This is a genomic window from Myroides gitamensis, from assembly GCF_029894455.1.
Lineage (GTDB): Bacteria > Bacteroidota > Bacteroidia > Flavobacteriales > Flavobacteriaceae > Flavobacterium > Flavobacterium odoratum.
The window spans coordinates 3,228,290-3,689,662 of sequence record NZ_JARYHN010000001.1; the positions used below are offsets into that span (position 1 = coordinate 3,228,290).

373 protein-coding genes, 15 tRNA genes, 6 rRNA genes, 18 pseudogenes and 1 riboswitch (2 of these 413 only partly in view) are annotated in these 461,373 nt (G+C 36.5%); of the genes and pseudogenes, 263 read left to right on the plus strand and 149 right to left on the minus strand.

Annotation, left to right across the window (positions count from 1 at the left end):
- Positions 1 to 810 carry the 3' portion of a recombinase RecA gene (gene recA / locus M2306_RS14330; RefSeq protein ID WP_002988814.1) on the plus strand. The gene continues 195 nt to the left of window position 1, outside the view, so only the last 810 of its 1,005 coding nucleotides appear in the window; the start codon falls outside the window, past its left edge; the stop codon is at positions 808 to 810.
- Between the two features lie 74 nt (positions 811 to 884).
- On the opposite strand, the gene M2306_RS14335 is transcribed toward recA, so the two are convergent.
- A complete protein-coding gene (locus M2306_RS14335) occupies positions 885 to 1,646 on the minus strand; it encodes a lysophospholipid acyltransferase family protein (protein WP_259187404.1) in 762 nt (253 codons plus the stop codon).
- A gap of 139 nt (positions 1,647 to 1,785) precedes the next feature.
- Between M2306_RS14335 and trpS the strand changes: the two genes are divergently transcribed.
- Entirely contained in the window at positions 1,786 to 2,763 is a 978-nt protein-coding gene (trpS, locus tag M2306_RS14340) for a tryptophan--tRNA ligase (protein ID WP_115092127.1), read from the plus strand.
- A 43-nt stretch (positions 2,764 to 2,806) separates the two neighbouring features.
- On the opposite strand, the gene dprA is transcribed toward trpS, so the two are convergent.
- Positions 2,807 to 3,916 (minus strand): DNA-processing protein DprA, encoded by a 1,110-nt coding sequence (gene dprA / locus M2306_RS14345; protein WP_259187399.1) that lies wholly within the window; start codon positions 3,914 to 3,916, stop codon positions 2,807 to 2,809.
- Positions 3,917 to 4,089: 173 nt separating this feature from the next.
- Between dprA and M2306_RS14350 the strand changes: the two genes are divergently transcribed.
- From M2306_RS14350 to M2306_RS14360, 3 genes are all read left to right on the plus strand, one after another.
- The gene (locus M2306_RS14350) at positions 4,090 to 5,016 is read left to right on the plus strand and encodes an HU domain-containing protein (RefSeq protein WP_115092796.1); all 927 of its coding nucleotides are present in this window, start codon (positions 4,090 to 4,092) and stop codon (positions 5,014 to 5,016) included.
- Between the two features lie 79 nt (positions 5,017 to 5,095).
- On the plus strand, positions 5,096 to 5,605 hold the full coding sequence (locus M2306_RS14355) for an acyl-CoA thioesterase (protein WP_002988806.1): 510 nt from the start codon (positions 5,096 to 5,098) through the stop codon (positions 5,603 to 5,605).
- Positions 5,606 to 5,616: 11 nt separating this feature from the next.
- A complete protein-coding gene (locus M2306_RS14360) occupies positions 5,617 to 6,405 on the plus strand; it encodes a S1/P1 nuclease (protein ID WP_002988805.1) in 789 nt (262 codons plus the stop codon).
- A 55-nt stretch (positions 6,406 to 6,460) separates the two neighbouring features.
- Here the strand turns inward: M2306_RS14360 and M2306_RS14365 are convergent, their stop codons facing one another.
- The 7 genes from M2306_RS14365 to M2306_RS14395 all read right to left on the minus strand — a co-directional run bounded on the left by M2306_RS14365 (position 6,461) and on the right by M2306_RS14395 (position 25,653).
- Positions 6,461 to 7,834, minus strand: a complete 1,374-nt coding sequence (locus M2306_RS14365) for a hypothetical protein (RefSeq protein ID WP_259187388.1) — start codon at positions 7,832 to 7,834, stop codon at positions 6,461 to 6,463.
- 133 nt (positions 7,835 to 7,967) lie between these two features.
- A complete protein-coding gene (locus M2306_RS14370; protein WP_498882892.1) occupies positions 7,968 to 9,881 on the minus strand; it encodes an OmpA family protein in 1,914 nt (637 codons plus the stop codon).
- Positions 9,882 to 9,899: 18 nt separating this feature from the next.
- On the minus strand, positions 9,900 to 10,826 hold the full coding sequence (locus M2306_RS14375; protein WP_498882893.1) for a PorP/SprF family type IX secretion system membrane protein: 927 nt from the start codon (positions 10,824 to 10,826) through the stop codon (positions 9,900 to 9,902).
- Between the two features lie 69 nt (positions 10,827 to 10,895).
- Positions 10,896 to 17,021 carry a fibronectin type III domain-containing protein gene (locus M2306_RS14380; RefSeq protein WP_259190946.1) on the minus strand — a complete coding sequence of 2,042 codons (6,126 nt, stop codon included), beginning with the start codon at positions 17,019 to 17,021 and terminating at the stop codon, positions 10,896 to 10,898.
- 362 nt (positions 17,022 to 17,383) lie between these two features.
- Positions 17,384 to 19,297, minus strand: a complete 1,914-nt coding sequence (locus M2306_RS14385; RefSeq protein ID WP_115092122.1) for an OmpA family protein — start codon at positions 19,295 to 19,297, stop codon at positions 17,384 to 17,386.
- A gap of 18 nt (positions 19,298 to 19,315) precedes the next feature.
- Complete coding sequence (locus tag M2306_RS14390) at positions 19,316 to 20,215, minus strand: PorP/SprF family type IX secretion system membrane protein (RefSeq protein ID WP_498882894.1); 900 nt, start codon at positions 20,213 to 20,215, stop codon at positions 19,316 to 19,318.
- 86 nt (positions 20,216 to 20,301) lie between these two features.
- Positions 20,302 to 25,653, minus strand: coding sequence for a T9SS type B sorting domain-containing protein (locus M2306_RS14395; protein WP_259190899.1), 5,352 nt, complete (start codon positions 25,651 to 25,653; stop codon positions 20,302 to 20,304).
- A 356-nt stretch (positions 25,654 to 26,009) separates the two neighbouring features.
- Here M2306_RS14395 and hflX point away from each other — a divergent pair, with 356 nt between their 5' ends.
- Together hflX and asnA are read left to right on the plus strand one after the other, a co-directional pair.
- Positions 26,010 to 27,245 (plus strand): GTPase HflX, encoded by a 1,236-nt coding sequence (gene hflX / locus M2306_RS14400; RefSeq protein ID WP_259190898.1) that lies wholly within the window; start codon positions 26,010 to 26,012, stop codon positions 27,243 to 27,245.
- 250 nt (positions 27,246 to 27,495) lie between these two features.
- Positions 27,496 to 28,497, plus strand: a complete 1,002-nt coding sequence (asnA, locus tag M2306_RS14405) for an aspartate--ammonia ligase (protein ID WP_259190897.1) — start codon at positions 27,496 to 27,498, stop codon at positions 28,495 to 28,497.
- Positions 28,498 to 28,554: 57 nt separating this feature from the next.
- Here asnA and M2306_RS14410 read toward each other — a convergent pair whose 3' ends face one another.
- The 6 genes from M2306_RS14410 to M2306_RS14435 form a co-directional block, all read right to left on the minus strand.
- Positions 28,555 to 29,400 carry a DUF3078 domain-containing protein gene (locus tag M2306_RS14410; RefSeq protein WP_259190896.1) on the minus strand — a complete coding sequence of 282 codons (846 nt, stop codon included), beginning with the start codon at positions 29,398 to 29,400 and terminating at the stop codon, positions 28,555 to 28,557.
- A 56-nt stretch (positions 29,401 to 29,456) separates the two neighbouring features.
- Positions 29,457 to 29,972, minus strand: coding sequence for a DUF2480 family protein (locus M2306_RS14415; protein ID WP_002988783.1), 516 nt, complete (start codon positions 29,970 to 29,972; stop codon positions 29,457 to 29,459).
- A 1-nt stretch (position 29,973) separates the two neighbouring features.
- On the minus strand, positions 29,974 to 30,294 hold the full coding sequence (locus M2306_RS14420) for an iron-sulfur cluster assembly protein (RefSeq protein WP_002988779.1): 321 nt from the start codon (positions 30,292 to 30,294) through the stop codon (positions 29,974 to 29,976).
- Positions 30,295 to 30,320: 26 nt separating this feature from the next.
- Entirely contained in the window at positions 30,321 to 30,737 is a 417-nt protein-coding gene (locus M2306_RS14425; protein WP_259190895.1) for a SufE family protein, read from the minus strand.
- A 23-nt stretch (positions 30,738 to 30,760) separates the two neighbouring features.
- Positions 30,761 to 31,975: an aminotransferase class V-fold PLP-dependent enzyme gene (locus tag M2306_RS14430; RefSeq protein ID WP_259190894.1), complete on the minus strand. Its 1,215-nt coding sequence runs from the start codon at positions 31,973 to 31,975 to the stop codon at positions 30,761 to 30,763.
- Positions 31,976 to 32,304: 329 nt separating this feature from the next.
- Entirely contained in the window at positions 32,305 to 33,102 is a 798-nt protein-coding gene (locus M2306_RS14435; RefSeq protein ID WP_115092114.1) for a M48 family metallopeptidase, read from the minus strand.
- A gap of 278 nt (positions 33,103 to 33,380) precedes the next feature.
- On the opposite strand from M2306_RS14435, the gene M2306_RS14440 reads away from it, so the two are divergent.
- From M2306_RS14440 to M2306_RS14475, 8 genes are all read left to right on the plus strand, one after another.
- On the plus strand, positions 33,381 to 34,247 hold the full coding sequence (locus tag M2306_RS14440; protein WP_259190893.1) for a heme/hemin ABC transporter substrate-binding protein: 867 nt from the start codon (positions 33,381 to 33,383) through the stop codon (positions 34,245 to 34,247).
- Positions 34,248 to 34,257: 10 nt separating this feature from the next.
- Entirely contained in the window at positions 34,258 to 35,289 is a 1,032-nt protein-coding gene (locus M2306_RS14445) for a FecCD family ABC transporter permease (protein WP_259190892.1), read from the plus strand.
- 2 nt (positions 35,290 to 35,291) lie between these two features.
- Positions 35,292 to 36,068 carry a heme ABC transporter ATP-binding protein gene (locus M2306_RS14450; protein ID WP_002988764.1) on the plus strand — a complete coding sequence of 259 codons (777 nt, stop codon included), beginning with the start codon at positions 35,292 to 35,294 and terminating at the stop codon, positions 36,066 to 36,068.
- 12 nt (positions 36,069 to 36,080) lie between these two features.
- The gene (locus M2306_RS14455; RefSeq protein WP_259190887.1) at positions 36,081 to 37,121 is read left to right on the plus strand and encodes a hemin-degrading factor; all 1,041 of its coding nucleotides are present in this window, start codon (positions 36,081 to 36,083) and stop codon (positions 37,119 to 37,121) included.
- A gap of 417 nt (positions 37,122 to 37,538) precedes the next feature.
- Positions 37,539 to 38,516, plus strand: coding sequence for a ribonucleotide-diphosphate reductase subunit beta (locus M2306_RS14460; RefSeq protein ID WP_002988760.1), 978 nt, complete (start codon positions 37,539 to 37,541; stop codon positions 38,514 to 38,516).
- Between the two features lie 29 nt (positions 38,517 to 38,545).
- Positions 38,546 to 40,240, plus strand: a complete 1,695-nt coding sequence (locus M2306_RS14465) for a ribonucleoside-diphosphate reductase subunit alpha (RefSeq protein WP_002988759.1) — start codon at positions 38,546 to 38,548, stop codon at positions 40,238 to 40,240.
- Positions 40,241 to 40,439: 199 nt separating this feature from the next.
- Entirely contained in the window at positions 40,440 to 40,664 is a 225-nt protein-coding gene (locus tag M2306_RS14470) for a response regulator (RefSeq protein ID WP_259190901.1), read from the plus strand.
- Between the two features lie 5 nt (positions 40,665 to 40,669).
- Entirely contained in the window at positions 40,670 to 40,975 is a 306-nt protein-coding gene (locus M2306_RS14475) for a response regulator transcription factor (RefSeq protein WP_259190883.1), read from the plus strand.
- A 214-nt stretch (positions 40,976 to 41,189) separates the two neighbouring features.
- Here M2306_RS14475 and sufD read toward each other — a convergent pair.
- The 4 genes and pseudogenes from sufD to M2306_RS14495 all read right to left on the minus strand — a co-directional run bounded on the left by sufD (position 41,190) and on the right by M2306_RS14495 (position 45,241).
- A pseudogene (gene sufD / locus M2306_RS14480) lies at positions 41,190 to 42,510 on the minus strand (Fe-S cluster assembly protein SufD).
- Positions 42,511 to 42,569: 59 nt separating this feature from the next.
- On the minus strand, positions 42,570 to 43,316 hold the full coding sequence (gene sufC / locus M2306_RS14485; protein ID WP_002988689.1) for a Fe-S cluster assembly ATPase SufC: 747 nt from the start codon (positions 43,314 to 43,316) through the stop codon (positions 42,570 to 42,572).
- A gap of 59 nt (positions 43,317 to 43,375) precedes the next feature.
- Positions 43,376 to 44,824: a Fe-S cluster assembly protein SufB gene (sufB, locus tag M2306_RS14490; RefSeq protein ID WP_259190881.1), complete on the minus strand. Its 1,449-nt coding sequence runs from the start codon at positions 44,822 to 44,824 to the stop codon at positions 43,376 to 43,378.
- An 87-nt stretch (positions 44,825 to 44,911) separates the two neighbouring features.
- Positions 44,912 to 45,241, minus strand: a complete 330-nt coding sequence (locus M2306_RS14495; protein WP_002988683.1) for a HesB/IscA family protein — start codon at positions 45,239 to 45,241, stop codon at positions 44,912 to 44,914.
- Positions 45,242 to 45,760: 519 nt separating this feature from the next.
- Between M2306_RS14495 and M2306_RS14500 the strand changes: the two are divergent.
- The 4 genes and pseudogenes from M2306_RS14500 (at position 45,761) to rnpA (ending at position 50,795) form a co-directional block, all read left to right on the plus strand.
- Positions 45,761 to 46,622 (plus strand): annotated as a pseudogene (locus M2306_RS14500) (MBL fold metallo-hydrolase).
- A 73-nt stretch (positions 46,623 to 46,695) separates the two neighbouring features.
- On the plus strand, positions 46,696 to 48,309 hold the full coding sequence (locus tag M2306_RS14505; protein WP_259190877.1) for a S8 family peptidase: 1,614 nt from the start codon (positions 46,696 to 46,698) through the stop codon (positions 48,307 to 48,309).
- 83 nt (positions 48,310 to 48,392) lie between these two features.
- Positions 48,393 to 50,288: a M1 family metallopeptidase gene (locus tag M2306_RS14510; RefSeq protein WP_259190876.1), complete on the plus strand. Its 1,896-nt coding sequence runs from the start codon at positions 48,393 to 48,395 to the stop codon at positions 50,286 to 50,288.
- A gap of 93 nt (positions 50,289 to 50,381) precedes the next feature.
- The gene (gene rnpA, locus M2306_RS14515; protein WP_259190875.1) at positions 50,382 to 50,795 is read left to right on the plus strand and encodes a ribonuclease P protein component; all 414 of its coding nucleotides are present in this window, start codon (positions 50,382 to 50,384) and stop codon (positions 50,793 to 50,795) included.
- A gap of 112 nt (positions 50,796 to 50,907) precedes the next feature.
- On the opposite strand, the gene M2306_RS14520 is transcribed toward rnpA, so the two are convergent.
- From M2306_RS14520 to M2306_RS14530, 3 genes are all read right to left on the minus strand, one after another.
- On the minus strand, positions 50,908 to 51,834 hold the full coding sequence (locus tag M2306_RS14520; RefSeq protein ID WP_259190874.1) for a DUF4837 family protein: 927 nt from the start codon (positions 51,832 to 51,834) through the stop codon (positions 50,908 to 50,910).
- A 68-nt stretch (positions 51,835 to 51,902) separates the two neighbouring features.
- Positions 51,903 to 53,396: a lytic transglycosylase domain-containing protein gene (locus M2306_RS14525; protein WP_259190873.1), complete on the minus strand. Its 1,494-nt coding sequence runs from the start codon at positions 53,394 to 53,396 to the stop codon at positions 51,903 to 51,905.
- Between the two features lie 56 nt (positions 53,397 to 53,452).
- Entirely contained in the window at positions 53,453 to 54,643 is a 1,191-nt protein-coding gene (locus tag M2306_RS14530; protein ID WP_115092102.1) for a phosphoglycerate kinase, read from the minus strand.
- A 325-nt stretch (positions 54,644 to 54,968) separates the two neighbouring features.
- Between M2306_RS14530 and M2306_RS14535 the strand changes: the two genes are divergently transcribed.
- A complete protein-coding gene (locus tag M2306_RS14535; RefSeq protein ID WP_259190872.1) occupies positions 54,969 to 56,117 on the plus strand; it encodes a DNA polymerase III subunit in 1,149 nt (382 codons plus the stop codon).
- Between the two features lie 5 nt (positions 56,118 to 56,122).
- Here M2306_RS14535 and M2306_RS14540 read toward each other — a convergent pair whose 3' ends face one another.
- From M2306_RS14540 to M2306_RS14565, 6 genes are all read right to left on the minus strand, one after another.
- Positions 56,123 to 58,408, minus strand: coding sequence for a helix-turn-helix domain-containing protein (locus M2306_RS14540; RefSeq protein WP_259190870.1), 2,286 nt, complete (start codon positions 58,406 to 58,408; stop codon positions 56,123 to 56,125).
- Between the two features lie 95 nt (positions 58,409 to 58,503).
- Positions 58,504 to 59,103 (minus strand): OmpH/Skp family outer membrane protein, encoded by a 600-nt coding sequence (locus M2306_RS14545; RefSeq protein ID WP_002988652.1) that lies wholly within the window; start codon positions 59,101 to 59,103, stop codon positions 58,504 to 58,506.
- 268 nt (positions 59,104 to 59,371) lie between these two features.
- Entirely contained in the window at positions 59,372 to 60,223 is an 852-nt protein-coding gene (locus M2306_RS14550; RefSeq protein ID WP_115092794.1) for a class I SAM-dependent methyltransferase, read from the minus strand.
- 958 nt (positions 60,224 to 61,181) lie between these two features.
- A complete protein-coding gene (gene mnmG / locus M2306_RS14555) occupies positions 61,182 to 63,059 on the minus strand; it encodes a tRNA uridine-5-carboxymethylaminomethyl(34) synthesis enzyme MnmG (protein WP_181816746.1) in 1,878 nt (625 codons plus the stop codon).
- Between the two features lie 19 nt (positions 63,060 to 63,078).
- Positions 63,079 to 63,498, minus strand: a complete 420-nt coding sequence (ybeY, locus tag M2306_RS14560; protein WP_259190869.1) for an rRNA maturation RNase YbeY — start codon at positions 63,496 to 63,498, stop codon at positions 63,079 to 63,081.
- A gap of 2,672 nt (positions 63,499 to 66,170) precedes the next feature.
- The gene (locus tag M2306_RS14565; protein ID WP_115092097.1) at positions 66,171 to 67,406 is read right to left on the minus strand and encodes an NAD(P)/FAD-dependent oxidoreductase; all 1,236 of its coding nucleotides are present in this window, start codon (positions 67,404 to 67,406) and stop codon (positions 66,171 to 66,173) included.
- Between the two features lie 104 nt (positions 67,407 to 67,510).
- Here M2306_RS14565 and flxA point away from each other — a divergent pair, with 104 nt between their 5' ends.
- The 36 genes and pseudogenes from flxA to M2306_RS14745 all read left to right on the plus strand — a co-directional run bounded on the left by flxA (position 67,511) and on the right by M2306_RS14745 (position 102,178).
- Positions 67,511 to 69,028: a flexirubin biosynthesis tyrosine ammonia-lyase FlxA gene (gene flxA / locus M2306_RS14570; RefSeq protein WP_259189274.1), complete on the plus strand. Its 1,518-nt coding sequence runs from the start codon at positions 67,511 to 67,513 to the stop codon at positions 69,026 to 69,028.
- A 4-nt stretch (positions 69,029 to 69,032) separates the two neighbouring features.
- On the plus strand, positions 69,033 to 70,148 hold the full coding sequence (locus M2306_RS14575) for a WG repeat-containing protein (RefSeq protein ID WP_259189273.1): 1,116 nt from the start codon (positions 69,033 to 69,035) through the stop codon (positions 70,146 to 70,148).
- A gap of 10 nt (positions 70,149 to 70,158) precedes the next feature.
- The gene (gene flxB / locus M2306_RS14580; protein ID WP_002988630.1) at positions 70,159 to 70,890 is read left to right on the plus strand and encodes a flexirubin biosynthesis SDR family reductase FlxB; all 732 of its coding nucleotides are present in this window, start codon (positions 70,159 to 70,161) and stop codon (positions 70,888 to 70,890) included.
- Between the two features lie 9 nt (positions 70,891 to 70,899).
- Entirely contained in the window at positions 70,900 to 72,120 is a 1,221-nt protein-coding gene (locus tag M2306_RS14585) for a beta-ketoacyl-[acyl-carrier-protein] synthase family protein (protein WP_259189272.1), read from the plus strand.
- Positions 72,121 to 72,127: 7 nt separating this feature from the next.
- A complete protein-coding gene (locus M2306_RS14590) occupies positions 72,128 to 72,376 on the plus strand; it encodes an acyl carrier protein (protein WP_002988622.1) in 249 nt (82 codons plus the stop codon).
- Positions 72,377 to 72,384: 8 nt separating this feature from the next.
- Positions 72,385 to 73,273, plus strand: a pseudogene (locus M2306_RS14595) (lysophospholipid acyltransferase family protein).
- Positions 73,274 to 73,279: 6 nt separating this feature from the next.
- Positions 73,280 to 74,188: a flavodoxin gene (locus M2306_RS14600; protein WP_115092092.1), complete on the plus strand. Its 909-nt coding sequence runs from the start codon at positions 73,280 to 73,282 to the stop codon at positions 74,186 to 74,188.
- Positions 74,189 to 74,193: 5 nt separating this feature from the next.
- A pseudogene (gene darB, locus M2306_RS14605) lies at positions 74,194 to 75,328 on the plus strand (dialkylresorcinol biosynthesis protein DarB).
- Positions 75,329 to 75,330: 2 nt separating this feature from the next.
- Positions 75,331 to 75,765: a hotdog family protein gene (locus M2306_RS14610; RefSeq protein ID WP_115092090.1), complete on the plus strand. Its 435-nt coding sequence runs from the start codon at positions 75,331 to 75,333 to the stop codon at positions 75,763 to 75,765.
- 6 nt (positions 75,766 to 75,771) lie between these two features.
- A complete protein-coding gene (locus M2306_RS14615) occupies positions 75,772 to 76,227 on the plus strand; it encodes a hotdog family protein (protein WP_002988606.1) in 456 nt (151 codons plus the stop codon).
- Between the two features lie 3 nt (positions 76,228 to 76,230).
- Entirely contained in the window at positions 76,231 to 76,635 is a 405-nt protein-coding gene (gene DarG, locus M2306_RS14620; RefSeq protein ID WP_115092089.1) for a flexirubin biosynthesis protein DarG, read from the plus strand.
- 1 nt (position 76,636) lies between these two features.
- Entirely contained in the window at positions 76,637 to 77,632 is a 996-nt protein-coding gene (gene darH, locus M2306_RS14625) for a BtrH-related acyltransferase DarH (protein WP_115092088.1), read from the plus strand.
- On the plus strand, positions 77,632 to 78,384 hold the full coding sequence (locus tag M2306_RS14630) for an ABC transporter ATP-binding protein (protein WP_115092087.1): 753 nt from the start codon (positions 77,632 to 77,634) through the stop codon (positions 78,382 to 78,384). Before darH ends, M2306_RS14630 begins: the two co-directional genes overlap by 1 nt.
- On the plus strand, positions 78,377 to 79,654 hold the full coding sequence (locus M2306_RS14635) for an ABC transporter permease (protein WP_115092086.1): 1,278 nt from the start codon (positions 78,377 to 78,379) through the stop codon (positions 79,652 to 79,654). Before M2306_RS14630 ends, M2306_RS14635 begins: the two co-directional genes overlap by 8 nt.
- A complete protein-coding gene (locus M2306_RS14640; RefSeq protein WP_002988595.1) occupies positions 79,629 to 80,081 on the plus strand; it encodes an acyl-CoA thioesterase in 453 nt (150 codons plus the stop codon). The genes M2306_RS14635 and M2306_RS14640 overlap by 26 nt, the downstream gene beginning before the upstream one ends.
- Positions 80,078 to 81,199 carry a beta-ketoacyl-[acyl-carrier-protein] synthase family protein gene (locus M2306_RS14645; RefSeq protein ID WP_259189266.1) on the plus strand — a complete coding sequence of 374 codons (1,122 nt, stop codon included), beginning with the start codon at positions 80,078 to 80,080 and terminating at the stop codon, positions 81,197 to 81,199. The genes M2306_RS14640 and M2306_RS14645 overlap by 4 nt, the downstream gene beginning before the upstream one ends.
- A 7-nt stretch (positions 81,200 to 81,206) precedes the next feature.
- The gene (locus tag M2306_RS14650) at positions 81,207 to 81,827 is read left to right on the plus strand and encodes a 3-oxoacyl-ACP synthase (RefSeq protein WP_259189265.1); all 621 of its coding nucleotides are present in this window, start codon (positions 81,207 to 81,209) and stop codon (positions 81,825 to 81,827) included.
- A gap of 5 nt (positions 81,828 to 81,832) precedes the next feature.
- Positions 81,833 to 82,090, plus strand: coding sequence for a phosphopantetheine-binding protein (locus tag M2306_RS14655; protein WP_002988585.1), 258 nt, complete (start codon positions 81,833 to 81,835; stop codon positions 82,088 to 82,090).
- Positions 82,091 to 82,092: 2 nt separating this feature from the next.
- On the plus strand, positions 82,093 to 83,289 hold the full coding sequence (locus tag M2306_RS14660) for a beta-ketoacyl-[acyl-carrier-protein] synthase family protein (RefSeq protein ID WP_259189264.1): 1,197 nt from the start codon (positions 82,093 to 82,095) through the stop codon (positions 83,287 to 83,289).
- A gap of 3 nt (positions 83,290 to 83,292) precedes the next feature.
- Positions 83,293 to 84,279, plus strand: coding sequence for a beta-ketoacyl synthase N-terminal-like domain-containing protein (locus M2306_RS14665; protein WP_115092082.1), 987 nt, complete (start codon positions 83,293 to 83,295; stop codon positions 84,277 to 84,279).
- The gene (locus tag M2306_RS14670) at positions 84,273 to 85,040 is read left to right on the plus strand and encodes a polysaccharide deacetylase family protein (protein WP_259189262.1); all 768 of its coding nucleotides are present in this window, start codon (positions 84,273 to 84,275) and stop codon (positions 85,038 to 85,040) included. The genes M2306_RS14665 and M2306_RS14670 overlap by 7 nt, the downstream gene beginning before the upstream one ends.
- Entirely contained in the window at positions 85,037 to 85,666 is a 630-nt protein-coding gene (lolA2, locus tag M2306_RS14675; RefSeq protein ID WP_115092080.1) for a flexirubin biosynthesis/transport protein LolA2, read from the plus strand. Before M2306_RS14670 ends, lolA2 begins: the two co-directional genes overlap by 4 nt.
- A complete protein-coding gene (lolB2, locus tag M2306_RS14680; protein WP_259189260.1) occupies positions 85,644 to 86,261 on the plus strand; it encodes a flexirubin biosynthesis protein LolB2 in 618 nt (205 codons plus the stop codon). The genes lolA2 and lolB2 overlap by 23 nt, the downstream gene beginning before the upstream one ends.
- A gap of 10 nt (positions 86,262 to 86,271) precedes the next feature.
- Positions 86,272 to 86,892, plus strand: a complete 621-nt coding sequence (locus M2306_RS14685; protein WP_259189257.1) for a porin family protein — start codon at positions 86,272 to 86,274, stop codon at positions 86,890 to 86,892.
- A gap of 54 nt (positions 86,893 to 86,946) precedes the next feature.
- Complete coding sequence (locus M2306_RS14690; RefSeq protein WP_115092077.1) at positions 86,947 to 87,561, plus strand: outer membrane beta-barrel protein; 615 nt, start codon at positions 86,947 to 86,949, stop codon at positions 87,559 to 87,561.
- A 160-nt stretch (positions 87,562 to 87,721) separates the two neighbouring features.
- The gene (locus M2306_RS14695) at positions 87,722 to 88,087 is read left to right on the plus strand and encodes an ApeI family dehydratase (RefSeq protein ID WP_002988575.1); all 366 of its coding nucleotides are present in this window, start codon (positions 87,722 to 87,724) and stop codon (positions 88,085 to 88,087) included.
- 7 nt (positions 88,088 to 88,094) lie between these two features.
- Entirely contained in the window at positions 88,095 to 88,577 is a 483-nt protein-coding gene (locus tag M2306_RS14700; RefSeq protein WP_115092076.1) for a hypothetical protein, read from the plus strand.
- Positions 88,578 to 88,588: 11 nt separating this feature from the next.
- The gene (locus M2306_RS14705; protein WP_259189255.1) at positions 88,589 to 89,779 is read left to right on the plus strand and encodes a DUF2062 domain-containing protein; all 1,191 of its coding nucleotides are present in this window, start codon (positions 88,589 to 88,591) and stop codon (positions 89,777 to 89,779) included.
- 2 nt (positions 89,780 to 89,781) lie between these two features.
- Positions 89,782 to 93,459, plus strand: coding sequence for a 1-acyl-sn-glycerol-3-phosphate acyltransferase (locus M2306_RS14710; protein WP_259189254.1), 3,678 nt, complete (start codon positions 89,782 to 89,784; stop codon positions 93,457 to 93,459).
- Positions 93,449 to 94,987 carry a phytoene desaturase family protein gene (locus M2306_RS14715; protein ID WP_259189252.1) on the plus strand — a complete coding sequence of 513 codons (1,539 nt, stop codon included), beginning with the start codon at positions 93,449 to 93,451 and terminating at the stop codon, positions 94,985 to 94,987. Before M2306_RS14710 ends, M2306_RS14715 begins: the two co-directional genes overlap by 11 nt.
- The gene (locus M2306_RS14720; protein ID WP_259189277.1) at positions 94,971 to 96,635 is read left to right on the plus strand and encodes a C45 family autoproteolytic acyltransferase/hydrolase; all 1,665 of its coding nucleotides are present in this window, start codon (positions 94,971 to 94,973) and stop codon (positions 96,633 to 96,635) included. Before M2306_RS14715 ends, M2306_RS14720 begins: the two co-directional genes overlap by 17 nt.
- Positions 96,626 to 97,925: pseudogene (gene flxY, locus M2306_RS14725) on the plus strand (flexirubin biosynthesis putative acyl-CoA ligase FlxY). Before M2306_RS14720 ends, flxY begins: the two are co-directional and overlap by 10 nt.
- A 103-nt stretch (positions 97,926 to 98,028) precedes the next feature.
- The gene (gltX, locus tag M2306_RS14730; RefSeq protein ID WP_115092070.1) at positions 98,029 to 99,540 is read left to right on the plus strand and encodes a glutamate--tRNA ligase; all 1,512 of its coding nucleotides are present in this window, start codon (positions 98,029 to 98,031) and stop codon (positions 99,538 to 99,540) included.
- Between the two features lie 46 nt (positions 99,541 to 99,586).
- Positions 99,587 to 100,135, plus strand: a complete 549-nt coding sequence (locus tag M2306_RS14735; RefSeq protein WP_259189249.1) for a hypothetical protein — start codon at positions 99,587 to 99,589, stop codon at positions 100,133 to 100,135.
- A gap of 79 nt (positions 100,136 to 100,214) precedes the next feature.
- Complete coding sequence (locus tag M2306_RS14740) at positions 100,215 to 101,180, plus strand: lipocalin family protein (RefSeq protein WP_259189248.1); 966 nt, start codon at positions 100,215 to 100,217, stop codon at positions 101,178 to 101,180.
- 65 nt (positions 101,181 to 101,245) lie between these two features.
- The gene (locus tag M2306_RS14745) at positions 101,246 to 102,178 is read left to right on the plus strand and encodes an SPFH domain-containing protein (RefSeq protein WP_115092068.1); all 933 of its coding nucleotides are present in this window, start codon (positions 101,246 to 101,248) and stop codon (positions 102,176 to 102,178) included.
- 143 nt (positions 102,179 to 102,321) lie between these two features.
- Here M2306_RS14745 and M2306_RS14750 read toward each other — a convergent pair whose 3' ends face one another.
- Positions 102,322 to 103,413, minus strand: a complete 1,092-nt coding sequence (locus tag M2306_RS14750) for a LytR/AlgR family response regulator transcription factor (protein WP_259189247.1) — start codon at positions 103,411 to 103,413, stop codon at positions 102,322 to 102,324.
- A 176-nt stretch (positions 103,414 to 103,589) separates the two neighbouring features.
- Between M2306_RS14750 and M2306_RS14755 the strand changes: the two genes are divergently transcribed.
- Positions 103,590 to 104,528, plus strand: coding sequence for a cytochrome P460 family protein (locus M2306_RS14755; protein ID WP_259189245.1), 939 nt, complete (start codon positions 103,590 to 103,592; stop codon positions 104,526 to 104,528).
- A gap of 7 nt (positions 104,529 to 104,535) precedes the next feature.
- Complete coding sequence (locus M2306_RS14760; RefSeq protein WP_259189244.1) at positions 104,536 to 105,024, plus strand: cytochrome P460 family protein; 489 nt, start codon at positions 104,536 to 104,538, stop codon at positions 105,022 to 105,024.
- A gap of 106 nt (positions 105,025 to 105,130) precedes the next feature.
- Here the strand turns inward: M2306_RS14760 and M2306_RS14765 are convergent, their stop codons facing one another.
- From M2306_RS14765 to M2306_RS14780, 4 genes are all read right to left on the minus strand, one after another.
- A complete protein-coding gene (locus tag M2306_RS14765; protein ID WP_002988515.1) occupies positions 105,131 to 105,376 on the minus strand; it encodes a DUF6327 family protein in 246 nt (81 codons plus the stop codon).
- Positions 105,377 to 105,397: 21 nt separating this feature from the next.
- Positions 105,398 to 105,748, minus strand: coding sequence for a hypothetical protein (locus M2306_RS14770; protein ID WP_002988511.1), 351 nt, complete (start codon positions 105,746 to 105,748; stop codon positions 105,398 to 105,400).
- A gap of 21 nt (positions 105,749 to 105,769) precedes the next feature.
- Positions 105,770 to 106,111, minus strand: a complete 342-nt coding sequence (locus M2306_RS14775; RefSeq protein WP_002988509.1) for a YtxH domain-containing protein — start codon at positions 106,109 to 106,111, stop codon at positions 105,770 to 105,772.
- Positions 106,112 to 106,217: 106 nt separating this feature from the next.
- On the minus strand, positions 106,218 to 107,900 hold the full coding sequence (locus M2306_RS14780) for a glutamine--tRNA ligase/YqeY domain fusion protein (RefSeq protein WP_259189242.1): 1,683 nt from the start codon (positions 107,898 to 107,900) through the stop codon (positions 106,218 to 106,220).
- Positions 107,901 to 108,029: 129 nt separating this feature from the next.
- Between M2306_RS14780 and folB the strand changes: the two genes are divergently transcribed.
- From folB to M2306_RS14795, 3 genes are all read left to right on the plus strand, one after another.
- A complete protein-coding gene (folB, locus tag M2306_RS14785) occupies positions 108,030 to 108,386 on the plus strand; it encodes a dihydroneopterin aldolase (protein ID WP_115092063.1) in 357 nt (118 codons plus the stop codon).
- 87 nt (positions 108,387 to 108,473) lie between these two features.
- Positions 108,474 to 108,544, plus strand: a tRNA-Cys gene (locus M2306_RS14790).
- A gap of 241 nt (positions 108,545 to 108,785) precedes the next feature.
- Positions 108,786 to 108,860, plus strand: a tRNA-Pro gene (locus tag M2306_RS14795).
- A gap of 145 nt (positions 108,861 to 109,005) precedes the next feature.
- Here the strand turns inward: M2306_RS14795 and M2306_RS14800 are convergent.
- The 3 genes from M2306_RS14800 to rnr all read right to left on the minus strand — a co-directional run bounded on the left by M2306_RS14800 (position 109,006) and on the right by rnr (position 112,640).
- Positions 109,006 to 109,683 (minus strand): LysE family translocator, encoded by a 678-nt coding sequence (locus M2306_RS14800; protein WP_115092062.1) that lies wholly within the window; start codon positions 109,681 to 109,683, stop codon positions 109,006 to 109,008.
- Between the two features lie 109 nt (positions 109,684 to 109,792).
- Positions 109,793 to 110,461 (minus strand): head GIN domain-containing protein, encoded by a 669-nt coding sequence (locus M2306_RS14805; protein WP_115092061.1) that lies wholly within the window; start codon positions 110,459 to 110,461, stop codon positions 109,793 to 109,795.
- A 1-nt stretch (position 110,462) separates the two neighbouring features.
- Positions 110,463 to 112,640 (minus strand): ribonuclease R, encoded by a 2,178-nt coding sequence (gene rnr / locus M2306_RS14810; protein ID WP_115092060.1) that lies wholly within the window; start codon positions 112,638 to 112,640, stop codon positions 110,463 to 110,465.
- A gap of 692 nt (positions 112,641 to 113,332) precedes the next feature.
- Here rnr and M2306_RS14815 point away from each other — a divergent pair.
- The 4 genes from M2306_RS14815 (at position 113,333) to M2306_RS14830 (ending at position 117,282) form a co-directional block, all read left to right on the plus strand.
- A complete protein-coding gene (locus tag M2306_RS14815; RefSeq protein WP_259189240.1) occupies positions 113,333 to 114,946 on the plus strand; it encodes an AMP-binding protein in 1,614 nt (537 codons plus the stop codon).
- Positions 114,947 to 114,993: 47 nt separating this feature from the next.
- On the plus strand, positions 114,994 to 115,425 hold the full coding sequence (gene rpiB / locus M2306_RS14820) for a ribose 5-phosphate isomerase B (protein WP_002988491.1): 432 nt from the start codon (positions 114,994 to 114,996) through the stop codon (positions 115,423 to 115,425).
- Between the two features lie 155 nt (positions 115,426 to 115,580).
- Positions 115,581 to 116,885, plus strand: a complete 1,305-nt coding sequence (locus tag M2306_RS14825; RefSeq protein ID WP_259189239.1) for an AAA family ATPase — start codon at positions 115,581 to 115,583, stop codon at positions 116,883 to 116,885.
- Complete coding sequence (locus M2306_RS14830; protein WP_115092057.1) at positions 116,869 to 117,282, plus strand: hypothetical protein; 414 nt, start codon at positions 116,869 to 116,871, stop codon at positions 117,280 to 117,282. The genes M2306_RS14825 and M2306_RS14830 overlap by 17 nt, the downstream gene beginning before the upstream one ends.
- Before the next feature lie 26 nt (positions 117,283 to 117,308).
- On the opposite strand, the gene M2306_RS14835 is transcribed toward M2306_RS14830, so the two are convergent.
- On the minus strand, positions 117,309 to 117,572 hold the full coding sequence (locus M2306_RS14835; protein ID WP_002988488.1) for a DUF1294 domain-containing protein: 264 nt from the start codon (positions 117,570 to 117,572) through the stop codon (positions 117,309 to 117,311).
- Between the two features lie 56 nt (positions 117,573 to 117,628).
- Between M2306_RS14835 and M2306_RS14840 the strand changes: the two genes are divergently transcribed.
- Positions 117,629 to 119,752, plus strand: a complete 2,124-nt coding sequence (locus tag M2306_RS14840; RefSeq protein WP_259189238.1) for a Tex family protein — start codon at positions 117,629 to 117,631, stop codon at positions 119,750 to 119,752.
- 236 nt (positions 119,753 to 119,988) lie between these two features.
- Here the strand turns inward: M2306_RS14840 and M2306_RS14845 are convergent, their stop codons facing one another.
- A complete protein-coding gene (locus M2306_RS14845) occupies positions 119,989 to 120,207 on the minus strand; it encodes a Sec-independent protein translocase subunit TatA/TatB (protein WP_259189237.1) in 219 nt (72 codons plus the stop codon).
- A 193-nt stretch (positions 120,208 to 120,400) separates the two neighbouring features.
- Between M2306_RS14845 and M2306_RS14850 the strand changes: the two genes are divergently transcribed.
- The 11 genes from M2306_RS14850 to M2306_RS14900 all read left to right on the plus strand — a co-directional run bounded on the left by M2306_RS14850 (position 120,401) and on the right by M2306_RS14900 (position 132,617).
- Complete coding sequence (locus M2306_RS14850; protein WP_259189236.1) at positions 120,401 to 121,276, plus strand: murein hydrolase activator EnvC family protein; 876 nt, start codon at positions 120,401 to 120,403, stop codon at positions 121,274 to 121,276.
- 5 nt (positions 121,277 to 121,281) lie between these two features.
- A complete protein-coding gene (locus M2306_RS14855; RefSeq protein WP_259189235.1) occupies positions 121,282 to 122,769 on the plus strand; it encodes a GH3 auxin-responsive promoter family protein in 1,488 nt (495 codons plus the stop codon).
- A 23-nt stretch (positions 122,770 to 122,792) separates the two neighbouring features.
- A complete protein-coding gene (locus tag M2306_RS14860; RefSeq protein ID WP_259189234.1) occupies positions 122,793 to 124,472 on the plus strand; it encodes a DUF6909 family protein in 1,680 nt (559 codons plus the stop codon).
- Positions 124,473 to 124,590: 118 nt separating this feature from the next.
- Complete coding sequence (locus M2306_RS14865) at positions 124,591 to 125,520, plus strand: hypothetical protein (RefSeq protein ID WP_259189233.1); 930 nt, start codon at positions 124,591 to 124,593, stop codon at positions 125,518 to 125,520.
- A gap of 1 nt (position 125,521) precedes the next feature.
- A complete protein-coding gene (gene rfbC / locus M2306_RS14870) occupies positions 125,522 to 126,070 on the plus strand; it encodes a dTDP-4-dehydrorhamnose 3,5-epimerase (protein WP_259189232.1) in 549 nt (182 codons plus the stop codon).
- On the plus strand, positions 126,067 to 126,837 hold the full coding sequence (rfbD, locus tag M2306_RS14875; protein WP_115092048.1) for a dTDP-4-dehydrorhamnose reductase: 771 nt from the start codon (positions 126,067 to 126,069) through the stop codon (positions 126,835 to 126,837). The genes rfbC and rfbD overlap by 4 nt, the downstream gene beginning before the upstream one ends.
- Before the next feature lie 13 nt (positions 126,838 to 126,850).
- The gene (locus tag M2306_RS14880; RefSeq protein ID WP_259189231.1) at positions 126,851 to 128,119 is read left to right on the plus strand and encodes a flippase; all 1,269 of its coding nucleotides are present in this window, start codon (positions 126,851 to 126,853) and stop codon (positions 128,117 to 128,119) included.
- Positions 128,116 to 129,171 carry a glycosyltransferase family 2 protein gene (locus tag M2306_RS14885; RefSeq protein ID WP_259189229.1) on the plus strand — a complete coding sequence of 352 codons (1,056 nt, stop codon included), beginning with the start codon at positions 128,116 to 128,118 and terminating at the stop codon, positions 129,169 to 129,171. Before M2306_RS14880 ends, M2306_RS14885 begins: the two co-directional genes overlap by 4 nt.
- A gap of 90 nt (positions 129,172 to 129,261) precedes the next feature.
- A complete protein-coding gene (locus tag M2306_RS14890; protein ID WP_259189227.1) occupies positions 129,262 to 130,554 on the plus strand; it encodes an O-antigen ligase family protein in 1,293 nt (430 codons plus the stop codon).
- Entirely contained in the window at positions 130,547 to 131,350 is an 804-nt protein-coding gene (locus M2306_RS14895) for a glycosyltransferase family 2 protein (protein ID WP_115092044.1), read from the plus strand. Before M2306_RS14890 ends, M2306_RS14895 begins: the two co-directional genes overlap by 8 nt.
- 40 nt (positions 131,351 to 131,390) lie before the next feature.
- The gene (locus tag M2306_RS14900; RefSeq protein WP_259189226.1) at positions 131,391 to 132,617 is read left to right on the plus strand and encodes an O-antigen ligase family protein; all 1,227 of its coding nucleotides are present in this window, start codon (positions 131,391 to 131,393) and stop codon (positions 132,615 to 132,617) included.
- Here M2306_RS14900 and M2306_RS14905 read toward each other — a convergent pair.
- Complete coding sequence (locus tag M2306_RS14905; protein ID WP_115092042.1) at positions 132,614 to 133,687, minus strand: glycosyltransferase; 1,074 nt, start codon at positions 133,685 to 133,687, stop codon at positions 132,614 to 132,616. The genes M2306_RS14900 and M2306_RS14905 overlap by 4 nt on opposite strands.
- Before the next feature lie 118 nt (positions 133,688 to 133,805).
- On the opposite strand from M2306_RS14905, the gene M2306_RS14910 reads away from it, so the two are divergent.
- From M2306_RS14910 to purD, 3 genes are all read left to right on the plus strand, one after another.
- Positions 133,806 to 134,789 carry a UDP-glucuronic acid decarboxylase family protein gene (locus M2306_RS14910; RefSeq protein WP_115092041.1) on the plus strand — a complete coding sequence of 328 codons (984 nt, stop codon included), beginning with the start codon at positions 133,806 to 133,808 and terminating at the stop codon, positions 134,787 to 134,789.
- Complete coding sequence (locus M2306_RS14915; RefSeq protein ID WP_115092040.1) at positions 134,789 to 136,138, plus strand: exopolysaccharide biosynthesis polyprenyl glycosylphosphotransferase; 1,350 nt, start codon at positions 134,789 to 134,791, stop codon at positions 136,136 to 136,138. Before M2306_RS14910 ends, M2306_RS14915 begins: the two co-directional genes overlap by 1 nt.
- Positions 136,139 to 136,236: 98 nt before the next feature.
- Positions 136,237 to 137,508 carry a phosphoribosylamine--glycine ligase gene (gene purD / locus M2306_RS14920; protein ID WP_115092039.1) on the plus strand — a complete coding sequence of 424 codons (1,272 nt, stop codon included), beginning with the start codon at positions 136,237 to 136,239 and terminating at the stop codon, positions 137,506 to 137,508.
- Between the two features lie 9 nt (positions 137,509 to 137,517).
- On the opposite strand, the gene M2306_RS14925 is transcribed toward purD, so the two are convergent.
- The gene (locus tag M2306_RS14925; protein WP_060874404.1) at positions 137,518 to 137,748 is read right to left on the minus strand and encodes a DUF6341 family protein; all 231 of its coding nucleotides are present in this window, start codon (positions 137,746 to 137,748) and stop codon (positions 137,518 to 137,520) included.
- Between the two features lie 108 nt (positions 137,749 to 137,856).
- Here M2306_RS14925 and M2306_RS14930 point away from each other — a divergent pair, with 108 nt between their 5' ends.
- Positions 137,857 to 138,795, plus strand: coding sequence for a DUF6427 family protein (locus tag M2306_RS14930; RefSeq protein ID WP_115092038.1), 939 nt, complete (start codon positions 137,857 to 137,859; stop codon positions 138,793 to 138,795).
- On the opposite strand, the gene upp is transcribed toward M2306_RS14930, so the two are convergent.
- Entirely contained in the window at positions 138,790 to 139,443 is a 654-nt protein-coding gene (upp, locus tag M2306_RS14935; protein WP_002988433.1) for a uracil phosphoribosyltransferase, read from the minus strand. The genes M2306_RS14930 and upp overlap by 6 nt on opposite strands.
- A 59-nt stretch (positions 139,444 to 139,502) precedes the next feature.
- Between upp and M2306_RS14940 the strand changes: the two genes are divergently transcribed.
- The 15 genes and pseudogenes from M2306_RS14940 (at position 139,503) to M2306_RS15010 (ending at position 153,763) form a co-directional block, all read left to right on the plus strand.
- The gene (locus M2306_RS14940) at positions 139,503 to 140,108 is read left to right on the plus strand and encodes a DUF4254 domain-containing protein (RefSeq protein WP_259189217.1); all 606 of its coding nucleotides are present in this window, start codon (positions 139,503 to 139,505) and stop codon (positions 140,106 to 140,108) included.
- 178 nt (positions 140,109 to 140,286) lie between these two features.
- Positions 140,287 to 141,330, plus strand: coding sequence for a glycosyltransferase family 9 protein (locus M2306_RS14945; RefSeq protein ID WP_181816743.1), 1,044 nt, complete (start codon positions 140,287 to 140,289; stop codon positions 141,328 to 141,330).
- A gap of 15 nt (positions 141,331 to 141,345) precedes the next feature.
- Complete coding sequence (locus M2306_RS14950) at positions 141,346 to 141,858, plus strand: adenine phosphoribosyltransferase (RefSeq protein WP_259189275.1); 513 nt, start codon at positions 141,346 to 141,348, stop codon at positions 141,856 to 141,858.
- Between the two features lie 446 nt (positions 141,859 to 142,304).
- Complete coding sequence (locus M2306_RS14955) at positions 142,305 to 143,138, plus strand: hypothetical protein (RefSeq protein ID WP_259189214.1); 834 nt, start codon at positions 142,305 to 142,307, stop codon at positions 143,136 to 143,138.
- Positions 143,139 to 143,569: 431 nt separating this feature from the next.
- A complete protein-coding gene (locus M2306_RS14960; protein WP_259189213.1) occupies positions 143,570 to 144,250 on the plus strand; it encodes a GNAT family N-acetyltransferase in 681 nt (226 codons plus the stop codon).
- A gap of 19 nt (positions 144,251 to 144,269) precedes the next feature.
- Entirely contained in the window at positions 144,270 to 145,466 is a 1,197-nt protein-coding gene (gene argG / locus M2306_RS14965) for an argininosuccinate synthase (RefSeq protein WP_259189212.1), read from the plus strand.
- Positions 145,459 to 146,436, plus strand: coding sequence for an N-acetyl-gamma-glutamyl-phosphate reductase (argC, locus tag M2306_RS14970; RefSeq protein WP_115092031.1), 978 nt, complete (start codon positions 145,459 to 145,461; stop codon positions 146,434 to 146,436). Before argG ends, argC begins: the two co-directional genes overlap by 8 nt.
- A gap of 12 nt (positions 146,437 to 146,448) precedes the next feature.
- Complete coding sequence (locus tag M2306_RS14975) at positions 146,449 to 147,588, plus strand: aspartate aminotransferase family protein (protein ID WP_115092030.1); 1,140 nt, start codon at positions 146,449 to 146,451, stop codon at positions 147,586 to 147,588.
- A gap of 12 nt (positions 147,589 to 147,600) precedes the next feature.
- A complete protein-coding gene (locus M2306_RS14980) occupies positions 147,601 to 148,599 on the plus strand; it encodes a Rossmann-fold NAD(P)-binding domain-containing protein (RefSeq protein WP_259189211.1) in 999 nt (332 codons plus the stop codon).
- Positions 148,600 to 148,601: 2 nt separating this feature from the next.
- On the plus strand, positions 148,602 to 149,381 hold the full coding sequence (gene argB / locus M2306_RS14985; protein WP_115092028.1) for an acetylglutamate kinase: 780 nt from the start codon (positions 148,602 to 148,604) through the stop codon (positions 149,379 to 149,381).
- Positions 149,382 to 149,395: 14 nt separating this feature from the next.
- Positions 149,396 to 150,458: pseudogene (locus M2306_RS14990) on the plus strand (M20 family metallo-hydrolase).
- A complete protein-coding gene (gene argH / locus M2306_RS14995; RefSeq protein ID WP_259189208.1) occupies positions 150,459 to 151,790 on the plus strand; it encodes an argininosuccinate lyase in 1,332 nt (443 codons plus the stop codon).
- A gap of 74 nt (positions 151,791 to 151,864) precedes the next feature.
- Positions 151,865 to 152,392 carry a hypothetical protein gene (locus M2306_RS15000; RefSeq protein ID WP_115092025.1) on the plus strand — a complete coding sequence of 176 codons (528 nt, stop codon included), beginning with the start codon at positions 151,865 to 151,867 and terminating at the stop codon, positions 152,390 to 152,392.
- A gap of 113 nt (positions 152,393 to 152,505) precedes the next feature.
- Positions 152,506 to 153,066, plus strand: coding sequence for a hypothetical protein (locus M2306_RS15005; RefSeq protein ID WP_115092024.1), 561 nt, complete (start codon positions 152,506 to 152,508; stop codon positions 153,064 to 153,066).
- Positions 153,067 to 153,214: 148 nt separating this feature from the next.
- On the plus strand, positions 153,215 to 153,763 hold the full coding sequence (locus M2306_RS15010) for a hypothetical protein (protein ID WP_115092023.1): 549 nt from the start codon (positions 153,215 to 153,217) through the stop codon (positions 153,761 to 153,763).
- A 28-nt stretch (positions 153,764 to 153,791) separates the two neighbouring features.
- Here the strand turns inward: M2306_RS15010 and M2306_RS15015 are convergent, their stop codons facing one another.
- Positions 153,792 to 154,844: a ferredoxin--NADP reductase gene (locus M2306_RS15015; RefSeq protein ID WP_259189206.1), complete on the minus strand. Its 1,053-nt coding sequence runs from the start codon at positions 154,842 to 154,844 to the stop codon at positions 153,792 to 153,794.
- 143 nt (positions 154,845 to 154,987) lie between these two features.
- Here M2306_RS15015 and M2306_RS15020 point away from each other — a divergent pair, with 143 nt between their 5' ends.
- From M2306_RS15020 to M2306_RS15040, 5 genes are all read left to right on the plus strand, one after another.
- Positions 154,988 to 155,323: a PadR family transcriptional regulator gene (locus M2306_RS15020; RefSeq protein ID WP_259189205.1), complete on the plus strand. Its 336-nt coding sequence runs from the start codon at positions 154,988 to 154,990 to the stop codon at positions 155,321 to 155,323.
- Positions 155,324 to 155,350: 27 nt separating this feature from the next.
- The gene (locus M2306_RS15025; RefSeq protein WP_259189204.1) at positions 155,351 to 155,998 is read left to right on the plus strand and encodes a hypothetical protein; all 648 of its coding nucleotides are present in this window, start codon (positions 155,351 to 155,353) and stop codon (positions 155,996 to 155,998) included.
- An 85-nt stretch (positions 155,999 to 156,083) separates the two neighbouring features.
- Positions 156,084 to 156,752 carry a hypothetical protein gene (locus M2306_RS15030; RefSeq protein ID WP_259189203.1) on the plus strand — a complete coding sequence of 223 codons (669 nt, stop codon included), beginning with the start codon at positions 156,084 to 156,086 and terminating at the stop codon, positions 156,750 to 156,752.
- Between the two features lie 10 nt (positions 156,753 to 156,762).
- Positions 156,763 to 157,473, plus strand: coding sequence for a hypothetical protein (locus M2306_RS15035; RefSeq protein ID WP_259189200.1), 711 nt, complete (start codon positions 156,763 to 156,765; stop codon positions 157,471 to 157,473).
- Positions 157,474 to 157,659: 186 nt separating this feature from the next.
- Complete coding sequence (locus M2306_RS15040) at positions 157,660 to 160,146, plus strand: DUF5686 and carboxypeptidase regulatory-like domain-containing protein (RefSeq protein ID WP_259189199.1); 2,487 nt, start codon at positions 157,660 to 157,662, stop codon at positions 160,144 to 160,146.
- Positions 160,147 to 160,241: 95 nt separating this feature from the next.
- Here the strand turns inward: M2306_RS15040 and pheS are convergent, their stop codons facing one another.
- Both pheS and M2306_RS15050 read right to left on the minus strand, forming a co-directional pair.
- A complete protein-coding gene (gene pheS / locus M2306_RS15045; RefSeq protein WP_259189197.1) occupies positions 160,242 to 161,258 on the minus strand; it encodes a phenylalanine--tRNA ligase subunit alpha in 1,017 nt (338 codons plus the stop codon).
- A gap of 82 nt (positions 161,259 to 161,340) precedes the next feature.
- Positions 161,341 to 161,697, minus strand: coding sequence for a hypothetical protein (locus tag M2306_RS15050; protein ID WP_002988365.1), 357 nt, complete (start codon positions 161,695 to 161,697; stop codon positions 161,341 to 161,343).
- Between the two features lie 96 nt (positions 161,698 to 161,793).
- Here M2306_RS15050 and M2306_RS15055 point away from each other — a divergent pair, with 96 nt between their 5' ends.
- Entirely contained in the window at positions 161,794 to 162,333 is a 540-nt protein-coding gene (locus M2306_RS15055; RefSeq protein WP_115092790.1) for a CvpA family protein, read from the plus strand.
- On the opposite strand, the gene M2306_RS15060 is transcribed toward M2306_RS15055, so the two are convergent.
- From M2306_RS15060 to M2306_RS15095, 8 genes are all read right to left on the minus strand, one after another.
- The gene (locus M2306_RS15060; RefSeq protein WP_115092015.1) at positions 162,330 to 163,091 is read right to left on the minus strand and encodes a tetratricopeptide repeat protein; all 762 of its coding nucleotides are present in this window, start codon (positions 163,089 to 163,091) and stop codon (positions 162,330 to 162,332) included. The two genes, M2306_RS15055 and M2306_RS15060, sit on opposite strands and share 4 nt — an antisense overlap.
- Entirely contained in the window at positions 163,091 to 164,854 is a 1,764-nt protein-coding gene (locus tag M2306_RS15065; protein WP_115092014.1) for a BatD family protein, read from the minus strand. Before M2306_RS15065 ends, M2306_RS15060 begins: the two co-directional genes overlap by 1 nt.
- A 10-nt stretch (positions 164,855 to 164,864) precedes the next feature.
- A complete protein-coding gene (locus M2306_RS15070; RefSeq protein WP_259189194.1) occupies positions 164,865 to 165,695 on the minus strand; it encodes a tetratricopeptide repeat protein in 831 nt (276 codons plus the stop codon).
- Between the two features lie 20 nt (positions 165,696 to 165,715).
- The gene (locus M2306_RS15075; RefSeq protein WP_002988353.1) at positions 165,716 to 166,747 is read right to left on the minus strand and encodes a vWA domain-containing protein; all 1,032 of its coding nucleotides are present in this window, start codon (positions 166,745 to 166,747) and stop codon (positions 165,716 to 165,718) included.
- Positions 166,748 to 166,754: 7 nt separating this feature from the next.
- Positions 166,755 to 167,756 (minus strand): vWA domain-containing protein, encoded by a 1,002-nt coding sequence (locus tag M2306_RS15080; protein WP_115092011.1) that lies wholly within the window; start codon positions 167,754 to 167,756, stop codon positions 166,755 to 166,757.
- A 2-nt stretch (positions 167,757 to 167,758) separates the two neighbouring features.
- Positions 167,759 to 169,390: a BatD family protein gene (locus M2306_RS15085; protein ID WP_259189192.1), complete on the minus strand. Its 1,632-nt coding sequence runs from the start codon at positions 169,388 to 169,390 to the stop codon at positions 167,759 to 167,761.
- Position 169,391: 1 nt separating this feature from the next.
- Complete coding sequence (locus M2306_RS15090; RefSeq protein ID WP_259189190.1) at positions 169,392 to 170,255, minus strand: DUF58 domain-containing protein; 864 nt, start codon at positions 170,253 to 170,255, stop codon at positions 169,392 to 169,394.
- Positions 170,256 to 170,340: 85 nt separating this feature from the next.
- Positions 170,341 to 171,345: an AAA family ATPase gene (locus tag M2306_RS15095; protein WP_002988342.1), complete on the minus strand. Its 1,005-nt coding sequence runs from the start codon at positions 171,343 to 171,345 to the stop codon at positions 170,341 to 170,343.
- A 167-nt stretch (positions 171,346 to 171,512) separates the two neighbouring features.
- Between M2306_RS15095 and M2306_RS15100 the strand changes: the two genes are divergently transcribed.
- From M2306_RS15100 to M2306_RS15110, 3 genes are read left to right on the plus strand one after another with little or no spacing between them, the layout of a single operon-like run.
- Positions 171,513 to 172,661 (plus strand): DUF5929 domain-containing protein, encoded by a 1,149-nt coding sequence (locus M2306_RS15100; RefSeq protein ID WP_115092008.1) that lies wholly within the window; start codon positions 171,513 to 171,515, stop codon positions 172,659 to 172,661.
- On the plus strand, positions 172,654 to 173,385 hold the full coding sequence (locus M2306_RS15105) for a metallophosphoesterase family protein (protein ID WP_115092007.1): 732 nt from the start codon (positions 172,654 to 172,656) through the stop codon (positions 173,383 to 173,385). The genes M2306_RS15100 and M2306_RS15105 overlap by 8 nt, the downstream gene beginning before the upstream one ends.
- Positions 173,386 to 173,428: 43 nt before the next feature.
- Complete coding sequence (locus M2306_RS15110; RefSeq protein ID WP_115092006.1) at positions 173,429 to 173,986, plus strand: DUF3575 domain-containing protein; 558 nt, start codon at positions 173,429 to 173,431, stop codon at positions 173,984 to 173,986.
- A 62-nt stretch (positions 173,987 to 174,048) separates the two neighbouring features.
- On the opposite strand, the gene amaB is transcribed toward M2306_RS15110, so the two are convergent.
- From amaB to dut, 6 genes are all read right to left on the minus strand, one after another.
- Complete coding sequence (amaB, locus tag M2306_RS15115; RefSeq protein ID WP_115092005.1) at positions 174,049 to 175,596, minus strand: L-piperidine-6-carboxylate dehydrogenase; 1,548 nt, start codon at positions 175,594 to 175,596, stop codon at positions 174,049 to 174,051.
- Between the two features lie 237 nt (positions 175,597 to 175,833).
- Complete coding sequence (locus M2306_RS15120) at positions 175,834 to 176,355, minus strand: 3-hydroxyanthranilate 3,4-dioxygenase (protein WP_002988328.1); 522 nt, start codon at positions 176,353 to 176,355, stop codon at positions 175,834 to 175,836.
- A gap of 15 nt (positions 176,356 to 176,370) precedes the next feature.
- Positions 176,371 to 177,630 carry a murein hydrolase activator EnvC family protein gene (locus M2306_RS15125; protein ID WP_115092004.1) on the minus strand — a complete coding sequence of 420 codons (1,260 nt, stop codon included), beginning with the start codon at positions 177,628 to 177,630 and terminating at the stop codon, positions 176,371 to 176,373.
- Between the two features lie 39 nt (positions 177,631 to 177,669).
- On the minus strand, positions 177,670 to 178,443 hold the full coding sequence (gene lolB1, locus M2306_RS15130) for a lipoprotein insertase outer membrane protein LolB1 (RefSeq protein ID WP_259189184.1): 774 nt from the start codon (positions 178,441 to 178,443) through the stop codon (positions 177,670 to 177,672).
- A gap of 86 nt (positions 178,444 to 178,529) precedes the next feature.
- Positions 178,530 to 179,540 carry a sugar phosphate nucleotidyltransferase gene (locus tag M2306_RS15135; RefSeq protein WP_259189182.1) on the minus strand — a complete coding sequence of 337 codons (1,011 nt, stop codon included), beginning with the start codon at positions 179,538 to 179,540 and terminating at the stop codon, positions 178,530 to 178,532.
- A gap of 25 nt (positions 179,541 to 179,565) precedes the next feature.
- Positions 179,566 to 180,003 (minus strand): dUTP diphosphatase, encoded by a 438-nt coding sequence (dut, locus tag M2306_RS15140; RefSeq protein ID WP_115092002.1) that lies wholly within the window; start codon positions 180,001 to 180,003, stop codon positions 179,566 to 179,568.
- A gap of 176 nt (positions 180,004 to 180,179) precedes the next feature.
- Between dut and xseA the strand changes: the two genes are divergently transcribed.
- Both xseA and xseB read left to right on the plus strand, forming a co-directional pair.
- Complete coding sequence (gene xseA, locus M2306_RS15145; protein WP_115092789.1) at positions 180,180 to 181,667, plus strand: exodeoxyribonuclease VII large subunit; 1,488 nt, start codon at positions 180,180 to 180,182, stop codon at positions 181,665 to 181,667.
- Complete coding sequence (xseB, locus tag M2306_RS15150) at positions 181,628 to 181,822, plus strand: exodeoxyribonuclease VII small subunit (RefSeq protein WP_002988310.1); 195 nt, start codon at positions 181,628 to 181,630, stop codon at positions 181,820 to 181,822. The genes xseA and xseB overlap by 40 nt, the downstream gene beginning before the upstream one ends.
- 38 nt (positions 181,823 to 181,860) lie before the next feature.
- Here xseB and M2306_RS15155 read toward each other — a convergent pair whose 3' ends face one another.
- The 3 genes and pseudogenes from M2306_RS15155 to M2306_RS15165 form a co-directional block, all read right to left on the minus strand.
- Positions 181,861 to 183,207 (minus strand): mechanosensitive ion channel family protein, encoded by a 1,347-nt coding sequence (locus M2306_RS15155; protein ID WP_181816742.1) that lies wholly within the window; start codon positions 183,205 to 183,207, stop codon positions 181,861 to 181,863.
- 147 nt (positions 183,208 to 183,354) lie between these two features.
- A pseudogene (locus M2306_RS15160) lies at positions 183,355 to 184,258 on the minus strand (OmpA/MotB family protein).
- A 23-nt stretch (positions 184,259 to 184,281) separates the two neighbouring features.
- Positions 184,282 to 185,049: an exodeoxyribonuclease III gene (locus M2306_RS15165; protein WP_002988301.1), complete on the minus strand. Its 768-nt coding sequence runs from the start codon at positions 185,047 to 185,049 to the stop codon at positions 184,282 to 184,284.
- Between the two features lie 368 nt (positions 185,050 to 185,417).
- Between M2306_RS15165 and M2306_RS15170 the strand changes: the two genes are divergently transcribed.
- From M2306_RS15170 to M2306_RS15190, 5 genes are all read left to right on the plus strand, one after another.
- Entirely contained in the window at positions 185,418 to 187,241 is a 1,824-nt protein-coding gene (locus M2306_RS15170; RefSeq protein WP_002988300.1) for a GNAT family N-acyltransferase, read from the plus strand.
- A 255-nt stretch (positions 187,242 to 187,496) separates the two neighbouring features.
- On the plus strand, positions 187,497 to 187,874 hold the full coding sequence (locus M2306_RS15175; protein WP_147279646.1) for a hypothetical protein: 378 nt from the start codon (positions 187,497 to 187,499) through the stop codon (positions 187,872 to 187,874).
- Between the two features lie 214 nt (positions 187,875 to 188,088).
- Entirely contained in the window at positions 188,089 to 188,472 is a 384-nt protein-coding gene (locus M2306_RS15180; RefSeq protein WP_498882895.1) for a hypothetical protein, read from the plus strand.
- A 188-nt stretch (positions 188,473 to 188,660) separates the two neighbouring features.
- Entirely contained in the window at positions 188,661 to 189,104 is a 444-nt protein-coding gene (locus M2306_RS15185; protein WP_115091996.1) for a hypothetical protein, read from the plus strand.
- A gap of 32 nt (positions 189,105 to 189,136) precedes the next feature.
- The gene (locus M2306_RS15190; protein ID WP_259189173.1) at positions 189,137 to 189,544 is read left to right on the plus strand and encodes a hypothetical protein; all 408 of its coding nucleotides are present in this window, start codon (positions 189,137 to 189,139) and stop codon (positions 189,542 to 189,544) included.
- 51 nt (positions 189,545 to 189,595) lie between these two features.
- Here the strand turns inward: M2306_RS15190 and M2306_RS15195 are convergent.
- The 5 genes and pseudogenes from M2306_RS15195 to serS all read right to left on the minus strand — a co-directional run bounded on the left by M2306_RS15195 (position 189,596) and on the right by serS (position 194,366).
- Positions 189,596 to 190,544, minus strand: a pseudogene (locus M2306_RS15195) (2-hydroxyacid dehydrogenase).
- Between the two features lie 10 nt (positions 190,545 to 190,554).
- A complete protein-coding gene (mgtE, locus tag M2306_RS15200; protein WP_002988286.1) occupies positions 190,555 to 191,907 on the minus strand; it encodes a magnesium transporter in 1,353 nt (450 codons plus the stop codon).
- Positions 191,888 to 192,676: a 16S rRNA (adenine(1518)-N(6)/adenine(1519)-N(6))-dimethyltransferase RsmA gene (rsmA, locus tag M2306_RS15205; protein ID WP_002988283.1), complete on the minus strand. Its 789-nt coding sequence runs from the start codon at positions 192,674 to 192,676 to the stop codon at positions 191,888 to 191,890. The genes mgtE and rsmA overlap by 20 nt, the downstream gene beginning before the upstream one ends.
- An 11-nt stretch (positions 192,677 to 192,687) precedes the next feature.
- A pseudogene (locus M2306_RS15210) lies at positions 192,688 to 193,000 on the minus strand (DUF4286 family protein).
- A gap of 94 nt (positions 193,001 to 193,094) precedes the next feature.
- Positions 193,095 to 194,366 (minus strand): serine--tRNA ligase, encoded by a 1,272-nt coding sequence (gene serS, locus M2306_RS15215; RefSeq protein WP_259189166.1) that lies wholly within the window; start codon positions 194,364 to 194,366, stop codon positions 193,095 to 193,097.
- Between the two features lie 338 nt (positions 194,367 to 194,704).
- Between serS and rseP the strand changes: the two genes are divergently transcribed.
- Both rseP and M2306_RS15225 read left to right on the plus strand, forming a co-directional pair.
- A complete protein-coding gene (gene rseP, locus M2306_RS15220) occupies positions 194,705 to 196,057 on the plus strand; it encodes an RIP metalloprotease RseP (RefSeq protein ID WP_259189165.1) in 1,353 nt (450 codons plus the stop codon).
- A 76-nt stretch (positions 196,058 to 196,133) separates the two neighbouring features.
- Positions 196,134 to 196,207 (plus strand) — tRNA-Asn (locus tag M2306_RS15225).
- 103 nt (positions 196,208 to 196,310) lie between these two features.
- On the opposite strand, the gene M2306_RS15230 is transcribed toward M2306_RS15225, so the two are convergent.
- Positions 196,311 to 197,282 (minus strand): Omp28-related outer membrane protein, encoded by a 972-nt coding sequence (locus M2306_RS15230; RefSeq protein ID WP_115091990.1) that lies wholly within the window; start codon positions 197,280 to 197,282, stop codon positions 196,311 to 196,313.
- Between the two features lie 125 nt (positions 197,283 to 197,407).
- Between M2306_RS15230 and M2306_RS15235 the strand changes: the two genes are divergently transcribed.
- The 7 genes from M2306_RS15235 (at position 197,408) to rrf (M2306_RS15265) (ending at position 205,616) form a co-directional block, all read left to right on the plus strand.
- On the plus strand, positions 197,408 to 197,896 hold the full coding sequence (locus M2306_RS15235) for a TlpA family protein disulfide reductase (RefSeq protein ID WP_060874460.1): 489 nt from the start codon (positions 197,408 to 197,410) through the stop codon (positions 197,894 to 197,896).
- A 3-nt stretch (positions 197,897 to 197,899) separates the two neighbouring features.
- On the plus strand, positions 197,900 to 199,552 hold the full coding sequence (locus M2306_RS15240; RefSeq protein ID WP_115091989.1) for a DUF6029 family protein: 1,653 nt from the start codon (positions 197,900 to 197,902) through the stop codon (positions 199,550 to 199,552).
- 1,012 nt (positions 199,553 to 200,564) lie between these two features.
- Positions 200,565 to 202,082, plus strand: a 16S ribosomal RNA gene (locus M2306_RS15245).
- Between the two features lie 71 nt (positions 202,083 to 202,153).
- Positions 202,154 to 202,228: transfer RNA gene (locus M2306_RS15250), tRNA-Ile, on the plus strand.
- A gap of 87 nt (positions 202,229 to 202,315) precedes the next feature.
- Positions 202,316 to 202,389, plus strand: a tRNA-Ala gene (locus tag M2306_RS15255).
- 122 nt (positions 202,390 to 202,511) lie between these two features.
- Positions 202,512 to 205,390, plus strand: a 23S ribosomal RNA gene (locus M2306_RS15260).
- A gap of 116 nt (positions 205,391 to 205,506) precedes the next feature.
- A 5S ribosomal RNA gene (rrf, locus tag M2306_RS15265) occupies positions 205,507 to 205,616 on the plus strand.
- Together the 16S, 23S and 5S rRNA genes with 2 tRNA genes alongside form the textbook arrangement of a ribosomal RNA operon.
- Positions 205,617 to 205,812: 196 nt before the next feature.
- Here rrf (M2306_RS15265) and M2306_RS15270 read toward each other — a convergent pair.
- Positions 205,813 to 206,292: a regulatory protein RecX gene (locus M2306_RS15270; RefSeq protein ID WP_259189278.1), complete on the minus strand. Its 480-nt coding sequence runs from the start codon at positions 206,290 to 206,292 to the stop codon at positions 205,813 to 205,815.
- Positions 206,293 to 206,444: 152 nt separating this feature from the next.
- Here M2306_RS15270 and M2306_RS15275 point away from each other — a divergent pair, with 152 nt between their 5' ends.
- Complete coding sequence (locus M2306_RS15275) at positions 206,445 to 206,723, plus strand: DinB family protein (RefSeq protein ID WP_259189279.1); 279 nt, start codon at positions 206,445 to 206,447, stop codon at positions 206,721 to 206,723.
- Positions 206,724 to 206,728: 5 nt separating this feature from the next.
- A complete protein-coding gene (locus M2306_RS15280; protein WP_259189445.1) occupies positions 206,729 to 206,938 on the plus strand; it encodes a DinB family protein in 210 nt (69 codons plus the stop codon).
- Positions 206,939 to 207,039: 101 nt separating this feature from the next.
- Here M2306_RS15280 and M2306_RS15285 read toward each other — a convergent pair.
- A tRNA-Leu gene (locus tag M2306_RS15285) sits at positions 207,040 to 207,119 on the minus strand.
- Between the two features lie 159 nt (positions 207,120 to 207,278).
- On the opposite strand from M2306_RS15285, the gene M2306_RS15290 reads away from it, so the two are divergent.
- The 4 genes from M2306_RS15290 (at position 207,279) to M2306_RS15305 (ending at position 210,070) form a co-directional block, all read left to right on the plus strand.
- A complete protein-coding gene (locus M2306_RS15290; RefSeq protein ID WP_002988261.1) occupies positions 207,279 to 208,220 on the plus strand; it encodes a ribose-phosphate pyrophosphokinase in 942 nt (313 codons plus the stop codon).
- 26 nt (positions 208,221 to 208,246) lie between these two features.
- Positions 208,247 to 208,855 (plus strand): 50S ribosomal protein L25/general stress protein Ctc, encoded by a 609-nt coding sequence (locus M2306_RS15295; RefSeq protein ID WP_115091985.1) that lies wholly within the window; start codon positions 208,247 to 208,249, stop codon positions 208,853 to 208,855.
- Positions 208,856 to 208,984: 129 nt separating this feature from the next.
- Positions 208,985 to 209,551 (plus strand): aminoacyl-tRNA hydrolase, encoded by a 567-nt coding sequence (pth, locus tag M2306_RS15300; protein WP_002988257.1) that lies wholly within the window; start codon positions 208,985 to 208,987, stop codon positions 209,549 to 209,551.
- Between the two features lie 18 nt (positions 209,552 to 209,569).
- A complete protein-coding gene (locus M2306_RS15305; RefSeq protein WP_115091984.1) occupies positions 209,570 to 210,070 on the plus strand; it encodes a GNAT family N-acetyltransferase in 501 nt (166 codons plus the stop codon).
- A gap of 35 nt (positions 210,071 to 210,105) precedes the next feature.
- On the opposite strand, the gene aspS is transcribed toward M2306_RS15305, so the two are convergent.
- The 4 genes from aspS to M2306_RS15325 form a co-directional block, all read right to left on the minus strand.
- Positions 210,106 to 211,857 carry an aspartate--tRNA ligase gene (gene aspS / locus M2306_RS15310; protein ID WP_115091983.1) on the minus strand — a complete coding sequence of 584 codons (1,752 nt, stop codon included), beginning with the start codon at positions 211,855 to 211,857 and terminating at the stop codon, positions 210,106 to 210,108.
- 76 nt (positions 211,858 to 211,933) lie between these two features.
- Positions 211,934 to 213,106 (minus strand): MFS transporter, encoded by a 1,173-nt coding sequence (locus M2306_RS15315; protein WP_115091982.1) that lies wholly within the window; start codon positions 213,104 to 213,106, stop codon positions 211,934 to 211,936.
- A 22-nt stretch (positions 213,107 to 213,128) separates the two neighbouring features.
- Positions 213,129 to 214,193, minus strand: a complete 1,065-nt coding sequence (locus M2306_RS15320; RefSeq protein WP_115091981.1) for an NADH:flavin oxidoreductase/NADH oxidase — start codon at positions 214,191 to 214,193, stop codon at positions 213,129 to 213,131.
- Between the two features lie 57 nt (positions 214,194 to 214,250).
- On the minus strand, positions 214,251 to 214,907 hold the full coding sequence (locus M2306_RS15325) for a metal-dependent transcriptional regulator (RefSeq protein ID WP_115091980.1): 657 nt from the start codon (positions 214,905 to 214,907) through the stop codon (positions 214,251 to 214,253).
- Between the two features lie 102 nt (positions 214,908 to 215,009).
- On the opposite strand from M2306_RS15325, the pseudogene M2306_RS15330 reads away from it, so the two are divergent.
- The 4 genes and pseudogenes from M2306_RS15330 to M2306_RS15345 all read left to right on the plus strand — a co-directional run bounded on the left by M2306_RS15330 (position 215,010) and on the right by M2306_RS15345 (position 220,235).
- Positions 215,010 to 217,264 (plus strand): annotated as a pseudogene (locus M2306_RS15330) (TonB-dependent receptor).
- Between the two features lie 42 nt (positions 217,265 to 217,306).
- A complete protein-coding gene (locus M2306_RS15335; protein WP_259189285.1) occupies positions 217,307 to 217,744 on the plus strand; it encodes a thioredoxin family protein in 438 nt (145 codons plus the stop codon).
- A gap of 157 nt (positions 217,745 to 217,901) precedes the next feature.
- Complete coding sequence (locus M2306_RS15340; protein ID WP_050899469.1) at positions 217,902 to 218,267, plus strand: BlaI/MecI/CopY family transcriptional regulator; 366 nt, start codon at positions 217,902 to 217,904, stop codon at positions 218,265 to 218,267.
- Between the two features lie 21 nt (positions 218,268 to 218,288).
- A complete protein-coding gene (locus M2306_RS15345; protein WP_259189289.1) occupies positions 218,289 to 220,235 on the plus strand; it encodes a M56 family metallopeptidase in 1,947 nt (648 codons plus the stop codon).
- 90 nt (positions 220,236 to 220,325) lie between these two features.
- On the opposite strand, the gene M2306_RS15350 is transcribed toward M2306_RS15345, so the two are convergent.
- From M2306_RS15350 to M2306_RS15360, 3 genes are all read right to left on the minus strand, one after another.
- On the minus strand, positions 220,326 to 220,460 hold the full coding sequence (locus tag M2306_RS15350) for a hypothetical protein (RefSeq protein ID WP_259189290.1): 135 nt from the start codon (positions 220,458 to 220,460) through the stop codon (positions 220,326 to 220,328).
- 43 nt (positions 220,461 to 220,503) lie between these two features.
- Entirely contained in the window at positions 220,504 to 221,253 is a 750-nt protein-coding gene (locus tag M2306_RS15355) for a hypothetical protein (protein WP_259189291.1), read from the minus strand.
- A 289-nt stretch (positions 221,254 to 221,542) separates the two neighbouring features.
- The gene (locus tag M2306_RS15360; RefSeq protein WP_259189292.1) at positions 221,543 to 222,133 is read right to left on the minus strand and encodes an ATP-binding cassette domain-containing protein; all 591 of its coding nucleotides are present in this window, start codon (positions 222,131 to 222,133) and stop codon (positions 221,543 to 221,545) included.
- Between the two features lie 516 nt (positions 222,134 to 222,649).
- Between M2306_RS15360 and M2306_RS15365 the strand changes: the two genes are divergently transcribed.
- The 3 genes from M2306_RS15365 (at position 222,650) to M2306_RS15375 (ending at position 232,572) form a co-directional block, all read left to right on the plus strand.
- A complete protein-coding gene (locus M2306_RS15365) occupies positions 222,650 to 223,075 on the plus strand; it encodes a hypothetical protein (protein WP_002988209.1) in 426 nt (141 codons plus the stop codon).
- Positions 223,076 to 223,173: 98 nt separating this feature from the next.
- On the plus strand, positions 223,174 to 223,683 hold the full coding sequence (locus tag M2306_RS15370; RefSeq protein ID WP_259189293.1) for a septal ring lytic transglycosylase RlpA family protein: 510 nt from the start codon (positions 223,174 to 223,176) through the stop codon (positions 223,681 to 223,683).
- Between the two features lie 708 nt (positions 223,684 to 224,391).
- Positions 224,392 to 232,572, plus strand: a complete 8,181-nt coding sequence (locus M2306_RS15375; RefSeq protein WP_259189294.1) for a fibronectin type III domain-containing protein — start codon at positions 224,392 to 224,394, stop codon at positions 232,570 to 232,572.
- A gap of 117 nt (positions 232,573 to 232,689) precedes the next feature.
- Here M2306_RS15375 and M2306_RS15380 read toward each other — a convergent pair whose 3' ends face one another.
- Positions 232,690 to 233,160, minus strand: coding sequence for a CYTH domain-containing protein (locus tag M2306_RS15380; protein WP_002988200.1), 471 nt, complete (start codon positions 233,158 to 233,160; stop codon positions 232,690 to 232,692).
- Positions 233,161 to 233,240: 80 nt separating this feature from the next.
- Between M2306_RS15380 and M2306_RS15385 the strand changes: the two genes are divergently transcribed.
- Entirely contained in the window at positions 233,241 to 235,313 is a 2,073-nt protein-coding gene (locus M2306_RS15385; protein ID WP_259189298.1) for a site-specific recombinase, read from the plus strand.
- A gap of 53 nt (positions 235,314 to 235,366) precedes the next feature.
- Here the strand turns inward: M2306_RS15385 and M2306_RS15390 are convergent, their stop codons facing one another.
- Entirely contained in the window at positions 235,367 to 237,232 is a 1,866-nt protein-coding gene (locus tag M2306_RS15390; RefSeq protein WP_259189299.1) for a monovalent cation:proton antiporter-2 (CPA2) family protein, read from the minus strand.
- Between the two features lie 213 nt (positions 237,233 to 237,445).
- On the opposite strand from M2306_RS15390, the gene dinB reads away from it, so the two are divergent.
- From dinB to M2306_RS15440, 10 genes and pseudogenes are all read left to right on the plus strand, one after another.
- On the plus strand, positions 237,446 to 238,519 hold the full coding sequence (dinB, locus tag M2306_RS15395; RefSeq protein ID WP_259189300.1) for a DNA polymerase IV: 1,074 nt from the start codon (positions 237,446 to 237,448) through the stop codon (positions 238,517 to 238,519).
- A gap of 19 nt (positions 238,520 to 238,538) precedes the next feature.
- Positions 238,539 to 239,442 (plus strand): annotated as a pseudogene (locus M2306_RS15400) (S66 peptidase family protein).
- A gap of 9 nt (positions 239,443 to 239,451) precedes the next feature.
- On the plus strand, positions 239,452 to 239,811 hold the full coding sequence (locus M2306_RS15405; protein ID WP_259189303.1) for a YraN family protein: 360 nt from the start codon (positions 239,452 to 239,454) through the stop codon (positions 239,809 to 239,811).
- A 175-nt stretch (positions 239,812 to 239,986) separates the two neighbouring features.
- The gene (locus tag M2306_RS15410) at positions 239,987 to 242,425 is read left to right on the plus strand and encodes a TonB-dependent receptor (protein WP_259189305.1); all 2,439 of its coding nucleotides are present in this window, start codon (positions 239,987 to 239,989) and stop codon (positions 242,423 to 242,425) included.
- 98 nt (positions 242,426 to 242,523) lie between these two features.
- Positions 242,524 to 243,255: a PepSY-associated TM helix domain-containing protein gene (locus M2306_RS15415; RefSeq protein WP_498882896.1), complete on the plus strand. Its 732-nt coding sequence runs from the start codon at positions 242,524 to 242,526 to the stop codon at positions 243,253 to 243,255.
- Positions 243,227 to 243,676 carry a PepSY-associated TM helix domain-containing protein gene (locus M2306_RS15420; RefSeq protein ID WP_498882897.1) on the plus strand — a complete coding sequence of 150 codons (450 nt, stop codon included), beginning with the start codon at positions 243,227 to 243,229 and terminating at the stop codon, positions 243,674 to 243,676. Before M2306_RS15415 ends, M2306_RS15420 begins: the two co-directional genes overlap by 29 nt.
- Before the next feature lie 91 nt (positions 243,677 to 243,767).
- Positions 243,768 to 244,178 carry a BrxA/BrxB family bacilliredoxin gene (locus M2306_RS15425; RefSeq protein ID WP_115091962.1) on the plus strand — a complete coding sequence of 137 codons (411 nt, stop codon included), beginning with the start codon at positions 243,768 to 243,770 and terminating at the stop codon, positions 244,176 to 244,178.
- 69 nt (positions 244,179 to 244,247) lie between these two features.
- Positions 244,248 to 244,979 (plus strand): lysophospholipid acyltransferase family protein, encoded by a 732-nt coding sequence (locus M2306_RS15430; RefSeq protein WP_115091961.1) that lies wholly within the window; start codon positions 244,248 to 244,250, stop codon positions 244,977 to 244,979.
- A 77-nt stretch (positions 244,980 to 245,056) separates the two neighbouring features.
- Positions 245,057 to 246,055: an acyl-ACP desaturase gene (locus M2306_RS15435; protein WP_002988175.1), complete on the plus strand. Its 999-nt coding sequence runs from the start codon at positions 245,057 to 245,059 to the stop codon at positions 246,053 to 246,055.
- 5 nt (positions 246,056 to 246,060) lie between these two features.
- Positions 246,061 to 246,711, plus strand: coding sequence for an HD domain-containing protein (locus M2306_RS15440; protein WP_115091960.1), 651 nt, complete (start codon positions 246,061 to 246,063; stop codon positions 246,709 to 246,711).
- Between the two features lie 307 nt (positions 246,712 to 247,018).
- Here M2306_RS15440 and pyk read toward each other — a convergent pair whose 3' ends face one another.
- The 5 genes and pseudogenes from pyk to M2306_RS15465 form a co-directional block, all read right to left on the minus strand.
- On the minus strand, positions 247,019 to 248,449 hold the full coding sequence (pyk, locus tag M2306_RS15445; RefSeq protein ID WP_115091959.1) for a pyruvate kinase: 1,431 nt from the start codon (positions 248,447 to 248,449) through the stop codon (positions 247,019 to 247,021).
- A 4-nt stretch (positions 248,450 to 248,453) separates the two neighbouring features.
- Positions 248,454 to 248,942 (minus strand): IPExxxVDY family protein, encoded by a 489-nt coding sequence (locus tag M2306_RS15450; RefSeq protein ID WP_002988166.1) that lies wholly within the window; start codon positions 248,940 to 248,942, stop codon positions 248,454 to 248,456.
- A gap of 98 nt (positions 248,943 to 249,040) precedes the next feature.
- Positions 249,041 to 249,788 (minus strand): annotated as a pseudogene (gene rnc, locus M2306_RS15455) (ribonuclease III).
- A 13-nt stretch (positions 249,789 to 249,801) separates the two neighbouring features.
- On the minus strand, positions 249,802 to 251,055 hold the full coding sequence (gene fabF, locus M2306_RS15460) for a beta-ketoacyl-ACP synthase II (RefSeq protein WP_060874291.1): 1,254 nt from the start codon (positions 251,053 to 251,055) through the stop codon (positions 249,802 to 249,804).
- Between the two features lie 195 nt (positions 251,056 to 251,250).
- Complete coding sequence (locus M2306_RS15465) at positions 251,251 to 251,487, minus strand: acyl carrier protein (protein ID WP_002988156.1); 237 nt, start codon at positions 251,485 to 251,487, stop codon at positions 251,251 to 251,253.
- A gap of 198 nt (positions 251,488 to 251,685) precedes the next feature.
- On the opposite strand from M2306_RS15465, the gene purN reads away from it, so the two are divergent.
- The 6 genes from purN to M2306_RS15495 all read left to right on the plus strand — a co-directional run bounded on the left by purN (position 251,686) and on the right by M2306_RS15495 (position 258,478).
- Positions 251,686 to 252,252 (plus strand): phosphoribosylglycinamide formyltransferase, encoded by a 567-nt coding sequence (gene purN / locus M2306_RS15470; RefSeq protein ID WP_259189330.1) that lies wholly within the window; start codon positions 251,686 to 251,688, stop codon positions 252,250 to 252,252.
- A 3-nt stretch (positions 252,253 to 252,255) separates the two neighbouring features.
- Positions 252,256 to 252,732, plus strand: coding sequence for a ribonuclease HI (gene rnhA, locus M2306_RS15475; protein ID WP_115091957.1), 477 nt, complete (start codon positions 252,256 to 252,258; stop codon positions 252,730 to 252,732).
- A gap of 654 nt (positions 252,733 to 253,386) precedes the next feature.
- Positions 253,387 to 254,313, plus strand: a complete 927-nt coding sequence (locus tag M2306_RS15480) for a PfkB family carbohydrate kinase (protein ID WP_002988137.1) — start codon at positions 253,387 to 253,389, stop codon at positions 254,311 to 254,313.
- A 64-nt stretch (positions 254,314 to 254,377) separates the two neighbouring features.
- Positions 254,378 to 256,276 (plus strand): amidophosphoribosyltransferase, encoded by a 1,899-nt coding sequence (locus tag M2306_RS15485; RefSeq protein ID WP_259189331.1) that lies wholly within the window; start codon positions 254,378 to 254,380, stop codon positions 256,274 to 256,276.
- Positions 256,277 to 256,360: 84 nt separating this feature from the next.
- Positions 256,361 to 257,110 (plus strand): energy transducer TonB, encoded by a 750-nt coding sequence (locus M2306_RS15490; protein WP_259189332.1) that lies wholly within the window; start codon positions 256,361 to 256,363, stop codon positions 257,108 to 257,110.
- Between the two features lie 408 nt (positions 257,111 to 257,518).
- Positions 257,519 to 258,478, plus strand: a complete 960-nt coding sequence (locus M2306_RS15495; RefSeq protein ID WP_115091952.1) for a hypothetical protein — start codon at positions 257,519 to 257,521, stop codon at positions 258,476 to 258,478.
- 89 nt (positions 258,479 to 258,567) lie between these two features.
- Here the strand turns inward: M2306_RS15495 and M2306_RS15500 are convergent.
- Together M2306_RS15500 and M2306_RS15505 are read right to left on the minus strand one after the other, a co-directional pair.
- Positions 258,568 to 259,970, minus strand: a pseudogene (locus M2306_RS15500) (SLC13 family permease).
- Positions 259,971 to 260,146: 176 nt separating this feature from the next.
- Positions 260,147 to 260,752 carry a superoxide dismutase gene (locus M2306_RS15505; RefSeq protein ID WP_002988118.1) on the minus strand — a complete coding sequence of 202 codons (606 nt, stop codon included), beginning with the start codon at positions 260,750 to 260,752 and terminating at the stop codon, positions 260,147 to 260,149.
- A gap of 103 nt (positions 260,753 to 260,855) precedes the next feature.
- Between M2306_RS15505 and M2306_RS15510 the strand changes: the two genes are divergently transcribed.
- The 4 genes from M2306_RS15510 to M2306_RS15525 all read left to right on the plus strand — a co-directional run bounded on the left by M2306_RS15510 (position 260,856) and on the right by M2306_RS15525 (position 269,564).
- Positions 260,856 to 264,008, plus strand: coding sequence for a UvrD-helicase domain-containing protein (locus tag M2306_RS15510; RefSeq protein ID WP_259189336.1), 3,153 nt, complete (start codon positions 260,856 to 260,858; stop codon positions 264,006 to 264,008).
- A 32-nt stretch (positions 264,009 to 264,040) separates the two neighbouring features.
- Positions 264,041 to 265,234, plus strand: a complete 1,194-nt coding sequence (kbl, locus tag M2306_RS15515; RefSeq protein WP_002988113.1) for a glycine C-acetyltransferase — start codon at positions 264,041 to 264,043, stop codon at positions 265,232 to 265,234.
- A 109-nt stretch (positions 265,235 to 265,343) separates the two neighbouring features.
- Entirely contained in the window at positions 265,344 to 266,735 is a 1,392-nt protein-coding gene (locus M2306_RS15520) for an OmpA family protein (RefSeq protein ID WP_115091949.1), read from the plus strand.
- 69 nt (positions 266,736 to 266,804) lie between these two features.
- Positions 266,805 to 269,564: a PD-(D/E)XK nuclease family protein gene (locus tag M2306_RS15525; protein ID WP_259189338.1), complete on the plus strand. Its 2,760-nt coding sequence runs from the start codon at positions 266,805 to 266,807 to the stop codon at positions 269,562 to 269,564.
- 53 nt (positions 269,565 to 269,617) lie between these two features.
- Here the strand turns inward: M2306_RS15525 and M2306_RS15530 are convergent, their stop codons facing one another.
- Positions 269,618 to 270,400 carry an alpha/beta fold hydrolase gene (locus M2306_RS15530; RefSeq protein ID WP_259189339.1) on the minus strand — a complete coding sequence of 261 codons (783 nt, stop codon included), beginning with the start codon at positions 270,398 to 270,400 and terminating at the stop codon, positions 269,618 to 269,620.
- A 156-nt stretch (positions 270,401 to 270,556) separates the two neighbouring features.
- On the opposite strand from M2306_RS15530, the gene M2306_RS15535 reads away from it, so the two are divergent.
- From M2306_RS15535 to M2306_RS15560, 6 genes and pseudogenes are all read left to right on the plus strand, one after another.
- Positions 270,557 to 271,411, plus strand: a complete 855-nt coding sequence (locus M2306_RS15535; RefSeq protein ID WP_259189341.1) for a ChaN family lipoprotein — start codon at positions 270,557 to 270,559, stop codon at positions 271,409 to 271,411.
- Between the two features lie 182 nt (positions 271,412 to 271,593).
- Positions 271,594 to 272,421, plus strand: a complete 828-nt coding sequence (locus tag M2306_RS15540) for a succinate dehydrogenase cytochrome b subunit (RefSeq protein ID WP_002988100.1) — start codon at positions 271,594 to 271,596, stop codon at positions 272,419 to 272,421.
- A gap of 17 nt (positions 272,422 to 272,438) precedes the next feature.
- On the plus strand, positions 272,439 to 274,439 hold the full coding sequence (locus tag M2306_RS15545) for a fumarate reductase/succinate dehydrogenase flavoprotein subunit (RefSeq protein ID WP_115091945.1): 2,001 nt from the start codon (positions 272,439 to 272,441) through the stop codon (positions 274,437 to 274,439).
- A gap of 51 nt (positions 274,440 to 274,490) precedes the next feature.
- A pseudogene (locus tag M2306_RS15550) lies at positions 274,491 to 275,228 on the plus strand (succinate dehydrogenase/fumarate reductase iron-sulfur subunit); the annotation flags it as partial.
- A gap of 131 nt (positions 275,229 to 275,359) precedes the next feature.
- A complete protein-coding gene (locus M2306_RS15555) occupies positions 275,360 to 276,145 on the plus strand; it encodes a hypothetical protein (RefSeq protein ID WP_115091944.1) in 786 nt (261 codons plus the stop codon).
- A gap of 130 nt (positions 276,146 to 276,275) precedes the next feature.
- Positions 276,276 to 277,043, plus strand: a complete 768-nt coding sequence (locus M2306_RS15560; RefSeq protein ID WP_259189352.1) for a nitrilase family protein — start codon at positions 276,276 to 276,278, stop codon at positions 277,041 to 277,043.
- Between the two features lie 92 nt (positions 277,044 to 277,135).
- Here M2306_RS15560 and M2306_RS15565 read toward each other — a convergent pair whose 3' ends face one another.
- The gene (locus M2306_RS15565) at positions 277,136 to 277,552 is read right to left on the minus strand and encodes a lipocalin-like domain-containing protein (RefSeq protein ID WP_259189355.1); all 417 of its coding nucleotides are present in this window, start codon (positions 277,550 to 277,552) and stop codon (positions 277,136 to 277,138) included.
- 20 nt (positions 277,553 to 277,572) lie between these two features.
- On the minus strand, positions 277,573 to 277,995 hold the full coding sequence (locus M2306_RS15570) for a lipocalin-like domain-containing protein (RefSeq protein ID WP_002988083.1): 423 nt from the start codon (positions 277,993 to 277,995) through the stop codon (positions 277,573 to 277,575).
- Between the two features lie 396 nt (positions 277,996 to 278,391).
- Here M2306_RS15570 and M2306_RS15575 point away from each other — a divergent pair, with 396 nt between their 5' ends.
- Together M2306_RS15575 and M2306_RS15580 are read left to right on the plus strand one after the other, a co-directional pair.
- Entirely contained in the window at positions 278,392 to 280,899 is a 2,508-nt protein-coding gene (locus M2306_RS15575) for a DUF2339 domain-containing protein (protein ID WP_498882898.1), read from the plus strand.
- Positions 280,900 to 280,939: 40 nt separating this feature from the next.
- Positions 280,940 to 282,172, plus strand: a complete 1,233-nt coding sequence (locus tag M2306_RS15580) for a hypothetical protein (protein ID WP_259189364.1) — start codon at positions 280,940 to 280,942, stop codon at positions 282,170 to 282,172.
- 61 nt (positions 282,173 to 282,233) lie between these two features.
- Here M2306_RS15580 and M2306_RS15585 read toward each other — a convergent pair whose 3' ends face one another.
- The gene (locus M2306_RS15585; RefSeq protein WP_259189365.1) at positions 282,234 to 283,904 is read right to left on the minus strand and encodes an Ig-like domain-containing domain; all 1,671 of its coding nucleotides are present in this window, start codon (positions 283,902 to 283,904) and stop codon (positions 282,234 to 282,236) included.
- Between the two features lie 68 nt (positions 283,905 to 283,972).
- Positions 283,973 to 284,653 carry a ComF family protein gene (locus M2306_RS15590; RefSeq protein WP_259189367.1) on the minus strand — a complete coding sequence of 227 codons (681 nt, stop codon included), beginning with the start codon at positions 284,651 to 284,653 and terminating at the stop codon, positions 283,973 to 283,975.
- 109 nt (positions 284,654 to 284,762) lie between these two features.
- Between M2306_RS15590 and M2306_RS15595 the strand changes: the two genes are divergently transcribed.
- The 4 genes from M2306_RS15595 to M2306_RS15610 all read left to right on the plus strand — a co-directional run bounded on the left by M2306_RS15595 (position 284,763) and on the right by M2306_RS15610 (position 287,492).
- On the plus strand, positions 284,763 to 284,954 hold the full coding sequence (locus tag M2306_RS15595; protein ID WP_002988067.1) for a hypothetical protein: 192 nt from the start codon (positions 284,763 to 284,765) through the stop codon (positions 284,952 to 284,954).
- Complete coding sequence (locus M2306_RS15600; protein ID WP_259189370.1) at positions 284,947 to 285,333, plus strand: YchJ family protein; 387 nt, start codon at positions 284,947 to 284,949, stop codon at positions 285,331 to 285,333. Before M2306_RS15595 ends, M2306_RS15600 begins: the two co-directional genes overlap by 8 nt.
- A gap of 62 nt (positions 285,334 to 285,395) precedes the next feature.
- The gene (gene aspA, locus M2306_RS15605; protein WP_259189372.1) at positions 285,396 to 286,802 is read left to right on the plus strand and encodes an aspartate ammonia-lyase; all 1,407 of its coding nucleotides are present in this window, start codon (positions 285,396 to 285,398) and stop codon (positions 286,800 to 286,802) included.
- A 57-nt stretch (positions 286,803 to 286,859) separates the two neighbouring features.
- Positions 286,860 to 287,492 (plus strand): NAD(P)H-binding protein, encoded by a 633-nt coding sequence (locus M2306_RS15610; RefSeq protein WP_259189374.1) that lies wholly within the window; start codon positions 286,860 to 286,862, stop codon positions 287,490 to 287,492.
- Between the two features lie 60 nt (positions 287,493 to 287,552).
- On the opposite strand, the gene M2306_RS15615 is transcribed toward M2306_RS15610, so the two are convergent.
- Positions 287,553 to 288,128 carry a YceI family protein gene (locus M2306_RS15615; protein ID WP_259189380.1) on the minus strand — a complete coding sequence of 192 codons (576 nt, stop codon included), beginning with the start codon at positions 288,126 to 288,128 and terminating at the stop codon, positions 287,553 to 287,555.
- A 285-nt stretch (positions 288,129 to 288,413) separates the two neighbouring features.
- Here M2306_RS15615 and M2306_RS15620 point away from each other — a divergent pair, with 285 nt between their 5' ends.
- Complete coding sequence (locus tag M2306_RS15620) at positions 288,414 to 288,848, plus strand: hypothetical protein (protein ID WP_259189384.1); 435 nt, start codon at positions 288,414 to 288,416, stop codon at positions 288,846 to 288,848.
- Between the two features lie 77 nt (positions 288,849 to 288,925).
- On the opposite strand, the gene M2306_RS15625 is transcribed toward M2306_RS15620, so the two are convergent.
- From M2306_RS15625 to M2306_RS15660, 8 genes and pseudogenes are all read right to left on the minus strand, one after another.
- A complete protein-coding gene (locus M2306_RS15625; protein ID WP_115091935.1) occupies positions 288,926 to 290,470 on the minus strand; it encodes a glycine--tRNA ligase in 1,545 nt (514 codons plus the stop codon).
- Positions 290,471 to 290,556: 86 nt separating this feature from the next.
- On the minus strand, positions 290,557 to 291,303 hold the full coding sequence (blaTUS, locus tag M2306_RS15630; protein WP_259189385.1) for a TUS family subclass B1 metallo-beta-lactamase: 747 nt from the start codon (positions 291,301 to 291,303) through the stop codon (positions 290,557 to 290,559).
- Between the two features lie 238 nt (positions 291,304 to 291,541).
- On the minus strand, positions 291,542 to 292,705 hold the full coding sequence (locus M2306_RS15635; protein ID WP_259189387.1) for an efflux RND transporter periplasmic adaptor subunit: 1,164 nt from the start codon (positions 292,703 to 292,705) through the stop codon (positions 291,542 to 291,544).
- A 4-nt stretch (positions 292,706 to 292,709) separates the two neighbouring features.
- A complete protein-coding gene (locus M2306_RS15640; RefSeq protein WP_259189393.1) occupies positions 292,710 to 297,068 on the minus strand; it encodes a CusA/CzcA family heavy metal efflux RND transporter in 4,359 nt (1,452 codons plus the stop codon).
- 224 nt (positions 297,069 to 297,292) lie between these two features.
- Positions 297,293 to 297,670 carry a hypothetical protein gene (locus M2306_RS15645; protein WP_259189395.1) on the minus strand — a complete coding sequence of 126 codons (378 nt, stop codon included), beginning with the start codon at positions 297,668 to 297,670 and terminating at the stop codon, positions 297,293 to 297,295.
- A gap of 179 nt (positions 297,671 to 297,849) precedes the next feature.
- Positions 297,850 to 298,218, minus strand: a complete 369-nt coding sequence (locus tag M2306_RS15650; protein ID WP_259189397.1) for a DUF3040 domain-containing protein — start codon at positions 298,216 to 298,218, stop codon at positions 297,850 to 297,852.
- Between the two features lie 143 nt (positions 298,219 to 298,361).
- A pseudogene (thiL, locus tag M2306_RS15655) lies at positions 298,362 to 299,406 on the minus strand (thiamine-phosphate kinase).
- A gap of 142 nt (positions 299,407 to 299,548) precedes the next feature.
- Positions 299,549 to 302,788, minus strand: coding sequence for a glycosyltransferase family 117 protein (locus tag M2306_RS15660; RefSeq protein WP_259189399.1), 3,240 nt, complete (start codon positions 302,786 to 302,788; stop codon positions 299,549 to 299,551).
- Positions 302,789 to 302,965: 177 nt separating this feature from the next.
- Between M2306_RS15660 and M2306_RS15665 the strand changes: the two genes are divergently transcribed.
- Together M2306_RS15665 and M2306_RS15670 are read left to right on the plus strand one after the other, a co-directional pair.
- Positions 302,966 to 303,036 (plus strand) — tRNA-Gln (locus M2306_RS15665).
- Between the two features lie 386 nt (positions 303,037 to 303,422).
- Positions 303,423 to 303,493 (plus strand) — tRNA-Gln (locus M2306_RS15670).
- Between the two features lie 87 nt (positions 303,494 to 303,580).
- Here the strand turns inward: M2306_RS15670 and M2306_RS15675 are convergent.
- The 5 genes and pseudogenes from M2306_RS15675 to M2306_RS15695 form a co-directional block, all read right to left on the minus strand.
- Positions 303,581 to 304,360, minus strand: a complete 780-nt coding sequence (locus M2306_RS15675; protein WP_002988025.1) for an enoyl-CoA hydratase/isomerase family protein — start codon at positions 304,358 to 304,360, stop codon at positions 303,581 to 303,583.
- A 14-nt stretch (positions 304,361 to 304,374) separates the two neighbouring features.
- Positions 304,375 to 305,844 carry a sensor histidine kinase gene (locus M2306_RS15680; RefSeq protein ID WP_115091927.1) on the minus strand — a complete coding sequence of 490 codons (1,470 nt, stop codon included), beginning with the start codon at positions 305,842 to 305,844 and terminating at the stop codon, positions 304,375 to 304,377.
- Positions 305,841 to 306,386, minus strand: coding sequence for a CopD family protein (locus M2306_RS15685; protein WP_115091926.1), 546 nt, complete (start codon positions 306,384 to 306,386; stop codon positions 305,841 to 305,843). The genes M2306_RS15680 and M2306_RS15685 overlap by 4 nt, the downstream gene beginning before the upstream one ends.
- Before the next feature lie 8 nt (positions 306,387 to 306,394).
- Positions 306,395 to 307,415, minus strand: a pseudogene (hemH, locus tag M2306_RS15690) (ferrochelatase).
- Positions 307,415 to 308,290: an AraC family transcriptional regulator gene (locus M2306_RS15695; protein WP_002988013.1), complete on the minus strand. Its 876-nt coding sequence runs from the start codon at positions 308,288 to 308,290 to the stop codon at positions 307,415 to 307,417. The pseudogene hemH and the gene M2306_RS15695 overlap by 1 nt, the downstream one beginning before the upstream one ends.
- Positions 308,291 to 308,517: 227 nt before the next feature.
- Between M2306_RS15695 and hemA the strand changes: the two genes are divergently transcribed.
- From hemA to M2306_RS15735, 8 genes and pseudogenes are all read left to right on the plus strand, one after another.
- The gene (gene hemA, locus M2306_RS15700; RefSeq protein WP_259189405.1) at positions 308,518 to 309,777 is read left to right on the plus strand and encodes a glutamyl-tRNA reductase; all 1,260 of its coding nucleotides are present in this window, start codon (positions 308,518 to 308,520) and stop codon (positions 309,775 to 309,777) included.
- Positions 309,770 to 310,702 (plus strand): hydroxymethylbilane synthase, encoded by a 933-nt coding sequence (hemC, locus tag M2306_RS15705; protein WP_259189407.1) that lies wholly within the window; start codon positions 309,770 to 309,772, stop codon positions 310,700 to 310,702. The genes hemA and hemC overlap by 8 nt, the downstream gene beginning before the upstream one ends.
- A 3-nt stretch (positions 310,703 to 310,705) precedes the next feature.
- Entirely contained in the window at positions 310,706 to 311,362 is a 657-nt protein-coding gene (locus tag M2306_RS15710) for a uroporphyrinogen-III synthase (protein ID WP_259189409.1), read from the plus strand.
- 36 nt (positions 311,363 to 311,398) lie between these two features.
- Positions 311,399 to 312,427 (plus strand): uroporphyrinogen decarboxylase, encoded by a 1,029-nt coding sequence (gene hemE, locus M2306_RS15715; RefSeq protein ID WP_259189411.1) that lies wholly within the window; start codon positions 311,399 to 311,401, stop codon positions 312,425 to 312,427.
- Positions 312,428 to 312,490: 63 nt separating this feature from the next.
- Positions 312,491 to 312,850 carry a hypothetical protein gene (locus tag M2306_RS15720; protein WP_259189416.1) on the plus strand — a complete coding sequence of 120 codons (360 nt, stop codon included), beginning with the start codon at positions 312,491 to 312,493 and terminating at the stop codon, positions 312,848 to 312,850.
- Positions 312,851 to 312,888: 38 nt separating this feature from the next.
- A pseudogene (gene hemF / locus M2306_RS15725) lies at positions 312,889 to 313,804 on the plus strand (oxygen-dependent coproporphyrinogen oxidase).
- Between the two features lie 163 nt (positions 313,805 to 313,967).
- On the plus strand, positions 313,968 to 314,960 hold the full coding sequence (hemB, locus tag M2306_RS15730) for a porphobilinogen synthase (RefSeq protein WP_259189418.1): 993 nt from the start codon (positions 313,968 to 313,970) through the stop codon (positions 314,958 to 314,960).
- A 201-nt stretch (positions 314,961 to 315,161) separates the two neighbouring features.
- Positions 315,162 to 315,542: a c-type cytochrome gene (locus tag M2306_RS15735; RefSeq protein WP_498882899.1), complete on the plus strand. Its 381-nt coding sequence runs from the start codon at positions 315,162 to 315,164 to the stop codon at positions 315,540 to 315,542.
- A gap of 107 nt (positions 315,543 to 315,649) precedes the next feature.
- On the opposite strand, the gene M2306_RS15740 is transcribed toward M2306_RS15735, so the two are convergent.
- Entirely contained in the window at positions 315,650 to 316,498 is an 849-nt protein-coding gene (locus M2306_RS15740; RefSeq protein WP_259189426.1) for an alpha/beta hydrolase, read from the minus strand.
- Positions 316,499 to 316,768: 270 nt separating this feature from the next.
- On the opposite strand from M2306_RS15740, the gene M2306_RS15745 reads away from it, so the two are divergent.
- The 18 genes and pseudogenes from M2306_RS15745 (at position 316,769) to M2306_RS15830 (ending at position 338,785) form a co-directional block, all read left to right on the plus strand.
- Positions 316,769 to 318,370: a fumarate hydratase gene (locus M2306_RS15745; protein ID WP_259189428.1), complete on the plus strand. Its 1,602-nt coding sequence runs from the start codon at positions 316,769 to 316,771 to the stop codon at positions 318,368 to 318,370.
- A gap of 155 nt (positions 318,371 to 318,525) precedes the next feature.
- A complete protein-coding gene (locus M2306_RS15750) occupies positions 318,526 to 319,266 on the plus strand; it encodes an SDR family NAD(P)-dependent oxidoreductase (protein ID WP_259189430.1) in 741 nt (246 codons plus the stop codon).
- A 97-nt stretch (positions 319,267 to 319,363) separates the two neighbouring features.
- Positions 319,364 to 320,406: pseudogene (rlmN, locus tag M2306_RS15755) on the plus strand (dual-specificity RNA methyltransferase RlmN).
- Positions 320,407 to 320,501: 95 nt separating this feature from the next.
- Complete coding sequence (locus tag M2306_RS15760) at positions 320,502 to 321,479, plus strand: polyprenyl synthetase family protein (protein WP_115091915.1); 978 nt, start codon at positions 320,502 to 320,504, stop codon at positions 321,477 to 321,479.
- A 519-nt stretch (positions 321,480 to 321,998) separates the two neighbouring features.
- On the plus strand, positions 321,999 to 322,571 hold the full coding sequence (locus M2306_RS15765) for an RNA polymerase sigma factor (RefSeq protein WP_259189437.1): 573 nt from the start codon (positions 321,999 to 322,001) through the stop codon (positions 322,569 to 322,571).
- Complete coding sequence (locus tag M2306_RS15770) at positions 322,553 to 323,173, plus strand: hypothetical protein (protein ID WP_259189438.1); 621 nt, start codon at positions 322,553 to 322,555, stop codon at positions 323,171 to 323,173. Before M2306_RS15765 ends, M2306_RS15770 begins: the two co-directional genes overlap by 19 nt.
- Positions 323,163 to 324,308 carry a hypothetical protein gene (locus M2306_RS15775; protein ID WP_259189439.1) on the plus strand — a complete coding sequence of 382 codons (1,146 nt, stop codon included), beginning with the start codon at positions 323,163 to 323,165 and terminating at the stop codon, positions 324,306 to 324,308. Before M2306_RS15770 ends, M2306_RS15775 begins: the two co-directional genes overlap by 11 nt.
- 165 nt (positions 324,309 to 324,473) lie before the next feature.
- Entirely contained in the window at positions 324,474 to 326,450 is a 1,977-nt protein-coding gene (gene dnaG, locus M2306_RS15780) for a DNA primase (RefSeq protein WP_115091911.1), read from the plus strand.
- Between the two features lie 500 nt (positions 326,451 to 326,950).
- The gene (aspA, locus tag M2306_RS15785) at positions 326,951 to 328,360 is read left to right on the plus strand and encodes an aspartate ammonia-lyase (RefSeq protein WP_259189440.1); all 1,410 of its coding nucleotides are present in this window, start codon (positions 326,951 to 326,953) and stop codon (positions 328,358 to 328,360) included.
- 17 nt (positions 328,361 to 328,377) lie between these two features.
- Positions 328,378 to 329,448 carry a type II asparaginase gene (locus M2306_RS15790; protein ID WP_259189441.1) on the plus strand — a complete coding sequence of 357 codons (1,071 nt, stop codon included), beginning with the start codon at positions 328,378 to 328,380 and terminating at the stop codon, positions 329,446 to 329,448.
- A 118-nt stretch (positions 329,449 to 329,566) separates the two neighbouring features.
- Entirely contained in the window at positions 329,567 to 330,919 is a 1,353-nt protein-coding gene (locus M2306_RS15795; RefSeq protein WP_259189442.1) for an anaerobic C4-dicarboxylate transporter family protein, read from the plus strand.
- Between the two features lie 28 nt (positions 330,920 to 330,947).
- On the plus strand, positions 330,948 to 332,120 hold the full coding sequence (locus M2306_RS15800) for a porin (protein WP_259189444.1): 1,173 nt from the start codon (positions 330,948 to 330,950) through the stop codon (positions 332,118 to 332,120).
- Between the two features lie 1,084 nt (positions 332,121 to 333,204).
- A 16S ribosomal RNA gene (locus M2306_RS15805) occupies positions 333,205 to 334,722 on the plus strand.
- A gap of 71 nt (positions 334,723 to 334,793) precedes the next feature.
- Positions 334,794 to 334,867 (plus strand) — tRNA-Ile (locus M2306_RS15810).
- Between the two features lie 87 nt (positions 334,868 to 334,954).
- Positions 334,955 to 335,028 (plus strand) — tRNA-Ala (locus tag M2306_RS15815).
- Positions 335,029 to 335,150: 122 nt separating this feature from the next.
- Positions 335,151 to 338,029: ribosomal RNA gene (locus M2306_RS15820) — 23S ribosomal RNA — on the plus strand.
- Between the two features lie 116 nt (positions 338,030 to 338,145).
- Positions 338,146 to 338,255: ribosomal RNA gene (gene rrf / locus M2306_RS15825) — 5S ribosomal RNA — on the plus strand.
- 203 nt (positions 338,256 to 338,458) lie between these two features.
- A complete protein-coding gene (locus M2306_RS15830) occupies positions 338,459 to 338,785 on the plus strand; it encodes a hypothetical protein (RefSeq protein WP_147279645.1) in 327 nt (108 codons plus the stop codon).
- A 192-nt stretch (positions 338,786 to 338,977) separates the two neighbouring features.
- Here M2306_RS15830 and M2306_RS15835 read toward each other — a convergent pair whose 3' ends face one another.
- Both M2306_RS15835 and nadE read right to left on the minus strand, forming a co-directional pair.
- Positions 338,978 to 339,439 carry a hypothetical protein gene (locus M2306_RS15835; RefSeq protein ID WP_115091904.1) on the minus strand — a complete coding sequence of 154 codons (462 nt, stop codon included), beginning with the start codon at positions 339,437 to 339,439 and terminating at the stop codon, positions 338,978 to 338,980.
- 6 nt (positions 339,440 to 339,445) lie between these two features.
- The gene (nadE, locus tag M2306_RS15840) at positions 339,446 to 340,246 is read right to left on the minus strand and encodes an NAD(+) synthase (RefSeq protein WP_259190338.1); all 801 of its coding nucleotides are present in this window, start codon (positions 340,244 to 340,246) and stop codon (positions 339,446 to 339,448) included.
- A 74-nt stretch (positions 340,247 to 340,320) separates the two neighbouring features.
- On the opposite strand from nadE, the gene gldB reads away from it, so the two are divergent.
- From gldB to M2306_RS15855, 3 genes are all read left to right on the plus strand, one after another.
- Positions 340,321 to 341,301 (plus strand): gliding motility lipoprotein GldB, encoded by a 981-nt coding sequence (gldB, locus tag M2306_RS15845; protein WP_259190336.1) that lies wholly within the window; start codon positions 340,321 to 340,323, stop codon positions 341,299 to 341,301.
- On the plus strand, positions 341,301 to 341,639 hold the full coding sequence (gene gldC, locus M2306_RS15850) for a gliding motility protein GldC (protein ID WP_115091901.1): 339 nt from the start codon (positions 341,301 to 341,303) through the stop codon (positions 341,637 to 341,639). Before gldB ends, gldC begins: the two co-directional genes overlap by 1 nt.
- Positions 341,640 to 341,745: 106 nt before the next feature.
- The gene (locus tag M2306_RS15855; protein WP_259190333.1) at positions 341,746 to 342,234 is read left to right on the plus strand and encodes a hypothetical protein; all 489 of its coding nucleotides are present in this window, start codon (positions 341,746 to 341,748) and stop codon (positions 342,232 to 342,234) included.
- Between the two features lie 112 nt (positions 342,235 to 342,346).
- Here M2306_RS15855 and M2306_RS15860 read toward each other — a convergent pair whose 3' ends face one another.
- The 4 genes from M2306_RS15860 to M2306_RS15875 form a co-directional block, all read right to left on the minus strand.
- Positions 342,347 to 343,330: a LuxE/PaaK family acyltransferase gene (locus tag M2306_RS15860; RefSeq protein ID WP_002987951.1), complete on the minus strand. Its 984-nt coding sequence runs from the start codon at positions 343,328 to 343,330 to the stop codon at positions 342,347 to 342,349.
- Between the two features lie 85 nt (positions 343,331 to 343,415).
- A complete protein-coding gene (locus tag M2306_RS15865; protein ID WP_115091898.1) occupies positions 343,416 to 343,775 on the minus strand; it encodes a T9SS type A sorting domain-containing protein in 360 nt (119 codons plus the stop codon).
- A 137-nt stretch (positions 343,776 to 343,912) separates the two neighbouring features.
- On the minus strand, positions 343,913 to 345,058 hold the full coding sequence (locus M2306_RS15870) for a beta-helix domain-containing protein (RefSeq protein ID WP_115091897.1): 1,146 nt from the start codon (positions 345,056 to 345,058) through the stop codon (positions 343,913 to 343,915).
- Between the two features lie 533 nt (positions 345,059 to 345,591).
- Positions 345,592 to 348,342 (minus strand): TonB-dependent receptor, encoded by a 2,751-nt coding sequence (locus tag M2306_RS15875; protein WP_115091896.1) that lies wholly within the window; start codon positions 348,340 to 348,342, stop codon positions 345,592 to 345,594.
- A gap of 185 nt (positions 348,343 to 348,527) precedes the next feature.
- Here M2306_RS15875 and M2306_RS15880 point away from each other — a divergent pair, with 185 nt between their 5' ends.
- The 5 genes from M2306_RS15880 to M2306_RS15900 all read left to right on the plus strand — a co-directional run bounded on the left by M2306_RS15880 (position 348,528) and on the right by M2306_RS15900 (position 351,992).
- Positions 348,528 to 349,217: a response regulator transcription factor gene (locus M2306_RS15880; RefSeq protein ID WP_002987945.1), complete on the plus strand. Its 690-nt coding sequence runs from the start codon at positions 348,528 to 348,530 to the stop codon at positions 349,215 to 349,217.
- A 4-nt stretch (positions 349,218 to 349,221) separates the two neighbouring features.
- Positions 349,222 to 350,289, plus strand: coding sequence for a sensor histidine kinase (locus M2306_RS15885; protein ID WP_115091895.1), 1,068 nt, complete (start codon positions 349,222 to 349,224; stop codon positions 350,287 to 350,289).
- Positions 350,290 to 350,364: 75 nt separating this feature from the next.
- Positions 350,365 to 351,036 carry a tRNA (guanosine(46)-N7)-methyltransferase TrmB gene (gene trmB / locus M2306_RS15890; RefSeq protein ID WP_115091894.1) on the plus strand — a complete coding sequence of 224 codons (672 nt, stop codon included), beginning with the start codon at positions 350,365 to 350,367 and terminating at the stop codon, positions 351,034 to 351,036.
- A 3-nt stretch (positions 351,037 to 351,039) separates the two neighbouring features.
- Positions 351,040 to 351,663, plus strand: coding sequence for a LysE family transporter (locus tag M2306_RS15895; protein WP_002987939.1), 624 nt, complete (start codon positions 351,040 to 351,042; stop codon positions 351,661 to 351,663).
- The gene (locus M2306_RS15900; RefSeq protein WP_115091893.1) at positions 351,663 to 351,992 is read left to right on the plus strand and encodes an MGMT family protein; all 330 of its coding nucleotides are present in this window, start codon (positions 351,663 to 351,665) and stop codon (positions 351,990 to 351,992) included. The genes M2306_RS15895 and M2306_RS15900 overlap by 1 nt, the downstream gene beginning before the upstream one ends.
- Before the next feature lies 1 nt (position 351,993).
- On the opposite strand, the gene M2306_RS15905 is transcribed toward M2306_RS15900, so the two are convergent.
- Positions 351,994 to 353,319 (minus strand): sensor histidine kinase, encoded by a 1,326-nt coding sequence (locus M2306_RS15905; RefSeq protein WP_115091892.1) that lies wholly within the window; start codon positions 353,317 to 353,319, stop codon positions 351,994 to 351,996.
- 15 nt (positions 353,320 to 353,334) lie between these two features.
- Positions 353,335 to 354,678, minus strand: coding sequence for a sigma-54-dependent transcriptional regulator (locus M2306_RS15910; RefSeq protein ID WP_259190330.1), 1,344 nt, complete (start codon positions 354,676 to 354,678; stop codon positions 353,335 to 353,337).
- Positions 354,679 to 354,831: 153 nt separating this feature from the next.
- Here M2306_RS15910 and M2306_RS15915 point away from each other — a divergent pair, with 153 nt between their 5' ends.
- The 14 genes from M2306_RS15915 to M2306_RS15980 all read left to right on the plus strand — a co-directional run bounded on the left by M2306_RS15915 (position 354,832) and on the right by M2306_RS15980 (position 374,748).
- Positions 354,832 to 356,073, plus strand: coding sequence for an efflux RND transporter periplasmic adaptor subunit (locus tag M2306_RS15915; protein ID WP_259190328.1), 1,242 nt, complete (start codon positions 354,832 to 354,834; stop codon positions 356,071 to 356,073).
- A 2-nt stretch (positions 356,074 to 356,075) separates the two neighbouring features.
- Positions 356,076 to 356,780 carry an ABC transporter ATP-binding protein gene (locus M2306_RS15920; protein WP_115091889.1) on the plus strand — a complete coding sequence of 235 codons (705 nt, stop codon included), beginning with the start codon at positions 356,076 to 356,078 and terminating at the stop codon, positions 356,778 to 356,780.
- Between the two features lie 12 nt (positions 356,781 to 356,792).
- Positions 356,793 to 357,548 (plus strand): GIN domain-containing protein, encoded by a 756-nt coding sequence (locus M2306_RS15925; protein WP_115091888.1) that lies wholly within the window; start codon positions 356,793 to 356,795, stop codon positions 357,546 to 357,548.
- A gap of 9 nt (positions 357,549 to 357,557) precedes the next feature.
- Positions 357,558 to 359,939, plus strand: a complete 2,382-nt coding sequence (locus M2306_RS15930; protein WP_259190326.1) for an ABC transporter permease — start codon at positions 357,558 to 357,560, stop codon at positions 359,937 to 359,939.
- Between the two features lie 2 nt (positions 359,940 to 359,941).
- Positions 359,942 to 362,347, plus strand: coding sequence for an ABC transporter permease (locus tag M2306_RS15935; RefSeq protein WP_259190325.1), 2,406 nt, complete (start codon positions 359,942 to 359,944; stop codon positions 362,345 to 362,347).
- Positions 362,348 to 362,349: 2 nt separating this feature from the next.
- On the plus strand, positions 362,350 to 364,752 hold the full coding sequence (locus M2306_RS15940; protein ID WP_259190324.1) for an ABC transporter permease: 2,403 nt from the start codon (positions 362,350 to 362,352) through the stop codon (positions 364,750 to 364,752).
- A gap of 2 nt (positions 364,753 to 364,754) precedes the next feature.
- Positions 364,755 to 367,169: an ABC transporter permease gene (locus M2306_RS15945; protein WP_259190321.1), complete on the plus strand. Its 2,415-nt coding sequence runs from the start codon at positions 364,755 to 364,757 to the stop codon at positions 367,167 to 367,169.
- Positions 367,170 to 367,196: 27 nt separating this feature from the next.
- Positions 367,197 to 368,006 carry a GIN domain-containing protein gene (locus M2306_RS15950; RefSeq protein ID WP_259190320.1) on the plus strand — a complete coding sequence of 270 codons (810 nt, stop codon included), beginning with the start codon at positions 367,197 to 367,199 and terminating at the stop codon, positions 368,004 to 368,006.
- Positions 368,007 to 368,079: 73 nt separating this feature from the next.
- A complete protein-coding gene (locus M2306_RS15955) occupies positions 368,080 to 370,446 on the plus strand; it encodes an ABC transporter permease (RefSeq protein ID WP_259190318.1) in 2,367 nt (788 codons plus the stop codon).
- A complete protein-coding gene (locus M2306_RS15960; RefSeq protein ID WP_259190317.1) occupies positions 370,439 to 371,734 on the plus strand; it encodes a TolC family protein in 1,296 nt (431 codons plus the stop codon). The genes M2306_RS15955 and M2306_RS15960 overlap by 8 nt, the downstream gene beginning before the upstream one ends.
- Positions 371,735 to 371,851: 117 nt before the next feature.
- Complete coding sequence (locus M2306_RS15965) at positions 371,852 to 372,982, plus strand: Mrp/NBP35 family ATP-binding protein (protein ID WP_002987911.1); 1,131 nt, start codon at positions 371,852 to 371,854, stop codon at positions 372,980 to 372,982.
- A gap of 22 nt (positions 372,983 to 373,004) precedes the next feature.
- Positions 373,005 to 373,244 (plus strand): NifU family protein, encoded by a 240-nt coding sequence (locus tag M2306_RS15970; RefSeq protein WP_002987908.1) that lies wholly within the window; start codon positions 373,005 to 373,007, stop codon positions 373,242 to 373,244.
- Between the two features lie 110 nt (positions 373,245 to 373,354).
- Entirely contained in the window at positions 373,355 to 374,407 is a 1,053-nt protein-coding gene (locus M2306_RS15975; protein WP_060874826.1) for an NAD(P)/FAD-dependent oxidoreductase, read from the plus strand.
- Positions 374,408 to 374,409: 2 nt separating this feature from the next.
- Positions 374,410 to 374,748 carry a 2Fe-2S iron-sulfur cluster-binding family protein gene (locus M2306_RS15980; protein ID WP_002987904.1) on the plus strand — a complete coding sequence of 113 codons (339 nt, stop codon included), beginning with the start codon at positions 374,410 to 374,412 and terminating at the stop codon, positions 374,746 to 374,748.
- A 71-nt stretch (positions 374,749 to 374,819) separates the two neighbouring features.
- On the opposite strand, the gene M2306_RS15985 is transcribed toward M2306_RS15980, so the two are convergent.
- Both M2306_RS15985 and M2306_RS15990 read right to left on the minus strand, forming a co-directional pair.
- The gene (locus M2306_RS15985) at positions 374,820 to 375,512 is read right to left on the minus strand and encodes a DedA family protein (protein WP_115091881.1); all 693 of its coding nucleotides are present in this window, start codon (positions 375,510 to 375,512) and stop codon (positions 374,820 to 374,822) included.
- Positions 375,513 to 375,543: 31 nt separating this feature from the next.
- Entirely contained in the window at positions 375,544 to 376,800 is a 1,257-nt protein-coding gene (locus tag M2306_RS15990) for a dicarboxylate/amino acid:cation symporter (protein WP_259190313.1), read from the minus strand.
- A 286-nt stretch (positions 376,801 to 377,086) separates the two neighbouring features.
- On the opposite strand from M2306_RS15990, the gene M2306_RS15995 reads away from it, so the two are divergent.
- The 4 genes from M2306_RS15995 to M2306_RS16010 all read left to right on the plus strand — a co-directional run bounded on the left by M2306_RS15995 (position 377,087) and on the right by M2306_RS16010 (position 382,392).
- Positions 377,087 to 378,988 (plus strand): S9 family peptidase, encoded by a 1,902-nt coding sequence (locus M2306_RS15995; protein ID WP_115091879.1) that lies wholly within the window; start codon positions 377,087 to 377,089, stop codon positions 378,986 to 378,988.
- 535 nt (positions 378,989 to 379,523) lie between these two features.
- On the plus strand, positions 379,524 to 380,723 hold the full coding sequence (locus tag M2306_RS16000; protein WP_172462200.1) for a C1 family peptidase: 1,200 nt from the start codon (positions 379,524 to 379,526) through the stop codon (positions 380,721 to 380,723).
- 13 nt (positions 380,724 to 380,736) lie between these two features.
- Entirely contained in the window at positions 380,737 to 381,564 is an 828-nt protein-coding gene (locus tag M2306_RS16005) for a mechanosensitive ion channel family protein (protein WP_259190310.1), read from the plus strand.
- 45 nt (positions 381,565 to 381,609) lie between these two features.
- Complete coding sequence (locus tag M2306_RS16010) at positions 381,610 to 382,392, plus strand: isochorismatase family protein (RefSeq protein ID WP_498882900.1); 783 nt, start codon at positions 381,610 to 381,612, stop codon at positions 382,390 to 382,392.
- Positions 382,393 to 382,656: 264 nt separating this feature from the next.
- Here M2306_RS16010 and dusB read toward each other — a convergent pair whose 3' ends face one another.
- On the minus strand, positions 382,657 to 383,649 hold the full coding sequence (gene dusB, locus M2306_RS16015) for a tRNA dihydrouridine synthase DusB (protein WP_259190343.1): 993 nt from the start codon (positions 383,647 to 383,649) through the stop codon (positions 382,657 to 382,659).
- Between the two features lie 140 nt (positions 383,650 to 383,789).
- On the opposite strand from dusB, the gene M2306_RS16020 reads away from it, so the two are divergent.
- Positions 383,790 to 386,156, plus strand: a complete 2,367-nt coding sequence (locus M2306_RS16020; protein WP_259190304.1) for a hypothetical protein — start codon at positions 383,790 to 383,792, stop codon at positions 386,154 to 386,156.
- On the opposite strand, the gene M2306_RS16025 is transcribed toward M2306_RS16020, so the two are convergent.
- Positions 386,137 to 387,294 carry a Pycsar system effector family protein gene (locus tag M2306_RS16025; protein WP_259190303.1) on the minus strand — a complete coding sequence of 386 codons (1,158 nt, stop codon included), beginning with the start codon at positions 387,292 to 387,294 and terminating at the stop codon, positions 386,137 to 386,139. The two genes, M2306_RS16020 and M2306_RS16025, sit on opposite strands and share 20 nt — an antisense overlap.
- Positions 387,295 to 387,321: 27 nt before the next feature.
- Between M2306_RS16025 and M2306_RS16030 the strand changes: the two genes are divergently transcribed.
- On the plus strand, positions 387,322 to 391,029 hold the full coding sequence (locus tag M2306_RS16030; RefSeq protein WP_259190302.1) for a ShlB/FhaC/HecB family hemolysin secretion/activation protein: 3,708 nt from the start codon (positions 387,322 to 387,324) through the stop codon (positions 391,027 to 391,029).
- Here M2306_RS16030 and M2306_RS16035 read toward each other — a convergent pair.
- On the minus strand, positions 391,012 to 391,893 hold the full coding sequence (locus M2306_RS16035) for an SdiA-regulated/phytase-like domain-containing protein (RefSeq protein WP_115091872.1): 882 nt from the start codon (positions 391,891 to 391,893) through the stop codon (positions 391,012 to 391,014). The two genes, M2306_RS16030 and M2306_RS16035, sit on opposite strands and share 18 nt — an antisense overlap.
- Positions 391,894 to 392,232: 339 nt before the next feature.
- Here M2306_RS16035 and lepA point away from each other — a divergent pair, with 339 nt between their 5' ends.
- Positions 392,233 to 394,029 carry a translation elongation factor 4 gene (lepA, locus tag M2306_RS16040; protein WP_115092785.1) on the plus strand — a complete coding sequence of 599 codons (1,797 nt, stop codon included), beginning with the start codon at positions 392,233 to 392,235 and terminating at the stop codon, positions 394,027 to 394,029.
- An 86-nt stretch (positions 394,030 to 394,115) separates the two neighbouring features.
- On the plus strand, positions 394,116 to 394,931 hold the full coding sequence (locus M2306_RS16045; RefSeq protein WP_259190294.1) for a hypothetical protein: 816 nt from the start codon (positions 394,116 to 394,118) through the stop codon (positions 394,929 to 394,931).
- Between the two features lie 60 nt (positions 394,932 to 394,991).
- On the opposite strand, the gene M2306_RS16050 is transcribed toward M2306_RS16045, so the two are convergent.
- The 7 genes from M2306_RS16050 to M2306_RS16080 form a co-directional block, all read right to left on the minus strand.
- Positions 394,992 to 397,727 (minus strand): M16 family metallopeptidase, encoded by a 2,736-nt coding sequence (locus M2306_RS16050; RefSeq protein WP_259190293.1) that lies wholly within the window; start codon positions 397,725 to 397,727, stop codon positions 394,992 to 394,994.
- A gap of 208 nt (positions 397,728 to 397,935) precedes the next feature.
- Positions 397,936 to 398,253: a thioredoxin gene (trxA, locus tag M2306_RS16055; RefSeq protein WP_002987872.1), complete on the minus strand. Its 318-nt coding sequence runs from the start codon at positions 398,251 to 398,253 to the stop codon at positions 397,936 to 397,938.
- Positions 398,254 to 398,258: 5 nt separating this feature from the next.
- Positions 398,259 to 399,686, minus strand: a complete 1,428-nt coding sequence (locus M2306_RS16060; RefSeq protein WP_259190288.1) for an MBL fold metallo-hydrolase — start codon at positions 399,684 to 399,686, stop codon at positions 398,259 to 398,261.
- 75 nt (positions 399,687 to 399,761) lie between these two features.
- Positions 399,762 to 400,547 (minus strand): sulfite exporter TauE/SafE family protein, encoded by a 786-nt coding sequence (locus tag M2306_RS16065; protein ID WP_259190287.1) that lies wholly within the window; start codon positions 400,545 to 400,547, stop codon positions 399,762 to 399,764.
- 3 nt (positions 400,548 to 400,550) lie between these two features.
- The gene (locus tag M2306_RS16070) at positions 400,551 to 401,186 is read right to left on the minus strand and encodes a Crp/Fnr family transcriptional regulator (protein WP_115091867.1); all 636 of its coding nucleotides are present in this window, start codon (positions 401,184 to 401,186) and stop codon (positions 400,551 to 400,553) included.
- A gap of 82 nt (positions 401,187 to 401,268) precedes the next feature.
- The gene (locus M2306_RS16075; protein WP_002987863.1) at positions 401,269 to 401,682 is read right to left on the minus strand and encodes a DUF6691 family protein; all 414 of its coding nucleotides are present in this window, start codon (positions 401,680 to 401,682) and stop codon (positions 401,269 to 401,271) included.
- Between the two features lie 11 nt (positions 401,683 to 401,693).
- Positions 401,694 to 402,254, minus strand: coding sequence for a YeeE/YedE family protein (locus tag M2306_RS16080; RefSeq protein WP_181816765.1), 561 nt, complete (start codon positions 402,252 to 402,254; stop codon positions 401,694 to 401,696).
- A 203-nt stretch (positions 402,255 to 402,457) separates the two neighbouring features.
- Between M2306_RS16080 and M2306_RS16085 the strand changes: the two genes are divergently transcribed.
- The 13 genes from M2306_RS16085 (at position 402,458) to M2306_RS16145 (ending at position 418,789) form a co-directional block, all read left to right on the plus strand.
- Positions 402,458 to 402,820 carry a DsrE family protein gene (locus M2306_RS16085; RefSeq protein WP_259190282.1) on the plus strand — a complete coding sequence of 121 codons (363 nt, stop codon included), beginning with the start codon at positions 402,458 to 402,460 and terminating at the stop codon, positions 402,818 to 402,820.
- Between the two features lie 55 nt (positions 402,821 to 402,875).
- Complete coding sequence (locus M2306_RS16090; protein WP_259190281.1) at positions 402,876 to 405,320, plus strand: bifunctional UDP-N-acetylmuramoyl-tripeptide:D-alanyl-D-alanine ligase/alanine racemase; 2,445 nt, start codon at positions 402,876 to 402,878, stop codon at positions 405,318 to 405,320.
- A 64-nt stretch (positions 405,321 to 405,384) separates the two neighbouring features.
- Positions 405,385 to 405,831, plus strand: a complete 447-nt coding sequence (gene mscL, locus M2306_RS16095; RefSeq protein ID WP_060874807.1) for a large conductance mechanosensitive channel protein MscL — start codon at positions 405,385 to 405,387, stop codon at positions 405,829 to 405,831.
- 442 nt (positions 405,832 to 406,273) lie between these two features.
- Positions 406,274 to 409,648: a SusC/RagA family TonB-linked outer membrane protein gene (locus M2306_RS16100; protein ID WP_115091864.1), complete on the plus strand. Its 3,375-nt coding sequence runs from the start codon at positions 406,274 to 406,276 to the stop codon at positions 409,646 to 409,648.
- Positions 409,649 to 409,659: 11 nt separating this feature from the next.
- Positions 409,660 to 411,141: a RagB/SusD family nutrient uptake outer membrane protein gene (locus tag M2306_RS16105; RefSeq protein WP_115091863.1), complete on the plus strand. Its 1,482-nt coding sequence runs from the start codon at positions 409,660 to 409,662 to the stop codon at positions 411,139 to 411,141.
- A 2-nt stretch (positions 411,142 to 411,143) separates the two neighbouring features.
- Positions 411,144 to 412,235, plus strand: coding sequence for a putative zinc-binding metallopeptidase (locus M2306_RS16110; RefSeq protein WP_115091862.1), 1,092 nt, complete (start codon positions 411,144 to 411,146; stop codon positions 412,233 to 412,235).
- 1 nt (position 412,236) lies between these two features.
- Positions 412,237 to 413,121, plus strand: a complete 885-nt coding sequence (locus M2306_RS16115; protein WP_115091861.1) for a DUF4302 domain-containing protein — start codon at positions 412,237 to 412,239, stop codon at positions 413,119 to 413,121.
- Positions 413,122 to 413,222: 101 nt separating this feature from the next.
- On the plus strand, positions 413,223 to 413,831 hold the full coding sequence (locus M2306_RS16120; protein ID WP_259190278.1) for a 4'-phosphopantetheinyl transferase family protein: 609 nt from the start codon (positions 413,223 to 413,225) through the stop codon (positions 413,829 to 413,831).
- 53 nt (positions 413,832 to 413,884) lie between these two features.
- A complete protein-coding gene (locus M2306_RS16125) occupies positions 413,885 to 414,592 on the plus strand; it encodes a Bax inhibitor-1/YccA family protein (RefSeq protein ID WP_181816738.1) in 708 nt (235 codons plus the stop codon).
- Positions 414,593 to 414,653: 61 nt separating this feature from the next.
- The gene (gene pnuC, locus M2306_RS16130; protein WP_259190266.1) at positions 414,654 to 415,280 is read left to right on the plus strand and encodes a nicotinamide riboside transporter PnuC; all 627 of its coding nucleotides are present in this window, start codon (positions 414,654 to 414,656) and stop codon (positions 415,278 to 415,280) included.
- Positions 415,273 to 415,671, plus strand: a complete 399-nt coding sequence (gene arfB / locus M2306_RS16135; protein WP_115091857.1) for an alternative ribosome rescue aminoacyl-tRNA hydrolase ArfB — start codon at positions 415,273 to 415,275, stop codon at positions 415,669 to 415,671. The genes pnuC and arfB overlap by 8 nt, the downstream gene beginning before the upstream one ends.
- 73 nt (positions 415,672 to 415,744) lie before the next feature.
- The gene (locus tag M2306_RS16140) at positions 415,745 to 416,425 is read left to right on the plus strand and encodes a glycosyltransferase family 32 protein (RefSeq protein ID WP_115091856.1); all 681 of its coding nucleotides are present in this window, start codon (positions 415,745 to 415,747) and stop codon (positions 416,423 to 416,425) included.
- A 183-nt stretch (positions 416,426 to 416,608) separates the two neighbouring features.
- Positions 416,609 to 418,789 (plus strand): TonB-dependent receptor, encoded by a 2,181-nt coding sequence (locus tag M2306_RS16145; RefSeq protein ID WP_259190265.1) that lies wholly within the window; start codon positions 416,609 to 416,611, stop codon positions 418,787 to 418,789.
- A 44-nt stretch (positions 418,790 to 418,833) separates the two neighbouring features.
- Here M2306_RS16145 and M2306_RS16150 read toward each other — a convergent pair whose 3' ends face one another.
- A complete protein-coding gene (locus tag M2306_RS16150; RefSeq protein ID WP_259190264.1) occupies positions 418,834 to 419,280 on the minus strand; it encodes a hypothetical protein in 447 nt (148 codons plus the stop codon).
- A 155-nt stretch (positions 419,281 to 419,435) separates the two neighbouring features.
- On the opposite strand from M2306_RS16150, the gene greA reads away from it, so the two are divergent.
- Entirely contained in the window at positions 419,436 to 419,912 is a 477-nt protein-coding gene (gene greA / locus M2306_RS16155) for a transcription elongation factor GreA (RefSeq protein WP_002987830.1), read from the plus strand.
- 19 nt (positions 419,913 to 419,931) lie between these two features.
- Complete coding sequence (locus M2306_RS16160; RefSeq protein ID WP_002987829.1) at positions 419,932 to 420,321, plus strand: HIT family protein; 390 nt, start codon at positions 419,932 to 419,934, stop codon at positions 420,319 to 420,321.
- A 94-nt stretch (positions 420,322 to 420,415) separates the two neighbouring features.
- On the opposite strand, the gene M2306_RS16165 is transcribed toward M2306_RS16160, so the two are convergent.
- Positions 420,416 to 421,558, minus strand: coding sequence for a sensor histidine kinase (locus M2306_RS16165; RefSeq protein WP_115091853.1), 1,143 nt, complete (start codon positions 421,556 to 421,558; stop codon positions 420,416 to 420,418).
- A gap of 281 nt (positions 421,559 to 421,839) precedes the next feature.
- Here M2306_RS16165 and M2306_RS16170 point away from each other — a divergent pair, with 281 nt between their 5' ends.
- The 3 genes from M2306_RS16170 to aat are packed head-to-tail and all read left to right on the plus strand — an operon-like array spanning position 421,840 to position 423,921.
- The gene (locus tag M2306_RS16170; protein ID WP_115091852.1) at positions 421,840 to 422,712 is read left to right on the plus strand and encodes a flavin reductase family protein; all 873 of its coding nucleotides are present in this window, start codon (positions 421,840 to 421,842) and stop codon (positions 422,710 to 422,712) included.
- Between the two features lie 22 nt (positions 422,713 to 422,734).
- The gene (locus M2306_RS16175; protein ID WP_259190263.1) at positions 422,735 to 423,226 is read left to right on the plus strand and encodes a DUF3127 domain-containing protein; all 492 of its coding nucleotides are present in this window, start codon (positions 422,735 to 422,737) and stop codon (positions 423,224 to 423,226) included.
- Positions 423,227 to 423,270: 44 nt separating this feature from the next.
- On the plus strand, positions 423,271 to 423,921 hold the full coding sequence (gene aat / locus M2306_RS16180) for a leucyl/phenylalanyl-tRNA--protein transferase (RefSeq protein ID WP_259190262.1): 651 nt from the start codon (positions 423,271 to 423,273) through the stop codon (positions 423,919 to 423,921).
- Positions 423,922 to 423,935: 14 nt separating this feature from the next.
- On the opposite strand, the gene M2306_RS16185 is transcribed toward aat, so the two are convergent.
- Genes M2306_RS16185 through thiS form a run of 8 tightly spaced genes read right to left on the minus strand, consistent with a single transcriptional unit; the run spans position 423,936 to position 430,574 of the window.
- Positions 423,936 to 424,703, minus strand: coding sequence for a HesA/MoeB/ThiF family protein (locus M2306_RS16185; RefSeq protein ID WP_259190259.1), 768 nt, complete (start codon positions 424,701 to 424,703; stop codon positions 423,936 to 423,938).
- Positions 424,651 to 425,772 (minus strand): 2-iminoacetate synthase ThiH, encoded by a 1,122-nt coding sequence (gene thiH / locus M2306_RS16190; protein WP_259190258.1) that lies wholly within the window; start codon positions 425,770 to 425,772, stop codon positions 424,651 to 424,653. The genes M2306_RS16185 and thiH overlap by 53 nt, the downstream gene beginning before the upstream one ends.
- Before the next feature lie 2 nt (positions 425,773 to 425,774).
- Positions 425,775 to 426,545, minus strand: a complete 771-nt coding sequence (locus tag M2306_RS16195; protein ID WP_115091847.1) for a thiazole synthase — start codon at positions 426,543 to 426,545, stop codon at positions 425,775 to 425,777.
- A complete protein-coding gene (gene thiE, locus M2306_RS16200; protein ID WP_115091846.1) occupies positions 426,542 to 427,162 on the minus strand; it encodes a thiamine phosphate synthase in 621 nt (206 codons plus the stop codon). The genes M2306_RS16195 and thiE overlap by 4 nt, the downstream gene beginning before the upstream one ends.
- Positions 427,155 to 427,907, minus strand: coding sequence for a hydroxymethylpyrimidine/phosphomethylpyrimidine kinase (locus tag M2306_RS16205; protein ID WP_259190257.1), 753 nt, complete (start codon positions 427,905 to 427,907; stop codon positions 427,155 to 427,157). The genes thiE and M2306_RS16205 overlap by 8 nt, the downstream gene beginning before the upstream one ends.
- Complete coding sequence (locus M2306_RS16210) at positions 427,874 to 428,506, minus strand: thiamine phosphate synthase (protein ID WP_115091844.1); 633 nt, start codon at positions 428,504 to 428,506, stop codon at positions 427,874 to 427,876. The genes M2306_RS16205 and M2306_RS16210 overlap by 34 nt, the downstream gene beginning before the upstream one ends.
- Before the next feature lies 1 nt (position 428,507).
- Positions 428,508 to 430,325 (minus strand): phosphomethylpyrimidine synthase ThiC, encoded by a 1,818-nt coding sequence (gene thiC / locus M2306_RS16215; protein ID WP_115091843.1) that lies wholly within the window; start codon positions 430,323 to 430,325, stop codon positions 428,508 to 428,510.
- 42 nt (positions 430,326 to 430,367) lie between these two features.
- On the minus strand, positions 430,368 to 430,574 hold the full coding sequence (gene thiS, locus M2306_RS16220) for a sulfur carrier protein ThiS (RefSeq protein ID WP_115091842.1): 207 nt from the start codon (positions 430,572 to 430,574) through the stop codon (positions 430,368 to 430,370).
- Between the two features lie 61 nt (positions 430,575 to 430,635).
- Positions 430,636 to 430,732: riboswitch (TPP riboswitch) on the minus strand.
- 83 nt (positions 430,733 to 430,815) lie between these two features.
- Between thiS and M2306_RS16225 the strand changes: the two genes are divergently transcribed.
- Positions 430,816 to 431,103, plus strand: a complete 288-nt coding sequence (locus M2306_RS16225) for a hypothetical protein (protein ID WP_115091841.1) — start codon at positions 430,816 to 430,818, stop codon at positions 431,101 to 431,103.
- Positions 431,104 to 431,194: 91 nt separating this feature from the next.
- Entirely contained in the window at positions 431,195 to 432,010 is an 816-nt protein-coding gene (locus M2306_RS16230; protein WP_259190256.1) for a hypothetical protein, read from the plus strand.
- Positions 432,011 to 432,126: 116 nt separating this feature from the next.
- Here M2306_RS16230 and M2306_RS16235 read toward each other — a convergent pair whose 3' ends face one another.
- From M2306_RS16235 to polA, 7 genes are all read right to left on the minus strand, one after another.
- Entirely contained in the window at positions 432,127 to 433,302 is a 1,176-nt protein-coding gene (locus M2306_RS16235) for a dicarboxylate/amino acid:cation symporter (protein ID WP_115091839.1), read from the minus strand.
- 89 nt (positions 433,303 to 433,391) lie between these two features.
- On the minus strand, positions 433,392 to 434,357 hold the full coding sequence (tsf, locus tag M2306_RS16240) for a translation elongation factor Ts (protein ID WP_060874784.1): 966 nt from the start codon (positions 434,355 to 434,357) through the stop codon (positions 433,392 to 433,394).
- Between the two features lie 106 nt (positions 434,358 to 434,463).
- Entirely contained in the window at positions 434,464 to 435,207 is a 744-nt protein-coding gene (gene rpsB, locus M2306_RS16245) for a 30S ribosomal protein S2 (protein WP_002987799.1), read from the minus strand.
- Between the two features lie 141 nt (positions 435,208 to 435,348).
- Positions 435,349 to 435,735 carry a 30S ribosomal protein S9 gene (gene rpsI / locus M2306_RS16250; protein ID WP_002987796.1) on the minus strand — a complete coding sequence of 129 codons (387 nt, stop codon included), beginning with the start codon at positions 435,733 to 435,735 and terminating at the stop codon, positions 435,349 to 435,351.
- Positions 435,735 to 436,190 (minus strand): 50S ribosomal protein L13, encoded by a 456-nt coding sequence (gene rplM / locus M2306_RS16255; RefSeq protein WP_036462661.1) that lies wholly within the window; start codon positions 436,188 to 436,190, stop codon positions 435,735 to 435,737. The genes rpsI and rplM overlap by 1 nt, the downstream gene beginning before the upstream one ends.
- Positions 436,191 to 436,564: 374 nt before the next feature.
- Positions 436,565 to 437,128 (minus strand): 1-acyl-sn-glycerol-3-phosphate acyltransferase, encoded by a 564-nt coding sequence (locus M2306_RS16260; protein WP_115091838.1) that lies wholly within the window; start codon positions 437,126 to 437,128, stop codon positions 436,565 to 436,567.
- Between the two features lie 264 nt (positions 437,129 to 437,392).
- Positions 437,393 to 440,200: a DNA polymerase I gene (gene polA / locus M2306_RS16265; protein ID WP_259190255.1), complete on the minus strand. Its 2,808-nt coding sequence runs from the start codon at positions 440,198 to 440,200 to the stop codon at positions 437,393 to 437,395.
- Between the two features lie 254 nt (positions 440,201 to 440,454).
- Between polA and M2306_RS16270 the strand changes: the two genes are divergently transcribed.
- From M2306_RS16270 to M2306_RS16280, 3 genes are all read left to right on the plus strand, one after another.
- A complete protein-coding gene (locus M2306_RS16270) occupies positions 440,455 to 441,612 on the plus strand; it encodes a hypothetical protein (RefSeq protein WP_259190251.1) in 1,158 nt (385 codons plus the stop codon).
- 205 nt (positions 441,613 to 441,817) lie between these two features.
- Positions 441,818 to 443,053, plus strand: coding sequence for a metallophosphoesterase (locus M2306_RS16275; protein WP_259190250.1), 1,236 nt, complete (start codon positions 441,818 to 441,820; stop codon positions 443,051 to 443,053).
- 76 nt (positions 443,054 to 443,129) lie between these two features.
- Positions 443,130 to 443,423 carry a thioredoxin family protein gene (locus tag M2306_RS16280; RefSeq protein WP_060874777.1) on the plus strand — a complete coding sequence of 98 codons (294 nt, stop codon included), beginning with the start codon at positions 443,130 to 443,132 and terminating at the stop codon, positions 443,421 to 443,423.
- Here the strand turns inward: M2306_RS16280 and M2306_RS16285 are convergent.
- The 5 genes from M2306_RS16285 to M2306_RS16305 all read right to left on the minus strand — a co-directional run bounded on the left by M2306_RS16285 (position 443,418) and on the right by M2306_RS16305 (position 450,917).
- Positions 443,418 to 444,029 carry a polysaccharide deacetylase family protein gene (locus M2306_RS16285; RefSeq protein WP_259190249.1) on the minus strand — a complete coding sequence of 204 codons (612 nt, stop codon included), beginning with the start codon at positions 444,027 to 444,029 and terminating at the stop codon, positions 443,418 to 443,420. The two genes, M2306_RS16280 and M2306_RS16285, sit on opposite strands and share 6 nt — an antisense overlap.
- A 693-nt stretch (positions 444,030 to 444,722) precedes the next feature.
- The gene (locus tag M2306_RS16290; protein WP_259190247.1) at positions 444,723 to 446,129 is read right to left on the minus strand and encodes an efflux transporter outer membrane subunit; all 1,407 of its coding nucleotides are present in this window, start codon (positions 446,127 to 446,129) and stop codon (positions 444,723 to 444,725) included.
- Position 446,130: 1 nt separating this feature from the next.
- Entirely contained in the window at positions 446,131 to 449,274 is a 3,144-nt protein-coding gene (locus tag M2306_RS16295; protein ID WP_259190245.1) for an efflux RND transporter permease subunit, read from the minus strand.
- 3 nt (positions 449,275 to 449,277) lie between these two features.
- Positions 449,278 to 450,435 carry an efflux RND transporter periplasmic adaptor subunit gene (locus M2306_RS16300; protein ID WP_115091833.1) on the minus strand — a complete coding sequence of 386 codons (1,158 nt, stop codon included), beginning with the start codon at positions 450,433 to 450,435 and terminating at the stop codon, positions 449,278 to 449,280.
- A 5-nt stretch (positions 450,436 to 450,440) separates the two neighbouring features.
- Positions 450,441 to 450,917 (minus strand): GbsR/MarR family transcriptional regulator, encoded by a 477-nt coding sequence (locus M2306_RS16305; protein ID WP_115091832.1) that lies wholly within the window; start codon positions 450,915 to 450,917, stop codon positions 450,441 to 450,443.
- A 561-nt stretch (positions 450,918 to 451,478) separates the two neighbouring features.
- Between M2306_RS16305 and M2306_RS16310 the strand changes: the two genes are divergently transcribed.
- The 5 genes from M2306_RS16310 to M2306_RS16330 all read left to right on the plus strand — a co-directional run bounded on the left by M2306_RS16310 (position 451,479) and on the right by M2306_RS16330 (position 451,988).
- Positions 451,479 to 451,554: transfer RNA gene (locus M2306_RS16310), tRNA-Gly, on the plus strand.
- Positions 451,555 to 451,587: 33 nt separating this feature from the next.
- A tRNA-Gly gene (locus M2306_RS16315) sits at positions 451,588 to 451,663 on the plus strand.
- 33 nt (positions 451,664 to 451,696) lie between these two features.
- Positions 451,697 to 451,772, plus strand: a tRNA-Gly gene (locus M2306_RS16320).
- Between the two features lie 34 nt (positions 451,773 to 451,806).
- Positions 451,807 to 451,882: transfer RNA gene (locus tag M2306_RS16325), tRNA-Gly, on the plus strand.
- Positions 451,883 to 451,915: 33 nt separating this feature from the next.
- A tRNA-Gly gene (locus M2306_RS16330) sits at positions 451,916 to 451,988 on the plus strand.
- A 31-nt stretch (positions 451,989 to 452,019) separates the two neighbouring features.
- On the opposite strand, the gene pepE is transcribed toward M2306_RS16330, so the two are convergent.
- Positions 452,020 to 452,727 carry a dipeptidase PepE gene (gene pepE, locus M2306_RS16335; protein ID WP_259188951.1) on the minus strand — a complete coding sequence of 236 codons (708 nt, stop codon included), beginning with the start codon at positions 452,725 to 452,727 and terminating at the stop codon, positions 452,020 to 452,022.
- A gap of 159 nt (positions 452,728 to 452,886) precedes the next feature.
- Between pepE and M2306_RS16340 the strand changes: the two genes are divergently transcribed.
- The 3 genes from M2306_RS16340 to M2306_RS16350 are packed head-to-tail and all read left to right on the plus strand — an operon-like array spanning position 452,887 to position 454,601.
- Positions 452,887 to 453,687, plus strand: coding sequence for a hypothetical protein (locus M2306_RS16340; protein ID WP_259188950.1), 801 nt, complete (start codon positions 452,887 to 452,889; stop codon positions 453,685 to 453,687).
- A gap of 39 nt (positions 453,688 to 453,726) precedes the next feature.
- Positions 453,727 to 454,032 (plus strand): Sec-independent protein translocase subunit TatA/TatB, encoded by a 306-nt coding sequence (locus M2306_RS16345; protein WP_002987759.1) that lies wholly within the window; start codon positions 453,727 to 453,729, stop codon positions 454,030 to 454,032.
- Positions 454,032 to 454,601, plus strand: a complete 570-nt coding sequence (locus M2306_RS16350) for a phosphatase PAP2 family protein (RefSeq protein ID WP_259188948.1) — start codon at positions 454,032 to 454,034, stop codon at positions 454,599 to 454,601. Before M2306_RS16345 ends, M2306_RS16350 begins: the two co-directional genes overlap by 1 nt.
- A gap of 36 nt (positions 454,602 to 454,637) precedes the next feature.
- On the opposite strand, the gene M2306_RS16355 is transcribed toward M2306_RS16350, so the two are convergent.
- The gene (locus M2306_RS16355; protein WP_115091828.1) at positions 454,638 to 455,279 is read right to left on the minus strand and encodes an O-methyltransferase; all 642 of its coding nucleotides are present in this window, start codon (positions 455,277 to 455,279) and stop codon (positions 454,638 to 454,640) included.
- Between the two features lie 155 nt (positions 455,280 to 455,434).
- Here M2306_RS16355 and M2306_RS16360 point away from each other — a divergent pair, with 155 nt between their 5' ends.
- The 6 genes from M2306_RS16360 to M2306_RS16385 all read left to right on the plus strand — a co-directional run.
- On the plus strand, positions 455,435 to 456,595 hold the full coding sequence (locus M2306_RS16360; protein WP_259188946.1) for a serine hydrolase domain-containing protein: 1,161 nt from the start codon (positions 455,435 to 455,437) through the stop codon (positions 456,593 to 456,595).
- Positions 456,596 to 456,597: 2 nt separating this feature from the next.
- Positions 456,598 to 457,311, plus strand: coding sequence for a 3'-5' exonuclease (locus M2306_RS16365; RefSeq protein WP_259188945.1), 714 nt, complete (start codon positions 456,598 to 456,600; stop codon positions 457,309 to 457,311).
- A 469-nt stretch (positions 457,312 to 457,780) separates the two neighbouring features.
- Positions 457,781 to 458,233: an OsmC family protein gene (locus M2306_RS16370; protein WP_002987750.1), complete on the plus strand. Its 453-nt coding sequence runs from the start codon at positions 457,781 to 457,783 to the stop codon at positions 458,231 to 458,233.
- Positions 458,234 to 458,357: 124 nt separating this feature from the next.
- A complete protein-coding gene (locus M2306_RS16375) occupies positions 458,358 to 460,040 on the plus strand; it encodes an ABC transporter ATP-binding protein (RefSeq protein ID WP_259188943.1) in 1,683 nt (560 codons plus the stop codon).
- A 67-nt stretch (positions 460,041 to 460,107) separates the two neighbouring features.
- The gene (locus M2306_RS16380) at positions 460,108 to 460,995 is read left to right on the plus strand and encodes a hypothetical protein (protein WP_115091825.1); all 888 of its coding nucleotides are present in this window, start codon (positions 460,108 to 460,110) and stop codon (positions 460,993 to 460,995) included.
- A 6-nt stretch (positions 460,996 to 461,001) separates the two neighbouring features.
- Positions 461,002 to 461,373, plus strand: partial view of a zinc-dependent metalloprotease gene (locus tag M2306_RS16385; RefSeq protein ID WP_259188940.1) — the 5' end (the start) only. Its footprint extends 1,512 nt past the window's final position; only the first 372 of its 1,884 coding nucleotides appear in the window; the start codon lies at positions 461,002 to 461,004; the stop codon falls past the right edge of the window.

Consider the following 461,373-nt stretch of genomic DNA (forward strand, 5'->3'; position numbering starts at 1 on the left):
ATATATGGGCCTGAATCATCAGGAAAGACAACCTTAACGCTACATGCTATTGCTGAGGCACAAAAAGCAGGAGGTATTGCGGCATTTATTGATGCGGAGCATGCTTTTGACCGTTTTTATGCACAGAAGTTAGGTGTTGATATTGACAACTTAATCATTTCACAACCAGATAATGGGGAGCAAGCTTTAGAAATTGCAGAAAACTTGATTCGCTCAGGTGCAATTGATATTGTTGTTATTGACTCCGTTGCTGCCTTGACTCCAAAAGGAGAAATTGAGGGAGATATGGGAGATTCTAAAATGGGATTACACGCTCGTTTAATGTCTCAAGCCTTGAGAAAATTAACGTCAACGATTAGTAAAACGAATTGTACGGTTTTCTTCATTAACCAGTTGAGAGATAAAATTGGGGTTATGTTTGGTAGCCCTGAAACAACGACGGGTGGTAATGCATTAAAATTCTATGCTTCAGTTCGTATTGATATTCGTCGTTCGACACAAATTAAAGATGGAGAAAATGTAATTGGTAACCGTACTAAGGTTAAAATTGTAAAGAATAAAGTAGCACCTCCTTTCCGTACAGCAGAATTTGATATTATGTATGGTGAAGGTGTGTCTAAAGTGGGTGAAGTATTAGATTTAGCTGTTGACTATGAAATCGTGAAGAAAAGCGGTTCTTGGTTTAGCTATGGTGATACTAAACTAGGACAAGGTAGAGATGCTGTAAAATCTTTGATTAAAGACAATCCAGAATTAATGGAAGAGTTAGAGCTAAAAATCAAAGAAGAAATTAAAAATAGAGAAGCTTAATCCAAGCTTTTCACCTAAAAAAGAGCCGCAATATCCATGGATGTTGCGGCTCTTTTTTTAGGTTATACTTATTTCTATTGTTTACGACTTCTTTGTTCTTCCCATTGCGTGATTACTTGATGGATGCCTTGATATGCTTGATCCTTAATTTCTTTTTTATGGTCTTGTGCAATTCCTTTAGTCTCAATTGGCGGTAAAATAACAACCGGTACTACCCCTGGTTTACCAATGCCCCACTGAAAGGGAAAGTAATATTTGAGGTATCCCATAGCGATTGGAGCAATTGGTATTTGATGGTCAATGGCCAAACGAAAGGCTCCATCTTTGAAACTATCCAGCGCAATACTTCGATCGTCAGGCACCCCTCCTTCAGGAAAAATACAAATACTCAGCCCCTTATTCAGTTTATTTTGTGCACTTTGGAATACTTGATATCTACTTTTTGAATCTTTACGATCAACTAAAATACACGTCTTTTTATAGAAAAACCCGAAGATAGGCAGCTTTGCTAATTCCTTTTTACCAACAAAAACAAAAGGATTGTCTTTCACTAAAAGCAACATCATCATAATATCCATCATGGAGGTGTGGTTCGCAATGAACATATAGCTCTTTCCTTTTTCTAACGGATAAGCCTGCTCAATCTGATAGGACATTCCCATGCCATAAAAAGTCAATCTCGCCCATAAGCGCGCTACTTTATAAAAAGCGGGATAGGTTTGATCGGACCAAATGGTAACAAGAAGTAAAGGTGACAATAAAAGTATAACTATAAGCATCCAGAGGTAAAACCAAAAACGCCATATAACACTAAAAAACGTGCGGATGTATTTCATTCAACAATGCATTTTAAAATTGCTTGCAACCTCTCAAAAGTAAAAAATAAAGAAATGTTAAACCAAGGAAAATCAAAAAAAGAAAAAACAATCCCGACAAATGCTATATCTTTGCTATTATTATAAATACAAACACGCAATGGCTAAAATTCTAACAGGAGTTCAAAGTACAGGAACTCCACACTTAGGGAATCTCTTAGGCGCAATTCTACCCGCAGTAGAAATGGCAAACAACAAAGAGAATGAGTCTTTTATTTTTATTGCGAATTTACATTCAGCAACACAAATAAAAGATGCGAAAACATTACAGGAAAACACCTATAGTGTTGCGGCTACATGGCTTGCTTGTGGTTTAGATGTTAATCATGTAACTTTTTACCGCCAGTCAGACGTACCGCAAACGACTGAGCTAACTTGGTATTTAAGTTGCTTTTTTCCTTTTCAACGTTTAACCTTAGCGCACTCTTTTAAAGATAAAGCAGAGGTTTTAGCTGATGTTAATACAGGTTTATTTACATACCCTATGTTAATGGCAGCCGATATTTTATTGTACGATGCTAATTTTGTTCCGGTAGGAAAAGATCAATTGCAACACTTAGAAATTACTCGTGATGTTGCTGCAAGATTCAACCACCAAATGGGAGAGACTTTTGTTTTACCTGATGCAAAAATTTCGGAAGATGTTATGATTGTACCAGGACTTGATGGAAATAAAATGAGTAAGTCGAGAAATAATATCATCAATATTTTTGAAAACGACAAAGCGTTGAGAAAACAAGTGATGAGTATTGAAACAGATAGTACTCCATTAGAAGAACCGAAGAATCCAGATACCTGTAATGTATTTACCATTTATAAATTACTAGCTACGCCAGAGCAAATTGCACAAATGCGCGCGAAGTATGAAGGTGGAAACTACGGTTATGGACATGCTAAACAAGAATTATACGAACTTATTGTGGAGAAATTCAAAGATGTTCGTGAAAAATACGAATACTATATCAACAACTTAGAAGAAGTAGATCGCTTATTACTAGCGGGTGCATCAAAAGCATCAACAGTAGCAACAGCAACGCTAAATCGCGTTCGCGAAAAACTAGGCTACGCTGTTAGATAACAACATAAGGGCACTCAATTTTGGGTGCCCTATTTTTTTCTTATCACTTTATACATTCAAAATACTTTCCTGGTAGCGGTCGAACGAGACCTTGTAATTCCAATTGCAATAAAATCGTACTCACTTTGTAAATGGGTAGACTACATTGGAGTGCAATCTCGTCCATCACTGCTCTATCGGTTTGAACCAAATAATCGTATATCATTTGTTCTTCTTCACTAAGATCGACAAACAATCGGGGTTGAATCGCTTGTGTAGGCTTCTTATTCTTATTCCAATTTAGCAACTCAATGAATTCCACCGGATCACTGAGCAATTGTGCGCGATTCGTTCGAATTAATTCATTACAGCCTTGACTCATTGGGTCATCAATACGACCAGGTACAGCAAAAACATCGCGATTATACTCATTCGCAAAGGTAATAGAACTCATAGAGCCTCCTTTCTTTGCACTTTCAATGACAATCGTCGCTTGACTACTCCCCGCAACGAGGCGATTCCGTTGAATAAAATTTTCCCGATCCATTTTACTTTGAATGGGAAACTCTGTCCATAAACCACCCTTTTCCTTCATTTTTTCTGCTATAACCGTGTGTTTTTGAGGATAAATCCGATGTAAGCCATGGCCTAAGACTCCAAAGGTTTCCAAGCCAAAAGCCAAAGCTTGTTGGTGTACACAAACATCAATTCCATAAGCCAATCCACTAATGATAATTGGATTATACTCTTGTATTGCTTCCATAAAACGCTTGCAAAAATCTAATCCTCTAGGTGTTGGATTCCGAGTTCCTACGATACTCACCACATTCCGCGTGGACCAATACTCTGGTGTATTTCCTTTTGAAAACAACAAAAGCGGACTATCATCACATTGACGCAAAAAGTAAGGATACTCTTTCGCTTGATAGAACAAGGGCTGTATGGCTGCTTGCTTCATTAGTTTCATCTCCTTTTCCGCCCAATGAAACCCCTTCTTTTGCCCTATTTCTTGCGCCAGCGATGCGGAGACCCGTTTGGCGATTAAAGCTTGATAAGAGGCCTCAAAAACCGCCTTAGCTGTACCAAAATTTTCAATTAATCGCTTTCCTATAATTGGCCCTACTCCATTCACTTTGGTTAAAGCTAAAGTGAATAACAAGTCTTCTTCTCTCATTAAAAATATGTTAATTAATTAAATTTTCTTACCTTAGTGCAGGTAACATCAAAAATCTAACCATTCAGTACCAATTACTTAAGAAGTTGCTGTTGGTCGATAAAATTGTTAATAAAAAAATGCAGCTTATTATTTGCTAAGCCATTGGTTTAGACTACTTTTGTACTATGAAGATGACTCAATACATATCAGCCTTATTATATCGCTATCCATGCGTTATTGTTCCTGGATTTGGTGCTTTTATCACTGAAATCCAATCGTCTTTTTACGATGTAGAAAAACAATTGTTTTTCCCTCCACAAAAGCGAATTTCTTTTAATAGAAATATTGTGAACAATGATGGATTGTTAGCGAATCACGTTGCTACGCAAGAGCGCCTTTCTTATGAGGAAGCGGTTACGCGTATCCAAGCAATGGTTGCTGATTGGAACAACACCTTGACGTCTTTTGATTCTTTAAACTTAGAATCAATCGGTATCTTCAGCTATAATGAAGAAAAAAGCTTGCAATTTGATCCTATTCAGAATCAAAATTACTTGGCGACTTCTTTCGGTTTATCTGCTGTAGGGGTTCAGTCTATTCAAAGAGAAGAAGCTACTTCTACACCGGTTGTGGCAATTGAAACTGCTACTGGAAAAACAAGACGTACGGCTACCTTCTTCAAATATGCTTCGGTTCTAGTGTTAACGCTGGGAATTGGAAGTGTTTTAGTACAAAACGGCTATACGGCTTATGTGAATGATCAAACGTTATCGATTGAAAACAACGTTCAATCACAGGTTCAAAATAAGCTTCAACAAGCTACTTTTATCATTGAACCTTCGATGGATGCTATCGCCTTACCTGTAAAAGATGAAACGGTCATCATCACCAAACCTTATCACTTAGTTGCTGCTGCTTTCCGCAGTGAAGAAAATGCTGCTATTGAGGTTGAAATCTTAAAAAAGAAAGGGTTTGAAGATGCCTCTTTCTTAGGTCGTACCAAATATGGAATGTATCCTGTGGTATATGGAAGCTTCATCTCACACGAAGAAGCGAAAGATGCCTTAAAGGAAATTCACCGTACAACCAATAAGGAAGCCTGGATTTTTATTAAATAATACGTTAAATATACCAACCGAACGCGAAACGTTCGGTTTTTTTTTGCTTTGTCTTTATCTTTGCTAAAAATATATTTTTATGAAGGCAAAATTAGTATCTGAATCCGCTACTATAATCAGTGATTTAGTTCTTCCTGGAGAGACAAATCCACTAAACAATATGTTTGGAGGTGAACTATTAGCGCGTATGGACCGAGCGGCAGGGATTGCTGCTAGGAGACATTCAAGAAGAATATGTGTTACAGCCTCTGTCAATCACGTTGCTTTTAATAAACCAATTCCTTTGGGAAGTGTTGTTACAATAGAAGCTAAAATTTCAAGAGCCTTCACTTCGTCTATGGAAATCTATTTGGACGTATGGATTGAAGATCGCGAATCTGGAAATAAAACCAAAGCAAATGAGGCTATATATACCTTTGTAGCGGTTGATGATATGGGAAATCCAGTACCTGTACCGGAATTAATCCCTGAGACTCCTTTAGAGCATCAACGTTTTGAAGCCGCTTTGAGAAGAAAACAATTGAGCTTAGTATTGGCTGGAAAAATGAAACCTAGTGATGCTACAGAATTAAAAGCTCTTTTTAATTAATAAAACAAACAATGAGAAAAATTTTATTAGCTTTCGCTTTAACCTTTTGCTTGTTGCAAACTACAGCAATCTTTGCTTGGGGAACAACAGGACATCGCGTTATTGCTGAAATAGCAGAAAGAAACTTAAGTAAAAAAGCGAAAAAAGAACTCAAAAAAATCATCGGTAATCAGCAATTGGCTTATTGGGCAAATTGGCCTGATTTCATCAAATCGGATCCAACTTGGAAATTTGCAGATGGTTGGCATTACGTTAATATGCCTGGTGATTTAAGTCGCCTTGCTTTTGATCAAGAATTGAGCAACTCTACAGATGAAAATCTATACAAAAGAGCGTTGTTGATCATTGATGAATTAAAAAGCAACACCCTTACTTTAGAAGAAAAACAACAGAAACTATACTTCTTGATTCACATCATCGGTGATGCACATCAACCGTTACACATCGGAAGATCGGAAGATTTAGGAGGAAACAGAGTAAAAGTAGAATGGTTTAGAAAACCAATGAATTTACACAGTTTATGGGATTCTGCTTTGGTTGATTTTGACAAATATAGCTATACCGAATATGCAACTGTTTTAGATATTCACGATAAAGCACACAACCAAAATTTGGTACAAGGAAGTTTAGAGGATTGGATTTTTGATTCGTATTCCATTGCCAATGTTCTTTACAACAGTGCGGAAGAAAATGAGAATTTAAGCTACCGCTATCACTTTGATTTCAAAGATACTGTAGAGGCACAACTTTTAAAAGGAGGTCTGCGTTTAGCAAAACTGTTAAACGAAATCTATAACTAACAAAAAAAAGAGCAAGTTTTCACTTGCTCTTTTTTTTATCCTATTTCATGATAATTTATCTACTTCTTGAATAAGAGGAAGAAGATCCACTGCTGCTACTTCTCGAGCCTGAGCTCGAACTTGACGAACTACGTGAGTAGCTTGGACTACTACTTCCTGAACTATAATTTGACGAACTACGAGAATAACTTGGGCTGCTGCTTGAATTATAACTCGATGAACTGCGTGAATAACTTGGACTACTACTTCCTGAATTATAACTTGATGAACTACGAGAATAGCTTGGGCTACTGCTGCTCGAACTAGATCTCGAAGAACTTGAACTGCGGGAATAACTAGGATTACTACTGCTTGAATTATAATTTGATGAGCTTGAATTCCCTCGAGAATAGTTCGTATTACTTGTGGCATTCGAATTGGATGAGCTTCTTGAATAATTCGTATTTGCACTCGAATTCGCACTACTGTTGCTGTAACCACTTCTTGAATAATTCGAATTACTACTATTATCCGTTGTACTACCGATGGCTTCTCCTCTTTTGTATGAATTATCAGCACTCGAAGAAGATCCTCTAGAATAATACGTATTGTCTACTCGATTGATATCACGTGTATTTCCACTTGTACTAGACGAAGTTGTACTTCTCGAGTATGAATTATTATTGTTGCTCGCTTCAGCGTACGCTGATCTAGAATTGGCTAATTCACGGCTATTTGTATATCCGTTATTTCGTTCGTAAAACGATTTATTTGGATTTGATCGTTCATAATAATCGCGTCGTACATCATTGTACATCGTTCTTGTACTTCTACTGTAGTAATTGTTTGTATACACATATCGGTTATTGTAATTGATATGATTATGTACATGGACAATATACGTTGGTGTTGGATAAGGTGAATAGTATGAATAATACGAAGGATAATATCCCCAATACCACGAAGAATAGTATGGACGATATGACACCCCCCAGAATAAGCTAAACATAGGAGGAGTGGCTACATATACTGGTTCATAAATATAATTAGATCCATACAGATAGCTATTTCCTACAATTTGCACAGAAACTTGATTACGCTGCTTATTTTTCTCAATTTCTATTGTAGCTACATCTTGATACATATCACGACCTAAAACGGCTTGAATGACGATTAAATGGGCATTTCCTTCTACTACCTCAATCACGCGAAGGTAATCTACGTATCCATCCTTATTTAAATCTAAGTTATTGATGCGTAAACTAGGGTCATTTAGGCGATATTCAAAATCCTCTAAGTCTTTTGAATCCCCAAAAATAGAAGCAACGGCTTGTAGATCTAAGTTATCACTGATATCATAGTTCTGAGCGGTCACTACTGCATTTTGCGCTTGCACCGAAGTTGCGAACACAAAAAACAAGATGATTATATTATAATATAAAAACTTCATTTTCTTTCACTATTTAAGTTGAACATCTGTTGTATGTCAAATAATGTGCCAACAAATTATAACCAAGGTACAAAAAAAGCCCTTACCGATATGGTAAGGACTTCTTAAAATATACTAAACTTAATTCTTTTAACTATTTCAGGATCACAAACTCACTACGTCTGTTGATTGCGTGTTCCTCTTCTGTGCAGTTCGCTTTACAATCAATCTTCGGTACACTTGGTCCATAACCTTGTGACTCTAATCGGTAAGCTTCAATGCCTTTTGACAACACATATTGAACTGTTGTTTTTGCACGATTCTCTGATAACTTCTGGTTGTACGTCGCACTTCCGCGGTTATCCGTATGTGAACCTACCTTGATGCGCATCTCTGGATTGCGCTTCATTACTTTCACCAACTTATCCAATTCGATTGCCCCTTGTTGGGTAATGTTGAAACGGTCAAACTCGAAGTAAACGTCACCTAAGATAATCTCATCTTTAGTCACAATTACCTCAATCGGACGCAAGCCTACATTAACTAACTGACGACCTCCTTTGCGGTTCAATGGAACTTCGACAGCCTTCCCTTCAAAGTCATCCATGTCCACTTGTAAGTGGTAAAATTTCCCACAATCTACAACATATTCCACAATACCTCGGTGATCTGTAAACTTCGTTTCAATCAAGTTCTTGCGATCGTCATAGATATCCACACGCGCTCCTGTTAAGATCTTACCTGTGTCTTTATGCGTTACCGTAACATACATCTCTGTATTACAAACGGGTTTCGCTTTATAGATATCATCACGCCCAATGCGGTTCGTTGAGAAGAAACCAATGTCTTTTCCTGGGTAAAATGAAAAAGCAAAATCATCTTTCGCCGTATTGATCGGCGCGCCTAAGTTCTTCGGCTCTGCTTGTGGAATAGCTAAGTCAACCACATAGATATCTAAACCTCCAAATCCTTTGCGAGAATCCGAAGCAAAATATAGCTTCCCATCCTCTGAAATAAATGGAAACGATTCGCGGCCTTCGGTATTGATCTGACTACCCATATTCACAGGTGTACCATAATTTCCGTCCTCATCAATATCTACTTTCCAGATATCCGTGCTTCCCATTGTTCCTGGCATATCGGATGAAAAGTACAACGTACGACCATCTTTGCTCACACTTGGGTTACTTACCGAGTAATCGCTACCGTTGAATGGTACGGGTTCGAAATCTGCCCATTTACCCTTCTTCTTCGTCGCTCTAAAAACACTAACCTTACCTAGCTTCACTAATTTGGCCTTGTTCTTAGTAAACTTCCCCGCGCGGAAACTCTCCGTAGCAAAGTACATCGTATGACCATCTCCGGTTACCGTAGCTGGTCCATCGTGATACTTCGTGTTCAACTCGGAAACAGGTTCTACATCATACAAAGGATCTTCTGCATTCTTGTATTTCGCCTGAAAGATATCCAAGTATCCTTGGTTATCCCATCCGTATTTATTCTTAGACTTGTTCCCCTTACGAGTAGACGCAAAATAAAGCGTATCACCGACTGTTAAAAAGGCACCAAAATCATTCCCCTGACGGTCATTGATCCCTGATTCCTCAAAGGTAAACAACTCCTCTTGTGCGCGTAAACGAGGAATGTAATCCGGCTCACGCATAAAAGCAATCGCTCGTTGATCCTCCGGGTTGCGCTCGGCAAACTTGCGCATAGCCGCATTTGATGAATCATAACGACCACTTGCCTTAAGCATCTGAGCATAGCGATAGTAAAATTCCGAATCTAAACTCGGATCCTTCTCCAATGCTTTTCCGTAGTACTTCGCCGCTTCAACGGTATTGAATATGTTGTAATAACAATCAGCCAATTGTAAATAAATATAATTATCTGTCTTCGCGCCGCGAATTAGCTTCTGGTATACTTTTGCCGCATCTACAAACTCATAATGCTTGTAGTGCTCATCGGCAATCTCTAAGGGCGTTTTTATCGGCTCCTGAGCACTCACACTCTGAGTTGCTAAGAGACCACCCAATAACAGCGCTAAATAAACCTTTCTTATTTTCATTGTATTGTTTTTATGCTATTAGAAATAACGAGATGAACTTGACACTTTCTTAGACAAGAAGATATCATAAAGAACCATAAACTCATGAGAGCCTTTGGCCACTTTGTTGATATCGGAAGTGATATAATCATACGCATAACCCACGCGTAATTGTGGCGTAACGCGGTAGTTGATCATACCTCCAACGGCATCTTCTAAACGGTAGCTAACTCCGGCCTCAATCTTGTTCAAATACATCACGTTCATGTTCAAGTCAAACGAGACAGGAGAGTTCATCGCGTATTTAATCATCGTAGATGGTTTCAACTTCCAATCTTGATCTAAATCAAAAACGTAACCTCCATTCAAATACATGTGAATCTCGCGCTGACCAAAATCCTTCCCATCGTAGTTCAAATAGTATTCTTTTATCATATTAGGAACTCCTAAACCGATAAAGTATTTATCCGTATAGTAGTACGCCCCAATACCTGCGTTGAAAAGAGTAGACTTGCTGTCTTCTCCAAAGGCAGGATCATAGGGATCAATGGTATAACCATCGCCAATATCAGAAAACAAATTGGCACTGTGAAACGTAGCTCCTGCTTTGATACCCAAGGCTAATTTATGAACACCACCTAGCTCCAAAGTATAAGAAAAATCCCCGTAAATATTGTTCTCCGTAACTGGTCCGATGCGGTCATTGATAAAAGACAAACCAACACCAACTTTCTTCCCTACTCGACTGTTGATGAAAAAAGTTCCTGTTTCGGGTGCTCCATCAAAACCAGCCCATTGTTTGCGGTACAAAGCTCCCATAGATACAGCATCCTTTGATCCTGCATAAGCCGGGTTCACAACACTCATGTTATACATATACTGTGTGTATTGTGGGTTCTGTTGGGCTTTCACTTCAAGGCAACTAAGCAAACTCAGCACTCCTAATGTTAAATATATTTTCTTCATATACGGTTTAATTTTTTAAATAGTAATAAAACAACTGTGCGTGAAATCACACACAGTTGTTTGTTTGTATTAATAATTAATTTGTACCCAACCTGTTCTCATTTTTCCATTTGAAACAATTACATAATAGTACGTTCCTGATGGTAATTTATTGCCAGATTTATCTTGTCCTTTCCACTCACTCTGATATAAACCTTGAGAATACACTTCTATTCCAGTTCGGTTAAAGATCTGGATTTTTGAAACTCCGTGTTCACTTAAATCAAATGAATCATTCAATCCATCGCCATTTGGTGAAATTCCCTTCGGAATTGGACATTCTTCAAAATCGATAGTGAAACTACTTTGATCCACACAAACAGCTCCTTTTTTACCTTCCAATGTAGCAAAAATGTAAATGGTTGTTGGCTCATAGATGATTGTTCCTACTGGTAATTCTGTACCTTCTCCATTTGGCAACGTATAGTATTTGTTATACTCAGACAAAGCTGGTAATGGATAAACTTCACAAGTAAACACCATATTTTCAAATCGATCTGCTATAGGTTGTTCTACAATTTCTAAAGAGAAATGTGATTCACCATAACATCCTTTTTCATCTACTCTATAAATATAAATATCGTGTGTACCAACTACATCCAATACATCTCCTTCTACATATTTGGTACCTAGACCATTTTTCTGCGTATAATACGCTTCCCCTTCTTTTAATGCTGGGAATGTATAAATACTACAAACACTAACATCTTTCGCAACCGTTACATCTAATGGAGGCTGAACAACAACTCTAAACGTCTTAACTAAACTACAACCTGTATTTTTGTTGGTTAGCTTCGCATAGATTGTTTTACTTCTTTCTGTAAATTCATGGATATTATCCAATGGATTTACATTATTATTCATATCCTCTTCCGTTTCGAAATATTGTAATGTATACTTTGTTGGATCTAACTCACCTAAAATTTTAGCGTTATTATCACTCAAATCTACAAAATTTATTTCTCCTAGTTCACGTGCACAATCCACTAATTCTACTGGTGTACCCATCACGAAATCTTCTTTAACGAAATTGAATTCTTTTGTCAATTCAGTAATTTCTCCACAGATTTCATACGTAGCTTTCGCTGTATATTTTACAGATTCAGTAACACTAATATCAATGGTAGTTTCAGAAGAGAAAAACTCTCCATCTTTTTCCCATAAGAATTCTGCTGTTGAATCACCGTCTGGAGTAAAACGCCATGCTTCATTTTGAGCAGTCCAACGACCTGTATTACGTCCTGGAGGCGCTATTCCTTGTGTACCATCAGCATTTTGGATTCCAATAATGGCATTTCCATTCCAGCTATCACAATCCGCATTTCTATTTTTTACATAAACCTCAATGATATTGGTTCCTTCATACATCACAATCTGAGAAGTTTGAGTACTTCCTTCTATATCGTCTGGATTGTAACCGCAACTGAACATTCCTAATTGATACACATTAAAGACCAATGTTCTACAAGGGGCTTTACCAATAATCTGATAATTGATTGAACGGCTATCAGGAGAACGGGCTGGATCTGTATCTTGAAATACCCCCATAATAGCATTCACGTTAGGTCCTTGTGACATTACCAATCTTCCTGGATCACTCGGAATAGGAGATACTGCATTATATGCTGCTCCATCACCCGCTCCTCCATTTGGTGTATAACGCCCTCCTGGTACAACGTTTTTAATACTGAAACTAATCGTTCCATTTGTATTAATTAATATTTTATCATAACTATTTCCATAAAAACAGAAATCAAAGCCAAGATCTATAATATCGGACCATCTATCATCTGTTGTAAGCTCAATCGCGTCACCTCCTTTGAATGGGAAAGGTGGGCGGTATTCAATTGGATCAACTTTGTACTTATTCGTTTTTAGAATATCATAATACGAAGCTCCTAATGTAAAGTTAAACGCTCCTTTCTCACAAATTACATAATCCCCATTTTCATTTTTCTCAAATCCTTCGATTTCTGAAAATTCGATATCTGCATCTACTTTCGCACACCCTGGAGGTGGAATAAAGGAGATAACACCTGGTTTAGACCATCTTCCTTTATCTGTATCAGAACAAATCGGACGGACATAAAATTTGTAAAAACGATCCTCTGGATTTGCTGGATCTGGATCTGGATACACATATCTTGGTTGATTTACCACAATACCTGCTGTGGCATCACCTGGCACTGTTGTATCATCTAAATCCACGATAAATACTTCCCATTGTGTTTCATCTCCATGCGATTCCCATGTCAATAAAGCACTTGCAGGAATTGATCCTTCGATTGGTTCAGCTTGCAAGTCTGTAACAGCAGGACAAGATAAACGTTTTAGTGTAATGTTGTCAATAGCCGCAGGTGGTTGAGTTCCTCCGCTACCATCTTGTCTCCATTCGAAAACAAGTCGAAGCGTACTTCCAGCATACGCCCTCAAATCAAGGATTTCATCCACTGAAGCAAATGTTTCTTGATTATTGAACTCTGCTCCAATCTGTCTGCGATTTGTTCCTGCTGTAATTTGTTGTCCTGTTGTAGGAACAAAAGAATTAGGTACTAACCACACTCTAAAATAATCAAGTCTTGAAAATGTAAATCCTTCCCCCATACAACGCCAATCAAAAGAGAAATTACTTTCTGAAGTACCTGCAGGAACGGCGATATCGCGATAAGCATGAGTTACCATTGTACCACTACGCTCATATTCATTCGTTGCTCCATTGTCTTTAGAAATATATAGGGATTTTGTTCCACCATTGTGTACCGCAGTTCCAATTACCCATTTATTCGCCGTACCCGTACCCATACTCCAGTTATTATCGCCTTCGAAATCCTCTGTATAAGGCATTTCAGCAGCAATTTGTCCTGTTGTAATCGGTACATGTACCCAGAAACTCTTATCTGTAGCACTACAAACCGTTCTCACCCATACATAGTATTGCGTATTTGCCGTTAATCCTGTAATTGTATAAGGATTATCCGTTGTAACGACTGATCCAGTTACTGTTGCTCCAGGGGATGTAGCAGTAGTGGAATGATATACTTCGTATTGTGTTTGTCCTGTTACAGCTGTCCATGAAACAGTAATTGAAGAATCCGTAACCGTCGATACAGCTAAGTTAGTTGGAGGATAACAAGTCACAACTGCTACTTCAACATTATCAATTGCTGCTGGAGGTTGAGTTCCTACACTACCATCTTGGCGCCATTCAAACACTAAACGCATTGTTTGACCAGCAAATACCGCAGCATTTTGAATCATTTGTGTTCTTCTAAATTCAGCATTTGCATTATATTCTCCACCTAATTTAATTCTATTCGTTTCAGCTGTTATTTGAGTACCTACTGTTGGTACAAATGTAGTAGGCACCAACCAAGCTCTAAAATAATCACTTGAGGTTCCTTCTCCTACACAACGCCAATCAAAAGCTACACTAATATCTGTAGTTCCCGCTGGAACTACAATATCACGATAAGCGTGTGCAACAGTTGCAACACTAATATCATATGTATTTGTTGCCCCATTGTCTTTTGAAATATAAAGTGACTTCGTACCACCATTTTGAGCAGCAGTACCTACCACCCATTTATTCAAAGCATTACTGCTTTTATTCCAATTATCTTGTCCTTCAAAGCCGTCAGTATAAGGCAATTCACCAGGCACTTGTCCGGTTACAATTGTCACTTTTTTCCAAAAACTTTTATCCGTAGCACTACAAACCGTTCTCACCCACACATTGTATTGCGTATTAGGTGTTAAACCTTGAATTGTGTAAGGGTTCTCTGTTGTAACAGTAGATCCCGTAACCGTTGCTCCAGGTTCTGTTGTTTCCGTAGTATGATAAACTTCATACTGTGTTTGTCCTGTAACTGCTGTCCATCCTACAGTTGCTGTAGTTGAAGTGGCTGCAGTCCATTCTAAATTTGTTGGAGCAGAACACGTAATTACAGAAACTGATACATTATCAATTGCTGCAGGGGGCTGTGTACCACCACTACCATCTTGTCTCCATTCAAATACCAAACGCATCGTTTGGCCTGCAAATGCAGTAGCATTTCCTACTAATTGTTCTCTTCTAAATTGATCATTACCATTATATTCTGATTGACCTAATCGAATTCTATCCGCTGCAGCGGCAATCTGTGTACCAGATACAGGATCAAAAGAAACAGAAACTGCCCATACTCTAAAGTAGTCCCATGTTCCACCTTCACCCACACAACGCCAGTCAAAATTAACGGCAATTTCATTTGTTCCAGCAGGAATTACAAGATCACGATACGCGTGAGCAACAGTAGAAACTCCAGTATCATATGTATTTGTAGCCCCATTATCCTTTGAGATATAAAGTGACTTCGTACCACCATTATTTACAGCAGTACCGACTACCCATTTATTTACAGTATTACTCTGTTTATCCCAATTATCGTGCCCCTCAAAATCATCATTGTATGGTAGTGCAGCTGCTATTTGTTTTGTTCGAATTGGCAATTGAACCCAAGAACTTTTGTCTGTTTCACTACAAACTGTTCTCACCCATACAAAATAATTTGTTGAAGGAGTTAATCCTTGAATTGTATAAGGGTTTGTTGCTGTAACAACTGATCCTGTAACCGTTGCCCCAGGTATAGTTGTTTCTGTCGTATGGTAAACTTCATATTGCGTTTGTCCTGTCGCAGCAGTCCATGCTATTGTTGCAGATGAAGTACTTACTGCATTTAATTGTAACGCCGTCGGAGCAGAACAAGTAATCACAGAGACTGATACATTATCAATTGCTGCAGGGGGCTGTGTTCCACCACTACCATCTTGTCTCCATTCAAATACCAAACGCATCGTTTGACCTGCAAATGAAGTAGCATTTCCTACTAATTGTTCTCTTCTAAATTGATCATTACCATTATATTCTGATTGGCCTAATCGAATTCTATCCGTTGCAGCTGCAATCTGTGTACCAGATACAGGATCAAAAGAAACAGGAACGGCCCATACTCTAAAATAATCAAACCTCGTTGTAGTACCTTCACCTACACAACGCCAATCAAAATTAACAGCAATTTCATTTGTTCCAGCAGGTATTGAAATATCACGATACGCGTGAGCAACAGTTGAAACTCCAGTATCATATGTATTTGTAGCCCCATTATCCTTCGAAAGATAAAGCGACTTAGTACCACCATTATTTACAGCAGTACCGACTACCCATTTATTTACAGTATTACTCTGTTTATCCCAATTATCGTGCCCCTCAAAATCATCATTGTATGGTAGTGTAGCTGCTATTTGTTTTGTTCTAAAAGTAGCAGCAACAGAAAACACGGATGTATCATCTGCAGCACAATTCGCTCGCACATATAAGGAATAATTAGTTGAGCCCGTCAATCCACTAACAGTTATTGGTAATGTTGCTAAATCTGTTACAGTACCAGAAGTTACTAGACCTGTAGCGCCAGAACCAGCAGCACCTTCTGTTCTAATTTCATATGAAACTCCTGTCGTTGAATTGCGCTCTGTTACATTAAAACTAACAGACGTAGCGGCAACATTTGTTATTTGAGCGCTAATTGGAGCGCAGGTAATTTCAGTTCCAAACGTCAATTTTATATTTGGTCGACCTGTTGTTGCTGATAAATTTGCTGTAGGTACAGTTGTATCTCTACCTATTTCAAAATGCATATTTGTAGCAGTAGTAGATTTAATTTCTAATCCTGCTGTTCCATCACCATTACCACCTCCTCCAAAATTCGTTTCAACTAGTACCAATAGATTTTTAGTTCCCCCTGTATAATTAAAAGAAGTCACTAAATTAATGTTATTGAATCCAACATTCGTAGGAGTAAATTCTTCATCATAAACTACACTTGCTCCCTGAATGAAAGTATCCCAATTTCCAGCAACTAATGCCGTCGACTCCACCTCTTTTAAGTAAATTTTAACGGGTCTTGCCCCTTTAATTACACCAATATCCCAAGCGAGTTTATTGATAAAACCTACTTGATTTATCTCAGCAGATGTATAAAGTGCTACAGAACGCGAATATCCATGATAGCTGCTCAAGGGCTGCCTCATGGAAGCTGTACCTGTGCCAATCGTGACCTCTTGCCCATAAGTAAAAAATATACTCAGCAAGAAACAGAATAGCACTGTAATTCTTTTCATACGTTTTAAGTTTTAAGTTAGTTATCGTCAAATATAGAATTTTTTTATACAAAGATTAACAAAATTCAGCCTCTCCACGTCGACAAACCCTTAGCTACAGGGCTATTTTATTGGTATTCATTCAAAATAACAAATAATTAACCTTACTTATTCTTTTCATTTAAGTTAAAAAATTAGCATCATAAATCATAAGCCCCTAAAATAATTAAAAAATAGTTTTTTTCACAAATTCGTATAAGTTCTCAGAAATTCAATCATTTAACCTTGTAATTTCTCTTATCTAAATGGATAAAAAAAAGCCCCTACCATATAAAATGGTAAGGACTTCTTAAAATATACTAACTTAATACTTAAAACTCCAATTATTTGATTATTACAAACTCACTACGTCTGTTGATTGCGTGTTCCTCTTCTGTGCAGTTCGCTTTACAATCAATCTTCGGTACACTTGGTCCATAACCTTGTGACTCTAATCGGTAAGCTTCAATGCCTTTTGACAACACATATTGAACTGTTGTTTTTGCACGATTCTCTGATAACTTCTGGTTGTACGTCGCACTTCCGCGGTTATCCGTATGTGAACCTACCTTGATGCGCATCTCTGGATTGCGCTTCATTACTTTCACCAACTTATCCAATTCGATTGCCCCTTGTTGGGTAATGTTGAAACGGTCAAACTCGAAGTAAACGTCACCTAAGATAATCTCATCTTTAGTCACAATTACCTCAATCGGACGCAAGCCTACATTAACTAACTGACGACCTCCTTTGCGGTTCAATGGAACTTCGACAGCCTTCCCTTCAAAGTCATCCATGTCCACTTGTAAGTGGTAAAATTTCCCACAATCTACAACATATTCCACAATACCTCGGTGATCTGTAAACTTCGTTTCAATCAAGTTCTTGCGATCGTCATAGATATCCACACGCGCTCCTGTTAAGATCTTACCTGTGTCTTTATGCGTTACCGTAACATACATCTCTGTATTACAAACGGGTTTCGCTTTATAGATATCATCACGCCCAATGCGGTTCGTTGAGAAGAAACCAATGTCTTTTCCTGGGTAAAATGAAAAAGCAAAATCATCTTTCGCCGTATTGATCGGCGCGCCTAAGTTCTTCGGCTCTGCTTGTGGAATAGCTAAGTCAACCACATAGATATCTAAACCTCCAAATCCTTTGCGAGAATCCGAAGCAAAATATAGCTTCCCATCCTCTGAAATAAATGGAAACGATTCGCGGCCTTCGGTATTGATCTGACTACCCATATTCACAGGTGTACCATAATTTCCGTCCTCATCAATATCTACTTTCCAGATATCCGTGCTTCCCATTGTTCCTGGCATATCGGATGAAAAGTACAACGTACGACCATCTTTGCTCACACTTGGGTTACTTACCGAGTAATCGCTACCGTTGAATGGTACGGGTTCGAAATCTGCCCATTTACCCTTCTTCTTCGTCGCTCTAAAAACACTAACCTTACCTAGCTTCACTAATTTGGCCTTGTTCTTAGTAAACTTCCCCGCGCGGAAACTCTCCGTAGCAAAGTACATCGTATGACCATCTCCGGTTACCGTAGCTGGTCCATCGTGATACTTCGTGTTCAACTCGGAAACAGGTTCTACATCATACAAAGGATCTTCTGCATTCTTGTATTTCGCCTGAAAGATATCCAAGTATCCTTGGTTATCCCATCCGTATTTATTCTTAGACTTGTTCCCCTTACGAGTAGACGCAAAATAAAGCGTATCACCGACTGTTAAAAAGGCACCAAAATCATTCCCCTGACGGTCATTGATCCCTGATTCCTCAAAGGTAAACAACTCCTCTTGTGCGCGTAAACGAGGAATGTAATCCGGCTCACGCATAAAAGCAATCGCTCGTTGATCCTCCGGGTTGCGCTCGGCAAACTTGCGCATAGCCGCATTTGATGAATCATAACGACCACTTGCCTTAAGCATCTGAGCATAGCGATAGTAAAATTCCGAATCTAAACTCGGATCCTTCTCCAATGCTTTTCCGTAGTACTTCGCCGCTTCAACGGTATTGAATATGTTGTAATAACAATCAGCCAATTGTAAATAAATATAATTATCTGTCTTCGCGCCGCGAATTAGCTTCTGGTATACTTTTGCCGCATCTACAAACTCATAATGCTTGTAGTGCTCATCGGCAATCTCTAAGGGCGTTTTTATCGGCTCCTGAGCACTCACACTCTGAGTTGCTAAGAGACCACCCAATAACAGCGCTAAATAAACCTTTCTTATTTTCATTGTATTGTTTTTATGCTATTAGAAATAACGAGATGAACTTGACACTTTCTTAGACAAGAAGATATCATAAAGAACCATAAACTCATGAGAGCCTTTGGCCACTTTGTTGATATCGGAAGTGATATAATCATACGCATAACCCACGCGTAATTGTGGCGTAACGCGGTAGTTGATCATACCTCCAACGGCATCTTCTAAACGGTAGCTAACTCCGGCCTCAATCTTGTTCAAATACATCACGTTCATGTTCAAGTCAAACGAGACAGGAGAGTTCATCGCGTATTTAATCATCGTAGATGGTTTCAACTTCCAATCTTGATCTAAATCAAAAACGTAACCTCCATTCAAATACATGTGAATCTCGCGCTGACCAAAATCCTTCCCATCGTAGTTCAAATAGTATTCTTTTATCATATTAGGAACTCCTAAACCGATAAAGTATTTATCCGTATAGTAGTACGCCCCAATACCTGCGTTGAAAAGAGTAGACTTGCTGTCTTCTCCAAAGGCAGGATCATAGGGATCAATGGTATAACCATCGCCAATATCAGAAAACAAATTGGCACTGTGAAACGTAGCTCCTGCTTTGATACCCAAGGCTAATTTATGAACACCACCTAGCTCCAAAGTATAAGAAAAATCCCCGTAAATATTGTTCTCCGTAACTGGTCCGATGCGGTCATTGATAAAAGACAAACCAACACCAACTTTCTTCCCTACTCGACTGTTGATGAAAAAAGTTCCTGTTTCGGGTGCTCCATCAAAACCAGCCCATTGTTTGCGGTACAAAGCTCCCATAGATACAGCATCCTTCGATCCTGCATAAGCCGGGTTCACAACACTCATGTTATACATATACTGCGTGTATTGTGGATTCTGTTGGGCTTTCACTTCAAGGCAACTAAGTAAACTCAGCACTCCTAATGTTAAAATATATTTTCTTCATATACGATTTATTTTTTTGAAACAACTGTGCGTGAAATCACACACAGTTGTTGTTTATATTAATAACTAAGTTGTATCCAACCTGATTTCATCTCACCATTAGCAACAATGACATAAAAATAAGTTCCTGATGGTAATTTATTACCCGATTTATCTTGTCCTTTCCACTCACTCTGATATAAACCTTGGGAATAAACCTCCATTCCATAGCGGTTAAAAATCTGAATTTTTGAAACTCCATAACCACTTAAATCCAATGAATCATTTATTCCATCGCCATTTGGTGAAATTCCCTTCGGAATTGGACATTCTTCAAAATCGATAGTGAAACTACTTTGATCCACACAAACAGCTCCTTTTTCACCTTCCAATGTAGCAAAAATGTAAATGGTTGTTGGCTCATAGATGATTGTTCCCGCTGGTAATTCTTTACCTTCACCATTTGGCAACGTATAGTATTTGTTATGCTCTGACAAGGCTGGTAATGAATATACCTCACATTTCAACACCATATTTGCTATGCGATCCGCAACGATCTGTTCTACAACCTCTAAGACAAACTGAGATTGACCAAAGCATCCTTTTTCATCTACTTTATAAACATAAATATCATGAATACCAATCTCACTAAATATAGCACCCCCTTCATATTTAATTCCTTCACCATATGGCTTCGTATAATACGCCTCTCCTTCTGCTAATTTTGGAAGTAAATACGACCCGCATACACTTTTATCCTCTAAAATAGTCACTGGCAAAGGTTTATCAACAGTCAACCTAAATGATTTGTATTCTATACATCCTGTTAGTTTATTCGTTAATTTAATAAAGATTGGTTTATTTGATCCTTTGTACTTAACGATATCTGGTAGCGAAGCCCTATCGGCAGCCCTATCTTCTTCTGTTTCATAGAACTTCAAAACATATCGCGTTGGATCAAGATTGCCATAAATATCAGGATATGCATCTCTCAAATCAAAGATATTTTCTTCCCCTGGTTTTTTTGTACATTGTATTAAATCTTTCACTTGACCTATTTCAAAATCTTCTTTCAGGAAGATAAACTCCTTCGTCATTACCGTTTCTTCTTCCCCACAGATTTGATAAATTGCTTTTGCCGTATATTTTACCGTTTTATCTATCTTAACTTGAATCTCAGCATTTGTACTCAAAAACTCATCATCTTTTTCCCATAAGAATTCAGCTGTAGAATCTCCATCTGGAGTAAAACGCCACGCTTCATTTTGAGCAGTCCAACGTCCTGTATTACGTTCTGGAGGAGTAATCCCTTGTGTGGCATCAGCATTTTGAAGCCCTATAATTGCATTTCCATCCCAACTACCACAATTTGCATGTCTATTTTTTACATAGACTTCTATAATATTACTGCCTTCATACATTACAATCTGAGAAGTTTGTGTTGTCCCTTCTACATCAGCTGGGTCATAAGCACAACCATTGCCACCTCCAAACATACCTAAACGATATACATTAAATACCAACGTTCGACAAGGAGCTTTCCCCATAATTTGGTAGTTAATAGAGCGATCTGGGGGAGCTTGGCCTGCCCCTGGATGTGTATCTTGAAATACCCCCATAATAGAATTTAAAGTAGGTCCTGACGTTCCCCCTGGGTTACTCGGAACTAATGTAGTAGGATTATAAGGCGCTCCAGTAGCTCCAGGTGTATAGACTCCTCCTGGCACTACACCTCGGATACTAAAACTAATCGTTCCATTCGTATTAATCAATATATTTCTATATTGATTTCCATAGAAACAAAATTCAAATCCCAAATCAATTACCCCTGACCATATATCATCCTGATTAAGTTGGATTGCACCTCCTCCTTTGAAAGGGAATGGTGGTTTATATTCAATTGGTTCAACTTTGTACTTATCTGTTTTTTTAATATCATAATATGCAGCACCTAATGTAAAATCAAATGCCCCTTTATCACAAATAACATACTCTCCTTTTTCATTCTGCACCAACCCTTCAAGTTCCGTAAATTCAATATCTGCCTTTACTTTCGCACAACCTGGAGGTGGAATAAACGAGATGACAGCAGGTCCTGTCCATTTTTTTTCCGTTCCATCACCACCACAAACTGGGCGAACATAAAATTTATAAAAACGAGGCGCTGGGTTTGTTGGATCTGGATCCCTAAACACATAACTCGTTTGGTTTACAATAATACCCCCTGGTGTTGTATTATTTGGCACCGTAGGATCTTCCAATTCAAAAATGATTACTTCCCATTGTGTTTCATCACCAAAGGAATCCCAAGTTAATAATGCGCTTTGAGGAGAAGCATTCTCAATTGCTTCTGCTTGAAGGTTTCTAACTTTCGGGCAAACTCCTTTTTCAATTCTTATGTTGTCAATAGCGCCAGGAGGTTGATCTCCACCATTTGCATCTTGACGCCATTCAAAAACTAATCGCATGACACGTCCTTGAAATTGGATTAGATCAATATTTTGGATAATATAATTGGTAAACGTTTCTTGTTGATTAAACATTCCACCAACTTGAATACGATCATCCGCAGCCGTAATTTGTTGCCCTACAATTGGCGTAAACGTATTTGGCACCAACCATACTTTAAAATAATCGCGTTTTGTCGTTGTTCCTTCTCCTAAACAACGCCAATCAAAACTTAAATTGGATTCGGCTGTCCCCATTGGAACGGCAATATCGCGATACGCATGCGCAACAGTTGCCACAGTTATATCATATGAATTCGTAGCTCCCTCATCTTTTGTTACATAAAGTGATTTATCTCCTCCGTTATTAACAGCTGTACCAATCACCCATTTATTCAACGCTGAACTTTGGAAATCCCAATCACTTACATCCTCAAAATCTTCATTATAAGGCATATCCGCTGGGATTTGTCCTGTATTGAAAGTCAGACGTACCCAGAAGCTTCTGTTGTTATCACCACAAACGGTTCTTATCCAAACATAATAGGTTGTTCTAGCACTTAGTCCCGTTATTGTATACGGGTTTTGAGTCGTAATAATTGACCCCGTAACAGTTTCACCCGGAGGTGTATTTACTGTCGAATAGTAAATTTCAAATTTATTTTGTCTCGGCACTCTTGTCCAAGCTACTTTAGCCGTAGTTCCACGCGTTTCAATTACTCTAAAATTTGTTGGCGCAACACAGCTTTTTGCTTCAACTTTTAAGTTATCAATAGCCACTGGAGGCTGATTACCACCTGCATTATCTTGTCTCCATTCAAATACTAAACGTACATTTTGACCGGCATAAGCTGTTGCATCGAAAATAATTTCTTCACTTTTAAAAGTATCTCTTCCATTAAACTGTGCACTGCCCAATCTAATTCTATTCGTACCCACTGCAATTTGCGTACCTACAGAAGGAGTATAATTCTGAGGAACTACCCAAACTCTAAAATAATCCGATATTGTACCTTCTCCTACACAACGCCAATCAAAGTTCACTTTCACTTCCTGGGTTCCTGCAGGTATTTTAAAATCTTTATACACATGAGAGACTTGAATTCCTGTAACATTATAGGTATTGGTCAATCCATAATTTTCACTAATATACAACGCTTTTGAACCACCATTATTCACTGCTGATCCAACAAACCATTTATTTTTTGAATCATTTTTCTTATACTCAAAATTAGTTACCCCTTCAAAGTTTTCGCTATAAGGTAACTCTTCCAATGTCATATCTGTTGCTAAAATTTTAGGACCATCCCAAACACTTAGTTTATTTGGTTCACATTTTGCACGTACCCATACTAAATATTGAGTTCCTGGCTTTAAATTAATAAACGTATGTGTTGTCGTATCCGTTGATGCAAGAATTCCATTACTACCAATAGGAGGTATAACACTTGCTGGAGCTTGAGGAGCTTCAGTTAAATACACCTCATACGATTGGGCAGTAGTTGAAGTCCAACTAACTGTTCCTTCAGTTGTCGTTATATTAGAAACTTGAATTGTATTACTCGCAACTTTTTTACAGAAATACGGTTTAATATTTAAATTATCAATCGCAGCAGGTGGATCTTCTCCCCCACTTGAATCCTGTTTCCACTCAAAAACGATGCGCATTTGCTGTCCTGCAAATGGAGCAACATGAATAAAAGCTCTTTCGTTCAAGAAAACTGCATTATCATAATATTGTTCTCTTCCGATTTGAATCCTAGTAGCATTAGCCGTAATTTGTGATCGAACTGTTGGCGTATATGTCATGGGAACTAGCCAAACTCTAAAATAATCCTTTAGTCCCGTTTGCCCTAAACAGCGCCAATCAAAAGTAATTTCTAAATCTTCCGCACCTTCTGGAATTTCAACATTCATATAAGCATGAGACACTTGAACACCTACATTATTATATGTATTAGTCACTCCAGCATCTTTACTAATATAAAGTGCTTTTGTTCCGCCATTATTTACAGCATTCCCAACATACCATTTATTATTTGTATCATTAACGTAATAAAAATGTGTTTCATCTTCAAAATTCTCAGTAAAAGGTAGTTGAACAATGTCTAAAGGCGTAGAAAAATCAAGCCCTTCACTATACAATGAATTTTGACTGTTCGCACAATTAGCACGAACATATAAAGTATAATCTGTTAATTGAGTTAACCCTCTTACAACAAAAGGTTGTACACTCATATTTGTAATCGTTCCAGATGCTGCCAAGCCCGTTGCTCCTGAACCTGGATTACCAGATGTTCTTATTTCATATGAAAAAGATGTTGTCGTTGTTTGAGAAGTAATAGAAAAACTGATACTTTTCGCTTTTACTGTATCGATTACAGCATGAATACCATAACATGTAATTTCTGGGCCAAATATCATTTTAATATTAGGTCTACTCGAAACAAAAGACAAATTACCTGATGCACTGGTATTATCTACTCTAGTGGTCAAATGTCGATTCGTACTTGCAGAAGCTTTAATTAGCAATCCTTCTGCCTCATCGATTCCAGCACCACCAGCATTTGTTTCGACTAAAACCAATACACTTTTAGTCCCTCCAACATAATTAAAACTTCGATCCAAATTAATTGTACGATAGCCTGTCGTATTTTTTGGAATAAAACTTCCGTTGTAGACCAACGTTGCTCCGGTTGTTAAAGTAGACCAATTAGCAGCGACTAAAGTATCTACCTCTACTGCTTTTAAATATATTTTCACAGGTCTACTATCACCCATCTTCCCGATATCCCAAGCTAACTTATTAATAAAGCCGGTTTGATTAATTTCAGCGGCTGTATATAATGCTGCTGAACGTTGATAACCGTAATAATTAGACAAAGGATACTCTTGAGTAATACTACCTGTGCCAATCGTTATTTCTTGTCCGTAGCTGAAATAAACACTCAGCAAGAAAAAGAAAAGCACTGTAATTCTTTTCATGTGTATTCGTTTTAGGTTAGTTACTGTCAAATATATAATTTTTTTTATATTAATATTAACAAAACGTAAATTAATATAAATCATATTATCACCTTATTTTAAATAAAAAAAATAGAATATATCAATTCATTATAAATATAAAATAATTTTCATCATATTCAAAAATGAAATATTTAAGCAAAAGGCACTGTTTTATTAACATTTCTTAATTTTTCCAGTCGTTTTGTTTCACTACAAAATCCTTGTTGCCGTTGTATTTCTAAAAGCTTTCACGCATTCAAATCACAAACTCTTACCTGACAAAAACCATCAACCCATATTTTTTTACTAATTTTGTCTACATAGACAATAGTTATATGATTGAAAGAGAAGAAATAAATTTTGAAAGATCTGTTATTGTAGGTATTATCAATAGAGATCAAGATGAAGCAAAGTTGAATGAGTACTTGGATGAGTTAGAGTTTTTAACTATTACGGCAGGTGGAGAAGTACACAAGCGTTTTAGTCAAAAATTAGATCAACCCAATGCGAAGACTTTCTTGGGAACGGGGAAAATGGAGGAGATCAAATCGTATATTGTCGAACACGATATTCACACGGTCATATTTGATGATGAACTTTCACCTGGTCAACAAAAAAACATTACTAGAATACTCGACTGTAAGGTCTTAGACCGAACCAACTTAATTTTAGACATTTTCGCTCAACGCGCACAGACTTCCTATGCGAGAACACAAGTAGAACTCGCTCAATTTCAATATTTACTTCCTCGTTTATCGGGAATGTGGACCCACTTGGAAAGACAGCGTGGAGGTATTGGAATGCGTGGTCCTGGAGAAACGGAAATTGAGACAGATAGACGTATCGTTCGCGATAGAATTACCTTGTTGCGTGAAAAATTAAAAGTAATTGACAAGCAAATGGCTTCTCAACGTAGTAATCGTGGAGCTATGGTTCGCGTGGCACTTGTTGGGTACACCAACGTGGGTAAATCGACGTTAATGAATGCCATTGGAAAAAGTGAAGTTTTCGTTGAGAATAAACTATTTGCGACTTTAGATACCACCGTTCGAAAAATTGTTATTGGCAATTTGCCTTTCCTTCTTTCTGATACTGTTGGATTTATTCGCAAACTTCCAACGCAATTAGTTGAGTCGTTTAAAAGTACATTAGATGAGGTTAGAGAAGCGGATTTACTCTTGCATGTAGTAGATATTTCTCACCATGATTTTGAAGATCACATTACCTCAGTGAATGATATTCTAAAAGACATCAAAAGTGATGATAAACCAACCATCATGGTATTTAATAAAATTGATGCCTACCATCCAGAAGTGATTGCAGAAGATGATTTAATGACAGAACGCACCTCTCGTCACTATTCAATTGAGGAATGGAAGAAAACATGGATGAACAAAGTGGGTGTAGATAATGCCATTTTCATCTCAGCGACCAACAAAGAAAACTTTGAGGAATTTAGAAAAAAAGTGTATGAGACTGTTCGTCAAATTCACATCACTCGATTCCCTTACAACAATTTCTTGTATCCTGATTTCGATCATTTAATTGAAAATGAAGAAGATAAAATTTAACTTTTATTTTAGAGTACAGCAAAGATAAAATGTAGTACTTTTATTATTCCGTTTAATCAAACGCCAATTCGTTATGCTTATATCAATCTTAACTAATACTAATTTCTCTTCAAATTTGAATTGCATCTGCACTTCGAAGGGGAATTTCTATGGATTGAGAATAGGCTAATATTTATATTATTTATTCAACGTTTAAAGGCTCCTCATTCGAGGGGCCTTTTTTTATTTATAACATTTAACAGGTACCATTATGCGTAAAAAAGAAATTTTACAGACCGAGAAATCCATTGCCTTAATTAAACAAACCTTTGCTGCAAAACTAAGCGAAGCACTAAATTTGTATCCTATTTCATCTCCTATGCTTGTCAATGAGGGGACAGGAATAAATGATGACTTAAATGGTGTTGAAAAAGCAGTTTCTTTTCCTGTAAAATTTTTATCTACTAATGCTGTAATTGTACACTCTTTAGCCAAATGGAAAAGAATTCGCTTGCAAGAGCTTGAATTACCGCTTTATGAGGGGATTCTAACGGATATGCGCGCCATCCGTGCCGATGAAGATTACAGTCCTATTCACTCTATTTATGTAGATCAATGGGATTGGGAATTGAGAATAGCACCACACAACCGTTGTTTAAGCTATTTAAAAGCCATTGTACGCCATATTTACCAAGCGCTAAGGGAAACTGAAGCTATGGTCTGGCAAGAGCTTCAGATTGAGCCTATACTTCCCGAAGCGATTTCCTTTATCCAGGCAGAACAACTCTTGCAACTCTACCCGACATTAAGTCCAAAAGAAAGAGAACAAGCCATCGTCAAAGAACACAAAGCTGTTTTCATTGTGGGTGTAGGGCATCCATTATCCGATGGGGCTCCTCACGATAGTCGAGCTTCCGATTACGATGATTGGAGTACGGCTACAGAAGATGGATACCGAGGATTGAATGGTGATTTACTCGTTTGGCATCCCGTTTTAGAGCAAGCTGTTGAATTGAGCTCGATGGGAATACGCGTCGATCAGGCCACTTTGCTACACCAATTAGCACTCACTCAAACCAGTAGTAGAATGAACTTGTTGTATCATCAATTGGTCATACAGGATCAAGTTCCTTTGAGCATTGGTGGTGGAATTGGTCAATCGCGACTTTGTATGTTTTTATTGCGCAAACAACACATTGGCGAAGTCCAAGTCAGTTTATGGCCTACTGAAGTTCGAGCCCAGGCTACGCAACAACAGATTTACTTATTGTAATAAAAAAAGCTCAAGCCTTCTGGCTTGAGCTTTTTTCTATTCTTGTAAAATCTACAATTAAAACGTATAGTTTACTCCTAAACCAATCATTTCTCTTAACTGGAAACCTTGGTATGCTTTATCATCGTAAACTGCTTGGAAAGTCAAGTTTGTAGATAAATACTTGTTCACTTTCAAAACAACATTCAATTGATAATCTAATACCACGTTTTCTGGTTTTTCTAAGTAGTTAGAATACAGGTTCAAGATGTTCTCAATAGAAACATTTTCCATTGGATTAAATTTGTAGTATCCATTAACTGCCATACCCAGTTGGTACTCCATTGTTTTACCTTTTTCCACCCCAAAAGCATCACCAAATTCAGTAAAATGCTTGTGAACCATGATAAAACGAGAAGTTGCTGGCGCAATGTTTACTTTTAGGTTGTCATCGTGTTTCCACAATAAACCAGGTCCTATTTGTAAATAAGCAGGTGACATAAAGTGTGTATTCTTATTCCCGTCTTTATCCCAACCAGAATCCATCTGTGTTTTAAAGTTCATGAATAATGAATAATACCACTTGTTTGTCATTTGCTTACCAAGTAAAGAGGTAATTTCTAAACGGTCATCCGTTTTCTTTTCTTTTTCCCCTTTTAACTTCGTTAGACCATAACTAACTTGAAATTTGTTGTCCCAGGTCCAATCGTCTTTCTTGTAATTCAAATCGTAATTCAAGTTTACATTTCCAGCAAGGTTATTGTCCCCACCTGCTTGCCAATTTGAAAAACTAGATTGATTTGCAATAAGAGCAAAATTCCCTTTTGAAGTCCAATTTTTTTGCACTTCAGTACCTTCAGCTTCCTGAGCTTGTGCGGAATACAACATAAACACAGCAGCAATGCTAAGCAAAAATTTTTTCATAATACTGTTATTTTAACACGAAAATAACAATAAACTGCGGAAAAGACAAAAAAAAATTACTTTTTTGCTAAACGTTTGTAAACAGGTACGGCTGAACAAGCTTCACCAAACATGACCGATCGCGCTGTATTCATCATCAATTGTGTTGCTAGAACGTATGCTTCCTCTGGAATCTCTTTCTTTGAGCAACCCTTGATAATCACAGGCAGGTCCTGATATTGACTATAATCTATCGCAAATAACAACTCTTGATAAATCGAATTTTCTAAATGGTGTTTATCCCCTAAGAAAACGCGTTTTGCAACTGGTTGTAAATAACTCGTTAAAAGCATATACGCCCAACCTGGTAATATCGCATCTGTTGAGCAATATAAACCAACGTAAGCATCTTGATAGATTGACCAATCAATCTCTTTTAGAGCCGCTCTGAAGTCTTTCTCTCGTAAAACAAAGCCTTCATATAACCACTGAGCAATATCCACTTCCATCCTTGGGTTGGTTGGATACATATCCTCCAAATCAAAGACTTTCAATGCACTATTGGCAACTTTATTTACAATTTCTCCTTCCATATTATAATAATCCCAACTCTAATTGTGCTTCTTCACTCATCAAGTCTTTAGACCAAGCTGGCTCAAAAGTCAACTCAATCTCAACATTGTTCACATTGTCTATAGACTTAACTTTCTCCTCTACTTCCATTGGCAACGTTTCTGCTACTGGACAGTTCGGTGATGTTAAAGTCATCAAGATTTTAACGTCATGGGTTTCATTGACAAATACGTCATAAATCAACCCTAATTCGTAAATATCTACTGGAATTTCTGGATCGTAAATTGTTTTTAATATTCTTACGATATTTTCTCCTAATTGTTGTACGTCTATTTCTTCCATACTAAAACTCTTTCTTTGAATTAAAATTATTGGGCTTGAAAAGCCAAAGCATACATGCGAATTTGTTTAATCATTGAAACTAATCCGTTGGCACGTGTTGGCGATAAATGTTCTTTCAAACCAATTTCATCGATAAAAGACAAATCTGCTTCTACGATATCCACTGGTTTTTGATTGGAAAAAACACGAATTAAAATGGCGATAATTCCCTTGGTTAATATAGCATCGCTATTCGCAGTAAACACAACATTTCCGTTTATGTTTTCGGCGTGTAACCACACTTGAGATTGGCAACCTTTGATTAAATTTTCCTCTACTTGATACTTGGCATCAATAATAGGAAGTGATTTTCCCAATTCGATGATGTACTCATAGCGTTGCATCCAATCCTCAAACATGGAGAATTCGTCCATTATTTCTTTTTGTGCTTCTCTTATAGTCATATTCTACTAATTTCTATGTTGGATTAGGAAAGCATTTGTTGGGCTTTGCGCACTGCTTCCACTAAAATATCAATTTCTTCTTTTGTATTGTAAAAGCTAAATGATGCTCTAATCGTTCCTGGAATACCGAAGAAATCCATGATAGGCTGTGTACAGTGATGCCCAGTACGAACCGCAACTCCAAGCTTATCCACAATTACCCCCACATCATACGGATGTAATCCTTCAATATTAAATGAAATCACCGATGTTTTATTTTCGGCTGTTCCTACAATGTGTAAGCCTTCAATTTCTAACAAACGCTGTGTTCCATACGTTAAAAGCTCATGCTCATAGGCTTGTATGTTATCAAATCCCAGTTGATTCAAATAATCCAATGCATATCCTAAAACAATTCCTCCAGCAATATTGGGAGTTCCAGCTTCAAATTTATGAGGCAAACACGCATAGGTTGTTTTTTCAAATGTCACGGTTTTGATCATCTCCCCTCCTCCTTGGTATGGAGGTAATTTATTCAACCAGGCTTCTTTTCCGTATAGCACTCCTATTCCTGTTGGCCCACATATTTTATGGCCTGAGAATACGTAGAAATCACAATCTAAATCCTGTACATCTGGTTTAATATGCGGTGTTGCTTGTGCTCCATCAATTAAAACAGCAGCTCCCACAGCATGTGCTTTAGCAATCATCTCCTTGATGGGATTAATTGTTCCTAAAGCATTTGAGATATGAGATACAGCAACCACTTTGGTATTCGGTGATAATAACGCATCATAAGCCTCCATAATCAACTCCCCTTTTTGGTTCATTGGGATTACTTTTAATGTCGCTCCAGAGCGTTCACATGCAAATTGCCAAGGCACAATATTCGAATGGTGTTCTAAAGCCGAAATCAATATTTCATCTCCCGCTTTTAATAATGCACCAAAACCATTAGCAACTAAATTAATTCCGAAGGTTGTTCCTGGTGTAAAGATGATCTCATGATCTTCTTTTGCATGGATATGATGTTGTACTTTTTTTCTCGATTTTTCATACGCATCCGTAGCCAATTGACTTAACGTATGCACTCCACGGTGGATATTTGCATTAATGGTTTCGTAATACGTTTTGATCGCTTCTTCTACCACTTTCGGTTTTTGAGCTGTAGCAGCATTATCAAAATATACTAAAGGTTTCCCGTTTACCTGTTGTTTCAGGATCGGAAAATCATCTCTAACTGCTTTTATATCTAACATAACCTGTCTTTTTTAATCAAAAATATAGACAAAGATAGTGAATCCCATCGGTTTGCAGAAAACAATCTATTCGCAATACAATGACTTATTTTTTAAAAATTAGGCGTATTATTTGCCAAAACACCCTATACCCTTTACTTCTAAATCGAGATTAATAAAAACTCTACGGCGAAATACTTTAAATAATAGAAACAAGGAATTTACATTTTAATACTATTTTCACATCTTCATCCTAAGGAATCCTTTTCAAGCAAAATTCAAAACATAAAAAAAGGGGCTTACTCCTTTTTATGAGAGACAGCCCCTTTGCATTTTTATTTCGTCAAAGACTATTTTTTTGCGTCTTTTTTAATTTTTTCTTCTACGCGTTTTACACGTTTTTCACTATCTGGATGGCTAGAAGACATTTTAGATACAATCGATTTATCTGTTCCGTATTCTTTCTCCATATCAGCAAATTTTTGGAATCCATCTGCTAATGCTTGCGGATCTTTTTTATGTGCCACTAAGAATTTGTACGAATAATCATCGGAATCTGATTCTTGTTTTCTAGAGAAACTAGCACCCATAAATTGTTCTGCCATTCCTCCTAAATTAGAATTCATGATATCTGCAGCTGTTCCTTTTGTAGAGCCTACGTATTTAGTTGCTGCTTCTGCGAGTAAAATTTGTTCATACGCTTTTTTCGTGTGCCCTAACTTCACATGCCCAATCTCATGACCGATAATCGCTAACAATTCATCATCTGTCATAATATCCATTAAAGATGAAAATACGCGAACACTCCCATCAGCACATGCAAACGCATTGATATCGGTTACGTAGTACACTTTGTAGTTTAAATCTAAACCATCGTAATTTTTATATGGTTTAAAGATACGATCCAAACGCTCTGCGTACTCACGCATGTCTTTTTGTTTCGAATTTAAATCACAAACCTGATTGTTTTCATCCATCCATTTCACTGCTTCTTTAGCAGATTGTTGAATTTCTTCATCAGACACTGTAAAAGCAGAAACCGCTGTTGTCAGTGCATCAATTTTTTTTCCGCTCAATTTCCCTAATTGAGCTTGTGCAGATGCCATTCCTAAAAATGCCACAGCTAGAGTAAATAAAACCTTTTTCATCGTTATTTTTTTTATACCCCAAAGATACTGCAAAAAAAACATCTTTTTGGCTCCCATTATTATCATATTGACAAAACGCAAGGAAGTCCATCCGCTTCATTTTTAACTTCTGTGGAAGTGCAACTATTTCCTTCTATTTGCGTTTCCATTTTTTTAACATAATTGCCTTGTATCCCTCACACAATCTATTATTTAAAATTAATCTTAATATGTTTTGTTTGATTTGAAAAAGTCCTATTTTTGCCTCTATTCAGATTTAATTAAAATAAGAATCCTGTATGAAAAGAACTGCCCTTTTAGTCCTACTCGCATTATCAGTTGTTGCGTGTAAAAACAGCAAAGAAGAGAAAGCTGTTGAGACAACTACCACAGAAGTAGCTACTTCAAACGAACGTATTGTTTCCTTAAATGGAGCAATTACAGAAACTTTAGTTGATTTAGGTCAAAGAAATAATATCGTAGGAGTCGATGTTACAAGTACCTATCCAGCAGATATGAATACTACAGCTACCCAATTAGAGCACGTAAATAAAATCAATATTGAAGCTTTAATGGCGTTAAAACCAACCCTTGTTTACGTTGCTAAGAAGGATTTAAACGAGAATTTGAAAAAGCAATTAGAAGATGCAAACATCAAATTAGTTATCATTGATCAAGATTTTTCAATTGAAGGAACAAAAACGTTAATTAAAGACATTGCAGCTTCTTTAAACGTGAAAGACTATGAGGGATTATTGGCTAAAATTGACCAAGATCAAGCGCAGTTAAAAACCTTTGAAACTAAACCAAAAGTTCTTTTCATTTATGCAAGAGGTGCTGGTAACTTATTTGTAGCTGGGGATAAAACGCCAATGCAAAACATTATCGAATTAGCAGGAGGACAAAATGCAGTAACAGGATTTGACGATTTCAAACCCCTTACTCCTGAAGCTTTATTAAACAGCAACCCTGACTATATCTTGATGTTTGACACAGGATTACAAAGCATGGGTGGTATAGATGGTGTTTTAAAAATTGAAAGTTTAAACCGCACAAACGCTGGAAAAAACAAAAAAATAATCGCAATGGATGGTTTGTTATTAACGGGATTCACTCCTAGAGTTGGAACTGCAGTTACACAATTAAATCAATTGTTATCAGAATAAGGGAAATAACATGCAAAAAAGACTCTCTTTTTATCTAGGCACCTTGAGTATTGTATTAGTGGGTATGGCAGCCGTGTCTATTTTTTTAGGAGTTTACAACTTTGAGAATAGTAGCCTAAACACCATAATTAATTTGCTTTTTCATCCTGAAAAAGTAAATTCGAGTGATCAATATGTCATTACACATGTGCGATTGCCTCGTATTATTATGGCCGTTTTAGCGGGTGGTGGTTTAGCGTTATCAGGTACTGCGTTACAAGGGATGTTCAAAAATCCCTTGGCATCGCCAGATTTAATAGGAATTACTTCTGGTTCGGTACTTTTTGCTTCCATAACCATCGTTTTAGGCGCCTTTATCAAACCGTTTATCCCTGAATTTCTCCACTATTCGCTTTTGAGTATCATGAGCTTTATTGGGGCTATTCTCACAATGAGTTTTGTCTATAAAATGTCCACAGTAAATGGCAAAACCAACATCAGTATCTTATTATTATCTGGGGTTGCTATTACAGCGCTTTCAGGTTCTATAACTGGATTGCTGACTTTTGTTTCCAATGACGAAGAATTGAGAAACTTAACCTTCTGGACTTTAGGCAGTTTAGCTGGTGCAACGTGGACGAAAATAGCGATTTTAGCAGTTGTTATTGGGGTTTCTTTATTTTATTTACTTAACTTAGGCAAAGCATTAAATGCCATGATGTTAGGTGAACAAGACGCCAATCATCTGGGGATAACAGTAGAGCGCATCAAAAAAAGAATTATTCTGTTTTCAGCCCTAATGGTAGGTACCATTGTTGCTTTTACAGGAACAATTGGTTTTGTTGGCTTAGTAGTACCCTACATCTTGCGGTTAATCTTCAAGTCGAACTATTACTTTATTCTTCCTCTTTCTTTCCTAGCCGGAGGTATTTTACTGCTGCTGGCAGATGGAGTAAGTCGAACATTAGTTCCGCCAACTGAAGTTCCTATTGGAATCTTGACTGCAATTATGGGAGCTCCTGTTTTCATTGCTATTTTAATTAAATTCAAAAAATCAATGTAATTATGATTGAAGCACTTCAAGTTAGTTTTAAAGCAAAAGATACCTTTCTGATCAACAACATCGATTTTAGTTGTCAGAACGGGGAATTTATTGCTGTTTTGGGACCAAATGGTGCAGGTAAATCAACCTTTTTAAGTTTACTTGCTGATGAATTACATCAACCGGGTAATCGCATCCTATTGAAAGAATGTGAGTATCCGAAATGGTGCAAAAAGACATTGCCTAAACACAAAGCTAAATTCTCTCAATCATTTAATACTGATATTCCCCTACAAGTTGAAGATGTAGTGATGATGGGGCGATACCCCTATTTTGAACACACCCCTTCTGAAGAGGACAAAAAAGCAATCCAGCACAGCATGGAGTGTATTGATGTATGTCCGCTTCAACACAGAGAGTACAATCACTTGTCTGGAGGAGAAAAACAACGCGTACATTTAGCACGTGTCTTATCTCAACTCAACAATCCAATAGAAAATAAATTGTTGTTTTTGGATGAACCATTGAACAATTTAGATGTTTTACATCAACATAAAATTCTTGATCTAATCAAAGAATTTACTAGACAAGGGAATACGGCCATTGTTGTTATTCACGATTTAAATATTGCTGCGCAATATGCTGATCGCATCCTTTTACTCAACAAAGGAGAAAAGGTACTTTACGATACTCCTGAAAAGGTATTAACCCAAGAAACGATTTCTCAGGTTTATAAATTTCCATGTATCGTAACAAAAAACCCAGTTAATAACGCTCCATTAATCATCTTTGGAGTATAAAAAACATTAAAAATGAATACTGAAATATTAGCTTTAAAAGAACGTTGGGCCCAATTAAAAGAAGAAAACCCACGTTTGCGTATACGAAATGCCGCTGCGGAATTAAATGCTAGCGAAATGGAATTACTAGCGACTACTTTAGGAGAGACAGCTACTTTACTTCGACCTGAAATGGTAGCTATTTTAAGCGAAATCGAGTCGTTAGGTAAAGTTATGGCTTTAACACGCAATGACGAATGTGTACACGAACGCAAAGGAATTTACAGTAATCCTGATTTTTCTAATCCTCATGCTGGTTTATTCGTAAACCCAGATATCGATTTACGCATCTTCTTATCGCATTGGAAATATGTATTCGCTGTAGTAGAAGAAACAGGAAATATTGTACGTAAAAGCTTACAGTTCTTTGGTAAAGATGGAGAAGCTATCCACAAAATTTACTTGACTTCAATCAGCAATGCCGATGCTTTTGATGCTTTAGTTGCTAAATACAGAGCGGAAGTTCAGGAGTTTAATGATAAAACAGAGCCTTACATCCAAAATTTAGATGAGCGTTTAGACGAAGAGGTAGATGTTGAAGCATTCAGACAAGAATGGGAAAGCTTGAAGGATACACATAACTTCTTCAGCTTACTTAAAAAATACAACGTTACAAGAACTCAAGCGTTGCGTTTAGCGCCAAGTGAATTCTATGCTAAACAAATCTCTAAAGATTCGATTATCACATTATTAGAGCAAGCTTCTGCAGAAAAAACGCCAATTATGGTGTTTGTAGGAAATAGAGGAAACATCCAAATCCACACAGGAGAAGTAAATAAAACGATGTGGCACCAAAACTGGTACAATGTTTTAGATCCAGACTTTAACATGCACTTGGACATGGATAAAGTAGCTCAGACTTGGGTGGTACGCAAACCAACAGAGGATGGTATTGTTACTGCAGTTGAGGTATTCAATGAAATGGGTGAAATCATCGTTCAGTTCTTTGGAAAAAGAAAACCTGGAATTCCAGAATTAGAAACTTGGAGATCTATTGTTGCTCAATTAAACTAAACCAAAATACAAGTATACTCAAGTGCATTTATTCACCAAGAATAGATGCACTTTTTTTTTGCCCTCTACCGTTATTTTTTCCTCTTCTACCGTTAAAAAAACTTGATTTCTATATCAAATAATTTGAATATAAATCCATCCAAAACTTCCAAACACGGGTAGAATCACGCCAAAGCCAAGGCAGAATCAGGGGTATAAAAGTTATTAACAATATTTGATAACTTAATCTAAAATAAAGTTGACATCATAGCATCTAAATAGTAACTTAGCACTGTTCACTTTTGATTTACCTCTTAGTTGTAAGAGTATAAAACCAAGTGAGTTATGCAAAAACCTAGTGACATTTTTGACTGAAGCGTCCGGTGTTTACTGCCTTTGCAAAAACTACGTCTGTTATTAATTTAAAAATATATTGCTATGTCTATTTTTGATAAAAGAGTTAACTATAAACCATTCGAATACCCAGGTATCTACCAATTTACAGAAGCTATCAACAAATCATTTTGGGTGCATAGTGAAGTAGATTTCACAGCAGATACACAAGATTTCCATTCTCACTTGACAAAAGAGGAACAATTGGCAATCAAACATAGTTTATTAGCTATTGCTCAAATTGAAGTAGCAGTAAAAACGTTTTGGGGAAATTTATTTGGTCACTTTCCAAAGCCAGAATTTAATGGTTTAGGGGCTACTTTCGCAGAATGTGAATTTAGACACTCAGAAGCTTATTCTCGTTTATTGGATGTATTGGGTTACAATGACGAATTTGAGGCCTTGTTAACGATTCCAGTAATCAAAGAACGTGTGGAATATCTGTCTTCTGTTTTAGAAAATTCAAATAATAGCACGGATCGCAAAAAATACGTAGTATCGTTAATTTTATTTTCGTTACTAATTGAAAACGTATCATTGTTTAGTCAATTTGCCATTATCCTATCTTTCACAAGATTCAAAGGATTAATGAAAAACGTAAGTAACATTATTGCTTGGACTTCTGTTGACGAGCAAATTCACGCAAATGCAGGAATCTATATCATCAATATTATCCGTGAGGAATATCCAGATTTCTTTGATGAAGAATTGATTAACCATGTGAATGATGTTGTAAAAACATCAATTGATATTGAGGCTAAAATCCTAGATTGGATTTTTGAAACAGGTACGATCGAAACGGTTAATAAACATGACTTACTAAACTTCATGAAATTTAGAGTGGATGAAAGTATGTTGAAAATCGGATTGAAAAAAGTGTACAATATCACGCAAGAACAATATAAACCGATGGCGTGGTTTGAAGAGGAAGTTTTCGCTAACAGTTTAGACGATTTCTTTGCAAAAAGACCAGTAGATTATACGAAACACGATAAGAGTATAACCGCTGAAGATTTATTCTAATTAACCCCTTATAATTGCACAAAATTACTATGAACAATTTCGCATTACCACTAGAAGTAAAAGAGAACGATAACCTACAAGAAAAACTGTGGTGGAAAAACTCAGAGAGTGAGCAGATCCTAAACAGAGGTTATTTGTTGAAAGGAGAAACGGTTGAAGGAGCTATTGACCGTATTACAACGGCAGCTGCAAAGCGCTTGTTTAAACCAGAATTGAAAGAGTCTTTTCAAGAGATGATTGAACGTGGATGGATGAGTTTAAGTTCACCGATTTGGGCAAATATGGGAACAGAACGCGGTTTACCGATTTCTTGTTTCAACGTAAACATTCCGGATAGTATTGAAGGGATTACGCACAAATTAGGGGAAGTTATTATGCAAACCAAAATTGGTGGAGGTACTTCGGGTTATTTCGGAGGCTTACGCGAAAGAGGGAGCGCAGTTACAGATAATGGTAAAAGTAGTGGTGCGGTAAGCTTTATGAAGCTTTTTGACACGGCTATGGATACGATTTCACAAGGGGGAGTAAGACGCGGTGCATTTGCGGCTTATTTAGATATTGATCACCCAGATTGTGATGAGTTCTTAAACATTAAAAACATCGGAAATCCAATTCAAAACTTATTCTATGGCGTAAGTATTCCTGACTATTGGATGAAAGAAATGATTGACGGAGATAAAGAAAAAAGACAATTATGGGCAAAAGTACTGGAAAGCAGACAGCAAAAAGGAATGCCTTACTTGTTCTTCTCTGACAACGTAAATAGCAACAAACCACAAGTATACAAAGATTTAAATATGCGTATCAACGCAAGTAATCTTTGTTCAGAAATTATGTTACCTTCTTCTGATGACGAATCATTCATCTGTTGTTTATCTTCTATGAACTTAGAGTTATACGATGAGTGGAAAGATACAGAAGCTGTAAAATTAGCGATTTTCTTCTTGGATGCAGTATTACAAGAATTCATCGAAAAAACAGAAGGAAACTACTACTTAGCTTCAGCAAACCGCTTTGCAAAAAGACACAGAGCTTTAGGTTTAGGAGTTTTAGGATGGCATTCATACTTACAAAAGAACATGATTCCATTCGAAGGATTAGAAGCTAAAATGTTGACGAACAAAATTTTTGAAGATATCAGTGCAAAAGCAGATAAAGCTTCTCAAGAATTAGCTCGTATTTACGGAGAGCCTGAAATCTTAAAAGGATACGGTAGAAGAAATACAACAACGATGGCTATTGCGCCAACAACGTCATCTTCTGCTATTTTAGGACAAACATCTCCTGGAATTGAGCCTTTCAGTAGTAACTACTACAAAGCAGGTTTATCAAAAGGAAACTTCATGCGTAAAAATAAATACCTAACGACTTTATTAGAGTCTAAAGGGATGGACAATGAAGAGACCTGGAGAAACATCATGCTTTCTGGAGGAAGTGTTCAACAATTGGACGGATTAACAGAAGAAGAAAAAGCTGTTTTCAAAACATTTAAAGAAATCAGTCAATTGGAAATTATTCAACAAGCTGCCATCAGACAAAAATATGTGGATCAAGCACAAAGTTTGAATTTAAACATTCCTTCTTCTCTACCAATTAAAGATGTAAACCGCTTGATGATTGAAGCGTGGGAACTAGGAGTAAAAACGCTATACTACCAAAGAAGTCAAAGTGTTTCGAAAGAAATGGTAACGAACTTGGTGAACTGTAGCAGTTGTGAATCTTAATCAAGAAATAAATATAAAAGCCTCAAAAAGAATATTTTTGAGGCTTTTTGCTTATTCATCTTATTCACATTATTAGATTTACTTGCAAACCTCATCAAAAAACAACGAATCAGACTTACATTTTAAAAATCTCATCGTAGACCATATTGAACGAACCTTAAATCTCGATTTAATAGAGTATTATTGCAATGGTTTTGAGTTGGTTAATAGGCTGCAACACAAACAGAATAATTTTCTACTAATTGATGCTTTTACCCCAATTATGACGGGTATAGAAGCCTTAAAAATATTGCGTGCCAAGCACAATAAAACACCTATTATCGTGTATACTCAGGTATACCAAGAAGACTTACATCACCTATTCAACACCTATGATTGCGTCTATTATTGTCAAAAAACAGCCATATTATATTTAAGCTCCTAACCGCTTTGTTTCATGGCAACAATGCCCCTTATACGCAACATATAGAGCAATGGAAAAACTACAACAGCAAGGCGTTTACGAAGGATACGCTTGTTGCTCAGCCACTGTTTTATACTCCTTCTTCCATCGAATTACAAATCATCAATCACGCTTGTAAGGGATTGACGAACAATGAAATTGGAAAAATGGTGCACTTGAGTGGACGCACTGTAGAAACGTATATCAAGAAGTTGACAGAAAAATTTCACGTGAAGAATAAGATTCAATTAATCACGTATTGTGTAGAACAACATCTGCACAATTACAAGTAAAAATAGGAATCAAGCGATTCCGTTAATGAAGTAAACCCAGACCTAGGTGAAATATCAGCTTGTTTGCTTCTATTATTCGATGTAATAAATCCTTTATATTGAAAAGTACTTCTGTCGCATAATAAAAAAATAAGCGCTTAAAACGCCTAAAAATAAAAAAGGGTACTTAACACCTTGGTTAAGTACCCTTTTTATTTATAACGAATAAAATATATTAAATATCAAATCCCATTGATACCCCTAATTTTGAGGCAATCACTTTAGCAACCTTTCCTTTAAGTTCTGGAATTTTAACTGATTCCATTACTTCATCTGTAAAGGCGTACATCAACAACGCTTTTGCTTCTCTTTGAGGAATACCGCGTTGACGCATATAAAACATGGCATCTTCGTCTAATTGACCAATTGTACATCCATGTGAACAACGTACGTCATCAGCAAAGATCTCCAGCTGTGGTTTCGTATACACTTGCGCTTTATCGCTCAACAAGATGTTGTTACTTTGTTGGAAACCATCTGTTTTTTGTGCGATTTTATCTACGTAAATCTTACCGTTGAATACCCCAACTGAATTGTCATCATACAATCCTTTATAGTTTTGGTGACTTTCACAGTTTGGACTATCGTGAGAAACTAAGGTATAGTGATCCACGTGCTGTTTTCCACCGATTAACGTAATTCCTTTCATTGTACTATCAATACGCTCACCGTCTTGAAAGAAATTCAGGTTATTACGCGTTAATTTTCCACCCAAAAGAAAACGTGTGAACAGATACTCTACTCTCTTGTTTTTGTTTGATAAAAGTATTGTCAATTAGCGTACCTGTATCTAAATCGTTTTGCAACTTATAGAAATCAACGATAGCGCGTTTGTGGCTAAAAATTTCCGTTACTGAGTTTGTGAAGATGCTACACTCATCTAAACTTTGATGACGCTCTAAGATTTGAACGTGCGCATTTTCACCAACGATAATCAAGTTACGTGGTTGAACCAATAAGGCTTGTTCTCCTGCTGTTGACAAGTATACAATCTCAATTGGTTTAGAAACCACTTTGCTTTTTGGAATATTGACAAAAGCTCCTTCCACTGCATACGCAGCATTCAAAGCAGTTAAGCTATCTTCCTTATCTGTTATTGTATTGTAATACGTATCAATTAACATCTTGTACTTTGGTTTAGTCAAAGCAGAAGACATTAAACATACGTCTAATCCATCATGTGTAGTAGATGATAAGTGAGAGCTGAATACTCCATTGATAAATACCAATTTATACGTATCCGAATCACTTAAAAAGTATTGTTTTACATCTTTGTAATCAACCGCTACTTCTTTCTTAGGAACCACACAAAAATCTTGCTTTAAAATTGAATTTAAAGACGTGTATTTCCACGCTTCCTCTTTTTTTGTAGGGAATCCCTTATCTTCAAATGTCTTTAGTCCTTCTAAACGAATATTGTGTAGCGTATCGTGCTCTCCACTCAATTGTTGTTCAAAAGCAACAAAAGACGTTATTAATTTATCTTTAAGTTCCATATTCCTTATTTACCTATTAGATTAAAATGACTGTGTCCTGTTCTATTAAATCGCTTTGATTATAGCGATTCTTTGATCCAGTCGTATCCTTTTTCTTCTAATTCTAAGGCTAATTCTTTTCCTCCTGTTTTTACAATTTTACCATCGTGTAAAACGTGTACAAAATCAGGAACGATATAGTCTAACAAACGTTGGTAGTGCGTAATTAAGATTACAGCATTATCCTCGCTTTTTAATTTATTTACTCCATTAGCAACGATACGCAATGCATCGATATCTAATCCTGAATCCGTTTCATCTAAGATTGCAATTTTTGGCTCTAACATCGCCATTTGGAAAATCTCATTTCTCTTTTTCTCACCACCTGAGAAACCTTCATTTAATGAACGAGATAAGAATTTTCTATCGATTTCAAGTAATTCTGCTTTTTCTTTGATTTGTTTCAGCATTTCATTGGCAGGCATCTCTTCTTGTCCTTTTGCTTTTCTTGCCTCATTAATTGCTGTTTTAATGAAATTAGTCACGGAAACTCCAGGAATTTCCACCGGATATTGAAAAGATAAAAACACCCCTTTGTGTGCTCTTTCTTCAGGAGCTAATTCCCCTAACTCTTCACCATCCAATAACATTTCACCTTCCGTTACTTCAAAAGCCTCATTTCCAGCAATCACAGAAGATAATGTACTTTTACCAGCACCATTAGGTCCCATAATCGCGTGAACTTCACCCGCTTTTACTTCTAAATTAATTCCTTTTAATATTTCTTTATTTTCAACACTTGCGTGTAGGTTTTTTATCTGTAACATAAACTGTTTGTTATTTTAAATTTGTAATGATACGAATGCCTCCATTAAAGCGATGTGGATTAACCCACACTTCCCTCTAATGAAATCTCTAATAATTTTTGTGCTTCAACTGCAAATTCCATTGGTAATTTATTCAACACCTCTTTAGAGAAACCATTAACTATCAAAGCAATAGCTTTTTCCGTTGAAATTCCACGTTGGTTGCAATAGAAAATTTGGTCTTCCCCAATTTTACTTGTTGTCGCCTCATGCTCAATTTGAGCTGTTGAGTTTCTCGCTTCAATGTAAGGGAAGGTATGAGCTCCACATTCGTTACCCATTAACAACGAATCACATTGAGAGAAGTTTCTAGCATTTTCAGCACGTGGGCCTACTTGTACTAAACCTCTATAACTATTTTGAGATTTACCAGCTGAAATACCTTTCGATATAATCGTCGATTTCGTATTCTTACCTAAGTGAATCATTTTTGTACCGGTATCCGCTTGTTGGAAATTATTTGTAACTGCTACAGAGTAAAACTCTCCAACCGAATTATCTCCTTTCAAGATACAAGAAGGATACTTCCAAGTTACTGCTGATCCTGTTTCTACTTGTGTCCAAGAAATCTTAGCATTTGTTTCGCACAATCCTCGTTTAGTTACGAAGTTGAAAACTCCACCTTTTCCTTCTTTATCACCAGGATACCAGTTTTGTACTGTAGAATATTTAATTTCAGCATTATCCAAAGCAATTAACTCTACAACAGCAGCGTGCAATTGATTTTCATCACGAGATGGTGCTGTACATCCTTCTAAATAAGAAACGTAACTTCCTTCATCAGCAATAACTAATGTACGCTCAAACTGACCTGTTCCTGCTTGATTAATACGGAAATACGTTGATAATTCCATCGGACAACGAACGCCTTTTGGAATATAACAGAATGACCCATCAGAGAAAACAGCTGAATTTAGTGCCGCATAGAAATTATCTGTTTGTGGCACAACTGTTCCTAAATATTGTTTTACTAATTCAGGATATTCTCTAATCGCTTCTGAAATAGAACAGAATATAATTCCTTTTTCTGCTAACGTTGATTTAAACGTTGTAGCTACTGAAACGGAATCCATTACAATATCCATAGCAACTCCAGACAAACGTTTTTGCTCATCAATAGAGATACCTAATTTATTGAAGGTCTCCAATAATTCTGGATCCACTTCATCTAAACTTGTGTATTTGTCTTTACTTTTTGGTGCTGAATAGTAAGATATGGCTTGAAAATCTGGTTTTTCATAGTGTACGTTTGCCCATTCCGGCTCCGTCATTTCTTTCCAAATACGGAAAGCTTCTAATCTCCAGTTTGTCATCCATTCAGGTTCTTCTTTCTTTGCAGAAATCGCTCTGATGATGTCTTCATTCAATCCAATCGGGAATGTTTCAGATTCTATATCTGTATAGAATCCATACTCATACTCCTTACCTTCTAATTCTTTTTTTAAATCTTCTTCTGTATACTTGCTCATATATTGGTACTTAAAAGCAATTATTACCTGCTTCTACATTAGACTTTACTTTGTTAAAAGGGAAGAACTTAATCCTCCCTTTCTGTACTATAAAGAAAAACTTTCTCCACATCCGCAAGTTCTACTTGCGTTCGGGTTGTTAAAATAGAAACCTTTTCCGTTTAAGCCTCCTGAATACTCAAGAGTTGTTCCTACTAAATACAAAAAGCTTTTTTTATCAACAGCAATTTTAACCCCATTATCTTCGAAAACTTTGTCGTCTTCTGTGGTTCCGTGGTCAAATTTCAATTGGTACGATAAGCCGGAACATCCTCCGCTTTCTACCCCTACGCGAACGTAATCTTTTGTAGAATCAAAACCTTCATCTTCCATCAAAAGAGCTACGCGTTTACTTGCTATATCTGAAACTTTTATCATACGTTGTTACTTAAAATAGATTAATTCTATACCGATTGACAAAGGTATTATAAAAAAATGGTTTCTAATACTAACTAACATATTTATAACGATTAGAAGTTTTAATACTAAAATCGATAAAATCTATTGTTGTAATCCATTTTTAATTACTTATTAAGCAGTAGATTAGCTAATTTACTAGCAAATCAAAATCCGTTTAATAGTCCAAATAAATTCTTTTTCTATTTAAAAAGCTTTCGTTACAAATTTCGCATCTAATTTTGGATAAACAAGACACAAAAAAAAGAAAGGATTGAACAAATCCAAGAAACGCATTTTCCTTCTCTTTGTATTTCTTTTCTATTGCACATGGCTAGGCCTATTTCAGATAAAAACGCCATTTATTTCACCCACAAAAATACGCTTTTCACATTTTTTAGACCGAATAAAAGAAGACATCGATAGGATGTTCATCAAAAACAGCCCATCTTTTCCATAAATGTAGTACTTTGCACTTATTAGAGTTAAAATGAAAACGACATGAAATTATATCAAATTGAAAGTGGCAATTTTAAACTAGACGGCGGTGCCATGTTTGGCGTAGTACCCAAAGCCCTTTGGAATAAAACCAATCCTGCAGATTCAAATAATCAAATCGATTTAGGTGCCCGTTTATTACTCATTGAAGACGGCCAGCGATTAATTTTAATTGACACAGGAATGGGAACCAAACAATCAGATAAGTTTTTTGGTTATTATTCGCTTTGGGGAGATCACACACTTGAAAAGTCATTGGCGAAACACGGTTTTCATCCTGATGATATTACGGATGTATTTTTAACCCATTTGCATTTTGACCACGTTGGCGGAGCAGTAAATTGGAATGCAGCTCGCACAGGCTATGTCAATGCCTTCAAAAACGCGCGTTATTGGTCTAATGAAGAACATTGGAATTGGGCCACTCAACCCAATGCAAGAGAAAAAGCGTCTTTTTTACCTGAAAATTATTCTGCCCATCAAAGAAAGTGGTGCCCTTCATTTTATTGAAAGAAACGATTCTGATTTAGTGTTAGAGACTGATTTAGGCTTTTCTATCTTTTTTGCAGATGGACATACAGATAAACAAATGATTCCCATCTTAAATTACAAAGGACGTAAGCTAGCTTTTACGGCCGACTTATTACCAACAGCTGGTCATATTCCCTTGCCGTATGTCATGGGTTATGATACGCGTCCCTTGTTAACGCTTAGTGAAAAAGAAAAATTTTTAAAAATGGCAGCAGATGAAAATTGGCTGTTATTCTTAGAACATGATGCACATAACGAGATAATTACAGTACAACATACCGAAATAGGAGTACGATTAAATGAAATACTTCACGCTTCTGATATCTTAATTTAATGTTAAGCTGAACGTTTTCAATCAATTATATACTATTTTTATCGGTCTTAAACGAAATTAAAAAACAAAAACAATGCGTTTGATTAAACCAATTTATCTTTCTGCAGCCTTAGCATTTGCTTTAGCTAGCTGTGGAGGCTCAAAAGCGATCATTCAAAAACCAATTTCAGATGTAGATCAATTACCTACAAGAACGAGTGCATTACCAGAAGAACAATTGAAAAGATGGAGTCATTTAGACATCTTAAGAGATACTGTACCTGGAATGTCAGTTGATCGCGCATATGAAGAACTTTTAAAAGGAAAACCACTTCCTAAAAAAGTAGTTGTGGGAGTTATTGACTCTGGTATTGAAATTGATCACGATGATTTGAAAGATCAAGTTTGGACTAATCCAAAAGAAATCGCTGGAAATAATATTGACGATGACAAGAATGGATACATCGATGATATCCATGGATGGAACTTCTTAGGTAAATCAGTACACGAAAATGTAGAAATGGTACGTGTAGTGAGAAGAGGAGACGATGGATCAGAACAATACAAAAGAGCGGTAAAAGAGCTTGCAAAAGAAATCCAAGAGGCAAAAGAAATCCAAGTTAGAGCTGACATGCTAATGCGCGCAAACGAAAGATTGGCTGCATTCTTAGGGAAGAAAGACTATACGATTGAAGATTTAAATGCAATTGGAGATGATGCTTCAGAAGAAATCACGCACTCTAAAAAAGTAATTTCAAACATTCTAAACAATGGTCGTGAGCTTTCTTGGTTAGAAACATACAAAAACTACGGAGATAGCAAGTTAAAATACCACTTAAACGTAGATTACAATGGTCGTGAACTTGTTGGTGATGACCATAGTAATATCAATGATCGCGTATATGGAGACAATAATGTAATTGGTCCAGATCGCGATGAGGCAAAACACGGAACACACGTTTCTGGAATTATTGCTCAAACGAGAAACAATAATTTAGGTGGAGATGGTGTTGCTTCAGAAGTTGCTGAAATTATGGCTTTACGTGCAGTTCCTGATGGAGATGAATACGATAAAGACATCGCATTAGCGATTCGCTATGCAGTAGATAATGGTGCAAAAGTAATCAATGGTAGTTTCGGAAAATACTTTGAAGAAAACAGCCAATGGGTACGTGATGCAATTCAATATGCAGAATCTAAAGATGTATTAATCGTTGTTGCAGCAGGAAATGATGCAATGGATTTAAACATTGAAGGTGGTGTAGAACGCTATCCAAATGACAACGTAAAAATGGGTCCAGAAGTAGCGAGCAACTTCTTAGTTGTTGGAGCTTTAAATCCAAAATTCGGTGAAAATATGGTGGCTACATTCTCAAACTACGGACACTATGATGTAGACGTTTTTGCTCCTGGAGTAAAAATCTACGCAACAACACCACACAATACATATGAGTATTTACAAGGAACGTCAATGGCATCGCCAAACGTTGCTGGAGTTGCTGCTTTAGTAAGAGCTTACTACCCACAATTTACAGCTGCTGAAGTGAAAAAAATCATCATGGATTCAGGTGTAGCTGTAAATATTAATGTAATTGTTGGAGAGAAAAGAGAAGTGAGAAACTTCAATTCGATTTCTACTTCAGGAAAATTTGTTAATGTATACAATGCCTTACTTTTAGCTGAAAAATTAGCTAAGGCAAAAAAATAATCTTTTCTATTTGTAAAGAAAAATGATCCTATACTCCACAACTTAGCTATTCTTTGTTGTGGAGTTTTAATTTAAATAGCGATATGAAAAAATTAGTTGTAGCTTTCTTTTTTTGTTTGCCTTTTATTCATCAGGCTGACGCACAACAGAACCCTAATCCGGGGTATTGGCAACAACATGCTGATTACAGCATGGATGTTAAAATGGATGTCAAAAAATTCACGTATACAGGAACACAATCGGTAGCGTATACCAATAATTCACCTGATACATTACGCAAAGTTTTTTACCACTTATACTTCAATGCGTTTCAACCTAATAGCGATATGGATGCTTTGTTAATGAGTATTCCAGATCCAGATCCCCGTATGGTGGATACAAAGGAAATTCGCGGTAGAAAAATATCAGAAAGCAAAATCAATAAACTCAAAGAGAATGAAATTGGTTTTGTGAAAGTAAAAAAACTAGCGCAAGATGGTTCCCCTATTGAAAGTAAAGTAGTTGGAACGGTATTAGAAGTGACGTTAAACACGCCTTTACCTCCTCACCAAACGACTATATTAGATTTGACTTTCGATGGTCAAGTTCCACAAATGGTTCGTCGTGCTGGACGCAATAGCAAAGAAGGTGTTGCCTTATCTATGGCACAATGGTTCCCTAAATTAGCGGAATACGACTTCGAAGGTTGGCATACGGAACAGTATTTAGGAAGAGAATTTCACAGTGTTTGGAGCAATTATGATGTTAAAATCACCCTGGATAAAGACTATACCGTTGGCGGAACGGGAATCTTGCAAAATAACAATGAAATCGGACATGGATACCAAGATGCTGGAGTAACTGTACCTTCCACAAAAGGAAAAACATTGACTTGGCATTTTAAAGCCGAAAATGTATTGGATTTTACTTGGGCAGCTGATCCTAATTACATCCACGATATTTACGATGGCCCTAATGGTGTAAAATTGCACTTCTTATATAAAAATAACCCTGCAATTCTTGAGAATTGGAAGAACTTACAACCAGTTACGGCTCAATTGATGGATTTTTTCAACAAGAATGTAGGAGAATATCCATATTCACAATATTCTGTGATTCAAGGGGGTGACGGTGGTATGGAATACTCAATGTGTACGTTAATCACTGGAGAACGTAACTTTCCAAGTTTAGTGGGTGTAACAGCGCACGAACTTGCACATAGCTGGTTTCAACATACCTTGGCTACGAATGAAACGAAACACGAATGGATGGATGAAGGATTTACTACCTTTATCTCAGATTTAGCAATGTTGCAAATCCTTCCAAAAAAGGATTTAGAAGATGATAATCCTTTTGCTTCAACGTATAAAAGCTATTACAGCATGATCGCTCGTAATATCCAAGAGCCTTTAACGACGCATTCTGATCATTACTTAACAAATAGAGCCTATTCAATATCAGCGTATAGTCGTGGTTCTATTTTCTTGACTCAATTGGCTTATATCATTGGTTGGGATAATATGATGAAAACACTTCAGGAGTTTTACCGTGACTATAAATTTACTCATCCAACACCAAATGACTTCAAACGCACAGCAGAGCGTTTAACAGGGGCAAATTTGGATTGGTATATGACGGATTGGACGATGACAACCAATACTGTTGATTATGCAGTGTTGTTTGTAGAAGAAATTCAGAAAAATCAATCCTTAGTTACCTTAAAACGCATTGGACGTGCAGGTATGCCTTTGGATATCTTAGTAACCTACCAAGATGGTTCAATGGAAACATTCTATGTGCCATATACTTCAATGCATTGGAATAAACCCAATCAGTATGTAGAATATGAGCGCACTATTTTAGAAGGTTGGGGTTGGGCACAACCAGAATATAAATTCATCATCAATAAACCTAAAAGCACGATTAAAACTATTTTAATCGATCCTAGCCAGTTTATGGCTGATGTCAACCAAGAAAACAACGTGTACCACAACAATTAAAGCGTTGTTCGATACCAAACAAAAGAAAGTCCTAGAAATATTCTAGGACTTTTTTTATACATATCGTTTTCCTTTTCTACCTTTGCACAACCTATGACAAAACAAAACGAAACTTATCCAAGAGAAGAAAAACTAAAAGCAAAAAGGCTTATAGATGAATTATTTATAACAGGTAAATCTGTTAGTAAATATCCTCTTCGCTTGGTGTATATTGAAGTGGATGAAGAGGGAGTTCCGCAATTTCAAACGGGTGTATCTGTATCCAAACGCTATTTTAAAAAGGCGGTTGACCGCAATTATTACAAGCGTTTACTTCGAGAAACCTACCGCAAAAACAAACACCTTCTCGTTGATCAGATGGATAAGAAATTTGCGATGATGCTTTTTTATCAAACAAAGGATCGTTTAAATTACCAAGAAGTAGAACACAAGATGAAAGGGTTATTTGAAAAGTTTATCAAACAACAACAAGCAACCCCTACAGAAAGCGATAATCAAGCGATTTAATCAAGTTTCTATTTGCAAACAACTCAATGTGATTTGTGATTATTTGAAAGGCTTAAATCGCCTTATTTAATTTATATAACATAAAAAAAGCCGAGAAATATCTCGGCTTTTTTTATTGAACTATTTTTAATGTTCCCATAATGGCTTCCAATTCCAGCATCACATTACGCTTACTCATGGAGGGATTATACGTAAATCCTTCTATGATAAGATAATACCCTTCTTTTTTGATAATATAGGTGAGATAAGGACCACTCATAAAGCTATTCTCCATATCCCACGTTCCTTTTATTTCTGTAACTTCCAGACCTTTAGGTTGAATGATTTTATGAAAAGGCTCAAAATCCACACTCATATTCATAAAGGTATCGGGTTCGGAAGAGTGAATGTACTTTCCTACAATCGAATCCCTCAAATAATCCATATCCAGGACAAACTCTCGTTGGGTTGTATAAGGCTTAACCACTTCAAAGGGTAAACTATACACCAAAATATTGCTATTTCCTGAGGCTATTTCCTTTTTATACCAGACAAAATTATCATCGACTAAAACTCGTTTATACGAAGCGGGTAAGTCCATATCGATATGATATCGATCGTGTAACAGCACCGTTTCATATAATGGACCTTCTTTGATTCGCTGTTGAATATCAACAATTTCTTGTTGGTGAAATCGGTTGATAATTGAATCTTTATATTTCAAAAAAGTTGCAATAATGCTCTTGTTATCCGTTCCCTCGATCAAAAAGTAACTCTGAGGTTGTGCATATTGATCCACAATCAATTCAAAATTAGTTTTCTTTTCGCGCATAGAAACGTACACAATATTCTTTCTGTTTTTTGCTGTATTGCCGAAAATACCTGGCGACTGCTGATCTAAATCAAATCGAGGTTCGGTAGGAATAATACCATCGATCCCTGCGGCTAGATAATTGCGAATTGTATCTCCTACATCACTCAACCACAAATCGTCGTCCATGACCAACAAAACGTGATTAATTTGTCCTTGCGAAGGAGTTCGCACGTCTTCTTTTTGCATGGGATTTTTACAACTCATGCAAAACACAAAACAAATAATATAAAATACAGTCTGCTTCAATACATGACTTAATTAATTCTCAACTTCATACCCGGTTGCAACATCGAATTATCGCTCATATTATTCAGCGCTTTTAATTTCGAGATGGTTACACCTGGCAAATTTTTACTGATTGAATAAAGTGAATCACCTTTTTTAACCACATAATAGCCACTAGTCGACGCTTGCGCAACCGTAGATTTACCTACAACCAACTTTTTACCTGGATAAATAACATTCGTTTTCATGTTATTTAAACGCTTTAATTCAACGATAGATAATCCGTATTTTTTAGCGATAACACCCACACTTTCACCTTTTCTAATGGTGTGATATTTATTGCGAACACCCGAAGTTTGCGCAATGGCAATATCATAATTTGGCTTCTCTTTGCGATCCTCCTCAAAATCTACATAAGCGTAAATTTTTTCTTCATTTGAAACTAGCAATCCAGCTTTATCTAAAGGCAAACGCAAAAAATGCAATTCACTAGAAGAATAGGGAACTACTTTCAATTTATAGGTCGGATTCAAGAACTCTAATTCTTCCTGACTAACATCTAATAACTTAGAAATTTGATCAAAACTCATCATGCGTTTTACTGCTACGGTATCCGTTTGAACTAATTTCATTGGGATATTAGCGTTTGCTTTTATTCCATGTTCTTTGGCATATTCAAAAATATACATGGTTGCATAAAAAGCAGGCAGATAATTTTGTGTTTCACGTGGTAAATTTGGTCGAATATTCCAGTAATTCGTCAAACCATTTGAACGGCGAATTGCTTTAGATACGTTACCTGGTCCGGCATTATAAGAAGCCAATACCAAATCCCAATCGCCAAAAATCTTGTATAAATCGCCTAAGAATTTAGCTGCTGCTTCTGAAGATTTTAAAGGGTCAATACGATCATCTTTAAACGAAGAAACTTCTAAATTATACTGTTTACCAGTCGCATACATAAATTGCCATAAACCCGTAGCTCCCATATGAGAAACTGCTTTTGGATTTAAAGCGGATTCTACAATAGCTAGATACTTAACTTCCAACGGAATATTATTCTTAGCTAATTGTTCCTCAAACATGGGAAAATAGTACTCTGAAAGTCCCAATAGACGTTCAAATGACTTTTTTCTTTTCTTTAAAAACGATTTAATTAAGCGTTCTAAAGATTCATTATACTCCACATTAAAGGGTGTTTTTTCATTCATCAACGCCAATCTTTCTTTTAAGACTGCCGTTGTTAATCCATCCCATTCACCATCTTCATCATTAAAGAATTCATCACTTGTCAAGTCTTCGCTCATCTCATCAAACAAATCTTGATTGATCAATTCATCTAGCCAAAGCTTCTCGATGCGTTCGCTAGTAGAATGATTAACAAAACTTGCTTTAATCGAATCCAAATACGCTTGTGGATCTAATTCTTTACTTCTTAATTCAATTCCTTCTGTTTGTTCTTGTGCACTTAACGTAAAAGATAATAGGCTAAAGAGGGATAACGCTACTCCTTTGTAATTCATAATTTTATATTTTGAAAATAGGGTATAGCCACATCCCGTAGCTATACCCTAAGATATTATTCTTGTATTGCTTTGATACCAGGCAATATTTGTCCTTCTAACATTTCTAACATAGCTCCTCCTCCAGTCGATACATAACTCATTTTTGGAGCTAAACCAAATTGCTTAACCGCTGCAACAGAATCTCCACCTCCAACTAAAGAGAATGTTCCATTTTTAGTAGCTTCAGCAATGAAGTTTCCTAATTCAATGGTTCCATTGGCAAATTTATCCATCTCAAATACCCCTAACGGTCCATTCCAAAGAATGATTTTTGAATCTAAAATCACTTTTTTCAAGCTAGCTAATGTTTCAGGACCTACATCTAGTCCTTGCCATCCAGCTGGAATTGCATTTACATTCACAATTTGTGTATTTGCATCTGCAGCAAATGCATCCGCGGCTACTACGTCAATTGGCAAGTGAATTTGAACATTTTTCGCTTTCGCTTGTTCCATAATGCGCATCGCCAATTCTAATTTATCGTCTTCACAAAGTGAATTTCCAATACTTCCACCTAAGGCTTTAACGAAAGTAAAGGCCATTCCTCCACCAATAATCATATGATCGACTTTATCTAAGATATTTTCGATAATGGTAATTTTAGAAGAAACTTTTGAACCACCTAAAATAGCGGTAACTGGTTTTTCAGAACTATTCAAAACCTTGTCAATACTTTCAATTTCTTTCGCTAATAAATAGCCAAAACACTTATCGTTCGGGAAAAATTTAGCTACAATCGTTGTAGAAGCATGTGCGCGGTGTGCTGTACCGAAAGCATCATTAATATAAAAATCAGCAATTGATGCTAATGCAGCTGCAAATTGCTCCTCTCCTTTTTCTTCTTCCGCATAAAAACGCAAGTTTTCTAATAAAATAATGTCTCCAGGTTGACTATGCTCTACCGCAGTTTTTACTGTTTCACCAATACAATCAGCAACAAATGTAACTTTAGCTCCTAGTACCTCTTCTGTCTTTGCAACAATATGGCGCAGTGAAAAGGCATCATTTTTTTCTCCTTTTGGACGACCTAAATGAGAAACTAATATAGCCACTCCTCCATCGTTTACTACCTTTTCAATTGTCGGTTTTGCAGCTTCGATACGATTGGTATCTGTTACTTCAAAAGCCTCATTTAAAGGTACATTAAAATCAACGCGAATTAATACTTTTTTATTTTTAAAATTCACATTATCAATTGTTTTCATAATTGTATTTTTCTAAAATATGTTCTGATTAACGCAAATATAAATCTTTTTAAAATCCAATGGGCGTTTATTTTTGATTATTCTATACCCTTTCCTTTTTTTATGCATCAATTATGGAATATTTTCTACTGAAGAAAACTACTTTGTTCAAATCAACTCCTACTCTTCTTTGAATCAACCTTGAAAAATGAGCTTTTTCTCGAACTTCATCCCCACTTAATTCAAACTTAATCCAAATCAAGTTAGCATAGTACCCCGTAAATACTCGTAAAGTTTTCTTTTTTTTGACTTCCTCATACCCAAAGAAATCGTTTATATTTGCATTATGTTATTTTCAGAAATCGTTGGTCAAAACCACATCAAGAATCACTTACTTCAAAGTGCTAGCACAGGTCGAATTCCTCATGCTCAATTATTTATTGGGCAAGAAGGAACAGGAACATTAGCTATGGCAATTGCCTATGCACAGTATTTACTTTGCAAAAATACGGGAGGTGAAAACACCGGTGGAAACGAAAGTTGTAATATCAAATTCAATGCCTTAATGCACCCCGATTTACATTTTGTTTATCCTGTAGCTACTACAAGTGAGGTAACCAAACATCCAACAAGTGATAAATTTGCCGAACAGTGGAGAGCGTTTCTAAAAGCAAATCCTTATGGCAGTCTTTTTGATTGGTATAACCACATTGATATTCAAAATAAACAAGGTCAAATTGGCGTGGATGAAGCGGGTGAAATTCTGAAAAAACTAGCTTTAAAATCCTACGAAGGAGGATATAAAATTATGATTATTTGGATGGCCGATAAACTCAATACAGAGGCTTCCAATAAGATTTTAAAGATTCTGGAAGAACCGCCTGCTAAGACTATTTTTATTTTGATTGCCGAAAATGAGCAATCCATTCTTCAAACGATTTTATCGCGTTGTCAATTATTGCGTTTTAACGCCCTAAACAGCGTTGAAATAGAACAAGCACTCGTGGCTAATCAGCATTGTGATGCACAACAAGCCGCATTACTTGCACGTCAAGCACAAGGCAACTACAACAAAGCTTTACAGTTGGTTTCCAATGCTGCTGATTCGGCTGATTTTGAACAAAAATTTGTTACCTGGGTACGTGCTGCTTTTCGAGCAAAAGGCAACGCCGCGGTAATTAAGAACTTGATTGAGTGGAGCGAAGATTTAGCAACCTTAGGAAGAGAGCAACAAAAGCAGTTTTTAGAATTTTGTATTGAACTATTTAGACAAGCGCTTTTATACAATTATCAGTCGCCTAATCTAGTATATTATCAAACGTCTGTAGATAAATTTAAGTTAGAAAATTTTGCTCCTTTTGTCAATGGTGCCAATATGGATGAGATTTTTGAAGAACTATCTCAAGCGATGTACCACATTGAGCGCAACGGAAACAGCAAAATGATTTTCACTGACTTATCGATCAAATTAACGCGTTTGATTCACAAAAAATAGCGAAACTATTCTGTTTCGCTATCTGGTATTGTACGTTGGTATAATTTTAATTCTTCCCAAGTAAATTCGTTATTTGAGGCATTTTTTATTTCCGCAAGAGGTTTGCCTTCGTGTGAAGTAAATACTTGCTGTAATCGCTCTATTTTGTCTTGATCTAGCACTTCATTTAATTGAATCTTACCATCCGAAATCAATTTAGCTAAATGCGAAAAAATAGTTGTTGGTGTTAACTTGCGTTCTTGTGCAATAGCATCTACACGTAGTCCATCCATCCACAGCTCATACGTAATAGCAAAAGTACTTTTCTTTTTTTCTTTTTTTTCCTTGTCTTTGGTCTTAAGATCTTCAATTAAATCATAATCGTCCTGTAAATCCAATCGACTCGTACGCAAAAGAGAAGCAATATGAGTGAGGTGATTAATTCGATACTCCCCTACCTCTAAACTTCTTAAATTCTCTTTGGTTAAACGCTCCTTTTTGATTACCAAATCCACAATTTGTTTGGCCTTTTTTACATCCAAAACAACTTTAATAGTTTGATCTTCTAAAGCTTCTAATTCCGTAAAAAACGTTTTCATTTGTCTTTTACCTCTCACTTGAGCCATGGTAAATAACAATTCAAACACCACGTGGTCTAAAGTTGGGAAAAAATAAGCATAGGCTTTATCTACGCGTTCTTTTACAAAATTAATATCCACTGTGGGTTCCAGAAAAAGACGCTTCAATTGGATGATAAATTTATCCGCTAGCACGACTAATTCTTCAAGCGTTTGAACAATTTTCATCGTCCAACTCTTAAATTCACTCTTCTTGCTTCGCTCGGCTTCGTCATTATATGAATACAAGTGATTGCGCCAATTTTGACTCAATCCTTTCCAAGAAAAAGCTTCTTGCAATCGCTCTTCTAAGAAAAGCAAGGTCTGCTTGTGTATTTCTTCTTCTAAGGTCTCTTTATCGGCCTTGTTTTTGGCGTATTGCATGACATCGTAATCGTTCTTTAATCCATTCATCTGAATAGGCGTCAAAAGAACCAATCCTTGCAGTGATTTCAAACGAGATAGGGCAACATAAGCCTGACCCGGTAAAAACACCTTAGAAACGTCTAAAATCGCTTTCTCGAAGGTTAATCCCTGGCTTTTGTGAACCGTAATGGCCCAAGCTAGTTTTAAAGGGTAATGGGTGAAAGTTCCCAAAAGCTCTTCCTCAATTTCTTTTGTATTCGGATTGACTTTGTAGCGAATGTTTTGCCATTCATAACGTTCCACTTCTATCACTTGATTCTCCTCCGGAAACTTGACATAAATTTCACTTGGACTCAATTTTTGAACAATCCCCATCTTGCCATTGTAATACTTCTTCTCAAAGGACAAATCATTTTTTATAAAAATAACCTGTGCTCCTACTTTCAATTGCAATTGATTTTCGATGGGATAAATATTCGTTGGAAATTCACCTACAACTTCGGCTTGAAAAGTATACGGTTTTGCCTCTAATGCCTCTAGCGAATCTGAATTAATCGTATCGGCTTTGGCATTATGCGTGGTCAATGTAATATACCCAGCTGTTTTTTGCTGATCAAAGGTTGGGTTAACATACTGATTAAGCACTTGTAAATTAGCTGGGGTAATGGTATTATTTCTCAGGTTATTCAAAATTTGAATAAACGCATCATCGGATTGACGATAGACTTTATCCAATTCGATATACAACGGTGGATTACCTTGAATAACATTGGAATGAAAAAAGTAAGATCCTTCGTAATAACGACGTAAAACTTCCCATTCTTCGTTTTTTACCACAGGAGGTAATTGTAGTAAATCTCCAATAAACAACAGCTGAACGCCTCCAAAAGGCTTATTATTTCGTCGAATGGTCTGCAGCATAAAATCCATTGCATCTAATACATCTGCACGCAGCATACTCACTTCATCAACAATAAGCAATTCCAAATTGAGAAAAAGGGATCGACGCATATTGCTCATTCGAAAATGCTTCTTAATCGAAACGCGATTTTCAAACTTGACATATTCACTAAAAATAGGCGGATTAACAGCATCTGGAATAAATGCAGCCAACGGAAAATGGAAAAAAGAATGGATCGTAACACCACCTGCATTCAACGCTGCAATACCAGTTGGTGCAACAATAACGGTATTTTTATGGGTGCTATTGACAATCTCTTTCAACAACGTGGTTTTACCTGTCCCTGCTTTTCCAGTTAAAAAAATGGACTGCTTGGTCTCGTTGATAAACTGTAAAACATACGTGGCTTCTCTAGAAAAATTTTCCATTTTTTGAGGTAAGATAAAACTAAAATTGGTTTATAAATAAAAATAGTCCCAAGAATACTTAGGACTATTTGAATACTATATGTAATTAACTATAATTATTTTTCTTCTTTTACTGCAGGAGTAGCTTCTTTTTTACCATCTACTGTACTAGCTGCTGCAGAACCTTGGTATTTTGCGTTTAATTCTTTGATAATATCTTCAGTGATATTATACTCGTCTTTACCGTAAATCACAGTAGAAGCCTCTTCTGTATTAAATACATAATCTAAGTTCTTCTTCTTTGCATAATCAGCAATGTGAGATTTTACTTTCTTCACGATAGAATCCATCTCTTTCGTACTTTCAGCTTGTAACTCTTGGAAAATAGTTTGTTGCTTAACTTGTAACTGTTGTTCTCTACGTTGTAACTCACCACCTTTTTGTTGAGCCCATGCTTGACCTTTTTCAGCAGCATTAGTTTGGAAGCTTTGAACCTCACGTTGAAATTGTGCAATTTCTCCTTCGAAAGCTTTCCCTTTCTCTTCAGATTTTATTTTGTATTTTGATTCAATATCTTTTACCTCTTGATATTCTGTCATTAATTTAGAAGAATCAATATACGCAGTTTTAAATTCTGTTGTAGCAGCAGTGTTTGCATTGTTGTTACAAGAAACTAACAATCCCGCTAATCCTAATACGAAAATACCTTTTTTCATTTTTGATTTTTTTAAAAACATGTAAAATTAAAAAAACTTTTAATGTTTACTACATTATTTCAATTTATATCTAACAATAAATAATACTTATATATAAAGCAAGTTACATAAATAAAATCTATTAAAATAGGTTTTTTTAGCTTTAAATACATCCATTATCTTTTTTTCTTTATACATACACTTACCTCTTAGGTAAAAAGTGTCTTAAAACGCTTTAAAATAGCTTTTATCACTCCTTTTTACACTTTTACGTCCAAAAGTGAAAGAACTAGGCTGTTTTGGACAAACAATAAATTAAAGAGGAATATTCCATCGAATTTCTTGCTTCTACATTAGAACGCAATCCAACAAAAAAAGCTTTGATCCAATTCTTCTTTCCATTTTTATATTCTTCAGATAAAAGGGAAACATAAAAGCTATCAAAAAGCATAGGCTGTAATTCATCCACTTTAAAATCAAACTGCGCAAAAATTGTAGCAATTGATTTTTGTGAAAAATGCCAAATATGACGAGGTACATCAAAAGCAGCCCAGTACTCTTTATAATGCATCGCATCGTATGATTTGTAATTGGGAACTGCTAAAATCAATTTGCCTTCTGGTTTTAATAAACGACGTAACGCTATAATTTGCTCCTCTAAATTAGGTATATGTTCTAACACATGCCAAAGGGTAATTACATCGAAAGAATGATCAGGCAGGTCACTCAATTGCTTTGCGATTGTTATTCCTTTTTTAGTAGCCAATTCGCTTGCTTTATCATTGGGTTCAAATCCTGTTGTCGTCCACCCTCTTTTTTTTGCTTCGACCAAAAAATCTCCTGTACCACATCCAATATCCAAAAGTGATCCAACTGTATTATTTTGTTTAAATAATAAATCTACTTTTTTGCGCAAAGCAATTTTTTTTACTCCTTGGTATAAACGTTCAAATAAATTTCGCTTTCCATCGGTATGCGAAATATAATTTTCACTTTGATAATAATTGCCTAAAATTTCTTTTGGTGGAATTGGATCTGTTAGCAACAAATCATATGCACGATTATAGTATAAGGAAAATATTTCTTGAGAAACGGTGTAATCTTTTACCGCTAAAAATTTTTCATCTTTTGTAAAATTCATGTCTTTCATTTCATCCAAACTAATTCCAATTTTTCGATTATATGCGTCAATAAAAATTTTAAATCCTCAGCCATCGACTTTTCAAATTTAAAATTTATTACTACAAAAGCACCTTCTTTTTCAAATTAATATTTGATCAAATTTCTTTCAATAAATTTTATTTTTCAACTCAAGGGGCAAATTACAATTTGCCCTTACGGGATCATTTTTCAATTTTAAATCTACAGGTAAATTTCATCAATAAATTTTATTTTTCAGATCATGGGGTAAATTGCAATTTGCTCTTACAAGATCATTTTTCAATTTTAAATCTGTAGCTAAATTTCATCAATAAATTTTATTTTTCAGATCATGGGGTAAATTGCAATTTGCTCTTACAAGATCATTTTTCAATTTTAAATCTGCTGCTAAATTTCATCAATAAATTTTATTTTTCAGATCATGGGGCGAATTGCAATTTGCTCTTACAAGATCATTTTTCAATTTTAAATCTGTAGCTAAATTCCATCAACAAATTTTATTTTTTCAACTCAAGGGGCGAATTACCATTCGCCCTTACGGGATCGTTTTTCAATTTCAAATCTGCAGGTAAATTCTATCCCTAAATTTTATTTTTCAAATCAAGGGGCGAATTGCTATTCGCCCTTACGAGATCATTTTTCAAGTCAAAATCTGTAGCTAAATTCTATCCCTAAATTTTATTTTTTCAAGTCAAGGGACAAATTGCAATTCGCCCTTACAGAATCATTTTTCAATTTCAAATCTCTTAATAGGTCCTAATAACGAATGTGGCTTTTTCTGGTCTAGAAGGCGAATAACAACACTTTCTCACTTGATGCTTTACTTTAACTAACGCTGTAATTGATTGTAAAGATGGGGGTTAATTTGATACTACTAAACAAAAAAATAAGGATTGTTCCACGTGGAACAATCCTTATCTAATCCTTTACTCTATTTCTTATCTCCCCATATGGATCAATAGAATTGATATATCTGTCGGGGTTACTCCACTGATACGTGAGGCTTGAGAGATCGTTACTGGACGAATCTTTTTGAACTTCTCACGGGACTCAAACGACAGCGAAACGATCTTATCATAATCAAAATTCTCTGGTATTTTAACGTCCTCTAAACGGGTTAATTTGTCCGCATTATTCTTTTCCTTTTCAATGTAGCCAGAATATTTAACTTGGATTTCTGCCTGCTCAATTACCTCCTGATCGATGCCTGTTTCAGCAATATACTCCTCCACTTTTTTGAATTTAAGGATGTCCTCTAATTCAATTTGTGGACGCGAAAATACCTTAAACATCTTATCCGGTTGACTCATTAAAGAGGATCCTTTCGCTTCTAAAATCGGATTTGCCTCTTCTTTTTTGACGCTTGTTTCCTTGAAAAACTCAACGAATTTTTCCGACTCCTCACGTTTATATTCCATTCTTCTCATGCGCTCTTCTGAAGCTAAACCGATCGAAAACGACATCGGTGTCAATCGGAAATCGGCATTATCTTGACGCAATAAAGTACGATATTCAGCTCGAGAAGTAAACATACGATAAGGCTCTTCTGTTCCTTTTGTAATCAAATCATCAATCAAAACTCCGATATAAGCTTCATCTCTTCGCAAGATTAAAGGCTCTTTTTCGTGCACTTTTAAGTGTGCATTTATACCTGCCATCAATCCTTGAGAAGCTGCTTCTTCGTATCCAGTTGTACCGTTAATTTGACCTGCAAAATACAGTCCATCGACCAATTTTGTTTCTAACGTATGCTTCAATTGTGTAGGTGGAAAATAGTCATATTCGATAGCATAACCTGGTCTAAATATCTTTGCATTTTCAAAACCTGCTACTGCACGTAACGCTTTAAATTGGATATCCTCAGGCAACGAAGTAGAGAATCCATTCACGTAAATTTCGCATGTATTCCATCCTTCTGGCTCCACAAAAATCTGATGTCTTTCTTTATCAGCAAAGCGATTTATCTTGTCTTCAATAGAAGGACAATAACGTGGACCAAGACTTTTTATACGTCCTGTAAACATCGGAGAACGGTCAAAACCTTCACGAAGTAGATCGTGAACCTCTCCAGAAGTATAGGTCATAAAACAGTCTCTTTGCTGTTTTAAAGGCGACGTAACATCCATATAAGAGAACTTCGATGGGTTAACATCACCGCCTTGCACTTCCATTTTTGAATAATCTAACGAGCGTCCATCCACTCGTGGAGGAGTTCCTGTCTTCATACGTCCTGCAGTAAAACCAAGTTTTACTAAATCTTCTGTAATACCAAAAGCTGCACCTTCTCCTGCTCTACCCCCACCAAACTGTTTTTCACCGATATGAATTAACCCATTTAGGAAAGTTCCATTCGTCAAAATTACAGTCTTCGCTTTGATGGTTAAGCCCAAACTTGTCACTACACCTTCAATTTTATGGTTATTCACCAACAACGATTTTACCATATCTTGGTAAAAATCCAAGTTTGGAGTTCCCTCTAACATCAAGCGCCAAGTCTCAGAAAAGCGCATACGATCCGATTGCACACGTGGTGACCACATCGCTGGACCTTTGGATTTATTCAGCATTTTAAATTGAATCGCCGTCTGATCAGACACGATTCCTGAATATCCACCCAATGCATCGATCTCACGTACGATTTGTCCTTTAGCAATTCCACCCATGGCAGGATTACAAGACATCTGAGCGATATTCTGCAAGCTCATGGTAATCAAAAGGGTTTTTGATCCCATATTCGCTGCTGCTGCTGCTGCCTCGGAACCGGCATGTCCACCACCAACAACAATTACATCATATATATCTTGAAAAATACTCATTCTTAAAAAATCTAGTCAATTATTGTTCCACGTGGAACATTTTCATCTTTTCTTCTTCTTTTTGACGCATTAAAGCTTCGTCTTCTTCCCCCTTATCTTTATACCCGCAATAATGAAGAACTCCATGCGCCATCACACGCAGCAATTCAACATCAAATGCTACCTCAAAATCAGCAGCATTATCTTTTACACGTTCAATACTAATAAAAATATCACCTCCAACTACCTGATTTTCAGTGTAATCGAAACTAATTATATCAGTAAGCGTGTCGTGATCCAAATACTTTACATTGATATCATGCAAGTATTCATCCGTACAAAAAATATAGTTGATTTCCCCCGTTAAAAAACCCTCCGAAGCAATAATGGACTCAATCCACGCTTCATATTGTTCCTCTTTTTGGAGTGAAAAATCTAGTTCGTAATTAAAAGTTATCATATAAAAATCTAAATATCAGGCAAAGGTACGATGAAAATCAAAACAGTAATACACTGAAATCTAAAAACATTCCTAAATAGAAAGAGCGATTTAAAAAAAAATAGCATCCCTTTACCCCTATTTGGTTCTATAAGAACTTAAACACTACTAAACGGCTAAAAAACCGTAAAGATTTCCTGGGTTCTAAAATGCCAAGCCATAAACCAAGAAATTAGAACAAACAACGTCTTGTAGTTTGCGTAAAAAGAAAAAAGTAATTCCAATTTTCATATAAACAAAATACAGGCGCTTCTTTAAAAAAGTATCTCTCAAAGATACAACAATAAACCCCAGTAGGAAGAAAAAGAGTTTTGAAATTACGAACAAATTTTAAAAAGATTTTAGCCAGAATTTTAATATTCTGCGACAAGTCTCAGCAAAAAAAAATACGCCAAATACAAGGGGGTGAAAAAAACCAATCGAACAACGAGAGGAGCAGGATAAAAAAACTGCAAGCTGTACTTTCCACATTTCCATCAACCTTCAAGAAAAAATTTTATACGACAATTACAAAAGATCTATAAAAAACAAAAGACTTAACAAGTATAAATTCTAAAACGGCTCCGCTCCTATTTTCATTATTTGGAATGAAGACCAAGAAAAAAACAAATAAGTAAAATACAAGAACTAGGAAAAATAATCAAAAAGTTATGTAGATCCGAATTAGAAAATGTTCTGTTTCTCTTTCGCGTATTTCAACCGAAGATTAAGAAGAAAATGTATAAGCAAAATACAAGCCATCAAAAAAATAAATCAAAAGGAAAAAATAAGATGGCCAAATAAATTTGACCGCTTCTATTTTTAGTATTTCAACCAAATACTCAGGTGAAAATGTATAAGCAAAATACAAGCCATCAAAAAAATAAATCAAAAGGAAAAAATAAGATGGCCAAATAAATTTGACCGCTTCTATTTTTAGTATTTCAACCAAATACTCAGGTGAAATATATAAGCAAAATACAAGCCATCAAAAAAATAAATCAAAAGGAAAAAATAAGATGGCCAAATAAATTTGACCGCTTCTATTTTTAGTATTTCAACCAAATACTCAGGTGAAAATGTATAAGCAAAATACAAGTCCTCAAAAAAATAAATCCAAAGGAAAAAGAAGATGCACAAAGAAATTTGATCGCTTATACTTTTAGTATTTCAACCAAGTACTCAGGAGGAAATTTTTGAGCAAAATATAAGCCTCAAAAAAATTAATCTAAACAAAAAAGAACCGCTTCTATTTTTACTATATCTATCCAAGTATCGGATGAAAATAGATACACAAAGTACAAGGCGAAATTTTCTATTCCAGCAACTAAAAAATCCCTCTACATTTTCAATATTTCGACCCACCGGACAGACAATTATTTTTAAGCAAACTACAACGTGTCAAAAAAAATAAAAACACAAAAAAAGCTTCTTTCTATTTTCAATATTTCCATCACTTGGACGGGAAAAAATTTATACGCAAAGCTCATGCCGAGCAAAAAAAAATTACTCCTTCAAAAACCACAAAAAAAGCAATTCAACAGTCAAAAATAACAAAGAAGAGAAATTCAGACTTATCAACGTTATCAACACTATAAATAATAGAATTAAAATCTTTTTAAAAATTTAAAAAAAACTTCTCTATTATATTGTTTGTTAATATGTACAATAACTTTTAAGCCAGAATTTGGAGATTTGACTTATAAAAACTTATTAACAGGTTATCATTTCTTAAAACGCTTTAAAATAGCTTAATAGCTATCTTATTAACACGGTTAATAACCGTTATCAACAGCCTGTTTAATATAACTTAGGGTGTGTATTTCTGTTGATAAGTGGTGAATTGAGTATGGATATCTAGCTAATAGAATCTAAAAAATAAATTTGCATAGTTCCTACTTCATGCTGTATTGTAATTTATTTCAACTAAACAAAAAATACTTATTCTATTCTTTCCATACTTATCAACAAAAACTGTTCATTTAGTTTTCCTTCATAATCAGTGAATTAGCCTCTTTTAAAAAAAGTGTTGTTGATAAGTGTTAGTATGTTGTAAATCAGTTAATTATTGATATATTTTTACTTTTAGGATTTTAGCTCCTCTAGACAACAGGATGGTATTTTTTCGCTTGATAACAGTAAAAAACACCCGGAATAAGAGAAGAAAAATAGTAAAATGGAGGCTACTTCGTCGTGTTTTTTGGGGATGAAATATGAAATTTTAAGCACAATTATTTGGATCAATTGGGGTAAAAGTAAGGGGTTAAAATGTGCATTTTTAGGTAAAATAAATAGAAAATAAAAGCTGTTTTTAGTACTTAAAAGGATCGTGTAATCGTCGTATTTTTTTGTACCATGTAGGCTAATTTTGGAAAGAAAAGGGTCTTTTTAAAAGGGGAAAACCAAGATAAATCATATCTATAGTTTGCTCCTATTTTGTGTTTTATTTTTCGTTTTATGCGTTCTTATTTACGAGAAAAGGATAAAAGCAAAAGAAGATATAAGGCTATATTTAGTGTTTATAGATCATAATAATTGGACGGCTCAAGTTGATTGAAAGACATGAATTAGATCTAATTTGACCGAAGACAAAATAAAAAAAAGCCTTATCCATCAGATAAGGCTTTGCTATATAATAGTATTTTAATAGGCAATTAAATGCCTTTTTCCATCTTAATTAAGTGGGCCATATTGCGAATAACACTGTTGTGTTTTAAGACAAATGGATTGGATTTATCCCAAACATAACCAGCCAGAACAGAACAAATTTTGCGTTTTACATCGGCATTTTCAGGTTGGTGAAAGAATAATTCTTGTAAGTTTCCAGTATACCATTCTTGAATATACGTGGTGAAAACGTCAATTCCTTCATTCATATAATCGGCATATTCGGTTTGCCAATCTACCGCTTCTCCCTGTAGTGTTCGAATCGCTAATTTAGCTGCAAGCATGCCTGATTCAGTCGCAAAACAAACGCCAGATGAGAAAACAGGATCTAAAAATTCTGTACTATTTCCAGTTAATACATAACCTTCACCAAACATTTTAGATACACTAGTAGAGTAATTTGATAGTTTTTTAGGCTCGAAATCGAAAGGCAATCCACCAAAGCGATTGATATAAAAATCAGACAGATTAATGGCATTTTGCAAGGCTTCTGTTGATGTATCGCCTAATTTTTCAATATAATCTGTAGGACCTACAATTCCCACACTTGTTTTTCCGTTCGAAAAAGGAATGACCCAAAGCCATACTTTGGTTTCTAATATATCAAAAGAAATTTGCGTTCCTTCTACTCCATCAGGTCTTCGTTCATCTATAATATGACTAAAAATGGCAGAGTGTGGACTTAATTTTGAGGCTGCATCTAAGTGAAGCATACGCGGTAAAACACGTCCATATCCGCTGGCGTCAATTAGAAATTTAGCGCGAATCTGAGATTCTTTTCCGTCCATGTTTTGAATGGTCGTTATTGAATCTGTACCTTCAAATTGCACTTGAGTTACTTCTGTTTCAAATTGAATATCGATGCCTTTGCGCTGCATTTCATCCGTAATAGCTTTGTCAAAATCAGCACGTGGAATTTGCCAAGTCCAGTCCCAACCTGTAGAAAATTTATCGCTAAAGTCAAAAATACAGATTTCTTTTCCTCGAATAAATCGCGCCCCAGGTTTTGGTTGAAAATTGTAGGTATTTAATGCAGGTAGCAAATCTGCAGCTTCAAAATGATCCATAACGCGAGGAATTAAGCTTTCCCCTACAACAATTCTAGGAAACTTTGTTTTTTCTACAATTTTAACATTTACCCCCATTTTGTGTAAGTAACTGCCTGCAACACTTCCAGATGGACCTGCTCCAATTATTAGAACATCGACATTTTCAATTGACATTGTTTGCTATTTATTATGTTAATAGTATTAAATTTGCCTCAGTTTTATGCACAAAATGAATGAGCATAAAATTCTGATACAAATATAACTAATATACCAAGTTAATGAACACGTTGAATGGTTTCTTATCTTTAGAAAATTTCGTAGAATATCTAAAGGCTGAACAAGAATTAGTATTAGCTCCAGCATTAAAAGAGCGAGTAGATGAAAGTTTTAACTTTTTAAAAGATTATGCAAAAAATAAAGTAATCTACGGTGTAAATACAGGATTTGGCCCTATGGCTCAATATCGTATTAAAGATGAGGAATGTGTTGCACTACAATATAATTTAATTCGAAGCCACTCTTCTGGAATTGGAAATCCATTGAGCGTTGAGCAAGTTCGCGCTGCAATTTTAGCGCGTTTAAATTCTCTTTCTTTAGGTTATTCTGGAATTAACTTGGAGGTTATTGAGTTGATGAGAACGTTATTGAATAAAGAAATTACGCCTCTAATTTTCGCCCATGGTGGAGTTGGAGCAAGTGGAGATTTGGTTCAATTGGCTCATTTGGCTTTGGTATTAATAGGAGAAGGAGAAGTTTTTTACAAAGGGGAACGCAGAAGTACAAAGGAAGTATTTGAACTTGAAAAGGTAACTCCGATGCGCATCAGTATCCGCGAGGGAATTTCTCTAATGAATGGTACGTCAGTTATGACGGGTATTGGTATTTTAAATTGGAACAAAGCTCAGATTCTATTGGATTGGTCGGTGAAAATAGCTTGTGCAATCAATGAACTAGTAGCGGCTTATGACGATCACTTATCAGCTGAATTAAACGAGGCTAAATTGCACAAAGGACAACAACATATTGCCCAGCAGATGCGCCAAAATTTACAAGATAGTCAGTTGATTAAAAAAAGAGAGGAACACCTATATAATGGTACGAATCAAGAAGAAATCTTCAAAGATAAAGTACAGGAGTATTACTCCATTCGTTGTATTCCTCAAATTTTAGGACCTATATATGATACCATTCAAGAAGTTGGAAAGGTTCTTGAAAATGAAATGAATTCAGCCAATGATAATCCAGTCATTGACGTTAAGAGTCAACAGGTATATCACGGTGGAAATTTCCATGGCGATTATATTTCGTTGGAAATGGATAAATTAAAATTGGTGGTTACACGTTTGACGATGTTAGCGGAACGCCAATTGAATTATTTGCTAAATGCTAAAATTAATGAATTATTGCCGCCTTTTGTAAATCTTGGAAAATTAGGATTTAACTTTGGTATGCAAGGAGCACAATTTACAGCTACTTCTACTACTGCGGAATGTCAAGCATTAGCTACGTCGATGTACATTCACAGTATTCCAAATAACAATGATAATCAAGACATTGTGAGTATGGGAACGAACGCAGCAGTCTTGTGTGATAAGTTAATTGAGAATAGCTTTGAAGTTATGGCTATTGAAATATTAACTTTAGTACAGGCCATTGATGCTTTAGCTTATAAGGATAAGGTTTCTGAAACAACCAAAAAATGGTATACGGACATTCGTCAGATTATCCCTGAATTTTCAGATGATCAAGCCTTATATCCGTATTTACAGCAGATTAAAGAATATTTAAAAGCTTAATATTATGGTGCGTATTTATCTTGTTTTATTGCTGCTTTTGGGCACTAGTCTAGTACAAGCTCAAGAATTAGCCTTAGTCAGAGAGAACAAGCTCTTTGGTTATTTGAATAAGGAGGGTGAATATGCCATTGCTCCAAAATATGTTGGAGCCAATTCTTTTGCTGATGATTTAGCTTGCGTAAGTGATGGTGTTTTATGGGGATATATTGACCGCCAAGGTAATTGGGTGGTTAAACCGACCTTTGATGATGCAAAGGATTTTAATTCAGGTTTGGCTTTAGTGAAAGTTGATAAAGACTGGTTCTATATTGATAAAAAAGGAAAAAGATTAAACTTAGATCCGACAATTGATGCAAGACAGTATCGTTTTTACAAAGGAGTATCTATCTATAGAGTAGAGAAAAAAGTAGGCTTGATTGATAGTCAAGGAACGATTGTCTTAACTCCAAAATACGATGTGATCAAGCGATTTACTACGGATTATACGTCAGTAGCATTAGATAAACGATGGGGAATCATCGATTATCAAGGAAAAGAAATCATTGCGCCTATCTATCAAAGCGTAGGTAAATATGAAAATGGATTAACGTGGGTAAAACAAGAGGACCAGCTATTTTTATGGAGGGAAGGGACATTAGTAGCCATTCCTTTTGTTGATGATGTCATCAATAGTACAAATCCAGATTTCATTATTGTCAAACAAGGAAAAAAGTTTGGAATCATTAATGATAAAGGAGAAGTTGTTCTTCCCTTGAAGTATGATAATTTAGGTCCGTTGAATGAAGGAATGATAGCTGCACGACAAAATGGATATTGGGGATATATAGATGAAAAAGGTGCACAAAAAATAGCATTTACCTTTGAAAATGCTTTATCTTTTACTGAAGATGGTCTGGCAGGAGTAAAATTACAAGAATGGGGCTTTATTGATAGAACAGGAAAAATTGTAATTCCTGCGCAATATAAAATTAATGCACATTTATTCGCACCTCAAGCAAAGAACAAAGGATTTTACGAGGGATTAATCCGCGTTAAATACAACAAAAAATGGGGCTTTTTGGATGTAAATGGAAATCTATTTACAGGCAAATGGTATAAAAATGTAGAATTATATAATTAAAATAGAACGAATGAAAACCGCGATTGTAACTGGTGGATCTAGAGGAATTGGTAAAGCGATTTGCTTGCGTTTAGCACAAGAAAAGAACTATCACATTTTGATTAATTATCAATCTAACGAAGAGAAAGCGTTGGAAACGTTGCGTGAAGTTGAACAATTAGGAGCAACTGGAGAGATACTTCGATTTGACGTGAGTAAAAATGAAGAGGTAACGGAAGTTTTATCGAAATGGGTAGAAAATAATCCAACAGCTATAGTAGAAGTTGTTATAAATAACGCTGGAGTTACAAGAGATGGATTGTTTATGTGGATGTCTTATGAAGATTGGAATACGGTTATTCAAACGAGCTTAAATGGCTTTTATAATGTGACGCAATTTTTCATTCAAAAGATGTTGAGAAATCGATATGGACGCATAGTCAATATGGTGTCTGTTTCAGGAATGAAGGGAACGCCAGGGCAAACCAATTATTCAGCGGCAAAAGCTGCCATTGTGGGTGCTACAAAAGCACTAGCACAAGAAGTTGCGAAGCGAAATATTACAGTAAATGCAGTTGCACCTGGATTTATTGAGACCGATATGACTGCCAATTTAGACGCAGCAGAATTAGTGAAATTAATTCCTGCGAATCGATTTGGTAAAACAGAAGAAGTAGCAGATTTAGTAGGTTTTTTAACTTCGGATAAAGCAGGCTATATTACAGGTGAAGTGATTAATATCAATGGTGGAATTTATTCATAAGTACGCTTGATGGAAAGAAGAGTTGTTATTACAGGAATGGGCATTTACTCTTGTTTAGGATTGAATCTCGACGAGGTAAAAACATCATTGTATGAAGGGAAATCTGGAATCATATACGATGAACAACGACATGAAATGGGGTTTCGTTCTGCTTTTACAGGTATGGTACCCCGTCCTGATTTAAAAGCTGATTTAAATCGCAGACAAAGGCTTTCTGTAGGAGAAGAAACAGAGTATGCTTATGTGGCTACGATGGAAGCTTTGAAGAATGCACAAATCAGCATGGACTTTTTAGAACAACGCGAAGTCGGAATTTTATATGGTAATGATAGCGTCTCTAAAGCCGTAATTGAAGCAACGGATATCTTTAGAGATAAAAAGGATACCGCTTTAATTGGTTCTGGTGCGATTTTTAAGTCGATGAATTCTACGGTTACGATGAATTTATCGACCATTTTCAAATTAAGAGGAGTTAATATGACAATTAGTGCCGCTTGTGCAAGTGGATCTCATGCCGTTGGTCTAGGATTTGCTATGATTAAAAGCGGAATGCAAGATATTGTTATATGTGGTGGGGCTCAGGAAATCAATCCTTTTGCTATGGCCAGCTTTGATGGATTAGGGGTATTTGCCGAAGAAGGAGTAGATCCTGCTCAAGCTTCTCGCCCTTTTGATGCCAATAGAAATGGACTGGTTCCTAGTGGTGGAGGCGCAACGTTGATTTTAGAGAGTTATGAGTCTGCTATGGAGCGTGGAGCACCTATTATTGCAGAAGTAATAGGATATGGCTTTTCGTCTAATGGAGGGCATATTTCAACACCAAATGTAGTTGGTCCAGCTACCGCAATGCGTAGAGCTATTGAAAATGCTGGTATTGCTGTGGATGAAGTAGGCTATATCAATGCGCATGCAACTTCTACCCCATTAGGGGATGCCAATGAAGCCAAAGCTATTTATGAGGTATTCAAGGATAGTATGCCACAAGTTACCTCAACGAAGTCCCTAACAGGACACGAATGCTGGATGGCGGGAGCAAGTGAAGTGGTTTATTCGACCTTAATGATGAATGCAGATTTTATTAGTCCAAATAAAAACTTTGAAGTCGGAGACGAAGACTCCAATAGACTTAATATTGTTAAAAAAACGTTAGATAAAAAATTTGATATATATTTGTCCAATTCTTTCGGATTTGGGGGTACAAATTCTGCCCTTATAGTTAAAAAAATATAGTTGATACATGGATAATAAAGAGATTTTTGAAAAAATTAATCAAATTTTAGTTGAGGAGTTTGAAGTAGATCAAGAGGTAATTGAAGCTGAAAATAATTTAAGAGAAAGCTTAAATTTAGATAGTTTAGATTATGTTGATTTGGTGGTGTTAATTGAATCAAATTTCGGCGTTAAATTAGTCGAAGCGGATTTTACAGCTATAGTTACTTTTCAAGATTTCTATGATTTAATTGAACGCAAGATTACACAAAAGTAAGATGACCAATGGCTCAATGGCAAGGAAAATCTAAAGGTAATTTACTCGGGTATAAAATTTTCGTTTTATGTATAAAAAAGCTCGGTATTAGAACGGCTTATAGTGTTCTGATATTTGTAGCTTTTTACTATTTTAGTACCGCTTGGAAGTCAAATAAAGCCCTTTATTATTATCTTCATCGTAGACATCGATTCTCAGTATTGAAGTCGATAGTCATGATGTATGCCAGCTATTTTAGATTTGGTCAGGTACTAATTGATAAAACAGCAATTTCTATCGGATTGCGAAATCGATTTACCTATGATTTTGACGGTATTGAAATTCTAAAAGAATTACTAGCAGAAAAAAAAAGGAGCTATTTTAATTAGTGCCCATGTAGGCAATTTCGAAGTTGCCGAATATTTCTTTGCTGATATTGATTTTGATTGTCAAATTAATTTGGTCACAACAGATCGTGAACACACGTTTATCAAAGCGTATTTTGATCAAATTTCGATTAAAACGAATTTGAATTTTATTATTGTGAGAGAGGATATGTCTCATATTTTTGAGATTAATACTTGTTTGTCAAATAATGAAATCATTTGTTTTACTGGGGATCGATTTTTTACTGGTAGTAAAACCTTACAAGAAGAATTTTTAGGCGAATCAGCTGTATTTCCTGCTGGTCCCTTTAGTATAGCATCGCGTATGAAAGTGCCTGTTGCCTATGTATATGTAATGAAAGAGCAAAATTTACACTATCATTTATATACTCGACGGGCAGAAGTCAAACACCGCGATGCGCAACACTTGCTCCAATCGTATTGTTCTAGTGTAGAGCAAATAGTAAAAAAATATCCCTTACAATGGTTCAATTATTACGACTTTTGGGAACAACCATCCCAAACTAAATAAAAGACGATGAAGCGTGTATTAGTTATTTACTATAGTCAATCCGGACAGTTAAAGCGGGTATTAGATCAATTGGTGAGTCCTCTCGTTCAGGATGAAGCCATTGATGTAACGTGGTATGATATTGAAATGGAGAAGCCGTATGCTTTTCCCTGGAAGAAAGCAGCTTTCTTTGATGCTTTTCCAGAATCGTTCAAACAAATAGAACAACCCCTTATAGCGCCGTCTGAGGCTATTTTAGGTGCTACATACGATTTAGTTATACTTGGTTACCAAGTATGGTATTTAACGCCTTCTATCCCTATTAATTCTTTCATGAAAAGCGATTATGCAAAACAACTACTAGCCAATACACCCGTGGTAACAGTTAGTGGAAGTCGAAACATGTGGATCATGGCACAAGAGAAATTGAAAAAGCAAATTCAAGCCGTATCTGGTATATTGGTTGGCAATATTGCACTTGTGGATAGAAATATTAATTTAGTAAGCGTAATTACGATTGTTGACTGGATGTTCTCCGGAAAACAACGCAAGGTTTATGGAATATTACCAAAGCCAGGTATTACACCAGAAGAAATTTTGGCAAGTAAGCGATTTGGCGATACAATAAGAAAATATTTATATAGTACTAATTATCAAGGATTACAAGAAGAGTTAATTCAACAAGATGCAGTAGAAGTACGCCATTTTTTGGTGTCAATGGATCGCAAAGCCAATCGACTATTTGGGATTTGGTCTTCATTGATTTTGAAAAGTAGCCCACAACGAAGACCTTTTTTATTAAAGTGTTTCAATGTGTATCTATTCGTTGCTATTTGGTTGATTTCACCAATTGTACATTTAATTCATATCCTTTTGTATCCTTTGAAATACAAGAAAATCCAACGCGATAAAGTGTATTTTCAAGGAATAAAGTAAACGTTATGGGAAGAGTTTTTATAACCAGAGCCGCAAAAATTTTTACCCAATTCACCTGTTTCTAATGATGAAATGGAAGAGGTATTGGGAAAAATAGATCAACAAGCGTCTAAAGCACGTCGAATTGTGTTGAGAAATAACGGAATTCAGACGCGATATTACGCGCTGACAAAACAAGGAAAAATAACGCATACCAATGCGCAGTTGACGTTTGAAGCTATCCAGACTTTATGTGATTCTCATTTTGCATTATCCCAAATTGAAGTACTGTCCTGTGGAACTTCAACACCCGATAGTTTATTGCCGTCACACGCAGCTATGGTACACGGATTAATGAAAACGAAGTCGTTAGAATTGAATTCTTCTTCTGGCGTGTGTTGTTCAGGAATGAACGCCTTAAAATTTGGATTTTTATCAATCAAAGCGGATACAGCAGCAAATGCAGTTTGTACCGGTTCTGAACGCGTATCAACGTGGATGAAATCTGAGAAGTTTGAAGAGGAAGTAGCGAATTTAAAGTGCTTAGAGGAAACTCCTATTATTGCGTTTAAAAAGGACTTTTTACGTTGGATGCTGTCCGATGGATGTGGAGCTTTCTTATTGGAAAATCAACCAAGAGGAGAAAGATCTGTTGAAATCTTGTGGATGGATTATTATTCGTATGCTTTTGAATTAGAAGCTTGTATGTATGCAGGTGGAGATAAATTAGCCGACGGAAGCATTAAGCCATGGAGCGATTATGCAGCACAAGAATGGCTAACGGAATCTGTATTCTCTTTGAAACAAGACGTAAAAATATTAAACGAAAATATTTTAGATAAAGGGGTTGAAAGTATGAAAGCTACCTTGGAAAAAAACAAGATCACAGTAGATGATATTGATTATTTTTTACCTCACGTATCTTCTCATTACTTTGTGGATGGTTTATATACCAAATTTGCCGAAGCGGGAATTGAAATTGCCAAAGACAAATGGTTTATGAATCTAAAACACGTAGGAAATGTAGGTTCTGCTTCCATCTATTTGATGTTTGAAGAATTGATGAATTCAGGTCAGTTAAAATCAGGAGACCGTATTTTATTATCTGTTCCTGAAAGTGGGCGATTTTCGTATGCGTACGCCTATTTAAAAGTAGTTTAGTTATGCAAAAAAAAGAATTGATAGCAAAAGAATTGGTGGGAACTTTAATTCCTCAACGTGCACCTATTGTTATGGTTGATGCGTTATATCAATTTGGAGATGATTTTATTGAAGCAGGTTTGTCTATTCAAAAGGATAACCTTTGTGTGGCCAATGAATACATGCAAGAACCAGGTATTATTGAGCATATGGCACAGGCGGTAGCACTGCATACAGGTTATGCTTATTATCTAAAAGATAAAGCTGCACCAACAGGTTATATTGGATCTATAAAAAAGATAGAAATTACTCAATTGCCTAAAGTGGGAGATCAACTTATCACAAGAGCTCAAATTTTACACGAGTTTATGGGGGTTACTCTGGTAGAACTGACTACCACTTGTAATGATATCGTAATAGCAACAGGACAAATGAAAACAGTTCTGGCACAATCTTAATTCCTTATGGTCAATACTAAAGTAATTGAAATACAAAATTATTTGCCACATCGCGCTCCAATGCTGATGGTAGATATTATTACAGCAATCAATACCGATAGTGTTGCTACCCGATTTAGAGTGACAGAAGATAATATTTTTGTAGAAAATAAGAGACTTTGTGAAGCTGGATTAATGGAAAATGCAGCTCAAACTTGTTCTGCAATTGTCGGGCAAACGTTCTTTTTTGATGAAAATCACCAAGAACGTTTAAATGTCAACGTACTGGGATTTATTAGTGCCATGAAAAAAGTCGAAATCTTGGGATTACCCCAAGTTGACGATGTTCTTTTTACCGAAGGCAAGCTAATTTCTCGTATGGATGGAGATGATTTTTCAATTTGCTTGATTGAAGTAATTACTCGCATAGAGACCCAAACTTTATTGAGAGCAGAGGTCAACCTTTTCTTACAAAAACAATAAGTTATGAAAGAGTCTGAAGTACCACAAGATAAAAGCAGTTTACTGAATAATGACATTCAAGAATTGTGTTATGCCGTAAACGAAAAAGGGGAATATGTCACGGCGCTTAGCTCAGGTTGGGAAACCAAAACCATCGTGCAAGAAGCAACGTTAGAGGGAATCAATGCCCGCGTACAAGAAGCTAAGTCACAAGTAGCAGATGGTTTAGTTAGTCCTATCGTGTACTTTATGGAAGTAAATCGCATGGATTTACCCACGTTAAGTGCTTATGTTTCGCTTTGGAGATGGCGCGTAAAGCGACACTTCAAACCTCATGTTTTTAAAAAATTAAGTACGAAAGTACTACAAAAATATGCTGATGCCTTTGATATTTCCGTAGCGGAATTAAAAGCATTTAGCGGCAAATAAGATGAAGATAGATTTTGTACACAAACAGTCTGCCCATTGTGAAAATGGTGTAGCTTCAAATTTATTAAGTAACCAAGGTATTCAAATCAGTGAACCCATGGCTTTTGGCATTGGATCAGGTTTGTTTTTTGTTTACTTGCCCTTTATCAAAGTAAATCATGCCCCAGCCATTAGTTACAGACCAATGCCTGGATTAATTTTTAATCGTTTAGCGAAGCGTTTGGGATTAAAAATAAAACGCATAAAATTCAACGATAAACAAAAAGCACAACGCGAATTAGAAGCGAAGATTGCACAGGGAATTCCTTGTGGTCTGCAAGTAGGGGTATATCACCTACCCTATTTCCCAGAAGAATATCGCTTTCATTTTAATGCGCATAATCTGGTTGTTTATGGCAAAAGGGAGGCTAATTTTTTGGTGAGTGACCCTGTTATGGCCACAACCACAGAATTAACGCCTAGTGAACTGGAAAAAGTGCGATTTGCTCAAGGAGCTTTTGCTCCCAAAGGTCAGATTTATTACCCTATTGCCATCCCTCAAAAATTAGATTGGGAAAAAGCCATTGTCAAAGCCATTAAAAAAACGTGTAATGATATGCTTGCTCCTGTGCCTATTGTTGGTGTACGCGGTATGCGCATGGTTGCCAAAGCCATTGTGAAATGGCCCAAAAAACACGGCGTGCCTAAAGCCAATCACTTTTTAGCACAAATGGTGCGTATGCAAGAGGAAATTGGAACAGGTGGCGGTGGATTCCGTTTTATCTATGCTGCTTTTCTTCAAGAAGCGGCTAAAAAGATCAATAAGCCCGTTTTAAACGAGTTTGCAACTGAAATGACATCCATAGGCGATGCATGGAGAGATTTTGCCGTAAATGCGGCCCGTGTGTATAAAAAACGCAAAAACGGGGACGATGTGTACATTAGTTTATCGAAAGAACTTCAAGTGTTAGCAGATAGAGAAGAACAATTCTTTAAAAAGCTCAAAAAAGCCTTGTAATGAAAGACATTGTCATTGACATACAACGATTATACAAACAATATAAAGGAGCAGATTTCTTTTCTATTGAAGATGTTTCCTTGCAAATTTACAAAGGAGACTTTATTGGTGTATTAGGGCCAAATGGAGCGGGTAAAACAACATTATTATCCATGTTGTATGGATTGATAAAGCCTACTTCGGGTTTGTTGCAAATTGAAGGTAAAACCTACCAACAAAACGAAAAAGAAATCAAGCGGATTATTGGGGTTGTTCCACAAGAATATGCCCTCTATCCTACCCTTTCAGCACATGAAAATTTAATGTTTTTAGGGAGTATGTATGGGTTAAAAGGAAAAGAACTCAAACAAAAAGTTCAATACTATTTAGATTATTTAGGGCTAGAAGCCTTTGCACATAAAAAAATTGACACCTTTTCTGGTGGAATGAAAAGACGAGTAAACCTCATTGCAGGTATTTTACATGAACCTGCTATTCTTTTCTTAGACGAACCTACTGTAGGGGTTGATTTACAATCTCGCTTGTTGATTGTTTCCTTTTTGAAAGAACTCAATGCCAAGGGAACAACAATTATTTATACCTCTCATCATTTGCATGAAGTGCAGGAGTTGTGTACGTCTATTGCCATTATCAATACAGGAAAAGTATTTGCTTTGGGAACAAGTGAAGCCTTGATGGCACAAACGCAAACGGCAAATTTAGAAGAAGCATTTTTGCAGTTAACCGGTATAAACTTGAAGGACAATGTATAAATTACTCATGACAATCCGCAAAGAGGTGAAACTGTTGGCTAGAGATCTAGGTGGTTTAGCGGTTCTATTCATTATGCCTGTGTTTTTGGTCATTGTAGTGACTTTAATTCAAAATAATACATATGAAAATATAACCAATCAACGATTGAAATTATTGGTTATTGATCAAGATCAAGATGAAGTTTCTCAAGCAATCTTTGATGAGGTTCACGCATTGGGAAGCTTTGAAATAATCACCAGTTTACAAGGAGAACCCTTGACGGAAGAACGAGCAGCAAATGCTGTTTTAAAAGGCGAGTACCAATTAGCCATTGTGATTCCAAAACAGTTGACACAAGAGATTCAAAGCTATATTACTGCGAATGTAGAAGAAGTACTCCAATTAGGTGATACTGTGGGACAACCGAAAGAAAAACCGTTATTTAAGCAAAAAGAAGTGGTCTTATATTTTGACCCAGCTTTGCAAATTGCGTATAAAGAAGGCATAAAAGCGGCCATTGATCGGATAGTAACACAAACCGAAAATAAGTTTATCTATGGAGCTTTTGCTTCCCAATTAGACTTAGACAGTAACAGTACATTATTGAAACAAGAAGCACTTTTTGCTTTTAAAGAAATATCTCCCCTTGATTTACATAATGAAGTAAAACCGAATGCAGTACAACACAATGTACCCGCTTGGTCTTTATTTGCTATTTTCTTCATTATTGTGCCTTTTGCTATGAACTTAGTCAAAGAAAAAAATCAAGGAACTAAAGTGAGATTGTATACCGTTCCAACTGGTATGGGCATACTTTGGACAGGCAAAATTATAACGTATCTCGTGATTTGCTTGTTGCAATTTTATTTGATTTTAGGGGTGGGAAAATTTGTTTTTCCTTCCTTAGGTTTGTTACCTTTTACAATTGGTAGTCAATTGTTTAATCTAAGTGTATTGACCTTGTGTATTGGTTTATCTGCCATCTCATTGGGGGTTGTTTTCGGGACAATCGCTCGAACACAAGAACAATCCTCTCCTTTTGGGGCAACTTTTGTTGTTATCCTTGCAGCCGTGAGTGGCGTTTGGGTACCAACTTTTGCAATGCCTACCATCATGCAGTATATTGCTAAAATATCACCGATGAATTGGGGATTGGAAGGATACTATACCCTTTTGCTTAGACAAGGTAGTTTATGGGAAATTAGAAATGAGATTATTTTGCTACTTTTGTTTGCTTTAGTAATGATCTCAATAGCGTTGTTTTATGATAAGAAAAAAAGATCTTTATAAAGAAGTTTCCGAACTTACCGTTGAAGTAGAAACTAGAGTTCGATTCAACGAAACAGATGCTCTTGGAATTGTCTGGCATGGTAACTATTTAGTGTATTTTGAAGATGCAAGAGAAGCCTTTGGCAGAAAATATGGCATTTCCTATTTAGATATGTTACAGGCGGGTTATGTAACGCCAATTGTAGCCTCTTCTTGTGCGCATAAACTCACATTGAAGTACGGAGATGTTATTCGTATTCAAGCCACCTATGTAGCAAGTCCTGCTGCAAAAATTATATTTAGATTTAAGATTTTAAACGAACAAGACCAAGTGGTTTGTACAGGGGAAACAACACAAGTTTTCCTGGATCAAGCCAATAACTTGTCGTTAGCAATACCGCCTTTCTATGAAGAATGGAAAGCTAAATTAGGATTGACAGAAGCATGAGAAAGGTTTATATCAATAAAGCAGAGTGTTTCAGTTCAATTGGATTTGGTCAAAGTCAAAACTGGAAGGCAATACAACAACAGCAATCAGGCATTAGAAAAATTGACCAATTAGGGGTTATGACTGATTTTTATGCTGGGCAAATTGCCGATGCATGGATTGCCGAACAAGAAGAAACGTTTGGTGAAGAGATAACGGCATTTACTCGTTTTGAACGCTTGTTAATCAGTACACTAAAACCGATCCTACATCAAGAAGCGATCACAGCTAAAACCGCTTTGATTGTTTCTACAACGAAAGGAAATATTGCTGCTTTAGCAGAAGGAAAATTGGAAGAAGCAGATATCAATTTAGCGGCACAACGTGTGGCTGATTTTTTTGGATTTACTTCCCAGCCGATTGTCGTTTGCAATGCATGTGTTTCGGGTATTTTAGCCATTGCGGTTGCCAAACGACTGATTCAAATGGAACAATTCAATGATGCTTATGTTTTGGCAGGAGATGAATTAACACCTTTTGTTGTTTCAGGTTTTACTAGTTTTCAAGCAATGAGTGAGGAACCTTGTACACCCTTTGATGCAAATCGAAAAGGAGTAACTCTTGGCGAAGCAGCCGTAGCCGTTTACCTCAGCACAACAGCGGTAGCAGGCGAATCATTTGAAATCATAGGTGAAGCGTCTATTGCAGATGCAAATCATATCTCTGGACCATCCCGTACAGGAGAGGGTTTATTTTTAAGCATACAACAAGCCTTAAATGAAGCACAAGTCACTGTCGATCAAATCGACTGTATTTGTGCACATGGTACGGCTACGGCCTATAATGATGAAATGGAAGCCATCGCTTTTGATCGCTTGGGATTGGCGCATAAACCCATCCACAGTCAAAAGGGATATTTTGGTCATACTTTAGGTGCTGCTGGGTTGTTAGAAGTGGTGATGCTCATGCAAAGTATGAGACACAATGAATTAATTGTATCCAAGGGATTTGAGCAATTAGGCGTGTCAAGAACCGTGAATATCACGACTGAAAAAGAAAGTCAACCTTTGCAAATCGCCTTGAAAACGGCATCGGGATTTGGAGGATCAAATACAGCATTAATACTCAGTAAAAAGTAGGGAGAAGATGAAGGAAGAAACTTTTTATATCACAGATTATTGCACAATTAAGGCAGGAAAAGTAGTCGTAAATGGCGAAGTCGTTTTTACGGCAGAAGCAGAGGAGTCTGCGGATTTAGCCCTATTCTTAAAGCGCATATACAAAGAAAAAACGATGGAATATCCCAAGTTTTTTAAAATGGATATGTTGAGTAAATTGACCTTTATCGGTGCAGAAATGGTGTTGAAATCAACAGCTATGGAACAACCTTCCTATGATACTGCACTCTTTTTGAGTAATTCAACTTCGAGCTTGGATACAGATTTAAAACACAGCGCATCCATTGCTGATCCAGAAGCTTGTTACCCTAGTCCAGCTGTATTCGTGTATACCTTAGCAAATATTTGCTTGGCGGAAATAAGCATTAGACACCGCTTACAAGGGGAAAATGCCTTTTTTATGTCACCAACCTACGATACGGCAATGATGCATAACTATGCAACGTATGCCCTGCAAACGAAGCGCGCAGCTAAAGCAGTATGCGGTTGGGTAGATTATTTAAATGGAGAATATCAATTGGTCTTGTATACTGTTGAAAAACAGGGACAAGTACCTCATACAATAGAAAGTATTAAGCATTTATTTTAACTGAAATGGAAAATTTAAAAACAGAATTAAAAACGAAAATTATTGACGTTTTAAATCTTGAAGACATCGAAATCAATGATATTCAAGATACAGATCCGCTATTTGGAGACGGATTAGGATTAGACTCGATTGATGCATTAGAATTAATCGTATTGATGGACAAAGACTACGGAATCAAATTAAGTGATCCGAAAGAAGGAAGAGCTATTTTTCAATCGATTGAAACAATGGCAGCGTATATTTCAGCAAATAGAACAAAATAAATATGCAAAATCGTATAGTCGTTACGGGTATGGGAATCATTTCTGCAATTGGTCAAACCGTTGAAGAAAATTATCGTGCTTTACTCTCGCATCAAGTTGGTGTAGGGACTTTAATGTTGTTTGATTCCATTCACAAAGACAATATCAAAGTAGGTGAAGTCAAAAGCACTACAAAGGAATTGATGAAACGGCTAAATATACCCGAAGACAATAACTATACGAGAACGGCTTTATTAGCTGTTTATGCAGCAAAACAAGCGGTAGAGCAAGCCGATATACAAGATATTAATGCTGTTCGTACAGGATTAATATCTTCTACTTCGGTAGGTGGAATGGATTTTATTGAAAAGTATTATCAATCCTTCCAAACCGATGCTGCAGTTCGAAAATACGTATCCAGTCAAGAAGCTGGAGATTCAACAGAGAAAATAGCCGATTACTTAGGATTACAAGGCTATGTTTCAACAATCAGTACCGCTTGTTCTTCTGCAGCGAATGCCTTGATGATGGGCTGTCGTATGATTAAAGCGGGTAAATTAGATCGCGTAATTGTAGGCGGAACGGATGCTTTATCCAAGTTTACTGTAAATGGTTTTAATACCTTAATGATTCTATCTGATACGGATAATACTCCTTTTGATCAATATCGAAAAGGCTTGAATTTAGGCGAAGCAGCAGCTTATCTCGTTTTAGAACGTGAAGATATTGCCCTTGCGCGTAATCAAGCGATTTTAGGTGTGGTTGCTGGATATGGCAATGCCAATGATGCTTACCATCAAACGGCTTCTTCTGAAGACGGTGAAGGAGCGTTTTTAGCCATGCAAAAAGCACTGACAATGGCAAATCTGGAGAAACAAGATATTGACTATATCAATGCCCATGGAACAGCAACACCAAATAATGATTTATCAGAAGGAAGAGCGATTCAGCGTATTTTTGGATCTCAAGCTCCTGTATTTAGCTCTACTAAACCTTTTACTGGTCATACATTAGCAGCAGCAGGTGCTATTGAAGCAGTTTACAGTATTTTATCGCTACAACACAATGTGGCCTTTGCTAATTTGAACCATTCCACACCCATGGAAGAATTAACAGTTGTTCCACAAAAGGAGACCTTGCATAAACCAATTCAAGCGGTTATGTCTAATTCTTTTGGATTTGGAGGAAATTGTTCAACGATTATTTTTACTAAAGCATAACAGATGAAAAAGGTATATATCAATGGGGTATCCTCTATTTCAATCCAAGAACAAACCCGTAATTTTACTGTTGAATCACTCAAAAAAATTGAGCAAGGGGCAAATGAAGCTCATCAACCTTCGTATAAAGAATTGATTGCTCCTGCTATGGTAAGAAGAATGGCAAAAGGAGTGAAAATGGGAATTTATACGGCTCATTTTGCTTTAGAAGAAGCCCAGGTTGACGTTCCACAAGCCATCATTACCGGAACAGGTTTAGGATGTCTAGTTGATTCAGAGAAATTCTTAGAATTGTTATTAGAAAATAACGAAAGTTATTTGACCCCTACGTCATTCATTCAATCTACACATAATACCGTTGGAGGGCAAATTGCGCTACATTTAGGGTGTAAAGGATATAACTTTACCTATGTACATCAAAACAGTTCATTTGAATCAGCATTACTCGATGGGTTCTTGCAAATTCAAGCAGAAGAAGTAGACAATGCGCTGATAGGTGGTATTGATGAAGTAGGAAAAACAACCGTACTCAATCAGCAAGCGGCTGAATTAGTCAATACGGCTGATACGGTTTTTGAAAAGGGAATTAATACAGGCGAAGGAGCTACTTTTGTTGTATTGGATCAACAACAAACCACAACGAGTTATGCTGAATTAGTTGATATACACATCAGCAATACAAAAACGGAGACTAGTTTAACGGACTTTTTGAAACAAAATAGTCTGACTGCTAAAGATATCGATCTTGTATTTGTTGGTAGTTGTAATTTACCTGTAGATCAACATTACTTCGATGAGGTATATAACACATGGAATCAAGAGGAAATTGTAACGTATAAAGAATATGTAGGGCACCATCATACAGCTTCGTCTTTTGGCTTATTGTTAGCTGCTGAGCGAATGAAAAAAGAAGATGGAATCCATTATATTCTCCTTTACAATCAATTTCAGGACAAAGATTACAGTTTTATATTACTGAAAAGATGTTGAGAAAAATAGTCCTTGGTCTAACTGTTATATACGTAGTTATAGCGCTTTATTTGATAGTAAATAATAGCCTATCTTTTGTGTGGTTACTACCAGGACTGCTATTTTTTATAGGGCTATTTAGTTGGGGTGTTTTTGATATCCGCTTGGGATTCTTTATTCCCGTAGTCTTTAAAAGCCCAAATCCTCAACCCAAAACTATTGCCCTCACCTTTGATGATGGACCTACGCTACATACATTGGAAGTATTGGATTTGTTGCAACAATATCAAGCGAAAGCCACTTTTTTTTGTATTGGTAAACAAATCGAACAACATCCAGCTATTGCACAACGAATCCTTGCCGAAGGACATACAATTGGCAATCACAGCTATTCACATCCCAATACCATGGGATTTCTCTCCACAGCAAAAGTCAAAGAAGAAATAGAAAAATGCGATGCCGTGATGCAGGAGTTTCTCCACATCCAAACGCCTTTTTATCGACCACCTTTTGGAATTACCAATCCACATATTGCAAAAGCACTTCGTCAAACCAAACATCGGGTGATTGGCTGGAGTAATCGTTCACTCGATACCGTGATTGAGGATGAAAAAGCAATCTATAACCGCATTTACAAGCGAATAGACAAACAAACGATTGTACTCCTACACGATACAAGCGAGCGATCAGTAAAGGCCTTAGCAAGACTTTTACAACAATTGCAGCAAGAGAAGTATAAAATAGTTAATTTAGTAGAGTTCTTAAACGAAGGAAAACAATGAGAAAATTAATCTTTACCGCTTTATTACTGGGAACAGCTCTTACGGGGTTTAGTCAAGAAAAAGCCATGACAAGTGATGAAAAAAGCACATTCAAAAAAGAAGTTGTCAGCACCACTAAAGATATAAAAACCCTTTCAACTGATTTTGTACAGTATAAAAACATGAGTTTCATGTCCAAAGAAATTGAATCGAAAGGACAAATGCAATTGAGTATTCCCAATAAATTACTTTGGAAATACACGAGCCCTTTCGCTTATAGCATTGCCTTTGCAGACAATAAAATTACCATTAATGATCAAGGGAAAAAGAATAAAATAGATATTGGGAACAATAAAAAGTTTGCCAAAATCAACACCCTGATTGTTGGAAGCATCAGCGGTAATATGTTTGATGAAAAGGAATTTACCATTACGTATTTTAAGAATAAAAACAGACGTATTGCTAAATTAGTTCCGCTAAGTAAGGAAATTGCCCAGTACATCAGTGAGATTGTCCTGTATTTTGACGAAGGACAGAATACTGTTTCAGAGGTGAAATTGATTGAACCATCAGCAGATTATACCCGTATTGTATTCAGCAATAAAAAAATAAATAGCAAATTAGATGAAAAGGCTTTTACTAACTAGTTTAGTCGCTGTTTTGTTGTTTTCTTGTAAGAGCTACTACGGTCCTGTTACAAACAAAGAAGACTACACAAAAGGCACGTACACAGTAGTCAATAACTATTTTTCTACCATTGGTGAAGAACACATCTTTCGCGCTCATATTCAGATTTTCAAAAAAGAAGTGAGCGGATTATTAGTGGTCAAGCGCATGGATGAACAAGTACACCGTGTTGTATTGACTTCTGATTTCGGAAATACCCTTTTCGATTTCTCGATTTACAAAGACAAGCCGTATGCCATTAATTATGTGATGCCAGATCTGGATAAAAAGATAATTCTCAATTTTTTAGCTAAAGATTTTAGCTATTTAGTGGAAGATACCTATACATTGAAGGCTAAAGCAACACAAGACAATACCACAGTTTATAGCGGAACATACAAAAAGAAAAAAGCCTTTGTGGTAGTCAATCAACAAGAAGATGTGACAACTGTAATTGCAGCAAATGCCAGAAAACCAAAAATTGTATTTAGTTATGCAACAAAAGAAGGAGAAGTATTGGAAATAAAACACGAGAACTTCCCTTTAGAAATTCAGCTAACACCATTAGAAAACTAAGATATAACGTATGATTAAAAAATTACTATTCATTTCTTGTCTAGCTGCAGGGATTACTTTTAGTTCTTATGCACAAAAGAGAAAATGGTTTACACTTGGGGTTAGAGGTGGAATTAGTTTATCCACGTTGACGAGTATTGAATCAGATTATAAAACGGATTTTTATATCGGAGTACAACTTCCGATTCACTTGTCTCGATTTTATTCTCTACAACCCGAATTGAACTACACTCGCCAAGGAGCAAAAAATGCAAATTTCTATGGTGGTGAAACATTTTCTTGGAGTAATTCTCATACGAAGAACGCTGGAACAACTACAGTGGATTTGTCGTATATTGATGTGAATGTTATCAATAAATTTCGATTTAAAAAATTCAATTTACATATTGGTCCTGGTTTAGCCTTTTTATTGGAAGGAAGTAAATATACTGATACAAACGTTGATTTAACGCTCAATTTAGGAGCTGGGTATAAAGTTACGGAGCGATTAGAAATAGAAGCAAGATGGAGAACAGGGTTACTTTCTATTGTAGATGATTATGGATATTGGAACCAAAATAATTATTATAAAAGACAAGGTGATGATGTTTTAAACTCAACTTTTCAAATTGGTGCGACCTTTACCTTTTAAAGGTAGGAATATAATTACCTTCCCTTATTAATAAAACGAAATAACCTATAAATTATGATTAAAAAATTACTATTCATTTCTTGTCTAGCTGTAGGGATTACAGCTAGTTCTTATGCACAAAAAAAATTTACCCCTGGAATTAGAGGTGGATTAAGTTTATCAACTATCTCCAATGCGGATGCTGATTACAAAGCAGGTTTTTATGTGGGTTTACAATTTCCAATCCACATAGCGAAGTTTTATACGCTACAACCGGAGTTGAATTATACCATGCAAGGGGCTAAAAATGCAAATTTAGCTTACATTAGAAATTCTAGCTGGAATAACAGTTGGCATAATGAAAATAACTATGCACAATCAGAAGATGTAAACTTAGCTTACATAGATATTAACGTAATTAATAAATTCCGTTTTAATAAATTCAATGTGCATGTTGGTCCAGGATTGGCGATCATGACACAAGGAAGAAGTAAAACAGACTTTTATGGTGATTTAACGTTGAATTTAGGAGTGGGTTATCAACTTACAGAACAACTGGGTGTAGAAGCAAGATGGAGACAAGGTGTTGTTCGTGTGGTAGATAAAGATGACTACTTCTGGGACAATTATTGGTACGATAACGACAGTTTTAACTCAAGTTTCCAAATTGGATTGACCTTTACCTTCTAAACAAAGGGCTAAAAATAGGACTCTCTTTCTTAATTGAAAGAGAGTTTTTTGTTTGCAATTTGTAATGTTAAAACCATTTACATCAATACGAACGGTTTTTCCATAACTATATGCATTTTTTAATTAGTTTTGTGAAATTAAAAATGCAATCTGATATTTTATGTTGATAAAGGATTTTTATCGTGTACTTTCAATTCAAAATGTAGAAACTGGATATCAAGCCAATATTGAGTTGAATAAAGATCATGCTGTGTTTGAAGGACATTTTCCAGATAACCCAGTGATGCCTGGAGTCTGTATGATACAGATTATCAAAGAATTGGTGGAAGAAATAACGAGCAAAACGCTTTTTATGCAACAAGTATCAAATGTGAAATTCATGACGCTGATTAATCCACAAGTAGATCATACTTTGGTAGTGAATTTTTCAGTAGAAGAAAAAGAAGACCTAATAAAGGTAAAAAGCAGTATTAGCTTTCAAGATACAATAGCGCTCAAAATGAGCAGTGTATACACTCAAAAATAGATAAAATATGAAGGTAGCTTTGATTTGGTTAGTCAGTTTTATTAGCTTTTTTCAAGTTTCAACAACTGATTTAAGTAAGAGTTTTCAGCAAGCGAGTCTGTCTGCTGAACAAGCACAAGCTTTTTATGAAAAAGCATTGACTATTAAGACAACAGACGAATCTGCTACACTTTACAAAGGAGCTGCCTTGGTTACTTTGGCTAAATTTGAAAAGAAAATCAAAGTAAAAAAAGATTTGGTAAAGGAAGGCGCTTTACTGATTGAAGCAGCGATCGAAAAAGAACCTGCAAATGTTGAATTTCGATTGGTTCGTTTAATTATCCAAGAGAATACACCCAAAATTGTAGGCTACTACAAGAATATTGACAGTGATAAAAATATGCTTATCAAGCAGTACAGCCAACAAACAACAGCATTGAAAAAATGGATTAAATCCTATGCTGAACAATCGAAAGCCTTTACTGCTGATGACCGGAATAAATTGCTTTAACAAGCACAACGATGACAACACAGAATCTTGCAACCTATACGACTAAGCTAAAAGAATGGGGTATTTGCATCTTAATCCCCACTTATAATAACCATAAAACGTTACAACGTGTTTTAGATGGCGTGTTAGCGTATACAACAGATGTTATTGTTGTCAATGACGGTTCTACCGCTGAAACAGCCCTTATTTTAGAGGCGTATCAGCACCAAATTACGCTTATTCAACTCCCTATAAACCGAGGAAAAGGAAATGCTTTGCGAACAGGATTTGCACGAGCACAAGCCTTAGGGTACTCTTATGCGATTACTATTGATTCTGACGGACAACACTATCCTTCTGATATTCCTGTTTTTGTTGATGCACTAGAAGAAGCAAAAAATAAAGAATTATTGTTGATTGGTTCAAGAAATATGAATCAAGATGGCGTACCTAAAAAAAGTAGTTTTGGCAATAAATTTTCTAACTTTTGGTTTTGGTTTGAGACGGGAATATCTCTTTCAGATACACAATCAGGATATCGTTTATATCCTTTAAATAAGTTGGCGAAAAAGTATTATACGCGCAAGTTTGAATTTGAAATAGAAGTAATTGTTCGAGCAGCTTGGAATGATGTTGAGGTAAAAAATGTACCCGTACAAGTTTTATACGACAGCAGTGAACGAGTATCTCACTTTAGACCTTTCAAAGATTTTACTCGAATCAGTATCCTAAATACCATATTGGTTTGTATTACGTTGCTGTACATCATCCCTAGAAACTTTCTTCGCAGCTTCAAAAAAAAAAGCTTTAAAGCCTTTATAACCGAAGATATTCTAGGAAGTAATGATACGGCTTCAGTCAAAGCATTGTCGATTGGATTGGGGACCTTTATAGGGTTATCACCACTTTGGGGCTTACACTCTTTCCTTGCAATCTTTTTAGCAATTACGTTTCGATTGAATAAGGTTTTAGCGTTTGCTTTCTCCAATGTGAGTATACCTCCAATGATTCCCCTTATTGTCTATGCCTCGCTGCAATTAGGCTATTACATGGTTCCGCATGGCAGTCAGCATATTTTGATAAGCGTATACAGCTTTGCGGCCATATCAGAGCATTTATGGCAATATATTTTAGGTAGCTTTGCACTCGCTGTGATGGCCAGCTTTTGTTTGGGATCCATCAGTTTCTTTGTAATCTCAATCGCTCAAAAACAGAAAAATTAAAAATGGCAAATTGGTTTTATAAAATATATCAATGGGGGGAGAAAAATAAACTATTATTTTTCATCAGCGTTGTGCTGTTTATCAGCTGTATGGCCTTTGGAGCATGGAATATTAAATTTGAAGAAGATATTACGCGTATATTACCCAAAAGCGAGAAGTCCAATGTAACTGCAAAAGTATTGGAACAATTGCGCTTCTCGGATAAGATTACCGTCATCATTGAAAAACAAAAAGGAGGCACAACCGATGATATGGTTGAATTGGCATCCCATTTGTTTGACACTTTAGCAACAAAAGAAGCCTATATTAAACATATTCAAGGTAAAATAGAGGATGAAAATATCAATGAAACCATTGCTTTTGTCTACCAAAATTTACCTTTATTTCTAGATGAAGCGGATTATCAAGAATTAGAACAAAAAATACAGCTAGATAGCGTCGCTCAAACCGTAGAAGCAAACTATAAAACCTTAGTTTCACCAACGAGTTTAGTAGCCAAGCAATTCATCCAGAAAGATCCTTTTGGCGTTGGTTTTATTGCCTTAAAGAAATTGCAAAAACTAAATATTGGCGATGGGTTTCAATTAATCGATGGTTTTTTATTCAACAAAGAAGAAGATAAATTGCTGTTGTTCATTGATCCCGTTTACAGTGGAAGTGATACGGCACACAATACTGACTTTATTGCCTTTTTAAACGGAATAAAAGAAGAATTTAACCACAAACAAGAGCAAGTTACGATAGATTATTTCGGTGCTTCTTTTGTAGCCGTTGCCAATGCAACGCAAATTAAAAGTGATATTCAGCAAACTGTAGCAATCTCCATCACTGTTTTGATGCTGTTGCTCATTGCCTTTTACAGACGAATAACAATTCCTGTTATACTCTTTATTCCCACTTTTATTAGTGCTCTAGTTGCCTTGTTCTTCTTGTATTTTATGACAGATGCTATCTCGGCTATTTCCTTGAGTATTGGTGCAATATTAATTGGAATTACCATTGACTATGCCCTGCATATCATGACACATTACAAACATTGTAATGATATTAAAGTGCTATATCAAGAAATTACAAATCCTATTATGATGAGCGCCTCTACAACAGCCATCGCTTTTTTATGCTTGGTTTTTGTACACTCTGAAGCATTGAGAGATTTAGGTATTTTTGCCTCTGTTACCGTTATGGGAGCTGGAATCATCTCGCTTTTATTAATTCCTCATTTATATAAACCTTCAGCGAAAGACAGACTCAATCAGTCAAGTTCCCTTTTAGATAAAATTGCTCACTTTCCTTTTGATCAAAGCAAGGTGCTGTTAGGGTTGTGTGGATTAATCATACTTATCAGTCTATTTACGTTTAAAAACGTCAAATTTAATAGCGATTTATCCTCGTTGAATTACTTCCCAGAAGAATTAAAACAAGCGGAACAAAAACTAGAATCGACAGTTGACAGTGGCTCCAAATCACTGTACTTAACGTGTTTTGGAGAGGATATCGAACAAGTTGTGGAGCAAAACGTAGCTTTGGCGAAGCAATTGGAACAAGCCAAAACAAAAGGAGAGATTTTACACTTTAGTTCTTTGGGTGATTTTGTACTATCTACCCAACAACAACGAGCTAAAATTGCTCAATGGGAGAATTTCTGGTCCAAAAAGAATGTCAACCAATTCATTGAACAATTCAAATACGAAGGAGCAAAATACGGTTTTAACGAAACGGCATATCAACCCTTTTTCGCCTTGTTGCACAACAAGTTTGAACCCATTGGAATTAAAGACTATTCAGATTTAAACCCACAGATTATAGATGAGTTTTTAATCGAGAAAAATGGACATTATACCCTCAGCACGGTAGTCAAATTGCCAGAAGAGCACAGACAAGCTTTCATGGAAGAATTTCCTTCTTCTGATCATTTTATTGTGATTGATCGAAAAGAAATGAATGAAACGTTTTTAGGGAATATTGTCAATGATTTTAATGACTTAGTCAACTATTCTTTTTTAGCAGTATTCGCTATCTTATGGCTATTCTTTAGAAGAATTGAATTGGTTATTGTCTCCATGATTCCCATCGTTATTACGGGTTTAATCACGGCGGGCTTGATGGGGTTATTTCATATCGAATTCAATATTTTTAGCACCATTGTGTGTACTATAATTTTTGGACAAGGTGTTGATTTTACTATTTTCATTACCAATGCCCTACAAAAAGAATATACCACAGGAGAAGAAAGTATGCCAACCTATCGCGCTTCTATTATTTTAGCCGTATTGACTACTTTATTAGCTGTTGGAACACTGGTCTTTGCGAAACATCCTGCATTGAAATCAATTTCTTTTGTTTCCATTATCGGAATGAGTGTTGCAGCAATCAATGCCTTTGTCATTTATCCGCGTCTGTTTAAAATATGCTTTGTCAATAGACAACAGAGAGGTAATTCGCCAATTACGTTGCGTTTGTTGTTACACAGCATGGTGTCTTTCCTATACTTTGGAGTATTTGGATTTTTGTATTCCATGGTTTCTAAAGTATTTCTACTAGTAGCCCCTGGTAAAGAACGAACCAAATTGCGTATGTTCAGCAAGGGAATGCATTGGTATATGACCTCTGTTTTGTACTTGAATGCTTTTGTGCGTAAAAAAGTGCGAAACCCACATAAGGAAACCTTTGAAAAACCAGCAATTATAATTGCCAATCACACCTCTTTTTTAGATTCGTTAGTGATGGGGATGGTTTATCCTAATGTAGTATATCTCGTAAACGATTGGGTGTATAAATCCCCTATCTTCGGAAAGGCTATTCAGTCCGCAGGTTTTTATCGCGTTTCTGAAGGTGTAGATAACAGCATTGATCACCTAAAGAAAAGAGTAGAAATGGGCTTTTCCTTAATGATTTTCCCAGAGGGTACCCGTTCACATTCCAATGCGGTGCAACGCTTCCATAAAGGAGCTTTTTTCTTAGCCGAAACTCTGCAATTGGATGTTGTACCAGTTTATATTCACGGTAATTCAGAAACTATACCCAAAGGAGATTATATCATCTACGATGGGCATATTATAGCCACGATTGGCAAGCGAATTTCGCATGATGATGCTTCATTTGGCGCGACTTATGCACAGCGAACAAAAGCCATTAGTAAGCATTTTAAAGCTGAATTTGCCCAAATAAGAACAGAACTAGAAGATGTAGATTACTTTAAGAAAAAAGTATTCTGGGCGTATCTATATAAGTTTCCTTATGTAGTGAAAGCAGTCAAAGCGGATTATAAACTATACCGTAAATTTTACTTTGAAGTAAATCAACACGTACCTTCAGAAGGAGGTATTCATCATATTGCAGATGATTACGGACAATTGAATATGCTATTGACCTTGCAACAAAGCAAGCGAAAAATATACAGCTATATTGCGGATAAAGAACACCGTGATGTAGCCAATACACTTTATATTGTTAAGAAAAGAAAGATCCACTACGGGGATACTTTAGATGTACAAAGCAAATGTGATACACTCTTAGTGAGTAGTGCAAACACCGCATTGACCACTGATTTTATTGCGCATTATCAGACTATCATTGTACTGAAAAAAGCAGGAGTGCTGCTAGAAGCATATGAAGGATTTACAAAAATAACGGAAGACAACTACGTTGTTGTTTGGAATAAGGTACACGATGGAAAATAAATATGATGTAGTCATTATTGGAAGTGGAATTGGCGGATTGGCCTCTGCAGTTATTCTTGCCAAAGAAGGCAAGAAAGTATGTGTATTGGAAAAAAACAACCAATATGGAGGTAATCTACAGACTTTTTCAAGAGAGAAATCCATTTTCGATACGGGCGTACACTATATTGGCGGATTAGAGAAAGGACAGAATTTATACAAGTACTTTTCTTACTTGGGTATCATGGATAAGCTAAAATTGAAGCAAATGGACCTCAACGGGTATGATTTGATTTCTTTTGGCGACGACATGATTCAGTATCCTCACGGACAAGGGTATGAAAACTTTGTACAGCAATTATTGGTTCATTTTCCAGAGGAAGAACCAGCCTTGCGTCAATACATCGAGAAAATCCAAGCAATTTGCAATAGTTTTCCCATGTATAATTTAGAACAAGGAACAGGCTATAACGATCAAATTGTATCCTATAAATTAGATGATTTCCTAAATGAAATTACAACCAATGAACGCTTAAAAGCGGTACTAGTAGGGTCTAATTTTCTCTATGTAGCCAACAAAGAAAAAACACCGCTCTATGTCCATGCGTTGACTGTGAATTCGTATATTCAAAGTGCATGGCGTTGTATCAATGGTGGGAGTCAAATTAGTAAATTACTCATTGCTGAATTAAAGCAATATGGCGGTGAAGTTTATAAAAATACAGAAGTAGTAGATTTTGAATTTGATGGAGAGCGAATTACGAGTTGTAAAACCAAAGAAGGCAAAATTTTTATAGGAGAACAATTCATCTCCAATATCAATTTGAAACAAACCATTCGAATGGTGGGACCCAATCATTTCTCGAAACCTTTTGTCAAGCGAATCATGAGCTTGGAAGAAGTAACCTCTGTTTTTTCCCTGTATATTGTCTTTAAAAAAGAGCAATTTCCTTATTATAACAACAATATTTACCATTATAACAGTACAGCTGATATTTGGGATACCAATGGAAAATGCAAGGCAAATTGGCCTAATTTGGTTGTCGCCTCGATGAATGCAAATAAGACAGAACAAACGTTTGCTGATAGCATGACAGCAATGACTTATATGGATTTTTCCGAAGTAGAACCTTGGGAGCAAACTCATAATGTATCCACCATCAAAGCATTGAAACAACGCGAGGAATCGTATGAGCAATTTAAAGCAGAAAAAGCAGAATTGATCATTCAAAAGCTCGAAAAAATATACCCCGGGATTCGAGAGGCTATCCAAGGAATATATACCTCAACTCCACTAACCTATCGCGATTTTATCGGATCAGAAAAGGGAAATATGTATGGGTTTATTAAGGATGCAAATAGCCCAATGAAAACGTTTATTTCACCGCGTTCCAAAATCGGCAATTTGTTCTTCAGTGGACAAAATGTGCGAATGCACGGAATTATGGGGGTAACAATCGGTGCCTTTGTAACCTGTATGGAAATGATTGACAGGGAGAGTCTAACGCAAAAATTAAATCAATATCGAGATGATGCAATACACATATAGAATCGCTTGGTTAATTCTACTGGCTGTATTGGTTGCAAATTGTGGAATTAAAAAAGGACTCAAAGACTTTCCGCCGATTGAAAAATACGACACAATTGTGCCTCGATTGTCGTATGATACCGATACGTTGAAAATTACAACACAAGCGTATCTTTATCAAAATAAACAAAAACTATGGGAGCTGTATGTACAAGGAGATCCCTATCAAATTGGATTACAGACTGGTGCCCTGACACAAAAACTATATCAAAAGCAAGAAACCGTTTTTTTTGCTAAAGTAGAGGAATTTGTACCCTCCGCTTTCAAACAAAAGATGTTGGTCAAAATGCTTAAATTTTACAACAGACATCTATATCGCTATATTCCAGAAGAGTTTAAAACTGAAATTTACGGCGTATCTCAATATGCTAGTGATCGCTTTGCTTATCTAGGGGATGCCTATCATCGAAACCTGTATTTGCACGGCGCACATGATATTGGACATGCGTTTCAAGATCTAGCTCTTGTGGGCTGTTCTTCTTTGGCTGTTTGGGGAGAGCATTCAGAAGATGGAGGATTGCTTATTGGCCGTAACTTTGATTTTTATGCAGGAGATGAATTTGCAGAAAATAAAATCATCGCTTTTGTCAAACCTAATCAAGGACATGCATTTATGTCTGTGACTTGGGGAGGGATGACAGGGGTTGTCTCAGGTATGAATCAAGAAGGATTAACCGTGACGTTAAATGCTGGGAAATCGGCCATACCGCTAAAAGCAAAAACACCAATTTCTGTTGTGGCACGTGAAATTCTGCAATATGCCTCAACAATTGAAGAAGCAATTGCCATTGCCCAAAAGAAAGAAGTTTTCGTTTCTGAATCGATTTTAGTGGGGAGTGCCCATGATCAAAAGGCCGTTATTATTGAAATAGCACCTAAAAATTTTGGCGTGTATGATATGCCTAATGTATCCTCGGTGATCTGTTCCAATCACTTCCAAAGCGAAGCTTTTGCCAAAGATAAGCGCAACCGCAAACAAATTGAAGAAAGTCATTCGCAATACCGTTGGGAGAAAATAAAGGAAATTGTGGACGAGGAACACCAATTGTCTCCGTTAAAGATGGCACATTTACTGCGTAATACGGAAGGATTAGACAACAAAGCATTAGGATACGGGAACGAGAAAGCCCTAAATCAACTCCTTGCCCATCATGGTATTATTTTTCAACCTGAAAAACGCCTCGTGTGGGTATCTTCTAACCCTTACCAATTAGGGGAGTTCGTAGCTTATGACCTCAATACTGTTTTTTCGAATACCTTTGAAGAAGTGCATTCGTATGCTATTGATAGTCTAACGATTGCTGAGGATCCATTTATACATACCAAGGCGTATGCAGACTATGAAGCATTCAGAAAAGAAAATCGCGTGATAGAACAGCAGATAAAGCATAATGAAAAAATAGAGGCAGTGACGCTTAAAGCCTATCAGCAATTGAATCCTGAGTACTGGTTGGTTTATTATCGCGCAGGTGTATATTACTACAACCAAAGAGAATATCAATTGGCCAAAGAAGCTTTTGAACAAGCCTTGACCAAAGAAGTGACAACGGTGAATGCCGAAAAAGAAATAAAGAAATACCTCAAAAAAATAAATAGAAAATGGAACTAAATTCGTCAGTAATGAATCAATCAGTTGATGAGATAAAACATTTTCAAGAGCAAAAACTCAGAGAAGTGTTGCGTTATGTCAGCCAACATTCGCCTTTTTATAAGCAATTGTACCAAGAGCAACAAGTTAATCTTTCAGCCATTCAAACCTTGGAAGATCTTCCCTTATTGCCGTTAATTACCAAAGACGATTTGCAGAGAAATAACGATGATTTCTTTTGTGTGGACAAAACTCAAATCATAGATTATGCCACTACATCTGGGACATTAGGAGATCCTGTAACCTTTGGATTAACTGATAAAGATTTAGATCGATTGGCCTTTAACGAAGCCACTTCTTTTACCATTGCAGGTGTTCAAAAAGGAGATACAGTGCAACTCATGACGACTATAGATCGCCGATTTATGGCGGGATTGGCTTATTTTTTAGGCTTGCGTAAATTGGGGGCTGGCGTTATTCGTGTTGGGGCTGGAATTCCGCAATTGCAGTGGGATTCTATTCTTAAATACCAACCGAAATACTTGATTGGAGTGCCTTCCTTCTTACTGAAACTCATTGATTATGCAGAAAAAGTAGGCATCGATTATAAATAACAGCAGTGTGCAAGGTGTGATATGCATTGGAGAGGCACTGCGTACAGCAGATTTACAACCCAGTATTCTAGCTAATCGAATTTTAGAGAAATGGCCGTTGGAGCTATTCTCTACCTATGCCTCAACAGAAATGGGTGCCGCTTTTACAGAATGCCATTTGCATCAAGGGGGGCATGTAATCCCAGAATTGATTATTACCGAAATTTTAGATGAGGCTAATATCCCCGTCCAAGAAGGAGAACTTGGTGAGTTAGTTATTACAACACTGGGTGTCGAAGGGATACCTTTGGTGCGATTTAAAACAGGTGATATGGTGCGAAAACACACAACACCTTGTTCATGTGGTCGTAATTCCTATCGCTTAGGACCCGTGGAAGGACGCAAAAAGCACATGATTAAATATAAAGGGACCACGTTTTATCCACCCGCAATTCACGATATGCTCAATGCCTTCAAATCCATTCAAATGCACTTGGTAGAGGTAAAAACCAACGACATCGGAACGGATGAAATTGTCATTCGACTGGTGAGTACCGATACCTCAGACGAATACATGAAGCAAATTAAAGATACATTTCGCGCTAAATTAAGGGTAACGCCACAAGTAGTATTTGAAGAAATGGAGGTTTTACAGCCCATTGTTTTTAATGCATTAAGCAGAAAACCCATCACGTTTATTGATAAGCGTGTACAGTAAAACTCAAAAAGAAAGTTTTAAATTTTATAAATGATTTTAAAGGCATTACAACTTTATAAAAAACGATAGTTGTAGTATCTTTGTAAAAATATAATGAATCAAAATGGCTAATCAAGTTCGCGTGCGTTTTGCACCTAGTCCTACAGGACCTTTACACATTGGTGGTGTTAGAACAGCATTATTTAATTATTTATTTGCTAAACAGAATAACGGTGTTTTCTATGTGAGAATCGAGGATACAGATCAAAATAGATTTGTTCCTGGAGCAGAAGCCTATATTTTAGAAGCATTGGAATGGTTGGGTATTTCTCCTGATGAGACGATGGGAAAAAACGAAAAGTTTGGACCTTACAGACAAAGTGAACGCAAAGCCTTATACCAACAATACGCAGACCAGTTAATTCAAACAGGATGGGCGTATTATGCTTTTGATACAGCAGAAGAATTAGACGAATTGCGCAAGAAAGCTGAAGAAGCTGGGCAAACGTTTATCTATAATCACAGCAACAGAGAACAATTAAAAACGTCTTTAAACTTGTCAAAAGAAGAAGTATACCAGTTAATTGCTTCAGATGTACCTTATGTAATTCGATTCAAGACACCAGTAGGTGAAACCTTGTTGTTGAATGATCTTATTCGCGGTGATATTAAGTTTGAAACAAATTTATTAGACGATAAAGTATTATTTAAGAGTGATGGAATGCCAACGTATCACTTAGCGAATATCGTAGATGACCATTTAATGGAAACTTCACACGTGATTCGCGGAGAAGAATGGTTGCCTTCTCTTCCATTACATGAATTGCTATATAAAGCATTCGGATGGGAAGCTCCTAAATTTGCTCACTTGCCGTTAATCTTAAAGCCAGTAGGAAACGGTAAATTGTCTAAGCGCGATGGAGATAAATTGGGATTCCCTGTATTTCCATTGGATTGGCAAGATCCTATTTCAGGTGAGAAATCATCAGGATATCGCGAAAAGGGATTCTATCCAGAAACGGTGCTTAACTTTTTAGCTTTGTTGGGATGGAATGATGGTACAGATCAGGAAATTTTCTCTTTAGAAGAGCTAGTAGCAAAATTTGACTTAGGACGCGTGCATAAAGCAGGGGCAAAGTTTGATCCAGAAAAGAACAAATGGTTCAACCAGCACTATTTAAAACAGCAAAAAGACGCAGATCTAGCGCAATCGTTCCAAGTAATCTTAAAAGAAAAGGGAATTGAAGCAACGGATGCCTATGTAGAACAAGTGGTAGCTTTAATCAAAGAACGTGCAACGTTTGTGTCTGATTTCTTTGAATTAAGTGATTTCTTTTTCCAGGCACCAGCAGCGTATGATCCAAAAGCCTTAAAGAACTGGAAAGAGGATACAGCTGGATTGATGCAGCAAGTGGCTCAAGTAATTGAGGGAATAACGAGCTTTGAATCAACTGCGATTGAAAAAGAAGTGAAAGATTGGATCAATGAACAAGGTATCGGGATGGGGAAAGTAATGCAACCGCTACGCGTATGTGTGGTTGGAGAATTGAAAGGACCGGATTTATTTCAAATCATTGAATTAATCGGAAAAGAAGAAACGCTAAAGCGAATCAAGCAAGCAATTGCAACAATATAAAAAGAAAGAGAGCTACATCGTTAGCTCTCTTTTTTTGTTAAAAATAATGCGTAATTTTAAGGGCATAAATCAATACGGAATGAAAAAATTGATGGCTATTTTGACTGTGATACTCCTGTTTGGTACAGCGTGTTCCAAGGAAGAGGATAATACAGCAGAGCGTGCAGAAAAAGAGTGGACGAAATTCATTCAAAAACACCTTATTGGTGAATGGAAGCCTGAATCTATTGAGGTTAAACCACTGCTGGGACCTGTACTAATTGAAAAAAAATACGAACTTTTACAACCCCTAGGTACCCAAGATATCCTCACGTTAAATCAGGATTACACAGGGCAGTTCAAAACGTTCCTTTCACAAGGTACAAGCAAGACCATTAACTTCAAATGGTACCATAAATTAGAGGAACTAGGCGTGATACTAGAAGATAAACGCGAATTTAAAAGTATACTTCTAGATAAAGCAGAGGGAAAACTTCAAGTCTCTATTCCACTACAAAGTGTACTGGATGATTTAAAGCCCTACTTACCTGAATTAGAAGATATAGAAGCAAGTGAAAGAGAACTTTTATTTGTTCATTTTAATTTTGTTAAATAAATAATATTGTAACGTTAATTTATTTTTAAATTATAGTGATAATAAGTTGTATATTTGATGGTTAACTAAAAATGATTTTATGAAAAAAATAGTTTTAACCTTTTCATTGTTAGCTCTAGTAATGACAGGGACTGTATCTTGTAGCAGTGATGATAACAGCTCAGAACAACAACAATTTAAAACGTTAGTTTTAGCTTCTGTTAATGGCACGGATGTAACCGTAAATGAAGAAGTAGCTTTCGTTGTAACTGTAGGTACAGAGGTAATAGAAGGTGCTAAAATTGAGGTTGATGGAAAAGCAGCGACGAATCCATATACTTTTGACAAAGCAGGAACGTATAAAGTAGTAGCTAAAAAAGACGGCTATAACAAGAGTAATGAAATTACGATTATCGTTTCTGAAGTAGGTATTGCTAGAGTATTGAAATTAGAAGCAAATAAAACGAGCATTACAGTAGGAGAAGATATCAGTTTTGCTGTAAAAGAGGGAGAGGAAACAATAACAGATGCGGAGCTATTTATAGAGAATACTAAAATTACTTCTCCACATACATTTACCCAAGAAGGGGAATATTACGTGATAGCTAAAAAACAAGGATTTGTAGACAGTAACCGCGTGAAAATTACAGTTGCCGCAGCAGTAGATGAAAGACCTATCGTAGGTACATGGATTCCAGTGCACGTTAAAGTAGATGCTTTGGGTTCAACAGTAGCAGATATGGCCTATCCTAAAAAGGAAAATTGTGCAGATGATACCTTGATCTTTAACAGTAATCAAACGGTTAAATTTGACTATCACGTGGACAACTGTGAATTAAAGACAACGGGAGCGAATTGGTCGATTAGTGGAAATGTCTTGACCATGGCGTTATTCGGTCAGTCTATGATCGTCAATGTAGTAGAAAACACAGCGACAAAATTGGTAATTAAAGCGAAAGGAGATCAATTCGAAGCTCTAATTCCAATTTTAGTACCAGATTTAGCAGGTAGTATTCCTCCAGCATTGTTAGCTTTGGCAGAGGTACAACTTGAATTAAAGAAATAAGTATGAAAATCTCCAGCAATGGAGATTTTTTTTGTATTTTAACGTACGAATAAATAAATTTTGTTATGTATTTTATATTTCTTGTACCCGTATTGATTATCTTGTTTCTGAGTTTCTTTACGGTAAAGCAACAATCTTCTGCGATTGTAGAGCGTTTTGGTAAGTTTAAAAGTATTCGTCATTCGGGGTTACAGTTGAAAATACCAGTGGTTGATCGTATTTCAGGTGTAGTAAATTTGCGTATCCAGCAATTGGATGTGATGATCGAAACAAAAACAAAAGACAACGTTTTCGTTAAACTGAAAGTAGCAGTTCAATTTAAAGTTATTGCGGATCGCGTTTACGATGCGTTCTATAAATTAGAATACCCGCATGATCAAATTACGTCTTATGTATTTGACGTAGTTCGTGCAGAGGTACCGAAGTTAATTTTAGATGATGTTTTTGAAAGAAAAGACAATATTGCGATAGCCGTTAAACGTGAATTAAACGAAGCGATGACGACTTATGGCTACGATATCATCAATACGTTGATTACAGATATTGATCCAGATATTCAAGTGAAAAATGCAATGAACCGAATCAATGCGGCCGATCGTGAAAAAGTAGCAGCAGAATACGAAGCAGAAGCAAGTAGAATTCGAATTGTAGCAAAAGCAAAAGCGGAAGCTGAATCGAAACGTTTACAAGGACAAGGAATTGCAGATCAACGCCGCGAGATTGCTCAAGGATTGGTAGAAAGTGTGGATGTATTGAATAAAGTGGGAATCAACTCTCAAGAGGCTTCTGCCCTGATTGTGGTAACTCAACACTACGATACACTACAAGCAGTTGGAGCAGATTCAAGATCAAACTTAATCTTATTGCCTAATTCTCCTACTGCAGCAAGTGATATGCTAACAAATATGGTTACGTCTTTTGCTGCGAGTGCAAAAGTATCTGAAATGAATGTTGTAGCATCATCTAAGCCTTCTAAGAAAGATAACGCACACGAATAGTCCTAGGGTAGTAAAAGGAAAGAAAAGGCCTATAAAGGCTTTATTTTAGATAATAGATTCAATACATAGAATCAACGACACAAGCTTGAGTAATTTATTTGCTCAAGCTTGTTTTTTTTATGGGCAGCCGTAATAAAGATTAATTATTGATCTAACCATCTTTTAAAATCAGCCGCTTTATTTTTGCTGATGATAATGGGATCAATACTTTTGAATACCGTTTCAATTTTCAATTGATTTCGACCATAAATCCAAATATTCTCAATAGCGGTAATAGGTAAAATATACTGTCGATTAGCTCTGTAAAATCGCTTCGGATCTAAGCCTTGCATCAATTCTTCTAAGGTTTGATTCAAGGTATAGGTTTTATTGTGTGTGGTGCGAACAGAAACAATCCCGTGCTGTAACGTTATAAAAATAATTTCAGACGTATCAATAGTGATTATTTTATCTTTTTGATACGCAATCAGCCGTTTTTTACTTGGTTCATCCTCATTGGGAGTGTCTCCTACTTGATATAGCTTTTGTTGCAAGAGTTGATTCATAACGTTTAAACGAAAAATGGTATCATGCAAATCAGAGAGATGAACGTCAATTGCTGTTTCTCTCTTTTTGTAAATCAAGTGGATGAACCAAAAACAATTTCCTATCAGCATTAATCCTGTAAGAACAGTAGCGAGTAAAAATTTTTGAAATAAATAGTTTAATTCGGTTTGAAATACTTTGATGTTAATGTGGCTAGCTAACAGCCAATTTGTTCCTTTTACAGGGTAAATATGTAAAATTTCAGAATCACGCTGGCTTTGGGGATCAAAGGTGCGAATCTCTTGCGTTAATTTTCCTTCTTCTAAAATAGATAGAAAAGGATGTTGTACGCCGTTTTTAAAAAAAATGGAATTTTCTCTGTTCACTTTTGTACCTACCATGGTAAGGTTGGGATGGCATAGTTCAATGCCCTCTGTATTATACATACAGACAAATTCTCGTTGTGAATCTGTATTGAGAATGCTTTGTTGCAGATGATGCTGTACTGTAGCTGGCGGTAGGCCTAGCTGTAGCTGTTGTTCCAATAAAATTCCGATTTCGCGTATTTCACGCTGCCCCGATTGCATTTTTTGTTCGATAAGCACTTCTTGAGCGTGGGTATAAAAATAATAGAACAACCCAATACTGCTTAGTATAGTTGAGGTAGTAAGTACCAAAAAAATAAGAGTATTTGCTTTATTTTTTGTCATTTTTTTAAAGAGATGAATTTTTTTCGTTGTTTTTAATTTAGAGCTATTTTTTCTGCACTTTGTTTCAAAGCCTACTATTCCATTTTAATTGCTATTAATGCTCATTCACCTATTTTTTGTTTCAGAACGATAGAGTTGATACTAGTTTTGCTTGTATAATGTAAATCGTAAATCAGATGAAAGAGAACTATGTAATCCTTTTCTTCGCTGTATTTCTATTGGTATTATTATATATCATGGGGCCAGATGAACCTCCACATAAACCAATAGATACGTTGAGTGGAGTACCAGAAGAAATTCAGGATATTTTACAAAAATCTTGCTTTGATTGTCATTCATCTCAAACGACCTTGAGATGGTATGACAAAATATTTCCTTTGAAAAATGTCGTTTATGGGCATATTATAAAAGGGAAACAAGCCATGGATTTTTCAAAATGGGAAGAATTGGATACCAATCAACAAAATGCAAAGCTTTTTTATTCCGTAAATAAGATACTAGCAAAAGAGATGCCATTATCTTCTTATCAGTGGATTCATCCAGAAATAAAAGTAACAGAGCAAGAAATTAAGCTTTTAAAAGACTATTTACTTCGTAGAACAACACCTGTACCAACGGACATGATTCAAAAGAATAAAACGCAGGAAGAGGAGCTAAACAAAGAGGAAGAAAACCAAGTGATAGGAGAGATTCAATCTACTGTAAATCGAATTGCGTATCCTGCTGATTATCGAAATTGGACTGTAATCAGTATGTCAGATCGCTTTGATAATGGAACGATGCGGATTATTTACGGCAATGACAAGGCAGTAGAGGCCATCCGCAATCAGAAGACAGATCCTTGGCCAGATGGTACCATTTTGGCGAAAGCTGCTTGGAAACAACAGGTAAATGAGGATGGAAGTATTTCAATGGGAGAATTTGTACAGGTCGAATTTATGTTGAAAGATGCTCACAAATACAAGTATACTGCAGGTTGGGGCTGGGCAAGATGGAAAGGACCTCAGTTAAAGCCGTATGGTGAAACCAAGGCTTTTGTAATGGAATGCATGAATTGCCATAAACCGCAAAAAGAAAGAGATTACGTTTTTACCAAACCTTTTGATTTAAAATAGAAAACGGATGAGACGAATAGACCTAAAAATAATTGTTGGAGGAATTATCGGGATGGTTGCATTGAGTTATACCTCAAAAGCATCCTTAGAGTTGAAAGAATCACTAGTGTTTTATCCATTTGGGGATGTACCAGAAAACCCACAGTCGCTTCAAGTGCTTACTTGTTGTCTATATCCTAAGGACCAAAGTATGTTGGTTGTTTATGGAAATTCGACTGCTTTTAATTTTTCTCAATCACCTGAACATCCTTCGTATCCTGTAGGAACGGTTTTATATGGGGTTCTTTGGGAATCTGAAGCAGATGAAGATTGGTTTGGTGCAGTGGTTCCAAAACAAATAAAACAGATAGAGCGAATTGAAGTGGTTCAAGAAGAAACAATAGCATATAGCTGTTATGATGCACAAGGAAAACTGCAAAAGAAGCCTTTAAACGAGACGGAAAGAATCCAATATATGCTAGAACAGCAGAAGGCAAGTAGCCCTGAAGTGAAATAAAAATGAAAAAGGTAATAAGAGCGAATTTTCTGTATCATACAAAAAATCTACTCCTATTACCTTTTCTATAGGATAACCTGAATGCTATCAGTTGTGATTAGCTGTTTTATTTTCTAAACTTTCGAATGAAATACTTCAAAATAGACGTAACGAGTAAAGTCTGTATACCACCAGAGTTTCTCAATAAAGATCCAGCCGAACCCAATGTGTTTTTAATTAGATTTTGCGGCGCCACATCTTCTTTCAATTCGTCAAAAGCCAAATTAATTTTCTGATAATGGATCTCCCTTTCAATACGTAAAATCTGTAAATCTTGATTAATTTGCTCAAAGGAGGAATAACTCTTTCTCATAGTAGTGTAATATTTACGGTCTTACTCATTAAAAATAGCCTCTGAAAGCTTTTTAATTAGGGGTCTATCGACAATATATTTTCGAAAAGTAAAGACAACAATGCTAATTAATAAATAAAATAATCCAACGTAGAGGAAACCAAGCGATTTACTCTCTACTTGCTCGCCAATGGCGATTGCAGCAAATAAAGAGACAAAGAATAGCGAAAGCAGGAAAAAGACACCTACCGCAAATACAGTCATGAAAATGATTGCAGTTTTTGCCGTAATCTTAAGCCCCCACAAACGGAAATAGTCCATACTCGTATTGAGGTATTGTTCCGAATGCTCCTTTATTTCGTTAATGTTGTTTTTGATTTCTTGGAATGCCATGCTTCTGTTGTTATAAACGGATTATTTTTTTGCGCTTTCTGCCAATTCTTTTCCTTGCTTTTTAAGCTCAGCTAATTTATGCTCTAAAGCAGAAATTACCTCATCTCTTTTTTTACCAGCTGAATTGATGAAATCCTCAATACCATCTTCGATGCTATTTGATTTGCGATCGACAACACTGCGCACTTGTTTTTTTAAATCATCAATTTTGTGGGAAAGCTCATCTTTCGACTCATCAAACGATCTTCTGATTTTTTTTCTCGTTTTCTTTCCCTCATCAGGAGCGAACAGTATTCCAATACCTACTCCTATTGCTGCTCCAGCTACTAAAGCTGCTAATGTACTACCTAAACGATCTGACATAATAATTAAATTTTATGGTTATCTCATAAAGTTAATAAAAAAAGGTGCTTTTACCCGTTAATATAACGTTAAAAACACCTTTTTTGAATTTTATTACTAAAAAATATTAGTTCTGATCTAGTTTAGCCCATGTATCTCTAAGTCCTACAGTCTTGTTAAATACAAGGTGATTTGCTGTACTGTCTTTGTCTACACAGAAGTATCCCATGCGTTGGAATTGGAATTTATCTCCTTCTTTCGCTTCTTGTAAACTAGGCTCTAAATACCCTTTGATTACTGATAGCGAATTCGGATTGATGAATTCTAAGAAGTCTACTTCTTTATTTCCATCTGGATTTTCATTGATAAATAAACGATCGTATATGCGAATCTCTGCTTCTACTGCATGTGGAATAGAAACCCAGTGAATCGTTCCTTTTACTTTTCGTTTACTTGCCTCTGATCCACTTCCACTTTTACTGTCTGGATCATAGGTTACGTGAATTTCCGTGATATTACCCTCTTCATCTTTGATTACGCTTTCTCCTTTGATGATATAAGCATTCTTAAGACGTACTTCTTTTCCTAATGTTAAACGGAAGAATTTGCTATTCGCTTCTTCTTTAAAGTCTTCTCTCTCGATGTATAATTCTCTTGAAAAAGGAACCGTTCTGAATGTCATTACTTCTTCTTCCGGGTTGTTTTCTGCATCTAACCACTCTTCTTGCCCTTCAGGATAGTTCGTAATCACTAATTTCACTGGATCTAAAACCGCCATCACACGTGGAGCGATTTTGTTTAAATCCTCGCGAACACAGAATTCCAACAACGAAACATCAATTAGGTTATCGCGTTTTGCAATTCCAATTGTATCAGCATAGTTGCGGATTGAAGCTGGCGTATACCCTCTTCTTCTTAAACCCGAAATCGTAGACATTCTAGGATCATCCCATCCTGTTACATGACCTTCAGCAACTAGTTTCGCTAATTTGCGTTTACTTACAACCGTATGTGATAAGTTTCTACGTGCAAATTCACGTTGTTTTGGACGGATATTCTCCTCCTCTACCACTTGATCTAAGAACCAATCATATAATTCTCTGTGTGGTAAAAACTCAAGCGTACAGAAGGAATGTGAAATGCTTTCTAAGTAATCACTTTCTCCATGTGCCCAGTCATACATCGGATAAATACACCAATCGTTTTGTGTGCGGTGGTGTGCTTTGTTGATGATGCGGTACATAATAGGATCGCGCATTAACATATTGGTATGTGCCATATCAATCTTAGCACGTAAAATATGAGTTCCTTCTGCAAATTCCCCTTTTTTCATTCGTTTGAATAAATCAAGGTTCTCTTCTACACTTCTATCTCTATAAGGGCTATTTACCCCTGCTACTGTTGGTGTTCCTTTCTGTTGGGCCATCTCCTCTGAAGTCTGACTATCTACATAAGCTTTCCCTTCTTGGATCATGCGTTTTGCCCAATCGTATAATTGCTGGAAATAATCCGAGGCATAAACTTCATTTGCCCATTGATATCCTAGCCACTCTACATCGTATTTGATTGCGTCAACAAATTCCTGTTCTTCTTTTGAGGGATTCGTATCGTCAAAACGCAAGTTTACTGGCGCATTGTACTTTAATCCCAATCCAAAGTTTAAACAAATAGAACTCGCATGACCTACGTGTAAATAACCATTAGGCTCAGGCGGAAAACGGAAATGTAGTTTTTCTGTTGGCAAACCATTTTTTAAATCTTCTTCAATGATTTGCTCAATAAAATTTAATGATTTCTCTTTTGTTGACATGGATATAAATATTATAACTACAAAGGTATCAAAAAACTATAGAAGTTTGACGTATTTTCCCCAGACAAAAGAGGATATCTAACTAAAAATAGTCGTAATTTTAGCTTTTAAACTATAAAGAAGGATATCATGGGGATTATTAGACTCAACAATATCAGAACATTTTCGTTCCACGGCTGTATGCCAGAAGAAGCAAAAATCGGGTCAGAATACCGTGTAGATGTAACAGCAGCAGGGAGTTTTAGAGATGCTGCAGCAACAGATCAGCTAGTATATGCAGTTGACTATGTGCAGTTGAACCAAATTGTCAAAGAAGAAATGGACAAGCGTTCGAATCTATTAGAAACAGTTGTACAACGTATTATTGATCGCATACTGTTAGAAATAAAGCTCGTAGATAAAGTAACGGTGGCTGTTTCAAAAATTAACCCACCAATTGGCGGAGATGTAGAATACGTAACTGTTGAAATGCAGGGAGTTAGATAGTTTTCATTGCATTGGGCGCAAAAAACTCACTAAATAGGTTTTTAAATTTAAAAAATAGTAGTAAGTTTGCATCCAATTAATGGATACGGCATCGTGTCCGAGTGGCTAGGAAGCGGTCTGCAAAACCGTCTACAGCGGTTCGAATCCGCTCGATGCCTCAGAAAAAGGATAGCGAAAGCTATCCTTTTTTCGTTTATGTTTTTTGGTACAATATTCAAGCACACCTTCTCACCTTCACCCCACCTCACCTTCACCCCACCTCACCTTCACCCCACCCTCACCCATTTCTGCCTAATTCTTAACCACTTACAACTAAAAATAAATTTTATGTAAAAAAAGTAGCTGAAACTATTGACAGATTGAATTTTTGCCGTATATTTGCACTCACGATACCGAAAGCGGGGTGTAGCGTAGCCCGGTCATCGCGCCTGGTTTGGGACCAGGAGGTCGCAGGTTCGAATCCTGCCACCCCGACTTACTAAAAGCTCTAACGAAAGTTAGGGCTTTTTTTGTTTATTGATAGGCGAATAGTTTATCGTCTATTGTTTTAAAACAAGTGGACGTTTATACAAGATATTCAACAAAAAAGGAAGCCATTGGCTTCCTTTTTTTATCTCTATTATTTTCGTTCTATTTTTGGGAGAGGTAGGTTTAATTCTTTAGCTGATGTTGGAATAAAGGCTTTAATCATGATAACAAAGCCAAAAATGATCAGTAGAATACTGCTGATTTTCTTCACTTTGAGGATGTTTTCGGCGGTTAGTTTCTTTCTCAATTGCTTTGCCAATAATATTTTGAATATATCCGTAATAAAATAGGCACTAATAGCGAATAAAAAGAAGATAAACATGCGTTCGGTATCCATATCCATCTGAGGGCCTAACGTGATGATAATTGCCAACCAAAAGCCTAAAACCCCTACGTTGATAAAGTTCAACAAGAATCCTTTGACAAATAAGTTGAGGTATTCTCTTTTTAGGTTAGGCGGTGCAATTTGAATGGTGTGTACTTGCACTTTCTTGAGCTTAACAAAGGAAATAATCCCATAGGTCAACATCAATAATCCGCCAAAAATAAATAAAGCAGGATCATCTTTGATGGAGTTGATTAAGCGAAAACTACTAAAAAAAGCGATGGTGAAGAACAAAGCATCGGCGAGAATTACGCCCATGTCAAAAGCAAGAGCTGCTCGAATTCCCCTTGTTATACTTGTTTCAATAAGAATAAAAAAAACAGGCCCAATCATGAAACTTAGGAAGAAACCTAAGGTAACACCTGTAATTAAATCATCGATCATTTACCACAATTAAAAATGCCAATATACTTGATATATTGGCACCTATGTTAATTACCTATTGCAAGGTACGGCTTTTTATGACATTAGCGCAGGAAAAAAATAAATACTTTTAGTTCTCTTTCTTAATGCTACCGCCCATTACAACCTTTTCATTTATTTTTTTAGGCTTGCCGAAGATGATAATTTCTCCTCCTGCTCTAGTCTTAGCATCTACTAAATCTGTTGCATTTACTTTGGCAATACCACCAGCATTTACAGTTACAGTGGTTTGGTTGCTTTTTAATTTTTCATTGTACACCGTAGCTCCAGCATTAGCTAGAATATCTTGTGTATTTGTTTTTCCAGTTAGGCTAATTGTACCCCCCGTATAACTTCTCACGGTTAGTTTTTCAGCCTCTACTTTTAAGGTAACAGAAGCACCTGTTTTGCTGTGAATCGTTAAGTTTGTTGCTTTCACAACCTCTTTACTCTCAATACTAGCGCCTTCTTCTGCAATGATTTCCTCCAGCTCTTTATAATACAATTTCACCTGGGTATTACCCCCTTGGAAACTGCTGGCAAAATTCATTTTAATTTTTAGATTTCCATTTTTGTTTACAAAAGTGACTTCTTCTGTATTACTTCCGGAAACCTCCATCTTTGTTTCTTTCGCAGGAATTAAGGTTAGCTCAATTTTGTCAAAAGCATTTACGCGCTTAAACTCCCCTACTTCTTTTACTTCTTGTGCAAAACCGATAGTTCCACAAAGTGCAACAAATAATAAAGCAATTTTCTTCATCTTAGCTTAGTTTTTGTATGTAATTAAAGTCTAATTGTTTTTTTACTAAATCTGCATTTTTAACCGAAACAACAACAGTATCCCCTAATTGGAGCGTATTGTGTGTCGCTTGACCGATTAGTGCATATTGTTTTTCATCGTATACATAATAATCTTCCTTGATCTCGCGTATACGCACCATTCCTTCACATTTATTCTCAATGATTTCCACATAAATACCCCATTCGGTAACGCCTGAGATAACTCCAGTGAATGCTTTGTCCTTTTGATCTTGCATGTATTTAACCTGCATGTATTTGATGCTATCGCGCTCTGCATTGGCTGCTAGATTCTCCATCGCTGAACAGTGCTTACATTTCGTTTCATACTCTTCCGCATTTACTGAATTCCCACCGTGTAGGTAAAACTCCAATAAACGATGAGCCATCACGTCTGGATAACGACGAATTGGCGATGTAAAGTGTGAATAGTAATCGAATGCTAAACCGTAGTGTCCAATATTTTGAGTCGAATAGCTCGCTTTACTCATGCTTCGAATCGCTAACGTATCAACCAAGTTTTGTTCCTTCTTCCCTTGTACGTTTTTCAATAACTCATTTAACGATTTAGAAATCGTATCTCGAGATTTAAAGTTTAATGAGTGCCCAAATCTTGAAATTATCGCTTGTAAGCCAAATAATTTATCTTGATCGGGTTCATCGTGAATACGATAAACAAACGTTTTCTTCTGTTTACCTATGAATTCAGATACTTTGCGGTTGGCTAATAACATGAACTCCTCAATCAAGTGATTGGCGTCTTTCGCTTCCTTAAAGAAAACACCAACAGGCTCGCTTTCACTGTTTAAGTTGAATTTTACTTCTACCTTATCGAAAGATATAGCCCCTGCTTTCATTCGTTTTTGACGTAAAATATGCGCCAATGTATTCATCGTTAGTACTGCATGTGCCACTTCTTCACTGATTTCCTGCACTTCTCCAGTAATAGAAATTGATTCTGGAATGGTGCGATCTTGTGTTTCGATGATGTATTGTGCCTCTTCATACGCCATACGTTGATCTGAATGCGTTACCGTACGACCAAACCAAGAATTGACAAGCTCACCTTTTGCATTCATCTCAAACACCGCTGAGAAAGTATATTTATCTTCATGTGGTCGAAGTGAACACGCGAAGTTCGATAATACTTCCGGTAACATTGGAACAGTACGATCTACTAAATACACAGAAGTAGCACGATGAAAGGCTTCATCGTCTAAGATTGTACCTTCACGCACATAGTGTGATACGTCTGCAATGTGTACCCCAATTTCATAGTTTCCGTTTTCTAACGTTTGGAAAGATAAGGCATCATCAAAGTCTTTCGCGTCTTTTGGGTCAATGGTAAAGGTTAATACCTCACGCATATCACGGCGTTTCGCTACTTCTTCTTCCTGAATAGAAGTATCTAGTTTGTTGGCAAACTCCTCTACTTCTTTCGGAAATTCATTGGGTAATCCGTATTCTGCTAGAATAGCGTGGATTTCTGTATTGTGTTCCCCTTGCTTTCCTAATACTTTGACTACTTTACCAAACGGACTGTCTGCTTTTTCCGGCCAATCTTCTAAGTCAACCAAAACAACATCTCCTGGTTGTGCTCCTAAAAACTTGTCTTTCGGAATAAAGATATCTGTATACATTTTTGCATCTGCTGTCGTAACAAAAGCAAAGTTTTTCTGGATATCAATAACTCCAACAAATTGTGTGCGGTGGCGTTCTAAAACTTCCACAACTTCTCCTTCTGGTTTTCTTCCTTTTCGCTTGTTGTAGATATAAGCCTTAACTAAATCGCCATCCAACGCTTTATTTAGATTGTTCGTTGGGATGAATACATCCTCTTCTAACTCCTCACTAACTAAATACGCTGTTTTTTTACTTGTCATATCAATATGACCTTCCACGTAATTTGCTTTAGGTACAAAGCGATATTTCCCTAGTTCAACTTCTTCAATTAGGGTTTTGGAAAGTAAGAATTTAAGTTCTTTAATAATTTCATTTCTGCCTTGGGTATCTACTACTTCTAATTGGGCAGCCACTTGTTTATAGTTATAAGATTTTGAAGGATTTTTTCCTAAAAATTTTAAAATCTTATTCGAAAAATCAAATTGTTTTTTCTTTTTATGTTTAATTTTTTTTGCCATTTTTTGAGTTTTTTTCCCAACCTATTGGTTATGGAAAGTTGTTTAAATGTACGAAATACTCTTTATTCTAAGGAACAAAAGTCTTTTTTTTGTGTTATTATTGTGAATTACTTGGGCTAAAAAGTGTGCTAATCTTCACTATATCAAAATATAGTTTTTCATTTTTTGGTAAAGGACACAAGAAAAATCAGTTGAGGTCTAAGTCTTTTCAATGGGTTTTTTCTCGTCAAATTCCTTAAAAAGTGTAATTCACTTGGAAAACTGAGGCCAAAAGTATTTCTTTTTTCTCATTTAGCCCGCATTTATTTCTTTTTTCTCTTAAAACGCATTTGAAATAAGGGAATTAATCACGCCTTTTTACTAAATTAGAAACACACATTATTCTTGTTCGTGTGTCGAACTGTTCTGGATTGGGTTTTGTTCGACATTCCTTGGAGTATGCTTGGAGTTTACTTGGGTAGAACCATGTTTTGTCGAAGCATACTCCAAGAATAGTCGAAGCATACTCCTACTATAGTCCAAGTAATCTCCTAGAATTCTCCTTCTTATTACGAGGCAGTGATTGGCCTTCGTTTAGTGATTTGGCATGAACAAAGTAAGTATTTTAGCGTATAAGCATTAGGACGAAGTAGCAAACCTCTACTTTTTTTTGTACTTTAGAAAAACCAACCAGTAAAAAACTAAAACAAACAATGAAAGCAATATCTTACGTACATGGGGCTTCTAGTATTCCATTATTAGGGGAAACAATTGGCGAGAATTTGAGAAAAATAACGGAATTATATCCCGATAATGAAGCTTTAGTTAGTGCGCATCAAAATTACAGAGCCACCTACCGCGAGTTTCATCAACAAACCGCACAAGTAGCAAAAGCCCTTTTGGCTTTGCAAATTGAGAAAGGCGATCGCGTGGGAATTTGGGCTCCAAATTGCTATGAATGGGTGTTGTTGCAATATGCTACAGCCCGCGTGGGCGTAATATTAGTCAATCTAAATCCTGCATATCGTGCGCATGAGTTAGAATTTGCCGTGAATCAATCTGAAATCAAGGCCATTATCTCTGCAGAATCTTATAGAGCGAGTGATTATCGAAAAATGATTTCGATGGTACGTGAAGATTGCCCCTCTTTGAAAGAAGTGGTCTTCTTAGGGGAAGAATGGGACTTATTTGTATCCAAAGGAAATGAGGTCGATGCAGCCATTTTTAATGAAATTGAAGCTTCTGTACAATTTGGAGAGGCAGTGAATATTCAATATACTTCCGGAACAACTGGGTTTCCAAAAGGAGTAACGTTAACGCATCACAACATCTTAAATAACGGTTATTTCATCGGAATTCGATTGAAGTATACAGCGGCAGACCGCGTGTGTATTCCGGTGCCTTTTTACCACTGTTTTGGGATGGTAATTGGCAACCTCTGTTGTACTTCTCATGGCGCAACCATCATCATTCCCAACGATAGCTTTGATCCGGCTAAAACACTTGAAGTAGTAGAACGCGAAAAATGTACCTCACTGTATGGGGTACCTACCATGTTTATTGCCGAATTACAACTACCCGATTTTAAAAAATACAACCTTTCGACTTTGCGTACGGGAGTTATGGCGGGTTCACTATGTCCAGAGCACGTGATGAAACGCGTAAAAACGGAAATGAATATGGATGAAATCAGTATTTGTTATGGAATGACAGAAACATCACCGGTATCGACGCAAACCCATATTGGCATTGATATCAAAAAACAAGTGAGTACCGTAGGAACGGTTCAAGATCACTTGGAAATCAAAATTGTTGACCCAGAAACTGGTGGTATTGTTCCACGAGGGGAAGCGGGTGAATTGTGTACGCGTGGGTATTCTGTGATGTTGAAATATTGGAATAACCGTACCCTAACTGCGGAAGTACTCGACGAAAATAGATGGATGCATACGGGCGATTTAGCGACGATGGATGACGAAGGATTTATTGCAATTACAGGACGTATCAAAGATTTGATTATTCGCGGTGGAGAGAATATTTCTCCGAAGTGGATTGAAGATTTCTTATACACGCATCCCGATGTAGCTGATGTACAGGTAATCGGTGTACCTAGCGAGAAATATGGGGAGGAAGTAATGGCTTGGGTTATTCTGAAAGAAAATAAAACAGCGACTGCTGAGAGTATGCGTGAATTTTGTGATCAGAAAATCGCCCATTACCGCATTCCGAAATATTGGAAGTTTGTTTCCTCTTTTCCGATGACCATTTCAGGTAAAGTTAGAAAGGTGGAAATGCGTCAAATAGCTGTTGAAGAATTAGGATTATAAAAGGCAAAAGTTTTACCTTTGTCCATGAACACATACACAACGAAAACATGAAAATAGCAATCGGAAATGATCACGCAGGGCCAGCTTATAAAAAGGCCATTGTTGACTTTTTACAAGCCAAAGGATATGAAGTAACAAATTATGGAACAGATAGTTTCGATTCTGTTGACTATCCTGATTTTGGACATCAAGTAGCCACAGCAGTGGAAAATGGAACCGTAGATTTCGGTATTGTTATTTGTGGAAGTGGAAATGGAATTGCGATGTCAGCCAATAAACACCAAGGGGTACGTTGTGCCTTGTGTTGGACAAAAGAAATTGCAGAATTAGCGCGTTTACACAATGATGCCAATGTGATCAGTATTCCTGCTCGTTTTACTTCTATTGAACAAGCTGTAGCAATGGTTGAAACGTTTTTGAATACCGCATTTGAAGGTGGTCGTCATGCTAATCGAGTGAATAAAATTGCTTGTTCTTAAGTACAGAACAAGTATTCAAGATAACGAAAAGGTATTTACGCAAGTAAATGCCTTTTTTTGTTTTTGCCTATTAATATAGCCAAAGGGTTTATTAGAACTCTTATTTATGAAGAATAAATTGTATTTTTATAAGGTCTTTCTTAAAAGTAAGTGCAATGGAAAACATGGAGAAAATAGCAATACGAAATTTTGCAGGAATAGAGAAACTAGATTTAGATATTAAGCCGATTAATATACTAATTGGCCCTCAAGGTGTGGGAAAAAGTGTGGTGGTGAAGTTGCTGTATTTTTTTAAGGAGACCTTGTATAATTTAGGAAGCAGACAAGGAATTGTTGTGATGGAAACACTTGAGAATCACGAAAGGAATATGATTGTTAGTTTTCGTAAAATGTTTGACAGAAGTGCGTGGAAATCAGGGAGCAAATTTGAAATTTCGTATAGTAGTATAAATGGATTGACGTTTGTTGTGAAAGGAGATGAAAAAGGAGAAATAAGAATTGTATTGCCAGAGGAGTATACAGCTATATTGAATGAAATTATTTTGGTAAATAAGCAATATAGTCCTTTAAAAGCTAGAGAATTAGGTATAAGTGAGTTTCTAAAACAGCGAAATGAAATAGAAACTTTTTTGAGATTAAAACTTTCAGAAAAGTTCAATGAAAAATTAGTAGAACAAGTGTTTATTCCTGCGGGGCGTAGTTTTTTTTCAACGATCAATAGAAATATTTATTCCATTGTTGAAGGTAAAGGAGAAATAGATGCTGGATTGGATTCATTTATGTTGAGATTTGGATCAATGTATCAACTCTTAGGAGACTTTGAAGCAATGAATACTTTATTTTGGGAATCATCAGAGCGTAGCAATACGTTTAATGCTTTAGTTGATCAAGTTATGGGAGGTAGGTATGTTAAAGAAAATGATAATCAAGCGTATATACTTCATAAAGACCAGAGAAAAGTAGAGTTAAAAAATGTGTCTTCTGGTCAACAAGAGGCCTTGCCTATGTTATTAATTTTAAAAGCTATTTATGAAAAAACGTGGAAAACAGAAGGGGGTGTTTTGTATATTGAAGAACCCGAAGCTCATTTGTTTCCAACTGCACAAAAATCGATTGTAAATCTTTTGGCTAAAGTCTATACAAGTAACCCTGATAATTTCCAGATTTTTATTACAACTCATAGCCCATATATTTTGACTTCTTTTAATAATTTAATGTATGCAGGAAATCTTATCAAAGAGGATGAATCAAGAAGATCAGCAGTTGAAAAGGTCGTTGATCAAGATACAATATTAGACGCAAGTCTTTTTAGTGCTTATGCAGTTCAAAAAACAGGAGCAACAGATTTAATGGATAAGGAGAATGGAATTATTAATGCAGAATTGTTAGATGAGGTTTCTAATACCATCGGAAGAGAATTTGATCAATTATTAGATATTGAGTATGCTGGACAAAATTGATAACGACTGTAAAGAAACAGATTCGCGTAGCAAATTTGTTTTTCAAGAAAATGGAAGAAAATTAACCTTAATCAATAGTAAGAAAGTAGAATCTACCAAGATTAAGATTGACGGTTGTCATATTCAAAATAGTACTGCTTGTGATTTTATGCTAGTGACGGCTAATGATGACTTTTATATCGAATTAAAAGGACAAGATATAAATAAGGCACTCGGGCAAGTAATCGTAACAATTGAAGAGGTAGGTAAAGCATCTAAAAACAGTCGAAAAGCTTTTGTAATTTGTTCCAAGGTACCAAAAATAGATACCTCTATTCAAATGAAGAAGAAAACGTTACAAAATAGATATGCTTGCGATTTGGAGATTGCTTCTAATCAACGAGAGTACAAGTATTAATTAGATCTTCCCTCCTATTTTTGCTTTTATCTTCTAAACAAGGCAAAAAACAAAACAACTTGTATAATAAATACTGCATAAAACTTCAATTTAAAGCTTTGCTTGGCATTTTTATGGCGCAGGTGGCGCATTGCAAGCCACCCTCCTACACTGCCGCCTAAGAAGCATAGCGTAAGCAGATTTTTTTCTGAAATCCTATTCTTCTGCTTTTGCGCCCGCTCCTTGTCTATCTTGAACATAGAGTACGTAATATAGTTGATCGCAAAAATGTAAAAGAATAAAAACTTCATCTCATTTATTTATTGGCGCAAAGGTAGTATTTTAGCTATTCTTAAAATAATATATTATGACGTTGATTCATTTTATTCAACAAGCCTTGGATGCTTCTACCAAGAGCATTGAAAACACATTAGCCTTGTTAGATGAAGCCTGTACCATTCCTTTTATTGCTCGTTATAGAAAAGATAGAACTGGAAATTTAGATGAAGTTGCCATTGAAAAGATTGCCAAATACCGCGATTTATACGTGGGAATTGTAAAGCGCAAAGAATCTATTTTAGCTTCTATTGAAGAGCAAGGGAAATTGACAGATGAATTGCGCAATAAAATCGAACAAAGCTTTGATTTAGTTGAAATTGAAGATTTGTACTTACCATATAAAAAGACGCGTAAAACCAAGGCAGATACGGCTAGGGCTTTAGGATTAGAACCTTTGGCTAAAGTAATCATGGCACAAAATGCAACGGATATTGAATCTATTGCAAGAAAATATATTACGAAGGAAGTAGAAGATGTAGAAAAAGCCATACAAGGGGCTTGTGATATTATCGCAGAGTGGATCAATGAGCATTTGTTTATTCGCAAAGCATTGAGAAGAAAGTTTCAGCGTGAAGCTGTTGTAACGACCAAGGTAGTAAAAGCAAAAGTGGAAGAAGAAGGCGCTCAAAAATTTGAACAATATTTTGAGTGGTCAGAACCCTTATATAAAATGCCTGCACATCGACTATTAGCGGTATTGCGCGCAGAAAAGGAAGGTTACATTCGCATGAATATTGCCGTAGACAAAGAAGATGCAATACAATTCATCGAACAAACGATTATTAAAGGGAAGAGCGATGCTGCATCACATCTACAAAAGGCTGTTGCAGATAGTTATAAGCGTTTATTAGAACCAGCGTTGTCTAATGAAGTGTTAGGAGAAGCGAAAGCGAAAGCGGATGCCAATTCCATTGCTGTATTCTCGGATAATTTAGCTCAATTGTTGTTAGCTTCACCATTAGGAGAAAAGCGCATTTTAGCGATTGATCCGGGGTATAAAACAGGGTGTAAAATTGTTTGTTTAGATGAAAATGGCAATTTGTTGTACAATGAAACCATTTATCCGCATCCTCCACAAAAAGACAGTGTGATTGCCATGAAAAAGGTGCGATCAATGGTGAATTCGTATCGCATTGAGGCGATTGCTATTGGAAATGGAACAGCTTCAAGAGAAACCGAGTTTTTCATCAAGAAAATAGCTTTTGATAAACCCGTACAAGTATTTGTAGTCAATGAAGCAGGGGCATCGGTGTATTCTGCATCCAAGATAGCGAGAGAAGAATTTCCCAATTATGATGTTACGGTAAGAGGTTCGGTTTCTATTGGACGACGATTAGCGGATCCATTAGCAGAATTAGTAAAGATTGACCCTAAATCCATTGGTGTAGGACAGTATCAACACGACGTAGATCAAACCTTGTTGAAAAGTGAATTGGATGCTGTGGTCATGAAGTGTGTAAATAAGGTGGGAATCAACATCAATACAGCGAGTAAATCCCTGTTGAGTTATGTGTCTGGTATTGGTGAGAAAATGGCAGAAAATATAGTGCAATATCGAGCGGAACATGGAGCATTTACTTCCCGTGCAGCCTTGAAAAAAGTACCGCGTTTAGGCGAAAAAGCGTACCAACAAGCAGCGGCGTTTATCCGCATTAAAAATGCAGAAAACCCTTTGGATGACTCGGCTGTACACCCAGAGGCTTATCCTATTGTACAGAAAATGGCAAAGGATTTGAAAATAACAGTGGATCAATTGATTTCTAATCCAACAACTATTCAACAGATTGATGTTAAACAATACGAAACTGCAGATATTGGTATTTTGACGCTAACAGATATTGTCAAAGAGTTGGAAAAACCAGGATTAGATCCACGTAAAGCCGCTAAAGTATTTGAATTTGATCCTTCCGTAAAGCAAATGTCCGATTTGAAAATAGGGCAGGTGTTACCTGGTATCGTCAACAACATTACCAACTTTGGTTGTTTCGTAGACGTTGGAATCAAAGAAAGTGGGTTGGTTCATATTTCACAACTGAAGGAAGGTTTCGTGTCGGATGTCAATGAAGTAGTAAAACTACACCAACATGTACAAGTGAAGGTGGTAGATGTGGATCAGGCGAAAAAACGCATCCAATTATCCATGATTTTATAAGAATACAACGAAAAACATAACTTGGCATAGTATTTGTAACTCTATTTGATAGGAAAAAGAAAAATCTTTTTAGTCATAACAAAAAGAAGATATAAGTTAAGTAGTGTTTTTATTATGTTTTATAAGTGAGGTGCCCGTTAAATATTGTTTTTAACGGGTGCTTTTTTTGTTCGTACAAATAAAAAATGCGCTAATACCGATGGCATAGCGCATGTGAATATCGAGATTCTAATGAATTATTCTGTTTTAGAAGCGTCTTCTTTTGTCGTTTCTTTCTTAGATGTCTGTTGAGCATTTTCATCCTTAGTAGCATCCTTGAATTCTTTGATTCCTGTTCCTAATCCTTTCATCAATTCAGGAATTTTCTTACCACCAAATAACAATAGGATTAAGGCAACAATAATTACAATTTGCCATGGCCCAACCATTCCTAAAAAAATATGTAATGAGTTCATATTAATTTGTTTGAAGATTTTAATAAAAACAAATATAGGAAGAAAAACCGGTTCTGTTTATTGGTCGATTCGATTATTTAACTTTTTAACCAATAATATTAACATTATGATCTATTTAATATGTGAATAAAAGCAAAAAAGAGAAGAAGTCAACTTTTTTAATGTTTATATTTGTGTAGAAAACAGATGATTTATGTCTAAGAAAGGACTTCAATGGAAAAAGTGGAAGAAAAGACTTCTAGATAAATATAGGGTAGTAGTAGTAAACGATCGAACATTTGAAGATGTGAGTTCGTTCAAGTTAAATCTCTTGAATGTGGTTGGTGCTACGACGACCATGGTTTTTTTATTACTCGTTTCCAATGTCATCTTATTGCTTGCAACGCCCTTAAAAGAATATATCCCAGGATATTCTTCTGCGGAACTCAAGCAAAAGGCTGTGGATTTGGCGTTGAAAGTAGATTCCCTCGAATCGGAGATAAAGAAAAATGAACATTATGTCGCGGCGGTACAACGCGTTTTACTAGGTGATATTGAAATTACATCAACTAGTATTGACTCATTGATGAAAACAGATACCCCCCTTCATGCGATTGAACATACCCAGCCGAGTGAAAAAGACTTGGAATTACGTGAATATGTGCGTTTGGAGGATAAGTACAACATTTTTACCAATGCAGAAGCTAGAGTAAGTACGGTTCTTTTTGCACCAATTGAAGGAACGATTGTCCGTAAATATGATCCAAAATCGACACACTTTGGCCTTGATTTTACTGCAGCTAAGAATGCTATGGTCAAATCTGTAGCCAAGGGAACGGTTATTTTTGTTGACTGGACTATCAAGGATGGGTATACGGTGATTGTGTTGCATGAAGAAGGAGTAAGCTCCGTGTACAAGCATTTGTCCTCCCTGACGAAAAGTGTCTATGAAACGGTACAAGCAGGGGATGTGTTAGGGCTGTACAATCAGGAAGAGGTGAAATCGAAAATGAGTCAACCGTATCTACATTTCGAATTGTGGAAAGACAATTACCCGTTAGATCCTACATTATTTATTGATTTAGAATAAAAATTATGTCTATAAAATCTTTTGGAGCGAAGATATTTGCTTCGATTATTCACAAGAAAACACAAAAATGGCTCAAAAATCCAGTGGAAACCCAAGCAAAGGTTTTAGCGGATTTAGTTGAACAAGCAAAGCATACCGCCTTTGGTCAGGATCACAATTTCACGGCTATTACGGATACTAAAATGTTTGCTCAGCAGGTGCCTATACGCGATTATGAAGGCCTAAAACCGTATGTGGATCGCGTAGTGAAAGGAGAAGAGGATGTATTGTGGAAAGGTAAACCACTGTACTTCGCTAAAACTTCAGGAACCACTTCGGGAGCAAAGTATATTCCCCTGACTAAAGAATCCATGCCTTACCATATTGAAGCAGCGCGAAATGCTATTTTGGCGTATGTCCATGAAACGGGTATTGCTGATTTTGTGGATGGCAAAATGATCTTTTTACAGGGAAGTCCCGTTTTAGAACAAAAGAACGGAATTAACTTAGGGCGTTTATCGGGTATTGTTGCCCATTACGTTCCTGCATACTTACAGAAGAATAGATTGCCTAGTTGGGAAACGAATTGCATCGAGGATTGGGAAACCAAAGTAGATGCCATCGTAGAAGAAACGGTACATGAAAACATGACGGTGATTTCTGGAATTCCAAGCTGGGTACAAATGTACTTTGAGCGTTTGAAAGCAAGAGAAGGCAAAGGAGTAGGTGAAATCTTTAAAAAGTTCAATTTATTTATTTACGGAGGAGTTAATTATGAGCCTTATCGTGCTAAATTTGAACAGCTCATCGGAAGGAAAGTTCCTTCTATTGAGTTATTTCCAGCTTCAGAAGGTTTCTTTGCTTACCAAGATTCTCAACGTGAAAAAGGATTGCTGTTGTTGTTGAATGCAGGAATCTTTTATGAGTTTATCAAAGTGGAAGAATTCTTTGAAGCTAATCCAAGACGCTATACTATTGGAGAAGTTGAACTAGGAGTTAACTATGTATTGATTATCTCAACAAATGCCGGATTATGGGGGTATAACATTGGTGATACGGTTCAATTTGTAAGCGTAAAACCTCACCGTATTGTTGTGTCAGGACGTATCAAACACTTTATTTCTGCTTTTGGTGAACATGTGATTGGAAAAGAAGTAGAAACGGCTTTACAACAAGCGATGGAGGGAACAGGTGTGCAAGTGAATGAATTTACTGTAGCTCCTCAAATTACACCCACAGACGGATTGCCTTATCACGAGTGGTTTATTGAATTCGGTCAAGCACCAGAGAACATGGAAGCATTTGCGTTGCGAATTGATGAAGCATTGCGCAAACAAAATGTATACTATGATGACTTAATTGTAGGAAAGGTATTGCGTACATTGGTCATTCGATCTGTAGAAAAAGACGGCTTTCAAGCGTATATGAAAAGCATTGGCAAGCTGGGAGGGCAAAATAAATTGCCGCGATTGAGCAATGATAGAACCATTGCTGATCAATTAAAAATAGAATAATTAGGAAATAAAAATGGAAGACTATGAGAGAGATTAAAAATATTTCAAGAACAAGAGCACAAGTTTCTTCAGCTGCTATTGAGCGTATTTATATTACAATGCGCCATTTATTTAACCGCGGGTTTTATAAACCAATGGGAGTATCTGGAGATACATTGAGAGAGGCTTTACTTGAATTGCGCCCAGAAATTTATGGTACAATTGCGGAGGAAAAGGTAGAATTAGACGGATTGTTGTATGTAATTGAACGACTACCTATTGGTATTGAAGAATGTAGATACATCAATTTAACGTCGGATGAAGGCTATGCTTTTTCTCATTTTCAAGCGATTGTGCCTCCAAAAAGAAGAAGAAATTGCTACCGCATTGACGAGGAGCAAATGAATATCGAAATCACTAGAGGACGTTCAGATATCTATGATGTTTTAACGCACCTGACATTTATCTTCATTGAATCGCATAAAATTAAAAATAGAGTTTTAATTGATGAAGAAGGAAGAGTAACGCGTGATTGGAAAAAAATAGAATCAGCAGCAAAACAAACAGAACCACTCGAGTTAGAACACAAAGAAGTGACGATTTCTCATTTGGCCAATGTATTAGGACGCTCATTTGCTGAGGTATTGTCGGTATATGAGAAGTTTGCAATTCCAGAAAACCCAGATCGCTTCTTAGATGTGATTTATTGGTTAGGGAAATTGGCTATTGAAGAGGAAGTGGATAACAATAAGCGAACAATTACGTTTAGTCCTTTGTTGCGTGAGCGATTGGGGCACCATATTTACGGTGAAATCTGGTCTAACCGCATCAAGGAGGTATTGGTAGAAAAAGGATTGTTAGAACGTCCGATTCACATTATCAGTGCGAATATGCACAGTGTGATGAATTCTATTTTTGCGCCTTATGTGATGCAAGGAGAAATTGAAGTTTCGGAAGAAGTGGAGATTTATGAAGAATTGAGTAAGCCCGAAAATAAAGCTTTGCGCAATCTAGTGAGAGAGCGTGCAGAGAGAGAAGGAATGGTCTTTTTATCGGATGATTCAGGTACAAATATCGACGTTCAAATTTTTGACACAGCGAAGATTAAGTTTGAACAAACGAATTTCAAAGGAGCTTCTTTTGAGGGCGAATCGCCTGTTATTATTGTGATGGATTATGCTTTTGGAGAACAGGCGTATGAAACGATTGACGAATTGTTGAAACCATATAAAAAACAAATCCGCCTCAATGTAGAATCGGTATCCATTATGGGTAAAGCTGGAATTTTAGAAGGAGGAAAAGGAGATATCATGATTCCATTTGCTCATATCAACGAAGGAACAGGAGATAACTATCCTTTTGATAATGAATTGACTGTGGATATGTTTGAAAATCATGGGATTCCAGTTGTTGGAGGAACCATGGTTACGGTATTGGGAACGTCTTTACAAAATAAAGATCTATTGAAGTTCTTCCATGATTCTACATGGGGAGTAATTGGATTAGAAATGGAAGGCGCTCATTATCAAAAAGCAATTCAATCAGCGTCTAAAATACGCAAAAGCATTAATCCAGAGGTAAAAGTGAGATATGCGTATTATGCTTCGGATAATCCATTAGAAACAGGAAGTACATTGGCCTCAGGAGGACTCGGAACGACAGGAGTAAAACCAACGTATCTAATTACAATAAAAATTTTAGAGCAGATTTTTAAAATAAAATAATTGCAAGCGTAAAGATGAAACACGCTATAACTATAGCGTGTTTTTTTAATTGGGCTATCCCTTGGTATAGATATGGTCCGTTTGATGAGTTTATAATGAAATAAATCAAGCTAGTAGGATGAAAAATAATAATAAACACGATAGTGAATTAGGTCTCATGGATTTGAAATTTTTTGTGGAACACAATATTTTTAAATCAATGAAGTATTTAAAAAAGAATAGTATTTATATTGTATTAATTGTCGCTCTTACAGGAGGTGTTGGCTATTATTTAGACAAAAAGCAAGGAGAAGAGGAACTGTCTATTTCTGCTGTAAAAAGCAATGGAGATAGACCAACAAAAAGACAGATTGCAATATCATTTAATTACAATTCAATGCCGCTAGTAGATGAATGGATTGCTTTTTACCTTCATGATGAAAAGTGGAAAAAGGCGGGATTGATTGATATAGAGATTGCTGACTTTTTACCCACTATTGCTAATAGAAAGGAAGAATCACAACCAGAAACCGGTACTTCTAGTACTACATCCAAAACAGGTGGAGAAAAAGTAGAACAGGATTTTTTGTCGCCCCATTTTCACTACTATCAATTAGTTGTTTTGGCTAAAGAAGGATTTGATTTTAAATCATTTTCAGAAGATTTAACCAAGAGGGTGGAGAAGATTGATCATTTTTCGAAAATGCAAACTTTACATCAAGCGTTTTTAGAGAATCGTATAACTGAAATTAATCAAGATCTTAGTAAGTTAAGTAAACTATTTGACAAAGAGGGAATATCAGCTACCGATTTAATTGAAGTAATCAAAGCTAAAAAAACATTGGAAGAGGAATTAGTAACCATAAAAATGATACAATTGCAAACCTCTTCTGTGCTCTATGAAGCATATGAGATAAACGAAATGGATGTGTTAGAGGAGAATATGCGTTATAATCCTGAGGTGGTACCTCGTAAGAAAATTCAATTTCCCCTCGTTGGATTGGTTTTGTTTTTCTTGGGACAATGGATCGTTACTATCAATAGAAAGTACACTAAAAATAACGAATAAGATGGAGGTAAGATCTACCGAATTACCTGGATGTTTGATTGTAAAACCTCAGGTTTTTACAGATAGTCGGGGGTATTTTTTTGAAAGCTTTAATCAAGAGGTATTTGAGAAGAAAAGTGGATTAAAAATTAACTTTATTCAAGATAATCAATCTTTTTCGACAAAAGGAACTTTGCGCGGGTTACACTTTCAGCGTGGTATTCATCAACAAGCTAAATTAGTTCGCGTTATTCAAGGAGAGATTCTCGATGTTGTTGTAGATTTAAGAGAGAATTCGCCAACTTATGGGCATCATTTTAAGATGATATTAAATGATGTTGAACAAGAACAGTTGTTTGTTCCTAGAGGTTTTGCTCACGGTTTTTTAGTACTTAGTGAAAGGGCAATTTTTGCTTATAAATGTGATAATTATTATAACAGGGAAGCTGAAGGGGGGATTTTGTATAATGATCCTACTTTGGATATCTTATGGACTGATGTAAATCAAGAGTACCTTATTTCAGATAAAGACCTTTTATTACCTTCCTTTTTAGAAACACAACCACTATGATAAAAATTCTTGTTACAGGGGCATCAGGTCAGATGGGGCAAGCGCTTCAATCAATTGCTCATCAGTATACTGATGTTCATTTTATTTTTTTATCAAGTAAGGAACTAGACATCTCTAAAAAGGAAAACATCATTGCTGCATTTGAAATTTATAAGCCAGATTATTGTTGCAATTTAGCTGCTTATACCAATGTGGAACGAGCGGAAGAAGAAGAAGCATTAGCTTTTCTTGTAAATGCAGAGGGGTGTAAAAATTTAGCGGAAGTATGTTTGCAATATGATGGAACATTGATCCATATCTCTTCGGATTTTGTTTTTGATGGAGCGAAAAATACTCCCTATACTCTTGAAGATATCCCGAATCCAATTAACGTATATGGTGCATCGAAATTAAAAGGCGAACAATATATTCAAGCTTTATTAGTTAAACATTATATTGTTCGCACTTCTTGGGTTTATTCAGAATTTGGGCATAATTTTCGGAATACTATGCTGAATTTAGCTAAAACAAAGATAGAAATAAACGTTGTAGATGATCAAATAGGATGTCCTACACATGCAACAGACGTTGTGTGCTTCATTCTAGAACTCATCCTCAAAAAGGAAAAGTTTGGACTGTATCATTATCGCGGAAAGCAATGTGGTTCATGGTATGATTTTGCCGTTGCTATTTTTGAAGAGGAAGGAATTAAAATTAAAGTAAATCGAATCAAGTCAGAAGACTATTTAACTAAGGCTAAAAGACCAAAATATAGTGTGTTAGGGTAAGCAAATTTTTATTATGGAAAGGATTAAATCGTTTTTTAAAGAACAGAATTTTAGAGTATTAGTCGGTAATTTTTTATCCTTAGCCGTATTACAGGTCTTAAATATCGTATTGCCCTTTTTAACAATTCCATATTTGCTTCGAGTTGTAGGGGTTGAAAAATTTGGATTAATTAGTTTTGCTTTAGCTTTTGTCACTTTTTTTCAGCTTGTTGTGGAGTATGGATTTAATACAATTTCAACAAGAGATGTCTCTATTGTCTCTAAGGATTCTAAGACTGTACAATATATTTTTAATCAGGTTTTTACAACCAAATTATTTTTACTTGGCCTTAGTACCCTCGTTTTTGTGGGTGTTGTTATATCGATTCCCAAGTTTAAAGCTGATTTATTGGTTTACTTGTTTACTTATATCATGGTAATCGGACAAGCATTGTTTCCTGTTTGGCTCTTTCAAGGCTTGCAGCAAATGAAATATATTACGTATTTGAATGTTGTATTTAAAACGGCATGTACACTGTTGATTTTTTTGGTCGTCAAGCAGGAAAGTGATTATTTCTATGCGCCATTATTCACTTCGTTAGGTTTTTTATTCAGTGGTTTGGCATCCCTTTGGGTGGTTAAATCAAAGTTCAACATTCGCTTTTCTTTTTGTTCGTTTAAACAAGTAAAAGAACAATTAAGCAAAGCGAAGTATTTATTTTTATCTGAATTTCAGATTGCTTTGATTGCCAATGCCAACGTATTGATTGTTGGATTCTTATTGAATGATACGGCCGTAGGGTATTATGCTACGGCGGAAAAAGTAATTCGAGCAATATCAAACCTACAAGCGCCAATTATCAATGCATTTTATCCTTATGTTTCCAAATTGATGTTAGAAAATAAAAATAAAGCCATTCAACAGATCAAAAAATTGGCGCGCTATGGTGTGGCTATGAACCTGTTGGGGGTGCTTGTTCTCTTTGTTCTTTCTCCGTGGATTTTCCAGATACTATTCGGTACTCAAACGGAGGAAAGTGTACTTGTTTTCCGTATTATGATTGTTTTCCCTCTCTTGTCTTTTTTAGATCAATTGTTTGGAAAACTCATTTTGTTAACCAATAATAAAGAGAACCTTTTTTTTAAAGTCTTTTTTTACACCTCTATTGTAAGTGTGGTGTTATGTGTAGGTTTAACGCATAAATTTGGATTTATTGGTACGGCAATGGCCAGTACAATTGCCCAATCGTTGTTGGCGCTTGGTATGTGGTTCTATGCTAAACCTTTTTTTAAAATATCATGATGACACCTAAAATAAGTATTATTGTACCAGTATACAATGGCGCAGCGACTATTGAACGAACGCTTGCATCCATTTTAAAGCAAAGTTTAACGGATATCGAAGTAATTGTTGTAGATGATGGCTCTACTGATCACACGGTAGCCTTACTAACCGCAATAGAAGACCCAAAGCTGCGCGTAATAGCCAAGCAAAATGGGGGAGTGAGTTCTGCTCGTAATGTAGGAATTAAGGCTGCAAAAGGAATGTTTATAGGCTTTGTAGATGCTGATGATGAGGTAAAAGAGGACTTCTATGAACAATTGTATCGCGTATCGAATGAAGTTGATGTAGTGCTCAGTGGGCTACTTATCGAAAAAGAAGGTAACTTTGTACAGAAGGATTCTCTTTTGGAATTCAATCGAATTTATAGCCAAGATGATTTCAAAAAAGAAGTCTTAGTTCGTTATTTGAGCTTGGAGAATTTAGACTTGCTTGTAGTCATGAATAAGATCTACCGCAGAAGTTTTTTACTGGATCAAGCAATTTTTTTCGATGAAAATTTAGCGTTAGAAGAAGACGGAATGTTCAATCTGAAGGTGTATACAACAATGCAGTCGTTAATTCAGATTGACTATGCGGGTTATTGTTATTTAGACAATGAAATAAGTGTAACAAGAGATTTTATTGGTAGTAATTCTCTGGATAAGCTCATCTACAAATTCAATTTGGAGTATAAAAAAACTTTTAATTTAGAATTTAGTGAAGAACAAATACTTACTTTTAAGTCTTCTCGATTAATTTACAGTATTTGTTTCTTACTTTTTAGGGTATCGAAGGCCAAGATGACTTTGACCGATCGAAATGCGTATATAACACGTGTAATGAACGAACCTGTTGTTTTGTTTGCTGTAAGACATTTGGATGATCATTATGTTCAGCAGCGTTCTAAATTTGAACGAATTATCGCTTGGTGTATTCTCAAAAACAAGATAACACTGGTTAAAGGCATGATAACTCTTTTGGCAATTGCTGACCAAATGAAGCTCCTTCAGCTAATAAAAAAAATAAATTAAGTAGCAATGGATCTGCGTAAAGTATATATAGTATTGTTTTTTTTGGGTTTGTTTTTTCTGCCGTTTAATAGTATTAAAGGGTATGAATTTATGAGCATCTTTAAAACAGCGGCAAGTACATATTTCTGGATACCCACGTTAATTCTTATGGGGGCGGGTTTTTTGTTTAATAAAAAGAAAATAACACTCCCCATCCCAACAAGATCCTATCAGATTTTTCTTGTATTTCTAGCTTTCTGTTTTCTGACGCTACTCTTGAATCTCGAAGATGTTTTACAACAGTTTTACAAGCAGAAGTCCGGATTGTACATGTTTGCTTTTAATATTTTTTTGCTAGTGTTTGCTGGAATGGGACTTGTTGTTTTAGTACTTAATGTTTTTAAAGGAATAGATAGTGAACGGATTTTTATTGTAACGAGAAAAGTAATATTTTGGTCATTTCTCTTTGTATTTGGCTATGGAATTCTTCAAATGTTAATCTTGAGGTTTCACTTATTTCAATTAGAGCCTTTGTTTTATCTATTGGATTATTTGCCTTTTGTCCATGGACATTTGTTTTATAGTTCGATGAGATTGAATTCAGTTTCCTATGAGGTTCCTGCTTTGGGAACCTATCTCATTTTTGTTCATGGATGGATGTTTAGCTATATCTTAACTCATCAAAGTAAATGGCGTTTTCTTCCCTTTGCAATGGTGTTGTTCCTAGTTTATTTTAGTGGAGCACGATCTGCTTTAATCTCTATCTTACCTCAAATAATCGTTATTTTGTTGCTTTTTAAGCCCTGTCGTGTCTTTGTAAAGAAAAATATAGTTTTTGTTATGCAGGTAGTAGGGGTTTTACTCTTGTTGTTTGTGGCGATTAAAGGAAATACATTAATGGATCGTATCAAACAAACAAGTGTTGAACAGTTGGTAGGTACCAGTATTTCCAATAAGAGTAGAATAGGAATGCAAGTGGCTTCGCTAGAAGTCTTTTGTGATTCACCTATTTATGGTGTAGGATTAGGTCAAGAAACCTATAGCAAGATGAAATATTACCCAACATGGGCAATGCAAGACAATTATGAATTTACTTCGATGTACTTGAATGAAGAAGATCGCATGTATCCACCTGCTTTTAATCTATATACAAAGTTATTGGCAGAAACTGGACTAATCGGTTTTTTGTTGTTTATTTGGTTTTTATGGACTTGTGTCAAAGAAAACTATTCCTTAGTGCTAAGTACTGTTGGTACCTATCGTATCTTTGCTCAAACGTTGCTTATAACTTTGGTTGGGTTACTTGTCAATTGGGGGCAAAATGATGACTATATGTTGTACAGCTTCTGGATTAGCTATGCTTTTTTATTAATATTGATAACAAATAAATTGGAACATGAGTAAGATAAGTATATCCGTAGTAATTCCTTGTTATAATTGTAATGATACCATCCAATTGTGTGTTGAAAGTGTTTTTATTCAAAGCTATCCAGCCTATGAGCTAATTTTGATTAATGATGGATCAAGTGATCAAACCTTGAATCGATTATATGAAATAAAAGATTATTATCAGAGTGAACAGACAAAAATAACAGTACTAACACAAACCAATCAAGGGCCCTCCGTTGCGCGAAATGAAGGGATTAATTTTTCAACAGGAAATTGGGTTGCTTTTCTTGATTCAGATGATGTATGGCATAAGGATAAACTATTGAAACAGGTTGAAGTGCTCCATATGTATCCTGATGCCTTAGTTATTGGCGGAGAAAAGGGAAAGTTTGAACCTGTTTTATCACTTGAACATGTTGTGAAGATTAACTTTATTAAACTAGGTTTTAAAAACTATTTTTTGACTTCCTCTTCGATGGTTCAAAAAAAACAGTTAGGAGAGGTTCGTTTTAATGTGCATCAAAAACACTCAGAAGATTACCGTTTCTTTTTTGATGTACTAAGCCTAGGTGGGTATGGCGTTTGTATTTATGAAAATTTATCATGCAGTATTTCCAATAAGAGAGATTTTGGAGATTCGGGTTTATCAGGGAATATCTATAAAATGCAAAAAGGAGAATTGTCTAATTTTAGATATTTGTATGATAAAAAATTGCTCAATTTTTCAGAATATATTTTTTTCTGCACTTTTTCAAATTTAAAATTCTTACGAAGATTTTTGCTCTCTACGTTATATAATTTAAAGAAATAAGGCACGGTTTTTGTAAAGTAATACCTCAAAATAGGTAAGCATGAATGAAAAAATAAGAATGGTTATAGGGAATACATTCCTAGTTGCTTATATCGCTTTTCTAGTGTTTGGTTTTAAAATTGTAAACCTAGCTTTGGTTGGTGTTTTAGTGTTTTTTATGAGTACTTTTAAATACAATAAAGCACAAGTTTGCCATCATCTGAATGGGAATAAAAAAATCTATGTTGTTTTGCTAGCATTAATTAGTTTTCAGCTTATTCACGGGGCATTTTTTCAAGACTTACATGAAAAACGATTTGGTCTTTTACCTCTTTTATTAGGTTCGGCTATTATTTTGCTTTGGGTTGAAGACATGCTAAAAATACTCTATGTTTATTTAATTTGTCTAGTTTTATTGGTATTTAAGGGGGGGTATAATATCTTAACCTATTATTTAACAACGGATTATTTTACGATTAATAGTGGAGGCCATATCGATATTATGTTGGTGGTGGCTCGTCCTTATTTAGGGTTTATGCTGAATATCGGTATACTCATTAGTCTTTATCTTTCTCAAGTACAAAAGAAATATAAGGTATGTTATTTACTTTTAATTGTGTTCTTCTTTACCTATCTAGTGTTTATTGGCAATAGAATACAGGTTGTTTCTTTGTTTCTTTTATCACTCTTGTATTTTGTGTTTTATATGAAAGCAAATGGATGGAAAAAAATGCTCGGTTTACTAGTTGTAGGAGTTTCTGTTTTTGTATTGTTTACTTATACTTCAACATTGAAAGAGCGTTTTGAAATGGACTCATTTACCTCTCTAGACCATTTAGCTTCTCGATTAGAGAAGAATGAACCTCGTGTTTTAATTTGGAAATGTGCCTGGTCTTTTACACAAGAATCGTCATTTCACCCACTTTATGGATTGGGAAAAGTAGAGATAATAGATCGTCAATTAGCAGATTGTTATGAAGATAAAACGAAGGATAATCCCATGCGTGATTATTTTTTAGAGGCATTGTTTAATACACATAATCAATTTCTTGAATATTACGTACTAACAGGTATTGGAGGTATTAGTCTTTTACTTCTTTTATTTGGTGTATTAGCCGTAAAAGTGAAACGCTATTTTATTCCTATGGCGATGTTGTTGTCTTTATTCAATTTTTGCTTTGTAGAGAATTTATTTAATAGACAACTGGGGGTGTATTTATTCGGATTTGTATTAACTCTAATCTTGTTTATTTACAATGAAAATAAGAAAATAAGATCACTTCCTTAGGATTGATAGATTGCAAGTAATTCGTTGAAATTTTTGTCCTTATTGAATTTCTCTTGGCAATTTGAAAATGCTTTTTCGCCTAAAGCAATCCTATATTCAGGATTTTCCAACTGTTTTAGAATTGGACACAAATCAGTAGCTTGAGTAAACAAAAAACCATTGAGATTTGTCTCAACAATATCATTGTTGCCAATAACATCAGTCGCTAAAATAGGTTTTCTAAAAGCCATTGCCTCCAGTACAGCAATAGGAAGACCCTCCCAAAGCGAAGTTTGCATATAAATGTCTAGTTGATTTAGATAAGGAAACACAGCTGTATTATTGGTAAACCATCCTGATATTGTGATATTTGGCGCAGTGAGTTGATCGCGAAGTTCTCCATCGCCAATCCATAGGAATTGGTGTTGTGGAAATAGTAAAGCAACTTCATTAAATAGTTTAGGGTTTTTTTGGTAGGAGATTCGTCCAATTGTTCCAATCGTTAATTGATTAGAAGTATTTTTGTTCGCTATATAATGTTGGTTCAAATGCGTTAAATCAATTCCATTTCGAACTAAAAGAGAAGTACCTATTCGCTGTGCTAGCTTGTATTCTGTATCTCCACAAGCAATGGTTGTTCCGCCAAAGATTAGTTGAGTTAATTTCTCAATGGTGTAAAATATTTTTTGCTTTACAGGTGAGATGTCCTGACGCAAAAAAGAATAACCATGGGGCGTATAAAATACTTTTCTCTTGTAGTTTGGCATGGAACTTGCCCACCTACCTATGACGCCTGCTTTAGATGAATGTAGATGAATAATATCAGGCCTTAGCTGTTTTATTGTTTTTCTTAAGGCAAAAGTAGAACGAAGATCCTGTATTGGTTTTAATTCCCTTTCCATTTCAAGTGGTATCAAGTGGATAGAAGAAGGAAAATCTTGGTCAATTTGATCTTGTGTAATTTCTTTTCTTTTATTACTGTAGATGATATAGGTTTCAATATCAGGATGTTGGCTAAAAAACATAGCCAAATCTTTAAAATATGAATATACTCCTCCGCCAAAAGATTCTACAATATGGATAATTTTCATTCGAAATCTAAATTTATAAAAGCAAATTTAGCTTATTTATTCAAGATTTGTAAAATCAATACCTAACAATTCTGAGAATAGAGAAAGTTCTTTAACTTTGTTAGGAAATAAAAATAGAATGAAACGTATTTTAATAACAGGAGCAGCTGGTTTTTTGGGATCTCATTTATGTGATCGTTTCCTCGCAGAAGGATTTCATGTCATTGGTATGGATAATTTGATTACGGGTGATTTGAGAAATATTGAACACTTATTTGCAGAAGCACATTTTGAGTTCTATCATCATGATATAACTAAGTTTGTTCATGTTCCTGGGCAATTAGACTATATTCTTCATTTCGCTTCGCCAGCAAGCCCGATTGATTACTTAAAGATTCCAATTCAAACGCTAAAAGTAGGTTCTTTAGGAACTCATAATTTATTAGGATTAGCACGTGTAAAAAATGCACGTATTTTAATTGCATCAACATCTGAAGTATATGGGGATCCTTTGGTTCATCCACAAACAGAAGAATATTATGGCAATGTCAATAGTATTGGTCCACGAGGTGTTTATGATGAAGCAAAACGCTTTCAAGAGTCTATAACGATGGCGTATCATACTTTTCATGGATTAGAGACTCGCATTGTGCGTATTTTTAATACGTATGGACCTCGTATGCGACTCAATGATGGAAGGGTAATTCCTGCATTCATAGGACAAGCTTTGAGAGGAGAAGATTTAACCGTTTTTGGAGACGGAAGTCAAACGCGTTCTTTTTGTTATGTTGATGATCAAGTGGAAGGAATTTACCGCCTGTTGTTGTCAGACTATTATTTACCTGTGAATATAGGTAATCCTGATGAAATTAAGATTTTAGATTTTGCCAAAGAGATTATTCGCTTAACCAATAGTGAACAAAAAATAATTTATAAAGAATTGCCAATAAATGACCCTTTACAACGTTGTCCTGATATTACCAAGGCTAAAACACTTTTAGGATGGACGCCTAAGATTAGTAGAGCAGAAGGCATGCAACATACATTAGATTATTTTAAGGCTTTTACAGCCGCTGATTTAGAACGAGAAGAACATAAAGATTTTTCAAACTACATTTATTAATGAGTAAAAAAGCAGGCAGGTATTCTTATTTGATACGCCCATTAACCGCATGTATTGATTTAATTACGATCAATGTTATGGCTCAGGTGTGGTTCTCCACATTTACTGAGCAGCATTATTTGTTTCATATTATACTGTCAATTGGTTGGTTGGTGGCCGCTGGATTAAGTGAATATTACGATGTTTTCCGACATACGAAGACGGTTCGTGTAGCTGAGAAAGTGTTCAAACAATTTTTCTTTCAGTTTATATTAGTTGCCTCGTACAATGGGATTTTTGATCGATTTGCAGAAATAAGAGATCTAATCGGTTATGGAACTTCTATTTTCGTCATTATTTGTACCATCAAGTTTACTATTTTCTTTTTGCTTAAATACATTAGAAAATTCCTAGGGGGTAACTTTAGGAATATTGTGTTATTGGGGAATGGTCGAGAAGTTAGTAACTTAAAATCAGTGCTATTAAAGCGAACAGACTTAGGGTATCGCATTAATAATCACTTTTATAATTTAGAGGATGAAAGCTTAGAAGATTTAAAGGAATATTTATCGAATAATTTAGTTGATGAACTTTTTATACAGTTTTCATTTACGAAAGAGAAGAATTTTTTGGAGATTCTCGAATTTGCAGATAATAGCATGATAACGGTACGTTATGTACCCACACAAAAGGATATCTTAAATAACAATTTAACCATTGAATACTACGATTTAATCCCCGTAGTACCGAGACGAATCATTCCGTTAGATAAACCATATAACAAGTTGATTAAACGCTTATTTGATCTTGTTTTCTCTTTGTTTGTGATTGTATTTGTCTTGTCTTGGTTGGTTCCTTTAGTTGCTATCTTGATTAAAAGAGAATCTAAGGGACCTGTTTTTTTCAAACAAAAGCGAACAGGACTAAACGATGAGGAATTTTGGTGCTATAAGTTTAGATCGATGCGTATTAATGACGATAGCGATAAACAACAAGCAACGCGAAATGATCAACGTATTACTAAAATAGGTTCCTTTTTACGCAAATCGAGCTTGGATGAGTTTCCACAGTTTATCAATGTATTCTTTGGCGATATGTCTATTGTTGGACCTCGTCCACATATGGTTGTACACACCAAAATGTATTCAAAACGCGTCAGCCGATTTATGTTGAGACATTTGGTTAAACCCGGGATTACAGGAATGGCTCAAACTCATGGTTATCGCGGTGAAATAGAAAATGATAGAGATATTATTAATCGTTTTAAATACGACTTGTTTTACTTAGAAAACTGGTCTATTCTCTTGGATTTAAAGATTATTTACTTAACCGTTTACAATGTTTTTGCTGGTGAAGAAAAAGCATACTAATTGCTTTTTATAAAGTTGTCCTTCTTATTCTTAGGAACTTTTTCTTTATTCATTTTTTTATAATTATTTTTGAACCATAATAACAAACAACACAAGTGATGAAAATTTTATTATTAGGTTCAGGTGGGCGTGAACATGCTCTTACATGGAAGATGTTGCAAAGTCCACAGTGTGAAGCTGTATTTGTAGCTCCTGGAAATGCAGGAACAGCTCAAATTGCTCAGAATATTGCTATCAATCCGAATGATTTCGAAGCGGTAAAACAAGTAGTTTTAACGCATCATATCGATATGGTAGTGGTTGGACCAGAAGATCCTTTAGTAAAGGGAATTGTAGATTTCTTTAAAAAGGATGAAGCAATTCAACATATTCCTGTGATTGGCCCTTCAAAAGAGGCTGCACAGTTAGAAGGAAGTAAAGATTTTGCAAAAGAATTTTTAATTCGACACCAAATTCCTACTGCTGCGTATCAAAGTTTTACAAAAGATACAGTAGAAGAAGGAAAACAATTCCTAGAAACCCTTAAAGCCCCTTATGTTTTAAAAGCCGATGGTTTAGCGGCTGGTAAAGGAGTTGTAATCTTAGAAGATTTGAATGAAGCTAAAGCGGAGTTAGAAAATATGTTGGTGGATGCTAAATTCGGTGATGCAAGTTCAAAAGTTGTAATCGAAGAATTTTTATCGGGAATTGAATTAAGTTGTTTTGTTTTAACAGACGGAAAATCATATCAATTACTTCCAACGGCTAAAGATTACAAGCGTATTGGTGAAGGAGATAAAGGATTGAATACTGGAGGTATGGGAGCAGTTTCTCCAGTGCCATTTGCAACAGCTGAATTCTTGAAAAAAATAGAAGATCGCATTGTTATTCCAACCGTAGAAGGAATCAAAAAAGATCAATTAGATTATAAAGGATTTATTTTTATTGGAATCATCAAAGTAGGGGAAGATCCATTTGTTATTGAATATAACGTTCGTATGGGGGATCCTGAAACAGAGGTTGTTATGCCAAGAGTGAAATCAGATTTAGTAGCCTTGTTCCAAGCCATCGCAAAAGAGGAATTGGATACCATGACTATTGAATTAGATGCACGTAGCGCAACGACTGTTATGCTTGTATCAGGAGGATATCCAGAAGATTATGAAAAAGGAAAAGTAATTACAGGTATTGAACAAGTAGAAGATTCTATTGTTTTCCATGCAGGAACAGCCTTAAAAGAGGATGCAATTGTGACCAATGGAGGACGTGTACTTGCTGTTACTTCTTATGGAAATAACTACGATGAGGCATTAAAAAAATCTTATCAAAATATAGATAAACTAAATTTTGATAAGATTTATTATCGTAAAGATATCGGATTCGATCTTTAAGATAGTTGATTACTTTAGAAATGAGTGGGCTGTCGTATCTTGTGTATCTTCGTTGTTTGATTTAAATAATTGTAATTTTTTTAACCAAAATACGAAGAAGTAGCAAGTAATTAGGATGAAAATCCAAGTAATGATGTTTGCAGTCCACCAGTTCTTAAGTTCTAGTTTTGCAAAGATATCCATTGGGATGAAAAGCACTTTTTCAAACAAGAATCCTAAACCATTAAAAAATGAAGTCATTGTCCTTTATTTTTAAATTAGATAATATTATTTGCATTTTATAATATTTAGTAAGAATACAAAATACCCAAAGAAACAAATAGTACTACAAAAATATAAAATATATACATGTTAGCAAGTATTTTTAGCAAAACTAGACCGATTAACTATATCATGCTTACGCTTTTAATCGTGACAGGCTATGGTTTATTTATTGGTTTAGATTTTAGCATTGAATGGACAACATTCGAAATCATCAAAAGAGGGGGTGTTTTAGTGCTGTTATTGCTGATGATGTATATATCTCAATTTATTGTTTCGAGAAATAGATTGGTAGACGATTCTGCTTATGTACCGCTTATTTTTACGAGCTTTTTGTTTATTTTTCCGACCTCTTTTGAAAATGTAAGAGTCATTGTTGCAAGCTATTTTATTCTATTGGCTTTGCGTCGTATTTTTTCATTACACTCTTTAAAGCAGTCTAAGGAAAAGTTATTAGACGCTTCGTTGTGGATTTGTTTTGCTAGTTTATTCCACTTTTGGAGTATTTTATATTTTATCCTTCTATTTTATGCCATCGCTTTTTTTGGAGCAAAGGACTATAGAAACTGGGTTATTCCACTAGTATCTTTCTTAGGGGCTTCTATTTTCTTAAGTCTTTACTTATTAATCCAAGAGGTACATTTCATCGATTGGTGGACAGAACGCGTGCAAATTAGTTTTAACTTTATGTATTTTGATAACGTTTTTCAAAATATTGCTCTAGCTGTATTTGTCTCTATTGCTTTGCTGTATGCGGTTTCTCAAGCATTAGCCATCAAAAGCAAACCGTATAATATGCAAAACACCTACAAGAAAATCATTTTGTCATTTCTTATAGGTGCTGTTATTTATGTTGTTTCGGCAGAAAAATCCAATGGGTTACTGCTATTTACTTTCTTTCCTTTAGCTATTTTAGGTGCTAACTATATTGAAAGTATTCCGCAACGCTGGCGAAAAGAAGCCAATGTTTACAGTATTTTCTTTATTGGGTTATTTTTTTACCTGATGCAATTGTTCATCTTATAGTTTTTGACCATAAGCCAAATCACCAGCATCTCCTAAACCAGGAACGATGTAATTGTGATCATCTAGCTTCTCATCTAATGTTGCTACCCATAAATGCACATTTGCAGGTAATTGCTGTTCTAGGTATTCAATACCCTCTGGTGCTGCAATAACCACAGCAATATGTAATTCCTTAGGTTGTTCTTCTGTCATTAATTTTTGGATAACAGCCACTAACGACTGGCCTGTAGCTAACATCGGGTCAATTAAAATCAGAATCTTGTCCTGAAAAGAAGGTGCTGCTTGGTATTCAACCAAAATTTGACCTGCTTCTCCGTGTTTTCCATGGCGACGGTAAGCAGAAACAAACCCATTTTCAGCATCGTCAAAGAAGTTCATGAAACCTGTGTGTAAGGCTAATCCTGCACGGAGGATTGAACAAAGAACAACATTGTCCTCAATACAAGTTGTGTGTTTTATTCCTAGGGGCGTTTGAACAGCAACAGCTTTATATGGTAGCGTTTTACTCAATTCATACGCCATTATTTCTCCAATGCGTTCAATGTTTTTACGAAAGCGCATGCTGTCTTTCTGAATAGTAACATCGCGAAGTTGAGCCAAGAAATGATTTAAAATGCTATTCTCCTCTGAAATATAGTGAATTTTCATAACGGTATAATTAGTACCATAAAAGTATTAAAACTATATTTGTAAATAAAATTATTCATATGTTTTCAGAATTAGCATTTCCGATATTCGAAGAGAGTATTCGCGATTATCATAAATACGACAATGTAGATCAGCCAATTAGCAATCCTTATCCAAAGGAAGATATTAAACATTTATTGTATTTAAAAAATTGGATTGATACCGTTCAGTGGCATTTTGAAGATATTATTCGTGATCCACAAATTGATCCTGTTGCAGCATTGGCTTTAAAAAGAAGAATTGACGCATCAAATCAAGAGAGAACGGATATGGTAGAGTACATTGATAGTTACTTTTTGAATAAGTATAAAGACGTACAAGTAAAACCAAATGCTAAAATTAATTCAGAAAGTCCAGCTTGGGCAATTGACCGTTATTCTATCTTAGCGTTGAAGATCTACCACATGCGTGAGGAAGCGACAAGACCTGAAGCTACAGCAGAACACAGAGCAAAATGTCAAGAAAAATTAGATGTTTTGTTGGAACAAAAGCAAGATTTATCTACTGCAATTGACGATTTGTTACAAGATATCGCTGCTGGAGATAAATACATGAAAGTATACAAGCAAATGAAAATGTATAACGACGAGGAATTAAACCCAGTGTTATATCAAAATAAAAAATAAAGAACAGCAAAGGCATATGGTGAATACGATATGCCTTTTTTAATGCAAGAAAACCACTACTAGAATAGAAAAAGAGCCAGAAAAAAATATCATTTTTTTGTATCGGTAAAAAAAATTACTTTTGTTTGCTAAAGCGTGGATAATCACGCTTTTCTTGTTTAAGATAAATCATATTTTAGTGAAAGGTTTAAAACACATCGTCATTTTTAGATTATCTGCTATGGGAGACGTAGCGATGACAGTGCCTGTAATTCGAGCGTTAATCGAACAACACCCTGCTTTACGTGTAACGGTAGTTTCACGACCTTTTTTCAAACCTTTTTTTAAGGGCATTGACCGCGTGGATTTCTTTCCTGTGGATGTGAAGAAGAAACACAAAGGATTTTTGGGCTTGATTCGTTTATATCAAGATATTAAACGATTAAAGCCGGATTATTTTGCGGATTTCCACAATGTATTACGCGCACAAATTGTTCGTACATTATTTAAGCTTTCAGGTGTTCCAACAGCAGCATTAGACAAAGGTAGAGCGACTAAGAAAGCATTAACTCGTGCTGAAAATAAGATATTTAAACCCGTACAAACGATGGTTGAAAATCATTGTTCAACTCTTCAGCAATTAGGATTTTCGGTCTCTTTAGAGCATCCGAATTTTCCGCCAAAGACGGCGTTAGCACCCGAATTAGAAGTTTACAGTAAAGAACAACACAAAACGTGGATTGGTATTGCACCTTTTGCACAATATGATAGTAAAGTTTATCCGTTGGATTTGATGCAGAACGTGGTAGATGAATTAGCAGAACAAGAAAATCACTTAATTTTTTTATTTGGTGGAGGAGAAAAGGAAATAGCCTTATTGAACCAAGTAAAACGCGACAATGACAATGTGATTGTAATGGCTGGTAAAGTGAAGTTGGAGGTGGAAATGAACTTGATACAGCACCTAGATGTCATGCTTTCGATGGACTCTGGAAATGCACATATTGCAGCCATGTTAGGCGTAAAAGTCGTAACTTTATGGGGCGCTACACATCCTTACGCGGGCTTTGCACCATTTAATCAACCCATTGATTATTGTATGACAGCAGATCGTACCCAATATCCTTTATTGCCAACGTCAGTATATGGAAATAAAAAGGTGGAAGGATATGAAGATGCTATGCGAACAATTGATCCCGCAGATGTATGTAAGAAAGTGTTGGAAGTAGCACAAAAGAAATAAAAGAATTTAGTCATGATGAAGATTGAAGATTATATTAGAAACATTCAGGATTTTCCAAAAGAAGGAGTAGGTTTTAAGGATATTACGCCCCTTTTAAATAGTCCTGAAGCAATGGAAGAAGCAACTAAGCGATTATTAGCATTAGTAGGAGATAAAAAAGTAGATCGTGTAGTGGGGATGGAGAGCCGCGGATTTTTCTTTGCTACTTTGTTAGCTAAAGAATTAGGTGCTGGTTTTGTACCAGTTAGAAAACCTAAAAAATTACCCTTTGATACCATTGCGCAAGAATATCAGCTAGAATATGGAACAGATATTCTTGAAATGCATGCAGATGCAATAAAACCAGGTGAAAAAGTCTTAATTCATGATGATGTCCTAGCAACAGGAGGAACGGCAGAAGCAGTTTGTAAGTTAGTAGAACGTTTAGGCGGGGAAATTGTACAACTCAATTTCTTGATGGAGTTATCTTTTTTACACGGACGTGATAAATTAAAAGGGTATGAAGTAAAGAGTTTATTATCGTACTAAATACAGCACTTGATATAAAAAAAGTAAATAGGTTGATGTAACATTCAACTTTACATAAAATAAAAAGGACTATAGTAAAACTAGGGTCCTTTTTTTTGTAAAAAAAGAAATACCAAGGCTAAATCATCATCATTTTAATGCTTTTACTCCGTAAATAAGGTTTTTAACACCTACCTATTGATAAGATAGGGGCTATTTTATACATTTATTTTATTGCAGATGGCGTTTCATGCAAAGCAAGAAGTGTTTAGATTAAATACTTGAGGTAAAAAGTCTTCTTAGATTTAAAATAAGTGAATTAATCTTAGTTGTGTTTCCTTATTTTTTTAAAAATACTTCATTGTTATTCTTCTCCTTTTTTTGTTCGAATAAAAATACCTTTTGTTGTAATTTTTATTGGTGATAAACGGTTATTTGCTACATAGTAATTGTAAAAATGTAGAAGTATGGATATTATTTATCGTATAAGTTGCAGTGTGTTAGCAATCTTAGGTATAAGTTGCTCTTCAGCGGAACAAAATGAATCAAAAGAAGAGGAGAGGATTGTAATAGATAAAATAGCCCACTCTTTTGGTATTGTTCCTCGCCTGTATGATGGAAAGATGAGTCTTCAATATCAAACAGAAGATGTATTACATTATAATGATAAAGGGGATGTTGTAGCTGTTGAAAGAAAAAAAACGGAGCAAGATTTAGCTACAGGAAGCCTGTATAAGACCAATATTCATATCCAGTACCAACATGATCATCAGGGCAATATTATTAAAATTGTAGGTCATGAAAAAAACACAAATAAGATGATTATTCATCGTGTATTTGATTATAATTATAGTACGGGCTTAGTGGTTAAATTTCAGGATCTAATAGAAGAAACTACACAAGAGTATGAGTATCATTTTCAGAATAATTTAGTATCGACAATTAAGAACAAAGAAAAAGGCCAGGTTGTTTCTTTCCAATTAGTCTATAATGAGTATGATTATTTAGTTGTAGTGAATACAGATCATTCATTTTTTGAAGATGCATCATTCTCTATAAGTAGAAAGATGGATTTGTTATATGCGAATTTTGAATATGGTGCTGTACTAAGTCCTTGGGTGAATACCAAAAATAAATGGAGCGCATTCAAGTTTAATGATCAAATGTGGGAGATGACTAACTCTTATCCTGGACTATTACTAGATAAAACACATCATGAAGTACGTTATGAAGAAAAAGGTATTACCTATGTGCATCTTTATGTTTTTAGCTATAAAAAAATCCGGATAAAAGGAGAATAAGTTTGTTAAAGGCTGATTATATTACGATATAATACGCCTTTTTTTATTTTGTAATGATTTGGTTTATAGTTGTTTATTTTTTTAAATGTTATTTTTTTACAAAATGCTTGCATATTAAATTAATTATTAGAAAACTTTGTATCAACCCATAAGGGTATACACAAGAAATGAAGAAAACAGTATTACATACTACTTTTAAAATGAACAGCATAGCTTCTGCTACTGCTGCTGTTTTCTTGTTATCTACTTCGCGGTCATCGCGGTCACGGGCTTAATTTTTTAAGCTTTCTTTTTCTTTGGGAATCGCAAGGTCTCCCAAACCAATAAATCTATCAAATTTTAATGTATTTCAACGAGATTGAAAGAGAGGTTCATGCGTTTTAGCAGGTGCTATTTTTGACTTTGTTTAATTCTAACTATCTGTTTTTGAGATGAATTCAAATCAGTTTATCGTTATACCAGCGAACGAAACACACGTTGGTTATGCTGCACAAATATGCGATGAAATGGCTCTTTCTGCCCAAGCACGTGGTACGGGAATTGCTAGGAGAAAACCCGAATATGTAGCAAACAAAATGCTGGAAGGTAAAGCCGTTATTGCTTTACATCAAGACGGAACTTGGGCTGGATTTTGTTATATCGAGACATGGAGTCATGGTGAATATGTTGCCAACTCTGGGTTGATTGTCAATCCCATATTCAGAAAGGAAGGCCTCGCCAAAGCAATTAAAAAGCGAATTTTTGAACTCTCGAGAACCCAATACCCTCAAGCAAAAATCTTCGGATTAACAACTGGGCTAGCTGTAATGAAAATCAATTCTGACCTTGGTTATGAACCCGTTCCTTACTCTGAACTTACACAGGATGAGTCTTTTTGGAAAGGTTGTGAGAGTTGTATCAACTTCTCCATTTTGCAGAGTAAAGAACACAAAAATTGTTTGTGTACCTCTATGCTTTGGGATCCCGTAGAAAAAGAAAAAGAGCTTCGAACTAAGATAGACCAAAAAACAAAAGCCAAAGAACGATTAAAAGAAATGCAGAAGAAGTACTCTTTACTGAAGCGACTGCAAATGAAAATTAAGCAAACAGTAAAGAAAACACATCTATTTTAAATTTTTAAACCGGAACAGGATGAACAAAAAAATAGTTTTAGCTTTTAGTGGTGGATTAGATACGAGTTTCTGCGTCATTTACCTCAAAGAAGAATTGGGATATGAAGTACACTCTGTAGTGGTAAATACAGGTGGTTTTTCTGAAGAGGAGTTAAAAGAGATTGAAGCCAAAGCCTACAATTTGGGTGTGGCTTCTCATACAACAATTGATGAAACGCAAGCGTATTACGAGGCTTGTGTAAAATACTTGATATTTGGAAATGTATTAAAAAATGCAACCTATCCTTTATCTGTTAGTGCAGAGCGTGTTTGTCAAGCTACAGCTATTGCGAATTATGCTAAGAAAATAAAGGCTACTGCCGTAGCACATGGTAGTACGGGTGCAGGAAATGATCAGGTGCGTTTTGATATGATTTTCAATATCTTAATTCCTGCGATAGACATTATCACGCCGATTCGCGATTTAAAATTAAGCAGAGAGGAAGAGATTGACTATTTAGCCAAACATGGTGTCGAAATAAATGCTGAGAAAGCAAAATATTCTATTAACAAAGGATTGTGGGGAACTTCAGTAGGAGGTAAAGAAACCTTAACTTCTAATCTATATTTACCAGAAGAAGCTTGGCCAACTCCAGTGAGCAAAACAACCCCGACGGTTGTTGAAATTGTGTTTGCGCACGGAGAACCGATCGCCTTAAATGGTGTTCAAATGACCCCTACTGAAGTCATCCAACAATTACAAGATCTTGCACAACCTTTCGGTATTGGTAGAGATATTCACGTTGGAGATACTATTATTGGAATTAAAGGGAGAGTGGGCTTTGAGGCTGCAGCACCACTTATTTTAGTGAAAGCACATCACACACTTGAAAAGCACACCCTTACCAAATGGCAATTAAGTTGGAAAGAGCAATTGGGCACGTTTTACGGGAATTACCTTCATGAAGGACAATTTCATGACCCTGTGATGCGCGATTTAGAAGCTTTTCTGTCTAGTACACAACAAACGGTGAATGGAAAAGTGTGGGTAGAATTGCATCCCCATCGTTTTATTATACAGGGAATAGAATCTAAAAATGACCTGATGTCTAATGCTTTTGGTAGTTATGGAGAGATGAATAATGCTTGGACCGGAGAAGACGTTAAGGGATTTTCGAAAATATTTGGCAATCAAGTAATGATCTGGCATAAAGTAAATCAACAGCAAGATGAATAAGGATAAAATTAAAGTAGGTATTGTTGGAGGAGCAGGTTACACAGGAGGAGAGCTTCTTCGTCTGTTACTGAATCACCCTGCTGTTGAACTGGTATTTGTTCATTCTAATAGTCAGGCGAATAAACCAATTTATACCATACATACTGATTTATTTGGCGATACTAATATGGTGTTTACTGCGGATTTAAATCAGGATATTGATCTTGTTTTCTTGTGTTTAGGACATGGAGATTCCAGCGTATTTCTACAAGAGTATGCATTTGGAAAATCAGTTAAAATAATCGACCTAAGTCAAGATTTTAGATTGAAAAAGGACGATAATCCTTTTGTTTACGGATTGCCAGAATTGAATAGAGAACAGCTGAAAAAGGCAAACTATATTGCGAATCCAGGTTGTTTTGCCACAGCAATTCAATTGGCCTTATTGCCTTTAGCCGCTCAACAAGCTTTGCCTAGTACCGTGCATATACAAGCAGTTACTGGATCAACAGGAGCAGGACAAGGCTTAGCTTCTACTTCTCATTTTAGTTGGAGAGCCAATAATCTATCGGTGTATAAGGCATTTACTCATCAGCATTTAGGTGAGATAGGAGAAAGTCTACATCAATTGCAACCTGAGACGAAGACTGCCCTCAAGTTTATACCTGAACGGGGCGATTTTGCGAGAGGAATATTTGTTAGCGCTATCTTGGAATCTACCTTGAGCTTAACAGCATTACAAACGATGTATACCCAATACTATGAATCTCATCCTTTCACTCATTTTAGTGAAGAAGCGATTCATCTTAAACAAGTAATAAACACCAACAAATGCCTAATTTCAGTTGAAAAACACCATAACGATGTGCTAATTACAAGCACACTGGATAACCTATTGAAAGGAGCTTCAGGCCAAGCGGTTCAAAATATGAACCTCCTTTTCGGTTTAGAAGAAAAAACAGGATTAAACCTTAAAGCATCTGCTTTTTAAACAAGATAAATTATGATGAAATTATATGATATATATCCTTTGAATCCGATTGAGATTGTCAAAGGACAGGGAAGTTATGTTTGGGATAAAAACGGACAAGTTTATTTAGATCTATATGGTGGGCATGCTGTTATTTCTATCGGACATACTCATCCTCATTATGTTGAACGTTTAAAGAAGCAGTTGGATCAAATTGGATTTTACTCTAATTCGATTGAAATTCCCTTACAACATCAAGTAGCAACGTTGCTGGGAGAAGTATCAGGATTAGAAGATTATCAATTGTTTTTGTGTAACTCTGGAGCAGAGGCGAATGAAAATGCCTTGAAAATTGCTTCTTTTCATACGGGAAGAAAAAAAGTCATTGCTTTTGAAAAGGCGTTTCACGGGAGAACTTCATTGGCCGTTGCAGCAACAGATAATGCAAAAATTGTAGCCCCAGTGAATGAAACAGAAAATATTATTTTCTTGCCATTTAACGATGAAAATGCGTTAGAAAATGCATTTGCAACCTATGGAAATGAAGTTGCTGCAGTAATTATTGAAGGAATCCAAGGGGTTGGAGGAATTCAAGTAGCCACGGCTTCTTTTTTACAGCAAATAAGAACCTTAACGACACAATATGGTGCTGTTTTTATCGCAGATGAAATTCAGTGTGGCTATGGTAGAACCGGGTCTTTTTATGCAGTTAATGATGAAGGAATACAAGCGGATATCTATACAATGGCTAAAGGAATGGGGAATGGATTTCCGATTGGAGCTATTGCTTTAGCTTCGGTGTTCAAACCTTGGCATGGGCAATTGGGAACAACATTTGGTGGGAATCATTTAGCTTGTGCCGCTGCATTAGCCGTTTTAGAGGTGATGCAACAAGACCAATTGTTACTTCACGCTAAAAAAACAGGAGATTACCTATTGGCAGAATTGAAAAAACTGGATAAAATACAAGAAGTTAGAGGAAAAGGATTGATGATTGGCATTGATTTTGCACCTGAACTAAAAAATTTCCGTCAAGACCTTTTGCTGAAAGACCACATTTTTACCGGAAATGCAAGTCCGAATGTGATTCGCTTGCTACCTGCGTTGACCTTGAGCGAAACAGATGCAGATTTATTTTTAGAGAAGTTCAGTAAAAGATTACAACAGTATTAAAAACACAAACCAATGAAACAATTTTTTTCAGTACACGATATTCCTTCTTTGTCTGAAGCAGTGAAGACCGCTTTAGCTTGTAAGGCTAATCCGTTTCAAAATGAAGCGTTAGGAAAACACAAAGTAATTGGATTGGTGTTTTTAAATCCAAGTCTCAGAACGAGAATGAGCACGCAAAAGGCAGCCATGCAATTGGGCATGCAGGTGATGGTGATGAATATGACGTCTGATGGTTGGGCTTTAGAAACAAAAGACGGAGTTGTCATGGACGGCAATACAGCGGAGCACATCAGGGAAGCAGCTGCTGTGATGGGGGAATACTGTGATATTTTGGGCTTGCGCTCTTTTCCAGGTTTACAAGATGCAACTGAAGATTATAGTGAAGAGCTATTTCAAAAGTTTGCTCAATATTGTGGTAAACCTGTGGTGAGTTTAGAAAGCGCTACAAGACATCCGTTACAGAGCTTTACCGACCTTTTGACTATTATTGAAAAAGGAAATTATCACTATGATGAGGTAAAAAAACAATATATTCCCCAAGAAATGAAACCTAAAGTGGTGTTGACTTGGGCACCGCATGTCAAAGCGCTCCCTCAAGCAGTTCCCAATTCATTTGCAGAATGGATGATTCAGGCAGAAAAAGACGGGTTGCTTGATTTTGTTATTACTCACCCAGAAGGATACGCTTTGAAAGAAGAATTTACACAAGGGGCTACAATAACGACGAATCAAAAGGAAGCTTTACAAGACGCAGATTTTATCTATGTAAAGAATTGGTCGAGCTATGAGAATTATGGACAAATTACTTGTACAGATGCTTCATGGATGCTAACGTTAGATCATTTGAAGGAAACCAATCAAGCCAAAGTGATGCACTGTTTACCCGTAAGACGAGATTTAGTTATTGCTGCTGAAGTATTAGATAGTGAACATGCTATTGTGATAGAAGAAGCAGGAAATAGAGTGTGGGCTGCACAAGCCGTTTTACAAGAAATGTTGAAAAATAAATAAGGATGCAAAAACTAACAGTAATTAAAATTGGCGGAAATATTGTAGATGACGATAAGGCATTGAACGATTTCTTACAAGCTTTTGCGAAAATCAATACACCTAAGATTTTGGTGCATGGTGGAGGAAAACTTGCTACTAAATTAGCTGTAGAATTGGCTATTTCTACTGAAATAGTGGAGGGAAGAAGGATTACTTCTGAAGTGATGTTGCCAGTTACTGTTATGGTTTATGCAGGACTCATAAATAAACAAATTGTTGCTCAGTTGCAGCATTATCAATGTGATGCTTTAGGTGTATCTGGAGCAGATGCACAACTCATACTGAGTCATAAACGCGCCATAGAACCGATTGATTATGGTTTTGTGGGAGATTTTACTCCTCAAGATGTCAATATTGTACGTTTAAAACAATTTTTAGAATTAGGGCTTTGCCCTGTATTCTCGGCTATTACAGCTGACCAAGAAGGACAATTGTTAAATACAAATGCAGATACAATCGCTTCAAACCTAGCCATTTCCTTAGCAACACACTATCAGGTAGAATTGGTTTATTGTTTTGAACATCAAGGTGTATTGCGCGATAGAAAGGATGAGAACTCGGTTATTCCTCAGATTCATCCTGCGAATTTTAATCAATTAAAAAATGACGGTGTTATTTCGGATGGCATGTTACCTAAAATAGCGAATGCTTTAGCAGCAGTTGAGCAAAAGGTACATCAAGTTTGTATCAAGTCGGCTCAAGATCTTTTAAAGCCAACGGCAGGTACCATCATCAGTCAATAAATACAAAATAAGAAATGAAAAAAGAACTAACGATAGAAGCTATAGCTTTATTACAAAAGCTGATTGCAACGCCATCATTTAGTAAAGAAGAGGGGGAGACAGCAGAACTCATTGCACAATTTCTCTTACAGCATCAGGTCGCTATTCATCGTGATTTACATAATGTTTGGGCGTTTAATAAGCACTATGATGCGAGCAAACCTACTATTTTGTTGAATTCGCATCATGATACCGTTCGCCCAAATAAAGATTATACCCGAGATCCTTTTCATCCTGAAATTATAGAGGGGAAACTTTATGGACTTGGAAGCAATGATGCAGGAGGATGTTTAGTTTCGTTGTTAGCTACTTTTTTATATTTCTATGAACAGGAACATTTGAACTATAATTTTTGCATTGCAGCAACAGCAGAAGAGGAAATATCAGGAACCGATGGATTAGAGTACGTGATTCCAAAATTAGGAGCACTTGACTTCGCTATTGTTGGAGAGCCAACGCAAATGCAGTTAGCAGTAGCAGAACGTGGGTTGATGGTAGTAGATTGTGTAGCGCATGGACGTTCAGGACATGCAGCTCGAAATGAGGGAGATAATGCTATCTTGAGAGCAATGCCCGATATTGAATGGTTCACAACATATCAATTTCCAAAAGTATCGGAGGAATTTGGTCCGATTAAGATGAGTGTAACTCTGATTCAGGCAGGAACACAACACAATGTTGTACCAGCAACCTGTGAATTTGTTGTTGATGTTCGCGTTACGGATGCCTATACAAATGAAGAAGTCTTAGCTATTATCAAGGAACACGTGAATTGCGAGGTAAACGCGCGTTCTACTCGTTTTAAAACCTTCTTCAATTGCGAAAGACCATCCGATTGTCCAAGCAGGTATCCAATTGGGGCGTACAACCTATGGATCGCCAACAACAAGTGATCAAGCACTATTAGCGATTCCTTCGTTGAAATGTGGCCCTGGAGATTCTGCTCGATCGCATACCGCAGATGAATTTGTATATATTAGTGAAATCGAAGAAGGAATCTCTCTGTATATCGAAATGTTAAACCAAATCGTGAAGTAAATGAAGTTATGGCAAAAAAATACAACCGTAAATCAAGCAGTAGATGCGTTTACGGTTGGACAAGATAGAATCTTAGATCTAAATCTAGCTCCTTTTGATGTACTAGGTTCTTTAGCGCATACTCAGATGTTACAGCATATTGGGTTGTTAACAGAGGAAGAGTTAGCACTGATTCAGAATGAATTGAAAGTAATTTACCAAGAAATTATTCAAGGTAAATTTCAAATAGAAGAGGAGGTAGAAGATATTCACTCTCAGATCGAGTTATTGCTCACAAGAAGAATTGGTGAAGCAGGAAAAAAAATCCATGCAGGACGTTCGAGAAATGACCAAGTGTTGGTGGATTTAAAGCTGTACTTTCGTCATGAAATTGAAGCGGTTGTGCAGCTTGTAAAAAGTGTATTCGAGACATTTCAACGTTTGAGCAATCAGCACAAAGCAGTATTAATGCCAGGGTATACGCATTTGCAAATCGCCATGCCTTCTTCTTTTGGTCTTTGGTTTGGTGCTTATGCAGAGAGTTTGGTGGATGATTTGGAACTCATGTTAGCTGCTTGGAAAGTGGTGAACAAAAATCCACTAGGTTCGGCAGCAGGGTATGGTTCATCTTTTCCTTTAGATAGACAAATGACCACTGATTTATTGGGATTTCAGTCTATGAATTACAATGTGGTTTATGCTCAAATGGGAAGAGGAAAAAGTGAGCGTATCTTGGCTCAAGGATTGAGTTCTATTGCTGCTACTTTGGCGAAATGGGCGATGGATTGTTGTTTGTACATGGGACAGAATTATAAGTTTATCGGATTTCCAGATCATTTAACGACAGGATCGAGTATTATGCCACATAAAAAAAATCCTGATGTTTTAGAATTAATTCGTTCAAGATGTAATAAGATTCAAGCATTACCTAATGAAATTGCTTTGATGACAACAAATCTACCTGCGGGATATCACAGGGATTTGCAATTGTTGAAAGAGAATCTATTTCCCGCTTTTACTTCATTGAAAGAATGTTTAGAAATGACTCAATTGATGTTAGAAAACATAGCGATTAATTCAGATATTCTATCTGATTCAAAATATGATTACTTGTTTAGTGTTGAGGTTGTTAACCAGTTAGTTTTAAATGGAACACCTTTTAGAGAAGCCTATAAAACAATTGGCTTAGCCATTGAGGATGGACAGTATCAACCTACGAAGGAAGTAGAACATACGCATCAGGGAAGCATTGGTAATTTGATGAATGAAGAAATAAAGGTAGTATTTGATGCCGTATATCAAATCTTTGGGTTTGATCAAGTGAAGAATAAACTAGTACGTTTAGTGTTGTGATAGATTGTAAAAAGACTTAGGATTTGTTTCCTAAGTTTTTTTGTTTAAATTTATGTTAATTAAATAAACGTTGTATGTTAATAAACCAAACTTTACTAATTGCTTTGTGTCTGTTGCTATTTTCTTGTTCAAAAAGCGATGATGATTCAGTGGATGAACTGGATGTTTTTTCACTGGCCTATGTTCCTTTGAATAGTTTTGATGAACTCAATATACAAGGTTATTATTATGCGGGCTTTAAAGCCGAAGGAAGAAAGGCAAGTATGTTAATTAAGAATTCAAAGGCATGTAGATCTCATGATTTTTTGTCTCTTAGTAAAACAAAAGAAGGAATTTTAGATAAATTAGAATATGCATTTTATATAGAGGGAAGTTTTGGATGTTTTCAATACGCTATGCATACGTTTGAAGAAAATAAATTGATAGAAACAGGAAAAATCTTTACAACAATAAGAGATCAATATAGCAATAGATTGTTTAAAGGGATTTTAGAGATTGGTTTTCAAGGTGAATATCTGCGTATTGAGGATCAAATATCGGATTATCAACGAATGGACCCCAATGAAAAAGTCTATTTATATTTTAAAAAAGAAAGAGAATAATGAAAAGTAAATGGTGTAATTTCTATTTTAGAATATTTTGAGTCAAATCATAATTTAGTGTTTGTATTATATAAAGAGGAGTTTTGATTGCTAAGAATAACAATATAACAGATATGAAAAAGAACAGACAATTTTTAGTTTTATTAATTAGTATTTTAATTTTTTCTTGTTCAAAATCGGACGATAATAAAGATGAGTTTGATCCTATTTTTGATTTAACATATACTAAACTAAAGAATTTAGATGACATTAGTAAAAATGTTTTTTATTACGCTGGAGTTAAGGTTGGAAATTCTAAAACGAGTTTGTTAATTCCTGGTTCCATGTCTTGTCGAGCATCAGAATATTTTGGACCATTATTTGATCCTTTGTATCCAAGCGTTGATTTTACTTATATTAAATATCAAGATGGAGAAATTGGGTGTAAAGTAACAAATTCATCTTTTTTTTCTGAAACGAGTTTAGTAGGGGAAGGACAGTTATTTACAACAATTCGAGATGGGTATATCGATGATTCTAATCCGCTTAATATCAAAATTGTTTTACAGGAACGAAGTTTCAAAGGAATTCTAGAAATTGGTTTTCAGGGAGAATATTTGCGTATAGAAGATCGAATGTCAACCTATAAAAGAGAAGATCCTAATGAGAAAGTATATTTGTATTTTAAAAAATAAGAAGAGTAATGAAGAGTAAATAGTGTAATTTTTATTGTAGAATATTTTGAATTAAAGCATAATTTAGTGTTTTTTAATTTCTTCTATTTAGTGTGTGTATAATATATAAGAAGGAGTTTTGATTGCTAAGAACAACAATATAACAGATATGAAGAAGAATAGACAAATTTTAGTTTTAATAATTAGTGTTTTAATTTTTTCTTGTTCAAAATCGGACGATAATAAAGATGAGTTTGATCCTATTTTTGATTTGGCATATACTAAACTAAAGAATTTGGATGACATTAGTAAAAATGTTTTTTATTACGCAGGAATTAAGGTTGGAAATGCCAAAACGAGTCTGTTAATTCCAGGTTCAACATCTTGTCGTGCTTCGGAATATTTTAGTCCCATGGAAGAAAAAACATTAGCTAATTTAAATTTTGGTTATATAAAGTATCAAATTGGACCATTAGGATGTGAGACAACAAATTCTAGTTTTTTTACCGAAACTAGCCTAATTAATGAAGGAGAATTATTTACTACAATTAGAAATGGAATTATTCCAGATAGGGGACCTATAATTTTAGAGAAGCGGATTTTCAAAGGAATTCTAGAAATTGGTTTTCAGGGAGAATATTTGCGTATAGAAGATCGAATGTCAACCTATAAAAGAGAAGATCCTAATGAGAAAGTATATTTATATTTTAAAAAATAAAAAAGGAAGCTCATTGCTTCCTTTTTTATTAAATATCATCGTAATTAATATGAATTTCATCGGATGTAACAATCGCTTGACACGATAAGATTAGACCTTCTTCAACTTCTTCATCAGTAAGAATACTATTGCGTTTCATCGTTGCAGAACCTTTGGTAACTCTACACATACAAGAGCTACAAATACCTCCTTGACAAGAATATGGAGCGTCAATACCTGCTTCTAAAACTCCATTTAATAATGCTTGACTTTTAGGCATTTCAAAAGTAGATTCTTCATCATCAACAATTACCGTTACTTTTGTACTTCCACCTCCTACTTCCACTGGATTGTTTCCATCCGTATTTGGCGTGAAGATCTCAAATAAAATATGATCTTTTGCTATTCCTTTGGATTGTAAGGTTTCACTTACAACATCAATCATCGCTTCAGGTCCACATAAGAAATAGTTCGCAAAGGTTTTATCCTGATGTTTGTTATTGACTACAAAGTTAATAGCAGCTTTGTCAATGCGTCCAAAAAGAGAATCGTTTTCTCTCATTCTCGAATAAACAAAATGCACATACAACTGTTCTGGGTATTTTTCTTGTAGTAGGTGTAATTGCGTATGGAAAATAGTCTCCTCCGCTGTCTTATTACCATAAACTAATACAAATTTACTGTTAGGCTCTTCGGTTAAAACAGTCTGTAAGATTGACATAACAGGTGTAATACCACTACCTGCAGCAAAAGCAGCATAGTTATTTGTCGCTCCAGCATCTGGTGTAAACGTGAAACGCCCTTCAGGGGTATCTACTTCTAACTGATCTCCTTCTTTCAACACATCATTGGCATATACGGAAAATAATCCCTGCTCTACTTTTTTGACTACAATGCGAATTTCTCCGCTCTCAGGCGTAGAACAAATCGAATAAGCACGTCTTATTTCTTTGCCATCATGCTCATATCTGATGTTGAGGTATTGACCAGCAACAAACTTATAATCTGATTGTAATGCTGCAGGAATATCAAATACAATAGATACCGCATTTGGAGTTTCTCTACGAATCTCTTTTACCGTTAATTTGTTGAATCTTGACATCGTTTAGTTCTGTTTAAGTTCGCAAAAATACAAAACCCTTGGAGTAAAAGGAAGTTTTACTTCTCGGTTTAACTAAAAATATTATACCTAAATGTTATAGGTATTGAAAAAACACTATATTTGTATACCTAATAATCTTATGTATGGCAAAGCAGCAACAATTATATAAAGGAAGTTTGAATACCATTATTATGAAGCTATTGGCTGAAAATGGTCGAATGTATGGATATGAAATCACACAGAAGGTAAAAGAAATTACGACTGGCGAAATGAGTTTAACAGAAGGTGCGCTATATCCGGCCTTACATAAGCTAGAAGCAGATGGCTTTTTAGATGTAGATATGGAACGCGTAGATGGAAGAGTAAGAAAGTATTACAAATTGACTGAAAGTGGGGTAACGGAAACAACAAACAAAATGGAGGAGCTAGAAAACTTCATTCGAAATATGCAAAATATTGTCAATCTAAAGTTGACCTAACCTTCTTTTATTTAATACAATTTAAAAATGATGATTAAGTTGACTCCCCTACAGATTCAGACTATTGACGAAAGATTACGCCAAAAGTATGAGTTGAAATACGAGGAATTCAGATCGGAACTTCTCGATCATATTGCTTGTGATATTGAGGAATTAATGGAGCAAGGAGAACCTTATGAGGAAGCAACAATCCTTGTTTTTAGAAAGTGGAATGTAAAGTTACTGTCTAATACAAAGGGGTTTTATAAAGGAATTCCTCACTTTATTTTGGATCAAATAAATGCTACGTATAAAAAAACAGAAATTAAACTATTGGGTTTTGCTTTGTTATTCGGTTTGATTCTCATCGTAAGCGAGAAATATTTAGTTTTTGATTTACAGCTTGTTTTGTATTCATTGTTTGTAATTAATGCTGTTGGAGTGGTTCTAATTTATCAAGAGTTAAAAGGATTACAAGATTATCGCTATGATTTTTTCAAAAGTAAATCTCTAGTTGTGTTGCTTCAAAGTGGAGCAGCTTTAGTTGGAATACAAACGTTTTATTTTGCTTGGGATATAGGGACAAGTAGTTTAGAAATACTGGTAATTTATTATTTCTTACTTAATACGTATTTACTATATCGATTCAGAACCTATAGTAAGTATCAAAAATTAAAAATAGCCAAAATAAAATGAGTTTAACTGATAAACAGGTAGTTGTTTCTTAAGATAGCTACTTAAAAACAGAAAAATAAAAATTATGTAATGCTATAGTTGAAAAATGAAAAACTTAACAACATCTCAAATTCAGCATATTGACCAATTTTTAATGGAACACTATCGCTTGTATTATATTGATATTCGTGCAGAAGTAGTGGATCACATGGCCAATGATATAGAAGAACAAATGCAAGATAAAACTTATGAAGTAGCCTTCGTTCATGTCATTGCTAAATGGGATGCTACATTAAAACCATCGAAATTCTTCTTTAGAGGTATACCTAAGTTTATTGCACAGCAATGGACCAAAGAACGAGTAAAACGAGGAGCTAAAGCTTGTTTATTTGGAGCATTAACTACCTTAGTTATCGCTAGTTTCTTTTTCCGTTTTACTGACTTGGATACTGATATGCTATGGGGATTGGGAGCATTACTTACACTCTATGTAGGGATAGGAATCTTGTATATCATCAATCGTGGTTTAGTAAAGGAGATTCCTTTGTACACCGCAACGGGTACTTTTCTTAGAGTGGAGTTTAAAAGACTTGGATGGGTACAGAGTGTATTTATTATAATGCCGTTGCTTAGTCAAATGAAGTTTATTTCGATGGGAGAGTTGTTTTTATATATCTATCTCTTCATCGGATTTGTAATGCTATTCTACATGGTACATTGGCGTTTGGATTACCAAAAAGAAAAATTGTACCAAATTAAATGGAAGTTCACATAAAATGGTTGGTATGGAAAGAAAGATTACTTTACAAGAAATAGAACAATTACACATTTTTGTACGTCAACATTATGTTGAGTTTTATGATGTGGAATTAGAATTGGTCGATCATTTAGCGAATGACATTGAAGCACAATGGCAAGAGGATACCCAATTATCTTTTGATCTCGCACTAGATAGAGCCTTTAAGAAGTTTGGTGTTTATGGGTTTAGCGATGTTGTGGATCAAAAGATTAATAAATTAAGTAATGTCTACTATAAAGCAAGTTTCAAGTTGCTTAAGGAGTTTTTTACCTTGCCTAAAATAATTGTTTCTCTTGCTTTGTTTTTGTTGATTTATGTAGTAACAAGGAATGTATCAAGCTTAAATTTACAGCTTGTAGAGGATGTTTTACTCGGTTTAGGTTTGTTATTTATGGGTTTCCAATGCGTGAAATTATATCGCGCTAGAAGAGAAAGAGAAAAACGAAAAGAGAAGAAATGGTTGTTGCATTCTGTCTTATTCAATTTAGAAGTTTGGCCTTATTATATCATTACTTTTCTTGAAATTCAATTGATTATGCCCCGGGATTCTAGTACTGGAACTCATACGAGTATGTCGATATTATCCGTTTTGTTAGTTACAATAACCCTATTGTATGTTTATATACTAAAAGCAATTATTGTTCCCAAAATTTGGCATGACTTAAATGAACAGAAAAAGAAACTAGTAAACCTATAAAGTCGATGAGAAGCATTTCTTCAGAAAGAAATCCTCGAATTACCTCAAAAATACCATGCGATTTAATATACTAAACGACTGTTTTACAGTCGTTTTTTTTATACTTTAAATTTGGAAAATGAAGGGAAGATGTAACAGAAAGGGTAGAGTAGCGTCTTATTCTATATCAACCAAAAAAAATAGAGTATGAAACAACGATTCACCTTGTTTTTGTGCTTTTTATCACTAGTTTCTTTTGCACAAATAAAGGGAACGATAGTAGATCAAGAAGGAAAACCAATTAGTTATGCTACAGTAATTCTGGAACAAACCCAGCAAGGAGCGATAAGTAACGACAAAGGAGTGTATGAGATTAAACCCAAAAATCAGGGAGATTTTACACTTGTTTTTCAGTTTTTAGGCTATAAAACGGAGCGTAAAAAAGTAACGTATCAAGGACAGCCCTTGACTGTGGATATTGTTTTACAAGAAGAAGAATTTCAGCTGGATGATATTGTAATCAAAGTGGGTAAAAACCCTGCCGATGATATTATTCGCAGAGCTATTGCTAATAAGGCGCAAAATACAAAAGGAATGGCTACTTTTGCCGCAGACTTTTATTCAAAAGGACTGATTAAGAGTTTGAAAATTCCCAAATTTGCACAAGATAAAGTGTTGATTAACGGAGATAAGGCAGCTGGAATAGATTCTCTTGGACAAGGGATTCTCTATTTGTCGGAAACCGTATCGGAGTTAAAATACCAAAAACCCAACCAGTTAAAAGAGCATATTGTCGCTTCTAAAATTAGCGGAAACAATAATGGATATAGCTTTAATACGGCGGATGAATCGTTCTATGATTTCTATGAAGACCAATTGAAAGTCGCTGATTTCGATGCTCAATTAGTCTCTCCAATCGCGAAGCAAGCCTTTGCTTTTTATAAGTATAGCTTAGAAGCAACCTTTAAAGATAATGGGGTAGTAATCAATAAGATTAAAGTTACGCCTAAAGTGAAAAATCAACCCGTATTTTATGGTGACATCTATATTGTGGATACCTCTGCAGCCCTATATGGAGTTGACTTAACCGTAACAGGTGTTAGCTTGCAACAACCTTTTATAGATGAAATAGCGATTAGTCAGAACTTCTTCTTTAATCAAGCCAACCAAACTTGGGTGAAGCGTTCTCAAACATTGGATATGCTAATTGGATTGTTTGGATTCAAAGGGCAAGGAACGTTTTTGAGTGTATTCAATAACTATAATTTTACACCTAACTTTACGAGAGCTGATTTTGGTAAGGAAGTGCTTTCTTTTGCGAAAGATGCTAATAAAAAAGAAGATGATTTCTGGGTCAATCACCGTTTGTATCCATTAACGACTGAAGAAGTTCAAGATTATCATTTTAAAGATAGCATCCGCGAAATTAAAGACTCTCCTCAATATAAAGACAGTCTACGCATGGCTCACAATCGCTTTGAAGTTTTATCTCCTTTAACGGGTTATAATTACAAAAGTAAAAGCGAGCGTTTTACTTTTAATTATAATGGTTTAATTGAGTTAGATAAAATTGGGTTTAATACGGTTCAAGGATTCTATATGGGAACCAATTTTGGCGCAACTTTCTATGGGAAAGATAAAAAATCATATACACGTGCTGGATTGAATATAAATTATGGTTTTGCTTCTGAACGTTTTAGAGCGTATGGAAGTGTAAGCCACCGATTGAATGATGTACATAAATCCTTGTTCTATGTAAAAGGAGGTACAAAAATAGAGCAGTTCCACAAGGATAATATCAGTGAACAATTTAATAGTTTGTTCTCGTTGTTGTTCAGAAAAAACTTTGCCAAGTATTACAACAATGAAAATGCTTATGTAGGATATCAAGGGAAATTTATGGATGAAGCGTTAGCTTTGACTACAGAAGTAGGGTATGAGCAACGAAAACCGTTGTTTAATAACGCGAATGGTTCTTTCTATACCGGAAGTAGAGCGTATACCTCAAATGATCCTACAAACCCGTTAAATGATTTAAGCGCGCCAATTGAACTACACCATTTGTACAAGTTCCGCCTTGGTGCTACGATTCGATTGGGGATGAAGTATGTTTCTTATCCAGAAGATCGTTGGTATATTCCAAATACAAGTTATCCAAAAATCAACGTGGGGTACGAAAAAGCATTCAATGGGAATCTTAATGGTTATAATTACGATTTGGTTACTGCAGGTATTGCGCAAGATATTTCATTGGGTAATAAAGGAGCGTTTTCGTATAACCTTAAAGGAGGACATTTCTTTAATGCAGATGATATTTCGTATGTAGATCGCAAACATTTTACAGGAAACCAAACCCATTTAAATATAGAGAATGATCGAATGAGTTCGTTTAATCTATTGCCTTACTATAGTTTAAGTACCAATAAATCATATGCGGAAATGCATATGGAATACAACTTCAAAGGATTTATTATGAATCGCTTACCCTTGTTGAAATGGACAGGATGGAATGTTGTTGCAGGGTATCACAATGCTATCGTATCAGATACAAAAGCCTATCAAGAATTTACTGTGGGCTTGTCTAATATTGGTTTTGGAAGCATGAAAGGTTTCCGTGTAGATTATGTACGTGCCTACCAAGGAAGCAATTTCTTTAAGGACGGCTTCATGTTTGGATTTAAGAAAGACTTTTAGCGTTAGTTTGATATTTGGATTGGAAAGGAATTTAGTTTATTACGTGGACAATCCAAAAAAAAGCCCGATACAATTGTATCGGGCTTTTGTCTATATTAGAAGTTTGATTTGAATTGCTCTAAGAAGCGAACATCGTTCTCGTAGAACATACGAATATCGCTGATTTGATATAACAACATAGCAATACGCTCGATTCCCATACCAAAGGCAAATCCACTATATTCATTTGCATCAATGTTACAATTGGTCAATACGTTTGGATCAACCATACCACATCCCATAATCTCTAACCAACCTGTTCCTTTTGTGATTCTGTAATCCACTTCCGTTTTTAATCCCCAGTAAATATCTACTTCAGCACTTGGCTCAGTAAAAGGGAAATACGAAGGACGTAAGCGAATCTTAGACTTACCAAACATTTCTTTGGTAAAGTATAGTAAAGTTTGTTTTAAATCAGCAAAAGACACGTCTTTATCAATGTATAATCCTTCTACTTGATGGAAGATACAATGAGAACGAGACGAAATATCTTCATTTCGGAATACACGTCCTGGAGAAATTGTACGCAAAGGCGGTTTATGATCCTCCATATAGCGCGCTTGTACTGATGAAGTATGCGTGCGTAATAAATGTTGTGGATTCGACTGCACAAAGAATGAATCTTGCATATCACGCGCTGGGTGATAGTCAGGAAAGTTCAAGGCAGAGAAGTTATGCCAATCGTCTTCAATTTCTGGACCTTCAGAAATAGTAAAACCAATACTGTTAAAAATATCAACAATTTGATTTTTTACAAGTGAAATAGGGTGTCTTGATCCGATTGATGTAGGATAACCAGGACGCGTTAAATCGCCATATAATCCTTGTACATTCTTAGACTCTATTTCCTCTTGAATGGTTTTTACTTTAGTTTCAATGGCGCTTTTTAGTGTATTAATCGCCTGACCAAATTCCTTTTTCTGATCGTTAGGAACGGTTTTAAAGTAGGCAAATAATTCATTTAAAATCCCCTTCTTCGAAAGGAACTTAATTCTAAAAGCTTCTAATTGTTCTTTGTTATCGGTTTGGAATTGTTCTGCCTCCCCAATGTATTCTTTTATCTTATCTATCATTTTAAGTAAAGTAAAAGGCAAATTTACTGCTTTTCATTTAGACATAAAATTAAAGCATGCTAAATTTTTATTTATCCGTGTTTTAATCTATATATTTTAGCTCTAAGAAATAATGCACAATTGCTTCTTTCATTAAAACACTTTGTTCTCCTGCTCGCAACGCAGGTAAATGTTCTTTTACATTGTAATGCGGCCATCCGTCATTGTCATAATGATCAAATTCATAATATCCGTAGGGCTCAAGTAGGCGGCATATTGCGATATGCATTAAATTAACTTTATCGTCTTTTTTATATCGTTTTTTAATTTTACCGAGTTCTTGAACGCCAATAAGATAGATGATTGATTCTAGATCGAGGACTTCCCCATCACCAAAGCGGGTAGATATCTTTTGTACCACATCGTCCCACCTTTTTTTTAATTGTTCATCTCTTGCCATCTTGTTGTTTGTTTGAATGAAACAAAGATACAATTTACTTATGATGCAGATTTATAGAAAAAATAATAATTTAGGGGATTATAAATTATGGATAGCATGATACTAGATATTTTGGTTTTATTAGCTTTGGCTTTTGGTGTATTTAAAGGGTTTAAAAACGGTTTTTTTGTATCCGTTGTGGCCTTCTTGTCCCTGTTGATTGGTACGATGGGAGCTTTAAAATTTTCCAATGTAGTCAAAGATTTTCTTCAACATAAATGGGGATGGGAATCGAGCTTTTTACCTGTACTGTCTTTTGTAATTGCATTTGTATTGGCCATATTAGCCGTGCGATTGGCAGCGCAAATCACCACGAAAATCTTTGAAGCGGCTTTTTTAGGCTTTTTTAATCGAATGTTGGGGGCTTTGTTCCAGATCTTAGTTGTTATTCTGATGATGAGCCTAGTGTATGCAGTGATGGATCAAATAAACAACAGCATCCGTATCATCGGCCCAGAAACGTTAGCTTCATCAAAAAGTTATAGCATATACCTGTTTGTATCAGAGCATATCTTTCCGAGTTTATTTGAAATGGTGAAGCACTTATTTGAAAAAAGCGTAGATGTTTTGCAAACACCTACGCCTGAATCTATTTAAATTTCGCGAATAACATCTTTGTTAATCCAACCAATTTCTTGATTTTCTAATCGGACTTTCATCCATAATCCTTTTTCTTCTAGGAGGAATACTTTAGTTCCTTTGTGCAATTCCTTGAGTGTTGCTGAGGTTGTCTTCGCATCTTCTTTGAGGTCTGTTTTGGCTGCAAATATGAGTGCAGCCGTGCTATTACTTTTATAATTGCTTTCAAAAGATGCTGCATATAGACTTCCTAAACCAAGAACAACACTAAGAATCATACCAACAAATAAGAGACGCTTGATTGTGCTATTGTGATTGATAAAATAGACAATAAAACACAAGAGTAATGCAATACTAGACAGTGTGGCTGCAATAGCCCATCCATCAATGGATAATTTACCCAATGATTGATGTACAATATCAGCCTTTTCATATTCCTGAATGATGGTAATATCATCTTCTAAATGTTCTTTGGTAAAATTCAAATTGGTTTTCGCCTCTTGCATAGAGGGATTCAATTTCAAGGTCTTTTCATAGTAGTAAGCCGCATGGACATAATCTCCAGTTTTAAAATAGGCGTTAGCCAAATTAAAATACAATTCTGGTGAATTGTCATGGATGTTTGCCAATGCCAGGTAGCCTTCAATAGCCTCTTTGAAATGTTCCTTCTGAAAAGTTTCATTCACTTTGTCAAAAGACTTCTGCCAATCCGTAGTTTGGGCGTAACTACATACCCCCAACAAGGCAAAAACAAGATAGAAAGTTAGTTTTTTCATTAGGATTTAAATTGTTTTTCCAATTGATCAATTACATCAATGGCTGTTTCGTAATCTTTGACTATATCTACTTGATCCGTTGGCGTATAACGCGCCCACTCACAAGCATTTTTAAGGTTCATAAAAGAATCAATAGCGGCTGGCGTAATGGATTTCTCTTGCAAAATCTCAGTGATATTATCATTGCTCATTTCGCTAGTTTCCATATTCAATTTAGCCTTTAAGAAATTATGTAGACAACGCTCTAAAGCTTCGTAAAATAACGCTTTGTTATTCATATTCTTTTTCGCTTCGCCTAGGTATTTCTTCGCTAATCGATTGTTTCTCTTTAATCTATTTCCTTCAACATCGTTGGCTTTAGCCTCTTTCAATCGAGTTCCAATCACGAATAACGGCATAATGACTAGAGGAGCTAACAATAAGAAATAGAACAAAGACGTATTCCAATACGTTGGTTGTTTCGATTCGATAAAGGTCAATGTCTTTTTGTTCTTTTGGAAAAGTTCCTGATCATCTGTGTGATCTGCACCAGCAACTTCTTTATTTGTTGGCAACATTGGACCATCTAGAACATGAATCTTTAAGGTATCGGTCGTAATCGTTTTATATTGTTTTGACGCCAAATCGAAATACGAAAATTCCATCGGATCAATGTTGTACTCCCCTTTATATTGTGGAATTATCGTGTATTTATTGGTTCTGTTTCCTTGTAAACCAGCAGCTGTAGGGTTTAATTTTTCTGAATATTGAGGGTCATATACCTCTAATGCAGAATGTGCAACGGGTGTAGGAAGCGTAACTAGGTTGAGGTTTCCCTTTCCAGAAACGCTAACAGTTAAATATAAAGGCTCACCCGCTTTTAACTCCGTAGTAGAAGGTTTTACTTTGAAGGAGAAATCACCAACCCCTCCAGAGAAGTTTGCAGGTCTGTCTTTTTGTGGTAGCTCTTGTGCATCAATGGTAATGGCTTGTGTACTGAATTCTTTTTCTACTAAACCATATTCCGGAAAACCAAAGAAATCTCGACGTCCTGTTGGTACTTCAACTTGAACGGTTAAGGAGAGGGGTTTAATAACTTGTTTACCTACTTCTTGAGCCATGATAATATCTTGTTTCAAGACAACGTAATTGTACATTTCCCCTTTGTATTTTCCTTGTTTTAGTTCAGGACGTTGTGGCATTTCAATATTATACGTCCAGAATTTATCGTATGTAGGGATTTGATTGCCACGATAACCACCGACGGTTGTATTAAAATACAATTTGTATACAATGGAAACGGGCTCATTGATGAAAGGCTTAGTCTTTGAAACTTCAGCAACTAAGTGAACTTTATCTAAAGACCCTTGTTGCATTTGATGCATCTGTTGACGAGGATCTTGTCGTTCAACAGCATCTGTAACTGTAATGGTGATGGGATTGGTGGTATACGTTTCCCCATCCATCACAATGCTTGCTTTACCAATGGTTATCTTTCCTTTTCTCTTGGGTTGTAAAAGATAAGAGAACGATTTTTTAAAGGATTTTTTTCCATTCATCCAAGCATAACTAACCGAGCTATTTGGTCCACCAACAACATTAAATCCTTCAAAATTCGGAGAACGAAAATTATCTCCATCACTATTCATGGTAAATTCAATCTGAATAACGTCATTTAAAGGCACTTGATCCTTATTTACACTCGCCTCAAAAGTTGCTTGTGCAGCTAAAGATTGTGTGAAAAGGACACAAACCAATACAATATACAGGTGTAATGTTTTCATAATTTAAAGCTTACCAATCTTTTTTACGTTGTGTTGATACCCCTTGTGCTTCGCCTTTTTTATCTCCTTTTTTATTCTTGTCAATCAAACGTTGTTGTACCGCTTGTTCATCGCGATTCACCGCATCTAATATACGCTCCATTTGCTCTTTGCTTTGTTGCTGTTTCTGCTGCTGTGGATTCGGCTTTTGATCCTTATTTTGATCTTTATTATCCTTGTTGTCTTTATCGTTTTTATCGTCTTTATTGTCTCCTTGATCTTTCTTGTCGTCTTTTTTATCGTCCCCTTTATCATTCTGCTTGTTGTCATCCTGATTTTTGTCCTGGTTCTGATCTTGGTTTTTGTCTTGATTTTGTTGATTATCCTGGTTGTCCTGATCTTGATTGTCCTTATTCTGATCGTCTTGAGGATTTTCTTCGTTTAGTTTTTTCGCAACGGCATAGTTATAACGCGTTTCATCATCTTTTGGATTATTGCGCAAGGCATTTTTATAGGCTTGCTCCGCTGCTTTATAGTTCTTTTCAGCCATATAAGCATTACCTAAGTTGTGATAAGCTTGATGCTTGGCTGTTTTAGTCGTAGCTTCTTTAATCGCTTTATTATAGGCTGAAATCGCCTCTTTATTCTGCTTCTGGCGAATAAGACTATTCCCTAAATTATAGGTTGGTGTTTCCTTTTTGTCGCTCTTGGATGAGGCAATACGATAAGCCGCTTCAGCTTGAGTGAATTGCTTGTGTTCATAGGTTTCATTTCCTACAGTTAAAGCGCGACCTGCTGATTGTGCCCAAGCAGACAGCGAAGCGAAAAGAACCAATCCAAAGGTCAAATATATATGTTTCATTTTTCTACTAACTATAAGCATTATTCTTTTTCATTGAAGAGATTTAATTTCTTCATCCAACTCGTTTTGCGTTCAAGAATGAATAAATCAATACAAATGAGTAAAAAAGCTAATCCTAAAAACCATTGAAATTGGGATTGAAATTCAGCTATTTGTTGGGATTCGAAATCCGTTTTTTCAATTTTGTTGAGCTCATTTGTAATTAGATCTACAATTTCTTGTGTATTTGATCCATAAAAGTATTTTCCTCCAGTTGCATCTGCAATGTGTTTCAACGTGGATGGGTCCAATTTAGTGATAACAATCTCATTGTCCCAATCTCTTTTATATTCAATGCCCTTTGCCGTTTTAATAGGAATAGGGCCTCCTTTTTCTGTTCCAACACCAATAGTAATAATCTTGATGTTTTTTTCTTTTGCTATTTCGATTGATGAATCTACACCTTCTCCGTGATCTTCCCCATCTGAAATAAGGATCATCACCTTACTTGTTCTAGGGTTGTCAAAGTAATTACTTGCCACATGAATGGCATCTTCTAAGGCTGTTCCTTGAGAAGAAACCATATCTGTATTCATGGATTGTAAATACATCTTGGCTGCATAGTGATCAGTTGTAATTGGCAACATAGGAAATGCACTGCCTGCATACCCTACAATTCCAATACGATCAGGCCCGAGGCTATTGATAATTTGTGAAGTTAATTGTTTCATCTTCGCCAAACGATCAGGAGCCATATCTTGTGCAAGCATACTCTTGGAAACGTCAAGTGTGAAAACAATATCAACCCCTTGTCTTTTTACCGTAACAATGCGTGTACCAATTTTTGGATTGACAAGTGCAAATATGATACAAATTAAGGCAGCTACATATAAACCCGCTTTGATAATGGATTTATTTGCAGATTTATTTGGAGCTAACGCTTGCAGTGCCTTCGGTGTTGCAAACGTTTTTTGCACTTTCTTTTTCCATAGTATTTCCCATAGCACGAGCAAAGCAATAACTGCTATTGCAAGTAATAAAAGAAAATATTTTTTGTCATCTAATTCCCACATAATGCTATTAAATAAATCCTCTAAAAAGTGTTTTACTTAGAATAAAATCTAATGCTAATAAGATAAAAGCAAGAAGAGCAAATAATCTGAATTTTTCTTCTGTATTGACATACTTCTGCTCATCTATTTTTGTTTTTTCTAGCTGATTGATTTCGTCGTATATATTTTTAAGGCTTTGCGTATTGGTAGCTCTAAAATATTGCCCTCCTGTTTCTTTGGCAATAGTCTTCATTAATTCTTCATCCAATTCAACAGGAATTTTTTCATAACGTAACTCACCATTAGGACCATATCCTACAGGAGATTCTGCTAATCCGTTCGTTCCTATTCCAATCGTGTAAATTTTAATGTTGAATTCTTTGGCAATTTGAGTTGCCATTAAAGGATCAACAGTTCCTGTATTATTGACCCCATCCGTTAGTAAAATGATAATTTTACTTTTCGCAGGACTCGTTTTTATACGGTTAATAGCGGTGGTTAATCCCACACCAATTGCCGTTCCATCTCGTAAATCATCCGAGTACTTAATATCTCGAAGTGAATTTAAAAGCAAGGTTTTATCACTAGTTACGGGCGTTTTCGTATAGGCCTCTGCAGCGTAAATCACAATTCCGATGCGATCAGCTACACGTTGACCTACGAAGTCCGCAGCTACTTCTTTTAAGGCTTCCAAACGATTGGGTTTCAAATCTCGAGCTAACATACTCCCAGAAATATCCATTGCCATTACAATATCAATTCCATGTGTAGAGTGTATTTGATGGTCTACACTAATCACTTGTGGTCGTGCCAAGGCAACAATAAGTGCACTCAGGGCTACTGTTTTTAGTACAATAGACAGGGGCAATAAGCGAACTAAAAGCGATGAATGCCCCGTAAAAGGTGCTATTGAACTGAATTTAATAGTTGCCTTTTGTCTCTTTCTGTTTCTATACCAAATGAAGATAACAAGAGGTAATAGTAGAAACAACCAAAAGAATTCAGGATGTAAAAAGGTTGCGTTTCTCATAGTTACTGTTCTTGTTTGTATTGCATCGAATCAAAAACTTTTTCAGTAATCTCATCAGCATATTGATCTTCTGCATGGTGGAATACCCATACTTGATTTAAAACGGTTTTACTTTCGTGCGTTAATACACAAGTAAAAGCTATTTTTTGATTTTTTCCTTTGTCTAATTTCAGCGTGAAATCCCCTTTGGCTTTTAATCCTGTTAAGCCCGAAGCATTCTCGAATTTCTCGTGAGATAATTCAATATTATCTACGTCATAATTCTTGATGATTAACTTCAACGAATGATCGATAATTTCTTCTTCCGTGTATTTGAAATCTTTTCCTGTTTGTATTGTACTCAGAGTGATGTAAATAGGATCACCTAATTCACCACTTTTGAATTGTTGTATATTGTCTATCCCATCAATTCCGCTATCGCCAACTGTTGGATCGTTCTTTCTTACCAATACATCTGGCGTACTCACCGTTAGTCCAACACCACTTCCGTATGTACTGTTGATCCATTCTTGTTGAAGGAGGCGTTTAGAAGAGTTAAATGTAAATAGGCTCAGATTCTGTTCTGAAGTAATATTGATGACATAAACAATACCAATACACAAGATTAATGCAGCCGAGATTGCGGTTGGAATTCCAAAACGCACTCTCTTTCTCTTTCTTTTTCGCTCTTCTCTCAATCGAATGCGTTCAGTTTGAGTAGCAGCAGAGATTGGATAAGCTGTGTTAATCTCATTAATGATATTCTGTGTTTTAGACGTATCTGCAACAATTTCATTATCTGCAGGTTGTGATTTAGCGAACTTTACTAAGTCAGCCGTATCCAAAACACGCTTAAATTCTTTGATGATTTTAGGATCGATTTTGACGTCCTTATCGCGTAACGTATTCTTTAAAATAGAGACTGTTTCAAAAGTGGTTAACTCACGAGCAGAAATACCAAAGGTATCTTCAATAAAGGCACGAGCAATATCCGTCATCTCAGAATAATACGGTTTTGCATCTCCACGCGTCCAATTCTGTTTCTCTTCCAATTGCTTAAGTTTGGTTACTGCTTTTTCAAAAGGAGTACTGTACTTATCGTCTTCTGTAAGATTTTTATCTTGTAGTTTTTTAATAATAAAGTAAATAACAACCCCTATTGCGATTGCTAAAAGAAGAAAAGCAAGGTAATACCAGCTCGTAGAAGGAGCCGCACCTGCTTTTGAAATAGACTTAATATCGTATAAAGGTGTTTTTAACGTATCGACAACAACATTTTGAACATTGATGCGAATAGAATCTGTCTTAAATAACTTAGCATCAATGATAACGGGTAATTCCGGAATGGTAAAACTTCCCTCATCAAATTGCGTTAATTCATAGATTTTGATTAACTCAATGAAGTTGTCTTTTTTTATCGTATCAACGGGATAGGAATCTAAGATTTCTAGAGATCCTAATGTTTCCGATTCGGGAAATAATACTTTACTATCCTTAGACGTAATAGCGCGAATGCTATATTTTATAGGTTCCCCAATTTTAATGTTGGTGGTATCTACTTTTGTTTCAAGAGGTAACTGAGCTAACATCAACTGAGATGATAACAAAAGAATAAGTACGCTTAAAAGATTGTATTTTGTTCTATTCAGTGTCATTTTATCTAGCTTTGAAATACCCTAATAATTTTTTTACATAACTCTCATCTACACGCATGTTGATTACACCTGCACCACATTTTTGAAAGGTCTTCTTGAACTGATCTTCTTGTTTTAAAAAATGGGTGGTATATTGATTTCTAACCTCTTTGCTTCCTGTGTTGACTATGATTTCTTGTCCTGTTTCTGCATCATAGGCATTCATCATTCCTACATTAGGAAGTTCTTTTTCGCGCTCATCATAAATGCGTATTCCCGTGATATCATGCTTTTTAGCTGATATCTTTAAGGTACTTTCATAAGGAGGTGTAACAAAGTCAGACAGGATAAAAACAATCGCTTTTTTCTTGATTACTTTCGATAAGTAAGCGAGGGCTAAAGCAACATCGGTTTGTTGACTCTTGGGTTTGAAATCAATCAATTCACGTATAATGCGCAATACATGCATCTTTCCTTTTTTAGGAGGAACGAATAATTCAATTTGGTCCGAAAATAAAATAAGTCCAATCTTATCGTTGTTTTGCGTAGCAGAAAACGCTAAAGTTGCGGCTATTTCTGTGATGATATCTTGTTTGAATGCATCGGTTGACCCGAAGTTTTCAGATGCACTGATATCTACCATTAGCATTAAAGTAAGTTCTCTTTCTTCTTCGAAAACTTTGATATAAGGCTCATTGTAACGCGCAGTAACGTTCCAATCAATGGCGCGAACATCATCGCCAAATTGATACGGACGCACTTCAGAAAAAGTCATACCACGCCCTTTAAAGGAAGTGTGGTATTCCCCAGAAAAAATATGATCACTTAAACGCTTGGTTTTGATCTCAATTTTTTTGACCTTTTTTAAAATCTCTTTGGTTTCCATTGTAAAAGAATTATTCAAAATAACTATTCCTTAAATGAGCGGAATAATCGTGAAATAAATAGTTGTAATCCACAGTGTTTGACTACTATGGCACTTCTATTTCGTTTACAATTTGATTGATGATATCAACAGAAGTGATACTTTCTGCTTCTGCTTCATAAGTAACTCCAATACGGTGGCGTAATACGTCAATGACTACGGCACGTACATCTTCTGGAATTACGTATCCTCTTCGTTTGATAAAAGCATAACATTTAGCAGCAGTTGCTAAGTTGATACTACCACGAGGTGATGCTCCAAAACTAATGAGTGGTTTTAATTTCTCTAATTTGAATTGTTCTGGGTATCTCGTAGCAAAGATGATATCTAAGATATACTTTTCAATTTTCTCATCCATGTAAACCTTTTTAACGGCTTCTTGTGCACGTTTGATTTGATCCAAGGTTACTACTGGATTTATCGTTTGTTTTTCACCAGCTAAATTTTGGCGAATAACTAAGCGTTCTTCTTCTAATTTTGGATAGTCAATGACCGTTTTCAACATGAAACGGTCCATTTGCGCTTCCGGTAATGGGTAAGTCCCTTCTTGTTCTACTGGGTTTTGAGTCGCCATAACTAAGAAAGGCTTGTCTAACGGATAAGTCGTATCACTAATCGTTACTTGCTTTTCTTGCATCGCCTCTAAAAGTGCAGATTGTACTTTTGCAGGAGCACGGTTAATCTCATCCGCTAAGATGAAGTTAGCGAAAACGGGTCCTTTGCGGATAGTAAAATCATTTTCTTTTACGTTGTAAATCATAGTACCGATTACGTCGGCAGGTAATAAATCTGGCGTAAACTGAATTCTATTGAAGCTCCCGTGTACAGCTTTTGATAATGTATTAATCGCGAGTGTTTTTGCTAATCCAGGTACTCCTTCTAGTAAGATGTGCCCTTGTCCTAGTAATCCAATTAACAATCGATCAATCATGTGCTTTTGTCCAACAATAGCCTTGTTCATTTCCATTGTTAAGATATCAATAAAAGCACTTTCTCTTTCTATAAGTTCATTTAATTCTCGAATATCGTAATTTGATCCTGGTGTTTCCATAATAAAAGTTTTGTCTGAAAATAACGCTCATTTAATTATTCATGCAAATTCAAAAAATATTCTCTATTAAGTTGTTAATAGATGGTTAAATCTAAAGTAGCCGTTCAACATTTGGGCATGATTTATGGGTTTCTTTTTATAAATTTAAGAACAAAAAATAATTTGCTATGATTAATAAGCGATTACTTATTAAAAATCTATTGGCCCAATATGATGAGAATAGTTTCTATGATAAGAAACGGCAGCTAAATTTACATACCAAATCGGGGAAAGCAAAATTTTTAAAACATATTTGTGCCTTATCTAATTCAAATCCTCAAAATAACTCATTTATCATTGTAGGAGTGGATGACGATAATAACGAATTAGTTGGTGTAGATTTTTATGATGATAGTAAGATTCAAAATCTAGTAAATGCCTATTTTGCCAATCCACCGAGCATTACGTATGACAATGTTACTTTTACGGATCTTGCTGATGATAAGGTGATTGGATTGGTAACCATTGCGCCAAATTCCGATTTGACCACTTTCAAACGGCCTATCGGTGAGATTCAAGCAGGCTCTTATTTTTCCCGTGTTGGGAGTACATCCGTACCCAATGGAGCACTCGTTTACAACGGAAATCAAAGTCATGTAGAGAGCATTGAAAAAAGTTCTCAAAATAATTTAAATCACGTACTAGAGAGCGTTGTGCGTTATATGACGCAATCTTCTAAGGATATTCACGCCAATTATAGCGTATTTAAAGAGCAATTTGTGATCTGTTGGATCGGAAAGAAGATGAATATTCGCGGTATTCCGTTCTATTCGCGTATGGATATTGAATTTGTCAATGAACAAATTAAGTTATTCTACTCTTCTTTAGATGTGGTGACCTTGTTTTATGATACCGAATCATTTGTGTTGACGGAATATTTGAATCTTGGGTTAAATGACGGAACAAGTTATTATCCCTTTGAAGAAGTACGCTTAAATTTTTACGACAACGGTAGTTATGCCCTAGAGAGTAAGATGCTTTTTGAACCTCCCAAGTACAATGAGAATATTTTGGAGCACATTTATAGAAACAGCCTAAAGGTTATTCAAAAATTAAAAACGGGAGAGCGATTAACGAATAAGGAAGAACGCGTACTGAGTAAATTATGTTACAACATGATGTTGTGTTACCTCAATGGTTTTGAGCAAGCGAAAGAAGAACTGATTGAGGTTAAAGATTATTTAAAATTCGCCAATGACCCCCAGTTGTTTACAGGCTTTAAGCAAGTTATGCGTATCTTGCGAAAACTGAAATACGAAACTGAAAGTTATGAGTAGAACATTGGTTATAGGAGATATACATGGCGGATTTAAAGGTTTGAAACAACTTTTTGAACGAGCTCAAATAACACCAACCGATCAATTGATTTTTTTAGGCGACTATGTAGATGGATGGAGTGAACCCCATTTGGTCGTTGAATTTTTATTAGCCCTAGAACAAACGCATTCTTGTGTGTTTTTAAGAGGAAACCACGAGAGTCTTTTAGTGAAATGGATGCTGACAAAGCAAGAAAACCCACAGTGGTTTAGGAATGGAGGAGATGCTTCTGTGTTGGCTTATCGTCAACTGCCCGAAGAACAATTTGCCCGACATTTAGCTTTTTTTCAGCGTTTGCAAAATTACTATATCGATGCAAAAAATCGATTGTTTGTACATGCTGGATTTACCAATCCAAGAGGAATAGAAGTAGAGTTCTTTGAAGAGTACCTGTATTGGGATCGTACCTTATGGGAGATGGTGATGGCTATGGATCCAAACTTAGATGCATCCAGCCCCTTATATCCTAAACGTCTAAAGTTTCATGAGGAGATTTATATTGGGCATACCCCTGTAACGCATTTTGGCTTTGATGTACCTGTCAACTTTGCGAATGTTTGGAATATAGATACAGGAGCTGCTTTCTTAGGAAAAATAAGCGCCATGGATATTGAGACAAAAGAATACTGGCAAAGTGATGTTGTGGCTGATTTATATCCAACAGAGGAGGGAAGAAATCATTAATAATGGTAAAAAATTATATATTTGTAGGCAAAGTTTAGAACAAATGAAAAAAATAATCGCAACTGCTTTTTTAATCGGTGGAATATTAGGCGCCAAAGCACAAGCTGTGAATGAGGTTAAGGTAAATATTCTTAATGCCATTGTAGTGCCTTCAATTGAATTGGGTTATGAGCATTTTATTGACCATAATCAATCTGTTGGATTAGATGTGCATTTTATGGATCGCTTTTCGTACTATCACGAAAGTAAAAGCAAAGACCAAAAGTTTAATACAACGAGTTTAGCTTTAAACTATAAATTCTATTTTGGAGGTAAAAATGATGCCAACGGAAGTGGGTATTCTGTTTCGCCTTTTATCAAGTACCGTTTTGGTAACTTTAAAGAAGATAGATTTAATGCAGAAATTGATGGATTAGAGCGTGTAAAAACGGATATGAATAGCTTTATTCTAGGTATTGGTTTCGGACACAAGTGGACGATGGGAGATTCTTTTGCAATCGAACCATTTGTTAACGTAGCGCGAAACTTTAGTAGTGAAGTAAATGATCGTTTCTCTGCTATTGAATTCAATGCAGGAGTTATGATTGGTTACCGTTTTTAATCAAAAAGAGATAAAAACAAAAAAGACGTCTATTAGACGTCTTTTTTTATGGTTGTATTCGATTAAAAATCAAATTTAATACCTTGTGCTAATGGAAGTTGACTTCCGTAGTTGATTGTATTTGTTTGTCTTCTCATGTAAGCTTTCCAAGCATCAGATCCAGACTCACGTCCTCCACCTGTTTCTTTTTCACCTCCAAAAGCTCCACCAATTTCAGCACCTGAAGTACCGATATTAACGTTAGCAATTCCACAATCAGAACCTGCATGTGAAAGGAATAATTCCATTTCACGCATATTGTTTGTGAAGATTGATGATGATAATCCTTGAGGAACACCATTTTGCATTGCAATAGCTTCTTCAATGTTGTTGTATTTCATTACGTATAAAATTGGTGCAAACGTTTCTGCTTGAACAATTTCAAATTCGTTTTTAGCTTCAATGATACATGGTTTTACATAACAACCACTTTCATATCCTGCTCCTTCTACAACACCACCTTCAACGATGATTTTTCCACCTTCTTGTTTTGCTTTTTCAATAGCATTCAAGTAATCTTGAACAGCTCCTTTGTCAATTAGTGGTCCAACGTGATTTGCTGCATCTAATGGGTTTCCAATTTTCAATTGCGCATACGCACTTTGTAATACTTGGATTGTTTTATCATAAACGCTTTCGTGGATAATTAAACGACGAGTTGATGTACAACGTTGTCCTGCTGTTCCAACTGCTCCGAATACTGCTCCAACTAATACCATGTTGATATCAGCATGCTCAGAAACGATGATTGCGTTGTTTCCTCCTAATTCTAAAATAGTGTTTCCAAAACGCTCAGCAACTGTTTTTGATACGTGACGACCAATACGAGTTGATCCTGTGAAAGATACTAATGGAATTCTGTGGTCATTGTTCATTAAATCTCCACATTCGTTTCCAACTACTAAGTTACATACTCCTTCTTGGATATCGTTTGCTTTGAATACTTTAGCAATAATATTTTGACAAGCAACTGCACATAAAGGTGTTTTTGAACTTGGTTTCCATACACATACGTCTCCACAAACCCAAGCAATCATTGTATTCCAGCTCCAAACAGCCACTGGGAAGTTGAAAGCAGAAATAACACCTACAATTCCGATTGGATGCCATTGCTCATACATTCTGTGCATTGGTCTTTCTGAGTGCATAGTTAAACCGTATAATTGACGAGATAATCCTACTGCGAAATCACAGATGTCAATCATTTCTTGAACTTCACCTAAACCTTCTTGTAAACTTTTACCCATTTCATAAGAAACAAGTTTTCCAAGGTGTTCTTTATTGGCGCGTAATTCTTCTCCGATTTGACGAACGATATCTCCTCTTTTCGGTGCAGGAACTAATTTCCAAGATTTGTAAGCCTCTTGTGCTGTTTGCATTACTTTTTCGTAATCTTCAGCTGTTGTAGCTTTTACTTTTCCTATTAATTCACCATTTACAGGTGAGTATGATTCGATAATTCTTCCGTTAGAAAATGAGTTCAAACCTGTTGAAGTACCATTGTTTACTTCCTCAAGTCCTAAATGCTTCATCGCATCCAAAATTCCAAATTGGTCATTTGTTGTTGCCATTATTCTTCTTTTATAGTTTATAAGATAGTTCTTTGCTAAGATATAAAAATAATTTTAGCTAAGAGGTGTTAATAAAAACACTTCATTTTGCTATATTATTAAGTTGTTGTCAATTATTTGGAATAAAAGCAACGTTTATTTTGTGCTAATTGTAAAATTCTAATTAGGTTGTTAGTCAGAAGCTTTAGATTGCTTTGAAACAAAATATACGGTGTGTTTTCGTCTGTTCTAAGGAGGTTATGGAACTGCATCCATCACACAATTGCAGTGCGAGCAGGTTCTTAATTCCTCGGATTGGTAAAAATGCTTAAAATGAGGGAGAAAATCCGTTTCGATATCCGTCAATTCAAAATAAACTTCATGCAATTTCTCGTTGCAGTTTTCACAATACCAAATCAAACCATCTTTTGCATGGGCTTCTTTTCGTTTTGTTTCTACAACTAAACCTACAGAATTTGCCGTACGAATAGGGGCATGAGGCATTTTAGCTGGTAGGAGATAGATATCTCCAGGGTTAAGTGTAATGCGTTTACGCTCCCCATCTTCTTGAATATCAATATAGATTGTTCCTTCCAGTTGAAAGAAAAACTCTTCATTCTCGTTGTAGTGAAAGTCTTTGCGATTATTAGGACCTCCAACAACCATAATGATATAATCTTTCGAATCGACAAAAAGATTCTTATTTGATACAGGTGGTTTCAGTAGGTCTTTGTTTTCATTCACCCACTGTAAAAGGTTAAAGGCTACGGCATTACTCATAGGATACAAATGCGTTTAGTTACTTCTACTCAACCAATTTTGAGGGTTGTCAATATTGGAGTTGTGCGAAAGTAAGAATTTTAAAACAGTTTTTCCAGCGCTGTTTGTGTTAATTGTTCCGATGGTTTGCTTTAAACTTACTTTATCGCCTTTTTGAACGGTAACATCACGTAGATTTTGATATACGGTAATATAATCTCCATGCTGAATTAACACGGCTTTATTCCCTCCAGATAAAACTTGTACTTGTAATACTTCTCCTTCAAAAATAGCCCTTGCTTTAGCATTTGATTCTGTGGTAATCTCCACTCCACTGTTGTGGACAGTTAAGTGTGTTTGTACCGGGTGCGGCTGATCTCCATAAGGTAGAGATACATAACCTTTCTCCACGGGCCATGGTAATTTTCCACGGTTGGCTTTGAAATTATCAGCGACTAATTTTCCTTCTGGTGTTAGTTCAAAAGTAGCCGCAGCAGAACTAGTTGCTGTTGATTTAGTTGTGGTTTTACCCGCTTTTGCAGCCGCTTCTCGGGCTTTTCTATTTGCTTCTTCAATGGCCTCGCGAATCAATTGCTGTATTTTGCGATCAATTGCTTTGGTCTCATCTTGTTTTTTCTTGATTTGCTCGTTGAACTTCTTCTGATCTTTCTTCACAATAGACACAAGTTCTTGTTGTGCTGTTAAATCTTGTTTTAAGTTCTTTTCATTCGCTTCTTGTTCTGCTAAAAGCTTGCGTTGTTTTTCTTTTTCAACTTCAAGTTTAGCTAAAGCTTCATTTAGCAATATTGTCTTCTCTTTCAGTTCTTCTCCCTGTTGTTTTCTGAAATCAGCATATTGCTTTAAATATTGTACGCGTTTATACGCCTGAAAGAAGTTTTCAGAAGAGAGAATAAACATCATTTTGCTCTGATTGGATCTACTCTTGTACGCTTTTACAATCGTTTTGGCATAATCTTGCTTAAGCTGATCTAATTCTTTAGCTAAAGTATTTGCCTCTTTTTGATTTTTAGCAATATTGTTGGTGGTGATATTAATCTGCTTGCGCACATTGCTGATTAACTGTCTGTTCAGGGTGACTTTGCGGTTAATTTCGTCAATCTCAGCTAAAATATTGCGTTCTTTGGTTTGCTCCTTGTGAAGTAACTGCTGTACAGACTTGATCTCAATCACAATCTGTTGCTTTCTGCGTTCTAACTGTTCTTGTGTCTCTTTTTGTTGAGCACACAAAGGCAATGCCATTAAAATGAACAATATAGAGCAGTAGGTTTTTTTCATAGCGGTGTACTTCTTAAGCCATACAATATTACGGAATTTTTACAAATTAATGAGTTTGTACCCCTTAGGAACTGCATAATTAATTTGTAAATCTTCGTTAAACGAAACTTTTCTGTAACGAATATCCAAATTTATGGTTTTTTCTTCTTCCGCTAGAATATTTATTTCTGTTGGAACAATAAAGTTTTTTACTTTTTGATAACCTGGATACGAGATAGTTACTTTTCGATTGGAATTGCGTTCTGTAATCGCTTCTTTTTTCAAAAGTGTATTTTCATCTTCAAAAAAGTAAGTAGATTGTAGTTCTTCTTGTTCAGGTGAACTTACTTTGTGTAATCCATCTACAATACTAGCCACATATTCTCCGCTATTTTGACTGTCTAAGACTTGGCCCAATAACAGGTTTTGAAAGCGGTTGAAGTTTACATCAGCACCTATGAATTTGGTCAAAACATCATACCCACCTTGAAAAGCATTTTCATGGAATTTTTCATAGTATTGGATACCATCAGGTGTGATCAATGCTTTACTAACAAGGATATCCGAATAGCGGATGTTGAGTTGGATCTGTTTGTCTTTTTCAATTAAAACCTCAAGCCCAATTTTGTAGTTTTCTTCTTCCGTTTTATACTGTGCTGTTCCTTTTAGGGTAACAGTTTCGAAATTCTGTGCATTTTTAGCGTGATCATTCAAAATGACCAAAGCCGTTTTTGATTTTGTTGCATCTGATTCTCGCAATAAAAACCCTTCTCCTCCTTTTTTACAGCTGATAAATAATAAACTTGTAAGGCATAGGAACGCAATCTTTTTCATAGTTTTTGTAGCTAAATGGTTTAGTACATCGAATATAGATAAAAAAAATCCGTTTTAAAGAAATTTAAAACGGATTTAATAGTATTTTAGTCTAAAACAGAATAATCACCAATACTGATATTGGTATGATTTCCGTTGTATTTGGCGTGATTTCCAATCATAGCATTGTCCAAATTAGCATTTGCAATAAAAGCGTGTGTTTGAATTAAACTATTTTTAATTGTAGCGTTTTCTACTTTAGAATGATCACCTAATGATACATTTGGACCAATTGTTGCATTTTTTAGTACGACGTTATCTCCAATATAACAAGGAGGGATAATGGTACTGTTTTCTAGTTGAACAGATGATGAAACGTAATTGCTGTTTTCCGCTTCTAAGAAGGTTAACATGCGATTGTTGGTATCAACCGTAACATCTTTGTTTCCGCAGTCCATCCATTCATCCACTTGTCCTGGAACAAAACGCATCCCTTTTTGTTTCATATTTTCTAATGCATCTGTCAGTTGGTATTCTCCACCTTTAATGATGTTATTATCCAATAAGAATTCTAATTCTTTGCGCAATGTTTCTCCACTTTTGAAAAAGTAGATTCCAATAATCGCTAAGTCTGAGACAAAAGTGGTTGGTTTTTCCACAAAATCGACAATTTCATTTTTGTCATTAAGTTGAACTACACCAAATGCACTTGGGTCTTCTACTTGTTTCACCCAGATTACGCTATCTGCAGTTTTGTCTAAATTGAAATCTGCACGGAATAAAGTATCAGCATAAGCTACTACGATAGGACCAGACATACTTTCTTTGGCACACAAAATAGCATGTGCCGTTCCTAAAGCTTCATTCTGGTAACAAATTGTTCCTTTTGCTCCTAACTTTTCAGCAATAGCAATCAGGTCTTTTTCTGTTTGTTTACCGAAGCTTTCGTGAATAATAAATGCGATTTCTTCAATTTTGTCATTTAAAACCTTGGCAATATCCTCCACCAATCGATGTACAATTGGCTTTCCTGCAATTGGAATTAAAGGTTTGGGTGTAGTAAGGGTATGCGGGCGTAAACGCGATCCACGTCCAGCCATAGGTACAATGATTTTCATTTTGTAGCTTATTTATTTTTCGTTTTTATTTCGTTCCTGTGCTTCCAAATCCTCCCGCACCACGTGTGGTCTCTGAAAGTGCATCTGCATCTTCCCATTGGATTTGTTCATATTTTGCAATCACCATTTGAGCGATGCGCTCTCCATTTTCAACAACAAAAGGCTCTTTCGATAGATTGACTAAAATAATTCCAATCTCTCCTCTATAATCTGCATCAATAGTACCTGGTGAATTCAATAAGGTAATTCCTTTTTTAGCCGCTAAACCACTTCTCGGTCTGATTTGGGCTTCATATCCTTCAGGTAATTCGATAAATAATCCAGTTGGTACAATAGCTCTTTCTAAACTATTTAATGTAATAGGTTCAGTAAGATTGGCTCTTAAGTCCATTCCAGCAGATTGCGTTGTTTCATAATGAGGCAAAGCATGCTGTGATTTATTTATAATTTTTACAGATGTCATACAGAATAATATTAAAATACAGCGACAAATATAAAGGTTTGTTCCGACAATTAAATAATTGAGGTTTAGTTTTCCTATGTAGTTTTTTGAAAGTGCAAGCGTAAGGAGCATTGTGAATGAAATTCAAAAAAGAAAGATGAACCCGTTTAATTTTGTACTTTCGTATTTCGTATCTTATGTTAGAAAATAGAAAAATATTTACCCTACACGCTATCCTAAATCGCGTTCAGCAAGTTTTTGATGAACTTATGCTGGGGAAATACTTTTGGGTTAAAGTAGAGGTACTCAAAGTGAATAAAGATCGTCGCGGACACTACTATTTAGAATTAGTAGAGCAGGTAGATGATCAGGTTTTGGCGCGATGTCGAGCTACCATTTGGCAACGCAATGTGGAACGATGCGTGATTGATGGAGGGGAGGAATTAGATAAAGTTGTCAAAGAAGGTGCTGAGATCTTATGTTATGGCGAGGCTATATTTCATCCTGTATATGGTTTTTCTTTGCATGTGATTCACGTGGATTATGCTTTTAGTTTAGGAGAGATTGAACGCAAAAAGCAAATGGCCTTGATGCAATTACAGCAAAAAGGATTGCTTCAGCTCAATAAGAATCAATCGCATCCGTTAGTCCTTCAAAATATTGCTGTTGTAGGTTCTATCGGAACATCGGGATATGAGGATTTTGTGCAGCACTTGATACAGAATCCCTATCATTTTGCTTTTAACTTGACGTATTTTGATACACAAGTACAAGGGGAAGAAGCAAGTGCAAATATCATCAAACAGTTGGAGGTTGTTGCACAAGGAGCATTTGATGTTGTGGTTTTGATTCGAGGTGGAGGATCAAAATTTGATTTGGATGTCTTTAATGCCTTAGGCGTAGCAGAGCAAATTGCCCAAATGCCTCAAGCCGTCTTTACGGGAATTGGCCATGAAACGGATAGTACCGTAGCTGATTATGTTGCTCATACCTATTTTAAAACACCAAGTGCCGTGGCCGCCTTTATTATTGAAAGAGCGCTTCAGTTTCAGGTATTCTTAGAGCAGATGGAACAGGGGATAAAAGAAAATGCAAAAAGAGTTGTGACCTACTACCAAACAGCACTTCAGCAAGTAGAGGAAAGAATGACGAATTTAAGCACCTCCCACCTGAAGGAAGAGGAAGCTAAGTTAACGCAACAATCTACAGCCTTGGGATATTTGGTAAAACAGTTGACTCAAGTAGCTAAGAGCGATTTGAAATGGACGGAACAAGCTATAGCCGTTGAAACTACAATCCTATTAAAGAAGAGAAACAATGTTTTATATGATTACGTTGCACGATTGAATTTATGGGGAAAACAAAAAGTAGCCTTGGAACAGCAGCAGCTTCACCTTTTACAGGAGATGATAACGACTCAAGTGCAACATACCTTAACGCGAGTGAATCTTCAATTGACGCAAACTACGGCCTTATTGTCTTTATATGATATGGAGCATCTATTGAAGAGAGGATTTGCTATAATTAGACAACAAGGAAAGGTCGTGACGGAAGAGACCGTCTTACATCCAGGAGATGAATTAGAATTGACCTTATATAACAAACAATATAAAATTACGCTAGCAAGTATAGAAGAAGTATCAGTATGGAAAAACTTACATATGAAAAAGCCGCAGCAGAACTAGATCAGATTCTCACGGCATTAAAAAACGATGAAGTTACAGTAGATGAATTAGCTGAAAAAGTAGAGCGCGCTTCTCAGTTGATTGTTTTTTGTAAGAAAAAACTTACATCAACAGAAGAGAAAATAGAGAAAATTATCAATAAGTTAGACCAATAGTTGCAATCACTTTGCTTGCAACTATTGAATCTACTTTGTTATGGTTGGTGTGGGTTTTTAGATAAGTCATTGCTGTTGGCGATGAATTGTCGAACATCATCTGAAGAAGGTAATTCGAATACCTCTAAATGGAAGTAGTCGATAGCCGCTAAGACGTGGTCAAAGATATCAGCCATGACAGTTTCATAAAAAGCCCAAACGGTACTATTCGTAAACATATATAGTTCAATAGGTAAACCATGTTCTGTTGGTTGCAAGTGACGCACCATTAAATGGTATTCTTTGTGAATATTTTGATTTTGTTGTGCATAGCGTAATACGTATGCTCTAAATAACCCAATATTCGTCATACGACGTCCATTCACAGGCATGGATTGATCAGCATTAGTGCTTATATTATACTCATCAATTTCTTTTTGTCTTTCCTCTATATAAGGTTTAAGCAGTTGAATCTTTTTCAATTCATTGATTTCATGAGGTTCTAAAAAGCGAATCGACGACATTTTGATGTTAATACTTCGTTTGATTCGTCGTCCTCCTGAATTTTGCATGCCGCGGTAGTTCTTAAACGAATCACTAATCAGTAAGTAGGTTGGGATTGTCGTAATAGTCTTATCGAAATTTTGAACTTTTACGGTACTTAGATTGATTTCCAATACCGTTCCATCCGCACCAAACTTGGCCATTTCAATCCAATCTCCTACGCGAACCATATCGTTGGTAGAAACCTGTATACTCGCTACAAACCCCATGATGGTATCTTTAAACACTAACATAAGAATAGCAGATGCTGCTCCTAAGGATACTAGAAAAGTAACAGGGTCCTTTCCTGTAATAATAGAAAAGATAATGATAGCAGAGAAAAAGTACAAAATAATACTAGATACCTGAGAATAACTATCAATAGGCTTATCAGCTAAGCGCGGTTTTGTTCGGGCATAATCTCTACTAGATCGAATCAAAGAACGCAAAAGCAAGGTAACAACCACAACAAATAAGATATTGGTTAGTGATAGTACAAAGCTAATGACATTAGGAAACCCGATGAAAAAGATAGGAAATAGGATACGCGCTAAGGTTACAGGAATCAAATGCGTAATATTGTGCAGAACCTTATTGTTTATTATGATATCATCTAATTGGGTTTTGCTTGTTGCAGCATATTTCCTTGCGATGACAATCACGATATTTTTTAAGATATAATCGAGCACAACCATACAGAGTGAAAAGGCTAAAAGCAGCACACCTGTGGTGACAATATGAGTTTCTTGTTCGTTTAGTTGTAAAAAATGGAGGGAATCAAAAAACCATTTGTAAATGATATTTAAATCACTCAAATTAATAATATCGTTGATGTCCTTTGGATCAAGGGATAGAAAATACATTGTATTTGGATGTGTTTGAATGTGATTATGCAAGATAAACAATAAAAAACGCTTTTTATGTTAAGGCTATGGCAAATAACTAAAAGAAAGTGCTGTTGTTTTAAAAAAAGCTCTATAAATTTAATTATAGAGCTTTTTGAATATCCATTATAATTGGTTTAGCATATCATTAATCTTATCTAGGTTAGGCGTAAGAATGACCTCAATACGTCTATTTTTAGCTTTGCCTTCGGTTGTGCTATTGCTCATAAGAGGTGCATATTCACTTCGTCCAGCTGCGGTAAGATTTTTTTTGTCGATTGACGCATTCTCCGTTAAAATAGAAACAATGGCTAATGCGCGTTTGGTTGATAAATCCCAGTTATTTTGAACCCCATCACCTAAATTACCTAAAACCTTATCATTGTCCGTATGTCCTTCAATCAAGACAGAAATATCCGGATTTGTAGCGAGTACTTTACCTAATTCTATTACTGCATTTCGCCCTTCATCGTTGACAGACCAACTACCCGATTTGAAAAGTAGCTTATTTTCCATGGAAACATATACTTTACCGTTTTTCTGTTCAATGGTTAATCCTCTACCTTCAAAGGCATTTAAGGCTTGTGATAAGTTATCCTTTAGCGCTTTCATTTGTTTGTCATTCGCCGCTAAAATACCTTCAAGCTCTTGTACACGTTTAGATTTTGAATCTAGTTCTGCTTTTGCTTTTGCTAGTCTTGCTGCTTCTGCTTGTAGTGATTCCTCACTGTGCTTTTCTAGATTGGTATAAGAATGCTGCAAGTCTTGTAATCTGTTTTGAGCCGCTGAAATCTCTGCATTTAAATTTTGACGTTCTTGCTGTAAGTCTTTCAGTTGTTGGGCCAATTGCTTTTTAGCTTGCTCTAAATCACTCATGGAACTATTGAGCGTAGCTAACTCGTCTGCTAAGCGCTGGTTATCATCCAAGGTCATTTGATAATCTTGGTCAAGTTCATTATAGAGTCTTCTTGTTACACAAGAGGATAGTAGTGGTTAGCGTTAATAAACCGATGGACAGTCTTTTTATCATAAGGATAAATTTTTAGGTTGAGTTTAAGCTTTAATTTCTACAACAATAGGGCAGTGATCGGAGTGTTTTACCTCTTGCAATATAGAAGCACCTAGAATTCGATCCTTCATCGGTTCTGCAACCATATTGTAGTCAATTCTCCATCCTTTGTTGTTGTTTCTCGCATTTGCACGGTACGTCCACCAGCTATATTGATGAGGTTCTGTATGAAACACACGAAAACTGTCAATAAATCCGTGATCGACAAATTTATCTACCCAAGCTCTTTCTTCTGGTAAGAATCCCGAAACTTTTGCATTGCGAATTGGATCGTGGATATCAATGGCTTTATGACAAATGTTGTAATCGCCACAGATAATTAAGTTGGGAATTTCTTTTTTAAGCTCCGTAATATAGGTAAAGAAATCGTCCATGTACTGATATTTGAAATCTAGTCGATCAATATTAGAGGCAGAAGGCAAGTATAACGACATGACAGAAAATGTATCAAAATCTACACGTAGATTTCTTCCTTCAAAATCCATATAGTCAATACCTGTTCCATACGTAATATGGTTGGGTTTTTCCTTGCAAAAAATAGCTACACCACTATAACCCGCTTTTTGAGCGGAAAAATAGTATTGATAGGGATAACCTGCTAAAGTAATTTCATCTGTTGGAACTTGATCTTCTTTCGCTTTGGTTTCCTGTAAGCAAATGATATCAGCATTCTCTTCTTGCATCCATTCTAAAAGTCCTTTTTTGATTGCTGCACGAATTCCATTTACATTATAGGATATAATTTTTTTCATTATGCCTGGTTTTTGTATGAAAATCAAAAGTAGAAAAAATAAACATTCCGATGCAGGAAAAGAAAAGGAGAGATGCGTTTTTAATTTTTAATTAGCATTCTAGACTTGTTCAACATAGAACCAGTCTTGTTGTTGATTGTCTAGGTTGGGTTTTACTGTATTTATAGTTAAAAAAGATAAAAAATGAAATATTTGTATCGGATGATAGCAAAGAAGAATAAATAATTTTTACAGCATATATCTTTTTTTTAATCAGTTATTTAGGTCAATATCTTTGACAATGCTAGGGATATGCAGTCGAGGATGATAAAATAAAATAGATTACCTAAAGATTTTAGTATATTTGTCTTACTTAAATTTTCAAATTGATGGGGTTAGTAACAGCTAAGGAAGTAGCGAAGGCGATAAACGTGGACAAGTATGGTATCTTGGGTACTTTTACGGGGTGGTTGCTTATGAAGACGCTTAAGGTTACCACATTAAATAAGATTTACGATAGAAATAAACATTTAGAAGAATTAGAGTTTTTAAATTCTATTCTAGAAGAGTTTCAGATTGAATTTCAAATAGATCCAGAGGAATTAAAACGATTGCCTAAAAAAGGACCGTATATTACCATTTCTAATCATCCGTTGGGTGGAATTGATGGAATTTTACTTCTAAAATTAATGTTGGAGCATGATCCTAATTTTAAGATTATTGCCAACTTTTTATTGCATCGTATTGAGCCTTTGAAACCTTATATTATGCCTGTTAATCCATTTGAGAATAACAAGGATGTAAAGTCAAGTGTATTGGGGTTAAAAGATACATTACGGCATTTAAGTGATGGAAAACCACTAGGGATATTCCCTGCGGGTGAGGTATCTACTTATAAGGATGATCGATTGGTGGTTGATAAACCGTGGGAAGAGGGAGCTATTAAGCTGATTAAAAAAGCGAATGTACCTGTAGTACCTATTTATTTTCATGCGAAAAACAGTAAATTATTTTACTTTTTATCGCAGATTAATCCAACTTTGCGCACAGCGAAGTTGCCTTCAGAGCTATTGACACAAAAAGATCGCGTAATCAAGATTCGCATCGGTCGTCCAATATCGGTTGAGGAACAAAATGAACATTATGATTTAAGTGATTATGGTAACTTTTTGCGTTTTAAAACGTATTTGTTATCTAACGCTTATAAAGACGAAGACTCCCAAAAGTGGATTAAAGTTCCGTCTTTTAATTTTAAATTTCCAAAGATGGTAAAGGACATTGTCCCTCCACAACCCCTAGATAGAATCAAACAAGAAATAGAAGTTTTACGTGAAAAAGACTTTCGATTGCTGCAAAGCAAAAATTACGAAGTGTTCTTGTGTAAATCTGATTTGATTCCGACAATATTATTAGAGCTTGGTCGACTTAGAGAGGTTACGTTTCGCGAAGTGGGAGAAGGGACTAATAATGAGCTAGATTTAGATCAATATGATAAGTATTATCATCACATGTTCTTATGGGATAGCGAAGCAGAACAAATATGTGGAGCGTATCGCATGGGATTGGGATCAGAGATTTATAAAAAATATGGGATTAATGGGTTTTATTTGAACGAATTGTTTCGTTTTGAATCAGAACTTTACCCAATGATGGCTCAATCAATTGAAATGGGACGCGCGTTTATTGTCAAAGAATACCAGCAAAAGCCAATGCCTTTGTTTCTCCTTTGGAAGGGAATTGTACATACCACTTTGCGTTTTCCAGAACATCAGTATTTAATAGGAGGGGTGAGTATCAGTAATCAATTTTCTGATTTTTCTAAGTCGTTGATGATTGAATTCATGCGCTCGCATTATTTTGATCCTTTTATTGCACAATATGTTACACCTAAGATGGAATATAAGGTAAACTTAAAAGATGCTGATAAGGATTTGATTTTTAATGAGACGGAATCAGATTTAAATAAATTTGATAAGATTATCGAAGATGTTGAGCCTGCAAAGTTGAGAGTGCCTGTATTGATTAAGAAGTACATCAAGCAAAATGCAAAAGTAATTGCATTCAATGTGGATCCTTTATTCAATAATGCAATAGATGGATTAATGTATATCAAAATTGCCGATTTACCAGAAAGTACGGTAAAGCCAGTGATGGAAGAGTTTGAAGCAGAACTTGAACGAAAAATACAAGAAGAAGCGAATAAATATAATTAAAGATAAAAAAGGGTGTCCCAAAAGGATGCCCTTTTCTTTTGATTGCATATTTTTTGAATTAAATTGAAGGATAGACTGTTTTTAGGTTTAATTTTTTATTTTTTTCATAACAAATAAAGTGTTTGTTGTTAATTTTAGATATCTATAAGTTTCTACTTGTTTTTTTGTATTAATATTTTTTTAATTCGGAAAAATATTTATTTTTACCGTGTTAAATAAATGTGAAAAACAATGTTGAAAAAAATTAAATTTATCATGATTTGTGCAGTTCTTGCAATGGGAACTGTAGCTTGTAGTTCTGATGATAGTTCTACACCAGATAATCCACCAACAGGAGAGAGTGGAGAATATAAAGTTGTAGTTTCTGTTACCCCAGGAGCAACACTTGAACAGGTAATGGTTACCTTGACAAATGGTCAAGAAATGGATACAGACTTGATTCAAGAGTTTAATGGACAAAGAGAATGGTCTAAAACATATAAAAAATCAGCAAAACAAAGTTTAGGGGTTACTGCAGGTGGCTTTGGTAAAGATGAAAACTCTAAACTGACAGTAAAAATTATGAAAGGGTCAACTGTTGTTAAAGAAAGTTCAGGAAAAGGACAGATAATGACAGTAGCAGCAGTATTATAAAAACACAAAAAAAGGTATTCTAATTTAGAATACCTTTTTTTGTGTTTTTATTTGATAATTTAATTAATGATTCTGTTCTTTTGTCGTTTAGAATTGTTTTTGTAAATAAAAAATTCGGTATTTTTTGTATAATTCAAAAAAACGTATACTTTTGAGTTGTTAAATAAAAGTAAAAACAATGTTCGGAAAAGTTAAGTTTTTTTTAGTTTGCGCGATGATAGCAATAAGTGCTTCAGCTTGCAGTTCTGATGATAGTTCCACCTCCACTAAAAAATCTGGATCAGGGTATCGAGTTTCGAATGAGGAGTATGTGGTAGAGGTTGCTGGAACAAGAGATGTAGAATTTCAACGTATTGAAGTGGCTACAATTGAAGGAAAAGAGGTTAATACATTCATTAAAGACAAGTTTGAGGGGAAAAGAGAATGGACAAAGAATTTCAAAAAAACAGTAAAACAAAAAATTACTGTTATGGTATTCGCTTCAAGTGAAAATGAAGAATCTAAACTTCAAATTCGTGTAAAAAAGAGCCAGAATATTATTAAGGAAGCTGAGTTTGTAGTTAAAGGAAAATCACTTTACGGAGAAGTTATCTTTTAAGTAGAAGTTTACTTGGAACCATTTAGTTTCAACTTTTGTTGGAATAGAAATTAAGAATATCCTTATCAAAGGAGCTCGCTGTATTTTATTGGCCCTATACTTTAACGTTCTGGTGCTTAAAATGAGTAGTTAAACTTTTGAATAAGACAAAAAAAATCCTATTTTTGAATTGTTAAATAAAAGTAAAAATGATGTTCAGAAAAGTTAAGTTTATTGTAGTCTGTGCAATTATTGCGTTAGGACTATCTGCATGTAGTTCAGATGATGGCAATCCTGTACTTAAATTAGATAAGAAACAATACAATGTGTTAATAGAAATTACCGAGGATGTTGAAATGGAACAGATTGTGGCATATTACTATGATGGTGTTCAGATAACGGAAGAAAAATTTATTGAACCTGCTCCTGTTGTAGATGAGGATGAAGAGGGAGAACAAGGGCAAGAGCCAAAAATAACACAATGGGAAAGATCGTATACGCTTACGGTTGCTGAACGTGTAAGTATTGAAGCGAATGGTGTGGGTGCAAGTACATCTTCTAAGATGACTATTACAGTAACAGGTAAAGACGGTATTGTCTTGAAAGAAAAAGAAGTAAAAGGGAAAGACTTATATTTAGAAATGAATTTTTAGTTCATTAAAAAATTTAATGAAAAATAAACCATATGTTCAGAAAAATAAAATTTATGCTGTTGGCTGTTGTTCTTGGTGCTGGAATTTCAAGTTGCAGCTCAGATGATAGTGCATCAGTAGTGGTTCCAGAAGGAAAAGAATACCTGGTGACTGTTACGGTAACAGAAGATGCTACCATTAATAAAATAATGGGGGTAGTTTATGATGGAAAAAATGTAAAAAATGATGTTATTGATGATTTAAAAGAGACAGCATGGTCTAAAATATATCATAAAACAGAACAGCAAAAAATAAGTTTTACTGCACAAGGTTTAGGACAAAGTAAAGACTCAAAAATGGAGATTAGAGTTACCTTAGATGGTGAAATAGTTGGAGAGGCATTTGCTTTGGGAGAATCACTAAATGCTACAGTAGTGATTCAAGAGGATAAGAAAAAATAAACATAAAAAAAGGTACCTCATGAGGTACCTTTTTTTATGTTATATTTTAGATTAATTAAAATTTAATCGAATCTTATCGATGATTACTTGAGCTAGTTTCTTTTTACTTTCAAAGGTCCAGCCTGCAATATGAGGGGATAGTAAGACTTTTTCTGATTGAATCAAGTATTGCATCGGTTGAGGTAGTGTTTCGTCAGCAAACATATGTTCAAAGGAGGACTTTTCATACTCTAATACATCTAAGGCAGCTCCTCTTATTTTTCCATTTTCTAATGCAGCAACTAAATCAGCAGTATGTACAGATTTGCCTCGTGCGGTATTAATTAGCCAAAAAGGTTTAGCCATCTGCTCAATAAAAGATTGATCAATGAGGTTAATTGTTTCTGGTGTTTGAGGAATATGTAAGCTGACGATGTCTGCTTTTTGTTGTAAGGTGGCTAAAGAAACTTGCGTGGCATATTGATTGGATAAGTTATCCTGGATATCGTGAAAAATAACTTCGCAATTAAAGCCTTGTAGGCGTTTAGCAAAAGCATTTCCCATATGGCCGTATCCAATAATTCCAACTGTTTTTCCTTCAATTTCATGGCCTCTATTGCCTTCGCGAATCCAAATACCAGCTCTTACTTCTTGATCAACAAGGTTTAATTTGTTGAATAATGTCAATAACATACCCCAAGGCATGTTCTCCAACAGCTGTTTGATTGCCTTCTGGTGCCGCAATTAAGGTAATTCCTTTCGATACTGCGAAGTCGCAGTCAATGTTTTCTAAACCCGCACCAACACGACCAATAAATTTAAGTTGTGTCGCTTTTTCTAAGAAAGCCTGGTCAATTTTAAATCGACTGCGTATAATAATACCTTCGTATTCGTGTATTGTGTTTTCTATGGTTTCTTTACTCGATGTGTAATCTTCTACATTGGTATATCCCATTTGAGTGAGTTGTTCTATCATCAAAGGGTGATTACTATCTAGGTGTAATACTTTTTTTGCTTCCATGTTGTGAAATTTAGAAGCCAAGAATGACTTTGGCAATGGAAAAATAAATTAAGATACCGAAAATATCATTACTTGTGGTAATAAAAGGGCCCGTAGCCAAAGCTGGATCGACGCCATACTTATTTAATAGAATGGGTACAAAAGTACCAATCAAACTAGCAATGATAATTACGCTGATTAAGGCAATGGATACTGTAACTCCAATAATATAATCCACACCTAGTAGTACATGACTCCCAATCATCAATAAAATAGCCAATAAGAAGCCATTTAATAAACTTAAGGATACTTCTTTACCTAAACGCTTCCAAATGGATCCAGAGATAGTGTTATTTGCAAGTCCTTGAACAATAATGGCAGAAGATTGAACACCTACATTTCCAGCCATAGCGGCAATTAATGGAGTGAAAAAGAAAAGTACACCAAACTTCTCCATGGCATCTTCAAAGCTTCGCGATACATTTACTGCTACAAAACCACCGATCATGGCGAGAATTAACCAAGGTAATCTTGCTTTAGTTAAGGTTAAGATACTGTCATTGGTATCAACGTCTTGTGAAATACCCGCAGCCAACTGATAATCTTTGTCTGCTTCATCTTTAATAACATCAACAATATCATCAATTGTAATTCTTCCTACTAATCGCCCCATTTCATCCACTACAGGAATAGCTTCTAAATCGTATTTCTGCATAATACGTGCTACTTCTGTATCTTCCGTATCTACTTTGACATAGTCTACTTTAGGAATATAAACATCACTAATGTGCGTCGTTGTAGAAGACGTTAGTAAGTCTTTTAGTGATAGACGTCCTTTTAGACGGCCTTCATCATCCACAACGTAGATTGAATGGACACGGGAAACGTGCTCCGCTTGTTTGCGCATTTCTTTGACACAAGTTAATATAGACCAATTTTCATTGACCGATACAAACTCTTTTGCCATTAATCCTCCTGCCGTATCTTCGTCATAGCGCAATAATTCGACAATGTCTTTGGCGTGTTCTAAATCTTCTAGCTCTAAGAGAACTTCTTCTTTTCTCTTTTCCGATAATTCTGCGATGATATCAGCGGCATCATCGGTATCTAGTTCATCAAGCTCTTCGGCAATTTCTTTAGGAGAAAGACTTTTTAAAATCTTTTCTCGTAAATCATCATCTAAATTAAGTAATATCTCTGCAGTAACTTCACTATCTAATATATCGAAGATATAAATGGCTTCCTCGGAGTGAAGTTCATTCATGATTTCTGCTATATCCACAGCATGGATATCCTTAAGAAATGCTAATAATTCAGCTTCTCTACCTGTAGCAATAAGGTCTTCGATTTGTAAAATAGTTTCATCACTGATTTTGAACTCCATGTATTTCTATTTTTTTTGTAAGATCAATAAATTCTTCCACACCTAATTGTTCTGGACGCATGTTGAAAATAGCTTCTTCTCTAATTTCATCTGGTAAACCAAAACTTTTTAAGCTATTTCTCAAGGTTTTTCGACGTTGATTGAAAGCTGTCTTTACCACAGTAAAGAATAGTCTTTCATTGCAAGGTAGGGTGTAATTTTCTTTTCTACGCATGCGCATCACTCCTGATTTTACTTTGGGGGGAGGATTGAACACATGTTCAGATACGGTAAATAAATATTCCGTATCATAAAAGGCTTGTGTCAATACAGAGAGGATCCCATAGGTTTTACTCCCTTTCTTTTCACAGATGCGTTCGGCTACTTCTTTTTGGAACATTCCTGAAAATTCTGGAACAAAATCGCGAAGTTCTAAAACGCGAAATACAATTTGACTTGAAATGTTGTACGGAAAATTTCCGATAACAGTAAAAGGCTCTTGATTAAAAGCTTGTACAATGTTGAATTTTAGGAAATCCTGCGCAAAAATATGGCCATGTAGTTTGGGATAATGCTTGTGTAAGTAATCCACAGACTCTGTGTCGATTTCTACGACAAAGGTTTCAATGGGTTTCTCCAAAATATATTTGGTCAATACACCCATTCCAGGACCAATCTCTAACACCTTGTTATACCCTTCTAGGGTAAGCGTATCGGCAATTCGCTTCGCAACATTTTCATCCGTTAAAAAGTGCTGTCCCAAGTGTTTTTTTGCTCTAACTTTGTCCATTAATTCTCGGTTTAGTATTCGCTTATAAGCTCTAATTCTGTTTTAAAAAGTAAGCATCATATCGCCAAACTTCTTGCGCGATTCCATTTCAAATAAATCATGCTCTTCGTTGTAATATTGTTGTAATAGATCAGCACTTGCTGTTTCGAATTGAATGGAATAGGTGATTCCGCCCATATCTTCGTCTACTAAAACCTTAACCATTCGAGCTTTATTAAATTTTTTTGTATTTAAGATACCAGGAATATAAAATTCTTTGGTCCATGCCATCCACTCATCGTGTACACTTTCGTGAATGTTTATCGTGATATTGTAAATAATCATCTAGTTTGAATTTGAGTTATGCAAAGATAAAAAAAGCACCAAATGTCTTTTTAGGATTTGGTGCTTTTCATATACTTATACGCGTCGTGTAAAATTAATCAATAATATCAAATCCTGTGTACGGTCTTAAGACCTCAGGTATCACAATGCCCTCAGGAGTTTGATAATTCTCTAAAATACCAGCTAATACACGCGGTAATGCTAATGAACTACCATTTAATGTATGAGCCAATTGACTTTTTCCGCTCTTATCTTTAAAACGCAATTTCAAACGATTCGCTTGAAACGTTTCAAAGTTAGACACTGAACTAATCTCTAACCATCTATCTTGTGCCGTTGAAAATACCTCAAAGTCATACGTTAATGCAGAAGTGAACCCCATGTCTCCTCCACATAATCTCAAGATTCTGTACGGTAATTTTAATTCGTGTAATAATTCTTGTACATGTTCTACCATGCCATCAAGCGCTTGGTATGAATTGTCTGGATGCTCGATACGTACAATTTCTACTTTGTCAAATTGATGTAAGCGGTTTAATCCTCTTACGTGTGCACCATATGAACCTGCTTCTCTACGGAAACAAGGTGTATAACCTGTACAAAGGATTGGAAAATCGCTCTCTTGTAAAAGCATATCTCTAAACATATTCGTAATAGGTACCTCTGCAGTTGGAATTAAGTATAAATCATCCACACCAATATGATACATCTGTCCTTCTTTGTCTGGTAGTTGTCCTGTTCCAAATCCAGAAGCCTCATTGATTACATGAGGTACTTGGTATTCCTTATAACCTGCTGCTGTATTTTTATCTAAAAAGTAAGAGATTAAAGCACGTTGTAAGCGAGCCCCTTTACCTTTATATACAGGAAAACCTGCGCCAGTGATTTTGTTTCCTAACTCAAAGTCAATTAAATCGTATTTTTTTGCTAATTCCCAATGAGGTAATGCGCCTTCATGTAACGTTGGGATTTCTCCATGTTGGTGAACCGTAATATTGTCATCTGCATCTTTTCCTGCAGGAACAATAGCTGTAGGTACATTTGGAAGTGTATACAATAGATCCGTAAGCGCCGTAGAAACTTGGTTTAACTGTTCCGTTAATTCCTTACTTTGCTCACGTAAATTAGATGTCTTTTCTTTGATGAGTTCTGCTTTAGCTTTTTCTCCACTCTTCATTAACTCGCCAATACTTTTGGATAGCTTGTTGGATTCTGCTAAGACATTGTCTAATTCAACTTGTGTTGCTCTTCTTTTTTCATCCAAAGCAAGCACTTCGTTTAGCACTTCCGTAACATCAAGATTTCTTTTCGCCAAGCCCTTAATCACTTGTTCTTGATTCTCTCTAATAAAAGCTATCTGTAACATATTATAAATAATGGTTTAAGATAACAAAGTTAGAAAATACTTTTTTATTATTTGCCTTTTTGTTGCTTTTCATCCTAATTCTTAGAATGAAAAGATCTAAAAGGAATAGAAAAACAACGTTTAACAAGGGTATGCTGTAAATCTCCTAGTAAACATTTAGAATAAGCAACAGCTGAATGTAAGCTGTATGTAAGATAAACAGTGAGATGAAATCACTAAAAGAAGAATAAAAAGAGAAGCGATGGCTTAAAAAAGAATAGTTTAATAAAAAAATGGCGGTTAGTTAAACTAAAATTTTATTTTTGCTTATTATTCAGATTTGAAACGAAATTAGTACAATGGAAATATTGATTAAACTTTCTCAATTCTTATTGAGCTTATCCTTCTTGATTATTTTACACGAGTTAGGACATTTTATTCCGGCTAAATTATTTAAAACTCGCGTAGAAAAATTCTACCTATTTTTTGATGTGAAATTTTCTTTGTTCAAAAAGAAAATTGGTGATACCGTTTATGGTATTGGATGGTTGCCTTTAGGTGGGTATGTGAAAATATCAGGAATGGTGGATGAGAGTATGGATACGGAGCAATTGAAAAGTGAGCCACAACCTTGGGAGTTTCGTTCAAAACCCGCTTGGCAACGTTTAATCATTATGTTAGGTGGAGTTACAGTGAATTTCATTTTAGCTTTTGTTATCTATATTGGAATGACTTATGCGTATGGTGATCTGTATATTTCAAATAAGGATATGGATCACGGAGTTTGGGTACAATCGCCTATCTTACAAGAAGCAGGATTAAAAACAGGAGATAAAATTGTTGCTGTAGATGGAAAGGAAATTGAGCGATTTAATGATGTTGGATACGCTATTATGATGGGACATCAAGTAGAAGTTGAACGCAATGGAGTAAAAGAAAATATTGATTTACCAGTCAATTTACTTGGACAAATAAGTGAAGGAAATAAGGCTGGAGGATTAATTTCTTTACGTGTTCCTTTTGTAGTGGTGGCCTTTAATGAAGAAGGGGATCAAACAAACGCAAAAGCATTGCAAGTGAAAGATCAAATCAAAAGCATTGCCGGTGTGAATACACCTTTTGTAGATGAAGTACAAACTGTATTAGCAGAAAATAAAGGCAAGATTGTTCCAGCTGTAATCGAAAGAGATGGAAAAGAAATGACGGTTGATATACAAGTTGATCAAGACGGAAAATTAAATCTTTTCTTTGCACCAGTTTTGTCTATTGATACCATTGAAAAAATGGGGTTATATACCATTAGTCAGGTAAAATATTCATTAGGTGAATCTATCACAGTAGGAATAGGAAAAGGGGTTGAAAAAGTAGGAGGTTACTTTGATCAATTAAAGAAAATTGTTAAACCAGAAACAGGTGCTTATAAAGGAGTAGGTGGATTCAAAGCAATCTATGATATCTTTCCTTCTGTTTGGAGTTGGGAGTATTTCTGGAATATTACGGCGCTTTTATCTATCATGTTAGGAGTAATGAACTTATTGCCGATTCCAGCTTTAGATGGAGGACATGTAATGTTCTTGTTATATGAAATGATTACAGGAAGAAAGCCAAGCGATAAGTTCTTGGAAAATGCACAAATGGTTGGTTTCTTTATACTTATAGGGTTGCTGTTGTTTGCAAATGGAAATGATATTTACAAAGCGATATTCAAGTAAATAAAAAATAAAGCGAATGTATTTGCAAAAATAAAAAATGATGTTATATTTGCACTGCATTTAAGGTAAGATACCTTCCTCCTTAGCTCAGTTGGTTAGAGCATCTGACTGTTAATCAGAGGGTCCTTGGTTCGAGCCCAAGAGGGGGAGCAAAAAAAGCCTGACAAGTAATTGTCAGGCTTTTTTGTTTTTACAATAAGACATAAAAAAACCTATACATTGAAGTATAGGTTTTTTTATATAAGTAAGTGATTTATTCCACTATTTGGTAGTCTTGTGTTGTGTTTGCTTTTGCTATTTGTGCATTTTGTACAATACCTTTGTCGTTTAGTACAGCTACAACTACTTTTAAATTAGTCGTGTTTTTAGCTGTATAATTTAACGATACAGTTTTAGAGAATTCATTAGTTTCGGAAAAATCTGAAGCTGTAATTGTAGTTCCCAAAATGTCGTTTGTTGCTCTTAAAACATTGTCATGATTGAAGTTGTTTTCCCATCTTGGATTTCCTGAAGTATTACCATATAATGGCGTACCATTTGCTTGTTTATTAATTAAACCATCTTCAAGTACATAAACAAGGTATTTTAAATTCTTGTCATCGTCTTTTCCTACCTTAATATTTAATGATACTTCTCCAGAACTTTGAGTTAATGTTGAAGCAATCTTAATTCCTATTGTAGAATTGTTTTTTAAATGATTGCTTTGGTTGATGTAATCTTTAAATACATTATGATCAAAAAAGTAAATAACATCATTCCCCTCTCTTCTACCAGCAAGTAAATCTTCAGGATAGTCCCAACGCGTACTTACTCTGTTCCAGTATAAACTTGGTAAATATTGTACACGCATATGTCTAGCATAAGTGTCTACAGCAGAAATTTTAAATGGATCTTGTGTACTTTGAAAATGATCATGTACTGAAACTGGAATAATATGATCTTTATATTCACTTTCATTAATTCCTTCAATAATGAAAGAACCGATAGGACAAGCAACACAACCTATAGAAGTGTAATCTTCTAAAATTACTTTTTTCATATAGTAAGTAGTACCTGTTTCTCCTGGATTCTCTCCCCCTGGGTTTTCTCCCCCTGGGTTTTCTCCCCCTGGGTTTCCACCATCAGGATTTCCGCCACCAGTAGAACTACTGTCATCACTTGAACATCCTACCATGAATGCCATAGTGAGTATTAAAATTGCGGATTGTAAGATTTTTTTTCTCATGTTGATTTGTTGTTAATTAATGGTTAAATTATATACAATATTACAAATAAAAAAAACATAATAAAAAGTTAATAGTTTGTTTTTTTGTATATATTTACTTTTTAATTTAAAGTAAGTATTTTTTTATGAGAGTTTTTTTAGTATTACTGCTGTTAGTTTCCTCTTTGTCTATCAGTGCACAACAAACGACTTTACCTTCAGTTGTATTGAAGGATATGGATGGGAAAGCATTTAATATTAGTGATTTAGCTAAGGAAGAGAAACCTGTGATTTTAAGTTTTTGGGCTACTTGGTGCGGACCTTGTTTAAAGGAATTAGGAGCTATTAATGATGAATATGCGACTTGGCAAAAGGAAACAGGCGTAAAGTTAGTTGCTGTTTCTATTGATGATGCTAAATCAGTAAAGAGAGTAAAGCCATTAGTTAATGGAAAAGGATGGGATTATCAAGTGTTACTAGATCAAAATCACGAATTGAAGCGTGCGATGAATGTGACAAATGTGCCTTTTACTGCTGTTGTATATAAAGGAAAAATTGTATACAAACACACGAGTTATACCCCAGGAATAGAAAAAGAATTATATAAACAGGTAAAAGCAGCGCTAAAAAATTAAAATATGAAAAGAGTATTATTAGCAGTTGGTGTTTTTTTTAGTTTGGTAAATGCACATGCTCAGATTAGAGTCGGTTTAGAAAATAATTCACAATGGTATGTTGATGATAAAAAAATTAAATTAGATCCAGTAGAAGCTGAAAAAGATCGTTTCCGAGCAAATTCTTACTTAAAGGTGGATTATGATTATAAAAATTGGTCGTTTGGAACCCAATTGGAAAGCTATGCACCCAATCCTATTTTAAACTATAATCCAGAGTTCAAAAATTTTGATATTGGAACTATTTATGCGAGATATAATAATGTAGAAAAGGGCTTAGATGTTACTGCAGGACATTTCTATGATCAATTTGGAAGTGGCTTGCTTTTTAGAGCGTGGGAAGATAGACAGCTGGGAATTAATAATGCTATGTTTGGGTTAAATGCTAAGTATTCAATCGGTTCTTGGGGAGAGATTACAGTACTAGGAGGAAAGCAAAGAACAATTATGGGTTTTGATTTGTCTAAATCTATTGTATTTGGAGGGGATTTGAATGTAGATGTTGGACAAGTTGTTAATGCTGAGAATTTAGATTTGAGTTTAGGCCTTAGTTATTTAGGGCGTTCATTAGAATCGGATGATTTAAATAAAGGATTAGATAATTTTACCTCTGGGTATTCTTTTAGATTCGACTACCGTCAAGGAGGATTTTATTTAGGATCTGAATATGTACTTAGGGATAAAGATTATTATGCTACTGCAATAAGTATTAATAAAAACATGAAATTGGATAGTAATGCATGGCTAGTTAATTTAGGTTATGCTCAGAAAGGACTATCTTTTGATTTTAACTTCAGAAGAATGGAGAATATGTCTTTTTATTCTGAAAGACAGTTTACTAAAAATGACTACCACCAAGGAGTGTTAAATTATCTACCTGCTTTAGTAAAACAATACGATTATTCGCTACAGAATATTTATGTTTATCAGGCGCAAACGGCAGTTGATTTATTAGGTCAAAAGGCGGGAGAGATTGGTGGACAGTTTGATTTTTATTATGAATTTCCTAAAGGAAGTACGTTAGGGGGGAAATATGGTACTAATCTTGTAATTAATGGTTCTTATTGGGCAGGGTTGAAAACAGAATATGATATTGTAGACAAGGAATTGTCTTCAGAATTTTTGTCTTTTGGACAAAAAAATTATCGAGACTTAGGATTTGAAGTTAGAAAACGCTGGTCTAGTGATTGGTCTTCGATTTTTATGTATTTAGATCAATATTATAATGCTGTTGCGTTAGAAGGTAAATTTGAGGATGTTAAAGCTCAGATTATAAGTGCAGAAACAACGTATCAATTTTTGGAAAATAAGTCTATACGTTTGGAGGCACAGCATATGTGGGCGGATAAGGATAAAAAGAACTGGTTAGCTGGTACGTTAGAGTTTGCTTATAATGCGAATTGGGCTGTGTTTGTTAATGATATGTATAATTATGGTAATGATGATAAAGAAAAGAAAATTCATTACTATAATGCAGGTATCAGCTATACAAAAGGAACAACGCGTGTTTCAACGAGCTACGGAAGACAACGTGGAGGGTTATTATGTGTAGGTGGTGTTTGCCGTTATGTAACAGAAGCAGCAGGATTAACAGTAGGAATCACAACATCATTTTAAGATTTTAGAATTATTATTTTGTTTTTGTATAAAAAGGAGAGCACAGCTCTCCTTTTTTTGTGCTTTTCTTTTTGAAAGAGGCACATGGCTATATGCCCCCTACCTATATATAAGGAGAGAATAAAAACAAAAATATCTTTTCCCTGTACGGGCACATGGCCATGTGCCCCTATGCTCGAAACACTTTTTTCAAAAGAAAACCTTCTTTTATTAGATGCATCCCTCAAAAAAGCCCCTTGCGAAGAGGCAAAAAAGCGTCTACCTATATATATAAGGAGAGAATAAAAACCAAAAAATATCCTTCTCCCGTACGGGCACATGGCAATGTGCCTCTATGCTCGAAACACTTTTTTCAAAAGAAAACCTTCTTTTGCTTGATGCATTCCCCAAAAACGCCCCTTGCAAAAACGCAAAAAAGCAGCATCATCGCTCCACGCGATCCCAAACCATGAAAAAGTCAAAAAAACTTTTAGATGTAACGTGTATGATAATAGCGAGTTGCGACAATTATCGAAAATACTTTTAAAAAAAGGTTGCGTAAAGTTTGGAAGTGGCGAAAAAGGTGCTACTTTTGCATCCGCATTAAACAAGCAGACGTTCATAGAAAAGCAGTAGAAAAGACTTGAGATTAGCTAAAAAATATTTTTAAAAATAAATTTGGATAATCGAAATAAAGAGTCTTATCTTTGCAGTCCGCTTCAGTAAATACTGGGGTTAGCGAAAAGGGATGAAAAAATATTTTTCAAAAAAGTTTTGCTAATTCAAATAAAGTTTTTACTTTTGCACTCGCTTTGGTAAACAAGGGATGACGAAAAGAAGGAAAGAAAAAAATCTAAATTTTTTTTGTCAAATCAAAAAAGTTGTTTACTTTTGCACTCGCTTCGAAATTTAAGTAGAAGAGAGTTTGAAACACGATCATAGACATATTGGACAACAGCATACAAAATAAAGAGAGTAAGGTGATTTTAGGATCACGAATAAACTAGCTAACTTTTTACAATATTAAAAATATACGATGAAGAGTTTGATCCTGGCTCAGGATGAACGCTAGCGGCAGGCCTAACACATGCAAGTCGAGGGGTATAGAGAGCTTGCTTTCTAGAGACCGGCGGATGGGTGAGTAACGCGTATGCAACCTACCTTTTACAGGGGAATAGCCCGGAGAAATTCGGATTAATGCTCCATGGTTTATATGAGTGGCATCATTTATATAATAAAGATTTATCGGTAAAAGATGGGCATGCGTATCATTAGCTAGTTGGTGTGGTAACGGCATACCAAGGCGACGATGATTAGGGGTCCTGAGAGGGAGATCCCCCACACTGGTACTGAGACACGGACCAGACTCCTACGGGAGGCAGCAGTGAGGAATATTGGTCAATGGAGGCAACTCTGAACCAGCCATGCCGCGTGCAGGATGACGGTCCTATGGATTGTAAACTGCTTTTGTACGGGAAGAAATGTAATTACGTGTAATTATTTGACGGTACCGTAAGAATAAGGATCGGCTAACTCCGTGCCAGCAGCCGCGGTAATACGGAGGATCCGAGCGTTATCCGGAATTATTGGGTTTAAAGGGTTCGTAGGCGGTTTAGTAAGTCAGTGGTGAAATCTTATAGCTTAACTATAAAATTGCCGTTGATACTGCTAAACTTGAATAGTATGGAAGTAATTAGAATATGTAGTGTAGCGGTGAAATGCTTAGATATTACATGGAATACCAATTGCGAAGGCAGATTACTACGTACTTATTGACGCTGATGAACGAAAGCGTGGGTAGCGAACAGGATTAGATACCCTGGTAGTCCACGCCGTAAACGATGGATACTAGCTGTTCGGTTTTCGGACTGAGTGGCTAAGCGAAAGTGATAAGTATCCCACCTGGGGAGTACGTTCGCAAGAATGAAACTCAAAGGAATTGACGGGGGCCCGCACAAGCGGTGGAGCATGTGGTTTAATTCGATGATACGCGAGGAACCTTACCAAGGCTTAAATGTAGATTGACAGGTTTAGAGATAGACTTTTCTTCGGACAATTTACAAGGTGCTGCATGGTTGTCGTCAGCTCGTGCCGTGAGGTGTCAGGTTAAGTCCTATAACGAGCGCAACCCCTATTGTTAGTTGCCAGCGGGTCATGCCGGGAACTCTAACAAGACTGCCGGTGCAAACCGTGAGGAAGGTGGGGATGACGTCAAATCATCACGGCCCTTACGTCTTGGGCTACACACGTGCTACAATGGCCAGTACAGAAAGCAGCTACCAGGCAACTGGATGCGAATCTCAAAAACTGGTCTCAGTTCGGATTGGAGTCTGCAACTCGACTCCATGAAGCTGGAATCGCTAGTAATCGGATATCAGCCATGATCCGGTGAATACGTTCCCGGGCCTTGTACACACCGCCCGTCAAGCCATGGAAGCTGGGGGTACCTGAAGTCGGTCGCCGCAAGGAGCTGCCTAGGGTAAAACTGGTAACTAGGGCTAAGTCGTAACAAGGTAGCCGTACCGGAAGGTGCGGCTGGAACACCTCCTTTCTAGAGAAAAAAAGAGGTTGGTTTATTTACTCTCGCTGTTTGTTCAAATAAAAAAAATAAGTAATATACAGAGTCTCGTAGCTCAGCTGGTTAGAGTACTACACTGATAATGTAGGGGTCGGCAGTTCGAGTCTGCCCGGGGACTACTAAGTATTACAAAGGAAATTCTAGAGGTTAGTTAAACCGTTGAAAGTTACTGTTGACTGTAAACTGTTAACCTGTAACCTTATAATGGGGGATTAGCTCAGCTGGCTAGAGCGCCTGCCTTGCACGCAGGAGGTCATCGGTTCGACTCCGATATTCTCCACAAGAACGCAAGTTCAAAACGATCATTGACATATTGTAACGACAAATACAGTTAGATAGTAATAGTAATATTATTATTTTAATAAAAATTTATAGAAAGTACGATTCGAAAGAATTGTAAGCACATAAGCAAAATAAGGGCGTATGGGGAATGCCTAGGCTCTCAGAGGCGAAGAAGGACGTGATAAGCTGCGAAAAGCTACGGGGATCGGCACACACGACTTGATCCGTAGATATCCGAATGGGGCAACCCACTATGTTGAAGACATAGTATCCGAATAGGAGGCGAACCTGCTGAACTGAAACATCTAAGTAGGCAGAGGAGAAGAAAACAAAAGTGATTCCGCTAGTAGTGGCGAGCGAACGCGGAATAGCCCAAACCAATGTTGTTACGGCAATATTGGGGTTGTAGGACCACGATATTTCTTGCGGATTGAATTAGAATTACCTGGAAAGGTAAACCGAAGAGGGTGATAGTCCCGTATAAGTAAGAGAAGATAAGGATAGTGGTATCCTGAGTAGGTCGGGGCACGTGAAACCCTGATTGAAACTGGCGGGACCATCCGCTAAGGCTAAATACTCCTGAGAGACCGATAGTGAACCAGTACCGTGAGGGAAAGGTGAAAAGAACCGTGAATAACGGAGTGAAATAGATCCTGAAACCATACGCCTACAAGCGGTCGGAGCCCCTTTGTGGGGTGACGGCGTGCCTTTTGCATAATGAGCCTACGAGTTACCGTTGCTGGCAAGGATAAGTGATTAAGTCATGGATCCGTAGCGAAAGCGAGTCTTAATAGGGCGCTTTAGTCAGTAGTGGTAGACGCGAAACCGTGTGATCTACCCATGGGCAGGTTGAAGTTTAGGTAACACTAAATGGAGGACCGAACCGTTTAACGCTGAAAAGTTTTCGGATGACCTGTGGGTAGGGGTGAAAGGCCAATCAAACTCGGAAATAGCTCGTACTCCCCGAAATGCATTTAGGTGCAGCGATGATCATAGTTACTTAGAGGTAGAGCTACTGATTGGATGCGGGGGCTTCACCGCCTACCAATTCCTGACAAACTCCGAATGCTAATTAATGATAATCATCAGTGAGGGCATGGGTGCTAAGGTCCATGTCCGAGAGGGAAAGAACCCAGACCATCAGCTAAGGTCCCCAAATGTATGCTAAGTTGAAAAAACGCGGTTTGATTGCCCAGACAGCTAGGATGTTGGCTTGGAAGCAGCCATTCATTTAAAGAGTGCGTAACAGCTCACTAGTCGAGCGATCGAGCATGGATAATAATCGGGCATAAGTATACTACCGAAGCTATGGATTTACGTTTTAAACGTGAGTGGTAGGGGAGCATTCTATCGACGTAGAAGCCGTATTGTGAGATATGGTGGAGTTTATAGAAAAGAAAATGTAGGCATAAGTAACGATAAGGGGTGCGAGAAACACCCCCGCCGTAAGACTAAGGTTTCCTGAGCTATGCTAATCAGCTTAGGGTTAGTCGGGACCTAAGGCAGACCCGAAGGGGGACGTCGATGGCCAACGGGTTAATATTCCCGTACTACTAATAATTGTGATGGAGTGACACAGTGATGAAAGCACCGCGAACTGACGGAATAGTTCGTTGAAGCACGTACCTATATTCCCTATAGTAAAATGCGTAGGGGATGGAGAAATGCGATAGTACTCAGCGTTTTCGAACAACGAGATAGTGTGCCTAAGGGCTGTCAAGAAAAGCTTCTAAACTTAGATTATTAGTACCCGTACCGTAAACCGACACAGGTAGTCGAGGAGAGTATCCTAAGGCGCTCGAGAGATTCATGGCTAAGGAACTAGGCAAAATAGACCTGTAACTTCGGGAGAAAGGTCGCCAGCGCAAGCTGGCCGCAGTGAAAAGGTCCAGGCGACTGTTTATCAAAAACACAGGGCTCTGCAAAATCGTAAGATGAAGTATAGGGCCTGACACCTGCCCGGTGCTGGAAGGTTAAGAGGAGATGTTATCTTCGGAGAAGCATTGAATTGAAGCCCCAGTAAACGGCGGCCGTAACTATAACGGTCCTAAGGTAGCGAAATTCCTTGTCGGGTAAGTTCCGACCTGCACGAATGGTGTAACGATCTGGACACTGTCTCAGCCATGAGCTCGGTGAAATTGTAGTATCGGTGAAGATGCCGATTACCCGCAGTGGGACGAAAAGACCCTGTGCACCTTTACTATAGCTTAGTATTGTTCTTGGATAAGTGATGTGTAGGATAGGTGGGAGACTTCGATCCTGCGTCGCCAGGCGTAGGTTAGTCATTGTTGAAATACCACCCTTTGCTTATTTGAGATCTAACTCTGCACTGCAGAGGACATTGCTTGGTGGGTAGTTTGACTGGGGTGGTCGCCTCCAAAAGAGTAACGGAGGCTTCTAAAGGTTCCCTCAGCACGCTTGGTAACCGTGCGTAGAGTGCAATGGCATAAGGGAGCTTGACTGGGAGACTAACAAGTCGATCAGGTACGAAAGTAGAGCATAGTGATCCGGTGGTTCCGCATGGAAGGGCCATCGCTCAAAGGATAAAAGGTACGCCGGGGATAACAGGCTGATCTCCCCCAAGAGCTCATATCGACGGGGGGGTTTGGCACCTCGATGTCGGCTCGTCACATCCTGGGGCTGGAGAAGGTCCCAAGGGTTGGGCTGTTCGCCCATTAAAGTGGCACGCGAGCTGGGTTCAGAACGTCGTGAGACAGTTCGGTCTCTATCTACTGTGGGCGTTAGAAATTTGAGTGGATCTGATTCTAGTACGAGAGGACCGAATTGGACCAACCTCTAGTGCATCTGTTGTCTCGCCAGGGGCATCGCAGAGTAGCTACGTTGGGCAGGGATAAGCGCTGAAAGCATATAAGTGCGAAACCCACCACAAGATGAGATTTCTTTAAAGAGCCGTTGAAGATGACAACGTTGATAGGCTATAGATGTAAAGGCAGTAATGTCATAGTCAAGTAGTACTAATAGCTCGTAAGCTTATGTGTACTCCCTCTACTAATAAGTAGAGGGAGGGCAACTTTCTAAAATGAAATAAGTATTTGTTACGTTATAATATACCGAATTAGTTATAGGATCCGAGAGGAATTTATAACAACCGCTTTAGGGTGGTTATTGCGGCGGGGCTCACCTCTTCCCATTTCGAACAGAGAAGTTAAGCCCGCTAGCGCAGATGGTACTGCCACATGGTGGGAGAGTATGTCGTCGCCCTTCTTTTGAAAAGCCTGATTACGTAAGTAGTCAGGCTTTTTTGTTTTATACCGGTTTGGAAAAAGACGTAGGGGCCAATGGCAATTGGCCTTCTTGCATGATGCATATCGTATCGCAGTAAAATATCCTTATAAACGATACAACTACAAAAAAGCAAAGAAGCGAAAAAACAAAAAAGCCCTAAAAAAGGGCTTACATACTATGTTATCTCTAAGTCTTGGGTTTTGTTTATGATATCTGACATCGCGTATCCTTTGCGAAATAAGTAAGCTTGAAACTTTTGTTTTTTCTTTTGTATATCAGTATCAGTTAATTGATTCCATTTGTTTTCGCTAATGCGATCAAAGGTTTGGTAGTATTCTTCATCTTCAATTTCAGCCAGAGCAATCGCAATGATTCGACTATTGATATTTCGGAATTTTAATTCTGTGGTAATTCGATTTCTTCCCCAGGCATTTAAACGGTGTTTCCCTCGTACAAAACTCTTGGCAAATCGCTCTTCGTTTAAGAAACTATGTTCAATGAGGTGTACGATGATTTCATCGTGTATTTGTGGTGTTATTCCCAATAGAAACATCTTATTGACTACTTCAGAGTGACAACGATCTTGATACGCACAATAGTTTTCTAATTTGCGTTTAGCTTCATCAAAGGAAAGGTAGGTAGTATCTGTTTTCAATGGTTTTGTTTTTTACAAAGATAAAAAAGGATTTAGGAAGTTCGAAGGGATGTTTTGAGCTTTTCCTTTGCAATAAATTATAGTTCTCAAAGAAATTGATTATTTGCTTTAAGTTTTGTAGTTTTCCTCTAAGAAAAATAACAACTAACATTATGAGTATTAATAAAAGTTTTTTGCTTGAATTGCAACATGAATTAGGAAGTACAAGAAAGATTATTGCTTGTGTGCCAACAGATAAATGGGGGTGGAAACCACATGAAAAGTCGATGAGTTTAGGAGATTTGTCGAAACATATTGTTGAATTGATCGTTTGGACAGAATTTATTACGAAACAAGGCGAACTAAACTTCCATACGGATTATAAGCCTTTAGAAGCGACTTCTACAGATCAGCACTCCAACTTATCGATGCGTATGAAAAACGCGTTGTAACCGCTATTGAATCGACTACAGAGGAGCAATGGATGGAGAACTGGGCATTAAAAGCAGGTGATCATACGATTATGGAAATGCCAAAGGTTGGTGCGAACCGCTTTATTGTAAATAATCACATCTATCACCACAGAGGACAACTATCAGTTTATTTGCGTTTGCTAGATATTCCAATTCCTGGAATGTATGGTCCTTCTGCAGATGATGCTAAATAGTTCACGATTGACTGTAAACAGTTGATCTAAATTATACTTGTTTTTGGAAACAAAAAGGATAGTAAATAAAAAAGCCTAACTGAAAAGTTAGGCTTTTTTCGTACCCGGAGTGGGAATCGAACCCACACTCCTAGGAACACGAGTTTGAGTCGTGCGCGTCTACCAATTCCGCCATCCGGGCATTTGGTGTTGAATTGTGAGTGCAAATTTACAGAAAAAAATAAGCTATCAAAGAAAAAAAGCAAAAAAATCGTTCTAGTCAATTAATATTTTATAAATTTGCATCGCTGAATTACTATAAGGAGGCACTAACTAACAACATAACAACTAATTAGAAAAAATGTTAAATCCTGAATCAGAAGCAAAAATTTTTGCTTGCTCGCAAAGCGTTGAGTTAGCAGAGAAGATAGCAAAGGAATATGGTGTAGAATTGGGTAAAGCTACGTTATCACATTACAGTGATGGAGAGTTTCAACCCTCTTTTGAAGAATCAATTCGAGGAAGACGAGTTTTCCTTGTTTGTTCTACATTCCCATCATCAGATAACCTAATGGAATTATTGTTAATGTGTGATGCAGCTAAAAGAGCATCAGCAAGACATATTACTGCGGTAATCCCTTATTTTGGATGGGCTAGACAGGATAGAAAAGATAAACCAAGGGTTCCGATTGGGGCTAAATTAGTAGCTAAGTTATTAGAATCAGCTGGAGCAACGAGAATCATGACTATGGATTTACACGCAGATCAAATCCAAGGATTCTTTGAAAAACCAGTAGATCATTTATACGCTTCAACGATATTTTTACCATACGTGAAGAGTTTAAACATTGACAATTTGACTATCGCTTCACCAGATATGGGTGGTTCAAAACGTGCCTATGCCTATTCTAAGTTTTTAGATTCAGATGTGGTAATCTGCTATAAACAAAGAAAACAAGCGAACATCATTGAAAAGATGGAGTTGATTGGAGATGTTACAGGGCGTAACGTAATCTTAGTGGATGATATGATTGATACAGGAGGTACGTTAGCGAAAGCAGCTGATATGATGTTAGAAAGAGGTGCTTTGAGCGTACGTGCAATTTGTACACATGCAATCTTATCAGGAAGCGCTTATGAAAAAATCGAGGAGTCTTCATTAACTGAATTAATCGTTACAGATTCAATTCCATTGAAGAAACCATGTAATAAAATTAAAGTGTTAAGTTGTGCGCCTTTGTTTGCAGAAACAATGCACAATGTGCAGTCGAATTTATCGATTAGCAAAACATTCGTCATGTAAATTATTAATACTAAATATTTAAAGTAATGAAATCAATTACAATTAAAGGATCAGAAAGAGAAAGCGTAGGTAAAGTGTCTACTAAAGCCTTACGTAATGCTGGAATGGTTCCTTGCGTAGTATACGGAGGAGAACAATCAGCAATCCACTTCACAGCAGAAGAGAAAGCATTTAAAAGTTTAGTTTACACTCCTAATGTACACACTGTTGTGATTGAATTAGAAGGTGGTAAAAAAATCAATGCAATTTTACAAGATATTCAGTTCCACCCGGTATCTGACAAAATCTTACACATCGATTTCTACCAATTATTCGACGATAAAGAAATCACTTTAGAAGTGCCTATCAAAATCGCAGGTAACTCAAAAGGAGTTATGGCTGGAGGTGTTTTAAACATCAACAACCGTAAATTAAAAGTAAGAGCTTTACCAGCTAACTTACCTGACTTCGTAGAAGTAAACATTTCTAACTTAGAAATGGGTAATAAATTATACGTTACAGATATTACAACTGATAACTACAAATTATTACACCCAGACAACACTGTAGTTTGTCAAGTGAGAATTTCTCGTGCAGCTATGAAAGCAGCTCAAGAAGCAGCAAAAGCAGCAAAAGCTCCTACAAAGAAAAAATAATTATAGTCAATATATATTGTTTGAAAGCGCCTGTATTTTTACAGGCGCTTTTTTTATTTGGTCAAATAACTTATGGAATGTCTTGGGTTTGCGTTATTTTTGTACCTTGAAAATTAGTAACATCATACCATGAAGAAGTTTTTAATTGTAGGATTGGGAAATATAGGAGCTGAATATATTCATACACGTCATAATATTGGATTTAAGATTGTCGATCAAGTAGCCCGTGATTTAGGTGGAGATTGGCAAACCGTAAAATTGGGAAGTCTTGCGGAAGTTAAGATAAAAGGCCGAACATTGCTTTTGCTTAAACCCAATACGTATATGAATTTAAGCGGTAAAGCTGTTCAATATTGGATGCAAAAAGAAAATATTCCATTGGAGAATATTTTAGTCGTTACGGATGATTTGAATATTCCTTTTGGAGCTCTTCGCATTAAGGCCAAAGGGTCTGATGGAGGTCATAATGGATTGAAGAATATTCAGGCGGTGTTAAACAATACCAACTACCCTCGTTTTCGATTTGGAATTAGCGATGAATTTAAGAAAGGACAGCAAGTGGATTATGTTTTGGGTGAATGGGACGAAGAAGAGAAACAAAAGCTCGTAGAACGTCTAGAAACGTCTTCTAAGGCTATTCAGGAGTTTGCTTTGGGTGGATTGAATAATGCAATGAATACTTATAACGGCAAATAACTTTTTTCAGGGATCCAGATGAAATTAATCGCTGAAACACCGAGATTGTTGCTTCGAGAATTGCAACCAACAGATGCGCAGTCATTCTATGCATTAAATGCAAATCCCAATGTGATTCGTTATACGGGTAATACTGCTTTTGCAACCGTGGAAGAAGCTAAAGAATTTTTAGAAAATTACAGTGATTATCAGCTTAATGGCTATGGACGATGGGCTGTTATCTTAAAAGATTCGGGACAATTTATCGGTTGGTGTGGTTTAAAGTATGATGCTGATACGCAACAAACAGATATCGGTTTTCGCTTTTTTGAAGAAGAATGGGGAAAAGGATATGCAACAGAAAGCGCTGAAGCTTGCTTGCATGTGGGATTAAATCAATTCCGATTAGATTGTATTATTGGTCGAGCGATGAAAGCCAATATCGCTTCTATACGCGTTTTAGAGAAACTAGGACTTACCTATGAGCAAGATATACTATTAGAGGGCGAAGAGGCTGTGCTATATAAAATAAAGCAATAAAAAAACGGGAACTTTAAAGGTTCCCGTTTTTGTTATTATTCCGCTTTGATTGCGATATGTAATTCTTCTAATTGTTCTGGGCGGATAGCACTTGGTGCATCGATCATTACGTCTCTTCCTGAATTGTTTTTAGGGAAAGCAATGAAATCTCGAATCGTTTCTTGTCCTCCTAAAATTGCAACTAAACGATCTAATCCGAAAGCCAATCCTCCATGTGGTGGTGCTCCGTATTGGAATGCATTTAGTAAGAAACCAAATTGTTTTTCTGCTTCTTCTTTAGAGAAACCTAAGTGTTTAAACATCAATTCTTGAGTTGGTTTATCGTGAATACGAATAGAACCTCCACCAATTTCATTTCCATTTAAAACCATATCGTAGGCATTTGCACGTACTTTACCTGGATCAGTATCTAATAAAGCGATATCTTCTTTCTTCGGTGATGTAAATGGGTGGTGCATTGCAAAATAACGCCCTGATTCTTCATCCCACTCAAATAATGGGAAATCAATTACCCATAGTGGAGCAAATTCATCAGATTTTCTCAAACCTAAACGATTTCCTAACTCCATGCGAAGTGCACTTAATTGCGCTCTTGTTTTATTTGCAGGACCCGAAAGAACCAAAATAATATCTCCAGCTTGTGCACCTGTAACAGCTGCCCATTGTTTTAAATCTTCTTGGTCATAGAATTTATCTACAGAAGATTTGAATGAACCATCTGCTTCACATTTACAATATACCATACCTGATGCTCCAACTTGAGGGCGTTTTACCCAATCAATTAAAGCGTCAATTTCTTTTCTTGTATAAGCTGCTCCGCCAGGAACGGCAATACCAACTACTAATTCAGCACTGTTGAAAACACCAAAATCTTTGTGTTGAGCTACTGCGTTTAATTCACCGAATTTCATTCCGAAACGAATATCTGGTTTATCATTACCATACGTACGCATCGCTTCTTCATACGTCATTCTTGGGAATTCTTCAATTTCAACGCCGTGAACAGATTTCAATAAATGTTTAGTTAACCCTTCGAAAGTATCCATAACATCTTCTTGATCTACGAAAGCCATTTCACAGTCGATTTGCGTAAATTCAGGTTGTCTATCTGCACGTAAATCCTCATCGCGGAAACATCTCACGATTTGGAAGTAACGATCCATACCACCTACCATCAACAATTGTTTGAATGTTTGTGGTGATTGTGGTAATGCGTAGAATTGACCTGGATTCATACGTGAAGGCACGATGAAATCACGAGCTCCCTCAGGTGTAGAGCTGATTAAATAAGGCGTTTCTACCTCACAGAAATCTTGAGCAGAAAGGTAATTTCTCACCTCTTGTGCTACTTTATGTCTGAAAAGTAAACTGTTTTTTACTGGATTTCTACGAATGTCCAAGTAGCGATATTTCATGCGAATATCTTCTCCACCATCTGTTTCATCCTCAATAGTGAAAGGAGGAACACTTGATTCGTTTAAAATCGTTAGTGACTCAACTAAAATCTCAATATCCCCAGTTGGCATATTCGGATTTTTTGATGCGCGTTCAATTACAGTTCCCGTTACTTGAATTACATACTCACGACCTAAGTTTTTAGCTGTTTCAAAAACAGTTTTATCTGTTCTCTCTGCATCAAAGATCAATTGTGTAATACCATAACGATCGCGTAAATCAACCCAAATCATAAAACCTTTATCACGGTGTTTGCTCACCCAGCCTGAAAGGGTAACTGTTGTATTTATATCAGAAGCACTTAATGCTCCACAAGTATGAGTTCTATACATGGTAAAAAATTATTTCTGCAAATTTATAAACTTATTGTGAATCGGAGGTCTTTTGCTCTAAGAATGTAGTTGTAAACTACTGAATTTCTTGTGGCAAAGATTCCGCTCTTTTTTTATATTGAATAAATAGATAGGCCAACATCGCACCACACAAGGCCATTCCTGCGCCTACCCATTCTGGTGAATTATAACCAAAGCCCATCGTAATAGGAATACCCCCTAGAAAAGCACCAAGGGCATTACCGATGTTAAAACAAGCTTGTCCAGCAGATGCCGCTAACATTTCGGATCCTTTTGCATTTTTAATCAACAACATTTGTAGAGGTGATCCGATGGTAAAGGCAACTAATCCGGTTACTAATGACATCGCATACGCCATCCATTGAATGTGAACGGTATAATAAACCACAACTAAACATACCGCCATTAAGGAGAATGAAAAAATAACAGCCTTGGCTGGGGAAAAGGTATCTGCAATCTTTCCTCCAACAAAATTACCGAGAAACATTCCCAATCCAACTAATGTCATGATAATAGGGATATTTGCTTCCGGAATCAAGGCGATATTAGTCATCATCGGAGCAATATAGCTGATCCAAGCGAATAAACCACCCGTTCCAATAGAAATTAAGGCAACTAGAATCCACGCGAGAGGCGTTTTGAAAAAGGCCATTTGCTTTTTGGTATTTGTGGTGGTATCAGCTTGTAGTTTTGGAATCCAAAAGTAAATTGCTAATGTAGTTATTACTCCTAGAGAAGCAATTAATGTATAAGCTTCACGCCACGTATAATGTTGGCCAATCCAGGTACTTAAAGGCACTCCCGCAAGGTTAGCTGTTGTTAACCCAGCAAACATTATGGAAACAGCTTGTGCTTCTTTTCCTTTTTGAGCTAATTGAGTAGCTACTACAGATCCTACACCAAAAAAGGCACCATGTGGTAATCCCGACATAAAACGGGTTGCTATAAGGGTAGGGTAGGAAGGAGATAGTACAAAAAGCACGTGGAAAACGGAAAATAATAGCATCAAGGCCATTAATACTTTGTGTGGAGCAAATTTGTTGGATGACATAACCAATAAAGGTGCACCAACGACCACACCAAGGGCATAGGTTGATATAAAGTTTCCTGCTTTTGGAATGGATATTTGTAAGTCCTTAGCGATTTCAGGCAAAAGACCCATCATCGAAAATTCGGTCATACCGATGGCTAATCCACCAACAGCTAGGGCTAATAAGCTTTTATTCATTGAATATAGTTGTAAAATTTAATTATTCTTTTCCTCTCTCATATTGGGGAGCCCACGGAATCTCAACTTGGAGTTGGCGTGATGCTGTCATAACAAAATGAGGATCTCGTAAAAATTCGCGGGCGATAAAAATCAAATCCGCTTCGTTTTGTTGTAAAATAGTTTCGGCTTGTGGCCCTGTTTTGATTTCTCCAACAGCTCCCACAACCAAAGTTGTATTGTTTTTAATTTGTGCAGCAAAAGGCACTTGATAATTTGGTCCTGTTGTGATTTTCTGCTCTCTTACACCACCACCTGTGCTTACATCAATCACTTCAACTCCTTTGTCTTGTAATATTTTAGCGAGCTCAACGCTTTCTTCAATTGTCCAACCGCCGTCGGCCCAATCGGTTGCTGAAATTCTAACCCATAAACTTTGCGTTGTTAACAAGGGTTGAATGGCGTCAACAATTTCAAGTAAAAAGCGAATTCTATGCTCAAAACTTCCACCGTATTCGTCCGTTCTATTGTTGATTAAGGGTGAGAAAAATTGATGAATGAGATAACCATGTGCTCCGTGTAACTCAATAATTTCATAACCAGCTTGTATTGCACGAAGGGTCGCTTGTTTAAAGGCTTCTACCGTTTCTTGAATCTCTGCTTTTGTTAAGGCAACTGGCGGATGATCTTTTGGGTGAAAGGGAATCGTTGATGGTCCAACCGTTTGCCATCCATTTTGATGGTCTGGTGCGATTTGATCTCTACTAATCCACGGTTTTTCGCAACTGGCTTTACGTCCGGCATGTGCTAGCTGAATACCCGGAATACAATTTTGTTCTCGAATGAATTGTGTAATCTGTTGTAATTTAACGATATGTTCATCTGACCAAATACCTAAATCCCCATACGTGATTCGCCCTTCAGGGACAACAGCGGTTGCCTCTTGAATGATGGCAGCAGCTTGTCCAGTGGCAAATTGACCTAAATGAACGAGATGCCAATCTGTGGCAAATCCATCCGTGGCGGTATATTGACACATAGGAGATACAATAATTCTGTTTTTTAAGGTATGATGCTTCAATTGAAGTGGACTAAATAATTGGCTCATAATGCTAGTTTTGATGGAATTAATAAAAAAAAGCTTACTGGTGAGTAAGCCTTGCTATTATTTCAGTTGCACAAAAAGATTGTTAGCAATCTTTTTGGTAATCGTTATTTTAGTACCATTGATTTCAATCAAAAACGATTGATCAAAAGGTTCAATCTCTAAAATGACAATTTCACTGCCTAAAGCGATTTTTTGCTTATCTAAATATTGTAAAAACTCAGCTGAGGAATCCTTAACTCCTACACAAATCACGGCTTGTTGAATTTTTGTTTCAGCTAATAATTTCTTTTTAATCTGTTTTATTTCCCCTTTTGCATTGGGAATAGGATCTCCATGTGGATCTTCTGTTGGGTAGCCTAAATAAGCTTCTAATTTATTTATTAACTTTTCAGATTTAATATGCTCTAGCTCTTCGGCTACATCGTGAACTTCATCCCAACTAAATCCTAACTTATCCACTAAAAAAACTTCCCATAAACGATGTTTACGAACAATCATTTTTGCGGCTAAAAGCCCCTCTGGTGTTAAGCGAACTCCTTGATACTTTTGATACGTAACTAATTTCTTCTCATTTAATTTCTTAATCATATCCGTTACCGAAGAAGCTTTCGTCTCTATTCGTGCTGCAATTGCATTGGTAGAAATTCCGTCCTCTTCACCTTGTGATAAGTGGAAAATAGTTTTCAAATAGTTTTCTTCTGAATAAGTAAGCATGGAGTGATTTTTTATAAAATACAAATTTACATCTTTTTTTATTTAAATAATATTTTTAGCTTTGCCTAAATTTTAATTTAAACAAATAGTAAATAATTTTTTATGCGTGTATTAATAAGTTTTTTGTTTCTCCTAGTTTTTTCTAGTACAATAGAAGCTCAAACTATTCAAGGGAAGATTACTTCAAGAGGGGAAGTTCTATCATATGCTAGTGTTGTCATTGAACAAACAACCAAAGGAACAACGGCTGATGACCGTGGAAATTATAAAATTGAAGGGGTAAAACCTGGAACATATCTTGTTTATGCCGATTTTGTAGGGTTTAAAAAATTGTCAAAACGGGTTACAGTAAAGGAAGGACAAGTTGCAACGTTGAATTTTGACTTAGAAGAAGACGCTAGTTTAGAGGAAATTGTGATTTCAGGTTCCTTAAAACCAGTATTAAAATCGGATGCTGTGACGCCTGTTGAAATTTATACGCCTGCATTTTTTGAAAAGAATCCTACAGCGAATCTATTTGATGCGGTACAAATGATTAATGGGGTACAACCACAATTGAATTGTAACGTTTGTAATACAGGAGATATTCACATTAATGGAATGGAAGGACCGTATACAATGATCTTGATAGACGGAATGCCTATCGTGTCTTCGCTGTCAACGGTGTATGGGTTGTTTGGTATTCCAACCAATATGATTGAACGTGTCGAAGTGGTGAAAGGCCCTGCATCTTCTTTGTATGGAACTGAGGCTATGGGAGGAATTATTAATGTTATTACCAAAGACCCAGAACATGCGGCACGATTAAGTGTTGATGCTTTTACCACAACGTGGTTGGAGAATAATATCGACTTAGGGGCGGGTTATAAATTAGGTAAAAAGGTAAACGGACTTTTTGGGGGTAACTACTTCAAATTTGGAGAACGAAAAGATAAGAATGGCGATGGATTTACAGATGTAACGCAACAAGAACGTGTTTCCTTATTTAATAAATTTAGCTTGAAACGACCTGAAAATAGAGTCGCTAGTTTGGCTTTGCGTTATGTGTACGAAGATCGTTGGGGAGGTGAAACTAATTGGCAACGCAAGAAACATAGAGGAAGTGAAGAAGTATATGCTGAAAGTATTTTTACCAATCGCTTCGAGGCAATAGGAATGTATCAGTTGCCTACAACTGAAAATATCTATACCCAGTTTTCGTATATCTATCACAACCAAAATTCAATGTATGGACCAGAATCCTATGATGCGAAACAACAAGTAGCTTTTGCTCAAGCGTATTGGGACAAAACAGTAGGGGATCATAGTTTGTTAGTGTTGGAGGGTCGTTTAAGTATACGTACTACGATGATAATACAAGAGCAACAGGGATATACGATGAAAATGGGTTGGTTAAAAATCAACCACAAGAAACGCCAATTCCAGGTCTTTTTGTGCAAGATGAATGGTCGCTAAATAAACAGCATAAATTATTGCTAGGTTATCGTTTTGATTACGATAAAACGCATGGAGGAATTCATTCTCCTCGTGTAGGATATAAGTTTGCGCCGAATACGAATCATGCTTTACGTGCGAGTTTCGGTACTGGATTTAGAGTTGTCAACGTGTTTACAGAAGACCATCGTGCTTTGACTGGAGCGAGAGAGGTAGTATTCGCAGAATCGTTAGATCCAGAAAAATCATACAATGCCAATTTGAATTATACGGTTAAAGTACCGACGAATTTCGGAGCATTTAATTTTGATATCAACGGTTTCTATACTTATTTCACCAATAAGATTGATGCAGATACCGACACGGATCAAACGAAAATCATCTATGCAAACTTAGATGGGCATGCTATTTCTAAAGGTATTTCGTTGAATGTTGATGTGGCGTTTGATTTTCCTTTGAAAGTAATGGCGGGTGCAACCTATATGGAAGTATACCGCAAAGAGGATGGGCTACGTGAGCAAATTTATCATTCGCCAAAATGGTCGGGTAATGTTTTAGCAAGCTATAATTTTGGCCATGGATTTACGGCTGATTTAACAGGAGACTGGAAAGGACCTATGCGATTGCCTCGTGTAGAAAATGATTATAGACCTGAGTATTCTCCTTGGACGGTAATTGCGAATATTCAAGTGACGAAGAAATTCGGTAATAATTTTCAAGTATATGGAGGAGTAAAGAATTTATTCAATACCCTTCCAAAGGAAGATACCATTGCTAGATGGTGGGATCCGTATGGAGAACCAGGTAATGGGGTAACACCTCCTCCAGGTAGAACGGATGTGATCTTTGAACCGAATGATTATAGCTACACTGCTTTACAGGGAATTCGAGGTTTTATAGGAGTGCGTTATAGTATTTTTTAGATTAGTTTGTGTATGAGAGGGGGAAGTATAAACTATTTTGCTATGTTAGGGGTTGTGCTGTTTTGTACCATCTGGACGTCTAGTGTCCAAGCGCAAGAAGTAACTTTTTCAACGTTGGAAAAAAAGATGCAGGAGCAAGAAAAACCGATCGTTGTTTTTCTACATACCAATTGGTGTAATTACTGTGCTTTGATGGAGAAGAAAACGTTTTCAAACACTGCTGTACAAGAAGCCTTAAAGGACAAAGCGTATTTTGTTTCTTTTGATGCAGAATCTAAGGAAAAAATACAGTTTAAAGGGAAAGCATTCGAGTATAGAAAAAAAGGGCTTCAGTCCGGTGTACATGAATTAGCTGAGGCACTGACTTCGCAAAATGCTTATCCCGCTCTAGTTATTTTGAATAAAAACTATGAAATTATATACCAACATTATGCCTATGTTGGGCCAAAAGAGATGCTTCAATTATTGAAAGCGTTGTAGGAGACTACGTGTTATTTTTCTTTAAAAGCACTGTAAATCAGAAAGATTTACAGTGCTTTTTTTTTATACTTTTCAATTAATTTTAGTTGAAAACTAAAAAATTAGTTTGATAACTAAAATTTTAGTTATATGTTTGTTTGAGTTAAAAGAAACACTAATGGAAAAATTAACGAACAAAGAAGAAGAAATCATGCACATCCTTTGGAAGCTGCAAAAAGGTTTCATTAATGATATTTTGGCAGAAATGCCAGAACCGAAACCACATTACAATACCTTATCAACTTTAGTGCGAATTTTGGAGGAAAAGGGAGTGGTTGCTTATCATGCTTTTGGTAAATCACATCAATATTATCCTGTGGTGACGATGGAAGCTTATCGTTCGATGTTCATGGAAGAAACCATGCAAAAGTATTTTGATAATTCGTTCAGTAACCTGGTTAACTTTTTTGTTAAGGATAAGCAGGTATCACAAAAAGAATTGAATGAGATTCTTTCTATCATTGAAAAAAACAAACAGGTGTAAACCATTAAAACAGAAAAGCGTATGACTCCTTTTATCTTGTATGTACTCAAAGCAAACGGCTTGTTGTTACTAGTCTTAGGTTTTTATTTTTTGTTTTTGAAAAAGGAAACTTTTTTTGCTGCTATTCGTTATTATTTTCTCATCGGGATTGCATGTAGTTTCTTATTACCGCTGATGAGTTTTACAAAAATGGTATACATTGAACAGCGTTTCGATTGGTCTATGTTGCTTAACCAAACCAATGAGGTACCTAGAATAGAAGAACAACAAAGTTTCTTCGAGCAGTTGAATATAGAAGCGTTGATACCCGTACTATTTGGAGGAATTACTCTGATTATCGGTCTTTTCTTTTGTGGTAAAGTGTTGCGATTGATTCGCCATATTAAACAATTGCAATTGTGGAAATCACAATCGAATATCAAAGTAGATATGACTACACAAGAAGCTTATTCGTTTTGGAATTGGATTGTATTACCTTCCAATTATAAGGATATAGTAGTATTAGAAACAATCATCCAGCATGAACATATCCATGTGCAACAGAAACATACTGTTGATTTGCTACTAGTGCATTTTTTACGTCGAATTTTTTGGTTCAATCCCCTATTAGTGATCTTGGAGCGAGTAGTTCGCCTCAATTTAGAGTATGTCGTAGATCAAAAGGTAACGGCCATACAAAATAGCTATGATTATCAAATGACTTTGGTGCAGTTTGAACAAGCTAAGACACCTTCATTTTCTTTAGTTAACTCTTTTGGATCTTCGGATTTAAAAAAGAGAATCATCATGTTAAACCAACCAAAATCTAAAAATATGAGAAAATCAAAATTTGTTTTATGCCTTCCTTTAGCGGTGGGATTCTTTTTGCTTTTTCAAATCAAGACTCAAGCAGAAGTTCGATTTATTGATCAAGAATCAACCCCTACAGAGCAGAAACCAGAAAAAAAACAAGAACAGCATATAGTACCTTCACTTAATAACGGAGGAGAACTAACACCAGCAGAAAAAGACGAGGTTGCTACAGCAGTAAAGGAGGCAAGACAAGGAACATCAGCTAAAGAAACAGCTGACGATAGTCAAGCAAAAGATGGAACGATTTATATTACAACCAATGATCCTGCAGGGAAAATGAAGATGACACTGAATGGAAAAGAAATGACGGAAGAGGAACATCGTTTGCACACAGTAAAACGAATGGCAGAGGGCAAAACCCAAACTTATAGTTTTAATACCTCTGGGGCTGCTGATTCAAATACGCGTATTATCATCAATGGGAAAGAGTATACCATGGAAGAATTTTCGAAAATAGGGAAGGAGACCAATGAAGATGAAATGGCCTATTCGTATACTATAGCTAAAGAGACCTCCGCGAGAAATGCTCAAAGAATGAAGGAAATTTCGAATAAGAACAAAGAGCAACTTGCAAGAGAAAAAGAGGAAGCGAGTAAGAAAATGGAAGCGTCCCGTAAGGAAATGGAAAAGTCTAGAAAGAACATGGAAGCTTCGAGAAAACAAATGGAGAAATCGAGAAAGCAAGATTTAGAGCGAATAAAGGACAAATTAATTATTTACAACGGTAAAGAAGTTTCCTTAGAAGAATTAGAAAAAATAAATCCCAATGGACTGGGAGGTGGAAATATCAAAATCTACAGCACAGAGGAGAGTATTGAAAAATATGGAGAAAAAGGGAAAAATGGAGTTATCATTGTTAACTCTGGAACAAAACAAGTGAAGACCACAGACGGAAAAGGACAAACGGTTAGTTCATTTTCTTTTACTTCGACGCAAGATGATACGAGCAGTCCTTTTTTGTATGTATTGAACGGAAAAGCAGTAAAAGCTGTCGAAATAAGTGCGATTAAATCGGAAGATATTGAAAGTATGAATGTTTTAAAAGGAGAAATGGCAAAAGAAAAATATGGAAAAAAAGGTGAAAGAGGAGTGATTGAAATTATTACAAAGAAATAGATTATTACTTTTTGAATTAGATATGTTAGTTAGTAAAGACCTTCAACTTAGTTGAAGGTCTTTGCTGTTTACGATACGTTGAAAGCCTTTTTAAGTAGATTGGATGCTACCGTTATGTAGTTGCAATTGTTTGGTGCGAATGGACGATAACAGACCTGGAATAGGATTGACGATGAGTAGTATCCCCTTGGTCGGTTTAATTAATGGAATATATTGGGTATCCATTCAAGACAAAGAAATCAAAAGTTTAGGTATTTTAGGAAAGAGATTATTCTTCAGTTGTGCTCTCAAAGTTATTGAATATATATTCCTCAATTTCACCGTTACGAGAGGAGGTGAAATATTTTTCTAAATCTACATCGTCTTTTCTGAAAAAGATAAAGGGCACGCCTAAACTATCATGATATTTTTCTGTCAAGAAAGGTAAGAGGTTGTTTTTTTGTAAAATAATCCAATTGTCATTAAGAAAACCATCAGTCTTGTAGATTTCACCTTTTTTATAATTTTCTATGTTTTTGACTTTGTCAAAAAGAGCAACAAACTTTATCTTTTTATCCGCGTATTTAGTAGTCAGTTGGTTCATTCTTTGATAGTCTTGCATACATGTTCCGCAATTGGTTGAAGTGATATAGAATAGTGCATCCCAATCTTGAATTTCAGATAAAGGTATTTTGGTGTTATTAATATCCAAAAAACCGGGATATAGAATTCTTTCGCTGTTATCTTTATTCACAATAGTTATTTGCGCAGGATATATGCCTAGTTTGTTGTAGATCCCTAAGACTGCAAACATATAATCATCGTCTGTATGATATGCTTTTTCCAATATTTCTCCATCCCAAGAGGTTAGATTACCCTCTTGATTAATAACCATGCTCTTCTTGAAACGGTCAATGTCTGGGGGTATTAAGTTTAATATCTTGGGCAGATAAGTTTTAATATAAATTTCTTCTGATGATTCTTTTTTGCAAGCTATTAGTAAAAGAGAAAATAATAATAAACATATTTTTTTAATCATACTAGATTATTTGTAAAATTATGATTTGCAACTATTTAGTTTTTATTTAGAAATTGGTTTAATGCAAGATTTTTGGAAGGTTAGATAGAAGTCTTTAGTGCCTAATTCAGTTCTATTTAATTCAGTATTTTCTCCCTGTTCCCGGTTTTTGTTTGATTATAGCGTGAATATAAAACCCAAAAAGGAGAAATCATAAGGTGTATTTGAATGTTTAATGCATTCGGTAGTAGGTATTTGAATGGTTTTGTTTGATATAAAAAAAGGCTTTCAATATACGTTGAAAGCCTTGTTAAGTAGATTGGATGCTACCGTTATGTAGTCGCAATTGTTTGGTGCGAATGGAGGATAATAGACCTGGAATATGGTTGACGATGAGTATCCCCTTGGTTTGTTTCTTTTCTTGAAGAATAACGAGAAGTTGTTCCTGAAGAATTGGTGAAAGACCAGCAAAAGGCTCATCTAAAAGAATAAAGGGTTGAGGTAGTTCAAGTACAAATAAGGTTTGAATCAATTGCTGTATTCCCGTTGAAAAGCTTGAAATAGGGGAATGAAGCTGCTGTTCAAATTCAGACCAATACCAATATCTCTTTGGCAATACCTCTTGGAGTCGAAGTTGTTTTGGAAAAAACGAAAACTGAGGTTTCAACGCAAAATAGCGTTGTAAATCACGGGTTTTTCGGATTAATTTTTGATCAACTCGGAGGTGCAAATGCTGCGCTTTTTTTGTGCCAAATAACACCTCAAGAAAGGTAGATTTTCCTGCTCCATTTGATCCAATTAGTTCAATAAGCTCGCCCGTTTGCAGTTGAAAATAGATATTGTTGAGGATGTTTTTGTGCTGCACTTGATACACAAGGCTATCCAAGTATAAGGTAGACATAATTAGGTTGTTTTAAACTTGGAGAGCATAAAGGAAAGAACCATCATACTACCGAATAAAGTAAATACAAGATGAAGGGGTTGCCATCCTTTGTTCTTGAAAAAATAGCGTTCGTAGGAGCGAAAAGTCCAAAAATAAATCATCGAAAGTATTGTAGCAAGGAGCGGAGGGATGCACCACCAGAGCGCTGTCGTCAGTCCAAGAAGTACCGTTATCCCGCAAGAAAGGAGATAGTAAGGATAAAGAATACGCAGTGTTTTGATCATGTGAAAACAAATTACAAAGACCTAAGGTATTTATTTTTACGGATATAATGACTTGATTTGGTCAAAACTTTGATTACGGGAATCAAAACGAGGGCACCTTTATTTTTGCATATTTTTCTTGAGATTAACGGATTATATTGAGGTATTCGTACGGAATAAAGCAATCGAAATGGTAGAATGTAAATCAAGAAGCAAAGCGTTTAGTTTCAATTGTTTTATTTATATTTGTCAGTAAACTAATAACAACAATATGGATAAAATGTTACAGCCAGCGCATTCAGGCGTTGCATATTTAGCATTGATTTTTTTGGTAATCGTAGTAATTAATGCTTTTGTAGGATTAAGCTCTAAAAAAGAGTTTACAGAAAAAGATCGCAAATTAGGTTTGATAGGGTTAATCTTCTGTCACATTCAATTATTGTTAGGGATTATCTTGTATTTCGTTTCACCTTTAGTACAAGGTTTTGGCGTAGCAATGAAAGACTCTACTTTAAGATTGTATGCTTTAGAGCACCCACTAATTAACATCATTGCAATTGCGTTGATTACAATTGGATGGTCTAAACACAAAAAGACCACAGATAGCAACAAGAAATTTAAAATGTTCGCTATTTTCTATACGATTGGATTAGTTTTAATCTTATCTAGAATTCCTTGGACCGCTTGGTTTGCATAATTGCATATAAAAGATAAAAAAAGAGAGCTTGAAGCTCTCTTTTTTATTTTGGTACACTTCTTGTTTTGAAATAGTATCCATTTTTTGAAACAAGAAATATGAAATATTTTCAATATATAATTTTTGCTTTAATAATCTTCACTTTATCAAGTTTTGAAGAGGCAGGCAAATTAAAAGAAAAAATCAAGCCTGCTGCTGTTAGTATGGAGCAGGTGTTAGATACTGTTGCAACGTTAGATTTACCAATGATAGAAGAAGATTCTATCGTGATGGCAGAAGTAGAGGAAGACTCTTTTGAGGTGGTTAGCGATGAAACAAAAGCTTCGTATTACCACGATAAATTCTCTGGTAAAAAAACAGCAAGCGGTGAAGTTTTTGATAATTCAAAATACACGGCAGCCCATAAAACACTGCCTTTTGGAACGAAAATCAAAGTTACTAACTTGAGAAATAAACGTTCAGTTGTATTAACCGTAACTGATCGTGGGCCTTTTACAAAAGGAAGATCGGTTGATATTTCAAAACGTGCGTTTATGGATTTAACAGATAACCTAGGACGTGGAGTTTTAGACGTTAAGGTAGAACGTATGATTGAAGATATTCAGTAAACATTTCCATACCTAAAAAGGAATTTAGTATCTCTATTTCGCTCCTGTATTGGAAGGAATAAAAAGATAAAATAAATATACAGATTCACTTTTTTTATTGAAGACAAGCTAAGAGGTTGTGGTTCAATAACTAAAAAGTGGGTAATGAAAATGTGGAAAAATTCCACAAGTCGAGGATGTGCACCGCACATCTTTTTTTTTGTGCCAATCCCAAATCTTAGGGAATAAATTTTTTTTAAAAAATAGAATTACTGCTTTCAAAAAAGAGAAATACGGGCAAAAAGAATCGTAATTAACAGGCCCACAAAGTGTCGCTAATTGTTGCGTTTGTTGCATCAATGGCTGGCTTGAGGCTATTTCTCAGCGTGAATCAAGGTGAGTTTATCAAGATAAGGGCGTATAACCTTGTAGTGGGAGATTTTATTTTTTGCTTATTTGAAAGCTTTTTTAAGATAAAAGCTGTTTTTTTAAAGGTAATTTATTGTGTTTACTTGCTTTATAGATAAAAGTAAAACGTTAACAACTTTGCTTTTTATGCTTATAAATGGAGTTTTAAGTTAAAAAGTAAAGGGAAAATACTCCGTTTTTTTGTGCTTTTAATTTTTTTAGTTTAAATCTTACACTACTCTGTTAAAAGAGATCGCTACTTCTCAATTTGTAATGTTTTAATTGCTATTTATATTTGGTCTAAATTAAAACACTGAAAGTATGAACAAGGTAAAGGTAAGAAATACCTTTTTAGTCACGCTACTTTTTTTTGTTTTGTGGGGCTATGTCCTACGGGCCAATATAGAAGTAAGTAAGGATAAAATAACGCTTCAGACAGCGGATGTCGAAGTACTATCCAAACCAAAGGAACACACAGAAGCTCCTACATTTGCTTTTTGTAAACCGCCAGAGCGTATTCAACTGCTGAATGTTTCTGCAGATACCTATACTTTAGGATGGGAAGCGATATCAAATGTTATTTCCTATGACCTATTTGTGAGTCCAACGAGTGTACCTGGAGCAGGACTTATGAATCCAACGCATACCACCACAGAGGCTACGCTAACGTTGGATTTACCGAACAATCAGGTCAACGTGTATGTTTGGATAAGAGTTACTTGTGAAAATAGCTTTAATGATCAAAGCAATTGGGCAGGACCATTCGCTATTCACTTGCCTATGACTCCCGTTTCTTTACCTTATTTTGAAGACTTTCAGCAGCCTCCCTTAGTTGGATTTAGCAATGATAGGACCAATCAATGGTATATTGGAGGTGGGGCAAAAAGTAATGCAGATCACGCGTTATACATCAGCAAAGATGAGGGTAGAACCAATGAATTTGCGTTGTATTCAGATCAAGTTTCCCATGTTTATAAAGATTTTATATTTCCACAAGATGCTGAAAATATTGCCATTTCTTTCAATTGGCGTTCAGTTGGGGAACATGAAGAGGATTATTTGAGTGTTTGGTTGGTTCCTCAAGACTATATACCAGTAGCTCGTACGCCAATTGATCTAAATAGAGCAGGGGTTAGACCAATTGGTCTGCGATACTATCATGAAAATGCGGTGTTTAAGAATGAAACCATTATCGTTCCTGTACAAGGACAGGGAGGACAAGTATATCGCCTCGTTTTTCAATGGAAACAAGAAAGTGGTGGTGGTGCTCAACCAGCCGCTGCTATTGACAATTTGAAATTGGAACAAGTGTCTTGTGCTCCTCCCATGGATTTTAAGCTAAACACGATTGGAGCTGAATCAATGAAGTTAGAATGGATTGCTAGTAGCAATCAACGATATGAAGTTCGCCTGAGTACAGAGGCTTCTCTTTCTAGTGCTAATGCGAGAACCTATACTGCGACAACGAATAATTTAGTCATTGATCAATTACAGCCAGCAACAACTTATTTTATTTGGGCACGTTCTATCTGTGAGGATGAAACCAGTATTTGGATTGGTCCTCTGGAAGTAGAAACGCAGCTAATTGCGAAGACCCTTCCCTATAGTGAAGATTTTGAAGGAGCGCCTTCCTTTGTTTTCGTCAATGGTGCGGTTAACAAATGGGTGGTGGGAACTGCTGTAAATCATGGAGGAAGTAAATCGTTGTATATTTCCAAAGATGGAGGACAATCGAATGAATATAATCCTAATACAGGTAGGAGAGAATTTTCTCACCTATACCAAGACTTTATGGTTCCTTCGGATGCTTTAAAATTAGCCATAGCTTTTGATTGGCGATGTGTGGGCGAAGGTTCTTATGACAATTTTAAAGTTTGGTTGGTGCCAATTACCTTCGTACCTCAGGCAGGCACGCAGATAAATGATAGAGATCGCGCTATGATTCGCGTGGGGCAAAATGCCTATTCTAACGCTGCAAATTTTCAACGAGAACAAGTACTTTTAGACGCTGCTTCTTTTGCAGGGCAAACGATGCGTTTGCTAATCGAATGGTCTCAGGATGAAAGTGCAGGAAATAATCCCGCAGCAGCAATTGACAATTTAAACGTTACGGCGATCAATTGTGTAGCACCAACAGGGGTGCGTACAAGTAATTTAAGAGCGGGTGCCTTTGATCTTACTTGGGCAGCCTCAAATAACACCACAGCGTATGACGTTTTTATTACAACAGATTTAAACTTAATTCCAACGGATACAACAACTCCGTTGGCTTCCACAGGTGAGACTACTTATTCCTTTTCGAATTTAAATGAAGCGACGAAATACCATGCGTGGATTCGTTCGAGTTGTCAACCTGGGGAAAATAGCACTTGGGTGGGGCCTTACTTCATGGAAACACCCTTAATTTCTAGTATTAGCTTGCCTTATACAGAAGATTTCGAGGCGAGTCCAAGTTGGGGATTTACACATGCTCAACCCAATCAATGGTTTGTTGGAAATGCAGTGAATCACGGAGGAGAAAAATCGCTCTATATTACGAAGGATGGTGGCGTGAGCAATACGTATAATTACGAGGGAAGTCAAATCATTCACGCGTATAAAAATATAGATATCCCACAAGACGTAGATATGTTAGCGTTAAGTTTCGATTGGCGTGCCCAAGGTGAAAAAGGATATGATTGGAATATTGGCAATTATAAGCCTACGGATTATTTAAGTGTTTGGCTAGTACCCAATTCGTATTTACCACAGGCAGGGGAAGCCATTAGAAACCAGACGCAGGCGTTGGCAATCAATGCGGAAGAACTATATTTAAACAATACCTTTACTTCCTTTGCGAAGAATGTCGATGTGAGTCAGTTTCAAGGACAAACAGTGCGTGTTGTTTTTGAATGGCAACAAGATGAGCGAGATGGACGTCAAAATCCTGCAGCTATTGACAATGTAGTCATTAGTCCTGTTCACTGTAGCGAGCCTACGGGGTTACAAGTGGATGCTTTTTCAGCACATACAATTACTGCTTCTTGGCAATCGAGAACCAATGTACAAGCGTATGAATTGTATTTGGCTACAGCGAATGAAGCGCCTACTGCATCAACTGTTGCTTCTTTTACCTCAAATAGTTCGACTTATACATTTGAAAATTTAAATCAAGCGACCAATTATTATATTTGGGTTCGCTCAACTTGTGGAACAGAGGCTTCAAGATGGATCGGACCTCTAGTGCTACAAACGACTTTAGTTCCTGCAAACTTGCCTTTTTCAGATGATTTTGAAACAGTACAAGAGTACGGAATAATCAATGATACCATCAATCAATGGTTTATTGGACAAGCCGTGAATCACGGTGGAACAAAGGCCTTGTATGTTTCTAATGATGGGGGACAAACCCATGCTTATACAGGAAATGTTCCTCATCCTGTAACGTCTCATGTGTTTAAGGATTTTGCTATTCCAACAGGAGCGGTTGATTTAAGTTTACAGTTTGATTGGATGTGCAAAGGGGAAGACCGATATGATGTGCTTAAAGTATGGTGGGTTCCTGTGACATTTACTCCACAAGCAGGCGTGCCAATAACAGCAAATGCTAGCGGAGGAATAAGCCTAGGTAGAACGACCTATAGCAACGCAACTGCTTTTGCTACAGAAACGATTAGCATCAATGCACAAACCTATGCAGGACAAACCATGCGTTTGGTTTTTGAGTGGACACAGGATTTATATAGTGGAAACAATCCACCAGCAGCTATTGATAATTTAGCGTTATCGACGACATTCTGCGGAGCTCCTACTGCAATTACAGTACAAAATGTATCGGATCAGGGATTCCAGACGCAATGGGAAACCGTAACAGGGGTACAAGAATATGAGCTGTTTTTAAGTCAAACTGCTACCCCTATACCAACAAGCGAAACGGTACCTACACACCGAACACCAACTGCTTCTCATACTTTTGAAGGATTAACAGCGGGACAATCGTATTGGGTATGGGTGAGATCTGCTTGCTCTAATACGGATCAAAGTGATTGGGTTGGACCACAAGAGGTAACCTTAGCCAATACACCGGTTGATTTACCTTATGTAGAAGATTTTGAATCGAATCCTACGTTTGATTTTACGGCAAATAGAAATAATCGTTGGTATATTGGTACTGCTGCACATGCATCAGGAACAAAAGGATTATACATCAGTGAAGATCAAGGTGCAAATAATACGTATTATACAGCGTATGATCAAGTGGTACACGCTTATAAAGATTTTAGAATTCCTACAGATGCTGCCGAATTGTCTATTGGATTTGATTGGCGTTGTTTAGGAGAAATAGACTATGATTTCTTTCGCGTTTGGTTGGTACCAGCTTCCTATACACCAGTTGGAGGTACATTGATCTCAACAAGTGTGGCTGGAGCTATACCTGTAGGACATGAAATGTTTGGTCAACAAACAGAATTTAAGAGAGAAAACTTTGTCGTTGAGGTAAGTGGCATTCAAGGACAAGTGTATCGTCTTGTTTTTCAATGGCAACAAGATAATAGTGGTGGATATCAACCTGCTGCTGCCATTGATAATCTGAATATAGAAGTAGTGACTTGTAGTCCACCAAGAAATTTTGCTGCAGGTGCGGTAACAAGCCGTACAATTGCGACAACATGGGAAGGAGATGGAGCGCGTTCTTACGATTTATATTTAACTACAACGAATGACATTCCAACAGCAGATACACCAGGAAACTATCGTTCGATGAATACCAACTTTGTGTTTCCAGATTTAGCGGAAGGAACTTATTATACCCTTTGGGTTCGCGCCGTTTGTGGACGTGATAAAAGTTTTTGGGTAGGTCCTCTTGTTGTACAAACAACATTAACCCCTGCGGCATTGCCTTATACGGAAGATTTCGAACAAAACCCAAGTTTTGCATACCAAAATGACACCCATAATAAGTGGATTATTGGAAATGCAGTGAATAATGGAGGAACAAAGGCTTTGTATATCTCGAATGACAACGGATTAAGTAATAATTACTTACAAACAGTGCCAGGAAGAGGACAAACTTCTCATGTATACAAGGATTTTGCTATCCCAGCTACAGGAATCGAATTGTTATTGAATTTTGATTGGCGCAACCTAGGAGAAGGAAGCTATGATAATTTCCGCGTTTGGTTTGTTCCTGCGGATTATACTCCACGTGCGGGTGTTCTTGTACAAAGTGATAACCGTCGTGCTGTGCGATTAGGGCAAGAATACTACGCTGGAAGTAGAACCTTTGCCACCGAACATATTACAATTCCGGCTCAAGAATACTTAGGCCGTACCATGCGTATTATTTTTGAATGGACACAAGACACAAGTACTGGTGAAAATCCAGCTGCTGCGATTGACAATATTGAATTCTTTATCAAGAGTTGTTTACCGCCAACAGCAGTGACGATTGGAGGAATAAGAGACCAAGGATTTGATGTGAGTTGGACGGGACAAAGTGGACAAAATGGATATGATTTATTCTTGACCACCGATCAGAATATAAGAGCGAACGAAACAACAGTTCCAACTCATACAACGACCGAAACGAATTATACGTTTGCGAATTTAGAGGAAGGTACGATGTATTATGTCTGGATACGATCGGCGTGTAGCCAAGGGGAATCAAGTTTATGGACGGGGCCTTTTATTGCTACAACGCCTTTGGTTTCGGTGAATCCTTTACCATACTATGAAGATTTTGAAGACACATTTAAAATTGGTGTTACACATGCATTACCGAATCAATGGGTGGTAGGAAATGCAGTGAATAATGGTGGAAATAAAGCCTTGTACATTTCAAATGACAATGGGGTGAGCAACAAATACACCTTCAATAAAAATCAAATTGTACATGCGTATAAAAACATTCATATTCCTGCGAACCTTGATCAATTGGAAATTAGTTTTGATTGGCGTTCTCAAGGAGAACAGCAATATGATAGCAGGGCAAGAGAAAATGTGGGAGTGGATTTTGTAAAGGCTTGGATTGTTCCATTATCATATATCCCAGAAGCGGGGGTAAGTGTTGCTAGCTCAAATCAAGCAGTGGCTATCGATGAACGAGGCTTCTTTAATAGTCGAGAATTTCAGCGATTCCAAACCCGAATGGATATTAGTGCCTTTGCAGGACAAGATGTTCGTATTGTTTTTGAATGGAAACAAGATAATCGCAGTGGAGAACAACCACCTGCTGCTATTGATAATTTATGGATTAAACCTTTTACTTGTAAAGATGTGATTGACGTTAAAGCGGTCAGAATTTCAAATTCATCCAATATTGAAATTACGTGGACGCCTCTTGGTCAAGAACAACAATGGGAGGTTTATATTGTAGAATCAAATCAGCCTGATCCAACGCCATTAAATGCAGGGATTAGAGTAGAGAATACACCGAGATATGTATTCAGGGATGCCGTTGAAGGCGCTTTCTACCATGTTTATGTACGCGCGATTTGTTCGGATAGTGAACAAGGAACTTGGAGCCCTGCTGTATTATTTAATATTTTTAACCCACCGGGATGTGCTAATATTGAAGTAGAACCGATTGATTTACCACAAGCAGAAGACGGAAGTTATGTTATTTGTGACGATGAAAGCGTAAACCTTGATTTAAAGGCAAGCTACTTTGATATCAAAGATACCTCTGATTATACCGTAGAAGCCATTGAATACAAACCTCCTTTCCCATTTGTTGGAGGAGATTTGATTCCATTAACGGAAGATGATTATTGGTCTAATGTGATTGATTTAGGTTTCGATTTTTGTTTTTATGGCAAGTCTTATGACAAAGTGTTGATTGGAACTAATGGGATGATTACATTTAGTGTAAAAGGACATACCGAAAATGGGTTATATAGCCCGAATTCTTCTTCGGGATATTCGATGAATCCAACGGTACAATTGCCGACGAATAGTTCAAATGCTAGTACCATACCTTATGTCAATACGATTTTTGGTGTGATGCAAGATTTGTACCCTCGCAATTCACCAGCGGATTATTCTATCAATTACCAGGTGTTAGGAACTTTCCCTTGTCGTGCCTTGGTCTTTAATATTTATCATTTAGGATTATTTGATGCTACTAGATGTCCATATGATGCTAATGATGTGGACGGAACTACGCAAACATCTCAAATTGTACTTTACGAAGGCACAAATATTATTGAAGTGTATATTAAAAATAGACCGAGTTGTTCAAATTTCAACGGCGGATTGGGTGTAGTTGGAATTCAAAATGCAACGGGAACTGCAGCTGTTGTTCCACCAAATCGAAATGTGGGAACATGGACTGCAGCGAATGAGGCTTGGCGTTTTGTACCAAGTGGAGAATCAATCGCTACATTTAGCTGGTTAAAAGATGGAGAATTCTTGACGGAACAGCAAGATATTAATGTAAATATTGATCAATCTGTAACCTATACAGGGCGTATTACTTACCTACATTGTAATGGAAATGAGCAAATTATTGATAAAGAATTCCGCTTTATTAAAGAGAAACCTCAGATAACAAAACCAATGAATTTAGATGCTTGTCATAGAGAACCTGGATTTGCCTATACGTATGATCTAGCTCAAAATGATAAACAGGTTGTAGGATCTTTACAAGCGAAAGATTTACTGGTTACTTATTTTGCTTCGGAGGAAGATTTATTAGCCAATATCAATAGTCTACCTACAACGTATACGACAACAGCGGTAGAACCGACGGAAATATACGTGAAACTAGAGGACAAATACACACATTGTTTCACCTACAGTAGTTTTTCTTTAGTTGTCAATAAAATATTGACTGCAACAACCGTTCAGCCTATTCTCGCTTGTCAAAGTTACGTATTGCCTGAATTAGCAGAAGGAGAAGCATACTATACCGAGCCTTATGGAAAAGGAGAACGTTGGGAAGGTGGCGATGTATTTGAGAACGTAGGAAAGCATCAATTGTATGTTTATGGGGTGAAAGAAGGATGTGCGTATCAAAATAAATTGACGATCGAAATTCTGGAGTTTATTCCTGCCTTTGAAATAGAAGATCAAGTGATGTACTGTGAACTTTATAGTTTGCCACTATTACCAAGAGGAAACAAGTACTTTACAGAACCAGACGGACAAGGACGAGAATTACAACCTGGAGAACAGATCTTAGTAGATCAGGTGATCTATATCTATTCCAAATCGAGTAAAGGCAAGGTAGATTGTACGGATCAATCTAGTTTCCGTGTAACGTATGAAGAATGTCCATTGCCGAAAGGATTTTCACCGAATGGGGATGGGATTAATGATCGTTTAGATCTGTCAAACTATGGAGTAACGAATCTGAAAATTTACAATAGAAACGGAATTGAAGTATTTAACTTCAATGGATATTATACCGATGAGTTTTCAGGTAAAGATAAAAGAGGAAATAATTTGCCTTCAGGTACGTATTACTATGTGGTAGTAACCAATGCTAAAATGCGTACAGGATGGATTCAAATAAATAGATAAACTAGATGACTTCGTGTTGTTTCTTTTAAATTGTTGATTTCTTAGTGAAGAAGCCCCTATTGATGCTCAATCAATAGGGGCTTACTTTTTATAGGTAAGACGAAGGTTTATCGTCTTTTATTTCCAAGTAGTAAAAGGATGATTGGATAAATAGGAATTGTAATACTCCAATTGCCCTGTAACCTCTTCGCCTAGCCAATCTGGTTTTTCAAAACTTTCATTTTCATCCTGAAGCTCCACTTCAGCTACAATAAGCCCTTCATTTTTACCGTGAAAGACATCCACCTCAAAGGTGTGACGCCCGACAGGAATAAGGTAGCGCGTTTTCGAAATAACGTGGTCTTCACATAAGGCTAATAAAGCTTCTGCCTCTTTGAAGTCGATTTCTTTTTCCCATTCAAAACGAGAGGTTCCCGCAGCGTTACTTTTTCCCTTGATGGTAATATAACCCTTGTCATTCTTTAAGCGAATGCGAACTGTGCGTTCCGCATCACTATTGAGGTATCCTTGTGCAATCGTGTTTTTCGAATGCGCCAAAGTTTCAAAATTTGTACGTTTGGTAAGAAATTTTCTTTCGATTTCAATCATAGGATATAAAATAAAGGCGTAAATTTATGCCAAGTTTTAGTCATTTCTATTCAACTGTTAAGAAAAAAATATATTTTTAAATGAAATTAAGATACATATTGCAATCACCTCAAGGAATTGAGGAGCTTTTTAATAAATATGTAGTTGATGGTAAAATATATACAAGTGAAGATATTTCATTTTTAGTCGATCTTGTACATATTTTTCGACCGCGAAATATAAAAAAAACAAATCGAGTTTCCATAGATTCTTTTACATCTTATTTAAAAACCCACGAAGTCGAACGATTAGCCTTGATTGAATATTTGAAAGAAATCCTTTCAAATAGACGCTTCAGCCGTATGATTTCAGATGCAGGAATTTTGCAAGATTCTGACTTCTTCTACGAAGTTAAAAAGCGTTTATGGGCTAAAGTTTTACCGTATCAACCCGAAAAAGACACCTATGAGTATGTGTTAAACCAAGTGTTTCACAAGCATACAGATGCCGCATGGGTTGATTTAATACCAGAAGAACAGCTGTTAGAACTATTCGATCAGTTGAACTTCATGGATATCTTTACTAATATTTCCGACGAGTCTGTCATGGGCGAGTTGTTGAACTCTATTGGTCTAATCACACAACGTATGAGTGGTAGAGCGATGGAGAGTTCGATTATTAGCATGGTGCCAGAATACTCTCACTTTGAAAGCCCATTCTTGGCTTTAGAGAAGGAGTTTATGGAAGTGGCTTCTAGTATTCTAAAAGGAAATATCAGCTATTTGACGCCTAATGATATCAACTGCAAGCAAATTAAAATCTTTCATAAACAGTGTTTGGATTTTGTCAACCAGGCCTTCAAGAACAGTTCCAAATATGGAATTTCGATTAAGGTCAACCAAAGTTTATTGCGTTTAAGACAGCAATTGCAACGCGTTGACGTTTTGCTTTCACTCATCATTATTGAAGGAGAAGATACCGCCTTAGAACAGAAGCAAAATACAATTCAATTGGCGCGTAAATTAATCGGATATAACTGTTATAAATACAACGTATCGGGATTAATTAAGGAAAGTACGCAATTGATTTCTTACGAAATTACACAGCACACAGCTAAAACAGGAGAACACTATATTACCAAAACCGCAGGGGAATATTGGCATATGTTTAGAGGATCCATGGGGGCTGGTATTGTTGTTGGTTTTATGTGTATTCTCAAGTTATTAGCACATAAGCTAGATGCCAGTATTTTTGGTCATGCGATGTTGTATAGTTTGAATTATGCTTTAGGATTCTGTTTAATCTATCTATTAGGCTTTACATTAGCAACGAAGCAACCTGCAATGACAGCTGCTGCGATTATTAAAGCAATTGAAGACGGACAAAAACAACACGTAGATAGTGCAAATAAACACATCGGATTTGCTAAATTGTTTGCGCGATTAGTACGCTCTCAGTTTATCGCCTTTATTGGAAACGTTATTTTAGCTTTTCCAATTGCATTATTACTGATGTGGGGATTTGATTCTGTCTTTGATGTAAACCTCGCTCAAAAAGAATGGAGAGGGATGCTTGTTGACGCCGATCCAATCGAATCAAAAGCATTGTTCCATGCTGGTATTGCGGGTATTTTCTTATTCTTGTCTGGTATTATCTCTGGAAATGTATCCAACAGAAATAAACACAACCGCGTTTTTTACCGCATCCAAGAACACCCTTGGTTGAAATATAATTTTGGAATTCAACGTTCAACAAAAATCGCCAACTGGGTAGATACTAAATGGCCAGGTATAGCTTCGAATATTTGTTTCGGTCTATTTATGGGTACTTGTGGGGCTATTGGAACCTTCATCGGTTTAGATATTGATATTCGACACATTACTTTTGTCAGTGGAAATATCGCCATCGGATTCTATGGATCAGGATTTGAAGCACCAACGTCACTTCTAGTATGGGCATTTATCGGAATGTGGTTGATTGGATTCATGAACTTTATTGTGAGCTTCGGTCTATCCATTCTATTGGCTTTCCGCTCTCGAAATATTCCATTTAAGGAGACGAGAGAACTGGCTGTAGCTGTGTTGAAATACTTCAAAAGCTTCCCAATGGAATTCTTTATTCCAACAGGAAATACGGCTGAAGTAGCAACGGAAAAAGCACCAGATAAAAAGTAATTACACCTATAAAATAAAAAAGGGAGAGGTCATTGGCCTCTCCCTTTTTGTATTTATTCGGTAGTATCTGTAGTGTCTGTGTCTTTTGTTTCTCTTTTCTGACGTAAACTTTCTTTTAATAAGTTAGATTGTTGCTCAAACTCCAGTCGAGATACTGTGATATAATCTTCTAAATTGTGAATGTTTTTGGCCAGTTTTCTCAAGGAAGCACGGTCACTTCGGATGAATAGCTCACTTTGTGTTCTCGCATCTTCATGGCTTAATCCCAGTTTCTCGAGCATCACTGATCCAACATAAACGGCCGTAAAGAAGTTCTCTCTATAGACTTCCGTAAAGCCATCTTGTAAATACTCGTACGCGTTCTTTCTGTTTTTAGCGCGGATGATGACTTCAACATCAGGGAAGTTTTTGTGTAGTATCTCAACTAAGTGTTGGTTTACATCTGGTGGATCCATAGCCGCAATAACATAATCGGCCTTTTCTACACCAATAGATTTTAAAATATTGATGGACGTAGCATCTCCATAGTACACATTAAAGCCTAATTTGCGCAAGTGATCAACGCGCTCCGCATCGTTGTCCAATACTAAAGTAGGAATGTCATTCGCTTGTAATAAACGCCCAATTGTATTTCCAAAGTCTCCAAATCCAGCAATGATAATCTTTTTATCCGCACTGATGTGAGATAAATCATCATACGGCTGATCATTCTTAGCTGAAGGGGTTAATCCTAAATAAGGGCTGATCCACTTTTCGTTTAACAACATTAGAATAGGCGTTACCACCATTGATAAGGCGGTTGTTGCCAAGAGGTAATCATACCACGTTTGGTCAATGATATTAATGGTTTTTCCTAAGGCTAAAATTACAAAGGCAAATTCTCCAATTTGAGAAAGTAAAATAGCAAAGAGGAACGATTGATCTTTCGGGAATTTTTTCCACTTACCGATAGCAAATAAAACAATCGCTTTGATTGCCATAGAGCCTACTAATAACGAAAGAATGATAAGTGGCTCCGCAGCGATGATACCAAAGTTAATGGTAGATCCTACTGCAATAAAGAAGATACCGAGCAAGAGAGCCTTGAACGGTTCAATATCACTTTCTAATTGATGCTTATAAGGATTGTTTGCTAAAACTACACCCGCAATAAACGCACCTAATGCTGGACTCAGCCCTACTTGTTGCATCAATAGCGATACACCAATGACGAGAAGTAAAGCAGAAGCGGTATAAATTTCGCGTATCTGTAAACGTCCTACAGATTTAAAAAGTGGATTAACAATATAGTTTCCAACCAAGAAAATAACAGTGATAGCCCCTAAAATAGCCATGGTTTTCATAAGCACAGGTTGGCCATCAAGCATACTGCTATGTGTGGTTGAAATCGGTATTTTTTTAGATACAGCCAATAGCGGAATCAACGCCATAACAGGAATCACCATAATATCTTGGAAGAGTAATACAGCAAAACTCGATTTCCCCACATTAGATTTATTAAGCCCCTTTTCAGAAATGGTCTGTAAAATAATAGCCGTAGAGGACATGGTTACCACAAATCCAATAGTAATTGAGGTTCCCATCCCAAGATTAAGGGCGAAGTAACAAACTGCTGTGGTTATAAGGGTGGTACCTAATGCCTGGGCGGTTCCCAGTCCGATAATTTCTTTCCGAATTTTCCAAAACTCTTTGGGATCGAGTTCGAGCCCTACAAGAAATAACATCATGACAACCCCAAATTCAGTTGCATGCATAATATCCGCTCCATCTTTCCCAACAAACCCTAAAACAAAAGGACCAATTAAAACTCCAGCAAATAAATAGCCTAAGACGGACCCCATTCCTAGTTTCTTAGAAATGAGAACACAAATTACTGCAGCAAATAAAAAAATAAAGGCCTGTGCTAAAAAATCATTCATTTTATGATTGTATTTTTTGAATTAAATAACAGTATGGTAACTATAACGTTTGTTTGTTAGAAATAACGCATACTTACTCAAAAAGTATTTGAGATACTTACAAATTTACGTAATACGACTTTGATTTACATGGAAAAGTTAAAAAAAAACGATAAATTTTTTAGGAATAGAAACTGAATTTTTTCAATTAATTTTGACCCAATTAGCCTTGAGATGAATCGAAAGATCATACATATTGATATGGATGCGTTTTACGCCTCGGTAGAACAATTAGATAATCCCGAATTAAGAGGGAAGGCTATTGTCGTGGGTGGAAGTAGCGACAGAGGAGTAGTGGCTGCAGCGAGCTATGAAGCGCGTCAGTATGGTGTAAGAAGTGCAATGAGTGGAATATTGGCGAAAAAGAAATGCCCCCACCTAATCTTTGTACCCCCTCGTTTTGATCGCTATAAGGAGATTTCGAGGCAAATTCGTCAAGTATTCTATGAATATACGGATCTGGTTGAGCCTCTCGCATTGGATGAAGCTTTTTTAGATGTAACCGAAAATAAAACAGGTTGCCCTAGTGCTACGTTAATTGCACAGGAAATCAGACAAAAGATTTTTGAGCGCACCCAATTAACCGCCTCCGCAGGAATTTCGATTAATAAGTTCTTAGCGAAAGTCGCCAGCGATTACAATAAGCCGAATGGACAAAAGACCATTAACCCTGAAGAAGTAGAAGCATTTCTAGAGGCTCTAGAAATAAAAAAGTTTTTTGGGATTGGTAAGAAGACTGCAGATCGCATGTATCATTTCGGTATTTTTACAGGACGTGATCTCAAGGCGAAACCCATCGATTTTCTAGAAGAGCATTTTGGTAAAGCAGGAAAGGCTTACTATTATATTGTCCGTGGGATTCACAATTCTCCTGTTAGTCCAGATCGATTGACCAAATCTGTGGGAACCGAACGCACCTTTGATGAAAATTTGAGTTCTGAGGTGTACCTGGAAAATAAACTGGAGCATATTGTAGAAGAGTTGAGTCTGCGGTTGAGAAAACAAGGACTAGCAGGTAAAACTGTTACCTTGAAAATAAAGTATGCCGACTTTGTACAGCAAACCCGAAGTACAACGTTTCCCTATTTTATTGCCGATGCAGGAATTATCCTAGATTGTGCAAAAGAATTGCTCTACCAAGAAAAATTGCAAAACTCAGTGCGTCTGATTGGCGTATCTTTGAGTAATTTAAACAATATAAAAGTAGCAAAGAAACCCGTAGCCGTACAGCTGCGATTTGATTTTTAAATCTGAATATATTCCAACCATGAGTTATACTATACCTCCCTATTTGCAAAAAGGCGATAAAGTGGCAATCGTCTGCACCGCTAGAAAATTTTCAATCGAAGAAGCGAAACCTGCCGTGGCTCTTTTAGAGTCTTGGGGATTGCAAGTGGTTTTAGGACAAACGATTGGGTTAGATAATTTTCAGTTAGGAGGTACAGATGCTGAGCGAATTGCAGATTTCAATGCGCAATTAAAAGATCCCGAAATCAAAGCGATTTGGTGTGCCAGAGGAGGTTATGGAACGGTGCGCATCATTGATGCGATTGATTTTTCATCGTTAACTCATCAGCCAAAGTGGATGATTGGATTCAGCGACGTAACGACCCTACACAGCCATGTGCATAACTTGGGGATAGCTACCATTCATGGAATTATGGCGTTCAGTGTTCCCTTAGCAAAAGAAGAGTCTAAAACTTCTTTATATAAGGCGCTATTTGGTTTGCCTTTATCCTATGCCATTTCTGCAGTTCCGGGTAATAAAAACGGAAAAGCTAAGGCGGAAATCGTAGGAGGGAATCTCTCTATTCTCTATAGTTTATTAGGGTCTGTTTCTAGTATAGATACCAAAGGAAAAATTCTATTTATTGAGGACTTAGATGAGTACTTATACCATGTAGATCGCATGATGCATAACCTCAAGCGAAATGGAATGCTGCAAGAGTTGGCGGGGCCTTGTTGTAGGGGGCATGACTGATATGCACGATAATTCGATTCCGTTTGGTTACAATGCACAAGAAATTATTTTGGACGCTGTCAAAGACTACAACTATCCGGTAGTATTTAATTTTCCAGCTGGACATGGCGCTTCCAATTGGGCGTTAAAATTAGGCACTATTGTTGAACTAGAAGCACAAGACAATCAGGTGACTGTCGCTTTTAGTTAAACACAAAATATGAGCAAAACAAATGAATTAGGAAAGTTAGGAGAGGATTTAGCGGTTGATTTTTTACAAGACAAAGGGTATCAAATCATCGCTAGAAATTGGAAGTATAGAAAAGCAGAAGTAGATATCATTGCTGAGGTAGATTCTTTTTTGGTTTTTGTCGAAGTGAAAACCAGAAGTTCGACTGATTTGGGTCTGCCTCAAGAGTTTTTAAAGAACCCGCAAATTAGACGATTAATTACTGCAGCTGACGCTTTTACCACACAATTTAAGCGAAAAGAAGAGGTTCGCTTCGATATAGTAGCTATTAGTATAAAAAAGTCTATTCCTGAAATAGAACATATTGAGCAAGCTTTTTATTGGTTTTGAGTAGAAAAAGACCAGATTTTATTTGATATTTTATCGATTATTGAAAAGGGAAGCCTATTTGATGAGTTTTCCTTAAAATTCTTATGTAAAAAAAGTCTAAATAAAATTTGTGGATTATTTAGAATCACTTTACATTTGTAGCGTTTTTAATAAGTCTAAATAACACAGATTCAGAATGAAGACGTATACTACATTGTTAGTTACCATTTGTGGAGTAATGGTAAGTTTCGCTCAAAACATCACAATCAAAGGAAGAGTTGTAGATGAGGTTAATAAACCATTACCTTTCGCAACAGTTGTATTGGGAGAAGGGCAAACAGCTGTTCAAACCAATGAGAACGGGGAGTTCAAATTGAATAATATTCAAAAAGGAAAGCACACAATGCGAGCTTCTTTTGTGGGATATTCAACTTCTCAACGAGAAATTACCCTAGCTAAAAACGAAGAAATTGTGAATTTCCTTTTAGTGGCTGATAGCCAATTAGAGAATATCACAGTGTACGGTAGAAGCAACAAAAACGTAAAAAACCTTCAGTATATCACGCGTTTGCCACTTGGATTACAAGATCAAGTACAATCAATCAGTATTGTTTCTGAGCACGTAATTAAAGAGCAAGGAGCCTTGACAATTACAGATGCAGCACGTAACGTAGCAGGGGTAACTCAGTTTTCTACGTACGGAGGACCTGCAGAGAGTATGTCAATGCGCGGATTCAGAGGAACACCAGTTTTGAGAAATGGTGTTGGAATGGATTCTGACTTTAGAACAGCTTCAGCGATTGCAGATATGCAAGGAATTGAAAGTGTTGAGGTAATTAAAGGTTCAGCTGCTGTATTACAAGGAATCGGAAACGGTTTAGGTGCTGCAGGTGGAGTGATTAATATGGTGACTAAAACGCCAAACTTCAAGAATCACAGAGAAGTAGGTTTCAGAGCTGGAAGCTACGGGCAAGTGAGACCAACAGTTGACTTTGAACAAGTATTAGATAAAAAAGAAACAGTTTCTTTCCGCTTCAACGGTGCATACGAAAGAAATGACGGATGGAGAACCCATGTAAATAACGAACATTTTTACATCAACCCATCCCTAACATGGAAAATCGATAGCAAAACCAAGTTAACGGTTGAAATGGATTACTTAAATGGAGATTATGTTACAGACAAAGGAACTGTAAACTTAGGTCCAGATTATGCGAATGAGTTATATAAAATGCCACATAATAAGTTTTTAGGTTTCAAAGGAGATTCTAAGAAAATTACAATGCAAAACTATGTTGCTCGTTTCGAAAGACAATTAACAGAGAAATTGAGCTTCAGAACATCTTATACGGCTTCTATTTACAATGAAAATGGTCGTTCAACAAACGTAACAACTGTTTTGCCTAAAAAAGAAATTGGAGACGATTGGAGCAAATATGGCGATATTAAACGCACCGTTTCTCAAGGACAATCTGACGATTATAACTCAGTATTCCAAGCAGATTTGATCGGAAAAGATATCTTCACTGGTATTTTAAAACATACATTCCAAATTGGATTTGACTACAGACAAACGAAAACAATTGCAGGTTCTGCAACAGGTAAAGTTTGGGGGAAAGACAAACAAGGAAACGACGCTTTAGTTGATTTCAAAAGTGATATCAATGTATTAGGCCCAATTGACAATACATTGCCAGATAACATCATCTACGGAGACATTGCTACAACAAGAACAATGTCACCAACAATCGGATTCATGGCACAAGATTATATCGCTATTGGTGATAAATTAAGCGCAATGTTAGGATTGCGTTACAGCCGTTTGAACGGTAATACAACTGAAAATGCTACCGTAGACCGTTGGAACCCAATGTTGGGATTAATCTTCAAACCACAAGAAAATATTAGCACATTTGCTTCTTATACGACAACAAGTAGTTTAAGACAATCAAATAAATTATTACACGGTGGTGGATATGCAGGAGCATCAGATATCAAACAATTTGAGTTTGGTTTCAAATCAAATTGGTATAATGATCACTTAGGAGTGAACTTTACGTACTTCTTCATCAACCAAAGTAATTTAGTTGCGCCTTATATTGATCCAGTAACAAATGAGCAGTCTAAAACAGAAAGCATCTTAGCTGGAGATTTAAAACGCAATGGATTTGAGTTGGAAATCAACGGTAAAATTACCAACAACTTAGAGGTAATGTTAGGATATGCTAACTTATATGCAAGATACCAAGATAGCCCACAATATGTTGATGGTTCTGCGCCAATGAACGCACCAGAGCATACAGCAAACGGATGGGTAAGCTATAAATTTGATCAAGGTACATTAAACGGATTATCATTGAGTGCTGGGGTTTACTTTGTTGGAAAACGTCCAGTTAATGAATACAGCAGAACATTAGATAATAGCCATAATACAAACGTAAACGTAAGACCATTTGATATGCCTAGCTACACAACAGTGAATGCACAAGCAGCTTATACTTACAAAAACGCGACGTTAAGTGTGTTTATGAATAACCTTTTCAACGAAAGAGGATACACGTCTTATTTCAGAGGAGGATACATCAACGAAATTTCACCTCGAAATTTTGCAGCACAATTGACGTATAGATTCTAGAATATCCCTTTAATTAGTGTCATTATAATTGAAATAATAATAAGTACAAACACGGTTTTATCAGATAAAATCGTGTTTGTTCGTTTTTGAATGTCCTTATGAAAACAAAGAAGACCTCTCCTTTTCGCAAATTGATGAATGACCTACACTTGTGGTTGGGTATCGCAAGTTCGCTTGTATTGTTTGTGGTTTGTTTAACCGGAACTATTTATACGTTCAAGACTGAAATCCAGGATTGGATGGAGCCTGCACGTTATCAAGTTACAGATAAAGGAACCGGACAAAGTAAACCCGTGGCGGAATTAGTGCAGCTAGTGGAAACTGCTACCCAAGGGAAAGTACAACGCGTAACTATGGTGAGCAATGAAAGCAAACCGTATGTGTTTTCTGTAAGAAGCGGAGAAGAGGGAAAACGCCCAGATGCGGTTCATGTAAATCCGTATACAGGCGAAGTCTTGGGGAAAGGGAAAGGGCCTGGAGATGAGTTTTTTATGACTGTCTTCAAATTGCACCGTTGGTTACTCCTTGATTCGTCAATTGGTAGACCTATCGTTGGAATTGCAACCATTATCTTTTGTTTTCTTTCAATCTCAGGATTAATCTTGTGGTTTCCAAAGAAAATTAAAGGATGGAAAAGCATTAAACCAGGATTCAAAATTAAATTCAACGCTAATTGGAAGCGTATCAACCACGATTTACATAATACCCTTGGATTTTATACGTTATTAATCGTTTTGATTATGTCGTTAACGGGCTTGTGTTGGTCCTTTGAATGGTACAGAGATGGATTGAGTGCTGTAATTGGGAACAAAGGTTTTTGGTGGACGTGATGAAGTAAAACCAGAATCGGTAGTACAAGACAAGCAAACGATTAGTTTAGAAGAAGCGTTGGCCATTGCAAATAAAGAAATGGAGTATGACTACCGTACGCTTGCGATAAGCTTGCCAAAAGACGAAGTTGGCGCGTATGAGGTAAACAAAAATGAATTGGCCAGATGGAATGAAACGGTGAATGACCGCGTGTTTATCGATCAGTATTCTGGAGCAGTAATCAAAAAAGAAATCTTTGCAGATAAAACGATCGGAGAGAAATTAGCGGGCTCTATTCGAGCGCTACACTTTGGTGATATCTATGGGTTGTTCTCTAAGGTTATCTATTTCATAACCTGTTTAATAGCAACTTCATTGCCGATTACAGGAATTTTTATTTGGTTGAATAAAATGAAAAAGAAACCCAAAAAGGCGGTCTAGTGCATGTTGGGAATACTTTAGCATTGAAATTGGACAAAATAAGAGAAAAAGTGTAACTTTGTTATTACAATTTTTAATTAAAGGTAATAGTATGTATCCAGAAGAAATAGTAAAACCAATGCGTCAAGAGTTAGTTGATGCAGGATTTTCAGCATTATATACAGCAGACGAAGTAGAAGCTGCTTTAGGTAAAGAAGGAACTACATTAGTAGTTGTAAACTCAGTTTGTGGTTGTGCGGCGCGTAATGCACGTCCAGGAGCAATCATGAGCTTAAATGGAGAAAAGAAACCAGCGCAAATCGTAACTGTATTTGCTGGAGTTGATAAAGATGCTGTTGATGCAGCACGTCAACACATGTTCCCTTTCCCTCCATCTTCACCTTCTATGGCTTTGTTTAAAGACGGAGAATTAGTTCACATGTTAGAGAGACATCATATTGAAGGTAATCCTGCAGAGTTGATTGCTGAAAATTTGATCGACGCATACAAAGAATATTGCTAAAAAGACACCACCTTCTATAAGGTGGTTTTTTTTTAAAGTGTATATTTGCTCAAGATATACATTGAGCTAATGCAAAAAATAATTTCATATCCGTTATCTGTACTATTCGTTATCTGTTTACTACTTGTACTCCTTTTTTTTCATGGAATACAATGGCTAGCACTTAACCTTTTTGGTTATAAAGCCCACAAGAAAGTGGTAGATGCTATGGTATGGTGGATTATGCTGTGTACAGGTATCTTAGGTACTACGTATCGCGTTTCAAAAGAAGAGGAACTCCCTACGGATAAACCAATTGTCTTCGTTTCTAATCATCAGAGTATGTTTGATATACCGATGATTATTTGGTTTTTTAAACAAAACCACCCCAAATTCGTCAGTAAAAAAGAATTGGGAAAAGGAATCCCGAGTGTATCGTATAACTTAAAGCACGGAGGATCTGTATTAATTGATCGTAATGATGCAAAACAAGCCTTAACCGTTATTCGCGGATTGGGCCAATATATCTCAAAATACAATCGGGCTGCTGTTATCTTTCCTGAAGGAACAAGAAGCCGTGACGGACACCCTAAACGTTTTTCAGAAAATGGGGTTAAAATGTTATGTAAGTTTTCACCAGATGCTTATCTTGTCCCCTTGACTATTAATAATTCATGGAAATTGTTTCGATTTGGAAAATTTCCTTTAGGATTAGGAGCCAAAATTAGTCTTTATGCACATAAACCAATGAAAATTAGCGATTATTCTTTTGAAGAACTCTTCGCTAAAACTGAGGCAGCCGTAAAGTCTAAAATAGAATAAAATACTAATTCTCGCAGTTACTCCCAAACAAACTAAACCAAACCGAAGAGCTAGTTGCGAAGTAAAAACTAATTGAAATGTCAACACACAATGTTCGTTTAGAAGTAATGCACTTCTTGGAAAAAAATATAGATAGCTTCGTTGATGATTATCTAATACCTGTGGAGAAAATTTGGCAACCTTCTGATTTACTGCCGAATTCGGAAAGTGAAACATTTTTAGAAGATGTCAAAGAATTGAGAGAATACGCCAAAGAATTGCCTTACGATTTTTGGGTAGTTTTAGTTGGTGATACCATTACAGAAGAAGCCTTACCTACGTATGAATCTTGGTTAATGGATGTAGAAGGAGTGAACCAAAAAGAAGGTGAAAGTGGAAATGGATGGGCAAAATGGATTCGCCACTGGACTGGAGAAGAGAATAGACATGGAGATTTATTAAATAAATACCTTTATCTATCTGGACGTGTGAATATGCGTGAAGTTGAAATCACAACACAATATTTATTGAATGATGGGTTTGACCCAGGAACAGATAGAGACCCATACAAAAACTTCGTATTTACAAGTTTCCAAGAGTTAGCTACTTATATCTCACACAATCGTGTGGCGAAATTAGCGAAGCAATACGGAGATCATAAGTTATCGAAAATCTGTCGTTTAATTGCGGGAGATGAGATGCGTCACCACCATGCTTATTCTGAATTCGTAGATCGAATCTTTAAAGTAGATCCAAGTGAAATGCTATTGGCTTTTGTAGACATGATGAAACGAAAAATTACCATGCCTGCAAACCTAATCAGAGAATCAGGAGGAAAAATGGGAGATGCATTTGAGTTATTCTCGGATTCAGCACAACGTATAGGAGTATATACAGCTGTTGATTATGTGGATATCATGCAGAAATTGATTGACCGTTGGCAAATTGCAAATTTAACTGGGTTAACGGACGAAGCAGAAAAATCAAGAGAATACTTGATGAAGCTACCTGCTCGTATGCTACGTGTGGCAGAACGAATGAGTATTGGAAAAGATCCACATATCTTTAAATGGGTACAACCCGCTATAATTAAATAAATCGAATGAGTAAGAAGATTGAAGCAACTATTGCCTATGTTAAAGAGGAGTTGAAGCATGCCGAAGGAGGACATGATTGGTTCCATATCGAACGCGTATACAATAATGCGATCAATATTTTAAAATTCGAACCAGAAGCTCAAATTGAAGTAGTGCAGTTAATTGCGTTGCTTCACGATATTGCGGATAGTAAGTTCCATAAGGGAGATGAAACAATTGGACCTCGTAAAGCAAAAGAATGGCTGGAATCTTTAGACTATGAACCCGAGGTGGTTGATCATGTAGTCAAGGGAATTGAAAATATCTCGTTTAAAGGCGGGAATTTCGACCAAAAGTTCACTTCGAAGGAATTGCAAATCGTACAAGATGCGGATCGATTAGATGCCATTGGTGCGATTGGAATAACGCGAGTTTTTAATTACGGAGGATTTCAAAATAATCCCATTCATGACCCAGAGCAAGCGCCTCGATTTGGCATGACCAAAGAAGAATATAAGGCACATAAAGGAACGTCAATTAATCATTTCTATGAGAAATTGCTGTTGTTGAAAGATCTAATGCACACCGATGCAGGAAAGAAAATGGCCGAAGATAGACACCGTTATATGGAAGACTTCTTGGCGCGTTTTTATGCAGAGTGGCAAGGGGAGAAGTAGGGCAAATGGTTTACGGTGCCGTTAACTAGTAACTAAGCCCTTAGCTTATAAAAAATAAATAAAAAAGCGGAATCCTTTTGGATTCCGCTTTTTTTATAGCTAATCAGCATTATATGCCTTTCGATTTATTCTTTTTATAAGAGAAAAGTGCAATTCGTCTTCAGTTTGTTTGTGAAGTTGTACGATTTAGTGATGAAAGGAAAATCTAGACTATTTAGAAAAATACAACGTTTCGATTTCACCCATAGTAATCTCATAACCCATAACTCAATCATCATAACCCTTCACTCACACCCTTAACCCATCACTACTTAATCTCAGATATTCTCAACGTATTTACCATCCCTTTATCGATGATTGGCATTGCCGCTAAGTTAATCACCATATCTCCTTTTACAGCGTGTTTCTTTTCCACTACCATATTGTTGATATCTTCAATGGTTTCGTCTGTACTTACGTATTTATCGTAGTAGTAAGCCTGTACTCCCCATAATAGGTTTAACTGCGTTAAAATGCGCTTATTTGACGTAAAAACAAGGATGTCACTGTTCGGTCTCCAAGCAGAAATCTGGAATGCAGTGTATCCACTGTTTGTCAACGTACAAATGGCTTTCGCTTCAATGTCATTCGCCATTAAGGCAGCGTGATAACAAATGTTTTTCGTGATATAACGATTTGTCTTAATTGTCGGTGGACTTTGCGGTACATTGATTAATGGAGAATTTTCAACACTTTGAATAATTTGTGTCATTTTCTCAATTACTTGAACCGGGTAACTACCTACAGACGTTTCTCCTGATAACATGACAGCATCTGCACCATCCATTACCGAGTTTGCAACGTCGTTTACCTCCGCTCTTGTCGGTGTTAAACTAGAAATCATCGTTTCCATCATCTGTGTTGCGATGATTACTGGAATTCTAGCATTTTTAGCGATTTGTACTAATTGCTTTTGGATAAGTGGAACCTCTTGAGCTGGAATTTCAACTCCTAAATCCCCACGAGCTACCATCAATCCATCACAGTAAGCAACTAATTTATTGATGTTTTTAACCGCTTCCGGTTTTTCAATTTTCGCAACGATTGGAATTTTGTGCTCTGAATGTTGTTTTACAATTTCTTGTAAATCCAATAAATCCTCCGGTGTTCTAACGAAAGATAACGCCAACCAATCCACTTGTGCTTTAATTGCAAAAATAGCGTCATTGATGTCTTTTTCCGTTAAGGCAGGTAATGAAACCTTTGTCATCGGAAGGTTTACTCCTTTTTTCGATTTCAAAGGACCTCCTTGGATTACTTTCGCAACAACTTCATCTGTATTGTTTGTCGATACTACTTCAAAGATCAATTTACCATCGTCTAATAAAATAGTCTCTCCTTCGTTTACATCATTAGGAAACTGTTTGTAGTTCATGTAAACGCGTTTTGCGTCTCCTTTGAACTCTTCTTTTGTTGAAAATGTAATCATATCACCAGGGTGAACCACTACATCTTCTGCCATAATTCCCACACGCAATTTAGGACCTTGTAAGTCTCCTAAAATTGACGTTGTGTAACCGTATTCTTTATTTAATTCTCGAATGATGTCGATTTTCTCTTGTACATCGGCGTAATCTGCATGGGAGAAATTAATTCTAAATACATTTACACCTGCTTTAATCATGTTGTGCAACACTTCTTTTGTTCCTGATGCAGGACCTAACGTTGCTACAATTTTTGTTCTTTTTTTTGCTACCATATTTTTAAAAAATTAGGTTGTTTTTCGATTTGATCGCTTCTACTCGGATTTCGTATGCTGTAGAAATTACTTTTATTGATTTTAATTTTTCAATGACTGTGCCAATCTCAAATTGCTCATCTGTATTTTCAACTTTTAGAAAGTAATCCACCGTTTTGTGTTCCGGTAAGAGATAACCTTGCTTACTAATGGTTGAAACAACATATTGAAAGAGGGGAGAAGCCATCTGTGACTCTGGAAGTATAAAAGCTTTATTTGATACCAATTTCCACAATACATGGTAATCTGGATCGTCGTATTCAAATAAAGAGAAGGAAGCTAAGCCTTGATCCGTTTCAACTTCAACATCATACGATGTACGTTCTAAATAAAGGCCTAGAATAGTGTTAATAAGATAGGTAACTTTAAAATCTTCTTTGCGCGAAGAGTGAATCGCTATCAGACTATAGTTTTCAGCTTCAAAATCTTCTAATCTTAGAACTACTGGTCCCATTTGTTTATTCGTTAGTTACAAAGATACAACTTTTATAATGCAAACAATATGTAGATAATTAGAAGAAAGATTAAGTAAATGTTAATTGATTACCCAATTTAATGGTTTATTTTTTCTTGCAACGCAAAATACGCACGTTGCGAAGCTTTTTCTTCTGCTTTCTTCTTTGATGTAGCTCGTCCTTTTGATATTAACTTATTGTCAATGAATAATTTAACTCCAAAATACTTGACGTCTTCATTCGTTGTTTCCTCATAAGCGTCAAATTTGAACGTATGTTTCGTCTTTTGACACCATTCGATGAGTAAACTTTTATAGCTGGTTATCTTTGTTTCTAAGACATGGATATCTGTGATGGTAGAAATTAAGCGCTGGTGGATAAATTTCTCACAAGCAGGATAACCCTGATCCAAGTATATCGCCCCAATTAAGGCCTCTAAAATATTACCATGGATGTTTTCTCCGAATTGTTGATTGCCCATTTTGCTTTCAACAATATCAATTAATCCCAAACTCTTGCCAATCGTGTTTAAGTTCTCTCTACTTACAATTTTAGAGCGCATTTTCGTTAAATACCCCTCATCTCCACTAGGAACCTCTAAATATAAATGCGAGGCGATTACAGCGTTGAGCATGGCGTCACCCAAAAACTCTAATCGTTCGTAATTAATTGGATTTCCTTGAGTATCAACGATGTTCATTGAACGATGGGTGAACGCTAATTTATAGTAAGCGACATCCAAAGGCTTGGTCATTGTGATTTGAGATATCTTACGACAAAAAATTCCCGTCCTTTTGACTTGAACGGGAATTTTTAAATATCTTATTTAGTACGTTACTCAACATTACGTTGTCGTGCTTAAATATCTAATTTTTTTACTAGTACACAAGCGTTGTGTCCTCCGAAACCAAATGTATTACTCATACCTACTTTCACATCTCTTTTCTGCGCTTTGTTGAAGGTAAAGTTTAATTTAGCATCCACTTGATCATCATCTGTAAAGTGATTGATTGTTGGAGGGACAATTCCATGCTCGATGGATAAGATTACTGAGATTGCCTCTATCACTCCTGCAGCTCCCAAAAGGTGACCTGTCATAGATTTGGTAGAGTTTAGGTTCATTGAATAAGCGTGATCACCAAAAACGTTTAAAATAGCTTTTGATTCAGCGATATCTCCTAATGGAGTAGACGTTCCGTGTAAGTTTACTACATCAACATCTTTTGGCTCAAGGCCTGCGTCTCTCAAACAGTTTTTCATCACGTTTGTTGCTCCTAATCCTTCTGGATGTGGTGCAGTTAAGTGATGCGCATCTGCTGACATTCCGCCACCGCCGATTTCACAGTATATTTTCGCTCCACGCGCAACTGCGTGTTCGTATTCTTCTAATACTAATGCTCCAGCACCTTCTCCCAATACAAAACCATCACGGTCTTTGTCCATTGGTCTAGAAGCTGTTTCTGGACTGTCATTTCTTGTAGATAAAGCGTGCATTGCGTTGAATCCACCCACTCCTGCAATCGTTACAGCTGCTTCAGAACCTCCTGTTACCATGATGTCTGCCATGCCTAAACGAATGTAGTTGAATGCATCAATAATTGCATTGGTAGACGAAGCACAAGCCGATACCGTAGTAAAGTTTGGTCCGCGTAAGCCATATTTAATTGAAATATGTCCTCCTGCAATATCTGCAATCATTTTTGGAATAAAGAAAGGATTGAATCTCGGTGTTCCATTTCCGTTTACGAAGTCAGTCACCTCGTTTTGGAAGGTTTCTAATCCACCGATTCCAGAACCCCAAATAACTCCAGCTCTATCTTTATCTATGTTCTCTAAGTCTAATTTAGAATCTACAACTGCTTCATCAGCACTAACCATGGCTAATTGAGCGTATCGATCCATTTTACGTGCCTCTTTACGATCAATAAAATCTTCTACATTGAAATTCTTTACTTCGCACGCAAATTGGGTTTTGAAATTGGTAGCATCAAAATGTGTAATCGGAGCGGCTCCACTTACGCCATTAATAAGACTGTTCCAATACTCTTGGATATTATTCCCGATTGGGGTAAGAGCACCTAAACCTGTTACAACAACTCGCCTTAATTTCATAAAGTAAATATTATGGTTTAATAAGTTAAAAAAACCCAATTTTTCACTTTTGTAAAAGGAAACATTGGGTAGCTTTATATTTGTTTATCAGATTACTTACTAGTAAATCTGTCCTTTTTTCTATTCTAAAATAAGCAGGTATGCCCGAAAATAATAACGCCCACGTGTTGTTAACAACACGTGGGTTATTAGTTATTACTTCTTAGCTTCTTCGATGTAAGAGATAGCTTGACCAACTGTAGCGATGTTTTCAGCTTGATCATCTGGAATTTGAATATCGAATTCTTTTTCGAACTCCATGATAAGCTCAACAGTGTCTAGTGAATCAGCTCCTAAATCATTAGTGAAGCTTGCTTCTGCTACAACTTCGTTCTCGTCAACTCCTAATTTGTCAACGATAATCGCTTTTACTCTTGATGCAATGTCTGACATAATCTTTAATTTTAAAATTTAATTTCCTAGGGCAAAAATAAAAAACTTTATTTTATATCCTGATTATACATGTTAATTGTCAGTGCGAAATTATAAAAATAATTAATACTTAATACTATTTTTCTGTTTATTGTCAGTAATTATTCTTTTTTTTGTACTTAAATAAAGTGTTTTAAAAACTTAAATACTCCTTATAACATGAAAAAAATAGCGCTATTCGCTTCTGGTTCAGGGACTAACGTAGAGAATATTATCAATTACTTTGAGAATAATTCAATTGTCAACCAATACCTCGTTTTGGTCAATAACCCTCATGCTAAAGTAATAGAAAAAGCTGAAAAAAGAAATGTTCCGGTTTATATTTTTGATAAAAATAAGCTGAATAACGGCGAGTTAGCAGAAAAACTGGCAACTTTCGAGCCAGATTTAATCGTTTTGGCGGGCTTCTTGTGGAAGTTCCCTGAGGATTTAGTAAAAAAATATCACAATCAAGTTATTAACATTCATCCAGCCTTATTACCTAAATATGGCGGCAAAGGGATGTATGGACACTTTGTTCACGAAGCTGTTTTGGCAAATAAAGAACCGGAAACGGGAATTACGATTCACTTTGTCAATGAAAATTACGACGAAGGAGCAATCATTTTACAAGAAACGACTCCTGTAGAAGCACATTATACAGCAGAAGATATTGCAAAAGCAGTACAAGCCTTAGAATACAAACACTTTCCAATTGTCATTGAACAGTTGTTAGCTAAAAAATAATAAATGAGTCAGTCTTTTCAAGTTATTTTATATACCGATGGATCTGCACAAGGAAATCCCGGACCAGGTGGGTATGGTTTGGTGTTGGAATGGGCCGGACATCAAATATTTAAGGAATTTGCACAAGGGTATCGACTCACCACAAATAACCGCATGGAATTACTCGCGGTAATTGTAGGATTAGAAAAGCTGAAAAACCCACAAACACGCGTGTTGGTGGTGTCAGATTCTAAATATGTAGTGGATGCCGTTACCAAAGGATGGGTATTTGGTTGGGAGAAGAAAAATTTCAAAGACAAGAAAAACCCAGATCTATGGATGCGTTTTTTGCGTATTTATAGACGTCATCAAGTTTCTTTTCAATGGGTCAAAGGACACAATAACCACCCCATGAATGAGCGTTGCGACTTTTTAGCCGTGCAAGCAGGAAAACAAAAAGATCTGCTCGTCGATGAATATTATGAGCAAAATAGAGAGTAGAACATACGATATGAAGATAGAAAAAGGTTTAGCAGAACAGCTGAACCTTTTTTTTATGGGGATAAGGGACGGTTTTTTTCCTTAAAACAAACTTTAGTAAGAGGATTATCCGTAGTTAGAGGTAAGCGAAACAGGTGTTCTGAATGGAATAGTAGTCCCTTTTTGGTATAGTTTGCGTTCTGTTTTCTTCGACATTCCTTCAAGTTTCCTCCGAGTTTCCTTCGAGTTTGCCTCGTGAAAAGGGGTTTTTGTCGAAGGAATGTCGAAGGAAACTTGAAGGAAGGTCAAAGGTAGCTACCCGTATTCTTATACTATACTTAGGCGTATGTTAGGGTATGCTAGGAATAAGTTGGGAATAGGTTGGGCTGAAGATGGGGTGAAAATAGAGTGAAAGCGGTTTAAAAAGGTTGAAATACTTGAGGTAATTGGCGGCGATTTATTGTTAGGTTGGTTGCTTGTCCTTGCCTAGAAAGTAAGGATATGTGCTTCACTATTAGAAAAATAAGGCGGTTTCTGCTTCTTGTATCGGAGGAAAATAAGCTAGGAGTGAATTGTAATGCATTGACTATAAGTTAATTTTAGAATAAAGGAGATTAATTTTTGGTCTAAAATCAGGAAAGATATATATTTGCATCTTATTTCTTTTCCAAAAATATGAACAAGTTATTGATCGTCGGAACGGTGGCGTTTGACAGTATAGAAACACCATTCGGGAAAACGGACAAAGTATTAGGAGGTGCAGCTACATATATAGGACTGTCTGCTTCACATTTCGATGTTGAAACAGCTATCGTTTCTGTTGTAGGGGATGACTTTCCTAAAGAATACATAGCATTACTAGAAAGTAAGAATATCAATACAACAGGTATTGAAGTAGTTCCAGGCGGTAAAACCTTCTTTTGGAGCGGTAGATACCACAACGATTTGAACGCAAGGGATACATTAGACACACAGCTTAATGTGTTGGAGAATTTCAATCCTGTCGTTCCAGCTGATTTTAAAAATGCCGATGTTGTGATGTTGGGGAATTTACATCCCGCTATTCAGCAATCTGTATTGGATCAATTGGAACAAAAACCGAAACTAGTGGTGTTAGATACCATGAATTTTTGGATGAATTGTGCGTTAGACGAACTCAAATCCGTTTTGAAACACGTCGACGTAATTACAATTAACGATGAAGAGGCACGTCAACTTTCTGGAGAATACTCTTTGGTAAAGGCGGCTGAAGTGATTCATGAAATGGGACCTCAATATGTCGTAATTAAAAAAGGAGAACATGGCGCCTTGTTGTTTTCAGGGAAAGATGTTTTCTTTGCTCCAGCATTACCGCTAAAAGAAGTATTCGATCCAACTGGAGCAGGGGATACTTTCGCCGGTGGATTTGCAGGGTACTTAACAGAAAGAGGAAGTATATCCTTTCAATGTATGAAGAACGCAATTATTTTTGGATCTAATTTAGCCTCCTTCTGTGTAGAAGAATTCGGAACACAACGCATGGAGCAGTTAGAAGAAGCCGAAATGAAAAAAAGATTAATGCAATTTAAAATGTTAACACAGTTCGACATTGAACTCAAATAAACATGCAACATACTAAGCCTCGTCGTGGGGCTTTTTTTAATGATAACACACAACACAACTAACTATGAGCGACGCACTACAACACGAATGTGGAATTGCTTTTTTACGATTAAAAAAGCCTCTATCCTATTATAAAGAAAAATATGGGAGTGCATTTTATCCGATTCAAAAAATGTACTTGTTATTAGAAAAACAACATAATAGAGGACAAGATGGAGCTGGTTTAGCGAGTATTAAACTCGATATGGAACCAGGAGAACGCTATATTAGTCGTGTGCGTTCAAATAAAGCACAGCCGATTCAAGATATTTTTGCCCAAATCAATGGACGCATTAATGCAGAAATGGAAGAACACCCAGAATATGCGGATAGCGCTGAATTGCAAAAAAAACACATCCCTTATTTAGGAGAAGTGTTCTTAGGTCACGTGCGTTATGGAACTTTTGGAAAAAATAGCATCGAAAGCGTTCATCCTTTTTTACGTCAAAATAATTGGATGCACAGAAACTTAATCGTTGCCGGAAACTTCAACCTAACCAATGTTAGAGAGTTGTTTGACGATTTAGTGCGCTTAGGTCAACATCCAAAAGAAATGTCAGATACCATTACTGTAATGGAGAAAATCGGCCATTTCTTAGATGATGAAATCGATGATTTATACTACAAAATAAAACAAGAAGGATTCTCGAAAAAAACAGCTTCGCCGATTATTGGAGAGCGTTTGGATATTGCTCGTATCTTGAGAAGAGCTTCTAAAAACTGGGACGGTGGATTTACAATGGCTGGAATGTTAGGTCATGGAGATGCTTTTGTATTCAGAGATCCAGCGGGTATTCGCCCTGCATTCTACTATGAAAATGATGAAATCGTTGTCGTAGCAAGTGAGCGTCCGGTCATCCAAACGGCGTTGAATGTGCCTTTTGAAGACATCAAGGAATTAACACCAGGTCAGGCAATTATCGTTAAGAAAGATGCAAGTGTACACTTTGAGCAAATCTTAGAACCACTTCCATTAAAAGCATGTTCATTCGAACGCGTGTATTTCTCAAGAGGAAATGACGCGGATATTTACCAAGAACGCAAAGACTTAGGAAAGTTTATCTTTCCTCAAGTACTAGATATTATTGAAAACGATACAGATAATTCAGTATTCTCTTATATTCCAAATACATCAGAAACATCGTTCTTCGGAATGATTGAAGGTGCACAAGATTTCTTAAATCAACGCAAGATTTCAGATATCCTAAAGAACAAAGAGGCGTTATCTGAAGCGAAGCTACAAGAGATTTTATCTGTTAAGTTGCGCACAGAGAAGATTGCAATTAAAGATGCAAAATTGCGTACGTTTATTACAGATGATAGTAGTCGTGATGATTTAGTAGCACACGTATACGACGTAACCTATGGGGTGATTAAACCAACGGATAACTTGGTGATTATCGACGATAGTATTGTACGTGGTACGACGTTGAAGAAAAGTATCATCCGCATGTTGGATCGTTTGAATCCGAAGCGTATTGTAGTCGTTTCTGCAGCACCACAAGTGCGTTATCCAGATTGCTACGGAATTGATATGGCAAAATTAGAAGGATTAATCGCATTCCAAGCGGTAATTGAAATGCTAAAAGAACGCAATATGTACCACATCGTAGAAGAAGTATACCAAAAATCAAAAGCACAAGTAGACTTAAAAGATGACGAGGTAATCAACTACGTAAAAGAGATTTACGCGCCATTTACAGATGAGGAAGTTTCGGCTAAGATTGCAGAGATGGTAACAGAAGAAGGTACTAAATCAGAAATCAAAATCGTATTCCAATCGATTGAGAATCTACACAAAGCGTGTCCGAAAAACTTAGGGGATTGGTACTTCACCGGAGACTATCCTACAAAAGGAGGAAACCGCGTAGTAAACCGCGCCTTCATCAACTACTACGAAGGTAGAGATGAGAAACCGTATTAATAGAATAGATACATGATAATAAAAAGCACTGATCGAGAGATTGGTGTTTTTTTTTTTGTTTAAATTTCAGTAAAAGTAGAGCAGATGAAAATAAGTATTGTTTTGATTGTAACTAGTTTACTGTTGCTAGGTGTTCAACAAGGGTTTGCTCAGAAGAACAGAGGAGAGAAGCTTGAATCTGAAATAGCTTGTAATATTTTTGCCGTGCCAGCTGAATATCCAGGTGGGATGGCCAATTTTATTCAGGAATTCAAATCGAGATTCATTTTCCCAGAGGAGGCACTTGAAGAAAACGTTTTTCAATTGATTTTACAGTTTACTGTTGAAGATCAGGGGGGAGTAACAGATATTAAAATTTTAAGGGATCCCGGTTTTGGAATTGGAACTGAAGCTGTACGTGTCTTAGGAAAGATGTCAAAATGGAAACCCGCAATTGAAAATGATAAAAAAATAGAAAGTACATTTACTTTGCCTTTGACGTTAAAAAAGTTTGAAAGTGCTGATTTTCTCGTTGATACTCTTGCTTATAAGGGAGTAAAAGCTTTTTATGCTCAAGCTTATTATGAAGCGGGTGTATTGGTTTTTGAAGAACAGTTTATACAAGCTTATGAAAGAATGAAAAACCCATTAGCTTTGGCAGAAATGAAAAATCTTGATGTTCAATTTATTGTGGAAGTGGATGGTTCTGTGAGTCAGGTAAAAGTGCGTAATACATCGAATGAAGAGGTGAGAAATGTAGTAGAGCGCATCGTAAAAGGACTTGGTAAATGGAGACCTGCTAAAGTAAATAATACTGCGGTGCGTAGTTATTATGAAAGGCAATTGTTTTTGTGATTGAGTTATCTTTACTAATTTAGGAAACCACGTAGTCAACCGCGCCTTCATCAACTACGAAGGTAGAGATGAGAAACCATATTAATAGAACAGATACATGATAATAAAAAGCACTGATCAAGAGATTGGTGCTTTTTTTATGGAAGTATTTCAGATATAGGTCTGAATTGGATAGTCCTGTGATTTTGAGTGTTGTTTAAGATTTGTTAATTTTTTAAATAGTATTTTAAATTTAAGAAGAGGTTAAATGTGTGATTAATATTTATTGTTTTACTTTTTCGGACATAATGTCTTGTTTTTCATGATGTTTGTGGGTTTTTTATTTAAACATGACAAAAAGCGAGTATTGTAAAAAGAGGTATGCTTATTGAAAAATAAAAACCATTAACTTAATTTAATAAAAATAAAATGGATAGAGCGTTTCGAGTAGATACTCAAGAAGTCATTTGGGCGGTAGATCTGCCTACAATTATGAAAGATAAGTCAAAAGATGACGTATTGTTTCAATGCCCTTCTGAAAATTGTAGAGTGGCAGTTGTAGCTAATAGTTATAAATTGACAAACAAAAGAATACCCTACTTTAGTATAAGTCCTAGACAAGAACATGCTGAAGCCTGTGAAGAAGCGCTGTTAAATGGACTTATAGGTAAAGCTAAAAACCATAAGTTAACAGTTAAGGAATTAAAAGTTGTTGGGTATCCTTCTTTATTAGTAATGCCCGAAGTTTTTGATGATATTGAAGAAAGTGTAGTAGAAGTAAAGAAACATAACGAGGATGAAGGGACTACGACTAGCGCGGGAAGAGTTGGATATAATGATGAGGTGTCTTTTGATCCAGAAGATGGGAAACGGAATAGTAAAGTAAGTTCAATTAAAAGAATAGTTGATTTCTATCTCGGTTTTGAACGAAATAGAGATGTAGAAATAGAAGTATTAGGTAATAAGATTGAATATAAATATTTATTTAGACATATAACGTCAGGTAAAAATCATAAGCCTTATATTGATAATAAAATTTTTTATGCTCCTATAAAGTTGATTAAAAGTGGAGCATTATATGAAGATGAGGATAAAATGGAATTTCAATTATATCGTTATAGAACTAATGGAAATGAGGGGTATAAAGTGATCTTACAGAAAAAAGGATTAAGTAAAGCAATGGTGACTAGGATAAGAAATAATTATAATAATGTGTTTAATAGTACTTTGGAACGTTTAAGACTTGATACAAAAGATAGTGAATATGAAGCATATGTTTTCTTCTTGGGGATAGGTCCTACTGAAGATAATCCATTAGAATTTAACGTAATGAATTCATTTATCTATTTTAGGTATACAGATATACGTAAGACAATTAATGAAGAATAATGGTTATTAGAAGTAAATTATACTTTCAAAAGGGAAGTAATCAACACTTCCCTTTTTTATATCTAATAATTTGAGGATTATATCATATTTTACCCCAACCAAAAAAAGTAAGCAACCGTAGCAATAATAATGGCGCAGAAAATATTCAAGATAAACCCTGCTTTCATCATTTCCTTTTGTTGAATATTACCCGTACCGAATACAATCGCATTGGGTGGTGTGGCTACCGGGAGCATGAATGCACAAGATGCACCGAGTCCGATAATCATGGAAAGACCAAGGGGATGCATGCCCAATTCTTGTGAGATCGAAAAGAAGATCGGAACTAAGAGTGCCGCACTAGCCGTATTTGACGTAAATTCCGTTAAGAACACAATAAAGAAAGCGACGATTAAGCTAATCACAAAGAAAGAGCTATCGTGAATCACGGAGACCAATAAATCAGCCATGACTTTGCTTGCTCCTGATTCTTTGAGAACCATACTTAAGGTCAACCCCCCCCACCAAACAATAATAGAACCCCCCAATCCACATTGTGTTGCAATTCCTTCCAACGGGATACTTGACTGACGCAGATTAAAATAAATGCCCCCAAAGCAATGAAGGTATCAAAGTTCTTGAAAGAACCTTCAAATCCAACCAAAGCGGCAAATAACGGATTGATTTGGGTACTAAAGATCCAACAAATGGCTGTTAGTAAGAAAATCCCCAGTGTTATCCAGCGGTCTGTATTCATCGGAATTACATCCATCTGATGCTCGAATTGCAGGTTCAGTTTTGGCTTGAAGACAAAATAGATGATGGCAATCATCAAAGGCAGTAAGATAATAACCATGGGAAGTCCCATTTTTAACCAGGCAGCAAAAGAGAGATTCAATTGAGAAGCAACAATCGCATTGGGCGGACTTCCAACAATAGTTCCCATGCCTCCAATACTCGCACTATAGGCAATTCCCAAGAGTACAAACACGTAAGTATTGTGGTGTTGAGTTCTATCCAATTGGCTCAATATTCCCATAACAAGAGGAAGCATCATGGCTACCGTAGCGGTATTGCTAATCCACATCGAGAGTATGGCAGTGGTAAGAAACAAGTAGAAGATGGCGTGCGATAATCGCCCTTTGGCCAAGTACATGATCTTACTGGCGATAATCAAGTCTAGTTTTTGTACGTGTAAGGCTCCGGCTAATACGAATCCACCTAGGAAAAGGAAGATATTGGGATCTGCAAAAGACACAAGTGCCGGTTGAACATCAGTTAGTCCTAATCCAATGGCGAGAACCGGAACAAAAACAGCTGTCGTTGTCACGTGCAATGCCTCGGTCAGCCATAGTACAGCAACAAAGGCAAGCAAGGCGAGTCCTTTATTTACTTGAGGCTCATAGGGTAAAAAATAAATTAATGCAAATAGCATTAAGATGTTGAAACCAATAATGAGGTAGTTTCGTTTGGATTTGTGTCTGGTGCTTTCTGGTTCGTAATCTAATTGCATAAGCTTGAGGTAAAAGTGATAGATAGGAAAAGTACAAAAAATTAGCGTAGCGTAGTGGGAAAAAAACGTAGAAGATTAGAAGGAAAACGAGTGATTACCTACGTTTTTCAAATAAAAAAAAGGGAAGTATCACCGATACTTCCCTTTTGCTATCTAAAGAGTAATCTCTTTATGTCTTATTTTGCTGCTGCATATCTCTTAGCAACTTCAGCCCAGTTGATTACGCTGAAGAAAGCAGAAATATAGTCAGGGCGTCTGTTTTGGTAGTTTAAGTAGTACGCATGTTCCCAAACATCCATTCCTAAGATTGGAGTTCCACCACAAGCAACACCTGGCATAAGCGGGTTGTCTTGGTTTGGTGTACCACATACTTCTAATTTACCATTTTTAACGCATAACCATGCCCAACCTGAACCAAATTGAGTAGCACCTGCTTTTGCGAAAGCTTCTTTGAAGTTTGCAAATGAACCGAAATCCTTAGCAATTGCATCTGCTAATTCTCCTGTTGGCTCTCCACCACCATTCGGGCTCATTACTGTCCAGAATAAGTTGTGGTTGTAGAAACCTCCACCGTTGTTGCGAACTGCACCATTAGCCATATCAAGGTTCTCTAAAATCTCCTCGATTGTTTTTCCTTCTAATTCAGTACCAGCAATAGCAGCATTTAAATTAGTAGTATAAGCATTGTGGTGTTTCGTATGGTGGATTTCCATTGTACGTGCGTCAATATGTGGTTCTAATGCGTCATACGCATAAGGTAATTGTGGTAATTCGAAAGCCATAATTCGTATTATTTAAAGATTAGTGTTATTTTTATTCAAATTTAGGGATTTTCTATGGAATATAAAAAATCTTAAGGGTTAATAAAAGTTAAGGGATAATTCAATGGTTAGAGCGGAAAAAGCCTCATTTTCAGTATATAATGCCTCTGCAGGTTCAGGAAAAACACATACGTTAGTAAAAGAATATTTAAAAATTGTCTTGGTCGATCGATCAGATGATGCGTATCGAAAAATTCTGGCCATTACCTTTACCAATAAAGCAGTAGCAGAGATGAAAAATCGAATTCTATCCTGCCTATATGCTTTCTCACAAAAGGAAACGGGAAACAAATTTCAGTCGATGCTCGATCAGCTTGTAGAAGAAACCGGACTGAAAGAAGAGGAAATCAAGAAAAAGTCAGAACGCATTATGAAGCATATCATTCACAACTATGCTTCTTTTGATATTTCGACGATTGATAAATTCACCCATAAGGTTATTCGCTCCTTTGCTTTTGATTTAAATCTGCCGATGAGTTTTGAAGTGTCCTTGGATTCGGATGAATTACTACAAGAAGCGGTAGATTCAGTAATTGCCAAAGCGGGAACAGATGAAGAGCTGACGAAAGTATTGATTGATTTCTCCATTGACAAAGCAGACAATGATAAGAGCTGGGATATTACCCGTGAATTGAAAGAAATGGGTGTGCTGTTGTTGAATGAGAACAACCGAGAGGAAATTGCGTTATTTGATGAGAAAACCCTGAAAGACTTCGTTGTAACGCGCGACTATTTGCGTAAAAAAATCGAGGAAATCACCAAAGAAACGAAGCAAAAAGGACAAGCAATTTGGGATTTGTTGATTGACAAAGGGGTAGATATGAAATCCTTTTCTAGAGGAACGTTTCCCAATCACCTGTTGGCCATTATCAACGATACAGACAAAAGTACCCAACGCAAATATGTAGAATTTGAAGAAGTGACGCTATTGAAGGCTGCCAAAGATCGAGATACCATTGAGGCGCTTTTGCCAGAGGTACTTCGACAGCTGGCTGTGATTTATCAATTATTTGCCAAGCGCTTATTCTATCAAGCATTTTTAAAAAATATTACGCCGCTATCGCTCTTGAATATTTTAGGTATTGAAATGCAACATATTCAGGACGAAAAAAATATGCTGTCTATCAGCCAGTTTAATGCGATTATTCACAATGAGATTCAGCACCAACCGGCTCCTTTTATTTATGAAAGACTAGGAGAACGCTACCGCCATTTCTTTATTGATGAGTTTCAAGATACTTCCGTGATGCAATGGGACAACCTTGTTCCTTTGATTGACAATGCCCTCGCAGGGGAAGATTTTGGTGTAAAGGGGACCTTAATGTTAGTAGGGGATCCAAAACAATCGATTTACCGTTGGCGTGGAGGAAAAGCAGAGCAGTTTATCGCATTGAGTAAAGAGGATAATCCCTTTTCGAATCCCGATAAGGAAGTTGTGGTTTTAGGAAAAAATTACCGCAGTTATTCGGAAGTCATTCAGTTTAATAATACCTTTTTTAATGGAGTTTCTTCCTTTTTTACGCAAGAGGATTACAAACATATTTATGAACATCAAAGTTATCAAGAGATCAACAGTAAGGTTGGAGGTTATGTCAACTTGCAATTTCTCGATGAGGGTTTGGTGGATAAGGAAAATGAAATTGACAAAGAACAGCTGTATTTACAAGCGACTTTAGCAACTATTCACCGTTGTAAGGAACAAGGATTTCAATATAGTGATATGGTGGTCTTGACGCGAAAGCGCGCCCATGGTATTGCATTAGCGAATTATTTGACTGAACAAGAGATACCGATTTTATCTTCAGATTCCCTGTTGATTAGTCATGCAACAGAAGTGCGATTAATCATGGATGTGTTGCGTTATATCCGCAATAAAGAAGACAAGGAGTCTAAAACCATGATGTTGTATTATATCGCCAATAAAAGACAGCAAGAAGCGGTTCACGATTTTATTGAAGAAGGGTTGGCCTTTACTGCTGATGCGGAGTTTGAAGCGTGGTTGTTAAGCAAAGAAGTCGTGATTTCCTTTGATCAATGTAGAAAGAAATCGCTCTATGAAGCGGTAGAGATTATTGTACGTGCTTTTTTCCCAACCAAAGCAACAAGTTCGTATGTGTTGTATTTCTTGGATATCGTATTAGAGCGCACCATCAAGAATCAATACGGAATTGGAGATTTCATCCTATATTGGGAGAATAACAACCATAAATTTAGTATCCCTACCCCTGAAGGAAAGGATGCTGTGCAACTGATGACCATCCACAAATCGAAGGGATTGGAATTTCCGATTGTTATTTTTCCGTTTGCGGAAGAGGATTATGATCGATCCAATCGAGATAAGCTTTGGGTGGAATTCGATGAGCTAGATGAAGGAATTGAATTGCCAAAAGCCTTAGTGGATGCAAAAAAAGAGGTGAAGGAGTACGGCGCTTATGCTGAAAAGCTCTATGCAGAGAAAGAACAAGAAGAATTGTTAGATAATATTAATGTGTTGTATGTAGCGCTGACCAGAGCAGAAGAACAACTGCATATTATTACAACACGCGATATGAAGACGGATGGAGAATACAAGAACAATATGTCGCGTTTCTTTATTCACTATTTACGTCAGCAAGGACTGTATCAAGAGGATGTGAATGAGTATGCCTTTGGAAACCCTCAACGGTTGTCGAAGGCAAGTGAAACAGCTTTAGATCAAAACAAATTAATTCAAAGCGTGGAGTCGCTGTTCAATTTTAATGATATCAAAATTGCTGAACGCGAAGCATTGATGTGGGATACCCAAGTTGGAGAAGCGATTGCCTACGGAAATATTACCCATAAGATCATGTCGTTTATTCAGACGGAGCAGGATATTGAACCTGCGATTGAACGCGCACTGGAAGAAGGCTTAATTGTAACAAGTGATCGAGCGAGTTTTACGCAGGCCATTCAGCAAATTATTGCGCATCCTGATTTACAGGTGTTCTTCTCGGAAGGAATGGTGTACAATGAGCGCATGATTATTGGGAAGCAAAAGAACAATCTAATTCCCGACCGCGTATTGATTCGAGAGAATAAAGCGTATTTGTTGGATTATAAAACCGGAAAACCGGAGGAAAAGTATATCAAACAATTGGCTAAATACGAGGAATCACTCCAAGAGATGGGGTATGAAGTGGCTAAAAAAGTTATTTTATATATGGGAGTGGATGATTTAAATATAATACATTTGTAAAAGAGTATAGTTAACGCTTAAAAAGAGTAAGTATGTACGGAAAAATTAAAGACCATTTACAACAAGAGTTGAAGTCGATTGAAGACAATGGTTTATTTAAAAGAGAAAGAATTATTACTTCGCCACAAGGAGCAGAGATTACAGTTTCTACAGGAGAAAAAGTATTGAATTTTTGTGCGAATAACTATTTAGGATTATCCTCACATCCAGAGGTTGTACAAGCAGCGAAAGATGCTTTGGATACCCACGGTTTTGGGATGTCATCTGTGCGTTTCATCTGTGGAACACAGGATATTCACAAACAATTAGAAGCAACAATTGCTGATTTCTACGGAACAGAAGACACGATTTTATATGCAGCAGCTTTTGATGCGAATGGTGGAGTTTTCGAACCTTTATTAGGAGCAGAAGATGCAATTATCTCAGATAGTTTAAACCACGCGTCTATTATTGATGGAGTTCGCTTGTGTAAAGCAGCGCGTTACCGTTATGAAAATAACGATATGGCTGATTTAGAGCAACAGTTGATTAAAGCAAATGAAGCGGGACACCGTTTCAAGATTATCGTAACGGATGGTGTATTCTCTATGGATGGATTAGTAGCGCCATTAGATAAGATCTGTGACTTAGCAGATAAATACGATGCTTTAGTTATGGTAGATGAGTGCCATGCTGCTGGATTTATTGGAGCAACAGGAAAAGGGACAATGGAAGCGAAAAACGTAATGGGACGTGTAGATATCATTACGGGTACTTTAGGAAAAGCATTAGGTGGTGCAATGGGAGGTTATACAACAGGTAAAAAAGAAATTATCGAGTTGTTGAGACAACGTTCTCGTCCTTATTTATTCTCAAATTCATTGGCGCCAATGATTGTAGGAGCATCCTTGAAGGTGTTTGAACTATTGAAAAAAGACACCAAACTACGCGACCAATTAGAGTGGAATACCAATTACTTTAAAGCGGGAATGAAAAAAGCTGGATTTGATTTTATCGATGGAGATTCTGCTATTGTTCCAGTGATGTTATACGATGCAAAATTATCGCAAGAGATGGCAGATCGTCTATTGACAAAAGGAGTTTATGTGATTGGATTCTTCTATCCAGTTGTGCCACAAGGAAAAGCGAGAATTAGAGTTCAATTATCCGCAGCACATACACAAGAACACCTTGATAAAGCTATTCAAGCCTTTATTGAAGTAGGAAAAGAACTAAATGTAATCTAAATATTAAGTTTTTTTAGTAAATCATAATAATTGTTAAGAATAAAATTTGTTAACTACACATATAATTGTATTTTTGTTTTAACATTACAATAAATAGAAAAATAAAGTTATGAAACATCTCAACAAATTAATTGCAGCGGCAATACTATGTGCGGGGCTTTCGACTCAAGCACAGGATGCCGACCATCCGTGGGCTGTAACTATTGGTGCGAATGCTGTAAACACTAAAGTTAGTTCGGCTAAAGGGTTTTCACACAAAATGGGAGGTTATTTCCAAACTTCGGATTGGAATATTTTGCCATCAATCTCTTATTTGAACGTATCTAGATATCTAGGTGATGGATTTTCATTGGGAGTAGTAGGATCTGTGAATAAAATTGAAAAATTTATTTCAGATGAATCTGAAGGATACTTAAAGTACAACCCTGGTGATTTGTCATACTATGGTATTGACGCAGAAGTTAAATATAGCTTCAAAGAATTATTAAACACTAAAGTAGTTGACCCATTCTTATTAGTAGGTGGAGGTTATACTTTTATGGGTGATGCAAGTGCTGGTACTGTGAATGGAGGTTTAGGGTTAAACTTTTGGTTTACTCAAAACATCGCTTTAACAGTTCAATCTACTTACAAACACTCATTTGACGATACAAGAGATCCAAATGTAGATGTAGCATCACACATGCAACACTTCATGGGGATTCGTTTCCAATTTGGAGGAAAAGATACAGATGGAGATGGAATCTTAGACAAATATGACGAGTGTCCAGATGTTCCTGGTTTAGCAGAATTCAACGGATGTCCTGATACAGACGGTGATGGTATTCCAGATCATTTAGATGAGTGTCCAGATGTTCCAGGTTTAGCAGAATTCAACGGATGTCCTGATACAGACGGTGATGGTATTCCAGATCATTTAGATGAGTGTCCAGACGTTCCAGGTTTAGCAGAATTCAACGGATGTCCTGATACAGACGGTGACGGTGTGCCAGATCATAAAGATGAGTGTCCTGAAGTACCTGGTCCAAAAGAAAACAAAGGTTGTCCTTGGCCAGATAGAGACGGAGACGGAGTGCCTGATCATTTAGATGAGTGCCCAGATGTTCCTGGTCCTGCTTCAAATAGAGGATGTCCAGAAATCAAAGAAGAGCAAGTAAAACAACTTAACGACTATGGAAAAACAATCTTATTCCATACAGGTAAGTTTACATTCCAAGATGCTTCTTACGCTGTTTTAGATAACATCGTGAAAATCATGAAAGAATACCCTACTGCTAAATTCCACATCGCTGGATATACTGATAGTACTGGATCTGACAAAATCAACGTTCCGTTATCTGATAACAGAGCTAACGCAGTAAAAGTTTACTTAGTAGAGAAAGGTGTTGATGCTAGCCGTTTAACTTCTAAAGGTTACGGATCTGCTGAACCAATCGCTTCTAACAAAACTGTTAAAGGACGTGAGTTAAACAGACGTGTTGAAATTCAATTACAAAAATAATTAGGATCTATCCTAAGATAGAAAAGGGCTTCGAGTATTCGAAGCCCTTTTTTTATTACCTTTATTCACATGAGTCAACAACGTTTTTTAAATCAATTCTGCGCTGAAATAAAAAAGGATTTCCCTTTGTCTATGGACGACTTAGTGGTCGTATTACCCAATAAACGAGCGAAAGTCTTCTTGTTGGAACAGCTGAAATCATTTTACGATAGCAGTGTTTTTGCTCCAACCATTATCAGTGTTGAAGAATTGGTACAGGATATTGCTCAATTAAGAGGAATTGACTCGATTGAGCTCTTGTTTGAATTTTATCTGGTTTATAAACAGCTATTGCAAGATAAAGCTGAGGATTTCGACTATTTTGTCAACTGGGCGCGAATGTTGCTTCAGGATTTTAATGAAGTTGACCGTTATTTGTTGAACCCTCAACATGTTTTTAGTTACTTAAAAGATATTGAAGATATCAACCATTGGGCTGTGGATGTCAATCAACAGACGGATATCGTAAAGAATTACCTTCAGTTTTGGGAGCAAATTCCGGGGTATTATGCCGCTTTATATCAGCACCTCCAAGCTAAGAAAATCGGCTACCAAGGAATGATTTATCGCGAAGCGGTTGCCGTGCATAAAGATTTTGTAAAAGCGAATGATAAGCAGTATTATTTTGCAGGATTTAACGCATTAAATGCTGCGGAAGAAGTGATTATTCAGCATTTCTTAATTGAAGGGAGAGCCCGTGTTTTTTGGGATATTGATGAGGTATTCCTTCATGATGCCTATCATGATGCGGGGTTATTCTTGAGAAGAATCAAACAAAAATGGACTTATTATCAAAATCACCCTTTTGAATGGATTACGACCTCTTTTAGTGAAGAGAAAAATATCGAAATTATCCAAACACCTAAAAGTGTAGGTCAGGCAAAGATTGTCGGTTCTATTATTGACAAAGAGTTAGCAAAAGGTACGTCGCTGGATGAGATTGCCGTTGTTTTAGGAGATGAAAATTTACTACAACCTGTCTTGTATGGGTTGCCTAGTACTGTGGGTAGTTTAAATATTACGATGGGGTACAGCGGAAATAGTAGCCCCGTACAGCTGTTTTTGAATAAGATATTCAAGATGCATTTGGCAGCAGTTCGCCGAGGTGGAAAACAATATGTATTCTATTACCGCGATGTTTTGGAAGTATTGACCAGTCCTGTGATGGAAGGGTTGTTTGAAGTGGGGGCAGTAGTGTCGGAAATACAGAAGAAAAACTTGACGTTCTTCTCGTTTGATCGCTTTGAATCGTGGATTACAGCTTCAGATGAAGAAACGAAACGACTTGTTTTTGCTCCTTGGAAAGATCAAACGCCAGCGGCTATATTAAAGCGTTTAATTGCCTTGATTATTCAGGTTAAAAATAAATTAGCGACGGATAGTCAACAAAATCGTCTGATGAAGACCTTTTTGTTTACGACCTATAACCTGTTGAACCGCTTGTTGTCCTATTGCGAAAAATACCCGTTTATTCACTCTATTGAATTACTTCAGGTGTTGTATAAGCAAATCATGGATATGAGCGAGGTGTCTTTTGAAGGAGATCCGTTGGAGGGACTCCAAATCATGGGAATCTTAGAAAGCAGGGTATTGGATTTCGAAACGGTGATTCTTACTTCAGTGAATGAAGGGAAGTTTCCATCGGGAAAAAGTCAGAATTCCTTTATTCCGTATGATGTAAAAAGAGAATTGGGGTTACCAACGTATAAAGAAAAGGATGCGATTTATAGCTTTCACTTCTACCATTTGCTGTTGCGTGCCAAACAGGTGTATTTAATTTATAATTCCCAAGCGGAGGGCATGGATGCTGGTGAGAAGAGTCGATTTTTAGCGCAATTGGAGATGGAAACACAGCCGAAACATCACTTGGTTAATGTGACCTATTCAGCCTATTTGCCTGATAAAGCCTATGCGCCTATTGCAATTGAAAAGTCAGCGGAATTGATGGCAAAGCTCAAAGATATCGCGACAATTAAAGGATTTTCACCTTCTGCTTTAACGGCTTATTTGCGCAATCCTTTGCAGTTTTATATTCAACAAGTATTGCGTATTCGCGAAGTGGATGAGGTTGAAGAGAGTGTAGCCTTGAATACCTTGGGTACTATTATTCACAATGCGTTAGAAAACCTCTATCAGCCTTATGTTGGAAAGGTATTAACCGTTTCGATGATTAAAGAGATACAACTCAAAGCAGATGAAGAGGTTCAGAAGCAGTTTGAGGAAATTTACAATAGCGATAAGGAGAAAATGGGAAAAAACCTATTGGCTTTTGAAGTCGCTAAGCGAAATGTGTATCATTTCTTGCGAGAAGAACTGAAGGGATTAGAACAAGGCGATGAAGTGGAACTATTGGCGTTAGAAACGCGTTTGGAACATGTACTAGAAGATCCTCGTTTACCTTATCCCATTAAGCTATTCGGATTTGTGGATCGCATTGAAAACCGAAATGGAAAAATTCGCGTTATTGATTATAAAACAGGAAAAGTAGAGTCGAATCAAGTAAAACTATCCCAATGGGAAGGCTTGACCGAACATTTGAAGAATGATAAGATTATTCAGCTGTTGTGTTATGCGTTAATGTATGCGGAAAAAGGAGTTTTAGCTTCTTTAGAAGCAGGAATTTATTCTTTCAAAAATCGCAGAGAAGGGTTCTTGTTTTTTGGGGTTCGCGAAGGAAGAGCCGTGGATCACGATATTACTCCTGTCGTTTTAGCGGCTTTCAAAGAAGAATTGATTAAGCTTATCTTGGTTATATTAGATGGAGAAACTCCTTTTGTGGAGACCTTATAAAAAAAGCGAGAATATAGTTATTCTCGTTTTTTTGTTGCTTTATCGTTGATGAACTATTTTACGAGTTCATTGAGTTGTTGCTTGAGTGCTTCTTTTTGTTCAATAGGAAGCATATGCCCGCCTTCAAATGTTGTCACAGTGGCTTTGGTTCCTAAGGTTTGATCGAAGGTCTCTTGATAGGGCATAACAGGATCGTCCTTCCCTAGAATAAAAGCAATGGTGTAAGGAGCAAAGTGTAAGAGTACTTCTCTGTCAATTCGCGTTTTCATTCCCTCTAACGCTGCAATAACGCCTTGGGTAGATGTTTTTAGAGCTTCTTCTCGGGTATAGTTGATTTCTGCTTCATGTAACGGTCTAACGGCATCTGTAAATAAGTTGTTGATTGCCATCGTAATAAACATAGGAGCATTTTTCTTGATGAGTTCAATTGCTCGATCTCTGTTTTGTACGCGTTCAGGACTATCCGCACGTGCCGTAGAATTAATTAAGACGATGTTTTTGACATAATCAGGATAGAGTTCTGCAAATGCCAAAGAAACATAACCGCCCATAGAGTGCCCAATTAAAGTGACTCTCTTTAGTTTCAAATGAGTGACTACAGCATGAACCGCATCGGCCATATCTTCCATGCTGTGAATATAACCTAAGCAACCCGTATCACCATGACCCAATAAGTCAATGCTAATCACACGGTGTTTAGTTGAGAAATACGTCATATAATCTTCCCACATTTTGGCGTTTTCTAAAAAACCATGGAGGAAAATTAACGCATTGCCTTTACCACTATCGTAGTAATTGATCTGAATATTCTTATATAGTAACGATTTTGGAATCATTAGATGTGTTTTGTTGAGCAAGCAAAAGTAAAGGTTGCAAAACGAAAAAAAAACTTTCTACCCTAGAATTGCTTTCTCTTAACACGTATTTTTATTTTTATTTATTCTAAATTATTCAAATAGAATTATCTTTGGGACTTATAAAACAGCGTAAACATGAAATATATCTATAGCGTATTATTCGCTCTATTAGTTGGAACCGTTTTTGCAAGTGAAGGGCAACCGTACCAAATTTACAATGCGAAAGGAAAGAAAGTGACCTATAAACAAATGATCAAAACATTGGGGAAATCGGATGTAGTGTTATTTGGAGAATATCACAATAATTCTTTGGGGCATTGGTTACAATTGAAGGTAACAGAAAGTTTAGGTGCAAAACAAGAACTTGTGTTAGGGGCTGAGATGTTTGAAGCAGACAATCAAGAAGGCTTGTCCAACTATGTGGAAGGAAAGATCTCTGAAGAGGATTTCGCAAAAGAGGTGCGTTTATGGAATAACTATAAAGGCGATTATCGACCGTTGGTTGAATATGCGAAGCAACATCAGGCTCCTTTTATCGCGACTAATGTACCACGTCGTTATGCCAGTTTGTTATTTAAAGGTGGAATGGAAGCTTTAGATACTTTAAAAGTAGAAGAAAAAGCATGGATTGCACCCCTTCCTTTTCCTTATGATCCTGAATTACCTGGATATAAAGAGATGTTGACCATGTTTGATGCGGATCATGTGAATGAAAATTTACCTAAAGCTCAGGCAGTTAAAGATGCAACAATGGCACACTTTATTCAGTCTAATATAGCACCAAATAAGTTGTTTGTACACTATAATGGGTCATACCATAGCAACAACTATGAAGGTATTTTCTGGTATTTAAAAAATTATGCTCCACAGCTGAAAGTTGCTACAATTACTATGGTTGAAGCCGATCAGGTAGGGAATTTCGAAAAACTCAATCTAGGTTTAGCCGACTTTATTCTTGTTATAGATGCGAATATTTTAAAGTCGTTTTAGAATCTTTTAGGAAAATATACTATTTGGTCTTAAATCTAGTTTCATTCTGGTTTTTTTTTAAGTAAAATAAGGTAAAAAACTTTGTTTATATTCAATATAAATAAACGCTCATACATTGTGGATAACGTTAATTAGGTGTATTTTTGAGAGATTTTTTCAAGAAAAACAATTAAAATTACATTATGGCAAAATCTGCACTTTTAAAGTCATCCATTGCAAAAAAATATTGGATGTCTCTTACTGGGTTATTTTTATGCTTGTTTCTAGTTGGTCACTTGATAGGGAATCTTCAGTTGATTTTTGGGGATGCGTCAAAATTCAATGAGTATGCCTTATTCATGACAACTAATCCAGCTGTAAAAGTATTATCTTATGTTACGTATATCTCAATCCTTTTCCACGCGATTGATGGTATAGTTCTTACGGTTCAAAACAAAAAAGCTCGTCCTATCGGATACGCGAAGAACAATGCTGGTGCAAACAGTAAATGGGCTTCTCGTAATATGGCGGTTTTAGGAACTTTATTATTAGTTTTTATTGTGACGCACATGGTTAACTTCTGGGCGAAAATGCACTTTACGGCTATGCCTTTGCAAACAATAGAAGTTACAGTTGAAGGTCAAGAGGAACCGATTACAATTTACAAAACTGTTCAAGAGCAGCCAATCGACGTTAGAGCGGTTGAAATGGGACAATTGGAAATTAAAGGAACTGCTTTTTATCAAAAAGGCATGGACTTAAAAATTGCAGATGGTTACAAAGATTTACATAAAATTACAATTGAGTTCTTTAAAGATCCTTCTACAGGATTGATTAGCACAATTTTATATGTAATCGCAATGATTGTTCTTGGATTCCATTTATCTCATGGTTTTGCAAGTGCATTCCAATCTTTAGGGATAAATAATCCAAAGTATAACTGTTTGATTAAAGGTTTAGGTTATGCATTCGCATACTTAGTACCAGCTTTATTTGCGATCATTCCATTATACATTCACTTTATTAAATAGTCCTAAAGAAATTGATTATGAAATTAGATTCAAAGATACCTCAAGGACCAATCGATAAGAAATGGTCTGATTATAAAAACCACATTAAATTAGTTAACCCTGCAAATAAACGTAACATTGATGTTATCGTTGTAGGAACAGGATTAGCTGGTGGATCAGCTGCTGCAACTTTAGCAGAGCTTGGTTATAATGTAAAAGCATTTTGTTATCAAGATTCACCTCGTCGTGCGCACTCAATTGCTGCACAAGGAGGGATTAACGCTGCTAAAAACTACCAAGGGGATGGTGACTCAATCTACAGATTATTCTATGATACTGTAAAAGGAGGAGATTACCGTGCACGTGAAGCAAACGTTCACCGTTTGTCGGAAGTTTCAGCGAATATTATTGACCAATGTGTGGCTCAAGGTGTGCCATTAGCACGTGAGTACGGTGGTTTATTAGACAACCGTTCTTTCGGAGGAACGCAAGTTTCTCGTACTTTCTACGCAAAAGGACAAACAGGTCAACAATTATTGTTAGGAGCATACTCTGCAATGAACCGTCAAATCGGTCGTGGTAAAATCAAAATGTACAACCGTCATGAAATGCTTGACTTAGTACTAGTTGATGGAAAAGCAAGAGGTATTATTGCTCGTAACTTGATTAATGGTGAGATTGAGCGTCATTCTGGACACGCAGTAGTTATTGCTACAGGTGGTTACGGAAACGTATTCTTCTTATCAACAAATGCAATGGGTTCAAACGTTACTGCTGCTTGGAAAGCACACAAACGTGGAGCATACTTCGCTAACCCTTGTTTTACACAAATTCACCCAACTTGTATTCCTGTTACTGGAGACCACCAATCAAAATTAACTTTGATGTCTGAGTCTTTACGTAATGACGGACGTATTTGGGTTCCAAAGAAAATGGAAGATGCTGTTGCAATTAGAGAAGGTAAATTAAAACCAACACAAATTGCAGAAGAAGATAGAGATTACTACTTAGAAAGAAGATACCCATCATTCGGAAACTTAGTACCACGTGACGTTGCTTCTCGTGCTGCTAAAGAAAGATGTGATGCTGGATATGGTGTTAACGCAACAGGTGAGGCAGTTTACTTAGACTTCGCTTCTGCTATTGAGCGTTACGGTAAAGAACAAGCGCGTATTCACCACTTAGATGAAAACGATGCTAAATTGGTTTACAAATTAGGTAGAGACGTTGTAGAGAATAAATACGGAAACTTATTCCAAATGTATGAGAAAATCGTTGATGAGGATCCATACACTACACCAATGATGATTTACCCTGCTGTTCACTATACAATGGGTGGAGTTTGGGTTGATTACAACTTAATGTCAACAATCGAAGGATGTTATGTAATTGGTGAAGCGAACTTCTCTGATCACGGAGCGAACCGTTTAGGGGCTTCTGCGTTGATGCAAGGATTAGCAGACGGATATTTCGTATTACCTTATACAATCGGTGATTACTTAGCTGATGATATTCGTACAGGTGCGATTCCAACAGATTTACCAGAATTTGATGCTGCGGAGAAAAATGTACAAGGTATGATTGATCACTTAATGAACAATAAAGGATCACATTCAGTAGATTACTTCCACAAAAAATTAGGTAAAATCATGTGGGATAAAGTAGGTATGGCTCGTAATGCACAAGGTCTAAATGAAGCAATGGACGAAATTGCTGTGTTAAGAGAGGAATTCTACAAAGACGTGAAAGTATCTGGAACTGCAGATAGCTTTAACCAAGAACTAGAAAAAGCGCTTAGAGTTGCTGACTTCTTAGAGTTAGGAGAATTATTCGCGAAAGATGCTTTACACCGTGAAGAATCTTGTGGAGGTCACTTCCGTGAAGAACACCAAACTGAAGATGGAGAAGCACAACGTGATGATGAGAACTTTGCTTATGCTGCTGCATGGGAGTACAAAGGAAATCCTAGAGACGCTGTTCTACACAAAGAAGACTTGGTGTATGAAAATATTAAGTTGGTAACTCGTAGTTATAAATAATATTGAGGTATTGATTCTTGAATCATATCTTGTTGTAAAAATTCGATGCAGATGAATCTTACATTAAAAATATGGCGTCAAAAAAACGCTAAAGAACAAGGAAAAATAGTTGAATATAAAATCAATGATGTTTCTCCTGATATGTCTTTCTTAGAAATGCTTGATGTTCTAAACAACGAGCTAATTGAGAAAGGGGATGATCCCGTAGCATTTGACCACGACTGTCGTGAAGGTATTTGTGGAATGTGTTCGTTATTTATTAATGGACAAGCACACGGACCAGATAGAGGAGTTACTACTTGTCAGTTACACATGAGAAAGTTCAAAAATGGTGATACTATTTATATTGAACCATTTAGAGCAAAAGCTTTCCCAGTAATCAAAGACTTAGTAGTTGACCGTACCGCTTTTGATAAAATTCAACACGCAGGAGGATTTATTTCGGTAAATACTTCTGGTAATACACAAGACGCAAATGCTATTCCAATTCCAAAGCACGATGCAGATAAGTCATTTGACGCTGCTACTTGTATTGGTTGTGGTGCATGTGTGGCTACGTGTAAAAACTCTTCAGCTATGTTATTCGTATCTGCAAAAGTTTCTCAATTTGCTTTGTTGCCACAAGGTAAAGTAGAAGCTGCAGACCGTGTAATGAACATGGTAGCTGAAATGGACGCTTTAGGCTTCGGTAACTGTACTAATACAGGTGCTTGTGAGGTTGAATGTCCAAAAGGTATTTCTCTAGAGAATATTGCTCGTATGAACAGAGAATACTTAAAAGCACGCCTTATAATTGATTTTAATATTTTTTTGAAAAAGGAAAAAGCAGCACATTTGTGCTGCTTTTTTTATTAGCATAATTTGCATTTTGGATTCGTTAACATACATTTGCTTTTTATTAACACAAATTTCAAAATTTAATGAAAACCTTACTACTTAGCATTTTATTGTTATTCTCTTCTCTTATTTCCTATGGACAGCTCGGTTTCGCAGCTACAGATGTAAATCATGGAAAAACAGTCCTCACATTTAAAAACGGTTCAAAAGAAACAGGGAAAATTAGAGAGAAATTCACTGCTTTTGGATCTCAATATACCGATCCGTACGAATTTAAGTTTAAGAGCGATGGAGCAAAGGACTATCGCCCTGTTTCATCTAGAGATATAATTTCAGTAGAGGTTTACGATAAAAAGGATGAGATACACTCTACTGTATATTATCCTGTTCGCATTCGAAAATTTGATAAAAAATATGAGTTTTCAGATAAGTATGTTGTTGATTTCTTTCCGTTGAATACATATAAAGATGTTCCGTATGCCAAACTGTTATTTTTAGATAATGGGAGATTAATTTTTACCCATTTTTATTTTCCTGTAGCCAATACCGATTACTTTTTCTTTTTCCATGCCGCTTATCGCAGAACAGATCGCGAGACTGCTCAGTTTATGATGCTAATGGATAAAAACTGCAAAGCTTTTCAGACGTATTTGCAAGAAAATTATATTGACTCAAAGAACTATAAAGAAGAGTATAAACAGGCTTTGGCAGATTTTAAAGCAACTAAAAAGGAATTTATTGCAAACAGAATAGCAAATGGATCTTCCAAGAAATTGGCTAAATTGGAATATAAAAGCGAAGTAGATTTCGTCTTTTTTAGACAAATATTAGCTAAATACAGTGAACTTTGTACACATGAAAATCATTAAAAAGATAAAAGGAGAAACAATTGTTTCTCCTTTTATCTTTTTAAGACTAACCTAAAGGGGAGGTTTCTCTTTGATGCGGAAATAACATCCTAAGAATATTTTGTATTTTTGAGTGATTAAAATGAGCAGGATGAAAATAGCTTTAATTCAGGCTCCCTTAGTTTGGGAGGATATAGAACAGAATACAACATACTTTAAAAATCAATTACACCAAATTGAACCAGGAACAGATTTGGTTGTATTGCCAGAGATGTTTACTTCAGGCTTTACAATGAATCCTGAGCGCGTTTTTATGACTATGCAAGACAAGTTTATTGCTGAACTACAATCGTGCTGTAAATCGCTTGATTTTGCGTTAATCGGTAGTATGGTCATCAAAGAAGAAGAGTTGTATTATAATCGGTTGTTTTTTATTTGGCCAACGGGTGAATTTAAAACCTACGATAAACGCCATTTGTTTTCGCTGGCAGGGGAAGAAAAGGTATATGCGCCTGGAACAAGCCGCTTAGTTGTTGAATACAAAGGGTGGAATATCTGTCCTTTAGTATGTTACGATTTGCGTTTCCCAGCCTTTGCCCGCAACGTTGGGGAGGCCTATGATATATTGCTGTACGTAGCCAGCTGGCCTGATCAGCGCATTTATGCTTGGGATTCACTGCTAAAAGCACGCGCCATTGAGAATATGAGTTATGTAGTAGGGGTTAATCGATGTGGTGAAGACCAAAATGACAACCAGTATACAGGGCATTCGCAGGTGATTGACTATATGGGACACTACCTCATTGAACCACAACAAGGCGAAGAGGTGCGTTATTGTACGCTAGATAAAACAATACAAGACAAAGCGAGAAATCGATTTGCTTTTCTGAAAGATGCAGATGAAATTGAACTAAAATAGAAGCGTACAAGAAGAAAGATAAGATGTTCCAATGGAACCAAAAAAAGAGAGCTACCCAATTGGGTAGCTCTTCATATAAAAAGAAATGCCTTTTATTGTTTTGTAAACGTTTCGATCGTTCCATCGACGTCTAGTTTCAGGGTGTTACCCGCTACTAATTCGTATTTAAATGTACTGATTTTTACTGAAGCAGGATCATTGTTGGCAACTTCACTTTCGAAAACTAGTGTGTTATCTACAAGTTTCCATTTCGTAAAAATCATTGCCGTATCATTTACTGCAACCATAGTACCATCCTCTTTTAATTCAAAACCTTGTAGTACACTAGGATTTGCCTGATTGGGTTGTGTCCAAATACCAACTAAGGAAGTTGCAGGAGCTACTTCTGGAGTAGGTTGTTCTGTTACTTCTGGAGTTTCTTCCACTACAGTTGCTTCTTTTTGATCTTTACAAGAAGCGAATGCTAAAGCTACAAAAGCCAAAGCAAGTACAGTTTGTTTTGTTTTCATCTACTAAATCTAAAAACAGATTACTTTCTAGTGAAAGAGTCTTTTGACTCCCCGTTAAGTAGGTTTAATGTGTTACCATCAACTACTTCAAATTGGTAAGATACAGTATCAATACTTGATGTACCATTACCGATGCTTTCTTGTTCCAAGAATAATTTATCTCCTTCTACCCACCACTTTTTAGTTTGAAGTGTAGCCATATTAATTGAAGCTGCTGTTCCGTCTTCTTTTAATTCGAAACCTTGTACTTCTTTGTCATTAATAGGGTTAGGTTGTGTCCAAGAAGCAACTAATACTTTGGTGTCTACAGCAGGTGCCGCAACCTCTTCTACTACTTCAGTAGTTGTTGTTTCTTCAGTCACAGGAGCTTCTTTTTGGTCTTTACAAGAAGCGAAAGCGATAGCTAAAAATGCGATAGCTAAAGTCATTTTTGTTAATCTCATCGTGGATTAAATTTTAATTTTGATAGATCAAATGTATAGCAGGAAAGTGTGAAAAAATCATTTTAATACTAATTTAACTATGTTTATAATTATCACTATTACAGCTTGTTATGTGTGTGTTTTTTCGTTTGTTTCCTTTTTTTAGTTAAATATTTACGAGGTGCTTTTTAAAAGATTCTTACACAAGGATAAAATGGTGAAAAGTTTTAAAAAAACACGTAGAGTAGGTGCGTGAATCCTATTGAATCGTAACTTGTGTAAAAGGATGTTCAGATTCACTATCATTAGGGAGTAAAAGTGTTTGTTTTTTTGGTTAATTTTGGTAATTAACCAAAAAGGTGCTTGCCGAACTTAGATTGTTCAGGGATTGCTATTCTCAACTAAAGCAGAAACGATATGGAGTTTTTAATTTTACTTATACTAGTCATTGCAATGATCTTGCTTATTAGGGTGACTAATAAATTTGATAAAGTCAATACGCAACTGGAACAATCCAATCGAATGGTGGATGGTTTGTCTCACATGCTAAAAAAACTACAAGGGGATATAGATAGCCTCAAAGGCAAGGAAATCAGTTCAACGCCTACAACTGCGGAGCAGGAAGTGGAGCGCGAGGTAGTGTCATCGCCGATTCCTATTGAACATCCTGTAGAAACAATACGCCCTCCAGTTGAAGAAGAGGTGATGATACCCGAACCGATTCAGACGGTAGTTGAGCCAAAAGAAGAAATTCTACCTCCTCCTATACCTACTATGGCAGATCGTGTATATCAAGTTGCGGATGAAGTGCACCCTAAGGTGTATGCTGTAGTACGAGAGCAGGAAGATAGCAAGTTTGTCAAAGCATTGAAAGAGTTAAATTGGTTGAATGCTATTGGTGTTATCACGCTGGTATTGGGAATAGGATTCTTTGTGAAGTATGCGATAGACCAAGATTGGATTAATGAAATTGGACGTGTGGCGTTAGGAGTTGCAGTTGGAGGAATAGTCGCGGGAATAGCCCATAAATTAAGTACGAAGTACCACGTATTCTCCTCTATATTAATGGGAGGAAGTTTGGCAATCTTGTATACAACGATTACTTTGGCTTTTAGAGAATATCAACTATTTAATCAGACTGTCACGTTTATTATATTAAGTGTCATCACGGTACTAGCCGTGTGTTTATCTATTGCCTATAAGAGGCAAGAACTCGCTATTTTTGCCTTTATTGGAGGCATGTTAGCACCGCTCTTAATTAGTACGGGGAACGGAAATCACTTGGTGTTGTTTTCGTATATCTTCCTATTGAATACAGGGGTACTTATTGTGGCTGTTCGTCAAAGATGGTTGTTGGTTGATAAGTTTAGTTATGTATTGACTTATTTATATTTAATTGCTTGGATTGTACTAAAAGTGAATAAAGAATACCAAGCAGATGCCATCTTCTTTACTTCTTTATTTTTCTTGCAGTTTATGGTCTTGTTGGTGTTGCGTTATATCAAGAATTCGAAAGAAAAATCGGATGTGGGTCAGCTGCTATATATCACAGTGGTTAATTTTACTTCTTTGATTTGTTTCTTCATGATACAAGCAAATAGCATGGGGACTAATTATCTAGGGGTAATTATTGTGGGTATGGCTTTAATTAATGCTTTATTTATCGTGCTGACAACAAGAGCTAAAACAGCGCCAATCGATAAAAACTTTACCTATACGTTATTAGCTATTACTATCGGATTGGTATCTTTGGCGATACCTGTACAGTTAAGCAAGGTCTATATCACGATTGTATGGGCTGTAGAAATGAGTGTTTTATTTTGGATTTGGACGCGTTCCAAAGCCAATCTGTTCCGAATAGGTTCAATTGTATTGGGAGTTCTTACATTGGTTTCTTATTTGATCGATATTCGAAGCTTTAATCCAACGCTGATTTACGATATAGAACAAGATAAAAATAGTATCGTTGATATCCTGCCTATTGTCATAAACCAATATACCTTAACGGGAATTGTCATCTTGTTGTCGTTTTTCTTTATTTATTACATCACAGGAAAAAAACCAGTAGTTGAGGAAGATACAATAGGTTTGAAAAGCATGCAACAGCCAACATCTGCTGAGATACACAAGGTTTTAACTAGTTTATTACTGGTATTAGCTTATGGAATCGGGTTCTTGGAAATCTCGTATCAGGTAGGTGCCCGAATAGAATATCCTAATCTGGGTGTCACAGATGGTATCTATAAGTTTCCTTTCAGCTTAGTTACGTATACAGTAGTATATGCAGCGGTATATTTGATATTTTATAAAAAGAAGATGACCAAACTCTTCTATTCCATCAACCTTGCGGTATCAGGTATATTACTTCTGCTTTTCGCAATTGCTGTAAGCTCCTTGAGAAAAGATATCTTTTATTTTGGCGAGTATTCGCCTGCGTATTTTACTTTACATCTCGTAGCAATTGGAGCTTTTGCTTATTTCTACTTTAGGTTATATAACAACATTCAGTTGCTTTCCGTCGAAAGTTATAAATGGGTACACGCCTTGTTATTTGCCTCGTTAGTACTGCTTTCGTCAGTAGAACTTGATAACCTCGTTGTGTGGATGGTTAGTACAGAAGAGATGTATAAAGCTGTTTTATCAGATGTCCATGCCTATGGTTATCCAATCCTTTGGGGCTTGATGGCGATGTTGCTCATGATTATTGGGATGAATAAAGAGAAGGCAGAATTGAGAAAGCTATCATTAATCAGTTTCGGGATTATCATATTGAAATTCTATTTATATGATGTTTGGCGCATGAATCAAGGGGGAAAGATTGCATCTTTTGTCGTGTTGGGGGTAATCCTTTTAGTGGTATCTTTCCTTCTAGAGCGCATTAAATTATTGCTAAAAGATAAAGAAGAGCAACATCGTGAGCAATAGAATAAGTCTCTTGTTTTTATTGCAATTAAAAGAGTTACACATGAAAAAAATACACAATATAGCAGTAGCTTGGATGGTAGGGAGTACTTGTTTGCTGAGTATGTCATCTGGATATGCCCAAACTAAAATGTATAAGGCCAGTCTTCCTCCTGTAACAACGAGTGGATATTATTCGATTGAATTGGATAATCGATTAGTAGGGAATGCTACAACAGATTTGTCCAATCTTCGTATTTTTAAACAAGAACAAGGAGAAGCTATTGAAGTTCCTTACTTTATTCGGGCAGTACAGCCAACGTCTAAAGAAACGAAGATGGTTGAGTACCCTTTGATGGATCGCGTAGAAAGGGATAGCATCAATCGCTTTGTTATTCACAACCCAGAAGAAAAAAAAATCACCGATTTTTATGTTACTATAAATAAAGCAGATGTTGCAATTACGGCTTCAGTAAGGGGAAGTAACAACAAGCAAGATTGGTTTATTGTCAAACAGAAAACACCTATTTATACCTATACCTCGTCCGAAAGAGAAGAGGAAACCTTGTTTGTTTCTATTCCCGAAGGACGTTATCCTTATTATGAGATGGAGCTGATTAACAATCAGTCAACTCCTTTGAAAGTAAATAAAGTAAGTACAGTAGTTGGGACAAAGACGTATGGTCAATTTAGCCCAATGCTGTTGCAATATGATAAGAGTATAACCGATTCGAAAGAGAAAAAAACGATAGTGTCGTTCGTTCCTCAGGAGTTGAACTATAAATTAAATAAAGTAGTACTAGAGGTGGAATCACCGCGAGATTACTACCGCAAGGCTGTTTTAAGAGATTCTGTAACGAAAGTAGCTGTTCCGCTTGTACTCTCTTCTAAACAAAGAAATGAGTGGGTTTTGAATGATGTATTAGTTCAGAATCCCTATATAGAAATTGAGAATGGGAATAATATCTCGCTTACCATCCAATCGGTCCAACTCTATTCCTTAACTCGATTTGCTACAGCCTATCTTGAGGCAAATGAAAGTTATGACATAGAAGTCAATAGTGCAACAAAAGGCTCACCCGAATACGATATCACTTATTTTAAAAATGATATCCCTTCGAATTTACCTCTCGTTCAGACGCAAGAGTTTAAGGTTGTAACAGCGGTAAAAGAAGAAGCGAATGAAGAGCAAAGCAATCGAGATCGCCTAAATAAGATACTATGGGCGGTCTTAATTGTTGTCGGATTATTTATTGTCTATATCTGCTATAAAACCTTTCAGAAATTAGAGAAATAAAAGAAGAAAGATCTAGAAACAAAAAGCAGCAGTCAACTACAAGTGACTGCTGCTTTTTGTTTTATCTCTTAGCTGGTTTTTTATTCGGTTTCGTCGGATTGGTTGACGTTTTCTGTTTAGGAACAGCTAATAAATCTATATCTTGATTGATATCCCAGTTTGCGCGAACATCAATCGGTTCGTCTGTGTAAAAGGTTTCCTCCGGTTGACGTCTATCCCAATAGTATCCCGTATCCCATTTGCCATTTTCATTGTCGTCATAAACGATACGCACATAATATTTACGCGGTGGTAATAAATCAAAGATGACCGTTTGCGGTTCTTTGATGATTTGCGTTGCATATACTTTTTCTTGTTCGTCAATCAGTTCTACAATGATCGGATAGCGTTTAACCGATTTTAAACTGAGATTTAAATTTCCATAATCACTGTGCTTGGTTGTTTTCAACGCGTAGCTTAGCGTATCGTTAGCATAGCCAAAAACATCTGTTAAGGCTTGAGGTAACAATTGAATGGCATATAATTCTTCTTGATTTTTCTCAAATAGTAAGGCTACTTTTTGCTCGTCTAATATTTCTTGAACTTCAAAAGCAACAGGAAGAGAATCCTTGTTGATAATTTGAATCAAATTCTTATTTACGGTCGCAATAGGTGTGGTTGTTTTTAAGGTGAAATCTTCCTTGAAGTCAATGTTATTATTCTTCGCTGTCACACTTAAAGTATCAATTTCCTTCATTTTTGCACGAGGACGTACTGTAAAGGTCTCCAAATAATCTTCTTTGCTAACAGCAATATGAAGTGAATCTGCAATGACCTTAGGGAACCAAACCTGAAGGGAATCTTTTCCTTCTAGTGGTGTATATACGCTTTGGATTAAACTATCATTTTTAGATACTTTAATTTTTACTCCCTCTTTATTACCTTTATAAGGCAAGTACCATTTGTTTTCAGAAATTTGAGCAGGGCGTTTAGCCACAAACTTTTCTTCTGATTTGAATAGTACTAGATTGTATTTTTTATCTGTAGGAATTACAATCGTGTCCAAGATAAAAGCAATCTTATCTTGATCGGAGTTGAACATATACGTATTCGTTTTTTGTTTTAACGCAACAGCATAATATGTTCCTGCTTTGATATTTTCAATAGAAAAAGTCGTTAGAGAATCCAGTGTATTGGTGATATACAAGGGTTTCTCTTTGTAAACGGTTGAATCTTTAAATGTCGCAGCATCATATAACATAACATTGACAAAGTTGTCTGTTTTTAATTTATGAGCAGATTGTATGGTTCCTTCTAATTTTAGTGAATCAATATAAGTTCCGGTTGAGAAAATATATTTAAATTGAGGTAATACATTTCCTTCGTTATTATCTGTTATGGCATCTCCAAAATTGAAACTATAAGTCGTATTGGGATATAGTGTATCCTTAAGCTTAATTGTCATGACCTTTTTCGGACTTCCCATAGGTGAAATATCAGGATTGTTCTTCAACGGTGGAGAAACAATTAAATTCTGATTGGCATTTTTTAATTTGATGAATTCATCAAACTCAATTCTAATTTCATCCTTATCAAAGTTGATCGAATAATTTTCAGGATAACTTTTTAATACGACAGGAGGTAAGGTGTCCATCGGTCCACCAGAAATATAGCCTCTTTTAGCACAATTAGAAAAACAGGTTACGCATAAAATGAGTAAACAAGTAAAAAAATAAAGACGAAACTTCGACATAGTTTTGTTTTGAAAAGACAAAGTAACAATTATATTTTTTACTTAGAAAATATCAGCCCCTAAAAACTTTATTTTGTGTATGCTAAACACAAAATACTCACCTTGCTATCAGGGATTTGTAATAAAAGCCTTGCACAAGTTTCCAAGGTGCTTCCTGTGGTTAGAATGTCATCCAGTAGCAAAAAGTGTTTTCCTGTTAGATCAGCGGTGGATTGCAATTGAAAAACCATAGGCTTCGCTTGTATGCGTTCTTGAAAGCTCTTTGTTGTTTGTGAGGCTGTTTGTTTTGCTTTGATTAAGACGGATGAATGGAGTGGGACTTGAAACCGCTGACTTAAGGCTTTAGCAAATCCATCTACTTGATTGTAACCCCGTTGACGTAGCTTTTTTCGATGCAAGGGCACGGGAACAATAAAATCGACCAAAGGAAACGCCTGGGTTTCCGCGAGAAATTCTGCATATAAACGACCAAGAGTAAAACCAATTGCTGGTTGGTTGTTGTATTTCAATTGATGAAGGAGATTGGAAACAATGCCATTTTTAGCGTAGTATAACAAACAACTTGCTTGCTGAATTTTGACTTTGCCATAAAATTTTCCCATGGCTTCGTTTTCGGTATGCAAATGTTGGTTGGTAAAGGGCAAGGCTGCGCGACAAGCTGTACATAGCAATTCTTCTTGGGTCAAGAGAATGGTAAAACAACCAGAGCAGCATTTCGGAAAAAGGAGATTGACGAGGTCTTTGAACATAAAAAGGGGGTTTGTTGACTTAAAAATAACAGAAATCGGAGGAATAAAAAACCACTTTAAATGAAAGCAACCAATATCTTTGTAATGTATAAGCAAAAAGTAAAACTGTATGGAAAAGTTAATAATCATCTTAAAGCAAATGGTGGATCAAGGAAAACACGTAGAAGCTCGAAGATTAGCAGAAGAGATACAAGTACGATTAAAGATGATGATTGATTGTGCTGAAACAGATGAAGAATTGGTGCGTTTTGCCAAGATGCAAAAGATTGTAGGCGATTTACAACAACAACTAGATGCTTAACGATATGGAATGTCCTTGTGGTAGTGAACACAAATTAGCGGACTGTTGTATGCCTTTTCTTCAAGGAACACAGTATCCAACAACGGCAGAAGCTTTAATGCGTTCCAGATATACAGCGTATGTAGTAGCGAATGCAAAGTATTTGATTGATACGACACATCCGCGAACCCGTCATCTGTATAGTAAAAAATCTATTTTGCAATGGGCCAGTGAAAATCAATGGTTGCGATTAGAAATTGAATCAGCCTCCGCTTTACAAGTTGTATTTCGCGCCTATTTCAAAGACGCAAAGGGACAGGATCACCAACATTATGAAAATTCAACCTTTGAATTTTTAGGTGAAAAACTGTACTATGTGTCGGGTACTTTTGAAGAGTAGTACAATCCTAGATTAGGATGCAAAAGAATAAATCAAAGTAGTGTAAGCAAAGAAAAAAAGTCATGAAACAAACAAGAATTGAAAGTGATTTGCTAGGAGAAATCGAAGTTCCTATTAATGCCTATTACGGTGTGCAAACCCAAAGAGCCATTGCTAATTTTGCAATTTCGAAGCAAAAGTTAGCGGATTATCCGTCTTTTATTAAAGGATTGGCATTGGTAAAATGGGCGGCAGCTAAGACTAATTATGAACTTCAACTCTTAGATTCAACAATATATCAAGCCATTGAAACTGCTTGTAAAGAATTAGTAGACGGTCAATTCCATCAAGATTTTCCTATTGATATGATTCAAGGGGGAGCAGGAACGTCTACGAATATGAATGCCAATGAAGTGATTGCTAATCGCGCTTTGGAAATTTTAGGTCATGCTAAAGGAGAATATCAGTATTGTTCACCGAATGATCACGTGAATTTATCTCAATCTACGAATGATGCTTATCCAACGGCATTTAAAGTGGCGTTATTTGAGATGAATCAACGTGTTGTATTGAGTTTAAAAACGCTCGTTCAAGCCTTAGAAGAAAAAGAGGTCGCGTTTCAAGAGATTCTTAAAATGGGACGTACGCAATTGCAAGATGCTGTTCCGATGACCTTAGGACAAGAGTTCGGCGCTTTTGCATTTACGTTAGCCCGTGAAATCAATAAATTAGAAGAAGCGAGTCTTTCGTTTTTAGAAATTAATATGGGAGCGACGGCTATTGGAACAGGACTAAATGCAGTTCCAGGGTATGCGACTTTATGTGCTCAGAATTTAGGAGAGCTGATGCAGCAACCTGTAGTTTCAGCAGCTAATTTAATTGAAGCAACATCGGATACAAGTGGATTGGTCGCGTATTCTAATGCGTTGAAAAAAGTTGCCATTAAGTTATCAAAAATGTGTAATGATTTGCGTTTACTATCTTCTGGACCGCGCACGGGATTGGCTGAAATTCAATTACCTGCGATGCAACCAGGGTCTTCTATTATGCCAGGAAAAGTAAATCCTGTTATTCCAGAGGTTGTGAATCAGGTGTGTTTTAAAGTAATCGGAAATGATATGACAATTACGATGGCTTCGGAAGCTGCACAGTTGCAATTGAATGTAATGGAACCTGTTTTGGTACATAGTTTGATGGAATCTATGGAATGGATGATTCAAGCCATGGATACTTTACAAGAGAAGTGTATCAAAGGAATTCAAGCAAATGCGGATCATACAAAAGAACAAGTATTACAGAGCATCGGCATTGTGACTGCTTTAAATCCTTACATTGGATATAAAGCGAGTACCAAAATTGCCAAAGAAGCACTGGAAACAGGAAAAGGGGTCTATGATCTAATCCTCGCTCATCAGTTGATGACTAAAGAGCAATTGGATGAACTATTGGATCCGAAACACATGCTTGCACCACATGGAGTAACCAAGTAAGTGTAAGAAAATGTAAAAAGAAATCAATCGTTTTAGTTTTTTTTGTAAATTACTAGTATGAGAGCTGTAATTATTGGCGCTACAGGAGCCGTTGGAAAAGTATTAGTCCGTCAACTATTGTGTGACGAGCGCTATCATTTTGTCGAAATTTTTGTACGTAGCCCTTGGGATATTCAACATCCTAAGCTGATTTGTCACGTCGTAGATTTTGAACAAATGGGACAATGGCATCATCTCATTGAAGGGGATGTTGCTTTTAGTTGTTTAGGAACAACGAAGAAGCAAGCAGGAGGAAAAGCAGCACAATGGCATATCGACTATGATTATGTGGTTCAATTTGCTAAGTATTGCAAGGTTAAGTCAATCGAAACTTTCGTTTTGGTTTCATCCAAAGGAGCAGATTATCGCAGTAAGGTATTTTATCTTTACCTGAAAGGCAGAATCGAACAAGCGATTGCCCAATTGCATTTTAGCCGTACCATTATCATCCGACCAAGTTCGCTAATCCGACCGAATTCTGATCGTGGTGGTGAAAAAATAGGCGTAAAGGTATTGCAGTTTCTCAATCGATTGGGTTTGTTTAAATCATATAGCCCAGTGGCCGTTTCTAAAGTAGCTGATCGCATTCGAAATGAAGCTGTAGAACACGTGACGTATAATTTAGTTGTCATTGAAAATGATGAAATATAACATAGAAAAAGGGTTTGCTATCAATAGCAAACCCTTTTCATTTTAAAGATATATAAAGGATTAGTTAGCCTTACTGAATTCTAAATTCACTGTAATATCAATCTCTTTTCCAATAGCTTGTCCTGTTGGATCATACGCTACATCAAAGTCAAAACGGTTGATTGTTGTTGTCGCTTGAAAACCAAGTTTTGTATTTCCATTTCCATCATCTGCTAATAAACCACCGTATACTAATCGGAAGGTTACAGGTTTTGTGATATTTTTAATTGTTAAGTTTCCTACTAGTTCATATTTATCTTTTCCTGTTTTCTTGATTGATTTCGTGTCAAATTTCATTGAATTGAATTTTGCAGTATCAAAAAAGTCCGCCGATTTTAAGTGGTTATCGCGCATTTCAACACCTGTATCGATGCTGTTTGCATCTACAGTAAAACTGAAAGTCCCTTTTGTCAAATCTTCAGGGTTTCCTATAAACGTTCCTTCATATTTTTCGAATTTTCCGTCAACAAAAGAAATACCTAAGTGTTTTACTGAAAAGTTTAGGAACGAGTGCATCGGGTCAACATTCCATTTCGTTTGTGCAAATGAAGTAACTGAGAATAAGGTAGCTACAACGAGTAAAGCTAATTTTTTCATATCTATTATATTTTGTGATTATCAATAATACAAAGATAGGGATGTTCTGATTAATAGAGACTTAACCTACATTAAGAATGAAAATCCATCCTAAGTATCGGATACAATAAGCTTGTGAAATGAAATATTGGTATTGTTTTTGATTTTTAATTGAGATAATTTTTAAAAACAAATGATTTTTTTGGTTATAAATGACATTAATGATGGAATGGGATTAGGAGGAGGTTATACCCGTTCTAAGGCTGAAGTTTTTAAAGTAAGTGAAGGAATTAAAAATGTAACAAAATGGTTGGAATAAATAGGGTAAAAAAAATAGGGGTTTTCAGTGTATTACTATTGTTCTCGTCTTGTTTGAAAGGAGATTGCGAGATAGATAAGAAATATGCATTAGCTGTTGAGTGCTTGCAAATTATAACGCAGCGTCCTTCGTCTAGTGCATATAATTTAAAATCGGAGGGAATACATTTATTCACCAAGAGAAAATGTATTTGTATAGATGAAACGCGGTGGTTAGGGAATTATTCGGAATTATTAGAAATAGGTGATACTATTATCAAGAGAAAAGGAGAATTGCGTTTTTCATTTCACAAAAAAGATACCATTATTACAGTAGATTGGCGATGTGAAGAACCCGATGTCTCTGAAATACGCATCAGAGGGGAGGTGATAGCTGATTTAACGGTGCAGCAATTAAGGGATTGGAAAATGAATAAGCGATAATCAACGGAGTGTATAAAGAAAAAAAGGTTCCTCAACCAAATGTTGAGGAACCTTTTATATGGAATAACAATGATGGATTACATCATTTTTTTTAACCAATTTCTCATTGATACTTCTTCGTTGATGATATTGCGTAAATCTGCAATTGCAACGCGATCTTGTTTCATTGTATCTCTGTGGCGAATCGTAACCGTTTTATCTTCTAATGTTTGGTGATCCACTGTAATACAGAAAGGAGTTCCCAAAGCATCTGCACGGCGGTAACGACGTCCTACAGCATCTTTTTCATCATAAGCGACATTGAAATCCCATTTCAAGTCTTCGATAATCTCTTGTGCAATTTCTGGTAAACCATCTTTTTTCAGTAGAGGGAAGATTGCTGCTTTTGTTGGTGCTAATACTGCAGGTAATTTCAATACGGTTCTTGTTGTTCCATCTTCTAAAGTCTCTTCTTGAAGTGATTTAGAGAAGATAGATAAGAACATACGATCCAATCCTACTGATGTTTCTACAACATAAGGAACATAAGATGAATTGGTTTCGTTATCAAAGAACTGTAATTTTTTACCTGAGAATTGTTCGTGTGCTTTTAAGTCAAAGTCTGTACGCGAGTGAATTCCTTCTAATTCTTTAAATCCGAATGGGAAGTTGAATTCAATATCGGTTGCAGCATTGGCATAGTGTGCTAACTTTTCGTGATCGTGGTAGCGGTAGTTTTCTGCTCCCATTCCTAAAGATAAATGCCATTTTAAACGCGTATCTTTCCAATACTCGTAATATTTCATTTCCTCTCCTGGTTTCACGAAGAATTGCATTTCCATTTGCTCAAATTCACGCATACGGAAAATGAATTGACGTGCTACGATTTCATTACGGAATGCTTTTCCTGTTTGGGCAATACCAAAAGGAATTTTCATACGTCCCGTTTTTTGAACGTTTAAGAAGTTTACAAAAATACCTTGAGCTGTTTCAGGGCGTAGATATAAATCCATTGCCGTATCTGCAGAAGCCCCTAATTTTGTACCAAACATCAAGTTGAATTGACGTACTTCCGTCCAGTTTTTAGAACCTGTATCAGGATCAGCGATTTCTAACTCTTCGATAAGTGCTTTTACATCAGCCAAATCTCCTGTATCTAAACCGCGAGCCATACGCTCTAAAATTTCTTTTTTCTTTGCGTAGTATTCTACAACGCGTGGATTAGTCGCAACGAATTGCTCTTCATCAAAAGCTTCTCCAAAGCGCTTTTTCGCTTTTTCAATTTCTTTTAATGCTTTTTGGTGTAATTTTTCACAGTAGTCTTCAATTAAAACGTCTGCTCTATATCTTTTTTTACTGTCTTTATTGTCAATTAAAGGATCATTGAATGCATCAACGTGACCTGAAGCCTTCCAAGTGGTTGGATGCATAAAGATTGAGGCATCAATTCCTACAATATTTTCGTGCATTTGTACCATGGATTTCCACCAGTACTCTCTAATATTTCTCTTTAATTCTACACCGTTTTGAGCATAGTCATATACTGCGCTTAAACCATCGTATATTTCGCTAGATGGAAAAATGTATCCATACTCTTTTGCGTGCGAAATAACATTCTTAAAAATATCATCTTGTTTTGCCATAGTGCAAAAGTAATAAAAGACTTTAAGATTAAAAACTTCACCACAAGCTATTTGCTGTTAATAATCTTAAGTTTATTGGGTTACTATTATAATTGCTTGTTGTTCTTTAATTTTTGTGTCTGATAAGCCGATAAGATACGCGCTGTATTTTCAAGATGACCAGATGTATTCCAAGCATCATGCCCTGGAATAATCACTTTGGCCTTTTTGAATTTGCGCTTTACGGCATTGATTGTCGCAGGCCAAGCCTCTACATTGCCATCGACGATGTTGCCGATAGTCGTTGCCTCTGCACTTTTAATCAAACAACCACCGTATAAAATCGCTTCTTCTGGAAACCAAACCACCGTATTATCTTTACTATGACCTTCGCCCAAGAAGTATACCTCTATTTTTTCGTTGCCCAAGTTGAACTGCTTTGTTGAACCAAAAGTAAAAGTCGCTTGCGGCTCATTGCGCTGTTTTAAGATTTCGTTGGTCAAAGCATAAGTATAGGTTTCTGCTCCAGCTTTATTGAAATAATCCAGTCCACCCGAACGATCTTCGTGGAAGTGTGTGGTAATGACCCATTTTATTTCTTTGTTATGTTCACGTCTAATATGTTCTACTAAAGGAACATACTGATCTTTATCCCAAGGGGTATCAATGAGAATTACTCCTTCATCTGTCACTACATACAAGGCATTGGAAGAATATTCGACCCCTTGAAATACTTGGTAGGTCGTATAGACATAGATATGATCGTTTAACGGTTCAATCTTTAATTTATCCGATTGCGGATAGACCAAAGTGGAGAAAATCAGTAAAAACAAACTGCTAAAGTAGTGGTACATAAATGGAACTTAAATTAGAAATAGAAAAATAAAACTGATGCCTTGTTTTGGATAATGGATAAGAGAGTACAAAAAATAACCAACAAGGAGGTGTTTTCTTGCGTAAGTGTCTTATGGGAACAAAAATAAGAAAATCGTTTAAGATTTGAAACTGCAGGAAAAGCATTTTTGAGCGAAATTTAGATGATTTATTGTATTAAATCATAAAAAAAGTCCAGCCTAAGCTGGACTTTTCGTTTTATTCTTCGTCTTCTGTATTTCTTAATTTCATGAGCAAGGTATAAGCTCCTTTCGAAACAATGGTTTTATTGGTTAGTGCATCTGCATGAAGAATAGCCGTGAACCCATCTTCAGTTTCTCCAACTTCAACAGCAGTTAATTGATAGGTTTGTTTACCTGTTACCACAAAAACAAAGTGTTTTCCTTCAAAATAGACTACACTTTCTTCTGGTAAGGCCTTGGTTAAGGAAGAATGCGTGTCAATTTCTGCATTCATATACATTCCTGGTAAAAGGTTTTTTTCAAAATTTTCAAAATGACAGTGTACTTCAGATGTTCCCTCTGTATTGACATCCATGCTAATGAGTACAATTTCTCCTTCGTATTTCTTCGTTGGATTATTGTTCGTAAAACTTACCACGCGTTGTCCTACTTCTAGTTTGTCTAAGTCTTTTTCATAGACTTTTAGATTTAAATGAATATCTGTGGGGTCAATGAGTTCAAACATGACATCCGATGGGGTAACATATTTACCGATGTTCACATAAGTATTACTTACAAAACCATTGATTGGACTGTAAATAGCGATAGATCGACTAATTGAATTGTACGTCAAGGTATTGGGATTGATGTTAATCAAACTCAACTGTTGTCCTAAGGCATTCATCGCAATGCGCTGAGTATTCATTTCTGCCTGGGCTTGTTGCATGACTTTATCACTACTAGCTTGACTTGCATTTAGGTCTTTCTGGCGTTGGTAATCCAATTTTGCAAATTCATACTTGTCTTTAGCGATGAGGTAATTTTGTTGCAATTCAATATAACGCGGATCTTCCATAATGGCAATTTGCTCGCCTTTTTTGATGTGCATACCAGGCATTAATTTGGTTTGCTTGATATAACCGCCTAGTGGATTGGTTACCGAGATTAAATTTTGTGGGGGAACATCAATTTTCCCATTTAATTTCAACACGGTTGCAATGGTGCGTTCTTGAATTTTTGTGGTTTCTAAATCAACGTGCTTGAGTTGAGCATCCGTTAATTGTACGATATCCGTTTCTTCTTGAATTTCTATTTCTGTTGTAGTCGTTTCTTTGTCTTTGCATTGAATGAACACAGTGGATAAGGATAGACCTACCATTACAATAGAAAATCGACGAATAGTTTTATATAAGATAGACATAAGGCTAGTTATTTGAAGTTAGATAATTGATTTGGATGACTGTATCATTGTATGCTTTCAATGAATCAAAGTAGTTGCTTAACAGTTCTAAGGCTTGATTGGTCAGCATTACATATTCAAGATAGTTGATCTCTCCATTGACGAATTGCAATTCTGCCGTTTTCATAATCACATCAGCGCCTTTTGGGGCCTGTTGTTCATAACTTGCTAGTATTTGTTGACTACTGTTGAGGGTTATCAACAATTGTTGATAACGATTGACTATATTTTGTTTGGTCATCGTTAATTCCGCTTCTGCTACTTTTTCTGCTTCTTTGGAAGCGCGTATTCTTCCCTTTTGACCAAAATCAAAGAGCGGTAAGGTTAAACCAACCTGAAAAGCATGAAAACGATCCTTGCGATTGTAATACACATCATTGGCTGCTAATCCCATAAAACTGCTGTTGTTATAGACCAACTGAATCGTAGGTAATAACTTTGATCGCTCTAACTGGGTTTGCGCCTGTGCGATTATGCTATTTTGTTCTGCTATCTTTAGCTGTGGATTATAATCAAGGTCTTGCTCTAATCCTAATAACTCTACTTTGTTTCCGTCCAATACAGGAAGCAAATCCTCTTCCGTGTTGAGTAAATACTTCAATTGCAATTTAGCTAAACTCTTCGCTTGCGCTATTTCACCTAGTTGCATTTGAATTTTAATCAATTGATTTTTAGCTGTGGTTTGTTCTAACACTGTACTTTCTCCTTTTTGAAAGCGCAACGTCGCTTTGTTGTAAAAAGAGGTATACATACTATCTGCTTGATGTAGCAACTGTTCTTTTTCATTCCAATAGAAATAATCGAAAAAACTTTGTGTAACTTCTTTTTTGATTTCAACTGTTTTGAGCTCTAAATCGAAAATACTCTTTTGCCATGTTTTCTGATAGACCTTTTTTTGCTTGTTGTAAATCGTTGGAAAAGCAATATCCTGACTGATGCTAAATTTGTTATCCGTATAAGGACCGTTAATCTGTCCGAATTCACCTGCCACTGTTGTTTGTGGAAGGTCCGTGGCTGTATGGATAAACGCTTTGGCAAAGGCAGTGCGCAATTGTTCTGTGCGAATGGCGTGGTTGTTGACCATCGCGCGTTCAATCGCATCGTCTAAGCCGATTGGAGTTTGAGCAAAGGTTTGGTTTGCTGTTAAGAATAGTAAACCAATCATTACTGCTAGCGTGCTTCCTTTTTTCTTTTTGAAGAATGAAAAGTTCAGCTTTTGTTCAAAAGTGATATATAATAAAGGCAAAATAAATAAAGTTAAGAAAGTGGCGAGGATTAATCCTCCAATTACTACGGTTGCCAAAGGGCGTTGTACTTCCGCTCCAGCGCCATTACTTAGCGCCATAGGTAGAAACCCAAAGGAAGCTACAGAAGCAGTCATCAAAACTGGACGCAAACGACTTTTTGCTCCGCGAACAACGACGTATACAATATTGGTGTTCCCTGATTTTCGCAAGCGGTTGAATTCAGCAATTAATACAATCCCGTTTAATACGGCAACTCCAAATAAGGCAATAAAACCAACCCCCGCACTGATACTAAAAGGCATGCCTCTTAATGCGAGTAGAAATACACCTCCAATAATAGAGAGCGGAATGGCAGTGAAAATCATCAAACATTCTTTGATATCGCGGAAAGCAAAGAACAGCAAGACAAAGATGAGCACTAAGGCCAAAGGAACGGCAATAGCTAAGCGTTCTTTTGCTTCGTTTAGATTTTCAAATTGCCCACCGTAGGTAATGCGATAACCCGTAGGAATTGTAATTTTTGCTTCTACTTTTTGTTGTAATTCTTCAACAATACTCTGAACATCACGGCCTTTTACGTTGAAACCAACAAAAATACGACGTTGTGCATTTTCACGTTGAATTTGATTCGGCCCTTCTTTGATGTCAACTGAAGCCAATTGACTCAACGGAATTTGTGCTCCGGATGGAGTAGGGATTAGGATATTGCGGATTTGTTGAATGTCTTTTTTACTCTTTTCATTCATACGCACCACAATGTCAAATCGCTTCTCGCCTTCATACACCATACCTGTACTTTGTCCCGCTAAGGAAGTATTGACAATGCGATTGACGTCACTAATAGACAAGCGATGGCGAGCAATAGCTGCACGATCATATTCAATTAGTAATTGCGGCATTCCTGTGATTGGCTCTACATATAGGTTTGTTGCACCTGAAATGGTATTGATGATTTGCCCAATTTGATTGGCAGTTGTCGCTAAGGTGTCTAAATTATCTCCAAATACTTTGACTACAACATCTTGTCTAGCTCCTGTCATAAGCTCATTGAAGCGCATTTGCACAGGAAATTGGAAACCAACGGTAATTCCAGGAACTTCTTCTAGTGCATGTGTCATCTTTTCTGCTAATTCAGGAAAAGAAGAAGCTGAAGTCCATTCTTTTTTATCTTTCAGGATAACCATCATATCTCCTGCTTCCATCGGCATGGGATCGGTTGGTACTTCACTGTTTCCAATTTTGGTCACTACTTTTTCTACTTCAGGAAATTGAGTAACTAAGATATGCACGGCTTTTTGTGTGCTTTCTATGGTTGTAGTAAGATTACTTCCATTCAATACTTTGGTATCGACTGCAAAATCTCCTTCTTCTAAGGATGGAATAAATTCACCTCCTAAGGTAGATAGGATATAGATTGCACTTACAAACAATAAACCAACGATAGCATAGATGGTTTTAGGGATTTCCAATACTTTTACTAAAGCACTTTGGTATACTTTTTCCAATTTTGCCATAAAACGATCAGCAAAATTAGGCTTCGTGCTTACTTTTCTACTCAAGACCAAGGAACTCATCATGGGTACATACGTCAAAGAGAGTAAAAATGCACCCAATAAGGCGAAAGCTACGGTTTGTGCCATAGGTTTAAACATTTTTCCTTCGATCCCTTGTAACGTTAAAATTGGAATATAAACAATAAGAATAATGATTTGTCCAAATACCGCGCTATTCATCATCTTCGATGCAGATTGCACGACGGTTTGATTCATTTCTTCTTGTTTTAGCAAGACTTTTTCTTTGAACTTATTGTTGTGACTGAATTGATGGAGGACGGCTTCTACAATGATGACGGCGCCATCGATGATTAAACCAAAATCCAATGCACCCAAACTCATGAGGTTTCCACTTACGCCAAATAAATTCATCATCGAGATGGCAAATAACATGGCTAAGGGAATAATAGAAGCGACTAATAATCCTGCACGGAAATTACCTAAGAATAAAACCAGTACTAAGACTACAATTAAGGCTCCTTCTAATAGGTTGGTTTCGACGGTTCCAATGGCGTTGTTTACCATTTTGGTACGGTCCAAGAAAGGCTCAATAACCACTCCTTTCGGAAGTGATTTTTGGATCTCAGCCACTCGGGCTTTGACATCTTGAATCACGTTGTTGCTGTTTTCACCTTTTAGCATCATGACGATTCCACCTGCCACTTCTCCTTGGTCATTATAGGTCATCGCTCCATAACGGGTAGCATGCCCAATCTGTACTTTGGCAATATCGCGAATGAGAATCGGAAATTCATTGTTTTTTGAGGTAATCGCGATATTCTCGATATCTTCTACTGTTCCGATTAATCCTTCTGAACGAATATACAATACCGTAGGCCCTTTTTCAATATAAGCGCCCCCAGTATTTTCGTTGTTTTGATTGAGGGCTTCAAAAACATCTTTGATGGTCAATCCATTTGCATCAAGCTGATTGGGGTCAATGGCAATTTCATATTGTTTTAATTTTCCTCCAAAGCTGCTCACTTCGGCTACTCCTTTTACAGCAATCAACTGACGACGGACAATCCAATCTTGAATGGATCGCAATTCCGTTAAATCAAATTGTTGTTCATATCCTTTTTCAGGGCGGACAACATATTGGTAGATTTCTCCCAATCCGGTAGAAATTGGTCCTAATTCTGGTTGCCCCACTTCTTTAGGAATGTCGTTTTGTACTTGTTGTAAACGTTCTCCTACTTGTTGTCTAGCCCAGTAGATATCAACATCTTCTTCAAATACAATGGTAATTAAAGACAAGCCGAAACGAGAAAAGCTTCGAATGCTCTTCATTCCAGGGATGTTGCTATTGGCTTGTTCTATCGGGAAGGTAACTAAGCGCTCAATATCTGTTGCTCCATAATTGGGAGCGACAGTAATTACTTGCACTTGGTTGTCTGTAATATCGGGTACAGCATCGATAGGTAATTTGGTCATTTGAAAAATACCAATACCGATTAGGCCAAGTACCATTAAGCCTATGATCAATTTATTCTTTACAGAATATTCAATTATTTTATTTAACATAATACGACTGTTGTACTCAAAAACAAGTCTCAATCCAGTAGTGAAATTCTATACATACTACAGCATCATCGTTCCTTAAACAACATGTTTGAGGAAAGACAGACTAAGGTTCATGTGAAATCACGGCACTATTGGATAAATACTGCTATTGAGTTGATACATAAATACGATACAACCACGTCATCTAACTAAAAAGTGATGGACGGGGTAAGGGTCTAGATGTATTAACAGTGTTTCGGCGGTTGCCAAATAGAGGATAAGAAACTACTTTCAAAAACGGAATCGTGAAAACTTTCCACCGGGGTATTATTCGTTGGAATTTTGATACGATCGATTTTAAGCATAGTAGGTGGGGTTGTTGCCACAAGATGAATAATGGGAGCGTGGGAAACAAAAGGTAGTTTCTCATCCGTAGGATCTCCATCTTCTTTGTGGTTATTGTCATAGTGGATTTGTAAAAATCCCCAAATACTCAAATCAGGATTTAATCCCTTGTGTTCAACATAATGCTCCACAAGCAATGGAAATTTCAACAGCTGACCAAATTCAGTTGTTGAAATCAGAAACATAAGCATAAAAAATACGGCTATTTTTCTTTTCACGACGCTTGTTATGAGTTTATTAGATGGAACAAAATTAAGTAATCTTTTCGATTTGACTGACGCAAGGTAGTAATTTGTTCAAATTCAACATAAGATTTAGCTTAATTCTAATAAAAATCTAATAATTTCTTAACGTAAAAAGCAAGGCATTAAGCCTTGCTTCTACGTGTATTTTAAATCTAGGATAGGGCAGCCGCTGTAAAAGCAAGTCCTAACAGACCTAATAAGATGAACATGATAACGAAACCAATGAGGGAAATGATTAACCCTGCGATAGCAAATCCTTTGGGTCTTCTGAAAAGACCAACAATAGAAAGAACTAATCCAACTAACCAACACAACCATCCAATAATGGGTAGCCAAGATAAAACAATGGCAACAATAGATAAGATAAATCCAGTCAATCCGATAGGGTTTTTCTCAATTGCAGGTTGATAAAGGGGAGGAGGAGGGGTTTGGTATCCACCGTTTGTAGGAGTTGTAACCGTTTCTTCTTGTTGAACTTCTATTTGGTGCTCCTGATTTTCTTCTGGGTAATTTGTGTTCATAATTGTGTGTTTTTACCCAAATTTAAAACATTTTATTAAATAGTTGTGAAAAATAGTTAATATTTTATTTTAGTTGAGGTGTTATGACGAATTAGCGCAACAAATAAGGCATAAAAAAACTGGCATTACGCCAGTTTTATCATTTACTGTAAAGCATTCCAACCTTTTGCTTTGATTGGAATTTTGGTATTGTCTCTTGTGATGAGGTGTACGCCTTCGCTTTCTTGAGTCATATGCCCAATGACTGTTAAGTTTGGATTTCCTTTGATCTTGTCATAATCCTCCATCTTAACCGTAAATAACAATTCGTAATCTTCTCCACCATTAATTGCAATGGTAGTTGAGTCAATATTGAATTCCTCACAAGTATTGATGAATTGTGGATCTAAGGGAAGCTTTTCTTCAAACAAGTTACAACCTACTTTTGATTCAGTACATAAATGCATGATTTCAGAAGATAATCCATCTGATACATCAATCATACTTGTTGGTTTTACATCCAGTTCTGGCCAATAATTGTTTGATATCAGTACGCGCTTCTGGTTTAAGCTGTCTTTCGATGATATAATCATAAGGAGACAAATCAGGTTGGTTATTTGGATTAACTAGGTATACTTGTTTCTCGCGTTCTAAAACTTGTAATCCCATATAAGCACCGCCAATATCCCCTGTAAGGACTAATAAGTCGTTATCTTGTGCGTTAGTACGGTATACTAGATCTTCTTCTTGTGCTTTTCCTAAAGCGGTTACACTGATGATTAATCCTTTTTGAGAAGAAGTAGTATCTCCGCCAATTAAATCTACTTTGTAGTAATTACAAGCTAGTGCAATTCCTTCATAGAGTTCTTCTAAGGCTTCCAACGGAAAACGATTAGAAACGGCAATGGAAACAGTTACTTGAGTAGGAACCGCATTCATCGCGCAGATATCAGATAGATTGACAACAATAGCCTTATAACCTAAGTGTTTCAATGGAGCATAAGCTAAATCGAAATGCACACCTTCAATGAGTAAATCGGTTGAAACAACAACCTTATCTCCTGTAAAGTCAAGGACAGCTCCATCATCTCCAACTCCTTTTAATGTAGAAGATTGTGTTGTAGAGAAGTTTTTGGTTAAATGCTTGATTAAGCCAAATTCACCCAATTGCTCTACTTGTGTTTTACTTTGATTTTTATTTTCAATCATAATTGTGATTCCTTTTGAAGGACAAAGTTAAGAAGAAAACTCAACTAGGCCTATATGATTTAATTTTTGCTGTGGTATAGAAAAGACAAAAGCCTTTATTATCAATGAATAAAGGCTTTTGTTTACATTATTTTTAAGAGAATTAAGCTCCTGGTTGCCCTTCCGCTTCTTCTCCTTGGTATCGTTTGAATAAATAGTTGAAATGCGTAAAATATTCGTTGAAATCGTTTTTGAATTGATTTACAGCATCCGCTTGCTTATCTTCTTCATCCACAATAGCTACTAAATTTCTCCAAATCTCTAATTCAGATAGAATTTCATACGCATAATAGTTTTGATCCTCTAAAGAAAGATTTTTGTAGTAAAACAATTTCTCCTTCGATTTTTGAGCTAACTGTTTAGCGTATCCTTGCGCTACTTTTGTCTCTCCAATTTTGTAATAGCATTCAACGAATGGGATTACTAATTGGTAATAACCGTAATATTCAATTGGCATATTAGTCATCGCCATATCTAGAATATCTTTTGCTTTAGCATTCTTGCCTTCTTCGATTAATTGTTCAGCCAAACGACTTAAATTAATGCGGTAGCTTAAAGAATTTCTACGGGTTTGAGGATCGTGGTAAATCTTATCACTTCCCATATTACCCCAGTACCATTTCTTCACAGTTTCATACATACGATCAGAATCAATGATACCCAAATCCAATGGATGTGCATTTTGCCCTGCTGATTTAATCGGTACGAGTTTGTAAATTAATCCTTGTAACTGTAAGTAGTCTTTCATCCAAACGAAATCATCATTATTAAAGCTACCTCCAGAGAAATAAATAGGTCTTTCCCATTTGTTGTTCGCGATAATATCCAACATGATTAAGCGGTGTTTATAAATCGCTTGATCCGTAATGTCAATATCAAGAGAAGGTACGATTTGATCTCTTAAATAAGGTGATACGATATTGTTTTTCGCAATCACTGCAGAATCTACAGGAAGACTGAATTTATTTGTCGGAATGAAGTGAAGGGTTGTCCCTGCTTCAGTGATTCGTTTTGTTCGTTGATCATCAGAGCGAATAACATCTAACAATAAAGATAAGTCAAAACGTTGCTCTGTTTGAGGGTCAATAAGAATAGCATCTCGTTTATTACCCACATATTGATCATGTGTAAATTTGATAGGTAACGGCTCAGAATCATACGCTTTGGCTTTCATCTGGTCAATATACCAATCTTGTGTTAGTAAACTCGTACATACCACACGAACATCCGTACGATAGCCTTCAATTTCTTGTAAATACCAAAGTGGGAAGGTGTCATTATCTCCAATAGTGAAAATAATAGCATTCGGATCACAAGAATCTAAGTACGCTCTTGCATTAGCTAAAGCAGTATAGCGATTTGAACGATCGTGATCATCCCAGTTTTGTTGTGCTAATAAGACTGGACCAGCTAGTGTACAAACACTTAGTACAACAGCGCTAGCCAGTTTAGGAGAAAGGTATCTTTTTACTCCTTCGTAGATAGAGTAAACACCAAAACCTAACCACATAGCAAAAATATAGAACGAAGGAACAACAGCATAATCGCGTTCTCTAGGTTCAAAAGGGCGTTCATTCAAGAACACTTTTAATGCTAAACTTGTAAATAAAAATAGCACTAATAGTACCCAGAACATCTTTGGATCTTTGCGGTAGTTGAATACGATACCTACAATTCCCAAGATGAAAGGCAAGAAGAAATACGTATTTCTTCCTTTGTTATTTAATACATCTGAAGGGAGATTATCTTGAGATCCTAAGCGGATTTCATCTAAGAATTTTACTCCACTTAACCAGTTTCCGTGTTCTAAATCTCCTTGTCCCTGGATATCATCTTGACGTCCAACAAAGTTCCACATCAAATATCTCCAATACATGTACCCAAATTGATAGGTAAACATATACGACATATTATCAGAGAACGACGGAACTTCGATATCTAAGGCTTGACCATATTGGCTAAAGAAATTATCTAATTCTTCTACACCAAATTCACCACTTGCTAGCTTTTGTTTAACACCTTGATCAAGGTAGATTAATTGTTCATTGTTAGTATACCCTTGCGCGATATTGAAGGTTAACGGTTTAGAATAACGCATATAGTTGACGCGGTGATTCTTATCAGTACTCCACATACGAGGTAAAAAGCCTTTGTGCTTTTCATCGAAGTTTTGTCCCGCATTTTTCCATTCGTTAACTACTACGTATTTACCTGTTTTATAATCTCTTTCGTAGTTGGGTTTATCATCTTTCCAAGGGTTGTTTTTATCTAAACCAACATAGGCTTTGGTGAAATATGAATCGTAGTAAATACTCTCATCTCCATATTGTTCACGTTGGTAATAGGCTAATAACTCTGCCGCATCGGAAGGTGTGTTTTCGTTAATTGTAACGTTGGCATTTGAACGAATAGGCAACATTAACCAAGCGGTTAATCCTACACAAACAAATACTAGCGTTAGAATTAAGGTATTGATCATTGCATATCCTTTCTTACGGGTGTAGTACAAACCAAATACCGTAACTCCAATTAAGAGGAGGAAGGCAATGATGGTTCCGCTGTTGAAAGGAAGCCCAAGCGTATTGATGGCAAAAATCTCCGTTTTTCCAAAGAAAGCTAAAAGCTTAGGGAAGAAAAATGCAAACAAAAAGAATAGGGCAGCAACAGATGCTATATTTCCAATAATAAAGTTCTTAACAGTAACTTTTTCGTATTTTTTGAAGAAGTAGAGTAGTCCAATAGAAGGAATCGTTAACAAAGCCATTAAGTGAACCCCGAATGAACATCCTGCAACAAGTCCGATTAATAATAACCAGCGATTTCCACGAGGTTGATCCATATCATCTACCCATCGTAACCCTAAATACAGAAGAATGGCAGTAAGCACCATTGCAGAAGCATAAACTTCTGATTCTACCGCATTAAACCAAAAACTATCCGTAAAACTGAAGGCTAATGATCCAATAGCCGCACTACCTAAAACCGCAATAGCGTTGGAAGTGTTCCACTCTGATGTTTTGGTTACCATCTTTTTTAAGATATTGGTCATGGACCAGAACATAAAAAGAATAGTAAAAGCACTTGAAAATACGGCTACCATATTCACAGCTAGAGCAATATGCTGCGGTGAGATAGCGAATAAAGAAAACAAGGCACCTAACATCTGATAAAAAGGAGCTCCTGGAGGGTGCCCTACTTGAAGTTTAGCAGAAGTGGCAATGTATTCTCCTGGATCCCAGAAACTAACCGTAGGTTCTACCGTCAAAGTGTAAGTGATTAATGCAACGAGGAAGCACAGCCATCCACCGATTATATTCCACTTTTTGTAGTTGAATGTTAACATATAAGAATATTCTTGGTATTTTTAATCAATATATACAAAGAAAGTCTTTTTTTATTAGATACGTGTCACATTAAAAAAAAATAATTTTGCGTTTTGTTTTTGGATAATATAAAAAAAGTGTTACTTTTGCCTCCGCAATGCAGAAGTAGATGCTACTTTTGAGTCGCAAAGTGGTACTGGCCTATGGTGTAATGGTAACACAGCTGATTTTGGTTCAGTCGTTCTAGGTTCGAGTCCTAGTAGGCCAACAGAAAGCTCCTTGATTTTTCAAGGAGCTTTTTTTTTGGTTATAAGAGATGGTTATGAGTTATGGGTTATGAGGTAAGGGTTATGAAGTTATGAGGTATGAAGTTACGAGGTATGGGTTAAGGGTGTCTTATGAGCCTAATCCTCTCACCATCCCACCACTCAACCTCTCATCGCCCTACCACTCATCGCCTCACTTCTCATCACCTCCCCCTCACAAAATAATATGTTAAAATTTATTTCGCTTTCGATTGATTATTAATGGATTGTAGTGGGAGTCGAACTTGAGCTGATATTATTCTTTCGATAATCTTTGGTAAGTACAGAAATAATGCTACTTTTGCATCCGCAATACAGAAGTAATTTACTTTTGAAAGCAAAGTGGTACTGGCCTATGGTGTAATGGTAACACAGCTGATTTTGGTTCAGTCGTTCTAGGTTCGAGTCCTAGTAGGCCAACAAAAAGCTCCTTGAATTTCAAGGAGCTTTTTTTATGACCTTGTGTGTAAATAAAAAAGGTTGGAATGTCAATTCCAACCTTTTTTTTTATCCTTTAAAATTTGGTTTTCTCTTTTCTAAGAAAGCTGTTGTACCTTCTGTAAAATCTTGTGTATTGAAACACTCCCCAAAATGTTTAATTTCTTCATGGTATCCATTTGTACCGTCTCTAAAGTTTGCATTAATCGATTTGATTGCTTTAGAAATAGCAGAAGATGAATTATTTGAAATCTTTTGCGCAATTGTTTTTGTGAAAGACAATAACTCTGCTTGCTCTACTACGTGGTTTACTAACCCATAATCCAACGCTTTCTCTGCGTTAATCATGTCAGCAGTCATAATTAATTCCATGGCACGTCCTTTACCGATTAATTGCGGTAAACGTTGTGTTCCTCCATACCCTGGAATTAAACCTAAAGTTACTTCTGGTAATCCCATTTTAGCATTTGTAGAAGCTACTCTAAAATGACAAGCCATTGCTAATTCTAATCCACCGCCTAAAGCAAATCCATTTACAGCTGCAATAATTGGTTTGGAATAGTTTTGAGCGTAATCAAATAATAATTCTTGTCCTTTTGCTGCTAACTGAGAGCCTTCGCTCACGTTAAAGCTTGAAAATTCTTTAATATCTGCACCTGCAACAAAAGCTTTTTCCCCACTTCCTGTGATAATCACAACGCGAACAGCTTTGTCTTCCTCTAATTGGATTAGCGCGCGGTGTAATTCTTCAATAGTAGGCTTGTTTAAGGCGTTTAATTTCGTTGGTCTGTTAATCGTGATGACCGATATATGATCATCCGTTTCAATTAAAATATTTTCATATTCCATATTTCTCAAATTTTTTATTTGGTCAGCGGTAAAGTTACGGTAAAAGTCGTTCCCTTACCAGCTTCAGTTTCAAAGGTAATGGTTCCTTCATAATTTTCTACAATATTTTTGATAATCCCCAGGCCAAGTCCCATTCCACTTGTTTTGGTGGTAAATTTCGGTTCGAATATCTTCGTCTTATCCGCAATAGCAACTCCAGCTCCGTTATCCGTAACGGAAATAATGATGTTTGTGTCATCTTGATAGGCTTTTACTACAACAATCGGACTAGGATTGCTGTCTGGAATCGCCTGAATTGCATTTTTTACTAAATTAGTAATAATACGGATAAGTTGTGTCTGATCAATAATGGCGATGATTTCTTTGTCTTCGTGTTCAAAGTAGATGAAATCTTCCGTAAAGATATCCAAAGATAGGCGAATCGTTTTAATGACGTCTAGCGTTTCGTTTTGCTGGGCTGGCATTGAGGCAAAGCTTGAGAATGCGGTGGCAACCGAAGACATCGTATCGATTTGTCCAATTAGGACAGCGGAGTAGTCCTTGAGTTTGCTGATAATATCTGGATCAGTAGGGTCAAATTTGCGCTCAAAACTCTGAACCGTTAAACGCATTGGTGTTAGCGGATTCTTAATCTCATGTGCTACTTGTTTCGCCATTTCTCGCCAAGCTTGTTCTCTTTCATTTTGTGCCAATCGCTGATAGGTTTCATCTAGTTTCTCAACCATATCGTTATAGGCATTAATCAAGTTAGAAATCTCTTTACTTGTAGAGATATCTTCGATCTTCTCATTTTTCTGTCCTAGTTTGGTACTGGTCATTTTGATGCTCAGCTTATTCAAACTCTGCGTAATGTAATTGGATAAAAAGTAAGAAATAGCGATGGACATGATTAACATAATAATGTAAACCTGCCCAAATTTATACATGAAGTTGCGTACTTCACTTTCATAAAATTCAGTTTCCTCTGCGTAAGGAATTTTAATGATTCCCAGAGGTTTGAATTTTTGATCTTTGAGGTAGCGATATGCGGTTCGAATACGCGTATTATCCACCTCTTCTATATCGACAAAGCGCTTGTTTGGCGAAGATTTAATGGTTTTTAAAATGATAATCGGAATATTCGATTGTTCTCCATCGATAGAGAAACTCCCTTTAGAAGAGAGCAGTAATTTACCCTCGAGGTCGTGGATGTGTAATTCCGTATTGTGAATGGAAGCAAGTTCGTGTATCTTGTCTTTAAAAATAAGAGGAAGGTTCTCGGTGTTCAATTCATAAGGAGTCGTGGTCAAGATGTAATTGATGTTTTCCGTAATTGAACCTTCTTTTCGCTCTAATCGGTATTGATGATAAGTACGTGCCTCCTCCTTAAATTGATACACTGAAACAGCGGATATCAATATGGAGGATATGATACTTAAAAAAATTAGAGAAAAAAATATTCTATTTTGAAGGGAGAAACTTTTTAAAAAAAACTTGTCTTTCATTCATTTCCTTTGCGTTGACGAATTTGTTTATAAAGCTTAATACCTATCATTAATAGTATAGCCAAGCCTAATAGTCCGACTACACCAAATATCCAGTTGAAAGCATTCTTTAAAAATACTAAAAAAACAACAGAGAATAAAATAATTGTTGCTCCTTCATTCCAAATGCGAAAGAAAGAAGAGGTTTTGGTTAGGGTATTGTTGTTGATTTGCTTGACGAATTGATGACATTTCAGATGATAAGCAATTAAGAAAACCACAAACAACAACTTGACATGCATCCAAGGTTGTTGTAATAAATAAGGATTGACCACAAAAAGCGAGATACCAAAAATCAACGTCAAAATAGCCGCGGGCCAGGTGATGATATTCCACAAACGATTTGTCATGATGCGATATTGCTTCTTGAGGATATCCTGTTCCGGTTGTGGTTTTGCATTTGCTTCTACATAGTATACAAAGAGGCGAACGATATAAAACAAACCGGCAAACCAACAGACAACAAAAATAACATGGAGTGCTTTTAAATATAAGTAGGCCATATATCTTGTTATTTAGTTTGTTCCCAAGTGGTAATCCAAGTTGCTAAGGCATCAATAAAAGCATCGTTGTCATTTAGACAAGGAATTGTTTTGAAAGAAGTTCCGCCGTGATGTAAGAACTCATCATGTGCTTCCATACCGATTTCTTCCAAGGTCTCCAAACAATCCGCAACAAACGCTGGTGTAACTACCGCTAGGTGTTTAATTCCGTTTTCTGCAAGTTGATTCACTGTTTTATCTGTTGGTGGTTGTAACCATTTATCAGGACCTAGTCTTGATTGAAACGTATTGGTATATTTCCCTTCTGGAATATTGAGTTTTTCAACCACTTGTTTGGTTGGTTTCTAAACATTGGTGTCTGTAGCAATGTTGATGCGCCACAGAAGGAGTATTGCAACAAGAATCGTCAATTTTACAGTGTGATTTTGTTGTATCCGATTTGTAGATGTGACGCTCAGGTACGCCGTGATAAGAGAAAAGGACATGGTCCCATTCGTTTTCATCTAAATGTGCTTGAATAGAAGCTGCTAAAGCATCAATGTATTCCTGTTTGTTGTAAAATGCAGGCATACTAGTGATGGTCATATTAGCAAAGTGTTTTTTGCGCAATTCTTCCGCTAAGACCTCAATGGTTTCAGTCGTAGCCATAGCAAATTGCGGATATAAAGGAATCATAAATACCTCCGTAACTCCTTTGTCTTTTAATTCTTGTAAGCCTGTTTTGATGGAAGGCTCTCCATATCGCATCGCTAAGGCAATAGGTAAGTCAATTTTCTGTTGTAGTTTTTTTTGTTGACGCTGAGAAATAACAATTAATGGAGACCCTTCCGGTAACCATACTTTTTGATACGCTTCTGCTGATTTCTTCGGTCTTGTGTTGAGGATAATTCCTTTTACTAAGAAAGCTCGTAGTAAATAAGGCATATCAATGACTCTTTTGTCCATTAAAAATTCATCCAAATAAGGTTTTACATCCTCGGGTGTTGGAGATTTTGGCGAACCTAAATTTACAAGTAGTATCCCTTTCATTATTGATTGTTTGAATTAATTGACATTAAATATTTTTTTGGCGTGATGCCATATTTCTTTTTAAAAGCAGAGATAAAATGACTGGCAGAACTATAACCAATCTTTAAACCAACTTCGTTTACATTGTAATTACCTTCGTCTAGTAATTTGCGTGCGTATTCCATTTTATAATCAAATAAAAAACTGAATACCGAATCGCCGTAAATCTGTTTGAATCCGATTTTGAGTTTTTTGATATTTAATCCAATTTGATCCGCTAGTTCTTGTAGTGTTGGTGGTTCTGTCATTTGTTGAATGATGATGTCTTTGGCTTGTTTGATTTTAAGCACATCTTCTTCATCCGATAAAAAAGGACAGTTATCTATGTTTTGTTCCTCGTTATAGTTGAAAACAAGGCTGAGTAATTCGTAAGTTTTTCCTTTATAGAATAAATTCTTTACTGAAGGATGCATGGATGCATTGAGCATTTGTGTTAGTACAATGGCAATGGCAGGGGTAATCTTTTCTTCTGTATAGTACTTCTTTTCTTTGTTTTCTTCCGTTAGAAAGCCAATAAATTCTGCTTCAGATGAAAATAAAGAGTGGAATTTTTTAATGGGAATCATCAAACAAATAATCGCCGATTGACTTTTTATTTCTAAGTGAACGGGCAATTGTTTTTGAGGATTATACAAAAGCAATGATTTCTCTTCAGGTAAATCCAGCGTATAGGCTCCGTGGTTGTAAATAAACTGTCCACTGCCTTTTAAACAAAAGTAAAATTGGATAATATCCGTGCCGATTTCCTTGTGGAAACTGTAGGGTTGCGGACTAGTGTTGTCTATTTTATAAACCGAAAATTCGGGATCTATATTAATTTCTTCTATGGGACTCATAGCGTTATTTTTTTGAAAGGCAAGGAAACGTAATCTTGTATTTTTTATTTAGAATGATTCTATATAAAGTCTTTTGTAACCCTTGCTAATACTGCAAATGTACTGTATTATAATGAAATATTGCCAAATGTTTTTCTTTTTCTTTCAGCGTTATTAATAGTCCTTCTAGCGTTACTTTTATCGAATCATTAGCGTTAAATTTGCTTACTTTTGAAATTGAAATAGGTATGGAAAAAATAGATAAGGTCAAATCAGCTACTTTTTATGCAGTTGGGTTAAGCTACAAAAAAGCGGATGCCGAGATGAGAGGAAAGTTTAGTTTGAGTGAGACGGCCAAAGAAAATCTATTATGTCAAGCGAAAGAAGAAGGAATAGAAAGTCTAATCGTAATCTCTACGTGTAACCGAACGGAGATTTATGGTTTTGCTCAACATCCTTTTGAATTGATCAAACTATTGTGTGATAATAGTAATGGTACGGTTGACGATTTCCGACAAGTAGCCTACGTATGTAAGAATAATGAGGCAATTCGCCATTTATTCCGTGTAGGTACTGGTTTGGATAGCCAAATTTTAGGTGACTTCGAGATTATTAGTCAAATCCGCAATGGTTTTGTATTGGCGAAAGAGCAAGGATTGACAACCAACTACTTTGAACGTTTAGTGAATGCGGTAATTCAAGCAAGTAAACGCATTAAGAACGAAACCGAACTAAGTTCAGGAGCTACTTCTGTTTCTTTTGCTGCGGTACAATATATTATGGACCATGTTTCTGCTATTTCCGAAAAGAACATCTTGTTGTTCGGAACAGGTAAAATTGGACGTAATACTTGTGAAAACTTGGTAAAACATACACATAACGACCATATTGTCTTAATTAATAGAACCAAAGAACGCGCATTAGAAGTTGCGGGAAAATTCAATTTGGTGGTGAAAGATTACGATAATTTAGAAGAAGAAATCAGCAAATCAGATGTATTGGTCGTGGCAACTGGTGCACAACAACCAACGATTGATTTAACGAAACTGCAGCTGGATAAACCCTTAACGATATTGGATTTGTCTATTCCTAAAAACGTTGACCCTGCAGTTGTTTCTCATCCTATGGTGGAGTTAATCCACATGGACGATTTGTCAAAAATGACAGATAAAACGATCGAAAGAAGAAAAGAATTTATTCCGCAAGCGGAAGAAATTATTGATGAAGTAATGTCGGAATTTGTCGCTTGGACAAAGATGAGAAAGTTTGCTCCGACGATTCATGCCCTAAAAACACGATTAGAACAAATAAAAGATGGGGAAATTGACTACCATCGAAAAAAATATGAGAACTTTGATAGTGAACAAGCTGAAGTACTAACAATGCGTATTATTCAGAAGATCACAACACACTTTGCTAATCATCTTCGACATGAGGAAACAGTTGTAGATGATAGCATTGAATGGATAGAAAAAGTTTTTCAATTAGATACAAGACAAAATGGATAGAGTTATTCGTATCGGTACACGCGATAGCGAGCTTGCTATGTGGCAAGCAACAACAGTGGAGAAGGCATTAAATGCTTTAGGATATAAAACGGAATTAGTTCCGGTGAAATCCGAAGGGGATTTGGTTTTAGACAAGCCTTTATATGAAATGGGGATTACGGGTATTTTTACCAAAACCTTGGATGTGGCGATGATCAATAAAAAAGTGGACATTGCTGTACATTCAATGAAAGATGTACCAACTGCTTTACCGCAAGGTATTGTACAGGCTGCTGTATTGCAACGCGCAAATACAGTGGATATTTTACTACACAAAGGAGATACTTCCTTTTTAGATCCAGCAGTAGAAGCGATTGTAGCAACGGGAAGTTTAAGAAGAAAAGCACAGTGGCTGAATCGTTTTCCTAAACACACACTCGTGGATTTAAGAGGAAATGTCAATACGAGAATGCAAAAATTGGCGGATAATGAAGCCTGGAAAGGAGCAATTTTTGCTTCTGCAGGTCTTGATCGCATCAAAAAGAAACCCAAAGGATTTATTAACTTAGATTGGATGATTCCAGCACCTGCTCAAGGAGCAATGGTGGTGGTTGCCATGGCAGATGATTCTTTTGCTTTGGATGCTTTACGTCAATTAAATGATTATGAGGCAGAAATGACGACGCATATTGAACGTCAATTCTTGCGCACATTAGAAGGTGGATGTACAGCGCCAATTGGAGCTATTGCTACTTATAACCAAAAGGAAGAAACGATTGATTTTTCAGGAGTTCTTTTGTCTTTAGATGGAAAAGAAAAGTTTGAAATCAATAAGACAGTGCCAATCCAAGAGTGGAAAAAACTAGGATTCTTCGCAGCACAAGAACTTTTGGCTAATGGAGGACAAGCGTTGATGGAAAAATTGCGTCAAGAATTAAAACGATAAGAAATGCCTACGGTTTTATCAACGCGCCTATTGAGTGATGCGCATCGTCAACTCCTACAAACAGCTGATGTGCAGTGGATGGAAGAGGACTTTATTGCCATAATTCCTCAAGAATTTGCCGTTGAAACTGTGCGTGATATTGTAGTGTTTACCAGTCAAAATGCGGTAAAAAGCGTTTTGACTAACACGAAGGCAGCAGTGTTGAAGACCAAACCTGCGATTTGTGTAGGAGTGAAAACCAAAGCTCTTTTAGAACAAGAAGGATGGGAGGTACTCGCTTGGACACATTATGCCAAAGAATTAACAGCAGTAATTGAATGCGATTTTAAAAATAAAAGCTTTTCTTTTTGCTGTGGAAATATTCGACGTGAGGTACTGCCTACGTTTTTTAGACAACACAACCTTGTTTTTGATGAATATGAAGCCTATCAAACGGTTAAACAACCCCATCAAATACAACAAAAAATAGATGGAATCTGTTTTTATAGCCCATCGGGTATTGAGAGTTTTTTACAAAACAATTCCATCACAACGGAAGTTTGCTTTTGTATCGGTGATACAACAGCAGATGCACTGAGAGAGATTACAACACAGGTAGTGGTAGCTAGTCAACCGACAATAGAAGCTACCTTAGCAGCTTGTTTAGCATATTATAAATAGTGTCAGCTAAAATTGACGTAATTAAATGGTTTAGAAATGATTAAAAATGATTTATTCTTAAGAGCTTTAAAAGGAGAAACGGTGGAAAGACCACCCGTTTGGATGATGCGTCAAGCAGGTAGATACCTACCAGAATTCCGTGCTTTACGAGATAAATACGATTTTTTTACCCGTTGTAGAATGCCTGAAATAGCAGCTGAGATTACTGTACAGCCTATTCGTATTGTAAAACCAGATGCGGCCATTCTATTTTCTGATATTTTAGTTGTTCCACAAGCAATGAATATTGATGTGGAAATGAGACCTGGAGTAGGACCATGGGTACCAAATCCTATTCGTTCAGCAAAAGATGTGGAACAAGTTATCATTCCTAACATTGAAGAAACCTTAGGTTATGTGATGGATGCCATCAAAGTAACCAAAGAGATGTTGAACGATGAAGTGCCGTTGATCGGTTTTGCAGGTTCACCTTGGACGATTTTCTGTTATGCAGTTGAAGGAAAAGGTTCAAAAAGCTTTGATTTAGCTAAAGGATTCTGTTTTTCTGATCCAGTAGCAGCTCATACATTATTGCAAAAAATTACAGATACCACGATTTTATACTTAAAAGAAAAAGTAAAAGCTGGGGTAAATGCGGTTCAGATTTTTGATTCTTGGGGAGGAATGCTTTCTCCAGTTGATTATCAAGAATTTTCTTGGAAATACATCAATCAAATTGTAGAGGCACTAGCAGAGATTACACCTGTTATTGTATTTGGTAAAGGATGTTGGTTTGCTTTGCCAGAAATGGCGCAATCTAAAGCATCTGCTCTAGGTGTAGATTGGACTTGTAGCCCAAAAAACGCACGTTTATTTACAGGTGGAGAGATTACACTACAAGGGAACTTTGATCCAAGTCGATTGATGTCACCAATTCCAACCATCAAAAAAATGGTACACGAAATGATCGATGCTTTCGGAAAAGATAAATATATCGTGAACTTAGGACATGGTATCTTGCCTCATATCCCAGTAGATCACGCCAAAGCTTTTATTGAAGCAGTAAAAGAATACGAACGCAAATAAAAAAATAACGCAAAAAGGTTTACGAAAGAGTGTAAACTTTTTTGCTTTTTTATAGGAAGGCTTATGTTAAACAAAGGAGTTAAAAGCGAAGAAGACAGACGTATAGAATCGATTGTCGTAAAACTTTCATCGATTGGATTTGTTCCCGATGATCTAAAGGTAAAGGAAGAAATTGATGCTGAATTAGCTAAAATGGGGTTGACCTATACTATTCTACTTGAAATGGAAGCAACAGCATTAAATGCACATTTACTTCAATTCAATTTCGGATGGGATCGCATGGAGCAGTTTGCAGATGTATTGGTAAACTGGTCAAAACAAGAAGATCAATTCAAAGCCAAAGCTAAAAGTTTATATACATTCATTCAAAATGAAAGCAAAGCCTTCTCATTTGAAAGGATGGCTAAAATAGCTCAACTATAATAGAATAAACGATACAGATACGCTGGTTTAGGTTCAATATGAAAGAAAAATTTTATCAATATATACAACAGCTTCAAGACCAAATCACAACTAGATTAGAAGAAGTGGATGGAGAAGCGAAATTCCAACAAGACTTATGGGAACGTCCCGGAGGTGGAGGTGGAAGAACGCGTGTCATTGAACATGGACGTGTTTTTGAAAAAGGAGGAGTGAATATTTCTGCTGTGCACGGGGAACTACCTGTTGCGATGCAAAAGTATTTCAATGTAGGGGATGTAGATTTTTACGCTTGTGGATTGAGTTTAGTTATCCATCCTAAAAGCCCAATGGTACCAACGGTTCACGCGAACTGGCGCTATTTCGAAATGTATGATAAAGAAGGACAAGTGGTGCGCTCTTGGTTTGGAGGAGGACAAGATTTAACACCTTACTATTTATTTGAAGAAGACGCCATCCATTTTCATCAGGTATGTAAAACCGCTTGTGATCAACACGATGCGGCTTTTTATCCACAGTATAAAAAACAATGCGACGACTATTTCTGGAATGCACATCGGGAAGAAGCTCGTGGAATTGGAGGATTGTTCTTCGATCGATTGGAAGAAACAACCGAAAAAACAACCCAACAGTGGTATGATTTTGTCACTACCGTAGGGAATAGTTTCTTAGAGGCATATGTACCAATTGTTGAAAGAAGAAAAAAACTAGATTATACAGCAGAACAACGCACTTGGCAAGAAATTAGAAGAGGACGTTATGTTGAATTTAATCTCGTTCACGATAAAGGCACGTTATTTGGCTTAAAAACCAATGGACGTATCGAATCCATTTTGATGAGTTTGCCTCCCCATGTACAATGGGTATATGACCATCAAACCGGAAGCAGGAAGCGAGGAAGCAAAGTTACTAGACGTATTGGCTAAACCGAAAGATTGGTTGACGGTTAACGGTTGATAGTTAACGGATCCTGTAGGGGTGTATGGCAATACACTCACGCTTTTATAAAGACGAAAGCAAATGTAGATGCTGATAGGGGTGCGCGATCACGTATTCGCCCCTGTACATATTAGTTAGAAATAAAACGACAAAGAGTCTTATCAATAAAAAACCAAATATTATGTTCCCATTACAAAGAGGTAGAAGATTAAGAACAAGTGAGTCCATTCGTAGTCTAGTAAGAGAAACGATTGTAACGCCGCAAGATTTTATGTTTCCCATGTTTATTGCAGAGGGAACGAATGTAGAAGAACCAATTTTGTCTATGCCCGGAATTTATAGAAGATCTGTAGATTTAACGGTAAAAGAGGTGAGAGAGCTTTATGCATTAGGTATTCGTGCAGTCAATATCTATGTTAAGGTAAGCGATCATTTAAAAGACAATGCAGGGACAGAGGCATGGAATGCTAATGGATTGATGCAAACGGCAATTAAAGCGATTAAAGACGCTTGTCCAGGGATGATTGTGATGCCAGATGTAGCACTGGATCCGTATTCAATCTATGGACATGATGGAATTATTGAAAATGGAAAGGTCGTGAATGATGCAACTGTAGATGCTTTAACGAGAATGAGTGTATCACATGCTCAAGCAGGAGCTGATTTCGTTGCTCCAAGTGATATGATGGATGGACGTGTATTGCGCATGCGTGAAGCACTAGATCAATCTGGATATACCGATGTGGGAATCATGAGTTATTCTGCTAAATATGCCTCCGCTTTTTACGGTCCTTTTAGAGATGCATTAGACAGTGCTCCAAGAGCAGATGTTGAAATTCCAACGGATAAAAAAACCTATCAGATGGATTATGCGAATCGCATAGAAGCCATCAAAGAAGCGTTGTATGATGTTGAAGAAGGAGCGGATATTGTGATGGTAAAACCAGGGATTGCCTATTTGGATATTGTACGTGAAGTAAAAGATGCCGTGAATGTACCTGTATCGGTGTATCACGTATCAGGAGAATATGCCATGGTAAAAGCTGCTGCTGAAAGAGGTTGGTTGGACCATGATTTAATCATGATGGAACAATTAACATGTATCAAACGCGCAGGAGCAAGTATCATCTCTACATATTTTGCAAAAGAAGCAGCTATCTTGCTGAATAAATAAAAAAGGAAGCTCAGATTTTATCTGGGCTTTTTTGTTTCCTTGTTTGGGTATTTCGTTGAGATTATTGAGGGTAGATGTCGTTTTTTTACATGAAAAGGCGTGATTTGTGAAAGAGCGAACCAAAATTGTTTTTGTACATTTGATACAACAAATAAACAAACAACTCTATGCGTAACTATCTCATCAAAGCGATACCTTTTTTTGCTGCCATTCTATTGGTTTCTTGTGGTAAAAAGGAAGAAAAACAACAAATGCCAGAACCCGGTATATGAATCTGAACGTGGTGGAGCAACAGAAATGACTAATGCAGAAAAAATTGCTTTAGGAAAACAAATTTTTGAAGGAAAAGGAACTTGTGCTTCTTGCCACATGGCAGATAAAAAAGTAATTGGACCTAGTATTAGAGAAATTATTGAAATTTACGATAAACACGATGTCAGTCTTATCTCCTTTTTAAAAGGACAAGAAGAAGCTATCGTTGATCCTGCACAATTTATCATCATGCAGGCTAATTTAGAAATCACCAAGAAATTGAGTGATCTTGAATTAGAAGCTTTAGAAGCTTATATGCGCAGCATGTAATACATCCTATTTTTACAGTTATTGTCATCTAAATAAAAAAGCTTGAGTACCTTTTGGGGACTCAAGCTTTTTTTGTTATCAATAAAAGTATGAATGCTTATGCAATTCTATTTTTTGTAAAACTGTTTTTTCAATGCATTATGAGTGGCTTGATGCAAAACCGTAGCGTGTACTTCATCTGGCATATAATCAAAAGTAGAGTGAATCACTGGGTTTTTTTGTAGGTACGAATAAAAACGCTCCGCTACTTCAAACATCATGGCATCTTCTTCTTTGCTAGGCACCCCTACATAAACATTTACGGGATGTTTAATTTTGTTCAACAAACACACCGTTGTTTCATCTAACAATTTTTCTTCACCCCACCAAAAACTTGGACTTACAATAATGTAGTTGGTAAATAGATGAGGATGTTTAATAAGAAGGTAAGAAGACATCAAGCCTGCTAAGGATTCTCCAACAACCGTACGTTCTTCATTAGTATTGTAGTGTTGATCAATATAAGGCATTAATTCACTCTCTAAGAAAGCTGCATAAGGTTCTGCACCCCCATATTGTGGAAAAAATTCTTTGCTATAACCTACCTTATCTAAGAAATCAATGTTGGGCACAGCAAAAGTAAAATCTCTTCTGCGGTTGACGTTTTCGATGCCTACGACAATGGCCTCAGGGAAGCGATTGATCCAAGGCTGAGAATTAACGCGGAAAATACCGGTCAAATGGATAAAGTCCTCTTCTACACCACCATCTAAAATAAACACTACAGGGTATTTAACGGTATCATTAGGTTGATAGTACGGAGGTAAATAGATATTGATGGTTCTCGTTTCATTTAGAATATTGGATTCCAAAGTAATCGATTCACCAATTGTTATTTTTTGTGCTTCTTTTTGTCCAAATGCAACAAAAGCCACGAGACAAAAAATAGTAGCTAGTATTTTGTTTAAAAATGTCATAGTTTATAAATTAATAAATTCAAATGTAAATAAAATGCTGTGGGGAATGGCAATTTGTCCCATAAAAATGAAAAGTTAGAGTAAAGTAATAGTGACGGGAGAGGCTGTGATTCACTCCAATTCGCTGAGTGTCTATTTGTTCAATTGACGTTGAAATAAAAAAGGTCTTTATTGAGAAACCCAGTAAACACGGGTTATTTAGAAACGTTCTACGGTTTTTTCATTGGTATATTTCGTAATTTTATCCAACAAAAATAAACGAGTAATCCAATGGACTTTATATATCAAGATCCGTATCCAATTCAAAAAGACGATACGAAGTATAAAAAAATCTCTTCTGATTTTGTAAAAATCGAAAAATTAGGGGATCGCGAAATCTTAGTTGTGGATCCAAAGGCTTTAGAAGTTTTATCTGAAGCAGCAATGACTGATGTTTCATTTATGTTGAGAACAGCTCACTTAGAAAGCTTAAAAGCAATCTTAGATGATCCAGAAGCAACAGATAATGATCGTTTCGTAGCCTATAACTTATTGCAAAATGCAGTAGTAGCAGTAGAAGGACAATTGCCTTCTTGTCAAGATACGGGAACGGCTATCGTGGTAGGTAAAAAAGGAGAAAACGTTTATACAGGATCAAATGATGCAGAAAGTTTGTCCAAAGGAATTTTCAATACTTACCAAAAGAAGAATTTGAGATATTCTCAAATTGTGCCTATCAGTATGTTTGAAGAAAAAAACTCAGGATCAAATTTACCAGCGCAAATTGATATTTACGCCACTCAAGGTCAGAAATACGAGTTTTTGTTTTTAGCAAAAGGAGGAGGGTCTGCAAATAAGACATTCTTGTACCAAAAAACAAAATCGCTGTTGAATGACAAGAATTTGACCGAGTTTATCAAAGATAAAATCATGGATTTAGGAACTGCCGCTTGTCCTCCTTATCACTTGGCTTTAGTGATTGGTGGTACATCAGCAGAAGCTAATTTAGCTGCAGTGAAAAAAGCATCTGCAGGCTACTATGATAACTTACCTACTTCTGGAAATATGGGAGGCCAAGCGTTCCGCGATTTAGAATGGGAGAAAAAATTACAGTTAATTTGCCAAGAATCTCATATCGGAGCACAATTCGGTGGAAAGTATTTCACGCATGATGTTCGCGTAATTCGATTACCACGTCACGCTGCTTCTTGTCCAGTAGGATTAGGAGTTTCTTGTTCTGCAGACCGCAATATCAAAGCTAAAATTACTGCGGAAGGATTATTCATCGAGCAATTAGAGGAAAATCCAGCACGTTTATTACCTACAGTAGCACCTCATTTAGAAGATCCTGTTGTTATTGATTTAGATAAACCGATGCAAGAGCAATTGGCTGAATTGACAAAACATCCAATCAAAACGCGTTTGATGTTGAACGGAACAGTAATTGTTGCCCGTGATATTGCACACGCGAAGATTCAAGAGATGTTAGACAATGGACAAGAAATGCCAGAATATTTCAAAAACCACCCAATCTATTATGCTGGACCAGCTAAAACACCAGAGGGAATGCCTTCAGGAAGTTTCGGACCTACTACAGCAGGACGTATGGATCCTTATGTAGATCCTTTCCAAGCCGTAGGTGGAAGTATGATTATGTTAGCAAAAGGAAACCGTTCTCAAGCGGTAACGGATGCTTGTAAGAAACACGGAGGATTCTATCTAGGATCAATCGGTGGACCAGCAGCTATCCTAGCGAAAGAAAATATTCTAAGCGTTGAGGTAGTTGATTTCCCTGAATTAGGAATGGAAGCTGTCCGTAAAATTGTAGTAAAAGATTTCCCTGCCTTTATTATTACAGATGATAAAGGAAACGATTTCTTCCAAAATTTGTAAAATAGACAAGAACTCAATACGATGAAAAAGCTGTCTTACTTCGGTAAGGCAGTTTTTTTTATTTTGTGTAAGATTAAAACTCTGTTAATTAATTAGTTGGAAACTCAAATTTTCAAATGTTGTTCGTAATTTAATAGGAACTAAAAATATTAAATATGAAAATGTTAGAAAATAAAGTCGCTATTGTTACAGGAGGAGCTTCAGGAATTGGAAAAGCTGTTGTTGAACTTTTTAGTAAAGAAGGAGCGAAAGTGGTAATTGCTGATTTGAATGAAGAGTTAGGACAAAAATTAGCAGCAAGTATTGGAGCGAATGCACATTTTGTAAAATCAAATGCCGCTTCACCTACAGATAATGAAGCGTTAGTTGCAGAAACCCTGAAAAAATTTGGAAAACTAGATATTGCTGTCAATAATGCAGGGATTGGAGGAGCAACTGCACCAACAGGGGAATACGATATAGAAGAATGGAAAAAAGTAACTTCCATTAACTTAGATGGAGTATTCTATGGAATGCGCTATCAAATTCCAGCCATGTTAAAGAATGGCAGTGGAAGTATTATTAACATTGCTTCGATTTTGGGACAAGTTGGTTTCGCAGGTTCTCCGGCTTATGTAGCAGCAAAGCATGGAGTAGTAGGGTTAACTAAGTCTGCAGGATGGGAATATGGTACCCAAGGTATTCGCGTAAACGCTGTAGGGCCAGGTTTTATTGAAACCCCTTTATTGAGTGCGATGGATCCCAAAGTAAAACACTTCTTGGAGTCTCAACATGCCATGCAACGCTTGGGTACACCAGAAGAAGTAGCCGAAATAATCGCTTGGTTAGCTTCTGATAAAGCCTCTTTTGCAACAGGAGGGTATTACCCAATTGAAGGTGGATACCTCGCTAAATAATAAATTAAAAAAAGGATGTAGTACATGGAACTACATCCTTTTTTTATATCTAAACATCAGATGTCAATTATTCGAGTAAAAAAAGTAAATTTGCAGCATGCAATTAGAGAAAAAAGACATACGTAGTTTATCTAAAGAACAATTGAGAGATTTTTTCGTTTCTCAAGGGGATAAATCATTTAGGGGGAATCAGGTGTATGAGTGGTTATGGAGTAAAGGAGCTCATTCTTTTGAAGATATGAGTAATCTCTCTAAAGCTACTCGTCAAATGTTAGAAGATCATTTTGTGATTAATCACATTCGCGTAGATAATATGCAAATTAGTTCGGATGGAACGATTAAAAACGGAGTAAAATTACACGATGGATTAATCGTGGAATCTGTTTTGATTCCAACAGAAACACGTACTACCGCTTGTGTTTCTTCTCAAGTAGGTTGCAGTTTGGATTGTGAGTTTTGTGTGCTACAGCAAAATTAAAGCGTATGCGAAACCTAAATCCAGATGAAATATACGATCAAGTCTTAACGATTGATCAACAAAGTCGCCAGAATCACGGCCGTCCATTGTCTAATATTGTATTTATGGGAATGGGAGAACCGCTGATGAACTACAACAACGTACAAGCGGCGATTGATAAAATTACGTCTGATGAAGGATTAGGAATGTCACCAAAACGCATTACCGTTTCTACTTCGGGGATTCCTAAAATGATTCGAAAATTAGCAGATGATCAAGTAAAATTCAAATTAGCCGTTTCGCTGCATTCTGCTATTGAAGAAACACGCAATCGAATCATGCCATTTTCTAAAAGTTTTCCTTTGACTGATTTACGTGATGCTTTGCAATACTGGTATAGTAAAACAAAAAGCAGAATTACGTTTGAATATGTAGTGTGGAGAGGAATTAACGATGATAAAGCTTCAATCGATGCTTTGGTGAAATTCTGTAAACAAATGCCAAGTAAAGTCAATTTAATTGAGTACAATCCTATTGACGATGGTGAATTTCAACAAGCAGATAATCAAGCGATCAATAATTATATCAAAGCTCTAGAAAGTAACGATATTACGGTAGTTGTAAGAAGAAGTCGTGGAAAGGATATTGATGCAGCTTGTGGACAATTAGCGAATAAATCTTAATAAAAATACTGAAAGGGAAGGAATAGCTCTTTTTGTATTCCAGATATTTATTTGAATGGTATAGTATGACATAAAAAGTCATAAATTTGTTTATAATGAATATTGTACAGCAAATACAGGAACCGATTAAGGTTGAAATGGAACTCTTTGAAAAGAAGTTCCACAAATCCATGGCAACAAAAGTTGCTTTATTAAATAGAATCACCTACTACATTGTAAACCGAAAAGGAAAACAAATGCGACCGATGTTTGTTTTTCTCGTTGCGAAAATGGTGCAGGGTGAAGTAAATGAACGTACCTATAGAGGAGCGTCTGTGATTGAATTGATCCATACGGCAACGTTGGTGCATGATGATGTGGTCGATGATAGCAACAAACGCCGAGGGTTCTTTTCTTTAAATGCGCTGTGGAAAAATAAAATTGCGGTTTTAGTTGGGGATTATTTACTTTCCAAAGGACTTTTACTGTCCATTGACAATGGTGATTTTGATTTATTGCGCATCATTTCGGTTGCTGTACGCGAAATGAGCGAAGGTGAATTACTCCAAATTGAAAAAGCACGTCGTTTAGATATCACAGAAGATGTTTATTATGAAATTATTCGCCAAAAAACAGCTACGCTAATTGCGGCTTGTTGTGCTTTAGGTGCAGCTTCTGTTGAACCAGATAACGCTGAACTCATTGAGCGAATGCGTAAGTTTGGAGAAGTTATCGGAATGGCATTCCAAATCAAAGATGATTTATTTGATTATACAGATGGACCTATTGGAAAACCAACTGGTATTGACATCAAAGAGCAAAAAATGACGTTGCCTTTAATTTATGCACTGAATACCGCTACCAAAGAAAAGCGCAAATGGCTGATTAATTCAGTAAAAAATCACAACGAAGATAAACGCAGGGTAAAAGAAGTCATTGATTACGTCAAAGAAGCTGGGGGATTAACCTATGCGACGGAGAAAATGATAGCTTATCAACAAGAAGCCTTGCAATTGGTTGAAGGTTTTCCGCATTCACCTTTCAAAGAAGCTTTGATCACTATGGTGAATTACGTAATTGAACGTAAAAAATAAAATAAACCCAAATCGTTGACCAAATAAGCTAAAACGAGAGCGGAAGAATAAAAAATTATGATTTAATTTTATTATTATTAATAAAATTGGCGTATCTTACAAATGGTATAATCAAGTAGCGAATGAATTGTATTACACGCTATGATATGCCAGAAAATGAAAGAATGAACCACATGTTTTGTTTCTTACCCCTTCTAAGTAAGCAAACGTATTTTAAATTGTACAACAAGCCCCAATTTCTGGGGCTTGTTTGTTTTTATACACTTCCGTTAAAAACCAAAATAACACGTGAATTAAAAAAATAAATAAAAAATTCACTTTTCTTCCCAACCTTTTTAGAAGTTGTTGCGTCTATGTAATAGATAAACCAATAAAACAACACACGATGAAAGGATTATTACTACTTATTATGAGCTTAGTCGATGCGATTCTCTCTTTTGTGAATCAATTTATCTCTTAAATGGAACTGAAAAGAGTTTTTTAAATTTTAAATTTTGAAATTAGCGGAGATAAACTAGAATGAAATTGATACGACTATACCCGAAAAAATTAGAAGATTATATAGAGGATTTGCGGCGTGAAAAACGGAGCGCACAGCATGAGGTCTATCAATTGTTGTCTGGAAAAATGTTGAGTGTCTGTAGGCAATACATTGCAGATGTTCAGTATGCAGAGGATGTGATGGTAAGTGCTTTTATGAAAGTCTTTACGAGGATGGATAAGTACGAAGATAAGGGGAGTTTCGAAGGATGGATCAGGCGTATTATGGTCAATGAATCTATCTCTTTTTTACGCGCACAACGACCTTTTGCTTATTTAGAGGAACAGGTTGAGCATCAAGAAGAACATATAGAGGATGATGAAGGAGACCTTTCTTTGGAAGAAATACAACGTTTAATTGATCAATTGCCGGCGGGATGCAAAACGATATTTAATCTCTATGTCGTAGAAGAATATAAGCATCAAGAAATCGCAGCGATGCTTCAAATTAGCGAAGGGACGTCAAAATCACAACTTGCACAAGCACGCAAGTTATTACAACAACAATTAGAGCATTTAAAAAATCGAGGGTTATGGAATGGAGTAAAATAGATAAGGAATGGAAAAAGCAATTGGATGAACGATCCATTGCTCCTTCAGCTACTGCTTGGGATAGATTAGCACAGCAATTGGATGACCGTGATAAGAAGAAGAAAAGAGGAATACGCACAATCTGGATTGGAATTGCTGCTTGTTTGGTTGTAGGAGGAATTATGGGCTTGATTTTCTTGAAAACTGAACCAATGATACAACCTAATCCTACGGATGTTCCAACTACAGAGCACTATCTAGTAACAGAGGATACAGAACAAGAAGAAGCATTGGAACAACGAACTCACGAAGAATCTATTCGACCAAATCCAGTTGTACAACAAAAAGAAGTGGGGAAAAAGATACGCTTAGAGCAAGTGGTTCAAGTTGAAAATAATATTCAAATCCCGCCTGTGGCAAAGAGAGAAAAGATAGATTCCTTAACTATTGATGAAATCTGGGTGAATAAACCCCAACGCAAAGTGATGGTAGATAGTAATCATCTACTGAAACAAGTAGAGGGTGAAATTGAAGTAGAATACAGAGAAACTAAATTGAAAAAAATTATTGACACTACGAAGAAAGCAGTGGTAGATATAACAGATAGTAGATATGAGAAATAGAATTAGCTATAGTATTTTAGGAGGGTTATTGTTGTTTATCACGCAATCTTACGCGCAAATTACAATTACACATGAGGGACATGAATTAGATGAAAAGGAGAAAATATCCAAAAAGACCGATCAATCATTAAAAACCTTTGATTATAAAGTAAGCCAAATTGCGGTGAATATTCAGAATGCAACCGTAAAAGAAAAAGAACATTTGCGTATTCGAGTAGATTCAATCAATAATCTTATCGATACAAATGCGATGACGGAAGAGCGTGGACAGGAATTCAAATCAAAATTTGCAAAAGAAGCTTCTGATCGCATTGAAAAAGAAGTCGTTCGCATGCAAGATAGTCTGACGAATGTAGTACAAGGTCAAGTGAACTACGCCATGAAGAATGGCGAATTTCTGAAAGTAGCGGATACAACAAAGCGAACTGCTACGATTATGATTGGGAAGCCGCAGAAAGAATACAGGGATAGATTAGGAGAGAAACATTGGAGTGAAAAAAGAACAACACTCCGCTTAGCTGCCCTCTACGGAATAAGTAACCTGGCAACGGAAGGCGCATTTGCTAATTCTGATACCCGCTATATACCTTCTAATTTTATTCAGTTTGGATTGCATGCAAAAACAAGAGTATTAAAAAATAGCAACTTGTTATATCTGCGTTATGGAATTGCATGGGAATATAATAACCTTAAACCGAGTGAACATCGTCTTTTTGAAGTGCAGGAGGGGCAGACAGTATTGGCTGAATATGACGAGCGATTTACTAAATCTAGATTAGCTTTGGGTTCTTTTCAAATTCCTATTTATTTAGAGTTTGATTTTACACCTAAAAAAATTGACAGTAAAACAGGGAGAGCTTATTTTATTTCCGAGAGAACATGGCGTTTAGGTATAGGGGGATATGTGAATTTTGGAAATAGTAGTGGTAAACAAATATATCGTTATAAAGATCAAGGAAGTTATCGTGTAAAACAACGTACAGATTTAGGTATAGATAAAACGCGATTTGGAGTTGGGAGTTATGTAGGATATCGCTCTTGGGCTTTACAGTTTCAATATGAATTAACTCCGCTGTTTAAGCATAATGCTTTAGAACAACATGTTTGGTCTTTAGGACTTCGAGTAGATATTTAATTTATAATAGAAGATATTGCTAATTAAGTAGAATGTTTTCTATGAAGGAAGCAAAATGAATAAACATAGTCAACAATCAACCATATTAATCATTTACCAATAGAAAAGAAGTTGTTTTATTATAAAGCAACTTCTTTTTTTATCTTTGTGGGACAAATGTAAACTATGATTTCCAAAAATACCATTGATACCGTTTTTGATACTGCTCGTGTAGAGGAGGTGATTGGCGATTTTGTCAATCTCAAGAAAGCGGGTGCAAACTATAGAGGATTGAGCCCATTCGTCAACGAAAAGACTCCTTCTTTTATGGTATCTCCAGTCAAGCAAATTTGGAAAGATTTTAGTTCCGGAAAAGGAGGTAATGCCATTACGTTTCTGATGGAACATGAGCATTTTTCTTATCCTGAAGCAATTCGCTACTTAGCGAGAAAGTACGGAATTGAAATAGAAGAAACGGAGCAAACAGATGCAGAGAAGGAACAACTGAATGAAAAAGAAAGTATGTTCATCGTTTCTGAATTTGCTAAGAACTACTTTGAAGATATCTTATTAAATTCAGAAGAGGGAAGAGCTATAGGATTATCGTATTTTAAAGAAAGAGGATTTACTTCTGATACAATTAAGGCCTTTGGATTAGGATATTCGCCTGATAAATGGGATGCGTTTACGGAAGAAGCCTTGAAGAAAGGATACTCTTTAGACTATTTAGAGAAAACAGGATTGACGATTGTCAAAGAGGACAAGCGATTTGACCGTTTTAAAGGTCGTGTTATGTTTCCGATTCAAAGTATGTCTGGTCGTGTTTTGGGATTTGGTGGACGTATTTTAACCAATGACAAAAAAGCAGCGAAGTACCTGAACTCTCCCGAAAGTGATATTTACCACAAGAGTAAAGTGCTCTATGGAATATCCCATGCAAAACAGGAGATTGCCAAAAAAGATAACTGTTACTTAGTAGAAGGATATACTGATGTGATTCAGATGCATCAAACAGGAGTGAAAAACGTAGTAGCCTCTTCAGGTACTGCATTAACTCCAGATCAAATTCGTCTGATTAGTCGTTTAACTCAGAATATCACCATGCTTTTTGATGGGGATGCTGCTGGAATACGAGCGTCTTTCCGTGGAGTAGATCTAATTCTCGAAGCGGGAATGAATGTTCGCATTTGTCCTTTGCCAGATGGAGAAGATCCCGATAGTTTTGCTCGTAAACATACATTAGAAGAGTTAGAAGCTTATTTCGAAGCAAATTCAACCGATTTTATTCGTTTTAAAGCGAATGCGTTGATGGAAGATGCAAAGGGAGATCCAATCAAAAAAGCAGAGATTATCCGCGATATGGTAATGAGTATTTCTAAAATACCAGATCCAATCAAGCGCGAAATCTATATTCAAGAATGCTCTCGCATCATGGATATTTCGGAAGAGGTGATTTTTAGTTCGCTAGCTCAGATTAGCAAGAAAGAAATTGCGGATGCGAATAAGAAGTTTGGACAAGAACGCAAGCAAATGGAGGTGGTGCATGCGGAAAAACAACAAGAAACAGTTGCCGTTGATGCCCTTTACTTACTAGAGCAACGCATTATTGAGATTTTACTACTGTATGGAAATGAAGAAGAACAATTCGTGGAATTGGTTTTCGAAACAAATGAGGACGATGAAATTGTTGAGGTAGAACACAAAATAGTACAAAAAGTATACGAGAAAATTTACCTGAGTTTGCAAGAGGATGAGGTACAGTTAACCAATCCAATCTTCAAGCGATTGTATAATGATGTGATGGATTACTATCACAATAATACGTGGAGCTTAGAGGGATATCTCAAGCGATTAGATGGAGAGTTATCGGGACAGGTTACCACAATTCTCATGGAAGAAGAAAAAGAGAACCTGCACAACTGGGAAAGTCAAAATATTTTTGTCAAACAAAAGAAAGACGGGATTGCTCAATATACTACAGAAACAATCTTGACTCTTCGCATGCACTTAGTAAATTCTATCATTGAAAAGTACAAGAGTAAATTAGGAGGCGTAGAGCAAGATCGCGCATTTGAAATACTCGGAATTATCATCGATTATTCTACTTTAATGAATACCTTTTCTAAAAGATTAGGACAAGTAACGACTCGATTTCGATTATAAAATAGAAACCTCATTCTTCAATGAGGTTTTTTTGGCGCTATTTTTTGCTATTTCTGAACCGCTAGGGCTAAAAAAAAGATACAAGGGAGTTGAATCACTGCATTGGTAAATATTAAAATGAATGATTAATTCCATTTTATTTAAAAATTCACGTTTTTTCCTTTTTTAAGATTTTACTGCGCTATTAAGATATGAATACTATTTTTTTATATATTTGTTTAGTTATTTTTATGTTTTTTAAGAGTTTGGATTATATGATGAATGAATTTTGGATTGTTTTTTGAATATTTTTCGATTTGTTATCTGGGACGCTACTCTTTTCTTGTGATTTTATTAATAAATAGTTAGTTGTCTCATTAATATACGTAAAAAAAATAAAATAATCCCTGTGTTTTTGTCATATCCTAATTTTTATTCTAGCATTATTTTTGAGGTATAAAATAAATTGAAACGCATTTGTACAATCAAATGCTATATATAGAACAAAAAAATTTAAGCATATGAAAGATACTAGAAGAGAACACGACTTCTTAGGTGAATTAGATATCCCTAATGACAAATACTACGGTGTTCAAACATTCCGCGCAGTTGAGAATTTTAACATTACGGGTATAACCTTAAATCACGAAAAAGGATTAATCAAAGCTTTAGGTGAAGTTAAAAAAGCAGCAGCATTAGCGAATAAAGATTGTGGTGTGTTAGATCCAAAAATTGCAGATGCGATTTGTTATGCTTGTGATCAAGTAATTGCTGGAAAATACGACGATCAATTTGTAAGTGATTTAATCCAAGGTGGTGCAGGTACTTCGGTAAACATGAATGCCAATGAAGTAATTGCTAATGTCGCATTGGAGCATTTAGGTCATAAAAAAGGAGAGTACCAATATGTACACCCAAATAATCATGTAAACTGTTCACAATCAACCAACGATGCTTATCCAACAGCTTTTCGTTTGGCTTTGTACTATAAATTAGATGGATTCTGCCAAGTAATTGCAAACTTAGAAAAGGCATTTGCTGCCAAAGGAGAGCAATTCAAAAGTGTACTTAAAATGGGACGTACGCAATTGCAAGATGCCGTTCCTATGACATTAGGACAAGAATTTCACGCTTTCGCTACCACTGTTGGAGAAGATTTATTGCGTTTACGCGAAGCTCAACGCCTAATCTTAGAGGTGAACATGGGAGCTACAGCTATTGGAACAAAAGTAAATGCACCAGAAGCTTATCCTGAACTATGTGTAGAGTATTTAGCTAAAGAAACAGGTTTACCTTTAGTATTATCACCAGATTTAATCGAAGCTACGAGTGATACTGGGGCATATGTACAAATCATGGGAACAATCAAACGTGCTGCAATTAAAATATCAAAAATATGTAATGACTTGCGTTTATTGAGCTCAGGACCTCGTACCGGATTAAATGAAATTAATCTTCCTGCTCGTCAACCTGGATCTTCTATTATGCCAGGAAAAGTAAATCCTGTTATTCCAGAAGTTGTAAATCAAACGTGTTTCTACGTAATCGGTCAAGATTTAACGGTTACGATGGCCGCTGAAGCAGGACAATTACAGTTGAACGTAATGGAACCAGTTATCGGATTTGCATTATTTACGTCTCTTGAATACTTAGGAAATAGTTTAACTACTTTAATTGATAAATGTATTATTGGTATTACTGCAAATGAAGCACATTGTGCTGATTTGGTAATGAACAGTATCGGAATTGTAACACAATTGAACCCAATTTTAGGATATGAAATTTGTGCAAGTGTAGCAGGTGAAGCTTTGCTATCAGGAAAAAGCGTACATCAAATCGTCGTAGAAGAAAGAAAATTGATTACGCAAGCCAAATGGGATGAAGTATATTCATTGGAAAATTTAATTCACCCCAAATTAATTGTATCCTAAACTAAACCAAACCTCATATGAAAAAGATCATCAACGTATTATTTGTTGTATTACTTGTTTTTCAAGTACAGGCACAACCGAAGAAACACAATCAAGCGACGAAAGAATTACCGCGTGTAATTATTTTAGCCACGGGTGGAACGATCGCTGGTGCAGGGGAGTCTTCTACGAAGGCTGCTTATACCGCGGGGAAAGTGCCGATCGATGATTTGTTGAATGCAGTGCCAGAAATGCACAATGTTGCTCAAATTAAAGGAGAACAAATTGCTCAAATCGGAAGTCAAGATATGAATGTAGAAACTTGGTTGAAGTTGAGTAACCGTATCAATGAGATTTTTGAGAAAAATGAAGCAGATGGTGTTGTGGTTACGCATGGAACAGATACACAAGAAGAAACAGCTTACTTTTTAGAGCTAACAGTAAAATCAGCAAAACCAGTTGTTTTAGTTGGGGCAATGCGACCTTCAACAGCAATGAGTCAAGATGGAAACCGCAATTTATTAGATGCAGTGATGGTAGCTGCTTCTCCTAATAGTAAAGATGTAGGTGTTGTAACAGCAATGAATGAAGAAGTATATGCCGCTAGAGATGTTACCAAAACAGTAACAACTAACATGGCTACATTCAAATCTAGAAATTTCGGACCTATCGGTTTAATTTATGATGGAAAAGTGAGTTACTATTATAAAACACTTCGTTCACCAGAACAAAAATTCGATGTAAAAGACTTGAAAAAATTACCTCAAGTAGAGATTGTATATGGATACGCAGACGCTAGTCCAAAAGCTGTAAATGCAGCAATCGAAGAAGGAGTAAAAGGAATCGTTTATGCCGGAATGGGAAATGGTAACTTCAATGCTCCTGTTGGAGAGGCTTTAGAAAGAGCAGTAAAAAATGGAATTGCAGTTTGTAGATCGGCTCGTGCAGGGGCTGGAAGAGTAACGCTATTTAATGAAGTAGATGATCAAGCGTTAGGATTTGTAGTTGCGGATGACTTAAATCCACAAAAAGCACGTGTTTTATTGATGTTAGCGTTGACTAAAACCAACAATCAAAAAGAATTACAAGATATTTTCTTTGCATACTAAATCCCGTCGAGTACATCAGAAGGGAATAATGGAAAGGGGGGAGCGTACAGAACACAAGTAGTTGTTCGCTCCCTTTTTTGTACCCATTGATGAGCTTGATCTCTTTAAATTGAATGTTATGTTATTGATTCAGTTTGCAATTTTAATTGCTATGATATTAATCGGTTCCCAAATGAAGGGAATTGGATTAGGTGTGATGGGTATGGTTGGGTTATTGATATTCGTTTTCATCTTTCAGATGAAACCCGGAGACCCACCTATTGATGTAATGTTAGTCATTATGGCTATTGTTTCTACTGCTGCCACTTTACAAGCATGCGGTGGATTGGATTACCTCGTTCGATTAGCTGAACGTGTGATTCGTAGTAACCCATCTAACATTGTGTTTATCGCACCATTTACTGTGTATTTTTTCTGTCTTTTCGCAGGAACAGCACATTTGCTGTATTCTTTATTGCCTATTATTGCTGAGGTAGCTACGAAAAAGAGAATCCGACCAGAACGACCATTGAGTGTTTCTGTTATTGCTTCTCACTTAGCTATTACGGGAAGTCCAATGAGTGCCGCAACAGCAGCATTTGCTGGTGCAAGTATTCTCGCTTATCCTGGAGCTTTAATTGATATTATGAAAGTATGTATTCCCGCTTGTCTAATCGGTATATTGATTACATGCTTAGTGGTCTTGCGCAAAGGAAAAGAATTAAAAGATGATCCTATTTTCATTGAAAAAATGAAAGATCCTGAATTCGCTAAAAGTTTATATGCGGATGAAGATGCCTCAGGAAATAAAAAACCATTAAAAAAAGGAGCCAAAACCTCTGTGGTTATTTTTGCTATTGCAGTTTTATTAATTGTGATTGCAGGAGCGTTTCCACAGCTATTGCCACAATTTGAACCAGGCGCTGCAAGTTTAGTTGTAAAAGCCAATGGAGAATTGCAAATGGTAAGTGTTATTAGTATGATTACACTTTCTGCCTCGGCATTGATGATGTTAATCACAAAAACAAGTGCGATTAGCGTGACCAAAGTAAGTTTGTTCTCTTCTATGGCAACTGCTGTTGTATCTGTTTTTGGTGTGGTTTGGATGAGTGCTACTTTTATGTCGCACAATGAGGTAGCTATTAAAGGCTTTTTAAGTGAGGTGGTTACCCTATATCCTTGGACTTTTGCCATTGCTGTATTTGTGTTAGGAGCCCTGATGTTTAGTCAGGCGGCAACGACAAAAACAATGATGCCACTAGGGATGGCTTTAGGAGTTTCTAATCCAGCTTTAATCGCAATATTCCCTGCTGTAAATGCAGATTTCGTATTGCCAGGTTATCCAACATTACTAGCCGCAATCAACTTTGATCGTACAGGAAGTACAAAAATTGGAAAATTCGTAGTGAACCATAGTTTTATGATCCCCGGATTAGTTGCTATTACTGTTGCTATCGCAGCAGGCTTCTTACTCGGGTCTTTTTTACTCTAAGGGACACTCACTTTAATAAAATGAAGCTATGAAAAAAATCTTATTATTTCTCGTGTTAGTTGTGCAAGTCGGTGTATTTGCACAAGAAACACAAACTAGTATGGATACTATCTCGAAACCCTTACTACCAGTAGAGAAAATCGACCTGTTGAAAAACGTAGATATGATTTTTAATATGCGTTTTGCTAATGATAATATGTTTCGAGATGGTAAATTTGAAGAATCATCCTTTAGTAATAACCAATTTCGATTAGAAATAAAAGGTAAGATTCACGAAAAAGTATATTTCAGATTTAGAGATCGTTATACGAAGAGTACAGATCCTGGAAGTAAAGATAATATTAGTAGAGCTACAGATATGGCGTATATCGGTGTTTTACTGACGCCTAAAACGCAACTGAACCTTGGTAAAATGAGTGCAGATTGGGGAGGATTTGAATTCGATTTAAATCCAATTGATATCTTGGAGTACAATGATATTATTGAAAATGCGGATAATTTCTTAACTGGGGTTGGAATTACACATCAAGTTTCCAATAATCACAGCTTCGGTTTGCAAGTTCTAAATTCTCGCGTATCTGATTTTGAAGATGTATATCGTGGAAAAATGCCAGAGGGAATCGAAAAAGCAAAAGCCCCTATGGCAATTGTAACCAATTGGAGAGGAAGTTTCTTTGATGGAAAATTCGAAACAATCTATAGTTATAGTTATTTCCAAGAAGCAAAAAACCGTGGAATGAACTATTATTCGATAGGTAATAAATACCACGACGGTAAATTTACCTTAATGTATGATTTGAAATACAGTAATGAAGGGATAGATCGAAAAGGAATTATTACAGGTATGATGCCTGGAGATGATGTTACAGCACAACAAGATGTTTCGTATTTAGAAAATTGGATCAAGGCTGAATATTTGATAGCTCCAAAAGTAAATGTAACCTTGACATTGATGAATAGCAATGCGTATGCTAAAAATTTGGTTGCAGAAAATAGTGGAGTAAGTCATATTCGTTCAAGCTATGGTTTTATTCCAACAGTAGAATATTTGCCATTTAAAAATATGAATATTCGTTTCTATGCTTCTTATGTAGGTAGATATTACAATTATTCAAGCTATGCAAAAGAGCATTTAGGACAAGAAAATTATAATACCGGCCGATTAAGCGTTGGTTTTATAGCACCATTATTGATTTTTTAAACATTATTGCACTTCGTTTATAGAGAAAGCTTCCTTCGGGGGGCTTTTTTTTTGTTGCTTTTCGCTTTTTTGTTTTTTTGTAAAATCGCGAAGTTGTTTGATTCTTTTTTTAAAGAAATTTTTATCTTTTTATAAGGGAGCACATGGCCATGTGCCCCTCCTTATATATATGTATATATATAAGGAGGCATCAAAAAACAAAAAATATCTTTCCCCCGTACGGGCAAATGGCCATGTGCCCCTATGCTCGAAACACTTTTTTCAAAAGAAAACCTTCTTTTATTAGATGCATCCCTCAAAAAAGCCCCTTGCGAAGAGGCAAAAAAGCGTCTACCTATATATATAAGGAGAGAATAAAAACCAAAAAATATCCTTCTCCCGTACGGGCACATGGCAATGTGCCTCTATGCTCGAAACACTTTTTTCAAAAGAAAACCTTCTTTTGCTTGATGCATTCCCCAAAAACGCCCCTTGCAAAAACGCAAAAAAGCAGCATCATCGCTCCACGCGATCCCAAACCATGAAAAAGTCAAAAAAACTTTTAGATGTAACGTGTATGATAATAGCGAGTTGCGACAATTATCGAAAATACTTTTAAAAAAAGGTTGCGTAAAGTTTGGAAGTGGCGAAAAAGGTGCTACTTTTGCATCCGCATTAAACAAGCAGACGTTCATAGAAAAGCAGTAGAAAAGACTTGAGATTAGCTAAAAAATATTTTTAAAAATAAATTTGGATAATCGAAATAAAGAGTCTTATCTTTGCAGTCCGCTTCAGTAAATACTGGGGTTAGCGAAAAGGGATGAAAAAATATTTTTCAAAAAAGTTTTGCTAATTCAAATAAAGTTTTTACTTTTGCACTCGCTTTGGTAAACAAGGGATGACGAAAAGAAGGAAAGAAAAAAATCTAAATTTTTTTTGTCAAATCAAAAAAGTTGTTTACTTTTGCACTCGCTTCGAAATTTAAGTAGAAGAGAGTTTGAAACACGATCATAGACATATTGGACAACAGCATACAAAATAAAGAGAGTAAGGTGATTTTAGGATCACGAATAAACTAGCTAACTTTTTACAATATTAAAAATATACGATGAAGAGTTTGATCCTGGCTCAGGATGAACGCTAGCGGCAGGCCTAACACATGCAAGTCGAGGGGTATAGAGAGCTTGCTTTCTAGAGACCGGCGGATGGGTGAGTAACGCGTATGCAACCTACCTTTTACAGGGGAATAGCCCGGAGAAATTCGGATTAATGCTCCATGGTTTATATGAGTGGCATCATTTATATAATAAAGATTTATCGGTAAAAGATGGGCATGCGTATCATTAGCTAGTTGGTGTGGTAACGGCATACCAAGGCGACGATGATTAGGGGTCCTGAGAGGGAGATCCCCCACACTGGTACTGAGACACGGACCAGACTCCTACGGGAGGCAGCAGTGAGGAATATTGGTCAATGGAGGCAACTCTGAACCAGCCATGCCGCGTGCAGGATGACGGTCCTATGGATTGTAAACTGCTTTTGTACGGGAAGAAATGTAATTACGTGTAATTATTTGACGGTACCGTAAGAATAAGGATCGGCTAACTCCGTGCCAGCAGCCGCGGTAATACGGAGGATCCGAGCGTTATCCGGAATTATTGGGTTTAAAGGGTTCGTAGGCGGTTTAGTAAGTCAGTGGTGAAATCTTATAGCTTAACTATAAAATTGCCGTTGATACTGCTAAACTTGAATAGTATGGAAGTAATTAGAATATGTAGTGTAGCGGTGAAATGCTTAGATATTACATGGAATACCAATTGCGAAGGCAGATTACTACGTACTTATTGACGCTGATGAACGAAAGCGTGGGTAGCGAACAGGATTAGATACCCTGGTAGTCCACGCCGTAAACGATGGATACTAGCTGTTCGGTTTTCGGACTGAGTGGCTAAGCGAAAGTGATAAGTATCCCACCTGGGGAGTACGTTCGCAAGAATGAAACTCAAAGGAATTGACGGGGGCCCGCACAAGCGGTGGAGCATGTGGTTTAATTCGATGATACGCGAGGAACCTTACCAAGGCTTAAATGTAGATTGACAGGTTTAGAGATAGACTTTTCTTCGGACAATTTACAAGGTGCTGCATGGTTGTCGTCAGCTCGTGCCGTGAGGTGTCAGGTTAAGTCCTATAACGAGCGCAACCCCTATTGTTAGTTGCCAGCGGGTCATGCCGGGAACTCTAACAAGACTGCCGGTGCAAACCGTGAGGAAGGTGGGGATGACGTCAAATCATCACGGCCCTTACGTCTTGGGCTACACACGTGCTACAATGGCCAGTACAGAAAGCAGCTACCAGGCAACTGGATGCGAATCTCAAAAACTGGTCTCAGTTCGGATTGGAGTCTGCAACTCGACTCCATGAAGCTGGAATCGCTAGTAATCGGATATCAGCCATGATCCGGTGAATACGTTCCCGGGCCTTGTACACACCGCCCGTCAAGCCATGGAAGCTGGGGGTACCTGAAGTCGGTCGCCGCAAGGAGCTGCCTAGGGTAAAACTGGTAACTAGGGCTAAGTCGTAACAAGGTAGCCGTACCGGAAGGTGCGGCTGGAACACCTCCTTTCTAGAGAAAAAAAGAGGTTGGTTTATTTACTCTCGCTGTTTGTTCAAATAAAAAAAATAAGTAATATACAGAGTCTCGTAGCTCAGCTGGTTAGAGTACTACACTGATAATGTAGGGGTCGGCAGTTCGAGTCTGCCCGGGACTACTAAGTATTACAAAGGAAATTCTAGAGGTTAGTTAAACCGTTGAAAGTTACTGTTGACTGTAAACTGTTAACCTGTAACCTTATAATGGGGGATTAGCTCAGCTGGCTAGAGCGCCTGCCTTGCACGCAGGAGGTCATCGGTTCGACTCCGATATTCTCCACAAGAACGCAAGTTCAAAACGATCATTGACATATTGTAACGACAAATACAGTTAGATAGTAATAGTAATATTATTATTTTAATAAAAATTTATAGAAAGTACGATTCGAAAGAATTGTAAGCACATAAGCAAAATAAGGGCGTATGGGGAATGCCTAGGCTCTCAGAGGCGAAGAAGGACGTGATAAGCTGCGAAAAGCTACGGGGATCGGCACACACGACTTGATCCGTAGATATCCGAATGGGGCAACCCACTATGTTGAAGACATAGTATCCGAATAGGAGGCGAACCTGCTGAACTGAAACATCTAAGTAGGCAGAGGAGAAGAAAACAAAAGTGATTCCGCTAGTAGTGGCGAGCGAACGCGGAATAGCCCAAACCAATGTTGTTACGGCAATATTGGGGTTGTAGGACCACGATATTTCTTGCGGATTGAATTAGAATTACCTGGAAAGGTAAACCGAAGAGGGTGATAGTCCCGTATAAGTAAGAGAAGATAAGGATAGTGGTATCCTGAGTAGGTCGGGGCACGTGAAACCCTGATTGAAACTGGCGGGACCATCCGCTAAGGCTAAATACTCCTGAGAGACCGATAGTGAACCAGTACCGTGAGGGAAAGGTGAAAAGAACCGTGAATAACGGAGTGAAATAGATCCTGAAACCATACGCCTACAAGCGGTCGGAGCCCCTTTGTGGGGTGACGGCGTGCCTTTTGCATAATGAGCCTACGAGTTACCGTTGCTGGCAAGGATAAGTGATTAAGTCATGGATCCGTAGCGAAAGCGAGTCTTAATAGGGCGCTTTAGTCAGTAGTGGTAGACGCGAAACCGTGTGATCTACCCATGGGCAGGTTGAAGTTTAGGTAACACTAAATGGAGGACCGAACCGTTTAACGCTGAAAAGTTTTCGGATGACCTGTGGGTAGGGGTGAAAGGCCAATCAAACTCGGAAATAGCTCGTACTCCCCGAAATGCATTTAGGTGCAGCGATGATCATAGTTACTTAGAGGTAGAGCTACTGATTGGATGCGGGGGCTTCACCGCCTACCAATTCCTGACAAACTCCGAATGCTAATTAATGATAATCATCAGTGAGGGCATGGGTGCTAAGGTCCATGTCCGAGAGGGAAAGAACCCAGACCATCAGCTAAGGTCCCCAAATGTATGCTAAGTTGAAAAAACGCGGTTTGATTGCCCAGACAGCTAGGATGTTGGCTTGGAAGCAGCCATTCATTTAAAGAGTGCGTAACAGCTCACTAGTCGAGCGATCGAGCATGGATAATAATCGGGCATAAGTATACTACCGAAGCTATGGATTTACGTTTTAAACGTGAGTGGTAGGGGAGCATTCTATCGACGTAGAAGCCGTATTGTGAGATATGGTGGAGTTTATAGAAAAGAAAATGTAGGCATAAGTAACGATAAGGGGTGCGAGAAACACCCCCGCCGTAAGACTAAGGTTTCCTGAGCTATGCTAATCAGCTTAGGGTTAGTCGGGACCTAAGGCAGACCCGAAGGGGGACGTCGATGGCCAACGGGTTAATATTCCCGTACTACTAATAATTGTGATGGAGTGACACAGTGATGAAAGCACCGCGAACTGACGGAATAGTTCGTTGAAGCACGTACCTATATTCCCTATAGTAAAATGCGTAGGGGATGGAGAAATGCGATAGTACTCAGCGTTTTCGAACAACGAGATAGTGTGCCTAAGGGCTGTCAAGAAAAGCTTCTAAACTTAGATTATTAGTACCCGTACCGTAAACCGACACAGGTAGTCGAGGAGAGTATCCTAAGGCGCTCGAGAGATTCATGGCTAAGGAACTAGGCAAAATAGACCTGTAACTTCGGGAGAAAGGTCGCCAGCGCAAGCTGGCCGCAGTGAAAAGGTCCAGGCGACTGTTTATCAAAAACACAGGGCTCTGCAAAATCGTAAGATGAAGTATAGGGCCTGACACCTGCCCGGTGCTGGAAGGTTAAGAGGAGATGTTATCTTCGGAGAAGCATTGAATTGAAGCCCCAGTAAACGGCGGCCGTAACTATAACGGTCCTAAGGTAGCGAAATTCCTTGTCGGGTAAGTTCCGACCTGCACGAATGGTGTAACGATCTGGACACTGTCTCAGCCATGAGCTCGGTGAAATTGTAGTATCGGTGAAGATGCCGATTACCCGCAGTGGGACGAAAAGACCCTGTGCACCTTTACTATAGCTTAGTATTGTTCTTGGATAAGTGATGTGTAGGATAGGTGGGAGACTTCGATCCTGCGTCGCCAGGCGTAGGTTAGTCATTGTTGAAATACCACCCTTTGCTTATTTGAGATCTAACTCTGCACTGCAGAGGACATTGCTTGGTGGGTAGTTTGACTGGGGTGGTCGCCTCCAAAAGAGTAACGGAGGCTTCTAAAGGTTCCCTCAGCACGCTTGGTAACCGTGCGTAGAGTGCAATGGCATAAGGGAGCTTGACTGGGAGACTAACAAGTCGATCAGGTACGAAAGTAGAGCATAGTGATCCGGTGGTTCCGCATGGAAGGGCCATCGCTCAAAGGATAAAAGGTACGCCGGGGATAACAGGCTGATCTCCCCCAAGAGCTCATATCGACGGGGGGGTTTGGCACCTCGATGTCGGCTCGTCACATCCTGGGGCTGGAGAAGGTCCCAAGGGTTGGGCTGTTCGCCCATTAAAGTGGCACGCGAGCTGGGTTCAGAACGTCGTGAGACAGTTCGGTCTCTATCTACTGTGGGCGTTAGAAATTTGAGTGGATCTGATTCTAGTACGAGAGGACCGAATTGGACCAACCTCTAGTGCATCTGTTGTCTCGCCAGGGGCATCGCAGAGTAGCTACGTTGGGCAGGGATAAGCGCTGAAAGCATATAAGTGCGAAACCCACCACAAGATGAGATTTCTTTAAAGAGCCGTTGAAGATGACAACGTTGATAGGCTATAGATGTAAAGGCAGTAATGTCATAGTCAAGTAGTACTAATAGCTCGTAAGCTTATGTGTACTCCCTCTACTAATAAGTAGAGGGAGGGCAACTTTCTAAAATGAAATAAGTATTTGTTACGTTATAATATACCGAATTAGTTATAGGATCCGAGAGGAATTTATAACAACCGCTTTAGGGTGGTTATTGCGGCGGGGCTCACCTCTTCCCATTTCGAACAGAGAAGTTAAGCCCGCTAGCGCAGATGGTACTGCCACATGGTGGGAGAGTATGTCGTCGCCCTTCTTTTGAAAAGCCTGATTACGTAAGTAGTCAGGCTTTTTTGTTTTATACCGGTTTGGAAAGTGGAGATTGGAAAGTGGAAAAATAAAGGTGTATAAAAATTGTACTTTATGTTAATTAGAAAATAAAAGTAAGATTACTTAATTGTTTTTGTTACTTTAACATAAATCAATTTAAATTATCATATTATGAAAAGATTAATGACTATGAGTTTCCTTTTTATTGGAACTTTTTCGATGTTAGCAAACGGTAACCCTATAGAAACGCCCAAAGAAGAGCAGGTGCAGGGGCTAGTGAATTGTTATAAATTTGAGGTGAGTATAGTTCAGTTAGTTAATTTACGTCCAGTAAGCCCACCAGTGTATTATTCAGAATATGGGATGTATACTGAAGAAGGTGCAATTCGGGCAGCAGAACTCTTACATGAACGTTTTCCGACAACATTAAAAAACAATACAGGGCAAGTAGCCGAGCTTGGATATAGAATAGTTGATTCTTCGTATTGTACTTCTGGAATTTTTTCTAAGAACTAAATATAATATAGAAATAAAAAAAGAGGTTGCCTAAAAAGCCTCAAAAATAAAACCTCGTCTTTTCTTAGACGAGGTTTTTTCATTGTTTGTCTTTAAATATAATTAGCTTAAAGGTGCAACCAAAAAATGAGAAAGATAAATTTAAAAAAAACGTCGTTTAACTAAGTTTAAACGACGTTTTTTATTATGAGGTTACCAAGCAAAGCTTTCTCTTGTTTCTACAAATACAGGATCTAAAGGATGTAATTTAGGTACTAATGCATTATAGGTTACATATTTAGGTCTTCCGCCTCTGTTTTGGAGAAATTCTACAAATAACGTATACTCATTGTATCGATTCTTCTTGTAGACATATTTAATGTCTTCCGTGTTAGATTGTACCCAGTATTGGCCAATAATAAGATCAAAGTATCTAAAATCAACAGCGGCATAACAACCTTGTACTAAATCTCTATAGTCTCGGGTATTCGTAATAATTGTAAATTCATTACCTTTAAGGGTAGGAACAAACAAATTGTCTTTTGTATTATAACAACCATATTGCTCTAGGCCCTCGGTTTTAATAAATACATCTCTATCATAATAGTCGTCTGTAGTTGTACAACCTGCAAATAACAAGGCTGCTCCTAAGTATAAACAGTATTTTTTTATCATAGCTTTTTATTTTAATTCGTTTGGAATGGTACAAACGGGTATTGGGTTTATTTTATGTTGATTGATTCGATTGAGTCGGGTGTAAATAGCGAATACTTCTTTTGCTCTCCCTTGAAAATCCTCTAGTTTTTTTCCTTGTTCTGCCGCTAGCATTGCTTGCTCTAATTCATCGTAATTGGCCCCTAGTTGATCTTCATCTGAGCGATCATCACCAAATAAGCCATCCGTAGGTTTTGCTTGAATTATACTTTGCGGAACTTGAAGGTATTTACCAATTAAGCGTACTTGCGATTTTAATAAATCGGCAATAGGGCTAATATCTACACCGCCATCTCCATATTTAGTAAAAAATCCAACGCCGAAATCTTCAATCTTATTACCTGTACCTACTACCAAATAACCGTGTATACCCGCATAATAGTACAAGGTAGTCATGCGTAATCTCGCTCTCGTATTCGCTAAAGTTAGGTTTAATAAGGATTCATTATCACTAGTTGGTAATTGTTGTTTAAACAATTCAAAGGTTGTTGTTAAATCCGATTCTACAGCACTAACTTGACTGAAATTCTGTTTTAAAAAATCTAGGTGCTCTTTGGCTCTGCTAATTTGTGAAGCTGCTTGGTGTATCGGCATTTCCACACAAAGTAAAGGCAATCCTGTTAAAGCACATAAGGTCGAAGTAACTGCAGAATCAATTCCGCCAGATATTCCAATAGTGAATCCCTTTATGCCGCTTTCTTGTGCATAATTTTTAAGCCATTCGACAATGTACTGTGTTACTGCTTCGGTTTGAAAGTTTTGATTCATCTTAGAAAATTTGTGATTGATATGTAGTTCTTCTTTTTATATTTGTAGGTATTAGAAAATAATTCAAGAATACTATGTTCAAAATTAGTAAAATATCTTTACCCTTATTGGTGGTTTCTAGTTTTTTTGTGTTGAGTTGTGGTGATTCAAAAACGAAAGTAGACAAAGAAGTTGAACAAATCCCCATGGATGTTACGGTCGCTCGTTTTGACCAAGAATTTTATACAGGAAAGGATGAAGAGTTTCAGCGTTTGAAAAAGCAATATCCTTACCTATTTCCTGCAAGTGTAGCTGACGAAGCTTGGTTAGAGAAGAAACAAGATACTATTTTTAAAGAACTTTATCAAGAAGTAACGAAACAATACAGCGATTTAAAATCTTTGCCAGAAGATTTGAAACGCTTGTTTCAGTATATTAAATATTATTATCCAGAAGAATCAGATCACAAGAAAGTAATTACGCTTATTTCAGAAGTTGACGTAGCTGCAAAAGCTATTTATGCAGATACCTTAGCTTTGATTAGTTTGGATACATATTTAGGGAAAGACCATCATTTTTATAAAGGATTTCCTGCGTACACGCTAACAACTTTTAAATCATCTCAAATTTTGCCTGATATGGCTGAAAGTTTTGTCATTCAAAAGTTGCCAAAAACAATGGATCGTACGTTTTTAGGAACGATGATTCACCAAGGGAAGTTGATGTACACAAAAGAATTATTGTTGCCAGGAGTGCCTAAAGAATCACTTATCACGTATACGAAAGAGCAATTGGATTGGTGTAAAGCAAATGAATCTCAGATTTGGCGTTATTTTGTGGATAATCAACTATTTTTTGATACCGATGGTAAGCTCGTGACTCGTTTTATTGAGCCTGCGCCATTTAGCAAGTTTTACTTAGATATTGATAATGATTCACCTGGACGTGTTGGGGTTTGGATTGGTTGGCAAATTGTTCGTTCATTTATGGAAAATAATAACGTAACTTTGCAAGAACTTTTTGCAATGCCTGCAAAAGATATTTTTGAAAAATCAAAGTATAAACCGAAGAAGTAATGAGTAAAAATCACATTTCTGATATCAATATTAGAGTAGAATTAGATGAAAATCGCGTTCCAGATAAATTAACTTGGACGGCTAAAGATGGTGGAGTAGACAGAGCAAAATCCAAAGCAATGTTATTGTCTATTTGGGATCATGCGGCACAAGAAACGTTGCGAATTGATTTGTGGACGAAAGATATGCCAGTAGATGAGATGAAAAAATTCTTTCATCAGACTTTAGTTGCGATGGCAGATACGTATGAGCGTGCAACGGAAGATGAGAAAATGGCGGCAACAATGCGCGATTTCTGCGAGTATTTTGCTGAGAAAACCGATTTGATCGATAAATAATAGAAAAGGGTGATTTTATATTAAAATCACCCTTTTTGTTTTTAGTATCCGTTTTTATATTTTTTTACCTTATGTTTGACAGATACAATGTTATCATTAGATTCATATGATGAGATATTTATTTTTAACCATGTTTCTGTTTTTTACTGTGTTTGTACAAGCGCAACATAAACCAGAAGCGGTATTGGCCAATGAATTATACGATAAAATAGAGCAAAGGAATAGACCTTCTTTTATCGTGTATTGGAATCCCAACTGTGAAACCGGAGAAGAGAGTTTATTAGAATATCAAGAGGTAATTAATACCTATAGCTCGAAAATTGATATCTATGTGATTGGTCTTACTAATATGTTCGATTTAATCGCTGATATGTCAAAAAAAATTGGACTCGATTATCCTTTGTATTATTTAGGAGGAGATAAATCCAGAAGTTTAAGGCTCCGAAAAGAGGAGTTTTCAATTGAATTGCTGCGATTAATGAAGCAAGAGGGAGAGGATTTTGATACGATCTATATGCAAGATTTAGATCATGTAGAACAAGTGAATGATATTTTCGAAGTTGATTATACGAGGTTAAATGCCCTGTTTAAATAGGTTGTGTATAACGAGTAAGCTTAAAATACAACGTGCAAGTTTTTATAGCGCACTTTCATTTTAAGCAATTGTATACATCGACTGGTTATTGAACGATACGTTTTATGATTGACTATAATACCATAAGGTTACAGCCGCGAATATCGGAATGATCAAATCGCCCTAATATTTCAAAACTGCCATCTTCGTATTTCTTACCTAAATCTTGTGTAGCGATAAAAGAACATGAATTGATGTTGGCTAAATCAATGACATTTACGCCTCCCGTTTTTCCGTGTACATCCAATAAAGTAAAAGGATCTTCTGGATCTCGAATGACAATATCCATCCAAGGTGGACATTGAAAGACGCCATCGCCTAAAGAATAGCCTTGTGAAAGGAGTTCAGTCATGCCATATTCAGAATGAATTTTAGTCACGCCAAAGCCTTTACAAAGAATAGCATGCAGTTCTTCGCGAATCATTTCTTTGCGTTTCCCTTTCATACCTCCTGTTTCCATGATAATGGTATTGTTTAGCTCAAATTGATGCTGCTCAATAATGTCTAATAAGGCATAGGTAACACCTAGCAAAAGAACGTTTTTCCCTTCTCGATCTAAAAGTTCTAGGTTAGCGATGAGTTCCTCGTAGTTATGTAAGTAGAAGCCACTCTCTGGATGACTAGATTGTTTGATAAAATCATCAGCCATATAAATCAAAGAAGACCCTTCTCTTTCCAAATAAGAAGGCAATAGGGCTAAAACAACATAATCTTCAATTGGGCCATAAAAATAAGAGAAACCCTTTCTAAAGCTTTCCTCATAGTAGTTTAAGTCCGTCACATGATGTTTACTTGTGATGGTTCCTGTGGTTCCGCTACTTGTAAAAGTGGTTTGTATGGGCGCTGTACTGCTCAAGACATCTTTACTTTTAAAAAACTCAATAGGAAGGTAGGGTACTTGATCTAAGCTTCGAACTTCCGTGGGTGTTTTTCGAATGAGGTTACAAAATTCACGATACACCGGATTGTTCTCATATTGATAGCGATAAACTTTCATGGCTATTTTATGAAACTCTTTTCGGGTCTGTATGCTAATGATATCTTCTGGTGTAAACACAATTCAATTATTTGGTACAAAAATACAATAAAAAAAAGCATCAATGTTGAAATGATGCTTTAGATTTATAGGGTATATGTCTTTGTTACTTTACAATAAGCTTTCGCGTTGCAGTGGCATTATTTTCTTTGATTTTAATAATGTAAATCCCTGCTGTGATTGAACTAGGTAGTACTAGTTCTTTAGTGTTGAGTTGGGTAGCTAAAATTTTCTTGCCCATTACGTTGTAAATCTCAACTTCTTTCGCTTCATTTGTTTTGGTTTCTATGGTAATCTTTCCGTTTGTTTGAACTGGATTAGGGTAAATAGAAAGACCTTCAATTGTTTTCACAACTGCTGCTTTATTAGCAGACGCGGTATATGAACCAACTTGAGCGAAGCTCAGGCTAGTCATAAGTGCAAAGACTGCAATAAAAAGATAGTTATAAAAGTAATTTTTAGTCATCCAAATGAAATTAATACTATAAAAGTAGTGAATATTTCTTATATGATAAAAAAAATATTTGCTTTTTTAGGGCAAATATTTTTTGTTAACATAAATTAATGACTTATTGTAAATTATAAGTATAAAAAATTAGATTCTTATAACCCTAACGTCCAGCCTTTTGTCCATTCTGGAGCGCTTGCACTATTTCCAGCACCTTGGTTTTCTCCTTCAACAAATACTCCATTTACATTTACTGACTCACCTGCTGTATTTTTACCTTTCGCTTTTTCAGTTACATCGATTAGTTTTACATTGCTTACTAATAATGAACCATTAGCAACATTCGCGATTGTTTCATCATGTTCTACATCGAAAGCTGTTTTCCATCCGCTTAATACTACGTTTTTCATTTTTCCTTTTGTACCTTCACGTAGTTTCATTGCTGTTCCTTCTCCTTTTACCGCTGCAATTAATGTAATTCCGTCAATTGTTGGGTTAGAATAAGGCTCTGCTGTTCTTGTTTTAGCGTTGTTATCTGCTTCAAATCCTTTATCAGCTGTTCCGCTTTGTTTAGAATACCAGAATTTATTTTCTTGTCCATTCCATCCCTCTGTCCAGTCAAATTGATCATCATCGTTATGTGTAGATACTAAGTATTGTGCACTTACTGTTCCACCAAACCACTCGAATCCATCATCAGAACCTTCGTGTGCTTGTACATATTCGATTTTTGTTCCGCTTCCAACTCCGAATAAAGATAATCCGTTGAATTCTTTCTCACTGTTAAAGTTCGCTCCAGCGTACTCAATTCTCAAGTAACGGATAGATCCTGAATTGTCATTCGTTACATCTCCACCGTAAGTTAAATCAGAAACCTCTGCAGTAGCTGTTTTAGCTTTGTTGATTGGAGCTTTACCACATACTACTAAACCTCCCCAGCTTCCTCTTTTTTTCTCAAGAGCAGTCATAACAACTGGGTTTGTATTTGTTCCTTTTACGAAGATTTGTCCTCCTTGTGCTACTGCGATATAAGAAGATGTTCCTCCTGTACCAACAATTTCAACTCCTTCTTCAATGTTTAAGATGGCACCATCTTCAACTACTAATTTTGATGATAAGTTATATTTTTTATTTTTCTCTAAAGTAAGAGTTTGTCCTTTTTTCAATGTTTGTCCAATGTTCTCTGCTGGATTTGGACCTGGATTTCCTCCGTTGTCGTTTGAATTGTCGTCTGATCCACAGCTAACGAATAAAGCGGATACTAATGCGATTGATAATGCTGATTTGAATAATCTTTTCATAAAGTAATTGTGTTATTTTATTTTAACTGATACAAAGATGGTCTACTAAGATGAACTGACGGTTAGCACTTTATCATTGAATTGTTATGATATTAAAGCGGAATATTAATGAATTGTTATGAGGGTACGGTGGATGGTTTACGGTGGACGGTTGACAGTTTACAGTTAACTGGTGCATGATTGGAAGATATTTTTTAAAAAGGAGAATTTTTTGCTCATCGTCTCACCATCTCATCGTCTATCTCATGGGTTTATATTTGTTTTCGTATTCGATGAATATAGCTCACCTATTTTATATTGGTTTTGGTGTTCGATGAATCTACACTGCGTTTCGATTTTCACTGCGTTTCGATTTCACCACCTCACCACCTCACCACCTCACCAATCTCACCGCCTCTCGATTTTCAATTCGTTTCGATTTTCAGAGAGGGTGAGATTGGTGAACTGAAGGAAGGGTTGTGCCCTTTTCCTCTTTCCAAAAAAAAAGCCTACGTAAAACGCAGGCTTTTTTGTGAACAGGGATATTCTTTTTTTTAGAACGTATATTTAAATCCTAAGCTAAAGTTTTGCCCTAGCTTGTATGATTGTACCAACACATCTTGTGTTAGGTTTTCTTGTTTTCTTTCAATCGCTGGATCTAATAAGTTTCTCGCGTTAAAAGTCATTCCGAAATTTTTCGTGAAATCATATTTGAAAGTAAAATCTAAGAATCCGAAAGCTTTATCAACTAAGTTTCCGCTTTGTTCCGTTCCTAATGAGTATAGTTTATCAGAGAAGTGTGCGTAAGATAATGTTGCCATTAACTTTTGATCATTCGCCCATTCTTTGATATATGAAATATCTGCATTTAGTAATAAATCTGACGCTCCTGTGAAACTTGCATTGTCATGTGTAAATGATGTACTCAAATACTTATTTTCGCGATTTACTTTTTCGTTGTCTAATTTTTGGTAGGTCTTCATGAAAGAAGCATTCAATCCTCCTGTAATTTTATTCGTCAATACCTCGTCAAAGCTGAATAAGTTTTTGCGAACTTCAATCTCCAATCCTGCTGCGTATCCGTAATCTCCAGTATTAGCATACGTAATATCATTTGATGAAGAAGCAGATACAATTTCGTTTATTGGATTTTTAATGTATTTTCCAAAAACAGTAGCAGAGATTACTTCATCTGTTTGAGGGAAATATTCCCATTTTAAATCCGCATTGTAATCATCTGAAGCATATAAATCAGGGTTACCCACTTTGATTTCCGTTACATCTTCATAGATAAAGCGCGCTCTTTCTTTGAATTGAGGTAAAGTATAGGTTTTAGATAAAGCAAAACGCAAGTTGTTGTTGTCGTTTACTTCATACTTTAAAGACAAACTTGGTAAGAAGGCATTCTTTGTAAATTTGTTACTTGTTTTATCCGCATCTAGCTGTGTTTGCCACGTAACATCTTGAGAAATTGTTTCGAAACGAGCTCCTAATGATCCGGATAATTTATCAGTTAAACGGTATTCTACGTTTACAAAACCAGCATGGATAAATAATTCTCCATCATAGGTTTGTGGTAATAATGCATTAGGTGTTGCTGCCCCACCTCTAAAGGTATAGATATCAAAGTATCCGTTTGCAAAGTTCGATTGGTTGAAGAACTGATCTAAAGCATTTGGATTGATATTGTTGTTGTATTCTCTGTTGATTTGAAATACGAACTGAGTCGCTTTAAATTCTCTATCTTTTTTTCTGAAGTTATATCCTACGGTTAATTTTCCATCGTATAGATTTTCTTCATTTTTTCCAAATTTATAATCTGCAGCAATATTAGCAGCTATTTCATTTTCTTTTAAATCTTCGTAATAACGGTTGTTGTCCGATCTTGAGTTAATTGAAAACTGGTAACTATCGCTGTCTTTTAATTTGTTTAGGGTGTATTGTTGTCTGTCTGGTGTTTGTGCAGAGATGTTGTTGAATGCAGCTCCCCAGTTTAAGTCCAATTGATCGCTTAATTTGTGATTACCTAATAATTGGTTGACCATTAATTGATCTTGACGATACGTTTGTCTGTTGATATAGGTATAATCCGAATTGTCTAATGTAATATCTCTTACATAGCCTTGGTACTCATCATTCTTCTCTTTAGAGTCATTGACAAATAAAAGGTTGTACTTGATTGAGTTAGAATCGTTGATGTCAAATTTAGCATTTAACATTCCCGTTGTGTTGGTGCTGTATTCGAAAGAAGTTAAATTTAAATCTTTCGTGAATGAGTTTTGCGCTTGAGCTGTACGAGTAACGCCTTCTTTTTGTTTGAAGTTATTGCCAAATGATGCTGTTGCGAATAAATGTAAAGCAGATCCGTTAGTAAAGAAAAAGGATTTACCTGTATTGATGTTTAATCCTGCTCCCCAAGGACTGCGGGTATCTGTTTGTGTTGAGTTTTTAAAGTTGTATCCTTTTAAGGCATTACCTGGTATTTTTGTATCCGAAAAACCAAAGAAACTACGATCAGATAATGTTTTGAAATTATCTTGTTTCACTGCATTGGTATTCATATTAGTACCTACACCTACTTCTACAAAACCTTCTCCAGAGTGATTTTTTGACATAATGTCGATATTTCCTCCTGCGAAGTCTCCGTAGTTTCTTGCAAAATACGTTTTGTCGATGGCAATGTATTCTACGATATCTGTAGAGAAGATATTTAAATCAATGTTTTTCTTTTCTGGATCGTTTGAAGCTAAAGGAAGTCCATTTAGTGAAGTACTGTTGTAACGGTCACCTAATCCACGTACGAAAATAGTTCCTGTACCTTCTTGTTTCGCTACTCCTGTCGTTTTCGCTACTGCACTGGCTACATCACTTACCCCTTTTCTTGAAAGTTCTTGTGAACCAATATGCTGTTTCATCTCAACTGAACGTTGTTGTTCAATTAATAATGTCGCTTCTCTAGATTTAGATCGTGTCGCTTGCACAACAACACCTTCTAGTTGTACACTTTCTGAAATTAAGTCAATTGTAATTTCAACTGTTTCGTTTGCTTTTACTTCAATAGCTTTATCAGCGGAAGTATAACCTACATAGTTAAAGGTTAACGTTTGTTTCCCTTCAGGTACTTCAAGAGTAAAAAAACCATCTAAATCCGTGTTGACTCCTTGTGTTGTTCCTTTTATACTTACAGACGCAAAGGCTAGTGGTTCTTTTGTTGCTGAATCTTGTAAAATTCCTTTAATCGTTCCATTAGATGCCCCAATTACTTGGCTAATAAATAATAGGGCGAATAATAACTTTGATTTCATATTTATTATTTTATTTAAGCTAGTGCAAAGAACAAGCGTAAATATGTCTTGTGTGTTATCGCTATTTTAACACATTTTACGGTAAACGTTATTAAATCGTTACCAGATTAAATAATTGTAAACTTTACTTCACATAATGTATTATCTTTATCTTTGAACTGATTTATAACACACACAGATAAAGAATGAAAAATTCAGACATTAAAGTCTTATTAGTTGATGATGAACAAGATATCATTGAAATCATCAGTTATAATTTAGAAAAAGAAGGCTATCAAGTTAGTACAGCAAGGAATGGGAAAGAGGCAATAGAAAAGGCAAAAAAGGAACTTCCTCACCTGATTATCTTGGATGTTATGATGCCGGAGATGGACGGAATGGAAGCTTGTGAAAACATTCGAAAAATTGACAGCTTACAGCATGTAATCATTACATTTTTAACCGCAAGAGGGGAAGATTATTCTCAAGTAGCTGGATTTGATGCAGGTGCAGATGATTATATTACGAAACCAGTAAAACCTAAGGTGTTAATGAGTAAGGTTAAAGCTTTATTGCGTCGATTGAAAAATGTAGAAGAAGCTGAAAATGGAGATATTATTCAAATTGGCAATATTGAAATTAACCGAGATGAATATAAAATCTTAATTGATGGTGTAGAATTGTCTTTACCTAGAAAGGAATTTGAATTGTTGTATTTGCTAGCATCAAAACCAGGAAAAGTATTTACAAGAGAAGAAATTTTAGATCGTGTATGGGGGAATGAAGTAGTTGTAGGGGGAAGAACGATTGACGTACACATCCGTAAATTAAGAGAGAAAGTAGGAGATGATTGTTTTAAAACAATTAAAGGGGTTGGATATAAATTAGATATGTAATTTAATGTCAACACGATTTAAAAGATCCTATAAATTCGCTGTTAAGTCAGCTTTGTTAATAACAATCTGCTCGCTTGTTATTACGCTACCTTTTGTTTTTTTAGTAAAGGAAGGGCCTTGGCAACTTTTGGCCATTCATACCGTTTTGGTTTATTTCGCTTCCTTTTTTGTGATTCAATATCGCGTAGAACACTTCATCTACCGTCGAATCAAAAAGATTTACGACAAAGTTTCGCTTTTAGAGCACACCGATCTTCGTGCAAGTGCAGTAACTACTGACATGAAAACACTAACGGAGGAAATTGAAAAATTTGCAACGAATAAAAAGATTGAAATTGAGTCCTTACAAGTTCGTGAAGAATATCGACGAGAGTTTTTAGGGAATATTTCCCACGAGTTGAAAACACCTTTATTCATGATCCAAAGTTATTTGGAAACACTGAGTGATGGTGCAATTGACGATTTAGAAGTTCGTGATCGCTATTTAGAACGTGCAGAACAAGGCGTTGATCGCTTGATCTATATCGTGAAAGATTTGGATATGATTGCCAAATTAGAATCGGGTGATTTACATCTAAATATCGTTGAGTTTGATTTAATCGAAATGATTCAAAATGCATTTGATTTCTTAGAATACAAAGCAAAGAAGAAAAATATTTCACTGCTTTTCGATATGGGGTATAAGAAACCTATTTACGTTATAGGAGATAAAGAGCGCATTGGTCAGGTCATTACGAATCTGATTGAAAATTCAATTAAGTATGGCAAGGAAAAAGGTACGACGGAAGTGAGTATTGAAAACTTGGTGAAAAATAAATTAATTGTCCGCGTTACAGATAATGGATTAGGGATTCGCAAGGAGCATATTCCGCGTTTATTTGAGCGTTTTTATCGCATTGATAAAAGTGGAGCACGAAGTGTGGGCGGCTCGGGATTGGGCTTGTCTATTGTAAAACACATCGTTGAAGCACATGATGAACATATCTATGTGGAGAGCAGTTATGGCTATGGGTCGGAGTTTTCTTTTACCTTAGAGAAAGCAGCGAAACACAAAACGCAAAATGCAACTTAATTTGCGTTCCCTATAAAAAGGTTTTACTTTCGTTATATTTATTTAATTTTGCGTCAAATTTAAACGAATAACCCTGTGGGAAGTAAAAACAAGTTAAAGCGATTTAGAGAAAACGAAACTTTCGGTAATGTTTTCCAACCATCAAGAGAAGAAATGATTGCTAAATTGCCACAAAAAGGCAAATGGGCATCGGAAGTATTTAAAAACAATAACCCTATTGTTTTAGAATTAGGCTGTGGAAAAGGAGAATATACCGTTGAATTAGCGCGTCGTTTTCCTAATATGAACTTTATTGGTATTGATATCAAAGGGGCTCGTTTCTGGAGAGGAGCTAAAACGGCTGTGGAAGAAGGGCTAACGAATGTTGCTTTCTTGCGTACTCAGATTGAGTTGATTGAATTTGCTTTCGAAAAAGGAGAAGTAAGTGAAATCTGGATTACATTCCCAGATCCACAAATTAAATATAAACGTACCAAACACAGATTGACGAATACGGAGTTTTTACAACGTTATAAAGGTATCTTAACAGATGATGGGGTTGTGAACTTGAAAACGGATAGTGAATTTATGCATGGTTATACGTTAGGTCTGTTACATGGAGAAGGACATGAAGTTGTTTATGCCAATCACCATGTATACAAAAACGAGGGGGCTCCTTCAGTGGTAACTGAAATCCAAACGTTTTATGAATCCCAATATTTAGAACAAAATAAAGCCATTACCTATATTCAATTTAGAATTAAATAAAGGATGGATCATTACTTTATATTATTATTTTTTGGCTTTTTAGCAGCAGTGATAGGCGTTTCTCTTCCGGGGTTATTGAATATGACTGCTGTTAAAGTAGCACAAGAAAGAGGGAAAAAAGCGTCTATTTTATATATTGCAGGCGCTTTATCCATTATCTTTATTCAAACTTATGTTGCAATTTTCTTTGCTAAACTGATTGATTCCAGTCCTTTTATCACTGAAATTCTGCACGAAATAGGGTTGGTTATTTTCGGATCGTTGACGATTTACTTCTTAGGATTTGCAAAACGCAAAAAGAAGGAAGAAAATACAGCTGTCAAACGCCTAAAAAATCCCTACATATACGGCGCTTTATTAGCGTTAATCAACGTATTTTCTATTCCATACTACGTTTTCTTGAGTGTCACTTTAGCTTCGTATGCTTATCCTATTTTTGAGTGGGCTTACACGGTTATTTTCTCCATAGGAGTTGTGATAGGTTCTGGCTTGATGTTTTATGCTTATATTTCGATTTTCAGGAAAGTGGCCAATGAAAATGCTTTTCTTATGCGAAACATAAACTATGTCATAGGATCTATTACGGGGATTATCTGCTTGATTACGCTATACAAATTACTGCGCTAATGGCGGATTCAACCAATTTTTTTGAACGCGTATATGATGTAGTTCGCGAGATTCCTTTCGGAAAAGTGACTACATACGGTGCGATTGCAAAAGCAATTGGTGCTCCTCGTTCTGCACGTATGGTGGGATATGCAATGAATGCCTCTCATTTTGACGATTCTGTACCTGCCCATCGCGTTGTAAATCGAGTAGGCATGCTAAGTGGTAAACATCACTTCGATGGTACCAATTTGATGCAACAGCTGTTAGAAAGTGAAGGAATTGTCGTACAAAATAACCAGGTGCAAGATTTTCAATCACACCTATGGATTCCTCCCGTTGAATTCTAGCTTACGCGAGTGGAAAGTTGATGCTAAAATACGTCAAATTATCTTTTCTATTGAAGGTTAAGTACCCATTGTGCATTTCTACAATATTCTTGGAGAGCGGTAAGCCAATACCTGCCCCGTCTTCACGTGTGGTATAAAAAGGAATGAAAATCTTCGGTTTAATTTCTTCAGGTATCCCATTTCCGTTGTCCATAATATCAATCCATAAACGATTATTTCGTTCATACAGATGAAGGGAAACGGCTCTGTTTTCCTGTGTTTTTACCGCATAAATGGCATTGGTTAATAAATTGATGAACACTTGTTCCATTTGTTTGCTATCCCAATACTGAGAGGCTTGTGTATCAATCGTTGTGCTCACTGTAATCTGATGTTGTTGACAAATCGGCTTGAGTATAGCTAAGCTATGCATCAAAACCTCTGCACTATTTACCCAAGCTTTGGTAGGACTTGGTAGCATGGTCAGTTTGCGGTAGTTATCGATGAAATGACGCAGGTGATCTGTCCTATTGGCAATCGTTTGTACACTGAGTTTAAGATCGTCCATATCATCTGCCGTTAAGGGCTCTTCTTCCTCTAAAATTTCTAAAGTATTGTGCGCTAAGGAATGAATAGGCGTTAGGGAATTCATGATTTCATGCGAAATGACTTTCATTAAGTTTTCCCAGGTATCTTTCTCTTTTTTATCCAATACCTTTTGAATCGAATCCAATAAAACAATATAAAACTCTTGGTTTTGACTTATTGTCGTAGAGGTTTGCAACATAAATGTCTGCTTTTCTTCCCCCTCTATACGCATATCAAGCGATGTCTTAGATTCTTTAAATTCCAGATGCTCTAGATATTGCGTCAAGTTGGGAAGTAAACGCGATAAATTCTGCCACGATTTTACTTTGGGTATATCAAATAACTTCGAAAAATAGTCGTTAATTAAGAAGATATTCCAACCTTCTTCTTTGCGTTCAAAAATAACGATACCCGTTTCTAAGTTATTTAGAATATTGAGATAAACTAATTCTTTTACCTCGTGTTGTTCCTGTTCCTGTTGGAGTTTTTGATATAACTGTTGTAGGTTCTGAAAGGTTTCATTGGCTTGTTTTTTATTTGATTTTAAGGAGAAATCATTGTAAATCATCGCCAAAACCAAACGATCAATGATGCTGTAGTACTTGCGTTGAAACGTATAGAGTTCAATTAGACAAGCAACAATGCTAATAAGCGCAATAAAGAACGTATAGCGATAGTGTTGTTGGAATAACCACACAGCAAGCAAGGACAGACCAATAATGGCTAAGATGCGCATGAAAACCTTCAAGTGAAACGACATACTACAGCTGTTTTTTTAGTTCTTAATATTATATTTTTCAAGTCGACGGTACAAAGCGGCACGTGATAGTCCCAATTCATCTGCTGCTTGACTGATATTGCCTTGGCATTTCTCTAGCGTACGGATGATGGTTGTTCGCTCAATATCTTGTAAGGTATTATCATCTGTGAGAGTCTCTTTTATGGTTGCGGCAGAAATACCAAAATCTCCGATGTTTAATTCTGTTGCTTCCGTTAAAATTAAGGCGCGTTCTACGCGGTTTTGCATTTCTCTAATATTTCCCTTCCATTCGTAGTTACAAAGTGATTCCAGCGTGTGAGGGTGGATGTTGGGAACTGCAATTTGATATTTGTTGGCGTATTGTTGTATAAAGAAATCCAACAAAGCAGGAATGTCTTCTTTGCGCTCTCGAAGAGAAGGCAATTGGAGCACAACCGTATTGATTCGATAGTATAAATCTTCTCGAAATGCTTTTTGTGCTACTTCTTTTTCAATTTCTGCGTTTGTTGCAGTGATGATGCGTACATCAACAGGACGCGGTTGAGATTCTCCCAATCGAATCACGGATTTAGCCTGGATTACTTGCAAGAGTTTTGCTTGTAAATGTAGCGGTACATTGCCGATTTCATCTAAGAAAATAGTTCCTCCATGGGCTGCTTCAAAACGACCTGCCGTATCTTGTTTCGCATCAGTAAAGGCACCTTTGGCATAACCAAATAGCTCGCTTTCAAAGAGGTTCTCATTGAGTGAACCTAAGTCAACGTGAATAAACGGTTGGTTTTTGCGAGTAGAATTGTTGTGGATATATTCTGCTAAAACATATTTACCTGTTCCATTTTCTCCTAGTATCAGCGTGTTGACCTCCGTTTGTGCCACACGTTGCGCCATGCGATACGTCTTTTGAATGGCCGGTGATTGTCCTTCAAAATAATCAGGCTGTGTTGTTGTGGGAATTTCTTGTTCTTTTCTGCGTCTTTGTTGGACGGCTTTTTTAACCAGGTCAATCAAATGCTCATTGTCCCACGGTTTTAAAATGTAATCAATAGCCCCTAATTTAATTCCTTCCACAGCTGTTTCCACATGACCATAAGACGTCATGAGAATAATCTGTGCTTGCGGATAATTCGCTTTAATCTCTTTAAACCAAAAAATACCTTCTTTACCATCTTCAAAGCCCACGCGATAATTCATATCCAAAATAATAACATCCACAGGGGTATCATGTAAAATATCAAAGATCTTTTTGGGGTTATTATTCGTCAAAACCGTTTCGAAATGACGTTTTAAAAGTAGTTTAGCAGCGATTAAAACCTCTGTATTGTCGTCTAAAACCAGAATGGTGGCAGTTGTTTTTCTCATGGTTGTACGTGATGTTGTTTAATATCGAACATTTTGGTGTTCATTATCGGACACTCTTAAAATAAGTAAATATGTATGCTGTTGATTTATAGTTGTTTGTAATTAATTCATTTCATGGCACGCTTTTGCTACTATACTCGTAAAAGAAACGCTATGGACAGAGTTTTACCTCGTAAAAATAGAAAAAAACAAAGGATATTACTAATTGTTGGAGGAGTGATCCTACTTGCAGTTGCGTCTTTTTTTACATTTTTTCAAGATATTGCACTGAATGTTTCTAAGAAAGAAATCCGAATTTCGGCTGTAAAAGAAGGTGTTTTTGAAGAGTATATTTCCTTTCAGGGGAAGGTTGAACCTTTACAGTCGTTGTTGATTAATATTGCCGAAGGAGGAGCTGTGAGCGAAATATTTGTAGAGAATGGCGCTGTCATTCAAAAAGGAGATCCCTTGGTGTTATTACACAACCCTAGTTCTGAATTGGCCTATATGTCACAAGAATCATCTTTAATTGAGCAAATGAATAATTTGAATGTCAATTTGATGAATATTCGCAACCAAGAAATTGGGTTAATGAAGGATTTGATCAGCATTGAGTACGAATATAAAAATGCGGAACTACAATATACTTTAAATAAGAAATTATTTGATCAAGAGATTTTATCTTTGAATGAATGGAATCAGACGGTTGAAAGTTTTTCGTATCAGAAAAAAAGAAAAGCCTTGATGGAACAGAGTGTTGAAAAAGAAAAGCAATCCAACCAAGTACAAGTAAGGCAAATCAACCAATCGCTTGCGGTTATTCAGCGAAGTTTGGAGAAATTGAAAGAGAATAAACAGAATTTCTTATTGCGAGCACCTATTTCAGGAAGATTATCTTCTTTTGAGCCTATGCTTGGTAAAACGTACAATGGAGGAGAGAGCATCGGAAAAATAGACGTGTTGGAAGGATATAAATTGGTAGCCAATGTAGATGAATTTTATTTGGATCGCATTGTACTAGGACAAAAAGGGCAAGTGGAGAGTAAAGGGCAACTCATCCAGGTTGAGGTGAGTAAAATTCTACCTGAGATTATCAATGGACGATTTGAAGTACAATTGAATTTTATCAACCAAGACAACCTAAAATTGCAAGAGGGAAATAGCATGGGAATCAAGTTATTTTTATCTGGAAAAGAACAGCGTTTATTGTTGGCGAAAGGAAGTTTTATGACGGATACCAAAGGAGAATGGGTATATGTTGTAAAAGAGGGAAAAGCAGAAAGACGACAAGTAGAAATTGGACGTGAAAATCCAGCATATTATGAAGTAATTTCAGGTTTGTCTGCAGGCGAACAAGTAATTATATCTAGTTATAAAGATTATTTAAGAGTGAATTATTTACAGTTAAAAGAGTAACTATGGTTATAGCAATTCAACAATTGTCTCGTATTTTCCAAACGGAAGAGGTGGAGACAACCGCTTTGAATGAGGTTTCATTGGAAGTGAAAAAAGGAGAATTTATTTCAGTAATGGGGCCTTCGGGATGTGGTAAATCGACCCTATTGAATATTATAGGACTATTGGATGATGCTACCTCAGGAAGCTATCGCTTATTGGATAAAGAGATGGTGGGATTAACAGAAAATCAACGCGCAGTTATTCGCAAAGCCAATATTGGATTTATTTTTCAAAACTTCAATTTAATTGATGAGTTATCGGTGTATGACAATATTGAATTGCCTTTGATTTACAATAAAGTTCCTAGTAGTGAGCGCAAAAAGCGCGTGATGGAAATTGCAGAACGCTTGAATATTGTACACCGTTTAAAACACTATCCACAACAGCTTTCTGGTGGACAGCAACAACGTGTAGCCGTTGGACGAGCACTGATTAACAATCCTAAGATTATTTTGGCCGATGAGCCAACGGGAAATTTGGATAGTAAGAATGGAGCAGAGGTAATGGAATTGTTGACCGAATTACATCAACAAGGAGCAACCATTATCATGGTAACGCACTCTCATCACGATGCCTCTTATTCAGAGCGCACAATCTTGATGAAGGATGGTATGATTTTATCAGAAAAAATCAATACCAAGATTGTAGATGTTTTTACAGTATAAAACAACAAGATTATGATACGTTTTTTCTTGAGTTTAGTCTTAATGCTGTTCAGTTTACTGATGCAAGGACAAGCGAAACAGACACATACCATTACGGGAAATGTAAGCAAATTAGTGGCCACGATGCCAATAGAAATTTTAATCGATGCTACTTCAGAATCGAATACTGTTCGCCTAGAAGGGGTACAGGAAGATATTGATAAAATAGGAATAAAACAGGTGGGTACTGTGCTTTATGTGGACATGAGTACCAAAAACAACAAGAACAAAGTTTTTTACAATAGCAGAGTAAAGGTATTTATTGCCCAGCCCAAGATTGTTGATTATGATGTGAGTACTACTGCACGTGTCCAAGTAAAGGGACGTGTTCAAGGAAACCAGGTAACAATTAAATCTGATGCAGCGGCTTCATTAAAAGGAGATTTTACTGCAAATACAGTAACAATTAGCTTGGATTCAGCGTCTAAATATGAAGGCGATATTACGGCAAAAAACATCAAGGTTAATTTAGACAGTGCTGCTCATGTTACCGTGACGGGAGATACTGAAAACCTAGTCATTAATGTGGATAGTGCAGCGAAGTTTGATGGCAAGAGCCTCAAGGCGAAATTTGTAAAGGTAGAAGCAGATTCTATGGGAAAAGCCGAGGTTTATCCGATAGAGAGTTTAAATGCCTATGCGGATTCCATGGGGAGGGTTGTGTATTATAATACACCAAAAGAATTGAAAAAATATACAGATTCTATGGGATCAGTGAAATCGAATTAGTGCGTTAGTATGCTGTACAGTTGGTTCAATACATTTAGAAAAAATATCCAAAAATCATTGTTGTTCTTTTGCTGGACAATTCTTGGTTTAGCCATTGGTATGGCTTGTCTACTGCTGGCTTTATTCTTCGTACAAGATGAGTGGAGTTACAATAAATGGATTGCAGATGTAGATCAATTGCACGAAGTAAATGTTACGGTTGGAAAAGAAGCAAATGCAATTGTTGTTCCTGCAGCTGTTGGACCTCAGTTGCTTCAACAACAACAAATTGAAAATTACTGTTATTACGCATTAGACTATATTGATTTCTACGCAGAAAGTAACTTCCATCAGGCTGTAGTTGGGAAGATCTTGAATACACAATCGACTTTCTTTGACTTTTTTAATTTCAAATTTGTGCATGGAAGTGCAGAAGAGGTGGTAGAAAACCCGACCTATATTGCGATTTCTGAAAAGATTGCACAACAGTTTTTTCCGCATCAGAACCCAATAGGTCAAACGCTATCCCTTGCACATAGTCCTTATCAGGTAGCAGGTGTCTATCAGCTAGACCAAAAAGCAACCATTATGCCTGATATTGTCCTGATGAACATGGAGTGGAACGATGAGGTTGAACCCGCTTTATGGCAAGAAAATGGAGGAGGATTATTAGTTAAAGTAAAGGAGACAACGGATATCCAAAATATTGAATCCAATTTGGTGTCTTTGATTGAAAATAATCAGGATCAAGTGTTCGATACACAAGAGCAGGTTGGACAATACAATGTTTTCTTATCTCCCTTAAAGGAAGGGCGTTTTATTTCTAAACAAACGGCTTTACTAGAAGGACGCACAAAAGTGGAGACACTGATGCTGTTGATTGGTTGTTCTGTTTTAATCTTTTTATTAGCGATACTGAATTATATAAACCTGAATCAAGCCGGAATATTGTCGCGCTTAAAAGAATTTCAGGTGCGTATGATGTTGGGGAGTACAAAGAGACAATTGCTGTTGCAAATCGGTTTTGAAACGTTGTTAAACGTGCTGATGGCTTTGGGAATCGCCCTCATACTGATTGAATTCAGCATGCCCATTTACAATACGTTCTTACATAAGGCAATTGCCATTAAACATCAGGTGCTTTGGAGTGGCATCGTTTTCGTTATTTGTATTGTCGTGCTATTGGCTGGCGGTATTCTTTCCCTTTATGCTACTCGACTTGTTCGTCAGTTGTATCAAGTGAAGGCATACAGAAAGCACAGCAAAGGCTTGCGATTGCGAAAAGGAAGCTTATTTATTCAAATGATGATTGCTTTTTTCTTTGTTGTGGGAGGATGGATCATAGCGAAACAGGTTCATTTTATGGAAGATAAACCCCGAGGCTTTGAAGGAGATCACGTGGTACAAGTGAAACTATTTACACAGCAAATCCGCCGTAAGTTATACCGCAATGATAAGTTAATCCAAGAAATACAACGAATTGAAGGAATCAAAAATGTAGCCTTGTCAACCGTTGCGTATGAAGATAAATCCATAAAAACCAAATACACCGCCTATTACGGGATGCGAAAAATTCCTGATTTCGTAATGGAAGGAATTGACGAGGAGTATATTGATATGGTGGGGTTTGAAAAAGTAGCCTATCGCCCTATTGAGGTGGATAGCTTGCCTAAAGTTTGGATTAATGAACAGTTTGTTGCTCAAATGGGCGTAACAGCAGATAAGGCCTTAGGCAATGTGATTTCGTATGATCGAAATACCTATCTAATTGAAGGGGTGATTAAGAATTACTTTAGCAATGGTTTTGAGGAAGCAGTGCAACCGCTGTTGTTGTTTCAATGGAAGGATATCGATTTCTTGCCTTATGGATTGAATTACTTATCCATAGCATTGGATGAAAAGGCCAATAAAATAGAAACGCTAGAGCGTTTACACGCTTTTTGGATTGTCAATGTTGATTATGAATATCCTTTCCAATATCAAACCATTTCAGAACAGTTTAAAATCAATTATCAACATGTAGAATCTCAAAAACGCATGTTCATGATTTGGGATATCGCGGTTGTTTTTATGGCTTTGTTTGGACTGTACGCTAGTTTGTCACTGTATTTAGAGCAGAAACAAAAAGAAATTATTATTCGAAAAATGGTAGGTGCTCGTACGTATGAACTGTTCTTTCTATTGGGTAAACCGTTCCTTGTTGCTGTTGTAGTAGCGTGTTTGGTCGCAGCGTATCCTGTCTATTGGATTATGAATACTTGGTTGCATAAGTTTACCTATAAGTATGAAATCGAAGGCTATCCCTTTGTTTTTTCTTTCTTTTTATTGGTTGGACTTGTTTGCTTTATCATTTGGAGAAAAGTGCGAATCGCCACAAGAGTTGATTTTATTAAGCATATAAAATACGAATAGGTATGTTACAAAATTGGTTTAAAATTTATATTTATAACAGTAAGAAAAACAAAGCTTATTTCTTCCTGACGATTTTATGTTTGGCTATTGGTATAGCTGCTGTTTTACTTTCAACACTGTATTTGAAGGAAGAATATTCCTTTGACCAATGGAATGAAAATAAAGAAACGATTCACTTTGTAGAGAACAAAGGAGAAAAAATGGCGATGACAGGACATCCTTTTGCCTTGGGAATTAAGCTAAAAGAAGAGTATTCATTTGTAGAGGACTATTTGTCGTATGGTTATTATCAAGCCTCCACAATAGAATATAAAGATAAACCCGTAGCGGTTGATAAGATATTGGCGACCACTCAGAATTTTTTCGACTTCTTTCCTTATGAAATGGTATATGGTGCGAAGCAACAAATCTTTAAAGCACCTAGTGAAATTGTTTTAGAAGAGCAAAATGCAGTAGCATTATTTGGAAAAGGCAAGAATCCTGTAGGAGAACAAGTGAAAATTGACAACAAAATATTCACGATTGTTGGTGTATATCGCCTAGAAAATAAACGAAGTAGTTTTATGCCAGAAGCGGTAGTGAATAGCTACCAGTTTTTAACGGAAGAACAAGCCTCTGCTTGGGATCAACTAAGTGGTTCTTTATTAGTTAAGACTTCACAACCAGAAGAAACAGCAAAGGCCATTGACGCTTTGTACATGAAGTACTATTTTGAACCTTGGGCAAAGAAGTCGAATATAACATTGGAGGCATTGTTAGAACAGTTGGATGGCATGTTGACCTCCCACGCGTATTTACATGCTTTACCTCTCATGCACTTTCAAAAAGATGGACCGATTACAGGATATATTCCTGAGCCAATGGCCAATGTAAAGCTCCTGTATATCATTGTGGGGTTGTCTTGGCTAATTTTACTCTTGTCTCTATTTAACTACGTTAATTTATCGCTTTCTCAAGTGCTCTTTCGCGCAAAAGAAGTTGGGGTTCGCAAAGTATTGGGAGGCGTTAGTATGAGTGTGTTGAAGCAGAGTTTATTCGGAACTTCAATAACCATTTGTTTGGCTTTTGTTTTGAGTGTGTTTCTACTCTATCTGATGTTGCCCTTTACGAATTTGTTTTTACAAACAAATATGATGGTGCAAGTTCAAGACTTTGCCCTTCTATTCGTTGCTGTTTATGTTTTAATTATCCTGTTTGCTGGTTTAATTCCCGCTATTTATATTTCTAAATACCGCGTATTGAAAGTGTTGAAAGGAGATTTTCATCGCAGTCGTTCTGGAAGTTTTATCAAAAATACCTTTTTGATTATTCAATTTGCTAGTGCCTGTTGGTTTATTTCAGGAACGTATATTGTATATCAACAAGCAAAATACATGACCACAAAAGATCTCGGATTTAAAGCAGATCAAATCATCAGTGTTCCTTTTCTTATCGAAGAAGACAGCGAAGGTAAAGCTCAAAAATACTTAACTTTTAAAGCAGAAGCGCTAAAAATTAAAGGAGTTGAGGAATTAGCTGTAGCAAGTTTAGAATATGGTGAACAACATGGTGGTTCGTCAATTAGCGTATTTCCATATAAAGATCAAAATGTAATGACGATGAGAGTCCCTGTAGAGGGGAATTATTTTGAGATGATGGACATGCAACTCAAAGCAGGTCGTTTTTTAGATCAAAAATTGGCTACAGATAGTATTGAAAATGTAATGATTAATGAGAGTTTACTCGCTACGCTTGGAGAAACCAATATAGAGGCTATTCATTTACCCGATTATAAAATTGTTGGTTTGCTTCAAGATTTTCATACAGGAGGATTAGAATCACCGGTACAACCCATGATGTTTAGTTTACTCTCAAATGATAGCAATTTTTATAGCGTAAATATTAAAGTGGATGTGAATCAATTAGAAACAGCAATTCCCGCTTTAGAGCAATTGTGGCAGAAATTCAATGTTGATGCAAAATTACCTTTTGAGTATGAATTCGTCAATCAGCAATTCGCCCAAACGTTTAATAAAATACAACAACAAAAACAAGTACTGCTATACTTAGGTGCGATTGTCGTTTTTATTGCCTTATTTGGTTTGTTTGCGGTATCCTCATTCAATATTGGAACCAAATTAAGAGAGATTGTTATCCGTCGTGTATTAGGTGCGAATTCAAATGCGCTCATTCGAAAACTATCATATCAATATGTTATTTATTGTATCATCGGTTTTGGATTGTCTGTTTTGCCTAGTTATTATCTGTTGAATTTATGGTTGAAGGATTATGCCTATCGCATTGAAATTGGGTATGAAGTGTATTTGGTTTGCTTCGTACTGATGGTGTTATTAACTCTAATTATTGTTGTTAGTAGAGCGTATAAAGCAACAAGAGTAAATGTACTGAAGTACATCAAATACGAATAATTATGTTACAAAATTGGCTGAAAATATATCTGTATAATTGCAAGAAGCACAAAGCTTATTTCTTCCTGACGATTTTATGTTTGGCAATGGGTATAACTGCTGTTTTGCTTTCAACTTTATATATAAAAGAAGAGTCTGCTTTTGACCAATGGAATACTGCTAAAAATGAAATTTATTATGTAGAGTATAAAGGAGAGGTTTCATCCTCGGAGCATCACCCTTTTATTTTATCTAAACTTCTAAAGGAACAATATAGCTTTGTTCAAGATTATTTAGTTTATAGTGGCTATACACCAGAAAAAATTACGTATAAAGCGAAATCTTATCAAATAGACAAGGTTATACAAAGTAATCAAAGTTTTTTTGATTTTTTTCCTTATCCATTTATTTATGGGACAAAGGAGAAACTTTTTAATCATCCTCAAGAAGTAGTCTTTGATAAAGAGCAAGCTGCTTTATTATTTGGTGCCAATATAAATCCGATTGGTGAGCAGGTGTCTATTGATAATCAAATGTATACTGTGGTGGGAGTCTATGATTTAGGTGGGAAACGCAGTAGTTTTATGCCTGAGGCAGTAGTTAATGATTTTCAATTTATAGCAGAAGAAGATCTTGTTGATTGGAATTACTCCGCCTCATCCTTATTGATAAAAACTGCGAATAAAGAAAAAGCCAGTCAAGCAATTGAAGCGTTATATCAGGAGCATTTTTTAAAGCCAATGGCCAAAAAAGAACAAACTTCTTTGGAGGAATTATTAATGTTATCTGGGGGATATTACAATAAAAAAGCAAAATTATATGCCTTAGTAGATCTTCATTTTGATAAAGAAAATACAATACAAATTCCAGAAAAACCCCTTAATCCACAATTCATTTATGTTATTCTTGGATTGTCTTGGGTGCTTTTAATTTTATCTTTATTTAATTATGTAAACTTATCTCTTTCACAAGCGCTAACTAGAGCCAAAGAAGTTGGGATACGAAAGGTGTTAGGAGGTTTAAAGCAGAATAGTATTGTACAAAATTTAGTAGAAACTTTTATTACCATCTGTTTGTCATTTGTGGTTAGTTCATTTCTAACTCTGTGGATTCTGCCTTTTGCTAATACTTTTTTACTTACTCAGATTGAGATTAGGGCAAGTGATTTTATATGGTCATTTATAGGAATTTCTATTTTAATTTTACTTATCGCAGGTTTGATTCCAGCGCTTTATATCTCTAATTATAAGGTATTAAATGTGTTGAAAGGAGATTTTCATCGTAATCGTTCAGGGGCTTGGATTAAAAATATTTTTTTAATTGTACAATTTGCTATTGCCTCTTGTTTTATGATAGGGACTTATATTGTTTATGAACAAGTAAACTTTATGACACAAAAGGATTTAGGATTTCGAGGAGAACGCGTAATCAATTTCCCTTTTTTAGAACAGGAGTATGGAGGGGATAAACAAGTTAAATATGAAGCTTTTAAAGCGGAAGCACTCCAGATAAAAGGAATAGAGCAAATAGCGGTTACAGATTTAGATTATGGAAAAATAGGCTTAGGAGGTTATGCTATATTTTTTAATTATGAAGATTTGAGTTTGGATTTAAACGTTTCAAATGTAGAGGCCGGTTATTTTGAGATGATGGAGGTTAAATTAAAAGAGGGACGCTTTCTAAAGGCTAATTTTGCGAATGATAGTATTGAGAATGCTGTGATTAACGAAAGTGTTTTAGCGTTAATCCAAAAAGAAACAGCAAAAGAGGTTGTCTTAGCTAATCGTACTATTGTCGGCGTAGTTCAAGACTTTCACATCACAGGCTTAGAAGAAACCATTCGCCCGATGATGTTTGTATTACCATCAGAACAGTACAATAATTACCGTAGTGTTTCTGCAAAAGTGAATCTAGAATATCTAGAAACACTTATTCCAGAACTTGAAAAGTTATGGAATGTTTTTAATTCGGAAACGGGAAATAACTTCGAATATCAATTTGTAGATAAACAATTTGCTAGGTCGTTTGAGACCATACAAATGCAGAAGAAGGTACTGTTGTTTTTGAGCTATATAGTTGTTTTTATTGCACTTTTTGGATTATTTGCCGTATCCTCCTTTACGATTGGTACAAAATTGAAAGAAATATCCATTCGTAAAGTATTAGGTGCAGAAACAAAAAGTTTGCTTCAAAAACTATCATATCAATATGTTATTTATTGCATCATTGGTTTTGGGTTGTCTATTTTACCTAGTTATTATCTGTTGAATTTATGGTTGAAGGATTATGCCTATCGCATTGAAATTGGGTATGAAGTGTATTTGGTTTGCTTCGTACTGATGGTGTTATTAACCCTAATTATTGTTGTTAGTAGAGCATATAAAGCAACAAAAGTAAATGTACTGAAGTACATCAAATACGAATAATTATGTTACAAAATTGGCTGAAAATATATTGGGCCCATCTCATCAAAAATAAAGTGTATAGTGTGCTCACGATTTTGGGGCTTGCTATCGGCATATGGGGTGTTCTATTGTCCTATTTGTACTATAAAGAAGAGGTGCGATATGATCAGTGGAATCCATATAAGGATGAGGTTTATATTGTCAGTACAGATTTGGGGGATGGCGATGTTTGGAATTTGGCTCCCTATCCGATGGGGTCTCATCTCAAAGAAGAAAAACAGAGCATAGAAGATTATATGTACCTGTCTAATTATGTGTCTCATTTTCTAGAATTTGAAGGAGAACAACAATTTTTTACAAAGGGACTTGTTGTTCAATCTAATTTTTTTGACTTCTTTCCTTTCGAATTAGTAGAAGGGGTAAATGCACTAGATGAACCAAATAGCGTTTTGGTTTTAGATACGTATATCGAAGAAATCTTTGGATCGAATGCCCTAGGAAAGACGTTTCGTTATGATGGTGAGGTTTTTACCATCAAAGGAATTTACTCGTTTGGTGAAACACGCAGTTCGATTATGCCTACTATACTTTTTTCGGGGTTTGAGAAAAGTGTACTAGCGAATCAAATGAACTGGGGCAATTATATGGCCAGCTTATATTTGAAAATAAAAGATAAAGAACAGATTCCTCGTGTGGAGCAGTCCATGACGGATTTATTATTTGTTCATCTTTATACGCGGTTAGCCAAAGAGGAAGGTAAAACAGTAGAAGAATATTTAGAAGAGGAAGGAGATACAGTCGAATTATACCGTTTATTGCCATTAGCAGGGCAACATATGATGGAAGATACAAAGTATAATGGGACCCTTGAAACTCCATTAAATGTAAAACGATTGTATATCCTATTTGGTTTGTCATTGACTATTTTGATTTTATCTGTGGTCAATTATATTAACTTATCCATTGTTCAAAGTTTGAAAAGACATCGAGAAATGGGTATCCGTATTGTTATCGGAAGTAAATATACCACGTTGTTTTGGCAGTTGTTTTTTGAGAGTTGTTTAACTATGGGATTAGCCATGGGACTGAGTTGTGTATTGGTTGAGTTTTCAATTCCATCACTTCGAGTTTTTCTATCTTCTCAATTGAATTTTAATTGGTGGGATGGAGCCAAGGTAGGAGGGCTTTTTATGGTAATCATGAGTGCTTTTCTCGCTGGAATCTTGTTGGTTATTTTGCAAAGAAGAACCATCACCCAATTAGTAAAAGGACAAGGAAGACACGGAAACCAAAAATTTGGACTCAAGCATATAATGCTGATTATTCAATTTGCTATTGCTAGCTTCTTTATTGTTAGTACTACGATTGTATACCAACAAGTGCACTATATGTTGGAAAAGGATTTAGGTTTTACAAAAGAGCAAATCTTAATCTTGCCATTTTCGACCATAAAAACAGAAAAAGAACGGAAACTTCTCTATGATACGTATAAAGCAGAAATTTTAAAAGTATCAGGCGTGCAGTCGGTGAGTAGTTCATCCTTAGCAATAGGTGGTTATGGTTATAATTCAAGTCGAATTTTCCATCAGGGGAATGCGGTACAAGTAACCAATGTGGCGATGGACAATGATTTTTTGCAGACGATGCAAATTAAACTTGTCGAGGGGAGAGGGCTTGAAAAGGAATTAGCTTCAGATACCATCAGTAATGTATTAATTAATCAACAATTGAAGGATAAGTTTGGAGATCCGGATATTCTAAATAAAACACTGAATTGGAATGATCGTTGGTTTACTGTAATTGGTGTTGTGAATAATTATCATACAGTCAATTTAAAAACAGATTTTGAACCTATGATTTTCTTTCGTTTAGAAGTAATTCCTGGATTGTTTCAAAACGTGAATGAGTTATATGTGCGATTTACTACACCAAATGGAGAGCAGATCATTGATGAGGTGGAAAAGATATATGCAAAACTGGGTGTATCAACCTATCCTTTTACCTATGAATTTTTAGATCAACGGTTTGAACGACTTTTTAAAAGTAGTATACAAGAGCGAAATATCCTATTGGTGTTAAGTGGCATTGTCATCTTTATTGCGCTATTTGGACTTTATAGTGTGGCTTCTTTTACAATTGCTAACCAATACAAAGAAATTGCCATTCGCAAAGTATTAGGGGCATCGAATAAAGAACAAATGAAACAATTATCACAGCGCTATATCGTGTTAGGCGTATTCGGATTTGCCCTCTCTATTTACCCGAGTTACTATTTTATGAATGCTTGGTTGGATGAGTACGTCTTTCGTATTGAGATTCATTGGAGCAATTTCGTTCTAGCCTTTCTATTCTTAATGCTGTTGACCTTCTTGACGGTATTTATTAAAGTTCGTCAAGCAGTCCGCGTCAATGTATTGCAACACATTAAATATGAATAAAGTAAAATAAACTAAAAAGTAAAAAATATGAAAAAATTAGCCTTAGTCTTCCTATTAATCGGAAGTACCGTATTTGCACAAAAGCAAGAAAAAAGACAAGTAGCAGATTTTTCTGCCATTAAAGTATCACAAAGTATTCAGTTGGATTTCACCTATGGAGGAAGCAAATCCGTTGAAGTACACGTAGAGGATAAAGAAGATATGCAGTATGTGAAAACAGAAGTGAAAAATGGTGTTTTACATGTATTTATTGACACACCTAAGGGATTGTTTAATCACCGATTAAGCGCTGTTCAAGTACAAGTGAGTAACCCAAAATTATCAGGGGCTTATGTTTCTTCTTCAGCTAGCATGAATGTCGTAAATAAAGTGTTGACGAAAGATTTTGCTCTAACAGCGAGTAGCTCTGGGAAATTTAAAGGAAACTTAGTACAAGCAGATAATGTAAGTATTGAGGCTAGTTCATCAGCGAAAGTAGAAGGGAAATTTGAAGTGGCAAATAATACAGCAATTGATGTGAGTTCCTCAGCGAAAGTGGATTTGGATTTAAAAGGAAATAAAGTGGATATGGCTGCTAGTAGTTCCGCTAAAATTGAAGTAGATGGATCAGCAAAAGCAGTGGTAGCCAAAGTATCAAGCTCAGGGAAGATTGATGGAAAAGACTTGGCTGTAAAAACACTAGATGGTAAAGCGAGCTCATCTGGTATGATCTCTTTAACCGTAGCAGATGAAGTGAGAGGAAAGGCAAGTTCGTCTGGAAAAATAACGGTTTATGGAACAGCGTCTTTAGTTGAGGTGAAAAAATCATCAGGAGGAAAAATTGAAAAAATAAACTAATACAAATAACTATATGATTTCGAATTGGTTAAAGCTATATCTCTGGCATTTTAAAAAAAATGTTTGGTTTTCAATGCTCAATATACTAGGGCTGGCATTAGGTATTGCCGCACTAATTATAGTACTGTTCTATTGGAAAAATGAACATAGCTTTGACCAATGGAATCCCTATAAAAATAAAGTTTATGAAGTAGAAGGAACGGCAGAATCCTATTTTAAAAATTGGTTTCCTGCGCCTATTGCCAACCAACTGGATCAAGCTTCTTCTATTATTGAAGCATATAACTTTAGCTATATGTCTTTCAATTTGATGAGTGTGGTGGTGGAAGGAAGAGCCGATTTTTTATACGAAATCGACGAGCGACAAGCGAACTTCTTCGAGTTTTTTCCTTTTACAACTGTGTTTGGAAGCCCAGAAGATTACAAACAAAATTACAAAGACGCATTAGCTTTAGAAAAGAAAGAAGCTGCGCGTTTGTTTGGCGAGGGTATTGATCCTACAGGAAAACTCGTACAATTAGACAATGGAAAAGTACTAACGGTTCGATTTGTGTTTGAAATACCCGGAAATAGTTCTGTGGAGTTTAAAGGACTAACTTCTTATTTGACAGAAAGTCAAATAGCCTATAATCGTGCTGATAATTGGGGAGATCACAACTATAAGGTGCTCATCAAGCTAAAAGATGGGGTTGGAATAGACGAAGTAGAAAAGCAATTACATGAAGTGTTTTACAAGGAAATCACGCAGTTATATGCTCAACAAGAAGGGGTTTCTGTTGAAGAATTGAAAGAAAAGATGAAAGGCTTCATGGTGTTGAATTACAATAAGCTGAGCGGGGTTTATTTAAATCCAAAATCAATGGGATTAGGAGCAGGGCCTACTGCAAGTAAAATTGTAAATATTATGTTGGTTTCTGCCATTTTGCTCTTGGTGTTAGCCTTGATTAATGCAATCAACCTTGCATTAGTTCAAAGCTTTAAACGCGCCAAAGAAATTGGTATTCGAAAATCCATCGGAAGTACACGCAATCAGTTGATGAGACAAATGATGTTTGAGGCAGGAATTACAACTGTACTCTCTTTTGCAGTAGCGCTGGTTCTTGTTGAATTAGGAATGCCTTATTTTAATAGGCTAGTTAATCGAACGCTTGAAGCTGATTTTCTATCCTTAGGGACACTTATTGGCGTACTTGTACTTGGGGTATACTTGCTCTTGGGCGTTTTACCCAGTCTCTTTGTCGTTTCTTTCGATGCAATTAAAGTGTTGAAAGGCAACTTTGTTCGAAGTAAATCAGGCATGCGTTTGCGCAATAGCCTATTGATTTTTCAATTTGTGATTGCGTTTTTCTTTTTGTCTACGGCTATTTTTGTCCAAAAACAAGTCAACCATATCTTGCAGGAAGATTTAGGATTCAATGGCAATCAAGTGGTCAACATTCGCTTTAAGGTCAAAGATGAAAACCAACGAAATAGCATCTATCAACGCGTAGAAGCCGATTTGCAAAAAATAGAAGGAGTCAAAGCAACCGTAAATCATTCCATGTTAATGGGAGTAGGTTATGGGAGTAGTTCAAATAATAAGATTGCAGAAGCTTCTGTTCAAAGTGAAAATGTACCTGTAGGCTATGATTTTCTAAAAGTATTCGACGGTCAATTGGTAGAAGGCCGATTTTTCGATCGCGCTTTTGCATCGGATAGCATCAATAAAATTGTCGTTAACGAAACGTATAAAAGACATTTTAATTTTTCTGATGGAATTATAGGGAAAAAGATGAGGTGGAATGGACGTGATTTTGAAATTATTGGTGTCGTAAAAGACATGAAAATTGAAGGATTTGCTCAGGCAATTCCACCAGTAACCTATTTTATGACCAATTCAGTAGGTTGGTTTTCTGGGCTTATTGAGAACATCTCCATAAAAATAGAACCTACGAATGTGCAACAAACACTAAATCAATTGGAAGCTTTTTGGAGTAAACGGGTAGAGTCTACCTATCCCATGCAATATGAGTTTGCCAATGTTGAATTTGCAGAAAGCTATCAGAAAACCCTATATCAACGTACCTTATTTTTGTGTTTGATGGGAGTATCGATGTTTATCGCCCTATTTGGGTTGATGGCCATTGTTTCTTTTAGTATTGAAAGTCGATTAAAAGAAATTGCTATTCGCAAAGTACTTGGAGCAAATAGAAGGGAGCTTATTGTGAATTTATCCATTCGTTTCTTGGTGTATTGTATGCTGGGATTTGTTCTTTCCATATACCCCGTTTACTATTTAATTCAGCTGTGGTTAGCAGATTTTGTTTACCGTATTGAACTTTCTATTTGGCCTTTTTTACTTGCTTTTGTGGGGTTAACCCTATTTTCTATGGTTTTAGTGTTATGGAAATCTACCCGAGCAACACGTATTAATACTTTGAAGTATATCAATTATGAATAAGAATTTCTATTTGATGATAGGGCTGCTTTTCGCACCTCTTCTTTTTGCACAAGAAAAATGGACCCTACAGGATTGCTTAGCTCTAGGGCAAGAACATAGTTATGAGTTAATGCTTGCTCAATTAGAACGACAAGTAGTGGAGGTACAGCAACAAAGTATGGCGTCATACTATTTACCGGATGTTGGGGTAAATGCTTCTCAAAGTTTTAATTATGGGTCTGCAATTAATCCAATGACGAATACGAGAGTGAGTTCGAATATTCAATCGTTGCAAACTTCCGTTGATGCTTCTGTTCGTTTATTTGATTGGTCTGATTACATGGATCGACAGATGAAAAAACTGAATACATCCTATGCGGGATTACAAGAAGAGGAAATCAAGTTTCACTATCAACAGCGTATCTTGGATCTGTTTTTTAAGATTATTGGAACACAAGAATACTATAAGTTACAAACACTGCAATTGAAGAATAGTCAATTGAATTTTGATCGTGTGGTAAAGGAAGTCGAAGCCGGTGCCAAACCACAAAGTGATCAATATGATATTGAATACCTGTACAACAAGGAGCAAATTAGCATGCAAGAGACCTTGGACGAATTGGCTAATCAAAAACTGCAATTGGTTCAACTCTTGGACTTGCAAACAAAGCTAACCGTCGATTTTGAGTTAGTGTTTGAAAAGGAATTTGTTGGATGGAATTCGGATTATGAATTCAATCCTGTTTTGGAAAAAGTACGGCTATATCAAACGCTTTTAGAGACAGAAAAAAAGAGCTTGCGAGCCAAAAATTACCCTCGATTAACGGGGAGCTATCAATTTGGAACGTTCTATTCCAAACCCTTTAATACCAGTTTAGATTGGCAGGTGGAATCGTTCTCTAGGCAGTTTGGAGATAATAAAAGTCACTATGTTGGAATAGGCATGAGTATTCCTATTTTTCAGGGAGGAAATGTGACCAGACAACTGCGTAAAAACAAAGTAGAAAGAGAGCTTAATGCATTGAAAATAAAGGATAAAGAGCAATGGGTTCAGAAGGAAAATGAGTTGTTGATTCAAGAAATAAATCAAGTTGGAAATCGTACGGAAAGCTTGCAAAGTAGTATTCAATTGGCTCAAAAATCCTTTCAGACCACACAGGTAAAATATGAAAACGGCAAGGCAGATATCTTCTCTTTTAATGCCGCTAAAAATCAATTGCTAGGTGCGGAATTTGCTCTAGTTCAGAACGAAATAAAACAAGTGTTTTTAGTTAAAAAAAGAGCGCTAAATTATGCGAATCACCTCTAATATCAAGTAGGCGAGGGGTTTGTATTTAGAATATATTAACATCTAAATTTCAAATATAACTGCTATATTTGCGTAAGTCAAGATTTATAGTAAAATATTGAAAACTAATCGCATATAATGAAATTAGATAGAAAAGATATTCTGAAGGCATTAGAGAGCATCACTATTGCTGGAGAAGGAAAAAATATGGTTGAAAGTGGGGCAGTTAGCAACGTAATGACCTTTGGAGATGAGGTAGTTGTTGATTTAGTATTATCAACCCCTGCTTTACACATTAAGAAAAGAGCAGAAGTAGATGTGATGAAAGTGATACACGAACAAGTGTATGAAAAAGCAAAAGTAAAAGTAAATATAAAAGTTGAAACTCCTGAAAAACCAGAAATTAAAGGAAAAGCAATTCCAGGTATTAAAAATATCGTTGCGATTTCTTCTGGAAAAGGTGGGGTTGGAAAATCTACCGTTACAGCTAATATTGCTGCAAGTTTAGCTAATATGGGCTTTAGCGTTGGAGTTTTAGATGCCGATATCTATGGGCCTTCGATGCCTATTATGTTTGACGTAGAAAATGCAAAACCAATCTCTGTTGAGGTGGATGGACGTTCAAAAATGAAACCGATCACTTCTTACGGTGTAGAGCTTTTATCTATTGGATTCTTTACCAAAGCAGATCAAGCGATCATTTGGAGAGGACCGATGGCTGCCAAAGCATTAAATCAGATGATTTTTGATGCAGACTGGGGCGAATTAGACTTCTTATTATTGGATTTACCTCCAGGAACAGGTGATATTCACTTGTCTATCATGCAATCTTTACCGGTAACAGGTGCCGTTGTGGTATCTACTCCTCAAGCAGTTGCTCTTGCAGATGCGAAAAAAGGAGTATCGATGTTCAACTCAGAAAGCATCAATGTACCTGTATTAGGGATTGTTGAAAATATGGCGTACTTCACACCTGAAGAATTGCCAAATAACAAATACTATATTTTTGGAGAAAATGGAGCAAAGAACTTGGCTGCAGACTTACAAGTGCCATTCTTAGGAGAAGTTCCTATTGTTCAAAGTATTAGAGAAGCAGGTGACTTCGGTCGTCCAGCGGCTTTACAAAAAGAAACAATCGTTGCGAAAGTGTTCGAAGAAATCAGCAGAAATGTTGTAGAACAAGTTGTAATGCGCAATGATTCCTTGCCACCAACAGAGGCAATTAAAATCACAACTATGGCTGGATGTTCAGCAGTAGGAAAAAAATAAAACCATTTCATAGATTAAATATATGGCATCAGAAACTATCAGAGAAAACGTTATGAAGGCGTTAGACGAGATTCGCCCGTTTTTGCAAACCGATGGAGGAGATATTACATTAATTGATATAGTTGATGACAAACACGTGAAAGTTCGCTTAGAAGGTGCTTGTACAGCTTGCAGTGTGAATCAAATGACATTGAGTGCAGGGGTTGAAACTACAATTAAAAAATATGCACCAGAAATCGAGACGGTAGTTAATGTTGGATAAAAATAACAAGTCAACTATCTGCTAAAGCATTTGATGTCTTTGTAGAGGGTTGACTTTTATCATTTTTAATAAACATTACAAAGGATACCTTTGTATTAAAGAACTACATCATGATTGAAACCGATATAATTATTATTGGAGCTGGACCAACAGGTCTATTTGCTGTTTTTGAAGCAGGCTTATTAAAGTTAAAATGTCATATTATTGACGGATTGCCTCAACCAGGAGGTCAGTTAACTGAGCTTTACCCTAAAAAACCTATTTTTGATATCCCTGGATATCCTACCGTAGGAGCAGCAGAATTAATCGATAATTTAATGGAGCAAATCAAGCAATTTCAACCAGGATTCACCCTAAATGAAGTTGCTGAATCAATTGAAAAACAAGAAGACGGTACGTTTATCGTTACTACAAATAAAGGGACGAAACACCACGGAAAAGCAGTGGCTATTGCTGGAGGTTTAGGTTCATTTGAACCGCGTAAACCAGAACTAGAAAACTTGGCGTATTATGAAGATAAAGGCGTGGAGTATTTCGTGAAAAAACCAGAAATGTTTGCTGGTAAGCACATCGTAATCGCAGGTGGAGGTGACTCTGCACTAGATTGGAGTATTTACTTAGCTGATGTGGCAGAGAAAGTTTATTTAGTACATAGACGTAACGAATTCAGAGGGGCTTTAGATTCTGTAGAGAAAGTACAAGCACTGAAAGATCAAGGGAAAATTCATTTAATCACTCCAGCAGAAATCGTTGAACTTAAAGGAACAACGAGATTGGATGCTGTAGTTGTGGAATGTGATGGAGAACGTCACGATGTTCCATGTGATTATTTTATTCCTTTGTTTGGGTTAACACCTAAATTAGGTCCAATCGCAGATTGGGGATTAGAGATTGAGAAAAATGCGATTAAAGTAAATAACGCATTAGATTATCAAACGAATATTCCTGGAATTTATGCAATTGGGGATATTAATACCTACCCAGGGAAGTTGAAGTTGATTTTATGTGGATTCCACGAAGCAACTTTAATGTGTCAAAGCGTATATAATATGCTGAATCCTGGTAAGAAATACGTGTTGAAATATACTACTGTTTCAGGTATTAATGGATTTGATGGTACACGCAAGGAAGCGGAGAAAGCGGTTGTTAAATCAATTGAATAATCATGTCAGCAGATATTAAAATTACAATTATTGATAGAGAAGGTGTAGAACACGTAGTGGATGCACCAACGGATATGAGTATGAATATCATGGAGGTTGTTCGCGCTTACGAATTAGCACCAGAAGGTACTATTGGTATTTGTGGTGGAATGGCTATGTGCGCTTCTTGTCAGTGTTATGTACACAACGCTGATGATGTGGAGTTACCAGAAATGAATCCGGATGAAGAGGCGATGCTTTGGGAGGCCTTAAATGTCAAAGATAATAGCCGTTTAGGTTGTCAGATTGGTATTGCTCCAGAGCTTGAAGGGTTGATTGTAGAATTAGCTCCAGCAGAATAATCCAAAGAAAGCGTTGAATACGCTATGAATCCATAAAAAAAAGCGACGTGTAAACGTCGCTTTTTTATTTTTTATTCTTCTGTTACTGTATCGCTTTTCTTTCTTTTAGCCAATTTAATGATGATTGGTAAAGTAGTAGCTAACACTAAGAACAATACGATATATTCGATGTAATCTTTTAAGTTGATTCCGTAGCTGTCTAATAGCCAAACTTGTAGGTAGTGTCCTGCAAAGATCAACGTTGTTGCCCATAAAAATGAACTGATTACGTTGTATACCATGAAGCGTTTAATATCCATGCGAACAATTCCAGCAATGATAGGAGCGAAGGTTCTTACAACGGGTAAAAAACGAGCAAAGATAATCGCTCTTCCACCATGTCTTTCAAAGAATACTTTTGATTCGTATAAGTATTTTTTCTTGTATATGAAGTTGTCTTTTACGTTGTAGAGGTAATTCCCGCTCTTGGCGCCAAACCAATAGCCAAAAGTATTACCGAGAATCCCGGCGAAGGCAACCAAGGTTGATAGTAGGGCTACATTTAAGAAATCGCTTTCGATTTGAAACAATTCTTGCATTAAAGCAGTACTGTAGATACCTGCTAAAAACAGTAAACTATCTCCTGGTAGAAAGAAACCAGCAAATAAACCTGTTTCAGCAAATACAATAAAAAGTACAACGTAGATTCCAATAGAATGCCCCGCAATCTCTAAATTGATATAGAACTCAGGATTGATTAATTGTGAGATGTGAAATTCGTCCATAGTTTGTTTTTATTCTGTCTTATCGTGTTTTTTAATTCTCAGTCAATGTTGTTGGTGTTGGGTTATTATCGTTGTTTTCAAATTTATCAATAGAAGCTGTAGATAACGCATTACCTAATACGTTAGTCATACTTCTTCCCATATCACAGAAGTGGTCAATCGGTAAAATAAAGGCAATTCCTTCGGGTGGAATATTAAACATAGCACACGTGGCTACAATAACGATTAGAGAAGCACGTGGTACCCCTGCAACCCCTTTACTTGTTACCATTAAGACCAATAACATTAATATCTGATCACCGAGTGTCATCGGCACATCGTAAATCTGTGCAATAAAGATACTGGCGAAGGTTAAGTACATCATACTTCCGTCCAGGTTAAATGAATAACCAAGAGGTAAAGTAAATGATACAATTTTTGGAGAACAACCAAATTTATTCAACTGTTCTACAAGCTTAGGGAATACGGCTTCACTACTGGTTGTAGAGAAGGCAATTAATAAAGGCTCTTTAATTGTCTTTAACAGGCGCCAAACTTCTTTTCCGAGGATTAGGTACCCAACGAGGATTAAAACCGCCCACAGGACAATTAAACCACTTACAAAGGCCAATAAATATTTAGCGTAGGTGTAGAAGATGCTTAAACCATACAGAGCAACAGCGCTTGCAATAGCACCTAAAACCCCTAATGGAGCTGTCCACATGATGTAAGTCACCATTTTTAGTACAACTTCTGCAATGCGATCAAATAATTTGATCACTACTTTCCCTTTCTTCCCGATACTCGCCAAAGCGATTCCGAAAAAGACAGCAAAAACTACAATTTGAAGGATCTCATTATGAGCAAAAGCGTCAAAAATACTTTTAGGAATTAAGTGTTCAATGAAGGATTGAAGACTTAACGCGTTTGTTCTCGTCAATAAATCGTTCGCTGACGAGGTATTGTCTAAGTTGAAATTCGCATTCGCTCCGGGCTTAAACCAATTGACAAGGATTAGTCCAATTCCTAAAGAAACCAAGGAAGCTGTAATAAACCATCCCATTGCTTTCGCTCCCACTCGACCTACCATTTTCATATCGCCCATCTTCGCAATCCCTACAACAAGTGTACAGAAAACCAAAGGAGCAATAATCATTTGAACCAATCGAATAAAGACGGTCCCTAGTAATTTAATGTTTTGTGAAAAACCGGCAACGTATTCAGGAAGTGAGTAATGAATGATACTCCCGAAGATAACACCTAAAACTAAGGCGATGATGATAGCAATAAAAAGTTTATTGTTTTTCATAGGTGAAAAAATTTGTCCGTGAAAATAGTTATTATTTTTATAATAATTCTATGTTTTAGATAAAAATAACACTTCAAATTGTATTCCAATCTAGCTGAATCTTAATGTTTTTTTTCGATTTGTTACATATTTGGTGGATAAACGAGGTGAATTTGTAGGTGAATTTGTGATTTTTTCTAAGTTTTGAATGAAGACCTTCTGTCATTGTTTAACAGTTTGAGGAGGATAAGCTTCTGATTTAATCAAAAGAAAACAGTAAATTTACCGCTCAATAAACCTACTGAATATGAAAAAAATAGTTTTATTCGCTTTGAGTTTAGCCTGTTTCAACGTGTTTGCTCAAGATGTAATGACAAAAGAACTCTTGTGGAAATTAGGAAGAGTGAGTCCTGTGGGAATCTCAAAGGACGGGAAGAACCTTATTTATAAGGTGACTCATGCTAATGTGGAAGAGAATAGTTTTGATTCTAAAACGTATCAGATTCCATTAACAGGAGGAAAACCTGTAGCCATTGAAAGCTATAAAGATCTAGTAAGCGATGCAACTATTTCGCCTGATGGAAAACACATTGTGTTTGATGAAACTGTAAAAATCAACAATGTTTTAGGAAAAGATTTATACCCAACGATGCAAAAAGCAGATGCTTATGTATTTGATGGATTAGACTACAGACATTGGGATACTTGGAATGATGGAACACACAATCACGTGTTTTATGCAGCAAAGGATAATAAAGACAACAAAATTGATATCATGCAAGGGGAACCGTATGATGCTCCTCAAAAACCATTTGGTGGTGGAGAAGATTACGTATGGGCACCTGATGGAAAATCAATTGTGTATGTTTCTAAAAAGAAATTTGGAACAGATTACGCGTTAAGCACGAATACAGATTTGTACCAATATGATCTAGCGACAAAACAAACTAAAAACTTGACAGCATCAAATGTTGGGTATGATACACATCCTACTTATTCGCCACAAGGTCACTTGACTTGGTTGCAAATGAAACGCGACGGGTATGAAGCGGATAAGAATGATATCATCGTACGCATGGGTGATGTGGAGCAAAACCTAACAGCAAACTGGGACGGAACTGTAGATAGCTACCAGTGGAGCAAAGACGGAAGCAAAGTGTATTTCGTAGCTGCAGTTGGCGGAACAGTGCAATTGTTTGAAGTAAACTTCCCAGGATTAAAACGCATCGCACCAGTAGTTAGACAATTGACAGATGGTAACTTTGACGTTACTGGAATCGTTGGACTTGACGGAGATAAAGTGGTGTTGACTCGTACAGATTTTAACCATGCAACAGAAATTTTTTCGTATGACTTAAAGAAAAAATCATGGAATCAAATTACGAAAGTAAACGACGAAATTTATTCGAAAATTGCGTTGAGTAAAAGTGAAAAACGCATCGTAAAAACGGTAGATGGAAAAGACATGGTGACGTGGGTTGTTTATCCGCCAAACTTTGATCCTAATAAAAAATACCCAACCTTATTATACGCACAAGGAGGACCACAATCTGCTTTATCTCAATTTTATTCGTTCCGTTGGAACTTCCAATTGATGGCTGCTGAAGGCTATATCATCGTAGCACCAAACCGCAGAGGTATGCCAGGACACGGTGTAGAGTGGAACGAAGCAATTAGTAAAGATTGGGGAGGAAAACCAATGCAAGATTACTTAGCAGCAATTGATGATGTTGCAAAAGAAAACTATGTAGACAAGGCTCGTTTAGGAGCAATCGGAGCGAGCTACGGAGGATATTCAGTATTCTATTTAGCTGGAATCCACGAAAATCGCTTTAAAACATTCATTTCTCACTGTGGAGTATTTGACTTAGTGAGCATGTATGGAACAACAGAAGAAGTATTCTTCCCTAATTTTGATACAGGTGGAGCATACTGGGAAAAAGACAATAAAGATGCACAAAATGCAATCCAAAACTTTAACCCAATCAACAATGTAGATAAGTGGAATACACCAATCTTGATCATTCAAGGAGGTAAAGATTACCGCGTGCCAATTGGACAAGGACAAGAGGCATTCCAAGCAGCGCAGTTAAGAGGAATCAAAAGTAGATTCTTGTACTTACCAGAGGAAAATCACTGGGTAGTACAACCGCAAAACGCACAAGTTTGGCAAGGTGAATTCTTCCGTTGGTTGAAAGAAACATTATAAGCTGATTCATTAGAATCACAGAAAAAAGAGAGTTGCTCAATCAGCAACTCTCTTTTTTTATGTGTATCTGGCACTTATGACCAATGAAATAGAGGAGTAGTCCTCTTTTTTTGTGTCCTTTTTCTTGGGGATACATCGGATTTACTGTTGGTCTCCTTCGACATTCCTTGGACTTTCCTTGGAGTATACTCGGTAAAAGAGGGGTTTTGTCGAAGGAATGTCGAAGGAAAGTCCTCGGAATCTCCAAGCAAGGTCTACGAAAAGCGTATAGTATGTCGAAGTATTGTCCGGAGAAAGTAGATGCACAACCGAAGAAATGAAGTTTTTAGAGAGGGCTTCGTTTCGAATCAAAAGAAAAAAAGTAGCATGGAGTAATACCATCCCCAAACCTAAAAATAAAAGGGAAGAGCAGATTAATCCGATTAAATAGTTAGACTAGATGGTGTTGATGGTGGTCATGGGGAAGGGTTTTTCTACTAGTTTCAAGGTCATTTCTGATGTTTTTTTTATCTTTACGACTATAACAACAATTACAATGAATAAAAAAACGATCCAATCATGGGTGTTGACGGCAGTTTTATCTGTTATTACAGCGTCAACTACTGTTGCACAAGACAATCTTGTTAATGCATTAAAATTAAACGCAAGTGATAAAAGCAAGGAGCTTTTTCAGTTTAAGCCAGTCGTAGATATTGAAAATACATCAATTAAAAATCAAGGATCTTCAGGAACATGTTGGAGCTATTCTGCCAATTCTTTCATCGAATCAGAGATGATGCGTATGGGGAAACGCCCTGTAGAGCTTTCACAAATTTATTCTGCGCGTAATGCTTATATTGAAAAAGGAAAAATGTACGTGCGCATGCAAGGTGCTGTAACCCTAGGAGATGGTGGAGCGTTTCACGATGTGATGAATATGTATCGCATGTATGGAGCTGTACCACAGGAAGTATATACAGGATTAAACTACGGAACAAAGAAAAACCAATTCGGTGAAATGGCTGCCATCCAAGAAGGCGTGTTAAAAGCAGTGGTTTCAAATCCAAATGGGAAATTAACGCCAAACTGGCAAAAAGCTTATACTGCTGTTATTGATGCGTATTTAGGAGAGGCACCAACGAAATTCAAATGGGAAGGGAAAGAGTATACACCGCAAACCTTTGCAAGCGAAGTAGTAGGAATTAATCCAGAGGATTATATCGAAATTGGTTCAGATATGAACTACCCATACTATGACAAATTTGTGTTATTAGTACCTGATAACTGGGCATTTGATCAAGTGTACAACGTACATGTAAATGAAATGACGGATATTATTGATTTAGCCATCAACAATGGATTTACTGTTGCTTGGGGTGGAGACGTAAGCGAGAAATATTTCAGCTGGAAAAATGGTGTTGCCTATGTTCCTGAAAAGGATTGGGATGATATGAATGAGGAGGAGCGCAAAGAGATTTTCAACGGACCAAAACCAGAGCGTACAGTAACTGCTGAAATGCGTCAAGAAGCCTTTGACAACTATTCAACAACAGATGATCACGGAATGCATATCGTTGGAATTGCAAAAGATCAACAAGGACGCGAGTTCTATATTGTGAAAAACTCTTGGGGAGTTTCAAATGACCACCAAGGCTATATGTACATGTCAAAAGAGTATGTAAAATACAAAACGACAGATTTCATGGTACATAAAGATGCTTTATCTAAAGACATGAAAAAGAAATTAAAAATCTAAAAAAAAGAAAGCTATGGAAATTGTATTACGAGGATTAGAACAAATGCTAGAGTCCATGTGGCAAGCAATACCCAAAGTATTGTTGGGGCTGGTTATATTGGGAATAGGATCTTATTTAATCAAACTCGTTTTAAAGTTAATTCTCAGACGCCTTGAAAAAAGGGACGTAGAATTATCCTTAAGAGGGTTTTTATTAAGTGTGGTAAAAGCTACGTTATATATCATTTTATTGATTATTGTAGCAGCAACGATGGGATTCCAAGTGGCGGGTATTGCAACTATTTTTGCTTCTGCCAGTTTGGCGATTGGTTTGGCTTTACAAGGAAGTTTGTCGAATTTCGCTGGGGGTGTTCTGGTGTTATTGTTCAAACCTTTTAAAGTAGGGGATTATATCTCCAATCCAAGTGGTACGGAAGGAACAGTAGAGCGAATTGACTTACTGTATACCACATTAACTAGTGCAACAGGATTGAAAATATTCAGCCCGAATGGACCTTTGGCAAACTCAGTAATTACCAATTATTCAGAGATTACATCCAGACGCTATGATTTCATAGTAGGGATTAATTACTCGGATAATATTAAGGAAGTACAGACGATTATCTTAGGAGCTTTAGCTAAACATCAAGCCGTATTACAAACACCGGAACCTATTGTTTTCGTTACGAATTTAGGTGAAAGCGCTGTAGACTTAAATGTGCGTATGTGGATTGGAAAAGCCGATTATTGGAATACAGTTTATGAAATCCAACAGGTTGTAATCGGAGCTTTAGATCAAGCAAATATTGAAATACCATTCCCACAAAGAGAATTGCATATTGTTTCGGATAAAACGAAATAGGTTGTTGGAGAGGGTTATGAGGTTATGGGTTGAAAGTTATGAGTGATGAGTGACCTTAAAAATAAAAAAAGACCTCCTTGGAGGTCTTTTTTTATGCAAAGTGCTTCTTGTTCTACATTAAGTGTTTTTGGTGGATTTCCAGGTATTTTTGGTATAGAAATAATAAGAATTAATACCAATAATGTTATGAATAGTAGAACAAGAATTAATTTTGACGATGTTGCTTTTTTATTGATTGATCACCAAAGTGGTTTATTTCAAACAGTAAAAGACATTGAAGTACAAACATTGAGAAACAATGTAATTGCATTAGCCAAAACGGCAGCTTTGGAAAACATTCCAGTTATTACAACGGCATCAGAACCAAAAGGACCTAATGGACCTTTAATGCCTGAAATCCACGCCCTTGTTCCGCATGCGCAATATGTAGGAAGAACAGGAGAGGTAAATGCTTGGGATACAAAAGCATTTGTTGATGCGGTTAAAGCAACAGGAAAGAAAAAGTTAGTTATCGCAGGGGTATTGACCAGTGTATGTGTGGCTTTTCCTGCTATTTCTGCTGTAGCAGAGGGGTTTGAAGTATTCGCAGTCATTGATGCCTCTGGTGATATGAGCCCTTTATCTACACAAGTTACCATGAGTCGCTTACAAATGGCAGGAGTAATTCCTATTACAACAGCTGCAGTAATTAGCGAAGTTTTAAAAACATGGAATAAAGATCAAGCAATTGCTTATCAGTACGCACAAATTTTGTCGTTAGTCATGCCTAATTATCAGGCCTTGATGGAAAGCTATCAAAAAGCACAAGAAGTAGCTTTAGAAAAATAAGCGTAAGCAAAATAAAAAAGACCTCTTTTGAGGTCTTTTTTTATATTCTTAACGGTCACTCATAGTAATCCCTAACCCCTAACCCTAATCTCATAACCCATAACTATTCTCACCACCTCACCCTCTATCTCATGGGCTTATATTTGTTTTCGTATTCGATGAATCTACACTGCGTTCCGATTTCACCCTCTCATCGCCTCACAACCCTTCACCCATAACTCATAACCATCACACCATCTCATCATCTCACCATTCACTCACAACCTACTCAATCACATAATCCTTGTATTCCTCTGCAATTTGATCAAACAAGTTCAGTAACTCCGTTACATCATCTGTAGTAACCAATTTCAAGCGATGAGGTTTAAAACTGTGGATTCCTTTGAAGTAATTCGTATAGTGACGACGCATTTCTACGATCCCCAAGCGTTCTCCTTTCCACTCCATAGACCAGATTAAATGGTTTTTAGCCGCTTCTAAGCGATCTTTCATCGTTGGAGGAGCGAGTAGTTCACCCGTTTGGAAATAATGCTTTATTTCGTCAAAAATCCAAGGATAGCCAATTGCAGCACGACCAATCATCATACCGTCCAAGCCAAACTTCTCTTTGTATTCTAAGGCCTTTTGAGGGCTATCAATATCTCCATTTCCAAAAATGGGAATTTTAATGCGCGAATTATTTTTAATACGCTCAATATGCGTCCAATCAGAATGTCCTTTATACATCTGTGAACGAGTTCTTGCGTGAATCGTCAAGGCTTGCACCCCAACGTCTTGTAAACGTTCAGCTACTTCATCAATGTTGATAGACTCTTCATCCCATCCCAAACGCGTTTTTACCGTAACAGGCAATGACGTACTATTGACTACAGCTTTGGTTAAGCGAATCATCAAGTCAATATCTTTTAATACTCCCGCACCAGCGCCTTTGGAAACAACTTTCTTTACCGGACAGCCGAAGTTGATATCTACTAAATCGGGACGAACAGTCTCCACAATACGCGCAGACATCGCCATGGCTTCTTCATCACCACCAAAAATCTGAATACCAACAGGACGTTCATAATCAAAAATATCCAACTTCATCTTGCTTTTCATTGCATCTCGAATCAATCCCTCTGAGGAAATAAATTCTGAATACATCAAATCCGCGCCGTGTTTTTTACACAAACGACGAAAAGGAGGATCACTCACATCTTCCATAGGAGCCAAAAGAAGCGGATGATCAGGTAGTTCTATATTGCCAATTTTAATCATAATCGTTTTCGATATTTCCTGCAAAAGTACAATATTTTATTTTTTCGTCTTTTAGAACTTTTTACCGAAGATAATTATAACCAAAAACGAATTAAAACTCAAGGATTCCGTATCTTTAAACCTTTATAGCACAAAACGACATGAGATTAAAAGCTTTTGAATTGACCCCTTTCCATATTGAATTTTCTTTTGATAAGATCAAAGAAGAATTGATAAACTTTATCGCAAAAGAAGATGGAAACCCTTATAAAAAAGCTTATTATGAAGATTTGTTGTTGCGAGCGAATCAGCAGTTGTTAATCGATATTGAAGCCATTGAAGAATCTCCTTCGAATGGGACGGAGGCGTTAGTAAAGGAGCTGTTCGATGTTATTTTTCCCTCGGCTTTATCGGATAATGAAATTAAAGCCGTATCCATGCCCTTTCAAAATATTATGTTTAATCACACGAGGCGATTCAAACAAATTATTGAAGATGCGGGTGGGAAGTACAACGGAGAAATTAGAAATTTCAGTCAAAATGAATACTATGTCGCTTGTTGTTGTATCATCATGAACTACTACTTCAAGGCGACTTTTGATTTGACACAACCGCTATTTATTGAATTACCTGATAAACGCGGGATTATTCGATATTATCGCGTGTTGTATAATGCAGATTTTGTTGAATTAGTGCCAAGAGAAAATGCGGTAATGCTCACGCAAAAAGATATTGAATTGTTGCAGGACAATTATGATGACTTTGAATTATGGCAGCGTTATTTTCCTCAAAAAAGCTGGAACCTCAAAGGATTCGGATTATTGAGTCTGGTCGATGTGACTTTTGAAAATGCCCTTTCTCTGTTGAAAGAAAGTTTCTTGAAAACCGAGTTGCAACGCAAACCCTTAGGCGATTTTGTCAATCAGTTGTTTAGCTCTATTTTTAAATTACCTGATCTGAAAGTTGGATTAACGGTGCTTCAAGGGGATAAAACCACACAAATGGAGCTCAAAAATGTCATGATTGTGCATAGCTATTTGCTTAATGAAGATCAAAGTCAAATTGTAATCTCCGCACAAGCATACCGCCGTTTGATGGTGCAAAAACAATATTTTAGTATTTCTGATGTGGCAGAAGAAATACACAACGATGAACACCGTGAAATGTGTTTGAACCTGTTGGAAAAAGGGGTTCGAAGCTGCTTGTTTAGCCCAATTATTACCTCGACAGGTATTGAAGGAGTGTTGGAAATTGTATCCAGTAACCCACGTGATTTACACAGTGTCAATGCACAAAAATTGAATGAGCTGATGCCAATCATCTCCGAAACCATGGAACGCGTAAGGGCAGATGCCTTGAATCACATTGAGGCGATTATTCAACGCGAGTATACTACGATTCATCCAAGTGTATACTGGAAATTCTTAGAAGAGGCACAGAAAAACTATATTGACAGTGTAGCAGATCGAAACTATATCTTAACTCCGATTGTATTTCCAGACGTATTTCCGTTATATGGGGAGATTGATATCAAAGGATCTAGCCAATTGAGAAATGAGGCGATTCAAAAAGATTTGCGTTCACAGTTGGATCAATTGATTTACTTATTGGATGATTATGCCAAAGAAGTAGAAAATATTTTATTAGAAAAACACCGTTTGAAACTAAAAGCCTATAATAAACAAGTGAAGAATCACTTTTATTCTGGACTTGAACAGCGCATTCAAACGTATATTCGAGAAGAAATACACCCTTTGTTGCAAAAGGAGAGCTACCTTTTCAATACAGAGCGATTGAATACGTATTTCGGTTATGTTGATTATGAACTGGATGTGTATTACCGTTATCGAAAAGTATTTGACAAGCAAATAGGACGTATTAATAAATGCTATTCCGATATTTTAGATAAGCGACAAAAGGAGGCTCAAGTTGTGTATCCACATTATTATGAGCGATTTAAAACAGATGGAGTAGAGCACAATATTTACATTGGCGATTCGATTTGCCCGGATCGCGCATTTGATATTACCTATTTACAAAACCTGAGATTGTGGCAATTGCAGGTGATGGCAGAACAAATGTGCATTCACTATCGCAATAATATTCAAGACGAAATCCCAATGGATGCAACGTCCCTTATTATGGTGTATGACGCTTCCTTGAGTATTCAGTTCCGCATGGATGAAAAACGCTTTGATATTGATGGATCCTATAATACTCGCTATGAGATTATCAAAAAGCGACTAGATAAAGCCGTTATTCAAAACTCAGAGGAACGCATTGTACAACCGAAGAGCATTGCTATTGTATTCGCTTCTCATGCAGATCGCGATGAGTACATGGCGTATATCAAGTATTTACAACAAGTAGGACTCTTGCAATCGGAGATTCAAGCTTTTGAGGTGGAAGACTTACAAGGGGTTGCAGGTCTTATTGGTCTTCGTGTTTTAGTGAATCTCAATTACAATTTAGAGGATCTCGATTATCAACAACTCATGGTTAATTTCCTTAGAAACCAATACCTTTAAAAGCAAGTACGAAAGCAATTACAGATGCTAATATACCTACGGTGAAGATGGTATAGGTAATGCGCAATAAAGTGTATTTTCTATTCAGTACTTTACCGAGGTAATATAAATCAGTAGTTAACGCTTCGTAAATATTTTCTTCTTTGCGGATGAGGTCTCTCAAGGTTTTGTAATACTGATCTAAAGGCATTTTGTGAAAAGAACCAAAGAACAGTAAATTTACGGTGTGATTATCAAGCTCTTCTTGTGAAAAAGTACCCGTAGTTACTTTAGGTCTTGTAGACATAATAGCAAAAATAATAGTGGCCACACTAAAGAAAACCAAAGTAAATGTAGGGCCAATTAAATGCGCATTAGAAGGGCTATCTAACTTTGGAATTAAAGTAGATAAGCAAATCGAAATGATGATGGCATTGACCGAAAGTAAAATATTCGCCTTGCGATCGGCAATGGCACTCAACTGAGTGTGATTGCGTAAAGTGGTGCGGAATAGCGTATCAATGGATCTAAAATGTTCTTTCTTTTCTGTTTTCTTCTTTTTCTTTTTGTCCTTCTCAATACGTTCTGCGATACTAAAAATATTCTGTTGCTTTTTAGGTTGCCAGTATTGACGCGCATAGTCTGTATAAAAACGATGCTTATATAATAAAAAGTTTAAATTCTGTTGATTCCATTCCTCCTGAGAATAGGTTAGGTTACAAGTACACGCCATTTCTTGCAGTAATAAATCACTGATTTCAATGTAGTCACTATCTGCAAGATGAGAGAAATCTGCATCTTTAATGATACATTCTAAAAGATTGGCTGGGATGTGTTCTAATTTAGTAGCTAGAATTAAGGCTTTGATACTTTGAATATCTTCGGCTTCAATTCCTTGTTCTTGTAAGAAAGTTTCGGCAATTAATGCCCCATGTTGTTCGTGTTCTGTACAAGATTGCGTATAGCCAATGTCGTGAAACCAAGCAGCATACCTTAAATTTAAGGCATCTCTTTCACTTACCGCTACATTTTTCAATATTTCCTCTAAACCATTCACTACGCGTGTAGTATGTTGGAAATTATGGTAGGTATATTGTCGTGATAATGTATCTTTGTATAGTTGAAAGATATATTCTTCAACTTTTTGTAAAATAGTCATAGCAACCCTCTTTTGATGTCTAAAAATATGAAATTATTTAGTCAAAATCCCGATAAGCGTGTAAAAATTAAGCCTGTGGCTTATTTTCTTCTTTTGATCTTCTCGTATTCATGTGCAACTTTAAGCCCTCAACAGCGAAGTGGTAAGACTCCGATTGCAGAGATAGAACGCAAGAACAACGATAAAATTGTACATACCTATTATTTTGTAGGAGGTTTGTTAGCTGCGAAATCGCAAGAAGAACAAGCCCATTTAGGACAGTTGACGCAAGTATTTAAACAGGCCGATAAAAAATCGACCTTGGTTTTGTTAGGAGATAATATACAAAAAAAACAGCTCAAAAACGAAGAAGATACGCAGTTGCGCACTGCCGTTGATTGGGCGAAGCAATTTAGTGGGGAAACCGTTTTTATCAATGGTGAAGCGGAATGGAAAAAAGGATATGAGGGAATCAAAGATATCTCTAAGTATTTGACTGCTAATTTAGAAGATAAAAAAGCACTGTTACCGCGTAAGGTTTGTGGATTTGAGCGATTGAAAATCAACGATGAAACCGTATTGATTGTGGTAGACAGCCAATGGTATTTGGAAAATTGGGATCAACAACCCAATATGAACGAGGACTGTGACATCAAAACAAGAGAAGATTTCTTTGATGAATTAAGAGGAGAAATCAACAAAAACCAAAATAGAATTGTGGTTTTGGCGCTGCACCACCCAGTGTATAGCACTGGAAATCACGGAGGATATTTCTCTTTACAGGATCATTTGTATCCTTTTGAGAAGAAGGTTCCTCTACCTGTTTTAGGTTCATTGATTAATTATACGCGTGCGGTTTCGGGAATCAACACCCAAGATTTACAGAGTAAAAAGTACAATGCACTGAACAAACGCCTGCAAACAATGGCGCAAATGTATGACAATGTTGTACTCGTTTCGGGGCATGAACGCAATATGCAATACCATGAAAAAGAAGGGGTGAAGCAAATTGTTAGTGGAGCTTTAGGCGATTTATCTCCAGCTAGAGCGATTGAAAAAGGGAGTTTTTCTGCAGGGCAATTAGGCTATGCTGCTTTGGAAATAGGCGCTGATAAAAGTGCAGTTGTTCGTTTCTATGCTTTCGAAAATGGACAGCATAAACCGATTTGGGAACAACAAATTTTTCAACCAGAACAAGAAGTAATTTCTTCTTTTGGCGCACCTACAATGGAAGCAAAAGTAACTAGTGTTTATCCAGAAAAATGGACTCACAAAAGTGGTTTCTATCGTTTTCTGTGGGGAGATCATTATCGTTCAACTTATGGGCAACCGATTCTTGCGCCAATTGGAAATTTAGATTCCCTTAAAGGAGGTTTAAAACCATTAATCTCAGGGGGAGGAAATCAATCATTATCCCTGCGTTTAGAAGATAAAAACGGCACACAATATGTCATGCGTGGTGTGCGAAAAAGTGTGTCTCGTTTTTTGCAGACAGCCGTATTTCGAGATAATTATGTGATGGATTCGTTTGATGATACGTGGGCAGAAGGTTTTATCTATGATTTTTATACCACAGCACATCCTTATACGCCTTTTATTATTGGTGATTTATCCTCTAAAGTGGGTATTTATCACACCAATCCAGAACTGTATTACATTCCTAAGCAACAAGCACTAGGTGTATTTAATGGCAAATATGGGGATGAATTGTATATGATTGAAGAGCGTCCAAGTGAAGGACATGAAGAAGAGAGTTTTGGAAATGCAGCGAAGATTATCAGTACAACGGATGTGATTGCCAATTTGAGAAAAGATGAGAAATATGCGATAGATGAACCCATGTATTTGCGTGCTCGAATTTTTGATATGTTGATTGGCGATTGGGATCGACATGGAGATCAGTGGAGATGGTCCGAGTTCAAAGAAGGGGATAAAGTGATTTACCGTCCTGTACCAAGAGATCGAGATCAAGCATTTGCTAAAATCGACGGGGCGTTGTTATCGTTAATTAAAAAGTTGCCGATGTTGCGCCACATGCAAAATTATACCACAGATTTTGCGCATCCCCGTTGGATTAACCATACGGCATTTCCGTTGGATCAATACTTGTTGAAATCTACAACAGAAGAAGATTGGGTTGCACAAGCGACATCCATCGTTCAGGATTTAGATGATGAAAGTATTGAAGCAATCTTTGCGAAATTGCCTAAAGAAGTACAAGGAGAAGATGTGGAACACATCAAATATGTGTTGAAAGAACGCAAGAAAAAAATAGCAGATTTTGTACCAAAGTATTACCGCGAATTGCGCAAATATGTGATGTTATCGGGAACAGATAAAAAAGATACGTTTATTGTGAACCGCAACCAAGATGGGACGGTTCATTTGGTTCAAGTAAGAGATAAAAAATCAGGGAAAGAAACGGTATTCGAAAAAACGTATGATCCAAAGGAAACGAAAGAAATTTGGATTTATGGATTGAATGACGAAGATACTTTCCTGGTGCAAGGAAGTGAAAAAGCAAAAATTAAGCTGCGTTTAATTGGAGGAAAAAACAAAGATACCTTCCAAATCGAAAATAGTAAAAAAGTGGTTGTTTACGATTACGCAGATAAGCAAAATGAATTAACGCAGGTAGGTGAAAAAACGAAACACTATTTCACTAACCGCTATGATTTAAATAATTTCAATTACGAGAAACTGCCTTTAACGGTGAATATGTTGTTGCCTAATGTTGGTTATAATCCGGAAGATGGAGTGAAGTTAGGTTTTTTATATTCGTCTAAACGTTCTACTTTCGTTCAAGACCCTTATGCGGCTAAGCACACAATTAAAGGGTTCTATTCGTTTAATACCAAAGGAGTAGAAGCAGAATATGCAGGGCATTTCCCGAATGCAACAAACAACTGGGGATTCACCTTAAACGCAAAAGCTACGAGTCCTAATTTTGCTGTGAATTACTACGGAATAGGAAACGAAACGCATTATTTTGATAAAGAAATGGGGGATGAATATAAGCGAGTGAGAATCCAAAGTTATGCAATAGCACCAGGATATAAGTTTCAAGGCAAAAATGGAGATTCGTTTGAATTCAATGTAGAGTATAAAGCGATGAAGGTGCAAGAGAAAGCCAATCGCTTTATTACGAGTAGTCCGGATTTAGTGGATCAAAAGGTTTTTGACTTCCAGCAATACGGAACCATTCAGGCAACCTATGATTTCCAACAGTACAACAACGTTGCTAATCCAACCAAAGGATTTGCTTTCCATACAACCTTGGGTTGGAGAACGAATTTAGAAGACAGCAAGCAAAACTTCCCGTTCTTAGATGCAAAAGTAAGTTTCGCCCATTATTTAGAGCGCAGTGAGCGTTTGATCTTGGCGACGAATTTTACGTATCAAACGCGATTGAATTCCAATTACGATTTCTACCACGGAGCTACGATTGGTGGAAATACAAATTTAAGAGGTTTTAGACCTGAGCGTTTTACTGGAAAAACATCATTTGTACAAACGACTGATTTGCGTTTTAATGCAGGGCAGTTCACAGCTGGATTTATTCCAATGTCTTATGGTGTATATGCTGGTTTCGATTATGGACGTGTGTGGACACCAGAAGAAAGTTCTTCCAAATGGCACAATGCATACGGAGCAGGATTATGGGTCAATGCAATTGAACAAGCAACACTACATTGCTCGTATTTTTACAGTAAAGATAGAGGCCGATTTGTCTTTGGCTTAGGATTTGGGTTTTAATTGATTCAAGTCTAACTTGTAAATCTTACCACCCGATTTCTTTTTTACTTCATCGGAAATATATAACGTGCTGTCATCTCCAAAGGTGACAGCTTCTTTTTGTGTATCGTGGTGTAATTTGTGCTCTTCAATTTTACCATCCAAAATAGCATTGGGATTGAAGTTGTCAATCACCCAAAGTTTGGTATGTGATAATAACACAAATGTCTTTTGATCAGGGCTAATTGCAGCACCTGTAATAGCACAATGTTTATATACATTACAACCTCTAAAGGTCTGTACGTATTCCGCTTGATGATGCCCTGCTACATTGGGAATTTTATAAACCAAGGAAGTACCGTCAAATGCTTTACTTCTATTTTTAGTAAAGAGATAAAAGTGATCATCATAGAAAAAGAAAGCTTCTGCATCGTAGAAAAGTTCCGTTGTTTTAGGCGGAAATTCTTTTTGCTCTGGATAGTCAAAGGTGATGACGTAAGCTGCCTCCGTTTCCTCGTTTTGAAGTTGATCTTTGTTGATTTTGATAATCTGTAAGTTTTTACGGGTGTTTTTGTTATTGCCAAAATCACCAATGTATAAATTACCTGCCGGATCAGAGGCTAATTCTTCCCAATCGTTGTTTTTTTGATTTTTCACTTTTAAGGTATGCATCACATGACCTAAGGAATCAATCTGATATAATTCGCTTTTGTTTCCACTGTCTTGAAGTACCCAAAAAGAACGGGATTGCGCGTCGTAAGACATGCCTGAAACTTCTTTTAAATAGGGCGGAAGTATTGCGAAATCTTGGACAAGATCACTCTTTTGACTACAGCTTACAAAAGAAGAAAAGACGAATAAAAGGGCAGGGAAATATTTTTTCATGTTAGCGTAAATTTTTGTACTCTAAATTACGTAAAAACTTTAAAGTAAACGAATGAATGAGCGGGATTATTGTCGCAAGATAAAAGAGAATTTTAGAAGCCGATAGGGGGATTCGTTGCATGGATCGGACAAACGGTAAAAAAAACGTATAACTTCTCGTGATTAAAAGTGAATATCACGTCAAAAAATTCAAACTTTAAAGTATATTTGCAAAATATAGGTGTATTGTTTGTAATTGAAATAAAACGAAAGCCTTACAACTTAGATCAGGGGGTTAAGAAGTCCTATTTCTTCTGACTTTTTTACTTTATTGATCTTATAATAATGGATATAACCAAGATGAAGAACATTAGAAACTTTTGTATTATTGCTCACATTGACCATGGTAAGAGTACGTTAGCAGATCGTTTGTTAGATGCTACACAAACGGTAACTGCACGTGAGCAACAAAATCAGCTTTTGGACAGTATGGATTTGGAGCGTGAAAGAGGGATTACAATTAAATCTCATGCCATCCAAATGGAGTACGTATACAAAGGCGAAAAATATATATTGAACTTAATTGACACACCAGGACACGTAGATTTCTCTTACGAAGTTTCTAGATCTATTGCGGCTTGTGAAGGTGCGTTATTAATTGTTGATGCGGCTCAGAGTATTCAGGCACAAACAATTTCAAATCTTTATTTAGCTTTAGAGAATGATTTAACGATTATTCCAGTATTAAATAAAATTGACTTACCAAGTGCAAACCCTGAAGAAGTAAGCGACGATATTGTAAACCTATTAGGTTGTGATTACGAAGAAATTATTCCTGCTTCTGGTAAAACAGGATTAGGAGTTGAAGAAATATTAGCAGCAATTATCGAAAGAGTTCCTGCGCCAAAAGGAAATGTAGAAGAACCTTTACAAGCCTTAATTTTCGATTCAGTATACAATCCATTTAGAGGGATTGAAGTAATCTTCCGTGTAATTAATGGAAAAATTACAAAGGGTCAGAAAATTAAATTTATGGCTACAGGTAAAGAATACTTTGCGGATGAAATTGGTACGTTGAAATTAAATCAAGTACCGAAACAAGAAATCTCAAGTGGAGACGTAGGGTATTTAATTTCTGGTATTAAAGAAGCTAAAGAAGTAAAAGTAGGGGATACCCTTACAGATGCTAAGACGCCAACACAAAACATGATTGAGGGATTCGAAAACGTAAAACCAATGGTATTCGCGGGGATTTATCCTGTAGATACAGAGGATTACGAAGAATTGCGTAACTCAATGGAGAAATTGCAATTGAACGATGCTTCTTTGGTTTTTGCGGCTGAGAGTTCTGCTGCATTAGGATTTGGTTTCCGTTGTGGATTCTTAGGAATGTTGCACATGGAGATTATCCAAGAGCGTTTAGAGCGTGAGTTCAATATGACGGTGATTACAACGGTTCCCAACGTATCGTATTTAGCGTATACGAAGAAGGACCCAGAAACACCAGTTGTAGTTAACAACCCTTCGGATTTACCAGAACCATCAAAATTAGAACGAGTAGAAGAGCCTTATATCAAAGCAACAATCATTACAAAAGCGGACTTCGTTGGTCCAGTAATGAGTTTGTGTATTGAGAAACGCGGAATCATCACCAACCAAACGTATTTAACAGAAGACCGTGTAGAGTTGATGTTTGATATGCCATTGGCGGAGATTGTATTTGATTTCTATGACCGTTTGAAAACAGTTTCGAAAGGATATGCTTCTTTTGACTATTCGCCAATTGGAATGCGTACGTCAAACTTGGTAAAAGTAGACGTGATGCTGAATGCAAACGTAGTGGATGCACTTTCTGCTTTAATGCACGCAGATAATGCATATCACATTGGAAAGAAAATGTGTGAGAAATTAAAAGAATTAATCCCACGTCAACAGTTTGATATTCCAATCCAGGCGGCAATTGGTGTAAAAGTTATCGCGCGTGAAACAGTAAAAGCGTTGCGTAAAGACGTTACAGCAAAATGTTATGGAGGAGATATTTCTCGTAAACGTAAATTACTAGAAAAACAAAAAGCAGGAAAGAAACGTATGCGTCAAGTAGGTAACGTGGAAATCCCGCAAGAAGCTTTTATGGCTGTATTAAAGTTAAACGACTAAAACGATTATTCGTTCGATATAAAGACTATCTCATCTTGGGATAGTCTTTTTTTTGTATAAAATAAGTGAACCATCGATAAAAAGCTATGAAAAAATCAATCGTAATGTTGTCTCTATTCGCTTTATGGGCGTGTAAAGACACCGAACAAAAACCAGTTGAAAAACTAACGGAAGCAGTAGAACAGGTCAAGGTAGAAGAAGCGGAAGCTCCTGTGACGAAAACCATTGTAGAGAAAGAGGAGAAAAAAGTAATCGACCTTTTATTGCCCATGTACTACGACAAGGATTTCCACGAAGAAGAAGTGAAACAGATGAATGATTCTTGGTTGGCTCTGTTAGTGGAGGGGGAGCAATTTAAAGTTCAACGCATCAAGTATGAAAGGCTTGAAATGAAAAATGAATGTACAGAATCAGATACAATCGGTGTTTTTCCACTAGATGAAGAACTAGAACCACTATTCTTTTTCAGTGATACCAAAGCTATTTTGAAAGGGAAAAAGGAGTCATTAGCGATACTGAAAACACCACTTTGGCCGGGTGAGCCTCAAACCTATGTTTTTAAGGGTAAAACGTACGTTTTAAGAGCCGAAGGTAAACAAGTGGACTCGTATGTCTATACGGATGATTCAGAGGTGGAAAAGACCTATAAGAAGTTTGACAACTACAAGTTGTATGTAAGTGTTGATGGAGGAGGAGAGCAATTAGTACTCGATATTCCAAGTTTCAATGACACCTTCGTTCAATTGTTGTTTGTTGGTGATTTAGATGGGGATGGTAATTTGGACTTTATTTTTGATACTTCTGAGCATTATGAACAAAAACAAATGGAAGTGTACCTTTCAAAAGGAGCCAAACACATCCTCTATTTAGCTGGAATGTCTAGCGTAGATTTTAGCTGCTAAAAGCAGAAATAAAAAGGATAAAAAAAAACCTCTTGAACTTCAAGAGGTTTTTTTATGGATTTATTTTTTAGTAAAATCACCTACGTAAATGGTTGTGAATTTTGAAGGTTGCAAGTATTTCTTAATTGCAGCATTCACTTGTTTTACGGTTAGCTTGTCAATCTCTGCATTTAACTTGTCGAAATCGTTGAATGGTGTATCATACATCAAACGCATATTCGATAAAGTTAGCAAGTAATTATCACTACCTAAATTCGTTTGTCTTGAGTTTTTCCAGCTCGTTTTGTTTGCTTTTAATTCGTCCTCTGTAATTCCATTGGCAACTAATTTAGCAAACTCATCGTTGATTGCTGTTTCTACTTCCGTGCGTTTAGTCGGATTTAAGAACGCATAAATCATCCAGCTTGAATTGTCATTTTTTACATCATAAGGAATAGACAAAGAAGTACCAGCACCATAGCTAATTCCTTCTTTTTCGCGTAGACGCTGTGGAATACGAGCTGTCATGAATCCTCCTCCCATTACTTCATTTGCAAACGTTAAAGCTGCATAATCAGGGTTTGTTCTGTTCATTTGGAAGTTTAAACTACCCACTGCAGCCGCATTTTCTTTGTCCGGTGTTTGGATAATTTCTTTCCCTTGTTTTGTAGCAAAGAACGTAGGATAAGCTCTTTCAAATTTTGCTTGGTTGTTCCATTTTCCTAAAACAGATTCTAATAATCCTTTCGCTTCCGCTTGATCTTGGATACCAATTACAGTAGCAACTCCATTGTTAGCGCCAAAGAATTTACTATAGAAATCTTTGATCTCTGGAATAGTAACCGCTTTGAAACCATCGATATCTTCTTGTGTAGAAGACGAATAGAAAATACTTCCCTTCGCTTCATTTGATGTCATTTTTGACAATTTATTGAAAGCAACGGTCTGAGGATCATTTAAGTTTCCTTCTAAGTACGTCGTGTATTCTAATTTTATTTTCGTCAATTCACTTTCTGGGAATACCGGATTCTTCAATACATCATTTAAGATATCCATTGTTTCTTTGATTGTATTGCGGTAAGACGAAACAGAAATCATAATGTTTTGTCCAGCAAAACGAATAGAAACACTTGATTTCAATAAGTCTAACTTATCTTTAATTTCTTGTTTTGATAAGGTTTTTGTTCCTGCAGTCAACATAGATGCAGCAAGTGATCCGATGTATTGTTTGTTGTGTAAATCTTTTTGATTTCCAACTGGAATTGAAATAGAGATATTTACTTTTTCTCCTTTCAAATCCTTGTCAATAATACCGTATTTCATTCCATTGCTTAATTGACCAGAAGTATAATTCTGCTCTAAATTAGCGATGGTAGGAGCAAATTCTCTAATGTCGTGCGATTTTTCTTTCCCCTCGTAATCTTTTACTAAGGTATTGATATCCGCATTTAAGAATTCAGCTGGTTTTACTCTTACTTCGTCTTTGGTTGGGATAAATAAACCTACCGTACGGTTGTTGTCTTTAAAGTATTTTTTCGCTACGCGCTTAATGTCTTCTAACGTTAAGTTTTCAACATTATCACGGTGTAAATACCCTAGACGATAATCTCCTGAACCGATAATTTCCGTTAAGTTGATTGCGGTACCAATGGTATTATTTTGTAGGGATTCAATATCTTTTAAAAGGCTTGTTTTCGCACGATCAAGATCTTCTTGTGTATAGTTGATATCGCCAATTTTTGCTACTTCTGCTTTGATTTCAGCTAGCGTTTTTACTTGGTCTTTATCATTTGGTACGTCGAAGTTGAATAGCATAAAACTAGCATCTCTAACTGTTGGACTAAAGGCCCAAAGTGAAGATACTTTTTGCGTTTCTACTAAGGCTTGGTGTAAATACCCCGATGGATCGTTGTTTAAAATATGTTCTAAAGCTTCTAAGGCAGCAAAATCTTTATCTGCATAAGATGCAGTGTGATAAGCCATCTGGATGTGTTTACTATCTCCATTGCGTTTTACTTCAATGTATTTTTCTCCGTCTTGAGCGGGTTCTACCGTTAAAATTTCATCCAATACGCGAGTAGGCTTAGGAATAACAGAGAAGTATTGTTCAATAAATCCAATTGCTTTGGCTTCGTCGAATTTACCTGCTACTACTAAAACAGCATTGTCTGGTTGGTAGTATTTCTCGTAAAATCTGCGTAGTTGAGGTGTTTTTACGCGTTCAATATCTTCTTTTGATCCAATTGTACTTAGACCGTAGTTATGCCATAAATAAGCCGTATTAACTGTGCGTTCCATTAATACGCTTGTTGGATCGTTTTCTCCAATCTCAAACTCATTGCGCACAACTGAAAATTCTTTATCTAAATCTTCTTGTAAAAGGGTAGCATTGATCATACGATCAGCTTCCATTTCTAAAGCCCAAGATAAGTTCTCATCTGTAGAAGGGAATACTTCATAATAATTTGTTCTGTCGTAGTACGTCGTACCATTGGCAGCTCCTCCTTTATCTGAAAGCATTTTCTTGATGTCTCCTAAGTTTTTAGTGCTTTTGAAAAGCATGTGCTCTAATAAGTGAGCCATCCCTTTTTCACCATATCCTTCGTGTTTGGAACCTACTTTGTAAACAATGTTTACGACTAAATTGTTTTGGGAAGCATCGGGAAGTAATAAAACCTGAAGGCCATTGCTCAGTTTGTATTCTTTAATGTCCTCCACTTGTTTTACAAAAGCGGCTTTACTCTTTTGTTGGGCTACAGAGAAATTGGTAAACCCAATTGCACTAGCTAGTACAAGCGTGTAAAAAATTCTTTTCATTTAAATTGTTTTATAATAATTTGGGTTGTAAATATTAGTTGGCTTGATATCTGTCATACCAATCGTTAAAGATTAGTAGTTGTTTTGATTTTTTTGTTACTCCTTAACAAATATTTAGGTTTTTAGGTGTGTTAACTAGGTATAAAAAAAGCACTTAGCGTTAGCTAAGTGCTCAATGATTTTATTTAGAAAAACAAGGATGAACGGATTAGTACTTGTTTTTATACTCGTTAAAATAATGCAACAAGGTTTGTTTATCCGTATAGCCTGATTGTTTCCATAAGAGTTTACCTGCTCGAAATAATAGTAACGTTGGTACTCCTCTCATGTTGTATTGGGTACTGTATTGCGCCGTTAGCGCTTGATTTTTATCTACGTCAATTTTGATAATTGTAATCTCATCTTGTAGTTGAGCTTTTACGTCTTCTAATACGGGGTCCTGCATTTTACAAGGACCACACCAAGTAGCAAAAAAGTCGACCAGTACAAATTGATCCGATTGAATTAACGTTTCAAATTTTGTCATCGTTTTTATTTTAAATTGGAAGAACAAGTAGAGGTACAGCTGTTGTCTGCTAAAGCAATACCTGTATTTTTAATCGCGCCAAATCCGCCAATTACATCAATCATATTGTGGTATCCTCTTGCTTTCAAGATAGAAGCCGCAATAAGTGAGCGATATCCTCCCGCACAGTGAATGTAAAAATGACCAGTTGTTGGGAATGTCGCTAAATGATCGTTTAAGAAATCTAACGGGGTATGGTTGAGGTTTTTGTAATCAATATGAGCAGCATCGTATTCTCCTGGTTTTCTTACATCAAAAATAGAGATATCTCCTGCTTTCATCGCTGATTCTAACTCATCCGCCGTTACTTGTTGAATGGTGTCATATTCTTTACCTGCATTTTTCCATGCGTTAAAACCACCAGCTAAATAACCTAACGAATTGTCATAGCCCACACGTGATAAGCGAATGATACATTCTTGTTCGCGTCCTTCAGGAGCAATGATTAAAATAGGTTGTTTAATATCTGTGATTAATGCTCCTACCCATGGGGCAAACTGTCCATCTAATCCAATAAAAATAGATCCTGGGATATGTCCTTGTGCAAAATCAGCAGCTGATCGTACATCGAGTAATAAAGCACCAGATTCATCTGCTAACACCTCAAAATCATTGGGTTGTAAAGCTTTATTGTTATTGATGATATTCTCCACGTCGTCGTATCCTTCTTTGTTTAATTTTACGTTTAATGGGAAATAAGCAGGAGGGGGTAATAAACCATCCGTTACCTCTTTGACAAACTCAGCTTCCGTCATATCTGCACGTAACGCATAGTTGGTTTGTTTTTGGTCCCCTAGTGTTCCTACCGTTTCTTTGCTCAAGTTTTTTCCACAAGCAGATCCTGCTCCATGCGCTGGATAAACAATAACATCATCCGCTAAAGGCATGATTTTATCGCGTAAACTGTGGTATAACGTAGCGGCTAATTGTTCTTGTGTTAAACTAGCCGCCTTTTGTGCTAAATCAGGACGACCTACATCACCTAAGAAAAGCGTATCACCTGTGAAAATAGCATGATCTTTCCCGTTTTCATCTTTTAATAGATAGGTGGTACTTTCCATGGTATGCCCTGGTGTATGTAGTGCTGTAATCGTAATATTCCCCAATTTAAATACTTCGCCATCTGTAGCAATATGTGCTTTAAATGTTGGGTTAGCATTTGGTCCATAGACAATCGGAGCTCCTGTTTTTTCAGCTAAAGTAACGTGTCCACTCACGAAATCAGCATGAAAATGCGTTTCGAATATGTATTTGATTGTCGCTTGATCCTTTGTCGCTTTGTCTACGTATTGTTGTACTTCACGTAGGGGGTCAATAATAGCAACTTCGCCATTACTCTCTATATAGTAAGCACCTTGTGCTAGACATCCGGTATAAATTTGTTCTATCTTCATAAGTCGTGTTTATTTTTAATTGATATAGTAAAAGTAAGAAGATGTTTTGAATTGTGCTGTAACCTAAGTTACAAACTAGAAAAACACTTCTTTGCTAAAAATGTATAAGGCCATTAGTAATACAAAATAGCCAAATCCTTTTTTTAAGTTATGATCTGGGATATAACGCGTTAGAAATATCCCCAGAAATATTCCAACGATGGAAATTGCACTGAATATCAGTAACAAGTTCCAATCCAAAAGCGGATTGCTAACATCGCCTAAAAAACCGAATAACGATTGAATCGCAATGATAAATAAGGAGGTACCCACCGCTTCTTTCATGCTTACATTAGCAAATAAAATCAAGGCTGGAATAATTAGAAATCCTCCACCAGCGCCTACGGTTCCTGCAACTACTCCAATGAGAACTCCTTGTAGGATCAATTGAATTTGCTGAGGCTGGGATTGCGTTTGGGTTATGGCTTTTGGGCGAATCATTTTCATAGCGGATGCAAACATCACGAGGGCAAAGAGCACCATGAGTATTAAATTCTTGGATAGATTTAATGATCCAATAGCAATCGTATCAGGAACTAAAGGCAATACATACGCCCGCATCACATAAACGGCCAGTAGGGAAGGGATACCAAAGAGCAAGACCAACTTGTAGTTTACCTTGCGATTAATGGCATTCTGTACGCCTCCAACTAGAGCCGTTGAGCCAACAATGAATAGCGAATAGGCGGTTGCTAAAAAAGGTTCTATTTTTAAAATATACACCAAAATAGGCACCGTTAAGATAGATCCTCCACTGCCAATTAAGCCAAGTGAAATACCAACTAAAAGGGCTAATGCGTAACCGACAAATGCTATATCCATAGTTTAGGTTTTTTGGAGTAATTCGATGTGTTTTCTATTTAAGCGAATGATTCCTTGATTTTCTAACGTCTTTAAAATACGAGAGATAACAACTCTAGAGGTGTTTAATTCATCAGCGAGTTCTTGATGGGTGTTGTGAATAAACGTACTGTTGTAAATCTTGCCTTTGTCTTGGAGTAGTTTACATAAGCGCTCTTCCATATTCATGAAAGCCAAACTGTCAACAGCAACTAACAATTCATTCATTCTGTTGTTGTAGCTCGTCAATACGAAGTTGCGCCAGCTTTTATAACGAACGAGCCAATCGTCCATTTTACTTACAGGAACTAAGATGACACTCCCATCTTTTTCTGCAATTGAGCGCACTTGACTCTTCGTTTCTCCTAAACAACAGGTTAAGGTCATCGCACAGGTATCTCCTTCTTCAATATAGTACAGTACAATCTCTCCTTCTTTTTGATCTTCGCGTATAATTTTGATCGCACCAGATAATAATAAAGGAATTTTTTTAATGTATTCCCCAATTTCCATCAGGCGTTCTCCTTCTGTAAAATCTTTAATTGTTGATACTTCAATGATTTCATCTAACAATTTTTCTTCAAAAAGATTGCGGTATTTCTCTCTAATAATATGTCCCATAATAACTCCTCTCGTTGTTTGGATTTAAAGATAGTATAAATGGTTTAGGTATCAAAAATAGGAGAACATCTGTATCTAATTTTTAATGTGGCAGCCATTTTTTGACCAATCCATAAAACCAAGTTCCTGCTAAAGCCCCAATAATAGCTATGATAATGGGGTAAAAACCTGCGCCTAGTAAGGCAAACATAGGGCCAGGACATGCACCTCCAAGCGCCCAACCTAACCCAAAGAACGTTCCGCCAATTAAATAACGGGGAATACTCTTTTCTTTGGGGTGAAAAAGAATGGGATTTCCAGAAAAATCCTTCATTTTTTTCTTCTTTATGATTAGGGTTGCAATTACGGCTAACGTAAGGGCAGTACCCATAATTCCATACATGTGGAAGCTGTCAAATTGGAACATTTCGTAAATTCTAAACCAAGAAGCGGCTCCTGATTTGAACATACCAATACCAAATATCATTCCTACAAATAAGTAAGCTATTTTTTTCATTTTTGATGCGTTTAGAATAAGAAAGGAAAAATAAGATGAACCATAATGAGCCCACCGATAAAGAATCCAATAACAGCGATTAGAGAAGGTAATTGGAAGTTACTCAAGCCCGAAATGGCATGTCCAGAAGTACATCCACCTGCATATCTCGATCCAAAACCAACAAAAAAACCAGCAACTAATAGTAAAAGGATGGTTTTAATAGAGGAAAAGGCATCATCGCCATATAATTCTGTCGGGACATAGGTTTTACCTGCGCTTTCAAATCCCAATTTGTTTAATTTCTGAATGGTGTTTTCTCCTAAAGGAACGGCTGCAGCGTCTACACTTAAGAAATGATAAGCGATAAAACCACCAAGTATAGTTCCTACTAAGAAGAGTAAATTCCACGTTTGGGCTTTCCAATTGAAGCAGAAAAAATCACACGTTTTTCCAGCTCCCATCATAGAACACATCGTTCGTAAATTGGAAGAAAAGCCAAATGTTTTCCCCATAAAAAGGAGGAGTACTAAAGTTGTGGCAATAAAAAGTCCACCAATATACCAAGGCCAAGGTTCGTAAATCCAATGTATCATAACACGTCTATTTAATTTTGTATGGGGCAAATTTCTACATTATTTTATTGGTGTACAGTAACTTTTGATACATTCAGTTTAAATTGAAGGAGAAGTAGGTATAATAGCTATAAAAAACAAAAGAAAATATCGGATAATGAAAAAGGATTTAGTAGCTTTATATTTAATCAACAAAAAACAAAAATTAAACTAGTAGAATTATGAATACAGGAAAGAAACATAGAGTTGTTTTTCAAATGAATACGGAAAATATCAATGAACAAAACGCTTTAGTGACCTATGTAACGAATGTGATTAACCATTGGGGAAATGATGTAGAAATCCATGTGGTGGTACATGGCCCCGCTATTGGAATGGTGAGAAAAACGAAAACGATGGTAGGCGATGCTTTGAAACAAGCCATTCAAAAAGGCGTTCAATTTTTTGCATGTGAAAACACGATTCGCGTACGTCAAATAGAGAAAGATGATATTATAGAACACGTGGCTTATGTACCTTCGGGATTGATCGCTATTATTGAAAAACAAGAAGAGGGATGGGCGTATATTAAATGCAATTTATAGCGGTCAAAACATCCACTCTATTTACCTTTGTGTCCAAATGAATAAAGACTAATTAATGAATATTGTTACTGCAGATTTCTGTGCTTATCTACATGCTGAGGTAGTTGGAGATAAGGAAGTTGAGCACTTCGAAATTCATCGTGTTTCTGTTGATAGCAGAACGCTTTTGAATGATAGTACAACCTTGTTTTTCGCATTAGTTGGACCAAATCACGATGGGCATGCCTATATTGAGGAACTTATTCGATTGGGAGTTACCTACTTTGTGGTATCTGATCAATCAAAAATAATACAGCAGCCAGGAGTAACGTATTTTGTGGTACAGGATACGTTACACGCGCTGCAACAAGCAGCCACTTGGCATCGTAAAAAATTTGATATTCCCGTAGTGGGAATAACGGGAAGTAGAGGAAAAACGGTAGTCAAAGAATGGCTGAATTTTCTACTGAGCAATGAATATTCCATTATCAAAAGTCCGAAGAGTTACAACTCACAAACGGGAGTTCCTTTATCGGTATTTGGAATGGCCGAACAACACACGATCGGTTTGTTTGAAGTCGGGATATCTACGATTGATGAGATGAAGCATTTGCAACCCATTGTGCAACCAACTTTGGGAATTATTACCTCGCTTACAAGTGAACATCAAGACGGATTTGAAAATGAAGAACAGAAGATCCGAGAAAAGATGGAACTGTTTGTTCACACACCTATAATACTGGGGGAAAAAGACAGTCGAATTATCGCTGCATTACCTCCAACAACTACGTTTATTACTTGGAGTTTAACGGATTCAAATTCAGACTTATACGGTCAAGTGAAAGGAGATAAGTTAATTGTACTATATAATAAGGTAGAAACCTTCACTGTAGAACTCCCTTTTACAGATGAATTTGCCGTTCGAAATTGCATGACTTGTATCTTGACAATGCTGGTGATGAAGTATCCGGTTGAGGCGATACAAGCACGCATTAAAAAGTTGTATGCGGTTGAATTGCGCTTGCAAGTAAAAAAGGGAATCAACAATTGTTCGATTATTGATGATGCTTATAGCTCCGATTTTCAATCGTTGAGTATTGCTTTAGATTTCTTGGAAAAGCATCGAAGTAATGCGAATAAAACGGTTATTCTTTCGGATGTTTTTCACAGTGGATTAGAACCTAAAGAATTATATCAACAAGTCAATCACTTATTGACGAGTTACCAAATTGGAAAAGTGATTTGCATTGGGGAAGAAATTGGTCAATATGGCAAAGATTCTATTGCGATGCGTTTCTTTGCTTCTACGGATGAATTCCTGCAAAAAGTATCCATGGATGAATTTGTCGATGAAACAATCTTAGTGAAAGGAGCCCGCGGTTTTCGCTTTGATAAAATTGTTAGTTTATTAGAGGAAAAAACACATGAAACGGTATTGGAGATCAACCTTACCGCTATTCGACATAATTTAAATTTCTATCGTTCTAAATTAAAACCAGAAACAAAAACCATGGTTATGGTGAAGGCGTTTGGTTATGGACATGGAAGCGTAGAAATTGCGAAGTTATTGGAACATGAAAAAGTCAGTTATTTAGGAGTGGCTTTTGCGGATGAGGGAATTGCACTGCGCAAAGCGGGAATCAAAACGAATATCATTGTAATGAATCCAGAGATTAGCGCTTTTTCCGCTATGCTCGCGTATGATTTAGAACCGGAGATTTATTCGATTCGAGAGCTACAAGCTTTTCTTCAAATTGTACGTGAAAAAAATGCATATCAATATCCGATACATATTAAGGTAGAAACAGGGATGCATCGCCACGGATTTGTTGCACAGGAATTGAATGAACTGATTGCAATTTTAAAGCACAGCAATAGCGTGGAGGTGAAATCTATTTTTTCACATCTGTCGTCTAGTGATATGGATATCTACCAGGATTTCACTTTAGGACAAATGGAACTGTTTGAAAAAAGTAGTACCTATATTAAGGAGCAATTACAGATTCAACCGATTTTACATATTTTGAATACTTCGGGTATTTTCAACTATGCATCTTATCAAATGGATATGGTGCGTTTGGGTATTGGATTGTACGGAATCGGAAATGATGCAGGTGAAATGAAACAATTGCGCAATGTAGGAACGTTAAAAACCCGCATCATGCAAGTGAAAGAAATTGATACCGCTGAGAGCGTTGGCTATGGTCGTCGTTTTAGAGCAGAGCATCCAACGAAGATTGCAACGGTTCCGATTGGATATGCAGATGGTATTCATCGCGTATGGGGAAGTAATGGTGGTTATGTTTTAATACAAAATCAAAAAGCACCGATAACAGGATCGATTTGTATGGACATGTTAATGGTTGATGTAACAGCAATTAATTGTAGGGAAGGTGATGAGGTAATTATTTTTGGAGAAGATTTACCGACCACGATTATAGCGGAGGCTATTCACACGATTCCGTACGAGATTATAACAAGTGTATCTCAAAGAGTTAAAAGAATTTTTTTTGAAGAGTGAAAAAAAGTTTTTTTTTAGAATAAAATAAGTATTTTTGTTAAAAGCAATCAATAAAAATTTAACTATGGGATTTTTAAAAGAATTTAAAGAATTTGCTGTAAAAGGCAATGTAATGGACCTAGCAGTAGGGGTTATCATTGGGGGAGCATTTGGTAAAATCGTTACAAGTATCGTAAATGATGTTATTATGCCCTTAGTATCTGCAATCATTGGTACACCAGACTTTACCAATATGTATGTAGTTTTAAAAGGAGAAGCTCCAGACGGTGCACCTTTAGCTGCAGCAAGAGGAGTAGATGGTAACGTTATCTTTGCTTACGGTAGTTTCATTACAGAGGTAATCAACTTTACGTTATTGGCATTCTGTGTATTCTTAATGGTAAAAGGAATTAACCAATTGAGAAAGAAAGAAGAGGCTGCAGTTGCACCAGAGCCAGCAGGACCGCCAGCACCAACGCAAGAGGATTTATTGGCAGAGATCAGAGATTTGTTGAAAAATCAAGGAAAATAAACGATTATAATTTAATCAAAGAAAAAAGGAGATTGGAACTAACCAATCTCCTTTTTTTATGCGCTTTATTAAAGTAGATATTAAAGATGTCTTTCATCTTGTTTTTAATTTAGTTAAAGTTTTATTTAGCAGAAATTAAGATGATGCAATAATTGAGGGTGTATTGTTAACTTTGATAGGTCGTTTTGGTGCTATTGTTTGATTATTTTGCTTTTGTTAACATCTGTTTTTATGGTTAGTGTATTCTTTTAAGATTTTGTTTTTCGTTATATTATACTGTATCTTCCCACATAGAATTAGACTTTAAGGGGTGTCTTTGTAATTGTTTGTAAAACAATGCAATACATTTTTTAACTTTTTCGTATTGTAAAAAAATAACATAAAATTAGCAAATGTCGATTTTTTGTTATTTGTTTGTTAAACAATTTAAAATTAATAAAACATGAGGAAAATTGTACTTCATTTCTTCTTTGTTATAGCAGCCTTGCTAATGGTAAATGAGGGGTTTGCGCAAAGCAGAAAGGTTACAGGACGCGTTTCTGATGGGGATGGGTATCCTCTTCCAGGAGCGAGTGTGTTGATTAAAGGTACCCAAGAAGGTGTTGGTACTGACTTAGATGGTAATTTCTCCATTAACGTAAAAGATGATAATGCTGTTTTAGTGTTTTCATTTGTTATGATGAATTCTGTGGAGAAGAAAGTCGGAAAAGCCAGCGTTATCAACGTAGTCTTAAAAGAAGACAGTACGTTAGACGAAATTAACATCGTTACAACAGGTTACGAGTCTGTGAACAAAAGAACGTTTACAGGGGCAGTTAGTAGAATTTCTGAAAAAGAATTAAAAGTAGATGGTGTTCCTGACGTGAGTAGAATGATCGAAGGGAAAGCAGCTGGGGTAACAGTACAAAACGTTACTGGTACATTTGGTGCTGCACCGAAAATCACAGTTCGTGGTTCTTCTTCTATTTTTGGTGATACAAAACCGTTATGGGTTATTGATGGTATGGTTCAAGAAGAAATTATCAACGTTTCTTTCGAGGATTTAGCTTCGGGTAACGCTTCAACTATGTTGAGTTCTGCTGTTGCAGGGTTGAACGCGAATGACGTGTTGAGTATTGAGATTTTGAAAGATGCTGCTGCTACTTCTATTTATGGTGCTCGCGCAATGAATGGAGTAGTTGTAATTACTACTAAATCAGGTAGGAAAAATACACCTTTAACTGTAAACTATAATATGGAAAACACAATTCGTGAAATTCCTAATTATGGAAGTTTTGATATTTTAAATTCTCAATCTACAATGGGGATTTTATTAGAGATGGAAGATAAAGGATTGTTAACTGATCCTACTATTTCTCAAGGGAGATATGGTGGTATCTACAATTTATGGTTTAAATCTTATAATACCTACGATCCACTAGGAGGAGAAGATCATAAAGGTGGTTATAGAGAGATAAATACACCAGGTAATAAATATGATTTCTTACGTCAATACGAGTATGCTAATACAGATTGGTTCAAGCACTTGTTTAGACCATCAATTATGCAAAATCACTCGTTGAGTTTTAGTGGGGGTAGTGAAAATGCTACATATTATGCATCTGTTGGATATATGAAAGATCCAGGATGGACAATTGCAGACCAAGTACAACGTATTACGGCCAACTTAAAAACGACATTCTACTTTAATGATAGAATGAATTTAGGTTTGTCAACTGTATTTTCTAGCAGAAAACAAGATGCTCCAGGAAGTTTTGACCGTCAAGATGACCCTGTTGGAGGATCCGTATCACGTGATTTTGATATCAACCCATTTAACTATGCTTTGAATACATCAAGAGCGCTTCGTCCATATGATAATGATGGGTTCTATGAAACTTATAGACAAAACTGGGCACCTTTTAATATTTTAAATGAGCTTGATAATAATAATATGACTTTAGATGTAAAGGATATTAAATTACAAGCAGATTTTGAGTATAAATTAATGGATGGTTTGAAATTTAATTCATCAGCTGCATTGCGCTATGTTATTTCAGATCGTGATCATGATGTTCGTGAAGGGTCAAACGTAGTTCAAGCATTTAGAGCTGCTGAAACTACAGTTGTAAAAGATCAAAATATTTACTTATACCAAGACCCAGATCATTTAGATGGTGAAAAAGAAGTGGTATTGAAAGATGGAGGTATCTGGTATAGATATCAAAATAAAATGACAGCTATCAACTGGAGAAATTCATTCTCTTATGATAAGATTTTTGGAAAAAATGGTCAACATGAAATTAATGCTTTCGGAGGTTCTGAAATCAGAGTAATTGATCGCGATTTTAGTGCTCAGGATACATATGGAATTATGTATGATAATGGATATTTAGGAAATCCTAACCATAAACTATATCGCAAGTTATTTGCAGAAGGGGATGCTTTATTTAAAAGAGGATATGAGAAAGAACGTAATGTAGGTTTCTTTGCGAGAGTTAACTATACATATGATGGAAAATATACTGCTTCATTAACTGGTCGTTATGATGCTTCTAATCAACAAGGGCAATCGGGTGCTATGTGGTTACCTACATGGACAGCTTCGGGTAAATGGAATATTATCCAGGAAGAATGGATGATGAATCAAACTACATTTTCTGATTTAAGTTTAAGAGGTTCTTATGGTTTGACTGCTACTGCAGGACCAGCATCCAACTCGTCAGCTGTATTTAAAAACGCTTTAACAGTATCTCGTTTTGACCCAAATACAAGAGAAGTTGGTATGCAAATTGAAAACCTTAAAAATGGTGATTTAACTTGGGAAAAACAATATGAGGCAAATATTGGGCTTGATATGGGATTATTTAAAAACAGAATCTATTTATCAACAGATATTTATCAAAGACAAGCTTTTGATTTAGTAGATCAAGTTAGAACATCAGGAATCGGAGGTGAGACATACAAATGGGGTAATAATGCCGATATGACAACTAAAGGAGTTGAGTTAAGTTTAACGACAAGAAATATCGATACTAAATCATTCAAATGGACATCAAATCTGAATGTGTCTTATTACGATCAAAAAATTAAAAAATTAAGCTATACACCACGTGCGTTCGATTTAATAGCAAAAACAGGTGGTAATGTAGTAGGTAAGCCAAGAAACGTATTATATTCTTATGAATTTACAGGTTTGAACTCAGAAGGATTACCAACATATGTAATGGCTGATGGTGAAACGGATAACGTAGGTGGTGCTAACTTCCAAGATACTCAAGATGTTGTAGGTTATTTGAAATATGAAGGTACAGTTGAGCCAAACAAAACAATTGGTTTTAATAATACATTCCAATACGAAAACTGGTCTTTAGATGTAATGACTGTGGCTGCTTGGGGGAACGTAGTTCGTTTAGATCCTAATTTTAGTTCTCAATACAACGATACACAAATCTTTACAAAAGCAATGAATAACCGTTGGGTGATTGCAGGTGATGAGAATACTACAAATGTACCTGTTATTGCTTCTGCTGATATGATTGATAAATATGGTCGTAGTTTAGATAGAGCTTATAATACTTATAACTATTCTGATCAACGTATTGCGAAAGGTGATTTTATCCGTATTAAGAATATTACATTAGGATATGAATTCCCTGAGTTAGTTAAAAAACAAATGAGAGTATCGTCTTTAGGAGTGAAATTATCAGTAACAAATCCTTTCTTATTATATTCTGATAAAAAGTTAAATGGACAAGATCCTGAATTCTTCAGAGTAGGAGGGGTAGCTATGCCAGTTACAAGACAGTATACATTAACATTGAACTTATCAATTTAATCAATCAAAGTATGAGATATTTAAAATATATTACGGGAGTTGTTGCAGGTATTGCTTTGGTAGGTTGTTCTAGTTTTTTAGAAGAGAATCCTGATCAAAGAACTACTATAGATAGTCCTGAAAAGATTAAGCAATTATTAGTTTACGCTTATCCGTCTGCAAATAATTTTTATGCTTTAGAAGCAATGACGGATAATTTTGGAGACTCTAGAAGAACAGCTAATACTGCTTTAGATAATACTGCATATTATTCTTGGAAAGATGAAACTCAAGAAAGTTGGGATTCCCCTTCGGAATTTTGGGAGGCTTCATATAAAGCAATTTCTCAAGCAAATCAAGCGTTAGAATCTGTAGAAACAGTACAGATGACAAAAGAAATGTATGAAGGAATTAAAGGTGAAGCATTGTTAGCTCGTGCTTATGCTCACTGGATGTTAGCAAATACGTTTTGTGAAGCATATGATCCAAATACAGCTGCTTCTAAGCAAGGTATTCCTTATGTTGATGAAGTAGAAGAAGAGTTAATTAAAGAATACAAAAGAGGTACTTTAGCTGACGTTTATGCTCGATTAGAGGCGGATATTGTTGAAGGAGTTCGTTTAGCAAAAGATGAAGCGTTTTTTAGCCCTAATCCAAGCTTCCACTTTACTAAAGGAGCAGGATCGGCTTTAGCAGCACGTTTCTTTGCTCATAAAGGAGACTGGGATAAAGTATTAGAATATACGAACGTTTTTGGAGACAAGGCAATAAATTTGCGTGACATTAGAACATATGCTGGTGTTTTCCCTAATGCACAAGGTCAACTTTACGGTGATCAAAAAGAAAAAGCAAATTTATTGATTGTAGGATCTAGATCTTTATTAAGAAGATATTATTCATCGATTAGATTTGGAATGGTTCGTCCTATTTTAAATGATATGATGAGCAAATATAATCCTTATGGAAGAAGTTATGCTTATGAAATGTCATACTGGGCAAGTCAAGATGTATATTTCCAACCTAAGTTCCATGAATATTTCGTATATGAAAATCAAGGAGCTGGAACTGGAATGCCTTATGTGAATGTTCCTTTATTAACAGTTGACGAAGCTTTCTTGTATCGAATTGAGGCAAAAATCATGAAAGATCAATATGATGAAGCCGCTAATATGATTGGTTATTTTGCTAAATTTAAAACAGCAGGTAATTTGAATGAAAGTACCGTTACTTTAGCTAATGTATTAAGAGGTGTTCCGACTGCGGATGAATACAAACCTTTCTATCAGATGAATGATACGCAATCTCGTCTTATGAAGTATGTTTCAGAACTTAGACGTAGAGAATTTGTTCATATGGGATATAGATGGTTTGATATTAAACGTTTCAATTTAGAAGTTGTTCATACATTTGATATAGAAGGAACTAGAGAAGTTTTAACCGCACAAGATAAGCGTAAAGCAATTCAGTTACCACAAAGTGCGTTAGGGGCAGGTTTAACTCCAAATGAAAGATAATTATGAAACAGATATTTAAAAGTTTATTCGTATTGTCTATTTCTGCAATGCTATTTGTAAGCTGTGAAAAAGATGATAAGTTAGATTCTAACAGTTATATACCGGAAGAAAATCTTGTATTACTAAATGATACAGATAAGTTCTTATATGATAGATTTACCGAGCCATTTAATATTCAGGTAAAATATCGTTGGGATAGAAATATGTATGGTCCTACACGTGATAACAATAGAAACTTATTTCCACCTAAATTAGTAAATGTTAAACCAGCTTTCGAAATGGTTGATTTAGTTTGGATTCAAAGTTATGTTGATGTAGCAGGAATTGAATTCGTTAAAAAATTAAGACCAGTCTCTTTATTGACAGCTGGAGGATATGCTTTTAATGATGATGGTACTAGAACATTAGGTTTAGCTTCAGGTGGTGTGCAAATTACATTGTATGAAGTTGATTATTTAGAGAAAAGTTTAGAATCAGCTCAACAGTTTATTCATACAATTCAACATGAATATATTCATATTATAAACCAAGATAGAGAATTCAATCAACCAGAATTCAGTAAAATGAATGTGGGGTCTTATACAACACAATGGTTTGAAATTGATAGTAAATTGTCTGCGAAAGGATGGACTATCGATAAGTATGCAAATACTTTAGGTTTCTTAACTAGTTATTCACGTTCAAATAGTATCGAAGATTTTGCTGAGACAGCTTCATTTATGTTGTCAAAGACACCAGAAGAATATAAAGCAATCCTTGACGAGGTTAGAAGAATTGATGGATTGCCTCAGTCTCAAAGAGATGCTATGGGATTAACTGAAGAGTTTTACAAACCAGGAGGAGCTAACAAGATTGAGTACAAAGTTAATTTCGTAAGAGATTATTTTAAAAAGAACTTTGATATTGATTTTGATGAATTATGTAGAGTAGCTGTTCAACATGCTAAGGAATCTCCAATGTTGAATAGAAATACTTCACCAAATGGAATTTTGTCAACGTTTGGAGTGAAAAACGGTAGTTCTTTCGGTTCTAAAGCTAATGTAAGATACTGTCAACATCATGCTGATGTTCTTAAACAAGTAAAAGATTTGTAATATGAAGAAGGCATATAGAAAAATTAATATGTTAGGAAAAGCTTTAGCTTTAGTACTTATTAGTGGGCTTGCATTGACATCTTGTCAAAATAATGATAATGATTTGTATCAAGATGATCCAATTGTACGTCTTGCAAAAGCAAAACAACAAATGAAAGATCATTTGGTAAATGAAAGTGCTGAGGGTTGGATTGTTACTTTCCGTCCTGATGGAGGTAAACAATTAGGAGAGTTCAATGTTTGGTTTGATTTTAAAGAAGATTGGAAAGTCGATGTTAAAACTGATTTTGATGTTAATAATTTAGGCGTTGAATCTAGTGATTTTAACTTTACAATGTTGAGAACTTTCGCTTTAAGTTTCCCTTATGGAAATAAAATTCATGAATTTACACAAGGTTCATTTATAAATAAAGCAGGTGAGGAGGAAATGTATAGTAATCGTAGCGATATTGAATTTTTGTTTAAAGATTATTTAGCAAACGGAGATATTTTAACTACAGGTTACCTTTCTGGACAAGATGTTGTTTTTCGTAAAGCTACGCAAGAAGATAAAAAATTTAGATTTGATGCAAAGTGGCAAATATACGATCAGTTAGAAGAGATGAAGCAAGTTACTTTAATACAGGATGGAGTATCTAAAAGATTAAATTTCTTAGCTAATGAAAGACATCGCTCCGCTTATATTGGAAAAATTAGTGGTAACTCTATTTCTGAAATGTTAACTGAAACTGGTATTGTTACTTTTGGTGTGAACGATGCAGGGGAAGTAGAATTGGTTCCAGCTTTAGAATTAGAGAATGGAAAAACGATTGATAAATTAGTTTTGATTGGAAACACTTTTTATGGAGAAGCCGACAGTGAGAACACAATTTTGATTCGTAAGTAATATGGTAAAAAGAGTCGCAATTGCGACTCTTTTTTTTATTTCAAACAAATTGTATTTTTGCAATTCACTTAGTCAGTATATGTATACTGACTTTTTTAGTTATGGCAGTAGTAAAAGAAATTATAGTAGATTCGGGAACACTTTATGTTTGGCATATTACCGAATCCTTAGAGGAATTAAGAGCATCACTTCAATTAAGTGCCGTCAGCGAAGAACGTTTGACTAAGATGAAGTCTGAGAATCATCAAAAGGCTTTTTTAGCTGTTCGTCAAGTTTTACGTCAATTAAATATTGCGGAGGCGGATTTGTGCTATGATACAAATGGGAAACCTAGTTTATGTACAGGGAAACATATTTCGATTTCTCATTCATTTGATTATGCAATAGTAGCTATTAGTAAAGAAAATATTGGAGTTGACGTCGAATTGATTCGCGATAAGATTATCCGTTTGAGTAATAAATTTTGTAATGAAAAAGAATTAGCCTTAGCACCAGTTCTTTTAGAAGATAAAAAAGAGTATTTAACGGAAATTTGGTCTGTGAAAGAGGCGTTGTTTAAAATGTGCAATTCGCGCAGTCTGAGTTTCGCTCAAGATATGGATGTTGATGTTAAACAGAAACAAGCGAAGATTAGTCAAGGTGATTTTAAAATTAATATGCACTATCATACTTTTCGCTTGGAGAATTACGTGTTTGTTGTTAGTTATTAAAATAGTAAATGAAAATTGAGTCAATTTTCGTAAATTGCTCAAAAATTTTAGATATGGAAGATAATCAACCTATTTATGCTGTTGCTCATGAATCGGATACGGTTAAGGCACAGTTTTACAGAAGAACCTATGGTAATTTAGCTTTAGGTGTACTTGCATTTATTGTATTTGAAACCATTTTATTGAATACACCTTTCGTTGTAAACGGGATGTTTCAATTATTAGGTATGGGTAAATTCTCTTGGTTAATCATCTTAGGTGCCTTTATGGGAGTTACTTGGTTTGCACAAAACTTAACTTATAAAACAGCTAATAAACCACAGCAATATGCTGGGTTTATGTTGTATGTATTGGCAGAAGCCTTTTTGTTCGTTCCTATTTTAGTTGTTGCACTAAGCATGACTGGGGATTCATCGTTGATTGTTCAAGCAGGTGTATTGACACTAGCTTTATTTTTAGGATTAACAGGTGTCGTATTTGGATCGAATGCAAACTTCTCATTCATGCGTTCTATTCTAACGATTGGATTTTTCTTGGCGTTAGGAACTATTGTTGCAGGAATGTTATTTGGCTTTGACCTTGGTTTATGGTTTTCTTTAGCCATGGTAGCTTTGGCATCGGGTTCAATCTTATATTCAACTTGGCAAATTAAAAACGAATATGCAGCAGATCAATATGTACCTGCAGCGTTGAGCTTGTTTGCTTCATTAATGCTATTGTTCTGGTATATCTTGAGAATCTTAATGAGTAGAAACAATTAATCGAAGTAAAAAATACAGTAAAGCCATACGATTCGTATGGCTTTTTTTATAAGCTAAAAGTATGATTGAGTTTTTCTTTGGAGCCTATCGCGAAACAAGCTGGCTCAATATTGGATTAGAAAGTATCGTTTTTGTTTTTGGTATCCTCAGTGTGTGGTATGCAGGCAAGGAAAATATTCTCGTCTATCCTACAGGTTTAATAGCAACGGTAATTACAGTCTATTTGCTTTATTTAGCCGGTTATTTGGGCGATATGATACTTAATGGATACTATTCCTGTATGAGCATTTATGGTTGGTATAATTGGTCTAGAATGAAGGCCGGGGAACAAGTCGTACAAATTAGTCGAACGAATGCCAAAGAAAAGAGAATAGGAGTAGCGGTTTTTGTGCTTACGATAGCAATTGTATATGCAGTGTACCGCCTGACGAATACGCCAATAGCTCCAGAGAATTATATCGATATTTTTACTTCGGGTGTGTTCTTTTTAGGAATGTACTATATGGCTTTGAAGAAGATAGAAAATTGGACGATGTGGTTGATTGGAAATATCATTTCTGTTCCGTTATATGCTTATCGAGGATTGGGAATTTTAGCTATCCAGTTTATAATTTTTACTATATTGGTTGTCCAAGCATATATTACTTGGTATAAAATTTTAAAAAAAGAAGAAGTGACTCATGGATAGACAAGAATTAATTAGGGAATTAAATTTTAAAGCGGTGCGAAGTGGTGGAGCAGGAGGACAACATGTTAATAAAGTTTCTTCTAAAGTAGTTTTGTTTTGGAATCTAGCGGATTCAACTGTTTTTAATGAAGAAGAAAAAAGTAGATTATCAAAGAAATTGAGCAATTATATTTCGAAAGAAGGACTGTTTATCTTGAGTGCCGAAGAAACAAGAAGCCAGATTAAGAATAAAGAATTAGTCATTCAGAAGTTAATCGCCTTACTTAAGGTGGCGCTCACGCAACAAAAGATTCGAAAAGAAACGAAAGTTCCCAAAAGTGTCATTCGAAAAAATCAGGAAAACAAGAAGAAATTATCCCTGAAAAAAGAATTGAGAAAGCGAATTATATAACATACAGATAATGTAAAGGTGATTCTTGTGTAATGTAGTTGTTTTATCATTGATAAAATATTTATGTTATGCTATGATTCCTAAAAAGATTCATTTGTGTTGGTTTGGAAAAGGAGTGTATCCTTTAAAAATGATGCAATGTTTAGCTTCTATTGCAAAGTATTTACCCGATTATGAAGTAATCATTTGGACAGAAGATAATTTTGATATCGCGAAGTATCGATTTGCCCAAGAAGCTTATCAAGAAAAAAAGTATGCTTTCGTTTCTGATGTTTGCCGAATTCATGTATTAAATGAACATGGAGGAATATATTTAGATACGGACGTTGAAGTTATCAAAAGTTTTAATCCTTTTTTATCTCATCAATTCTTTTGCGGTTTTGAATCAGATTGTTTGTTGAGTACTGCAGTTATTGGAAGTGTAAAGCAACATATTATATTAAAAAGGATATTGGCTTTTTATCAAAACAAGTCCTTTTATCGCAAGCACTTGTATAAAAAATACTATACTACACCTAATACGATTACAATCACCAAGGATTTTTTGTTACACGGGTTAAAATTAACGAATCAAGAACAACATCTTGAAGCTTGTAATGCTGTAGTATATCCCCAAGCCTTTTTTAGCCCGAAGAACTGTTATACAGGTGAATATAGCATTTGTTCTGATACACATGCAATTCACCATTTTACTGGTTCATGGCAACAAGGAAAAAACAGAAAAGATTGGATCAACCGTTTGTTTTATTCTTAATAATACTGACTATATTTGCAGTTCAAATCTCAAAGGGGTGCCGAACAGGCTGAGATCATACCCGTAGAACCTGGGCAGGTAATGCTGCCAAGGGAATATAGTGCAAGTAATGCCTTGCATGGGAACGTGTAATTATTAATCAAACAATAATTGCCCCTTTTATTTGTGAAAGTATTTTTACGAATGAAAAAAGTAACCGTAAATTCATTATTTATTCTTGGTTTATGTTTAAGTGCTGCCATACCAGGGTTCGCACAACATCAAACAGTACAAGATTCAATCCAAAAGACAGCCTTAAATGAAATCGTTTTATCGGCTGTTCGCGTGGATGGGAAATCGCCGATCGCTTATGAAAATTTGTCCAAAGCCGCATTGACTAAACGCAATTTAGGACAGGATATTCCTGTACTAATGGGACAGATGACTTCTGTAGTCACAACAACTGATGCCGGAAATGGAATCGGTTATTCGAGTTTCCGCGTGCGTGGTTCTGATGCCACACGTGTGAATGTGACCTTAAATGGAATTCCGTATAACGATGGCGAATCACAAGGGTCATTTTGGGTGAATATGCCCGATTTTGGTTCTTCGGTGCAAAACTTGCAACTACAGCGAGGTGTTGGAACATCAACCAATGGTTCGGCTGCTTTTGGTGCCAGTTTAAATTTAAAAACGGATGACTATTCGCAAGAAGCCAACGGAGAAATAGCTAATTCGTTTGGAAGCTATAATACCCGCAAGTCAACGGTTAAGTTCAGCACTGGATTAATAAACGATAAATTTGAAATCGCTGGTCGTTTGTCGGATATTCATTCGGATGGGTATATTGATCGCGCCTCTTCGGATTTAAGATCGTACTTCTTGCAAGGGGTATACGTTGGTAATACATCGTTAATCAAAGCATTAGTCTTTGGTGGAAAACAGAAGACCTATCAAGCATGGAATGGCGTATCACAAGAGGAAATAGATGAGTATGGACGTCGTTATAATCCATCAGGAAAATATAAGGACGACGAAGGAAATACACAGTTCTACAACAACGAAACGGATAATTATAAACAAGATCACTACCAATTACATTGGAGTGAACGATGGTCTGATTTATGGAGTTCAAATGTATCGTTGCACTATACGAAAGGATACGGGTATTATGAGAATTATAAAAAGAACCAAAAAGTCAAAGAATACGGTTTAGATGCTGTGTTTGTCAATGGGGAAGAAGTGAATCGAACAGATTTAATTCGCCGCAAAGCATTGGATAATCACTTCTATGGAATGGTATTTAACGTTAACTATAAAGCAGACGCACTTACTGTTGTTGTTGGTGGTGGGGCGAATAAGTATGAGGGAGATCACTTTGGTACTATCTTATGGGCGAAACAACCGGTGAATTTTGATTACAAACAAGAGTATTATCGCGATCATGCTGTGAAGACTGATGTAAATTTCTTTGCAAAAGCAACTTGGCAAGTGGCAGAACAATGGAGCCTATATGGGGATATGCAATACCGTAGAGTAACGTATGAAGCTAATGGAGAAGAGACAGGACTAGTGAATGTGAAGTTTAATTTCTTGAATCCAAAAGCAGGAATTACTTTCCAGGCCAATGAGGAAAATCAGTTTTATTTCTCTTATGCAAGAGCCAATAAAGAACCCAATCGTACGGATTACAAAGAGCGTCAACTTAATCAAATGCCAAAGGCAGAAAAATTAGATGATTTTGAATTGGGATGGAGAATGCAAACAGAACGTGCGCGTCTGAATGTAAATGCCTTCTATATGAAATATAAGGATCAACTGGTTTTAACAGGACAATTGAATGATGTGGGAGCATCGGTACGTGAAAATATCAAAGATAGTTACCGTTTAGGAATTGAAATTGACGCTCAGGTTAAGCTATTGGAAAAATGGTACTGGAACCCTAGTGTGACGGTAAGTACCAATAAAAATAAAAACTTGTCTTACCTATGGGAAGGAGAAATGCAATATTTTGGAACAAAGTCTATTGCTTTCTCTCCGGATTTCATCGCTTCGAATGCAATAACTTATACTCCATTGAAGGGAATGAGTGTTTCCTTACTAACGAAATTTGTAGGGGAGCAGTATATGTCTAATATAGAGGCGAAAAATTCAAAACTCGATTCTTATTTTGTCAATGATTTGAGTTTGAACTATGAGTTTCCTGTAAAAAAATGGTTTAGAAGCATTGGTGTATCCGTTTTAGCAAATAATATTTTTGATGTAAAATACGTATCGAATGGGTATTATTGGTCGGATTTCGATGGTACCCAAGCTATTGATGGTGCGGGATATTATCCTCAAGCAACCTTTAATGTTTTAGCAGGTTTAACGCTGAAATTTTAATAAAAAAAAGGATGGTCCGCGGACCATCCTTTTTTTATTGTTATTTAATAATTAATATTTAAAGTAGTTCCTCTCTGTGTAACCGCATAAGGTTTTAATTGATATTGCGCTCCTGGTGTCAAAGAAGTTCCAGTTAGTAAACTATACTGAAGTGGAGTAGGATGTTGCTCGCACGTACAACTAAGATAGATATCGCCTGGTTTTTCCATTTTCATTCTAGAACAATTGCGGTCAACAGGATGATTGGGACAAGCAATATCATACGCTAAATAGTAAGGGCCCGCATTGAAAATAATCACGCCCATTACGCCTTGGTTTTCTATAATAACAGAATTATTGGGAAACTTCAGTTTGTCATACGCAGGTAAGTTTAGATCAATGAAGATAGAAACCGGATTATTGGGTAAATACGGATTGCTATATCGCACACTATCTTTTGAGCAACTAAAGCTGAATAATAGGACAAGAACTAAGAATAAATTTTTTTTCATCGCATAAAATATTTGTAAAACAAATTTAATTAATTAACTTTGACAAGTAGACTATACAGAATTAGATAATTTATTTAAATAAATATAAAAAATATTTTACGCACCAGAAAATCCCGTTTCATGGGATTTTTTCTATTTATATAAACCAGTTAATTATGAGTAAAATTTCGTATTACACTGCTGAGGGGCTGAAAAAGCTAAAGGATGAATTAGAGCAGTTAAAAAGTGTAGAGCGTCCAAAAGCATCACAAGCAATTGCTGATGCAAGAGACAAAGGGGATTTATCGGAGAATGCGGAGTATGATGCTGCAAAAGAAGCACAGGGGTTACTGGAACTTAAAATTGCGAAAATGGAAGAGGTAGTATCAACGGCTAGAATTATTGATGAATCACAATTAGATGAATCAAAAGCATTGGTACTTTCAACGGTTAAAATTAAAAATCAATCAAATGGTATGGTTTTAACCTATACGCTAGTAGCAGAAAGTGAAGCTGATTTGAAAGCAGGAAAGATTTCTGTAACTTCTCCTATTGGAAAAGGATTATTAGGAAAATCTGTAGGTGAAATCGCCGAAATTAAAGTTCCTAATGGACAAATGAATTTTGAGATTCTTGAAATTTCAAGAGATTAATTTTAAAAAAACCAGATGTATGAGTTCAATTTTCACTAAAATAATCAATGGAGAACTTCCAGCATACAAAATCGCTGAAAACGATCAGTTTTTAGCCTTTTTAGATATTAATCCCAATGCGAAAGGACATACGTTGTGTATTCCAAAGCAAGAGATTAATAAAATCTTTGACATGGAAGAAGAGCATTATGTAGAATTGATGAAATTCTCAAGAAAAATAGCCAAAGCCTTAGAACAAGCTGTTCCTTGCCAAAGAATTGGAATGTCTGTTGTAGGATTAGAAGTGCCACATGTTCACGTGCACTTAATTCCTTTACAAACCATGGATGATATTCGTTTTAGTAAAAAAGAAAGCTTGAGCCCAGCAGAGTTTGAAGAAGTAGTAAAAAAAGTACAACAATACTTATAAGCTCTAATTGATGAGCTGTAGAAACAAAAAAAAGCAGGAGTGAATTTCACTCCTGCTTTTTTTTGTTTGATCTAATCCTAGTTTATTTTGGTAGTTACACCATCTTATACGTAATGACAAATGTTGTTCCTTTACCTAGTTCAGAATGGTGAACTCTAATTTTTCCATTTTGGTATTCCTCTACAATTCTACGCGAAAGTGAAAGCCCAAGTCCCCAACCGCGCTTTTTGGAAGTATACCCTGGTTCAAATATTTTTTCAAATTTATTTTTTGGAATTCCTCCTCCTGTATCGGTAAGAAAGAGATGAACAAACTGATTCGTCGCTGAAATAACAAGTTCGATTTGCCCTTTCCCCTTGGTCGCATCAATGGCATTTTTAATTAAATTCTCAATGGTCCAGCTGTGTAATTCCGGATTGAGTAAAACTTTAATTTCTCGTTCTGGTGCTGAAAAATGAAAGGAAATCTGTTTAGAAGATCGCTGTTGAAAATACGCATATGTCTTATACGTTTCCGCAATGATATCTACTGGCGTTAATTGTGGTTTGGAACCAATTTTAGAAAATCGATCCGCAATAGTTTGTAGTCGCTTGACATCTTTTTCTATTTCCTCAATAATCATAGGGTTCATCTCCTCCAACTTCATTAATTCAATCCACCCCAACAAGGAAGATAAAGGCGTGCCTATTTGATGGGCTGTTTCCTTGGCCATACCCGTCCATAAACGATTCTGAGCGGCAATCTTATTACTGCGATAGAAAATGATAATCAAAACAGTAAAAAAGACGAAAATTAAAATTAAGGCTAAAGGATAGTATTTCAGTTTTAATAATAAAGAGGAATTCCCATAATACAAGTACTGTTTTTGTTTGCCAACCTCTACTTCAATAGGTGTATTTTCATTCTTGAGTTTGCGCAAGAAGATTAGCGCTTCTGCCTCACTTTCTTGAACCTTGAGTGGCACATTGACCATAGCTAATATGCTATCTCGGTCATTGGTTTGAATAATAGGAATCGTCGTATTGTTGGTTAGAATTAACAAAGGAAGCTCAAGATTAGTATCATGAGGATTCGCTTCATTTAATGTATTAGATGCCGTGGACCAAATCTCCATTTTGATGCGTTCTTCTTCTTTATACGTCTGAAAAAAAGAATATGTATTCCAAAGTATAAGCAACAAAACTACAAATGCAGTTGCAATAAGTGTCCAGCGAATAATTTCTCTTTGTATTTTCAAGATGGCGATTCATTTAGATGTTTAAAGGTAACTAAAAAAAATGCGATATAATTCATGCATTTCTAGTTAATCAAACGCAGAATTCTCCTTTTCCATATAGAAGAACTGGATTAATTATGAAGCGAATCTTGCGTATTCATTGAGAGGAGGCTTAGTTTCACAAAGACCAGAAAAAGAAAAAGAAAAAATAGCACTGTAAGAAGGTGTTTGTCGCTCGTGTTTTTTTGTGATTCAATCTGCTTTTATTACCTTTACTCATCTACCTAAAAAGAAGAAATAAAATGAAAACAATAAACCCAAAAGACATTTCAACTGTAGAATTGCAAGGTTTTTTACAAGGGTCTGTAGGACCAAGACCGATTGCTTTAGCGAGTACAGTTGATGCTGATGGAAATCCAAATTTATCCCCTTTTAGCTTTTTTAATCTATTTAGTGCTAATCCACCAATTTTAGTATTCTCCCCTTCAAGACGCGTGCGTGATAATACGTGTAAACATACGTTATTCAATGTACAAGCAACGATGCAGGTGGTTATTAACGTGGTGAATTATGATATGGTTCAACAAACGTCTTTATCAAGTACAGAGTATAAAGATGGAGTAAATGAGTTTGTAAAAGCAGGTTTTACCATGATTGAATCGGAAGAGGTTCGTCCATTCCGCGTAAAAGAAAGTCCTGTTCAATTCGAGTGTATTGTACAAGAAGTGATTGGCCTAGGAACAGAAGGCGGAGCAGGTAATTTAGTAATCTGCGAAGTAGTAAAAATGCACATTGATGAAGCAATCCTCAATGAAAAAGGAGGAATTGATCAACATAAAATTGATTTAGTTTCTCGTATGGGAGGCAATTGGTATAGCCGCTCTAATATGGGAATGTTTGAAGTAGAAAAACCATTGACAACCCTAGGACTAGGTGTTGATATCATCCCACAAGAGGTGATTGATAGTTTGGTGTTTTCAGGAAACGATTTAGGAATCTTAGGAAACGTAGAACACTTACCGACAACAGAGGAAATTCAAGCGTTTTTATTGGCAAATCCAGCAGCTAAAGAAATCGTAGCATCAGGTGATGTTGAAAAGAAATTTAAGCAAGCTAAAAAGTATTTAGAGGAAAATAATGTACCTTTGGCTTGGAATATGATTTTAGCAAAGTAACAATCAGGAAAAAAAAGATATAATGGAAGTAATAGGAAGAATTAAGGTGATTGGGCAGCCACAAGATATTAGCTCAAGCTTCAGAAAAAGAGAAGTTGTGGTTACTACTGAAGAACAATATCCACAAGATATTTTAATTGAGTTTACACAAGATAGAGTGAGTTTACTTGATACTTTTCAAGTAGGAGAACCAGTGAAAGTATCGATTAATTTAAGAGGAAGAGAGTGGACATCTCCACAAGGTGAAGTAAGATATTTCAATACAATTCAAGGTTGGAGAATTGAAAGAAACATGCCTGCACAAGGAATGGGACAGCCAATGCAAAACCAATACGCTCAGCAACCTAATATGGGGCAGCCTGTACAACAAGCAGGAGGGTTCAACCAAAATTACCAAGGTAATCAAGGGACACCAAATCAGTTTGCACAACAAGCACCACAAGCGCCTCAAACTCCACAATTCCCTCCAGCACCGTCATTCACGGAGGAGGATCATGATGATTTACCATTTTAATTAATACGAATCCCTAATCAATTGATTGGGGATTTTTTTTCTCTATGATAGCTATTTTAGATCCCAATTACTTAGGATTTCCTCCAGTTGAAACAGCACATGAATCCGGAATTTTAGCCATTGGTGGTGCACTTACTGCAGATTGGTTACGCTTGGCCTATCAACATGGTGTATTTCCGTGGTTTGAAGATGGTGAACCAATTACTTGGTGGGCACCTAACCCAAGAATGGTTGTTGAGTTAGCCACATTTAAACCTTCAAAAAGCATGCGTAATATCTTGAACAGAGCACTATTTCAAGTGACGTTCAATACGCATTTTGAGGCTGTAATTACACAGTGCCAACAAGTAAAGAGACAAGGACAAAACGGAACTTGGATTACGGATGAAATGCTGGCCGCTTATTGTGAGCTACATCAGTTAGGCTATGCGAAATCTGTTGAAGTATGGCAAGAAGGACGCTTAGTAGGCGGGTTGTATGGTGTGGATGTAGGACACGGGGTTTTCTGTGGAGAAAGCATGTTCTCTTTGGTATCTAATGCTAGTAAAGTTGCTTTTCATCAGTTGATTCAAAAACTCAGAGAAGAGAACTACCAATTATTAGACTGTCAGGTGTATAATCCGCATCTCGAACTATTAGGCGCAGTTGAAATGCCCCGTGAAACTTATATGACCTATTTACATGATAAAAAATAAAGAAAATCCAAACGTTAAAAAGCTAACGTTTGGATTTTCCAATTTAAGGTATCAACTAGTACCAATTGATTGTGTAAGGGATTTGCATCTAAAATAACCTTGAGTGTCTCTTGGGCCATCATTGTCCCGATAATGCCTGGAAAAGTACCTAATACACCGTGTAAGCTGCAATTGGGAATGTCTTTCGGGTCAGGAGCCTCAGGAAATATATCCCGTAAATTTTTAGAATTCCGGTGTTGGAAGACGGCTAATTGCCCTTGAAACCCTAATATGGTGCCATAAATCAAAGGTTTGTTTAATGAAACACAAGCATCATTAACCAAATAACGCGTGGTGAAATTGTCTGTTCCATCTACGATATAATCATAGGCAGTAAAAAGAGCTTCGACATTGTCAGCGGTTACCTTTTCTCTGTGCATATGAAAGTGAATATGAGGATTGAGCTGAGCAATGCGTTTGGCCGCAACATCTACTTTGTATTGTCCAATATCATGTGCTGTAAATAGAATTTGCCGATGCAAATTGTGTATTTCCACACGATCAAAATCAACTACTCCCAAATGCCCTATTCCAGAGGCTGCCAAATAGGTGAGAATAGGAGAACCTAACCCACCAGCGCCTAGGACTAGTACACGTGCATTTTTAATTTTTAATTGACCTGCAGTTCCAACTTCAGTTAAATTCATTGGACGGCTGTAACGTAAAAAATCGTGAACTTCTAGCATAGGTTTAGAATGAGAAATTAGCATAGCTCTGATTCCAATCGGTCCAGATCGGTTCATAACCTTTGGATTGAATCAGTTGATAAATGGCAGCTGTTGATCGCTGGTCACACGTTTCAAATTGCGCGAGTGAACCTTGATCAACGCTATATCCCCCTGGATTTGTTTTGGATCCCGCACTCATGGAAGTAACCCCCAATCCAATCACGTGATCGCGAAACCATTCACTTTCGCGCGTAGAAATAGAGAGTTCAATATCTTCATTCCAGATGCGATAGGCAAACATCAGTTGAAGTAAATCAATATCCTCCATGACAAAATTAGGTTCTACATTGCCTTCCGCAGGTCGCAATCGAGGAAAGGAAATAGAATACTTGGTTTTCCAATAGGTTTTTTGAAGGTAATCGAGGTGTAAAGCGGTGAAAAAACTGTCCACACGCCAATCTTCTAGCCCTAATAATACACCTAATCCTATTTTGTGGATGCCTGCTTGTCCTATGCGGTCAGGTGTTTCTAAGCGATAGCGGAAATTGGATTTTTTACCTTTGGGATGATACTGTTTATAGACTGCTTCGTGATAGGTTTCTTGATAGACTAATACGGCATATACCCCCAGTTGAGCTAAGACTTCATATTCGTTTTGCTCTAGCGGTTGTACTTCAATCGAAAGGGTAGAAAAGGAAGTGCGAATCTGTTTGATCGCTTGTTCAAAATAACGAAGGTTAACGGTGTGATTGGCTTCACCCGTAACCAATAAAATATGATCATATCCTTGACCTTTGAGCAAGTTAATCTCTTGTTCTATTTCGATAGGGGTTAAGGTTTTCCTGCGGATGTTGTTATCAATACTAAACCCACAATACGTACAAATATTGTGACATTCATTGCTCAAATACATCGGAGTATAGAGCTGAATGGTCTTGCCAAAACGCTTATGTGTCAGCTGTTGGCTGAGTTGAGCCATTGGTTCTAGAAAAGGACGAGCTGCAGGCGAAATCAGGTGAAGGAAATCAGTCAGATTTCGCTTTGATTTACCGAGGCTTTGAACCACTTGTTCTGGTGTTGTGTCGTTGAGCTGTTGGCGAATTTCATCCCAGGAATACTGGGTGTAAACATCGTAAAACGTCATGGTTATTGGTATAAAAATGAGGTTAAAGGACTAGAGGCATGGGCGTGGTTTTGAATAGCGCCCAATTGAGCTTCGTACGCCATTCTTCCTGCTTGAACCGCCTGTTGAAAAGCTTTAGCCATAACAACTGGATCACCTGCAACGGCAATAGCAGTATTAACCAATACGGCATCTGCACCAAGTTCCATGGCTTTAGCAGCATCTGAGGGTGCGCCAATTCCGGCATCCACAATAACGGGAACGCGACTGTTTTCAATAATGATTTCCAAGAAATCCAAAGTTTTCAATCCTTTATTGGTGCCAATAGGAGCCCCTAAAGGCATGACAGCCGTTGTTCCAACTTCTTCTAATCGTTTGCACAGTACTGGGTCTGCGTGGATATAAGGCAACACATAAAAACCTTGTTTGGCTAGTTCTTCTGTCGCTAGTAAGGTTTCAATGGGATCAGGTAATAAGTATTTTGGATCAGGATGAATTTCGACTTTTACCCAATTTGTTTCTAAAGCTTCGCGGGCTAGTTGAGCCGCTAAGATCGCTTCTTTCGCATTTCTAGCTCCTGAAGTATTGGGAAGTAAGTGCAAATGCGGATGATTCAAATGGGCTAGTAAAGCATTGTTGTCCTGTTTTAAATCCAATCGTTTTAAAGCAACCGTGATGAATTCAGTTTCACTGGCTAAAGTAGCTGCTTCCATTACAGCATTAGATCCGTATTTGCCAGTGCCTAAAAATAGTCGAGAGTGGAAGGTTTTATCTCCTAGTTGAAATGGGGTCATAAGAAGTAAGTATTTAGTTGTTGTATAAGTTGTTGAGGGGATTGCGCTTGATGGAGTAAACTCGATACCGCAATACCCGATAATCCTATTTTTTGTAATACGGGTACATCGGTTAGGGTTATGCCTCCAATGGCTACAATTGGTATTTGTTTTTCTTCTGGGGTTAGTGCCGTCAATAGTTGTTGGTAACCCTCAAATCCCAATAGTGGACTTAGTTTCTTTTTCGTCAGTGTATAGCGCAAAGGACCCAATCCGATATAATCACAAGACTCATCTAGGCGTTGTTTCACATCTGCTAAGGTATTGGCTGTTCCGCCTATTATTTTATGGGGAAGTAAGGCTCGTGCTTCGGCAATAGATCGATCTTGAAGACCTAAATGAACACCATCAGCATCAATGGCTAGAGCCAAATCGGGATCATCGTTAATGAGTAAGGTTGCATGATAGCTATCACAAAGGAGTTTCACTTGCTCTGCGGTTTTCCATCGAATAGAGGTAAGCGTGTCTTTAAATCGAAATTGAATCCATCGTTGTCCCGCATCTAAAACGGATTCGATGTGGTACAATTGTTCTTGAGGGGTATCGCCCTGACTGATATATTGAATGGGATTAAACATGATAAGCTAATAAAGTTGAATTGGACGCCAAAATTTTTTCGACGTATTGTTTTGATTTTTGTACCGCTTCATAGAGCGAATCCCCTAAAGCGAGCTGACTCGCAATAGCGGAAGATAATATACAGCCCGTACCGTGTTTGGTTGAAGGATACACCTGTTGAGGATAAAACGAATATTGTTCATCAGCAGTTAAGAGGTAATCGACGGCTTTAGTTTCTGGATGATGCCCCCCTTTGAGTAAAACAGCACAAATAGCAGAGAGCGATTGTGCCTTTTCTAGTGGAGTTGCACCTATTGGAATCAGCTGGTCTAGTTCAAAGTAATTGGGGGTGATTAAATCCAGATGAAGCAGTATAGCTTCCAGCGTTTGACCTTCAATACCAGTTGTAAAATCAAAATGAGTACTCGAACGCAAAACGGGATCCCAAATAATATAGGCTTGGGGAATATGCTGTTTGATTACCTGGAGGTAATGTAAAAGCTCCTCTCCGGATTCTACAATGCCTATTTTAACGACTTGTGGTTGATAACGCTGTAAGATAACCTCGAGTTGTTGAAGTATATAGGCGCGTTTTTCCCAACGAATAGCTACAAATTCATCTTCTGTTTGAATCGTATTGGCCGTGAGAATGCCCAAACCATACACTTGATGGCTTTCGAATGTTTTGATATCGGCTAGTAATCCAGCTCCTCCTGAGGGATCAAACCCCGCTATCGAAAGAGCAATTGGTCTTGTTTGTAACATAAATCAAAAATTTTAAGGGGTTCTGCTGCTTGCCATATTGCACCGAGAACTGCAAAATCATCAAATCCCATATTGCGAACGGTTGCTAGATGAGCAGGGGTGATTCCTCCCAAAGCAACAGTCTGAATCCAAGGGTATTTCCAATCAGCTAAAAAAGAGGGCCAGTGTAGGGTTGGTTGATACGCTATTTTAGAAATGCTGTCGAAAACAGGACTGAGAAAAACGCGTTGATGCCTTGTTGATAACTTCTCGCATTCGGTGGAGTTATGAACACTTGTTGACAAATAGGGCAGTTTCTGTGCATGGTTATTAACAAATGAACAATTATCTGTTGATAAGTGGGCGTATTGTGTCTTTAGGCTGTTGATAAGTTGGACATATTGTTTAAAAACTTTAGGATAATTGTTGATAACAGGGCTTGGGATGTGAATAACTAGCTTGTCATGATGTTGATAACTGATGTTTTCAACCCATTGTTGGAGCTGTTCAAAAGTGAAATCAGGCTTTCTAATATGCAAAAGAGGTAAGCCTCTTTCCAACATGGCATTGGCGAGGCTTATTTCTTTTGGATGATGATATGGAGGCGTAATAACCACCATATTATAGGTAGATTTCTTTTCCAGATTTGATGAACTCTTCTGACATTTCTTTCATGCCTTGTTCTGCTGAATCGCGAATTTCTTGTGAAATTTTCATCGAACAGAATTTAGGGCCACACATCGAACAGAAGTGAGCTACTTTGGCAGCATCTGCAGGTAAGGTTTCATCGTGAAACTCTCGAGCGGTATCCGGATCCAAAGACAGGTTGAATTGATCTTCCCAACGGAATTCAAAACGAGCTTTACTCAAGGCATTGTCTCTGTATTGCGAGCCGGGATGTCCTTTGGCTAAATCTGCTGCATGAGCAGCTAACTTATAAGTAATCACACCGTCTTTGACGTCTTTTTTATTGGGTAAGCCTAAATGCTCCTTAGGCGTTACATAGCACAGCATAGCTGTTCCATACCACCCAATCATAGCGGCACCAATAGCAGAGGTGATGTGATCATAACCAGGGGCAATATCCGTTGTCAAAGGGCCTAAGGTGTAAAAAGGAGCTTCTCCGCAATCGCGTAACTGCTTTTCCATGTTTTCTTTGATGAGGTGCATCGGTACATGTCCTGGGCCTTCAATCATGACCTGTACATCGTGCTTCCACGCAATTTTAGTTAACTCACCTAAGGTTTCTAATTCTGCAAATTGTGCCGCATCATTGGCATCAGCAATAGAACCAGGTCTTAGTCCATCTCCTAAAGAAAAAGCGATATCATAGCGTTTCATAATCTCGCATATTTCTTCAAAATGCGTGTATAAAAAGTTTTCTTGGTGATGGAATAAGCACCATTTAGCCATGATGGATCCTCCTCGTGAAACAATACCCGTAACGCGTTGAGCCGTTAAGTGAATGTATCGCAAGAGTACACCTGCGTGAATGGTAAAATACGAAACCCCTTGTTCGGCTTGCTCAATGAGCGTATCCCTGAAAATTTCCCAAGTCAAATCTTCGGCTATTCCTTTTACTTTTTCTAAGGCTTGATAAATGGGTACGGTTCCAATGGGTACAGGTGAATTGCGAATAATCCATTCCCTCGTTTCATGTATATTTTTCCCCGTAGATAAATCCATAATCGTATCTGCTCCCCATCGACAAGCCCAAACTGCTTTTTCTACTTCTTCTTCAATGGTTGAGGTAACGGCGCTATTTCCGATATTCGCATTGATTTTTACAAGGAAGTTGCGCCCAATAATCATAGGCTCACTTTCGGGATGATTGATGTTATTGGGAATAATCGCACGCCCAGCCGCAATTTCATCGCGTACAAATGCTGGTGTAATATAGTTTTTGGGTGTATGGGCTCCAAAACTATTCCCTGGGTGCTGTTGCTTCAATGCAGGAGAAACAGCATCTAGTTGCTCTAAGCGTTGATTTTCACGGATTGCCACATATTCCATCTCGGGAGTGATAATTCCTTGCTTCGCATAGTGTAACTGGGTTACATTTTGTCCCGATTTAGCTACTTTGGGTTTATGCGTAAATTCAAAACGCAAATGAGCTAACTTAGGATCTTCTGCTCGTTTTTGACCATAAACAGATGTAAGCGTATCCAGAACTTCAACATCTTGTCGGTCTAAAATCCAAGATTCTCTCAAACGAGGTAATCCTTTTTTGATGTTGATATCAAACTGTTCATCGGTATAAGCCCCTGAGGTGTCATAGACAGTGACCGATGGATTTTTCTCTAGTGCCCCTTGACTGAGTTTCGTATCGCTTAAGGTAATTTCTCGCATCGCTACGCGAATGGGAAATAGTGTTCCCGCTACATACACCTTTTTTGAATTGGGAAAAGGAGTTTGTGAAATCTTTTCGTGTTGTTCCATATAATCTGATTTATTGTTTATAATCGTCGAGTTAAAATGGAATCAACCGCCTTGGGTTGCTGTGATAATTAAAATATCATCTGCCTCAGATAAGAGATAAGTACCCCAGTCCGCTTTGGCAATAACCGTAGCATTCACTGCAACAGCAATACCTTTTTGTTGCGTTGTGCCGTGTAAATCAAGCATAGTCTGAATGCTGATTTGCAGCTGTTCAAAGTGAAATTTCTGATTGTTGATGTGTAGTTCCATTCCTTTTATTTTGTTGATATAACTTTAGGAATGGCCACACGCTAGTACAGGATGTACCGAATGAAGTCATCTTACTTTTCCCTACGCTAGTATGAACTAGATCAGGTTCAAAGGGTAAAATCTCAGCCTACACGATGTAGACACCCCTAAAGTTGGAAGCAAATATAAGGATTATTTGATGGGAAGCAAGTTCTGTTTAGTTAAGTTCAAATGTTGTATCTTGTTTTGCAAATTAAGGAATATGAAAAAATCAGAAGCTAAATTCATTGAGAATTGGAAAAAGAAAATAGAAATGGGACGACTGAGATATGGCTTTTTGGAAGGTAGTGTTTTTGGATTGCTTGTTGGGATATTCACCACGCTATTATCCTTGCTTTTTGACGATTTTACTATTGTTCTTAGGATGCAACTGGTATATGATTTGATAATTTGGATGTTAGGAGGGATATTGGGTTATTTAACTGTTATGTGGGAGGTTAATACGTATTATTATAAACACTTTTTAAAAAAGAATGGGCTAGAGGATTGATGATGTGAATATTTTTTTTAAAATATTTTATTTAGTTAATTTTTCAAAAAAATACTACTTTTGCAATCGGATAAATAAAAAATAATAAAGTGTGAGACTGTTTTTTGGGCTTTTTATTTTTGATTTTTCAACTTTTTTAATAGCTATGACTCAGATTCAAACTCTTTTACGAAAGAAGAGAGAAGTAAGAATGGCATTAAAAAAACAAAAGTTTTATAGCGATAACGTAATATTAGTTTTTTATATGAAAAAATGTTGGATTGTATTGGTTTTGTGTGTGTTGTTTGTGTTTTCTGGTTGTAAGTCGGATGATGATTTGAGTAAGGATAGTAAAGAGTTGAGAACACTTTTGAATCATGAATGGGAGGCAACTGAGATCATAAATCATTACATCATAGGCAATAGGCTCAAGTATCCTTTCACGACAGAAAAAATGGAGGAATTGTTTAATACCGAAACTTATTCTATAGAAAATTATATACATAAGTTTAAAATGGGTATGAATAAAAAAGGTGGCTTTTATTATGTAGAAGAAATTAAAAATGTTAATACGAATCTGTATGATAAGATTAACGTAATGTATATGTGTACAACACAAGAAGAGGATCGAATTTTTGGTAAGTTAAATTATATTACAAATAATGGACAACCTATTTCATATGAAGCAGATTTATATGTTCGAAAAATTGATGAGAATACAATTAAATTATTGATGATTAATCACGGAGAAGACCCTGCCAACAAAGACATGACTTTTGCTTTATTTGTTTTAAATAAAAAAGGGGCTTGGAATGAAAATACAGCTGTGCAAAGTATTCTAGAAAGTTTTGGTATAGATAGACAATATATCGAATTTATAGGAGGAGAACATTTTGAAAGAGATGTTGCTCAAGGTAGATGTAAATAAGTGAGTAGGAAAGTACATCATACAATAATGATCTTTTTGTATTGTTTAATCTTAGTTATGCTTGAGTAAGTTGACTGGTAATACATAAAAAGCCCCATCATGGGGCTTTTTATGTATTATTCAGTTGATACGAAATCTTTTGTTCCGATCTTATCCACAATCAACGCAATCGCACCATCTCCCATCACATTACATGCCGTACCGAAACTATCCATAGCCACATATAAAGCAATCATTAATGTTTGTTGCTCAGCATCAAATCCTAAAACAGATTGTAATACTCCTAGTGCAGCCATAATAGCTCCACCTGGTACACCTGGTGCGGCAATCATGGTAACGCCTAGCATGAGAATAAAACCAATCATTGCGAATGGATCAATAGGAACGTTTTGAATGAGCATTAAGGCAATAGCACAGGCAACAATTTTTAGCGTACTTCCAGCTAAGTGAATGGTTGCGCAAAGTGGAATGACAAACCCCGCTATTTTAGGGCTTACGTCATTTTTTAGCGTTGATTCTAGTGTTACGGGAATTGTTGCTGCTGATGATTGTGTGCCCAAAGCTGTAAAATAAGCCGGTAGCATATTCTTCATTAAAAGAAACGGATTTCTTTTGACCACAAGTCCAGCAAGAGCATATTGAAAAATTAAAAATACAATGTGAAGTGCGAAAATAACGCCGATAATTTTCAAGAATGTTTCAAGTATAACGAAAACTTGACCACTATAGGTCATATTTAGAAATACACCAAAAATAAAGAGGGGTAAGAAAGGAATAATCACTTTCTCTATCACTGTCATGATAATGGACTGAAACTCGTTAAAAATGCCTTTTAAATGCGTAAAAGGGCCTTTAGAGATGCATATCCCAATGATAAAAGCGAGGATTAAGGCGCTCATTACATCAAATAGGGGAGGAATCTCAATAGAAAAGTACGGAACAAGTACTTGTTCTGGCTCAACAGCTAGGTCCGTAGATTGAGAAAGAAGAAATTGAGGAAAGATACTAATGGAAACCGCATACGAGCTAAAACCCGCTAATAGGGTGGAACCATAAGCTAATCCCGTTGTAATTACTAATAGCTTACCTGCTTCTTTGCCTATATTGCCAATGGCAGGAACAATTAACCCTACAATGATTAATGGAATGATAAAGTTTAAAAAATTACCAAAGAGTGCATTGAAGGTACTAAAAAATCTACTCACACCTAAGGGAAGGAGATCTCCTAAATACGTCCCTAAGGCAATGGCTAATACGATTTGTAATAATAAGCTATTCTTGATGAGTTTCATATTTTTTTGTTTTAAAAATACGAAAATAAATAAAAAAACCTCAAACAAAATGCTTGAGGTTTGATATTTTAATTTTTCAAGGAAATATATTATCCTAATGAAGCTCTTTTGAATCCTGTGATTTCAACTCCAAAAGATTTAACATAATCAGAAACCTTTTTAGATTCATCTTTGATGAAGTTTTGGTCTAATAATGCTTTCTCTTGGTCTAAAGTTGTATTGTCACTGATGAAACGAGCAACTTTTCCAGGTAAAATTCTATCCCAGATGTTTTCAGGTTTACCTTCAGCTTTTAATTCAGCTTTAGCATCTTCTTCCGCTTGTTTCAATACTTCTTCAGTAAGTTGAGCGTAAGAAATATATTGAGGTACATTTTTAAGTGTTTTACCTAAACGTACTAACTCTTCGTTTTCTTTAACGATAACTGCGATACGAGCTTCTGTTTCTTTAGCGATGAATTCTGGATCAAAATCTTTGTAAGATAAAGTCTCAGCACCCATTGAAGCTACTTGCATAGAAACGTCTTTAGCGATTTCGTCTGCTTTAGCAACAGCTGAAGATAAAGCTGTGATAGCAGCAATTTTGTTACCGTGAACGTAAGAACCGATGAAAGCTCCTTCTAATACTTCGAAAGAACCGATTTCGATTTTCTCACCGATAACTCCTGTTTGCTCGATACATTTGTCAGCAATAGTCATTGTGTCATTGTATGGAGAAGCTAAGAATTCTTCTTTTGTATTGAAGTTGATTGCTTTTTCAGCTAATTCTTTTGCTAATGCTTGGAAACCTTCGTTTTTACCTACGAAGTCAGTCTCACAGTTTAATGTAAGAACAACACCTCTAGTTTTGTCAGCATTAACAAGAGCTACAGCAGCACCTTCTGATGAATCACGATCAGAACGGTTAGCAGCAACTTTTTGTCCTTTTTTACGTAAAACTTCGATTGCTTTATCGAAATCTCCCTCAGCCTCAACTAACGCTTTTTTACAGTCCATCATTCCGGCACCTGTTTGTTGTCTTAGCTTATTTACGTCTGCAGCAGTAATATTTGCCATTTTAGTAATCTTTTAAAGAGTTAATAAATTAAAAAAGTCGTTATTGACAGTTGAATACAAAGGTAAACATCTATCAGCATAACGACTTTATGATATTGTTAAAAAATTATGCTTTAGCTTCAGCATCCGCTTTTACAGCTGGAGCTTCTTCTTTTTCAGATTTTCTTTCTGCATTACCTTCGATAATAGCAGCAGTAACTAAAGATAAAATTTTATCGATTGATTTAGAAGCATCATCGTTTGCTGGAATAACGTAGTCAACTTGACGTGGGTCAGAGTTCGTATCCACCATAGCGAAGATCGGAATGTTTAATTTTTGTGCTTCTTTAATCGCAATGTGTTCAGCTTTGATATCTACAACAAATAGAGCAGCTGGTAGACGAGTCATATCAGCAATAGAACCTAAGTTTTTCTCTAATTTTGCACGAAGACGCTCAACTTGTAAACGCTCTTTCTTAGAAAGCGTCATAAATGTACCGTCTTTTTTCATTCTATCAATAGAAGCCATTTTCTTAACAGCTTTACGGATAGTAACGAAGTTTGTTAACATACCACCTGGCCATCTTTCAGTGATGTAAGGCATGTTAGCTGCAGCTGCTTTTTCAGCTACGATGTCTTTCGCTTGCTTTTTTGTAGCAACGAAAAGGATTTTTCTTCCTGATGCAGCGATTTTTTTCAAAGCTTCATTCGCTTCTTCAATTTTAGCTGCAGTTTTATATAGATTGATAATGTGAATACCATTACGCTCCATATAGATATAAGGAGCCATGTTTGGATCCCATTTTCTAGTCATGTGTCCAAAATGAACACCTGCTTCTAGTAATTCTTTTACTTCTACTTTGTTTGCCATTTTCTAATAGTTTACGTTCTGTTACTTTAGCAATGATCAAGTAGCGATTTACTCGGTCTCAACCATTTAGATGCTAAACTACTTCTTACAAAAAATGCAAGTGCGCAACAAAAACCTAGATTTTTTAATAATAAATAAATATTAACGTTTAGAGAATTGGAATCTCTTACGAGCTTTCTTCTGACCGAATTTCTTACGCTCAACCATACGAGGGTCACGAGTCAATAATCCTTCTGGTTTAAGAACTGCTCTGTTCTCTACATCAATTTCGCACATAGCTCTAGCAATTGCCATACGCACTGCCTCAGCTTGTCCTGTAGTTCCTCCACCATATACATTTACTTTGATGTCAAAGTTCTCAGCGTTCTCAGTAAGTGTAAGAGGCTGTAATACTTTGTACTGTAATGTACCTGTAGGGAAATAAATTTTAAAATCTTTTTTGTTTACTGTAATGTTTCCTGTTCCTTCTGAAACATAAACACGAGCAACAGCGGTCTTTCTTCTACCGATTTTGTGAATAACTCCCATTACTTAACTTCGTTTAAATTAACGGCTTTAGGTTGTTGAGCTCCATGTTTGTGCTCAGCGCCTACATTAACATTTAAATTACGGAATAATTGTGCTCCTAATTTGTTCTTAGGCAACATCCCTTTGATTGCTTTCTCTACTAATAATGCAGGATTTTTTTGTTGCATTACTTTAGCAGTTAAAGATCTTTGTCCTCCTGGGTAACCTGTGTGACGGATGTAAGTCTTGTCATCTAATTTGTTACCTGTTAGGTTGATTTTTTCTGCGTTGATTACGATTACGTTGTCTCCACAGTCTACGTGCGGCGTGTAATTTGTCTTGTGTTTACCTCTTAAAAGTGTTGCCACTTTAGAAGCAAGACGACCCAAATTTTGGCCTTCAGCATCTACAACTAACCATTCTTTTTGAACAGTCGCTTTGTTTGCCGATACAGTCTTGTAGCTTAAACTTTCCACAATAATTTTGTATTTAATTAAACATTCCATTCCCAATAAAGGGAGTGCAAAATTACATAATTTCTTTTATTATACAAATCCATACCACTGTTTTTTGCTTTTATTTGCTTTTAACAAGCTGAGTTGTAATTTGTTTGAATACAAGAACGCTTGTTTTTTCACTGGCAAAAACAAAGAAAAAAATGGTATATTCTCTAAAATGAAGGATACTTATTCAAGGGTTTCGTATGTATAAGCTTCTAATTCTTTCAAACTTAGGCCTTTTCTTCTTTTATGAATTTACTTTTTAGTATAGTGTAGTTGTAAACCGATTAGGAATTAAAAAGGAAGAGAAGTAGAAAGAAACATCCTGTTTTTACGAGAATATGTTGTTGTTAATACAACTTAGGATTGTAATTCTCCGGATACTTTGCCATCGCTGGATTATAATAAGGCGCAATCTCATCCAATAAGGCTTCAAAGGATTTGTCCTCAACACGCACTAATTTTAAGATGCCGCATTGCTTCTTTTTGTAATCAGCATAACATAAAGCAATCGGTATATTCGTTTGCCTCGCGATATGATAAAAACCTTGTTTCCATTTGGGCGAAAAGGAACGGGTACCTTCAGGGGTATTGATCAAAGCAATCTCATCGGCCTCTTCAATAATTTGAACCGCATATTCTACTAAATTCTGACTTTTGTTGCGGTCTACCCCAATGCAACCAATCGCTTTGAAGAAAAAACCAAACCACGATTTGGTATAATAATCTTTGATAAAAATTTTAAAAGGCATACCTAAAACCCAGAAACAAGCGAGACTGTAGTAAAAATCCCAATTGGTGGTATGGGGCACACAGATCAAAATAACTTTTTTTTCTTGTTTGAAAGATTCGTCGTGAACAACGAGCTTCCAACCTGTGATGCCTAACATCAATTTGCCCAATAATTTCTTCATGGCCTTGATTTAAAATGAAGTACAAAAATAGTTTTTAATTTGGAACTATTTCGATTTTAACGCAAGCCATAAAAAAAGGTTATTCCACCGGAATAACCTTTTTTTATTGAGATTACAACTAAGTTGTAAAATAGAACTACATACTATGGATAAAGTCAGGTGTAAATGCAATACGAACATAAACACGTATAGAATATCAAAAACAAACTTTTTTTCGTTCTATCCTTGATGTTCATGTAGTTTTGCAACACAAGGCTATAATTATTAATGTGCTTGAAGCCAATTTTCTCCAACTCCTAAGTCAACAACCAAAGGTACTGCTAAGCTGAAAGCACTTTCCATTTCTTCTTTTACCATGGTTTTTAACGCATCCAATTCTTCTTTGTGTGCATCAAAAACCAACTCATCGTGTACTTGTAATAGCATCTTCGATTTCCATTGTTCACTGACCAATCGCTTGTGAATACGGATCATCGCAATTTTAATAATGTCTGCTGCGCTTCCCTGAATAGGGGCATTAACTGCATTTCGCTCTGCCGCACTGCGCACGACAGCATTTTGTGAATGGATATCTTTTAAATATCTTCTTCTGCCTAAAATCGTTTGTACATAACCGTGTTCGCGTGCAAATTCAATTTGTTGTGCGATATAGTCTTTTAGTTTAGGATAAGTTTCATAATAGGTATCAATCAATTCTTTACTTTCTGCACGAGATAAATTCGTTTGATTGCTCAATCCAAAGGCAGAAACACCATAGATGATTCCAAAGTTGACTGTTTTAGCATGACTTCTTTGCTCTTTGGTTACTTCTTCTAATGGAACCTTGAATACACGCGCTGCTGTTGAGCGGTGAATATCTTCTCCGTTTTTGAACGACTCAATCATATTAGGCTCTTCGCTCAATGCGGCAATAATACGCAACTCAATTTGAGAGTAATCCGCCGCTAATAAGACGTAATTTTCATCACGCGCAACAAATGCTTTACGAACCAAGCGCCCGCGTTCTGTACGAATCGGAATATTTTGTAAATTGGGGTTATTCGAACTCAAACGGCCAGTTGCTGCTACGGCTTGCATATATTCTGTATGCACGCGATTCGTTACCGGATTGATTTGCTTCGGTAATGCATCTACATAGGTGTTTTGAAGCTTAATCAATTGACGCCAGTTCAAAATATCTTGTACAATAGCGTGTTTAGGCGCCAAATCACTTAAAATTTCTTCTCCAGTTGCATATTGTCCTGTCTTTGTTTTCTTTGGTTTAGATCCACCAATTTGTAATTTTTCAAATAGAATATCTCCTAATTGTTTGGGTGAGGCTAAGTTGAAATCTTCTCCAGCTGTTTCGTAAATAGACTGTTCTAATTGTTTAATATCGCTGTCTAATGTAGTCGATAATGAATGTAGGAAATCAACGTCTAAGCGAATCCCTTCATTTTCCATATCCGCTAGTACGGATACTAAAGGTATTTCAATCTCTCTGAATAATTGTGCCGTTTGAGTGGCTTCCAATTGCGGTAAGAATACTTGTTTCAATTGAAACGTAACATCTGCATCTTCTCCTGCGTATTCTTTGGTTAACTCAACCTCTACTTCACGCATCGATTTTTGGTTTTTGCCTTTTTTTCCAATTAAGGTTTCAATCGGTTGAGGGGTATAGTTCAAGTAAGTTTCAGCCAATACATCCATGTTATGACGCATATCTGGATTAATCAAATAATGCGCAATCATCGTGTCAAACAGAGGGTGATTCACCTGAATGTCATATTGTTTTAAAACTTTGATATCGTATTTTAAATTTTGTCCAATTTTTTCAATGCTTTCGGATTCAAAGAAAGGCTTGAAGTGTTCTAATGTAGCTAATAATTCCGCTCTGTTTTCAGATAAAGGGACATAGTATGCCGTTCCTTTATCATAAGAAAATGCAAGTCCTACCAATTCCGCAGTTAAAGGATCTAAGCCCGTTGTTTCTGTATCGAAACAAACACTTTGCTGTTGCATTAATTGTTGTGCTAACAAGCGAATAGCCATGGGTGATTGAACCAATTGATAGACATGTTGTGTCGTCTCTAAGGTTTGGTAAGGGGATTGCGTGCTACTTCCTTCTCCCGTGTCAAACAAAGAAAATTGTTCTTCTTGAGTGCCAGAGGATGTCGCGATTGTAGTGGCAGTTACTGGTTGTGGTGTTGAAGAGAAAATTTTGTCGAATTGCTCTTTCATTCTTCTGAATTCCAGCTCAATGAATAGCGCATCTGTTTTCTCAACATCGGGTTTTTCTAAAATATAATTATCCGCATTAAACGTTACCGGACAATCCAAGATAATCGTCGCTAGTTTTTTAGAAAGTAATCCTTTCTCCTTATTGGCTTCGATGTTTTCTTTCATTTTTCCTTTTAGTTCATGGGTGTGAGCTAAAAGGTTTTCCATTGATCCGTATTCTTTGATGAATTTTTTTGCCGTTTTTTCACCAACTCCAGGTAACCCCGGAATATTATCTACAGCATCTCCCATCATACCTAAAAAGTCAATGACCTGTTCAGGATGATCTACTTCGAATTTCTCTTTTACGCGTTCAACATCCCAAATTTCAATACCGTTGCCCATTCGAGCTGGTCTGTACATGACAATATTGTCCGAAACAAGCTGTGCGTAATCTTTATCTGGTGTAACCATATACACCATAAAGTCTTCTTTTTCTGCTTGTTTAGAAATAGTTCCAATTAAATCATCTGCCTCAAAACCAGAAACTTCAATAATGGGAATATGCATCGCCTTTAAAATCTCTTTGATGTAAGGCACTGCAATTTTAATCGCCTCAGGAGTTACATCGCGATTGGCTTTGTATTCAGGAAAGATAGCCAAGCGATCTTTACTCCCCCCATTGTCAAAAGCAACAGCTAAATGATCCGGATTCTCTCTTTTGATGACATCCAAAAGGGAATTCATAAATCCTAAAATAGCAGAGGTATCTAATCCTTTAGAATTGATTCTTGGGTTTTTAATAAGCGCATAATATCCTCTAAAAATTAAAGCATAGGCGTCTAATAAAAAAAGACGTTTTTGTTGAGCCATTGAATGATGGTTTTATTTAATACTGAATTAATTTCAAAGATAGTGATTTTGTTTTTTCTACGTGTGAATAAGTATAATGGGAACACAAACCTTTCTGAGAGAATGGAATGGTTTTTAAAGTAAAGAGTTGTTGTTGTATACATCCTCTTTTGTATAATTTTATTAATTAGGTTATTATTTGTTTTTAAAGTTAGCTTTATTGCTTTTTTATTGATACAATTGCGTATTGTTTAGTGTTAAAAAAAAATAATATTATGAAAAAATTTCACCTTAAATTAGGGGTTTTAGCATTGGTGGCCTCAGGATTAGTTACCACTGTAGGTTGTTCTAGTGATGACCATAATTACCTTATAAAAGTAGATCCAAAACCAGAAGAACCGGGAGAGCCGGGAGAAAATGTAGAGAAAGCGACGTTGAAAGTAGAGGTTGTTACGGTAGAGGAGGAATCCGTTACTTTTAAGTTTGAAGCTACGGGTGCAGAGAAAATTTACTATTTAGTTCAAGAAAAAGATCTTGCTGTTACAGCAAAGCAAGTAATGGAAAAAGGAACATTAGTAGCTGATGCTAAAGCAGAACAAGTTGTCAAAGAATTAGAAGCAGATAAAGAATACGTATTATATGCTGTGGCTTTAAATAAAGAAGATGCCGTTACGTTTGATGAGAAAGGAACAGCGTTTAAAACAAAAAAAGCGATTGATATTGCTATTACCATTACGGATGTTGATTCAACACATGAACGTGTAATTTTTACAGTAACCCCAACTGGTGCAGTGAAAATGCGTTATATGATTGTTGAGAAAAGTGCGATGGAAGGAAGAACCATGACAGCAGAAGAGGTGTTGGAAGAAGGTTTTTCTATTGTAAAGGTAGATGGACCTACTACGTTGAAACCTAAAGTTGCAAAACCAGACACCGATTATATCATCTATGTTGCAGGAATCTCGGCAACGGATGCTCATCTTCTAGTACAGGAAGAAGCACGTACGAAAAAAGAATCGGAAGCTCCTGTTGATGAAGAATTAAAGATAATGACGAACATGAATTTCGTTGGAGATGAAGTAGGACATACAGTAGCGTATTATTTATATTTATCTAGCGACCAATGGGAGGTGCAATTTACCGTTGCTGCAGCTCAAGCAGAGGAAGATGTTTTGAAAGAAGGGCGTTATGTTCTCAACGCAAGTCAAAGGCCAGGAAGACCTGGAGCTGATGAGGTAAGTAGAACTTTTAAGATTCTGAATAAAGGCACAAATGCTTTGGATACAGATATCGATTATGGCGAAATTAAAATTGCAAAAACATCTGCTACGGATTATAAAGTAGAAATAGAAATGGTGAGAAAAAGCGATGTAACCAAGCGTTTCAAAGCAAAATTTGAAGGAGTACCTGTAAAGGGTCAGCCTAGATCATAAAAAATAAGGTAAACTAAATTGGAAGATAAAAAATCTCCGTGTTTAGTATAGGAGGAAAGGCAAATGCAAAATTTCTTGTATTTGCCTTTTTTTGTTTGTAAAAAGGAGAAAAATCGCAGTTTTTGCTTGAAGGTTATTAATCTTTGTTAAAGATATTTTGATACGTTATACAAAAAACTAACTTTGTTACTTATAGCCTTTTACTATGTTGAATTTAGCATTCTTACTCCCTGTTTTATTGCTTGTTGAATTTTATACCTTTCAAGCGGTAAAACAGTTGACACGCCATAAATTTTTCCGAATATTATATTTTATCTGCTCTGCCTTGATTGTGGCTTATATTGCCTATGGATTTTCTCGTTTTGATCGTTCATCTGGACAAAACCACCAATCGATGTTGGCCGCAGCGTTGGTTATTCTAGTTTACTTACCGAAAGTATTAATCACAATATTGTTGCTTTTAGAGGATTTTGTACGTGTACTTCGCGGTACCATACACTACTTTAAAAGAGAGAAAATAACGCGAAAAGATAGATTCCTTCCAGAAAGACGAAAATTCATTACCCAACTTGCGTTTGGAATTGCGGCAATTCCCTTTATTTCTGTATTACACGGAATTACAATCGGACGCTACAAGTTTCAGGTACATAAACACATCTTGACTTTTGAAGATTTGCCAGAGGCTTTTGATGGATTCACTATTACACAACTTTCCGATATTCATTCTGGTAGTTTTGATAACCGAGAAAAATTAGAATATGCTATTGATTTAGTCAATCAACAGCAGTCAGATGTCTTGTTGTTCACTGGAGATTTAGTCAATAGTTTAGCAGGTGAAATGACGCCTTGGTTGGATGTGTTTCAAAAGATTGAACAACATCCCTTTGGCAATTATTCTATTTTAGGTAATCACGATTATGGAGAATACATCCAATGGGAAACGGATGAAGAACGCGAACGCAACTTTAAAGCCATTTGTAATTTAAGCCCCGCAATTGGAATGAAGTTATTGCGAAATGAACATGTGCGCTTGCAAAAAGGAGAGGATAGTCTTGTTATTGTTGGAGTGGAAAACTGGGGCGAACGCGCCCATTTCATGAAATATGGTGATTTAGATCAATCAACGGTAGGCGTAACAGCGGAGGATTTTAAAGTATTGTTGTCGCATGACCCTTCTCATTGGGAAGCGAAAGTATTGGATCATCCTAAAAACTTCCAATTGACTTTAGCAGGACATACCCATGGTAGTCAGTTTGGAATTGAAATTCCTGGTTTTATTAAATGGAGTCCAATTCAATACGTATATAAACAATGGGCAGGCCTGTATGAAAAGATGGGGAAAATGATCTATGTGAATCGGGGATTTGGTTATCATGCCTACCAAGGACGAACTGGGATTTGGCCAGAGATAACAGTTCTCGAATTGCGCAAGAAAAAATAGTTTATTTTGACAAAATGTAATATTTTTGTAAGAATAAGTTGTTAAAGAATAAGTAAAATCAGTAACTGAGAGATTTATGTCAAAATTCGGAGATTTAGTAACAGCAGAAGTACCTGTATTAGTATATTTTTATGCCCAATGGAATGAAGCATGTACTGCCATGGACACTGTAATCTATGAAGTTGCAGCTGCTATGGGAGATCAATTGCGTATCGTAAAAATTGATGTAGCTAAAAATAATGAGTTAATCGATGCGTTGCGCATTAAGAAAGTTCCTACGATGTTGTTGTACAAAAAAGGAGCTATGATTTGGAGACAAAGCGGAGTAATGGAAACAGAAGCCTTACTCAGCGTAACGCAAACCCTATAAAGTTGCAAAGGAGTAGCCTTCTTGCTTCAAATACTCAAGAAGTAAAGGAAGTGCATACTTCATGTTTTTTTCAGCTTTTAAACTATCGTGAAAAACGATTATACTGCCTGGTGTAATCCGTTTAATTGTGCGCTTTAGACATTGTTGCGGACTTAAACCTGCTTCGTAGTCTTTGGTGATAATAGACCACATGATAATCTCATATCCCTGGTTCAATAAATAATTGGCTTGTTTCTTCGTTATTTTTCCATACGGTGGACGAAATAAAGAAGTGCCTTCTTTGTGGTGTTTGACAATCTCTTGTTGGCACTGTTCTGTATTTGCTATGTACTCTTCAAGCGTTGTTTTCCATCCTTTTACATGATGAAACGTATGGTTGCCAATGCGATGCTGTTCTGCTAGGATGCGTTGAAAGATAGCAGGATGCTTTCTAATATTATCTCCAATACAAAAAAAAGTCGCTTGTATCTGATGTTGCTGTAATACATCCAATACCCATTCCGTTACTTCTGGTATAGGCCCATCGTCAAAGGTGAGATAAACCACTTTGTCTTTCTTGGATTTCTGCCAAGTATAACGAGGAAAAAGAAATGGAAGGATTCGCATAATTCAAAGATAAGAAAATTGGATTGTTTTTTTTGTGAGGTTAGTGAGGTTTGTTTTTTGTGCGATTTATCGATTAAAGACTAGGGAGTTGAATAAGGTTCCTTCAGCTTTCCTTCAACCCTTCTAGGACATTCCTTGGACATTCCTTGGACATTCCTTGGACATTCCTTGGACATTCCTTGGACATTCCTTCGACAAAAGGGGGGGGGCCTAGTATTCTCCAAGCATAGTCCAAGGAAAGTCTAAGAAAACTACAACAAAGCTACTGCATACCTTTATTTTTGGGTGAGGCGATGAGGGGGTGAGGCGGTGAAATCGGAACGTAACAAGCGTTGTATTCACCCCCAGTAACCACTCAGTATGTCTCCCTGAGGTAACGAAGGGTCGCATCCAGTGCTCACGCCATGCTGTGAGGGTACTGTGTGGAGTGGCTGATTAGAGTAACAAGCGTTGAGTAACAGATGCGATCCCTCCTTCGTCGGGATGACATACTGGGTGTGTAGCCATACTAAACGGGATACTGCGTGGAAAATCACGAAGAGCAAATCTCACAAAGTACAAACCTCACGAACCCTCACCAATCTCACCCTCTCATCGCCTCACCCCTTCAAAAACCCTCGACACTATCCAAAAAAATAGCAGTAAGCTTTCGCTCACTGCTATTTTTAACTATGGATGTGTTGGTGTGTTTTATTATTCTAATCCACCACCTAATGAACGATACAACTGTACTAAAGTAGTCAATTGAGTCAATTCTGTGTTGATGTAGCTTAATTCAGCAGCAAGTGCACTTTCTCTAGCTGTTAATACATCTAAATAAGTAGCCATACCTTGAACTAGTAGTTCTTCAGAGTATTCTGTTGCTAACTGATAAGCTTCGTATTCTTTTTTCTTTAAATCTAATTTTTTAGAAGCACTTTCATACGTGTATAACGCATCAGATACCTCTTTAGAAGCCGTTAAGATCGCTTTTTTATACCCTAAGTACGCTTGCTCTTTTTTCGATTGAGCTACTTGGTGTTGCGTTCTAATTTGTCTTCCATTTAATAACGGTTGAGTTAATCCACCGATTAAATTAGCAAATAAAGAGTTGGTGTTGAATAATTCATCAAAATCAAGACTTTGAAGTCCGCCATTTGCTGTTAAACGCAAAGATGGGTAGAAGTTAGCTCTCGCTACATTCGTCATCTCAAATGCGTTTACTAAACCGTATTCTGCTGCTCTAACATCAGGACGATTTGCCAACAACTGCATCGGAACTCCTACTGTTAAATCAGTATTTACTTTTTGATTGCTTAGTTTTTCTCTTTTGATTTCACCTGGAGTTTGTCCAAGTAAAATGCTGAATGTATTTTCAGTGATTTTGATGTTGTTGTTCAAGTCAACCAACAACGCTTGCGCATTGTACAATTGTGCTTGAGTTTGTTTCACTGCAATCTCATCCACTTGTCCAGATTCTTTCAAGGCTTGAATCGTCTCTAAACTGTTCTTTCTATTGGCAATCGTAAGTTCTGTAATTTCCTTTTGTCTATCTAAAGCAACAAGTTGAAAATACGTTGTTGCAATAGTTGAAATTAGTTGAGTTTTTACTGCTTGTTGAGCCGATACTGTTTGTAAATAGCTCGCTACAAAAGCTCTTTTATTACTTCTTAGCTTTCCCCAAACGTCTAGTTCCCATGAAAACTGACCTGTAATATCATAAAGGTCTGTTTTGATGCGTTGGTCACCACTAAGAATTCCCTGTGGACCGTTTTTCGATTGGATGCTATGCGTATAATTTCCACCAACACTCAAGGTAGGAGCAAAGCCCCATTTTCCTTGTTGCATATAAGCATGCGCTGCGTTAATGTTCTCAATCGCGATTAACAGATCTAAGTTGTTGTCTAACCCTGTTTCGATATGTTGAATCAAGGTTTGATCAGAGAACAGCTCTTTCCATGACATAGTTGCCATAGAAAGAGAGTCTGCTGTATTGCTACCTCTATATTGTTCCTCTTGAATAACGTCAGGTCTATCATATTTTTTTGCAACTATACAAGATTGCATGGTAAGCCCTAATATTGCAACAGGAATCGCTCTGTATATATATGTTTTTTTCATGTTATTCAGACTTAATTTCTTCAAATTTAATTGGTTTAATTTTCTCTTGAAGATATTGGAATATTGCATATAATACTGGAATTACAAACACTCCAATGATAGTACCAATCAATAGACCGAAGGCTGCACCTGTACCAATTGAACGGTTTCCGATATAACCAACTCCACCAGCAAATACCAAAGGCATTAATCCTAAGATAAACGCGAATGAAGTCATTAGAATCGGTCTTAAACGCGCTTTTGCACCGTTAATTGCTGATTCTACAATCGATTCACCATGTCTTCTACGTTGAACGGCGAACTCCACAATCAAAATGGCATTCTTCGCGAGTAGTCCAACTAGCATGACCAGGGCAATCTGGAAGTAAATATTATTTTCTAATCCTGCAATTTTTTGTGCAATGAAAGCTCCCATAATACCTGTTGGTAACGATAAGATTACCGCAAATGGCAACATATAACTTTCGTATTGTGCAGATAGTAAGAAATAAACGAATACCACACACAAGAAGAAAATAAGTACGGTTTGGTTACCCGCACTAATCTCCTCACGAGATAATCCTGTAAAGTCAATACCATAACCTGCAGATAAGTTTTGTTGCGCAACTTCTTGAACCGCTTTAATCGCATCTCCAGAACTGAAGCCTGGTTTAGGAGCTCCTGTAATATTTGAAGAGGTAAATAAGTTATAACGGTTAATAGATTGCGGTCCATATACTTTATTCAAGTTAACAAACTGAGTAATTGGCGCCATCTCTCCAGATCCTGTTCTTACATAGATCTCATTCAAGCTGTTTACATCTGAACGATATTCTGGTAACGATTGTACCATTACACGGAACTGTTTACCAAAACGCGTAAAGTCAGCCGCATAAATACCTCCAATATACCCTTGTAAAGCAGAGAAGATATCACTTACTAAAACACCTGATTCTTTTGCTCTAGCTACGTTTAAATCCAATTCATATTGTGCATAGTTCGTGTTAAATGACGATTGTGCATACATGATTTCAGGACGTTGCATTAAAGCTCCTAAATACTCTTTTGATTTTTCATCAAAGTCTGTCAAAGAACCTCCTGTTTTATCTAATAATTTCAACTCAAAACCAGATGACATACCGAAACCAGGAATACTTGGTGGTTGGAAGAAAATCATTCTTGCATCTTGGAATTGTGTCGCTGCTAAACCGAATAATTTTCCAATTACTACGTCAGTAGCTAATTCTGGCGCTTTTCTTTCTTTGAAATCTTTCAATTTAATCATCGCCATACCGTAGTTAGATCCCTGACCGTTGATGAAAGAGAATCCTGATACTACAGTTACCCCATCAACACCTGGAATTTGTTGTACCATTTTAGAGAATTCTCTCTGAATTGCTACCACACGGTCTTGAGAAGCACCTGCTGGTAATTCGATATTACCCATGATAAATCCACGGTCTTCGTTTGGTACGAATCCTGTAGGCATTGTTTTCGCTGAGTAATAAGTAATTCCTAAACACGCTAGTAAAACAACAAACGTTAACCATTTGTGTTTTAATAATAATTTGAATGAATTACCATAACGTTCTGTAAGGCTATTAAACGCAATGTTGAATGCTCTAAAGAAACGTTGAAGTAAATTCTTTCTCTTTCCATTATCTACTACATCGTGGTGTTTCAAGAATACCGCACATAAAGCCGGACTCAAGGTCAAGGCGTTTACTGCCGAAATTAAAATCGCAATAATAAGCGTAATACCAAATTGTTTATAGAATACTCCTGTTGGACCACTAATAAACGTTACTGGAATAAATACCGCCGCCATTACTAAGGTAATAGAGATAATCGCACCAGAAATTTCATCCATGGTACTCTTACTCGCTTCTAATGCATCTTCACCGGTGGCTTCCATCTTGGCGTGGACGGCTTCCACCACAACGATGGCATCATCCACCACAATCCCAATGGCGAGTACGAGGGCAAATAGCGTTAGTAAGTTCAACGAGAATCCAAAGGCATTCAAGAAGAAGAACGTACCTACAATCGAAACCGGTACTGCAATCAACGGAATTAACGTCGATCTAAAGTCTTGTAAGAAGATGTATACTACGAAGAATACTAAGATAAATGCTTCAATTAACGTCGTAACTACTTTACTAATTGATGCATCCAAGAATTCGTTCGTATCCATCAATACTGTATAGTGGATTCCTTCTGGGAAATTTTTGGATAAAGATTCTAATTCACTGTGTAAGTGCTTATTAATTTCTTGCGCGTTTGATCCTGGCGTTTGATAAATAGCCATGGCAACTGCTGGGTGTCCGTCTAATTCTGAGTTTCCTACATAAGACATCGCTCCTAATTCAATTTTAGCAACATCTTTTAGTAATAATACTTGTCCATTAGCTAAAGACTTCACTACAATATTTTCATATTGCTCTTGTGTTTTGTATTTACCGCTGTATTTGATAACATATTGGAATGCTTCCGCATTATTTTCACCCAATTGTCCCGCGGCAGCCTCCAAACTTTGTTCGTTTAATACGCGAACAACATCAGAAGGAACTAAGCCATAGGCTTTCATTTTTGATGGTTCAATCCAAATACGCATTGAGTAGTTACGAGAACCGAACGCTTGCGCATCTCCAACACCACTTACACGTTTTAACTCAGGAATAACGTTAATATTCATGTAGTTTTGGATGTAAATCGCATCGTAGTTTGGATTTTCAGAGTAGAACGAAAGGAACATCAAAGCACTCGTTTGTTGCTTTTGTGTGGTTACCCCTGAACGGGTTACCTCCGCTGGTAAAAGCGGTGTAGCACGAGCCACACGGTTCTGTACGTTTACTGCTGCAATATCCGGGTCTACCCCTTGTTTAAAGATTACTTGAATACTCGCACTACCATCATTACTGGCAGTAGAAGTAATGTAATCCATGTTTTCCACCCCGTTTACTTGCTCTTCAATCGGAATGATAACACTTTGCATTACAGTCTCAGCATTCGCTCCAGGATAACTGGCATTAATCTGTACTGTTGCAGGCGCAATATCAGGATATTGCGTCACAGGAAGTGCGGTCAATCCCAGCACCCCTAAGATTACTATTAGGATAGAAATAACTGTCGATAGAACAGGTCTTTCAATAAATGTCTTTAACATAGTTTAGAATGTAGGTTTGATGCTGTTGTTAATCTCTTCAATTGAAGTTGGCGCTGGCGTAATAGCTGAACCATTACGTAATGTACCTAATCCTGTCGCTACAACTGTTTGCCCTTTTTCCAATCCTGATTTTACAACGGCTAATTTGTTCACACGGTCAATCACTTCAATTGGGGTTGATTTTACGGTGTCATTTTCTACTTTGTACACATACACTTGTCCTTGTTGCTCGAAAGTAGATGATTCTGGAACAACCATTACATCTTTGTACGTTTGTGGAATTAATAATGTACCACTATTTCCTGTACTTAAGATTCTGTCTTTGTTCGGGAATGCTGCACGTACTTGTACTGTACCTGTAGCCGTGTTAATTTGACCACTGATTGTTTCGATTTTACCCGTATATTGGTAAGTCGTACCATTGGCTAATTGTAACTTCACTTCTGGTAAGTGGCCTAATTTTTCTTTTAACGAATTTCCTTCAATTTTTTCTAAGAAATTAAAGTACTCTTTCTCGTTCATTGAGAAGTAAGCAAATACTTCGCTATCGTCAGAAACAGTAGTTAATGGAGTAGGATCACTAGGTGAAATTAAAGTCCCCTCACGGAAAGCAATAGCTCCAACAATACCGTCTATTGGGCTTCTTACAATAGAGAAATCAACATTGGCAACCACACTATTGTAAGTTGCTCTTGCTGCTGCTACTTGACTTTGTGCACTAGCTAAATTTGCTTTTGCTGTTTCCAATTGAATGTTACTTACAATTCCTTTTTGGACAAGAGGAATTAATTTGTCAACATTCACTTGTGCTACATTTACTTGTGCTTCAGCTGTTTTAATTGCTGCTTTACTAGCATCTGCATTTTGTGATAAAATATTGGTCTCCAAACGGAATAAAGGTTGTCCTTTTTTTACCGTTGCTCCTTCATCCACATACACCTCCTGGATGTATCCTGTTATTTTTGCGCGAACGCTACTCGTAACTTTACCTTGAAGTGTAGTTGGGTACGAAGTATGACCCACAACATCTTGTGTTGGAACTTGAACAACTTTGTATGGCATTGGACCTTGCCCTCCTTGTGCTTGCTCTTTCTTTCCGCATGAAATTACGGCTAATGATGAAAGAGAACCAAGAACGATAGTATGCAAATAACGTTTCATATAAATTACTGGTTTGTACTTTTTAATTTTTCTATTGTGTTTGTTAACTGGATCTTACTGTTTTCTAGATGCTCAATGTAGAGCTTCATCTTCGCTTGACAGTTGTTAGAATTAATTAACCCTTCTTCAACAAAACCTTTGAGTTTGAGTGTTAAGGTTGATTCTCTGTCTAACATGTTCTTAATCAACTCCAATCGTGTTGTAATAAAATTAGAGTTCAAACGAAAAAATCGCTTCCGCTCATCAATCTTATTGAAATGTTCGATTTGATTGTTGCTGATTAGTAAATTTAAACTCGTCGATACGGAACTTTTACTAGCGTTTAGTCGTTCAACAAGTTCGTCAAATGTAACGCCGTCTCTGTTGTTATTGAACATGATGTAGGTGTAAATCTGAGCCGTAAGCGGCGAGAAATGATAGACTACTTCATGATGTGCACAGAAGTCTTGAAACAAATCGACTAATCTTTGATCGTATTGCATTATGGAAATAACTCTTAATAATAATTATACACGGCAAAGATAGTGTTAGTTTTGTTCTTACCGAACCAAACAAACTTAAAGTTCTCTTAAATTATGTGGACGTCGTCTAAATAATGTAGCAACTCAATGTTAAAAAGGGTTGGGAAGGTTTTTTTGTTTTTTATTTTGAACATTTTGGCTTTAAAATCGCAAAAAATATTTATTTTTTTTGGTTTTATGAATACAGTATGTTCGATAAAATTGCGTATTTGACAAGTTAAAAGGGGTTTTAGAAGGAGTTTAATTTTGAAAAAAAGATTGATTTAAACGCCGTTCGTCATAAAATTAGGGGGTTATTTGGGTGGAAAATGCGGTTGTGTAAATAAAAAAAGGAAGATGAGTGGTTCAGAAGAAGAGGTTTATAACGAAATAAGGGGGAGAAAAGATTTTTTTTAGGTGTTTGTTTAAGTATATCTCGTTGATATTCTGCATGAAGAAAAAAAAATGAAACAGAGGTGAAAAAAATATCTTTTTATTTCTTGCATAAAATTTGAAAAATGCCTTATATTTGCATCCACAATTGCGGAAGTAGCTCAGTTGGTAGAGCTCCAGCCTTCCAAGCTGGTTGTCGCGAGTTCGAGCCTCGTCTTCCGCTCCAAAACTTGATGAAAGTTTTCAAAGATCATCACCTGCGGAAGTAGCTCAGTTGGTAGAGCTCCAGCCTTCCAAGCTGGTTGTCGCGAGTTCGAGCCTCGTCTTCCGCTCCAAAACTTGATGAAAGTTTCTAAAGATCATCACCTGCGGAAGTAGCTCAGTTGGTAGAGCTCCAGCCTTCCAAGCTGGTTGTCGCGAGTTCGAGCCTCGTCTTCCGCTCCAAAAACTTGATGAAAGTTTCTAAAGATCATCACCTGCGGAAGTAGCTCAGTTGGTAGAGCTCCAGCCTTCCAAGCTGGTTGTCGCGAGTTCGAGCCTCGTCTTCCGCTCCAAAACTTGATGAAAGTTTCTAAAGATCATCACCTGCGGAAGTAGCTCAGTTGGTAGAGCTCCAGCCTTCCAAGCTGGTTGTCGCGAGTTCGAGCCTCGTCTTCCGCTCAAACAAAAAGCCTGCATTAGCAGGCTTTTTTTATTTTAAATCACTTAGATCTGTATTCGGTACAACCTCATAAGCTGCTTTGCCTTGTTCAAATATACGGGCATGGAGTGCTCCTTCTAATATAATGCGGTCACTAGAAACCTTCAACCAACTTCCTTCTCTTAGTCCTACAACGGGTTGGGAATTTATCGTGTGAAATTCATTAATTCTCGTTTCTCTCGTTTCTCCCATATGGGTAGATCCTTCAATCGGGTCCAAATAGTGCGGATTGATATTGAACGGTACAAAACCAAAAGTTTTAAACGACGGTGGATAAGTGATAGGCATATCATTGGTCGTTTCCATCGTTAAACCGCAAATATTGCTTCCAGCACTACAACCTAGATAAGGCGTTCCGTTGTTGACCACTTCCGTAATAGTCTGTACTAAATCGTGAGCATATAACTGTTTTACTAATAAAAAGGTATTTCCACCTCCTGTAAATATTCCTGTAGCTTCTTGAATTGCTCGCTTAGGGTTGTCAAATTCGTGCAATCCTTTTACTTGCACATCAATGGATTGAAATGCTTCGCGTACTTTTGCTGTATATTCGTCGTGACTAATTCCACTTGGGCGTGCATACGGAATAAAAACAAGTGTTGAACCTGCTTTGAAATGGTTTTGTAAAGTTGGTAGTAAGTACTCCAAATATCCTTGATTGTAGATTGTTGAGGTACTGGCTATGATTAAGTTTCTCATGATTGCTTTATTAAGTAGAACAAAAATAGACTTTATTCGGCAAATGAAAAAAGTTGTTTCCTCTAGGTGAATTTTATATTTAACATAACTTTACACGATTAAAATTTTGCTTTATGCTTTTATAAGATATTTTTACGGACTTCATTAATATATTAGTAGATGAGATTAGTTTTAACCTTTTTATTGTTGATAGTAGGAGTAAGCGTATGGGCCCAGAATAGAGTGCCTTTGCAAGGGAAAATCGTATCTCGAAGCAAGGACTTGAAAGGGATTTATGTCTCAAATATCAATACAGGTGATGCCTTGGTAACGGAACCAGGAGGGTATTTTTCAATTCAAGCACAAGAAAAGGATACCTTAATGTTTTCAGGCCCCTTGTTTATTGGTTATCGCTATGTATTGGATGATATCGATTTTAAACGCGATATTGTTTTAATTCCGCTTGAACCCAATGATCTCAATCGACAGTTAAACGAAATTGTTATTACTCATATTTCCTCTTCTTCTTTGGGATTAGTTCCAGAAGGTGCTAGGCGTTATACGCCTGCAGAACGCCGATTGTATACCGCTACTTCGGGATCGGGAATTATTCCTGTCAGTGCAATTGTCAATTGGATTAGTGGACGTACGGCTATGCTAAAGAAAGCATTGAAGTATGAAAAACAAGAAATGAGAAAAGATAAGTTCTTGAACATCATGGACGAATATGTGCTGATTAAAGATTACAGTATTCCTAAAGATTATGTCGTAGGTTTTGCCTACTATGTTTCGGATGATGATATTATGTCTGGTTATTTGAATGCAGGTAGTACTGAGAAAGATAAAATCTCTTCTAGAGCGGGAGTTTTGGCCTTAGAATTTTTAGATTTATTAGGCGATAAAATAAAGGAAGAGCCTCAGCAGAAGAATTTAACAATAGAACAAGTAAATTTAAACGAGCAGAAAGCAACTAAAAAATAATAAACGTTGTAGATTTGTATCTTAACTAAAAATAGAGTTATGTTTGGAATAGGAGGAGGAGAACTGTTTTTTATCATATTAGTCATTTTAATGCTTTTTGGTTCTGATAAAGTACCAGAAATGGCCAGAGCTTTTGGTAAATTTATGGCTCAAGTGAAAAATGCTACAAATGATATCAAACACGAAATCAACAAAAGTGCCGACGAATCAGGTATCAAAAAAGATATTGAAGATGCCTTGAATATAGAGGCTGATATCAACCCTATCAAAGATATCCAACAAGAAATTGAGAAACAAAAAGAGGATATTGAAAATATTACAGGGCCAATTAAAAGAAGAAATTAATGCTAGATCAATTAGTACAATTAGATAAAGAACTACTTATTTATTTTAATGGATTAGGAAGTGAAACTTTCGATCCCTTTTGGTTGTTTATTACGAAACAATTAAACTGGATACCCTTTTTTGTGCTATTGGTTTATTTAACTTATCGCAAAGTATCACTAAAAAAATTAGGGGTTATTATTTTAGTATTAGCGGGCTTGGTTGCCTTTACGGACCAAATGACGAATTTAGTGAAATACGCCGTTGCTCGCCCTAGACCTTGTAATACAGAAGATATTCAAGCGTTGATTCGCGTAGTGAAATGTAGCCCATCATTGAGCTTCTTTTCAGGACACGCATCAAATTCCATGGCAAACATGCTTTTTATGTTTATGGTGCTGAGACGTTACTATAAACATGCCTATTTGGTGTTTATCTTTCCTTTAGTATTCGCGTATAGTAGAATCTATTTGACCATGCACTTTCCTTTTGATATTTTAGTAGGATATTGTTTTGGTTTATTATCAGGAACGCTATTCTATCAAATCTTCTTGTGGATTGAAAGAAAATACAACGATAAATTGATATAATAAAAAAGGGATTTGGCTCAAACCAAATCCCTTTTTTTATCGTACTCTCGAAACAGTTAACCCATCTCGAATCGGAAGTAAAATCGTTTCCACTCGAGGATCTTCTTTCAATAGTTTATTGTATTGATCTAAGGCAAGCGTACTTTTATCATTGGCCTTGATTTCTTCAATCACTTTTCCTGACCACAATACATTGTCAGATAAAATAATTCCTCCAGGATTCATTTTGTTAATGATCAATTCAAAGTAATTGCTGTAATTCTGCTTATCAGCATCAATAAAAACTAAATCGTATTTCTTATCTAATTGAGGAATGATATCTAAAGCACTTCCAACGTGTTGTGTAATTTGTTTACCATAAGGAGATAAATCAAAATACTTGCGTTGAAAGTCATACAATTCTTCATTGACATCAATAGTGTCTAACGTTCCTTCGGGGTGTAAGCCTTCAGCTAAGCTCAAAGTTGCGTATCCTGTAAAGGTTCCAATTTCTAAAATATGAGTTGGACGAACCAATTTAGCAATCATGCTTAAAAAACGCCCTTGAAAATGCCCGCTTAACATTCTCGGTTGTACTACCTTTTGATGCGTCTCTTTGTCAAGTTGTGCCAATAGTTCAGGTTCATTTTCACTGTGATTTGCAGCGTAATCTTCGAGTTCTTTGGATATAAAGTGCATATAAGAAGCGTATTTAAATTAAGAAAATCAAGTTGCAAAGATAAAAGGCTTTTTGCAATACCGGACTATTTTGTTGTTTTTATAAGAATGCTAGCAAAATCCGTCAAACAAGGAAAAAAAATGGTAAATTTAACTACCAACTAGAATCAAATGTTATGAAAATACTATGGAAATTCCTGAAAGGACTGGCTATTATTATCGTGGGAATCGTCATTCTAGCTTATGTATTTAAGGTCGATTACTTATTTACAGCGGTGCGAACCATCTATTTCAATGGATATAAGACAGCATTCTTGGATGATTATCACTATTTCCCAACACGAGACATTCCTGCAGGAAAAGCACAGCCCTGGCCTGTGGCTAAGGATTATAATTCCGTTGAACCTACTGCCACTTTAGCAAGTACCCATAAAGATTTGCAAACCATTGCTTTTTTAATCATTAAGAATGATAGCGTTTGGCATGAAAGTTACTATGATGGGTATACTGCCAATAGTAAAACGAATTCTTTCTCTATGGCAAAGAGTATAGTATCAGCGGCTTTAGGAAAAGCTTTGCAACGTGGCGAAATCAAGAGTTTAGATGATAAAGTGATTCAGTATCTTCCAGAACTAAAAGGAAAATACAAGAATGAGGTAACAGTTGGAGATTTATCTTCGATGGCTTCTGGTTTGGATTGGGATGAAGGGTATTACAGTCCCTTTTCAGTGGTTACACAAGCCTATTTTGATAAAGACCTACGCGCAGTGATGTTGGGCTTGGATATCAAAGATCAGCCAGGGAAAGAATTTATCTATAAAAGTGGGGATACTCAATTATTGGCCATGGTTTTAGAAAAAGCAACCGGACAAACACTTGCTGCTTATGTGTCAGAATATTTTTGGAAACCAATGGGGGCTGAAAATGATGCGTTATGGCAAATCGACCACAAAGGAGATGGAATTGAGAAATCATATTGTTGTTTTACAAGTGGAGCTAGAGATTTTGCGCGATTTGGTAAGTTGTATAAAGACTTTGGAAAGTGGAAGGGAGAACAAATCCTAGACAGTACATTTGTGGCTAAATCGATTGTCCCTCGATTTGAATCTAGCCCAGAATATGGCTATTGTTGGTGGTTGAAAAATTACAAAGGACAAGATTTCTTTTATATGCGCGGGCATTTAGGACAGTTTACCATTGTATCGCCAAAAGATAATGTTATTATCGTTCGCTTAGGTCATATTAAAGGACTACAAACAGAAGAAGACCCACATAGCAATGATTTATACACCTATATTGATGAAGCGTATGCCATGTTAGCGCAACGAAAAAAATAATTATGTTAGATCGAATTAATTTATCTCACGTCTTGTTTTTAGATATTGAAACTGTTCCGCAAGAACAAGATTTTCAACAGCTCCAAACGGAAGAGCAAGTATTGTATGAAGAGAAAACGCGTTATCAACGCAAAGGAGAAATTACAGCAGAAGAGTTTTATACTCAAGCGGGAATATGGGCAGAATTTGGTAAGATTGTTTGTCTTTCGGTAGGTTATTTTACGTATAAAAAGGGAGATCGTCAATTCAGAACCACTTCTTTCATTGGAGAGGAGGTGAAAATTCTTACGGATTTTACGAATCTACTAACGTCTTACTTTAACCATGGAGAACACTTATTGTGTGGGCATAATGCAAAGGAGTTTGACTTTCCGTATATCGCAAGAAGAATGATTATTCACGGATTAAAAGTACCTGCGAAATTAAATTTAATGGGAAAAAAGCCTTGGGAGGTTCCGCATTTAGACACCATGGAAATGTGGAAATTTGGCGATTATAAACATTATACCTCGCTGAAATTATTGACGCATATTTTGCAAATTCCCTCACCGAAGGATGATATTTCAGGAGCAGATGTAGCCCAGGTATACTACCAGGATAACGACATAGATCGCATTGCACGCTACTGTGAAAAAGATGTCATTGCAGTGGCGCAAATCTTACTGCGTTTACGTGGAGAAAAAATCCTAGAAGAAGATGAAATTATAGCGGTATAAAAAAAAGAGTTAAAAATATTGGAAAACTTGCTTTTTATAAAAAAATAATTTCTAGCTTTGTAAGCAGTAAAAAAATAGAGAAAAAATATATTATGTCAACAATTCAATCGTATTTTCATAAATCAATGTGGTGTTCTACACAAGAGGTGAGTGGATTGGGATTGTTATTTTAAATAGATATAATAATTAGATATACGTAAGCCTCTGTTTGTAAACAGGGGCTTTTTTTTTAAATCATACGCAATGAGACAGCAAATTCAGTATTTATCGAACCCAACATGTTATATGTGGATGTTTATTAAACATTCGCCTAATCGCTTGTTACCAGAACTGAAGCAAAAATCCTAGCGTTTTTTAAATAAAAAATGATTAAGTGTAATATTTCAAGTCCTTTTGGTAACGTACGACGACCAAAAGGACTTTTTTTTTGAGGTAAAGTGTCGTGATTCAAGTAAAAACAAAAAGCAAAATGAGTAAAAAAGTAGTAAAAGTATTAGGTTTTTCAGTACGAGAAAGTCAGTTGGCAATCAAGACAGCGAACTTTTCATTTACTGTAAAAGATGGAAAAGAATTGGTCAAAGAAGCCCAAGTGGATTCAGAGGAATTGATCTTAGCCAAATTAGCGGGAAGTATCCATGCAATTGGAAACTTAATCGGTTCGACTTTGAACGTGGATTTAAAATCAATTCAGATTGAGGTAAGTGGCGTATTAGATGAAGCTTTGCAACAAAAACATTTGGATGCAGGGGTATTTAAAAAAATTGATGTGATTGTGAAACCAACATCGACGGCTTCTATTATCCTATTGAAAGAATGGATAGATGCAGTGAAATTAGCTTGCCCTGTTTTCGCTAATTTTAAAGCACAAACTCCAACGATTGTAACGTTGGTAAAGGAATATGATCATGTAAATGTAGCGTAGTATGTCTGACTTTAGTTTTTTAATTGTGATTTGGTGTTCGCGGTAGAGCGAATAGCTTCTTGCTCCGGCATTAAATCACAATTAAATATCTTATTTTTGTTTTAGACACCGTTAACTCATTTTTATGTCAGAACAAACACCGCTACTTCACGTAAAGGATCTTCAAATTAGTTTTCAACAGAACAAAGATTGGAAACCGATTGTACAGGGAGTGTCCTTTGATTTGCACCCCAACCAAATTTTGGGTATTGTGGGTGAATCAGGATCGGGAAAATCGGTCAGTTCTTTGGCATTACTAGGTTTATTACCTGAAAAACAAAGTAAAATTGTCGGGCATATCGTGTTTGAAGGACAAGATTTAACGGCTTTTACGGAAGAGGAATACCGACAAATTCGAGGGAATAAAATCGCTATGATTTTCCAAGAGCCTATGAGTGCGCTGAATCCTTCGATGCGTTGTGGATATCAGGTGGAAGAAATGCTTCGTTTGCATACCCATTTGAGAGGAACTGCCTTAAAGAATAAGGTAATCGAATTATTTACTCAAGTGAAATTGCCTGTTCCAGAAGAAGCTTATACTAAATACCCACATCAATTATCAGGAGGGCAAAAACAACGGGTGGTGATTGCTATGGCGATTGCTTGTAAACCGACGTTGTTGATTGCTGATGAACCAACGACAGCTTTGGATGTTACTGTTCAAAAAGACATTATCCTATTGTTGAAAGAGCTACAAGCGGAGACACAAATGGCCATGATCTTTATCTCCCATGACTTAGGATTAGTTTCTAGTATTGCGGATGAAGTAATGGTTATGTACCAAGGGAAAGTGGTTGAAAAAGGAGCTACTCAAGCTGTTTTTACTACACCTCAAGAAATTTATACCCAAGCTTTAATTGCCGCTCGACCTTCGAGTGAGGTGCGATTAAGACGCTTGCCTACCATTCAAGATTTTATCGAAAAACGCGTAAGTTCTGCGGTTGTTTCTCAAGAAGAGCGCCGAGAATTTCAGGAAAAAATCTATGCGAAATCACCTTTGTTAACCGTCAAAGACGTGGGGAAGGAATATGTATCTACCGTTGGATTATGGGGTAAGAAAACGTTTCGCGCCTTAGATCAAATTAACTTCGAAGTATATGAAGGGGAAACATTGGGATTGGTTGGAGAAAGTGGTTGTGGAAAATCCACATTAGGGAATGCCATTCTTCAATTAGACCCCGCTACTCAAGGGGCTATTTTTTATCAAGGAAAAGATATTACACAAATAAAAGGCAAAGCACTTCGTGCATTGCGCAAGGATATTCAAATCATTTTTCAAGATCCTTTTTCTTCTTTAAATCCAAAGCTAACAGTTGGACAAGCCATCATGGAACCCATGATGGTGCATGGACTATTTGGCAATAAAAAAGAGAAGAAACAAAAAGTACTTCAACTTTTACAGCAGGTAGGTTTAACGGAAGAAGCCTTTGATCGTTATCCTCATGAATTTTCTGGCGGACAACGCCAACGTATCGGAATTGCACGTACGATTGCCGTTCACCCGAAGCTAATTATCTGTGACGAATCAGTTTCTGCATTGGATATTTCGGTTCAAGCCCAAGTACTCAATTTGTTGAACGAACTGAAAGAACAATATCAATTTACCTATATCTTTATTTCACATGATTTAGCTGTTGTCAAGTATATGTCAGATCAAGTTATGGTGATGAACAAAGGACAAATCGAAGAAAAAGGAGAAGCGGATGCTTTGTATGCTCATCCTCAAACCGCTTATACGAAAAAGTTAATTGCTTCTATTTTGGAATAATATTTTCATGTTATTGTTTTGATTAAGTTAAAATTGGTTAACTTTAACTTAATTAAAATAATAAATTATGAAAAAATACACCTTTCTAGCGGGGATGCTTTTAATGGCTACCTTTTCGTGGGCTCAAATAGGCCCTATTCAAAATAACAATGTTTTTCCTGAGTTTGGAAAAGTTGGAATTGGGACTATTCATCCTCAAAGTGCATTACATATTAAAGGTGGTTTATTCTCTTTACCAGGTTCTGAACCTGAGAAAGCAGATATTTGGATTGATGGAGGGAGACTTTTTATTGGAAATGTAGATCAAAATGCTCTAGGAGATTTTAAGGAAATAAAATATAAGTCAGATGGCTCTTCCATGATTGAATCTCGTTATCCTTTTTACAGACTAGTATTTAATACACCAAATTTCGATCGAAATGTAGTTGATATTGCCTTTGCACATGCCAATTTGGCTTTTTCAGATTTAGCAAAAAAAGGAGATGGTGTGTATCGCTATATCGGGAAGGGAAATCTTATTTTTGGTAATGAAAATGGTTATTCTACTAATACAATAAAATTTACAACCAAAGCTCCAAATGAAACCAAGGCTAGTACCAAACTCTTCATCGGAAATAATGGGAATATTGGAATTGGTACAGAATCACCGGATGCAAAACTTGCGGTTAATGGAGATGTGCATGCTAAAGAAGTGCGAATTGATTTAACAGGATGGCCAGATTATGTTTTTGAAGAGGCTTATGTTTTACCAACAATCGAGGAAGTAGAACGCCATATTAACGAAAAGGGGCATTTAATCAACATTCCTTCTGCAACTGAAGTGGAAACTGGTGGTTTGCATGTCAGTGATATGATTAAAAAACAACAGGAGAAAATAGAAGAACTGACGTTGTATATCATTGAATTGAATAAACAACTACAAGAAGTTAAGGCAGCAGTTAATCAAAAAAACTAGATTCAGATGAAAAAAATATTCATACTTTTTGTATGGTGTTTGGGATTATCTGCTCTAGGTCAAGAGAATTTAATTTACCAACAGATACAAAATGAAAAACTGAACGGAGAAAAATTCACTCCTGTTCAAGGGGCTTTTAAGCCTGATAAATTAGATCCTACTGTAGCGAAAGAGTTTAAAAACAGTAAAGAAGTTGATTTTTTTCAGTTTGATGCGAAAGTAATTTCACATAAAGAACGCTCATTTAGTTTGGATCTACCGTTACACAATCAAACCATAACCTTGGAATTAGTAGCCGTGGATGATAGTTTCTATGACTATGAAGTGGTTACGGATAAAGGAAAAAGTATTCCATCAAATCGAAGCGTTAAACATTAT

What these genes read in the sequence shown, in the direction of transcription:
- M2306_RS14335 (WP_259187404.1), bottom strand. Translation starts at nt 1,646, where the DNA reads ATGAAATACATCCGCACGTTTTTTAGTGTTATATGGCGTTTTTGGTTT.
- trpS (WP_115092127.1), top strand. Translation starts at nt 1,786, where the DNA reads ATGGCTAAAATTCTAACAGGAGTTCAAAGTACAGGAACTCCACACTTA.
- dprA (WP_259187399.1), bottom strand. Translation starts at nt 3,916, where the DNA reads ATGAGAGAAGAAGACTTGTTATTCACTTTAGCTTTAACCAAAGTGAAT.
- M2306_RS14350 (WP_115092796.1), top strand. Translation starts at nt 4,090, where the DNA reads ATGACTCAATACATATCAGCCTTATTATATCGCTATCCATGCGTTATT.
- M2306_RS14355 (WP_002988806.1), top strand. Translation starts at nt 5,096, where the DNA reads ATGAAGGCAAAATTAGTATCTGAATCCGCTACTATAATCAGTGATTTA.
- M2306_RS14360 (WP_002988805.1), top strand. Translation starts at nt 5,617, where the DNA reads ATGAGAAAAATTTTATTAGCTTTCGCTTTAACCTTTTGCTTGTTGCAA.
- M2306_RS14365 (WP_259187388.1), bottom strand. Translation starts at nt 7,834, where the DNA reads ATGAAGTTTTTATATTATAATATAATCATCTTGTTTTTTGTGTTCGCA.
- M2306_RS14370 (WP_498882892.1), bottom strand. Translation starts at nt 9,881, where the DNA reads ATGAAAATAAGAAAGGTTTATTTAGCGCTGTTATTGGGTGGTCTCTTA.
- M2306_RS14375 (WP_498882893.1), bottom strand. Translation starts at nt 10,826, where the DNA reads ATGAAGAAAATATATTTAACATTAGGAGTGCTGAGTTTGCTTAGTTGC.
- M2306_RS14380 (WP_259190946.1), bottom strand. Translation starts at nt 17,021, where the DNA reads ATGAAAAGAATTACAGTGCTATTCTGTTTCTTGCTGAGTATATTTTTT.
- M2306_RS14385 (WP_115092122.1), bottom strand. Translation starts at nt 19,297, where the DNA reads ATGAAAATAAGAAAGGTTTATTTAGCGCTGTTATTGGGTGGTCTCTTA.
- M2306_RS14395 (WP_259190899.1), bottom strand. Translation starts at nt 25,653, where the DNA reads ATGAAAAGAATTACAGTGCTTTTCTTTTTCTTGCTGAGTGTTTATTTC.
- hflX (WP_259190898.1), top strand. Translation starts at nt 26,010, where the DNA reads ATGATTGAAAGAGAAGAAATAAATTTTGAAAGATCTGTTATTGTAGGT.
- asnA (WP_259190897.1), top strand. Translation starts at nt 27,496, where the DNA reads ATGCGTAAAAAAGAAATTTTACAGACCGAGAAATCCATTGCCTTAATT.
- M2306_RS14410 (WP_259190896.1), bottom strand. Translation starts at nt 29,400, where the DNA reads ATGAAAAAATTTTTGCTTAGCATTGCTGCTGTGTTTATGTTGTATTCC.
- M2306_RS14415 (WP_002988783.1), bottom strand. Translation starts at nt 29,972, where the DNA reads ATGGAAGGAGAAATTGTAAATAAAGTTGCCAATAGTGCATTGAAAGTC.
- M2306_RS14420 (WP_002988779.1), bottom strand. Translation starts at nt 30,294, where the DNA reads ATGGAAGAAATAGACGTACAACAATTAGGAGAAAATATCGTAAGAATA.
- M2306_RS14425 (WP_259190895.1), bottom strand. Translation starts at nt 30,737, where the DNA reads ATGACTATAAGAGAAGCACAAAAAGAAATAATGGACGAATTCTCCATG.
- M2306_RS14430 (WP_259190894.1), bottom strand. Translation starts at nt 31,975, where the DNA reads ATGTTAGATATAAAAGCAGTTAGAGATGATTTTCCGATCCTGAAACAA.
- M2306_RS14435 (WP_115092114.1), bottom strand. Translation starts at nt 33,102, where the DNA reads ATGAAAAAGGTTTTATTTACTCTAGCTGTGGCATTTTTAGGAATGGCA.
- M2306_RS14440 (WP_259190893.1), top strand. Translation starts at nt 33,381, where the DNA reads ATGAAAAGAACTGCCCTTTTAGTCCTACTCGCATTATCAGTTGTTGCG.
- M2306_RS14445 (WP_259190892.1), top strand. Translation starts at nt 34,258, where the DNA reads ATGCAAAAAAGACTCTCTTTTTATCTAGGCACCTTGAGTATTGTATTA.
- M2306_RS14450 (WP_002988764.1), top strand. Translation starts at nt 35,292, where the DNA reads ATGATTGAAGCACTTCAAGTTAGTTTTAAAGCAAAAGATACCTTTCTG.
- M2306_RS14455 (WP_259190887.1), top strand. Translation starts at nt 36,081, where the DNA reads ATGAATACTGAAATATTAGCTTTAAAAGAACGTTGGGCCCAATTAAAA.
- M2306_RS14460 (WP_002988760.1), top strand. Translation starts at nt 37,539, where the DNA reads ATGTCTATTTTTGATAAAAGAGTTAACTATAAACCATTCGAATACCCA.
- M2306_RS14465 (WP_002988759.1), top strand. Translation starts at nt 38,546, where the DNA reads ATGAACAATTTCGCATTACCACTAGAAGTAAAAGAGAACGATAACCTA.
- sufC (WP_002988689.1), bottom strand. Translation starts at nt 43,316, where the DNA reads ATGTTACAGATAAAAAACCTACACGCAAGTGTTGAAAATAAAGAAATA.
- sufB (WP_259190881.1), bottom strand. Translation starts at nt 44,824, where the DNA reads ATGAGCAAGTATACAGAAGAAGATTTAAAAAAAGAATTAGAAGGTAAG.
- M2306_RS14495 (WP_002988683.1), bottom strand. Translation starts at nt 45,241, where the DNA reads ATGATAAAAGTTTCAGATATAGCAAGTAAACGCGTAGCTCTTTTGATG.
- M2306_RS14505 (WP_259190877.1), top strand. Translation starts at nt 46,696, where the DNA reads ATGCGTTTGATTAAACCAATTTATCTTTCTGCAGCCTTAGCATTTGCT.
- M2306_RS14510 (WP_259190876.1), top strand. Translation starts at nt 48,393, where the DNA reads ATGAAAAAATTAGTTGTAGCTTTCTTTTTTTGTTTGCCTTTTATTCAT.
- rnpA (WP_259190875.1), top strand. Translation starts at nt 50,382, where the DNA reads ATGACAAAACAAAACGAAACTTATCCAAGAGAAGAAAAACTAAAAGCA.
- M2306_RS14520 (WP_259190874.1), bottom strand. Translation starts at nt 51,834, where the DNA reads ATGCAAAAAGAAGACGTGCGAACTCCTTCGCAAGGACAAATTAATCAC.
- M2306_RS14525 (WP_259190873.1), bottom strand. Translation starts at nt 53,396, where the DNA reads ATGAATTACAAAGGAGTAGCGTTATCCCTCTTTAGCCTATTATCTTTT.
- M2306_RS14530 (WP_115092102.1), bottom strand. Translation starts at nt 54,643, where the DNA reads ATGAAAACAATTGATAATGTGAATTTTAAAAATAAAAAAGTATTAATT.
- M2306_RS14535 (WP_259190872.1), top strand. Translation starts at nt 54,969, where the DNA reads ATGTTATTTTCAGAAATCGTTGGTCAAAACCACATCAAGAATCACTTA.
- M2306_RS14540 (WP_259190870.1), bottom strand. Translation starts at nt 58,408, where the DNA reads ATGGAAAATTTTTCTAGAGAAGCCACGTATGTTTTACAGTTTATCAAC.
- M2306_RS14545 (WP_002988652.1), bottom strand. Translation starts at nt 59,103, where the DNA reads ATGAAAAAAGGTATTTTCGTATTAGGATTAGCGGGATTGTTAGTTTCT.
- M2306_RS14550 (WP_115092794.1), bottom strand. Translation starts at nt 60,223, where the DNA reads ATGAATTTTACAAAAGATGAAAAATTTTTAGCGGTAAAAGATTACACC.
- mnmG (WP_181816746.1), bottom strand. Translation starts at nt 63,059, where the DNA reads ATGAGTATTTTTCAAGATATATATGATGTAATTGTTGTTGGTGGTGGA.
- ybeY (WP_259190869.1), bottom strand. Translation starts at nt 63,498, where the DNA reads ATGATAACTTTTAATTACGAACTAGATTTTTCACTCCAAAAAGAGGAA.
- M2306_RS14565 (WP_115092097.1), bottom strand. Translation starts at nt 67,406, where the DNA reads ATGTCAATTGAAAATGTCGATGTTCTAATAATTGGAGCAGGTCCATCT.
- flxA (WP_259189274.1), top strand. Translation starts at nt 67,511, where the DNA reads ATGAACACGTTGAATGGTTTCTTATCTTTAGAAAATTTCGTAGAATAT.
- M2306_RS14575 (WP_259189273.1), top strand. Translation starts at nt 69,033, where the DNA reads ATGGTGCGTATTTATCTTGTTTTATTGCTGCTTTTGGGCACTAGTCTA.
- flxB (WP_002988630.1), top strand. Translation starts at nt 70,159, where the DNA reads ATGAAAACCGCGATTGTAACTGGTGGATCTAGAGGAATTGGTAAAGCG.
- M2306_RS14585 (WP_259189272.1), top strand. Translation starts at nt 70,900, where the DNA reads ATGGAAAGAAGAGTTGTTATTACAGGAATGGGCATTTACTCTTGTTTA.
- M2306_RS14590 (WP_002988622.1), top strand. Translation starts at nt 72,128, where the DNA reads ATGGATAATAAAGAGATTTTTGAAAAAATTAATCAAATTTTAGTTGAG.
- M2306_RS14600 (WP_115092092.1), top strand. Translation starts at nt 73,280, where the DNA reads ATGAAGCGTGTATTAGTTATTTACTATAGTCAATCCGGACAGTTAAAG.
- M2306_RS14610 (WP_115092090.1), top strand. Translation starts at nt 75,331, where the DNA reads ATGCAAAAAAAAGAATTGATAGCAAAAGAATTGGTGGGAACTTTAATT.
- M2306_RS14615 (WP_002988606.1), top strand. Translation starts at nt 75,772, where the DNA reads ATGGTCAATACTAAAGTAATTGAAATACAAAATTATTTGCCACATCGC.
- DarG (WP_115092089.1), top strand. Translation starts at nt 76,231, where the DNA reads ATGAAAGAGTCTGAAGTACCACAAGATAAAAGCAGTTTACTGAATAAT.
- darH (WP_115092088.1), top strand. Translation starts at nt 76,637, where the DNA reads ATGAAGATAGATTTTGTACACAAACAGTCTGCCCATTGTGAAAATGGT.
- M2306_RS14630 (WP_115092087.1), top strand. Translation starts at nt 77,632, where the DNA reads ATGAAAGACATTGTCATTGACATACAACGATTATACAAACAATATAAA.
- M2306_RS14635 (WP_115092086.1), top strand. Translation starts at nt 78,377, where the DNA reads ATGTATAAATTACTCATGACAATCCGCAAAGAGGTGAAACTGTTGGCT.
- M2306_RS14640 (WP_002988595.1), top strand. Translation starts at nt 79,629, where the DNA reads ATGATAAGAAAAAAAGATCTTTATAAAGAAGTTTCCGAACTTACCGTT.
- M2306_RS14645 (WP_259189266.1), top strand. Translation starts at nt 80,078, where the DNA reads ATGAGAAAGGTTTATATCAATAAAGCAGAGTGTTTCAGTTCAATTGGA.
- M2306_RS14650 (WP_259189265.1), top strand. Translation starts at nt 81,207, where the DNA reads ATGAAGGAAGAAACTTTTTATATCACAGATTATTGCACAATTAAGGCA.
- M2306_RS14655 (WP_002988585.1), top strand. Translation starts at nt 81,833, where the DNA reads ATGGAAAATTTAAAAACAGAATTAAAAACGAAAATTATTGACGTTTTA.
- M2306_RS14660 (WP_259189264.1), top strand. Translation starts at nt 82,093, where the DNA reads ATGCAAAATCGTATAGTCGTTACGGGTATGGGAATCATTTCTGCAATT.
- M2306_RS14665 (WP_115092082.1), top strand. Translation starts at nt 83,293, where the DNA reads ATGAAAAAGGTATATATCAATGGGGTATCCTCTATTTCAATCCAAGAA.
- M2306_RS14670 (WP_259189262.1), top strand. Translation starts at nt 84,273, where the DNA reads ATGTTGAGAAAAATAGTCCTTGGTCTAACTGTTATATACGTAGTTATA.
- lolA2 (WP_115092080.1), top strand. Translation starts at nt 85,037, where the DNA reads ATGAGAAAATTAATCTTTACCGCTTTATTACTGGGAACAGCTCTTACG.
- lolB2 (WP_259189260.1), top strand. Translation starts at nt 85,644, where the DNA reads ATGAAAAGGCTTTTACTAACTAGTTTAGTCGCTGTTTTGTTGTTTTCT.
- M2306_RS14685 (WP_259189257.1), top strand. Translation starts at nt 86,272, where the DNA reads ATGATTAAAAAATTACTATTCATTTCTTGTCTAGCTGCAGGGATTACT.
- M2306_RS14690 (WP_115092077.1), top strand. Translation starts at nt 86,947, where the DNA reads ATGATTAAAAAATTACTATTCATTTCTTGTCTAGCTGTAGGGATTACA.
- M2306_RS14695 (WP_002988575.1), top strand. Translation starts at nt 87,722, where the DNA reads ATGTTGATAAAGGATTTTTATCGTGTACTTTCAATTCAAAATGTAGAA.
- M2306_RS14700 (WP_115092076.1), top strand. Translation starts at nt 88,095, where the DNA reads ATGAAGGTAGCTTTGATTTGGTTAGTCAGTTTTATTAGCTTTTTTCAA.
- M2306_RS14705 (WP_259189255.1), top strand. Translation starts at nt 88,589, where the DNA reads ATGACAACACAGAATCTTGCAACCTATACGACTAAGCTAAAAGAATGG.
- M2306_RS14710 (WP_259189254.1), top strand. Translation starts at nt 89,782, where the DNA reads ATGGCAAATTGGTTTTATAAAATATATCAATGGGGGGAGAAAAATAAA.
- M2306_RS14715 (WP_259189252.1), top strand. Translation starts at nt 93,449, where the DNA reads ATGGAAAATAAATATGATGTAGTCATTATTGGAAGTGGAATTGGCGGA.
- M2306_RS14720 (WP_259189277.1), top strand. Translation starts at nt 94,971, where the DNA reads ATGCAATACACATATAGAATCGCTTGGTTAATTCTACTGGCTGTATTG.
- gltX (WP_115092070.1), top strand. Translation starts at nt 98,029, where the DNA reads ATGGCTAATCAAGTTCGCGTGCGTTTTGCACCTAGTCCTACAGGACCT.
- M2306_RS14735 (WP_259189249.1), top strand. Translation starts at nt 99,587, where the DNA reads ATGCGTAATTTTAAGGGCATAAATCAATACGGAATGAAAAAATTGATG.
- M2306_RS14740 (WP_259189248.1), top strand. Translation starts at nt 100,215, where the DNA reads ATGAAAAAAATAGTTTTAACCTTTTCATTGTTAGCTCTAGTAATGACA.
- M2306_RS14745 (WP_115092068.1), top strand. Translation starts at nt 101,246, where the DNA reads ATGTATTTTATATTTCTTGTACCCGTATTGATTATCTTGTTTCTGAGT.
- M2306_RS14750 (WP_259189247.1), bottom strand. Translation starts at nt 103,413, where the DNA reads ATGACAAAAAATAAAGCAAATACTCTTATTTTTTTGGTACTTACTACC.
- M2306_RS14755 (WP_259189245.1), top strand. Translation starts at nt 103,590, where the DNA reads ATGAAAGAGAACTATGTAATCCTTTTCTTCGCTGTATTTCTATTGGTA.
- M2306_RS14760 (WP_259189244.1), top strand. Translation starts at nt 104,536, where the DNA reads ATGAGACGAATAGACCTAAAAATAATTGTTGGAGGAATTATCGGGATG.
- M2306_RS14765 (WP_002988515.1), bottom strand. Translation starts at nt 105,376, where the DNA reads ATGAGAAAGAGTTATTCCTCCTTTGAGCAAATTAATCAAGATTTACAG.
- M2306_RS14770 (WP_002988511.1), bottom strand. Translation starts at nt 105,748, where the DNA reads ATGGCATTCCAAGAAATCAAAAACAACATTAACGAAATAAAGGAGCAT.
- M2306_RS14775 (WP_002988509.1), bottom strand. Translation starts at nt 106,111, where the DNA reads ATGTCAGATCGTTTAGGTAGTACATTAGCAGCTTTAGTAGCTGGAGCA.
- M2306_RS14780 (WP_259189242.1), bottom strand. Translation starts at nt 107,900, where the DNA reads ATGTCAACAAAAGAGAAATCATTAAATTTTATTGAGCAAATCATTGAA.
- folB (WP_115092063.1), top strand. Translation starts at nt 108,030, where the DNA reads ATGGGGATTATTAGACTCAACAATATCAGAACATTTTCGTTCCACGGC.
- M2306_RS14800 (WP_115092062.1), bottom strand. Translation starts at nt 109,683, where the DNA reads ATGATCGATGATTTAATTACAGGTGTTACCTTAGGTTTCTTCCTAAGT.
- M2306_RS14805 (WP_115092061.1), bottom strand. Translation starts at nt 110,461, where the DNA reads ATGAAGAAAATTGCTTTATTATTTGTTGCACTTTGTGGAACTATCGGT.
- rnr (WP_115092060.1), bottom strand. Translation starts at nt 112,640, where the DNA reads ATGGCAAAAAAAATTAAACATAAAAAGAAAAAACAATTTGATTTTTCG.
- M2306_RS14815 (WP_259189240.1), top strand. Translation starts at nt 113,333, where the DNA reads ATGAAAGCAATATCTTACGTACATGGGGCTTCTAGTATTCCATTATTA.
- rpiB (WP_002988491.1), top strand. Translation starts at nt 114,994, where the DNA reads ATGAAAATAGCAATCGGAAATGATCACGCAGGGCCAGCTTATAAAAAG.
- M2306_RS14825 (WP_259189239.1), top strand. Translation starts at nt 115,581, where the DNA reads ATGGAAAACATGGAGAAAATAGCAATACGAAATTTTGCAGGAATAGAG.
- M2306_RS14830 (WP_115092057.1), top strand. Translation starts at nt 116,869, where the DNA reads ATGCTGGACAAAATTGATAACGACTGTAAAGAAACAGATTCGCGTAGC.
- M2306_RS14835 (WP_002988488.1), bottom strand. Translation starts at nt 117,572, where the DNA reads ATGAAGTTTTTATTCTTTTACATTTTTGCGATCAACTATATTACGTAC.
- M2306_RS14840 (WP_259189238.1), top strand. Translation starts at nt 117,629, where the DNA reads ATGACGTTGATTCATTTTATTCAACAAGCCTTGGATGCTTCTACCAAG.
- M2306_RS14845 (WP_259189237.1), bottom strand. Translation starts at nt 120,207, where the DNA reads ATGAACTCATTACATATTTTTTTAGGAATGGTTGGGCCATGGCAAATT.
- M2306_RS14850 (WP_259189236.1), top strand. Translation starts at nt 120,401, where the DNA reads ATGTCTAAGAAAGGACTTCAATGGAAAAAGTGGAAGAAAAGACTTCTA.
- M2306_RS14855 (WP_259189235.1), top strand. Translation starts at nt 121,282, where the DNA reads ATGTCTATAAAATCTTTTGGAGCGAAGATATTTGCTTCGATTATTCAC.
- M2306_RS14860 (WP_259189234.1), top strand. Translation starts at nt 122,793, where the DNA reads ATGAGAGAGATTAAAAATATTTCAAGAACAAGAGCACAAGTTTCTTCA.
- M2306_RS14865 (WP_259189233.1), top strand. Translation starts at nt 124,591, where the DNA reads ATGAAAAATAATAATAAACACGATAGTGAATTAGGTCTCATGGATTTG.
- rfbC (WP_259189232.1), top strand. Translation starts at nt 125,522, where the DNA reads ATGGAGGTAAGATCTACCGAATTACCTGGATGTTTGATTGTAAAACCT.
- rfbD (WP_115092048.1), top strand. Translation starts at nt 126,067, where the DNA reads ATGATAAAAATTCTTGTTACAGGGGCATCAGGTCAGATGGGGCAAGCG.
- M2306_RS14880 (WP_259189231.1), top strand. Translation starts at nt 126,851, where the DNA reads ATGGAAAGGATTAAATCGTTTTTTAAAGAACAGAATTTTAGAGTATTA.
- M2306_RS14885 (WP_259189229.1), top strand. Translation starts at nt 128,116, where the DNA reads ATGATGACACCTAAAATAAGTATTATTGTACCAGTATACAATGGCGCA.
- M2306_RS14890 (WP_259189227.1), top strand. Translation starts at nt 129,262, where the DNA reads ATGAGCATCTTTAAAACAGCGGCAAGTACATATTTCTGGATACCCACG.
- M2306_RS14895 (WP_115092044.1), top strand. Translation starts at nt 130,547, where the DNA reads ATGAGTAAGATAAGTATATCCGTAGTAATTCCTTGTTATAATTGTAAT.
- M2306_RS14900 (WP_259189226.1), top strand. Translation starts at nt 131,391, where the DNA reads ATGAATGAAAAAATAAGAATGGTTATAGGGAATACATTCCTAGTTGCT.
- M2306_RS14905 (WP_115092042.1), bottom strand. Translation starts at nt 133,687, where the DNA reads ATGAAAATTATCCATATTGTAGAATCTTTTGGCGGAGGAGTATATTCA.
- M2306_RS14910 (WP_115092041.1), top strand. Translation starts at nt 133,806, where the DNA reads ATGAAACGTATTTTAATAACAGGAGCAGCTGGTTTTTTGGGATCTCAT.
- M2306_RS14915 (WP_115092040.1), top strand. Translation starts at nt 134,789, where the DNA reads ATGAGTAAAAAAGCAGGCAGGTATTCTTATTTGATACGCCCATTAACC.
- purD (WP_115092039.1), top strand. Translation starts at nt 136,237, where the DNA reads ATGAAAATTTTATTATTAGGTTCAGGTGGGCGTGAACATGCTCTTACA.
- M2306_RS14925 (WP_060874404.1), bottom strand. Translation starts at nt 137,748, where the DNA reads ATGACTTCATTTTTTAATGGTTTAGGATTCTTGTTTGAAAAAGTGCTT.
- M2306_RS14930 (WP_115092038.1), top strand. Translation starts at nt 137,857, where the DNA reads ATGTTAGCAAGTATTTTTAGCAAAACTAGACCGATTAACTATATCATG.
- upp (WP_002988433.1), bottom strand. Translation starts at nt 139,443, where the DNA reads ATGAAAATTCACTATATTTCAGAGGAGAATAGCATTTTAAATCATTTC.
- M2306_RS14940 (WP_259189217.1), top strand. Translation starts at nt 139,503, where the DNA reads ATGTTTTCAGAATTAGCATTTCCGATATTCGAAGAGAGTATTCGCGAT.
- M2306_RS14950 (WP_259189275.1), top strand. Translation starts at nt 141,346, where the DNA reads ATGAAGATTGAAGATTATATTAGAAACATTCAGGATTTTCCAAAAGAA.
- M2306_RS14955 (WP_259189214.1), top strand. Translation starts at nt 142,305, where the DNA reads ATGGATATTATTTATCGTATAAGTTGCAGTGTGTTAGCAATCTTAGGT.
- M2306_RS14960 (WP_259189213.1), top strand. Translation starts at nt 143,570, where the DNA reads ATGAATTCAAATCAGTTTATCGTTATACCAGCGAACGAAACACACGTT.
- argG (WP_259189212.1), top strand. Translation starts at nt 144,270, where the DNA reads ATGAACAAAAAAATAGTTTTAGCTTTTAGTGGTGGATTAGATACGAGT.
- argC (WP_115092031.1), top strand. Translation starts at nt 145,459, where the DNA reads ATGAATAAGGATAAAATTAAAGTAGGTATTGTTGGAGGAGCAGGTTAC.
- M2306_RS14975 (WP_115092030.1), top strand. Translation starts at nt 146,449, where the DNA reads ATGATGAAATTATATGATATATATCCTTTGAATCCGATTGAGATTGTC.
- M2306_RS14980 (WP_259189211.1), top strand. Translation starts at nt 147,601, where the DNA reads ATGAAACAATTTTTTTCAGTACACGATATTCCTTCTTTGTCTGAAGCA.
- argB (WP_115092028.1), top strand. Translation starts at nt 148,602, where the DNA reads ATGCAAAAACTAACAGTAATTAAAATTGGCGGAAATATTGTAGATGAC.
- argH (WP_259189208.1), top strand. Translation starts at nt 150,459, where the DNA reads ATGAAGTTATGGCAAAAAAATACAACCGTAAATCAAGCAGTAGATGCG.
- M2306_RS15000 (WP_115092025.1), top strand. Translation starts at nt 151,865, where the DNA reads ATGTTAATAAACCAAACTTTACTAATTGCTTTGTGTCTGTTGCTATTT.
- M2306_RS15005 (WP_115092024.1), top strand. Translation starts at nt 152,506, where the DNA reads ATGAAAAAGAACAGACAATTTTTAGTTTTATTAATTAGTATTTTAATT.
- M2306_RS15010 (WP_115092023.1), top strand. Translation starts at nt 153,215, where the DNA reads ATGAAGAAGAATAGACAAATTTTAGTTTTAATAATTAGTGTTTTAATT.
- M2306_RS15015 (WP_259189206.1), bottom strand. Translation starts at nt 154,844, where the DNA reads ATGTCAAGATTCAACAAATTAACGGTAAAAGAGATTCGTAGAGAAACT.
- M2306_RS15020 (WP_259189205.1), top strand. Translation starts at nt 154,988, where the DNA reads ATGGCAAAGCAGCAACAATTATATAAAGGAAGTTTGAATACCATTATT.
- M2306_RS15025 (WP_259189204.1), top strand. Translation starts at nt 155,351, where the DNA reads ATGATGATTAAGTTGACTCCCCTACAGATTCAGACTATTGACGAAAGA.
- M2306_RS15030 (WP_259189203.1), top strand. Translation starts at nt 156,084, where the DNA reads ATGAAAAACTTAACAACATCTCAAATTCAGCATATTGACCAATTTTTA.
- M2306_RS15035 (WP_259189200.1), top strand. Translation starts at nt 156,763, where the DNA reads ATGGAAAGAAAGATTACTTTACAAGAAATAGAACAATTACACATTTTT.
- M2306_RS15040 (WP_259189199.1), top strand. Translation starts at nt 157,660, where the DNA reads ATGAAACAACGATTCACCTTGTTTTTGTGCTTTTTATCACTAGTTTCT.
- pheS (WP_259189197.1), bottom strand. Translation starts at nt 161,258, where the DNA reads ATGATAGATAAGATAAAAGAATACATTGGGGAGGCAGAACAATTCCAA.
- M2306_RS15050 (WP_002988365.1), bottom strand. Translation starts at nt 161,697, where the DNA reads ATGGCAAGAGATGAACAATTAAAAAAAAGGTGGGACGATGTGGTACAA.
- M2306_RS15055 (WP_115092790.1), top strand. Translation starts at nt 161,794, where the DNA reads ATGATACTAGATATTTTGGTTTTATTAGCTTTGGCTTTTGGTGTATTT.
- M2306_RS15060 (WP_115092015.1), bottom strand. Translation starts at nt 163,091, where the DNA reads ATGAAAAAACTAACTTTCTATCTTGTTTTTGCCTTGTTGGGGGTATGT.
- M2306_RS15065 (WP_115092014.1), bottom strand. Translation starts at nt 164,854, where the DNA reads ATGAAAACATTACACCTGTATATTGTATTGGTTTGTGTCCTTTTCACA.
- M2306_RS15070 (WP_259189194.1), bottom strand. Translation starts at nt 165,695, where the DNA reads ATGAAACATATATATTTGACCTTTGGATTGGTTCTTTTCGCTTCGCTG.
- M2306_RS15075 (WP_002988353.1), bottom strand. Translation starts at nt 166,747, where the DNA reads ATGTGGGAATTAGATGACAAAAAATATTTTCTTTTATTACTTGCAATA.
- M2306_RS15080 (WP_115092011.1), bottom strand. Translation starts at nt 167,756, where the DNA reads ATGAGAAACGCAACCTTTTTACATCCTGAATTCTTTTGGTTGTTTCTA.
- M2306_RS15085 (WP_259189192.1), bottom strand. Translation starts at nt 169,390, where the DNA reads ATGACACTGAATAGAACAAAATACAATCTTTTAAGCGTACTTATTCTT.
- M2306_RS15090 (WP_259189190.1), bottom strand. Translation starts at nt 170,255, where the DNA reads ATGGAAACCAAAGAGATTTTAAAAAAGGTCAAAAAAATTGAGATCAAA.
- M2306_RS15095 (WP_002988342.1), bottom strand. Translation starts at nt 171,345, where the DNA reads ATGGAAACACCAGGATCAAATTACGATATTCGAGAATTAAATGAACTT.
- M2306_RS15100 (WP_115092008.1), top strand. Translation starts at nt 171,513, where the DNA reads ATGATTAATAAGCGATTACTTATTAAAAATCTATTGGCCCAATATGAT.
- M2306_RS15105 (WP_115092007.1), top strand. Translation starts at nt 172,654, where the DNA reads ATGAGTAGAACATTGGTTATAGGAGATATACATGGCGGATTTAAAGGT.
- M2306_RS15110 (WP_115092006.1), top strand. Translation starts at nt 173,429, where the DNA reads ATGAAAAAAATAATCGCAACTGCTTTTTTAATCGGTGGAATATTAGGC.
- amaB (WP_115092005.1), bottom strand. Translation starts at nt 175,596, where the DNA reads ATGGCAACAACAAATGACCAATTTGGAATTTTGGATGCGATGAAGCAT.
- M2306_RS15120 (WP_002988328.1), bottom strand. Translation starts at nt 176,355, where the DNA reads ATGAGTAATGCCGTAGCCTTTAACCTTTTACAGTGGGTGAATGAAAAC.
- M2306_RS15125 (WP_115092004.1), bottom strand. Translation starts at nt 177,630, where the DNA reads ATGAAAAAAACCTACTGCTCTATATTGTTCATTTTAATGGCATTGCCT.
- lolB1 (WP_259189184.1), bottom strand. Translation starts at nt 178,443, where the DNA reads ATGAAAAAGATTGCGTTCCTATGCCTTACAAGTTTATTATTTATCAGC.
- M2306_RS15135 (WP_259189182.1), bottom strand. Translation starts at nt 179,540, where the DNA reads ATGAAAATCATTGTACCTATGGCTGGACGTGGATCGCGTTTACGCCCG.
- dut (WP_115092002.1), bottom strand. Translation starts at nt 180,003, where the DNA reads ATGACATCTGTAAAAATTATAAATAAATCACAGCATGCTTTGCCTCAT.
- xseA (WP_115092789.1), top strand. Translation starts at nt 180,180, where the DNA reads ATGTTAGAAAATAGAAAAATATTTACCCTACACGCTATCCTAAATCGC.
- xseB (WP_002988310.1), top strand. Translation starts at nt 181,628, where the DNA reads ATGGAAAAACTTACATATGAAAAAGCCGCAGCAGAACTAGATCAGATT.
- M2306_RS15155 (WP_181816742.1), bottom strand. Translation starts at nt 183,207, where the DNA reads ATGTATTTTCTATCCCTTGATCCAAAGGACATCAACGATATTATTAAT.
- M2306_RS15165 (WP_002988301.1), bottom strand. Translation starts at nt 185,049, where the DNA reads ATGAAAAAAATTATATCCTATAATGTAAATGGAATTCGTGCAGCAATC.
- M2306_RS15170 (WP_002988300.1), top strand. Translation starts at nt 185,418, where the DNA reads ATGGGGTTAGTAACAGCTAAGGAAGTAGCGAAGGCGATAAACGTGGAC.
- M2306_RS15175 (WP_147279646.1), top strand. Translation starts at nt 187,497, where the DNA reads ATGATTTGTGCAGTTCTTGCAATGGGAACTGTAGCTTGTAGTTCTGAT.
- M2306_RS15180 (WP_498882895.1), top strand. Translation starts at nt 188,089, where the DNA reads ATGATAGCAATAAGTGCTTCAGCTTGCAGTTCTGATGATAGTTCCACC.
- M2306_RS15185 (WP_115091996.1), top strand. Translation starts at nt 188,661, where the DNA reads ATGATGTTCAGAAAAGTTAAGTTTATTGTAGTCTGTGCAATTATTGCG.
- M2306_RS15190 (WP_259189173.1), top strand. Translation starts at nt 189,137, where the DNA reads ATGTTCAGAAAAATAAAATTTATGCTGTTGGCTGTTGTTCTTGGTGCT.
- mgtE (WP_002988286.1), bottom strand. Translation starts at nt 191,907, where the DNA reads ATGGAGTTCAAAATCAGTGATGAAACTATTTTACAAATCGAAGACCTT.
- rsmA (WP_002988283.1), bottom strand. Translation starts at nt 192,676, where the DNA reads ATGGACAAAGTTAGAGCAAAAAAACACTTGGGACAGCACTTTTTAACG.
- serS (WP_259189166.1), bottom strand. Translation starts at nt 194,366, where the DNA reads ATGTTACAGATAGCTTTTATTAGAGAGAATCAAGAACAAGTGATTAAG.
- rseP (WP_259189165.1), top strand. Translation starts at nt 194,705, where the DNA reads ATGGAAATATTGATTAAACTTTCTCAATTCTTATTGAGCTTATCCTTC.
- M2306_RS15230 (WP_115091990.1), bottom strand. Translation starts at nt 197,282, where the DNA reads ATGAGAAAAAAAATCTTACAATCCGCAATTTTAATACTCACTATGGCA.
- M2306_RS15235 (WP_060874460.1), top strand. Translation starts at nt 197,408, where the DNA reads ATGAGAGTTTTTTTAGTATTACTGCTGTTAGTTTCCTCTTTGTCTATC.
- M2306_RS15240 (WP_115091989.1), top strand. Translation starts at nt 197,900, where the DNA reads ATGAAAAGAGTATTATTAGCAGTTGGTGTTTTTTTTAGTTTGGTAAAT.
- M2306_RS15275 (WP_259189279.1), top strand. Translation starts at nt 206,445, where the DNA reads ATGAGTATTAATAAAAGTTTTTTGCTTGAATTGCAACATGAATTAGGA.
- M2306_RS15290 (WP_002988261.1), top strand. Translation starts at nt 207,279, where the DNA reads ATGTTAAATCCTGAATCAGAAGCAAAAATTTTTGCTTGCTCGCAAAGC.
- M2306_RS15295 (WP_115091985.1), top strand. Translation starts at nt 208,247, where the DNA reads ATGAAATCAATTACAATTAAAGGATCAGAAAGAGAAAGCGTAGGTAAA.
- pth (WP_002988257.1), top strand. Translation starts at nt 208,985, where the DNA reads ATGAAGAAGTTTTTAATTGTAGGATTGGGAAATATAGGAGCTGAATAT.
- M2306_RS15305 (WP_115091984.1), top strand. Translation starts at nt 209,570, where the DNA reads ATGAAATTAATCGCTGAAACACCGAGATTGTTGCTTCGAGAATTGCAA.
- aspS (WP_115091983.1), bottom strand. Translation starts at nt 211,857, where the DNA reads ATGTATAGAACTCATACTTGTGGAGCATTAAGTGCTTCTGATATAAAT.
- M2306_RS15315 (WP_115091982.1), bottom strand. Translation starts at nt 213,106, where the DNA reads ATGAATAAAAGCTTATTAGCCCTAGCTGTTGGTGGATTAGCCATCGGT.
- M2306_RS15320 (WP_115091981.1), bottom strand. Translation starts at nt 214,193, where the DNA reads ATGAGCCAATTATTTAGTCCACTTCAATTGAAGCATCATACCTTAAAA.
- M2306_RS15325 (WP_115091980.1), bottom strand. Translation starts at nt 214,907, where the DNA reads ATGCTTACTTATTCAGAAGAAAACTATTTGAAAACTATTTTCCACTTA.
- M2306_RS15335 (WP_259189285.1), top strand. Translation starts at nt 217,307, where the DNA reads ATGTTAGGGGTTGTGCTGTTTTGTACCATCTGGACGTCTAGTGTCCAA.
- M2306_RS15340 (WP_050899469.1), top strand. Translation starts at nt 217,902, where the DNA reads ATGGAAAAATTAACGAACAAAGAAGAAGAAATCATGCACATCCTTTGG.
- M2306_RS15345 (WP_259189289.1), top strand. Translation starts at nt 218,289, where the DNA reads ATGACTCCTTTTATCTTGTATGTACTCAAAGCAAACGGCTTGTTGTTA.
- M2306_RS15350 (WP_259189290.1), bottom strand. Translation starts at nt 220,460, where the DNA reads ATGGATACCCAATATATTCCATTAATTAAACCGACCAAGGGGATACTA.
- M2306_RS15355 (WP_259189291.1), bottom strand. Translation starts at nt 221,253, where the DNA reads ATGATTAAAAAAATATGTTTATTATTATTTTCTCTTTTACTAATAGCT.
- M2306_RS15360 (WP_259189292.1), bottom strand. Translation starts at nt 222,133, where the DNA reads ATGTCTACCTTATACTTGGATAGCCTTGTGTATCAAGTGCAGCACAAA.
- M2306_RS15365 (WP_002988209.1), top strand. Translation starts at nt 222,650, where the DNA reads ATGGATAAAATGTTACAGCCAGCGCATTCAGGCGTTGCATATTTAGCA.
- M2306_RS15370 (WP_259189293.1), top strand. Translation starts at nt 223,174, where the DNA reads ATGAAATATTTTCAATATATAATTTTTGCTTTAATAATCTTCACTTTA.
- M2306_RS15375 (WP_259189294.1), top strand. Translation starts at nt 224,392, where the DNA reads ATGAACAAGGTAAAGGTAAGAAATACCTTTTTAGTCACGCTACTTTTT.
- M2306_RS15380 (WP_002988200.1), bottom strand. Translation starts at nt 233,160, where the DNA reads ATGATTGAAATCGAAAGAAAATTTCTTACCAAACGTACAAATTTTGAA.
- M2306_RS15385 (WP_259189298.1), top strand. Translation starts at nt 233,241, where the DNA reads ATGAAATTAAGATACATATTGCAATCACCTCAAGGAATTGAGGAGCTT.
- M2306_RS15390 (WP_259189299.1), bottom strand. Translation starts at nt 237,232, where the DNA reads ATGAATGATTTTTTAGCACAGGCCTTTATTTTTTTATTTGCTGCAGTA.
- dinB (WP_259189300.1), top strand. Translation starts at nt 237,446, where the DNA reads ATGAATCGAAAGATCATACATATTGATATGGATGCGTTTTACGCCTCG.
- M2306_RS15405 (WP_259189303.1), top strand. Translation starts at nt 239,452, where the DNA reads ATGAGCAAAACAAATGAATTAGGAAAGTTAGGAGAGGATTTAGCGGTT.
- M2306_RS15410 (WP_259189305.1), top strand. Translation starts at nt 239,987, where the DNA reads ATGAAGACGTATACTACATTGTTAGTTACCATTTGTGGAGTAATGGTA.
- M2306_RS15415 (WP_498882896.1), top strand. Translation starts at nt 242,524, where the DNA reads ATGAAAACAAAGAAGACCTCTCCTTTTCGCAAATTGATGAATGACCTA.
- M2306_RS15425 (WP_115091962.1), top strand. Translation starts at nt 243,768, where the DNA reads ATGTATCCAGAAGAAATAGTAAAACCAATGCGTCAAGAGTTAGTTGAT.
- M2306_RS15430 (WP_115091961.1), top strand. Translation starts at nt 244,248, where the DNA reads ATGCAAAAAATAATTTCATATCCGTTATCTGTACTATTCGTTATCTGT.
- M2306_RS15435 (WP_002988175.1), top strand. Translation starts at nt 245,057, where the DNA reads ATGTCAACACACAATGTTCGTTTAGAAGTAATGCACTTCTTGGAAAAA.
- M2306_RS15440 (WP_115091960.1), top strand. Translation starts at nt 246,061, where the DNA reads ATGAGTAAGAAGATTGAAGCAACTATTGCCTATGTTAAAGAGGAGTTG.
- pyk (WP_115091959.1), bottom strand. Translation starts at nt 248,449, where the DNA reads ATGGTAGCAAAAAAAAGAACAAAAATTGTAGCAACGTTAGGTCCTGCA.
- M2306_RS15450 (WP_002988166.1), bottom strand. Translation starts at nt 248,942, where the DNA reads ATGGGACCAGTAGTTCTAAGATTAGAAGATTTTGAAGCTGAAAACTAT.
- fabF (WP_060874291.1), bottom strand. Translation starts at nt 251,055, where the DNA reads ATGAAATTAAGGCGAGTTGTTGTAACAGGTTTAGGTGCTCTTACCCCA.
- M2306_RS15465 (WP_002988156.1), bottom strand. Translation starts at nt 251,487, where the DNA reads ATGTCAGACATTGCATCAAGAGTAAAAGCGATTATCGTTGACAAATTA.
- purN (WP_259189330.1), top strand. Translation starts at nt 251,686, where the DNA reads ATGAAAAAAATAGCGCTATTCGCTTCTGGTTCAGGGACTAACGTAGAG.
- rnhA (WP_115091957.1), top strand. Translation starts at nt 252,256, where the DNA reads ATGAGTCAGTCTTTTCAAGTTATTTTATATACCGATGGATCTGCACAA.
- M2306_RS15480 (WP_002988137.1), top strand. Translation starts at nt 253,387, where the DNA reads ATGAACAAGTTATTGATCGTCGGAACGGTGGCGTTTGACAGTATAGAA.
- M2306_RS15485 (WP_259189331.1), top strand. Translation starts at nt 254,378, where the DNA reads ATGAGCGACGCACTACAACACGAATGTGGAATTGCTTTTTTACGATTA.
- M2306_RS15490 (WP_259189332.1), top strand. Translation starts at nt 256,361, where the DNA reads ATGAAAATAAGTATTGTTTTGATTGTAACTAGTTTACTGTTGCTAGGT.
- M2306_RS15495 (WP_115091952.1), top strand. Translation starts at nt 257,519, where the DNA reads ATGGATAGAGCGTTTCGAGTAGATACTCAAGAAGTCATTTGGGCGGTA.
- M2306_RS15505 (WP_002988118.1), bottom strand. Translation starts at nt 260,752, where the DNA reads ATGGCTTTCGAATTACCACAATTACCTTATGCGTATGACGCATTAGAA.
- M2306_RS15510 (WP_259189336.1), top strand. Translation starts at nt 260,856, where the DNA reads ATGGTTAGAGCGGAAAAAGCCTCATTTTCAGTATATAATGCCTCTGCA.
- kbl (WP_002988113.1), top strand. Translation starts at nt 264,041, where the DNA reads ATGTACGGAAAAATTAAAGACCATTTACAACAAGAGTTGAAGTCGATT.
- M2306_RS15520 (WP_115091949.1), top strand. Translation starts at nt 265,344, where the DNA reads ATGAAACATCTCAACAAATTAATTGCAGCGGCAATACTATGTGCGGGG.
- M2306_RS15525 (WP_259189338.1), top strand. Translation starts at nt 266,805, where the DNA reads ATGAGTCAACAACGTTTTTTAAATCAATTCTGCGCTGAAATAAAAAAG.
- M2306_RS15530 (WP_259189339.1), bottom strand. Translation starts at nt 270,400, where the DNA reads ATGATTCCAAAATCGTTACTATATAAGAATATTCAGATCAATTACTAC.
- M2306_RS15535 (WP_259189341.1), top strand. Translation starts at nt 270,557, where the DNA reads ATGAAATATATCTATAGCGTATTATTCGCTCTATTAGTTGGAACCGTT.
- M2306_RS15540 (WP_002988100.1), top strand. Translation starts at nt 271,594, where the DNA reads ATGGCAAAATCTGCACTTTTAAAGTCATCCATTGCAAAAAAATATTGG.
- M2306_RS15545 (WP_115091945.1), top strand. Translation starts at nt 272,439, where the DNA reads ATGAAATTAGATTCAAAGATACCTCAAGGACCAATCGATAAGAAATGG.
- M2306_RS15555 (WP_115091944.1), top strand. Translation starts at nt 275,360, where the DNA reads ATGAAAACCTTACTACTTAGCATTTTATTGTTATTCTCTTCTCTTATT.
- M2306_RS15560 (WP_259189352.1), top strand. Translation starts at nt 276,276, where the DNA reads ATGAAAATAGCTTTAATTCAGGCTCCCTTAGTTTGGGAGGATATAGAA.
- M2306_RS15565 (WP_259189355.1), bottom strand. Translation starts at nt 277,552, where the DNA reads ATGAAAACAAAACAAACTGTACTTGCTTTGGCTTTTGTAGCTTTAGCA.
- M2306_RS15570 (WP_002988083.1), bottom strand. Translation starts at nt 277,995, where the DNA reads ATGAGATTAACAAAAATGACTTTAGCTATCGCATTTTTAGCTATCGCT.
- M2306_RS15575 (WP_498882898.1), top strand. Translation starts at nt 278,392, where the DNA reads ATGGAGTTTTTAATTTTACTTATACTAGTCATTGCAATGATCTTGCTT.
- M2306_RS15580 (WP_259189364.1), top strand. Translation starts at nt 280,940, where the DNA reads ATGAAAAAAATACACAATATAGCAGTAGCTTGGATGGTAGGGAGTACT.
- M2306_RS15585 (WP_259189365.1), bottom strand. Translation starts at nt 283,904, where the DNA reads ATGTCGAAGTTTCGTCTTTATTTTTTTACTTGTTTACTCATTTTATGC.
- M2306_RS15590 (WP_259189367.1), bottom strand. Translation starts at nt 284,653, where the DNA reads ATGTTCAAAGACCTCGTCAATCTCCTTTTTCCGAAATGCTGCTCTGGT.
- M2306_RS15595 (WP_002988067.1), top strand. Translation starts at nt 284,763, where the DNA reads ATGGAAAAGTTAATAATCATCTTAAAGCAAATGGTGGATCAAGGAAAA.
- M2306_RS15600 (WP_259189370.1), top strand. Translation starts at nt 284,947, where the DNA reads ATGCTTAACGATATGGAATGTCCTTGTGGTAGTGAACACAAATTAGCG.
- aspA (WP_259189372.1), top strand. Translation starts at nt 285,396, where the DNA reads ATGAAACAAACAAGAATTGAAAGTGATTTGCTAGGAGAAATCGAAGTT.
- M2306_RS15610 (WP_259189374.1), top strand. Translation starts at nt 286,860, where the DNA reads ATGAGAGCTGTAATTATTGGCGCTACAGGAGCCGTTGGAAAAGTATTA.
- M2306_RS15615 (WP_259189380.1), bottom strand. Translation starts at nt 288,128, where the DNA reads ATGAAAAAATTAGCTTTACTCGTTGTAGCTACCTTATTCTCAGTTACT.
- M2306_RS15620 (WP_259189384.1), top strand. Translation starts at nt 288,414, where the DNA reads ATGGTTGGAATAAATAGGGTAAAAAAAATAGGGGTTTTCAGTGTATTA.
- M2306_RS15625 (WP_115091935.1), bottom strand. Translation starts at nt 290,470, where the DNA reads ATGGCAAAACAAGATGATATTTTTAAGAATGTTATTTCGCACGCAAAA.
- blaTUS (WP_259189385.1), bottom strand. Translation starts at nt 291,303, where the DNA reads ATGTACCACTACTTTAGCAGTTTGTTTTTACTGATTTTCTCCACTTTG.
- M2306_RS15635 (WP_259189387.1), bottom strand. Translation starts at nt 292,705, where the DNA reads ATGTCTATCTTATATAAAACTATTCGTCGATTTTCTATTGTAATGGTA.
- M2306_RS15640 (WP_259189393.1), bottom strand. Translation starts at nt 297,068, where the DNA reads ATGTTAAATAAAATAATTGAATATTCTGTAAAGAATAAATTGATCATA.
- M2306_RS15650 (WP_259189397.1), bottom strand. Translation starts at nt 298,218, where the DNA reads ATGAACACAAATTACCCAGAAGAAAATCAGGAGCACCAAATAGAAGTT.
- M2306_RS15660 (WP_259189399.1), bottom strand. Translation starts at nt 302,788, where the DNA reads ATGTTAACATTCAACTACAAAAAGTGGAATATAATCGGTGGATGGCTG.
- M2306_RS15675 (WP_002988025.1), bottom strand. Translation starts at nt 304,360, where the DNA reads ATGGAATATGAAAATATTTTAATTGAAACGGATGATCATATATCGGTC.
- M2306_RS15680 (WP_115091927.1), bottom strand. Translation starts at nt 305,844, where the DNA reads ATGAAAGACAAGTTTTTTTTAAAAAGTTTCTCCCTTCAAAATAGAATA.
- M2306_RS15685 (WP_115091926.1), bottom strand. Translation starts at nt 306,386, where the DNA reads ATGGCCTACTTATATTTAAAAGCACTCCATGTTATTTTTGTTGTCTGT.
- M2306_RS15695 (WP_002988013.1), bottom strand. Translation starts at nt 308,290, where the DNA reads ATGAGTCCCATAGAAGAAATTAATATAGATCCCGAATTTTCGGTTTAT.
- hemA (WP_259189405.1), top strand. Translation starts at nt 308,518, where the DNA reads ATGGAAAAAATAGATAAGGTCAAATCAGCTACTTTTTATGCAGTTGGG.
- hemC (WP_259189407.1), top strand. Translation starts at nt 309,770, where the DNA reads ATGGATAGAGTTATTCGTATCGGTACACGCGATAGCGAGCTTGCTATG.
- M2306_RS15710 (WP_259189409.1), top strand. Translation starts at nt 310,706, where the DNA reads ATGCCTACGGTTTTATCAACGCGCCTATTGAGTGATGCGCATCGTCAA.
- hemE (WP_259189411.1), top strand. Translation starts at nt 311,399, where the DNA reads ATGATTAAAAATGATTTATTCTTAAGAGCTTTAAAAGGAGAAACGGTG.
- M2306_RS15720 (WP_259189416.1), top strand. Translation starts at nt 312,491, where the DNA reads ATGTTAAACAAAGGAGTTAAAAGCGAAGAAGACAGACGTATAGAATCG.
- hemB (WP_259189418.1), top strand. Translation starts at nt 313,968, where the DNA reads ATGTTCCCATTACAAAGAGGTAGAAGATTAAGAACAAGTGAGTCCATT.
- M2306_RS15740 (WP_259189426.1), bottom strand. Translation starts at nt 316,498, where the DNA reads ATGACATTTTTAAACAAAATACTAGCTACTATTTTTTGTCTCGTGGCT.
- M2306_RS15745 (WP_259189428.1), top strand. Translation starts at nt 316,769, where the DNA reads ATGGACTTTATATATCAAGATCCGTATCCAATTCAAAAAGACGATACG.
- M2306_RS15750 (WP_259189430.1), top strand. Translation starts at nt 318,526, where the DNA reads ATGAAAATGTTAGAAAATAAAGTCGCTATTGTTACAGGAGGAGCTTCA.
- M2306_RS15760 (WP_115091915.1), top strand. Translation starts at nt 320,502, where the DNA reads ATGAATATTGTACAGCAAATACAGGAACCGATTAAGGTTGAAATGGAA.
- M2306_RS15765 (WP_259189437.1), top strand. Translation starts at nt 321,999, where the DNA reads ATGAAATTGATACGACTATACCCGAAAAAATTAGAAGATTATATAGAG.
- M2306_RS15770 (WP_259189438.1), top strand. Translation starts at nt 322,553, where the DNA reads ATGGAATGGAGTAAAATAGATAAGGAATGGAAAAAGCAATTGGATGAA.
- M2306_RS15775 (WP_259189439.1), top strand. Translation starts at nt 323,163, where the DNA reads ATGAGAAATAGAATTAGCTATAGTATTTTAGGAGGGTTATTGTTGTTT.
- dnaG (WP_115091911.1), top strand. Translation starts at nt 324,474, where the DNA reads ATGATTTCCAAAAATACCATTGATACCGTTTTTGATACTGCTCGTGTA.
- aspA (WP_259189440.1), top strand. Translation starts at nt 326,951, where the DNA reads ATGAAAGATACTAGAAGAGAACACGACTTCTTAGGTGAATTAGATATC.
- M2306_RS15790 (WP_259189441.1), top strand. Translation starts at nt 328,378, where the DNA reads ATGAAAAAGATCATCAACGTATTATTTGTTGTATTACTTGTTTTTCAA.
- M2306_RS15795 (WP_259189442.1), top strand. Translation starts at nt 329,567, where the DNA reads ATGTTATTGATTCAGTTTGCAATTTTAATTGCTATGATATTAATCGGT.
- M2306_RS15800 (WP_259189444.1), top strand. Translation starts at nt 330,948, where the DNA reads ATGAAAAAAATCTTATTATTTCTCGTGTTAGTTGTGCAAGTCGGTGTA.
- M2306_RS15830 (WP_147279645.1), top strand. Translation starts at nt 338,459, where the DNA reads ATGAGTTTCCTTTTTATTGGAACTTTTTCGATGTTAGCAAACGGTAAC.
- M2306_RS15835 (WP_115091904.1), bottom strand. Translation starts at nt 339,439, where the DNA reads ATGATAAAAAAATACTGTTTATACTTAGGAGCAGCCTTGTTATTTGCA.
- nadE (WP_259190338.1), bottom strand. Translation starts at nt 340,246, where the DNA reads ATGAATCAAAACTTTCAAACCGAAGCAGTAACACAGTACATTGTCGAA.
- gldB (WP_259190336.1), top strand. Translation starts at nt 340,321, where the DNA reads ATGTTCAAAATTAGTAAAATATCTTTACCCTTATTGGTGGTTTCTAGT.
- gldC (WP_115091901.1), top strand. Translation starts at nt 341,301, where the DNA reads ATGAGTAAAAATCACATTTCTGATATCAATATTAGAGTAGAATTAGAT.
- M2306_RS15855 (WP_259190333.1), top strand. Translation starts at nt 341,746, where the DNA reads ATGATGAGATATTTATTTTTAACCATGTTTCTGTTTTTTACTGTGTTT.
- M2306_RS15865 (WP_115091898.1), bottom strand. Translation starts at nt 343,775, where the DNA reads ATGACTAAAAATTACTTTTATAACTATCTTTTTATTGCAGTCTTTGCA.
- M2306_RS15870 (WP_115091897.1), bottom strand. Translation starts at nt 345,058, where the DNA reads ATGAAAAGATTATTCAAATCAGCATTATCAATCGCATTAGTATCCGCT.
- M2306_RS15875 (WP_115091896.1), bottom strand. Translation starts at nt 348,342, where the DNA reads ATGAAATCAAAGTTATTATTCGCCCTATTATTTATTAGCCAAGTAATT.
- M2306_RS15880 (WP_002987945.1), top strand. Translation starts at nt 348,528, where the DNA reads ATGAAAAATTCAGACATTAAAGTCTTATTAGTTGATGATGAACAAGAT.
- M2306_RS15885 (WP_115091895.1), top strand. Translation starts at nt 349,222, where the DNA reads ATGTCAACACGATTTAAAAGATCCTATAAATTCGCTGTTAAGTCAGCT.
- M2306_RS15895 (WP_002987939.1), top strand. Translation starts at nt 351,040, where the DNA reads ATGGATCATTACTTTATATTATTATTTTTTGGCTTTTTAGCAGCAGTG.
- M2306_RS15900 (WP_115091893.1), top strand. Translation starts at nt 351,663, where the DNA reads ATGGCGGATTCAACCAATTTTTTTGAACGCGTATATGATGTAGTTCGC.
- M2306_RS15905 (WP_115091892.1), bottom strand. Translation starts at nt 353,319, where the DNA reads ATGTCGTTTCACTTGAAGGTTTTCATGCGCATCTTAGCCATTATTGGT.
- M2306_RS15910 (WP_259190330.1), bottom strand. Translation starts at nt 354,678, where the DNA reads ATGAGAAAAACAACTGCCACCATTCTGGTTTTAGACGACAATACAGAG.
- M2306_RS15915 (WP_259190328.1), top strand. Translation starts at nt 354,832, where the DNA reads ATGGACAGAGTTTTACCTCGTAAAAATAGAAAAAAACAAAGGATATTA.
- M2306_RS15920 (WP_115091889.1), top strand. Translation starts at nt 356,076, where the DNA reads ATGGTTATAGCAATTCAACAATTGTCTCGTATTTTCCAAACGGAAGAG.
- M2306_RS15925 (WP_115091888.1), top strand. Translation starts at nt 356,793, where the DNA reads ATGATACGTTTTTTCTTGAGTTTAGTCTTAATGCTGTTCAGTTTACTG.
- M2306_RS15930 (WP_259190326.1), top strand. Translation starts at nt 357,558, where the DNA reads ATGCTGTACAGTTGGTTCAATACATTTAGAAAAAATATCCAAAAATCA.
- M2306_RS15935 (WP_259190325.1), top strand. Translation starts at nt 359,942, where the DNA reads ATGTTACAAAATTGGTTTAAAATTTATATTTATAACAGTAAGAAAAAC.
- M2306_RS15940 (WP_259190324.1), top strand. Translation starts at nt 362,350, where the DNA reads ATGTTACAAAATTGGCTGAAAATATATCTGTATAATTGCAAGAAGCAC.
- M2306_RS15945 (WP_259190321.1), top strand. Translation starts at nt 364,755, where the DNA reads ATGTTACAAAATTGGCTGAAAATATATTGGGCCCATCTCATCAAAAAT.
- M2306_RS15950 (WP_259190320.1), top strand. Translation starts at nt 367,197, where the DNA reads ATGAAAAAATTAGCCTTAGTCTTCCTATTAATCGGAAGTACCGTATTT.
- M2306_RS15955 (WP_259190318.1), top strand. Translation starts at nt 368,080, where the DNA reads ATGCTCAATATACTAGGGCTGGCATTAGGTATTGCCGCACTAATTATA.
- M2306_RS15960 (WP_259190317.1), top strand. Translation starts at nt 370,439, where the DNA reads ATGAATAAGAATTTCTATTTGATGATAGGGCTGCTTTTCGCACCTCTT.
- M2306_RS15965 (WP_002987911.1), top strand. Translation starts at nt 371,852, where the DNA reads ATGAAATTAGATAGAAAAGATATTCTGAAGGCATTAGAGAGCATCACT.
- M2306_RS15970 (WP_002987908.1), top strand. Translation starts at nt 373,005, where the DNA reads ATGGCATCAGAAACTATCAGAGAAAACGTTATGAAGGCGTTAGACGAG.
- M2306_RS15975 (WP_060874826.1), top strand. Translation starts at nt 373,355, where the DNA reads ATGATTGAAACCGATATAATTATTATTGGAGCTGGACCAACAGGTCTA.
- M2306_RS15980 (WP_002987904.1), top strand. Translation starts at nt 374,410, where the DNA reads ATGTCAGCAGATATTAAAATTACAATTATTGATAGAGAAGGTGTAGAA.
- M2306_RS15985 (WP_115091881.1), bottom strand. Translation starts at nt 375,512, where the DNA reads ATGGACGAATTTCACATCTCACAATTAATCAATCCTGAGTTCTATATC.
- M2306_RS15990 (WP_259190313.1), bottom strand. Translation starts at nt 376,800, where the DNA reads ATGAAAAACAATAAACTTTTTATTGCTATCATCATCGCCTTAGTTTTA.
- M2306_RS15995 (WP_115091879.1), top strand. Translation starts at nt 377,087, where the DNA reads ATGAAAAAAATAGTTTTATTCGCTTTGAGTTTAGCCTGTTTCAACGTG.
- M2306_RS16000 (WP_172462200.1), top strand. Translation starts at nt 379,524, where the DNA reads ATGAATAAAAAAACGATCCAATCATGGGTGTTGACGGCAGTTTTATCT.
- M2306_RS16005 (WP_259190310.1), top strand. Translation starts at nt 380,737, where the DNA reads ATGGAAATTGTATTACGAGGATTAGAACAAATGCTAGAGTCCATGTGG.
- M2306_RS16010 (WP_498882900.1), top strand. Translation starts at nt 381,610, where the DNA reads ATGAGTGACCTTAAAAATAAAAAAAGACCTCCTTGGAGGTCTTTTTTT.
- dusB (WP_259190343.1), bottom strand. Translation starts at nt 383,649, where the DNA reads ATGATTAAAATTGGCAATATAGAACTACCTGATCATCCGCTTCTTTTG.
- M2306_RS16020 (WP_259190304.1), top strand. Translation starts at nt 383,790, where the DNA reads ATGAGATTAAAAGCTTTTGAATTGACCCCTTTCCATATTGAATTTTCT.
- M2306_RS16025 (WP_259190303.1), bottom strand. Translation starts at nt 387,294, where the DNA reads ATGACTATTTTACAAAAAGTTGAAGAATATATCTTTCAACTATACAAA.
- M2306_RS16030 (WP_259190302.1), top strand. Translation starts at nt 387,322, where the DNA reads ATGAAATTATTTAGTCAAAATCCCGATAAGCGTGTAAAAATTAAGCCT.
- M2306_RS16035 (WP_115091872.1), bottom strand. Translation starts at nt 391,893, where the DNA reads ATGAAAAAATATTTCCCTGCCCTTTTATTCGTCTTTTCTTCTTTTGTA.
- lepA (WP_115092785.1), top strand. Translation starts at nt 392,233, where the DNA reads ATGAAGAACATTAGAAACTTTTGTATTATTGCTCACATTGACCATGGT.
- M2306_RS16045 (WP_259190294.1), top strand. Translation starts at nt 394,116, where the DNA reads ATGAAAAAATCAATCGTAATGTTGTCTCTATTCGCTTTATGGGCGTGT.
- M2306_RS16050 (WP_259190293.1), bottom strand. Translation starts at nt 397,727, where the DNA reads ATGAAAAGAATTTTTTACACGCTTGTACTAGCTAGTGCAATTGGGTTT.
- trxA (WP_002987872.1), bottom strand. Translation starts at nt 398,253, where the DNA reads ATGACAAAATTTGAAACGTTAATTCAATCGGATCAATTTGTACTGGTC.
- M2306_RS16060 (WP_259190288.1), bottom strand. Translation starts at nt 399,686, where the DNA reads ATGAAGATAGAACAAATTTATACCGGATGTCTAGCACAAGGTGCTTAC.
- M2306_RS16065 (WP_259190287.1), bottom strand. Translation starts at nt 400,547, where the DNA reads ATGGATATAGCATTTGTCGGTTACGCATTAGCCCTTTTAGTTGGTATT.
- M2306_RS16070 (WP_115091867.1), bottom strand. Translation starts at nt 401,186, where the DNA reads ATGGGACATATTATTAGAGAGAAATACCGCAATCTTTTTGAAGAAAAA.
- M2306_RS16075 (WP_002987863.1), bottom strand. Translation starts at nt 401,682, where the DNA reads ATGAAAAAAATAGCTTACTTATTTGTAGGAATGATATTTGGTATTGGT.
- M2306_RS16085 (WP_259190282.1), top strand. Translation starts at nt 402,458, where the DNA reads ATGAATACAGGAAAGAAACATAGAGTTGTTTTTCAAATGAATACGGAA.
- M2306_RS16090 (WP_259190281.1), top strand. Translation starts at nt 402,876, where the DNA reads ATGAATATTGTTACTGCAGATTTCTGTGCTTATCTACATGCTGAGGTA.
- mscL (WP_060874807.1), top strand. Translation starts at nt 405,385, where the DNA reads ATGGGATTTTTAAAAGAATTTAAAGAATTTGCTGTAAAAGGCAATGTA.
- M2306_RS16100 (WP_115091864.1), top strand. Translation starts at nt 406,274, where the DNA reads ATGAGGAAAATTGTACTTCATTTCTTCTTTGTTATAGCAGCCTTGCTA.
- M2306_RS16105 (WP_115091863.1), top strand. Translation starts at nt 409,660, where the DNA reads ATGAGATATTTAAAATATATTACGGGAGTTGTTGCAGGTATTGCTTTG.
- M2306_RS16110 (WP_115091862.1), top strand. Translation starts at nt 411,144, where the DNA reads ATGAAACAGATATTTAAAAGTTTATTCGTATTGTCTATTTCTGCAATG.
- M2306_RS16115 (WP_115091861.1), top strand. Translation starts at nt 412,237, where the DNA reads ATGAAGAAGGCATATAGAAAAATTAATATGTTAGGAAAAGCTTTAGCT.
- M2306_RS16120 (WP_259190278.1), top strand. Translation starts at nt 413,223, where the DNA reads ATGGCAGTAGTAAAAGAAATTATAGTAGATTCGGGAACACTTTATGTT.
- M2306_RS16125 (WP_181816738.1), top strand. Translation starts at nt 413,885, where the DNA reads ATGGAAGATAATCAACCTATTTATGCTGTTGCTCATGAATCGGATACG.
- pnuC (WP_259190266.1), top strand. Translation starts at nt 414,654, where the DNA reads ATGATTGAGTTTTTCTTTGGAGCCTATCGCGAAACAAGCTGGCTCAAT.
- arfB (WP_115091857.1), top strand. Translation starts at nt 415,273, where the DNA reads ATGGATAGACAAGAATTAATTAGGGAATTAAATTTTAAAGCGGTGCGA.
- M2306_RS16140 (WP_115091856.1), top strand. Translation starts at nt 415,745, where the DNA reads ATGATTCCTAAAAAGATTCATTTGTGTTGGTTTGGAAAAGGAGTGTAT.
- M2306_RS16145 (WP_259190265.1), top strand. Translation starts at nt 416,609, where the DNA reads ATGAAAAAAGTAACCGTAAATTCATTATTTATTCTTGGTTTATGTTTA.
- M2306_RS16150 (WP_259190264.1), bottom strand. Translation starts at nt 419,280, where the DNA reads ATGAAAAAAAATTTATTCTTAGTTCTTGTCCTATTATTCAGCTTTAGT.
- greA (WP_002987830.1), top strand. Translation starts at nt 419,436, where the DNA reads ATGAGTAAAATTTCGTATTACACTGCTGAGGGGCTGAAAAAGCTAAAG.
- M2306_RS16160 (WP_002987829.1), top strand. Translation starts at nt 419,932, where the DNA reads ATGAGTTCAATTTTCACTAAAATAATCAATGGAGAACTTCCAGCATAC.
- M2306_RS16170 (WP_115091852.1), top strand. Translation starts at nt 421,840, where the DNA reads ATGAAAACAATAAACCCAAAAGACATTTCAACTGTAGAATTGCAAGGT.
- M2306_RS16175 (WP_259190263.1), top strand. Translation starts at nt 422,735, where the DNA reads ATGGAAGTAATAGGAAGAATTAAGGTGATTGGGCAGCCACAAGATATT.
- aat (WP_259190262.1), top strand. Translation starts at nt 423,271, where the DNA reads ATGATAGCTATTTTAGATCCCAATTACTTAGGATTTCCTCCAGTTGAA.
- M2306_RS16185 (WP_259190259.1), bottom strand. Translation starts at nt 424,703, where the DNA reads ATGAACCGATCTGGACCGATTGGAATCAGAGCTATGCTAATTTCTCAT.
- thiH (WP_259190258.1), bottom strand. Translation starts at nt 425,772, where the DNA reads ATGACGTTTTACGATGTTTACACCCAGTATTCCTGGGATGAAATTCGC.
- M2306_RS16195 (WP_115091847.1), bottom strand. Translation starts at nt 426,545, where the DNA reads ATGACCCCATTTCAACTAGGAGATAAAACCTTCCACTCTCGACTATTT.
- thiE (WP_115091846.1), bottom strand. Translation starts at nt 427,162, where the DNA reads ATGTTTAATCCCATTCAATATATCAGTCAGGGCGATACCCCTCAAGAA.
- M2306_RS16205 (WP_259190257.1), bottom strand. Translation starts at nt 427,907, where the DNA reads ATGTTACAAACAAGACCAATTGCTCTTTCGATAGCGGGGTTTGATCCC.
- M2306_RS16210 (WP_115091844.1), bottom strand. Translation starts at nt 428,506, where the DNA reads ATGGTGGTTATTACGCCTCCATATCATCATCCAAAAGAAATAAGCCTC.
- thiC (WP_115091843.1), bottom strand. Translation starts at nt 430,325, where the DNA reads ATGGAACAACACGAAAAGATTTCACAAACTCCTTTTCCCAATTCAAAA.
- thiS (WP_115091842.1), bottom strand. Translation starts at nt 430,574, where the DNA reads ATGGAACTACACATCAACAATCAGAAATTTCACTTTGAACAGCTGCAA.
- M2306_RS16225 (WP_115091841.1), top strand. Translation starts at nt 430,816, where the DNA reads ATGAAAAAATCAGAAGCTAAATTCATTGAGAATTGGAAAAAGAAAATA.
- M2306_RS16235 (WP_115091839.1), bottom strand. Translation starts at nt 433,302, where the DNA reads ATGAAACTCATCAAGAATAGCTTATTATTACAAATCGTATTAGCCATT.
- tsf (WP_060874784.1), bottom strand. Translation starts at nt 434,357, where the DNA reads ATGGCAAATATTACTGCTGCAGACGTAAATAAGCTAAGACAACAAACA.
- rpsB (WP_002987799.1), bottom strand. Translation starts at nt 435,207, where the DNA reads ATGGCAAACAAAGTAGAAGTAAAAGAATTACTAGAAGCAGGTGTTCAT.
- rpsI (WP_002987796.1), bottom strand. Translation starts at nt 435,735, where the DNA reads ATGGGAGTTATTCACAAAATCGGTAGAAGAAAGACCGCTGTTGCTCGT.
- M2306_RS16260 (WP_115091838.1), bottom strand. Translation starts at nt 437,128, where the DNA reads ATGAAGAAATTATTGGGCAAATTGATGTTAGGCATCACAGGTTGGAAG.
- polA (WP_259190255.1), bottom strand. Translation starts at nt 440,200, where the DNA reads ATGGCTCAACAAAAACGTCTTTTTTTATTAGACGCCTATGCTTTAATT.
- M2306_RS16270 (WP_259190251.1), top strand. Translation starts at nt 440,455, where the DNA reads ATGAAAAAATTTCACCTTAAATTAGGGGTTTTAGCATTGGTGGCCTCA.
- M2306_RS16275 (WP_259190250.1), top strand. Translation starts at nt 441,818, where the DNA reads ATGTTGAATTTAGCATTCTTACTCCCTGTTTTATTGCTTGTTGAATTT.
- M2306_RS16280 (WP_060874777.1), top strand. Translation starts at nt 443,130, where the DNA reads ATGTCAAAATTCGGAGATTTAGTAACAGCAGAAGTACCTGTATTAGTA.
- M2306_RS16285 (WP_259190249.1), bottom strand. Translation starts at nt 444,029, where the DNA reads ATGCGAATCCTTCCATTTCTTTTTCCTCGTTATACTTGGCAGAAATCC.
- M2306_RS16290 (WP_259190247.1), bottom strand. Translation starts at nt 446,129, where the DNA reads ATGAAAAAAACATATATATACAGAGCGATTCCTGTTGCAATATTAGGG.
- M2306_RS16295 (WP_259190245.1), bottom strand. Translation starts at nt 449,274, where the DNA reads ATGTTAAAGACATTTATTGAAAGACCTGTTCTATCGACAGTTATTTCT.
- M2306_RS16300 (WP_115091833.1), bottom strand. Translation starts at nt 450,435, where the DNA reads ATGAAACGTTATTTGCATACTATCGTTCTTGGTTCTCTTTCATCATTA.
- M2306_RS16305 (WP_115091832.1), bottom strand. Translation starts at nt 450,917, where the DNA reads ATGCAATACGATCAAAGATTAGTCGATTTGTTTCAAGACTTCTGTGCA.
- pepE (WP_259188951.1), bottom strand. Translation starts at nt 452,727, where the DNA reads ATGAGAAACTTAATCATAGCCAGTACCTCAACAATCTACAATCAAGGA.
- M2306_RS16340 (WP_259188950.1), top strand. Translation starts at nt 452,887, where the DNA reads ATGAGATTAGTTTTAACCTTTTTATTGTTGATAGTAGGAGTAAGCGTA.
- M2306_RS16345 (WP_002987759.1), top strand. Translation starts at nt 453,727, where the DNA reads ATGTTTGGAATAGGAGGAGGAGAACTGTTTTTTATCATATTAGTCATT.
- M2306_RS16350 (WP_259188948.1), top strand. Translation starts at nt 454,032, where the DNA reads ATGCTAGATCAATTAGTACAATTAGATAAAGAACTACTTATTTATTTT.
- M2306_RS16355 (WP_115091828.1), bottom strand. Translation starts at nt 455,279, where the DNA reads ATGCACTTTATATCCAAAGAACTCGAAGATTACGCTGCAAATCACAGT.
- M2306_RS16360 (WP_259188946.1), top strand. Translation starts at nt 455,435, where the DNA reads ATGAAAATACTATGGAAATTCCTGAAAGGACTGGCTATTATTATCGTG.
- M2306_RS16365 (WP_259188945.1), top strand. Translation starts at nt 456,598, where the DNA reads ATGTTAGATCGAATTAATTTATCTCACGTCTTGTTTTTAGATATTGAA.
- M2306_RS16370 (WP_002987750.1), top strand. Translation starts at nt 457,781, where the DNA reads ATGAGTAAAAAAGTAGTAAAAGTATTAGGTTTTTCAGTACGAGAAAGT.
- M2306_RS16375 (WP_259188943.1), top strand. Translation starts at nt 458,358, where the DNA reads ATGTCAGAACAAACACCGCTACTTCACGTAAAGGATCTTCAAATTAGT.
- M2306_RS16380 (WP_115091825.1), top strand. Translation starts at nt 460,108, where the DNA reads ATGAAAAAATACACCTTTCTAGCGGGGATGCTTTTAATGGCTACCTTT.